This window comes from Paenibacillus lutrae, assembly GCF_009757775.1.
In the GTDB taxonomy this organism is placed as follows: Bacteria; Bacillota; Bacilli; order Paenibacillales; family NBRC-103111; genus Paenibacillus_F; species Paenibacillus_F lutrae.
Genome location: NZ_RHLK01000002.1, coordinates 1 through 461,373 on the forward strand (window position 1 = coordinate 1; position 461,373 = coordinate 461,373).

Consider the following 461,373-nt stretch of genomic DNA (forward strand, 5'->3'; position numbering starts at 1 on the left):
ATTTATTTTTACAACGAAGACCGGGCACAACGTAAACTAAACAAGCTGACTCCGGTTGAGTACCGAAGCCAGCTTGTTGCCTGAGGCTTTTTCTGATGTCCACTAAAAGGGGTCTTGACCAATAGGAAGGAGGCGGGTTCTTCTATAAGTCCGGTTAGCCGCGCATGTATACGGGCGTCTCATAAATGGCTTCTTTCTCAAATACAAGCTCAAACGATTGTTCATTACCGTCTACAGACGGGCCAATGGAATACACGTGGCCGCCTTGTTTCGGCTGGGCCAAGATTTTGCCTGCAGATTTGGCGGAACGCCGGCGTTTGAGGCCGCTGTTCATTCTGTTTCTGACCGGTTTCATCTTATTCCCCTCCCAGCAGATCATTAATCGAACTAATCAGTTGTCCGTTCACTTCGGTCATGTCATTCAACTGGGCTGCGCTTAACGTAGCCTGACCGATCATATGCACCGTCAGCGCATACTTTCTAGCTACAGGATAACATACCAGATATTCATTTTCAATGGAGGAGGAGTGCAAATGCATGGTGACCCGGTTGTTCAGATGGGCATCCACGACAAGAATTCGTTTGTCCCCGGGCTGAAGATGATCATTCGCTTGGAGCGGATAGGTACGGTTCTTCATACCTATGCCCGAGGTGCCGGCCACTTGTGTAATCGTCGTCTCTCCTGCAAGGTGGACCGTTACGCCCTTCACGGTAAACTGTGCAGGGCATGTATACGATAGCCGGATGCCCTCGCTTAACGTCTGCAGGCTGGCATCATCAGGCTCAAAAGGCACGCCCTTCAATAGAGTACGGAACAGGCGGAGAATTCGTGCGAGCTGCGGGACTGTTGTGCCGTTATGCAGACAGCCGAGTTCCCGCATCTTGCGCTTGATGGAACTGCATGCCGCCGCCGTTGCGGGAACCCACTGCTCATCCGAGCGGCGGATTTCGTAGGTCAGTGCGTTCATACCGAACAAGTCGGAAGGAGTACGCAGCCCTTCGACATCCGCATCATGGACATTCTCGGGCACGTGGTCCGGCAGAAGGAAAAAAACACGCTCCCTGCCAAGCTGGCTCATGAACAGGCCCATTTCAAAAATCGTGTTGTCCCGGGCTGCTGCATACTGTTTCCCGCGGATCTGAACCACATCATCCGTAGCCAGAATAAAAAGTGCGAAGTCGCTGCTTTTGACCTGCTTATCCAAATCTTCCATGGTGTACCGGCCGGGATTGAAGGTGCCTGCGAACCACGGGTTCACCTGGGCAACCGGGGCCAAATTCTCGAGCACGCCTTCTGCAATCGGAATTGCTTCTCTGGAAGAGCCTATAAAGACCTTGGGTTTCAACTGCGGATCCATTAGGTCCCCCCTTTACCGAAAGTTACCTTCCCCTTTTAAAAATAGCGCAACGCAGAAGTTTTGTCCACGCCGGCAATGCGCGATAACAAGAAGACTCTGGCAGCATTCCCGTCAGGTTACCGGCCTGGTACAGGCACTGCGCAAGGAGCTGTCTCAAGAGGAAGAGCGTGAAAGGCTCAAGGAATGGAGGGGGGCGTCTCTTCCAGCGGTCCAGCGATTATAGGATGCATAAACGGCAAGCCGATGACGATGGCTTGTATTAATCTGATCCTAAGGAATCGGTCTTGTTTTTTAAAAGGTAGAAGGATATGGGGTAGAGTTAAAGGAAAATATTCAGGGATACCTGCGGCTAACGGTTAGAATCTTGCAAAGAGCGGATACCTTCGTTAAGGCGTCCGCTCTTTGCATAGGGGCTTGCAGTGTTTCTCGGCTATCCGGCAGCATGAATGAAGGTCTTACTCGCCGCCCCATGCAGCTGCACCCTGCTTGAGCACCTCGGTAACGACCTGTTCGCAAATGCGGTGTGTTTCCAGAGAGTCTTGCGCAGATGGAGAAGGTTGGTGATTCTCACGGATGGATGCCAGGAAATGGTCGATAATCTGGTGGAAGCCTCTCCGGTACAACACGGGGTCCCAGTCGTTGAATTTCAGGAAACTTTCTTCTTTACCTGCGAGAATGGTGGTATTGTTCAAATCTCGGACAATCCATTTTTTTCCCGGGCTCATCAATTCTACTGTTTCTTCACTGCTCCCGCTGTCCCGGTTCATGATGCCGACGGCTGTAAAACCTTCTCCACCGAGTTGAAGCATAACATGATGAAGGCGTCCGTTCTCCTGATGGGAGGTGACGCGGATGTCCTTTATTTCACCCGGAGCCAAGAAGCGCAGCGTATCCACGACATGAATGAAGTCATCGTATACAAAAGGTCTCGCATAGCCCGGTGAAGGGGGTCTGTTCTTCTGCATCAGGATCATACGCGGGTTTTCTTTTTCTTTGAGCGAAGCGTACATAGGCGCAAAACGGCGGTTAAATCCGACCATTAAGGTGCGGCCGGTTGTTTCTGCAAGCTCCACCAGCTCGCGTGATTCCTCGTATGTATAAGACAACGGCTTATCCACATACACATGAACACCGCTGCGGAGGAGCTTGCTGACAAGGGCGGGATGCGATTCCGTAGCCGAGTGGACGAATGCGGCCTGGATCCCGCCGGCGATTAAGTCGTCCACATCCGTAACATGCTCCGCAACGCGGTAGGTGGCGGCCAAGTCTTGCAGGGTGGCGTTATTGCGGGTACAGAAGATCAGTTCGATATCTTGTCTCGCCGTGATCACCGGCAGATAGGCCTTCTGGGCGATGTCGCCAAGCCCGATAATTCCGATTCTCATCGAATTCCTCCTCTATGTGTCTGATTACATTATACAAGAACACAGGTGACAGATTCTATTCCGGTCCGTTGACAGCATTATACGGTACAGTTGCTGCATAAACAAACCGGAATTCATACCAAAAACCTCCCTGTCCATGAGCAAGGACGGGGAGGTTCAGGTAACGCCGGTTTAGCCGGCCGCAGCAATCCGATTTAAGCCTTGGAAATTGCCAGTGGCGGACTTAACCGGACCGTAAACTGTGCTTAGCGGGCGGTAAGCACAAGCTCTTCGCATTCATCCGAGCAGCAGCTGCTGTGAACTTCTTCGCATTCTTCACAGCAGATGTGCTGAAGGTGACAGAAATCATTCGCGCAGTTGATGAAAGTATCGGCAGGCTTGCCGCAATGGTGGCACTTGCCTACGACGATATCCTCGTCTGTGCGGTTAATCGGCACGGAAATCCGCTCATCGAATACGTAGCATTTGCCGTCAAATAATCTTCCTTTGACTTCAGGATCCTGGCCGTATGTGACAATGCCGCCCTCCAGCTGGGCTACGTCCTGGAAGCCTTCCTTGATAAGAAAGCCAGTCAGCTTCTCACAGCGGATGCCTCCGGTGCAATAGGTGAGAATCGGCTTGTCCTTAAGCTCGGCCATGTTCTCCCGGATCCAATCCGGAAATTCCCGGAAAGATTCAATGTCGGGACGGATGGCATTGCGAAAATGGCCCAGATCGTACTCATAGTTGCTGCGGCCGTCGAGGACGATAACGTCTTCTTGCTGGAGCTGCTCGTGAAACTCCGCAGGCGACAGTCTTTTCCCTCCGATGACATTAGGATCAAGCTCCTCTTCGTAACGGAAGGTAACGAGCTCCTTCTTGTGACGGACGAACATTTTCTTGAAAGCATGCTCGTCAGCTTCATCTACTTTGAATACCATGTCGGCAAAAAGAGGGTTCGCGTGCATATCGGCCATATATTGATTCGTCTGCTCGACCGTACCGGATACAGTACCGTTGATGCCTTCGGCTGCAATAAGAATGCGGCCTTTGAGACCGAGGTCTTTGCAGTATTGGCGGTGCTGGGCTGCAAATTGCTCCGGCTCGGGAATAGGGACGAATTTATAGTAAAGGAGGATTCGGAAATCTTTAGCGCTGTTGTTCATTTGAGTACCACCTGTTCTAATGAAAATAAATTAAAAGCACCTTGAAAATAACAGAAACTAGCCGATTAATCAACAACGGTAGAAAAGGGCGATCCCTTTTCTACCGCTATCGAGGAGTATCATGAGGATACCCTAATAAGTATAAAAGATTACAAGTACATAGTAAATACAAACGGCTCATAAATCGTTCGCCGATCCCATGCCGCTCCGCTTCCGGCAACCAGTCTGTGAGCAGAACCGGCGTGCGGATTCTGCTCAAGATGGGTACTGGTTCTACTAATTAATAACCGTCCGTTTGGTGGCCGGACTTCTCGGCGATTTCCGCGCCTTCCTGCGCAGGTACAGTTCCGATATGTTTGGACTCCGCATCGGCTTTTTTGAGTCCCTCCGCCACACGGCGGCCGTAATCCGCATCCGCTTGAGTGAGATTATGAATCATTTTATCCCGGACGACCGGGCTGCTAACGAGGAGGGCGCCGACCAAGTTGGCGATGAGCTCATCTTTCTCCCAGTCTTCGAATTTGCGGTAAGTGTCACCCGCCTGGCCAAAATCATTAGGGCGGCTGATCTTTTGCCGGACCAGTTTGTCGCTGTAGGAAGGCTCATGATCAGCGCCCTGCGGAACTGCTTCCTGGAGGCCTCCGAGTGAGGAAGGCTCGTAGTTCACATGCGGATTCTGACCCGGCGCACGGTCTACGAAATAAGTCATCTGGCCGTCCCGCTGATTCGTGGCTGCGTGTTTCTTGGGTGCATTGACGGGAAGCTGCAGGTAGTTCGTGCCGACCCGGTGACGCTGCGTATCCGAGTAAGAGAAGGTGCGGCCCTGCAGAAGTTTGTCGTCCGAGAAATCCAGACCGTCCACTAGCACCCCGGTACCGAATGCGGCCTGCTCGACTTCCGCAAAATAATCTTCGGGGTTCTTGTTCAGCACCATCTTCCCGACCGGCAGAAACGGGAATTGTTCATGATCCCATAATTTTGTCGGATCGAGCGGATCGAAATCAAGCTCGGGATGTTCATCGTCGCTTAGAATTTGAACGCTGAGTTCCCACTCCGGATGGTCACCGCGTTCAATCGCTTCGTACAAATCCTGGGTAGCGTGGCTGTAATTCTTCGCCTGAATCTCTTCCGCTTCTTTCTGGGTCAGGTTACGGATTTTGTTGTTGATCGGCTCCCAGTGGTACTTGATGAGCACCCCTGTGCCTTCTTGATTAACCCACTTGTAGGTGTTAACCCCTGAGCCCTGCATTTCTCTATAGCTGGCCGGTATTCCCCAAGGCGAGAACAGGAAGGTGGCCATATGGGTGGATTCCGGTGAGTTGCTCAAGAAATCAAACATCCGCTCGATATTTTGAATGTGAGTGACGGGGTCTGGTCTAAAGGCATGCACCATATCCGGGAATTTCAGGGGATCACGGATGAAAAATATTTTCAGATTATTGCCGACCAGATCCCAATTGCCTTCTTCTGTGTAAAACTTCACAGCGAAACCACGCGGATCGCGAAGGGTTTCCGGTGAATGTCCGCCGTGTACGACCGTGGAGAACCGCACGAAGACGGGCGTACGCTTGCCTGCCTCCTGGAAAAGCTTGGCGCGCGTGTATTTGGCGACCGGCTCATTGCCGACTTTGCCGTAGGCTTCAAAATAACCATGAGCTCCTGCACCACGCGCATGTACAACGCGCTCAGGAATTTTCTCCCGGTCGAAGTGCGATATTTTCTCTAGAAAATGGTAATTCTCCAGTGTGGAAGGACCGCGGTCACCGACTGTGCGGATGTTCTGATTATCCGTAATAGGATGGCCTTGACGGTCCGTTAAGGTCATGGACTGTTCACCCGGGGCGAGGCGCTCGTCCGATGGACCGCCTACGCCAGTTACCGCCGTACCATTGCGAACTTCTTCTTTCATAAGGTGTTTCCTCCTGTCTGAAATGAACTGATTCAGTTACCATTATTTTCGAAAAGGAACCATTCTATGCATGTTTTTAAAAGGTCCGGAAATGGGGCTAAAGTAGGAGCTGTGAACGTGGCTGTTTCCAATTAATTCATGATAATTTCCAGAATTGATGGCTAACCTGAACGATTTGATAAGGCGATATTTGCGGCTTTTCGTACTATCCGGAACATGGGAGGCCTGTTTCACGCAAAGAGATACCGACATAAAAAGCATGATCTGTGATGGGAGCTGAAAAGCCGCAGACCCGGAGAAATTGCAGCACCTATTCATAGCTGCCCGGGGGAAGACGGAAGGGCCCGGCGATTCGGTTGACGATATGGAATGACTTCGGGGATGCTTGTCCGGGAAGCTTTGTATTCGTAACCGGAATACGCTCCCAAAGGCACATAATAGATGCTCTGAGTACGAAACGAGGTTAATTTTACGGAGAAATCTATGGCAGCCGAACCTTATTATCAGTCTTCGGAAGATTCGGAATAATCCTTCATCCTGTAGTCTGATCCCATGGACTTTCTTTTGTGCACATCGCAGATAATCCAGGGACTAAAACGTATATATTTAAGACTTTCTTGATTTTGTTGTCGAATGTTTTGTGGTATTATGTACCAAATGGAAAGTGGATTTTTGTTAAACCTATTTGTTAACTTTCTGGCAAAAATGTTCTCTTCTCAGATAAATAAAAAACCGAGACTTTTGGACTATTTTTATGATAAACAAAAGAGGGGAAAACGGACTTGGCGTCGAATAAGGAATTATTAGCATGATAATAAGGACAAAATTAAATGGATAAAGGCAAACTATGTGAAAGCATAGGACGCAAAGCCACGGGTCTTAAGCAGCAGCAAGACAGCCGGGTTACCGAATTTTGGGCGAGTAGAAGTAAAGGCTGCGGTGTTTTTTGTGCGGTCTTTTATTTTTGCCGTTAATCCGGGACGATTCCGGGCGTAGAGAGAACGGAGCGAATCGATTTTCGTACAATTTTCGGCAGAAATGGGGGGCATCCGTGAAACAATTTGCATGGCTGGCAACAAAACAAGCTCGAATGGCGCTTATCTACCTGCTTTGTATCGCACTTGCTTTACTTTTTGAGTATGGCAAGCTGCACCTTATTTATGGAATTACCTTTTCATTTTCAAGTATTTTTCTGTTAGTCGCCGTTTGCCTGTTCGGTGTTCGCTGGGGTCTTATCGCGAGTGTTTTAGTCCAGGTCTGCTCGATCTTTGTTTTTCATAATCCGATGTTCGGCTGGATTTACTGTCTGGAGATTCTTCTAATCGGGCTCGTAAACCGGAGGAAGCCCGGCCAAATGCTCATGTGGGATGCGATCTACTGGTTTGCGCTAGGTTTACCGGTGATGTACGGCATTTATTCGGGGTATTTTAGTTCCGTCTCACATGAACTGATCCTTATGCTGGTCTTGGCACTGTGCAACGGATTGTTCAATGCGCTGATGGCGGAAATCGCACTGAATTATATTCCGTTCAGCCAATGGATAGACCCTTCCCGCAAGAAAGACAGGACGTATTCCTATAGTAAGGTTCTTTTCCACTTGTCTATTGTGGCGGTAGCGGTGCCGTCTCTGATGTACATCGTCATGAACAGCCGTTACTCGGATCGTGTGGCTACGGAAAACTCGTATCAGTTCGCGGTCAATGCAGCGAGCAGAATTCAGCAGGAGCTCAGCGTCTGGGGGAAGGAAGACGTCCTCGGGATTAAACTCAGAAGTAAATTACAAATTGGCTATTTGCAGCAAATTGTACAGAAATATACTTCGGAGACTCTTACCAATATTGTCATTACCGATAATGAGGGCAGAGTGCTCGCTTCCAATGGCAAAGAAACCATACTCAGCGGTAAGTATGACTGGCGAAGCGGCAAAAATGTCCTGGCTTTGCAAAAAGATTTCTACCAGGCACTTCCGAGCAGCAATCATCTCGTATTGCCGGCCCAGCAGTGGAAAGAAGGCAGCTATATCTATAATAGCAGCCTGCCGGGGCTTCCCCTGAAGCTCTATATTGAAATAGAGGTTCGTCATCATCAAGCCAACGTATTTGCTCAGTTTATGAATCAATTGTGGTACTTGCTGCTGTTTGCCGCAGCCGCAGCCGCAGTCGCGCATTTTCTCAGCCGGATGCTCGTGCAGGGGATATCGAAGCTGGCTTCTTCCACCACCGATCTGCCTCAGAAGCTCAAAGAAATGAAAGCGATTGAATGGCCGAGCAGCCGGGTGTTAGAAATCACTTCTTTATCTTATAATTTCCGGCAGATGTCGCTCAATTTAATGCAGATGTTCCATGAATGGAAAACCATGAACGAACAATTGGAGGAGCAGACTTATAAGCTTAGGAAATCGGAGGAAAAGCTTCACCAGCTTGCGTTTTACGATATTTTATCGGGTCTTCCCAACCGGGTGTATTTTACAACGCATTTGCAAGAGCTCATTATGGATTCTACGGTATCCAACCGCTCCATTGCCGTGATGTTCGCCGATTTAAACCGTTTCAAGCAGATCAATGATACGCTTGGGCACGATGTAGGAGACTTGCTCCTCAAAGAAATCAGTGAGCGCTTTGCTTCCAGCCTGACAGAGGGCTGCAAATTGTTCCGTATTGGCGGTGACGAATTCGTCATTCTCATGGAGGATGCGGATGAAGTCCGTGCTTGCGAAGTCATTGAGCGGATTTTCGCTTCGCTGGTGGAGCCTATCCGGCTGCTCAATTCGTCCCTGTACAGCTCCGTCAGTATTGGCATCAGCATGTTCCCCAGAGACGGAGACAGCATGGATGTGATCGTCAAAAATGCGGATATCGCCATGTATTTTGCCAAAGCGCGGGGTGGAAACAGTTTTCACTTCTACGAAAAGAAATTGAATGACATGTTTGAAGAAGAAATGCTTTTGGACCACGGTCTAAGGGAAGCGCTGCTGAAAGATCAGCTCGTTCTTCACTACCAGCCTAAAGTGAATACGTTTACAGGAGCGATTTGCGGAGTCGAGGCTCTGGTCCGGTGGGAGCATCCTGAACTTGGCCGTATTCCTCCTGATAAATTCATTCCGCTTGCCGAAAGTTCCGGCCTGATTCTTAAAATCGATGAGTGGGTGCTGCTGGAAGCATGCAGACAGAACAAAGCCTGGCAGGATGCCGGACTTCCAAAGATTCCGATTGCGGTCAACTTATCCGGCCTGCATTTTTCGCAGACTCATCTCGTGGAGCTGATCCAGCAGGTGCTGGAACAATCGGGATTGGATGAAAAGTATTTGAACCTGGAAATAACCGAAGGCGTCTTTATCAAAAATGTAGATCCGGTCATCGATACCATCACCCGGATCAGAGATATGGGCATACAGCTCTCCATTGATGATTTCGGTACGGGCTATTCTTCCCTCAGTCAATTGCAGCGGCTTCCCATTTCGAATGTAAAGCTGGACCGCTCTTTTATTCATGACATCGCCGATGAACCCAAGAAGGCTGCCGTCGTGAAGGCCATTATTGATCTGGCCCACAGCATGAGGATGACCGTAGTCGCCGAGGGAGTCGAAACCAAGAATGAAATGAACTATCTGAAACAATGCAAATGTGATGAACTGCAAGGCTATTATTTCAGCAGACCACTGCCGGCTGATGAATTCTCAGCTCTGCTTGATTCAGAAGACGACTGGAAGAAGCCTGCAGCTAGAACAGTTTAATGAGGAATAGAAGGAGGGATAAGAATGACCACGAAGCTGACAAGGCTTGCTATTATTTTACTGTTATGTATCGTGACAGCTGCGGGTTGTGCGCCTTTTGCCAAACAAACCGCAATCCAAGAAGGACAGGAGGTTAATTACAATACAAACGCTCCCACAGAGAAACCGGCAGAGAATATCGAACTCACGCTCTGGTCGCATTATAACGGATTTGAAGCGGCAATCGCCAAGTTTCAGGCACTAAATCCGAATGTGAAAATCAACACCAAATTGTTTACTTATGCCGAATATGTATCCGCTTATTTGCAGGCCATCGCGGATGGAACGCCGCCTGATATCATGATGGTTGACAGCGGGGATTTCGGACATTTTACGGCAATCGAAGGTTTGGAGAATTTGCTTGACGCTCCTTATCAAGCTGGTAAATATGCCAAAGAATTTAGCCCTGCACTATGGGACAGCGCGATGGGGGCGGACGGAAAGAGCCTGATTTCGTTCCCGCTTGCGACAGGCCCGACCGTTACTTATTACCGGGCAGATATCTTAGAAAAGCATGGTTTTCCTTCCGAGCCTGAAGAACTGGCCGTATATATGGAGGACCCGGCAAACTGGCTGAATATGGCCAGGAAATTAAGGGGTTCGGGTATTTATATCACCCAATGGGATAACGAGACGCTCCTTTTATTTGAGAAGACTATGGGAACGTTCGACCGCAAACTGAATTTTATCCGCAGCAACCAGATCTTCTACAAAGCGGTGAGTATTGCCAAAACGGTTAATGATGACGGACTCGAGGCTCATCTGGACATTTGGACCGATGCAGGGGTGAAGGCGATCCGGGATGGAAATCTTGCGATGATGTATTTGGGGACCTGGGGCGCGGACCAAATAAAAAGCTGGGCTCCCGAGACAGAAGGGAAGTGGAGAGAAACGCGTCTGCCGTTCGGTTTATACGGCTGGCAGAACAGCTCCAATTTTGTTCTTCCTTCGGCTGGCAAGAACAAAGAGATGGCTTGGAAATTTATTGAGTTTGCCGTAACCGAGCAAAGCAAGGAAGGGTTATTCGGCGCGGTGCCCGCCTATTTGCCGGCTCGAGGCAATGCCAAGGAACTTGCGGTCACCAATCCGTTTCTCGGAGGACAAAAAGCTTATGCGCTCCATGAAAAAATGATGGCCAAAGTACAGGAATTTCCGATTACTCCGCTTGACTACAAAGCACAGGAGGTATGGCAGAGGGGAATCATCGAAGGAATTGAACGCAAAAAAGATACTCAAAAAATTGTGGAAGACGCCCGGGCAGAGGTTGAGAAAGCCGTGCAAAGAGATAAAGAAATTCTTCTGGGTAATTTCAAGAATTAATGACAGACACCGGCCATACCTGACAAAAGCCCCCGCAAATTAATGCGGGGGCTTTGTGGTCATTGTTCATGGAAGCAAAGCAGTCTATTTCAGGATCCAGAGAGCCGGAACATTGGCAGGTTCCCAGCCGGATAACGAAGTATGCGGCTGGCGGCAAAGATAGCTCTTGCCGTTATAAGTCACTTCGTCATTGACTTTATAGCTCACGCCCGCCGCCCATGGTGCCGCTCCGCCCGCTTGCGCATCCGTTGTTGCCTGCACGGTCGTGCCTGCGGATACATTGCCGGCAGCATCTTTGGCTTTCACGGTAAACGTATAAGCCGTAGACGGAGTTAATCCCGTGATGACTGCGGTTGTGCCGGATGCATTCACGCTGTTTGAACCGTATGAAACGGTGTAGCCGGTAACGCCTACGTTATCCGCCGAAGCGGTCCAGCTTAGGCTTACAGTATTGGAGGACTTGGCCGTCACCTGCACATTGCCGGGTGCAGAAGGAGCGGTTGTGTCCGTGCCGCCGCCGCTGCCGGCTGTTGTAACGGATAAAGCAGTCCCTGCCGCAGAGACATTGCCTGCCGCATCTCTGGCTTTGACCGTGAACGAATAGGCTGTATTAGCCGTCAGTCCCGTCACGGTATGACTGGTTCCGGTGACGGTTGCGATCTTGGTATTTCCTTGATAGACCTCATATCCTGTTACACCTACATTATCTGAAGAAGCGTTCCAATCGAGTTTAACCCCGCTCGATGTCACATTAGAGGAGCGTAAGGAAGCCGGTACGCTAGGCGCCTGCGTATCGGGTGTTCCGCTTCCGAAGGAGTCCAGATAGGTGCGGTGGTTATTGGAAAACTCGAAATTGTTGAACTGGTCCCAGTTAATCGACCACGTCATCAAGCCGCGGAGTCCCGGCTGAGGCGTACTGCGCATGGTATACTGGCCGCCGAAGGAAGTTCCCTTCATTAAGTAGTTCAGCGCTTTCTGAACTTCAGCAACCGTCGTGAAGCCGCCGCCCGCATTAGCGTTGGCCGGAAGTCCCATCACGACCTGATCCGGACGAAGAGCCGGGAAGACATTGTTGACGTTCTTTCCTACCGGAAAGCCGGTCAGCAGCATGTCGATCATAGCGACGTGGAAATCAGCGGCGCCCATGGTATAGTACTTGTCGTCCAGTGCCGTGATCGGGCCGGAATTATACTGCTGCACCTGGAGCCAGTCCAGAATATCGCGCAGGCCGTGGATAACCGGCAGATAAGCTCCGGCACGGGTGTCGCAGCTGAGGCAGGTGCCGCCGTAGAACGAATAGCCGAGCTGCACGAAGAAAGTCTCCGGTGCCATGGTCAGCATGAAGGAATCTCCGAAGCTGTTATGCAGTTCCCGTACCGCGGAGATCAGATTTGTAATAACGGGCGTCGTCGGATTACGGAAATCGGAATCTCCTGAATTCAAATAGAGGGAGTGGCCTTCGAAGTCGATATCGAGACCGTCAAATCCGTAGGTGGAGATAATATTTTTCATGGAATTGACAAAGTTAGTGCGGGCTTGGGCAGACACAAGCTGAACCTGTCCGTTCGCTCCGCCGATGGAAATGATGACTTTCTTGCCCTGGCTTTGCAGATAAGCCACATCGGCTTTGAAATCGGCTTCCGTATACTTATACGGCGTAAAGCCGATCGTACCTCCGGTCACTCCGGCAGAAGGTTCGGCGAAGGACACATTGATGACATCAAATTTCGGCGAGACGTCCCGTAGCTTGATGAAGCCGGAACCGTTGTCGAAATTGTGCCAGTAACCGACGATTACTTTTTTATTTACAGGCAGAGAAGCCGCGGAAGCCCGGTTGGAGTTCAAACCTAAAGCCGGGAGAATCAGCGACAGCAGAATGGAAACGATCAAAAGCACACGAAGAACGATCTTCACCCGCGTTTTGGACGGTGAGGCTGGTCTCGTTTTGGAAATCATTACATCATTACCTCCTCAATAATAGTAAAATGATAGCGCTTCCAATAATGGTGATTTAAAGCATTCCCAAGTACAAGAGTCTCTTCTTTGTCTGCCCGGCTTCGCCTGGACATACAAGAGCTGCTCTTGCTCTTGCGGGTATTCACCCCCTTTTTGAGGAAGAAGTCCTGCCTAAGAAGAAAAACCTTAATGGATTGTCATCGCAAGGCTAGTTCTCCGTACCATGGAGTTCCTTCCATTTAATTGTAAAAGGTATTCACTCTAAGTATCCGGTAAATAGAGCGCTAACAAAAGGGATAAGATCAGACGATGAGGGAGAAGTTTCTCTTGAAAAAAACTGCGGAGTCAGCATGCCGGGCTTCTGACTCCGCAGTTGCATTCGATTCTGCCCGGGTGAAGTTTAAGAGGCTTCCCGAATCTTGAATTTGCTGATTTCAGCGAAGAGCTGGGCAGCCAGCTCATGGATATTGTCAGCCTGGGCGGAGAGACTCCGTATGGACGAATCGTTCTCTTCGGAGGCTGTCGTCACTTCTTGGACGCCGGCTGATGTCTGCTCGGCGATCCCCGCTACGTGCCGGATATGCCGGGCGAGTCCGGCACTATTGCTGAGAGATTGCCCGATGCGCCCGTTGACGAAGTGAATCTGCTTCGCCACAACGGCCATCGACTCTTCGATGGCCGTGAAAGAGCCGAGCGTACCGCCCATGACAAGCTCCTGCCCGCCGGCGAGATGCCCTGCCTCCGTCACGGCCGCCTGCAGCTCACTCATGCGCTTCTCTACCGATGCGATGGTGCCGGCGGCCCGGCGGGCCTCGTCACTGGACTGCTGCGCGAGCAGACGCACTTCCGAGGCGATGACCGCGAAGCCGCGGCCGTGCACGCCTGCGGTTGCGGCCTCGATGGCGGCATTCAGCGCCAGCAGGTGGGTCTGGGACGCGATCTCGGTGATCGCGCCGAGGATCGCGCTCGTCTGCCGGGAGTCGGCGGCAAGCGTGGACATCGCGGCATGCACCTGATCCAGGACACGCCTGGATTCTTCGCTTGCCCGCTGAAGCGAGGCAAGGGACTCTGCGCCGCGTACCGTGGCCTCGGCCGCCTCCCGGCTTGCCTGGTGCATGAGAGCCGCATATTCGGCGATCTCCCGCGTCTCCCCTTCGAGCAGGGAGACGGCCCCCGAGGCATGCTCGGATTCCGCAGCCTGCTCGGCAGCGCCCTGCGCGATCACGGACATCGCTTGAACGATGTCCCGGTTAGCCGCGGCCGTGTCCGTCGATACGCGGCGGAAGATCTCGGATTGTCCATTCAGAGTGGAGGCAATGCGGCGCGTCTTCTCCAGCATGCCGCGCACCTCCTCGGTCATCCGGTCGAAGCTGCGGCTGAGCTGTCCCAGCTCATCGGGCGCGAGGCTTCCGATGGCATGCCGCAGGTCGCCCGCGGCGATCCGCTCGACAGCCTCCTGCAGCTTGCGGATAGGAAGCAGATAAGAGCGGATGATGAGCAGGGCGATAGCGGAAGCGATCAGCAGTGCCGCAAAGGCAGCTGCGGCTGTAATCCCTGTCGTCTGGCGGATGACAGCGGCAGATTCATCTACGGCAGCCTGTGCTTCTTGGGAATAAGCACTGTAGAACTGGTCCACATGCGAGAAGATGGTCTGCCTGAGCTTCTGCCCCTCTCCATAGAAGTGAATCATACTAAGCTCCAGTTCCCTGGGGCTTACGGTTTTCTCCTGAACGAGTTTAGCAGCCGAATCAAAATTTGTAAGATAGTCGGATGAAGCAACGATAAGCTCGCTGCGCCACCCTATCTGTTCTTCCCGGTCTGCGGTAGCCGCAACCTGCTCCAGCAGACGGTTATAGGCGGCCCGTGTCTCTTGATACCGCTGTATATAAGCAGGATCCTTGGAGAGCTGGAGCCCGGAAGCGATTATACTCAATTCCTGAACGGTCTCTTTGAGTTCCAGGGCTGCCGTTTTCTTGGAGATCCGGTCATTCTGCAAAGAAATTTTAGCCTGAATCTCGCGGATTTGATGCACTTGAAAGGCTGCAAGGATAACAAACAGCAGGATCAGCACAGTGAAGGCCGCAATTAATTTGTGCTTCATGGTTTTTAAATAGAAGTATTTCCGCATGTTCATCCTCCGATAGTCAATTGATGAGAGATCCAATATCCATATATAGGTACTTGGTCCCTTACAATATATGACTTTCGTATTAGGGAAGATGATGAATTATGTAAATGGAGGGTAAAATAGCAGGGTCACGTGTATGTTTCGGCAATCCGCGAAAGTTTTACATGAATTTAACGTAGAGCGGAATCGGAGTTTACATTCGCTTGTTACGATGGTTCAGGAAACACAAACAAAGAAAGATCACGTAAAGGAGGACATGTATAACATGTTCAAGTTCATGCCGAAAAAAGGTTTATCACTCGCACTCGTTGCCATGCTTAGCTTAGGGGTTCTTGCAGGCTGCGGTAAAACAGACGGAGAAACGAATAACCAGGCCAGCGGCGGCAAGAGCGGCGGCGAAACAACTGAAATATCGGGTACGGTAACGGCTTCCGGCTCCAGCGCTATGCTTCCTCTCGTGAAAGAAGCAGCCAAAATGTTCATGGATAAACACGCTAAAGTCACCATTAACCCGACCGCAGGCGGTTCAGGTAAAGGGTTGAAAGACGTAGCCGACGGCATTTCGAATATCGGTAACTCGGATGTGGCTGCAGGCGACGAATACAAAGACAAGAACCTGAAAGAGCACGTCGTAGCGATAGCTCCTTTTGCACTGATTACAAATCCTGACGTAGGCATTGAGAACCTGACGAAGCAGCAAGCTGCCGACATTTTTACGGGTAAAGTTACGAACTGGAAAGAAGTTGGCGGCAAAGATGCTAAAATCGTCGTGATCCATCGTCCTGACAGCTCCGGTTCACGCAAGTTAGTGAAAGAAATCGTTCTCGATAACACGGAGTTCACTAAAGAAGGCGTTGTTCAAGAAAGTACAGGCGCGGTTAAGACGGCTGTCGGCACCCAATCGGGTTCGATCGGTTACATCGACACCCCTTATCTGGACGATACCGTCAAAGCGGTGAAGTTCGACAATGTCGCTTTCTCCAAAGAAACGATCAAGAACGGTACTTATAAGCTGTTCGGTACGGAGCGTATGTATACCAAAGGCGAGCCTACGGGTGCGACCAAAGCCTTTATCGATTATGTAATGAGCCCGGAATTCCAGGATAAGAAAGTGGAAGAGCTGAAATTCCTTCCCGCTGATCTTCTGAAAAAATAATGATTCCGCCCTTCCCGGATGTCCTGAAGCTTAGTAAACTTCGGGGCATCTTTTTTTGTGCGGAAGTTTTACATTGCCTTTACAAAAGCTTAATGCCGTATTTACAAATGAAGCCTATCATAAAAGAGAACGTGCTAGTACTTTGTACTCACCCGCCAGAATACGCAAATGATTGAAGGGGGCTTCCCGCTTGGATACTTACCCGCAGCAAACAGCGGCTACACAGGAGCAGAAGCACAGCGGCTCAGGACCGCCAAAGCCATCGCGCTGGATGAAGCTGCAAAAACGCCAGGATGGCTTGATGAGATTTCTATTCATTGGCAGCGCCGTGCTCGTTTCGATTGTCATATTTTCGATCATCATGTTCGTCGGTATTCAGGGACTTCGTACTTTTAGCGGCGTAAGTCCTATGGAATTCTTCTTTTCTACCGACTGGACACCCAGTGAGGACAAATTCGGAGCGTTTCCGTTTCTGTTCAGCACACTTCTGCTGACACTGCTGGCCATTGTGCTTTCCGTGCCGCTCGCAGTGGCCGGAGCCGTCTTTATGGCCAAAATCGCGCCGAAATGGATGCGCGAGATCATGCGTCCCGCAACGGACCTGTTCGTGGGCATCCCTTCCGTCGTATACGGCCTTATCGGCCTTACGGTCATTGTTCCGTTTATCGGCAAGGTGGTCGGCGGAACCGGCTATGGAATTCTGCCGGCCGGTATCATCCTGGCGATCATGATTCTGCCGACCATTCTCTCTATCTCGGAGGATGCTATCCGCGCCCTGCCGCCAAGGCTGGAGGAAGCATCGCTGGCTCTGGGGGCAACACGCTGGCAGACGATCTGGCGTGTGCTGCTTCCGGCCGCAAGACCCGGCATTCTTACCGGGGTCGTGCTTGGAATCGGCCGGGCCATCGGAGAAACCATGGCCGTCTTTATGGTCATCGGCAACTCGCCGCAAATGCCCAAGTCCCTGATAGATTCTACAACCGTACTGACGACTGCCATTGTCAAAGATATGGGCAATACAAGCTATGGAACCACGTGGAACAATGCGCTTTATATGATGGCCTTTGTCCTGCTTATCATTTCGATGCTCTTGATTGTCATTATCCGTGTCGTGTCCAGAAGGAGTGAAGTGAAATGAACAGTAAAACGACCGACCGCCTGGCGACGCTTTTTTTCTGGATCACAGGGATCTTCATTCTGCTCATCTTGGCATGGTTTCTGATCCGGATTCTGGGAGCCGGGCTGCCGCATCTCAGCTGGGATTTCATAACCGGAGATCCCGAAGATATTGTGGCCGGAGGCGGGGTTGGCCCGCAGCTCTTCAATTCCTTCTATATTTTATTCCTGTCGCTATTATTCTCACTTCCAATCGGTCTGGGAGCCGGTATTTATCTGGCTGTTTACGCCAAGAAATCGCGCTTTACAGAATTGGTCCGGATGTCGGTAGAAACGTTATCTTCCGTTCCGTCGATCGTGTTCGGTTTGTTCGGCTTCCTGTTGTTTGTTGATTTGATGAATTTTAAAATTTCCATTCTGAGCGGTTCCCTTGCCCTGGCGCTTCTGAATTTGCCTGTTCTGGTCCGCGTGACGGAAGAATCGATCCGTACGGTGCCGGAATCATACTGGGAAGCGAGTCTGGCACTGGGCTCTACCAAATGGCAGGCGATCCGTAAAATCTTGATCCCGTCTGCACTTCCGTCTCTCATAACCGGTATTACACTCGTCGCCGGCCGCGCGCTCGGCGAGTCCGCTATTCTGATCTACACATCGGGCTTGTCCGTATCGAGACATACGCCTGACTTTAACCCGATGGCGATGGGGGAGACGCTCTCCACTCACTTGTGGTACATCCAGGCCGAAGCGATCGTACCGGATGCGAAGCAGATCGCAGAGGGAAGCGCCGCGCTGCTGCTTATCGTTGTCTTGATCTTTAATCTGCTTATCGGCATACCGAGCCGTATTATCCAAAAAAGACTTACGGGGGGAAAATAAACGATGGCTGCTCCTGCGATGAATATTCAGACCGACACGAAAATACAAGTAGAAGGACTGGACTTGTTTTATGGAGAAAACCAGGCCCTGCACAGCATAGATCTAAACATCGCGCCTAATTCCGTGACGGCACTGATCGGACCCTCAGGCTGCGGCAAATCCACCTTCCTGCGCACGCTTAATCGGATGAACGATCTGATCGACAGTGTGCGCATTAACGGAAGCATCCTGGTGGACGGGATCAACATCTATTCGCCCGACAGCGACATTGTATCCTTGCGTAAACGAGTCGGCATGGTGTTCCAGCGTCCGAATCCGTTCCCGATGAGCATTTATGATAATATCGCCTATGGCCCCCGTATTCACGGGCAGAAGAACCGGGCTGTACTGGATGAGATCGTCGAGCGCAGTCTTCGGCAGGCAGCCCTGTGGGATGAGGTCAAAGACCGCCTGAAGAAATCGGCGCTCGGCTTGTCGGGAGGCCAGCAGCAGCGGCTTTGCATTGCGAGGCTGCTTGCTGTCGAACCGGAGGTACTGCTGATGGATGAGCCTACCTCTGCGCTTGACCCGATCTCTACTTTGAAAGTCGAAGAACTGACGCAGACGCTCAAAGAGAAATACACCATCATTATCGTGACGCACAATATGCAGCAGGCGGCGCGTATATCGGACCGCACTTCTTTCTTCCTGAACGGAATACTCGTAGAGACCGATCAAACCGACAAAATTTTCACAAACCCGAACGATCAGCGCACCGAAGATTACATTACAGGCCGATTCGGATAACACAAGGGGGCCCTTAACCGGATGAATAATCGTACGAACTTTCAGCAATCTATTGATGACCTGCAGAATGAACTGCTTGATCTGGGCTCGATGGTCGAGAATTCCATCCATCAGGCGGTCGACGCGCTTAAGCGTATTGATACCGATCTGGCCCGCCGGACAGTGGAAGATGACGATGCGATTGACGAGCTGACCTTGCGTATAGAAGAAATGTGCCTGCGTCTTATCGCCTTGCAGCAGCCGATGGCCGGAGATTTGCGCATCATCGGGACGGCGCTCAGTATTGCGACGGACTTGGAGCGGATTGCGGACCATGCGGTAGACATTGCGAAGATTACAATCCGATTGTCCGGCGAAACGCTCGTTAAAGAATTGATCGACATTCCGAAGATGGCGGAGATCTCCAAAGAAATGCTGCGTGAGAGCCTGGTGGCGTACACCAACCGGAATGTGCATATGGCCACTTCTTTAGCCGAAAGAGACGATGAGGTGGACAAAATTTTTAGCCGGATTATGCAGGATGTGATCGGGATGATGAATGCAGACTTCACCCGCAACCGGCAGCTTACCCATCTGATCATGGTAGCCCATTATCTGGAGCGGGTTGCAGACCATGTGACCAACATCGGGGAAAGTGTCATTTATATGGTGACCGGCATAAGAAAAGATTTGAACATCTAGCAGTGTTATAGGAAGAGAAGCGGTTTGCCGGAATGTGCGGTGAACCGCTTTTTATTGTTGTCAGTTCTTCAAGGGGAAGGGAGGATACACGGCGGGCAGGACGTTGAAGGGACCTTTTACAGGGTCCTTTATTTAATGGAGTGAAAAAACCGCCCTCGGGGGCGGCGGGCTACAAAACATGAACCAGCTGTTTGACAGATCGGATGATAACGACCTTCTGGCGGCCGATCCGGCGCTGTGACAGCTTCTTCAGATGGGGAGGATAAATCCAGACGGCATCCAGGCCGCAGCGTGTCGAGCCGATGATGTCGTTCTTCCAGGAGTTGCCTACCATAACGCCTTGACTCGGATTAATGCCGGTTTCCTTAAGTGCCATGCGGTATAAGCCGGGATGAGGTTTGCGCGGCCCATTCTGGACCGAGCTAAAGCGGCGGTTTTCGGGGAAAAATGAGGATAGCCGAAGACGGGTAAGATCCCGTTCCAGTCTCTTGCGGCTGCCGTTGCTGATTATCGCAAGCTGATATCTCTCGCCCAAAGCTGTTAGCGTCTCTTCAACACCCGGGAACAAGCGGACATAGCTGCCTTCTGTTTCCTCTACCTGTTCAAAGAAGATCCGGGCAAAGGTCTCATTGACAGGAAGGGGGTACGTTGCCAGCGCTTTCTCCAGGCAGGCCGTGCGCATTTCTTCACTGGGCCGCTGATTGCGGGGTCTGAGTTTGCGCAGCTTCTGCCATTCCTGCTTGTAGATCTGCAAAGCATCATCCGTGGTCAAGAGGCCGGCGTCCTGCTCCCACCTTCCCGTGTATTCCCCAAGCACTTCTGTGAATGCGGAATCAAAACATTGCCTGCGGTCCACTAGTGTATTATTCATATCGAAGAAAATGATTTTCTTGGGAGCCGGGAAAAAAAAGGGACTCATTTGCAGTCCTCCTTTCCTGCTGAGCCGGAACTTGAAGCGGCCAAAAAAGACGAATTGCCGGCTTTATAACGTATTAACAGTCTATGTGCCTGAATCAGAGAACATCACCCCGGACAGAGCGCCATCGGCGCAAAAATTACCGGGTTGAAACTTTTTCATATTCGTCCTGGCTGTGCTATCATGAACGTATATGTCCAAAATCGGGGTGTAAGTGTGGAAAAAGAAAAATTGATTCTTATAGATGGAAATAGTATCGCCAGCAGGGCTTTCTACGCTCTTCCGCTGCTAAGCAATGCGGCCGGTCTGCATACCAATGCCGTTTACGGATTTACAACGATGCTGCTCAGACTCATAGAAGAGGAGAAGCCGACGCATTTTCTTGTTGCATTTGATGCGGGGAAGGTTACCTTCCGACATAAGGATTATTCCGAATACAAGGGAGGCCGTTCCAAAACGCCTCCTGAACTTTCCGAGCAGTTCCCTTTGCTGAAGGAGCTTCTTCCGGCTTTTGGTATCCGGCAGTTTGAGCTGGAAGGCTATGAGGCCGACGATATTATCGGCACACTGACCCGCACGGCGCAGGAGGAAGGCAAAGAGGTGCTTGTAGTCAGCGGCGATAAAGACATGCTGCAGCTGGTATCGGATAAGGTGACCGTGGCGCTCACCCGCAAAGGAATCAGCGAGGTGGACCGGTACGATCCCGCAGAGATTCAGGAGAAATACGGGCTCACGCCTGCCCAAATTATCGACCTCAAAGGGCTGATGGGGGATTCCTCGGATAATATTCCGGGTATCCCGGGCGTCGGGGAGAAAACGGCTCTTAAGCTGCTGCATGAGTACGGTTCCGTAGAATCCGTACTGGAGCATGCGGACGATATGAAGGGCAAGATGAAGGAGAAGATCCGCGATCATGCGGATTCAGCGCGCATGAGCAAAGAGATCGCGACGATTTTCCGCGAGGTGCCGATGGACACCGAGTGGAACGCGCTCGCCTATTCGGGCGTGCAAGGGCCTGAGCTGGCGGCAATGTTCCGCAAGCTCGAATTCAAATCGCTGCTGGAGAAAATGGATTTCTCCGGCGCGGACTCCGGCGATGCGGCAGAGGATGCCGATGCTCCGCAGGCAGAGCCGCTGGTTGTCCGCCTCATTTCGGAGGACAACATCGGCGATCTCTTGCCCGCACTTCCGGATGTGCGGTCCATCCATGTCGAAGCCGCCGGGGACAATGCCCACACGGCTGTGATCATCGGAGCGGCTCTTCGCACGGGGGATGCGGGGTACTATGTCCCCGCATCCGTTCTCACCGCTCCGAAGGCGCAGCCGCTGCGCGACTGGCTGGCGGACGGCAGCGCGGAGAAAAGCACATGGGACCGCCACCGTGCGGAGCTGGCTCTCGCCTGGAGCGGGATTACGCTGTCCGGCGTGACGTTCGATGTGATGCTTGCCGCGTATCTGCTCGATCCGACAGAGACATCGCTCACGCTCAGCGGCATGGCGGATAAGTACGGCGTGCCTTCTGTAGCGCCGGACGAAGCGGTCTTCGGCAAAGGCGCCAAGTTCAGGCTGCCCGAGACCGAAGTGCTTGCTGCGCACGTCTGCCGCAAGGCGGACCGCATCGAGCGGCTTCATGCGGAACTTCACGAGCGGCTGCAGGAGGTTGAAATGCTCCAGCTGTATTACGAGCTGGAGTTGCCGCTCTCGGGTGTGCTTGCCGACATGGAGCTTCGCGGCATCAAAGTGGACAAGGCTGCTTTGAAGCAGCTTGGAGACGAGCTGGCCGTTCAGATTGACCGGACCATGAGTGAAATTTACCGGCATGCCGGTTTTGAATTCAATATTAATTCACCCAAGCAGCTTGGCGAGGTGCTGTTCGAGAAGCTGCAGCTGCCTGTGCAGAAGAAAACGAAAACCGGTTATTCCACGGATGCGGAAGTGCTGGAGAAGCTGGCGCCTTATCATGATATTGTGAAAGGCATACTTCACTACCGCCAACTTGCTAAGCTTCAGTCCACTTATGTGGAAGGATTGCTGAAGGAAGTGCGTCCGGAGACGGGCAAGGTTCATACCTACTACAGACAGACCATTGCGGCTACGGGAAGACTCAGCAGCCAATATCCGAACCTGCAGAATATTCCGATCCGTCTGGAGGAGGGCCGCAAAATCCGCAAGGTATTCGTTCCCTCGGAGCCGGGCTGGTCGATTCTGGCGGCGGATTACTCACAGATTGAACTGCGCGTTCTTGCCCATATATCCGGAGATGCCAACCTCAAAGAAGCTTTTACGAATAATATGGACATTCACACCAAAACCGCCATGGACGTCTTCGGGGTAGCCGAATCCGAGGTGGATTCCAACATGCGGCGCTCGGCCAAAGCCGTTAACTTCGGGATCGTATACGGAATTAGTGACTACGGCTTGTCGCAGAATCTGTCTATTACCCGCAAAGAAGCGTCGCAGTTTATCGAGCAGTATTTTGCCGTCTTCCAGGGCGTCAGACAATATATGGACGATATCGTGACAGAGGCGCGGGAGAAGGGCTATGTGACCACCTTGCTGAACCGGCGCAGATATTTGCCTGAAATTACGGCATCGAATTTCAATCTGCGTTCGTTTGCCGAAAGAACGGCCATGAATACACCTATTCAGGGAACCGCCGCGGATATCATCAAACTTGCAATGGTTCAGATGGATGAAAGACTGAAGCGTGAGGGCCTTAAGAGCCGCATGCTGCTGCAAGTACACGATGAACTGATTTTTGAGGTTCCGCCTGATGAGCTTGAGGTTATGCGCCGTCTGGTTCCTGAAGTGATGGAAGGGGCACTGAAGCTCGATGTCCCGCTGCTTGCAGAAGTTAACGATGGCTTTAACTGGTACGAAACCAAATAAATTGCTTAACAGCAGCAGAAGAGGTGAACAGCATGCCGGAACTGCCGGAGGTTGAAACGGTCAAACGGACATTGGGGCGTCTGGTTGCCGGTAAGACCATTGAAGAAGTGGAAGTCCGTCTGAGGCGGATCATCCAAAAGCCGCAGGAGCCGGAGCAGTTCGCCGAGCTGCTGCGGGGACAAACGATAATCGGGGTGGAGCGCAGGGGGAAGTTCCTCCGTTTCATCTTATCGGACGGCGTGCTGGTATCCCATCTCAGGATGGAAGGCCGGTACGGACTCTATAAAGCGGGCGACCCGGAAGATACTCATACGCACGTCGTGTTCCATTTTACGGACGGAACGGAGCTGAGGTACCGGGACGTACGCCAGTTCGGCACGATGCATTTATTCGCCAGCGGTGAAGATCTGGTTTCACCCCCGCTTCAGAAGCTGGGGATCGAGCCGCTGGACGAGTCCTTTACCCTCGAAGCTTTCCGCACTGCGGTAGGCAAGCGCAAAGTGAAGATCAAACCGCTGCTGCTGAACCAGGCATACATCGTCGGGATAGGGAATATTTATGTAGACGAGGCCTTGTTCCTGGCAGGCATTCATCCTGAAAGGGAATCATCGAAGCTGACCCGGCCGGAGCTGGAGAGGCTGCATGATGCCATTATCGTGACACTCCGCAATTCCGTAGAAGCCGGGGGTTCTTCGGTTAAGTCGTATGTGAACGGGCAGGGAGAGAGCGGAAGCTTTCAGCATCAGCTCAGAATATACGGCCGTAGTGGAATGCCTTGTGTAAATTGCGGTACATTAATTGACAAGACGGTCGTGGGCGGCAGAGGTACCCATTACTGCTGGAAATGCCAGCCGCTTAAGCGCACCCGGCCTTCGTCCTCTAAGCAAAACTAGGCACATCTCCTCCTGCCCTTCCATATGATGGGGAGTAGAGCATGAAGGCAGGAGGGGATCCGTGTGCTTACCGTTTTTTCTCTGTTAATCTTGGCTCTGGCCGTCAGTTTGGACGGCTTTGGAGTCGGGATGATGTATGGATTGCGTAGAATCCGCATTCCTCTGTTATCCATCGCAATCATATCGCTGTGCTCGGGTATTATCATTTATTTATCCATGAACGCCGGCGTGTGGCTGTCTGTTTATTTGTCGCCAGATTACGCCCGCATCGTTGGGGCCCTGATCCTGGTCGGAATAGGTATCTGGGCGCTCTATCAGTTTCTCACCCAGAAGCAAGGCCAGGAAGACGCCGGGGAAGGCGTGGCTGTGCTGTCCGCCCATGCCGTTCATGCACCATCGGGAATACAGCCTCAGCAGGCCGGAATGTCTCATGAACATCCGGGCGGACCGGCTACGGAGAACACTACTGCTCCCGTATATTCTCCTGCCCACAAGATGCTCTCGATCGAGATCAAACGTCTGGGTCTGGTTATTCAGATACTACGCACACCTTCGGCGGCGGATGTGGACCGTTCGGGCAACATCTCTTCCTATGAAGCTACCCTGCTGGGTGTTGCCCTGTCGCTGGATGCGTTTGGCGCAGGCATAGGTGCCGCCCTAATCGGCTATAAGCCCTTATTGACTTCAGCCGTTATTGCGCTGGCAAGCGGGATCTTTATTGCTTTTGGACTTAGCATCGGTTTCCGTTATTCGGGTAAAAGCTGGGTGCGCTCTGTTTCGGTTCTGCCGGGATGCGTTCTGATCCTGATGGGGATCTTGAAGCTTTGGTCTTAGAGACCCGTTTAAATCAGGTTAAGTAGTCGATCTAATCCTTGAACATAAGCCTTCCGTCGTACGGAAGGCCGTTATATTCCATGTAGGAGTCGAGTGAAATGAATATAGGACTAACGGGAGGGATCGCCTGCGGCAAAAGCACGGTTTCGGCCATGCTTGTCCGCCGCGGCGCGGTTCTGATTGACGCGGATCAAATTGCGCGTGAAGTAGTGGAGCCCGGCAGCCCTGTATTGGCGGAAGTGGCTGCTCATTTCGGACAAGATATCCTGCTTCCGGACGGCTCGCTTCACCGCAAGAAACTGGGGGAATATGTTTTCCGCAGTGAAGAAGCACGAAAGAAACTGGAAAGTTTCCTGCATCCCTCCATCCGGAGGTTAATGAAAGAAAGGATGGAAGCTTCCGAACGTGACTTTCCGGACAAGCTGGTTGTCGTCGACGTTCCTCTTCTTTATGAGTCCGGGCTGGAAGGCATGTTCTCGCATGTCATGGTCGTATACGTACCCAGAGAGGTTCAGCTGAAGCGCCTTATGGTCAGGGACACATTGACGGAAGAGCAGGCGGAGGCCCGGCTTGAGGCGCAATGGCCCATTGAGCGTAAGAAGGAACTTGCAGACATACTCATCGATAATTCGGGAGCATTTGAAGAGACGGAAAAGCAGGTTGAACTTTATATGCTGAATAGGGGCCTGCTATGAGGTTGTTTCGCAAAAAACGGGTGTTTGCTCTGCTGCTGCTCGTTTTCGTGCTTTTTCTGTTCAGTAACGGCACTTATATCGGACAAAAAATATACCCTATCCATTATAGGGAGGAAATCCAGCAGAATGCTGCGGAGTTTAAAGTCGATCCTTTTCTTATTGCCGCTATTATTAAGGTGGAATCCAACTTCAAGCCGGACCGGGAATCCAAGAAAGGCGCCTTTGGAGTTATGCAGCTCATGCCCGACACTGCCGAATGGATTCGCGAGACTTCGGATTCCGGGCAAGCGGACTTCCGGGATCCCGCCCGTAACATCCAGTTCGGTTCCTGGTATCTGGCTTGGCTGAACAAGCAGTACAAAGGCAATTGGCTATACTCCATTGCGGCCTACAATGCCGGGCAGGGAAACGTGAACAAGTGGAAGAACAATGGAGTCTGGGATGGAACTGAGGGTACCATCGAGAATATTCCATTCGGGGAAACCCGTCATTATGTGCAGCGCGTGCTGTTCTATCAGCAGAAATTTACTGAGCTTTATGACGATGAATATAACAAAGGCACCTTTGTACAATAAGAAAAGCACCGGACAAGCCGCGGTGTTAGCCGCCGCCTGAACCGGTACTCCTGTGGTTGACTAGCATTACCCGCAATGAAAATTAACGGGATTGGCCGGATTGGCCTGCCAGTTGTTGCTCAGCGATTTGCACAAGGCGGCGAGTAATGTGTCCTCCGATCGCACCTGTGTCACGAGTAGCCATATTACCGTAGTAACCGTCTTGTGGGATGGCGATCCCAAGCTCTTGTGCTACTTCATATTTCAGTTGATCCAAAGCTTGATTAGCTTGGGGAACCACCAAAACGTTGCTGCCGCGAGATTGTCCTGCACCCATGTCTGTTCACCTCCTTGTCGTTTGTAAATGTATTATGTGCGTTTTCCGGCGCTTGATAACAAGCAACTTATGGGAATGAAAAAGGCAAAGACCTTGAATAGGAAGGAGAGTGAAGAGAGATGAAATGTCCGTTCTGCGAACATAACGGAACCAAGGTACTGGATTCACGTTCAGCTAACGATAATAAATCCATCCGCCGCCGGCGGGAATGTGAGAAATGCCAGCGGCGGTTCACCACCTTCGAAATGGTGGAGGAAACCCCTCTTATTGTGATCAAAAAAGATGGAAGCCGTGAGGAGTTCAGCCGTGATAAGATTCTGCGGGGATTAATCAGAGCTTGTGAGAAAAGACCGGTGTCCGTCGACCGGCTGGAACAAATCGTATCAGTAGTCGAGATGAACGTAAGGAATATGGCCCATGCGGAAGTGGACAGTATGCGGATCGGTGAACTGGTCATGGAACAGCTGTATCCGGTTGATGAGGTAGCGTATATCCGGTTTGCGTCTGTGTACCGGCAGTTTAAAGATATTAATATGTTCCTCAAGGAACTGGAACAGATCTTAGGGAAAACGAATTTGAATAACGGGTTAAATTCAGACACTTAACCGCCAAGAGAACCGGCTGCACCCGTGCAGCCGGTTCTCTTCGGATTTGCAATCGGACAAGTGTTCTTATGTTGACAGTCTTAATTAATCCCGCTTCGCATAGGATGGAGTTGTGAGAACAAAATGGGGGGTGTCAGATTGGCTTATCGGGGTCACACGGGGCAGTATGAGACTGCAGGCTGGGGTGCGGGACCATCCGCCTATCCCTATCAGGATTCAGCCCAGCCGGGGCATTTGCTGCAAGGATATGAGCAGTTGCAGAATCACCGGATCAGAGGCCCTCAGGGAAATCCGTCCTTTCCTGCCGGTCTGCAAACGGGTTCTCCATGGCCCGGAGGCTTTCCGCAGGACGGTGATCTTCTGAATCCCGGGACGCAGCCGGGTGCTCAAGGCCAGCCCATTTCGGGCGGAATCGCGGAGGGGGGTTCTTATCCGCCAAGCACAGGGAATGCCGGAATCCCGGGTGGAGACTTGGCCGGCCTGCCCAATGCCGGAGGAGCTCCGGTTATCCCGCAGCCGGTCTTTAGTATTGATCCTTATGTGTATGCCGCCCTTCAGACGCTGATTGGCACAAGGATCGTGGTGGAAACCGTAAGAGGCAATAACCGGGGGAAACTCGCGCAAGTTAAGCCCGATCATATCGTCGTGCAGGAAGACGGCAAACAGTTCTTTATTCGTACGGCGCAGATCGTCTGGGTAATGCCTGAATAACCTCTTTCCCCTGGAATGATTACATTCCGCATGCCTTGTCTAATCTAGCCTTTGCCGATCAACAGCGACAGCAGGCCTGCCGCGATAAGAGGACCGACCGGAACCCCGCGGAACAAGGCGACTCCCAGCACCGTCCCGATGAGCAGTCCGGCAACTACGTTGGGCTGATGAGTCATGAGGGTTGCTCCGCGGCCGCCCAGATAGGCTACGGCCATGCCGACCCCAACGGCGAGCACGGTTTTCCAGTGAAGAAAGGACTGCATGATCATCGGTACCGACAGTTTGCCGCTTGCGATCGGAGTCATCACCCCGATCGTCAGGATGATGACTCCGACGGTCAGTCCGTATTTTTCGAGAAACGGAAAAGCTTGATGCACATTCATGACCCGCAGCAGCAGCAGAACCAGCATGGCGATCGTAACCGTGGCATTGCTGCTGAGCAGCCCGAGCAGCGCCAAACCGAGCAAGAGAAGAGAAGTCGTATCCACTTGAGTCATTACCATCTGCTCCTTTGATAGAGAGTTATATGTATACCGTGTAATCTCTACACTCCTATATGTCCCGACATGGACCGGAATAAACAAAAAGACCTTAACCCAAATGTTGGATTAAGGTCTTTCGGCATGAATGCGGATGCGGTCGAGAGGACTCGAACCTCCACGGCTGTTACACCACTAGAACCTGAATCTAGCGCGTCTGCCAATTCCGCCACGACCGCACGGTAACTGCTATACTTGACATGATCCGAAGATCAGAATGTATAAAAGCAGTAAGATTATGGTGGAGCCAAGGGGGATCGAACCCCTGACCTCATCGCTGCCAGCGATGCGCTCTCCCAGCTGAGCTATGGCCCCTCAAAAGTCCCGTGATTTGTATTATACATAGATCGTAAAAAGAACGCAAGTCCAAATTTTTTTAAGCTGTTTGGTTGAAAAAAAGTACGATTTTTGCCGCAAACAAGCGCCCTGCGTTTCTTGTATCAGGGCCGCTTTTCATGCTAACCTTATAGACAACATGCGTTCCCGACGGGGAATAGGAAATGGGCAGGAGTGGATACATTTTGTCGAGCAATGCTCTGTATTGGCTGTTTACGCTTCTTGCATTCGGAATTACGCTCCTTATGGGCTTTGTACTGATGCGGCGTACCAAAAAATTGTGGTTATCCTTCGGAATCTCCACCTTATTCAATACTCTGATGACGGTTGTCGTATGTGTATGGTGGGCGAAGGTTACCGATGATTCTTACAAAGTGCTTTTCTACAATATGTTCTATTTACTCGGGTATGTGAATGTGATTATTATTGACTTTTTTGCGCTGCTCAGCATGCGGAAGAAGTCGGAGGGCCCGGTCAAAGCCAGAAAGAAGACCTATGAGGAAGAATATGGCGATTCCTGAATGTGTCTGAAAGAATAGGACCAGGGAAGGAGATTCTGAAATTACATGATGGCGGGAAAAACAAGATCTCGTGCTTACTGGTGGTGGTTTGCCGCCGCTATTGGCTGGATGATCGTTATTTTTGTAAAATCAGCCGAGTCCTACCAGGATCAGGATATGCGCCCTTTTTTTCGCGACTTGATCCCGGAAGAGGTTATCGTGAAATGGGTACCGCAGGTGGAATTCACTTATGACGGCGGGCTGGTTACATGGCGTGAGCCTTATGACTTTGTTGAATTTTTCATCCGTAAAGGTGCCCATATGGCTGAGTTCGGTATTCTTGTGTTTTTGTTTATCCGCATGTTTCTTGCCCGCAGGCTCCCTTATCTGAGAACGGTGCTGCTTGCAAGCGCCTTATCTGTTCTCTACGCGGCTTCGGATGAGTGGCATCAGTCCTTCGTGCCTAACCGCACAGGACATGCTATAGACGTTGCCGTGGATACGCTCGGCATCTTGCTGGTCGTGACCGTGTACAGCGCGGTGAGGTTCCTCCGCAGGCGCGGAAGAACTGGAACCTGACTGGTTTGCAGTCAGGCTCTGCAGACAGTTCTAACAGTGACCCGGGGACTTTGCCGTTATTAAATAGATCCCGGCGCTCGGCGCGGATCACGCCGCAATAATAGCTCTCCAATCGGGCATACTACAGGCAGTGATGTTAACGATTGGGAGGCAGCTATGAACAAAATCAGACATGCTAAGGTACTCAAAGTGACAAAGGATGCCGGAATAAAGGTTGCGGATGTCGAATTCGCCCTGGAGGGCTTTCAGCAGCCTCTTATGGCCCGGCTTAAGCAGTCTTCCTCATCCTTACAAGCAGCCGCCGCTGCCGGGCGGGGTGAGGAAGACTTGGTCATCGGCGATATTTACCGCAGCGAAGGGGATCATTCCTTTGACTGGTATAATAATAACGAGCCGAGTGCTTACAAGGAAATTTCGGCCGAGCTGTTCGCGGCTGCAGGAACAGGGACTGAGGATCAGAGAGAACAGCTCAAGCGGCAATTGCTGGAGTATGGAGACGTCAAGCATGAGCTGCAGTCGGGTTTTGAAGGGGCTCCTTCAGATGTTGCCGGCGAATCCGGCGATTCCTCACTGCTTATATAGTAGAAGAAGAAATGGAACCACCGAACGCAAAAAAGATCGCTGCTTCGTCTTCGACGATAGAAGCGATCTTTTTTGGTATGCCCGGATGTATACCAGACAAGCTGATTAACGAGAGGGCTTGGTTTCAAAAGCGGTAGGAAGTCCGAATCCCGGTGCCGCTTCCAGATACTTTTTGTCTTTGGACTGGAATTGAAACATCCCGATAAAAAAGCCGACAAATCCAAATACGATAATCCGGATCGGCAGCCAGATCGGAATAAGCTCACCGTTTCCTAAAAATTCTACAAGCGTAACCAAGGCGGTTAGAATAAAACTGGCGGGTAAGGCGTAATGCAAAGCGACAAACCGGCCGGGGCCTTTCCTTCTGGTATGGCTCCACTTACGTGCTTGCTCTTCGTTCATGACTGGCAGCAGCCCTTTCCAACTTGGTACGTACAGTTTGTAACTACTGAATCTCATTATACTAAATACAGCGGGAAAACTCACTTCCGCCTCTAGAAAAAAACGGAACCAACCGCTTAATGTCACAAGGCTGTCACAACGGGGACCGTGCCTCAAAAGCTCAGTGAGATTCACGGCAAATTATGGTACCATAGGATGCGTAAGGTCATGTTGGAAGGAGAGATTTCTTTGTTGGGTAAAGTGTTCTTGTTTTCTTTTCTATTATACATCACAAGAAGCCCTATACTGGCACTGCTGATTCTGCTCGTCATTCTATATGTTATTGACCGCCGCTTTATCGGTTTGTCACCCAGTCTGATTCGCCCTATAAAGCGTATGAGGCGTATTTCGCGTCTAAAACAAGAGTTGCGTGCAAATCCTCATCACGCTTCTTCCAAATTGGATCTCGCCAGATCCTTAATGGAATCCGGTAAGTATCGGGATGCGCTCAGCTATCTGCGCGAGGTGGAGCCGGTTATGGAAGAATCCGCCGACGTAGCCTATGAAATCGGGCTTTGTCTGCTGAAACTCGGTGAGTTGGATGAGGGCAAATTATATATGGACAAAGCACTTCAGTTAAATCCCCGGGTCCGATTCGGAGATCCGTATCTCCAGTTGGGCGAGGCGTTTACCCACAAAGACCCGCACAAGGCGGTGGAATGGCTGGAGCGTTTCCGTCAAGAACAATCTTCATCCGTTGAGGCTTATTATAGACTCGGCTTATTATATAAGAAGCTGAACAGAGAGCCGGAAGCGAAAGTGGCTTTTCGTGAATCGCTGGAAGTATACCGCTCCCTTCCAAAGTACAGCAGACGCAAACAGCGGCGATGGGCGATTCTGGCCCGTTTCAAATAAGTAAGAACTCTCCACACGATTACCCATGAAGACAAGGGAAGGAAGACTCCTCTACTTGACGGAGTGGGAGCCTGGGACTACACTTAAACGTAGCTAAGAAGCGGCATTCAGCCGAGAAGAAAGGTCTTGAATAAACGGATGAACCTTATGTATATTGCAGCAGCCGCAGACGGTGCGGAAGAGAAGAAACTGAGCATGGAATATTTAATGCAAAGCGTCCTTCTCGTCGGCATTGTCGTTCTTATGTTTGTCGGCATGCTCATCTGGACGAAATGGAGTAAGAAAAGGAGGCGCAAATAGCCGCCATGTATTATGTGAATGTAGAACAAATTAACCGGAGATTAGCCTTTATTCCCCAGCTTATTCAGGCTTGTGAAGATTTGGATAGTGAATTTGAGAAGGGCAATACTAAAATCGTCACTTATTTTGCCCAGGAAAGAGTGCTTCATCTTGCAATCGAGACCGTTACGGATGTAGGAAGTTTGCTGATTGACGGTTTTATGATGAGGGATGCCAGCAGTTATGAGGACATTGTCGAAATTCTGGGAGGCGAGCGTGTATTCTCGGATGAGATCATGACAACCCTTCTTGAATTGGTAAAATTACGCAAGCCGCTGGTTCAGGAATACGATTCATACACAAGGGAAGGCAAGCATCCGCTGCTTAGCGAACTGCCTCGTATTTTGCCGGTTTTTAAAGAGTCTGTGGACGTCTTTATCCGTAAAGAACTAATCTGATCCGGCTCTCCGGAGACTTACTAAGTTTTCTAAACATGAATGTATCATAATTTACTTATGAGAGATGTTACGATACAATGAGAATATCCAGGCATCAGGCAGGTGATTCTCATGAACCGCGACACAGAGCCGTCCACCCGTAAAGTTGTTATGTCCCTGCTCCGGACTAAAGGTCCGCTTAGCGTTGGCGATTTGGCCAAGGAGCTTGGCATTACGGAGATGGCGGTACGACGTCATTTAAATACGCTTGATCGAGACGGATTGATTCAATCCGAATTGGTCCGGCAGGCAATGGGCCGGCCTTTGCATATGTATTCACTGTCCAAACAGGCGGATGATTTATTTCCCAAGAAATATCATACGCTCACGCTAGATATATTGGAAGAATTGGTTGCAGAAGAAGGCGAAGAGAAGCTGAACAGGCTTTTTGAACGCCGGGAAGACAAACTGGCAGACCGGTATGGCCCTCGTATGGAGGGCAAGTCACTCCCTGAGAAAGTGGAGGAACTGGCCCAGATCCAGAACGAGAACGGGTATATGGTCAGTCTGGAACAGGCAGAGAACGGCGAAATGATTCTCAATGAGCATAACTGCCCTATTTCGCAGGTTGCGGACCAATACTCGACGGCTTGCCGTTGTGAGCTGAATTTGTTCCGTAAGCTGCTTGGCGTTCCGGTTGAAAGGACCGAGTGTCTGGCCAAAGGAGGAACCAAGTGCGTTTACCGGATCCATTCCGGTGGCTGACTTTATACGACATCTTCTGCTGCGTAATGACAACAGGTTGAGCTTCAAGAGGTTGCAGGCCAATCCCGTCCCTCCGGACGATGGATTGGCTTTTTTATGTGGCGGCGTTGTGGGATTCTCAAGCCCGGCTTCGCTTCTTTATAAAGCGGCAAGCACCCGGAGGCCATGGGGATCGTGGGTGGCTCCCGGGTGCTTTTTCAGGAAAAGAAATGGCTTGTGCCCCGACCCGACCTGTCGTCCGGCTTGGTTTCTTAATTATCCAGCATTACCTTCATACCCTGCTGGGCAAACCGGCAGCCTTCCGGCAGCCCATAATCATGGAGGAGATCAATGCCGTGAGACAGGTGAGTGAAAAGAGTCCGGCCCGGCTTGGTTTCCCGGATGAGTTCGAGAGCCTCTGTTACGTCATAGACCGAACGTCCGGCGCCCTCTTCCTTATAGAAGCTTGTACCGAGCGCAAGCAGTTGAACACCGTACATAGGTGCTTTCTCCTGAGGGCTCAGATCAATGGAATCGGGACAATAAACGAAGCTATACTTGCCGCAGCCAGCCCTTTCACTCCGGTCAAAACGCAGCGCAAATGAAGTGCCGTTGGCTCCGTGGGTGACTTTCCACAACCGGATGTTCCAGTTGCCAAACGCAAAGCCGTCATCGACTGCTTCATAGTTGACGTTGCGTTCGATCCACGGGAAAATAGCCCTCAGCCGCTCGATCACTTCCGCAGCGGCGTAGATGGTGCCGCGGATCTTCAGCCAGCGGCAGAGGTCCGCATATTCGGGCAGCCCGCCGATATGGTCGTAGTGGGCATGGGTGATCAGCACATGCCGCAGATCGCGAAGACCCAGCTGCTCCATCTGCGTGCCCCAGGAAGGCCCGCAGTCGATCAGCAGCCGCTCGCCGCTTGTGTGCAGCAGCACCGAGGAACGCAGCCGGCGGTTCACGCCGGTGCCGCGTGCTTCGGTGCATACGGCGCAGTCGCAGTAAACGCGCGGAACACCCAGGGAGTCGCCGGTGCCGAGGAAAGTCAGCGAGTCCATGCTGCTTCTCTCCAGTTCGTAACGGCGGAAGTGAATGCCCGTGCGTTCTCGGTGATGAGGTCATACCGTCCGGCTTCGATATCGCCCAGCTTGCAGATGGAGCTGCCGATCCCGACGGCGCAGCACCCGGCCCCGAGGAAGTCCGCGACGTTGCGGGCCGTTACTCCGCCCACGGCGACCATCGGTACGGCATTCAGCGGTCCCATTAACTCGCGTATGTAAGGGAGGCCCAGGCCCGTGCTCGGGAAAATTTTAACCGCATGGGCACCGGCCTTCCACGCTTTCACAATTTCCGTCGGTGTCATCGCGCCGGGGAATACCGGTATGTTTTGCTGCACGGCGAAGCGGATGACCTCTTCGTCCGTATTCGGGGTGACGAGGAAGGCAGCCCCTGCATCCAGTGCATCATGTGCATCCTGGAGATCAAGTACGGTACCGGCGCCGATATACATGCGGCTTCCGACGGTCTGCTGAAGTTCGCGGATCATATCGAGTGCACCCGCTGAATTCAGCGTTACTTCCATGACCGTAACGCCGCCTGCGAGGAGCGCCTGCGCTGTCCGTGTAATGGCTTCCGGTTTGACGCCCCGGAGAATGGCAATTATTCGGGTGCGCTCCAATTCCTGGAGTCCTTGCTCGCGATTCATTGAGCTCACTTCACTTTCCAAGGTTCATTTAAGCCTGCGGACAGGCGGGATTCTACAGCTATGTTATCACAACTGGCAGGGCGGAGTCATGAGAACAAAGGCTTTTGGAGGACAGCAAAGCTATTTTAAGAATTTGCCCTCATCGGTTACAATAGAGAGAGTCAGCAAAAAACTATGCGAGAAAAAGGTGAAACCCGTGAAAGAAACAGAACGGATTAAATTAACTTCGCTTTCGAGCAAAGGGGGCTGCGGCTGTAAAATCGGTCCGGCCGATTTGAGCCAGGTGCTGCGCAGTATTCCGGCATCGGTCCCTAACCCGAATTTGCTTGTCGGACTGGATACCAGTGACGATGCGGGTGTATATAAACTGAATGATGAGCTGGCGCTGGTCCAGACCGTCGATTTTTTTACTCCGATTGTGGATGACCCGTATTCCTTCGGGCAAGTCGCTGCCGCGAATGCGATCAGTGATATTTATGCGATGGGCGGCAAACCTCTGACGGTCCTGAATATTGTGGCTTTTCCGATCAAAACCTTGGACAAACAAGTGCTCGCCGATATTCTGCGCGGCGCAGCCGACAAAGTACAGGAAGCCGGAGCCACGCTTGTCGGCGGACATTCCATCGACGACAATGAGCCGAAGTTCGGCCTGGCTGTGACGGGTCTGATCCACCCCGACCGTGTCCGCACGAACGCCGGCTCGAAGCCCGGGGATAAGCTGATCCTGACGAAACCGATCGGAGTCGGCATCTTGACGACGTCGATTAAGAAGGATCAGCTTAGCGAGGAGGAAGTGAACCGCGTCACGACGGTCATGTCTACGCTGAACAAAACAGCAGCCGAAGTGATGGACGGCTTTGAGGTTCACGCCTGTACCGACGTGACCGGCTTCGGCTTGCTCGGACACGCTTCCGAAGTTGCCAAAGGAAGCGGTGTAGGGGTCCGTATTGGTGCCGAGCAGGTTCCTTTCCTGCCGCGTGTCCGCGAATTAGCCGAAGCCGGATTCGTACCGGGCGGCACCAAGAACAACTTCGCGCATCTCGAAGGAAGCGTTACATTCGATGCATCGGTCGACCAGATCGGACAGTGGATGCTGTGTGACGCGGTGACCTCCGGCGGGCTGCTCATCTCGGCAGCGGCTGAAGATGCGGACAAGCTTCTGTCGAAGCTTATCGAAGCGGGCGTTGAAGCGGCTATGATCGGCGAGACGACCGACGAGCACCCCGGACACATCGTGGTGGAGCAGAGCATCCGCTAGAACAGGTTTGGCCCGTTGTTCACCTGCGCGGCCGTGCTTGTGCTTGCCGGCCATCGTCTTTTTGTTACAGAAGGAGTGTAAGACATATGTTTCGAGACATAACCGTAGAACAGCTGCTAGAGCTTCAGGAGCAGCGGGGTATTCAGCTCATCGACGTTCGCTCGGAAGGGGAATTCGAAGAATTCACGGTCCCGGGCAGCATGAATATACCGGTTTTTAACAATGAAGAGCGTAAGGAAGTCGGGACGATTTACAAGCAGATCAGCGTCCAGGCCGCCAAAGAGAGAGGGCTGGAGATATTTTCCGCCAAGCTGCCCGCATTCATGAAGCAGTTCGAGGCAATTCCGGGCCAGAAAGCCGTGTTCTGCTGGAGAGGCGGCATGCGGAGCAAGACGGCGGCTACGGTAACCTCCTTGATGGGAATGCAGGTGTACCGGCTTCAGGGCGGAATCCGTTCTTACCGCAAATGGACGGTGGAGCAGCTGGGCCATTTTGATTTCAAACCAGTCTGTGTAGTCATCGGAGGTCCGACCGGCACCGGCAAAACGCACTTGCTCCAAAGGCTGGATGAAGCAGGTTATCCTGTTATAGATTTGGAGAAAATGGCGCAGCACCGGGGATCGATCTTCGGGCAGATCGGGCTGAAGCCGAACAATCAGAAAGCATTCGAGTCTCATCTGATTCATAAGCTTCAGGAAGTGAATGCGCAGCCGTTTGTTCTTATCGAGGCGGAGAGTAAGCGGGTCGGCAAAGCCGTTATGCCCGACTTTCTCTATCAAGCGAAGGAGCAGGGAATACCGCTCTTTATCGATGTTCCGATAGCGGAAAGAGTCCGTCACATTGTAGAAGATTACGAGCCGGAGCTTCACAAAGAGGAATGCGTCGATGCATTCGGTCTTATTGAGAAACGCATTCATTCCCCGATTGCGGCCGATATCAGCCGTTATCTGGCAGCGGATGAATTCGGCAAAGCAGTCGAGTTGATGCTTGAGAATTATTATGATTCCAGATACGAGCATGCCGCGCAAAGTTATACACAGGAAACGGTTACGCTCAAAGCGGAGAATGAGGAGCAGGCTTTCCGGCTTATTGTAGAGGAGCTGCAGAAGCGCTTTCCTGAATACCGCCCTGAACCTAAAGCCGCTTTATCTGGAGCAGAATAAGTGTCCCCCTGCAGCACCCGTACCACCGCTTTTAAGCGGCGGGCGGGTGTTTTTGCATTAGAGGAAGTCCTTTTTACAGGAATCTGTGTCAAAAATGGGCGCTCCTGCTTATACTGTATTATTCCCTGGGCATTCGTCTAACCGGGGCGCTAGACCGCTGCTGATCCCATGCTCCAAGAACACGACATTCGGAGGTGTCCGCTTATGACCTGGATCGAAATGTCCGCAGCAGGCGCGGTCATCGCTTTCTCGCTGCTGGTCTGGCAGACGATTGTTACGCTTCAGGCCTTCCGCCAATCGCTGGAACGGATTGAATCCGCCGTGCTGCAGACCCGGCTCCAGCTGGAGGAAACAGCAGAGCACGCGGCAGAACTGCTCGCCTCGGCGCGCGAGTTGACCGAAGCTGCTGCGGACCGGGTGAGGACGGTTCAGGAAGCGTTCTCCGCCGTGGATAAGGTCAGCCGCACGCTTGACGAGGGAGCGGATGCCATCGGCAAGGCCTCCGCGCTCCTGGTCGATTCGGTTCTGCAGGTGCAGCAAGCCGTACATACTCGGCAGAACCGGATTGCAGATGCTGCGGAGTGGGGAGCGGCCGGTATCGGGCTCTGGAAACGCTGGCAAAGCAGCCGGTCCAAAGAGGATGTGGCCGGGAGTGAGGCCGAGTAGACCGGGCGCAGAAGAACCCGGACTATGGGGAAGAAGCCGGACACCGGCAGGGGACGCGAATAATGGAGAATGATCCTAACGAAGGAGCGATGCAGGATGGCTAGAACGACAAGAGGGAAAGACTTGATTTACGGAGCGGTATTCGGTAGTGTAGCGGGCGCAGTCACGGCGTTGTTATTGGCACCCAAATCAGGCAAAGAGCTCAGAGCGGACATTGCGCAGCAGGCAGCTCAAGTATCGGAGAAGACGCAGGAAATTGCCCGTACGGTAGGGGAGAAAACGTCGGACTTGGTTGATAAGGCAAAGGAAGCGACGGCGAGTGTCACGGCTGAAGTCCGCTCCTGGAGAGACCGCGGCTGTGCGGATGCAGGCAAACGGATCGACGAGGAAATTGCCGCCTCGGAAGCGGCCCAGGATCTTGTCATTATAGGAAAGTGATAACTTTATACGTCCTGTTCCTTAAAAAAACCTTCAATGCCACTTTCCGAGTGGTTTTGAAGGTTTTTAACATCTGAATCTTCAGGAAGTCAGGAAATAAGCATGGCCTTCAAAAAGAATGAAGGAAGGCTGGCCTGCTTCCCGCCAAAGTCATTGGGATGACGGGACGGCAGCAGCGTGCTGCTTACGGAACCTATTGGGGGATACGCCCTCAAGCTTCTTAAAAGCACGGCTGAAATACTTCTCATCCTGATAGCCCACAGCTTCTGCTATCGAGGTGATTTTAAGTTCGGGATCGGCGAGCAGCAGCTTCGCTTTGTTGATCCGCAGACGGGTCATGTAGTCGGTGAGGGTTTCACCGAATTCTGTTTTGAACGAGCGCGAAATATGGCTTGGACTCAGGTGGAAGGTTTCGGACAGCTTCTCCAGAGAAATCTGCTCCCGGTAGTGCAGCCGGACATATTTCTCGATGCTGCGCATGACAGGATTCCGGTCCCCGCGAATGAGGAATCCGGCTATTTCCGTCAGAATCCGCTCCATCCGTTTCGTCCAGATGCTCAGATCCGGCTGACCCTGCTCATTGAGCGGTAGCCTGAAGGACAAGTCATCCGCTTCGCTCAGCAGTTCTTCGCCCTCGTCGTCCACTTCGTTCTCCAGCAGCAGCCGGCTGTGCATGAGGGTGAATTCCTGCCACCACATCTCCAGTTGGCGGATGTGGAGGCAAGGATGCTTACTGGCCTGGCTTTCCCAATCCTTCAGACTGCGTCCGATCTGCATAAGGTCGTTCATTCGAACCGCTAAGACAAGCTGGTCCTCATAGGCCGCAAGCGGAGCCTGCAGCATGTGAGCGGTCTGCTTACGCAGTTCGTAAGGGTGGAGATGGACGGACTGATCCCGCATGTTGCGCAGCTGAAGAGCTGTCTCGGCCTCATGGAAGGTGCGCTGGATGCCGGAAGGGAAAGGCTGGACCGTGCCGTAGCCGATATGAAACTGGCCGCGCAGAGCGGCGTACAGCCCCTCGTTGATCCGCTCCAGCATGGCGCCCGCCATCTCGAACCGGTCGAAGAATAAGAGAACCGCTTCATGACGGTGCCAGTGGCGGAAAGCCAGACCGAGACTTTCCTTGCTCATAAATTCGCTGCATATGTTCGTTACGGCAAAGAGCAGCAGATCCATCGCGCTGGCGAATTTGGCCTGTAATCGCGTATCCAGCGACTGCAGAGAGACGACGGCTGCAAGGACCTGCTTCTGATCGCAGCCGATGCCGAATTCTCTCTGCAGGGTAGCGGCGTGCATCGGGTATTGATCCGGGTCCAGCAGAAGCTGGACGAAGCTTTTGTCGGCGAGCATAGGCCGGTACAGATTGGCCTTGGTCTCGGACTGGAGCCGCTCCGAGCGTTCGTTCTCTTCATCCAGCCAGGCTGCCACGGCTTTACGCACGGCTTCCTCCAGTTCTTCCTCGTCAATGGGTTTGAGCAGGTAGTCAAAGCTGCCGAATTGCAGAGCGCTGCGCACATAGGTGAAATCGTCATAACCGCTAATGACTATCGCTTTACTGCGGATGCCGCTCTCCGCAATCCGGCTGAGCACATCCAGTCCGCTCATGCCGGGCATCATGATGTCTGTGAAGACCAGGCCGGGCTTCTCCTGCTGGAGAAGCGCAATGCCTTCCTCGCCTGAGGCGGCCTCATAAACCTCGGTAATGCCGAACCGGTCCCAGTCTACGAGCAGCCGGATGGTTTCTCGGACATGAGCTTCGTCATCAATAATGAGTGCCTTCATAACGCATCCTCCACCTCCTCCTGCATAATCGGGATCGTTATTCGCACGTGGAAGCCGCCTGATTCACTGCGCTGCACTTCCATCCGGGACTGTTCCCGGTAATAAAGCTTAAGGCGAGACAGGACGTTCACCAGACCGATGTGACTGCCCGGAGAACTCATCTCAGCCACGCTGTTCACAAGACTTGCCTGGAGCTCGTTAAGCTCCGTCTCCCCGATGCCGAAGCCGTTATCCGTTACATCAATATGCAGGACATCCCGGCCGGGAGAAGCGAAGCACTGGACCAGCACCTCATTGTCGCTGCGGGAACCGTCGAAGCCATGCTTGAAATAATTTTCGACCAATGGCTGTATGATCATTTTAGGAATGAGAATGCCTTCCAGTCCCGGCTCCAGCTGCATGTCGCACTCGAATTGATCACGGAAGCGCTGCTTCTGGAGCTTGATGTACGAGCGGGCATAATCCCATTCGCTTTTAAGCGGCACAATCGTTTCCTCGGTTTTCATACTGTAGCGCATCATTTTGCCCAGCGAGGAGATGAGGGAATACACTTCACGGTCCCCTTTCTGAAGAGAACGGGCAGCGATCGACTGAAGGGCGTTATTAATGAAGTGAGGATTGATCTGCGCTTGCAACGCCTTGAGCTCATTTGTTTTATTCGCGACCTCCAGCTTGTATTCCCTTAAAATCAATTCGTTGATCGTATGCATCATGGAGCGGAACCGGCGCGCAAGAATACCGAGCTCATCGTCGGCCTTGACACGGATATCCACATTCATATTGCCGGATTCGATTTTGTTCATATAGCCGATCAGAGCAGAGATTGGAGCCGTCAGGCGGAACGAGAAGAAAACCGTCACCAGCGCAGCCAAACCCAGGAAGATGATGCCGACCAGCGTATTGATACCGGTTAGTTCGCGCTGGCTCTCATACAGGACCGAGTCCGGTATCCCTTTGACGAGCAGCCAGGGTCCACCCGGGGCATCTATCGTTTCATAGATGTGAATCCCGTTAAATGTGCTGTCCTTGGAGCGGAAATAACCGCGCTGGGAATCCGCAGCAGCGGTTCTCAGTTCACTGAGCCAAGGTGCGCGCGCTTTTTGGCCGTCTATGGGATCCGGGTGGGCTTGGAACATAATCTCCCCGTCGGTTCCGACGATAAAGAGCTCCTCGCTTCCCTGCGAGTAGAGCTCGCTGCTGATATTGGCGATGGTATCGGGAGAAAAATCGATTGACATCGACCCGAGTGGAATGTTGTCCACTACATTATATAGCGCAGCCTGGTAAGTAAAAACGTTTGCTGTCGCATAGTTGAAAAAGTATTTTCCATATGTAGAAGGAATATGGGGCGGAAAAATCTTGCTTTCTCCGGGTTGGAGATCCGGCTTAAACGGCCCTATTCCCTGGTCTGTCCGGACAAGCCGGTTATCCGAGAGCAGATAAGATTTCTGAACCTGCTCCACATACAGATACACTTGCCGCACATCCGGTGAAGCATAGATAATGGTCTGCATCGAACGGAGAATCTCCTGCTCTGTCAGGAATAAGCGAGGCTCGGAGAAGTTTTGTTCCACACGATTTTCGAGTATCTCCATTAATTTAGCATTGTGATACAGAAGTTTCAGGTTCTGCTCCATGCTTTTCAAATAAGTCTCCAGATTGAGTTTTCCTTGGTGGATCAAATTGAGATTGTCTCGGATCGCCTTCTCTTCCAGGTTGGTCTTCGTATAGAGGTGAGAGACGAGAATGGAAGTCGCAATCGGCAGAATGGTCGCCGCTAAGATGAATGCGATTAGTTTATTCCGCAGCCTGGAACGCACCGCAACTCCTCCTTTAATGAGCATAAATAGAGAGTAACACGGGAGCGGTCAAAATGTACACGCAGGTTACTCTTTGTCGCCGGGTGCGCAAAATAGTCCACCAAGGGAGCAATTGAAGAAGTGTTTTCGCAATTCCGTCTGGATTACAATAGCCATATAACGAAAAAACCCTCATATGAAAGCGATTGCAAGTTAGAAAGGGGAGGGAATTCATGTCGGCACGCTCCAAGAAACAGGATTGGCTTCAACAATGGGTGTTTGTAGGGCCCGCAGTATTGTTTTTTACGCTGATTGTTGCGGTTCCCTTCATTATGAGTCTGTACTACTCGTTAACCGAGTGGAATGGAGTCAGTAACGGGGTCAAATTCATAGGACTGGATAATTTTAAACGAATTCTTTTCGATGATGCGGATTTCCGCAATGCTTTCTGGTTTACGATCCGTTTCTCGGTCGCTATGATTATTCTAACAAACGCGGTCGGGTTTATACTGGCTCTGCTGCTTACGCAAGCTTTTAAAACAAGAAATATTCTTCGGACTGTGTTCTTCATGCCGAACGTGATCGGCGGACTGCTGCTCGGTTTTATCTGGCAGTTTATCTTCGTCAAAGGCTTCGCGTCGATCGGCGAGATGACCGGCTGGTCCTTCTTCAATCTTCCCTGGCTGGGGGACGCGCCTACTGCTTTCTGGGGGATCGTTATCGTCTCGGTATGGCAGGGAGCGGGTTACTTGATGGTCATTTACATTGCCGCGCTTGCTAACGTACCGCGTGATTTGTTTGAAGCCGCCAGAATCGACGGCGCCGGCAAATGGCAGCTGCTCCGCAGTGTCACGATCCCGCTCATTATGCCCGCATTTACCGTCTGTCTGTTCTTGTCGATCTCATGGGCTTTCAAAATGTTCGATCTGAACTTGTCCCTGACCAAAGGCGGACCGTTCAATTCAACCGAATCGGTCGCCCTGAATATTTACCAGGAGGCATTCCGAAACAACCGGTTAGGTCTGGGTACAGCTAAAGCGCTGGTGTTCTTCTTCGTAGTCGCCTTGATTTCCCTCATCCAGGTCAGCATCACCAAGAAGAAGGAGGTGGAGTCATGAGCGGGAGCAAATACAGAACCGGCACCTTTATACTAGAAGTTTTGACGATAATTCTGGGTATTTTATTCCTGGTACCCTTCTACTTTGTTGTGGTAAATTCATTCAAACCGTTTGGCGAGCTTCTGCAAAATACGGCTTCACTGCCCAAAATGTTTAGTCTGGACAATTACTCGCGGGTCATCGATATTATTAATTTTCCGCGAGTCATGGGTAACTCTCTCATTATTACGGTTCTCTCGAACATCGGATTGGTCCTGTTCTCTTCCATGGCCGCCTATCGGTTCGTACGCAAGCCGTCGAAATTGAACAATCTGCTGTTTCTCATATTCGTAGCGGCCATGGTAATTCCGTTCCAGTCCATTATGATCCCGCTTGTGAAGGTGGCCAATGAATTCGGGTTGATGGACAGCAGACTGGGGCTTGTGATCTGCTACTTCGGATTTGGCGTTTCCCTTAACGTCTTCCTGTTTCATGGTTTTATCAAAAGTATTCCGAAAGAAATCGAAGAATCCGCTACGGTGGATGGCTGCAGCTGGTTCAGCATCTTCTGGAGAATCGTTTTCCCGCTGCTTAAACCGATTGCAGTTACGGTGATTCTTCTGAACAGCTTGTGGATCTGGAACGATTATCTGCTTCCATCGCTCATTCTGAACGACATGAAACTCCAGACTATCCCGCTTGCCACTTACGCGTTCTTCGGCCAGTATACGAAACAGTGGGATCTGGCCATGGCGGCCCTGACACTCGGTGTCCTGCCGATTATCGTATTCTTCCTTATTCTTCAGAAGCACATTATTGAAGGCATCACGGCGGGCTCGGTCAAAGGCTGAGCATAAAGCTGAGAACAAGTGGCGGTTCCCCCGGTTATCCGGGGTTTACGCATAAAGCATTCTTAAAGAACAGATCCGTTTTGCACAAGAAAAGGGAGGTTATTCGAAATGACCCGAAATAGAAAATGGCTTGCACTTGGATTAACGACAGCACTTGTTGGGGGACTTCTTGCAGGTTGCGGTGATAAAGATGCGGGGACTACCCCTGGTTCAACGGCAGACGGCGGAGATAAGAAGACCGTCAAGCTGAAAATGTTCCAGTTTAAAGTAGAGATTGCCGAAGCACTTACGAAATTGATTGCGGAATATGAGAAAGAAACAGGCGTTAAAATCGAAGTTCAGACGGTAGGCGGCGGTGCGGATTACGGCGCTGCGCTGAAAGCCAAGTTCAACTCCGACGATAAACCGGATATTTTCAACAACGGCGGTAACGCGGACATGGAAGTATGGCAGGAGCACCTCGAAGACTTGTCCGACCAGCCTTGGGTGAAGGATCTGGCACAGGGTGCCGGCGATCCGATGACTAAAGACGGTAAAATCTACGGCATGCCGATCGGTTTGGAAGGCTACGGTTACATTTACAATAAAGATCTGTTCCAGCAGGCCGGTATTACAGAATTACCCAAAACAATCACGCAGCTGGAAGAAGCGGCCCAGAAGCTTCAAGCCAAGAACATCACTCCATTCGTAAACGGCTACGGCGAGTGGTGGGTGCTCGGCAACCACTTCGTCAACGTACCGTTTGCTAACCAGGCAGACCCGGACAAATTTATTAAAGATCTCAATGCGGGCACGGCCAAAATTCCCGGCAACGCGGCATTCGACAACTGGGTGAAGCTGTTCGACCTGACGCTGAAATACGGCAACAAAAATCCGCTGCAAACCGACTACAACACACAGGTTACGGAGTTTGCGACCGGCAAAGCGGCTATGACGCAGCAGGGGAACTGGACACAAGTTCAAATTTCCAAAACCAACCCGAACATCAACATCGGTTTCCTGCCAATGCCGATCTCTGACGATGCGGCCGCTTCCGATAAACTGCTTGTAGGCGTACCGAACAACTGGGTTGTGAACAAGAATTCCGCCAACAAAGAAGAAGCGAAGAAGTTCCTGAACTGGCTCGTGACTTCCGATATGGGCAAGAAATACATCACCAACGAATTCAAATTCATTCCGGCAGTCAAAACCATTCCGGTTGACGAGAAAGTAGTAGGACCGCTGGCAGCTGACATTATGAAATATGTGAAAGAAGACAAGATCCTTTCCTGGAACTGGTTTAAATTCCCTAGCGGTGAAGCGACTTCCAAGAAGTTCGGTGACGTTATGCAAGGTTATGTAGGCAAACAGATCAACAAAGACCAGATGCTTACCGAATTCCAGAAGACCTGGGACAGCCTGAAGAAATAACGGAACCGGGTCAACATCAAATTATTAACAGCAACACCACCTGCAGAAGGATTGGATCAACCACTGGTGATCCGCATGCCTTCCGGGTGGTGTTTTTTTTGTCGGAATTAGTCTTGAATCTGCTTTAATTTTGTAAGATAATTATGCTAGTTCTAACAGAAATTACAACTCGTACGGGTTGAGGCTGCATGGGCTGGCTACCGGATGCCTGACTGGCACTTGTACATGGGTGAGCTGCCGCTCTGATGAGAGCGGAGTCACTAGTGCGGCCGCGGCATATAACCCTGCTTGACGTGCCCTCGATTTGCGTGCGGCAGCCGGTAGAGGTTGGCGGGCAGCCAGAGAAGATGCGATGCTAACCGTTCCAGAATTCTTCCGGGGGGTTTCATAAATCTTCTCTTGTAAGCGCCTACAGGAGGCGGGCCTTCCCTACGCAAGCGAGATAACCGGCTGAGCTCGATCCGGAGGAAGAGCCGTTCCGACGGGAAGCGGCCGCAGGACAGGATGAGGGGGGAATTAATCAGGATGAGGCGTTCTCCCTTGCAGGAAGTGCAGGGGAAGAACAGGCAGCAGTTCGAATGCTTACCGTGGACTTCCGGCAATTCTTTTGATTATAATGATACAAGTTCATGTTTGATCCCGAGAGAGGAGCAATATTCCATTGAAATCGAACTCATTTATCAAAAATAACGCCCTCCATATGGCTTGGGCGGTCTCCCTGGTTGCTACCATCGGCAGCCTGTATTTCTCCGAAATTCTGCAGTATGCGCCTTGCAAGCTCTGCTGGTATCAGCGCATACTGATGTACCCGCTGGTTCTGATTCTCGGAATCGCCGCCGCACGCAAGGACAATAAGCAGGTCCTCTATGCGCTGCCATTTTCCGTATGGGGAATGGGGATTTCCCTGTACCACTATCTGATGCAGAAAACACCGCTGTTTAAAGAAGGAGCGGCCAAGTGCGGCATGGTTCCCTGTGACCAGGATTACATAAACTGGTTAGGGTTTATCACGATCCCGCTGCTGGCTTTCACCGCATTTACCCTGATTACGATCCTATTGGGTCTATTGTGGGCGCAAATGCGCAAGGAAAGATAAGTTTATCGGCGGCTGACCAAAGCGCCCTGAATTCGTAAAGAATTCCAGGGCGCTTTTTTGTAGGTTCAGAGCAATCGTGCGTGTCAATCCGATTCAATTGCAGCTTTTCTGTAGAGAGCTAATGTGAGAGAAATAGCCCGGGGGTGGATTTTATTTTCATGTTTTGTCATAAATAAACAAGGATTTCCCAGTAACGTGTCGAAATATGGAAACAGCTCACATATTACAGGGAAACTAGGGTGATTTCATGAAGAAGACCGCTTCCGCATCGGCAGTTCTCCTGCTTGCGGTTTCTATTGCCGCCGGCTGTTCCGACACTACTCCAGGTACGAATTCAGCGAATACCGCCGTCCAATCAACGTCTCCTAGCCCGTCTGCGGCAGGGACGACAGCACCTGAGCCAACGTCAACGGCACAGCCAAGCACGGAGCCCTCTGTGAAACCGGCTCCTGCCAGCACCCCTGCGCCATCCTTATCGCCGTCGCCATCCGCCAAGCCGTCCTTAGCTCCTTCGGCAAAGCCTACAACGAAACCAACCGCTTCTCCTGACGGGAAAGCACCGGATAAATCACCTTCAAACCAGACCAAGGGAGACCGTAAGGCGCTTTCGTGGTATTACATGAAGAAAGCGACCGGCCAGGTGCCGGGTTTTCCGGGTGAAACCAAATCGTTTACGGATAAGCAGAAAGCCGTCTGGGTCGGTCAAGGCAAGAAAGTGTATCTGACGATTGATAACGGCGGGGATATGGGAGATACCGCGAAGCTTCTGAAGACTTTGAAAGATAATCAGGTCAAAGCGAGCTTTTTCATTCTGGGAAGCAACGTCAAGAAATACCCGGATTTTATTCGTCAATTACTGGCTGACGGGCATCTTGTCGCCAATCATACGATGACCCACCGGGATATGAATACATTGACGGATGAACAGGTGCGCAAAGAAATAACGGATTTCGAGAACTTGTACAAAAAGGTGACCGGGCGGGAAGTGACGAACTACTTCCGTTTTCCTTACGGCAAATACAGCCCGCATCTGTTGAATCTGGTGTCGGATATGGGTTACACGTCCGTGTTCTGGTCGACAGCCATGAGGGATTGGGAGCCTCGCAAGAATGGGGCGGAAGATCCGTATAATGACATAATGGGCAACCTGCATCCGGGCAATGTCATTCTCATGCACCAAGGCTCCAAAGAGAATATAGAGGCGCTCGACAGAATTCTGAAAGATATCAAGAAAGCGGGTTACAGCTTCGGCCTGGTTAATGAAATCAAGCCGTAAGCCGCCCTTTTTTCACGATCGGCCTGCCGGATATATGTCCTGCTATGCGCCTCTTTGCCGCGCCATTCCTAGGATTCAGCTGCGGGGAGCATCTTCCGCTGAAGCTGCTTTCGTTGGCACCAGGCTTGAAATTTGGTATGATACCTAGGTACATTCCGGCATGGGAGATCATATTCTATCCATGTATTTAGGAGTGTATGTAAGAGTAACCAATTCACTGGCAAAGGAAGCGTGTATGTGTGCAGCAAGCGATAGCCATCCTAGACTCCGGCGTTGGAGGTTTAACCGTTGTAAAAGAAGTAATGCGACAGCTTCCACAGGAGAAAATCATTTATTTCGGCGATACGGCGCGGACTCCATACGGTCCCCGGGACGCTGAAGAAGTTAAGTTGTTTACAAACCAGATCGTGGATTATCTGATACAATTTCAACCTAAAATGATCGTGATTGCATGTAATACCGCGACGGCAGTGGCACTGGACGATATCCGCAATCGGCTGGATATACCGGTACTCGGCGTTATTTCACCGGGGGCAAGGGCTGCGATCAAATCGACTCGCAGCGGCATCGTCGGAGTCATCGGCACCGACGGCACTATCCGCAGCAATGCGTACGAACAGGCGCTCAAAACGATTTCGCCTACCATTCAAGTGCATTCCCTGGCTTGTCCGCAGCTTGTACCGCTGGTGGAACAAGGAATCTATAACTCTACCGAAGCGCTGGAAACTGTCCGGGAGTCTCTCAGTCCTCTGCTTAACAAGCCGATAGATTGCTTGATTCTGGGTTGTACCCACTATCCATTCCTGACCCAGGCGATTAAAGAGGTCGTCAGCCCGGATGTTACCCTGCTGTCCTCTGCCGATGAAACAGCGCGGGAAGTCAGTACGATTCTATATCACCAGGGGATGCTGGCTTCAGCAGACGAAGTTCCGGTACATCAATTTTTCTGCAGCGGAGATGCTGAAATTTTTCATAAAATAACCGAATCATGGCTTCATGAACAGCTTTCCGGGATGCTGGTTGTCTGGCAGGTTCCGACTTTTATATAAGCTGTGCTCATCATGTGCCCATAAGCTCAAGAACAGGACCGGGCTTCCCGTCTGAGAATCAAGCGATTCTCAGCGGGAAGCGCCGGTCCTTCTGTTTGGGCAGGGACATGAAGCGCCGCCGCGCCGCATAGACTTATACTCACAACTTGATGCAGGGGAGCGGCAGGACCAGGCTCAAGTCCGCTTATTCCCCCCGCAGCTTGAGGAGGTGCTTGCTTATGTCATTCCGGCATGTTGTCCAGGAAGGGGAGACTCTGCAGCGTATTGCAAGATTCTATGCGGTCAGTCTGCTCTCTCTAAACGCGGTCAATCCCCAGCTGTCCCCGGATGAATACGTTATTCCCGGCCAGGTTATCCTCATTCCTCCCCGGCTGGATCATCAATATATGACGCAATCCGGCGATACTTGGGAAAAGGTGTCTCAGCGGTTTGGCATGACTGTCCAGGAGCTTCGGGATGCAAACTCATGGCTGGACTCCGCACCGCTTAGAACAGGCGTTACGATCGATTTGCCGCCCGCAGGAAGCCGGGCGCTAGTCCGCACGGATCAGGAGTACGGGTATTCAGAATTGCTGACAGACTTGGATAAGCTGAAGGAGCGGTATCCTTTTCTGAAGGAAGTCTGCATAGGTACCAGCGTCTTAGGCCGCAAAATCCCCGCAGTGCGCATCGGCAGCGGCCCGAGGGAAATACACGTCAATGCTTCCTTTCATGCCAACGAGTGGATGACTTCCCTGCTGGCAATGAAATTTCTGGAGGAGTATGCCGGCGCCGTTGACGGGGATGGGACCCTGTGGGGGGTTAATGCCCGGAAGCTGCTGAGCGAGACGAGCTTATGGGTGGTGCCGATGGTCAATCCGGACGGGGTGGAGCTCGTGCTGGGAGGTATTTACCCCGCTCATCCCAGGTGCGACCGGCTCTACGAATGGAACGGAGGCTCCTTTGATTTCCGCCGGTGGAAGGCTAACGTGAACGGCGTCGACTTGAACGACCAATTCCCGGCACATTGGGAGGATGAACGGGAGCGCCGCGCAGTGGCAGGGCCGGGGCCGCGCGATTATACCGGCGAGGGCCCTTTGACTGAACCGGAAGCGCAGGCCATTGCCTCCTTCACGCGCAGCCGTAATTTTGCATGTGTTGTGGCTCTTCATACCCAGGGCCGCGAGATTTACTGGAATTACCGGGATTACGAGCCGGAGGATGCCGAAATGATCGCCCTTCAGCTGTCGCACGCAAGCGGCTATAAGAGCGTGAAGCTGAAAGGAAGCGATGCGGGATATAAGGACTGGTTTATCCAGGAGTTCAGGCGGCCGGGGTTTACCATTGAATCAGGTATGGGATTGAATCCGCTCCCTCTCAGTCAGTTTCCTTATATGTATGAAGAAACAGCCCGGCTGCTGGTGAAGGCGCTGACCTTGCCTTTGTAACGGACCCGGCCGGTTCATGGGCGGATACCTCGTGACAAACGTCCAATCTGAGGCGGGCCCTTCCCCATATACTAAATCAGTTGATGGGGGGAGGGATTCGTTATGGCGGGCAAGGGCGGCAAACCAGCCAAGAAGAAAAAGGATTTACCATCAGGCAGAGAGCAGTACACGATGAGAATCGTGGAATCATCTACCTGTGCGGTATGCAAACAACAGTGTCTCAGGGGAATCCGGTATATGGAACGTATGTCCCAGCCCGGCTCTACGGGCACAGGGGTGCCGTGTATTCTGACTCGGAGAAAAGTAACGTAGATTCTTTCTCGACGGTTGTTCCTGCCAGTTTGTACGAATAAGCCCGGACTCTCTGAGTCCTGGCTTTTTGCTGTCTTAAATAGAAATTTAACATTTAAATGTAATTATAAAGAGAAGGACCTCCTGAAATTAAGAAAGTGTTACGAAACAATAAGTATAAGCTGTAAAAAACGAAGAATATAACCGACAAGATCAAGCAAAACTAAGAATAATATTTATTTTTTTTAAAAGAGTTCAGAATTTGCAGTTTTAAGGAAGGGTGAAGAGAGGGAGTCAATGAGGAGATCCAGTCAGGACGTGACCTTACATTTATAGACAAATTATAGACTGGCAAAAAGGAAGAAATTACAACTGACATTTATCTGTATGAAATTGCATTTTAATGGTAAAATAGAATGTATACCGACATACATATAACATTTTGAAGTTTATTAAGATTTGTTTTATGATTAGAGTAGAAAAGAAACTCACTAGGAGGAATAATATGTCCGGAATTTTGCCACTCGACCAGTTCAAAGAGCTAGAACGCGAAGAACAAGTACGTTTGATTAATCAATGGAAAGAAGACTACTCTGTAGGTGAAATTACTGCAGCGTGGAAACTTAACAATGCGGCAACCTATTATACGATTCTGAAGAAGCTCAATATTTATAATGATACAGTCAGAACTTCGAACAAGTTTATGGGTTTTACGAATTATCGTCCGCAGGGCCGCCCTATGGAGCGTCAGATAGAATCTATGGATATGCGCCGGATGCCGGATCCTATGCAAGAGGGCAACCGTCCGTCCGTATCTGTCCCTTCTATACCCGTATCGGATACGTTCCGCTACAACGTCAATGGAACTTATCCTGCGGAGGAGGTCGCCCAGATTCTGGAGAGACTTAGCCTTTTCTTAAAAGTCCGTAATGTGCCGGCTAATATTGATCTGACTCTCCGCTTTGGCGAATCGGATACTAACACGTACAACGGAGAATAGGAACGGGGAGAGTAACTCTCTGAAGAATCAAGCAGAAATACCCGACTGTCCCAATCAACTTAGACTTTTTTCTGCGCAGCAGTTGATCGTCTACAAATGATTACCGGAGCACCCGCATGCGGGTGCTTTGTTTTTTACAGCCGTATTCGGGTAAAGATACAAGAGGCCGCCATGTTTATCCTCAGCGCGGAAGTTAGATTTATTTCGGATGAAACGGAGCCGGGTTTATTACGTATGAAGTAGCGGCAGGAACGGATGCGGGAAAGGGTAAGTTAAAGCTGGATCCGTTTCGAGCCCAAAGAAATCAGATCGTATATCCGTCCCGAAGGAGGGATTACCTTGAAGAAACTGTTGTCCCTACGGCACTGGAGTCATTTATTTAAACGGGCGGGCAGATTGCTTATGTCGCCTGGAGTTCCGCTTACGAGCAAGCTGCTGTATTTGGTGCCGGTGCTGCTTTATTGGGTTCTGCCGGACGTCCTGCCGTTTATGCCCATTGATGATATAGCCGTTACCATGTTCCTTACCAATGCCTTTACCAAATGGATGGAGAATAAATATCCGCAAGCCTAAGGATATGGGGTTTTGTTAGCCGGGCCTCGAATTTATCAAAGTCAAAGATAGCCGCATCAGAGTCTGGATGAATCCGTCCGTCTTGATCGCGCGCCTCTTAAATGAATCCCAAACGCCTGACCCTCGGCACAGCCGGGAGTCAGGCGTTTGTTTTGCTATTCCGTGTTTAGCATGGCAGAAGCGGAAGACTACCGATAATTCAGGAATTCTTATGGAGGTAAAAGATCAATGTTGACCGTTATGAATAGAACATTTGTTTTCAATAAACGATATCTGATTTTCGATCCGGTTTACTTTTTCCTTGTCCTCCAGAGAGTCGGACGCCGTACTTATTCTCAGATCCTGTAGTTCTTCCTTGAGCTGATGCAAATCCAAGCCTGCGTTGGCGCAGTCATAACTGCTTTCCAGGTTTTCAATCATTCCCAAACAACCTCCCAGCAAAGTGGTATGGAGCGTACAAATGCCTATCATTTCCCTTTGCCGCTGCTGTTTTTACGGTCAGAGGTGCGGGTGGTTGTATTCTGACGGCCGTGACCCTGCTGTTTGTGAGACATGTGAGTTCACCCCCCTCGTCATCCGGATAGATTGTTCATTACGTTCCTTAGTATGGTGTCGGCGCTGGTTTCTATTCAGAACAGCCGTGGACGGGAAGTACGGTCTCACACCGCTTGGCTGTGCCTGCTGGCCATCTCCTCCCTCTAGAGTCGGAGCATGCAAAAAAGACCTTGAAGAGGGGGTTAGGCCCTTTTCAAGGTCTTGCTTATGGATCAAGTGCGGTTTATGAGAAGCGGGTTAATAAACGATCTTCGAGGCTCTTCTTCACCTTTTTGACCGCTTCTGTCTCTACTTGATGATTGGAATGGAATTTCTCGCCGGAAAGCGCCATCGCTTCTTTCACAGTCATTTCAATGAGGATGGTTTCCTCGCCTTGCGGTATTTGAAGATTGGAATTCATGTTCTTCACTCCTCTTATTAGGTAAGGTAGGGGTGCGACTATCGGTATGTCGGAAGCTATGAATTCTTGCAGGGTATTCACGTGAAATCCTTATTCCATCGCCCTTTTAATATAACATATCATGTAAGGTCGTACAATAGGTTGTGACCGTTTTGTGAATAAAAAGAAGAGCCGTGCAGATATGATCTGAGGCTCCGTTTCTTGTGTATAGGTTATGAGGGCGTTCAGTTGATTTTAATTCCCAGCACATGGTCAAGCGGCACAGGACCGATATCGCGGCTGTCCTTGGAATTGTTCCGGTTGTCTCCCATGACAAAAACGTGTCCGCCCGGAACGGTGACGGTTTCTGAAGACTGATAGCTCATAACTCCGTTCACATAAGGTTCTTCCAGCGGCTCGCCGTTGCGGTACACCTTGTTATTCTTGAATTCCAGTGTGTCGCCTGCTTTGCCGATGACTCTTTTCACATACAAATTATCGTCGATTTCTCCGCTGAGCATTGTGAAGAACGGGTGCTCCAGAATGTCGTCTTTGAGCGTACGCTCCCGCTGTACACGGCTATCGATAATCACGATGTCCCCGTAATCCGGCTCGCGCCCCAGCGTATGAGATAGCTTGGACACATAAATGCGCTGATTATCGGCTAGTGTCGGGTCCATGGAATGTCCAAGCACCTTGGTGGGCTGAATTCCGAAAATGCCGATCAATAGCGCAATAGCAAAGGCCATTCCAAGTGACAATGCCCAGCCACCGATTTCTTTTGCGACTTTGTTCATATTGGTCCATGCCTCCCATTTTTAACAATGACTCTCACTTTTGTATTATATCACGTCCCATACAGCCTGCACAAAAAAAGGCCAGCTCCGGATATCGGACTGGCCTGAGTGAGGAAGAGGCCCTGCCGGCCTCTTGCTTGTACTAGTATTCGTTCTCAGGTGAGCGGATCCATTTACGCAAATATCCTTGATCGTAGAGAGCTTTGATCAGAATGATCAGGATAGGGGAAAGGATGACACCGGCTACACCGAATAGGGATAAGGATATAATCATGAAGGATAGCATCGTAAATGCGGAGACGCCAAGTGATTCCCCGGTAATTTTGGGCTCCAGTATTTGCCTCACAAGCACGGTGACGCCTAGAATAACCGTAAGCCAGATCGCTGTTACCGTACTTCCGGCAATAAAATGATAAGCTATCCATGGCACGAAAAGCGCGGATACGCCAAGCAGCGGCAGCACATCGAAGAAAGCGGCCAGCAGCGCGATCGTGAATGCGTTATTCACGCCGAGAATCATAAGCGAAACCAGAATCATCACGAAAGTAATGGAAATTAGAATGGCTTGAGATTTTAAATAAGATACAATTCCTTTAATTACGTTCACTCTTAAGAAATCATAGGCTTTAACGAATGTCTTAGGCGTTTTTTCCCTTGCAGTCCGTTTCCACCAGTTAATTTCGAGACTCAGGAAGAACGCCAGAATGATGCCGGCTACGAAATTGATCATCATGCTGGAGAACGAAGACACCAGACCTGTAATCCCCGTGGTCAAGAAGTGGAGCAGCGTCTGCAGGAAATTAGTAGCAAAGTTAGTCGCCTTGGCTGCCATCTGATTGGCAATTTCCCTTGTTTTATCGATTACATCGGGAGGTAATGCCGCAATACTGTTCTGAAGATCAGCGGTCCGTTTTGTAATTTGTTCTTGCAGCAGCTGGGTGTATTTAGGCAGAACGCTCAGTAAATTATCCAGCTGGGTCGTGAACAGATAACCGGCCCCTGTAAATACGGCAAGGACAATTAAAATGAAAAGCAGGGTAGATATCGTTGTCGCCAGCATTTTTTTGAGGCCTTTCCGGTTCAGGAAGCGGGCCAGCGGTTCGATCATCATGAAGATGGCGAACGCCCAGAAGATGGGCGTCGCTATACGGTACATGAAACTGAACAGTTTCATAAACAGAAAGACCGTCAGCACAATGAGTGCGATGTCTAAGATGGTCTTGTAGTACCGCTTGTAGAACGAGATCATAGCATTCCTCCGTATCCGATTTGAACGCTGCTTATTGGGCTGTCAGAATCAGCGGCCCTTCACTTGTAATCGCAAGCGTATGCTCATACTGAGCGGATAAGCTGCCGTCCACCGTGCGCGCTGTCCATCCATCGAGATCCACGGTGGCAAAATACATGCCCGTGTTCAGCATCGGCTCGATCGTCAGCACCATGCCTTCTTTGAGCCGTGTACCGCGGCCCGCGGGCCCGTAGTGAGGCACCTGAGGCTCCTCATGCATCTTCTGTCCAATTCCGTGACCGGTGAAATCACGGACCACAGAGTAGCCCTTGGCTTCGGCAAAGGCTTGAATAGCATGGGCAATGTCGCCGATCCGGTTGCCGACGACTGCCTGCTCGATCCCTTTGTAGAGCGACTCCTTGGTATCTTTGAGCAGATTGCCGGCTTCCTCCGTAACCGTGCCTACGGCATAGGACCAGGCCGAATCGGCCAGCCAGCCGTCCAGATTGACGACCATGTCGATGGTTACGATATCCCCGTTGTTAAGTGGTTCTTTCTTAGGGAAACCATGGCATATGACGTCATTGACGGAGGCGCAGGTGGCATACGGATAGCCGTTGTAGCCTTTTTGTTCAGGCGTTGCACCGTTCTTAAGCATAAACTCCTCGGCGAACTGGTCAATTTCCCATGTGGTAATGCCAGGTCGGATCATAGTAGCGATTTCCCGGTGGCATGCGGCCAGCAGCTTGCCCGCGGCGTGCATTTTGTTGATTTCGTCTTTCGTTTTGATGGTTACCATACTCATCACATCTCCTCTGCCGATTTGAATGTCTATTTAAACCCTATGACTTTTCGGCAGCTTCTAGTTTCTTTTCTGTTCAAAAGTGTGCTGTTCCGAAGACATAATCTGTTACCTGTCAAATAAAGTCTACCACTAATAGTATAAAATAATGAGACAAATTTCAAATCGGGCGGCGGTTTCTTTTTGGTGAAATTGCCGGTTCCCAATCCTTATCATCAGGCTCTTGCTGCTCTCCGTGGAGTGTTAATGTTGATTTCAGGCGGCGGTTTCTTTACAATATAGATTAAAAGAATTTATACTTTTCAGGAGATGTGACTATGAACGTCAAAATTACTCGCAACGCAGCAAAAGTTTTGAAAATGGAACTGGAGAAAGAAGAGAATGCAGGCCTTCTTGTCCGGGTTCAAATCAGCCATAATCATGGAGATCATGCTCACTACGCGTTAGGACTTGATACACAGACGGACAGCGACGTTGTCGTCAAGACCGATAAAGAAATCGATGTACTGCTGGATAAGAATGAGCCTCTGCTCGACGGAATCCGTATTGATTATTTCTATATGCCTCAAGAAGGATTCATGATTACGAATCCGAGCAAAGGTAACCACGGAGACCATTAATGGCTAACGATATCCGTATTTGTGAGAAATGCAGGCATATGCAAGTGAAGTCCGCGGTTTCCAAACTTAAGAAACTGGTTTCCTCGGAAGAGGAAATTAAGGTCGGCTGCAAGTCTTATTGCGGGCCCTGCAAGCGTTACGCTTTTGTATTCGTCAACGGGCGGTACATAAAGGCTCCTTCAGAAGACGAAGCTATCGAATTAGCCAAGAAGCATCTTAAATAAGGAAAAGTGGGCCCGGACGGTTGTCCGGGCCACTTTTTTATTTTATGGAGGAGATGGGGGATGGCCGTTGCGGCCGGGCTTGCCTGCCAAGTCCAGGAGAGCTTCTTCCAGTACGGGATAGGCGAATTGGAATTCATGTTCCAGCATCTTGCGGGGAAGAACCCGCTGCCCTTCCAGAAGCAGGACAGACAGTTCCCCGAACAATCCTTTCATGACCCAGGAAGGAATGCGGAAGAGGTTCGGACGGTGCAGAACACCGGCAAGCACCTCTCCAAATTCGCGGTTGCGCACAGGATTCGGGGCCGTTGCATTAACGGGCCCTTCGATTTCATCGTTGCGGACACATGTATCGATTAACCGGACCATGTCGTCAATGTGAATCCAAGACATCCACTGATTACCGCTTCCGATCGGGCCGCCTACCCCCAGCTTATAGGGCAAGGCCATTTTAGGGAAGGCGCCTCCATCCGTCCCGAGCACGATGCCAACGCGGACTTTAACGACTCGTGCCGCTGCGATGCGATCAGCCGCTTCCTCCCACTGCTCAACGACTTCAGCCAGAAAATCAGTCAGCCGCGGCGGGCTGAATTCATCATATGTATCGGTTTCCGAGGTGCCGTAAATAGACATCCCGGATGCGTTAATAACGACCGGAGGCTTGTTGTGCAGCGCACTGACAGCGTTAGCCACGGCCGCAGTCGTTTTCATCCGTGATGCGAGAATTTGCCGTTTGGCGGTTTCGCTCCACCGCTGATTAATTGAAGCACCGGCCAGATTAATCCAGGCGTCCAAACCTTCGAGGTTATGCGGGTCCTGTTCGATTTCGGACCAGGTAATTGTGCGGACGCCGGGGAGCGACTTGCCCGGATCAGACCGGGATATGAGAATGAGCTCGTCTTGTCTTTGTGTAAAATACGAGATAAGATGTCCACCGATAAAGCCGGTTCCTCCGCTGATCGCAATTCTCATGAGTCGTCCCACCTTCCATACCTGTATATATCTATTATATGCGTAACCGTTTTTTTCCACAAACTCTACCCGTTTTTTACTCTCAAAGGTGCACCTTGACGTCCCTATATGGGTTTCAGATGGATTCGGCAATATGCTACAATACAAGGAAAAACAAGGTTGGAGAGCGGGGGATCAGACGGTGCTTGTGTTAAAAAGGTTACGTGACTGCTCGGTCCATCAGGCTGTGGAAGTGTGGAATGAAGGATTCGGCGATTATTATATCCCGATGAAGTTAAGTCCGGATGCGTACTTAAGCCGCTTCGTGAACGAGGGGCTTTCTGCCGATCACTCCCTGATCGCTTATGAGGGGGATGAACCGATCGGATTTCTTCTCAACGGGATTCGCAAGGCCGGGGATCAACTTGTTTCGTGGAACGGAGGTACGGCTGTGATTCCTGCTTATCGTGGTCAGGGGGTCGGCCGCCAGTTGTTGGAAGCCTCCCTGGATATATACAGGCAGGAGAATGTCTCCGTTTCAACGATCGAAGCTTTCGGGGTGAATACAGGCGCGATCCGGTTGTATGAATCGCTGGGTTATCGTACGCAGGAAGTTCTGCTTCAGATGAAATCCGGTGACAATACATGTGTACCGGAAGTATGGACTTCGGCGGGGACTGCTCCTTGTGGCACATCCGGCGATCAGGCCGGGGAAGAACAAGGACATCCGCCTGCAGGATCGTTAGAACGGAGCGGCCGAGTCTACACACTTCGGCGGGGTACCGCCCGCGATGCTGCCAAACTGCCTTTTTATCCAAAGATAGAGGCGTGGCAGGGCAGTTGGGCGAGTCTGACCGCAGGAGAGTCGGTGGTGGTGCTCTTGGACGGATATCCGGCAGGTTATGCCCTCTACAAGCACACATTTAACGCAGATGGCCGCCAGACAGGCATCGTATTGTACCAGTGTGAAGCTTCGCCTTCCGCTGAGGATGAAGAAAGCATCCTGACTCTGCTTCTGCAGGCTGTATATGCCAATCCCGCGGGTCTGGATCTGGCCAGGAATGTATCTCACCTTCGGTCCAGCGGAGAGCATCTGGTTCGTTTGCTGAAGGGGGCTGGGTTTGTGACGACCCACGAACTGGTATGGATGACGCAGTCTCTGTAAGAGGAGTTCCGGGCTGGAGGAAGACGAGAGAAAGAAATTACCAAATCCACACAAGATGTTGTGTGGATTTTTTTGTAGGTGCCGAATGGAATTTCGTGTATAATGACTCCAATAAACTTTTATTGACCGAAGGTAAGGGAATTGAACCTGCCGGTTGGATGCTGACAGAAAGGAGAACCACTACACTTGAACCGGATTCGGCATTTTCTATCTTCGTATCATCCGATTGTGCATACCTTGCTGTTTGGTACCGTGATGGCGCGGGCCGCATCTTCGATGAGCATGCCTTTTCTTGCCTTGTATCTGGTTGATACAACGTCCATGAGCAAGGGAATGATCGGGCTTGTTATCGGAGCCAGCTCACTGGCTGGAACTATCGGGGGGTTTATCGGCGGAACCCTGTCCGACCGCATTGGGCGCAAAGCGGTGATGCAGGGAGCGCTGCTTACCTGGGGGGCGGTGTTTATCGGATTTTCACTCGTTTCGCATCCGCTCTTGTTCCTATTGCTGAATCTTATCAGCGGGTTATGCCGTTCTTTCTATGAGCCCGTTTCGCAGGCCCTTATGGCGGATCTGACGGAGAAAGACAAACGGCTGCGCGTATACTCGCTCCGTTACCTGGCCATCAACATAGGAGTAGCGGTCGGGCCGCTGATGGGCGCGTATTTTGGAATGATCAAAGGGTCCCTCCCGTTCCTCATTACCGGATTTGTTTACCTGGCCTATGCGGTATTCCTCTGGGCGATGATGAACAAATTCAGAATCAAGCACGTCGCAGCAGAGGCAAAAGAGCGGATCACATTCTCAGCCGCCTGGCATGTCGTGCGCAAAGATATGACGCTTCGCTACCAGCTGCTTGGCGGCATGATCGGAGCGATCGGTTACTCCCAAATGGCGATTACCTTATCGCAGTACATTAACGAAAGCTTCGCGGACGGGGTGAAGCTCTTTGCCGCTATGATGAGCGTCAACGCTCTAACCGTGATCGTGCTCCAGCTGCCGCTCGCCAGATTAACAGAGAACAGATCCCCTCTGCTCTCTATCGTACTCGGCAACGTTCTTTTTGCACTCGGGGATGTAGGGTTTGCTTTATCGGATCACTGGATACTGATCCTGGTCTCTATGGTTGTGTTCACTGTCGGCGAAACCTTGAACTTCCCGGCCGCTACGATGCTAATGGACCGGATCGCTCCCGAGCATATGAGGGGCACGTATTTCGGAGCTCAGACGCTTACCAGCCTCGGCCACTTCATAGGGCCTTGGGTCGGCGGCATTCTGCTCGCTTCAATGGGTGGTTCCATGTTCCTGGTTATGGCCGTTATTACGATGTCCAGCTCTTTGCTCTATTGGAGAGGGAGCCTGCTGCTTGCAAGAAGGACAGAATCAGATCCAGGCCGGAATCAAGCTCTTTGATAACCGTGACCTCTGATAACGGTGACTCTCTATAAGTCATGTCTACAAATGAGCAAGCAAGATTCTCAAGTTTCGGTACAAGCTCAAAAAACAAAAAACATCCCATTCCGCTTCTTCAAGTGGTTTGGGATGTTGTTATTTCTTCTCTATAAACAGAACATCGGCCTGTAACCCGGCGGGATAAGAGACGAAAAGACTTGCTGCTGCTTGATCTACCGGGCAAATGCGAGCTGTCTACTTGGCGCGGTCCGAATTGAAAGGAGCGCTTGTAATGGAGCTTCTATCTGCATTGGTATGCAGACCGGCATCGGATTTAGGACTAACGGTAATGGCTGTGACAAAAGCGAGCACGGAAAGGAGCGCTGCGGATTTACGCACCAGCGGACGCTGAAGGAACGGAACCTTGGATGGATTGTTGTTGGAATAGACGAAGACGGCGAACATAAGAATGGAAACGGTGAATGAGAAGAGTGCCAGAAACCCTTGCATAATGGTTCCCCCTAGTTAATAGTATGGGTAGTATTTCCTATGTAAATAGTACCATACCCAACTGAAAATGGGAAGATTTTATCAAAAATTTATCAAATTGCAGTTGGAAATGTCTGTTTAGGACCCCTTTATCTAAAAAATCCCCCTAAAACTAGGTCCACTGTATAGGACCTGTTAAGGGGGCTGCTCCGCTGAGAGTACTGCAGGCTACTGGTCAGAAGGTTCTTTATTCACGTTTCTTGGCGGCAGAGGGCCGAAATATTGATACAGCTGACATTCGATCCGTCCGTTAAACAGCTTGCGGCGCTTGTCCGCGGAACGGTTGAAATTATGCTCCAGCTGCTTGCTCGGGCTCAGTACGAATGTGCTCCAGGTCGGGATGGAAGCAGAGAGGTTGCCGAGCTGCCGCAGGGCGCGCTCCACTTCCTTCTGATCCCCCAGACGCTCGCCATAGGGCGGATTCGTAATCAGACAGCCGTAATCGCCGCGCGGGCGGGCTTTGACTACCGGTTCTACATAGAATTTCAGCTCGTTAGCCAGTCCGGCCGCTTTAGCTGCCGCCTGGGCGACTTCGATCGCCTTCGGATCAATATCGGACCCGGCGATCTCAAGGGGCTTGTCATCCTGCAAGGAATCATAAGCTTCCTCGCGTGCCTGTTCCCAGCGGTCTTCGCCGATGGCATCCCAAGCTTCGGAAGGGAAGGAGCGCCGCAGACCGGGAGCAATGTTCCAACCGATCATAGCCGCTTCGATCAGGATCGTACCGGAACCGCAGAACGGATCGTAGAGAGGCCTTTCCGGGCGCCATCGGCTGAGATTGATCATGGCAGCCGCCATCGTTTCTTTGAGCGGCGCCTCCGTCACCAGCTTGCGGTAGCCTCTTTTATGAAGACTAGGGCCGGTTGTATCGAGAGTAAGGGTGGCTATATCGTTAAGCAGAGATACCTCGATGACGTAGAGCGGGCCATCTTCATGAAACCAATCTGTATGATAACGTTCCTTCATTTTCTCAACGATAGCTTTCTTCACAATCCCCTGGCAGGCAGGTACGCTCGACAGCTGGGATTTGTGGGACCGTCCTTCTACAGGGAATTCCCCGTCTCCCGGAATCCAGTCGGGCCAGTCCAGCGCCTTGGTGCCTTCAAAAAGTTCATCGAATGTGAAGGCCTCAAATTGTCCCATTTTGATCAGGATACGGTCGGCTGTACGGAGCCATAAATTGGCCCGGCATACCGCCAGCTCGTCTCCTGTGAATGTAACCCGGCCATTCTCTACGGTGACGTCCTCGTATCCGAGCTCACGTATTTCTCTTGCGACGATCGCTTCAAGTCCCATTGGACATGTGGCAATCAGATCCAGTTTAGCCATGCTTTCAGTTCCTTTCCGGTGGTGTCCGTGTAATTTCTAAGTATAGGGGAAAGAGAGGCAAGTGACAAATCGGACTTGCTGTGAATGAAGATCCCGGTTTGCATCGGTTGAACGGAAGCGTTTTTTGGTTTACAATGACGTCACTGATTCAGGCGGGACCGTTTATATGTACGAATTCGATAGAACCGATTATAAAAGAGTCAGGGATAAAAAGGAATCCCCGCCGGTGTTAGTGCGGGGCAATCGCCAGAAAAGAGGACACCTGCATGACCAACAAACATCAATCAACGACTCCCGCAGAAGCAGCGGGCTCTAGAGTGGAAGATTCTTTGCCGGCCCAAGGCCCGGCTGCAGCTGATGATCTTAATGCAGAGACCTATTTAGAACGCTTATACCCCGATGATGAAGCGCTGGAGCTGGTCAACGCGTCCATCCGCGCGAACAATATGCCGGAGATTTCCGTTGCTCCCGGATATGGCCGGCTGCTGACGATGCTGGTGCGGATGATCGGAGCGAGCAGGGTGCTGGAAATCGGCGCATTGGGGGGCTACAGTGCGATCTGCCTGGCCAGAGGGCTGAGTGAGGGAGGACAAGTCCTGTCGCTTGAAATCAACGAGGCCTTCGCTGAGACGGCCCGGCTTAACGTGCAGGAAGCCGGATTCGGTTCCTTCATCGGCTACCGGATCGGGAATGCTGCCGAGAGTCTGGAGGCGCTGTGCTCGGAGGGTGCCAAGTTTGACTTGTTCTTCATTGATGCGGACAAAGTCAATTACCCGAATTATCTGGAGTATGCGATCCGGCTGGCTAACCCGGGCGCGCTGATTGTCGGCGATAATATTCTGATGAGAGGCCGTACCGTCGATCCGGCTGTGAAGAAGAAATCAGTTGAAGCTATGCGTCAGTTCAACCGGCAGTTTGCATCGGACCCCCGGCTTGAGAGCACGATGCTGCCTGCATATGACGGACTTGCGATTGCCAGGGTGCGCTGATCCGAACAAGCGAAGCGGCTGTAAATACCAAGAGGCGATTATTTCCCACCGTGCTTGACCGGGAAATAATCGCCTCTTTGATTCGGAGTGTCCAGTTGTTATCTCCGCCGCTATTTTCAGTTCCTCATTCGCCGGGTTTGATGGACGGATTCGCGGGTGCTTTCATCAGAGTGCGGTAGGACCACACCGCATTGACCGCCAGCATGAAAGCGGCGAACAGGAAGAGCTGGCGGATGTTAAGGATTCCCGACAGCATACCGCCGGTAACAGGCCCGAGCATGTTGCCCAGGGACAGGGCGCTCGTGTTGAAACTGTATGAGCGGCTCTCCATGCCAACAGGCGTATAGGTCCGGATCAGGGAATTGACGGTCGGCAGCAGACCTCCGATAAAGATTCCGAGACAGAAGCGCGCAGCCATAAGCTGCCAGACATTCTGTACGAATGCCTGCGGGATGAAGAAGATTGCCGCTCCGGCCAGCGAGAAGATCAGAATACGCTGAGGGCCGATTCGGTCGGATAACTTACCGAGCAGCGGAGCCGCGGCCATGTTGGAGAACCCGGTGATGGAACCTACCAGACCCGCGTAGAAAGCCAGGAGCTCCCCCGTTCCATGCAGTTCTTCTACGAATAGAGCCATCAGCGGCATGGAGGATTGGATCGAGAATTGAATCACGAATGTAATCGAGTAGAGGGCAATGAGCTGGCGGATGGGCCGCAGATCCCGATACCCCTGCATGACAGACACTTTGGGCTGCTTCTTCGCTTCCTCGACATTGAATTTTTCTTTAACCAGCAGCATCGTTACGACGGTGGCGATAAAAAGCATAGCTCCGGTCACATAAAAAATATAACGGAACCCGATAAGCTCAGCTAAAAGGCCGCCGATAAGCGGTCCCAAAATGGTACCGGCTACGGCGCCTGACTGAAGAGTGCCCATAGCGAATCCGATTCTATCGCGAGGCGTGTTCGTGGACATGAGCGCTACGGCAGCGGGTGCATAACCCGAGATCGTTCCGTTGACGAGCCTGAGCACCAGGAGAACCCATGGGGCATGTGCGAAGCCCATCGTCGTCATCACAATGGCCATCCCGAACCCCGAACGGAGGAGCATGACTTTACGGCCATAGCGGTCCGCCATACCTCCCCAGAACGGCTGAAAAAGAAAGGAGGTCACAAAGTTGCCTGCAAAAATGATGCCGGTCCACGTTGCGATTTCCTGCGCATCCTGAAGACCCAGTTCCTTCAAATATAAAGGAAGAAAGGGCATGATCATGGTCATGCCGGCCATTACAAAAAACTGTCCGATCCAGAGGACAGCCAGATTAACTTTCCAATTGATCATGCTATCCCTCATTCCTGCTGCGTATAATTTCTGTCCATAAAAAACCCGTCCGTGGAATTCATCCCTTTTATTATATCACAAAAAAAGAAAATTTCTCCTTGGTCAATTAGCTAGGCTTGCTGCCCGTATATTTTTACAAGTTAAAGGGGAGCGGGTTGAAGCTCATCCGATTATGCATAAAATTCCATTTGGGAGGGAAATATAAGTGCATAAGGTCATGTGAAGGAGCTGATCTCCATGCCGTTTGGAGCCCATGAAACTGTCGAAGTACACGAGATACTAACTGAAAAAATGAACATGATCCAGCATTTTTCGCTTTATGCCGGGATGTCCAGCCACCCGCAGGTGGGCGCTCTCGTTCAGCAGCATCTCTACTCCGCTATCCAGCATTATAACGAGCTGGTAGCCTATACGCATGATTACAGTGCTGCCGGTCAGCCGCACGCCTATGGGCAGCCGCCGGCGGTGCCTGTCCAGGATATCGTCTACGGGCTCCGCCATCCGGCTCAGCAGTCGCCGCGTACCGACGGTACGCTGGGGGATGAACAGATCTTGACGGCCGTGCTTTGCTGCCATAAAAACAGTTCCCGCAACCAGATGACTGCCGCTCTGGAATGCGCCGATCCGAACGTCCGCCGGATGCTGCTGACTTTTTCCGTGGCAGCGGCCGATCATGCCTATGAGGTATTCCTGCTCCTGAATGCTCAGGGACAGTACCAGGTACCGACTATGCATGATCATACCGCGAAGACGTACCTGCACACATTTCAAGCCGTGAATGAGCAGCCGGGGAATACTTATGCACCTGCAGGTTCTGATTCTCACTATGCAGCGGGTACCGGATTTGCAGCCTCTTCCGGCAGTGGATACGGAAGTCAGGGACAGTCTTATCGTCCGAATAGTGCTGGTTTGTCTTCCGCGCATCAGACGGGGCCGGCTTATGACAATGGCGGACACACACATTCCTACGCGAACTCCGGCCCGTACACGCAGACGCCCGCCTACCGGGTTCCAGAGCAGCCTGCGCCATCTTCTCCTTATAACGCCTCACATAGAGACGGGGGACATAACCAGGAAGATAGCTTACGCAATGGCACTTCGCCCTACCCGCAATCTGACTACAGAGGATCGTATTCTTCACCGACCGGCAGTGTGAGTAACCACGAACAAGAGAACCGGGGCAACACACACCGGGCTTTCCCGGACTCTAACGCTCACCTGTATGCTTCCGACTCCTATGGCCCAAGGGGGCAGATGAACGCAGAGAGGGTCAGAAACACGGAAGAGCACGGAAAGCCGGAAGAGCACGGAAACACGGACGTATATAAATCACACTGATTTCTTACTATGCTTATAAGAGCAGCGGGTGATGTACTTCCTTGTTAAAAATATTCAAATGAACCCAAATGCCTTGAGGCCCTGCTGCGGAACGTTTATAATCGCAGAAGGGCCTTTTTTCCATTCATGCCCTAATCGGATTTAGGAGTGGATTAACCGATGACAGCCAATACCCGTAACATCTACTGCGTAGGACGCAATTACAAACTGCATGCCGCCGAGCTCGGAAATGCCGTACCGGAAGAGCCGATGATCTTTACTAAACCGACTCATGCACTTGCGCTCATGAACGAAGATAGGCTCGCGCTTCCGCAGGGCCGCGGTGAAATTCATTACGAAGGTGAGCTTGTCCTGCACCTTGCCAAGGACTATAAACCCGGCTTGACCGTGGATGAGCTTGTGGACAGCTTCGGGCTTGGCCTGGATTTTACTCTGCGTGATGTACAGAGCGAATTGAAAAAGAAAGGCCATCCTTGGCTGGCTGCCAAAGGATTCCGCAACTCGGCGGCTCTGACGGAGCTGCGCGCTTTTCCGGGCGCGAAATTACTGGAATCAACTGATTTCCATACCGTACGCAATGGAGAAACCGTTCAGACCGGCAACATCCGCGACATGATTTTCTCTCTACAGACGATTATCGACTATATCGGTTCCAACTATGGTCTGGGAGCGGGAGATCTGATCTATACAGGCACCCCGGCCGGAGTGGGCGCTTGCGCGGACGGCGATGTGTTTGAACTGGCATGGGGCCAGGAAGTATTCGGCCGCTGCACGGTTCAGATATAGGTGGACCTGCAGATGATACGTCAAGCTGTTAGACCCGGAGCCGGCTTATGAAGAAGCGCGAAGTCCGAATTCTGCTGCTTTCTATAATCTCTGCGGTTCTTCTGATGACAGGACTTTATTATGCAAAAGATAGAATCTTCCCGTCATTATCAGCCGAAGGGGTAGAAACCGCCGCTCCGTCACCGTCCGTCAGCCCTGAAGATCCGGTATCTGCTTCCGCGGAACCACGGCCGACGGCATCTCCAGTACCGGCAGCATCTCCTTCCGGCCCAGGATCGGAGTCTGCACCGGACAAGAAGGTGCCCCAGACTTCAGCTCCAGCTGCAAGTACACCCAAGCCGAAATCTACCTCTAAACCGGAGACCGCCGCACCCAAACAGATCGCGCCCCATGAACCGATCGATCTGATTTTTGCAGGCGATGCCCTGATGGACTGGTCGGTCAAAGAAACGATCAAGAAGAAGGGGCCGGATTATCCCTTCCAGTATGTGAAGCAGGAAGTATCCAAGGCTGATTATGCGTTCGTTAACCTGGAGACTTCCGTAACGAATGCGTCTGAGAAAGACACGAATCAGCTTTATAACTTCAAGTCGGATCCCGTTTCGCTTAGAGGTCTCAAGAACGCAGGCTTCGACCTGGTTTCGATTGCTAACAATCATGTGCTGGATTTTGGGCGTCAGGGATTCCTGGATACGCTCGACAATTTGAAACAGGCCGGACTGCCCTATGTAGGCGGGGGACGTAACTCCGAAGAAGCTTATAAAGCCAAGACAGTCAAAATTAACGGGGCTACGGTTAAATATCTCGCTTTTTCCAGATTCATCCCGACTCCTGACTGGTTTGCGGGCCCGGATAAACCCGGCATTGCCCAAGCCTATGACAAATCGGCTGTTCTACCCGTGATCAAACGGGAACAGAAGGATTGCGATTATTTGTTTGTCTATATGCACTGGGGGGTCGAGAAGAACCATAAACCGGAAGAGTGGCAGCGGACTTTTGCCAAAGAAATGATCGATGCGGGTGCGGACGGCATCATAGGCAGTCATGTGCACGTGCTTCAAGGCTTCGAGTATTACAAAGGCAAGTTGATTGCGTATTCGATCGGAAATTTCCTTTTCCCCGATTATGTCAAAGATGCCAAAGCGGATACAGGTCTGCTTAAACTCAAGCTGAAGAATGGCCTCATTACAGCAGATTTTAATCCTTATTACATCCAGAAGGACCAGATTATCAAGCGGGATGCCGCTTATGATCAGAAGCAGTTGAGCTTCCTCCAGTCGATCTCCTACGGTGTCCGGCTGCGCGGAACAGCTATTGAACCGGCGAAATAAGCGGCTGCCTATCTCAGCAGATAAGCATGGCCTGGAACCTGACTTTCGCTTGTAACAGATGTTCTAAAAGAAAATTAGAAAACACACCTCCTAAGGGGGTGTGTTTGGCTTTATACAGTTAGTTCCCAGTCCGAACAGGGTTAGCGACGGGCCTTGCGCTCTGCATCTTCTTCCTGCTCTTGCTGGATCGGATCGGGCAGAAGTCCTTCCTCGGTCAAATCCTCATTGGTCTTCATGGCTTCCATGTCTTTGCCGAGCTGCTTGATTTCAGCCATATCGCCCGCCATGGACCCATTCATGACTTCATTGATATCGCGTTTGGCAGAGTCCTGCCGGGCATCATGCTTTTCGTGCTCCCGCACCGTTTCTAAATCTTCGTTCTCATATTGTTTAGGTATGTTGTTCTTTTGATTGGTAATCGGGTTGTGCGTATTTTCTTCCGTAACCGGATTTGTCTCGTTGCTATTATTAGCCGGGTTGTTATGGTTGGTATCCATTTTAAAAATCTCCCCTCGAGTCACGTTTATTTCTGTCAGCCTTACATGTATCATTACCCTCAGCGTCGAAAACGAAACTATACCGGTTCTGTGCTATCATTAGAAAAAGAAAAAAGAGGAGGGAGGAAGACGGATGGATATTTGGATCGGCTTATTGGGAAGCGTCTTGATAGCGGGTGCCGCTTACGACAAGAAATCATTAACGGCTTCGGGTGCCGCAGCTGCCATTGTGGTAGGAACCGTTCTGTATTCACTGGGAACAGCCGCCTGGTTCGGTACACTGATTGCGTTCTTCTTATCCTCTTCGATGCTGTCGAAATACAAACAAAAGCGCAAAGCCGCCATAGAATCGGGCTATGCCAAAAGCGGGAACCGTGATGCCGGTCAAGTACTTGCCAACGGCGGGCTCGGCATGCTGCTGTGCATCGGGGGAGCGCTCTTCCCTCATCCTGTATGGTGGGCCGCCTTTGTCGGGGTAATGGCCGCTGTAACGGCTGACACCTGGGCCACCGAAATCGGCGGGCTGAGCCGGACTGCGCCGCGGTCGATCCTGACCGGCCGCAAGGTGGCCGCAGGGACTTCCGGCGGCGTCACGGCTCTTGGCCTGCTGGCGACAAGCGCAGGCGGACTCTTCATCGGCGGAGCCGCCTGGGTGTTTGGGCGGCTCGGCAGCGGCGCCGGACTTGCGGCGGCGGGACCGCACCCGCTGGAGATGCTGCTGCCGCTGATCGCGGCAGGGCTCGCAGGCGGGATCGCCGGTTCACTGGCCGATTCCGTAATCGGCGCGAAGTGGCAGGCGATGTACCGCTGCCGCGTCTGCGGCCGCGAGATTGAGCGCCGCACGCATTGCGGCGCAGAGGCTGAGCCGCTGCGGGGCTGGGGCTGGATGACGAACGATGCCGTGAACGTCATCGGTTCGCTCATCGGCGGAGCAGCTGCAGCCGGCGCAGCCTATTTGGCGGGCTGGCTGTAAGGCAAGCCGCTGTCACAGACCAAAAAACCGAACCTGGTAACCGGGTTCGGTTTTTTGGTCTGTGGCTTTTCTGGGAATGGTGGGTGCCGATTGTCTTGGCTCTGCTCGCTCATGTAGAAATATTGTACAGGCTAGAAATACTGTCAATTTACTTTTTGCTCAAAAAAAGCCTCATTTGGTCAAATCATGGCATAAATCTGAGAAATACGGTCAAAATAAGTACGTTTTTATGAATTTCTCGTTCTCACGTTTGGAATGCTTGGTAATCTATGTTAGGGTTTAATAAGGGCGGTCTCAAATTAAAGATGAGGAGGAATTGACGTTGTATGGATCACATGATATTTGAAGTAGGAACGGCGCTGTTGTTAGTCGCCATTGCTTCTGTTCTTGCCAGTAAACTGAAATTTTCAATCATTCCCTTTCTGATCATACTGGGGATGCTTGTTGGCCCCCATGCGCCGACACTCGGAATAATTGATTTGAAATTTATAGAAAGTCAAGATATGATTGATTTTCTGGGACGCATAGGGGTCTTGTTTCTCCTTTTCTATCTGGGGTTAGAATTCTCCGTTCCCAAATTAATTAAATCGGGCCGCAATATTGTGGTCGGCGGAAGCGTGTATGTTCTGCTAAACTTCTCCATTGGACTCGCTTATGGCTTTCTAATCGGCTTTCCTTTGTACGAAACGTTAATTACAGCGGGGATGCTGGCCGTGTCTTCCAGTGCAATTGTAGCGAAGGTGCTGGTTGACCTAAGACGTACAGGAAACAATGAAACCGAACTCATCTTAGGAATGATCTTGTTCGATGACATTTTCCTGGCTGTATTCTTATCCATTATGTCGGGGTTGCTGCTTGGCGGGGCTACATCTGTGGGAGGGACGGTCCTCTCGGTCGGTATCTCCATCGGCTATATGATTTTGTTTTTTATCATCGCCCGAAAAGGCACGAAGATTTTGAACAAGCTGTTAAATATCAAATCCAATGAAATCTTTATCATCGTGGTATTTGCTTCTTTATTCTTTATCGCGGGTTTCTCCGAGACCTTGCATGTGGCTGAAGCCATTGGCGCCCTGCTGTTTGGTCTTGCCTTATCCGAAACCGTACATAGCAAAAGGATTGAACATCTGGTTGTCCCGTTTCGAGATTTCTTCGGTGCCGTTTTCTTCTTCAGTTTCGGTTTGAGTATTGATCCGCTGACACTGGGGAATGCAGCCTGGCTCGCTATAGGCGCAGCAGTGCTGACGATCATCGCGAACATTGTATCGGGGATGATTGCAGGCCGCAGTGCCGGACTATCTCATAAGGCCTCTACGAACATCGGTCTCACGATCATGGCCAGAGGAGAATTTACAATTATTGTAGCGAATCTGGGAATATCAGCCGGATTACTTCCAATTTTAAAGCCGTTCTCAGCGCTTTATGTACTGATCTTAGCGATTGTCGGGCCTTTACTGACGAAAGAGTCGAAACACATATATAACGTCATGAACAAAATGTTTAAATGGAGCAAGCCGCAAGAAAAAGTGAAAATGAACGGAAAATGAGGGGGAGGTTCTCACTATGAGTATTATAAAAGAATCGGATCTGCCGGGTATCGGGAAGAAATATCAGGTGATCACGAGCTCCGGAGACAAAATGGTTATTGTCGTTCATAATGACGGCAGAAGAGAAGTGTATCATTTTGAAGATGATAATCCGGACGAAAGTATTTCAATGGTGACCATGGAAGATGAGGAAGCGCGTCAGGTCGCTGCAATTATCGGAGGAATGACGTACAAACCGACGGCACTGGAAACGATTGAGGTATCCCTGGAAAATCTGATTATCGAATGGAGCAGGATCGAACCCCACTTTATAAGTGTCGGGAAATCCATTGCGGAGCTTCAGGTCCGGGAGAGAACAGGGGCAACCATCCTGGCACTCGTGGAGAAGAAAAACCAGAAAATCACACCGGGCCCGGATGATATCATCTCGGCGGACATGACGGTCGTAATGGCCGGCGAAAGAAAGCAGATTAAACTGCTTAAAGAGCTGCTGCTGCACGGCTGAACAGGCAAGCGTAGTGGTTTCAGCCGTGCCGCATGTCATGGTGCAGCATTCTTTAACGCGGATCCGTGTTATATCCGCATCCATGCAGAATGAACAGCAAAAAGCCGATCCCGGCTGCGGGATCGGCTTTTTGCCGCACGGTTATGGCTGTTCTAGACGTCACCGTCTCCCGAGTCTCTGCGGCTGCCGAACCGTTTGCTCGGCGGATTGTCATTCATAGGAGTCGGCTGATTATCACGATCTAGAGAAGTTGAAGATAACGGCGAGGACGAGGACTCCAAAGTTGCATTTGTGTCCGTGGATGACGGAGAGGTTCCGAGCCTTTTTCTTAATTCACGAATCTCTTTGCTCATCTGCACTTGGCGCAGAATTCCGAATAAACCTACAATAAGTCCGCCTAATACAGTGGAAATGACGATAACGAGAATGAGAGGAGCATTGGTCTCGACGAATAGAAAGTTGACGCGGACACGGTCCATATTAACCACGGCGAATACAGTGGTCAGCAGGGCGAATAGCAAGGCCCCGATGGACAGCCATTGAACACGGCCTGATTTCATGGGCAAATCACTCCTTCCCCTTAAGTCAAGAAAGGGCCGTGACATGTCACCGGCCCTTTCTGATGAAGGTTAACCCCGTGCAGATTACTTTGTCAGCTCTTCCATCTGATCCAGCAGTGAGGAGAATACGCTCATAGCCTGCTTAATCGGTTCGGGAGAGGACATATCCACACCGGCTTTTTTCAGAATGTTAATGGAATAATCGCTTCCGCCGCTCTTCAAGAAGCCCAGGTAGCGTTCGACCGCAGGCTGGCCTTCGTCCAGGATCTGCTTGGAGAAGCTCGTAGCGGCTGAGAAGCCGGTCGCATATTTATAGACATAGAAGCTGTTATAGAAGTGGGGGATGCGCGCCCATTCCATTTCGATGTCTTGATCCACTACCATCTCTTTACCATGATAGAGAGTGTTTAAATCATAATAAATTTTGCTGAATTCCTGAGCGGTCAACGATTCGCCCTGTTCCGTTTTCTCATGGGTGATTTTCTCGAATTCAGCGAACATGGTCTGACGGAACACCGTCGTACGGAACTGATCTGCGTAATAAGTCAGGAGGTAAAGCTTCTTTTTAGGATCATCCGTGTTTTTGAGCAGGTGATCCATCAAGAGAGCCTCATTCAACGTCGAAGCCACTTCAGCCAGGAAAATGGTGTACTGGGCATCGCGGTAAGGCTGGTTCTCATCAGAGAGGTAAGAGTGAATGGCATGACCCATCTCGTGGGCTAAGGTAAACATGCTGTTCAGGTTGTCTTTATGATTCAGCAGCACATAAGGATGCGTGCCGTATGCTCCCCAACTGTAGGCTCCGCTGCGCTTGTTCTGGTTCTCATAAATGTCGATCCAGCCGTTCTTGTAGCCGTCTTCCAGAATGTTCACATAAGTCTGGCCCAGCGGCGCAAGGCTTTCCTTGATGGTTTCTTTCGCTTCATCATACGTAATCTTCATTTGAAGATCGTCGACAAGCGGGACGAACAGGTCATACATGTGGAGTTCGTCTAATTTGAGCAATTTCTTACGCAGCTTCATGTAACGCTGCAGCAGCGGAAGAGACTCATGAATCGTATCAATCAGATTCGTATAGACTTCCGGCTTAATATTGTCTCCGAACAAGGACATTTCCAGCACGGACGGATATTTGCGCGCCTGCGAATAGAACAGGTTCTTGTTGATGTTCGAAGAAAGAGTAGCCGCGATGGTATTCTTCTGTTTCGAATAGGTCTCATAGACCGCTTTAAAAGCCTGCTCGCGCACCTTACGGTCCCGGCTTTCGAGGAACTGGATGTAGCTTCCGTGGGTCAGCTCTGTCTCTTCGCCGTTCTCATTCTTGACTTTGGGGAACTTCATGTCGGCATTGTTAATCATTCCGAAAATGTTGCTCGGAGCCCCGGACATATTGCCGGCCATCGCAAGAAGCGCTTCCTCGTCCTTGGATAGAACGTGCGGTTTCTGCCGGATCATTTCTTCCAGCGTAGATTTATACGGCTTCAGTTCCGGACTGCTTACAAGGGATTTCAACTGATCGTCGGAGAGGCTCAGGATCTCAGGAGAGATGAAGGACAACGCTTGGCTGACTTCCACACTGAGCTTCTGCGCCTTATCTGACAAAGCCTGGTACACCGGATCCGTCATGTCTTCATGGTGCTTCATATTTGAATACACATAAAGTCTTTCGGTATGTAAAGAAATGTCGTCTTCAAGCTGGAAGCATTGTTTTACCGTTGCAGCGTCGCTCAGTTTACCCGCATACTGCTTAATTTTACCGAGTGATTCTTTCGTTTCGTTGTATTCTTTATTCCAAGCCTCTTGACTCGCAAAAAGATCTTGCAGATTCCAGCGGTGTTCAGCCGGTACGTCTTTACGAACGGGAATTCGGTTCATCGGAACCCTCCTGACAGATGATTTCGGATTGGGGGCCGAATGTGCGCCGCTGCCGGGAACCAGCGTAGACGCAAGCAGTCCGGCTAAAGCAAGGATCGGTATGAAACGCATAGAGATCACGCTCCCGGACGGATTTTCCCCGGAGGGAATCTCATCCTAGTATGGCCGATCAGCAAGCTAATTATCATTATAGGGGAATGTGTTTGTGAAGTAAATTCGGCCTATTGTCCCGTACTTCCAAGCTTGAACAAGGAGATGACGACAAGAGAGAACGAACATAGCACCATGATCAGCGCAAAAATAGCCATCGGCCTTTTCATATGATCGGGCAGCCGGCTGCGGGAGAGAAGCACGATACAGGCCAGTGCGAAGCCTGCAATCACAAACAGAAGCACATCATTAAAAAAACTCATACCCGTTATCACCTCCTGTTTAATCGTTTATTTCGCAAAGATCTGCTGGTATGTATTCGGTTTTGAAACGGTGATTTCCTGTCTAAGGGCGGAACCTAACAAGAAAACCCGCCTCCTTTCCGCGAAAGGGGCGGGTTCGGTGATACTAAGTTGTTAGGGAAGAATAAGATCAGCCTGCAGTCTTTGTCGGATCGCTGCCGACTTTGACCAGGACAAGACGGCCATTCGAATCGGCTTGAACCTTGAAGCTGTCTTCAGGAGCGATATTGGCCTCGTGACCCAGTTGTTTGGGCAGGGTAAGCTGGCCGCGGTCGTTAATCTTGACCGAATAGCCCGACAGCTTAACGACGTAGCCCGTTACCAGGACGCCCACCACAATGACGGCGACGAAGAGCCATTTAACGATCGGATTAGCGACGAAATAGTCGTGCATGATAAACTTCTCTTCGGTAAGCATTTTGGCTGCTGTGAAGGCCAGTACACCGGAACCGATGTACATCACGATCGGGAAGCGGTCCACCACTTTAATGAATAGTGTGCTTCCCCATACGATAATCGGCACCGAGATGAGAAGTCCGATGATCACCAGGCCGATATGCCCGTGAGCCGCACCGGCAATTGCGATTACGTTATCGATTCCCATTGCTGCGTCAGCCACAATAATCGTTGTAATCGCAGCACCGACTGTATTCTTTGCCTGGACATTCGTATGGTCGTTCTTATCTGTCAGCAATTTGACAGCAATCCAGATGAGCATCAAGCCCCCGATGAAGAGAAGGCCAGGAACCTTGAGCAGATACACGACGAGCACCGTGGCTACGACACGAATCCCTACCGCACCCGCGGTACCCCATAGAATAACCCGCTTTTGCAGGTTCTTGGGTACGTTCTTGGCTGCCATACCGATGACGATGGCATTATCACCCGCTAGGACCAAGTCAATTACGATGATGTTGAGCAAGGTGATTAATGTTGCTGCTGATAACCAGTCCATGATAGTAGATTCACTCCTTCAACTTATAAGTATGTTTTGCAGGACAGGGACTTCTAATTCGGTCAGAAACTAAAAAATGCCCTACCGAATTTCGGTAAAGGCATTTTCTCAATGGAAAAAACCTTCACCAGTCATGCTGGCAAAGGTCTTGCTAACAACGTTACGTTGCCAATAAAGCCGGGGCTATTAACCCGAACTGACGACTTTACTGTGGCAGCTACTCCCCTTTGAGCGTCCCGAACATTCAGTTTTCTGTGTGATCAGTATAACGCGCATTTTGTCATGACGTCAAGTCCTTGACTAGCCTGATTTTTAAACGCTGCGGAAAGCTTCCATCATGGTGTTATATTCTTCTTCCGTACCTTCGTACTTGTCCTTGGGGAAACGGTCATTGGCCCATTTCATCAAAGCGGGCCGGCTCATAAAGGTGTGTGTGTCCTCGCCCCATTGATCTGATATTTCACGAAGGATCAGGCGGGAGCCGTTTACTTCAACCGTAATCATGTTCCATTTGTCTTTTTTGAAGATAACATGCTTTTTTATCGCGTGTGACATGAGAAATTCTCCTTTAGCTATTAAAGATGAAGGGACGAATGTAAAGGTAAGAATGCCCCAACTGTTCCGATCTTACTTTAGCATAAGGCCAGTAAAATTTCACTAGCCATCCGGGCGATAAGGTGGTAGAATCCTTTCAATATCCTTTATTGGAAAAGTGTGGATATTAAAAAGACCGATTCATGTGGAGTACATGGGTGGTCGGGACAAAGCTGAGAAAAGTTGAGCTGAGATGAGGAGAGTTTGCTATGCAAAACAAAGTAAGATTTTATGAACAAACCGGGGTGGCGATGACTTGCCGTAATTTCAGCGAGTACCTGCATATGTTTGACTTGCAGGAAGAACATCTGCTGGGACGGAAGATTCTCGACACCGGAGCGGGCGCTTCTTCTTTTACCGCGGAAGCTGTCCGAAGAGGCATTGACGCTTATGCCGCCGATCCTTTATACAGCGAGGATGCCGCAGGGCTGGAAGAACGGGGCCGGAATGAAATCGGCAAGTTCGTTGCGAAGCTCACGGAACGGCAGCATCTGTTTAACTGGGATCTGTACGGAGGACCGGAGCAGCTGCGGGCAATTCGTGAACAATCGTTCGAAGCATTTTTGACTCATTACAAAGCCGATAGCCGCTTGAATAGATATACAGCCGCCTCTCTGCCGGCACTGCCCTATGAGAAGGAATCCTTTGATTTAATTCTGTGCAGCCACTTCCTGTTTTTGTATGCAGAGCAGTTTGATCAGGAGTTTCATAGGCAGGCCTTGGAAGAGCTTTTGCGCATATGCCGGCCCGGGGGAGAGGTAAGAATTTATCCGCTGCTGGCTTTTGACGGCAGCCGTTATGAACATCTGCCAGCCCTGATCAAGCAGCTTGGAACCAAGGAGATTTCAGTTGAATTCCGCCCGACAAAATTGGCATTTATCCCCGGTTCATATGACTATTTGACCCTCCGTAAACTTGCTGCGAAAGGGGTTTCAAGTAGTTGAACTGGCAGACAAAGGATGATATAATATCCATATTCGCCAAAGATGGCGATACATTTAGGAGGTTGTTCACTTGAAAGGTACAGTTAAATGGTTTAACGCAGAGAAGGGCTATGGCTTCATCTCAGTAGAAGGCGGCGAAGACGTATTTGTACATTTTTCCGCTATTCAAGGCGATGGATTCAAAACTCTTGACGAAGGCCAAGAAGTAGAATTCGAGATCACGGATGGTAACCGCGGTCCTCAAGCAGCTAACGTCACCAAGTTATAAGATCCAGGGATAACCACCTTCTTATAAATAGTGTCATAGCAAACCGAGACAGCTCCCGATCGCAAGATTGGGAACTGTCTTTTTTGCGTGGATTCGTGTAAACTTAAGAGTACATTCTTAATCGTTAGGAGCGTTACTATTATGAAGTTTAAGCTTTTCAAAGACCGCAAAGGAAAAGCGGATCAGCAGAAAAACAACCAGTTCGTTAAACTGGGCCGGGAGATTTTCGTGGCAGCCAGACAGGGCGGTCCGAACCCGGACGCTAACTTCGCCCTCAAGACGGCAATCGCCAATGCGCGGCAGGTTCAAATGCCTAACGACAATATCGAACGCGCCATTAAGAAGGCGGTAGGCGAACAGGACGGCGATGATTTTGAACAGATCATCTATGAAGGGTACGGTCCCGGCGGCGTAGCGATTATGGTTAAATCCTTGACGGATAACCGCAACCGGACTGCGGCGGATGTTCGTTCTATTTTTAACAAACGCGGTGGGAATATGGGTGAATCCGGCTGTGTATCCTATATGTTCGATGAGAAGGGCGTACTCACGATTGAGCGCGGCGAAGATCCGATTGATGAGGACGAGCTGATGATGCAGGCTGTTGAAGCGGGTGCGGAAGACTTTGTCGCCTATGAGGATCACGTGGAGATTCTGACTCATCCGCATGAGCTTGAGCAGGTAAAGAATGCGCTTGAGGACCAGGGAATCGAGTTCACGGCAGCATCCGTATCGTGGCTTCCGCAGAACACCATCGCAGTTGAGGGTGAGAATGCCCAGAAGCTGATGAAAATGATGGAGTCCTTCCAGGACAACGATGATGTCCAAGATGTATATGCGAACTTTGAGATCAGTGATGAAGAGGTGGAGAAGATCGGGTAAGATTTCTTCGTCTATCCATAATAGAGAGCAAGCCGGAGAGTGCCGGCTTGCTCTTTTTTAATAAGCTACAGGGCTGCCAGGTATCCGTTCACACAGGGGGTTCCTGCTCCAGATCGACAAATTCGCCGGGGTTAAGGCGGATATAGCGCTCAACCTGATCGACCGCCGCCGAGATTCTGTCACGATACCGGGCATGAACAGGTGTCACGGAAGCGAGCAGATCGGGATGGCGGTCGAGATGATCTTTGGCCAGGCTGAACATCTCCAGGCTTACAGGATGAGCCGTTTCAATGAGAAGATTCTCCATCTCCAGAAGAACGGAGTGCAGCACGTCCTCGCCGAAAAACCTCAAACTCCACTTGATTCCCTGCCATTCGGTCCCTTTTGCATAAAAATAAGCGGACCACCAATAAAAATCGGACAACGATTTAGCGGCATGATTCGTATGAACGTAAAACATGAATAAGGCCTGCTGCCCCTTGGACAGCTTGGCGTACGTTCCGGTAAAATCTTGTCCGGCCGCGCGCTCCTTCTTATACGTCTCAATCAGCGGTTTAAAGCAGGCTTGACTGAGCTCACCGGCGTGTAAAGAATGAAATATAGAAGATTTCATTTGAACCAGCAGTATAATCACTCCTTCACGGAATAGTATACTGCATATGAGTTCGTGAAGTAATTATTTCCTAATTATGGGAAGCTGTTGTTCCGATTCCGTTCCACAGCATGTCGATGATTTTAACGGCCGCTTGAGTTTTGTCGGGGTAGGTGAAAGAGCCGTCAGGCTGCTTACTGTGGCCGACCATCAGCAGAGCCATATAGGAACGTGCGGCCAGCCATGAATCTGTGCAGCAGATTTCTCCTTGACGGGCGGCCTCCTCGAATGCGTCGGCCAGTGCTTCCAGCAGGCGATGTTCGGCTTTACGCATCTCTTCGTTCTGCTCGGGTGTTAATACCGCCTCAATTTTATTCATAAAGCCTTCGAATTCAAAGCTTGTCGTTGCCTTGAGATGATTGACGGTTACTTCAGTCAGCCGCTGGCGGAGCGGAAGAGGCTTCTGAAGGATGTTCAGGGTGGCTGTGCGTACGACATTCATAAGGCGGATCGTGGACTGTGTCAGCAGCACGGCTTTGGACGGATAATAGTAATAGATGGACGCTTTGGTCACGCCGCAAGCTTTGGCAATATCGTCCATCGACACGGCATCATAACCATGACGAATAAATTCATGCATGGCGACATAAAGGATACGGTCGGAGACAGGAGCTCCCTGCTCATTAGAACGCGGTCTTCCAGGTGGTCTGCGGGAGTTTGGATCCATTTGCATTGCTTCCTTTCACACAGGTAATCTGATCCTCATTATAAAATAGTATAGCATAGGCGAACAATGGATCTGAAAAGATGCTCGCAATTTTGCCCGGCAAAACTGAGGGAGGCGATAGACAGAGCCGCCAGTATTGCTTGTTGAAACGGTGTAAACGAACCTGGAGATCAACAAGAAAAGGCGGAATTAAAGCATAAAGAAATTTAGGGTTGATTAATTAACTAACCAGTATATATAATTATAGCAAAAGCCAGATAAGATGTCGTGATCAGATATCAGCCGGGCTTATACATTGAAGATTAAAGGAGCGCGTGTCGTATGAAAAGTCCATCCTTTGTAGAAGGAATTGCATCCCGTGTCGCAGGGCCCAGAAGCAAGTGGGTCACGGTTGCGGCATGGATTCTTGTGACCGTCCTGCTCACGCTGGTGTTTCCCGGAGTAAACAGCCAGGAGAACAATGCGGCAGACCAGCTGCCGCCCGATTCATTATCTGTAAAGGCAGCCCAGCTTCAAAAGGAACAGTTCCCGGGCAGCGGAGGTAATCCTGCGCTTGTTGTATTCTACCGGCAGGCGGGTCTAACCGATAGCGATTTGTCTGCTCTGCAGAAAATCGCCGGTCAGTTGACAGATCAGCCGCTGCCGGAGCAAACGGCAGTGCCTCCCTATCACAAAATGCCTCCGCAAGCTTTGAAGCAGTCGGTCAGCGAAGACGGGACTTCTATCGTTCTTCCCATTACATTCGATGCTGGAGCAGACTCCGATAAGCTGAAGGAAAGTACGCAGAAGCTGAGCGAACTATCCGCATCTGTGATCGGCAGCGATCCCTTTGCGGTTAAGGAACTGAATTCGGATGGGCTGATAGCCCGCGTAACCGGACCGGTCGGTATAGGCATTGATGCCAGCGGCCTGTTCAAAGGCGCCGACTTCTCGCTGCTTATGGCGACGGTTGTACTGGTCCTGGTGCTGCTGATTCTACTGTATCGTTCCCCGGTTATGGCTATCGTACCGCTTATCGGTGTCGGATTCGCTTACGGAGTTATTTCTCCGATACTTGGCAAAATGGCCGAGCTCGGCTGGATTGTGGTGGATGCCCAGACGATCTCGATTATGACAGTGCTGCTATTCGGCGCCGGTACGGACTATTGTTTATTCTTTGCGGCACGCTACCGCACCGCCCTGCTTGAACAAAAAAGTAAGCATCAGGCGGTTAAAGAGGCGCTGCTGGGTTCAGGCGGAGCGATCGGAATGAGCGGACTGACGGTCATTGTATCCATGCTGGCGCTGATATTTGCCCGGTACGGTTCCAATCACCGCTTTGCGATCCCGTTCAGCCTGGCGATTTTTATTATGGTACTGGCCAGCATAACACTTGTTCCTGCCATTCTGGGTATTCTTGGGCGCAAATCTTTCTATCCGTTCGCCCCCCTGACCCCTGAAATGAGAGTGGAGAAGGAAGCCAAACGAGGTAAACCGGTTAAAGAACAGCATGCTGTAGGACGTATGAGCGAGCTGCTGGGCCGGCTGGTCATAACCAAGCCCAAAACGATTCTGGCAGCAAGCCTGATTCTGCTAATCGTGCTGGCTGGTTTCTCTACCCAGATCAAATACACGTACAACCTGCTTGCTTCTTTCCCGGAAACGATGCCTTCGCGTGAAGGGTTTAAACTGCTTTCGGATCATTATTCTCCCGGCTCGCTTGCACCTGTGAAAGTGATGGTGGATACGGAAGGCAAAGCCGTCGATGCCGCAGCTGCGCTTAAGCGGCTACCGTATGTAGAGTCGGTCTCGGACCCCGTGAAAGGAAAGACTTCACCGGATATCGTAGCTTATGAAGTGCTGCTGAAAGAAGATCCGTTCTCGAACGAATCCATTGGACATATCCCGGACATGTATACGGCTTCCGAAGCTGTTCTTAAAGAGGCGGGAGTTGCAGATCCGGGGTCACGTGTGTGGATTTCGGGACAAACCGCTGAACAGTACGATACGGAGCAGATAACGGGGCGGGACACGAAGGTCGTTATTCCGATCGTGATCAGCATTATCGCTCTGCTGCTGCTGGTTTATCTTCGCTCCATTGTAGCTACGATCTATTTGATGGCCACCGTTCTGTTGTCTTACTTCTCGGCACTCGGTGCAGGCTGGCTGATCTTGAATCTGTTCTTCGGGACGGATGCTATCCAAGGCTTGATTCCGCTGTATGCGTTCGTCTTCCTGGTGGCACTCGGAGAAGATTATAATATTTTCATGGTTTCGGGCATCTGGAAGGCAAGCAAGAAGCATCCGCTTAAAGAAGCCATTCGGATCGGCGTTAGTACGACGAGCAGTGTCATTACTTCCGCCGGACTTATTCTGGCAGGAACGTTCGCTGTGTTATCTGTACTGCCGATCCAAGTACTCGTACAATTCGGTGTTATTTGCGCAGTCGGAGTTCTGCTCGACACCTTTATCGTGCGGCCTTTCCTCGTGCCGACGATCACGCTCTTGCTGGGTAAAGCGGCCTTTTGGCCTGCGAAGCCCGAAGGGCCTGCCGCTGCTGCGGAAAAGGGACGCTGACGACAAGAGCAATAGGGAAGGCAGCGGCATCGGCCGCTGGTAGTATCCCCTCACGGTAGGCAGTGAACAAAGACGCCATGTTTTCATGGGGTTTAAGGACATTGTCAGCCGGGAGGGGATTTTTTTTGCTCCCAAAAAAAGCTCGGAAGTTTACGAATTATGAGGCAGAGGCGAAAAGAGAGGCTGTGTGCTTTGGGGATTATCGGGACGGTGGACAATAAAGCGTTTCGGAAGGGATAGGGTAGGAGAAGAGAACAGATATTTGAAAGCGCGGGCTGATATCCAAAGAAGCTGCGCTGAGTCTGTTCAGTTCCTGCAACACAGAACGTTTCAGAAAAAAACCGGAGACCTGTCCCCGGAAGAGCATAGGGATAGGTTGCCGGTTACAAGCAGGAACTCTTCATACTATCTACTTGACGGGGGTATGACTACATCTGCCTTCCTTTTTTGTCCGAGCGGGTGAGGCTACCGCAAGCCGCTACCACGTGCCGCTACCGTGAGGAGCTACCGCGAGCCGCTAGCTGGCCCCAGGTGGCGCGCGTGTATGCGAGCCGCATACCCAGGCGCTCCATGTTGTTCTGGCTCGCCGAGCCGAAGTCCGCTTGAGCGGCCACGATACGGCACCCGGCTTTAGCCGCTTCATGCATCCGCGTCTGAAGCATGGCCGTCTGCAGGCCGCGGCCTCTGAATTCCGGCAGAGTAGCCGCGAGCGTACAAGAAGCGACTTCACCGTCGATATGCATGACACCTACACCTGCCGGCTGACCGTCGATGTAGCCCAGGAAGAAGCGCCAGCCGGGGCGATCAAAGAGCACGATATTGTTGTCGATAAAGTGCTGCGTGCCGCCCGGGTCCATCCCTGTGCCTGCGCAGTGAAGAGCGCCGTAGAGCTCAAACTGCCCTCTCCCGGTAACGGGTTCAATACGAAGGTAGGGCGGGAGTACAGGTGCTGTAGGTTCTGGAAGACCATACAAGCACGAGTGGAACCCTTCCTGGAAGTATCCTCTCTCAGCCAGAGCGCGGGTTACCGCAGCATTCGTTTTCCCGGGAATTAGTTCGAAGGTGCAGATACGTCCGCGTTCCTTATAGAAAGCTAAAAGCGGGTCCAGCTCGTCCAGATCATCCGGTCCCAGCCCCTTTACTGTATTAAAAAGCGGCCAAGGCATCTGCCGGACATAGTAGGCCGTAGCTCCGCCGAATCGGGCGATCTCCGCTCCCATGGGGTTGCCTGCGCGTTCACGGATTCCTTGAATTCTGGAGGTGACAAAGCGGATTTCTGCCAGTTCCAGGCGCTCCGCTAAGGAGTGGGTGACTAACGGGAATTTCATCTCGCATCCTCATTTCTTCTGCCTGCTGATGGATTGATTTCTTGTTCCAAAATAAAGCCTCCCGGTTTCCGCGTTGGAATAGGGGAGGCAGCTATGGATTGAATTTGGCTATACGATATCCAATATTTCATCGATTTCTTTACGGGATAATTTGCCGGGACGTTCCTTAGGATGCCCCAGGGCAATCACCATGTTGATTTGCGCCTCGTCCGGAATCGGCAAAAGCTCACGGAGGCGATGCTGGGCAAGCAGAACGGGCCCTGTCATGGGACAAGTCGCAAGGCCGCGCGCATGAGCGGCAAGCATCAGGTTCTGGGAAGCGAGGCAGGAGCTTTTGATCCCTTCTTCCGCCCAGACAGCCTCCTCCACAAACCCGATCGGATCGAATATCCGTTCACGGAACTTGGATTCATACGGCGTGGCTAAGCAAACGATGACAACTGGAGCGTCGGAGAAGGCGGTGGCGTAAGGACCGAAGGACTTGACGAGGAGCTTGCCTTCACGTGCGAGTCCGCGCTCTTCGGCGGCCGCAGCACGTTTATGGAGCTCGTCCCATGTGGCCTCTTCAATAGCTTTAATGGTATCCCGGTTCATAACAGCGATAAATTTCCAGGTCTGTGAATTCGTATCGCTTGGAGCAAAGCGTGCACAGTCGATTAATTCTCTGACATCCTCTACGGAAACCTCTTCGTCTGTAAACTTGCGTATACTGCGTCTTCCAAGCATAACGGTTTTAAAATCCTCATAATTCATCGGGTTCAGTCCCTACTTTCCACTTGAATGAGTCCGGTTTGTAAGAATTAAGACTAGGTGCTAGTATCTTCTCACAATTATAGATGAATTCAGGCGGTTTGCAAAGAGACAGATCTGTTTGTGCAGAATACATTAATCCGATTTAGCCTATTGGAGTACCACGGTATCTCCTTCGTTCAGTCCGCTTAATATTTCTGTTTTCTCGGCCGTTTCCATTCCGATCGTGATATCTCTGCGTTCTACTCCGCTGCCCGTATCGAGCATGACGAAATGCTTTTCTTTATCCCGCTGTACGGCGATGGTCGGAACCACGAGCGCTTGTGCTTTACGGGAAGTCTCAATGGTTCCGGTCAGGCTGAGACCTGCGATCAGTTTTTCATTCGCTTCAAGAGACACGACGACTTCAAACTGTGCGGACGAGACCGGGTTGGCATCGCTGCTTGTTTTGGCGAATTTGGATACTTGCTTGACGGTGCCTTTAAGAGTTACTCCAGGCAGGGCATCTATTTTGACGGTGACCGGCATTCCGGCTTTAATTTGAAAAACATCAAATTCTCCGACGTAGCAGAGAAGCTCAAGCTTGGACAAATCAACAATTTTACCGATCCGGTCATTTGCCTGCAGAGCTTGCGGGACTTTGGATGAATCTTCGAACAGGAAAATTCCAGCTTCGGGAGCACGGAAGTTCGCTTTTGCCAGCATTTTCTGCTTTTCGTTTAATTGATTCTGAGCGGTTTCACGGTTCATTGTGTTCAATTGAGCCTGAATTTTGGCGCTTTCCGCATCCGCAAAGCGTTTCTTGGCTTCATACTCGGTCATCCCGGCCGGATCTGAGCCTGCAGGAGCTGATCCCGCATTTTCCTGGAATTTGGCAAGCTGGGCCTCCAGATCTTGTTTCTTGAGATTGGCCTGCATTTGGGCGATTTCATTGTCAATCGAAGAGCTGTCCAGGACGAATAAAGAATCGCCTTTTTTAACTTGGGTGCCCTCGCTGACATTCCATTTGACGATATCCCCACTGAAAGGGGCATGCACCCACGTTTCTTTCTCATAAGAGGATTTCCCTTTCACTTCGATGGATCCGATCAATTCTTCACTCACTGCCTTGAAAGAAAGATTTCCCATGTCTCCGGCTACATCTCCAGGTGAAGGTCCTGTTTTGGGGTTGCTCTGTATGTAGAGGAATACGCTAATCCCGATTACGACGACAGCCGCAACCAGAGCCCATATTTTTTTCTTCATCGTGACGATTTTCACTCCTATTCGCGTTTGATTGCGGTTAGCGCGTCCGTGCGGGACGCCTTAACTGCGGGATATATTCCGGACAAGACCCCTGTCATAATGGCAAAGAACATGCCGGTCGGAAGAATCCAGGAAGAGATGAATAAGATTTGGTTGTTCTCTCCGGGCTGGATCTCTCCTGTCATAAACAGGATGGCGTTAATTCCCCAGACCACCCAATAGGACAACAGGATTCCGAGCAATCCGCCAAGCAGTCCCAGCAGAGCGGATTCGACGATGAACATGTTGCGAATCTGCGCAAGATTTGCACCGAGTACTTTCATAATCCCGATCTGCCGCCGGCGCTGGTAGGTTGACATGGTCATCGCTACGACAATGGAAATGGAGGCAATAAAGAGAATAAAAAGTCCGATCCCAAGGAATACGATCCGCATAATGACGAACTGGCCTTCCATACGTTCTTCTTGATGGAGATTGTTTTGTGTGTTCAGCCTGAGTTTCTGGATCTGCTTCTCGACAGCCTCCAAATTGGATGTCTGATCCACTTTCACAAGTACTTCTGAATAAGATTCCTGCATAGAAACAGGGTTGCCGTCAGGAGCTTGTCCCGAGGCTTGGGAAGCTTCCCGGATTTTTTTGGCCAGTGCATGAGAAACATAGGCCTGTTTGTAATACATCACCGTATCACTGGACATTCCGTCCGGTTTCTTAAGGACACCGGTTACGCGAACGGGTATTTGTGTCTGCTGTTTTGCTGTATTAGCGGGGTGTTCTTGCATGACACTGATTTGTTTCTGATAAAGAGGAGTCGGGATTTTCTCCAATTCCCGCATGGCTTTCCACATTTCCTGATCATTCGGATTCTGCTGCATTTGCTTGCGCCGGTTTTTCTCGCCCTGTTCATCGAAAAGCCCCATGGCAGCCCCGGGAGAAATGATGATGGTATTCTCAACGTCCGAAGATCCGCCCTGCTGGAATTCATTTCCGAATTTAACGAGTGTATCGAGATCCGTGGCAATGAGCTCGAAATTACCGATTTTACCGTCATCCAAGGCAAAAAAATAATGTCCCATCCGCTGGAAGCTGGCGACGGCTTTTACATGAGGCAGTCCCCGGATAAGGTCCAGCTTCTGATTGGTAATCGCGTTCGGGGAAGCAGCTGTGGCAGACGCACCGGCAGAACCTTGAGAATCGCCCTCTGGTGCCTGGCCCTGATTATTTTCTTCGTTGCGGATTGTAATCTCATCGGTTTTGAGAAAAGATTTCATTTCTTTGTCTGTGTAATAGGCGGCCGATTCCCCAACGGCCAGAGCGACTATAATGGCTGCCGAACCGATTGATATGCCGAGGGCGCACAAAGCCGTTACCACTTTGCGCCGGTTGAGCTGATCCCAGCTGAGGCGCATGTAATCACGCAGTTTCACCGGGCATCACCTCCAGCTTGGACATTTACGTAAGAAGCGGGTTCAGCCGCAGCAGCGCTCTCATCAGCGTACGAGACGCTTTCCTCGTCGCCATCCTCGTTCTCTTCCACAAGCTTACCGTCCCGCAGCTGGATGACGCGCTGCGTCCGGCCCGCCACTTCGCGCTCATGTGTCACAATGATGAAGGTGATGTCGAGCGTGCGGTTCAAATTCAGCAGTAGATCGATAATTTCCGATTCAGTCTTGGTGTCCAGGTTGCCTGTCGGCTCGTCAGCGAATACGATGGCGGGACGGGTTATCAGCGAGCGGGCTATACTGACCCGCTGCTGCTGCCCTCCGGAGAGCTGGGAGGGGAACAATTCCGTCTTCTCCGCAAGGCCCACCTGGGCCAGCAGAGCTTTGGCGCGGTCCTTCCGTTCGCTTGGCTTGATGCCTTGGAACACGAGCGGAAGCTCTACATTTTCCCGGACTGTCAGGTGGGAGATCAATTCGTAGGACTGAAAAATAAATCCGATATGGTGGCGCCTGAACTCAGCGAGCTTATTCTCGCTCATGCGCTCAATCGGCTGTCCGGCAATCAGAATACTGCCTGTTGTCGGCTTCATGAGACCGGCCATCAGGTTCAGCAGGGTTGATTTACCGGAGCCGGAACTTCCGAGCAGGGCAACGATCTCTCCTTTGTTAACGGTAAAGTTAATGTCTACTAAGACGTGAGACTGTTCCGTACCGCTTTGAAAGGTATGCGAAAGCCCGCTTACCTCAAGCATGCGAATCCTCCTTTGAATTTGGAATGGCAGTTAATTTGGCTTCTAGGGCATTGAGCCGGGCGTGGAACACAAGAAATCCTGCCGCAGCCGTTATGGCGAGCGCCGATCCGATCAAGTACAGCGTTTTGCTGCCGTAATCTGCAAATAGGTATCCTCCGAATCTGCCGCTGATGATTCCTGCGATGCTGGACCAGGTAATGGCGAAAATCGCTTGTCCCGAAGCCCGGTATTGGTCTGGTATTACCCGCGTCAGGTAGCGCAGCGCAGTGACGAGGAACACGCCGAATGTGACGCTGTGCATCATTTGGGCCACCATGACCCAGGCGGTCTGATCGGAGAGGCTGACAATCAGGAACCGGATTGCATACATCAACCCGGCTACAGCCAGAAGCGGCAGTTCTTTGTACTTGTGCCCGTGCTTCCCGAGGAAGAACAGCACCGGAATTTCACTAAGTGCCGAGACCATCATGGCGACGCCGACCGTCATGTCGGATGCGCCCATTTCACGCATATGCAGGGCAAGGAATCCGTCGTTGAAACGGTGGGAGATCGACATAATCAGGATGAGCAGCAGAAAGATGAGCAGACGCGGAGCGGCCAGCACCTTTCCTATCCCTTTGATGTCGATTTTGCTCTGCGCTCCTCTTGTGTCCACAATCCCGAGAGAGAATAGTAACCCGGTCATAATAACCGCTATAGTAATAGACGAAAGCAGACTGATATTAGTTTCTTTGAAAAGCATTCCGAAAAATAAAGCGGAGAAAGCAAACCCGATGGAACCGAAAATCCGGAAGGAGGCGTAGCTTTTGCCCGTATGCCTGGAATACAGGAGAAGCTGGCTGTCATTGAGAGATTGCCCGGGCTGCTGGAAGAAATAAAAGCCGGCCATCAGAATATAAAGCATCGTAAAAGAGTCGGTACGGAACATCGACATTGCAAATACAAGTTGTCCGATATACAAGGTAATGAGGATCGGTTTGATTTTCTGCAGTTTATCGCTGGCAAAACCCCAGATCAGATTCGCAAAAATACTAATCATCGGTCCAATCGAGTACAGCAGACCGATCTGTTCCTTGGTATAACCGCGTGAGTCGAAGTAGAGCGGGAAGAACGAAGCGATCAGAGCCATCATCATATAATAGGAAAAGGTAAATCCGCGCAGGACGAAATCTTGCTGTGTTTTCAACTATATCCACCCATTCTGCCTTCATATAAAAGCGTTCAAAAAGAAAAGACGCCGCTTAAGGGGCGTCCTTCTGCTAGTGCTAGTATAATGAAGGGTTAAGATACGTGCAATTAAGCATACGGGTGTATGAGGCAGATGGAAGGAGTCTATTTCTCTTTTTCCTTTCATTTCCCAATTATATGGACGAATCCGGGTATAAGACCATGATATCTTTCCTAGCCAGCCTGCCGGGATTGAAGTAGGATAGATGTAACGGTCAACTCCAAAGATTACCGACAACTTGTAGTGGAAACGTGACGGCTGCTCATGATAAATTAGAGGGAAGGTTACGTGGTGTGGTATCCAGAAATGCTGGAAGGGGTGTTCTTGTGACCTGCCGTTTTGTGCATGATAAGCGACTGGGGATCCCTTTGCCCGAATTTGATCAAGAGTGGGAAGACTTCTCAGTGGAAGAGAGAGGGGCTATCCTTCTGAAGTGGGAGACCATACGCGGGACAATTCCCGAACGGATCAAACAGTTGGAAGGATTCATCATCGCCAAACAAAATAAATTGAACGTTGAGGACGACTTCCCGACTTCTTGCGCCCTTAACTATGAAATCGCCGATTTGGCGAGTACGATTAATGATCTGCACTTATGGTTTCGTACCCATCAGAATGTGGAGAGCAAACGCCACGGATGACAGCGGACCGCAGGCGGCCTTCCACCTGCAGGCAGGATCAGGCTGTGAGGCTGATGTCCTTGCAACCGCAAGGTGTAAAACCATTGTAATTCTGGTAAGATAGAAAGAAAAAAGAGATTTGATCTGAAGCGCCAGGTCAGAGCCGCAGGAAGGAGTGCTTGAGGTGCCACCAGAAGAAGAGAAACCATCATGGATCAGGCTGATCGCCAAACCTCTGCTCGAAAGACGGCCGTCGCTCTATCCCATAGAGGAATGGGATTCGCTCATTGATGTCCGTATCGGCAAACTCCAGGTTTCCGCATTAAGCGGAAATGATCAAGATAAGGAACCCTACGCACTGGCACTTAAGGCCGGACTGTATCTGCTGAATGAAAGCCTGGACAACAGTCATGAGATTTCTCAGGACATTACAAACGACACGGGCAGTTACTGGCACGGTCTAATGCACCGGATGGAGGGAGATTACAGCAACGCCAAGCACTGGCTGCAAGATGTAGGCAATCATCCCATACATACGGTACTGATGACAGAAGTGCGTGCTTATCTTGAAAAGCAGCCTACCCTGAATGACTTGGATCATGAAGCGATGAAGGCCAAACTGGATGTCCTCCTGACCTCGCCGGAATGGAATTCCTCTGTGTTTACGGATGTGATCGAACTGCAAGTTACACTGCTGCAGAATCCGGAGATCGATACTTGGCTGACCCATATTCAATACCTTGAAATAAAACTGCTGCTCGCATACTGCTATCGTCAATGCTACGGAGGAGAATTGCTTGAACTCGCTGAACCTGCCAATTAACCTTTCCTTGGATGTGCCACGGGGCCCGCTTAGCTTAATGTACTGCATATATAAGTATGTGCTTCCAGGTGTAAGGCAAGAGTTGGAAGGTTGGCGGCGTAAAGCCCGGCAAATTCCCGATGAAGAATTGAGAATGCAGGCGACAGCAAGCCTAACAAACAAACAATTTCACTGTCAGGGCGGCGCAGTTTATGCTGTGGCCAATTTGCCGATGCGGCGTGTATTGATTTCGCTTATTGTTTCCTTTCAGACCATCAGCGATTATTTGGATAATCTATGCGACCGGAGCACATCGCAGGACCCGGAAGATTTCCGGAGTCTCCACCAGGCGATGCTTGATGCCGTTGACCCTGAAGCTCCACTGCATAACTATTACGCCTATCGCAGCCAGCGGGAAGATAATCAATATCTGGCGGATCTTGTGAAGAACTGCCAGGCATGTATCGCCGATCTGCCGTCTTTCGCGATGGTAGAGGCGGATATCCGCTCGCTCGTTTCACTTTACTGCGACCTTCAGGTACATAAACATATTCACCCGGAGTTAAGGGAACAGGCTTTGCTCCAGTGGTGGGAAGAACACAGCGCGGGGTATCCCGAGCTGAGCTGGAACGAGTTCGCAGCAGCAACCGGCTCTACACTCGGTATGTTTATGTTGTTCGTTGCTGCATCAGACTCTTCTCTTACAGAAGAACGTGTAAGGGGAATCCGATCAGCTTATTTTCCTTATGTTTGCGGTCTTCATATTCTGCTTGATTATTTAATTGATCAGGAAGAGGACCGGATCGGCGGGGATTTGAACTTTTGCAGTTATTACCCCGACATGGACCGGACCGTCCAGCGTATCGCCTTCGCTGCTGAGCAGGCGAGGGAAAGGACTTCCCGTCTGGAGGACGCTTCTTTTCACCGGATGATTATCGAGGGTCTGCTCGCACTGTACCTATCTGATCCCAAAGTAAAGAATCAGAAGCAGGTGCGGCAAATTTCCCGCCAGCTAATGAAAGACAGTACAATCAGCAGATTGTTCTTCTGGGTCAACAGCTTATGGATCCGCAGAACCTCTTGATTCCAATAAAGTTTAATTCATGCTTTTACTATTGCTCACAGGCAAGCAAGGAGGAAGTTACATGACAGTTAAATCAATTGCAGTATTAACAAGCGGTGGCGATTCCCAAGGAATGAACGCGGCCGTCCGCGCCGTTGTGCGCAGCGCGCTTTATCATGGTGTTAGAGTGTATGGGGTTCAACGCGGCTACCAGGGACTGATTAATAATGATATTAACGAAATGGATCTCAGAAGCGTCGGAGATATTATCCAGCGTGGGGGAACTATTCTGCAGACAGCCCGTTCCAAGGAGTTCATGACACCCGAAGGGCAGCAGCAAGGAGCAGATAATTTGCGTGCCCATGGGATCGACGGCTTGGTCGTGATCGGAGGGGACGGTTCTTATCAAGGCGCCAACAAGCTCAACAAGCTCGGTATTAAGACGATGTGTCTGCCGGGAACGATTGATAACGACATTCCGTTCACCGATTTCACCATCGGCTTCGACACGGCAGTGTCTATCGTGGTAGATGCAATTAACAAGCTCCGGGATACGATGACTTCGCACGAGCGTTCGTCCGTGGTTGAAGTGATGGGCCGCCACTGCGGCGAAATCGCTCTTTACTCGGGCCTTGCCAGTGGAGCCGAAACGATTCTCGTACCGGAAGTTACGTATGATGTGAACGAAATCGCTACCCGCATGAGTGACAATTTTGCACACGGCAAGCGCCACAGTATTATTCTGGTTGCAGAAGGCGCCGGCAAAGGGGATGACATTGCCCGCCAGATCATGGAACACAACGGAATTGATGCGCGTGTAACGGTACTCGGACATATTCAGCGCGGAGGCACACCGACTCATTCCGACCGTATTCTAGCAAGCCGTCTCGGCGATTTTGCTGTGCGTAAGCTGATTGAAGGCGACTCGGGCAAATCGGTGGGTGTGGTCAAAGGTGAACTTGTTGCCACCGACATTGATCTTGTCGTAAACACGAAGCGTCCTTTTAACATGGAGCTTTACAATCTTGCACTCCGGTTGTCACAATAATCGGTAAGTTCGTCACTCCAATACAATTAGCTGATAAAAGTCTGCTGCATATAAAAAGCCTTCTTTCCCAATCTGTCCCGGACAGCTAAGGAAAAGAAGGCTTTTCATATTCGGAGAGTCTTGGACGAAAGCAAGCGCCCTAGTAGCCCAGCCGCAGGTCAACCAGATTGAGCAGCGGTTCATTGGCCAGGAACCGGAACAAGTTCGGATATACAATCTCTGCGGAGCGCTCGACATATTGAGGAGTATCTCCGGATATATGAGGCGTTATCGTAACCTGCTCCATTTCCCAGAGTAGAGAGGCAGCAGGCAGAGGCTCCTGCTCAAATACATCCAGTGCGGCACCCGCGATGGTCCCGTTTTGGAGAGCTTGAATCAGATCAGCTTCATCAACGACGCTTCCCCGGGCCATATTGATGAGATAAGCGGATTGCTTCATCATAGCGAACTGCCTGGCACTCAACAAGCGGACCGTCTCCTTCGTGCCGGGTACGAGAAGAAGTACAAAATCAGATTCGCGGAGAAGAGATTCGAGCCCGGAGTCACCGGTTCGGATTTCGTCAAAATTCGGCTTGAGACTGCCGGAACGGCTGTAGCCTAAGACGCGCATATCGAAGGCTTTCGCCTTGCGGGCTACTTCCGTCCCAATGCTGCCCGTACCGATGATTCCCAAAGTCTGGCCGTGGAGCTCGCCTGTAATCAGCTTGTGGTTCCAGACCTTATCTCGTTGACTGTCGTTAAAGGCTTTCGTATGCCTTACCCAACCCAGCATAACAGAGAGCGCATATTCGCTCATTTGGATGGCATGTACGCCGCTCATGTTGGTTACGGTTACTTGGCGCTCACCCAATTCCTGCAAAGGCAGCTTGTCCACACCCGCAGACAACGACTGCACCCAGCGGAGCTTGGGGAGCAGGGGGAGCCAAGCCTCGTCAAATTTTCCCGTCGTAATCAATACTTCGGTGTTCTCTAGAGCAGGGCCCGCTTCTTCAGCCGTCTGGAAGGTCTGGAGGTTTACTCGGCCAGCCAAATCGGAAGGAAGGTTCTCCGTTAGATAAGATACGTCCATTTTCGTTAAAGCCGTAACATTCAGCATCACAGTCAGCCTCCTTTTCTTCATTGTAAAGGAATGTGCTGGAGAAAGAAAACGTCAGCGAAGTTAGCGCCTAACTAGGCAAACACCCCACATTTTGGTAACATAAAAGGAATCTTGTAAAAAGAACCGTCAAGAAAGCGGATTGGGGAGGAAATCACATGTTTTTATATAAAATAGAAATGGAATTACAAGAAGGTTTAAGCTATTTGATCGTAGCTGCCGACTCGGATGAGAAAGCATTTGAAGCTGTGGAAGGTCATTTAATCCGGCACTTTACCGTGGCTCCGGAAGTAAAAGAAGCGGCAATCGTGGAGAAGAAACGCCTGAATAGCGGAGCCGGTTACGTGATCGAGACTAGCGTATCCGGCTAAGATATCCGAAAGCGCCTTAAGTATACATATAGGATAATTGCTGGATCGACTTGTTAACTGAATCTAGGATTCTTAAACAGCTGGATTCAAGGGAGGGGGCGATCCGGATGAAACAGAGGATACTCGGATCAACAGGAATGAAAGTCAGTATACTCGGCTTCGGCGGAGCCGAAATCGGCCAGGAACAGGTAGAGCAGCGAACAGTCGATGCTCTGCTGAACGGAGCGCTCGATGCGGGCCTGAATGTCATTGATACCGGAGAATGCTATCAGTATTCCGAAGAACGAATCGGGAAGGCGGTTTCGCACCGCAGGAATGATTTTTATTTGTTCACCAAGATTGGCCATAACCAGGGTTTTGAAGAAGACAACTGGGACCTTGGCATGATGGAGCGCAGTCTTGAACGGAGCTTGAAGCGGCTGAACACAGACTATGTCGATTTGCTGCAGCTCCACAATTGTCCGGAGGAACTGCTGAGAAGCGGCGAAGTAATTTCCCTGCTGCAGAAATTCAAAGAGCAGGGCAAAGCCCGGTTTATCGGCTGCAGTGCCGATGGAGCGGCTGCGCAATACGCCGTGCAGACCGGCTTGTTCGATACGCTTCAGACGTCGCTTAACATTGCCGATCAGGAGGCGATTGAACGGACGATCCCGGAAGCGGCCCGGCGCGGTATGGGCGTCATTGCAAAGCGCCCGATCGCCAATGCCGCTTGGCGTACGGGGGCCAGGCCCGAAGCGGCCTACCACCAGGAATACTGGGAGCGGCTGCGGCGGCTCCGGTATCATTTCCTGAATGCGCCGCTTCCGGAATCTGTCGGGACAGCGCTGCGCTTCACGCTGTCGGTACCGGGGGTGCAGACGGCGATTGTCGGCACGGCCCGTCCCGGCCGCTGGGAAGAGAACGCCGAGCTGATCTCCCAAGGCGCGCTGCCGATGGAGGCCATCGCAGAGATCCGCGGCCGCTGGCAGGAAGCATCGGCAGGGCAGTGGCCCGGGCAGGTATAGCTCGGTCGATCCTGACGCCCTGCTGCCGAAGCGCGGGGTCCGATCGGACCGAGACGGACCCGTGCTCCGGCAGCGGGAATGAGACACCGATAGAAGTTCATTCTTTCTATCTGGTGTATTGATCATCTGATAACATACCAAATCAGTACGCATAGAAGAGCCAGGCTAAGAGGTATGCCCTCTGCCTGGCTCTTCCTGTTGTATGTATATTCTTGCTGCCTTACTTGTAATCAACACCTCTGGTGTAGTTGTTCGCTGCATTCCACAGCAGAAATTCTTCGGTTCCATTTTCTTTCAGCGCCCGGTATTGATCCTGCATTTGTTTGGCTCCGTATCGGATGTGCCCCTGTACCCATGAGGCGGTAAAATCTTGAATCCAGGGACGGACCACAGGGGCTGTCTTCTGCTCTATAAGCGGCAGAAGTTTCTTGTTCGTATCTTTCATGGCTCCGCTGATCGTTGCATAGGGATTGGCATCCGGAACAGCGACACCGTACCAGCCATTTGTATAATGGCTCGGATAGATCATGGGGCTGATCACATCGACGTTCTGCGAGATCGCCTGGAAATCTTGTCCGATTCCTTCTGCTGCGGGTACAGAAACGGCATATCCGAATATATCGACCGAGATACGGACACCCAGCGGCGTAAGCTGTTCATGTGCGTATTGGACAAATTCAGAAACGGCCTGAATGCGGGTCCGGTCGTCTTTGTCATACTTGAGCGTATCGGCGCGCTTCTCGAATCCTTCCGGGAAGCGGACGTAATCGAATTGAATCTCTTTGAAGCCTGCCTTTGCCGCTTCTTTGGCAACGGCAATGTTGTAGTCCCACACTTCTTTTTTATAAGGATTCACGAAACTCTCCGGTGTTTTTTTGCCGTTGGTCCACACGGTTCCGTTGGGATTCAGGAAGGATAATTCCGGCTTGTTGTTGGCAAGCATCGTATCTTTGAAGACGACGATCCGTGCGATAGGATACACATCATGCTGCTTTAGCTTCTCCATCAGAGCGGGCATGTCGCGGATCAGTTTTTTGGTTGTGCCTTTGGCCGCAAGTTCAGCGTTGCCGGTATCGTAGGTGACTTGGCCCCAGTCATCCTTCACATCAATCACCATGGAATTCAGTTCTGTTTCGTCCAGCAGTTGAAGAAGCGAATCAAGCTTGCTTCCGCCTGCGCTGTGTGCGGTCAGATAAATTCCTTTGACCTTAGGTGCATCGGGCTGCGGATCCTTCTTGTTGACAGGGGCGAGACCTCCATCAGGTTTGTCAGTGCCTGAAGTTGCGGCCGTGCTCTTGGTGTTCGTAACGACGGCTTTGGCAAGTGATTCTAAAGCAGGATCCGGACCAGTCCCGGACAAGCTTCCCCACAGCAGCATCATAGCTGCCAAAATTACGTTCATGCTGCTCTCTCCCTTTGCAAAATTTAGTCATGTTGCCATAAATGTAAAATTACCCTCATCGAGTAGGGGTGAAGCAGAATTTCTCAATCTTACCGGAATAAAAAAAAGACCCGGTTCCGGCGGAACCAAGTCTTTGTGTATAAAGTTATTTCCGTGTTTCTTCTTCAACGGAAGAATTGATTTCTTTGCGCGGCGCTGCAGGCTGACTTGAATCATCGGAAGCAAGACCATTCGTAGCGTCCTTGAATTCTCTGAACATCCGGCCGAAGCCGCGTCCGAGTTCGGGCAATTTGCTTGGTCCGAAGAGCAGTAGAGCCACAACGGCAATCAGCAAGATATGCCATGGAGAGAAAACACCCACTAACGTACACCTCCAATTCAATACAGGCGTGTCTACCCGGTTATTTATCGTGGTCCTATCATAACATGGAATTAAGAGGCAATCTAGTTTATTTGCTACTTTTTTGTGAACATAGCGTGTGTATGGATTTAGGAACCAGGGATGCAACAAAAAACGCTTTCCTCCTAGTGGAGGAAAGCGTTGCGGCGGTTTTCTTTTATGCTGTACTGTACAATTTCGATAACATCCTCTTGGTCAAGTGAATCGATGCCATTCACGAGGACGATTTCGGAATTGAGTTCGGTTCGCGTCAAAAAGGTATAAAGTTCAGGCGTATAAGTCTTTACGATATCGGACAGTTTAACGGTTTCCATTTCCATCATCCTTCCTGTCTGGATCTGATGAAGAAACTAGCGGAAATTATACGCAAACCATGCAAATGAGACGACTCTCTAGAAGTATATCATAAAGTTCGCAGCCGCGCATTGGCACTTCGTGGAGGAAACTTCTGTATAACACTAATGTTTCGGACCGGCCCTACAGGCGCCGGAATTCACCGAGCACACCTACCGTCTCCACAATGTTGACGAATGCTTTCGGATCCGCTTCTTTGATCATTTTCTTAAGTTCGACCAATTCATAGCGTGTTGTAACGGTCATTAGAAGATCCTGCTCCTGGCTTGTATAGGCCCCTTCGGTACGGATGACCGTAACGCCCCGGGGGACTGTAAGCAGTTTCTTAAGCATGGCTTCCTTCTGCTTGGTGACGATAAAAGCGGTCACTTTAATATGTCGGATGTGAATCGTATCAATCATTTTACCCGCAATGTAAATGGACAGCATCGAGAACAGAGCAAGGTCCCAGTTATTTTTAAAATAACCGAGAATAAAGATCACGCCGCCGTTCAGGATAAACAAGATTTGTCCCAGCGGAAAATCGCGTTTGCGGGTCAGGATGGAGCCGACAATATCAAAACCGCCTGTGGAGCCTCCGGTGCGCATGGTGATTCCTGCTCCGACACCGACCAGGACACCGCCGAAAACCGCTCCTAGAATAGGCTCCTGGACTAGCTCCCGCACGGGGATGATCTGCATGAACCAAGTTGTCGCAATGACAGAACCGACACTGATAATAATGAAGCGCCGGCCGATTATGACAAGTCCCCATATGATCAAGGGGAGATTCAGGACAAAGTAGAGAATGGAGATGTTCAGGCTGCTCAGATAGCCGATTAGCATAGCAATCCCGGAGACTCCCCCGCTTAGCAGTTCGTGGGGAATAAGAAACATATTAAAGCCGAATGCGATTAATGCCGCGCCTGCTATCACGACGGCAGATGAGATCGCTTTTTTGTCCACAAGATCACCTCAGGAAGTAGTATGCAGATTAAAAGTACCACTCATCCTGCATAAACATCAAGAGAAATTGACCATTGGATAATAAAAAGATCGGACGAAGACTCGGTTGGAATTCAATATTGATTCCATTGCTTCGTCCGATTGCTCGCAAGAGACTATTTAAGAGTAATTGTGGGATTCTTGAACGGTTCCGTCCTTGCGGTGGATAACAGCACTTGTATTACGGTCGGAAGCGAGCTGATTAGCTTTATCGACAGCTTCCGCCTTCGTGTCTGCTTCAAAGCGGGGTTTGTTTTCCCCTTCTGCTTTAACGGCCCAGCCGTCACCGTCCGGAACGACATGCACGGGGGATGATTTCTTGGCGGATGCCCGGCTCGAAGATGAGTTATCTTTGGATGTTTGCTCGGAGTGTTCGTGATCCGGGTGATTCTCAGCCCATTCTTCCGCTTTCGCGGTTGCAATTGCAATGGCGCGGCCTTCTTCATGCCCGTCGTCCAAAAGAGCGTTGGCGATTTCAATAGCTTTATCGCGCACGCGGGAGGGCAGGTTTTTCATGGAAGGCGGGTAATCTCCCTTTCTCCAAGGCATGATAAATTCCTCCTCTCGGTTTTTACCAGTTATATTGCGTGCCGGTATCTCCTTACCCTTTATCTAAATCCGTTAAGCAGTAGCGCACTGTTATGTCGCAATGCTATGTATGGGAGCTACAACGGGTACGGCCCCCTAGCGGGCTCCGTTCTTCCGGTGCCGGTCCTGAGCCGGACAAAAAGTATTTTACCTATCCTTGATGCTACGATTACAATAATGGATATAACTTCTGTAAGGCTTCAGACGGGAGAGAGTATCCATCATTTACTGGATTATTTGTCTCATTGCCTTCGTTTTTCAAATTATGCTGAATATGACCCGGCCCATTCTTGCGCTGTATGCGGTGGACCTGGGCGCGGATGCCTTCCGGATCGGTACGCTTACGGCGGCTTATGCTTTTCTTCCTCTGCTATTTGCCATTCATGCTGGGAAAATCGCTGACCGCATCGGAGATAAGATACCCGTGATGGCGGGAATAACCGGGACAATGGCAGGGCTGCTGCTTCCTTTTCTTTTTCCGGCTATCCCCGTATTGTATGTGTCCCAATTACTGGTGGGAGTTTCTCATATCTTTATTAACATCTCTTTACAAAATGTTCTGGGAAATTCGGCAAGCAAAGAAAATCGTGACCGCTACTTCAGCAGGTTCAGTATGGCTGTCGCTGCCGGAGGCTTTATCGGGCCCCTCGCAGGAGGTTATCTCGCCGAGCATATTTCTTATACCGCGGTGTTCTTGACAGCCGCGACAGCCGGAATAATCCCGGCGGTGCTATCGGGCTTTATTCCAGTCATCATCCGAAGTCTTAAGCCGGGGGGAGAGAAGCGGGCAGAGCCTTTCGCAGCGTTTAAGCTGCTGAGGCAGCCCCTGCTGCGTAAAGCTCTCGCTTCGAGCGCTTTGGTGCTCTATTCCCGTGACGTTTTCGTCGCTTACTTTCCTCTGCTGGCTGTCGGGGCAGGACTCAAAGAGTCCGAAATCGGCTGGGTCATCGCCGTTCAGGGACTTGCCATGGTGGCGGTACGCTTCTTTCTGGTAAAGCTGACTGCTTTAGCAGGAAGGGAGACGGTACTGTTCGGATCGGTCATGACCGCAGGTGCCTCCTTCCTGCTGCTGCCTTTTGCTGATCATTTGGCGGTCTTCATGTTGCTAAGTGCTTGTATGGGCTTTGGGCTCGGCTGCGGTCAGCCTTTGTCCATGACTACGATCTACAACGCATCTCCTAAGAACAGAACAGGAGAAGTCTTAGGAATGCGTATAGCCTCTAACCGGCTCTCTCAGCTTGTAGCTCCGCTGCTGTTCGGGACGGTGGGAGCTGCATCCGGTCTCTTGTCTATTTTTCTGTTAAGCGGATTATTCTTGATCGGAGGGGCTGTGGTGACGCGAGTTCCTCCCGGACAGGGGGACCCATAAGATTCCGAAAGGCAGGACCAAGGAGATTGAATTCAGAGGCTAAGCCGCTTCCGGAACACAGGGAAGTGACATCATCCTCCGGATCGTACTAAAGAAGCGCCCGCAGCAGTTAGCCGCGGGCGCTTCTTTAGTACGATCGGGGAACACATGAAATCAAGCAGCTACCGGCGTCTTCTAAAGGAACCTGAGCGGCCGCTTGTCCCGGGCTTTTTGCCGGTACCGGGTCTCATACGAGTCGACCCGTCGTAACGCCGGTTGCTGGAATCGCTGCCCCGGTTAATTCCACCGGTGTTGCCGGAGGAACTGCCGGGGCTGCGGAAGGAACCCTCGCGCTCTGAGGTAACGGGCGGCTTGGTTTTGCCTGCCCCGGTATTGGTCCCGGGAGATCTCTGATATTGGGGAGTAGACCGGTAGCCCCGGTAATCATCCGCTCTCCGCTGATTGATCCAGCCTCCGCCGAATACCGACTGAAGCATGGCAACGGTCAGGAAGGTCTGCAGAAAAGACGGACTGTAATGCTCGCGGGCATAACCAATGGAATCAATCTGAATTAATGTGTTGGCGCTGTTCTTCTCATCGCGCTGCAGGTTTACCACCCGGTCCCCGTAGATCAGAAACATCTGATCTTCCGAGGGCTGGCTCATTTCCTTCGGGGTCTCCTGCGCCGCTAATTCCTGCGCGGCATCCTGTACGCTGGTGTTCTCAGCCAGATAGACCTTCGATAAATTGCTGCCGCTGCCTTCGGCGCTGATAAGCGGATACGGCTGCTGTACTTGATCCGATCTAGGGTTAACACAGCCTGCAAGCAGAGCGATTACGAGGAGGCAGGCTATCCGGGATGTCCATCTGTTCAATGCGGCGGCACCTCCTGAAACGGTAGGGACTTACGAACTACGGTTCAGGCCTACGTTTGTCCGGAGAGATCTGCGGCTGCAGGAGGGAGCCCGCCGCTGCTGCGGCAGGTTACAGACTTCCCTTCATGAACTTGACCTGGGAAGCCGGTGTGCGGCTGCCTTGCATGGCGACAAACTTGCCATCCTGCCATTGCAGGAAGAAATAGCGGTCATCGGGACCGAAATACCGCCAGATCATGATGTCGTCCCCGCTGCGGAAATCCGTATTTCCTTCAGCGCGGCTGACATCGCTCCGGTAATTCTCCAGTTCAAACGTGGCTTCGCCGTCTAATTCAAGACGGGAGGGGACATCGTTAGGGTCATCCAGCGCCCCCTCCATAAATTCACATAAAAAGCACTCATAGGTACGTCCCTTCTCAACGAGCAGGCAGCGGATTTCTTTGCCGCTTTGAAGGTAGTAAGCATAGCGGTGAGGTGCAAATCCGCGGTCGAAATAAATGACTTTACCCGAAACGACATATTCTTCTAAATCCACGTTGACAATATCGCCTACACGCGACTCCTCCAGGGGATTCGCCTGTTTGACGGGCTCGACGGTTTTGTTGCTTCGCATGATGTTGCCGACACGTTTAAATATAGACATGAATGGATGCTCCCTTACGTTTAATCTGAGGTTCTTATGTCCATTATATACGATGGAAACTGTTGATGGTTTCGAGGGCCTTCGAACTTGAGTTTTGCTTCATGAGTAAATAGTCACTGGAAAACGTTACGCGAAGTATGTTATACTATTCAAGATATTCTTAAGGGCGGCTCTATGAATCAGAAAACAAGTAATTTCGGATTAGGGTTTCCGCACGGTGAACGGGTGTCAGTTAAGAAAAGTCGTGCTTAAGGGTATAAGAAAAGAAGAGCGATCTTCATCGGATAAAAGGAGAATGAACGGATTGAAAAATTTTTCAGAATTTGATTTAGATGCAAAAGTAATCAAAGCGATCACAGAGATGGGCTTTGAAGAATCGACTCCCATTCAGGAGAAGACGATTCCACTTGCGATGGAAGGACACGATCTGATCGGCCAAGCACAGACCGGTACGGGTAAAACCGCCGCTTTCGGTATTCCACTCGTGAGCAAGATCGAGCCAAGCGAAGATAAGATCGTAGCACTTATTATGTGCCCGACTCGTGAGCTGGCCATTCAGGTAGCGGAAGAAGTAGCCAAACTGGGCCGCTTTAAAGGCATTCGCTCCCTGCCGATCTACGGCGGACAAGATATCGGCAAGCAAATTCGCTCCCTTAAGAAGAAGCCGCAGATTATTATCGGTACGCCGGGCCGTCTTCTTGACCACATCAACCGCAAGACCATTAAGCTTGAAGCCGTTCAAACCGTAGTTCTGGACGAAGCGGATGAAATGCTTGATATGGGCTTCATGGATGATATCCAATCCATCCTCAGCCTGGTCCCTGCTGAGCGTCACACGATGCTTTTCTCAGCTACAATGCCTCCGAACATCCAGAAGCTGGCACAACAGTTCCTGACGAACCCGCAGCATGTTTCCGTAATCCCTAAGCACGTAAGCGCGCCGCTGATTGACCAGGCCTATGTTGAAGTACATGAGAAGCAGAAATTCGAAGCTCTCAGCCGTCTGATCGATATGGAAGCACCGGAGCTTGCTATCGTATTCGGACGTACGAAGCGCCGGGTCGATGAGCTTGCAGAAGCTCTCCAGAAGCGCGGTTATGCAGCTGAAGGCCTTCACGGCGACCTGTCCCAGAATCAGCGCGACAACGTTATGCGCAAGTTCCGCGACGGCAGCATTGACGTACTCGTAGCTACAGACGTAGCGGCTCGTGGTCTCGACGTATCGGGTGTTACCCACGTAGTGAACTTTGACCTTCCGCAGGATCCAGAGAGCTACGTTCACCGTATCGGCCGTACCGGCCGTGCTGGTAAAGAAGGTACAGCATGGACGTTCGTTACTCCTCGTGAGATTGACCACCTGCATTTTATCGAGAAAGTAACCCGCCACAAAATTCCTAAGAAGCCAATGCCAAGTCCGGCAGAAGCTATGGAAGGCAAGCAAAAAGTAACGGCAGAGCGCTTGATCAACCTGCTTCAAGAAGAGAAGCACCTTGAATTCAAGGGCGTAGCCATCCAATTGCTCGAAGAGTATGACTCCGTTAACCTTCTGTCCGCAGCCCTTCAGCTTCTGACTGGCGGCGAGAAGAAAGAAGTTAACGTTGAGCTGACTCCGGAAGATCCTATCCGTGCTAAGAAGCGCCGTGTTGACGTACGCAGCTCTGGACGCAAGTTCAGCTATGGCAGCGACCGCAGAAGCGACGGACGCTCTGGCGGCGGCTATAACCGTTCTGGCGGTTCCAGCGGCGGCGGATCCCGCTACGGAAGTTCGTCTTCCTCTTCCCGCGGAAGAGACGGCGGACGCGACTATCGTGACCGTGACGGCGGCAGCCGTTATGGCGGCGGATCCGGCGGATCCCGCAGCACGGGTTCCGACTATAATAAAGACCGTTCCAGCAGCAGCAGCAGCCGTCGCAACGACGACAGCAACGCATAAGGAACATGATCAAAGACGATCCCTATAGGGATCGTCTTTTTTTGTGGGAGATTCGATTTTAATTGGACGATCTAAGATCTGATGGTCTAACGGCATATAAAAGGCTGGCGGATTAGTACAGGAACGATCGTGTGATGATAACCAGCAGGATGAACAGTACCAGAATGGCCCCAGTGGAAGTCCAAACACCCGGAACTTGTGACATGAACAATCGCCTCCTTCAGATGAACGGGAATCCTTCTTGCCTTATTAAGATATGACGATGGTAACGAAACGAAAGGGCGGCTACCTATGGCTATAAAAATAGGCTATAATAGAGATTAACACCACCAGAGGGGGACAAGAGTTTGGAATATCGAGGTTTAATGGGCGGTTTTTACAGAATTTCTGAATGGGTAATGAGGCTGTCCGCCATCAATGTGCTGTGGATAATATGCAGCATTCCATTTTTCTTCTTTGCATTAACGGGGCTGATGTCAGGTGACGTGAATATGCTGATACAGTCTATTTTTCCTATGGCGGCAGTGGCACCGTTTACACTATTCCCAGCTACGGCTGCTATGTATACGGTGGCCCGCAAATGGGTGACCGGCGATGAAGATGTGCCGCTTTTCAAAACCTTTTTTAAAGGTTACAAAGAGAACTTTGTTCAGAGTCTTGTCGGAGGAATTCTATTCGTACTGATTGGAATTCTGCTGTTCGTAAGTTACCGGTTTTATTCAAACTTAGACAACATGCTTGTCCTCTTGTCCTATATGTTTATTGCAATGGGCATTGTGATGGCGGGGGCGTTATTTAACTTTTTCTGCATTATGACCCATCTTCATATGAAGACGTTCCAGGTGGTTAAGAATTCGTTCCTGCTTACAATCGGCAATCCCGTTAGAAGCGTATCGACAATCGTCGGGAATTTGGCGATTCTTATAGTGAGCTATAATTTTTCTTTTCTGCTTGTTTTCTTCGCAGGCAGCATCGGCGCCGCTTTTACTTTCTGGCAGTTCAACCGCAGCTTTGATAAAATAAAGCAGAAGCAGGAAGCGATGGAGGAAGCGGAGAGGGAAAAGGCGGAAGAAGAAGCATCCGAGAACGAAACTTTGGAGCTTGATGGAGATACGAATACGTCGAAAAATGGCGATAAAAGCAACTAGATCTAACAGTATCTGGGTATTGAAATATCTTCTGCTGAGCAGTTAGACCTAATTACACGATAGGCAGTCGATTCCAGTTGAAACGGGACGCGGATTGTCTTATAATAAGAAAAACAGAGAACATCCTGCGATGTGCGTTGCGGTTTTTATTGTTTTAAACCAATGACGGTTTCTAGGGAGATCAACATCGAAGCACGGCTGACATGCCCCCGAAAAGGGACTTCAAATGTGTTTTTGCGGTCACCCACCTGCTAGTGCAGGTTTGAAACTTAAAACTGTACGGCATACGCGGGGGTTCTTTTTTATGTTTAGAAAGCAGCAGCTTGCACAGTAGTGCACAGCTGTTTTTTTGTGTTGTCGAGCCGATGCCGGAGCCGTATCGAACGTAATGAAACTGCGGATGCTTTTGTAATCGTTTTGGGATTGTGATATGTTAAAAAAGTGAAAGCCCGATCTACATAAAAAGAAAATAAAAAAATGATGCCGAAAGTGGTGGAGTGTGTATGAAACTGTTTCTTGATACAGCCAATGTAAACGAGATTAAGGAAGCGCACGAGCTGGGAGTTATTTCGGGAATTACGACGAATCCTTCTCTGATTGCAAAAGAGGGCCGTGACTTTTTTGACACGCTGAAGGAAATTGTGGATATTGTAGGCGATATGCCCATCTCCGCTGAAGTGGTGGCTTCGGATGTGGAAGGAATGGTCAAGCAGGGAGAGAAGCTGGCCAAGATCGGCAGTGGCATTGTCATTAAAGTGCCGATGACTGCGGACGGACTCAAGGCAACCAAGCGTTTCAGCAGCCAAGGGATCAAAACCAACGTGACCCTGGTATTCAGCTCGACACAGGCTCTTCTGGCCGCGCGTGCAGGCGCTACTTATGTATCGCCCTTTATCGGCCGCTTAGACGACATCAATCAGGTCGGCATGAATCTTATTGAAGAGGTCAGTCAGATCATCTCCATTCACGAGCTGCCTACCGAAATTATCGCGGCAAGTGTAAGACATTCGACGCACGTGATTGAGGCGGCTTTGCTCGGATCCCATATCGCTACGGTTCCGTTTAAAGTGATCGAATCCATGATGAAGCACCCTCTCACGGATGCGGGCGTGGAGCGCTTTATGAAGGACTGGGAGAGTGCTAACCAGCAAATCTTCTGATGAGATCTTCTAACGGTGTTCCAGCGCGTTAGGATTAGGTGTATAGAACGATACCGGCCTCTCTGTTGAGAGGCTTTTTTTCTATCGCCGAAGGTCTAATGAGTTTTAATTGCATGCATGAGTTTACTGAACTCTATTGCGCTTCCATATAGATCCGGTGGTAAGAGGACTGAAATTGGGGAAATATCCCCGTTTTTCGGGTTCTCCTCTTTTGCTTCCTGATAAAGAATGGTAAGATTGTTTTTAGTGTGGTTTGGCAAGCATGCATTCAGGATATGCTTCATGAAGGGGGAAAGACTTTGAAACGAACGTTGATCGGTTTGCTTCGCAGTTTTGAGACGACCGGTGAGAAAGCCAAAGATCCGGAACTTAAGACCCGTTACTACAAAATTTCCAAGAATGAAATGTGGGAAGAAACCGTCGGGATGATCAAGAAAACACCTGGCTACAAACTTCTGCACGAAGTTAAAAATGTAGGTGAAATTGTAGTGGAAAAGCGTACTGCACTTGGTCGTACGCAGGATATTACGATTACTTTGTTCGAGGTTAATCCGACAACAAGCGCTGTGGATATCTATTCCGCTTCTCGGGGGAATTTGGGGGACCTGGGTTCTAACTACCGGACCATTCTCGATATTTATAAACAATTGGACAAGAAACTCGCGGCCTACAAACTAAGCCGTTAGGCTGTCAGTAGTCTGCACCAATAAAAAACAGCAGAGGAATCTGATTCCTCTGCTGTTTCCTTATCATACAAGAATCTTCAGTCTAATGATTAAACGAGTTTGTGAACAGCATCCAAAGCTGCTTCGTAATTCGGATGATTCGTCATTTCCTGAAGATATTCCACGTACTGGATTTTGTCGTTAGCATCGATTACGAAAATAGAGCGCATGTCCAGCTGAAGTTCTTTGATTTGTACGCCATATGCCTGGCCGAATGAATTCGATTTGTAATCCGAAAGCAGAACGACTTTATCGATGCCGGCAGCTCCACACCAGCGGCTTTGTGCAAAAGGCAAGTCCGCGCTGATCGTCAGAACGACAACATTATCCCCGAGCTTCGCTGCTTCTTCGTTAAAGCGGCGGGTCTGCGCATCACATACACCTGTGTCGATCGAAGGCACGACGCTAATAAGTTTTACTTTTCCGGCATAATCCGAAAGAGAAGCTTCCGTCATAAGGTCTTTGTTCAATTTGAAATCAGGTGCCGTGTCCCCGACTTTAAGTTCCGGACCGACGAGCGTAATGGGATTCCCCTTAAGTGTGGCAATACCCGTGCGTTCTTGTGACATATGTACTCCTCCTTATCGATTCAACCTAATTTGGTTGGCAATTTCCAACAATCTTTATTATAACGCGCTGTTCCCGGGATTGTCCAATGGTTGTACGAAGGAGCTCGGCAGCAATGAAATACGGTTCTGCGCCATGAGAAAGGATTCTATAATAGATGGTAGCAGGATGACGATGGAACGGAGGAAGACGTGGAGCTAAGACAACTGCAGTATTTCGTAAAAGTGGCCAGAAAGCAACATATGACTCAAGCGGCCGAAGAGCTTCATGTAGCTCAATCTGCCGTCAGCAGGCAGATCCGTCAGCTTGAAGAAGAGCTTGGCGTCCAGCTTTTTGTCCAGAAGGGTCGTAATTTGCAGTTGACCTCAGCCGGACGGCTTTTTTTGAGCCGGGCAGAGGATATTTTGAACGATCTGGACCGGGCCGTCATCGAAATTCAGGAATTTCTGGACCCGGAGGCGGGGGAAATCCGTGTAGGCTTCCCGCATAGCGTCTCGATGTCCATTCTTCCTTCCTTTATTTCATGTTTCAGGCAGGACCATCCGAACGTTAAGTTCCGGTTGAGACAGGGGACCTATACCAGCCTGATCCGGGATGTGATGGACGGAGTCATTGACCTCGCCATTGTTTCACCTTGCCCGGAATCACATGAGCATGTGAAGGGAGAGGTGATGCTGACGGAAGAGTTATTTGCTGTTCTGCCGCCGAGTCACCCCCTGGCCGAATCCGTGAGTATCCGGCTGGAACAGCTCAGGGAGGAGCCGTTCGTCCTATTCGGAGAGCAGTATTCCTTGCGGCCGATTGTGATGAACGCTTGCCAGCAAGCGGGATTCGTGCCCAAGATTGAATTCGAGGGCGACGAAACGGATACGATTCGCGGACTTGTGGCCGCCGGTATGGGGGTTAGTCTTCTTCCGGAGCTTGCGCTCCGGTATAGTACGTTAATCGAGCCTGCTGTCGTGAAAATTATGGACCCTAAAGTAACTAGAACGGTAGGGGTTATAAGGCGAAAAGGCGAGAAACTGCCCCTGGTGACCGATATCTTTAGACAATTTCTGCTCGAATTCAAACCAAGTCGGGCGGATTAGATGGAGATTGGATATGAAAAAAGCTTTCGTGCCAAAGGGCGCGAAAGCTTTTTTCAATAAATCCGGCGGAACATTCCCGAATATATTAGTCGTCGGAACGTCCGGTGAAAATCATAATGTACTTGATAAGTTCCAGCAAGGAAATCAATGCGGCTGCTACATAAGTAAGTGCGGCTGCATTAAGAACTTTGGCAACTCCTGTTTCTTCTTCATTCGTAATGAAACCGCCGGCAATCATCAATTCTCTAGCGCGGTTGCTGGCATTGAATTCCACTGGCAGAGTAACCAGCTGGAACAGTACGGCGGCCGAGAAGAAGACGATACCCAACAGCAGCAAGGAAGGAATCTGTTGGAAGATGAAGCCTGCGATCAGGAGAAGAGGCGCAATACCCGAGGCGATGTTCACGACAGGGAACATCTTGTGACGGGCCACCAGCATCGGATAGGATACTTTATGCTGAATTGCGTGCCCTACTTCGTGACAAGCAACCGAAACGGCAGAGATGGTGCTTTCGTAATAGACGGGTTCTGACAATCTGACTGTTTTGGAAATCGGATCGTAGTGATCTGTCAGAGTGCCTGGAGTCGGTTCGACGGGAATATCATATAAACCTTCGGCATCCAGCATGCGTCTAGCAGCCTCGTATCCTGTCATGCCCGACATAACGGGTACGGCGGACCATTTGTTGAAAGTGCCCCGGACCCGGAAGGATGCCCACATCGATAAGCCGAAGGCAATAATAATTAAAAAGTCCATAGGATGAAAAAACATAGATAGCTGACCTCCAATATTAACGTGTTAATCTAACTAGTTACGTGAACGGACCTTTGCCCAGCAGGTACAGCAGCGCTTCGGCACAAGCTGCTGTCGGCTGCGTGATCAAATTGTAAATTTTCTTAAGCTGATTCGGCTTAAGCTGCTGAATCATAGGATCCAGTTCCTTGATTTCACGCTGCAGTTGTCCGAGCAGTACCTGATAATTCGTCAGTTTATCCGTGACCTGATCATTATGAACAGCTTTATCCAGCGTAAGCATCGTGGTACGGATTTCTTCTAACGTATACTTCTCTTTTTTCATATCTTCAATACGTTTAAGTCGAAGCAAGGTTTCATCGGAATAAAAGCGATAATTATTGTCCGATCGTTTCTCTGGATGCAGGAGACCTAACTTCGTATAGTAATCAATTGTTCGCGGGCTTACGCCGGCAATCCGGGACAATTCACCGATTTTATAAAGCTTCATATCCCCATCGGTTCTCTCTCCTTTACTATAATGTACGCTCATTGGTGCCTTTAGCCTAATGATACCCGATCCTAAACCATACAGTCAAACGTGATGCTTTTGCCTGAATCAGGATAAAAAAGAGAGGCGGAAAAGCGTCAAGTGAGCCATCAGGCCTTGATTTTCAAGAAAGAAGGGCGGCAGTTGCAATATTTGATGTTAGGTTTTATTACATAGTTTACAAAAAAATGAACATTACCTATTGTCATACCCTGAATTGTTCGCGTATAATGACAATAACAAACGAATATGTTAGAAAACCTAACATAAAAGGAGAGGATAACCATGATTAAAAAAACAATGATCGGATTGGGACTATTCGCGATCCTGTTCCCGGCGCTTGCGTTTGCTGAGCCTGCAACGAATGAACAATTACAAGCGGCTATCAATTCAGTATGGGTACTGATTGCCGCGATGCTGGTTATCTTCATGCAAGCCGGCTTCGCTCTGCTTGAGGCGGGTTCAACGCGAATGAAGAATGCAGGCCATGTAGCAGGTAAAACGATTTTGACCTTCGGTATTTGTGCCTTAGCTTTTTGGGCTTTTGGTTTCGGCCTCGCTTTTGGGGATGGTTCTGGTCTCTTCCGCAACAATTTGTTTGGTTTAACCGGATTTTTTATGGACGGTGTCCATGCTGAAGCGTTCACGTCTTTGAGCGCATCTGATGTACCAATCGCGATAAAATTCTTGTTCCAGCTTTCATTTGTAGGGGTTTCCCTTGCGATCGCTTGGGGCGGTTTTGCAGAACGTGCTAAGCTGCCGGTTTATTTCATCTTCGGTGTGTTGTTCACGATCGTAATTTATCCGATTGTTGCGCACTGGGTGTGGGGCGGCGGCTGGTTATCCAAAATCGGTATGCAGGATTTTGCCGGCTCCACAGTCGTACATCTTCAGGGGGCGACTGCCGCTCTGGTAGCTACGATTTTATTGAAGCCGCGCATCGGTAAATACAATAAGGACGGTTCACCTAATAAAATTCCGGGTCATAACCAAGTCTATTCCGTACTGGGTGTTATCATTATCTGGATCGGCTGGTTCGGCTTCAACCCGGGCAGCACGCTAAGCGCAATGGGGGACGGATTCTTCGGATTCATCGCACTTAATACAAATTTGGCAGCCGCTGCGGGTGCAGTGGCAGCAATGATCATCTCCTGGATTTACTTCGGCAAGTCCGACATTCCAAGTATGCTAAACGGTGTTCTGGCGGCTTTTGTGGCGATAACCGCTTCCTGCGCATTCGTAACGCCGCTCGGTGCGATCGCAATCGGCGCTATTGCCGGAATCATTACGTTCTTTACGGCAATCTGGTTTGAGAAACGCGGCATCGATGATCCCGTTTACGCTTTTTCCGTACATGGTGTTGCAGGGATTTGGGGCACGCTGGCTACCGGATTCTTTGCCACTCCGGAACTGGCCAAGACGGTTGGTGTAGGCGGAGCGGGCCTGTTCTATGGAGGCGGACTCCACCAGCTGTGGGTCCAATTTATCGGAGTCGCCGGTGCATTGATCTTTGTCCTCATTCTCTCCTATATTGTTCTTACCCTTATTAATAAAACAGTAGGTCTTCGTGTTACGGAAGAAGAAGAGATTATGGGTCTGGATCTGTCCGAACATGGTACGTACGGATACCCGGAGCAAATGAAGCACAGTACAGAAGAAACGTCAGATGCCGGCCAGGCGGCAGGCAAACCGGATAACCGTTCTGTACCGGCCTCTTCATAACCTGAAATGAAGGAACTCTTGAGTAAGGAGATGCTGCCATGGGAGCGGTAACAAGCTCCGGCTGGGAAAAGCTGCGGCTAGAGATTGCATGCGCAGCAGCTTCAGATGATCTTAGAGCGCTTCGTGAGAAGATGCAGGAGCTTTTCAGCGCGGAGCAGTCAAGCAAACCGACTGCAGAGTTGTATCACAATTTGAATCGTGTTCACGATACGCTGATCAGCCGCACAGTGAAGATGGCGGAGCGCAGGCTGGTCGCGGAGGGGGACGGGGAGCCTCCGCTGCCATATGCCTTCATCCTGGTAGGCAGTGCCGGCAGGAGTGAACAGACACCGTGGAGCGATCAGGATAACGGGCTTGTGTACGCCGATCCGGCCCCGGGTATGGAGGATTCGGCTGCGCTGTACTTCAGCAAGCTGGCCTCCTTAATCCGGCAGGGCTTGGAATCAGCCGGATATCCGCCCTGCAGGGGCAAGGTGCTCGCCGATCAAGCCCTGTGGAGGCATAGTCTAACCGGCTGGAAAAGACTGCTGGACGGGTGGTTTGCCGAGCCGGTATGGGAGAATGTACGCTACCTGCTTATCGCCTCCGACATGCGGGCGGTTAGCGGCAATCCGCAGCTGGCCGATGACATTAAACTTCATTTCAGCAACAGAATTCAGCGTAACCCGGAACTGCTGCTTCCGCTTATGGCTAATACGCTGCATCACAAGGTTCCGCTGGGCCTGCTCGGGAGAATCGTTACGGAGAGATACGGTGAAGATGCCGGAGGGGTCGATATAAAATACGGGCTCTATATCCCGCTTGTTAATGCGATCCGCCTGCTTGCGCTGGAAAGCGGCATTGCAGAGAGTGCAACGCTTATGCGAATAGAGGAACTTGTGAAGAAAAAAGTACTGCCGGATGCGTTCGGGAATGCTTGCCGGGATGTTTTTGAGAAAGCGATGGAATTAAGATTAGCTACGCCTTTCTCCCATAAGAATGGGCATTTCAATGCCAGCGGCGTACTGCCGGCTGAGAAATTAACCAAGGCCTGCAGACTGGAGCTTAGGCGTGACTTTCGTTTTGCCCGGCAGCTTCAGAAGAAGGTTGTCCAGCGGGTCCGCATATCCGTCAAACAACCTTGAATCAGCCGGCTTCCAGTTATCATGAAAAAGCCGGACATTAACGGACTGCGGAAGGAGTAGAGCGATGAAGGAGATGCGTCCGGACGTAGGCATGTGGCGGTTGTATAAGATGGGCGGCATCACTCCGGCGGTTACCTCCATGTTCAATCCGCGGAACGCGCAGCAGATGGCTTTTATCCGGCAGCTGCTCAAAGACCAGCGCAAGCACTCGCTTCTGGATACGTCTGTGCATAATCTGCCGCTCGTTGTATTTGACCTCGAAACGACAGGCTTCACTTCATCAGGCGGGGATGAGATTTTATCGTTCGGTGCTGTGTCGATGACCGGTGCGGAGATAGAGGGGAAAAGTTATTACAGCCTGGTAAACCCGAACCGGGGGATACCCGAACATATCGAGAAGCTGACCGGCATCACCGCAGCAGAGGCGGATCAGGCCCCCGATTTGATCGTAGTTCTTAGAGAATTCTTCGAATTTGTAGGTACGCGCGTTTTGCTGGCGCACGGATCTGCGCATGATAAGGCTTTCCTTAACGCAGCTTTGTGGAAAACATCCAAGACGAGTCTGACGCACCGTGTTATTGATTCAATGATGGTGGCTAAGTGGCTGATACCCGGAAACCGGGAATATTCACTGGATGCTTTACTGAAGAAGTACGATATTCCCGTACTGCGCAGGCATCATGCTTTGGATGATGCGAAGATGACAGCGGTTCTCTGGCAGAAGCTGCTCGGAGAAATCAGAGAGATGGACGTAGATACGCTAGGCGATTTGTACAATTTATTGAGCAAAACCTAGTCACGCGAATGCAGCACTGGGGCCCATTTCCGTATAAAAAAACAGGTTGCGACGGACAGATGCCGTCAGTAACCTGTTTTTTTGTCATGCTGCTGTGGCTCGGATAGAACTTCATACCTCCTATGCATCGAAAGACAAGGGGATCGTGCCGAATGGTTCTCCCGTCAAAACACTTGTGAGGAGGGTAGAGACGGCATAGACAGCTATATCCGGTTCTATGCCGGCAGTACAGGAAACAATCCAATACGTCGGAAGCTGCGGCCATAACCGGATTCCATCCAAGTCTTCTGTGGATGGGACAGGAGGGCCGGGATGGGAGTGAAACATGCCGATGATGAAAGCTTTATTGGGATTCCTGGAAATGGACGCACCAGATTCTGGTGCAGAATCTTCCAGCAAACGCATAATGTCCGCAGGACCCATCTGAAAAGAATGCTCCGGATTGTCTGCGACATTGGGCACCCAGACGAAAGAAGAGACAATTGCCTCCCCTTCGTCCCAATAGCCATATATAAATCCGCATGCCTCCTCCGGCAGGTAATTCTTGAAATGATTTATCCATGTCTTATAAATGGCTCTGTTCACTCGAATCATCATGCGCCCAGTATACCGGAACCGGGATACCGGCTCAACTGATTTCGCCTTTGGGTTTAACCAGGAAGAAGACAAGAGCCAAAGTAATCCCGGCGAGTGAAGCGACTGTAATGAAGATCATCCGGTCCGAAATATCCATCAGCCATCCGAAAATAGGAGGACCGAATGCTACACCGATAAACCGTAGACTGTTATAGATGGAGGTAATCATCCCGCGTTCACTTTTTTCGACAGATCCCGTAATCATCGTATTCAAGCATGGAAGGAGCAACCCGGTTCCGATAGCGCTCAGTGTCAGCAGTCCGATGAACAGATACAATTTATCGAAGGCAAATATAGTGGAAGCAAGAGAAAGCGTCATGATCAAGAGGCCTATGTTGATCAGCCACCGCATGAGTGTACCGTTCTTTTTGATAAGCGCACCGGTCGTATAGGAAGTGACAACCATTCCAAGCAGCGGAATCGCGAGTACAAAACCTTTTCTCACCCCATCAATGTTGTACGGGGCTTCTTCCAGAATGTTGGACAAATAGAAAAGCACGCCAAACAAAATAAAGAGTGCCAGCGAACCAGCGAAGAATGAAGTGATCAGCCAGCGTCCTTTTTCTTTTAGAATCGAGCCGATCTTATGCAGGTATTCCTTAAGCTTGGGCGGCTTTTTCTTGGCCTCCGGTTCTTTGATCAGGAACATCATAGCAAGAAGGGAGAGAAGGCAGAAGACAGGCAGCGCGAAGAAAGGAGCATACCAGACCAAGAGGGCCAGTAAGGCGCCGAAAATCGGACTGACGACTTTGCCGAATCCGTTGGAAGCCTCCGTCAAGCCAAGCGCTTTGCTTTCGGTAGCTCCTTTAAACATATCTCCGACTAAAGCCATTGCAATAGGCGCCGTACCCGCAGCCCCGATTCCTTGAATGCCCCGGGCGATGATCAGAATCGTGTAGGATTTCCACACCGCTCCGAATCCGGCCAGAATTCCGGCTGCCCCGTATATGATTAAGGAAGGAATGATGATGCTTTTGCGGGTAAAACGGTCAGACAAATAACCCGAAATCGGGATTACGAGACCGGCTGTGATGGAAAACAGTGTAATAACCAGACTGCTCTGGAATTTGGTGATGCCCAGCTGCTTCTCCAGGTCCGGAAGAATCGGGACCAGCATCGAATTCCCCAGTACCAGAACCAGGGGGACTGTGGCAATGGCAATAAACTCCCACAAATGTCCTTTGGATTTGTCTTTTTTGGAGCCGGCATCCGATTTGTGACCGGTCTGTTCCGTCTCCTCCGCTTCAATTTCACTTTCAAAAACTATATTCAGCCTGCGGGCTTTTGTTTTCTCCATGAGGACGACCTCTCTTCTGCTTGGTAAGAGTAGGTTTACCCGGTTGTTGAAGTTCATACGGCTGCAGGAGGTACATAATGTTGGAATCCGGTAAATTTGGCGATACTAATGGCATCTGAATTTATTGGGGCTCCTGTGATAAAATAATTAGGAACTAGAAGAAAAGAGGGCTGGAAGTGAAGCGTAACGCAGTTATTGTGGCGATTGTTGTTTTGCTGGCTGTCGCTGCCTTCGTGCAGAATGGAAAATCGGATAATAAGGAGACATCGGCTCCTGCCAAGGTGGGTCCACGGCCCGGGATGATATCCCCGTCTTTTACACTGCCGGATCTCGAAGGCAAACCCTATCAATTCGGAGGAGAACGGAGCAAGCCGGTTATTTTGAATTTCTGGGCATCCTGGTGCGGCCCGTGTAAAGCCGAAGTTCCGGATCTGATCGAACTTTACGGGAAATACGGAGACAAAGTCGACTTGGTGGCGATTAACATTACAAGCCAGGATAGTGAAAAAAGCGCAAGGGCTTTTGCAAAGGAATATGGAATTAATTTTCCCGTTCTGCTTGATGTGCCGGGGGATGTGACCGCCTCCTATAAATTCATGGTCGTTCCGACGAGTTTCCTGGTGGGTAAGGACGGAGTGGTCCGGGAGATGGTGAACGTGCTGCCTAAAGAAGAATGGGAAAAGAAAATCAAGGATTTGATCCGCGACAAGTGAGTGAAACCACATATTAAAAAAAGCCGCACGTCCTTCAGTAAGTCAAACGAACTGAGGCGTGCGGCTTTTTATGGTTTTCGCTTTGTAAGGGGGGTGCCGGTTAGTGATTAATCAATCCGACTGGGCGCGTATCGGAAGTCGTATTCTCCAGAGAAGACTTGCCGATCAAAGCATAGCGGAAGCTGTCGACAAGTGCGAACCAGCTGGCTTCGATGATGTTCGAAGAAACGCCGACCGTATTCCATTCCGACTCGAAATTACGCGATTCGATAAGAACGCGGACTTTGGAAGCCGTGGCCCCTTTGTCGTCCAGAACCCGGACTTTGTAATCCGACAAATGCATAGCAAGCAGATCCGGGTAGAAAGGAATGAGCGCTTTACGAAGCGCATTATCCAGTGCGTTAACCGGGCCGTCGCCTTCCGCGGCCGTGTACATCGTCTGGCCTTTTACGTTGACTTTGACGAAGGCTTCCGAGCTCACCGGTCGGTCAGCGGATTTCTCCACGAAGATCTTAAAGGATTCGAGGACAAAAGGTTCGTTGCTGTCCCCGGCCGCTTCACGCATAAGTAGCTCCAGGGATGCGTCCGCACCTTCAAACTGATATCCTTCATGCTCCAGATTCTTGATCCGAGAAATAATTTCACGTGATCTGCCGTCCTGCTGGTCAAAATTCAGACCAAGCTCTGCAGCTTTGGAGACAAGGTTGCTCTGTCCGGCAAGTTCGGATACCAGAACACGCTGCTTGTTCCCGACTTTCTCCGGAATAATATGCTCGTAAGTGCTGGCGTGCTTGAGAATGGCAGAGACATGAATGCCTCCTTTATGAGCAAAAGCGGCGCTTCCCACATAAGGCTGGTTCATCGGCATAGAGATGTTAGCGATCTCACCGACATAGCGTGCGACTGAAGATAACGATTCCAGCTGCGCTTCGGACACGCAGGAGTAATTCAGCTTCAATTGCAGGTTGGGAATGACCGAACACAAGTTGACGTTGCCGCAGCGCTCGCCATAACCGTTAATGGTGCCTTGAACTTGGCGGGCTCCCGCACGGACTGCTGCCAGGGAGTTAGCAACGGCAAGTTCACAGTCGTTATGGGCGTGAATGCCCAGCGGTACGGAAATATGCTTCTTCACTTCACTTACTATAGAAGTAACCTCTTCGGGCATGGACCCGCCGTTCGTGTCACAGAGCACGATCCAATCGGCACCTGCAGCTTCGGCTTTGCGGATAGTCTGCAGGGCGTATTCTGCATTGTTCTTGTAACCGTCAAAAAAATGTTCGCCGTCATAAATGACTTCCAGTCCTTTGTTTTTGAGAAACCGGACAGAGTCGAAAATCATCTCCAGGTTTTCCTCGAGGGTAGTCTGGATAGCTTCGTGAACATGAAAATCCCACGACTTGCCGAAAATAGTCGCAACTTTGACGCCCGATTCAACAAGCGTGTTCAGGTTCACGTCATCTTCTGCACGCGTGTTCTTGCGTCGTGTGCTGCCGAAAGCGGTTACTTTGGCATGCTTCAGATTTAATTCCTGGACACGATTAAAAAATTCAATGTCTTTGCCATTGCTGCCCGGCCAGCCGCCTTCAATATAATGAACACCCAGCTCGTCAAGTTTCTGGGCAATTTTGAGCTTATCTTCAACGGACAAACTAATCCCTTCACCCTGGGTGCCGTCACGAAGCGTGGTGTCGAAGATTTTGATTGAATCGGACATTTCGGTGATCCCCCTCTAAACATGTGGCTATTGTCTGTTCATTTATGCGAATGTATGATTCACGATTATACCATAATATTACGGGTGTAGAAGGAGTTTTCGCAAATTTAAACGTCATGCCGCGTCTTGATTCCTCCTCGTCCGGCAGATAGACTGAATGTAGGGCGTACAGCCGAGTAATAGGCGCCAAGCGGACGCTATACTTGCGGGAGGAGGGAAAGACGTGAATGTACAGGAGAGTTATCCTAAAAAAGGCCGCGTTATTCTTCATATCGATATGAATGCCTTCTATTGCTCGGTACACGAAGTCGCGGAGCCGGAGCTGTATCGCGGCAAGGCGATAGCGGTCTCCGGGAGTGTCGAGCAGCGTAAAGGCATTATCGTCACCTCCTCTTATCCTGCCAGAGCCCGCGGCGTCCGTACCGGCATGCTTGTACGAGAAGCGGTAAAGCTGTGTCCGGAGCTGATCCTGATCAAACCTGATTTTGATATGTACCGGCAATATTCACGCGGATTCCGCCGGATCGTTTATGATTATTCTCCGATGGTTGAAACCATGTCAATAGATGAATGTTTTGTAGATATTACAGGTTCCAAACAGTTCGGAACCCCCCTTGAAATTGCTTCTGAAATCCAGATGCGCATCAGAGAAGAGCTGGGTCTTCCTTGTTCGGTAGGCGTTGCGCCTAACAAGCTGCTTGCCAAAATGGCTTCGGACATGAAGAAACCTAACGGGTTGTTCGTTCTCAGACTCCGGGATGTCCCTTCGGTGCTATGGGACAGACCATGCGGGGAGCTGTACGGAATTGGCAAGAAAACGGCCGATAAGCTCCTTAAGCTGCAAATTCGTACGATTGGCCAGCTTGCGGGTGCAGATCACGACCTGCTGCAGAAAACTTTCGGCATCAGCGGACCTGCGATGAAGCAGGCGGCCAATGGCATTAGTCACTCGGAGGTGAATCCCGAGCGGGAACCGAACAAATCTGTCGGTCATACGACGACGCTGCCCTATAATTATACAGAGCGCCGGGAAATAGCCCGGGTGTTCCTGAATTTATCGGACCAGGTAGGACGGCGCCTGAGGCATCAGAAGCTGGTGGCTTCTACGGTGCAGATTACGATCCGCGATCCGGATATGAAGACCATTACGCGCAGCATCACCCTGCCTGTACCGACTGACCAGCACGATGACATCCACCGCGCCTCCTGCGAACTCTTCGACCGTCACTGGACCCCTGGCAAGCCGATCCGTCTGCTTGGCGTGACCGCCCAGAATCTTGAGCCCAAGGAAGAAGCCGCTATCCAGCTGGATTTGTTCAGCTACGAAGCACAGCCGAAGAAGAACAGACTAAGCGAGATTATGGATACACTACGGGATAAGTTCGGCGAAGATGCGGTTGTAACGGCAGGTATGATCGGTGATGATCCTTCTGCTCTGCTGCGGAATCGCAAAAGAAGGGGAACTTCTCTGGAGAGAGATCCGGATGGCGAAAGCTTCCGTAATGAATCGGATAATCAAAAACAATGAAAACCCGGGGAATTACTCGGAATAATTCGTCCGGACGCCGGAAACACGGGCTGTGCCTGGTTTTTAACCTCTGTGACGCGTTGATGTTTAACCGGCGTTATATTATAGTGGACAATGGAGGATATAATGAGGAGGAATCACGATGGCTAAGTATACATGGGTGGAGAAAGACACTTGCATTGCGTGCGGTGCTTGTGGCGCAACTGCACCTGATATTTATGACTATGACGATGACGGGATTGCGGAAGTTATCTATGAAGGCGACGGCAATCACGGAGTAACGGTAATCCCGGATGAGCTCTATGACGATTTGCAGGATGCTCAGGATGGCTGCCCGACGGATTCAATTAAAGTGGCAGATACTCCTTTTAATATGGAAGGGTAATTAGCCGGCATGCCGGCAGTTATCGAGTAAGACCTTAGAAGCCTTGTTTCCATTAGGAGACAAGGCTTTTTTGCTGTATAGAAGGCGCCTGAGTCTCCATTGGAAGAGAAAGAAAGGGGCGCGGAAACCGTTTGAATCCAGAACATCCAGGTCCTATTAAACGAACAAGTTCATTCTGCCGATAAATAGGGAAAGAAAGCGGAAACCCGAAAGGGGTGAGGGCATGAAGGGAAAACCGGATGAAAAGCTGGCGGAGTTCCTCCGTCATAATCCGATTGACGACCGCTCCTATTTGAAAGATTATATTCGCGAGCATCGAGACCAGCGGATGGCCTGGTATTTGCTTGGAAGAGAATATACATCCCGCGGGGAGCACGGGAAGGCGGCGTACTGTTTCGGACAGTCGGGAGAAATTTTCGAAGCGTTCGAGAAAAAGAAAATCGCCGTCGACTGGTCAGCGCTGGATCCGGCGGCATCGTGGCCGCCGCAGCTGATTGCGGCCGCCAGGCGCCGGCGCCGCCAGAGAATGGCCCGTACGGGGCTGATTCTGCTGCTCCTGGCGCTGTGGCCGACCATCGCCGGCCTGGATCCGGACCGGCGCGCAGCAGTCCGACTCCCGGCCGGGGCTGCATTAGCGGCGGTGGAGCCGGCCGCAGGCGAGAGCACGCTGCGGGCCTACTTGACGGCCGCAGGCGAGGGCAATCCCGTCCAGAGCGCAGGAGCGCTGGAGCGGATGCTGCTGCGCGACAGGAAAGGCGGCGGGGAAGCCGCCCTCTTGTCGGCGAAGAGCCTGGAAGGGCCCGGCGGCAGGTGGCTCGCCTGGCACCGTCCGCTGCAGCCGCTCCTCTCCGTGAGGAGCGGCGAGCCGGGACAGCCGGCAGGCATCTCCTACTATGATGCTGCCGCCTGCGCCTGCCGGCCGGACGATCCGGCCCGGCTGGCGGGCCCGGTCGAAGCTTGGCGGCAGAAGCAGGAGCAACTCCTCGTGCTGCGCTCTGCGATGGAGGCTTACCGCGAAACCCGCGGCAAGGTCCCGCAGAGCCCGGAGGAGCTGCTTGCGCCCTACCCGGACAATGTGCTGCCCGGGATGACGCCGTATATGCGGGAGATGTTCCCGCATGTACGGAAGCAGGCTGAAGCGCCGGGCGGTCTGCGGGGCGCCGCTGGCAGCAGCGCGCCCGGAGATGCGCCCGCAGGCGGCTCGGGGGCGGCGGCCGCTTCCCCGGACCCTGCTCTGCAGGAGCCGATGCGGATCATTATCGACAAGAGCACGCACCGGATGGCGCTTGTAAGCGGAGGGACGATTGTCCGCAGCTACAAGGTCGGGCTGGGCGGGGTTCGGACGCCGGAGGGAGAGTTCGCTATATCGGAGAAGGTGCGCGATCCCAAAGGCAAGTCCCAGGGAGAGTTCGGAACCCGGGGCATGGTGCTCTCGGGAACGAATTATGCGATCCACGGAACCGGCCGTCTTGCTTCCATCGGCAAAGACCAGTCTCTGGGGTGTGTCAGAATGGGGCAGGCGGAGGTTGAGGAACTATTTGATATGGTGCCTCTAGGGACGAAAGTAACTATCGGGAGCGGACTGCTTCCCAAAGGGCTTACGGACGGATCCGGCTCATCGGGCACGGGGAATAATTCTGCCGGAGGATCGATCCCGCGCCAAGCGCCTTTTAAGCTTCCTGCTGAAGTTCAAGAGAAGAACCCCGGCCAAATATACCGCTGGTTGAATTAACGGTTCGGTCTTCCGACCGGACCTGGAGATAACGGTAACAGGTTTGACGGCCTCCCGGCTTTATGCCGGGTGGTCTTTTTGACGGCTGTGAATAGAGGGGTTCAACAAAGATCGGGCCCTCTCCTTCACTTTCCCTAGTCCTAATAGAGGAAACTGCAGAATGTGCTTGCGGAAGCCGCCGAAGGCTGTTTGGTCCAGTTAGATCTGTTCGGTACTAGTCTGCTTTTGGTGGGTACCGGAAAGTTATGACTTTGTCTTTTTGTCCGGCAGATCCATTCCGTAACCACAGGATATCTGTTCAATCATTCAGTGGTCGCGGACCCGTACTATCTCCCCGATTGCTTATGCAGCACCGTTTTCAAACCGTAAGGCCAGAAGAAAAATGTCCAGGTGCGTGATAAAACAAGTTGCACAGGGGGATACGATTTCATACGATTGTAATCGTATTCACTCCAAAATATTTTGCAATATAACGGGGAACAGGATAAACTGACAAATGAGAGTTAAGAGGAACGGAGTGTCGACTGCATGGTATATAAATCGATTGCCAAGCCGGTCTTGTTTCGCATGGATCCGGAAAAGGCGCATCACCTGACTGTCCACGGTCTTGAATTCGCTTCAAAGGTCCCCGGACTCCCCTCCTGCATTCAGGCAGTTTGGGGCTTGCGCAAGGCGGCGGAACTGCAGATGAATTTGTGGAATCTGACCTTCCGGAGCCCGGTAGGTCTTGCTGCGGGACTGGACAAGAATGGAGTTGCCGTTGCCGGATTTTCGCAGATGGGCTTCGGTTTCATGGAAGTGGGTACGGTTACGCCCAAAGCCCAGTCCGGTAATGATAAACCGAGGCTTTTCCGCCTGCCTGAGGACGATGCTCTGATCAACCGTATGGGGTTCAACAACCTGGGAGCGCAAGCAATGGCGGACAGTCTTGCCAAACTGAAGGGAACACCGATCCCTGTAGCCGTCAATATCGGCAAGAATAAAGTGACTCCCAATGAGCATGCAGAAGATGATTACCGCTCGTGTATCCGCACGCTGTATAGCCATGGCGATTTTTTTGTCGTCAATATCAGCTCACCGAATACACCGGATCTGCGTAATTTGCAGCATGGCAATGATTTGCAGCGGCTGCTTGACGCTGTCGTGGGCGAGATGAACGCCCAGCACCAGGTGCATGGAGGAGCTTCGAAGCCTGTTCTTGTTAAGATTGCGCCGGATCTTACGGATATCGAGCTTCAAAGTACGATATCCGTAATCGAGGCCAGCGGCGTATCGGGTATTATTATTTCGAATACCACGCTTAGCCGGGATGGGCTTAGCCATCCGAACCGTGATCAAGCCGGGGGGCTTAGCGGTCGTCCGCTTACAGCCCTTTCTACAGAGCTGATTTCGCGTGTATACGCGATGACCGGAGGGAAGCTGCCGATCATTGGCTCGGGCGGAATTTTCACGGCACAGGACGCTTATGACAAAATTAAAGCGGGAGCCAGTCTCGTTGAAATCTATACGGCACTCATTTATGAAGGGCCGGGGATTTTGAAAAAGCTGAATGAAGGTCTGTTAGCTTTGCTTAAAAAGGATGGCTATACCCATATTTCCCAGGCAATCGGAGCAGATCATCGACCTTGACTGGAAGTGGAGGCAGTTGGAATGGATGGAAGAGATTGGAAAAAGTTTTTGTTTCCTTATGAACAAACCGCAGAAGAACTCAAAATCAAATTCAAAACGTTACGGGCAGAACTGAAAAACAGGGAAGAATATTCCCCTATTGAGTTCGTTACCGGACGCGTTAAGAAAATTTCCAGCATCCTCGAAAAAGCCAAAAAATTAAATGTGTCTATGGACGATTTGGAGACCGGTATCGAAGATATCGCGGGAATCCGCATCATGTGCCAGTTCGTGGAGGATATTGAAACACTCCGTGAGCTGATACACCAGCGTAAAGACATGACCGTCTTATATGAGAAAGATTATGTCGCCAATAAGAAGGAAAGCGGCTACCGAAGTTTCCACATCATTATTGAGTATCCGGTACAAACTTCTCTTGGCATGAAAAAGGTGTTAGCCGAGATTCAGCTGCGGACACTCGCGATGAATTTCTGGGCAACGATCGAGCATTCCTTAAATTATAAATACAAGGAAAGTATGCTGCCTGATGAAGTCCGGATCCGGCTCAGCAGAGCGGCGGAAGCTGCCTACGTACTCGACCAGGAGATGTCGAACATCCGCGGTGAAATCGTAGAAGCACAGAAGCTGTTTGAAGATCACTCCAGCCTGGTAACCGTTGTGCTGAACTGTATTCAAATGCTGTACTTTTACCACCGGGTCCGTGAAGCTGTGCAATTTCAAATGCGGTTTAATGAGATATGGGAAAAAGAGGACACAAGAGCGCTCAGAGCCCTTAAGGAAGAAATCGAGGAAGCGATTGCCCGTGCCAAGAAAGGCGGACGCTAGGGCGGATATCCTATACTTCGTGACAGAGGTATCCTCAGGTATGACAATGACCCGCAACCGGCCTTGCCGCCGACTTGCAAGGGGGAGTTAGCGATGCATGTTTATGATCCTCTATATACAGCTTTTTTGTACGAATTTAATGTCAGCCGGGACTATTATGAATGCCACGAAGTACTGGAGAAGCTCTGGCTGGAGGAAGGCCGTAATCCCTATTATCAGGGGCTGCTGCAAATCGCAGTTGCTCTGTACCACCACGGCAACGGGAATGTAAGGGGAGCGGTTAAACTGCTGGAAGCGGGAATCAATAAGCTGGAACCTTACAAAGAGCAGATTCTGGGCATAGAACTCGGTATTCTATTGGCAGACGCGCGTCTATATCTGCGGAGGCTCCGCAACACCGGGACACAGCCGTTTGAGCCTTATCCCCTTGACATCCATTATACAGACAGGCAGCTTGAAAGGATCATCCGGGAACGGCACAACTCAGAAGGTTAGGTTACCTATGACTAACGCGATCGGGAGTGTGGAACTATGATTATTGGTCTTCATCATGCACAAATTACAATTCCTCCGGATCAGGAAGAGCGAGCGAAGCAGTTTTACTGCGGGGTTCTGGGGCTGGAAGAGATCGCGAAACCGGCGGCTTTGGCCGGACGGGGCGGTTTCTGGGTCATGGCAGGTGACCGGCAGATTCATATCGGCACGGAGAACGGTGTGGACCGTATGCGGACTAAGGCGCATCTTGCCTATCAGGTGGAAGATATTACGGATGCAGGGCGCAAGCTTGCCGAAGCCGGTATCGAGGTACTGGATGCCGTGCCGATTCCCGGCTATGAACGGTTTGAATTCCGGGATCCATTCGGCAACAGAGTGGAACTGATTCAAAAGGCGGATTGAACAATAGAAACGGAGCGGCGGACCATGTGTGGTTTGCCGCTCTTGATTTATGGGGCAGAGGTGTGAATGAGAACGTCTCTTGAGAGGCGGTCTTTTTGTACACAGAAGGAGAGAAAGAGTAGAGTGGGCTGAGCATAAAAAAGGACAGAGACTCAGACGCCATGCTGAATCTCTATCCCGCTCTTTACTATCCGGCTTAGCTTACTTGGTCTTATACTTATTGAAGAACTCCTTGAATTTCTCAGGAGTGTTACCTTCCGTAGCCCCGTTCTCGGGTACGCCGCCTACCATTTTGTCAACCTGGACGCCGTCTTTGTAATACACGAGCGTAGGTGTATACTCGATGTTATACTTCTGCCAGCCTTCTTTGAATTCGAGAAGGTTGAACTGCTTCACATCAACACCCAGTTCCTTCTGTAAAGGAACCAGTACCGGTGTGGTTACTTTACAGTGCGGACAATCCGCGCCGTAGAAATACAGGAAGAAGCTCTCTTTGTCCGCAATACGTTTGTCTAATTCCGCCGGTTTGATCAGATTCTGATAATTAGGATCTTCAAGTATGTCGCGGGTAGCGGGTTGAAGTTTGGAAGCCGGTACGCCGTAAAGTTTGTTCGCGGCTTCGTCGTTGCCTTTATTGGATTGCTTGGTTAACACGAAAATCCCGGCAAAGAGGATAATGATAATCCCCAGGTAAATGCCTAACTTTTTCATAATACACCCCTCTTGAAATGATCAGAATTACTTTATTTACTTCTGGGTTCAGTTGTCAGAATCCTGCTTGTTGTGGCAGAAAAAGTGAGCATTTCGTGAAAAAGTGAAAAAGTTGACGAAAGCTGCGTGTGCAAGAATCGGAGGAATGTACTATAATACGGGTAATTGAGTCGTGCGAATAGGTTGTCCCGACACCTGCCCTATCCCTGATTGCCTGGGGAAAGAGGGCTTTTATTATGGAGAGAATAAGAAATCAAGGAGGTGGAAGAAGGATTGAAACGCACAACGATACGGCTCGACAAATTATTGTCTCATATGGGATGCGGAACCCGCTCCGAGCTCAAGAAGCTTGTGAAGCAGGGGGCTATTGAAGTCAATGGAACCCGCGTGAAGGACAGCGGATTACAGGTTGATCCCGGAGCAGACCGCATCACCGTTAACGGAGATGAGGTACGGTACAGGGAATTTGTTTATCTGCTGCTTAACAAGCCGCAAGGTGTCGTATCGGCAACGGAGGATAACCGGGACCGGACTGTGATCGATTTGCTCGGCGAGGAATACGCGCCTTTCGAGATTTTTCCGGTAGGGCGGCTGGACAAAGATACGGAAGGGCTTCTTCTCTTGACCAACGACGGTAAGCTGGCCCATAATCTGCTCTCCCCGCGCAAACATGTTCCCAAGACCTATTTTGCCCATGTCGAAGGAATGGTTGGAGAAAGTGACCGGCAGGCATTCGCGGCGGGTGTAGAGTTTGACGACGGCTATACCACTCTACCGGCTGAACTGCGTATCCTATCCGCCGGGACGGCCGGGGAAACGCCGATGTCGCATATTGAATTAACGATTCACGAAGGAAAGTTCCATCAAGTGAAACGGATGTTTCAGGCAGTCGGTAAACGAGTCGTTTATCTGAAGCGGATTGCGATGGGCCCCCTGGTACTCGATCCCCGGCTTGGGCTTGGAGAATACCGGGAATTATCGGAGGCCGAGCTGTCTTTGCTCAAAAACTACGGAACGGGCAGTAAGTAAGATAGGAAGCTAGCCTGCTGTATCTGTACGTGTAATGTGCCTGTGGAAGAGGAATCTTACAGGGACAGGCAGTCTACCACCTATAAACGAATGAAGAAGGGAGCCGGCAGCATGGCTTATCAATTAATCGCTCTCGACGTCGACGGCACCCTGCTAAGCGACGATTATGTATTAACGGAACGTACCCGCAATGCGGTAAGGGCTGTACATGAGCAAGGAGGCCGGATCGTCCTATGCACGGGAAGAGGACCGGCAAGCGCCATTCCGGTGCTGGACGAGCTCGGATTGGAAGGAATCGTTATTACTCATAACGGCGGAGCGACGGTTCGAACTCCAGGGCTGGAGCTTCTGCACCAATATGCTTTCCCGGTTGCGCAGATCGCGGAAATGATTGATTACTGCCGCAAGCATAGCGTGCATTTTGATGTGTGTGCGCCGTTTGATATGTATGTGGAGAGCTGGTCCGAGGTAGAGCAGGCGATGTATAAGAAGTTCTTTGTGACCCCGCATCTTGTGGAGGATGTGACGGCTCTTGAAGTATCGCTTGTCAAATTTACTTTGTACAGCGCAGATCCTGCCGTGATGGATGCGGTTGAAAAGGATTGGAGCCTTACAGGATTGTACGGTGAACTGAGGATGATCCGCAGCGGGGAACATTTTATCGATGTCATGCATGAGCAAGCTACCAAAGGTAATGCGCTGCGCCGGTTGTGCGCTCAGCTGCAGGTCCATCCGGAACACGTTCTGGCCATCGGCAATTATTACAATGATTTAGAAATGCTTTCTTTTGCGGGTCTTGGGATTGCCATGGCCAATTCGCCTGCCGGAGTACTCGAACAAGCGGATGACAGTACGGCATCCAATAACGAAGACGGCGTAGCTGAGGCATTGGAGAAACACATTTTAAACGGCTGAGAGAGAAATCACAATTAGAGTCTAATTAAGAAAGGCGGTGCTGCCAATGGTTCAGTCTGGTGACACCCATAAAACCAAAGTTCTGCTTGCCATTATGGTCGTGACATTCTTGTCCTCCATAGAAGGCACAATCGTGTCCACGGCGATCCCTCGTATTGTCGGTGATCTGGGCGGGATGGATCTTATGAGCTGGGTCGTTTCAATTTATCTGCTTACCACTGCCGTAACCACGCCGATTTTCGGCAAATTGTCCGACTTATACGGGCGTAAGAAAATTTTCGTTATCGGGACCGGGCTTTTCCTTATCGGTTCCATGCTGTGCGGTATTGCGCAGACGATGGAGCAGATGATCGTGTACCGTGCCCTGCAAGGCATCGGGGCCGGGGCCATTCTGCCGGTTACCATGATTATTGTCGGAGATATTTATTCATTCGAGGAGCGTGCCAAAATTCAAGGCTGGATCAGCGGAATCTGGGGATTGTCCGGAATTCTGGGTCCTCTGGCAGGCGGTCTGATGGTGGATTACGTTTCCTGGCGCTGGATTTTTTATTTTAATATTCCTTTCGGAATTGTCTCGATTGTGCTGATTACCGCTTATCTGCATGAGAGCAAGGTACGAACGAAACGTCCGATTGATTATCCGGGTATTCTCAGTTTCACGGTCTTTACGACCGCACTCATTTATGCTTTGCTCAGCGGCGGCAGCCAGTATGCCTGGAATTCGCCGGTGATTGTAGGTCTGTTCGTTATTTCGGCTGTTTTTCTCGTGATCTTTATTGCGGTTGAGAAAAAATCCCCCGAGCCTATGCTGCCGCTTGACTTGTTTAAGGACAAGCTGCTGACGCTGATTAACTCGGCAGGCTTCCTGCTGAGCGGGCTGCTGGTTGCCGTCACGATCTACTTGCCCCTGTGGGTACAAAGCGTAAACGGGGAGGGAGCGACAGGCTCCGGACTCGCCCTGGTCCCGCTTTCCCTGTGCTGGACAGCCGGCGCGGCTTACGCGGGCCGGAAGTTCGTGAAACTGGGCGTCCGCACCACTGTTCTAATCGGTGTGGCGGCAATTTCACTGGGCTCTGTCGCACTTGCATTCATGACGCCCGCTACACCGTCCTGGATGCTGATCTTCTACACCGCGCTGTTCGGAATCGGTTTCGGGCTATGCTTCACAGCCTATACCATTACGATGCAGTCGGCCGTCGGCTGGCGCATGCGCGGGGTCGCGATGTCTTCGCATACGTTCATCCGTACGCTGGGTCAGACGCTCGGTATTGCCGTATTCGGGATGCTGTATAACAATGCCCTGCACAAATATCAGGCGGCTCATCCGGATACGGTAGGCGGTCTTGATCTCAACAAGGTGATAGGAGCGGAAGGCCGCGCGACTATCCCTCCCGAGGCCGCAGAAGGCGTCACAGAGCTGTTTGCGTTCGGATTGGAGCGGATTTTCATGTCACTGCTCATCATTGCAGCGGCAAGTGTTCTGCTCAGTTTGTTTCTGCCGCAGCGGTTTCATGTTGTTGAAGAAGAAGAAACTCCGGCTTCCGGCTAAGATTGTACGACCAAGGCTTCTCCATGTTTTCATGGAGGAGCTTTTTTAATTGAAGCCAAGATGTCCCTGCATTTGCTTGCGGTCTAAAAGGATTGGAAGTCATCACATATATTCCCGGTGAACGGGATATTCTATTTACTGACAATGAACCGGGAAAAGCCGGGCACGTTGGCTTTCATCGTCCGGGAATACCGATAAGGGAGGCAGAGCGAATGGCCCATATTGTACTAAGACCCGACTTGAAAACGGCGGGCGGAGAAGTTACGGAAATATTGGTTGACGGCCGTTTTGCCGGAATTATCAGTTTGGTTTACCGTGAAGGAGAGCGGATGGCCGGGGGTATTCAGCTTGAAGATGTGGAGCTAACGAATGAGGATAAGCACGAAGTGGATATTTTTATGCGTGATTATATCCAGTGGCAGGTAGATGCCCTCAATATCCGCGAATGTGATGTTGTGCTGACTTATAGCAGTTACGACTTGATTATCGGTACACCAGGGGATGAATCGGATACGGAAGCCGGTTATGCGGACGATGAAACAGAACTCGAATGGACCCGGGATGAGTTAGAATATGAAGATTATGAACAAGATGAGCTGGAAGACCTGAGTATGGCCGGCGAAGACAATACAGTTGCCTATGATGCCGAGCCGGATTATGAACTGGTTCTTGTGGAAGAAAACCGGGGCAGAGTCCGATATCAGTTGTTTGATCCGGGTTCGCGCCTTGTGGCGGAGGCCTCTTGCCGGATTTACGGTACAGAAGCCGTATGTATGCTGGATTGGGTCTTTGATCCTCTGGAAGAGGAGATGGAGCTGGCCTCCAATCTGATCGTAGCCGATTTCCAGGAGGAGGAGACGGAGAATTTCCTGTTCCACAGCCGGTTTGACGGCGAGATTGTAGACACGCTCGAAATTTCGCTGGAAGAATTCGATGCGGATGAGCTGGATACGGAAGGGGATGAGTTCTCTGTCATCTTATCTCGTGATGATGGGGATACACTAACCTATGAAATATATGATCAGGAGTATGGCGGACTTCCGGTGGGAATCGCCACGATTGATGTCAGCGAAGCCGATTGTACAGGATTTATCGACTTTAGTCAGACCGATAATTCACGGGAGCGTCAAGTGATTGCCGGGCTGCTGATGGAGGAACTGGACAAAGAACAGGACTATGACTCCCTGCATATTTCGATGCTGTACCGGAATAAGCTGATTGATGAAATTATGTTCGAGAATATCCCGGTTCACCATTAGCAGCAATCCAAAGAAGCAAGGGTCCTGAAGAGACCCTTGCTTCTTTTGAATGGTGCATTCAATCCTTAATGTATGGATTGGTTTATTTATGCTCATCAACGAGCGCTTTGAGTGTCTGCATAGATTGTACACCCACAAACGATTTCACTTCCGTACCGTTCTTAAACAGTTTCAAGGTAGGGATGCTCATAACTCCGAATTTAGACGGCGTTTCCGGGTTGTCGTCCACGTTCATTTTAGCGATGGTGACAACTTCTCCGGCTTCGGCATTCAATTCATCCAGAATAGGGCTCTGCATTTTGCAAGGACCGCACCAAGGTGCCCAGAAGTCGACGAGTACGAGGTCGTTGCCGGCGAGTGTTTCCTGGAAATTCTGATCGTTAATTGTAATCAAAGACATAGGTATCCCTCCGTTTATCTATACTATTTATCTAAAAAGCTCCCCAGCCCAAGTGGCGCATAGTTCCCTAGGGACGCTAACCGGAGTTAACGGGGAGGCGTTTTACAAAAAGATAACTGTAACTATTTAAGTTACTATTGTATCTATCATTTTAAATATTACAGTTTAAAATGTCAAGACCAACTTTCCACATTCGACATTTTCAGTCATAATCGAAGTGGAAGGAAGTGGAACGTATATGAGTGTCCTGCAAAATGAATTGACACATCTTATCTTCCTCGCGGAGGTAGTTCTTACCGCACGTAAGAAAGATTTGATGGAAGAGACGCTGCAGTGTCTGCTGTATGTGATCAAATCGCTGCCTGAGGTAGAAGTTCCGGATTCTGTAGGGGACCAAATCGCACAGCTGACACAGAGGATAGAAGATCGTCTGCGTCAGGAGAACGAACGGATTCAAGAAATCCACGCCAACATTGCACTTACAAACAGGCCAGCCCCTTCCAGATAGAAGGGGCCTTTTTTTATTCCTATAATCAGACAATCCCTCTGTATGCGGATGTGTTAATCCGCCCAGAGGGATTGTTCATGTTAAGCAGCCATGTAAAATTATTGCCAGAGGTCTAAGAACCGGATTCGGAATCGGATGGTCTGTTACGTTCTTTCCAGAACAAGGCGCTGAGCATACGTTCAATCCATTCCTTATCCGTATCGGTCAGTTGGATCCCGTCAAATATAAGATCATTGTCGTGCAGAAATCTCCTCAGATTAACGGGCGTCTTGGGTAAGAGCGTCTGCGCATCCGAAGATTCCAGGTAACCTGCGATTTTCATTAGATCCGCGTAAGGAATATTAAGGCCTTCGGACAGTTTCATTAACACTTCGGGAGAGGGTACATTACGGTTTCCGTTCTCGAGTTGCGAAATATAACCGGCTGAAACGCCCGAGCGGTCCGCCAGTTCACGAATCGTGTACCCTTTAAGTTTGCGGAGATCTCTGAGTTTATCATAGAAAAACATAGGAAGCACCTGCGATCTGGTAAACATTAGTTAACATTTTTATCATAGCAGGGAAAATAAGGTTTTTCAATTGGCAAAGGGATGGACCAGGACCGGGATGAAGATTTCAAAAGTGAATATAATTGTTTCCAATAGTGAAATAAAATGATAAAATAGGAATTATAGAGTAAGCGAAAGAGACCGGGCTTAGCCACTCGATAGAGAAAGCGATGGATCGGCCCGTACTGGCGATAGTCGAATAACCCTGGCGATACTTGGCATCCTGGCGCCGTTATCGGTACACCCTCAACATAAACAAGCCGCACCCTTTGACAGATAGAAAGGGGCTTTTTGTGCTTGTAATTAGACAATCCCTCTGGATTTGGATACGTCGATCCGTTGCAGAGGGATTGTTCATGTTAAGCAGCTATGCAGGATTGCTTGAGCTCTAAGAGTCCGATTCGGAATCGGACGGTCTGTTCCGTTGTTTCCAGAACAAGGCACTGAGCATACGCTCCATCCATTCTTTATCCACATCGGTCAGCTGGATACCATCAAAAACAAGATCGTTGTCGTGCAGAAATCTCCGCAGATTAACAGGCGCCTTCGGTAAGTTCTCCTGAGCCTCCGGAGCTTCGAGATAGCCGGCAATCTTCATTAAATCCGCATAAGGAATATTAAGTCCTTCAGACAGTTTCATTAATACGTCCGGGGAAGGTGCATTGCGGTTCCCGTTCTCAAGTTGTGAAATGTAGCCGGCGGATACGCCTGAGCGGTCAGCCAGTTCACGGATTGTGTAGCCTTTAAGCTTGCGGAGATCTCTGAGTTTATCATAAAAAAACATAAGAAAACACCTTCGATCTGGTAAACATTAGTAAACAATTTTATCATAGCAGGGAAAATAAGGTTTTTCAATTGTAAACGGCGGGAAGCATGACAAGACAAATGATTACAATAGTAAATTTATTTGTTTGCAATAGTAAAATAAAATGATAGAATGGGATTTATTAGGAAATGGAAAAGAGGGGACGCTGTGCGAATTACCGCCAAATCGGAGGAACTTATTCGTAGAAGAATGCTGCTGGGCTTGACTCAAAGAGAATTAGCCAGACTAACGGGGCTTAGCCATGCCTATATCTCGCTGGTTGAGAGATCGATGAAATCAATCGGACCAGGCGCTGCCAAGCGCCTCAGCAGTGTTCTCGGTAAACCGGTGGAAGAGCTGTTTACTATTCAATAACGATAAAAAGCGATGCGGGCTGGGGCAGCCTGCATCGCTTTTCTTAAGCAGAGATTCTTTTTTAGAGCGATTGCCTATTGCTCTTCTATGTACGCTGCTAATCAGGCTCCGAAACGGACGACCTTGTTCTTACCGGTTTTTTTGGCTTTGTACATGGCCTCATCTGCCTGTTTAACGAGCTGCTGCGCAGTATTGCCTTTCTTGAAGCTGCTGTATCCCATGCTGACGGTCACAATGGTCTCTTCCTCAATGCGTCTGCGTATATTCTCGGCCAGTTTAGCCGGTGAAGTATCGGGATCTGTAATAAGCACGACAAGCTCTTCTCCGCCATAGCGTCCCACAATTCCGCTGTCCTCCGCTTCCTGCTGCATGATGAGCGCGACCTGCTTGAGCATTTCATCCCCCATGTGATGTCCTTTGGTATCGTTAAGTTTCTTGAAATTGTCGATGTCGCTGAACAGAACGGCCACTTTCTTGTTGAGCCGGATATATTGAGCAACCCGCTTGTCAAAATATTTGCGGGTGTATACTTTGGTTAGTCCGTCCGTAATGGAGGATTGGTAGATCGCCTGCATAAGCTCAACAATCCGGTCAAACAAAAGAAGAAAGAGAATGCATATGTATCCGATAGGGAGAAACCATTCCGCAAGCGTCAGCCACTTATGTTCCCCTGCGAACATGTAGGTGTTAATGGTATGAGCCGTTTGTTTGGCGAAGAAAAGGGTCATGATCGTTTGAAACTTGCCCTGCTGCCCGACCATCGGTGTGATCATATAAGCGCACACAAAGATTAAGACGAACATGTAGAGGTTGATAGGCAGATCGGCAAGTAAGGCCGCCTGCTGCGCATTGCCGCTCGTCGTGGGATAGAAATGAAAGACAGACACGCCCAGCGCAAGAACAATGAGTCCGCAGAAATAAATATACTGGCGTCTTTTAGTCGGATTATAGAGCTGATAAATGCCCAGGTTAACCAAGACGAAAGATACCGCCTGCAGAAGGTCATCGAAGAATCCCGTCAGATCGTTCAATCCACCGGTTGCTTGCCAGTAAAGCCGCAGCATATTATGGATCAGCATGAGGATGATGGAGAGTGTCATAGAAAAGTAGGCTTTTTTACGACGGGTGTAATAGAGCCTTCCAGAAATAAACAGCATAAGAGCCAGAATTACAAGGATCATGGAGGTGGCGGTATCGGGCCCCCATGCTTCAATCGGCGCATTCCACAAGATCAACATTCCTCCGATTTGGTCCGTTCCAGATAACGGAAACAGTCAAATGTACGTTCGTATTTGCAGTTTTTTTCATTATAGCAAAAACCCAATTGCAGCAAAATAGGCTTCTTTCCAAAATGTTACATTTCGTTGATTTGTCTATACGCTGAGGAGGTGGTGTTCCCTTTTCTATTGATCCTGCAGCAGGTACAATAAGAAGAGGTCCAGCGTATCATGATAGAAGCTACAGCTGCACAGAAAAGGCCGCAATAGGAGCAGGAGTGTGCATCAATGAATATTTTGCAAGCGTTATTTTTTCCTCCGGATCAGCCGGGCGGAGTTTCTTCCATGGTTCCTTATACGACGGAAAAATTCAATAAAAGAGGCTGGGAGATGGAATTATTCTCGCTCCCTAAACGGTTGAGAGGCAAAGGGACAGAGCCGGTGGGCTTTACGACTTTCGACTTGTCCCGTTACGGAGAAAATCCAATTATCGATAAATACGTACAAACTTATAAAGACTACATCTGGTGGACAAAGCTCCGCATCCGCAAAAAATATGATCTTATTCATGCCCATCATCCGATTGCCGCATTAGCTATGAAGGAAGTTTTTCCGGATACGCCGGTAATTGTGACCATTCACTCCAGTTATGAGCGCGAGCTTCTCCTCAACGGAAAAATCGCAGATGGAGGACCGGAACAGCTCTTCTTGACCTCGATCTACGGGGAACTGGAATCCAAGCTGGATCAAATTCTGACTGTCTCGAATTCGTTTAAGCAGTACATAAGTGAGTTCATTCAAGATCCCGAACGGGTAGGCGTGATTCCGAACGGTTATGACGAGAAGCGTTTTCGTCCTATTTCTCATGAGAACGAGGTCGCGCAGCTCATTACGGTCTGCCGTCTCGTACCGGCCAAAGGACTGGAGACCCTTCTGGAGGCATGCGCCAAATTGAAGGAACGCGGTCATCCGTTCGTTCTGCATATTATCGGGGACGGCCCTTCGCGTACGGAGCTGGAGGAGCTGGCAAGGGAATTGAATCTGTATGAGGAGATCATTTTCTACGGTTATATGCTGCATCCGGAGGAATTCATGCCTTTCTTTGACATCTTCGTACTTCCTTCAAAAGCGGAAGCGTTCGGCTCCGTATTCGCTGAAGCGGCTCTGTGCCTGCTTGCGCTCGTCGGGACCAATGTAGGCGGGATTGCCGAGCAGATCGAGAACGGGCGCAACGGGCTGTTAGTGGAGCCGGGGGATGCGGCCGGACTCAGCGTTGCCCTGGAGAAGGTGGTGGTCGATCCCTCCTACCGGTACCAGCTGGCAAGAGCTGCATCCGATAAGGCGCGCAAATCGTATTCACTCAACCGCGTGATGCGTCAGCTGCGCAGTGTATACGAGAGGTACGAACAATGAGAATGCCGTCATCGTCTATTCCTCGGATAGGGGAGGAAAAGGAATGAAACCGCTGAAATTTATGCATGCCGCCGACCTTCATTTGGACAGTGCATTCAAAGGCATGCATACCGTTCCAGGTCCGATTCGTGAAGTGATTCGTGAATCGACTTTTACTGCGCTTGGCAGGCTGGTACGTCTGGCAATTCGGGAGAACGTCGATTTTGTAGTCTTTAGCGGCGATATCTACGACACCGCGGACCGTTCATTGCGTGCCCAGCTGCGTTTTCGCAGCGCATTGGCGGAGCTGGACAAGGCGGGAATCCCGTCCTTTGTTATCCACGGGAATCATGATCCGGCAGATGGACGGGCAGCCCGGCTTGATTGGCCTCCATCGGTCCATGTGTATGCGGCCGGCGGAACTGTAGAGACGGTGCCGGTATTCAAAGAAGATCGCGGCACGATTGCTCACGTACATGGCATCTCTTATCCCACAGCAGCTGTCCTGGACAACTATGCGCTGAGATTTAACGGCAAGGATGCTTCGGTATACCAGATTGCTTTACTTCATACGAATGTAGACGGGAACCCGGGCTTTGATAATTATGCACCCTGCAGCAGGCAGGATCTTATCGGCAGAGGAATCGATTATTGGGCCCTGGGGCATATCCATACAAGAGAAGTGCTGAATGAGTCGCCTCTGGCTGTATATCCCGGTAACATTCAAGGTCGCAGTATACGGGAATGCGGGGAAAGGGGCTGTTATATCGTTCATGTCGATGAACACGGCTGCGCCCAACTGGCCTTTCACACGCTCGATGCTGTCCGGTGGGAACAGGCTGATTTGTCCATTGAGGGGATAACTACCGAACAGGAGCTCCATGAGGGTCTTGATGGCCTGCTGGACGAGCTTAGGGCCGGGGCCGGAGGCAGGCCTGTAATTGTGAGGCTTGCTTTGACCGGACGAGGTCCGCTGCATTTGCGGCTTCAGAGTGGAAGTACGCTCACGGATTTGGTGCGTGAGCTGAGGGACAGTGAAGCGGCTAAATTCGGGGCGGGCTCTCTCAGCACGGGTTCGGACCGTGAACAGGAGCAGTCCGGCTATTCGGAGGATAAATACCGGGAGGGGTATGGGTCCGGCGAGACATTCTCTGTGCACAGAGGGAACAGGCAGGAGAGTCACCCGCCCTTTGTCTGGGTGGAGTCCATAGAGTCCCATACGGGACAAGATCTGGATCTGGACCAGCTTCTGACAGAAGAAAGCTTCATGGGTGATCTTCTCCGGCTGGCCGAAGAATTGGCGGCGGATGAGAAGAAGCTGGAAGCCTTCGCGGCGGAAGCACTTCACCCGCTCATGTCACAGCCGGGTGCGGCGAAGCTCTTCGGCGGCAGAGCGGCAGAGGATGAACTTCAAGAATGGCTGCGTGCTGCGCGGGAGCTGGCTCTCGATCTGCTGGTGGCTGGCGGGGGGCGGGAGCGATGATCATCACAGAGATTCGGATCCGAGGCTTCGGCGCGCTGCATGAGCGGGCTTATCGTTTGCATCCGCAGCTGAATGTGCTGTACGGGCCCAATGAAGCGGGGAAAAGTACGCTGCTCGGTTTTATCCGGGCCGTCTTGTTCGGTTTCCCTACGAGAGCTCAGTCAGCCGAGAGGTATGAGCCTGAGGCAGGGGGCCCTCATGGCGGATCTTTAATGCTCGAAGATGAGCTGGGTCGGAGCATTCTGGTGGAAAGGTACGCCGAATCCGGCGGTCCGGGGCGTTCTCCCGCTGCCGGGAGCGTGAAAGTTACGCTATTCGACGGGACCACTGGCGGGGAAGAACTGCTTCGCGACCTGCTTGGAGGCTTGTCCGCCGAGCTGTTTCGCAGCCTGTTTGCTTTCGGTCTGGGAGAGCTTCAGGAGCTCAGGACGCTGCAGAGTGATGAAATCGGAGGCTACCTGTATGGAGCAGGCTTCGGAGTCAGCGGAAGCACGGTTGTGGAAGGGGAGCGTAAGCTCTCGGCCCGTGCAGATACGGTCTATAAGCCAAGGGGACGCAACCAGGAACTCAACCGGAGCATACGCGCTTACGAAGAGCTTCGTGCCGGCAGACTCCGCACCCGGGATGAAATCGCCCGGTACGAAGAGGCGCTCGAAGAAATGCGCGGGCTGGAGCACCGGCTGGAGAGTACAGAGCGGGAGCGCAGGGAGGTCATGGTTCAACTGGATTGGGTGAGCCGCTGTGTGAATGCCTATGAACCGTGGCTGAAATTGCGCCAAACAGCCGAAGAATTGGACAGATTGCCGGAGATTCCGGACTTTCCCGTCCAGGCAGTAGAGCGCTATGAAACGCTTCGGCAGGAACTGGACGCGCTGGAAGACGTGCAGCGAACCGAGCGGGAGAGAATCCGGGAATTCAGCCGGCGTATGCAGAACTTGCAGGCTGATCCGGACCTGCTGGAAGGGGCGACCGAGCTCAGTTCCCTGCAGGAAGGAGCCGCCGAGTACCGTACAGGGCTGCGCGCGGTGATTGAGCTGGAGACGGAGCGGAATCACCACAGCAGCGAGCTGGAGGCGCTGTTGCGGGAACTGGATGAAGACTGGACAGAGGCCGACTTGAAGAACTTTCCGGTATCCGTCGGAATGAAGGAAGAGATCCGTGCGTCCAAAGAAGCTTTTGGGAAGTGGGACGGGGAGCGCCGACTTCTTGACGCGGAACGAAGCCGTTTGTTTAACAGACGGGAAGATCTGGGCCGCGAGCTGGCGGACAAGCAGCTTGAATGGAGTGAGTGGCTGAGGCTTTCAGGTCTGCGCGAAGAGAATCCGGGAGCAAGAACCGCGGAAGAAGCGGCTCTTCTCCGCAGACTGGCGGCAGATTATGCGCAGTGGAAGCTGCTCCAGGGGGAAGCGGAGCAAAGGTTCCGGATGCGCGAGGAAGAGAAGCGGCGGGAGGACGAGCTCCGGAGACTCTCCGAGGAGCGCAGCAGCGAATCGGCCGCCTTGTATCGCCGCATCGCTTCGGCAGCCGCAGCGATGACCGTACTTCTGCCGGCTGCGATGGTGCTGCTGGGCCAATATGCCGCAGCCGCAGTGATCTTTGCTCTGCTCGCAGCTACTACGATCTGGCTGCTGCGGGGCCCGAAGAAACCGAAAGGGCGGGGGGCTGAACGCTCGGAGGGGACTGCCGAGGACGCTCATGCGTCCCGGCGGACCCGAAGCGGAGCGAACAAGCTCCACTCTGATGCAGAGGTTTCCCGCTTAAGCCGTTCAACCCGTTACATGGATGAGGCTGCGTCTGGTGAGGCTGCGGAGATTCATACTGCCGCTCTGCAGACCCGGCTTCAGGAAGCGCTCGGCCTCCTGCTTGGCTCCCGGACCAGGGGCTCGGCGGCCGGGGAGGAGGCGGCAGCGGGGTATTCCCGGATGGGAGCGAGCATGTCGGCTGATGAACATAATCGGCAGGGCTCTGCTGCAGCTACGGCAGCTTCAGGAGCGCGGGAAGCCGCCCTTCCTTCCTGGCCCGATACGCGCCACTGGCTCCAGACAGAGCTGGAGAGCTGGCAGACGGGCACAGATTTATGGGCCCAGCACCGGGCCGAAATGGAGCGCCGCCGCGCCAGGCTCGAAGATCTCAAGCAGGAGCTGCAGGCAGCTCAGCGGCAAGAGACTCTGCTGGAGGAGCGCAGCCGGGAGCTGGAGGAGCACGCTTCAGGCGATCAGGAGCGGTGGAGCCGCTGGCTGCTTGAGCGGAAGCTGAGGCCGCATCTGTCCCCGGAAGCGGCGCTCGACTCGCTGCAGCTGATCAGCCGAGGTCACGCCCTGCAGCAGCGGATGACCGCCCATTCCGCCAAGCTGGCAGCGCTGAAGCAGTCGGCGGAGGCTTTCGAAGAGCGGGCAAGACGGCTCCTCGGCGAAGCCGGGGCTGCCGATCCGCTGCTCGGCCTCAAGCGCCGTGCCGAGCAGATGGCGGAGCAGCGGGAGCTGCTCGCAGAGCGTGAGCGCCTGGCCGCTCAGGCGGCGGAGGCAGCGCGGCTCGAGACGGCTGCGGGCGAGCAGGCGCAGCGGGTCCGCGGACGCCTGCAGTCGCTGCTGCGCGAGGCACATGCGGACGGCGAAGAAGCGCTTCGCCGGGAAGCAGTGCGCCAGGCGCGCCGGGCGGAGCTGTCCGCAGAGGCTAAGCTGCTCGCCGGTGCGGTGGATGCGCATGCCAAGGCGGCAAGCCGGGCGCAGCTAAGCGAAGCGCTGTCCGCCGCCGATAGGGACAAACTGACGGCAAGCGAGGCGGAGCTGTCCGCACGGGCGGCTGCGCTGGAGGCGGAAAGCAATGCCCTGCGGGACCGCCGCGGACGGCTTGCTGGCGAGCTGGAGAAGCTGGAAGACGGCGGAGAGCAGGCCGCCCATCTTCAGCGCTGTGAGGAACAGCTCGCGGAAGTCCGTGAGCTTGGCGGCAGGTACGCCGTGCTGGCTCTGGCTTCGCTGCTTGTGAAGCGGACACGCGAACGCTGTGAGAGCGAGCGCCAGCCGGGCGTGCTGCAGCGCGCGTCCGCGAGCTTCGCCGAGATGACCGGCGGCCGCTTCATCCGTGTGACGGCCCCGCTGGGCCAGCAGAAGCTGTATGCGGTGCGGGCGGACGGGCGGCAGGTGGACACGGGCAAGCTGAGCCGCGGAACGGCGGAGCAGCTATACTTGGCTATGCGCTTTGCGCTGGTCGGGGAATTTGCGGGCAAAGTGGTTTTGCCGCTTGTGTTTGATGATATTTTCGTTAATTTTGACCGTCAGCGTATGGAGGGAGCCCTTCGTTTGTTGGAAGGGATGAGCGCGGGCCGCCAAATTCTTCTGTTTACCTGTCATGAGCATGTTAGCGAAGCTGCTGTAAGCACATCTCCGGCTGCACATCTAATCAAACTATAAACGTTTCATACAAGCCGGAAAAAGACCTCCGGAGATCACCCGCAGGTGGTCCCGGAGGTCTTTTTCGTCTGGTCTTAACCTTGAACAGGACCAGGACTAAGCTTGCTGTACATGAGAACCGTGTGTGCTAATCCCTTTTTCCGGCGGGTGACAGAATATCCAATTTAACTTCCAAGGAGACATCCAGCTTTTTTATTTTTTCTTCCCAGTCGCTTGTGTCCCATCCTCTACTCTGGAATTTTTCTCCCAGCCCAAGAATGTCGAGCCCTTTGGCCTTGGTTCTGTTTATGATGCGGGTTAATTCCTTCTCCCAATAGCGGTTCGCTTTCTCTTCCAGCGCTAGAATATTGGAGTATGGGCTCTTTTCTTTGCTTTCCAATATTTCGCATTGAATGCGGTAAACGAGATGGACCCTCTCGGGGGTTAGGCTGATTTTACGGCGGACTGAACCGATCTGGACAGAGGTTTGGTGTTCGGGGTCCAAATAAAGGATAACCTGCTGGGAGTCTTTTCCGTACAAAATATTAAATAGCCTAGACTCAATTCCATCCAGCTGCGTAACTAGCTTATCTTTCAACAGGAAGCTTTCTCCTTCAAAGTTCAGCTCTCCCTCGATCATTTTGAACCGGTTCAAGTGGATGCTTTTAAATGAACTCGTAGCGTATTTATTTACCTGCCAGAGGCGGGTCGGAATATAAGCGGGCACGAATGCATGGCCTTTGGAAGCAAACCGGTTCAGACTTCCCTGATCCTTCCTGAGAAGTTCCTTCGGATCTGGAGTGATGAGCACATGCACCGTCTGATCAATGTAAGGGGAGCGGACAAGGAAATCCAGGTAAGGCGAAATGCCGCTGCGGGCGAGTTTTTCACCAAAAACAACAAACGTCACCTTATCCAGCGAAAGCTGTTTTTGAAGCCGCATTCTGATCTTACGCAGGCATTCCGGGATGTCTGCTCCTCTTGCTGTACGGATCAGGAACTTCTGCTCTTGGGTTTTGGAGGAGTCTTCCGAGCCCCCACCACTTCCGGACATATCGATTTCCATGAGATTAATCTCCAGCTCGCCTGTATCTGTCCGATCCAGCCCGAAGCCGACGATAAAAGCCTGTTCCCGGATTTCCGTAATATCCATACAGCTTGTAAGGCCAAGGGACAGGAGCAGAGCGGTCAGAACCCGCAGGAGGCGCTTCATGCCGGGTTCTCCTTTTTAAATAAGCTGACCATCCACATATAATTCGGGACCAGAAAGAACAGGATGCCGAACACAATGGCTGTTGACAGGACGAGAAAATCTACATCATGAACGGATAAGGATTGGAGCAAGGTCAGCCCCATCATAATCGTAATCAGAGTCGATACGGTCTTCTCGCGAAGGCGGGGGAACAGGGAACAGATCGCCTGTGTGCAGCAAGATATCGATACGATCAGAATCATAATGGTTACGAGTACGAAAAACAGCGGGGCGATGAAGCTTAATTTTTCAAAAGGAAGAAGATAGAACGGAACGGTTTCCATCGATTCCTGATAAGGAAAAGTGAACGTCTTGGCGGTTTTGGCTCCGAAAACGGTGAGAGGCAGCAGAAAAGCAAAGAGGAGCTCCATGCCCGCCACACCGGTTGCCAGAGCCGATAAACCAAACAGCCTCTTCTCCGTTTTCAGATAAGGATACAGGAAATAAAGAACAGCGAACCCTTTGAACAGGTAAAAGATCGTCAGCGCGTTCATGCCCGCCATTTTGTCGATTCCGAAATTACCCAGAGGAAGCAGATTCGAGAAGTCCGAGTTGACCAGCTGCGGCAGGTTGATGACGATGAGCCAGATGACCAGCACATAACCGAGCAGAAGAAACAGGCGGGCCCAGGCTTCGAGTCCCTGCAGCAGCATATACAGCACGACGGGAAGCATGAGCAGGACAATCAGATAGACAGGTGTTTCCTTCAAGGTGGAGTAAGAAGTCAACAGCCAGTGTTCGGCGAAGGTCAGCATCCCCCAGACAAAAAAGTAAATGGCGATGCACAGCGTGTAGACTGCCGCCAGCGGTTTGCCGAGATAGTGGCGGGACCACTCTGTAATGCTTTCTCCGCTGTGCTTTCTGGATAACGCCACCGCAATGTACGTGTTCCAGAGGGAGATGGACAGTGCGGCCAGCAGCAGAACCCATCCGTGCTGGTCCATCTGCTTGGCCAGGTAGGCCGGAAAACGGATCGGACCCATCGCAATGGAGGAGACCGTTAGAATGACGAACCACTCCGTGGCGGATATTCGAGGGTAGCTCATGAATTCGGATCTCCCTTCTGACGGGTTTTATTACCGGGTTTGAAGGTCTCTTCACGAAGAATGACTTTTCTCAGATCGGGTGGAAAGAAAGTTCCCCGGATATCGCGGAAGACAAGCGGGCTCAGCGGTTTCATATAAGGGACACCGAGTGACTTGCGTCCGGCCAGGTGTCCGAGCAGCAGTACCGAAACTACGGTAATCCCATAGAATCCGAAGAAACCGGCGGCCAGAATTAAAGGATATTTCCACAGGCGCGCAGCGTAGGAAATCTGGTAAGAAGCGATATAGGCGCCGACAGCGGAGATCGAGGCAATAATAATCATGAATTTGCTCGTTAATCCGGCCTGGGCTGCCGCCTGTCCAATAATGAGGGAGCCCACCACGTTCAGGGCCGATCCGACATTCCCCGGTACATAAGTCATGCCTTCATTCAATAAATCCATGACCAGCATCATCATAAGCGTCTCGAACAGGCTTAAATAGGGGATTCCCCGCTGATCCTGCGCGATGGATATCGCAAAAGCAGTGGGCAGCACGGAAGAATCGACGGTTACGAGAGCCAAGTATACCGCTGGTGCGTAGAGAGCGATGATAAAAGCGATGATCCGGATGATCCGCACGAATAAAGGGATGATCGTCCCGTGAATGACTGCTTCCCCGCCAATAAAACTGGTCAGCAGGTTGGTTGGCAGGAAGGCCATAAAGGGGGTGCCGTCAATCATAATGCCGATTCTCCCTTTCTGGAGATAGAGCGCACTGCGTGAGGGCAGCTCGCTTTTCTCGTACATAGGGAAGGGGGTCAGGTTTCTTCCGTTTATAAATTCCATCAGATCCTTAAGAATCAGGATGGAATCGATATCAATTTGGGCTATTTTATTTTGAATTTCCTGTACCCATTCCTCACGGGCAATGTCGTTGATATAAACAAGACAGGTTGCCGTCTTAGTGCGCTGACCGATTTCGTAATAGCGGACGACCATATTCGGATCCCGCAGGCGTTTTCTCAGCAAACCCAAATTTACGCGCAGATCTTCCACATAAGCTTCCTGTGGACCGAGGATAACACGTTCGACCTTGGGCGGTTCAATCGCACGGCCCTTCTGGAATGGAACGGGTACTGCTATCGCACTGCCTCCGAGTGCTTCATGGAGAAGAATGACATCACCGTGCAGCAAGCGTTGGAGCATATCCGAAACTTTACTTACGGCGCTTCCGCTGGGGAATAATTTCTCCCACTCGTTCGAATGGTGTTCCCATCTGCCCAGACGAGGGACAATATCCTGCTGAAAGGCTTGATCATCTATAAAAGTATCCATATACATGCAGCCGGAAATTCCGTCTTCTTCTATGGCCCATTGGAGTTCATCCGTTTGGAGGAGTTCTTGAATTTGCTGGATTTGCTGCTGAATATCGGAAGAAAGGGGGATGTTATAGTGATCCGTATTGACCGTAGGAGCCGAAGCTTCGCTTTGTTTAAATCGTTCATTCTGTTTGTGCGTTTGTCTGTTCATCCTCAAACAACCTCCGTTTCTTATGACTGACAAGATGTACGGGTAGGATACCCTGAAGTCCAAAAGTTTACCAAATTGTTTTCACAAATCAGATAAATTCTTGAGTGATGCTTTCATAAGAGATCCGTTCCTGTATTTCTCTGAACGCAAAAAAACCTTCTCTTCACCGCATGCGCGGGGAGTGAAGGTTTTTGGGCTGTTTCTTCTATGTGATATGTGGATCGAATTCTATATTCTATGGTTCCGAATAATAGGATCTAATAGTCGGTGACCCGGATTTCGCGGTGCAGCCGCTCGACCTCTTCCATCGTCACAACGCCTGCCTGGGCGTGCAAGGCGTTGGCGCTTCCGCATGCGGCACCGAAGCGGACCATATCGGCATCGCTGAATCCTCTGCGGATCGCGGTAATCATGCCCGCGACCATGGCATCCCCGCTGCCGACAGGATTAACGGCGGCGACTGGCGGCAGCTGCACACGCCGCAGACGGCCGCCGCTGCCCGCCAGCGCCCCCCGGCCGCCGAGCGAGACGATGACATGGCGGATCCCGCGGCCCATAAGTTCGCGGATGCAGCCGGCCAAGTCCTCGTCGGAGGAGGCGGCCCTGCCGAGCAGCCGCTCGATTTCGTGCTCGTTCGGCTTGATGAGCAGGGGCCTTGCCTCCAGGCCGGCCGCCAGCGCATCTCCGCTCGCATCGAGCACGGCTTCGGCGCCTGCAAGCCGCGTCAGCCGGATGAGCTCTGCGTACAAGTCCGCAGGGCATCCTGCGGGCAGGCTGCCGGAAAAGCATACGTGCGTAGAAGCGGCCGCCAGTGAAGCGATCCTGGATTTCAGCTCCTCCAGACTAGGGGGCGGAATCCGGGGGCCGGGCTCCAGCAGTTCCGTCTGCGTGCCGTTCTGGGTATCGAGCACGGTCAGGCACAGTCTGGATTCACCCGGAACTTCGATGAAATCATGCCCGATGCCTTCCTCATCCAGACTCTGGCGGATGAATTGCCCGTTAAATCCGGCGGCAAAGCCCGCTGCGGTTACCGGCTCACCCAGAGTGTGAACCACCCGGGCGACATTCACCCCTTTGCCGCCGGCTACGGCAATCATTTCACCGATTCGTAAGACGCGGTTCATCTCGAAAGAGGATACCGTGTAAGTTTTATCGATGGCGGCGTTGAGCGTTACGGTCGTTATCATGACAACAGCATCTCCTGTCTTGGCGGCTAGCGGAAATCTTTGGCGCGGCCAACGCAGCCTGTCAGATGCATTTTGGCCTGCGCCAGTTCTTTTACTGCTGCTTTGGCCGGAACCATGTATTTGCGCGGATCATTTTCTTCCGGATTTGCATCGAATATAGTCTTAATGGCATTTGAGAACGCAATGCGAAGTTCGGTAGCGACGTTCATTTTGGCCATCCCGAGTGCGACACAGCGCTTGACCTGATCGGCAGGAATGCCGGAACCGCCATGAAGGACGAGCGGGAGATCCACTTTGGCGAAAATTTGTTCCAGCTTGCCGAAAGCAATGTTCGGCTCCCCTTTGTAAATGCCGTGAGCGGTACCGATTGCCGGCGCTAGAGTAGGGACGCCGGTGAGCTCTGCGAACTTCACGCATTCGTCCGGGTCGGCAAGCAGCGCGTCTTCGTCGGCGACTACGATATCGTCCTCGACGCCGCCTACTTTGCCCAGCTCCGCTTCTACGTTAACGCCGGCTGCGGCAGCTACTTTAACGACTTCCTGCGTACGGCGGACATTTTCTTCGAAAGGGTGCATGGATGCATCAATCATAACGGAAGTATAACCTTCACGGATACATTGGATAAGCAGATTATAATCGGTACAGTGATCCAAATGAAGCGCGATGGGAACCGTAGAACGTTTGGCTGCTGTAGCGGCGGCGGCAACGATATAGTCGGGTCCGAGATGTTTTACGGTACCAACCGTGGTTTGCAGAATGAGCGGGGCCTGCAGTTCCTCGGCAGCATCGACGACGGCTTGCAGCATTTCAAGGGTATGTACATTAAAAGCCGTAATACCGTATCCGTTCTTGCGGGCAGTTTGAAGCATAGCGGTAGATGAAATCAAATGAGGCATTTTGAAGACCTCCTCCTACAAAATGATTGAAACGATCAAAAAAATGATTTATAATTTCATTATGTTGATTATAAGGGAGGAAAATAGAAGATGTCAAACGAGAATGTTCCAATCACTTATAAAGAAATCAGCGCTCAAGCGGAGGCTATAAAGGCCGCCTGGGAGCAGCTTCAGAAGCAATCAGACTGGGTGAACCGTTATATTGGTAACGAGAAATACGATGAGGTTGTATTTATCGGATCGGGTTCTTCCTACTATCAATCGATCACCATGGCGGCGACCTTCCGCAAATGGACAGGACGCAGCGCATCCGCCCAGCCGTCTTCCGATATCTTTCTTATCCGGGATGCCACTCTTGCCAGAGACAAGCGGATCCTGATTGTCGGCGTATCCCGTTCCGGAGAGTCCCATGAAGTTATTCTTGCTCTGGAATCTGTAAAAGGTTTACCTCATATAGATACATGCGGAATAACTACACATGAAACGAGTACAATGTTCGGCATGACGGAATGCCTGTTGTCGCCGCTCGGCAAGGAAAAGAGCACGGTGATGAGCAAATCGCTCAGCTCGATGACGTTCATGATGCAGGCCGCAATCGCGATGGCATCCGGTCAGGACGCATACTTACAAGAGCTTCAAACTGTGTTAGAATTAGACGAAGAACTGGTCAAAGCCTCGGATACCATCATCAAAGAATGGGTAGCGGCACATGATTGTAACAAGACGGTCTATCTCGGCCTGGGCGCACTCGGCGGTCTTGCTCTTGAAGCTTGTCTCAAGCTGAAGGAAATGACCTACACATGGACAGAAGCGTACGGTACCCTGGAATTCCGTCACGGTCCCAAGTCGATCGTCGATTCCGGTACGCTTGTCTGCCTGCTGCTTTCCGAATCCACACGTGAATACGAGCTGCAAGTAGCCCGTGAGATGAAAGATTACGGGGCACAGGTTCTGCTTATCACCGCGAAGCGCGGAGATGATACGGATTTTGCGGATCTGGTTATTGAAGTCGGCGGCGCAAAAGTCAGCGATGAAGCCCGCAGTGTGCTTTATTTGCCGGCCGTTCAATACAACGGGTATTACAGCGCCATGAAACTGGGCCTTAACCCGGATGATCCGCGCAACCTGACCCAGTTCGTCCAAATTTAACTTGTGTGACGGAGTGACAGCAGAATGAATGAAGCAACTTCTTCCAAGGGAGATCTCAGGCGCCAGCAGATTATGCAGCTGCTTAAGCAGCAGGGACGGATCACGATTCAGGAGATCATCGAGCAATTTCAGTGCTCGGAAGCGACTGCAAGACGTGATTTGGACCTGCTGGAGAAGAAAGGCGATATCGTCCGTACCATTGGCGGTGCCCTCTTTGAAGGGTTATCCGCGGTACGGGAGACTTCATTCGCCGAGAAGAAGCAGCAGCTGTGGCTGGAGAAGGAAGCGATTGCACGGCGGGCAGCCGGTTTAATCGAGGAAGGGGACAGCGTCTGTCTGACCGGCGGAACGACCACCTTCCTGATTGCCCGCGAATTGAAGTGGCGGCAGGGGATTACGGTCGTCACGAACGCCGTGAATATCGCCATGGAGCTGTCCGACAGCGAGGGCCTTCAGGTCGTCGTCGTAGGCGGCGTCATGCGCAGTAAAACCTTTGAGCTGAGCGGCCCGCTGGCTGAGAAGACAATCGAGCATCTCAATATTGAGAAGCTGTTTCTCGGAGTAGACGGGGTGTCGGCGGACAAGGGGATTACGACCTTCTCCGAGCTGGAAGCACAGACAGCCCGCCTGTTAATGAGCCGCGCCCAGCATACGATTGCAGTGTTTGACCATACCAAGGTTGGCAAAACCTCCTTGTTTTCCATTGCCCCGATAGCGGATGTGCATGTTTGTATCACAGATGCCCCGCTGGGGACTGACATGGAGAAGGTTCTGAAGCAGCACGGCATTACCACTTTGTATGCGGATGCATAAGGGAAAGGACGGACGGGTATGAGCTTTTTCGTCGGTGTAGATCTTGGAGGAACGAATATAGTATGCGGGCTGCTGGACCAGGAATTTAATTTACTTGCCAAGAGTAAGCAGCCGACAGAGGCAGCTAACGGCAGCGATTTTGTCCTGGAGAGAATCGCGGTTATGATTGAAGATCTTCTGCGTGAACAGAATATCGACCGGAGTCAGCTTGGCGCAGTCGGTCTGGGCACGCCTGGTTTTATTGACCCGGTGCGGGGAGTATGCACCTTTGCAAGCAATTTGCGCTGGAACAATGTGCCGGTTTCCGACATCCTCGGAGCCAGACTCGGCGTTCCGGTATTTATTGATAATGATGTCCGTATGTACATATTCGGCGAAGCCATGAAGGGGCCTGGACAAGGCTATGCGAACGTACTCGGCATTACGCTGGGTACGGGAATGGCGGCTGCCCTGGTTAATGAGGGGCAGCTCTACTACGGCGGCGGTTTTATGGCCGGCGAGATCGGGCACATCATTGTCGGCGACGGGGAGAGCACACCATGCGGCTGCGGACTGGTCGGCTGCCTGGAGACGGTTGCCTCGGCAACCGGCCTCGCCCGGCAGGCGAGGGAGGCACTTGCCGCCGGACGCGAGAGCGTGCTTGGCGAGTGGTTCCCGGGAGCGGAAGCCGCGAATGTTACAGCGGCTGATGTCTCACGGGCCTATGACGAGGGTGACGCCCTCGCCATCGAGATCATGAACCATACGGGCAAGCTGCTCGGCAGAGGCCTGTCCTATGCCGTCACATTGTACAGCCCGGATGCGCTTATCATCGGCGGCGGTGCTTCGCTCGCTGGCGAGCGGCTGCTGGGGCCGATGCGTGATGAACTCCGGAAGTCCGTCTACCACGGCTACTGGGACCGCCTCACGATTCACCCCGGCGCATTGATCGATGACGGCGGTGTAATCGGCAGTGCGGCATTCGCAGCAAGCCGCGCAGCTCTGCAGCAGGTTGAGAGCGTCCGTTCCGAAGAAGCGTAAACAGACGATTGCTATTCTTTATACAGGAGTATTCCCTGTTTAGAACTTTATGAAAAGGAAAGGCCTTTCCGTCCAGCGAAAGCTACGGAAAGGTCTTTTTATGATGAAAAAAGCAGATATTTGTATTCGGACAGAAACTTCTCCTGGTAAGAAGTCGTCTTATATAGAAGATGGACTCAGGAATTTTTTTCAAATACAGATTGCATTGAAGCCGGGGAGTCGACTAGTATTAATACAGTCACTGCTTGTTTAAACAGAACGATTCTTCCACATCATCATACCGAGCCAGACCGAGCATACCACGCCGAACAGCGGGTAGAGGAAAGTCAGAAGTGATTTGAAGCCGATGAGGCTGACAACGTAACTTAAACCGAGCAGGGCCGGCAGGACAATTCGGATGCTAAGTCCCGTTCGCTGCTGCACCTGCAGAGTAAGGCCATATATATTGCCCAAATAAGTCGTGAAGATTTCACCATATATAACGAGCAGATAGATGAAGGGAATCAGTGTCCCGAGCCCGGTCATGATGCTGGCCATCGGTATGTCGAACTGCCCGATTCCGGGCATCTGCGCACTGAGTGCATAATGGGCCGCCAGCAGGAGCAGCCCGATCACGAGGCCGCCTATAATACCGCCCCGGACGAGTACTTTACGGTCCCGGATTTGGGAGCCGAGCGGTACCAGTACGGCCTGTGCGGTTGCCAGGTTGAATCCCGTATACAAGAGGGGCGCCATCCAGACGCGGATCGGGGAAGAGTCGGTCTCGATCGCGAGCCAGGCCCCGGCTGTAGGAAGCGTGGACGTATACTTAACGAGAATCAGACTGAAAAGGATCATGATCGGCACCACAATCGTATTGACCGTCATTATGGCGCCGATGCCCCGTGAGATCACGATGTAAGACAAGCATAAGGTCACAAGCAGACCGCTTTGGAATGACATCGACAAATGCTCGGAGAATACGGATCCGCCGCCGGCCAGCATGACGGAAGAAATCCCGAATAGAATGATCATAGTAAACATAGAGATCCATTTGCCGGCTTTTGGTCCGAATAGAACTTTGTTTAAATCTTCGTAGGATTCGGCCTGAACATCGTTTGCCATCAGCATCAGTTTGATCCCGAGCCAGACGAACAACAGACTTGCCAGCGCGATAGTGAGGGCGGCTGTCGTACCGTAGCGGGTAAAAAACTGAAGGATTTCCTGGCCGGAGGCAAAGCCGGCACCCACAATTGTTCCCACATAAGTAAATGCCACCTGTGCGGTTTGCGCCCATGGTTTCAAAGCCATGAATCCCCCCTTTGTATCTTTATAGTACAAGGTATGTTCGGGAAGGGACGGGCATGACAGCAATTTGAATCGTACGGGTGTTATCCCGTTAGGAGTGTTATGGAGTGAAAGAAACGGTTTTCGAGCTGATATCTGCTTATGGATATCCGGCTCTTTATGCACTGCTTGCAGCCGGCATTATCGGACTGCCGGTTCCGGATGAGACGTTGATGACATTTATCGGATCCCTCACCCTGGAGAATGGTCCCTTATCTTTTACATACTCCTGGATCGTTTCTTATATGGGGACGATGACGGGGATGATGATCTCCTATACGGTGGGCAAACGTCTCGGCAAACCTTTCCTATATAAAGTGAGCCGCTGGATACGTTTAAAGCCGGAGAAGCTGGAACGAGCCGAAAAGTGGTTTCACAAGCATGGCATGTGGGCGATTTTCTTCGGTTATTTCGTTCCGGGATTACGGCATCTTACTTGCTATTATGCGGGCGTTAGCGGAATTCCGCTCTTGCGCTATGTTCTATTCGCAGGATCGGGAGCGCTGGTGTGGTGTACGGTTTTTCTTTCGCTGGGCCATTTTATCGGGGAGAATTTCGAAATCGTGCTGCAGGCACTTCACAAGTATCTGGGCATCACCATTACGGTGCTCGTTATCGTGGGTGCATTGTGCTTTCTGATTTACTATATCCTGCGCAAGAAAGCGAATAAAACGGAATAAGCGAGATTGGATATAGACAGACATAGAAAAACCGTGCTGGCTGCAGCACGGTTTTCTGTATGCGGGTTAACTGGCCGGAAACAGTTTGATCGATTTGATCGTTCCGCTTCCAGGATCTACATCCAGTTTGAGAATCGTATTCAGCGCTTTGTACGCCAGGACGTAATCGGTCCGGTTATCCGGTTTCCCGAGTACGTTCAAAGCCTCCCCGATCGAATCGCCAAGGTGAAGTCCGCTCAGGCCTGGATCAATATCAGGAGAGAGGACCTGAATGAATTCGAGCCGGTCGAATACGTTAAATCCGATGGAGAAATCCGGGTACTCGTAGACGGTTACTGCCTGCGGATCCTCATCCATAATGAATGTATTCCGGGCTTTCCCGAATAGATTCAACACTTCTTCTTTGGGAGTACCCAGTGTGGCCCCCATTAAAGTAGGTTTTGAAACACGGTAAGCCTTGTCCGGGGATACTTGCGGTTTCTCCTTGACCATATCCGAAGGTTCTTCCCCGTTAGAGGAGACAGCTGCCGAACGATCCGGATCCGGAGTGGACGGCGCAGGTTTATTCGTATTCGAAGTTACTGCCGGAGTAGCAGCAGCGCCGGATTGGTCATTGCTTTGCAGGTTATGTACAGTCTCACAGCCTGTCGCAGCGGGCAGGATGGCGATCGCAAAGCCGATCAGCACGATTCTGTGGAGTTGTTTCTTCATTGCAATCGTTCCTTTCTTACTGTCGCCAACAAATACGTAAAAAGCGACAATCCTTATCATAAGCTTTATGGTCTATGGAGACAACATCAATTTACGTTCAGAATAGAAGGTAATATCTATTTAGGACACGTCTCTATGAACCTGAAACGGACTAAATTAGGATCTTACTATATAAGACTGGTATAGAGGTCAAAAAGTTTCCGCTTACGTGCAGGAATGCTGCAAAATGGGACTTGAAACCTATGTTTGGCTTGTGGTACGTTTACACATATTCAAAGGTGGAGGAGAAGCAATGGAACTGTTGAAAGAGCGTATTATAGAAGCAGGAAGTGTCGTTTCCGACCAAGTCGTTAAATTGGACGCCATCTTGAATCATCAAGTTGACCCGGCATTAATCGTAGAAATGGGCAAGGAATTCGCCCGCCGTTTTATTGAGAGTGCCCCGACTAAAATTTTGACCATAGAGTCTTCAGGAATCCCGCTTGCTTTTGCTGTAGCTAACGAACTCGGTGTTCCATTTGTATTTGCCAGACGCAAAAAATCAGTGACCATGGATGAGAATACGTATTGTGAAAGAGTCCCGTCATTTACGAAAGGGATCGTGACCGACATTATGGTGTCTTCTCAATATATAACCCCGAGTGATCGTGTCCTAATCATTGACGATATTATCGCCAATGGCGATGCAGCCCGCGGTTTGATCCGGATTGTAGAGCGTTCGGGTGCGGTATTGACCGGCGTAGGCATTGCAGTTGAGAAAGCATTTCAGGCAGGCGGACGTTCTATCCGGGAGCAGGGTATCCGCACCGAGTCTCTGGTTACGATCACGTCCCTGGAGAACGGAAAGATTCACTTTGCCGACTGCTAAGAAAATGTCGGGCAATTTATGAAAACATTTTCATTCTGCGTCAATGCTTTCCTGTAGCGGGTATATTCGATATAATAGAGTTACGTAACTGGAGAGGAGGGATCGCTATGGAAAACGGGCCAATTCCGGCTGAGTACTTGCTGGAGAAGCTTTCCGAAGCGAAGAACCATTTCGAACGCGCCCTGGACTGCAAACATACCGAATTTGATGATTTGTACCCGTATATGATTGAGCATCCGCAATTTTTCTGGTATAAACGTTATGTCGCATGGTCTGAACTCCTCACTGTCGTCAAGTTCTCAATGGAACTGTCGGTTGAATGGGAATCTCAGTTTACTGTGCAGCAGGTGGAATATATCAAGAAGCGTGTGATGTCAAGCAAAGTGCTCGACGACTGGTTTGAAAACACCGATTCAAAAGAACACGTTAGTTAGCAGGAATGAACTTGAATAAGACCTGTGGGGACAATATCCCTCAGGTCTTTTGTTTGTTAAGCCATATTATTTAAAGATAATAAAAAAACGACCGCTCAGGCGGCCGTTTCGTCATTGAAGCACATTCATTTTCTGAATATGCTGGCGTGTCTCTTCCGTTCCAAGATTGTACAAGGTCTGGTAAATTTCTTTCAGCTCGTAATCGTACTCATCGTTCTCTTTATCTTTGTGATATTCCTTAAAAGGCAGCAGAGCCCGGAAATGTGTTTTATTGTCGGACTCTTCCAGCACCTCGAATAGTTCTGCAAGCTTGTCGATTTCTTCACTCGTTGCACGGATTTCAAAATCAAAGTTGATTTCACCGGGTTCATCCACGATTTGTCCGGCACTTACGCTCACGAAAAACGTTTTTTTATTATCCACATCCATTATGCCTCGCTCCCTTCTTATGTATGAGATTTCATTTCAGTTTTCTTCGGTTTGTTTCATTTATCAGGATTGCCCAAGTATTTTCGATCTAAAACAGGGGCAAGCCGCATTTTTCATTACCCTATGCCAGGATATGGTGAATCAGCGTAAGACAGATCCCAAGCAGAGAACTTGGCGCAGCGGGCAGTTTTAGGTATGCTAGTAGAGAAGCTTGGCGGGACAGCCGCTATAATGCAGATCGACTAAGGAGGCAGCCTGTTTATGATTAGTGACGAGCAGTTGGATCAATACCGGGTAGAAGGCACCTTGCTTAGAATTGTCAGGGATGCCGACCCCCGTAATGATATACGCGGCTACATAGTAGCCTGGAGCGAGAAGAAGGTAATTGTGCGCAAGAGAACGCGTAAAGTAGTCGAACTGGACCGCGGCTATGTGTATCAGCCGTATATTGAAGCGCGGCCGCCGGAGTTCACACTGCCCAAGGAAGAGGACGGGGAGGGCTAAAGAATTGGCGATCGATAAGCAAGATTCGGCAGAGGTATTCCGTTATGTCTCCGAGCCTGCGGCTGCACTTACAGAGACGCTCCGAAACGGGCAGGGAGACCGGTATTTACTTCTTGAATCGGAGCAGCCTCTGAGAACGCTGAACTCTGCCCCGTGGGGCGGGGGCTTCGGATTTCACAGCAGGCTGATAAACCGTCAAGTGGATAAATCCTACATGTGTGAGGATCCGCTGACCGAAATGGATGATTTTCTGAACCGCTCCGAAATAGAGGCGGCCACAGCAGCCTGCCTGCTGACATCGGTGCATATGAGCGGCGTAGGACGCTGTCATATGCGATGGAGAGAGACAGGTCCCGCCCGATCAGAGGGGTCTTATGAGGCGGGCCCAAGCGGAGACATCGCCGTCAGCGTCTGGGTGACGGTCGGCTACAGCAACAAAGCACGCGCCGGACGCGTACTGGCTCCGGCGGCATTATTTCCCGGTACGATCAACGTAATCGTGGTGATCGAGGGTAAACTTACGGATGCCGCCATGGTCAATGCGGTGATCACCGCGACGGAAGCCAAGGCAGCGGCGCTCCAGGATCTTGGCGTGGCGATGGAGGATGGATCGGCCGCGACCGGCACGACGACCGATGCGGTGCTGATCGCCGCCACGCAGAGCGGCCGTGCCCATCTCTACGCGGGCACGGCGACACTGCTCGGCCATATGATCGGCCGTGCGGTATACGAAGCGGCGATGGAATCCGGCCGCATCTACGCCCAAGTGCTCGCGGGCCCCGGATCAGGCGGGGCCTGATGCGCCTGAAGCGGCGAATGACCTGCCGCTACAGACTATCTCCTGCTTCTATTTTTGCTTACGGCAGCTGTCCCCTGTGGGCAGCTGCTTTTCATATGGAAGCTTTCGTGGATGAAACCGGAACAAGTATCTGCCCGTATAGGTAGCTTAGAAGATGAAGGGAGGGATCGCGGAGATGGACTGGAGCCTGGATATACCTATGCTGATAGTAGCGCTTGGTTTCACTTGCTGGTGGCTGAGTGAGTGGTTCTATACAGCTCCGCCCATGTCTGCATACGGCGTGACTCCGCTGATCCAGACTTCCTATTCGAGCATTCCGGCCGTGCTGCGTACAGTCGGCAGCCGGTTTAGCCGTATACGAAGGAAGATCCCTTCCAGGCAAAGCGATGAAAATGATGATGAAACAGATTCCTCCCATGTTGACGGATATCGTGCTCCACGCCATTCCATCACATATTCCGGGAGGAACTCGTATGACATTCTTACAACCGGTCGTCTCTATTCTGGACGGCGTAATGAAGACTTTATATTCATTCACCCATGATTGGGGACTCAGCATTGTCGTGCTGACACTCCTTATTCGCAGCTTGTTATTCAAGCTGAATCTCAGCAGCGCAAGGCAGCAGGTCAGAAGCTTCAGCGTGCAGCCGATCCTGAGCGATCTTCGCACCCGTTACGCATCCGATCCGGCCAAACTGATCCAGAAAATGACGGAGCTTAATACCCGGTATGGTATCAAGCCCTTCATGCCCTTTGGAGCCGCTTTGATCCAAATGCCTATCTTTATGAGCCTGTACCCGTATTTCACGATGCATGGAGCCGGGATGACAAGCCTGATCGTTCCTTGGATGCAGTCTCTGGGTATCTCGGATCCATCTCATCTGCTGCCTTATCTATACGGTCTGTTAAGCTGGATCGGACTAAGTATTCCTCTCCTGCCGGAACAGGCGGCTTCACAACCGTTTCTTCTGAGAATGGGATTGCCTCTTCTTGTTGTCGCTATCTCGACGGCAGTTATGTGGCGCTCACCGGCAGCACTCGTTTTATACTGGAGTGTGAATGGTGCAGTGACCCTCGCGGAGCGGATCTGGTACAGAACTCCTGCCGGACGTAAGCTTTTGTATCGTGGAGTGACGGTTGAACATCCTGACTCGGGTAATTAATGAGAAGGCCGGATTATACTAAGAACAATTGGAAGGGAATGATTGGCAGTGAATTAAGCCGGGGTGAGGCCAAAAGAGAACGATCGGCTGATCCTGGTTAGCGATCCAACAAGCCGAATCCCGGGGGCCGGTCCCTGTTTAGGCAGGTAAACTGTGCGGGCCTCGGCCCCGGGATTTCTTATTCATAACAGTCATGGTCTCTTGATGAGAAGGAAGTTCTATTTATATTGACAAAGATAGGGCTGCGTGATATATTTAATCTCGTTCTCAACATTCATGCGGACGTGGCGGAATTGGCAGACGCGCTAGATTCAGGTTCTAGTGGGGTAACAGCCGTGGAGGTTCGAGTCCTCTCGTCCGCATCATGCATGACGAAACCACTGCTACCGGACTGCCGGAGCGGTGGTTTTTTTGTATAAAAGAATTTAACTGAATTTTGAAACGGATGCATGTCAGATATCGTATTAACGTTTATAATATAGAAGGATTTTGAATTCTGATGTTATCTAAAGAGGAGTGTGTGTACACTTGGAAAGAACATTAACGTATTCACATCATGGATCACTATCGCACATACTACGGATGTTCGCGCTGTCATTGATGGTTTCATTCGTAGGTATGCTGGTTGGTATGGTTATTGTACCGCCATCTCTGGTTCCATTGTTCATAGTAGTTGAACTGGTTATGCTTGTTGCCGCTATCGTAATACGGATTAAAGGCAAGAACATCGGATACGGTTTCTTGTTCACCTTTACGGCTATTTCGGGCGTAACTCTGTACCCGGTAATTATGGGTTACGGCTCCGCTATCGGTGCGAATCTGGTGTCGGGTTCTTTCTTGGCTACGGCAGCGATCTTCGGAGGACTTTCTCTGTATGCGGCCCGTTCCAAACGTGATTTCAGCTTCCTAGGCGGGTTCCTGCTCGCATCGACAATCGGATTGATTGTTGTCGGACTGATCTCGATGTTCGTCAGCTTCGGTTCAGTAACTAATCTGGTCATTGCTTCCGCAGGTATCCTGATATTCAGCGGATGGGTACTCTATGATGTAGCCCAGTACCGTGACGGAGTGGAGCCTCAGGAAGTTCCGCTGGCCGCTCTGAACTTGTATTTGAACTTTATTAACTTGTTCTTGTACATCCTGCGTTTCGTCGCTTCAATTGTCGGCATCAGCCGTGACTAGTGTGCGATAAGCAGCACCCGAAGACCTCTAAGATTGGGAAGTCAGTCGCTTCAGGCGGCTGGCTTTTTTGTGTTCAGATCATGGACCGTTATATTTGGTTGTGATGAGCGGCGATCCGCTTCCGCGCTTCCGACCCGCCCTGCTCCGTAAGAGTGGTTAACTTATTCCGATAGGGGAAAGAATAGGAGTAGGCAATAGGAAGGTTTAACAAGCAGGCGCGGTAAAGGAGAGGTGCTCGTGGCTAAAGGAAACGATCTTGTAAAGTACATTACGCAGCAAGTCGTCCAATATATCGATACACCAAAGCAGCAAAGGCAAGAAGCGAAGGTCCGGCATAAAGAAAGCCGGGCAAGCTGGACTGTGCGCTGGTTCGGTATGATTCCGATGTCAATAGCGATGTGGATCGGTAAAGTTCGCCGAAGCCGAAAAGCGAAATAGGGTTATAAAAAAGAAGCTTCCATTTCCTGCAATCCGTTACCGGATCGCAGGTATGGAAGCTTTTCTATGGGAAAGAGGAGGAGATACCGAAGGTTAGTGGAAAAATCGGCCCAGTGAGAGGGTATCCTCAAATGCAAGATACCGGGTGCCCTCTTGACCTAAAGCGACATAAGCGGTGCCGCCTGTCCAAATTGCCGTGCCCCTAACCGGAAGCGGGACTGTAAGCCGTCCACCGAAGCTTTCCGACACGAAAGTAACAGGTTCCGCATTCAGGAACAACTGCAAATCGCGGATGCTCCTAACAGGAAGGGAGTCATTCTGAAGCCAGTTCAGACTGCTATAGGGATCAAAAGCCGGGAGCATTGAGACGGATTCGGGCACTGATGATAAAGCGGCTCCACTTAGCTTGTGGTTAACAGCGGGAGTATACTCGTTAAATGTCCGGATTTCTCCGGTTACGGCATCGATGAGGATGGGGAGGCCTGCGGGCGGGTTATCTATCTCCCAAACCGCATGAAGCCCATCCGTATAAAGCCTTGTCAGATCATGAGCGGCTAAGCTTAGCCAAGTATGATAAGTCATAGAGGTATCAATAAGTTCATGCTGCACCAGGGAGCGGTACAGCGTTCCTGTACTGAACAGGGGATGATCTCCGGTTCCATATTCGGCGAGCTGGTAAGAACCGTCCTGAGCCGCCTGAATAATCATATAACCGACTTCGCTGCCTCCAGCGGTCAGGATCACGACCCAGCCATGTGTGCCAGGACCCAGCGGGGCGGAAGTCCATTGTGCACGGCTCCAGGCTTCGAACCCTTTCTGTGAGGAAAGAGCTTCTTTCCAGCGCTGGATGTGCGTATGGAGTACTGAATTTGATTCGGGCACTGAGGTTTGAATGGATGGTGCGGCTGCGGACTTGAGCGGCACTTCATGTTGGGTATTTTGGGAAAATAAGCTGATGTCCGATTGTACATGAACCGGTTCAGCCTCAGCTAAAGCGGACTGCTGTCCACCTTGCGAGAATGAAAGCGGACCGGCTGTAAACCAGACGGCGCCTGCCAGGAGTAAGGCCGCCCCTATTGCTGCTTGCTTCATCCCATCACCTGCCTGGCAATCATTCTTAAATATATTGTAAGGGACAAGCTTTGAAAAGTTTGTTAGAACGTGTAGCGGAGTGCATAGGAAGTTTTAGCGACTTTCGTCGCATCCTCACCTTCCGTCCGCTTTCAGATGGAATAATCCGCAGTTGATGACGGAAATGAGAATGCGGGGCCGATACTGCCAGTCCACTTCCGCTTGACGCGCTGAATACCGCGTCTCTATTTCTTCACGGGCTTCCGGCTCTGCGGCCGCAAGCATCCCTTCATAATAAAGGCGGACAAGCTGATGTTCCTGCGTCAGTATGTCATTAGCCCGGTCTGCCCAGCTGTGATCTGTACGCCTGATCTTCTGTTCCAGGTAGCTCTCCAGGGCAGAAGCGGCGCGGGAGAGAGTTAAATTATCGCCAAGCAGATGAATATTTGCGGGAAGCTTGGGAGCGAGCTGTTTGGTGAGCATAAGGGGATGAAATTCCTCACAGATGTCCCCGGTTGTCATATTAATAGCGAGAGAATGAATCTCACTTCTTTTCATATCACACGCAAATTCAACTTTGAAGTTCACATTCATCCACGTGCAATAGGTTAACGGAATAGCCCTGCTGTGGAGTTGACCGCTATTATCGGCTGTGACTTCGAAAAGCCGGGTAAACCTGCCGCTGCCGAGGGCAGTCTGGAAAAGCTGCTGCAGTCTGCGGCTGCCGTACGTAACTTCGTCGCGGGGGACCCGGCCAATCGGTGGAGCAGGGGCGGTGCCGAAGTAACGGCCGAGTATACTGTCGGCCGAACGCACGGTGTCCTGCGCCAATCCCGCAGCTGCAGGGCCGGAAGCGCCCCCGGGCGCCGGTGAGCCGGCGGCATAGCCGGGCTGGCCCGCAGCCGCAGGGCCGGAAGCGCCCCCCGGCACCGGTGCGCTGGCGGCGTAGCCGGGCTGGCCCGCAGCCGCAGGGCCGGGAGCGCCCCCGGGCGCTGGTGAGCCGGCGGCGTAGCCGGATTGGCCCGCAGCCGCAGGACCGGGAGCGCCCCCGGGCGCCGGTGCGCCGGCGGCGTAGCCGGGCTGGCCCGCAGCCACAGGGCCGGGAGCGCCCCCGGGCACCGGTGAGCCGGCGGCGTAGCCGGGCTGTCCCGCAGCTGCGGGGCCGCCCGGTGTTGGCCGAGCGGCTGCTGCGGCGGCGGCATCGCCCTCGGGGTCGAACACGAAACGGTAGGTCATCGTTTCGGGTTCGACCCCTGTGCGTTCCACGAAGCTCCAATAGTAGGAGCGGCCGGTCAGCTCTTTGTCTGCCTCAGGTGATAAATTCACCGTAACGGCATGCTGGGTTTTTTCAATGATGCGGCAGTTGTAAGCCTCTAAAAAGCGCATTACAAATCGCTCAATTTGGCCGGTATTCATGAGTCACCTCTACGTTCTGCCCGATTGCGCTTAAGATAGAGCCGATTTTGGCTTTGCGCTCGTTATCCGGTTCGAGATCCTGCTGGATCGTCTGCAAAGAGTCCCCGAGATGATCGATCTGGCGGCGCATGTCGTCATGTGAACGGGATTCCATCATCATCTTGAACAGGGAAGATTCTAACGAAGTCGATTTCTTCTCCAACCGTTCCAGAATAGAGTCCAGCTCGCCAATGACCAGCTCGAACATGTTGATTTTCTCATGGAGCAGACTCAGGATATGTTCTTCAATCGTATTGCGGGTGGAAAGGTTATAGATCCGGACATCATCGGTCTGCCCCAGACGGTGCACCCGGCCGATTCGCTGCTCTACTCTCATCGGATTCCACGGCAGATCAAAATTGATCATATGATGGCAGAATTGAAGGTTAATTCCCTCGCCGCCCGCCTCTGTGGCCACGAGAACTTGAGCACGGGTGCGGAAAAGATCCATCATCCAGTCTTTTTTGCCCCGGTTCATCCCGCCGCGATAAGGTACCGCGCTGATTTTGTGCTCTTTCAAGTAATTCAGAAGATATTCCTGGGAGGCGCGGTACTCGGTGAAAATAATGACCTTGTCATTGATTTCGCGAATGAGCTTCATGGCCGTTTCCGCTTTCGTATTGGCGGTGATACTGCGGATCAGCTCAACCAGACTCCATATTTTCTCCCTCATGGGGGAGTTCTCGTCTGTTTTTTTAAACATATTCACGAGGGTAATAAAAACCGCATCACGGGAACTGCAAACTTCACGCTGAAGGGTAACGAGCGACAGCATCGAATTCGCTTCCCCGCGGGATTCTTCGTACCGCTTACGAATAAAGTCGGTTACTCCGTCGTAGAGTGCCTGTTCTTCGGGTGAGAGCGTAAGCAGAATGTTCTTGACGATTCTTTTCTTAAACTCGACATTGCCGTCTCCTCGTCTGTTGCGGATCATGATTTTGGAGAGCTCCTGTTGAAGAACACCTTCGTTTTTGGGCATTCTTTTGCCCATGACAAAATTGGACTTGAAATTCGTCTGACCGCCCAGCTGCCCCGGCTTGAGCAGGTTAATGAGATTATAAAGTTCCTTGAGATCGTTCTGAACCGGGGTAGCCGTGAGGAGCAGACAATATTTTTTGCGGAGCTGGCCTACGAACTGATAATTGGTTGTCTTCTTGTTCTTGAGTTTGTGGGCTTCGTCAACGATCAGCATGTCATACTCCAGATTAAGTACGATTTCCCGGTGCGGATCCCGCTTGGCTGTATCCATGGAAGCGACTATGACGTCGCATGTCTGCCACATGTAAGATTTTTTCTGGGCGGCGGCATTAATGCCGAATTTCTGGTTAAGCTCCCGGACCCACTGGAGAACCAGGGAAGCGGGAACAAGGATAAGTGCTCTGCGGACAAGGCCCCGGATCATATATTCTTTGAGAATAAGTCCGGCTTCGATGGTTTTCCCCAAGCCCACTTCATCCGCCAGAATAGCACGGCCGCGCATATCGTAGAGCACTTTCTTGGCCGTTTCGATCTGGTGGGTCATCGGCTCAATCTGATTGACATGTTTGAGACAGAGAAGTTCATCGAATTTGTGAATGAGATTGGATTGTTCCGCTTCATAGGCTAGCTGGTACAGAGTCCAGTTATCCCAGGGGCCGTTGCGAAGAACACGCGACTCCCACTCCATAAACCATTCCCGATCCGTGTGCATGTTCAGCCCCTCATGAATCGGGCGGATGTGCTCCGTTTTCTCTTTATTCATCAGGCCTAGCCTCCTTCTCGAAAATGCGGGACGAGGGTATTTCCGCGAATGTGTTTCAATAAGTGACTATTTTAAGTTTAAAACGGGGAGAATGGATCTTTTTTTCTAGTATGAACCAAAGAAGCCGGATTCATAATCAATCCTTGATTAAGCTGTCTGGGGGAAGTATTGTGCTGCGCTTAAGAATGACCGTTCTCAAACGGATATGGTATGATTGAAGAAGATTTGAAGAAGAACGGAAGCTGCCACGCAGGTTTTACACGCAGATTGCACAAGCAGGGACAGAAAGGAAGAAGAACATGACAGCATGGCGATATATACATACAGGAAGCTTGAGCGGTCCTGAGAACATGGCGATAGATGAAGCGATCCTTACCGCGCATAGTGAAGGCAAAGTGCCTCCTACGGTCCGTTTTTACGGCTGGGAGCCTGCAGCGCTTTCGATCGGTTATTTTCAAAAAGCACAGAAAGAAATTGATCTGGCCCGGGTTGCCGAGAAGGGCTTCGGTTTTGTACGCAGGCCTACCGGGGGAAGAGCCGTGCTGCACGATGAAGAGCTGACTTACAGCATCATTGTTGCCGAGAATTACCCGGGAATCCCGACAAGTGTGACAGAAGCGTACCGGGTGTTAAGCGAAGGACTTCTTCGCGGTTTCCGCAAACTGGGGCTTGCCGCCGAAATGGTTAATTTGGCTACGGAGGAAGAAAAGAAGAAGTATGAGTCAATGGGCTCTGCCGCGTGTTTTGACTCTCCTTCTTGGTATGAGCTGGTCGTTGAAGGCCGTAAGGTGGCGGGAAGCGCTCAGGTCAGGCAGAAGAATGTAGTGCTGCAGCACGGCTCTATTCTGCTCGAATTGGACCCGGATCAACTGTTCGATCTTCTGATTTTCTCTAACGAGCGGATTGCCGAGAGGATGAAAAACAGTTTTATCCAGAAAGCGGTTGCGATTAATGATCTGTGCAGAAGAGCGGGTCTGGAGCCGGTTCTGTTGAGTGATGTGGTCCAAGCTTTCCGGGCGGGGATAGCCGAAGGAATGGGTGTAGAGCTGCTCGAAGGTGAGCTGACTCCTTATGAGCGGGAGCTTGCGGAAGTCTTGGCGCGGGATAAATATGCTTCGGATGAGTGGAACCTGAAGCGTTAAGAGGCTAGGCTGTGCCTTGTGAGAAGCGGTGCAGAAAGCGGATAAGAGCGCAGAAAAGCGCAGAAAAGATAATAAGCATTAGAAGATTAACAGATCTGAAAGTAACAGCGGGGTGAAAAAAATGACTATATCAGAACTTATAGCCCGTACAGGGGACCGTCCATTGACGCAGCGGGTAATTGCCGGGGAGCTTAGGATGCTTGGCGTGCAGGAAGGCATGACTTTGTTGGTTCATTCTTCGCTCAGCTCTCTGGGCTGGGTAAACGGGGGCACGCAGGCGGTTATCGCTGCCCTGCAGCAAGTCCTGGGTCCTACCGGCACGCTGATGATGCCTACTCATACCGGTGATTTATCCGATCCGGCCAACTGGTGCAATCCTCCGGTTCCCGAGGAGTGGTGGGATACGATCCGGGAGACCATGCCGGCATATGACCCGGCTGCCACCCGTACGTTCGGGATGGGCGCGCTGCCCGAGGCATTCCGTGCTTATCCCGGCGTGCACAGGAGCGCCCATCCCCAGTTCTCGTTTGCAGCTTACGGGCCGGAGGCGGAGCGATTGACCGCAGGCCATGAACTTCCTTACGGGCTGGGGGAACAATCCCCGCTTGCCCGTTTGTACGAGCTTGGGGGTTATGTGCTGCTAATAGGAGTGGGTCATGACTCCAATACCTCCCTGCATTTAGCTGAATATCGCGGAGAATATTCAGGGAAGCGTACAGCCTCATCGGGCGCGCCCGTAATTAACCGCGAAGGGAAGCGGGAGTGGGCGGTATTCGATGATGTAGCGATGGATTCGGACGATTTCGTGCGGATCGGAGCGGAATTTGAAGCTGCCTGCCCAGATTTGGTGCAGCGCGGACAGATCGGATTGGCGTCATCCCTGCTAACGCCGCAGCGTCCGTTGGTGGACTATGCGGCGGAGTGGATGAAGCTTCACCGTCAGGAGACACCGACAAAGCGGTACTAGGATACTAGGTTCGGCGGAGTGTCGCTGCCAGACGAAGATTAGAAAACCAGCCCCTGCTGCCGATGGGAGAGCAGGGGCTGGTTTTTGTTTGTTCTGCTCCGGCATGCTGTAGATACGACAGATTGGCGCATCTGCATTGGTGGCGCGAGCGGAAATAACGGCAATACTTTTTAGTGAACCAGATAGAACGGTTGCCTGGAATGCGGCTGGATGCAATACATGTATACAGTTCAGACAGAAAGATCTTTAATCAAATAGTATTGCGAGAAGAGCTGCCCGGGAGCCTTGCCACATAGGCTTGCTGCAGCCTGCGGATGATGGGGCCGGGAACACCGGCTCCGACAGGCTGGCCGTCCAGCTTCACGACTGGCGTAAGCTCTGCGCCGGTGCTTGTGAGGAAGATCTCATCGGCAGCCCGCAGATCATCGACCGTATAGAACTGCTCCTTGACCGGGATCTGGAGCTGGCCGGCAAGCTTGAGCGTCACGGCCCGTGTAATGCCGTGCAGGATATGATTGTCGGCGGGGTGCGTCCACAGGACACCGTCCTTGACCATCATGACATTGGAAGAAGACGATTCCGTCACGGTGTCTCCGCGATGAAAGATCGCATCATTAGCCCCGCGATCCATTGCCTCCTGCTTGAGCAGAACGTTAGGCAGCAGGTTCAATGTTTTGATATCGCAGCGGTGCCAGCGGATATCTTCCAGCAGCACGGCTGTGATGCCGTTCTCAAGCTGATCCAGCGGACGTTGGTACTCCGTGCACCAGCCGGTGACGACCGCTTCGGCGTTAAGCGGGAACGGATGGGAACGCGGAGCGGCGCAGCGGGTGATCTGGACATATACGAGTCCGGTGTCCATTCCATTCGCTGCTATGAGCTCTCCAAGCAGCTCCTCCAGGCGCTCAGTCGGGTAGGGAAGGGCTATTCTCACTTCTGAAGCACTTCTCAGGAGACGCTGGAAATGGGCCTCTTTCTCAAATAGAGCCCCGTCATAAATACAGAAAACCTCGTAGATGCCGTCGCCAAAATAGTAACCGCGGTCCAAAGGTGAAATATGTACTTCTTCATCGGGAATAATACGATTGCCGGATAGCATCATGACCTATTGCTCCTTTAACCATCTGATTCAAAACGGCGAACATCCGTTTCTTTTTTTAACAAAGCTGATTCTATTATATAGATGAAATAGAGCTTGCACAAATGGCAGAATGAGCGGCAGAGGTTTGTTCAATAAATCGTTTCAGCTTCCCAGATTTAGGCCCTTTTATTTTGGGAAGGGAGCGTTATAATGAAAGTCTGGCCTTTACCAGAGGTTGATAGAATTTGTTGTAAAATGTCGAATATCATTAAGAATACCCGAATGAAATAGCGAGTAAGTTGAAGAAAAAGTGAGAAAACCGCTCCTAGTATTTTGTTAGAGAGCTGAATTCATAGGCGGTTTATTCGTAACACTAGATGTAGTGCTGTATAATGAATTTTGTATACTAGATGTTGTGCTTATTTACATACCGAGAATGGCGCAGTGGTGCGGGTTCCCGGGTGAAGGATCAATGATTGGGAGGGTGTTGCAGTTTTGAAAACGATGCAGCGGAAAAGTTTGGAAGGTTTAAGCGAGAAAATCTTTTTGGACCGTTATGCTCTGAAAGATGCGGATACGAATAACACTAAAGTGGGTGACGTAGCGCTTGTACTGACGAAGGATGACCCGAAATTCCCTGCCAAAGAAGTGGGGGAAATTATTGCGCGTGACGGACGTAATGTAACCGTGAAGCTGCGCAGTGGTGAAACCATCGAGTCCAACATCGACAGACTGACCCTTAATATAGAGAAGACACCGGATGAGCTCTGGGAGCGTCTTGCCAAAGCAATGGCATCCGTAGAAGCGACACCGGAGAAACAGCAGGAATGGACGGAGAAATTCCGTTATGTGCTGGAAGACTGGAAACTCGTACCGGGCGGACGGATCGCGGCCGGGGCGGATGCAAGCGATGAACTGACTTTGTTCAACTGCTACGTCATTCCATCCCCGCACGACAGCCGCGGCGGAATCATGGAGACCTTGTCGGAGATGACCGAAATTATGTCCCGCGGCGGCGGCGTCGGAATCAATCTGTCCTCGCTTCGTCCGCGCCGTGCCATTGTAAAAGGCGTAAACGGATCTTCGAGCGGCTCGGTATCCTGGGGCGGATTGTTCAGCTACACGACCGGGCTGATTGAGCAAGGCGGAAGCCGCAGGGGCGCGCTCATGCTTATGATGAATGACTGGCACCCGGATGTAATGGACTTCATTACCGTCAAATCGACGATGGGTCAAATTACGAATGCGAACCTGTCTGTTTGCGTAAGCAACGATTTTATGAAAGCCGTCAAAGAAGATCTGGATTGGGATCTTGTGTTCCCGGATACGAAGGATCCTGAGTATGACGAGCTCTGGAACGGTGACCTCGGCGAGTGGAAGAAACTCGGCAAAGAGGTTAAAGTATACCGCACCGTAAAAGCGCGTGAAATCTGGCATACCATCATTGAATCGGCATGGCGTTCCGCGGAGCCGGGCGTTGTATTCATGGAGTATTACAATCAGATGTCGAACAGCTGGTACTTTAACCCGATCATTTGCACGAATCCGTGCGGGGAACAAGGTCTGCCGGCTTGGGGCGTATGCAACCTGTCCGCAGTGAATCTGTCCAAGTTCTATGATGAAGAGAACGATGATGTGGCTTGGGACGAGCTTGGCAAAACCGTCCGTTACTCTACCCGTTTTCTGGACAACGTCATTGATAAGACACCTTATCACTTCGAGGAAAACCGTGAGAATCAGCAGGGTGAACGCCGCGTAGGTTTGGGTACGATGGGCCTTGCTGAACTGATGATCAAACTGCGCATCCGCTACGGCAGTCCGGAATCTCTTGTGTTCCTGGACAAGATTTACGGTTTTATGGCTCGTGAGGCTTATTTGGCTTCCGCTGATATTGCCGCCGAGAAGGGTTCCTTCAAGCACTTCGATGCGGAGAAATTCCTCCAGAGCGGTTTTATGAAAAACATGGAAGAAGTTTACCCGGAAGTTAACGATTCGATCCGTAAAAATGGCATGCGCAACGTGACCGTCATTACTCAGGCGCCTACGGGCAGCACGGGAACTATGGTCGGAACGTCGACAGGGATTGAGCCTTATTTCGCATTCGAATATTTCCGCCAAAGCCGTCTCGGCTATGACAAGCAGTATGTTCCGATTGCGCAGGAATGGAAAGATGCGAATCCGGAGCAGGATCTGCCGGACTACTTCGTCACTTCGATGAGCCTGTCCGCGGAAGATCACATCCGGGTGCAAGCTGCGATTCAGCGCTGGGTAGACAGCTCCATCTCCAAAACGGCGAACTGCCCGGCAGACTTCACCGTCGAGGAGACGGAAAGACTGTATGAGCTGGCGTTCGATCTGGGCTGTAAAGGCGTCACGATTTACCGTGACGGCAGCCGCGATGTGCAGGTTCTGAGCACAGGCGCGGAGAAGAAGGCAGAGGCAGCAGAGGCGGCAGAGGCGGCAGCTCCGGCTAAGCAGGAGAGCGCGGCGGTATCGGCGGAAGCCAAGGCTCCTGTTGATACGCAAGCCCTGACTGCTCAGGATAATAGCGGATCTGTGACGGAGCAGGTCTTCGATAAAGAATACAAGCGCCGTCCGCAGATTCTGCGTGGTGCTACTTATAAAATCAATACGCCTTTCGGCATGGCGTACATTACGATCAACGACATGAACGGCTCGCCGAGCGAGATCTTCCTGAATGTGGGCAAAGCCGGCTCCGACGTCTTCGCGATGGCGGAAGCACTCGGCCGCGTATGCTCCTTGTTCCTGCGCTATGGCGATCACGGGAACAAAGTGAATCTGCTCATCAAGCATCTCAAAGGAATCGGCGGCTCCGGCGCGATCGGATTCGGCGCTAATCGTGTCGAATCCATCGCCGACGCAGTCGCGAAAGCGCTAGAGATGCATGAAGAGGCGATGGCGGGCGAGACCGGCGCGGAAGCTTACGTGACGGCGACGAGGGAAGTCATCGAGGCGCCAGTCAGCTTCAGCACAGATCCGCAGCCTGCGGCTATGCCGGTTGAGCTGACTTCGCTGGACCTGTGTCCGTCCTGCGGCTCCGCTTCGCTCGTGAACAGCGAAGGCTGCAAGAACTGCACGAATTGCGGGTACAGCCGCTGCTCGTAAGAGAGAGATGTCCGTACTTTCTTTATTTTTTCTCAAACTCAACGACTATGTGAAGTAAAAAGTAAAAACCTTCATTTCCACATCAGGTGGAGATGAAGGTTTTTACTTTTATTCCTTCAGTATGGATACGACTCTTCATGCATCGGAATTTGACCGAATAAATCATACATGAGTTGGAAAAAAATATAGGGCACTTGAGGACTTAATGAGAGGAAGTATTTTTTATGTATGAATTTTGGGAGGAACTTTGGAAATCACTTGTTTTAATCCTATTTGGAATGCTTATCCTCCGTATATCGGGGCGGAAATCCATATCTCAGATGACGATCCCTACCACGATAACCATGATTTCAATAGGGACCATTATTGTTCAACCAATCGCTAATGAAAATATATTTCTTACGATTATAGCAGCAATTGTGTTTATTCTTGTGTTGATAGTAGTCGAAACCTTACAGATTCGTTGGAATTGGTTTGAAAAGTGGATTAAGGGACCTGCGGTTATTGTTATTGAGGGCGGTCAACTAAACCTGCATAGTATGAAGAAATTGAGATTATCTGTGGATGCGCTTGAAATGAAATTACGGCAGCAAGGAATATCTAAGTTAAGTGATGTGAAGACGGCTACTATTGAACCAAACGGTCAACTTGGGTACGAACTGAATGATTCTGCAAAACCGTTGACCGTTTCACAAATGGAAAATCTTTTATCAAAATATTTCGCCAATATGGAGAGCGGATGTGTCAATTCAAACCCTAACTCTGAAATCCAAGAGATAAATTTATTTAGCGAGATAAAAATAGGAGATAAACATGTAACGAGCAAACGGCTTCAGTAATTCAAACATCTGCTTCATATGATTAGGAATGTTGATTCAAGGCTTCAAATCGTTAAATCTTTCTTGTTAAAAACAAGGATTCCTAAGACGTACAACACAGTAGCGAGTCCAGCGAAAATACCCATTCCTACATAAGCAAAGCTGTCACCGGCGAATAATCGTTCCGGGTCGAATAAGGCAAACAAGGACAAATTCCCTATCCAGTTTAACTTATCACCGGAGTCACCAAGCATTTGCAACAATACAAACGCTACAGGGAGACCTGCTCCGAGTCCCAGACTAAATTTACTTTCATTGGCCAGGCAAGAAGCGAAGAAACAAATGCCATTAACGGTGTAATACATCAAGAGCGCGTATAGATTCAATAGAATAAACTGCTTGGTATCCATTAATCCGGGAAACATGGCTGCCGAGATGATGAGTGTCAATATCGTAATCCAGCAGAAGATCACCGTTATTGAAATCAAACTAAATACGGCTTGAGTCACTGCAACTCGAAATCTTGAGTTGGAAGTTGACAGCAAGTAGGACATGCTTCCTCTATCCACATGAACGGCGATAAGCCGGTGGTTGATGATAATTGAAACAATCATAGGGAACAGATACAGAAGGAGACTGTAAAGGGTTCCTGAGAGAAAGGTAAGCAAAGTGGACCCGAAATTCATTCCCATTGCGTTTACAAGTTCAGGCGGAAGCATACTCAACATTTCCTGTAATGCATCGCCGCTTTCTGGATTGAACATACTTACCAGGATAATGGAATAAAAAGAGTATACCGATACAATAAGAAGCCAAATGAAACGATTGACTCGTATATTTGCTTTGAATAAGGCCCAAGACATATTCATTCGTGCTCCTTTCCATAGAAACCCATGAAAATTTGTTCAAGCGTTTGGGGTGATGATACCATATGAACGACCTTACATTGAGAAAGTGTGCGGAGCATAGGGTCATAATCTTCTTTAATCATGATCTCAACTACTAGGGGGTCCCGTTGAGTGTAATGTAGACCGCTATTCCGAAGGATCTTCATGTCCTCCCCATCCGCCAGTGTGACTATAAAGCTTTGCGGGAGTGCTCCTTTTAGCGTGCGGATATTCTCAACGGTGACGATTTCCCCTTCGCGTATGATACCTGCCCGCTCACAGGTGTGATCGATTTCATTAAATAGATGGGAAGACATCAGAATCGTTTTTCCCCGGTTTCGTTCGTCGATAATTAGCTCTACAAATCGCTTCTGCATGAGGGGATCTAGCCCGCTAGTCGGCTCATCCAGAATAAGGACGGCAGGATCATGCATAAAGGCTGCAATGAGTCCTACTTTTTGCTTCATGCCCTTAGACATTTTGCGGATTTTTCGGTCAGACTCCAGCTCGAATCTGGCCATTAATTGATCGCGGCGTAAATGATCCTTACGGCCTCTTAATTCATCAATAAACGTTAGAAACTGAATTCCTGTCATGTTATCGTAAAAAGCGATTTCTCCAGGCAAATACCCTAAATTCTTTTGGATCTGTGCTGCGTTTCTCCTGCAGTCTAGGCCATGAATACTGGCCTTACCGCTCGAGGGGTTCACAAAACCCATCAAATGGCGAAGAGTTGTTGTTTTTCCGGCTCCATTAGGCCCAAGAAATCCGAAAACCTCCCCTTCTTTTACATCAAAGCTCACATTCCGTATTCCTTTGCCATTCGAATAGACCTTTGTTAACGATTGGACCTTAATCAATGATCTCAGCCTCCCACGTAAAGATATGTAACAAAGTTGATTTTAGTTACATAATATTACTGTGTTGATCTAAAGTCAATAACAATATAACATATGGGTATATTGTTACATAAATATCGGGGTTAGGCAGGGATTCTACATGAATGGTTTTGAAAAACGCAGGCAGCAGAAGAAAAAACAAATCTTGCATTCGCTGACCGATATGATTATGACGCGCAACTTTAAAGAGATCGGTGTGCGAGAGATTGCACAGCATGCGGGTGTATCGCCCGCATCCATATATAATTTTTTTGGAAATAAAGAAGTATTGGCCAAGGAAGTGTTTTATTATCAGATGGATGAGGCAGGGAAGGATTTCATTAACATGATGAACTCGGATCTCCCTTTTGAAGATAAGATGAATAAGATGTATGAGGTATCCGTTCATAATCAAGAATCATTAAACAGCGAAGGTATGAAGAACTTTATGTTCGAGGATCCGGCGTTTAAGGAGCATATCCAGCAGTACGCTCATACAGTTATCATTCCGGAAGTTATGAAGTTAATCGAACAAGGGAAGGCAGAGGGGAAAGTAACCGGAGGCGTATCTGCTGAAGCCATCATGATTTTTATGAACGGAATTATAGCAATGATGGGCAATCCGTCCATTTCAGAGAAGCTAACGGTTGATTTGCGAAAAGAACTAGGGAATCTTTTCCTGTACGGCATCCTGGGGAAGAAAGAGTAACAACGAAGGATTGTAATATGATCTGAAACTCGAACGGGCAAAAAGGACCTTATCCTCCACGTTATGGTGGAATTTGAGGTCCTCTCGCGTATTTATTGGGGTGTTTCCCTATCCTGCGAACGCTTGTTGGGACAGCCCCGCTTGGTTTATCCGATCAGAATATGATCTTCCGGATAACCGATTTTAGATGAACGCTTTTTCTGAGCCAGGGCAAAAGCCAGCGTTAGCGGACCCAGTCGTCCGGCAAACATTGTAATAATCACAATGACTTTTCCTGGGGCTGACAGTTCACTTGTCAGTCCCATCGACAGCCCGGTTGTACTGAAAGCGGATGTGGCTTCGAACAGTACCTCCAAAAAATGATCCTCCAGCATTCCTTCCGTGATGGTAAGCAGCAGCGAGACACACAGCACAACAACCAGGGAACTCATGACAACGGCCAGTGCACGCATAACGGTTTCTTCGACTATTTTTCGTTTGAAGGCATGAATCTGCCCGCCGCCGCGAAATGTTTGGATCGTTGCCAGAATGAGCACCACGAGTGTGTTGATCTTGATTCCGCCTCCTGTACCCCCTGAGGCAGCTCCGATAAACATCAAAATAATCAGGAGGAATTGAGATGCAGCTAACATACTGCTGATGTCAATTGTGTTGAATCCAGAACTTCGGGGTGTCGTACCTTGGAAGAAAGCGGCCAACACACGCTCGCTTCCGTTCAACTGACCAAGGGTGGATGGATTCCAACTTTCCAACAATAGAATAGCCAGAAAACCGGTTGCTGAAAGGATAACAGTGCCTAAAAGAACGATCTTAGAGTGGATAGACAGTTTCTTCCAGGAACGTTTGCGGAATAGCTCCACAACCACAATATAGCCGAGTCCGCCGATGATGAAAAGCGCAACAATGGTAATATTAACGATCGGATCCCCGACAAAAGGCGAAAGACTGTCTGACCACAGAGAAAATCCAGCATTATTGAAGGCGGAAACGGAATGAAAGAGTGCGTAGTAAGCTGCCTGTCCCCAGCCCCATTCGTAATGCCAACGAATCGTAAGGATAGCTGTAGCCAACGCCTCAAATGCGAATGCGATAAGCACCATATAGAGCGACAGCCTGACTAAACCTTCGGCTGATGTCGAATGGGTCGCTTGTTGAATAACAAGGCGTTGCTTGAGCCCTATTCTTTTTCCTAGTACAATGGCTACCATAACGCCGAAGGTCATAAAGCCGAGTCCGCCAATTTGGATTAAGATCATGATGATGACTTGTCCAAAGGTCGAATAAACACTCCCGGTATCTACAACTACAAGGCCATTCACACATATAGCCGAGGTAGCCGTAAACAATGCATTCAAGAAACCTACTGATTTTCCGCTTGTAGAGGATTGAGGGAGTGCCAGCAATAAGGCGCCTATCCAGATCAGTACAAAAAACACAATCATAATGAGTTGGGGGGGCTCATTTTATTTTTCAGCATTTTTACGGTGGAATCGATTCTGTGAAGAGCGGAGCGTCGTTGGGGATGATTATCGTTTGCTATCATAGTCATTCTCTGTTGCACGGATAAAGTCTAATACGTTTCCTTGGCTGACCTTCAAATATTTGAAGTCATTATTTGTTTTTATCTTCAGTAAACCTGTATCGAAGTCGGTATTAAGCTCTTTGAAAAACAGCCCCTCTGCTACTACAGCTTCCCCTTCAGGCTCTCCGTTGCTGATCCAATAATCATGCCCATCTGTGATAACGGTGACTTGTCTACCTCGTTCGTGGGTTTCGGTGACGTGATGAGCCATTCTTTGGACCGCCACAATATGAAGATCTGTTTCATGTATACGATTCAGAAGTTCATTGACAAAAGAACCTTGAGTAATTTCCTGCCATCGGGTTTGACCCGATTGTCCAATGATTAATTGCGTAATATGATGACTCATAGCAGTCTCTGCTATAATATCAGAGTTCTTACGATCTTCGTTCGTTTTGGCAATGAACATGGCATCATATTCTTCGCATATCGTTTGCCATGCAGCCATAAATTTTTCTTGCTCCTGGTCTAGTTCATTATCTTTAACGGGAATGACGCTTAATACATAAAGCGGACATTTCAGAAGCTTAGCTAGCTCGCCGCCTCGACGAATCAAACGTTCTCCATGGGGGCCATAATAAACGCAAACCATAATTTTTTCTTTATTCATGCAGACTCATTCCTTTCCTGTATTCTTAGGTTGGTCATGAAAAAGCCCGGGAGCAGAGTAACTGCTTCCAGGCTTTGGACAGTGACAAGTCAAAGTGGCAAGAGTATTCCTCTCATGGACGCTGACGAGGTTAGCTGTCGGATTCGGGTCTGAGAGTACCCGTCCTTTCTGAGAAGAAAGAATTCACCCCTGAAGCCACAAGACGGCTTCGATGGTTCCCCCGCTCCCCAAAGAAGGGGATTAAGCGATAGAAATATGTATTTGTCGTACTACATAATAGGCTAGTTCGGTCTAAAAGTAAACTAACGTGCACAAGGAAGTTGTTAGGAACTATTTAACGCACTACTGATTTTCCTGTAATGATTTGCTGAGCCCCAGTTTCTTAACCAATGGTTTGATCGTAAGCCCCTGTACGAGAAGAGAAAAGAGAACGACACTGAAAGTAAGCACGAGGATATTATCTCGACCTTCAAAAGTTGTCGGCAAGCTTAGGGCAAGCGCAATCGACAAGCTCCCCTTCAAACCTCCCCAGTTCAAAATCGCTTTCCAGGAACCAGGGAAGGATGTGAGAAATTTCATGCTGACATAAACAGCTACTGTTCTTCCGATCAGAACAATAAGGATTGCAGCGCAAATAAGTAACCATTTGTCCGCGAAGTCGATATGTTTGATTTCTAGACCGATCATCAGAAAGATCAATGAGTTAGCCACTAAGGTGATGACGTCCCAGAATGAATTAATGTTCATCCTCGTCGTTTCCGACATACCGATACGGCCCCCGTAGCTGCCGAAGATCAAGCCACCCACGACTACAGCAATAACACCGGATACGTGGAAATGCTCAGCGATAAAATAACTTCCGAAAAACAGCAGCATCGAGAATGCAATTTCGAGCGGGTAGTCATCATAAAAACGGATAAGCTGTGAGAAAAGGAATCCTAACACAGCCCCAATGGCAATCCCTCCCAAGCTAAACTTCAGAAAGAGCAATACACCGCTGCCGATTCCCGCCCATCCCATTTCCATATAAGTCAGTAAATATAAAGAAGAAATCTGGAATAACACAACGGCAATGCCGTCATTAAAAAGAGATTCGCCTTCGATAATCGTCACCATTTTTTTGGGAACACCAAGGGATTTAAAGATGGAAATAACACTGATCGGATCCGTGGCGCTCATAAGGGCAGCAAAGGTGAAAGAGACAACCAACGGTAAACCCAACAATCCATACATCGCCAAAGCGATGATCAGGAAGGACAGCATCGTACCCCCGACCGCCAAAGCAATCACTGGCTTGCTCTGCTCACGAAGATGTGAGAATGGAAGCTTTAAGGTCGCATCGCCTAATAAAATAGGGAGAAACAATGAGATTATGATTGCCTGAAAGACATTCGACTGTGTAATGAAAGCTTCAGCTTCTTCTAATACAGGCACATGAATGAGTCCGAGCAGCAAACCAACCATAACGAGGGCAATGGAGTAAGGCTGGTTTATTTTTTTGGCTACTGCGATGACCCCCATCGATAAAGCCAGCAAGATCAGCAGTTGAACGAAAACCTCATTAAAATGATGCATACGGCCTCCTTAGTGGATAAATACTCCAATTATTGTACCCGAAAGTACGTTCAACGCCAAATCGATTGACATTCAAGCGTAAAAGCTGTATTTTTGTGAATATAAAATGGTTTTATTCACACATTCATTATTGATTAGGAGATGGATTTCCTTGCCAAAGAAATTTACCGATCAGGAGCGAGAATGGATTGGTCAAAAGCTTTTAAAAGAGGCTCGCCACAGCTTTGAAACGATGGGACTCAAGAAAACGAGTATTGAAGAGTTAACAAGGGCAGTAGGGATTGCGCAAGGATCCTTCTACATGTTCTATGGTTCGAAAGAAGAGCTTTATTATGAATTAATTCAGGAAGAAGAGAAAAGAATTCGTAACACCCTCCTGGAACTGTTCCCGCCTGGTACAAATGTCAATAAAGAAGGTATAAAACAGTTTCTCAGGCATTCATTTCGGATGATGGATGAAAGTCCGCTGCTGCGCCAAGTGATGAGTCGGGGTGAAATGGAGCAGCTATTCAGGAAATTGCCGCCGCACCTGTTGGAGAACAATTTTTCCCAGGATCAGGATGCACTTCAGCCTGTCATTACCGCCTGGCAGAAGGAGGGTATTTTAGCCGAGGTGGCGCCCGAAATGATTGTCAGCATGATCCGTTCTCTGATGCTGCTGACGCTCCACAAGAATGAGATCGGAGAGGAGCATTTCTCAGCCACGATTGAACTGCTTGTTGAAGTAATGGCTGCAGGCATGCTGTGTATGTCGAAGCAGGCAGGAGAGGGGAACAAACCATGATTCATGTACAAGGGCTTCAATTCACGTACCCCGGGCAAAAAGAGAGAACACTTCACGGGCTTAGCTTTGACATACCACGCGGAGAAATTTTCGGCTTCCTCGGCCCATCGGGTGCAGGCAAGAGTACAACTCAAAAGCTACTGATCGGAGTGCTTAAGGGGTACCAGGGAAGTATGAAAGTAATGGGTAAGGAGATCAGGGAAACGGGTTCAGACTATTATGAACATATTGGGGTAGCTTTCGAGTTTCCTAACTTTTATAACAAGTTTACCGTGTTGGAGAATATGAAGTTGTTTCGTTCTCTTTATAGGGGAAATACAGAGGAGCCCATGCGGCTGCTAGAGCAAGTTGATCTAACAAATGCAGCCGATATGAAGGTTTCGCAGTTATCCAAGGGGATGAAAATGAGATTGAATTTTTGCCGGGTGCTGATGCATGATCCGGATATTCTGTTTCTGGACGAACCCACCTCCGGATTAGACCCAGTGAATGCAAAAATAATGAAGGAAATGATTCTGGCAAAAAAGGCTGCAGGTAAGACGATACTTTTGACGACGCATAATATGCAAGCTGCAGAAGAACTATGCGATCGGGTTGCGTTTATCTTGGACGGCGAGATCAAACTGATTGATTCACCCAGGGAGCTGAAACTCCGTAAAGGGAGGAGAACGATTCGTATTGAATACCGGAGAGACGGCGAATTGCAGGAAGGCATATTTCCTCTTGAAGGTATCGGAGAGAATGATCAATTTCTAACGTTCATTCGGAAATATCCCCCTGAAACCATTCATTCGCAAGAAGCCACATTGGAGCAAATATTCATTGAGGTGACCGGGAGGCAGCTGACATGAAAGGCCTCGCTTTATTTGCTTTCGATATCCGTTTCCAATGGCGGCACGGATTCTATTTCGTTTACCTATTGGTTTGCGCCGTCTATTGGGTACTGTTCTGGTTTGTACCTGAGCCTTATCGGGATGAAACGGCGATTGTTTTAGCTTTTAGCGATCCGTGCGCCCTGGGTCTCATCATGGCAGGCGGGATCGTACTGCTGGAAAGAGATCAAGGGGTTCATGATCCGCTATTCGTCTGCCCGATTGATTTGCGGTCCTATCTACTCGCGAAGGCAGGCTCACTATCGTTGTTATCCCTGATCGCTGGTTGGATTATTCATATGACCTCAGGCAGCATACCGGGTTCACCTTTGACTTTCTCTGCGGGCATCTTGCTTACCTCATCATTGATGACCTTGCTGTCGATCGGCGTGGCGGTACGCTACCGCAGCATCAACAGCTTTATTCTGATGATTCAGGTCTATGCTTTGCCATTCGTCCTTCCACTGCTTGGTTTCTTTGATTTGTGGGATACCGATCTGTTTCTTTTATTGCCGACAGAGGGGACGCTGCGACTGCTCGAATCACTTTCCGGAGGCGTGAATCTATTGGAAGTACTGTATTCTATATTCATCCTATTGATCTGGAATTACGGGGCTTACTTATGGGCGTACCGCTCTTACACACGGTATGTACGGATGAATGTTGGTGAGGAGAGAGGAACGAATGACAAAATATAGGGCGCTGCTCGCGAATGATATCCGGTACGCTTGGCGGGATCCGGTTTTGATGGCAGCCTTGTTCGGCCCCCTACTATTACTTCTATTATCCCGGTATGGGTTTCCCGTTGCTTCCTATTGGCTTGGTTCTTCCTATTCGTTTAATTTGGATGAATACCGCGGATTTGCCGCCTCATTGTTGATGATGATTATTCCATTGCTTATAGGAATGCTTGTAGGTTTGTTAATGCTTGACGAACGCGATGAGAATGTCATTGTCTATTATTCGGTGACACCGTTCATGGGTCGAGGTTATCTGGTTTATAGGTTAACTCTTCCTACGCTGCTATGTATCGTTCTATCTATGTTATTTTTAGTTTTTTCAGGATTCATGCTTTTTCGATTGGGGTATCTTCTAGTTTTGATATTACTTGCTATGGAAGCTCCCTTGTTTGCCTTGTTTCTGGCCGCATTTGCAGCAAATAAGGTTGAAGGGCTAGTGTTATCGAAAATCGGAGGCTTATTTATCATAGGTCCGGCGGTTGCTTACTTCATACCGAATACATGGCAGTTCCTCGGAGCTTGGGTTCCTACCTATTGGCCGGCGAAGGTGCTCCATCTGTTCATGCAGAACGAAATACTTTTAGCCGCTATTTTCTTCTTGATCGGACTACTTATTCATGCGATCTGTTTACTTTTTATGATTTCGATTTTTCACAAAAAACATATATAAGAAGAATAATATTTGAGGACAATCAAGGGAGTCTGCAGCACATCTCGTACCTTATAAATAACCCGGCCGGGATTCGGCCGGGATTAATATGTTTTTTCTAAAATGGATTTAATTAACCTTCGGCAGACATGGCAATTGCTTTGGTTTCATGTACAGTACCATATGGATGTTCAGGCGGCGCATAGATAACGTAAATTTTAAGAGGGGAATTTCCTGTATTGGTTATATTATGCCATTTACCGGCAGGTATCATAATGGCGTAGTCATCGAAAGCCATCGCTTGAAAATCTAAACTGTCTTTTCGATCCCCCATTTGAACAAGTCCCTGACCTTCTTCAATACGTATGAATTGATCCGTTGTCGGATGGACTTCTAGGCCGATATCCTCACCAACATGAATACTCATCAAAGTCACTTGAAAATGTTTTCCTGTCCATAAAGCGGTACGGTAAGTTTTATTTTGTTTTGCTGCCTGGTCAATATTCACTACATAGGGAAGTTGTCCGTAATCTCTTAGTATTATGTCTCCAAATGTCATACAATCGTTATTATACGAATGGGAATAATAAGGGTTAGCTCCTCGATAGTTGTTATTCCAGTTGTTATACATGGGATGAAACCAATGATGGTAATGGCATGGCTTAATGAACATATTCATTCTCCTCATATGATTCAGTGTTTGCTTTTATCCTATGCAGCTGCCTATATAAAGGAGAGCAAAACCTGCATTAATGGGCAAGAGCCTGAACGAAAATTGGTCCTTTTTCTCATTGAAAATGAAATGAATTATCCTGAACTGCAAAGTGATCATGTAAATTCTCAAGAAGTTGTGAAACAAGTTTGGTGGAATCTCTAAGTTCTTGATTAATCTTTTCTCATTTATAATCCGTAAATTCAGTGGGGGGAATCATTTTGAAGCAAATCAGGCTTGTTACTTACTCGTTGATTATGTTAATAGTAACTCAGCTATATGTTCCGTTAATCGCTGGGGCTCAAATGCCCGAAGTACATATTGAGGATCAGGCACTTGAAAAGGTCATCAGGCAGCAACTTCATAAACAGGACGGGCCGATCACGGCCGGGGACATGGAAAGTCTGACAACATTAGGACCTGCCCAATGGCATGGAATTAAAACATTGAATGGTCTGGAGTACGCCAAAAATTTGGTTGAACTAAAGCTCGAACAGAATGAAATTTCAGATATTCGGGCTTTAAGTAATCTCCATTCTTTAGTTAAACTTAATTTTACGGACAATCGTATTACCGATGTAAGTCCTCTCAAAAATCTTAGCAATTTAGAAGTGCTTAACCTGTCAGAAAATCAAATTCAGGACATCGGGCCACTTGAAAAGCTTACTAAATTAAGCACATTCAATGCTTATGACAATCAAATTCAGGATATATCTCCCATGCGTAATTTCCGAAGTTTACGTTTTACTAACTTGCAAGAAAATCAGATTTGGGATGTTGAGCCCTTAAGCAAACTTCCTAATCTTGATTTCATCGGTCTTAAAAACAATTGGGTGGAAGACATCAGCTCGTTAAAAGGCCTCTCCAATTTGACTGGGATCGAGTTGTCGGCGAACCCCATTCAAGATTTAAGTGTGATTAAGAATTTCTCTAAGCTCAATCATCTTAGTATTGGTTCGCTTCACCTTACGGATATAAGCTTTCTTGAGGATCACCTGGACATGAGGTGGCTGCAGCTTGAGAACAATTATATTACAGATATAAGCAGTCTTCGGAAGCTTGCTGATCTGCAGGATCTCAACCTTTCGAATAATCAAATTTCAGACGTCTCCGCATTATCTCACATGACTGAACTAGAGACGTTAAGGTTGGATCAGAATCAGATTTCAGACAGTAAAGCGATTCGTACATTACCGAATTTATGGCTGCTCTCCCTTAGTGGTAATTCGATTTCAGATCCGGGGTCCTTGGGAAGCCTGCCTCAATTACGTTCACTTTTCTTAGGCTCAAACGGGATCACATCTCTACAGTTTCTGAAGAGTCTGCCTCCGCTTGGATTACTTTCTTTAAATGACAATTTGATCACCGATCTAAATGGAATAGAAGTTCAGAATGGTATATCTCAGCTCGATTTAAGCAACAACGCTATCACTGATTTAGAACCCATTAAAGCTTTATCCAAATTAAATGTTGTATATCTGGATGGGAATGATCTTTCGGATATAACAGCGTTATCTCTACTAAATCCGAGAAAGATATCATTGGCCAATAATCAAATCCGTGATAGCAGCTCATTGGATCGTCTAACGAATCTTTGGGAAATTTATTTGGCCAATAATCCTTTAAACGATGAATCTATTCGCAAACTCAAAGACAGGGCGTTAAACGGAGTCGTTGTATCTTACGGCGAGCAAATTTTTGTAAGGATAAATGAAGAAGTACTAGACTACTCCGAAGACGAATCTCCTCGGAATATAGCGGGTTCCGTATATGTTCCTATGAGAACAATTTTTGAAGCGTTGGGCGCTGCAGTAACCTGGGACAGTCATACTCAGACGGTGATAGCCCGCAAATTAAATAGCTCGTTAACCTTGCAAATAGGATCAAGCAAAGCCATCGTAAACGGGAAAGAAATACAGTTGGCTTCCGCTGTCCAAATGATTAATGGATTCACTTTTGTGCCTGTAAGAGTGGCAGGTGAGACATTTGGAGCGGAAGTGGAATGGAACTCAGATACAAAGACAGTTGAGATTAGACGATGATGTACTAGCGGACTGCAGATGAAGCTGGGCTGACAAAATATTTGATAACTATCAGGCAGATGATCTTATATCGTCTGCCTGTTTGCGTGTTCCTTGATTTGCGATGTGAGTAAGTTGTAAGAGGATAAGCGGGCTCCGGGGGATCGTGCGATTCAACCAAGTGGTGCAAGGACTAGGAAGTGAATTTCAGATAAGCGGCAACTTCACCGTATATCCGGTATTTCTTTTTATGAGCGATAACGACCATGCTTTTGCTTTTAAAATTCAGGGTTTGAGCATGAATGATTGTATGGCCTTTCCACTTTTTTGTTTTAGCGGCAACCAGCCAGGCAGGCGCATGAAACACAACGATAAAGGGAGTAGGGCGATCTGCGGAAAGAAGGTCGTCGGCTTGCTTAAATACGGGTTCTGCATAGTCCAAAAATAAAATTCTTATATTATCCTGCGCCGAGGACATTTGTTTGATTTGATTAACGACGGTATTCATTTGGTTATTATCTTCTCTTCTTAGAATAAACAGTACGATCAGACAAGCCGTAAACCAAATTAAATTACAGAGGAACAGCAGGCTGTTCATGGTTACTCCTCCTGTTCCTTCGCTTCCATAAGGATTGGATTATTTCGATTGAAAATGAGAAAGCCGTTACAAAAATGATTGAATTGAGGATCATATACGGATCACGGGCTTCCGACTGCAGCAATAGATTCAGTACCAGCAAACCGATGAGAATCAGATTCCGTAAAACCGGAAATCGGTTAAGAAAGGAGATGTCTCCGTAGCAAGCGCACCCGTCTATACCGGTCATCTTTGTTTTCCTCCAGGAGAAGAGGGCGAATACCGCAAGCAGTGAAGCGGCGGCAAGCTCTTTCCAGCCATCAAGCAGACCTGTGGCAAATAGTACGAAAAGAATAAATTCGACTGTGATCACGACAACCGCAGCTAACGTGAGGAGGGAACGGGGCAGGACGCCGTAGGAAAACATTTCAATCCGGAAACTTGGGAAACGGAACAATTTTATATAAAACGGTATAAAAAATAAAATCGACATCAATAAATCCAAGACGTAGGCTAACCAATGGGTCACGGAACATCACTCTTTCTTTGTAACGGTAACTTCGGATATTAGTACGTCAGGAAACCTGACTTTCTTGTAAGCGGATTGTCAATGGATACCAAGTGGCTGTCTCCCCATTCACCATACATTGAATGTATAGAATACCCGGTTCGGTTATTACGAGGGTAAGAGTTAAATCTTGATCGACCCCAGGGATCTGATCCTCTGCTCTGTAATTGCGCAGCACGCTTGTCGGGGTTTTTCCGATGATTTCACCATTTGAATGTGTGATGGTTAAAACGGTATCGATCGATTCTTCACGGGGCAAATCGAACAGTTTGACTAGAACATGCAGTTCTATAACAAAGGGCAGAACGGGAATCGTCAGATGATTTAATATCGTTCCCAGTGAATGGCCCTTCAATTGCTCATTATTGGAAATCCGATCACAAATAATCAATTGTGCGTTCAAAGATTCTCACTCCCTCATAATGGAATAAAAGAGAAGGGTGGTCCCCTTCTCTTTTATTTACTTACTTAGTTACAACAACCGGCTTTGATTTGACAGACTTCAACGCTGCCGTCCAGGCAACCGACTGTTTTGGTAATAGACATGATTTTCGGATAACTTACTCCGCCATAAGTACAATAAGCTGTAAGACAGACCAATGGAGATTGATCCAGAACAACACCATCCGGGCATCTAGTGCAAGCCATAATATTCCCTTCTTTCTCGTCAATTTTTTGATTTAGGTGTATGGACTCGTAGAGAGCGTCTTGCTTAGTTACAACAACCGGCTTTGATTTGACAGACTTCAACGCTGCCGTCCAGGCAACCGACTGTTTTGGTAATAGACATGATTTTCGGATAACTTACTCCGCCATAAGTACAATAAGCTGTAAGGCAGACCAATGGAGATTGATCCAGAACAACACCATCCGGGCATCTAGTGCAAGCCATAATATTCCCTTCTTTCTCGTCAATTTTTTAATTTAGGTGTATGGACTCGTAGAGAGCGTTGCTTAGTTACAACAACCGGCTTTGATTTGACAGACTTCAACGCTGCCGTCCAGGCAACCGACTGTTTTGGTAATAGACATGATTTTCGGGTAACTTACTCCGCCATAAGTGCAATAAGCTGTAAGGCAGACCAATGGAGATTGATCCAGTACAACGCCATCCGGGCATCTAGTGCAAGCCATAGTATTCACCTCCTTTCATTGTGTATGCCTGCTCATGAGGTGCTTCCGCCTGTTAACAGATTAAGCAGGATATAAAGTTCTGCAGCTTTTCATGATTTGATCAAAGTCATCCGCATTGTAAATGACGCCTTTGGCCGCTACAGTTCCCGTCTGATCTACCAGAATCATAAAAGGCAGAAAAGTGACTTCAAAATAGGCATTCATATCACTTTGATCCATGGAATAAATAGGGAAGTCCCACCCGAAATAATCAGACATGCTTTGGTGATCCCCCTCATCCCCCGTAGAGAAAAGCTGAATGGAGAAGGAAGGATAATTCTCCGCTATCTTATTAAGATGGGGAAGCAGATCAATACAATGAACGCAGTGCACCGATGTATAGAGCAGGAGATGGATTGTATCAGGCTGGATATAGGTATACCCCGCGCCTGCTTGAATGTGCTCCGGCAGTGCAGGAACAGCTGCGCCTAAAGGTAAACCGCTATCTGAAGAGCGGGCGGGTTTGGCAGTTGAAGTCATGTTTTCTCCTCCTTATTCTTTCTTCTATCAGTCATACCATTGTTTCTGCTGGTTCCACATCTCGGAGTAGAGACCTTGGCGTGCAAGCAGCTCCTCATGGGTACCTGTTTCGGCGATTCGTCCACGCTCCATGACAATAATCCGATCGGCATTTCTTGCAACTCCGACACGATGAGAGATGAGCAGGACAGTTTTGCCCTTAAAGTGACCGAGAATGTCATTCATCAGCCGGACTTCACTGAGCGGATCAAGCGCAGCGGTCGGTTCGTCGAAGACGACCAGTTCATCCTCATCGCGAACGAATACACGGGACAACGCGAGTCTTTGCCATTGACCTCCTGAAAGATTCACCGCATCATCTTCAAGAAAACCGAGACGGTTATCCAAACCGTGTTTAAACGTGTCCGACAGTCCCACTCTGGCCAACATACGATTCAGCTTCTCCGAATTGTCAATATCGTCTATATGTCCGGCAGCTATGTTATCCCTTACTTGAGTCATATATCTTATGAAATCTTGAAAAATTGCACTGCTTTTATTCCACATCTGGAATCGGTCGATGTGCTTCAGACTGACCCCATCATACAAAATGGAATCATCATGGGTTCGATACAGTCCCAAAAGCAGTTTAATTAGGGTTGATTTTCCAGACCCGTTCTCGCCCAAGATAGCGACGACTTCTCCCTTTTTGATCTGGGCGTTAATCCCGGCAATTGCCGGTTTATCTTGGTTGGGATAGCGGAAGGTAAGCTCACGGATTTGAATATCATGCTCAAAAATAAACGGTTCAGCTTGTGTTTGTTTCTCTGCGCTTACCGCCACTTGGGTGCTGCCTTCAATAAGTTTCAGCTTCTCAATATGCGTACAAAATTCTTTCAGGCGTGAGAATGAGGAGAACATAGAACTAATATTATTCTCTGTCATACTGAGAGCCATTGTGATCGCGACATAGTCCCCGATGCTGAGGCTTCCTTTATAAATCAGATAGGCGGTTATTACAGAAACCAATCCGGTGTTTACGATCGATAGAAGTTCACCCCGGAAGATCCTCTGATGGTTAATTTTATCGAGCTTGATTTGAAGCTTGGCCCACTCCGTTTTTTTGTCCATCCATCGTTTCCTAAAGTGAGGATATAACTGAAAAAGCATCATTTCTTTCTGGGTTTCTGAAGTTGTCAGGAGGTCATAGTAATAGTGATGACTTCGGGTAATTCTTATCAACTGCTCGTCAATTTCCACCCGCTGCCGTACGGCCCGCAGGTCGTAAATGCCTCTCAATGTTCCGACCAACAGGGCGAGCAGGGCAGTAACCCAATAGGAATGGAGCAGATAGAACAGGCTTAAGGCAGCAAGAACGATCTGTTTCACGAGGCTGATTGCTATTGAATATGTATCATAGTATTTGCTGTTGCTGTAGGACCAGTAGGAGAAATCTCCTTTAAAACGCGGATGTTCCTTCTCGATTAAGTCCGTATCCGCTACGAGGTCAATCAGTTGGTTTTCACATTGTATGGAGAACTCCAGACTCATCTTTCTGCTTTTCAACTGAGCGTACGAGTCTAATCCTACACGGAGCAGTTGAAAGAGAATGAGGAGTGCGATTCCTCCCATAAGCAAATTTAAATTTTGTAGTGTTAGTTGATCGACGATAAATTTGCTGGCATACACGCTGAGATTCGATTGCAGAGCCGATACGATATAGGCAAGGAGTGAAAGAATGACGACGGTTTTGTTGAATCTGTACACCCTGGAAGTGGCGTCATATGTCGTCTTGACGGTTTGGAGAAACGATTTCATGTTCGAATTTTAATAGGTTCATAGACTCGGATCAGAGGGGAGGCCACCCGTTCCAATCTAGCCAGATTATCAAAAATATCCGCTCCAACGGCCTGTCCGATTTTATTAAGTACGATAACATAGGGAACGACATTTACTTTAAGTTGAGCATGCAATTTAACGGTGTCACATGGATAAATCGGAACATTGGAGTCAAGCTCTTTACGATGGTCCTCCAAAGATTGGAGACTTCCTTCGAAAAGAATGCAATAATCAAAGTGCGGGTACTTGTTCATAAATGAAATCACCGGTTCCGTATTGCAGGCTGAACATGTTCCACTCAGTATAAAAACGAGGGTTCCACGCTCTGTATGTCTCAACCAATCGAAGGAAACAGGGTCTGTTTTTGCGAGTAAAATCAGCTTTTCTGGAAAATAAGAGCCTAATTTATAATTCTCAATAGTTTGTTTAAGAAATCTTCTATGATCTTTTTCTTCATGCAAAGATTGCACTTTCTTCCCTCCCGGAATAATCTATTCTAATTATAAGGACTTAAACGTTTCCAAATGATTCCTTTTCTTGAATATATAATAACTTTAAACCAAAAATGTTTCAAGTAGTATTTTATGTCTTATTCTGGAAAATATATAATATTGGCTTTGGAATGTATATAAAACATGATAAAAAAATTTTGCGTGATGGATATGTGATGGATAAAAGAAGGGCATTTTATTAGCGTTTGAAGTCAGAGATCGTGGGTGGTCGCTATAGGATCAAGGGGGATGTGAAGGAAGGCAATCCCTTGTGCAGGATAGAATTACCGAAAATGAATGAAGAAAATCAAGGAATTTATCTCCAAAATGCATGAAAAGGAAGTTGGGGTTTGGAGGAACTGAGAGAGGAGCAAGGAGAGGTACAAGGAGCAGGAAATGAGAGCGATCGCTCTACATTATCATGGAAAATCCAGGGGTTTATCCCGAAGGTAGATAACGAGAAAAAAACGGAGCGCTGCCGGATGGCATGCTCCGTTTTTGTTCTGGGGATTCATGAATTACAAGATATTAGCCGTTTGTTACTGTGTCAATACTGCTGATATACTGCTGAAACTCCTCAACCAGCTGCTTCTCGAATTCTGCCGCTTCCGCGATTTTCTCGCTTATTCGGATCAGGGCCGAGCTTCTCCCGGTAAACATGAATTTGGTAAGCAGTTGTTGAATAACTCCCCATCTATAACCGGCTTCTCGCACGCCATTGGAGAAATAGAGCAGTTGATCATTGTTATACAGATCGGCTAATAAAGCGACAAGCTCGGAATACTTGTATCTTCCTTTTGAGATTTCGGAGAATCTTCTAACGATTAATGGAACTAATCCGTCATTGCCTCTCTCTAATTCATAATCAAATTTATCGAGAATATCTTCGGATAGGCGTTTCATGGCACGGAAAACATCGATGTTCTCTGCGGGGTTGTTAAGGATCAGCAAGGAATTGCTTATGTTACGAACCCAGTCCTTATGCCAAGCAGGCTTTATTCCCGTTTGTACGGTGAAGATAAGATAACCATGAATTCCTTTCATCATAAAGTCGTACGACAATTTCTCCACTTCTTTTGAGAACATAGGATCCATGCAAAGGAAATGTCCATCCGCCTCATCAACACCGACTATGATAAGAAAGTGATCGTCATGCTGTTTTTGAAAAGAGGGAATCCAGGGACACCAATAGGAATCCGTTAAGACTGCTAAAGGTTTGCTGCTGTCTAATTCTTGCCGAACGGATGTTAACATCTGTTCCATTGTAAGAAAAATCTCATAATCAATTTGTAAACCATGGTGAATCTTCATGTAATCGACACACTGAATATATTTTTCATCACCGAGCGTACTGTGTGAAATTCGATCGCCTAATTTAATTTTCTCCGGTCCTGTGGGGGCATTGAAGTGAAAACCCCAGCTATCTATAAACAGCATTTGGTAATCGACTTGGAGCCAGCTGCAGACCGAAGCGATCATACCTTCTTCACAGGTTAACTTTGCATCATAATTAGGTGTTAAATGGAGTGTCTGCACCACTTTAATTCACCTGGCTTCTTTCAATGAGTGCAACGATTTCATCAATGGTAGACAGTTTATCTAAGGCCAGGAACTCATCTGGAATTTCGATGTCAAATTCGTTTTCGATGGAGATTAACAAATGGACGAATTTAAGGGAATCTAGTCCATTGTAGACTAAATCATTATTTAATACGTTATCCGGAGCAGCCTCCAGCAGATCATTTAACAGGCGTTCGACTTTTTGCTTAATAGGATTCATCACTCGGCTCCAATCAGTATAGGGTTTGCTTAGGTGGTTGGTATATGTTTTTCCATTCAAGAGGTGTAATAATATGTTAAGTGAAGCGTGTTTATCGACAAGCATAGTACTTTTTTTACAATTATTTCAACTGAGATATGTAGTCAAACTGACGACGGATGTGAGATATTACTTATGCAAGGAAAGAGATAGAGTGCATAACTAAGCGTTTCGAAGGAATTAATTACTTTAATTCCCTAAATCATATACAGCTATTATCAATTTAAATGGATTTATTTAAAAATACAATATCTAATGTGAAAAATGATCGTATGTTGAAAAAAAATATCGCATTGGTATAATTAGGTAGTGTAATCTTGATAATGGGAATACAAAATTCGAGCAAGTTCTTGATCATACTTGCTGAGGGGTGAGGATTGTGCCTAGTACCCAAACTCGGACGGTTCATGAAATGTTCGAGAAACAAGTGGAACAAACACCAGATAAAGTAGCGGTCGTATATCAGCAAGAATCTCTAACCTATACCGAGTTGAATAGAAGATCTAACCGTCTGGCCCATGAGCTTCGCCATGCAGGTGTCAAGCCTAACGATATTGTAGCGCTTGTGATGAAACGCTCGGTTGATATCATGGTAGGGATGATGGCTATCCTCAAAGCCGGGGGTTGTTATTTACCCATTGATCCCTCATTCCCGCACGATCGAATTCGTTACATGCTCGAGAATAGCCAAGCATCCGTGATGGTTACCCAAACCGAACTTAAATCTTTCCTGGACTTCCGTGGCCAGTTATTTTGTGTGGAGGACTTAGCAGATTCTCATTCTGATCTGAGTCAGAATCCTGAACCGGTTAACGCTCCAAGCGATCTGATTTACGTGCTGTACACCTCCGGATCTACAGGTAAGCCCAAAGGTGTGATGGTGGAGCACAGGGCCGTGCAAAATTTCATCGAAGGCGTAACCGGGCTGATTGATTTTTCGGAACAGAAAACGATTGTCAGTTTAACTACGATTTCCTTCGATATTTTTGTCCTTGAGACGCTTCTTCCATTTTGCAAAGGAAATCGCGTAGTTCTAGCCGATCCGATGTATATGAGGAGGGATATTGGCCAGCATCGCATTGATATGATCCAAACGACGCCCTCAACGATGCAAATGCTGCTAAATGATCAGGCCAATAAGGACGTTATCGAGAGAATGAGCGATATTATGCTGGGAGGCGAGAGCTTTCCAAAGAGTTTGCTGCATAAACTGCGAGCGCTTACACGAGCGAATATTTACAATATGTACGGCCCGACTGAAACAACGGTATGGTCAGCCATTAACAACTTAACACTTGCTCAAACGATTACGATCGGACATCCGATTGCCAATACAGAATTATATATTGTGGATGAACAGATGCAGGCGGCGGCGGAGGGTGAAGTTGGAGAGTTGTGCATTAGCGGTCTTGGGGTTGCCAGGGGCTATCTCCATAACCAGGAGTTAACTGACCAGAAGTTTATCCGCAGTTCCTTATGCCCGGGTCAAATGATGTATAGAACGGGTGACATGGCCAGGCGGTTGGCAAATGGAGAAGTAGAGTTCCTGGGGAGAGTAGACAATCAGATCAAGGTACGGGGATTCCGTATCGAGATGGGGGAAATTGAGGAATGTCTTTCTCAGCATGCTCTTCTACAAGAGTGTGTAGTGGCGGCGAAGACCAATGAATGGGATGAGAAATACCTGGTTGTGTATTATGTGTGCGATCACGAGGTGCCGGTCGCAGAGATTATCGCTTTTCTGGCAAATCAGCTGCCCGAATATATGATCCCCGGATTTTATGTAAGAGTCCCGCAAATACCGCTGACGCCTAACGGCAAAATCGATCGAAATGCCTTGCCCGAGCCTGATCAGAAACGTCCAGTTCTTTCTACGGATTTCGTTCTTCCCAAGACTGAGCTCGAAAGCAGGATAACCGAACTCTGGAGGCAGGTTCTGCATCGTGAGGTAGGAATTCAGGATAATTTCTTTGAACTTGGGGGGAATTCTGTACTGCTATCGATGTTAGCAGTGAGAATGAATGATAATTTTCCGGATCAGATTGGCATCACGGATATTTTTTCGAATCCGACCGTTGAGAAGTTAACACAGCTTTTGCAGAAGAGAATGGGCAATCAGGATGAATGGAAAGGACTGGTCTTCCCCTCCGACTATTACCTTCCCGAAGCCAGCGAAGCCAGCGAGATGACTCTGGAGGTTTCCGTGGATTCAGGAGCCAAGAGCCGTTTGCAAGAAATGGCGAGGAGCAATCAGACGGAACTGCCTGCGCTTCTGCTTACGGTGTATGCCCACCTGCTCTCTGAAATTTCAAATGAGGAGAGAATAGAAATCGCGGCATTAGCCGGCACGCCGTCAAGACGTATACGCGTGGAGATCGATTTCAAAGCGACTCCGGAATTCACCGACATTTTAAAACAGGTGGAAATGCAAATCAATCAAGCGTCCGGGTTAGTGGATCCGGTGCCGGCTAAGGAAGTAGGCAGGTTTGTGGTTCCTTCGTTTTTGTTCACATACCCAGGCGCCAAAGCAGGAGCTATAAACAGCCGTCTCAAACTACAAATCGCGGAAAATCAAGAAGGGCTGACGTGTCAACTACATTTTCGTCCTAGAGATTTCGCCGTCACTAAAATGCGGGAGTTCTTAAATTACTATTCGCAATTGGTTACAGCTGTAGCGCAGTCGGTATAAATAAAGGTTTCTGGACGCGCCGCATTATATTTCCTTATACAAATCTGATGATAAACGCCCGCAAGACTGCTTAGAATTACGGAGGTTTCCTAATGGAGGGGAAGTATGTCACTTAACATAAAAGCTTTGACCAAGCTCATCGTGAGCCAGGAACCTAAAGAAGAATCCAAAGAGGAACTCAGGTTCAGCAGGGATATCGCGATCATCGGGGTTTCATGCAGATTTGCCGACGCAGCGAATAAAGAAGAATATTGGCAATCGCTTGTCCAGGGAAAGGACCACATCCGGCCGTTTCCCGAAGACAGGGAACGGCTCAATCAGCCCTACTTGGCAGCGAAGAAAGCTGTGAGACAAAACGATCCTTATTACGAAGCGGGTTTTCTGGAGCAGGTTGATCGGTTTGACTATGATTTTTTTTCGCTTTCTCCTAAAGAAGCGAGTCTGATGAGTCCCAGTCAGCGGCTTTTTCTGGAATCTGCTTGGGAAGCTATCGAGGATGCGGGGTACGGCGGAGGTCTTCTTCAGAACAGCCTTACGGGAATTTTTTTAGGACATAGTACAGATTTTGGCGTGAGTTACAAAGAATTTATTGAATCGAGTAGCCCGGATGATATGAGTGTCTCGATCTCCGGTAATATCAACTCGATCATAGCCAGCCGCATTTCCTATTTGCTTAACCTGCAAGGCCCGAGCCTGGTTGTGGATACGGCTTGTTCATCTTCTCTAGTCGCGGTTCATCAAGCCTGCCGTTCCATTCGCAGCGGAGATTGCGATCTGGCCCTGGCCGGTTCGGTCAAGGTCGATTTGCTGCCGTTAACGAGTATCAAAGCAAAAGAAGATGAGATTGGCATCACTTCTTCCGACAGCCGGGCAAGAACGTTCGATGACAGTTCTGAGGGCACAGGTCTTGGAGAAGGTGTTGCCGCGATTCTGTTAAAACCATTGTCTCAAGCATTAGCCGACGGGGATCACATATACGCGCTGATCAAAGGAAGTGCAATTAATCAGGATGGTACGTCTGCGGGCTTAACCGCTCCTAATCCTTCCGCTCAATCGGATGTGATCGAAAGAGCCTGGAAAGATGCCGGGATTGATCCGGAAACGATCGGTTATTTTGAGGCTCACGGGACAGGGACGAACCTGGGTGATCCGATTGAAATTAGCGGGATTGAAGAAGCGATGAGCAGGTATACCGACAAAAAACAGTTCTGTGCCATCGGTTCCGTCAAAACGAATCTTGGACATCTCGATCATGCTGCCGGAATTGCCGGAATGGTTAAAGCGATTCTTGCTCTCAAGAAGAGAATGCTTCCTGCGTCGCTTCATTTTCAAAAACCGAACAAGCGAATTAACTTTGAAACATCGCCTGTCTATGTGAATGATCAATTAAGACCCTGGATTGCGGGGGAAAGCCCGAGAAGATGCGGCATCAGTTCATTCGGTCTGAGCGGAACGAACTGTCACGTCATTCTGGAAGAAGCGGCCGCTGAACCGGCAGATGTGCCGGGGCAAATCCATAGCCCGGTGAGAAACCAGGGTCAGAACCTCTTAACGTTATCGGCCAAAGGAAAAGAAGGGCTGCTGGATCTTGTACGGGAATACCAATTGCGTCTCTATACTCATGGCGCTATGGATTTACGCGATATGTGCTACACAGCCAACACAGGAAGAGGCCACTATTCCCACCGGCTGGCTGTTTTGTTCGACAACCAGGCTGACCTTCAGCTTCAATTAGACCGGTTATCCGGCCTTGATGTTAACAAGTGGCAGGATTCCGTTGTGCTTTACGGGGAACACCGGATCGTTTCAGAGAATCAGACGCTTCGGAAGAAAGGCGAGCTGACAAGAACGGAGAAACTGAAGCTGACCCAAACGGGTAAAGAAATGGCTGGCGGCGCTTCTTTATCTATCAAGGAACTGGTTCAAATTTATCTCTCTGGCGGCGATATTAATTGGCAGGTTCTTTATGAAGGAGAGGATCGCAAACGGCTGAGTCTTCCGACGTATCCTTTTGCCAGAACTTCCTGCTGGGTAAAGGCAAGCGAGGAAGCATCGAAGGGAAGAGAAGGGTCGCCTTATATTCTCAAGGATTCGCACCCTCTGTTTGATGCCTGCTTGTCGGAGTCATACGATCGTGTGACTTATCTCAGTGTATTCTCCGCCCAGGACCACTGGGTTCTAAGCGAGCATCTTGTTGCGGGCAGTTGTGTGGCTCCAGGCACGATATATTTGGAAATGGCCCTCGAGCTTGCCAGAAGATATTTTCCGAACCGTACCATTCAGTTGTCGGACGTGCTCTTCCTGACCCCCTTTTCTGTTCAACCGGGAGAGAGGAAAGAGCTTCAAACTATTCTTACAAAAGAAAAGGACCGTTTCCATTTTGCAGTCATGAGCCGTTTCAAGCAGCAATGGACCAAGCATGCAGAGGGAACCATAGTCCCGTCGGCCTTGCAGCAAGGGAAGGCTTTCGAGATCACGACGCTCAAGAAGCAATGCTCAGGCGGCGATATGCCGTATTATCCGTACGAAACCGCCAATCGTATTGAGACCGGACCTCACTGGAACTGTATCAGAGAAGTGAAACAGGGCTCGCGGAGCTTGATCGCCGATCTATCCCTCGAAGAAGCTTACACCACTGAGGCGTTGGAATACAACCTGCATCCTGCTTTGATGGATGAGGCCGTTAATGTCGCCTTGCGCAGCCTTGGAGAAGAGTTGTATCTGCCTTTCTCTTACAAACGTTTAACGATGTACAGAAGCCTGCCCTCCGATATTTATAGCTACATTAAGAAGAAAAGTGCAGACGTGGACAGTCCCGAAATCGCGACGTTTGATGTTCATTTACTGGATAAGTCCGGTAATGAACTCGTATTTATTGAAGATTACTCCATTAAGAAAGTGTCAGGCAGCCTAGTTTATGATCAGCCCCGGGATCACAAGAATACCTATAACCTAAATTGGAAAAAGTCGGAGACTCCACTTCATCAGCAGCAAACAGCATCGTTATCCACGCTTATTATTGAGCAGGGTGATTCGCGCAGTAATCGTATAACGGTGCAGATTCAAAGCATCCGTAAGGACGTTATTGTCGCAGGTGAGAGCTATAGGGATGATTACGACAGCTTGGCGAACCTCTGTAAAGAACGTAAGGTAGAGCAGATTATTCACTTATCAGCGTTTGCAGCACCTAAGGAAGCGGAAACCCTGGATGATTATCAAGTACAGGAAAGCAGGGGAATATACAGCCTCTATCACCTTACGAAGGCGTTGGTCAAGGCGGGTCTGGAGAAGGCCGTCGAGATTGTGCTGGTCGCACCTTCCGTCAGGGAGAATCCTCATCATGCTTCCATGTTTGGCCTTGGTAGAGTAATCGGGCAGGAATATTCCAAGCTTAACTGCCGCTGTATAGAGGTATGCGATTTAACGGATGAGGAAACGATTGTTTCCGAGATTAATAGCATCAGCCGGGATTACTGGACTTTGTATGAAGGCGGAGAGCGGTTCATACAAGAATTGTCTTCTACCGACCTGCAGGAGATCCCGGATCAGCCTGTTGCTATTCAAGACGATGGCGTGTACATCATTACCGGCGGAGCGGGCGGGCTAGGGCTCGAAATCGCCAAGGATCTGGCTTCACGCAATCGAGTCCGTCTTGTTTGTATTAACCGGTCTGCCTTTCCAGCTGAAGAGGATTGGGAGCAGTTATGTAACACGTCCACGGACCAAAAACTTATCTACAAAATTCGCAGAGCCCAAGAGATAAGGGCGAGTGGTTCAACTATCGGATTCTTCCGTGCCGATGTTTCTTCAAGGAGTCAAATGGAAGCGGTGCTTGATACAATCCGGAGCCAATATGGAGCCATCCGTGGAATTATTCATGCCGCAGGCGTTGCCGGAGACGGTTTTATTATCCGCAGAGAACAAGAAATTTTCGATTCCGTGCTCGCTCCCAAAACGAGAGGAACCTGGATTTTAGATACGCTTACGGTAAAGGATAATCTGGATTTTCTGATCCTTTTTTCATCCATTACGTCCTTTTTGGCCGGACAAGGCCAAGGAGATTACTGCGCAGCCAACTCCTACCTCGATGCTTATACCCTATACCGCAATCATCAAGGCAGGCGTACATTGACAATTAATTGGGCTGCATGGGAGGAAGTGGGGATGGCTCATGACTATGGCGTGAGCAGAGATTCCGATATGTTCCTGCCTATTGAGATTAAAGGTGCTCTGGAAGCCTTTCATACGGTATTAACCAAACAGGTACAGAGGGTTATTATTGGCGAACTGAACAGTCATCATCCGTCTTTATTCGACGATTCACTTGGTTTTAAGATAGATCCCTCCATTATGACTTCACATGGCGAGGATAATTTCGGATTCCAGGTAGAAGAAGCGGGCGATGACATGAAAGAAGAATCGTTCCGTATAACATTGACGGGGCGTTCTGTCGATGATCCCTACACGGATTGGGAGCTAAGGATAGCTCAAGTGCTGGGTCATGCTCTCGGACAGAAGGAAATTAATATTTACGATACATTTTATGAGATAGGCGGCAATTCGATCCTGGCGGTTAAAGTGGAGACGCTAATGGAGAAAGCGGATATACCGATTGGCATATTCGAATTATTTGAAAAACAGACCGTAAAGGCGCTCGCAGAGCATGTCTTTGGTCCTAATGATCGAACTCCTGATTCGGAAGAGCCGGCATCCCCAGACGTTAATCTTGCCGACCGGCAGCGGGTAGAGGGGATTGAAGATTCCGGCGTTATCCTGGACAATATAGAGCCTTTTAATGACTTGTTTTATAAAGATTGTTTTCATAACTCTCTGTTCCCAGTGCTTTCATTCTTTGAGAAGAAATTCGATATCTTTTCGGCTAACGATCTATTCTGGTATCAGCAAGACGGGATGACGAATCATTTCGAGAAAACTATTGCTGCTTTGCTGGCGGAGCTGGGAATCGGAGTGAGTACTGCAACGCACTATACCTCTAAACAAAATGAGGAAGTGATAACGGAACAGGACAAAAGATTGCTCGAGGATTTTTCCGGAAACATTGGGATGGAAGCGACTAGGCCTGCTGAAGATATTGAGCAGCTGATCCCTCGTATTAAGAACGCTGTATTACAGGGGAATCCGGTAATTGTGTGGGTGGATTGTTATTATGAGCCCATTCGTCAAGATACCTTTCATCAGGATCATTGGATGCACAGTTTACTTGTTTATGGGTTTGATGATGACAAGAAAATCTTCAACATTATCGAACACAGCTTCCGTGGCAATTTAACTTATAGACCGCAAACGATCGGTTACGAGGATTTACAGCGATCTTATGAAGGCTTTCTTGCGAATTACCTGCCGTACACCAACATGCCGTCCTACTATGAATTTCTGAACAATACGGATAAATCGGGCCAGGAAGAGCGGGATTACCGGGAAGTTTTTAAACGCAATCGGAGGAATCATCAAGATCAGCTAGCCGAGAGTCTGAAGCAGCTTAAAGCAATCACGGACAAGTTCCATCTCGCGGTTTCCGATGAGGAACATTTAAAAGAAGAAGCGGATGGATGTATGGAGATCTTGAACTCGGTCATAGCTTGCAAACAAATCGAGGTGTTTAATATCCGAAAGTTGTTCGGTGATGATGAGCCGTTAACGCAAGAGCTGGAGACTATTCTGAATCATTGGAATTACGTAAGACACCTGATAGTGAGATATACATTTACATCTGACTACAAATTGAAGGATATTACGGAGCGTTTGAATTCCATTTATCCGGCAGAAATAAAGTATTCCGAGCAATTGTCAGCTAAAATGCAGCCCGCCTCTAACATTTAACATCCATCATGGCTAGAAGAGGGGACATATATGCGAAAATGGTATGCGATTTTTGTTCAAGGCGCTAAGGAAGAGGATGTCATGAGACGGATTTTGGAAAGATTCGATCGTTCCTCTGTATATTGTTGTGTACCAAAGCGGAAAGTACCCGAAAAAAAAGACGGGGTTGTAAATGCCGTAATTAAACCGATGTTCCCGGGGTATGTGTTTTTGCAGATTCATATGGATTTTAAAACCTACTATGAAATCCAAGCCATTCCTGAGGTTATCAAAGTATTAAACTATGAGAATAAAAAGGACAAGCAAGTTTCGCAGGGACAGGGTTACGAAGAGATGTACTTTAAATCTATTCCCGATGAAGAGATGGAGCACCTTATCAAGCTTATGGATGACAAGGCTATTGTCGATTATTCTACTGTTCTGATGAACAATAATGTGATAACGATCGTCTCAGGTCCGTTAAAGGGAATGGAAGGAAGCATCAAAAAGATCGACAAACATAAAAAACGTGCCAAGCTGCTGCTGAATTTCCTGGGTTGTGAGAAATTAATTGATCTGGGTATCGAATTATTAGCTCCAACGCCGACCAGTCCTATACGTTAGAAACGAACTGAATTCCGGATAAACGGCCTTTTCGCACGCGGAGAAGGTTAAGAATAATACCACAAAAGTAAAAATTTATGGTATTATTTTAATATGATACATCCATGGTTATTTATTTAAAGAAGGTAAATAACGACTAATATTAAGAATGCCGTTTGAATTGTATTAATATTCGTTGATTATTGCATAACATAATGATTCTTGAAAAAGTTAATCGATGTTCCGGCACGTTAATATTTTTCAAGCGGACATAGCTGTTACGAAGGTAAGTGCTTTCCACTTGTCATGGCGAAGCACTGCCTTTTTTCTGTGCAGATTTTGGAGGGGGTACCCTGCTGCAAGAAGGTACATCATTTTCGTAAGGAGAAGATTGTTATTCGTTCTCTTCATCAGAAAGTCTATTTGGCTGCGCTAAGTATATGGACAGCCCTGTGGTTCTTTTATCCAATCATGGACCGGGTATCCGGTGAAGGCAGCCCCTATCAATCAGGCCAGACCTTTGAATCCGGACAGATTGATTCCTTTGATTCCTTTATCCAAAAGAAAATGGAAGACGGCAAGATTCCGGGACTATCCGTGACCATTGTCGATAAGAAGCAGATTCTCTACCAGAAGGGTTTTGGAATCGCGGATCAGACGAAAGCTCCGGTTACGCCGGAGACCCTGTTCGAGATTGGTTCGACAAGCAAGGCGTTCACCGGGCTGGGGATTCTTCTGCTGCAAGAAAAAGGCAGGCTGCAAATGACAGATGAGATTACCCGGTATCTTCCGTCATTCGCTGCAACCTTCCAAGGAACCAGGCCTAAGCTGACCTTAGAAAATTTCATGTATCAAACCAGCGGAATCCCCTTTCGTACGATTGGGGATATTCCCGTTGCTTCAGGCGAAGATGCCTTGGAACAAACGGTAAAAGTACTGGATAACATTGAACTTGACTTCTTGCCTGGCACCAAATTTTCTTATGCAACGCTCAACTATGATGTACTTGGTTTGGTGATCGAGAAAGTAACGGGGCAGCGTTTTGATGATTTCATTCGAAGCGAGCTGCTTACTCCGCTTGAGATGAACCAGACGTTTACACGGCGGGCAGATGTGGATCAGCAGAAGCTTGCAGCCGGTTATAAACTGCTGTTCGGACAGCCGCAGCCGTATCAGGCACCCGAATATCGTGGCAATACACCCGCCGGGTATTTTATTATAAGCGGGTATGACCTGGCCAAATGGCTGCAAATTCAGCTTGGAGAATCAACGCCGGTCTGGGTACGGACTCTTGTCCATGCTTCGCAGAATCCGAACACGCAAGTCCAGCGGGATTATGACGGATCGCTATATGCCTCCGGCTGGTTCGCTTATCTAAAAGAGAGTACGGAGCTGTCACATGGAGGCGGTAATCCCAACTACTCCTCCTATTTTGTGTTGAATCCGGACAAGGGGCTTGGCGTAGGCATTCTGGCGAATATGAATTCTTCGTATACGCAAGAGATAGGCCAAGGAATCATGGATATGTTGATGGGCCGGGCCGTACAACCGGGTACTTCTGACCAGTTCCTGCAGGTGGACCGGATAGCCGGTATCGTAACTGTAATCACCGGAATCAGCACCCTCGTCCTGTTAATCCTTCTCGCGAAAGGCATCCTACAGATCCGGACCGGAACTAGGAGGTATGCGGGTTTACATGGTCGTTTGATAATGCGTATGCTCGTCATGGCGGTACTGTTGCCGGCTCTCGCGTATTTGCTTTACCGAATAAATGATATCGTCTTTGACGGTTTGAATTGGAGCTTCGTCCAGGTGTGGGCTCCAGCCAGCTTATTCTATGCTTTGTATGGAATATGGGGATGTGCCTTGCTTTTTTGTCTGTATGATCTATTTGCCCGATCTTGCCCGGCAGCTAACAGCCCGAAGCTGACTTTCTAGCTTCGGGTATCTTTGCATCCAAGCAGGACGGATTGGCACGCGATATTAATTTGGAGGAAACAGGCCGATGGAACGAATCAAGTTATTTTGTTTACCCTATGCAGGCGGTTCTGCAATGATGTACAAGCGTTGGAGTAAATTAATGGACAGTGCCATTGAGCTGGCTCCCATTGAACTTGCCAACCGGGGAACACGCTCCAAACATCCCCACTACGATAATCTGAATCAGGCAGTCGACGATTTGTATAAATGGATTCTGCCTTATCTGGACGGAAGTCCGTTTGCTTTTTTTGGACATAGTATGGGTAGTCTTCTTTCATATGAGTTAATTCATAGAATTAAAGAATCCACGGGACAAGAGCCGATTCATGCTTTTTTCTCAGGAAGAAATCCTCCCCATATCCTAAAAGAAGAGAGCGTCTCTTTTGATTCCGGCAAGGAAGAGTTTCTGGAAGATTTGAGGCAGCTTGGCGGAATGCCGGTTGAAATCTTGGAGAGTGAAGCCCTGCTTGATTATGTGCTGCCTATTATTCGCGGGGATTTTAAAATGATGAGCACGTATTCCTATGTTCCCCGTTCAGCGAAATTTGAATTCAATATATCGGCCCTTGGAGGAAAAGAGGACAAGGAAGTACCGGTAGAGGACCTGAGGGAGTGGGCACAATTCACGAATCGTGAATGCAGTACGGTTCTTTTTGAAGGCGGGCATTTCTTTATCAATGAGCTGCCGCAGGAGATTGTGTCATTCATCAACCGGACATTGGTGACAGCTTTGCTGACGGGAAGCGGAAGAGGCGGTTCACTGCATGCTTAATGTGGGTTCCGAAAAGCTGAACAAGCAGGATATCGAAGATATTGTATCCTTGACCTCTATGCAAGAAGGAATACTATTTCATCATCTGAGCGAAACCGGGTCGGATACGTATATCGAGCAGTTTCATTTTAGAATCACGGGTGCGGTTCATTCGCATCATTTTATCGCGGCCTGGAATAGTGTAGCACGAAGCAATGAAATGCTAAGGGCTGTATATCGCTGGAGCGGGCTGGAGAAGCCGGTTCAAATTATTCGCCGTCAGGCAGAATTGCCCATTCGGATTGCCCGATCCGCAGAAGCGGGAGTTAACCGCGAGAATCTGGCACTAGAAGCCCGGAGGCTTGTGCAGCTTACGACCCATCCGTTTCGGATTGATTTGGTGATACTCTCGGAGTCGGAATCGGAGATGATCGTGACGTTTCACCATATTCTGTTCGATGGATGGAGCAGTCATTTATTGCTGCAGGAATTTATTGCGGCTTATACGATTTTGACCGAAGGAATTCAGGCGCACGAATCGGGTAGGAAGACACCTTTTAAACAGTTTGTTCTGTGGAAAAAGAAAAAAGAAACGCCTACGCAGCTTGAATTCTGGAAAAGTTATTTGAAAGGGCACACAGCGCAAACGGAAATTCCCTATGTGGATAAGAATTATAAAGGAAGTCAGGCTCAAAAGGGCCATTCCTATAGGCTTTCAATCCCGGAAGCTGTGACGAGTAAAGTTCATGCTTCGGCCAGTATGAATGAAGCCACTGTTTCGGCACTGTTGTACATGGCATGGGGGATCACGCTGCAGAAGTATAACAGCAATCAGGACGTAATGTTCGGCATTACCCTCTCGGGGCGTCCTCCCGAAATAAGCGGAATAGACCAGATGGCAGGTCTGTTCATCAACACCGTGCCGCTTCGCTTTAATGTGGAGTGCGATCAGAGCGTGTCTTCTATTCTGAAACAGACTCACCGTATGCTGCTGGAGATGAGAGAATTCGAACATACTCCGCTGGCGCGTATCAATACCTGTCTTGACTTTGACCGTCAGCAGAATACGTTCAGTTCCATCGTGGTCGTTGAGAACTATCCGGCTGATGAGCGGATGCCGGCGAACCCGCCCATCCGGATAGATTTAATGAGCAAGAGGGAAACGACTAACTATGACCTCGTTCTGGAGTTTGCGATTAAAGATACCATACAAGTAACCATGCATTACGATGCCGTGCGTATAGCGGAAGAGGATGTAGCCAGAATGGCGGGGCATCTTTATCAAGCGATCGAACAGATTGTAGATGCGCCTTCGATCCACTCATCCGATATCCGGCTGCTATCGGATCAGGAAATTCATGAAATGGATATCTTTAATGAGACAGATCAGCCATTTTCGTTACAAACTACTATCGTTCAACGGTTTGAGGATGCGGCTGCCAAATATCCGGATCATACGGCGGTCGTCTACCGGGATAAGCGGATGACCTATAGAGAGCTCCAGCAGAAATCTGCGGAGCTGGCAGCGCACCTTGCCCATAGAGGCGTCCAGTCTGGCAGTGTTGTCGGACTTATGGTGGAGCAGGATATGCGGCTTGTTGTCGGTATGCTGGGAATCCTCCGGGCAGGGGCGGCTTTTGTACCTGTGGACCCGCACTACCCGGTCGACCGAATTCACTACATGATTAAGGACAGCGGGGCGGATATCATGGTTTCCCATCATCCGTTCATGCATGTACTTCCTGAAATGAATTGTTTGGATATGGATAGCTGTACGGCTGAAGAAAGGCCTGCTTCGCCGACGATTATGCCTGCAGATCTGGCATACGTAATCTATACCTCCGGCACGACGGGGAAACCTAAAGGGGTAATGATCGAGCACATATCTCTGGTAAATCTATGCTGCTGGATGGTCGATTATTTGGAGATCAGGGAGACGGACCGAGCCTCACAGTATGCATCCATGTCGTTCGATGCAGCCGTGATCGAAATCTTCCCTTACCTGATCAGCGGTGCATCCGTTCATATGCTGGAGAAATCGCACCGGCTGGATATTGGCCGGATGAATGCTTATTTTGAAAGCAACAAGATTACGGCGGCATTTCTGCCGCCCCAGGTTTGCGAGCAATTTATGGAGCACCCCAACCATTCCCTGCGATTTCTGCTAACGGGGGGCGATGTACTCCGGATAAGCCGGGAGACGAACTACCGGCTTATTAATTTATACGGCCCGACAGAGAATACGGTTGTTACAACCTATTATCCGGTAGATAAGCCCGCCGGGCCGAATATTCCCATAGGCAGGCCGATTGCCAATGGGCAGGTTTATATTCTTGATCCTCATGGAAACAGGCAGCCTGTGGGTGTTCCGGGTGAACTGCATATTGCCGGCGCGGGATTATCCCGGGGCTATCTCCATCATCCTGAATTAACGTCAAAAGCGTTCGTGAATGCGAGATGGGGGCAGCAGACACGCTTATATCGGAGCGGAGATTTAGCCAAATGGAATAAGAGCGGAAATGTTGAATTTCTGGGCCGCATTGATAATCAAGTCAAAGTTAGAGGCTACCGGATAGAGCTTGGAGAAATCGAAAAGCATCTGCTAGACACCGGGGATATTAAAGAGGCCGTGGTGTTGTCAGCAGGCATGCAGGGTGAAAACTACTTATGCGCATTTTATGTGCCCCGGCACAGTGAAGTAGCAGTCGATACGATCAAAGGATCGCTTGCCGGTGTACTTCCCGCTTATATGATTCCAAAGCAGTTTGTGCAGGTTGAACAATTACCTTTAACGCCGAATGGCAAAATCGACAAACGCCGTCTGCTTGATCAAGCCGGAGAACTGAGCAATGATGAGCCGCAGCGGTATAGTCCCGCCAGTCCCTTAGAGCGTCAGATTTATGAAATCTGGTCTTCTCTGCTTGATAAGAACCAGTTCAGCACAGAGGATAATTTCTTTGAAATTGGCGGGGATTCGATCCTATTGATGCGAATGCACGCTAAAATCGATAAATTGTTTCCGGGGAAAATAACGGTACAACACATTTTTGCCTACCCCACCATTGCTAAGCTGGCTGCATTTATTAGGGGGGACGGGAACCTGAAGATTGGTGCAAGCAAGCTTCCGCAGCTTCTATTGCCGGCTGATTTTTTTGGTTCGCGTGCTTCGAATGAAGGGGACACGACTTTCAAAATAAAGATGGACCCTGCCGTATTGCTTTCCCTTAAAGAGATTATGAGAAAACATACTTTCACCGAAATTGATGTGCTGCTTGCAGCCTATGTGTTTACTATGGCGCAATGGATTAAGCAGCCCGTCGTCGGCTTCCATTTCATTGCTCTTCAAGACAAGCTTTTCTACCCGATTGACTGCGACTTGGGCAAGAAGGAAGAGTTTATTGAGATAATGAACGACATTTCCCGAAGCACAAGCGACAAAGAGTCGGCTGCGCCCCTCCGGCTGCTGCAGAGATCTAATTCCGAGGAGTCACCGGCTTATACGATACATTGCAGTTTTGCCGACTGCAGAGGCGGGATTTATGCAGATATCCCGTCTGTTTATGATCTATCTGTAGGCGTAACGGATGAGGAAGGGCAGACCGGCCTGATATGCCACTACAATTCGACTCTGCTTTTGAAAAGTAAAGTCCGTACGTTCATGAATATGTATGTGGCTGTTCTGAACCAAATATCCCAAAAAATGAAATGATGGAGATGAGATTAGGATGAACAAATTAGCATTTATTTTTCCTGGACAAGGCTCGCAATATGTGGGAATGGGCAAAGATCTGGTTCATAACTATCCCATAGCCAGGGAAGTGTTTGAGGAAGCAAGCGAAGCGCTCGGGTTTAGTCTTGAAAAGTACTGTTTTGACGGCACGATGGAAGAACTGTCTCAAACTGAAATCACACAGCCTGCTATCCTTACGGTGAGCGTAGCGGCTTTCAAAGTTATAACGAATGAAACCGACCTGGTTCCTTCCCTTGTTGCCGGTCACAGTCTGGGTGAGTATTCGGCGCTTGTGAGTGCGGGGGTTATCAGCCTTGCGGATGCTGTCCGTCTGGTGCATAAACGGGGGAGATTCATGCAGGAGGCTGTCGAGCAGAATGTCGGCGCTATGGCTGCCGTGTATGGAATGGATAAGGAAATTGTGAGAGAAGTTTGTCTGTCCGCAAGCAAGGACGGGCATGAGGTCGTCATTTCAAGCTACAACTCGCCGGAGCAAGTAGTGATTTCCGGACATCGTTTAGCAGTGGAGCAAGCCGGCGCAAGTTTGACGGGAATGGGGGCTAAGGTGATCCCTCTTCGAGTCAGCGCACCTTTCCATTGTGCTCTAATGGCGTCTGCGGGAGAACGGATGCGCAAGGAGCTGGAAGGACAGGTGTTCGGCAGCTTCACGTATCCGGTTATCTCCAACGTTACGGGGCGTCCGTATGACCGCAGCGACGAAATCGTTCAGAATCTGACGGATCAGATTACGCTTCCAGTCCTTTGGAGCGAATCCATGAAATATGCGGTAGAGCACGGGATCAGCTCGGTAATCGAATTAGGACCGCAAACCGTTTTGAGGAACTTAATGAAGCAGAATGCGCCCGATATTCATGCTTGTTCTTTTGGCGAAAGCAAGGATCTTAAGGCTGTGCAGGAAGTGATCGCTAAGCAGCAGACCGCTGAACCCGACAAGCTATTGTTTATTATTCGCTGCCTCGCGATTGCGGTTTGTACGAGAAATACGAATTGGGACAATGAGGCGTATACCAAAGGTGTCATCGAGCCGTACAGAAAGGTTCAGCATATGCTGGAAGAGCTGGAAAGCAGCGGCGGGCAGCCGACAATGGAGCAGATGCGCGAAGCTTTGACCATGCTTCAATCCGTGTTTACTACAAAGGGTACGGAGAAGGAAGAGCAGCAGGAAAGATTTGAGCAGATCCAGCGGGAAACACGTACGTGGGAGCTTTTTCCCCAACTGGCTGAAGGGATTTTGGAAGCGGAGCCGGTCGTATTGTAGCCCATCCGGGTTTGATGCAGGAGGCAGGAAGAGATCGTTTAGTGACAGGGGGGCGCTCGGATGAAGTTGGCTGATATTCTGATAGAAGATGTGATGGACGGAGAAAGTATGGAAGAGATTCAAGATAAGGATATCGCCGTAATCGGGATAGCCCTGCAATTTCCGGATGCAGCATCTCCTGCTGAGTTCTGGAATAACCTGATGAACGGTGTCGACAGTATTAAACCCATCCCGCAGCGCAGGAAGAAAGATGTGGATCATCTAAGAAATACGATTAAAAAGGATTTGAAAGGTGAATACCAGGAGGCCGGTTATCTGGAGGAGATCGATGCGTTCGACTATTCGTTCTTTAATATCTCCCCGAAAGAAGCCAGTTTAATGGACCCTGTCCATCGTAAATTTCTGGAGATTGTATGGAGTGCAGTTGAGGATGCCGGTTACAGTACCCGCTGCTTAGCGGGAAAAAATGTGGGAATGTACGTGGGAGTTAGTCCGGACGCGGATTACAAATCCGTGATTGCGCAGCTTGAGCCGGATCATTTATTTATGTCATTGCCGGGCAATTTGCGGCCCATGGTAGGAAGCAGACCTTCGCATATGCTGGATTGGCGGGGTCCCAATATGGTAATCGACACCACCTGTTCTTCTTCGTTAGTGGCTGTACATACCGCATGTCAAGCGATTCGCAGTGGGGAATGCGAGATGGCTGTCGCGGGAGGTGCCCAAGTCCACCTGTTTCCTGTAAGGGATTTCAATGTCGGTATTGAATCTTCCAATAACCGTACTCGGGCATTCGACGATGGTTCCGACGGGACCGGAACAGGGGAAGGAGTGGCGGCGGTACTGTTGAAATCACTCGGACAAGCCCGCAAGGCCGGGGATCACATTTATGCCGTCATTAAAGGAAGCGCCGTCAATCATGACGGGGCTTCGATCGGTATCACGGCACCGAATCCCGTTGCTCAAGAGGCAGTCCTGGTGCAGGCATGGAAAAATGCCAATATTACGCCCGAAACGTTGTCGTATATTGAAGTGCACGGAACCGGAACCAAACTCGGCGACCCCGTGGAGATTGACGGAATTAACAGGGCATTCTCCCGGTATACGAGCAAGAAGCAGTTTTGTGCCATCGGAACCGTCAAAAGCAACATTGGACATTTGGATCAAGCAGCGGGCATTGCCGGTTTTATAAAAGCCGTGCTTGCTCTGCACCATAAGAAACTTCCGCCGTCCCTGCATTTTGTCCGGCCTAACCGCAAAATTAATTTTGAGGATACGGCTATTTATATCAATGACCAACCGGTGAACTGGACCGGCGCTCAGGCTCTTGGCAGATGCGGGGTCAGTTCATTTGGTATAACCGGCACCAACTGTCATATCGTGCTGGAAGAAGCCGCCTTACCTGATGAAATGCAGGCGTATCGCTTTTCAACGAGTGAAGAGGTGCACGCCTTTACAATTTCGGCCAAATCGGCCGATTCCCTGAAACGGCTCGTTGAGCGATATAAGCTTGCGCTTACAGAACACGAATATGATCTTAAAGATCTTTGCTACACGTTAAATACCGGCCGGGACCATCATGACTATCGTTTTGGTGTGGTGCTGACAGGCGAGCAAATGAATAAGCAGGCACTCATAACGTTATTGAACCAAGTATTGTCCACGGAATCCGAAGATCTAGGTACGCAGGACCGTTTTTTTTATGGTGTGAGGGAGAGAGGGCCCGGTAAAGACGAGAGCTTTGCAAAAAATACCGATCGGCTTACAGAGCAATTTATCGCCGGAAATTATCGGGAAGAGTCCGTGTTATCACAGCTGCTGCATTTATACACACAAGGAGCTGAGCTTAACTGGCCATTAATCTACGGGGGGCGTCGCTACTATAAGGTTCCGTTGCCCACCTATCCCTTTACACCAAGCAGGTGCTGGATTTCTGAACCTTCTGACAGTACCGGACATGAGGAGCGGGTTGATTCGGCTTTCTATCGCAAAAAATGGAAGCGGCAGCCGCTAACAGGGCCCGCAGAAGCGCGCAGGGGGCCTGTCCTGTTAATCGACAATGGCACAGCTAAGGGCGGGGAGATCGCCCGGGCCTATAAAGAAGAAGGAACAGTTGTTGTGGAAGTCCGCATCGAGGAACTGGATGATGACAGCTTGGAGAGGATTCTAACAGCGAACCGTATTGGGCAAATCGTGTATGTGCAGCATAACGGGATAAATCGGGTTATGGACAGTGTGCAGGAGCTAGACCGGAATTTGACGGACGGGATTTACCGCTTGTTCGGGATCATGAAGGGAATAAGCCGCTTGGACAAAACCGGAATAGACCTGTTCCTGGTTACGGATTGTGCTCATAAGGTAACGGATGAGGACTCGCTCGTCATCCCGGAGAACGCCATGGCAGTAGGACTCGGGCTAACCTATGCCTTAGAGCACAGAGCTTCGGCCTGCCGCATGATTGACATCGATGAACTAACCGATGCCCGTGTTCTTGTCAAGGAGCTGCTCTCCAGTTCTCAGGACAAGATTGCAGCTTTCCGGAACAATGCCAGATATACAGAGGTCCTGGCTCCCGTCATGGAAACAAATCAATCAGATGACCAGTATCCGATCCGTGATAACGGCGTGTATGTCCTTACAGGCGGGCTCGGCGTTATAGGCCTGCAGATTGCCAGATCATTGGCAGCGCACCATAAAGTGAATCTCGTTCTGCTTGGCCGAACGGAACTGCCGGGGCAGCCTGAATGGGAGGCTATCGTTCAAGGTGTGCAGGAACATCCTGGTTACCGTCAAATCCATGACCTGCTAGAGCTTGAAAAAATGGGCGCCACTGTCTTCTACTACAGTGTGGATGTGACCGATGAACCGCAAATGATGCATACGATGAACGCCGTAAGACAGCGCTTTGGCCGGATTCACGGGGTCGTTCACAGCGCGGGTGTCGGCAGCCGGATGAAGGGGGCTTTTATCCGGGATGAAGATCTTAGCGTTGCCCAGCAAGTGCTGTCTCCTAAGGTCAAGGGGACGTGGATTCTCGACCGCGCTACCCGGCAGGACGCCCTGGATTTCTTCGTGCTGTGCTCTTCGGCAATCACACTGATAGGCGGAGCGGGAAGCGGACACTATACGGCCGCCAATTGCTTCCTTAACGCGTATGCTTCCAAGCGCCGTTTGGAGGGGGCGAACATGACCTCGATAAACTGGTCTGCGTGGCAGGCAGGGATTAGCGAACGTGAGCAAACCGGAATGAGAAGCAGCCAATTATTCGAACTGCTGGGTTCTGATGAAGCGACGCAAGCTTTCTATCACACGCTGAATCTGCCCTACGCTCAAGTGATCGTCGGCAGGATCCATACTGAATCTGCTGTATGGGGCATGGAGGAGTGGCTTCCTTTCGGCTTGTCGGATGAAATTAAGGATGCTCTTGCGGAGCGCTCTTCGGAAGAAAAGCTCAACGAATGGCCCGAATCAGCTCTTGCCTCCCCGGGGAACCGGATCGCAAGCTACGACGAGATTTCCAGATATATAGCATCCGCCTGGAAAGACGTCTTGGGTTATGAGCAGATAAAGGAAACGGACAATTTCTTCGAAATTGGCGGCGACTCGATCATGATCACCAGCATTCAGCGGAAGCTGGAGCAGCTTTTTCCAGGTGTTGTAACGCTTGGGGATCTTTTTTCATTTCCTTCGATTGCATCCCTGGCGGAACATATATTTGGTCAGATTCACCCTTCCAAGCCGAATGATTCAACCATGGAGCGCGATTATGAACCACCCGCTTCCGGTATGCAGATTACGGAGATGTTGAAGCAATTAAAAGAAGGAAAGCTGTCTGTCGATCATGCCATGAAGAATTATAGATCGCTGGGGGACCTTAAATGAATGAGAGATTGACCAAACTTATCTTCGAGAATTGTGCAGCCGGCAGAATCGATGAGGCAGCGGGTGCGGAATTATTATCGGTGTTGATGGAAGAACCCCGAGACCGGGAACATGAGGGCTACGCGATTATTGGAATGTCAGCCCGTCTCGCCTCATTTAATGATATTGGCGAGTATTGGCAGGGGATTGCGGCGGGCAAAGATTCTGTACGGAATTTTCCGGAAAACAGGAAAACGGATAGTCTCGGGTTCATCTCCCACTATACTTCGTTGAATGCGAATGAGGCCCGATACTCGGACGGGGGGTACTTGAACGACATCGATCAATTCGATGCCGCTTTCTTCCGCCTCTCGCAGAGCGAAGCCAGACTTATGGACCCTAGCCAGAGGTTGTTCCTGCAGACTGCCTGGGAAACGATCGAGGATGCAGGCTATGCGAACGGACAATTAAAGAACAGCCGAACGGGCGTATATCTCGGATACGGTAATTGGCCCGCTTATGGGCAATATATCATGAAGCATGCGCCGGAGCTCTCAACCATTGCGATACCGGGCAATCTTGCTTCCATAATAGCAGGGAGAATATCCTATCTTCTTGATTTGAAAGGTCCGAGTTTACTAGTGGATACGGCCTGTTCCTCCTCTCTTGCGGCCGTCCAGCTAGCCTGTCAGTCTCTGAGGAGCGGTGAATGTGACCTCGCAATCGCCGGCGGGGTGAAGATATCGCTGTTTCCGGTCGAGGGCGGAATGCAGGCAGGAATAGAATCGTCTGATTATAAGACAAGAACATTCGACGACAGTGCGCAGGGTACGGTTTGGGGAGAAGGAAGTGCAGCGATCCTCATCAAACCGCTTCGGAAGGCGATCGAAGACGGCGATCGGATCCATGCGATCATTAAAGGGGGGGCCATGAATCAAGACGGCACATCCGTCGGTTTGACAGCCCCCAATATGCATGCACAGGAAGATGTCATCGTATCCGCCTGGAAGGATGCGAACGTTGCGCCCGAATCTATCACCTATATGGAGGCGCATGGCACAGCTACCAAGCTTGGCGATCCGATTGAGATCGAAGCGATAGACCGGGCATTCCGTCGCTACACGGACAAGAAGCAGTTCTGCGCAATCGGTTCGGTCAAGACAAATATCGGACATCTGGATTTTGCTTCAGGGATTGCCGGCTTAATCAAGGTTGTGTTGGCACTCAAGCATAAGAAGCTTCCTCCAGCCCTGCATTTTCAAAGTCCGAATAAAAAAATTAACTTTGCCGATTCACCTGTTTATATAAGCGATACACTGACAGATTGGGAGGCCCAGGCAGGCCCGAGACGATGCGGAGTAAGTTCATTTGGTTTTAGCGGCACGAACTGCCACCTGGTTCTAGAAGAGGCGCCGCCCCATCATGTTCCCAAGAAGGCAGCAGAACGGGCTCAGCATATTTTTGTGCTGTCGGCTAAAAGCGAACGCTCGTTAAAGCAATTATTGCAGAAGTATGCGGGGGTTCTGGATGAACCCGGCGATCTTAAACTCGGCGATGTTTGTTATACGGCATCCGTCCGGAGAGAGCATTTTGATTGCAGACTTGCCTTGATTGTATCTACCCTTCCGGAACTCCGTGAGCATATCCTTACGCTCGCTTCTTCCCTTGATAATTACAAAGAGTCGGAACATGTGTATTACCGGGCTCGGGGAAGTGATTCCGCCTTAAATAAAGATATCCGCAATGAGGCTCCCGCTTATAAGAGTCTTCAGGAAACAGCGGCAAACTATGTCAGCGGCTCCAGGGTTGACTGGGGGAAAATTTATTCCGGCAAAGAGTGGCAAATAGCGGATCTGCCTACCTATGCATTCGATCAGACCCGTATGTGGCTGGAATGGGATGCCGCTTTAACGCAGGCGCAAGATGCTGTGACCGCGTATTCCGTCAGCAGCCGCAGCCCTAAGCCATTTTCCTTAAAAGGCCGGGAGTCAGGCGCATACTCCAAATTCGAACGAATGGCGGCAGCGGCGTGGTCAGAATCTTTTGGAGTCGAAGAACTCGATATCCGTGATAATTTCTTCGAATTAGGCGGAGATTCATTAATGGCTATCCACCTGCTGTCCCGCTTCAATCAAACAAATGGTTATAAGATCGATATTTCTACGGTTTATAATTATCCGGTTTTGGAAGATTTCTCTTCCTATATTGAATCTTGCGACCCTGTACAGATAACCGGCAGTTTCGCTGCGGCAGGTACCCCAGCTTCGGCACAACCTGGCAAGGCTTATGATCCGTTTCCTTTAACAGAGGTACAAATGGCTTATTTAAGAGGACGGAGCGATCATTTTGAACTCGGTGGCGTTTCTACGCATACGTATTTGGAGATCGAGACCCGCCTGGATTTGGCCAGGTTAAACCGCAGCCTTCAGAAGGTCATAGACCGCCATCCGATGCTGCGCACCGTCATTCTGGAGTCGGGAGAACAGCAGGTATGCCGGGACACGGCGCCGTATTCCATTTTCGTGGAAGATATCAGCCGCTTAACGCCTCAAGAGCAGCAAATGCGCATAGAAGATGAGAGAACCATACGATCACACCGGATGTTCCCGATCGGCCAGTGGCCTATGTTTGATTTTGCGGCGCTGAGACTAACGGGCGATACGCATTACTTATTCGTCAGCCTGGATGCCTTAATCATTGATGGAGCAAGCACACAGACCATCTGTAAAGAGCTCATTCATTATTACCAAAATCCCCATATGGAGCTGCCGGCACTGGATTTTACTTTCCGTGATTATATGATGGCGCTCCAAGAGGTTAGAGACAGTCACAAGTATATCGAAGACAAAGCTTATTGGAGCGGGAAAATAAAAGAGTTTCCGATGGCTCCGCAGCTGGGATTGATCCAATCACCCGAGCATATAAAAAAACCTCAGTTTCAGCGCTTGAAAGCCGTATTTCACCAGGAAGACTGGAGCAAAGTTAAGGATTTTGCAAGAAAAAATCAGGTGACGCCATCCGTGCTCCTCTGTACTTTATATGCAGAGGTTTTAGCTTATTGGAGCAATCAGCCCAGATTTGCCATGAATTTGACGATGTTCAACCGGAATCCTTATCATCCGGACGTGTACCGGATCGTGGGTGATTTTACTTCGGTGATACTTCTCGATATAGATATGAGCGCAGAGAATACGTTCCGCAGCCGGGCACAGCGCATCCAGAATGTGCTGGCTGAAGCTTTGGAACATAGAGCTTACGAAGGTATTGAAGTCATAAGAGACTTTGTCAGGCATAATCACCTGCCGGTGGGGAAAGCCGCGATGCCTATCGTTTTTACAAGCATGCTGTTTAATCAGGATCAAGATCAGGAGTATTTAAAGCAGATTGGCCAAGTGAAAATGGGGATTACCCAAACGCCTCAGGTTTATTTGGATAATCAGGTTATGGAACTGGACGGTCAGCTCTCCGTTACATGGGACTATGTGGATCAGCTGTTCGATCCTGTTGTCATCGAAGCCATGTTTAAGCACTATATGCAGCTTGTCGAGGGAATCGTTCAGAACGGCCAGCCGGCTGCGCTTGACATCAGCCCTGAGGATAAGGGCTTTATTCAGGCGTTCAATCTTTCGGATGAGGAGATCGCCCCGGCGTCTTTGAACCGGATGTTCTGTGAACAAGCCCGGATGACTCCCGACTCAGCAGCTGTTATTGAAGGCGACAAGCAGATTACCTATCGCGAGCTGGACGAATGGTCCAACCGGTATGCGAATGCTCTTATCCGGCAAGGCATCGGACAAGGGGACTTTGTCGGCGTACTCGCCTCCAGGCGCAGCGAAACGATCGCTCAACTGCTGGGAGTTATGAAATTGGGGGCCGCTTACATTCCGATTGATCCCGATCATCCGGAGGAACGCAGAAACCACATCGTCTCCGAAAGTGGTTGTAAACTGCTTCTGGATCAGGACTGGAATGCCGATTCCTATTCTTCTACGTTCCCGGGTAAAGGAGCGGACTTCTCGGATGAGGTTGCTTATGTGCTCTATACTTCCGGGAGTACAGGGATGCCGAAAGGGGTCGTTATTACACACAAGGCGGTCAGTAATACGATTCAGGACATGAACCGCAGATTCGCGGTTTCACAGGAAGACCGCATTCTAGCCGTTTCATCCTTATGCTTTGACTTGTCTGTCTATGATGTTTTTGGTGCTCTGAGCAGCGGGGCTGCGGTTGTGCTGGTTGCAGATCAGCGTGATCCCGGTCTGTTGGTTGAGAACCTGATCCGTCATAAGATTACGATCTGGAACTCGGTTCCGGCACTTTTGGAAATGGTATTGGAGTATGGACAAAGCCCGAGTCTGAATGACCTGCGGCTCGTTTTATTAAGCGGCGACTGGATTCCGGTCACACTTCCGGAACGAATTAACAGATTCTGCCCCAAAGCGGAGCTGATAAGTCTCGGCGGTGCTACGGAAGTATCCATCTGGTCCATCTATTATCCGGTTCGGCATGTTTCACCGGACTGGACCAGCATTCCTTACGGTTACCCGCTGGCAAATCAAACCTGGTTCGTACTGAATTATCAGTTGCAGATATGTCCAGTGAACGTTGCAGGGGAACTTTATATCGGCGGAGTCGGCATTGCTGAGAAGTACTGGAATGATCCGGTCAAATCGGCACAAGCTTTTATCGACCATCCAGAGCTCGGCCGTTTATACCGTACGGGCGATTACGGGGTATTGCGCAAGGAAGGTTATATTGAATTTCAAGGAAGAAAAGATACTCAGATCAAAATCCGGGGACACCGGATTGAATTAGGCGAGATCGAACATGCCGTTGCGGGCAGCGGAGGAATTAAGCGTGCTGTCGCTATTGTCAAAGAAAGCCCGGACGGGAAAAAGTATCTGGTTCTGTTCTACTCGGCGGATAAGGCATGGGACAGTGAAGATCTAAGAGAAGTCCTTACCCGCAAGCTGCCGGAGTATATGGTGCCTCGGGTCTTTATACATTTGCAAGATCTTCCTCTAAGCGCTAATGGCAAAATCGATCAGAAAGCGCTGATGAGTATTCCGGTGGAGGCTGTTAATGAGAGTGTGGCTCCGAGGAGCGCAGCTGAACGGCGATTAGCCGAGATTTGGAGGGAAGTTTTATCGGTCGATCATATCGGCGTCACGGACAATTTCTTCGATCTCGGCGGAGATTCGCTTATTATTCAAAGGTTGAAGAACCGGATTGAGAAAGAGTTCGAAACGGAAGTTTCTGTGCGGCAGCTTTTTGAGGAACCGACGATTGAACGTCTTGCCGTAGTTATCACAGGCGAACAGGTGCTGAAGACGGGCAGCTCCGGCGAGTTACAAGGCAGTTCTCTTCCCCATACGATCGGAACCGAAGAAGTGTATTATTGGTCTCCCGTTGTTCATTGGACAAGACAAGACGGGATGATTACCGCCGGTGATTACGCAAACGGTGACCCTCAAATTTGTGCGCTTTTCCCTGATTTATATTTTCATGCACAAAAGGGGGCATCGCTTCAAGAACTTAGCGGGCTTCTGGCCGCTGCAGGTACCGAAGCAGCCAACCGGGTCATTCAAGATTTGATCGACAGCCGTGTGCTGGTTCATTCGATCTTGCCTCCTGCGGAACTATTTTCGGCTCAGGAGAAGCTGTTCCGGCACGAGTACGGAGACGACCTCCTGTACAAAGAAGATGCGCTTCAAGCTTACAAAGAGAAGCAGCTTAACCGCACTCAGCAGCAAGAAGGCGCGTACAGCATCAAACTGGGACAAAGTCAGGATCTGCCCGCTTATGTTCATGATCGAAGAACGTACAGGCAGTTTGATCATGAGCAGGCGATCAGCGGACAATCTTTCGCCGGCTTGTTATCCATTCTCAAGCAGATACGCGAAGACGGAAAGACACGGTACTATTACCCGAGCGCAGGGGGCCTTTATCCGATTGATGTCTATATCAATATCAAAAAGGACCGGGTTGAGAATATTACCGGAGGCCTGTATCTGTACAATCCAGTTTCTCATACGTTAATTAACGTGAAGGATACTGAAATTCCGATGGAGAAAGCGCATCTGCATACGAATATGAAGGCTGGCGAAACCTCGGCCTTTACTATATTCCTGATGTATAATCCGGATGCGAACATGCCTCGTTACGGCTACAGAGGCTACTATTATGCACTGCTCGAAGCAGGCGTCTTAATCGCTATGCTGACTCAAGCAGCGGGATTAAACGGAATCGGTGTATGCTCCGTAGGGGAAATCAAGTATACCGAAATTGAACCTTATTTTGCATTAAAGCATAATCAGCTTCTTCTTCATACGATAGAGGGCGGTTCGATTCCATTGTCAACCCGGCGGGATGCGGCAATTACTGAGCATACACCCCGGATAAAAGCACCGCATAAGTTGATTTCGGAATCCGCGGGCCTGGAACAGGAGTATTATCCGCTGTCCTCTGCACAGAAGCGGGTGTACATTTTACAGCACTTCGAGGGCGGCAGTGAAAGCTACAATACGCCGGCTGCGCTGCTCCTGGAAGGGCGGTTAGACCGGGACCTCTTGCAGCGTGCTTTCCAAGGCATTGTAGAGCGGCATGAAAGCTTAAGAACTTCCTTTCACATGAAGGATGGAGCAATCGTCCAGAAAATACAGAAGGAAGTTCATTTTGGAATGGAATTTGTGCAAGTCGAAGAGAACCGGCTGCCGGAAACGATTACCCGGTTTATTCGGCCGTTTGATTTAGAGCGGGCTCCATTACTGCGTGCACAGCTGGTTCAAACCGGGGAAGACAGGCACATCCTTCTATTCGATCTTCATCATATTGTGACGGATTGGTCTTCGACCGGAATCCTTGTAGGCGAACTGGCGGCTTTATATAATGGATTCCATTTGAAGCCGCTGCCGATTCAGTACAAAGAGTTTGTGGTCTGGCAGGAGGAATTGCTGCGCAGTCCCAAGCTTAAGGAGCAGGAGGACTACTGGATTTCCGAGCTCACGGATCCGCCTGTGCTGCAGCTGCCAATAGATTACCGCCGGCCGCGGGTTCAGAGTTTTGAAGGGGATCGTATCGAGATCAATCTGGACGGCTTTCATAAAAACAAGCTGAAGCAGCTCGCTCAAAAGACCGGGACGACGTTATATATGGTTCTGCTCGCTGCTTTTAATGTATTAATGTCCAAATATACCGGGCAGGAAGACATTATTGTCGGATCTCCAGTTGCAGGCAGAGAGCAGGCGGACTTGGAGAAAGTCGTCGGGATGTTCTTGAATACGCTGGCGCTGCGAAATCAGCCTCGCCGGGATTTAAGTTTCCATGAATTTCTGCAAGCTGTGAGAGAAAATATGATTAAAGCTCTTGATCATCAGGATTTGCCGTTCGAAGAATTGGTGAACCGGCTGGATCTTCCTAGAGAGACGGGAAGAAATCCTTTATTTGACGTTATGTTTGTTTTGCAGGAGAACTGGAACAAGAATATGTCTCTTGACGGGCTGAGCATATCCTCTTACCCGATGGAGTTCAATCAATCCCGGCTGGATCTTACGCTGACAGCTTTTGAAGAAGAAAACGTTCTGAGATTGGAACTGGAATACGGCACCAAACTATTCCGTAAGGACACGATTCAGAGAATGGCGCTGCATCTCTCACAGCTTTTACAGCAAATCGCGCATGATCCCGATCTGTCGCTGGCTGAGCTTGAAATAATGCCGCCGGATGAGAAGAATCGTGTGTTGTATGAATTTAACCGGACGGCGATAGATTTTCCCGCACACTTGTCACTAGCGCATATGTTTGCCCGGCAAGTGAGCCGGACGCCTCTGAGTACGGCCCTCGTCTATAAGGAGAAGCGTTTCACTTATGCGGACCTGGATCGCAGATCGGACTGGTTAGGGCGCCGGCTTCGGGAAGCGGGGGTTAAGGCTAATTCCAAGGTCGGGCTAGTCGCAGACCGCTCGGACAATATGGTGGTGGGAATTTTAGCGATTTTGAAAGCGGGCGGGGCTTTCGTGCCTATCGATCCGAATTTCCCGCAGGAAAGAATCGCATTTATAGTAAAAGACGCTGCTGTGCAGGTTATTTTGGCAGAGAGCTCTTTTACATTCGATTTTACGTTTGACGGGCGAATCGTTGGATGGGAAGCGCAGGAGCAAGAAGAAGTAGAGGTGTCGACTCCGCTTGAATTAGTGAGCACGCCGGATGATCTTGCCTATGTCATGTACACGTCTGGTTCGACAGGGGTTCCGAAAGGAGTCCTTATTGAGCAGAGGAGTGTGGTAAATCTGGTGTGCTGGTTTGCCAGAAACTATGACCTTCGTGAGAACCGCAATGTTCTGCAAATGACGAACTTGACATTTGACGTTGCCGTCGAGGAAATTATGGGCGCTCTGCTAAGCGGCGCCACACTCGTAGTCCCGCATAGGGAAGTTATTTATGATAAGAATGCATTCGCTGCTTTTATTGGGAACAACCATATTCATCTGGCCCAGTTCGTACCGGCAACGCTGAAGGAATACTTGTTCGGGTATGGATACAAGCTCCAAAGCCTGGATGTCGTCATCAGCGGAGGGGAAAAACTCGACGACACGCTAAAGGATGAGCTGCTTGAGATGGGTTACTCCTTGTATGATCATTACGGTCCTACGGAAGCAACGGTCGATGCAATCGTCACCCAATGTCAGAAGGGCAAGCAAGGAATCGGAAGACCCATTGACAATGTGAACGCATACATCATTAGTGAAGACGGACGTCCTCAACCGATCGGTATTATCGGGGAGTTGTGCTTATCGGGAAGCGGCATAGCGAGCGGGTATTTGAATCGGGACGAGTTGACCCGCCAAAAATTCGTCGAGAATCCTTTTGTACCTGCAGGCTCTAAGCGGCGCCATATGTACAAAACAGGCGATCTGGCCCGCTGGAATCCTGACGGTACGATCGAATTGCTGGGGCGTATCGACGATCAGGTTAAGATCCGGGGAATCCGGATCGAGCTTGGCGAGATCGAGGAGCAGATCCGCAGGACCGGGGCCGTCAAAGACGTTGTCGTGATCGGGCTGGAGGATGCAAGGAAGGACAAGTATCTCTGCGCCTATGTCGTATCGGAGGAAGAGCCGGAATACAACGTTTGGCGAAACCGGTTGAATTCAGCATTGCCGGATTCACTGATTCCGTCGGTTTTTTGCAGGCTGGATTCACTGCCCCTTAATGCCAACGGCAAAGTGGATCGCTCTAAACTGCCGGCTCCGGCTGTAATGGCGAAGGCCGAGACTAGAGTGGAGCCCACCAATCATTGGGAGCGTACGCTGCTGGATATTTGGAAAACAGTCTTGAGTGTTCAGGAAATCGGCATTGATGATCAGTTTTTTGATAGGGGAGGCAACTCACTGAAAGTGATCGAGATGTATTCTCTCATCCAGCAAAAGTATCCTGATCAGCTGCAGATTACGGATATTTTTGCGTTTCCGACGGTCCGTAAGCTTGCCAGTATGCTGGAGGAGCACGGCAAAGAGTCCGCTTCGCTGCAAGCGCTCTCGTTTCCGCAATCCTTTTTACTGGACCCTGGCGGCCGGAGGCAGGATAAATTATTACGGATCGGACTGGAGCGCGATCAGCTGATCAAGCTGCAAGGCGGAGCTGACGGGCTGGGGATTGAACTGAAGGACATGCTGCTCGGCGCTTACCTGATCCTGCTGTCGGAAGTTCTCGATGTTCAGGAACTGGGGCTGCAGATGTGTATCGGGAACAGAATCATACCGATTACGATAAATCTGACATCGCCGGATACGCTTGCAGATCTGTTCAGGGAATTGGCGCAGTTGACGAGGGATGCAGCGGACAACAAAGAGGGGCTGCTCTTGGAGAACTTGGGGGCGCATGCCGCCGCGGGGAATGACTTGTACGCGCTCTTTTATTATTCCAGAGCTTCATCGGATTCTTTCAGTCGTTATTTTGATTTGACGCTGCGGTTTCAGGAGGAGCCGGATAAACTTACCGTCCTCTGGGGCTACAATGCCGGCAAGCTGGCGAAGCATAGAATGGAAGAGTGTATCCGAGCCTTTATACGAATTCTAGACCTTGTAATCGAGACCATATCCGAAGAGCAGGAATTAACCGGAAACAGGTGATAATACGTGATCAAGAAATTACTTGAGCTGGATAAAAACGTCATCTTCGCTCCGGATCCGCATGAATTTAAGATTGAAGACGTGGCAACGAATGATTTTGCTGTCATCGGAATGTCGGGAACCGTAGGTAAGATGAACAATCTGGACGAATTCTGGGAATCTCTCATAAACGGCGTGGATAGCATAGATGAGCTGCCGGCAGCGAGAAAAAGGGATTTTAACGATGTATTGTCTGCGGTCGGTTTAGAGGATACGGGCGTGATGGAGGTAGAGGGTGCTTATTTATCCGCTATCGACAAATTCGATCATCAATTTTTTAATATTTCGGCCGCAGAAGCCCGTTATCTGGACCCGCAGCAAAGGCTCTTCCTGGAAACGGTCTGGCACGCTTTAGAAGATGCCGGCTACAGCGGCAATCGTGCAGTCGGCAGCAGAACCGGCATCTATGTAGGCTACAGCGAATCCAGGCCTTCCTACGAGAATCTGATATGGAATGCGGAATCCATGATGAATGCGGCTGCCAAAGCAGGCAACATCAGTTCCATTATCGCGAGCAGAATGGCTTATTTAATGAATTTTAAAGGGCCGTGTTTATTGGTAGATACGGCCTGTTCCTCATCACTCACTGCCATTCACCTGGCTTGTCAGGCACTGAGAGCAGGCGAGGTAGAGATGGCGATCGCAGGCGGAGTGAAGGTGGTCTTGCTGCCTGCCAAGGTAAACGCCAACGAAGAGGTCGGTATTGCATCAACGGATGGCAGAGCGAGAACATTCGATTATTATTCGGATGGAACGGGATCAGGTGAAGGAGTCGCGGCCGTGCTTCTGAAGCCTTTGCACAAGGCGGTAGAGGACAACGACCATATCTATGCGGTCATTAAAGGAAGCATGATCAATAACGATGGAAGTTCGATCGGCATTACCGCTCCCAATGTACTTGCGCAGGAAGATGTTCTTCTGAGAGCTTGGGAAGATGCCGGAATTCATCCGGAGACGATCTCGTATATCGAAGCCCACGGAACGGGGACGAAGCTTGGAGACCCGATAGAAATCGACGGGATTAGGCGGGCTTTCAAAAAATATACCGATAAAAAACAATTCTGCGCCATTGGTTCGGTGAAAACCAATGTCGGCCATTTAGACAGTGCCGCGGGCATTATCAGCTTTATTAAAGCGGTACTAGCTCTTCATCACAAGCAAATTCCGCCGAGCATACATTTCCAGAGACCTAATCCCAAAATCAATCTGGAGGATTCCCCAGTCTATGTCCAAGACAAGATGACAAGCTGGGAACCACAATCTACACCTCGTCGCTGCGGCGTCAGTTCGTTCGGTTTAAGCGGCACGAATTGTCACATCGTACTGGAAGAAGCGCCGGAGAAGAACGCCGTCTTATCGGATAGCACCAGCTTATTTGTTATATCCGGAGCTACAAAAGCTTCTCTGGATGAGCTGATCCAAACGTATATACAGTACTTTGAAGTCCATACAGAACTATCCCTTAAGGATGTCTGTTATACAGCGGGGATCGGAAGAAAACATTTGAACCACCGCTTGGCTATCGTGGCGAGCAGTGTAAGCGAGCTTAGAGACCAGCTTCGGCAATTTGCAGCTTCCGGTGTATCTGAAGGCAATAGAGTGTGGTTCAAACGGCACCAGCTGATCGACGTGAATAAGACGATTAAAGCGGATGGCGAACTTTGGCTGGAGGATAAACAGCAGTTAACGGCCCAGGCGCAATCGGTAACCGATTCCTGCCGGATAAGCGGCTGCGATCAAGCCGAGGTGCTTGTACAATTGGCGCTGCTCTACGTGGAGGGAGCTGATCTCCAGTGGGCGTCTCTCTTCGAGCAGGGTACCGCAAACTCGGTACCGCTGCCGGGCTACGCATTCGACAAGAAGCGAAGCTGGGTCCAAAACAGGCCGGATATGGCCCGGCCTCCAGGTCTTGAAGCGGAATCAGCACAGGGTATTCGGGCGGGCTCCGCTGGCCCTGTTCCTATTCGGACGAAGATCGGTGATCTGTACCTGAGAGCGTTCAGCGAGAAGGATTGGATCATCCGGGATCATCAAATCAACGGGACCGGTCTTCTTGTAGGGACCGCTTATCTTGACATGGCCGTGTCAGCGGCATTACACACAAACCCTGACCGGAGCATAAAGCTGCTAAACGTTACGCTGCTGTCCCCTTTTCTTATTCCAACGGGACAAAGTAAAGAATTACAGACCTTGGTTCAGCGTCAAAAGGACCACAGAATGACATTCTCCATGGCGAGCAGGGAAGACGGGTCGCCACCCGGATGGACGGATCACGCGGTGGGGGAGATGGAAAGCGTGTCTCCGGAAGATGCGCTTGTCCCATCGTACTCCCTGGAACAAATAAAGAATCGGTGTTCTAAGCAGCTGCCAGGGAATATCCGGCAGCCGGAGAGAAGGAGCAGCCTTCAGCTCGGAGAACGCTGGTTCAGCCTGGAGCAAGTGTACGCCGGCGACAATGAACTGCTCGGATATTTCGTGCTTCCGCAGCGATATCAATCGGAAGTTGCGGGGCACATGGCATATCCGCCTCTGCTGGATGCAGCACTTAATATACCGGATCCGGCAGTGAACGAGAAGGATACATTCATCCCTTTTCAGTTCAAAGAGGTTATCTTTCACTCTCCGCTGAAGGCTGTCTTCTACAGCTATCTCAGGAAAGTGGAGGAAACAGAAGGCTCCATTACCTATGACGCATCCATCATGGACGAGCAAGGCAAACTGCTTATCGAGGTCCGCGGTTATGTCTTGAGAAAAGCTGCCCTGTTACCGGAAACGGAAGTTCCATCCGCGTATTATGAATTTGAGTGGCAGCCGATAAAAATCGGAGACAGCCGGAAGGAATGGAAGCCGGGAAGCATCCTGGTATTCAATACCGCGCAGGGGCAAGGAATAGCAAAGCAGTTAAGAGCACTAGGCAGCTCATCCGTGCTGGAGGCTGTCATCGGAGATAGCTATGAACGCCTGGACGAGACAACCTTCAGGATCCGCCCGGACCAGCGGGACATTACACGATTATTGGCAGAGGTACAGGATCAGAAGATCACCCGTTTTGTTCATGCCTGGTCGGCGGCTGACCTTGATTTTGGTGGATTAGCTGTATCGGGAGATCGGCTGGAATTGCGTCTGGCCCGAGGAATTTATTCTTTGTTCCATCTGACAAGGGCGCTGCAGCGTGCATATGCAGGCAAGCCCGTCTTGTTGGATGTCCTCACTCTATGCGGGAACAAGGTTACGGGCAGGGAAGAAAAGCTGATTCCGGAGCACGCGGCAATTCATGCTCTTCTGAACGTGATGAGGCAGGAGATGCCGGACTGGCATGTGCGGTATATGGATATGGATGAAAGCCCCGAATCTCTTGAGACAGCGGCAGCTTGCATGCTGTCTGATTCGGCTGCAGAGGTTTCATTCCGCAGTGGGCTGGCGTATGGCAAGCTGATGAAGGAAGCGGCTCCGGGCAGACATTCGGATATTAGCATCCACTCCGAAGGTGTATACATCATTACAGGGGGAACTGGAGGCGCCGGCCTTCAAATGGCTGCCTACCTTGCTTCGAAGAACCGTGTACAGCTCGCTTTAATAAACCGGAGCCGTTTTCCAAAGCGGGAAATCTGGGAGTCCTTGCTTCAGGAAAGTTCAGATGAAGAACTGATCGGAAAAATCAAGATGATCCGGCAATTGGAAGCTCTGGGAAGCGCGGTATCGGTCTATTCGGCAGATGTATCGGACCACGCGCAGATGACGGAGGTTTTTCATGAATTAAAACGGGAATTCGGGAAAATTAACGGAATCATTCATACAGCCGGGCTTCCTCCAAGCGGATTATTACCTCTGATTCGGGAAGACGATTTTCAAGCGGTACTGAAGCCGAAAGTACAGGGGACACGGGTGCTGGATGAGCTAACGGCATCCGAAGAAATGGATTTTGTCATCTATTTCTCGTCCATAACTACTTTCCTCGGAGGAGTAGGCCAGGGTGATTATGCAGCTGCAAACGCTTACCAGGAGGCTTACTCGGAATTCCGCAATCAGCAGGGAAAACGTACAATAGCGATTGTATGGCCGGCTTGGATCGAGACAGGAATGGCAGCGCGTCATGGTGTCAATCTAAGGGATGTTTTCCGTCCGGTCACGAACGAACAAGCATGGGAAGCGATGGATCGTATACTGACAAGCGGGTCCGGCAGGGTTATAGTCGGCCCGATCCAATATTCGGAAATTGCCGGAATGGATGATCTTCCGTTCATGCTGCATACCGACATACAGCTGCGGCTGGACCGGGAAAAGCAAGTTTCAGCGGTCTCTGCCGCAGAATCGAATTCCGGTGTGCCCGTTACGATTACGGGAAGAACAGACAACCGGTATTCCGAATTGGAGCGGGAAATGGCGAAAGTATGGGCTGAAGCGCTGGGGACCGATGTTATTGACATCTATGATAATTTCTTCAACCTGGGCGGAGATTCGATCTTCGCAATGAAGATCGTCAATGCTTTCGGAAGAAAAGCCGAGCACCAGCTTCAAATAACAGATGTGCTGACTCACCAGAGCATCTATGCGCTAACCGCTTATTTGGAGCAGAGCGCCGGCCTGATCGGGGAGAGCCCGGATATAGGCAGCGAAACTATTGTGCCTTCTGAATCCCGAGTATATTATCCGGTTACGCCGAGCCAGAAACGCATCTTTTTTGTACAGCAAATGGAAGGGGCCGGAACTGCCTATAACATCCCGGAACTGCTTCAGATTGAAGGGGAGCTGGATCTTCAGCGGGTACAGAAGGCTGTCGCCCGGGTCATCGAGCGGCATTCGATCCTACGGACATCCTTTGAATGGGCGGAGGGCGAAATCGTCCAGAAAATTAATCCGGCCCATGAAATAGAACTGCGGCAGTACGAAGCGGCGGATCATGAAGTTCCGGGGATTATCCAGTCGTTTATCAGGCCGTTCGATTTGAGCAAAGCGCCGCTGCTGCGATGTGCCGTTATCAAGCTGGCCTCCGACAGGCATATCTTGTTGTTTGACTTTCATCATATCGTGACCGATTGGACGTCGTATAACGTGTTTGTCCAGGATTTCGGCGCCTTTTACGAAGGGATCGAGCCGGACCCGGCGGTGCTGCAGTATGCGGATTATGCTGTCTGGCTTAAAAAGCACTTGTCTGATTCACGCATGAATGCGCAAGAAAAGTATTGGCTGTCCGTTTTTAACGGGAATCTGCCGGTTCTGAATCTGCCTACGGATTTTCCGAGGCCACAGGTACGCAGTTTTGAAGGAGACCGTCTGGCCTTTGAAATGGATAAAGAACTCAGCGGAAAGTTAAGCCTAATGGCCAAAAAGTCAGGCGCTACCTTATTTATGCTGCTGCTGGCCCTTTATTCTATCCTCTTGTCCAAATACAGCGGCCAGGATGATATAGTGATCGGTTCTGCGATCTCCGGCAGAAGAAACAAGGGAATCGAGCATATAATCGGTATGTTTGTGAATATGCTGGCAATCCGCAATCGGCCTCAGCAAGAGTTGACATTCGAGCAGTATTTAACAGAGGTCAGAGCGCAGGTGCTGGGAGCTTACGAGAGCCAAGATTACCCGGTCGAAGAATTAATCCGCAAATTGCCAATACCGAGAGACACCGGCAGAAATCCGTTGTTTGATACGGTATTCATCTTCGAGAACATTGAAGTGCGGCAAATGCAGCTCCGGGATATGTCTATTTCCGCAGTGGACTACGATTTCCCGATTTCCAAATTTGATTTGTCTCTCTATGCCTTGGAGAAAGAAACGCTGCATTTCAGCTTCGAATTTTCCACCAAATTGTTTAAAAAAGAGACGATTGAACGAATGTCGGCTCATTTTATTCATTTGGCGCAGCAAGTGTCCGACCATCCCGATATCCGAATTGCAGATGTGGAGTTAATGACTCAGCAGGAAAAGCAGCGGATTTTGAGCGGGCTTCAAGTGCGGCACAGCGACAGCGGCAATAACAGCCGTAACGAGCCTGGGGCAGAGATGCTGAAATTAGAGCTGGATGCCGATTTTAATTTCTAGCTAGCCAAAGGAGAAGTTTCCTCATGTCACGTTTGGATTTAAATGTACTGTTAAGTGATCGGAAATATACGGAACAAGAAAAGTTCTGGCTGGATAATTTGGCAGGCGTCTCTTCGGACCATATCGAACTAACGGATATGGCCCGGTTGTCTGATGAGGGAAGAAGGTACTCGGAGAAGTTTCTGGATGCTGCGGCGCAAGAGAGACTCCTTGAGCTATGCAATCACTCTGATATGTCGCTGTACATCGCGTTTACCGCAATGGTTCACATTGTGCTGTACAGGTGTCACGGTGTATCGGAGTGCGTGATAGGGATGCCGGTGCTCAAACTGACGCGTACGGAAGAAACACTGAATGAAACGGTTCTTCTCCGCAGCCATAGCCAAGGTAACATGACGTTCAAAGAACTTCTCATCCAAACGAAGAGAGCGGTTTTGGAAGCCTACCGACATCAGGATTATCCCCTGCCGGTTATTCTGGAAAAGCTGACGGAACGTTCTAATGAATCGCTGCCTGTCATTCCATTGATGTCGTATGCCTGCATGTATGACGGGCTGCATGAACATGCTTTTCGCAAAGAAGCCCAGGTTGAAGTTGTTTTTGGCCTGGAACGGACGGCTGAAGGACTTAAGCTGGTGCTGGACTGCGATTCGGAGCTTTATTCGGAGGAACAAGCGGCCTTATTGCAGACCAGCTTCCATCATGTTCTGGAGCACGTTTCGGCCAATATTCAGACGTCTATCGGGGATGTTCCTATACTCTCGGAAGAAGAGAAGAACCGGATCGTGGTCGGATTTAATGAGAGCGGGGTTCTTACCCCTAAGATGACGACCATCGACCGCTTGTTCGAGGAACAGGTGAACAACAACCCCGGCAGAACCGCCCTTATAGTGGGGGAAAAGTCTTATACCTACGGGGAGCTCAATCAGAAGGCGGATGCGCTGGCAGCCCGGGTGATTGCGGCCGGAGGTAAACCGGATCAAATTATTGCTCTGCTCGCAGACCGGTCATTCGATATGCTTGTCGGTATAATGGGCATTCTCAAATCGGGCTGCGCTTTTTTGCCGGTCGATCCGAATTATCCGGCAAGCCGGATTCAGCATTACATGTCTGACAGTCAAGCCGAAATTATAGTGACAGCAACAGCCAAAACGGATATTGACGGCTTTAAAGGAACGCGAATAGATCTGAAGGATTTACAGCATGTTCAAGGCAGTATCACCGCTGCGGCATCGCACCAATCGTCTAATCTGGCCTATGTGATTTATACGTCCGGGTCAACGGGGAAGCCGAAGGGTGTCATGATCGAGCACCGGTCTGTCATCCACTTTATTGAAGCGATGTGCGACCGGATCGCTTTCGGCGAGGAAGAGACGCTGTTGTCTGTGACAACGTACAGCTTCGATATTTTTTATTTGGAGACGCTGCTTCCGCTTCTGCGGGGGATGACTGTTGTCTTGGCGGATGAAGCCTCGCAGATCGATCCGGGGCAGTTGGCTGCGGTGATCGGGAAGCATCAGCCCGATTATATCCAGACGACACCCTCCCGGTTAAAGCTTATGCTCGAGAATGAGCGCTGTGCAGAGCTGATGGGGAACTTCAAAGCCATCCTGGTAGGCGGGGAAGCGTTCCCTTCTTATTTACTGGAGCAGCTTAAGCCTTATACCGCAGTGAAAATCTACAACATGTATGGGCCAACGGAGACGACCATCTGGTCGGCAATGACAGAACTGAAGCAGGACGCTCCGCTTACGATCGGTTCACCGATTGCTAACACCCAGATTTATATTCTGGACGATAACCGGAATCCAGTTCCTGTATCTGCAATGGGTGAGCTTCATATTAGCGGAGCCGGACTTGCAAGGGGTTATTGGAATCAGCCGGATCTGACGCGGGAGAAATTCGTGGACAATCCGTTTCTTACCGGTTCCAAAATGTATAAAACAGGGGATTATGCCAGATGGCTTCCTAATGGCACAATCGAGTATATCGGCAGAACCGATCAATTGGTCAAGCTGCGCGGTTACCGCATTGAATTAGGAGAAATTGAGCAAGCTCTCAACGAGCTTGAGGGGATTACCGGGGCCGTCGTGCTGGCCAAGCGTGCAGATGACGGAAGCCTGTTCTTATGCGGATATATCGTGACTGCGATACCCCTGCCGACTGCAACGATTAAAGCCTTGTTGAAAGAAAAGCTGCCGGAATATATGATTCCGGCATTTCTTGTTCCCGTCGAAACCATTCCGCTCACCCCTAACGGAAAAGTGGACAGGGAGTCGTTAAGGAAACGATCCCATGAGGCCGTGCTGCCTTCAGATAACGAACTGCCTATGAACGATCTGGAGCAAACGCTGGCAGAAATATGGTCGGAGGTCTTGCAAATGTCCGCCGATCAAATCGGTACCGAGAGCAGTTTCTTTGACGTCGGCGGTGATTCGATTTCCATGGTTCAGATGGTCGCTTTGATCGACAAGCAGTTCCCCGGAAAGGTAACTCTTACAGACCTGTTCGTTCATAAGAATATAAAAATGCTGGCACAGCTGATTCTTAAGGATGAAGAAGCTCCGGAAATTACGCTGCATGACTTAGCGGTTTTTGCGCTCCCGGAGCGATATTTTGCCGGCAATGAAAGTACGTCATCCGAATCGTCGTACCGAATTGCAGCCAGTGCTGAAATGTCAGAACGTATTCAGGAAACGGCTCTGCAGGCAGGCATAACCAAAATGGATGTGCTGCTGGCCGCTTGTTTCTACCTGATGTCAGATATCACGGGCAGTGAGGAATTGCTTATGTATACCGCCCTGGACCGGACGGATGAGGTGACCCCCTTGCACGTAAATCTTTCCGGGATCGAGGATATTTCGGATCTGTTCGGGAATGTCCGTGAAGCCCGGGAAGCTGCGGTGAACGGTTCCGTCCGAATCGGGCATATCCGGGCTATAGAGGAGAGAGGGGATCATTCGGTCGCTGCGCTTATCTATGACAAATCCAAAGTTACAGCGGGTTACGCGCTTTCGGGTTTATTTGATCTTGTGCTGGAACTGGATCCGGATGATGTGAATATTTCGCTTGAGTTCGATAACCGCAGACTGGATGGGGCAAGAATGATCGAGCTCTTAAAAAAATATATGACTTTGCTCCGTATGATGGTTCAGAAGCGGGAGCAAGCTGAGTTGCGATGAATAAGGGAGTGGAGTGCAGATGAGCGGAACAACGATTGGCGTCATCGGGGCGGGAGTAATGGGAATCGGAATAGCCGAGTGCTTCGCCAAAGCAGGCTATAAGATTATATTAATCGATCTGTCGGATGCGATTCTGAAGGAAGCCCGCAAACGTTTGGAAATGAGTATCGGATTCAGCCGGTTATTCCAGAAAAAAGAAGAACCCGCCCCTGACCTTAAAGAGATCATGGAGAAGATTACTTTCTCGACAGATTATGATGACGTTCGAAGCGCTGATTTTCTAATAGAAAACGTAACGGAAAAGTGGGAAATCAAAGAGGAAGTACACCGGAAGCTGGAGCAAATTCTTCAGCCCGGCTGTAAGGTAGCGGCTAACACTTCGGCCATCTCCATTACCCGGATCGGCTCTATCTATTCCGACCCATCCCGCGTGCTGGGGATGCATTTTATGAATCCGGTTCCAATGAAGCCTGCTGTAGAAGTAATTAAGGGTTACCATACGTCGGAGGAAACCATTGCAGAGGCCAATGCCCTCCTGAACGGGGCAGGCAAAGAAGGCATTATCGTCAATGACGTGCCGGGTTTTGTCTCCAACCGGGTGTTGATGCTGACTATCAACGAAGCTATTTTTGAAGTGCAGGATGGAGTAGCCAGCGTAGAAGATATTGACCGGATTTTCAAGCTCTGTTTCGGACATAAGATGGGACCGCTGGAAACTTGCGATTTAATCGGACTGGATACAATCTTGTATTCTCTCGAAGTACTCTTCGACAGTTATAAAGATACTAAATTCAGACCGTGCCCCCTCCTTCAGAAAATGGTGGATGCGGGGCTTCATGGCAGGAAGAGCGGAAAAGGGTTTTACTCGTATGAATAATATCTTTTAGTGGGGGTTCATAGATGGAACAATCAAAAGCAAAGATCAAAATGTTTCTGTCTCGTTTCTTTAAAAGCCGGGAGCTGCAGGATGAGGATGATATTTTTGCGCTGGGGTTCGTGAATTCTTTATTTGCCATGCAGCTGGTCATGTTTCTGGAAAAAGAATTTAACATTGTCATGGAGCCGGGCGATCTGGATATCGATCACTTCCGGACCATTAAGGCCATAGTGAATTTTGTGGACAGTAAAGCGGATGTCAATGTCTCTTAATTATCAATGAAGGAGTTATCTGCATGAATTTCGACTTGACCGCCGAACAGCTGGAAGCTAAAGAAAATTTCGAGTCTTTCGCCAAAACCTGCATTGAACCCTATGCCCGTCAGATGGATAGCAGGCAGGAGACCCCGGATGAAGTTCTCTCCAGTCTTAAGCAAGGAGGGTATTTGGGAGCTAATATTTCTGAGCAATATGGCGGAAAAGGCTGGGATTCGATGATTCTCAGCTTTCTTCATGAAGAGATCGGTAAAAGCTGTTCTTCCATCCGGAGTCTGCTGACGGTTCACGGGATGGTTGCGTATGCGATACAAAAATGGGGATCGCCTGAGCAAAAGAAGCGATGGCTTCCCGATTTGGCGAGCGGAGTAAAGACGGGTGCTTTTGCCCTTACGGAAAAAGACGCAGGCAGCGATGCCAGTGCACTCCGGACAGAAGCCGCCCAGGATGAGCTTGGATATATCATCAATGGAGCAAAGAAATGGACAACCTACGGGCAAACGGCAGACCTGCTGCTCGTCTTTGCGCGCTTGGAAGGTGAAATAACGGCGTTTATAGTGGAGGGTTCCGCCTCTGGCATTACCCGAACAGCCGTAACGGGACTGCTCGGGTTAAGGGGTTCGATGACGGCAGACCTTACGTTTGAGAATTGCCGTATTCCCAAAGAAAATTTACTTGGGCGAAAAGGAGCCGGCTTATCTCATGTCGTGCAATTTTGTCTGGACTATGGCAGATTCTCCATCGCATGCGGCTGCGTGGGCATTGCGCAAGCGAGCCTGGAAGCTTCTCTGCGATACAGCGGGGAACGCAAACAATTTGAACGCACATTAATCGAGCATCAGCTGATCCAGAAGATGATTACAGAGATGGAGGTTCACACTTCCGCCGCCAGGCTTCTTTGCCGCCAAGCGGCTTATTCGCGTGATACCCTGCATCCCGACTGTGTACTGCAGACGTGGAAAGCCAAATATTTTGCTTCGATTACCGCGAGCCAAGCAGCCAAAGACGCCGTCCAGATCCATGGCGCCAACGGATGCAGCTCTCTTTACCCGGTGGAACGATATATGAGGGATGCCAAAATTATGGAGATTATCGAGGGAACCAATCAAATTCATGAATTAATGATTTCTTCCTATACCTTCGGACAATTTAAATAATCGGAAGAAAGGAGGCAGCTATGGACGCCGAAGAAAAAAGAATCAAATGCCTGGTATGGGACCTGGATTTGACTTTGTGGGACGGCATTCTACTGGAGGACGGAGAAGTCCGGCTCCGCGAAGGTGTGCTGGATATCATCCGGACGCTGGATGAACGCGGAATTCTGCAGTCGATTGCCAGCCGTAATGAGTACGCCCATGCAATGGACAAGCTGGAGCAGCTTGGAGTGGCGGAATATTTTATATATCCGCAAATTTCCTGGAACTCCAAGTCTCAGTCAATCCGGGAGATTACGGAACAGATCAACATCGGATTGGATGCGGTCGCGTTTATAGATGATCAGCAGTTCGAGCGGGAAGAGGTAAACTTTCATTTGCCCGAGGTATGGTGTCTGGATGCGGCGGAATTGGAATCGCTTACTGATAAAACAGAGATGATCCCGCGTATTATCTCTCCGGATGCAAGACAGCGGAGGGGATTATACAAGAGTGAGATCGAAAGAAAAAAAGCGGAGGAACACTTCACAGGAGATCAGAATGAGTTTTTGTCCACGCTGGATATGGTCATGCAGATCCATCCTGTAACGGTGGGTGATCTTGAGCGGGCCGAAGAGTTGACCGTCAGAACCCACCAGCTGAATGCGACTGGCTACACCTATTCTTATGAGGAGCTGCTGCATTTCAGCCGCTCGGAATCTCATCTTCTTCTCATCTGCGAGCTGGATGACCGGTTCGGCAGATATGGTAAGATCGGTCTTGCCCTGATTGAATGCATAGAGAAAACATGGGTCCTCAAGCTGATGCTCACTTCCTGCCGGGTCATGTCTCGCGGGGTCGGAACCGTGCTTTTGAATCATATTATCCGCAAATCTATAGAGGCCGATTGCCGGTTGCTGGCCGAATATTTACCGAATGACCGGAACCGTATGATGCACATAACCTATAAATTTGCCGGCTTTAAAGAGATTGGACAAGAAGGAAATACGATAATTTTTGAACATGATGGACGCACGGTTCAACCTGCTGCCGAATATGTCAAGCTGATCGCCACAGGGTAACTACAGAGAAGTGGGGAGGAAACCATTTTGGAGAAAGCCGCCTTTTTATTTCCCGGACAAGGATCCCAGTATATCGGAATGGGCAGCAGCTTATATAAGGAACATGCCGCAGCGAGGCTGGTATTTGAAGAAGCGAGTGATCTTCTTGGCAAAGATTTCGCTCACATTTGTTTTAGCGGAAGTACAGTGAATTTAAATAAAACTGAGCATATGCTGCTTGCAATTTTTCTGGTCAGTGTTGCAACTTTCCGTGCATATATGGAAGAAGTGGGGCAAGAGCCCTCTTACTGCGCAGGACACAGCTTAGGGGAAATTTCTGCGCTCACTTGCTCGGGAGCGATACAATTCGCGGATGCGGTCCATATCGTGCATCAGAGAAGTTTGCTCGCGGAGAGAGTCGCCGATCACGGAGAAGGCGCTATGACCGTTGTAAACGGTATTCAGGAAAATCAAATCCGGAATATATGCGAAATGAGCTCGCGTGTGGGCGAGCCAGTATCGCTGGCTTGTATAAATTCCGATGTCCAGTTTGTGATTGCCGGACATTATTCGGCAGTAGGCAGGGCAGAGGATCAAATCGCTTCAATCGGCGGGCAGATTACTCCCTTGCTAATGAGTCCGCCTTTTCACAGCGCATTAATGGAAGAGGCAGCGGTTGAGCTGGAAACCGTTCTGAAATCTTACACGTTTGAGAAGCCGAGGTGGCCGGTCATAGCCAACGCTACGGTCTCCGTCTATAACGAACCGGACGATATTTACCGCTATCTGAGAATGCAGCTGACACAGCCGGTACGGTGGAAGGAAACGATGGATTTCCTGAAACAGCGGCAAATTACAAAAACCATTGAAATGGGACCCCAGTCGGTTCTTACAAATCTGGTGGCAGCAAATTATCCGGGCGTACAATCGTATTCTTACGGGCAAGCAGACGACCGTCTCCACTTATTGAAGAAAATCGGCAGCGGGCAAGGTGAAATACAAGGGAAAAGCTCCGTTTACAGCAAAGAATCTTTGGTAAAGAGATGTTTGACCGCCGCAGTCTGTACGAGAAACCGGAACATGAATGAGGAAGAATTTTTGGCAGGGGTAATTGGCCCCTATGAGCAGTTAGAAGAAATTGAACGGAAATTGGAACAAGATCACAGCAGCGTCTCACAAGGGGATTTCTTGCAGGTCCTGCAGCTTTTAAATACGATTTTTCATACCAAAAAGGTGCCCGCAGCTATCCAAACGATGCGTTTTGGGCAAATTCTCGAGGAGACGGGAAATCAGGAATTGGCGGATCACCTGCCCTTTTTGCAAATGCGGAAATAAGATGCCGACTTAGGAGGCGAACCATGAAGAGCAAGCTTTTTGACATGGATGCGGAGTCATGGGATGCGGAGGAACAACACTTTCAAATCCAAGAAATATCGAAGCGGGATGTGGCTATTGTCGGCATGTCGTCGAATATTGCCCACGCTCAAAATATACAGCAGTTTTGGGATATTCTGCGAACCGGGCAAGACTGTATAGCTCCGCTGCCCCAGGGGCGGAAACAAGATGTGGATCACTATTTTTCATATATGAATCACATCAATGGCAGGGAAGGCCGCCCGGAATATTCGGAGTTTGCTTATTTAAACGAGATTGACCAGTTCGACTATTCATTCTTCGGTCTTTCGCCCAAAGAAGCCCAGCTGATGGATCCGAATCAACGATTGTTCTTACAGCTTGCCTGGGAGGCAATAGAGGATGCCGGTTACAGCGGCGGCAAGATACGTGGAAGTAAAACGGGCGTATTCGTCGGATTCGGGGGCGATATTCTCTACAAGCAGCTTATTGCCAATGTCGAGCCGGATTCCGCCGCTTTCTCGCTGGCGGGTAATCTCGATGCGATTATTGCAAGCCGCATTTCGTATTTGCTGGACCTGAAGGGTCCGAGCATGTTAATCAACACGGCCTGCTCATCGGCCCTTGTCGCGATCTATATGGCCTGCCAGGAAATCAGAAGCGGCAATTGCGATCTTTTCCTTGTAGGAAGCATTAACATTAACATGCTACCGGTCGAGGGTGAAATCAAGCTCGGACTGGAGTCCTCCAGTAACCGGAGCCGGGCATTCGACGATGGAGCGGACGGCACAGGCGGCGGCGAGGGAGGGGGCGTGCTGGTCTTAAAGCCGCTTCAGAGCGCCCTGCGGGACGGTGACCATATTTATGGCGTGATCAAAGGATGCGCCATTAATCAAGACGGCAGCTCCAACGGAATCACTGCTCCTAATCCGGCTGCGCAGGAAGAGGTTATTGTGCGTGCCTGGGAGGATGCCAGGATTGACCCTCAAACCATCACCTACATGGAGACGCACGGCACGGGAACAAAGCTGGGAGATCCGATCGAGATTGAAGGTCTGCAAAAGGCTTTTCGGAGAACGACGAGCAAGAAGCACTTCTGTGCGATCGGTTCCGTTAAATCCAATGTCGGGCACTTGAATCACGCAGCGGGAATAGCGGGCATTATAAAAGCGGTATTGTCGCTGCATCACAAACAGCTGCCGCCATCTTTGCATATCTTTCGTCCGAATAAAGAAATCGACTTTAAACGGTCTCCTTTATACATCAATGACACCTTGTCCGATTGGGATACGGAAGGGATTCCGCGCCGCTGCGGCGTCAGCTCATTCGGTCTGAGCGGCACCAACTGTCACATTGTGCTGGAAGAAGCGCCCGAGGTTAAGAAGCCGCTCCAGCCTGCCGGCAATGGCCCTTATCTACTGTCCCTCTCGGCCAAAAGCGAAGAGGCGCTTGCGGAGCTGGTCCGCAAATATTCGCTCCAGATCCCTGCTTGGGGTGAAGAACAGCTGGGCGATATTTGCTACACCGCCAATGTAGGCAGGGAGCAGTTTGCATACCGGGCAGCTTTCTGCATCCGTAACCTGGAGGAACTGGCATCGCAGCTAGAGAGTTACCTCGAAGGGTCTTTCCGGTTCTCACCGGACAGCCCGCCCAAGCTAACGGTCCAAGAAAAGCAGGCATTGAGTGCTGAAGCCGTTCTTCTCGTCCGTTCTCATGCGGAGAAGGACACAGCTAGCGATACCGTTCTAAGCCGGTTATGCCAGCTGTACATGAACGGGGCTGATGTTCCTTTTCATGAATTATATGCCAATAAGAAGCATCGTCTGGTAAGCCTGCCTACCTATCCGTTTCAGAAAAAACGCTGCTGGATTGATATTCCGGTCATCGAAACCGGTGAAGAGGCTATGTACCACGGGGTACGGTGGGAGCCTTCCCCGCAAACTTCGGCGAGAGCCGGAGAAGGGGACAACGTTCTAATCATAGGAAGCAGTCCTGCGAATGTCGGTTCACTTGCCGCTTGTTTTGAATCGAACGGTAGTCATGCTGTTCAAGTGTTTCCCGGAGCGGATGGGTTCAGAGCGGTCAGTGAGAATTTGTATACGCTTTCATTTAACGAAGATGATTACAGGGAATTGGCAGATTTTATCGTGAATCGTCACATTACCCGAATTATTCATTTTTATGAAACGGAGGAGATTTCGACGAAAGAGCAGCTGGAGGAAAGCCAGCGGACCGGAGTCTCCCATTTGTTCCAGTTATCCAAGACGCTGATGAACCGGGACCTTGAGAATGATCTGGAAGTCATTCTGATTACTCCTAACGTTAATCCGGTGGACGGTTCCGAGTCACAACTCTATACGCAGTATGCACCCATGCTCGGGTTAGGTAAGGTCGTCAGTCTGGAAAGCTTCCGGATCCGCTGCAGATATATCGATGTCGATCCGGTTACTACCCTCGATGAAATCTATTCGGAAATATGCAGCGAGTTTAGCCAATACGGGACTGCCTACCGCAAGGGGATCCGATATGCGGAAATCTTGGACCGGTTGTCTATAACCGGCAATCAGGACGATGCCGGCATGAAGCTGAAGGAAAATGGCGTGTATGTGATTACAGGCGGCCTGGGCGGTATCGGGCTGGAGATCGCCCAAGATTTCGCCAGCCGCGCTAAAGTGAATCTATGCCTGATCAGCCGCAGTTCCTTGCCTCCAAGGGAGGAATGGGACGCGGTTCTGGCAGGCAGTGATAACCCGAAACTGCTTCGAAGCTTACGCATTATACGGGACATCGAACAATCGGGAAGCGAGGTTCACTGCTACGCAGCCGATATTGCGGAAGAGGGACAAGTCGCCCCGATATTGGATGAGCTCCGGTCCCGGTACGGCGCCATAGACGGAGTTATCCATGGAGCGGGAATTATCGGCGAAGGGTTAATCGTAGGGAAAGGGGACGAGCTGTTTAACCGTGCCCTTTCCCCTAAACTATACGGTACCTGGCTGCTTGACAGGCTGACCCGGTCGGATGATTTAGATTTCTTTGTTCTTTTCTCGTCCGTTACTTCCCTGACGGGAGCGCCCGGTCACGGAGCTTATACCGCAGGGAACAGCTACCTGGACATTTTCGCTGCGAATCGTAGTCTGGAGGGCAAGAAAACAGTTACGGTAAACTGGGCCACCTGGCTGGAAGTCGGGGTTGCTGTAGATTACGGCGTCAATGTGGACGGTTTGTTCAAAGTGCTGACCACTAAAGATGCCATTGGGGCATTTCATCAGTTAATGGAATCGGGAATGTCCAGAGTGATCGTCGGCAAAATCAACTACGAGGACGAAGTCGTCCAATTGAACGACGATTCGCAAATCAGACTATCCGCCGATATTGTACGGACGATCCGGCATAAGAGCAAGGAACTAGAGTCTGCTTCCACATCTCCGGCTCAGTCGATCGCTCCTGTAGAACTGCAGGGCAGAGATGGAGATTCCTATACCGATACGGAGCTTCAAGTCGCATCGATCTTCGGCTTCGTACTGGGATATGAATCTCTGAATATCGACGACAATTTCTATGAACTGGGCGGCGACTCCATTCTCGCCATTAAGATTGTGAATGGCATTCAGCAATGTTTCGATATGAAAGTGGAAATTTCTCAGATCCTGAAAAATCACCCTACCGTATCCGGGCTTGCCGCCTACTTGGATCGGCTTCGCTTGGCGGAAGGAGAGCAGGGCCGCACAGATTCAGCCATGGCCATACAGCCGGCAGACAAAGCCAGTCATTATCCCGTATCCGCTTCTCAGAAAAGATTGTTCACTCTGAATCAGTTCGAGCCGGATAATGTGAGTTATAACATGCCGCTGGTTATGCGGATCGACGGTTCATTGAATTCGGACCGCATTCATCATGCGGTCCATGAGCTGGTCGCGCGTCATGAATCCTTCAGGACTTCATTTACACTGGTAGACGGTGAACCTGTGCAGATTATTCATGAAGAAGCGGGCTTCGGAATAGAGAGTTACCAGTGCCAAGAGCATGAAGTGGATGAAGTGATCCGCAGCTTTGTGCGGCCTTTCGATTTAGAGACGGCCCCGTTATTCCGGGCCGCTCTGATCACTGTATCGGATACGCTGCATCTGCTGCTGATTGACATGCACCATATCATTTCGGACGGCACCTCGATCAGCATCCTTATTCAAGAATTCGCTGATTCTTATCAGGGAAAAGACCTTCCCCCTGTCGGGATTCAGTATAAAGACTACGCGGTGTGGCAGAACGATTTACTGGGGACGCCTTACATCGCAAAGCAGGAGAAATACTGGCTGGACAGCTATTCCGGAGAACTGCCGGATGTTCAGCTTCCTTCGGATTATCCGCGCCCGTCGTCCTTTAATTATGAGGGAGACGTCTATGAATTCGGCATTGATCCCAAGGCGACTCACGAAATGAGAGTGTTTTGCCAAAAAAACGGCACTACCATTTTTCACTTTCTCCTATCCGCCTACTACGTTCTTTTGTCCCGTCTGGCAAAAAGCGAAGATATTGTAGTCGGTGTGCCGGTCATCGGCAGAAGCCAGGAAGAAGTGCAATCCACCATTGGGATGTTCATTAATACAATTGCACTTAGGCAGCACCCGGCGCAGGGCAAAAAATTTACAGATCTCTTGAATGAGGTCAAAGAGAATCTGCTGACTGCTTATGAAAATCAAGATTTTCAATTTGAGATGCTGCTTGAGAAAATTAAAGCAAAGCGGGAAGTTAACCGGACCCCTTTGTTCGACACCGTATTTAATCTGCAGAATACAAGCTTTGATCATGGGGTTGCTGTCGGGGATCTCGTATTTACTCCGCAGCCTTTCGGCGATAACTCGACCAAGTTTGATATGACGATCCATTTGGACGAGTTGGCGGACCGGATTGAGATGAACTGCAACTACCGGACGAGCTTGTACAAGCATGAAAGTATAAAGTACCTGATGGGCGAATACGTGGAGCTGGTACGCCAGCTGTGCGCAGATCCGGGCAAAGTCATTGCCGAATATGACTTGCTGAATTCCACATCACTGAGCAAGTATTGTTCAGCAAAGGTTGTTGAACGCGCAGCGGCAGATACCCTTGTAAAGAGGTTCGAAGACATCGCGGAGCGCTATGAGAATCGGGACGCGGTGATTTCGAATGCCGGATCTTACAGCTATGGGGCGTTAAACCGGCAGGCGAATCAGATCGCACACGCTATACTGGCTGCCCCTATGCATCCGGAGAATGAGGAGGCGGGCAGAAGAGTCGCTCTATTATTCGAGCATGGCGAAGAAATGATTGCAGCTATGCTCGGCACGCTGAAGTCGGGCGCGGCTTATATCCCGCTTGATCCAGGATTCCCGGCAGAGCGGCTGCAGGAGATCCTGGAATCTTGCTCCATCGGAATGATGGTTACCAATGATAAGAACGAAGACTTATCCCGCCAAATTACGGGACAGCGGATCCCGATCCTGAATACGAATGCGATGGAGGAATCCGCGGATCGATCTAACCCGAATGTGTCTATTGACTCTGCACAGACGGCGTACATCATGTACACTTCGGGCTCTACCGGCAAACCGAAAGGTGTCGTTCATACCCATTCCAGTGTGCTGGCGTTCATTGACCGGTTTACGGCGGAGCTGATGATCCGCCCGGAAGACCGGATTTCGCTGTTTACGTCCTACACCCATGCCGTCGGAGTTATCGATATTCTCGGTGCGCTGTTAAGCGGAGCGGCCGTACTTCCTTATGATCTTAAATCGGAGGGCGGTATCGATAAACTACCGGCTTGGCTGAGCTGGCGGCAGATTACGATCTACCATTCGATTCCGTCGATCTTCCGCTATTGTTTCGAGGAGGCTGCAAATACCAGCTCTCTTGAACACATCCGGTTAATTATTCTCGGAGGGGAAGCGGTATACAGCCGCGACGTCGAACTGTTTAATGCCGCATTCTCGCCATCGAGCCAGTTTGTTAATTTGTTCGGTTCTTCCGAGGTGCTGATCGCTACGATAAACATCATCGAATGGGGACAACCGATCAATGGCAAACTCATCCCTGCGGGGCTTCCCGTTCCGGAAATTGAGCTTCGCATCGAGGCCGATAACGGTGAGGAAGCCGGTATTTTTGGAAAAGGCGAAATGGTGTACCGCAGCAGGTATTTAGCGCGTGGATATTGGGACAGCGATGAGAGTACCCGAGCAGCGTTCGGGAGCAGTCTAACGGATGGTGAGTCAGCTGTGTTCCGCAGCGGAGATTTGGCACGAAGACTGCCCGACGGCACGATTGAGTTCCTGGGCCGGAAGGACTTCCAGGTCAAGTTGAGAGGGTATCGTATCGAGCTGAATGAAATTGAGATCCATTTGAATCATATGAACGAAATCGAGAAATGCGTGGTCGGGGTAGCTGAAGGAGAGGAAGACGAGCCGCAGCTTGTGGTCTGCTATGAAACCAAGAACAAGCTGCCTTTGGATAAAGCGGACATTCAGCAGCTGCTGAAGAGCAAACTGCCGATTTATATGGTCCCGTCGCACTATATTCATTATGAAAGCATCCCGCTTACAGCTAATTACAAGATCGACCGGAAAGAATTGCAGAAGAATATTTCTGCCGCAGCGGTGCCGATGGACGGCGGTACCGACCCGGATATCGAAATGAGGCTGATCGAATGCTGGACAGAGCTGCTGAAAGCGGATGAGATCGGTCCACATGCCAACTTTTTTGAACTGGGCGGTCATTCCTTGAAAGCGACAGCGCTGATTTCCAAAATTCACCGGACCTTTGACGTGCATATTTCGATCACGGATATTTTCCAGTACCAGACAGTCAGAGAAATGGCAAAGTTGATTGCGCAAGCCAATATCGAGCGCTACGCAGAAATCGGGAGGGCGGCGCAGGCTCCTTATTACCCGGTTTCTTCTTCGCAGAAGAGAATGTATCTAGTCTGTCAGAATGATCAGGTCGGCACCGGATATAACGTATCCGGAGCTGTCGAGCTGCGCGGTGAACTGGATACGGGCCGCTTTATCGGCGTATTTGAAGAACTGATCCAGCGGCATGAGTCGCTGAGGACTTCTTTTGAAATGGCGGATGGCGATGTCCGGCAGTGGATTCTCGGCCATGTTGACTTTACTGTGGAACAAATGGAATGCGAAGACGATGAAGAGTCGATCCGGCAAAGAGTATCCGGATTTATCCGTCCTTTCAATCTCGGTCAGGCTCCTCTCTTCAGAGCGGCACTTATCCGCATTCATTCCGGCAAGCATCTGTTCATGTACGACATGCACCATATTATTGTGGACGGTACTTCTGTAGGGTTGTTGATCCAGGATGCGATGGATTTGTATGAAGGCCATCGTTTGAATGAACTGAGCATCCAGTACAAGGATTATGCCGTCTGGCAGAATCAAATGTTAAGGAGTGACGCGGCTGGCAGGCAGCGGGAATACTGGTCAGGCGTCTTCTCGGGTGAAATTCCGATCCTTCAGCTCCCCTTGGATTATAACCGTCCGGCGGTAAAAAGCTTTGAAGGATCTGTCTTTACTTTTGAAATCGGCCAAGAGTTATTGAACGGACTCAAACAGCTTGCCCAGCGTGAAAAAGCAACACTTAACATCATCTTGTTAGCGGCATTCCAAATCGTGATGGCGAAATATTCGGGGCAGCAGGACATTGTGGTAGGAACGCTTGTATCCGGAAGAACCCATGTGAATGTCGAACAGGTGATGGGGATGTTCGTGAATACGCTGGCACTGAGGGGGCAACCCGAAGCTGGCAAGCCAGTGGCGGATTTTATTGCTGAGACCAAAGAACGTTTACTGAAAGCGCTGGATCATCAAAACTATCCGTTCGACCATTTGCTGCAGGATCTGAAAGTAAAGACGGATGTAAGCCGGAACCCGTTGTTTGACGTGGCTTTTGTTCTCCAAAACATGGAGAGGCCGGAGCTGCAGCTGCAGGGCCTCACGGCTAGTCCTTATCCGATTCATTCGGTTACGTCTCAGTTTGACTTGAAATTTGAAGCCAACGAGGCGGAAGAAGGCATTTTCGTTAACGTAGAATATGGCACTCTTCTTTTTAAAGAAGAAACGATCCGAAGAATGTCTGCTCACTATACGAATGTATTGGAGTCGATTTGCCGGGATACCGAGCAGAAAATTTCGGAGATTACTCTGTTGACGCAGGAAGAGCAGGAACGGATCCGGGTACTGAACGATACATCGGCCGAGCTTTACGGCGGGGTGGATGTAGTGGATGACTTTGAGAGCAGTGTCCAACGTAATCCGGGTAAAGCCGCCCTGCTCTGCAAGGACCGGAAGGTGACCTATGCGGAGCTGAATGAGCGGGCTAACCGGCTGGCGTGGGTACTGACGGACAAAGGGGTGGGCAAGGACACGATTGTCGGAGTCCTGGCCGAACGGTCCGTCGAAATGGTTGTAGCGATCCTGGCGATCCTGAAATCGGGCGGCGCTTATTTGCCGATCGATCCGCAATTTCCGGATGAGCGCGTAGCTTATATGCTCCGTGACAGCGGAGCGCGGATTATTTTGACTGTAGAGGCGTTGCTCCCCCGGATTGAATATGATGTTGACACTATACTGCTGGACCAAGCACATCCGGGTATAGCGGATAACCTCATAGGATGCCGCCGCCCCGATTCTCTTGCTTATGTCATTTATACGTCAGGTTCTACAGGACAGCCCAAAGGTGTCATGATCGAACACGGATCCTTAAAGAACCGCCTGCACTGGATGCAGCAGAACTATCCCATCGGAGAGAAGGATGTAATCCTGCAAAAAACGAACTATACGTTCGATGTTTCCGTATGGGAGTTCCTCTGGTCCCTGTCAGAGGGAGCGGCTCTCAGCCTGCTGGAGGCGGGCGGCGAGAAGGATCCGGTAACGATTGCAGAGACCGTGGCAGCCCATCAAGTCACGGTTCTTCACTTCGTCCCTTCGATGCTGAGCGTGTTCCTGGCCAGTATAGCTTCGGGCCATTTGTCCTACGGGCAGCTTTCTAGCCTGAAGTACGTTTTTGCCAGCGGAGAAGCTTTACAGAAGAAGACCGTGACCGTGTTTAACGAGAGTATCGGTACCTATGGGGCGTGCAAGCTTATTAACTTATACGGACCGACGGAAGCGACTATCGATGTCACTTATTATAACTGTCCGGCGGATTCACTTCCGGATTCGATTCCTATCGGGAAACCGATCAGTAACACGCAGGTCTATGTGGTTCACGAAGATATGCAGATGCAGCCTATCGGCGTAATCGGCGAGCTATGCATCGGAGGAGCCGGTGTGGCGCGCGGGTATATCAATAAACCGGAGCTGACTCGCGAGAAATTTGTGGACAACCCGTTTGTACCTGGACAAAGGATGTACAGAACAGGCGACCTGGCGAGATGGACAAGCGCCGGAGAGATTGAATATCTGGGCAGAATGGATCATCAATGTAAAGTGCGCGGGTACCGGATCGAGCTCGGCGAAATTGAAAAAACGCTTCTGCTGCATGAATCCGTTACGGATGCTATCGTGCTGGCGAGAGAAGATGCAGACGGTTCCAAGCAGCTATGCGCATACGTTATCGCCGCTCAGACGGAGCTGCTGCCGGGCGATCTGCGGATCTTCTTAGCGGCTAAATTGCCTGAGTACATGATTCCTTCCCATCTGATCATCATGGACAGCTTTCCGCTGACGGCCAATCAGAAGGTAGACCGCAAGAAGCTGCCTGAGCCGCAGGAGTCGGTAACCGGAAGTGCCGAGTACGCGGCACCGGCCGACCACTTGGAAGCTCTGTGCGTCCAAATCCTCATGGATGTTCTGGAAGCTCGCCAGGTCGGGATGAACGATAATTATTTCGAACTGGGCGGTAATTCCATCCATGCGATTCAAATCTCTGCTGCCATGTATCAACAGAATTATAAATTAACGGTCCGTGATATTTTGCGGTCTCCCGATATACGCGGAATAGCCCGGCAGATCACTCCGCTAGAGAAGAAAGCGAATCAAGGTTATGTATCCGGTGAAGTCGTTCTTACTCCGATCCAGAAATGGTTCTTCGGGCAAGAATTTGCAGAGAGTCATTACTGGAATCAAGCTGTGATGCTGCAATTCAACGAGCGAGTAGACCCGGACAAGCTGATTCAGTCCTTTGCCAGCTTAATCGCGCATCATGATGCGCTGAGAATGACGTATAGGCAGGAGGGTGAAGCCATCGCCCAGTTCAACCGCGGCCCGGAAGGTGAGTTTTTCACTTTTGAAAAATTTGATTTCCGCGAAGTATCGGATTTCACGAGCCGGATTACGGAAGAATCGGAGCGTATACAAGGCAGCATCCATCTCGACGGAGGGCAGCTCGTTAAGCTCGGCTTGTTCCAGACCCCGCGGCAGGATCATCTGCTGATTGCCATTCATCATCTGGTTATAGACGCTGTATCGTGGAGGATTCTGCTGGAAGATTTGTATGCGTCCTACTCGCAAGCAAGCGGACAACCGAATATTGGAATGAAAAGCAAAACGCATTCGTTCATGGAATGGGCGAATTGTCTCAATCAATATGCCAATAGCGGTGAGCTGCTGAAGGAAGCGGCTTATTGGCGTGAGCTTGCGGATAAGCCTTGCATGCCTCTTCCGAAGGATTTTCCTGACGAAGTAAATCCGGAGACGGGATCAAACGCGCTCGTTTCAATTGAATTAAACGAGGAAGAAACGAGCCGCTTGCTGCATGGGGTTCATCAAGCCTATAACACGGATATGAACGATATTTTGTTGACGGCTTTAGGACTCGCTCTTAAGGACTGGACGGAGCACACGGCGTTTACCGTTTATTTGGAAGGACACGGCCGGGAGGAGCTTTTTGAAGGCATCTCCGTATCCCGTACGGTGGGATGGTTTACTTCTTTGTATCCGGTTCATCTCGACATGGAGTATGAAGATCTGTCCTACCAGATTAAAACCGTGAAGGAATCGCTCCGGCAAATTCCAGCCAAAGGAATCGGCTTCGGAATTCTGGCTTACATGACGGACCTGACCAGTCAGGATTTAGCGCTTAAAGTGCCTAAGCCGGACATCTGCTTCAATTATTTGGGGGAATTCGGCAAGGAAACCGCTAATGACGTGTTCCAGCTGTCCGCCATTTCTGCAGGAGCAACGCGCAGTCCGCATGCAAAATCGCCTTATTCACTGGATATCAACGGCGTTGTAGCGGAAGGACGCTTATCGATCTCCTTTACTTTCGCGCAGAAGGAATATAAAAGAGGGTCCATCACGAAGCTGTCCGGCATATTCAAAGATCATTTGCATGCCCTTATTGAGCACTGCTCAGCTTCTGACGCACCGCAGAATACACCGTCGGATTATGGGACCAAGGATTTGTCCATTGAAGAAGTGGAGGATATTCTCGAAATCTTCAAAACAATTCAGGAGTGAGGATGGAATGGAGAGGGCAGCTAATGCGAGAAACGCTTGAGGTTCAAAAAATTTACCGGCTTACTCCGATGCAGGAAGGGATTCTGTACCACTCGCTGGTAGCTCCGCAAAGTGATGCATATTTTGAGCTGACCACTTTGAAAATTGAAGGTCCTCTGGATGTCGGATTGTTCCAGGAGAGTTTTAACCAGCTGATTCAGCGTCATGATGTGCTGCGTACGAATTTCGTCTACAGCAAGCTTAAGAAACCCCATCAGGTTATCTGTAAGAAGAGAAGGACAACGGTCAGTTACGAGGATTTGAGCTCCCTTCCGGAAGAGGAACGTTTGGAGAGGCTGGATGCTTTTAAAGCACAGGATAAAGCCAAGGGATTCGATCTGCTAAAAGACATTTTAATGAGGATTTGCATTTTCAAGCTGGGACCTGCGCAGTACACTCTGATAAGAAGTCATCATCATATCATTCTCGACGGCTGGAGCTTAGCCCAGCTTACACGGGAGCATTTTGAAATATACAATTCCCTTTGCACGTCCACAGAGAGCGATTATCCGGCTCCGCGTCCTTTTCAAGAATATGTGGACCGGCTTCAAAAGCAGTCCCCGGAGGATTATCGCAGCTACTGGTCGGACGTGTTACAGGATTATGAGACTTCCGCTTCTGTGCCCAAATATAAAAGCAGCAAATCCGGGACCGACGATCCGTATGCCAGGGCGGAGCTTACCTTTACGTTCGATGCGGAGTCTACTCAGCAATTGAACCGGTTGTCACAGCGGTTTAAATGTACGGTAAGCAATGTGTTTTATACCATTTGGGGCATTCTGCTGCAAAAATATAACCGTTCCGACGATGTTGTATTCGGCTCTGTCGTTTCGGGAAGACCGGCAGACATGCAGGGTATCGACCGGATGGTCGGCTTGTTCGTCAATACGATACCGGTTCGGATACGCTGCGAATCCCGGATGGCTTTCGCTGAGCTTCTGCATAAAGTGCAGGAGGAATCGATAGCCTCCCAGAAATATGATTACGGTTCCCTGGCGGAAATATACAACTTGTCGGTGATGAAGCAGAATCTCTTCAATCACCTCATCGTCTTTGAGAACTTCCCTGTCGGAAAAGATCTCGTCGTATCGGGGGATGCCGATTTTAGAGTTACGGAGTATCACATTGAAGAACAAACGAATTATGAAATGAATATTATGGTTTGTCCTTCGCCGGATTTCACATGGACCTTCGTATATGACGAGCGTCAATACGAGCGGAGCCAGCTGGAAGAGACTGTGGGGCACTTCCAAAAAATACTGGAGCAGGTATCGCTTCATCCGGACACACCGGTTGCGGAAATCGAACTGCTTCGTCCGGAGGAGAAATTGCGGCTGACGGAATGGCCGCAAACGGCTTCTGACGGGCAGGACGAAGCTCTGACCCTATGCCGCCTGATTGAAGAACAAAGTGAGCAGAACCCTTCTCAGCCGGCTGTTGTGTTTGACAACCGGACGATCACTTACGGCGAATTCATGAAGGAGGCAGGCCGCCTGGCTTCGGTACTCAGAAGCAGGGGGATCGGTCCGGGTGATGTCGTCGGACTGCTGGCTGCAAGATCGCCGGATCTGCTGATCAGTTTCATGGCGATCTGGATGACCGGCGCTGCTTTTCTGCCGCTTGATGCGGAGCTGCCGCCCGATAGAATCGGGTATATGCTTACCGATGGCGGAGCCAAGCTGCTTGTAACCGATCTTGACCGGATCGGGGAACGCTGCTCCTGGAAAGGGGCAACTTTGTATCTCAAAGATGCCGATCCGGGTGCAGAAGAGCAAACACGGGCTAGCATCACGGCGCATCCCGAACAGCTTGCTTATATATTGTATACGTCGGGTTCTACCGGTGAACCGAAGGGTGTCCAAATCCGGCATCATTCACTGGTGCATATGTTAAACGGGCTATCCGAAGCCGTCCCGTTCCGTCAAGGCAAGACGATTTTAAGTGTCTCCAGCATCTGCTTCGATGTCTTTCTTGTGGAGACCTTGCTTGCTTTAGCTAACGGTCTGCGGATCGTGATGTCCAGCGAGCGGCAGCAGAAGGACCCGAAACAGCTCAGCAAACTGATTCAGGAACACAGCGTCGAGATTGTCCAGGCAACACCGTCCCGCTTGAAGCTGCTGTTGAATGAAGCTTCTTTTGCTTCCTCTTGCGGGCATTTGGAGTATATCCTGGTTGCCGGGGAACAATTCCCCCCATCCCTGCTGCGCAGGGCGACGGAAATCATTCCCCGGACCGCCGTATACAATGTATACGGGCCTACGGAAGCGACTATATATACGACAATTAAACGGCTGACGGCGGATAAGCCTATTACGATAGGGCAACCTCTTGTCAATTACGGGGTCTATATTGTAGACCGTGCCGACAAGTTGCTTCCTGCCGGTGCGATCGGGGAATTGTGTATTGCAGGCAACGGGCTGGCTCAAGGGTACGTAAACAAAGAAACGCTGACTAACGAGAAATTCGGACTCTTGCGGATTGACAGTGGAAGCGGTTTATTGAAGGAAGAGCGGATTTACCGGACCGGCGATCTTGCCAGACGCCTGCCGGATGGCGATATTGATTTTCTCGGAAGATTGGATCATCAGGAGAAAATACGCGGGTTCCGGATTGAACTGGATGAGGTCAGCAGCCGCTTGCAGTCTTACCCGGGGGTCCGTGATTGTCTCGTTACCGTGAACAATGACGACACAGGGGACAAATTCCTGACGGCTTATTATTTGGCGGAGCGCGAGATGACGGTAGATGATTTAACATCCCATTTATCAAAGTTCCTGCCTTACTATATGATTCCGTCGCATTTCATCTGGCTGGAACAATTCCCGATGACCGCAAGCGGTAAAATAAGCTTGCGTGATCTGCCGCAGCCCGGCGGCCACCGCCCGCATCTGGGTGTCGCTTATATGAAGCCGAGTACCGAAATCGAAACAACCATAGCTGGGTGCTGGTCCGCTGTTCTGAAAATAGACAACATCGGAGCGGGGGACAATTTCTTTGATCTGGGCGGCAATTCGATCAAATTGATTGAACTGCTGTCCCAGATGGATTTGCATTTTCCCGGTGCCGTGCAAATTACCGACTTCTTTGTTCATCCGACAATTGCCAAGCTGGCTAAGCATATTGAGGCAGGCCGGAGGGAGATTACAACCATAGAGCCTATGCAGCTCCCCGGAGAATATTTGAAACAGGCGGACCGGGAACGCGGACAAGAGAACGTTGTGCTGCGCTATAAACTGGGCCCGGCACTAAGCGGCATTCTAAACGAGCAGGCCGATAAAGACGGAGTCGGAACAGACGATGTCCTGATCGGTTTATTTGCGTTTCTGCTGGCTGAAATCACCGGGTCCAAGGCATTTCACATAACGGTTTACCTGAAAGAAAGATTAGGATCCCTGCCTGTTGATTTAGCGGATCTGACGGATTTCACGAGCCTGTACAAGAAGATCAATAATCAACTGCTCGAGGCAGAGGCTTTGAACGATCCGGTAAGCCGGCAAAACAATTCCGGACGGGATCAGGTATATATCGGTTTTTCGAGTTCCACGCGGATGCCGGAATCTCTACGGGCATTGTTTGATCTTGTTTTGGTAGTATCGGGGCAGAACGGCGATCTGTCGCTCTTGCTGGAATATAACAGCCGTATGATGCAGGAAGACAAAATGAACGAAATTTTAGCGGGGATCGGACAGTTAATAGAAGTGGTTCATTCGCCATTGGCCAATCGACCGTAACTTACACCAGTCAGGAAGTGAAGGAACTTGATAAATCAGTTTGAGCATATTCGGCGGTTGACGCAGAGCGGCTCTTTGGGGAAGGATTTCTCGCCCCCCGCAATCGATAAACTCGACAAGAGAGAGATCGCGATTATCGGAATATCAGCCCGGATGGCCGCATGTAATCACGTAGATCAGTTCTGGGAACAGTTGCAAGCCGGGAAGGATTTCATCCGGACGATACCTTCGAACAGGAGGGCAGATCAAGAGAGTTTATTTCGATCCCAAGGAATCCAGGCCGATGCCATTGAATATGCTCAAATTGGTTATTTAGATCAGGTGGATCGTTTTGATCCGCATTTTTTCTCGCTGTCTCCCAAAGAAGCGAGCTTTATTGACCCCAGTCAAAGACTGCTGCTCACAGAAATATGGAAGGCAATCGAAGATGCGGGATATGGAAGAGGCCAACTTGCCGGGTCAAAGACAGGCGTATACGTCGGCTATTCCAATGATCCGCTGAGTGATTATAAAACGCTGATTTTTAATGTTTGCCCGGAACAGGTGAACCAATCCGTTACGGGAAATTTAAAATCGGTCCTTGCAAGCCGGATCTCTTATCTGCTTGATTTGAAGGGACCGGCGATGGTTGTGGATACTTCCTGTTCTTCTTCCCTGGTCGCCGTTCATTTGGCCTGTCAGGCTTTGCGTGTTGGAGAATGCCGGACGGCGATTGCCGGGGGGGTAAACATCCGTCTGCTCAATATAGAGGGCGAGGAACACAACAAGGTCGGAATCGAATCCTCGGACGGAAGAACCCGGACGTTCGACGCCAGTTCTGACGGTACCGGAGCGGGTGAAGGCGTAGCAGCTATAGTCCTGAAACCGCTCAATCAAGCTGTGCTGGACGGGGACCATATCTATGCGGTTATTAAAAGCAGCGCAGTTAATCAAGACGGAAATTCTATCGGTCTAACAGCGCCTAATTCACGCGCTCAGTCGGAGGTTATCGTAACGGCCTGGCAAGAAGCCGGTATTGACCCCGAGACGATTTCATATATCGAAGCTCACGGAACAGCGACGCATTTGGGCGATCCTGTAGAGATTGACGGCTTAAGGCAGGCCTTTGAACAGCACACAGCCAAGCGTCAGTTCTGTGCCATAGGCTCTGTCAAAACCAATATAGGTCATCTGGACAGCTGTGCAGGAATGGCCGGCTTGGTCAAAATGACCCTTGCTTTATACCATAAGCAGATTCCTCCGCACCTTCATTTTAAGCGGCCTAACCGGAGAATTCAGTTCGAAGGTTCACCTTTGTATGTGAACGATAGACTGATTCCGTTCCCTGCATCGGGACACCCCCGCCGGGGAGGTGTAAGTTCCTTCGGTTTAAGCGGAACGAACTGCCACCTGGTACTGGAGGAGGCTCCTCTTGAGGAGCTTTCCGCAGAGCAGCCTTCTACAGAAATCCTGACACTTAGTGCGGATGACGAGGCGATGCTGAAGGTTGTTGCGAGGAGCTATCTGGACATCTTGGATACAGTCGAAGCGGAATGCCGTTTGCGGGATTTCTGCTACAGCGTGAATACAGGCAAGAAGCATCGAAAACACCGGGCCGCCTTGCTTGTTAACAGTATCGGAGCTGCCCGGCAGAAGCTTCAGGCGCTGCTGCTCCCAGAGGGGGCAGGGGCCCCAGAAGCACCAGAAGCACCAGAAGTACCAGAGACAGCCCCGCTTACATACAGGGGCAGCTATGAGATTATTCCGGAAACGGTGACGGACAAAGGTCCTAACCAGCTTTCCGTGCAGGATAAAAAAAGGCTGGACGCGGAGGCGGAGAAGCAAGCCGGACAATATGCACGTTCAGGAGGGAACGGTTCTGAGGCGGAGTTAGCCGAAATCGGCAGATTATATGTCCAAGGAGCAGATATTCCCTGGGAACGTGTCTATGCAGGCGGAAGCAGGCGCCGGATGAGGCTGCCTGTGTATCCGCTCCGGCAGGAGCGGTGCTGGCTGCCCCTGTCCGGTGCCGAAGAGGATCGTGAATCTTCCGGCAGCGGCTATTATACGGTGTCTTGGACACCTGCCGTATCTGACGTATCGGAACACACGAGTGCCCGGCAGGATGCACCGAGTCCCGTCCTGCTCATTACAGGCGAGGGCAGGCTTGGGACTGATCTTGCGGATTTACTCAGAAGTGAAGGCCGGACTGTCCTGACAGCCCGCTTGGGAACGAGTTTCGTCCGGGTAGATGACCACAGCTATCAAATCACAAGCAGCGCAGAAGATTACGGGCGGGTGCTTGAAGATGCTGCGGAGCGGGGGATCGGACAAATCCTGTACATGCCGATGGCATCGCCGCAAGACGAGATCAAGCAGGTCAGCCAGCTTCGGGACAAACTCCGCAGCGGATTTCTGGGCTTGTTCAACCTTAACAAAGCATTGAATGGGACCGCGCTTTCTCATAAAGCGGAACTAGTCGTCATTTCCTTAAGAGCCTCTGTAGTCACCGGCGAAGAGACAAGCGTATTTCCCGAGAATTATATGCTCTATGTGCTCGGCAAATCTATCCGGCTGGAGGGAAGTGCCGCGAAAGTCCGCTGTATCGATATGGATGGAAACGAAGACGCGAAACACATTCAAAGCGAGCTGTACACACCCGGTAGTCACGAGGTGGTGGCGTACCGGGACGGGATCCGGTTCGTTGAGGAGCTTGATTTGTTAACGCACGTACAGCGCAAGGTTCCTGCCGTCTCCCTCAAAGAAGGCGGTGTGTACTTGATAACGGGCGGCTCCGGGGAACTGGGAACGCTTGTTGCCCGCAGCCTTGCATCTGCCTGCAAAGTAAAGCTTGCGCTTCTTCAGCGGTCCGCTTCTCTGGATGAGGATCTTGTACAAGCCGTCAGGGAATCCGGCTCGGAGGTGCATGGCTTCCGCGCGGATATCAGCGATGAGGTGCAAGTCCGGCAGGCCTTAACCGGCATAAAGGAAACATTAGGAGCCATCGATGGTGTTATCCACTGCGCCGGGGCCGGAGTAGGCGAACGTGCGGGCAGCCTTCATGAGCAGAAGGAAGAAGAAGTGATGAAACTGCTTGCCCCGAAGGTGATGGGGACTTGGCTTCTGCATGAAGAGACTAAGCGCGAGCAGCTCGATTTCTTTATCATGTTCTCCTCGATATCCTCGATATCAGGGGGCATCCATGATGGCGGTTACAGTGCGGCCAACGGCTATCTGGATTCTTTTGCGGGTTTCCGTCAGCTGGATGGCAGTCATGGAACAGCCATTCAATGGCCGATGTGGCAGGTCACCGCGGGCAAATACGGAATCAGCGATAACACGCACATGTGCAAGACAATTCCTGACGCGAAGGCATTGTCTGTCTTTCATGATTTGATCAGCGCTTCAGAGAATAGGGTGGTGGCAGGTGAACCCCATCCGGCCGTCATCGACGCTCTCAGCACAGTCAGCATCCGAATGTCGGAGCGCCTGGCTGCTGAAGTCGGCAGACTGATTCCTGACCGGCCCGCCTTCTCTCCTAAAGAGGAGGAGGTCGTCCTCAAGGAAACGCAGCTTTCGTCCATCCAGCCCGTCCATCATAAAATCGCACAAATGTGGGCGAATGTGCTTGGGGTGAAAGCTGTCGGGGTGTATGAAAGTTTTTATGAGCTTGGCGGAGATTCGATCTTAGCGACCCGGTTATTCCGGCTGCTTGAGCAAGAATATCCCGGACTGCTCCATGTTTCAGATATTTTCTCCTATCCGACTATTCACGAAATGGCGGTATACATTGAAAAACTGTCTAAGCATATGTCGCAGCCGGAGGACGATGATGAGCTCGACTCGATATTGAATCGTTTGGCGGAAGGGCAATTGACTTCAGCAGAAGCGTCTAAACTTTTGAAAACGGTGAGTGATAACGAGTGGAAACCATAAAAAATTATATCTTGGAGCAGGTCGCTTCCAGGCAGTTATCGAAAGATGAAGCGAAAAAGCTGCTGAAAGACCTTCATTCGGATACGCCTGAAGTGCAGGCAGAAGATGTCGCAATTATCGGAATCTCCTGCCGTCTGCCGGGCGCCCGTAATAAAGAAGAGTTCTGGAGTATATTGGATAAGGGCGCATCCAGCATAGGGCCATTTCCCACTGGACGCAGAAAAGATGTCGATCATCTATTCGCCGTCACGGACGAAGATCCGTATAAGATCGGCGGCTACTTGGAGGAACTGGATACATTTGATCACACGCATTTCCGAATCTCGCCCCGGGAAGCGGAATTAATGGACCCGGCACAGCGTTTGTTTCTGCAAACAGCATGGGAAGCGCTTGAGGATGCCGGTATCGCAGGCACCCAAACCATGCATACGCTTACGGGTATCTATGTGGGGATCGACACGACCGGCGGCTCCAGTTATGCCAGATTGACGGAAGAGATTGACGATCCGTTAATGCTTGCCGGAGCCAGTACAAGTATAGTCGCGAGCCGGTTGAGTTACATTCTGGATTTGAAAGGTCCGGCACTTGTTGTCGACACGGCCTGCTCGTCCAGCCTTGTTGCCCTGCATATGGCATCCAAAGCCGTAGCATCCGGAGAAGTCGGCATGGCTATCGTCGGAGGTGCTGCACTCTCGTATACACCGCTCGGGACACATATGCTGGATTCGACCGACAGCCGGATCCGCACCTTTGATAAAGAAGCGAGCGGAACTGTCTGGGGTGAAGGTATCAACGCGATCGTCTTAAAGCCGATTAGCGCGGCACTTCGCGACAAGAATAGCATCTATGCTGTCATAAAAGGCAGTGCGGTCAACAATGACGGCGCATCCAACGGGATTACGGCGCCGAATGCGAGATCGCAGGAGGAAGTCATAACGAGGGCCTGGAAGGATGCGGGGATCCAGCCCGATACCATCGATTATGTCGAAGCGCACGGGACCGGTACGAAGCTGGGTGATCCCATCGAAATTAAGGGTCTGACCGATGCCTTCCGGAAGTTCACGGACAGAAGACAGTTTTGCGGCATTGGTTCGGTAAAAACCAATATCGGTCATACCGTCGGCGCTTCCGGTCTTGCCTCCGTAATCAAGATGGCGCTCTCGTTGAAGAAAAAAGCGATTCCTCCGACTTTGAATGTCAGTCAGCCGAACCCGTTCATTCCATTCGATGACTCCCCGCTGTACATCCATGATAAACGCACCGATTGGATAAGAGGAAGTCATGCTAGAAGATGCGGGGTGAGTTCCTTCGGGTTCAGCGGTACGAACTGCCATCTTATTATGGAAGAAGCGCCTTGGTCCGAGAATACGGCTGTACAAGCATCTGAGCCACAAAGCCACCTATTCACTTTATCCGCTAAAAGCCAAGAGGTGCTCAGCGATCTTGTAAGGCTATACTGCGGCTGGCTTGCCGCTCATCCGGCTTCAACTATCGGAGATATATGCAAGACCGTTAATTTAGGACGAACGCACCATCATTACCGTTTGGCCGTCACAGCAAGAAGCACAGCGGATCTGCTTAAGAAGCTGGAAGAACTGCCGAGCATCGGGTCTCTCACGCTTCCCTATCTAGGTCCTGATGTATACTGCGGTGTCCACAGCGTAGTGACTATGAAGACGGAGCATAACCGTGATAGAGTCTTGCTCGAGTCGGAAAAGAACGAGCTGACCCGCAAGGCAAACGAAAGCATCCGTTTAATGGAGTCAACGGGTTCGCTGGAACCATTGATCAGTCAGATTAGCCGGTGGTATATCGAGGGGGCTGATATTCACTGGGGGTCCCTATACAAGAAGCACGATTACCGCACTTTACATCTTCCAACCTACCCCTTTGAGAAGCACAGACATTGGATTGAGCGGAAGACGGCGGACCAGGGAAGCGTATACAAGGGGCAGCTCCCGTCACTGCTGAACCGCCGGGCAGCCGCTTCTTACAAGCAATGTATCTATGAGGCGGCGCTAAGCCCGCTAGAGCATTGGTTTGTCTATGAACACCGGGTATTAGGTCAGTATATTCTTCCCGGCACCGTTTATCTGGAGCTCGCGCTCCAGGCAGCCGGTGATTATTTGGGCACCGGCTGCCTGGTCATAGAGAACTTTCAGATCCTGAGTCCGCTGATCTTCGCGGAAGAGGAGGGGAAGGTAATCCAGACCGTGCTGCAGGAGCAGGGGGATTCCTGTTCTTTTCGTATGGTCAGTTTGGAGAGTCAAGGCGCGAATGCGGCAGCCAGTGAGTGGACGGTTCACGCTTCGGGTGAGATCCGTTTATCGCAACTAGAGCAGTCCGGCCGGAACCATCTGCCAGATCTGCAAGATCTGATGCGCCGGCATGAGGAAGAAGCCGTGCTGCTTCCTGAGCGTAAGGATGACGGACTGGCACTGGGACTCAGGTGGCAGGGATCCGTACGGATAAAGGAACACCAGGGAGCGATTATCGCTAAATTGAGTCTTCCCGGCCAAGTTGCAGCGGAAACCAGCCAGTTTACCCTGCATCCCGCGCTGCTCGATATGGCCACGTCGATCGGAGCGATTAAGGACACGTCCAGCGGATTGTTTCTTCCGGTCTCGTACAGACAGCTTATTGTCCGCCGGGCTCTTCCGGCTGCATGCTACAGCTTAGCCGAGCCGCATGCTTCGAATGATCCGGATAAGGATGTTCTGAAATACAACATCACAATATGGGATGAATCAGGACAAGTCGCTGCTGAAATCCTGGATTATACTCTGATTCGGAAGAAAATCCTTCAGGGGCGTTTAAGCCCGCTAGGCCGCAGAGCCTGGCTGCCGGAGCCTTTAACAGCCGAGATGGGCGGGACTTTGCGGCCAGGCGGCACGGTTGTCATTTTTGCAGATGGACAAGGATGGTCCAACCGTATAGCGGCCTGTCTGGAGGAGCTGGGCGCGAATTGTGTATTCGTATACAGCGGCAGTGAGTATCGGTATGAAGAAGGGAATTATTTTGTAGGCAGTGATGAGCAGGATTATGTCCGGTTATTCGCTGATTTGAAACCTTTACCGGTCACACATATTGTATATATTCATCCGGGAGAAGCTCCTGCTTTTGCAGATATAGATACGGTAGAACGATTTGAGGCAAATCAGAAGGCAGGAGCGGACAGTCTGATTTTTACGACTAAAGCGCTGCTGCATCATCAATATACCCGGCAGATTCAGCTGGTGCTTTTGACCGGAACCGTTCATCCTGTCGATGGTCTTGAACAGACGCTGAACCCGGAAAGTGCTGCTCTGATAGGGCTGGCCAAAGTTATCGGGCAGGAATATGATCACCTTCCAAGCCGCTGCATTGATTTTGATGAAACGACTTCCGCTGAAACGATCCTACGCGAAATGGCAGCGTCCGATCATACTTTTGTGACAGCTTTCCGCAGAGGAGTCCGTTATCTGGAATACTTCGAAGAAGTGGAGGAGACGGAGGAAGCGGAGTCCAAGTTCGCCGAGCTTAAAACCGAGGGTGTGTACGTTGTAACCGGAGGGTTAGGCGGAATCGGTTATGAGACAAGTAAGGATTTCTTCGGGCAGAGCGGAGCGAATGTTGCTTTTGTTCATCGCACCCCGCTTCCAGGTTATCTGGATCTACTGAAGGGTACGGTGGAAGACAAACAGCTGCAGCGGCTGGCAAGACTCGAAGAGCTTAACGGACTTGGCATGCAAGCCGAATATCACGCCGCAGATATCGCCAGCTGGGATGATATGGATCTTTTGTTTTCAGAACTCAGAAGACAGTATGGCAGGATAAACGGCATTATTCATTGTGCGGGCATAGCAGGCAGCGGGTTGATGCTCCGCAAGGATATCCAGTCGTTTTATAAGGTTATGGAGCCCAAAATAAAAGGAACATGGGTCTTGGACCGGTTAACTTTACAGGATGAGCTTGATTTCCTGATTACTTTCTCCTCCGTCGCCTCCCTGATCGGGGGAATCGGACAGAGTGATTATACGGCGGCCAATTACTTCCTGGACCGTTATGCGGATTACCGCACAAAGCAGGGAAGAAGAACGTTGAACCTTAACTGGGCTGCGTGGGGCGAAACGGGAATGGCGGCTGATCACGGCGTCAATAAGGACACCATCTTCAAAACACTCCGTACGGATCAGGCGCTTGAACTCTGGGGGCGCGTCCTGCAAAGCGACTTGTCCCAGGCAGTTGTCGGCGAACTGAATCTTGAAGATACGGGGCTGCTTGGACAGCACAAGCTGATGCGTCTGTCACCGAATGTGAGAGCCGCATTGGAAGCGCAGCGGCACGCAGGGGCTAGCGGGAAGAAGGTTGCGGTGAATAAACAGGCCGCACCTCGCGTCGAGCTAACGGGTAAAGCGGACCATGTTTACAGCGAAACAGAACTTCGTATCGGGCAAATATGGGGCCAGGTCCTGGGTTTAACCCGCATTGATATATACAGCGATATTTACAGCTTGGGGGGTGACTCCATCCTTGCTATCCATATCTGCAATCAGATTTCGGAACAGTTTGATGAGAAGGTGGTAATCAGTCATCTCTTTGAGCACCCTACCATTCACCAGCTGTCCGTATATATGGAAAGTCTGAAACATCCGGACGGGCATGCAGCCGGGGCAGCGACTGCGGAAACGACCGCGGAAACGAAGGGTCCTAGCCAGTTGGAACAACGAACGGAGCCGCTAACAGAGCCGCCAAAAGAACAGGTAAAGGAGCAGCAAGTGTTTCAAGCGGAGCTGAAATCCGAAGAGTATTCCGAGCATGAGCTTACAAGCTCGCAGAAGCGCATCTGGTTCCTGCAGCAATATGACCCTCAGCTTGTTACTTACAATCTTGTGTCCAGCCTTCATCTCTATCATGAGCTTGATCTGGAGAAGCTGGAAGCGGCTATGAACAGTCTCATCATGCGGCACGATATGCTGAGGGCGGTGTTCTCGGATAAAGACGGACAGCCGCAGCAGAAGGTGCTTCCGGACTATTCGATGAAGCTAGAGTATATGGAGCTGACCGGAGAAGCTGCGGAGGAGCGCTTGGAAATGCTGCTTATCGAGGAGCAGCATACCGTATTTGACCTGTCCAAGCCGCTGCTGCGCGGGAAGCTGTTTAAGCTTGGAAGCGAGCACTACTGCTTGTCCGTAAGCTTCCACCATCTCATTATGGATGGCTGGAGCACCCGCATCTTTTTTGAAGAATTAAGAGAATTGTATGTGCAGAATCAGAGTGGTGAAGCGCTCTCGCTGAAGCCGCTTGCCAGACAATATACAGACTACGCGGATGAGCAGAAGAACTGGATCGCCAGTAAGGAAGCGGATCAGATGGAACATTACTGGCTGGAAGAATTGGCTAAACCTCTTCCGGTTCTTAGCATGCCTCTGGACTATAACAGACCGCACATGCAGACATTCGAGGGGAGTCATGTGTCCAAACGAATGGATGCGAACACCTTCATCCGTCTCAAAGAAGTAACGAAGCGTCAAGGCGTTACCATGAACATGATCCTGCTGTCCGCGTATGCTTTCCTGCTGCACAAAGTCAGCGGAGACAAAGATATTATAATCGGTTATCCGGTTGCGGGGAGAGATCGTCATGAGTATGAAAGGGTGCTCGGCCTGTTCATGAACATGACCTGCATCAGATTCAAGATGGGCGAGATGCAGACGCTGGAAGAACTGATCCAGTATACCAAGGCCAAATGTCTGGATGCCTACCGCAACGGTTCTTATCCGTTTGAAAATATTGTCGCGAAGCTCAATCCGGATCGCGATCTCAGCAGAAGTCCGATTTTCTCCACGATGTTCCAGTATTTTGAATACGCGCAGGAGAACCGCGGTTTAAGCCAATTCGACCTGTCCTTGATTTGTAAGGAAGAGAGCGATGAGATAAGCATCCGCTTAGAATACAACATTGCGCTGTTTGAACGGCAATCGGTGGAGCGCTTTCTGGACTATTACCTCAATGTGATCGGGGCCATACTGGAGCGGTCACAAGTCCATTTGGCGCAGGTCAGTTTGTTGTCGGACCGCGAGCTGCTCATGCTGAAATCGTTTAATGAGACGGAGATGACAATTCCGGGAGAAACGGCTCTGGGCATGTTTGAAAGGCAGAGCGTCGTAAATCCCGGGTTGAACGCACTGCGGTTCGGAGAGCATACGCTGACGTACGCGCAATTGAATGCCCAAGCGGAACTGCTTGCTGCGGCGCTGCGCAAGAGGGGCGTCCGGAAAGGCTCCGTTGTCGGGCTGCTTGTGGGCAGGTCGCCGGAACTGCTGGTCAGTATTCTGGCCATCTGGAAAGCGGGGGGAGCTTATTTGCCGCTCGATCCCGCTTATCCTAAGGAGAGACTGCTGTTCATGCTGGAAGACAGCGGGGCCTCGATTCTTGTAACGGATAGTCAAAGGAAAAGCCTGCTCGATTTCACAGGAGAAATCGTTCTGGCGGATATGCCTCATGAGCCGGAGTCTGATTGGACTGGCATTTCGTTATCCTTGCAAGACTTGGCTTATGTCATCTATACATCAGGATCGACCGGCAGGCCGAAGGGTGTTTTACTAGGACATCATTCTCTTTCGAATTTTGTCGCCGGAGTACGGTCTAAGATAGAGTTCGGAGCGGACAAGCCTGTTCTCTGCGTGACGACAAGCTCTTTTGATATCTTCATCCTGGAAGCGATTGTGCCGCTCACCGCAGGGGCTGAGGTCGTTCTTGCAGGCGATGCCGAGCAGCTTGACATGCAGCGGCTTGCCGGGCTTATCGTGAAAGAACAAGTCAGGATGGTTCAGATGACGCCTTCCCGGCTGCAGCTGCTGCTCCAGCATGGAAGCAGAGACTGGCTGCCGGGTGTGACTGAAATTATGGTTGGAGGGGAAGAGTTTCCGCCGAAATTGTTAAGTCTTCTCCAGGATCAGACGACTTCTAAGATTTATAATATGTACGGTCCGACCGAGACGACGATCTGGTCCGGTGTCAAAGAATTAACGGCGGCACGCGTTACGATTGGCGGGCCGATCGCGAATACGGGTTTTTACGTGCTGGATGAGCATCTTCAGCCGTTACCTGTCGGGATAATCGGTGAACTGGGTATTGCCGGTTACGGACTGGCCCAGGGCTACATGAACCTACCGGACATCACGGAGCAAAAGTTCGTGGACGCCCCTTTCCAGGATGGGTCCCGAATGTACTTGACCGGTGATCTGGTGAAACAGCTTCCTGACGGTGATCTGATCTATTTGGGGCGCAAAGATAATCAAGTCAAGCTTAGAGGGCACCGGATCGAATTGAGTGAAATTGAGCAGGTCCTTACGGATTTTACGGGAATATCCGAGGCGGCTGCTGTCATAAGAGAAGAAGCATCGGGTCGAACCATGATATGTGCCTACTATATAGGGGAAGGCGAGTTTAGCGGCTCCAAGCTGCGTGCCTACATAGAAACGAAAGTGCCGGATTACATGATCCCTTCTTTCTTTATCAAGCTGGATGAATTCCCGCTGACCCCTAATCAGAAGATTGATAAAAAGGCGCTGCCAGCTCCACTTCTTCACGCATCTTTGGACGATGAGCGCTATGAAGCTCCGGCAAATTCTATAGAAGAAACTCTGGTCCGGTTATGGCAGGAAGTGCTGGAAGTTCCTAAAGTCGGCATTCATGATAACTTTTTTGATTTAGGGGGCGACTCCCTTATGTCCGTTATGCTCATCGCCAAGATTAAAGACTATTATCCGGAAGTAGAGCTGCAGGACATGTTCAAATATACGAGTATCTCCAAAATGGCCAAGTATTTGGATAAGAGGACTGAGGCGGAAGCATCTGCAGGGCAGGAAACGTTAAATCCGGCTCCTAATGATGATCTCGATAAAATTCTCAGCTTGTTCGACAGTGTAAAAAAAGGAGACGTCAGTATGGACACCGCTCTTAAGAACGTGGAAGACTGGAGAGAATAGCAGATGAACCGAGTCTATCAGTTCGTTTTCGAGAATGTGTTAGCAGAGAAACTGGACCGGAATCTCGGAGCGCAAATCATTTCCCTGCTGAATCAGGAAAGCCGTAAGGAGAAGGACGACATCGCGATTATCGGGATGTCTGTCCGTATGCCGGCTGCCCGGAATGTCGGGCAATTCTGGGAGAACCTGAAATCGGGCAAGGATTGTGTCGGAGAATTTCCGGTTAGCCGGAAAGAAGAGCTGGAGGCCGTCTTGCCGTGGATGCAGGATGACTCCGGCTCTGTTTCTTTCAAAAAAGGGTCGTATCTGGATAAAATTGCAGAGTTCGATGCTGCTTTTTTCCGGATTCCCCCGGCAGAAGCGGCTTTAATGGATCCGAACCAGCGCGAATTTCTGCAGGCAGCCTGGCATGCTTTAGAAGATGCGGGCTATATCGAGAACAGTGTTGGCGGCAAAAATATCGGCATTTATTTGGGTTATAGCTCCGATTTCGGATTGGAGTATAAAAGTATTATCCGTCAGGCACAACCTTCGGCTGTCGGAGTTTCCGTGCCGGGCAACCTGAAGTCCATAATTGCGAGCCGGCTGGCCTACATACTGGATCTGAAAGGACCAAGTATGCTGATAGATACGGCATGTTCATCTTCGCTCGTAGCGTTCCACACCGCTTGTCAGGCGCTGCGGGAAAATCAGTGCGAGATGGCTCTTGCGGGCGGAGTCAAAATTAATTTTTTACCGTTGGATGATACGGGCGGGATCGGGATCGAGTCAACCGACGGCAAAGCGAAATCATTCGATGACAGCTCCAAGGGGACCATTTTCGGAGAAGGTGTGGCGGCTCTCGTCTTAAAGCCTTTGTCGGCGGCTCAGAGAGACGGTGACCAGATTCTTGCCGTGGTTAAAGGCTCCGCGATTAATCAGGATGGGGCCTCGATCGGAATTACGGCGCCTAACGCGGCTGCGCAACAAGAGGTGATGATGAAGGCTTGGAAGCAGGCGGAGATAGATCCGGAGTCGATTTCCTATATAGAAGCGCATGGAACCGGGACGGTATTGGGAGATTCCTTGGAATTGTCGGGAATCGAGAACGCGTTCCGATCCAGTACGAATAAGAAACAATTCTGTGCGATCGGATCCGTGAAATCGAATATCGGTCATCTCGATCATGTGGCCGGATTAGCCGGCATTGTGAAGGCTGTGCTGGCACTACAGCACAGGTATATCCCGCCAACCCTGCATATCCGGCAGCCTAACCGGAAATTTCGATTTGAGCAATCTGCCGTTTATGTGAATGACAAGCTGCTCCCATGGGATTCCCAGGGTGCTCCAAGACGCTGCGGCATCAGTTCCTTCGGATTGAGCGGAACGAATTGCCACGTAGTTCTGGAGGAAGCGCCCCCGGCTAAGGAGGATGCGGCAGTCTCCTCGCCCGAATTCTCCGGTATTTTTACGGTCACGGCAAAAAACGAGAAAGCTCTGCTAACCTTGCTGGCAGAATATGATCAGGTTCTGAGCTTAAGCGGCGGCGTTTCGCTGGAGAACATTTGTTATATGTCCAATATCGGCAGAGGTCATTACAAATACAGGGCTGCGATGCTGGCGGATACGGTGGGAACGCTCCAAGAAAAGGTAGTTAATCTGTTGCATCGCGGTTTGCGCAGTGAGCCGGAAGAGGGGATCTATTACGGAATTGTCCAATCGGATTGGCCTAGGCCCCCTCTTCTGCCTGAGAAGCTGACGCTTGAAGAAATGTGCGCTCAGTACATTGCAGGAGCGGATGTGTTATGGGAGCGGATGCATTCCGGACTGAAGCAGAAGGTGCGTCTGCCGCTGTATCCTTTTGCGGCCACCAGATATTGGGTTGAAATGGACAAGGGGATGAGCAGGAGCCCCGGCAGGGAAAGCGGGCCAAGTCTTCTTCAGTCCGCAGCCGAACCAGCAAGCGTCTATCATCGCATGGTTTGGGAAGCCAGCCCGGAAGAATTACAGGCAGCGCAGCCGGTTGAGGGCTGCACGATTGTGCTGCATGACGGAAATGAGCTTGCGGAAGCCTTCTTGCAGGAGCTGCCGACCTCAGGTGACGTGGTGGAGGTCCGCTGGGGTGAAGGTTATGAAGCCGCAGGTGGCTCCACGTATACGGTCAGCGGCTCCGAGGCTGATTACGTATCGCTGTTTGAAACGCTGCGTGACCGTCGGATCGGCCGCATTGTCCATCTGCTCACGCTTGGAGAGAGCGGCATGGAAAGTTCGGCGGATCTGAGGCTGAATCAGGCCAAGGGAACAAGCAGCCTGTTTCACCTGGTGCGGGCGATGTCCCGTGCATCGGTGCGCGATCCGCTGGAATGTGTCATCGTCACCTTGTGCGCTTACGAGATGACCGGGGAGGAGCAGGTGCTCAGCCCGGGCAGCGCCTCTCTGATCGCCCTGGCTAAAGTCGTGGAGCAAGAAGCGTCGAACGTCAGCTGCCGCTGCATCGATATGGATGAGCGGACACCGCTGTCCGCTTTGCTGAATGAGCTGGCGGCCGCGGCAGACTATCCGGTTGTCGGGTACCGGGACGGCGTCCGTTACCGCCAGCAGTTCCGTGAACTGGATCTGGGGGCGGCCGCGCAAGAACCTATGCCGATCCGCAGTAGCGGCATCTACGTTATTACGGGCGGAACAGGCGGGATCGGGCTGGAAATTGCCCGCTACCTGGCACAGCAGAATAGGGTGCAGCTGTGCCTGATCCACCGGAGCGAGATGCCGGACAAGCCGCTGTGGGACGAGTGGGTAAGCGGCCATGCGGACACACAGACGGCTGCGCGGATACGGTCGATACGCGAGATCGAAGCCGCAGGCAGCGGTGTGACCTGCTACCGGGCGGATGTAGCGGATGAAGAAGCGCTGGCACGCGTACTGGATCAGATCCGGAGCGAGCACGGCGCCATTCACGGTATCGTGCACAGCGCGGGTACGGCGGGAGACGGCATGATGGTGCTGAAGAAGCCGGCCGCCTTCAGCGGGGTAATCGGGCCGAAGATCTACGGGACGTGGCATCTGGACCATCTGACCAGAGGGGATCATCTTGATTTCTTCGTCATGTTCTCCTCCGTAACCGCGTTAACGGGGGGATTGGGCCAAGGAGACTATACCGCAGCCAACGCTTATTTAGATGCTTATGCATCTTACCGGGCGCAAAGGGCGGGCAAAACGGTGACGATCAGCTGGCCGGCCTGGAAAGAAACCGGAATGGCCGTCCGCTATGGCGTACACAATCAGCGAAGCATCTTACAGCCTGTCGCAACGGCGGAAGCGATGGGGATGTTCGCTGAAATTATGAACAGGAACGTCCGTCACGTGATTGCAGGCAAGCTTGATCATGCCGAGGAGCAGAAAGCGGAGCCCGGCATCCGTACCAAACGTCTGGATTTCAAAGGGAAATCAGATGGCAGCTATACGGAAACGGAGCTTTTGGTAGGGCAAATCTGGGGGGAAGTCGCCGGGTTTGACGAGATTCATATCGGAGAAACGCTGTACGAACAGGGAATCGATTCCATTCTAGCGATCCGAATTGCCAATCGGCTGCAGGATGAATGGAATATTCCCGTTACGATCGGCGATTTGTTTGAACACTTGTCCGTATCCGGCTTGTCTGGTTTTATTGATCAAACCTTCACGAACCCGAAGGGAGCCTGCACGGCTGTGCCGCATGAGGACAACCAGGTAAGCAGGGAGCCGGAAGCGGCCGGTTCGTATCCTTTATCTAGTGCACAACGCAGGATCTGGTTCCTGCAAAAAATGAATCCGCAGATGACGGCTTATAATCTGCCTTCCCAAATCTTTATTAACCGGCCGATTCAGCGTGAGGGTTTAAATAAAGCTTTGAGCATCCTGATTCAAAAGCATGAGGCTTTGAGAACCGTTTTCACCGAAGAAAACGGCGAGCCGCGTCAAATCATCCTGCCGCATCTGAACTATGAAGCCGAATTTCATGATTTGACGAATGAGGCTGCGGATCCGGACGAACAACTGCAGTCATGGATAGCGGCCTTGAAGAAGCATCCCTTTGATCTTTCGCAGCGTCTGTTGAACGTGGTTCTATTCAAGCTGGCCGATGAGGAATATTGTCTGTTCCTGAACATTCATCACGTTATTACGGATGGATGGAGCATGGATCTTTTCTTCAAACAGCTTCTTGAAGTCTATGACGGTCACCTGAGCGGACAACCGGTCAGCATTGCCTGGCCGGAGGCCAGATATGTCGATTGTGTACAGCGGGAGCAGGAATGGCTCGATGGGCACGAGTGCCGGATGATGAGCGAGTATTGGCGGCAAGAATTAGCGGGTCCGCTGCCGGTTCTGGAACTTCCTGCCGACTTCTCCAGACCTGCTGTTCAGACTTTTAACGGAAATTATATCAAGTTCAGAATCGATGCCGCTATTGCTGCGGCGCTCAAAGAACGCTCCCGTTCTCTGCAGGCTACCATGCATATGACGCTGTTGTCCGCTTATTTCCTGCTGCTTCATAAATTAACTTCTCAAGATCAGATCATCGTAGGGATACCTATGACAGGACGCGAGAATAAGCTGCAAGAAAACATCTTCGGTTTATTTATTAATACGCTGTGTGTCCGGATTGATTTTGAGCGCCTTTCGACATTCGATGATCTTGTGGCAGAGGTCCGGGATAAGAGTTTGCTCGCTTACAGAAATGGGAAGTTTCCTTTCGAAGCCCTGGTTTCGGAGCTCAATCCGGCCCGTGATTTAAGCCGCAATCCCATTTTTAACACCATGTATCAGTACTACGATGTTGCTTTTCCGGATAACGATGGTTCGAGCCAGTACGATTTAAGTTTTCTGGCTATCCATGTCGGCGATGAAATTGAAGTGAAGCTGGAATATAACAGCGACCTGTTCAAGGAAGAAACGATCCGACGTATATCTCAGCGGTTCTTATGGATGCTGGAACAAGCAGCCGGACAAGGGACTCAAGAGATTCAGGAGATAAGACTGCTAACCTCCCTGCAGGAGGATAAGCTGCTGGAGCAGTTCTCGGCGGAGGATCCTGATTGTGTCAGCCATTTGCCCATTCATACCCGATTTGAAATGCAGGTCGGCCGCACACCTGATGCGATTGCCATCCGAAGCGGGGATTTGGAGCTCACTTATCAACAACTCAACATGAAGTCTAATCGGCTGGCTGAGCGGCTTCGGGAAGAAGGGGTGGAGTGGGGGGATCCGGTTGGCGTTCTGCTTGATCGTGGAGCCCACGCGATCATTGCCATAATAGGTATTCTCAAAGCGGGGGGAGCGTATGTGCCCCTTGATCCGAATTATCCGGCGGAACGGGTCCTGTATGTGATTTCCCATTGCGGGGCCCGGGTTCTGATCACGGAAGAGGGGTTAGCCGAAACTTTTGCAGCTCCTGGCGAGCCGCATTCCAGCCTTCAGAGGATCCTGCTGATGAACGAAAGCAGTGATCCGCACAAGAACTCGCGCTATCGTTACTTGAATCCGGATGAAACCGGGCAAGCGGTACAAGAGGAAGGCGCCCAAATTTCTCCGGATCAGTTGATGTACATTATGTATACCTCAGGTTCGACAGGACAGCCCAAAGGCGTTATGGTCACCCATCGTAACGCGGCTAATTATTTACTATGGAGCATAAAAGAACTTGAAATAAAGTCTCAGGACCGGATGCTGCTGGTCAGCTCCATAAGTTTCGATATCTCCGTCTTTGAAATCTTCGGCGCCTTGCTGAGCGGTGCAAGCTTGCATCTTGCAACCAATGAGATGCTGCTGGATGTACACCAGCTGTATCCGTTTCTGGAGCGCCATAACATTACGATTTGGCACTCTGTACCTGCTCTGATGTCTCAGCTGCTGCTTAACCGGGCACAAAGCCAACATGATCTTTCGGGATTTTTCAAGGGGACCCGAGTGGTTATGCTGGGCGGGGAAGCCTGGAGCACGAAGCTGTATCACGAAGTTCGAGATGCTTTTGGGAAAGCCAGAATCATGAATATGTACGGACCGACGGAGGCGACCATCTGGGTAACAAGCTATACGGTTGAGGAGGAACATGCCCTATCGGAAGGGATCCCGATTGGACGGCCGGTCGCGAATAACCGTATGCTGATTCTGGATCGTTACGGCCGTTTATGCGATATCGGTATCGAGGGAGATTTGTATGTATCCGGCATGAGTGTAACGAAGGGTTACATGAAGGATGAAGAACGGACTCGTCAAGCGTTTATTGCCAGCGCCGGAAAAGACACGATGTACCGAACGGGAGACAGGGCCAAATATTCAGCCGACGGCTTTATTCAATATATGGGCCGTGCAGACAATATGCTCAAAGTCCGGGGATATAGAATTGAGCCGGGCGAGATCGAGAACCTGCTCCTGTCTTTGGACGAAATTCAGGAAGCGGCAGCCGTTGTGCAGACTTGGAACGAAACGCAGCGGTTAGTCTGTTACTATGTTTCTCCGCAGGAAATCAGGCACGAAGAGCTGAGGGCGCGGCTGAGAAGTAAACTGCCAGATTATATGATTCCCGCGTTGTTTATCGGCATGAATCAGCTTCCACTTACGGCTAACGGCAAGGTGGACCGGAAAACATTGTCAAGCTTGGACATTACGGATCGTCTCGCCCTCGAAACCCCTTATGTGGAGCCGGCTACAACGGCCGAACAATTTTTGGCGCAAGCCTGGACCCAGGTGCTGGGTATCGAAGAGATAGGAATCAATGACAGTTTCTTTGAACTGGGCGGCAGCTCTTTGCTGGTCAACCAGCTTCATTCGTTAATTGAGAACCGTTATCCGGGCAAAGTCACCATTATCGATCTTTTCAAAAATCATACGATAGCCGCCATGGCAGCTTATTTGGATGCCTCAGGGAATCCGCCTCCGAAATCCGAATCCGCCGCGGCAAATAATGAAGCGGACACGGCTATAGCCGGCCTTATAGAAGGCATGGAGAGAGGCAGCCTGAATCTGCAGGATATTCTCGACAGCTTAGATGAAATGGAGGTTGAAGATGAATAAGGTCTATGAGTATGTAATTGAGAATGCGGCGTCGGGCTTAATCGAGAAAAACGCGGCTGTACAGATCGTTAAGATGCTCAAGCAACGGGAAAATAAGCAGATCGGAGAAATTGCGATCATCGGCATGTCCGTAAAGTTCCCTAAGGCAGACGGAGTAGAGGAATTCTGGCACAACCTCCGCGAAGGAATCGATTGTGTAAGCGATTACCCGAACGGGAGAAGAGAGAGCATTGAAACGCTGTTGGGTACGAATGCGAAGCAACAACCGATTCAATATTCGTCCGGAAGCTACCTCGATGAAATCGACAACTTCGACTACTCTTTTTTCGGTATGTCACCGAATGAAGCGAGGTTAATGGACCCGAATCAGAGGCTGTTCCTGCAGACGGCCTGGCAAGCGATCGAAGACAGCGGATATTCCATCCCCCTGATGAAAGGCACCCGTACCGGGGTGTATGTCGGGCATAGCTCGGATTTCGGAGAAAGCTACAAGAAATTCGTACAGGAGATCGAGCCGTCCATGCTTGGCGCCTCTCTTACCGGCAACATCAAGTCGGTTATTGCAGGCCGTGTCTCTTACCTGTTGGATCTGAAAGGCCCGAGCATGATGATCGATACCGCCTGCTCTTCGTCTTTGGTTGCTGTGCATACCGCCTGCCAAGGTATTAAAAACGGAGAATGCGAGATGGCTCTTGCCGGAGGCATCAAAATTAACCTGCTTCCTGTTCGGTATGAGGATGAAGTAGAAGTCGGGATTCAATCTTCTGATGGCAAGGCGAGGTCGTTCGATGACAGTTCAAGCGGTACGGGGATGGGAGAAGGAGTTGCGGTCATCCTGCTGAAGCCTCTGAAGAAGGCATTAAGCGACGGAGACTGTATTCATGCCGTCATTAAAGGAAGTGCGATCAACCAAGACGGCGCTTCCATCGGTATGACGGCGCCTAATGTCGAGTCACAGGCCGATGTGATCCGGCGTTCATGGGCTGCGGCCAAAATCGAGCCGGATACCGTCAGTTATATCGAGGCTCACGGTACAGGTACGAAATTAGGAGATCCGATTGAAATAGAAGGCATCGAGATGGCTTTTAAAACCTATTCCGAGCGGAAACAATTCTGCGCTGTCGGATCGATTAAGACGAATCTGGGCCACCTGGATCATGCGGCCGGTATTGCCGGGCTGATCAAGTGTGTGCTGGCGCTTAAGCATAGAGAGCTGCCGCCCAGTCTTCACTTTAGAAGACCGAATCGAAGAATCTCTTTCGACCGGTCGCCGGTTTATGTTCAGGACCGTTTAAGCGGCTGGAGATCGGAGGCGTCCCCGCTCAGATGCGGAGTAAGCTCCTTCGGATTAAGCGGGACGAATTGCCACATCGTGCTGGAGGAAAGTCCGGAACGCTCCATATCCGCTGAGACTTTTGCCGGGGTACCGGCAATATTCACCGTATCGGCTAAAAGTATAAGCGCTTTAAACGCACTGCTGGAAGATTATACGGAATACCTGGAAAAAGCGGGGAGCGCTTCTTTGGTTGAGATATGCGCGACAGCCGCGGCTGGTAGGGACCATTACGGCATCCGGCTGGCTATTGTCGCAGACAGCAAGGAAGCGCTGCTGGATAAACTCAGAAGTTTGCATGGGATTGTAGACGAGCCGCTTGCCGGAGATGACGTGTACTTCGGCCGGCATCAAGTTGTCGTCAACCAGAAGAAGAAAGCTTCGCCCGGTACGATTACGGAAGAGACCAGGAAGCAGCGGAGCCGGGAAGCCGATTCCTTCGTAAGCCAGGTTGGCGAGCAGGACCAGCCCAGCCGGGAACTGCTCAGGAGGATCTGTGATCTGTATGTGGCCGGCGCAGATGTAGACTGGAGCCGCCTGTTTAGCCGTCCGCGCACTCGTAAAGTGAATCTGCCGACGTATCCTTTTGACAAAAGCAGGTGCTGGCTTGCGCCTTCTCCGGTACAGGATTACCAGAAAAAGCTGGATCATCCTTTGCTTGATTACGCCATAGACATGTTCGACCGGACGGTTTATGTAACGCATTTCTCAGCGGACCGCCACTGGGAAATCGGAGAGCACGTTGTCGGCTCATTGTATGTGCTTCCGGGAACGGCATATTTGGAAATGGTCCGGGCCGCCAGTTCACTTATCAGAGAAGAGGCTCCCATCCGTATGGAAGACGTCATGTTCCTCGCGCCCCTTGCGGTAGGAGCCGGCGAAAGCAGGGAAGCCCAGCTTCATCTGATCCGGCAGGACAGCGGTGTCTATGAATTCGTAGTTGTCAGCAAGGAGGAAAGCGGCGCGTGGACCAAACATGCCGAGGGCAAGTTTACATGGGAGGTTCCCGCCTATTCCACAAAGGCCGGCTATGGGCATCTGATCGGACATTATCCGCTTATCTCCATCGATGATTCGTCTCCTAACAAGAACCACTTTATTCAGACAGGGGGTCATTGGAGGACGCTGCGTGAGCTCTACAGCGGTTCTGAGGAGCTGTTCGCATTCTTTCAACTGCCGAAGGATTATGAGGATGAAAGATATTGCTACGGGCTGCATCCGTCGCTGATGGATTGTGCGGTTAACATTGCGATCGACCGTTTATCTTCAGGCGGGTACCTGCCGTTTTACTATAAGCGGATGGATATCTACGAATGCCCGGCCGGCGAAGTTTACAGTTATATAACCAGGATTGCGGGCTCAGGCCATTCGGAAACAGAGACGTATTCGATTGTTCTTATGAACGGTGAAGGGAAATTGCTGGTGCATATCGAGGGCTACACGGTAAAAAAAGTGCCCGACTATGCAGAGTTCGGCACGGCCCCTCCGGTTCAGCCCTACAACGAAGTCATATGGGAAGCAAGCTATGATGAAGCGCAGCCAGCCGAGCCCATTGCAGGCTGCACCCTCGTCCTGCATGACGGCAATGACCGGGCAGAAGCCTTGTGCAGAGAACTGCAGGCGGGCTCAGCCGATGTGGTCGAAGCCCGGTGGAGTGAAGGTTTTGAAGCAAGCGGAGATTCGAAGTATCTCATCAGCGGCTCCGAAGCCGATTACATTGCGTTATTTCGCGCGCTGAAGGGCAGGCGTATCGGCCGCATCGTGCATCTGCTTACGATGGGAGACAGCGGCGCCGAAACGGCAGCGGATCTGAGGCTGAATCAGGCCAAAGGAACAAGCAGCCTGTTCTACCTGGTACGGGCGATGCACCGCGCATCCATGCGCGAACCGCTGGAATGCGTTGTTGTTACTTCGTGCGCATACGAGATAAGCGGAGCCGAACAGGCGCTTAACCCGGGCAGCGCGTCACTGATCGGGCTAGCCAAAGTCGTGGAGCAGGAAACGGGCAGCGTCAGCTGCCGCTGCATTGATCTGGATGAGCAGACCCCGGTGTCAGCTCTTCTGAAAGAACTGTCTGCCGCCGCCACTGAACCGGTTGTCGGATACCGCGGCGGCATCCGCTACCGCCAGCAGTTCCAGGCGCTGGATCTGGGCGCGGCTGAGGAAGATCCTATTCCAATACGAGCCGGTGGTGTCTATATCATTACGGGCGGAACAGGCGGAATCGGCTTGGAAATCGGCCGTTACCTGGCAGCGCAGACTCAGGTGCAGCTATGCCTGATCAACCGGAGCGAGATACCGGACAGGCAGGAGTGGAACGAGTGGCTGGGCAGCCGGGGCGACACGAAGACGGCTGCCCGGATACGGTCGATCATGGAGATTGAAGCGGCAGGCAGCAGGGTGTCCTGCTACCGGGCAGATGTGGCGGATGAAGAGGCGCTGGCCGGGGTCCTGGATGTCATCCGCGAGCAGCATGGAGCCATCCATGGCATTGTACACAGCGCCGGGGTAGCGGGAGACGGCATGATGGTGCTCAGGAAACCTGAAGCGTTCGGGCAGGTTATCGGGCCGAAGATCTACGGAACGTGGAACCTGGATCATCTGACAAGAGGCGATCGTCCCGATTTCTTCATCATGTTCTCTTCGGTCACAGCATTAACCGGAGGGCTGGGCCAGGGCGACTATACGGCAGCCAACACGTATCTGGACGCTTACGCGGCCTACCGCGCGCGTGCAGCGGGTAGAACCGTTACGATCAATTGGCCTGCCTGGAAAGAAACGGGAATGGCTGTCGAGTACGGTGTGCACAATCAGCGGAACATCTTATTTCCGGTAACAACCGCGGAGGCGATTGAGATGTTCGCGGCAATTACCGCCAAGAACGTCCGGCATGTCATTGCGGGGCGAATCGATAATGATTTCCTCCGTCAAACGGAGCCGTTGCCGGAGAGTAACAATAGTCAGCCGTCCGGGGCTGTTTCAACAGATACAGCGGCAAGAAGCTCGATTGAGGCGAAGGTCAGCGGGGCGTGGAGCAGAACGCTGGGCATACCCGATATTGACCTGCACGATCAGTTTAGCGATATCGGGGGAGACTCGATCATGGCTTCTTTGCTGTTGAAGGAAATAGATAAAGAATTCCCGGGTCTTATGGATATTACCGATATATTCGGCTACCCGACCATAGAGCAGATGTCCGCTGTTCTCGAAGAGAGAATGGATCGTTCTGCTGACGCTGCGGTTAATCAGAAGCAAGTTGAGCCCGAGGAACCTGCAGCGCAAGCCGAGCCGGGCGTGGAGCAAATTATGGAGAGGTTGGCGTCCGGGGAAATTTCCATGAATGAAGCGGAATATTTGCTGAGCGTGCTTTCGAAAGGATAGGGTGATGGAGTTGCAGACACAGAAACAGCAAATCGTCCTCAAACTGGTTGCTGATAAAAAAATAACGCCGCAGGAAGCCGCAGTCTTATTAGCAGGGCAGGGTACAGCCGCCAAAGAAGCACCGGACCATCAAATAGCGATCATCGGCATGTCCGGGAAATTTCCCGGTGCCGGTAATCTGGAACAATTCTGGAATAACCTGCACGATGGAGTGAAATCCATCGGTCCTTTTCCGTCTGGACGCCGCAAAGATACCGATCCCTACATCACCAGGATGGGTGAGCCTGACAACGTGTACGGATTGGGCGGCTTTCTGGAAGAAGTCGATAAGTTTGACGCCTCATTCTTCCGGATTTCTCCCAGCGAAGCGAAAGCGATGGACCCGCTCCAGCGGCTTTATCTGGAGACCGCCTGGGAATGCATCGAGGAAGCCGGTTATAGCGCGCACAACATTCACGGGTCCGCAACCGGCGTGTTCGTCGGCAATGATCATGCATTCGGGCAGACCTATAAACAAATGTTGCCGGAAGAAGCTCCCTTTGCTCTTACCGGTTCTTATACGTCGATCCTGGCCAGCAGAATTTCATACGCGCTCAATTTGCGCGGGCCTGCACTTGTCGTGGATACCGCATGTTCCTCAGGGTTATCCGCCGTTCATTTGGCGTGTCAATCGCTGATCGGCAAGGAATGCCAGATGGCGATAGCGGGCGGAGTATATTTGCGATTGCTGCCGCTCCAAATGAGCTCTATGCAGACGGTGGAAACCGAAAGCGCGGATGTACGCGCCTTCGACCGCTATGCGGACGGCACCGTCTGGGGCGAAGGAATGGGAGCGGTGCTGCTTAAGCCGCTGAAACAGGCTCTTCTGGACGGTGACCATATTCATGCGGTCATTAAAGGCAGCTCTATGAACAATGACGGCCAAACCAACGGCATTACCGCGCCGAGCCCTGACGCGCAGCATGACGTACTGCTGGCGGCATGGAACCAGGCGGGTATTTCGCCGGATACACTCGGATACATTGAGGCTCACGGCACAGGCACCGTGCTGGGTGATCCTCTGGAGATCAAAGCCATCTCGCGGGCGATGAGCAAATTCACGAATCGCAAACAATTTTGCGGAATCGGATCTCTAAAACCCAATATCGGACACCTGGTATCCGCTTCGGGGATTGCCTCTCTGCTCAAGGTGGTGCTCGCGCTCAAGCATAAACAAATCCCGGCTAGTCTCAACTTCCGGGAACCGAATCCGTATATTCCGTTTGCGGATACCCCGGTGTATATCAATGACAAGCTGACACCCTGGCCAAAGCAGGAGAACCCCCGGAGGGCGGGAATCTCCTGCTTTGGTTTTAGCGGGACGAATTCTCACATGGTTCTGGAAGAAGCGCCACCCGCTGCGCTGAGTGACAGCACCGGTGTTCGCGCGACGCGGCACCTGTTTACTTTATCCGCCAAAAGCATGACCAGTCTTCAAGCATCCCTTCGCAATTATTCGCGATTCCTACGGGAGAAGGAGCTGCACGTGAGCGATATCTGCTATACCCTGGCGGTCTGCAAAGACCACCATCCTTACCGGATTGCGCTGGTTGTCCGGGATAATGATGAGCTTATCGATTTACTTGCCGAGTATGACACAAACATAGAAAGCCGTCTGGAAAAGCCCGGTCAATCCAGGCTGTTCTTCGGCTACCATAAGCTTGTAACCGAAAACCGCACCTTGAAGGAAACAGGAGATTTGAATAAAGCAGAGAAAGATCGGCTGAGCAGAAGAGCCAATGAGTTAGTCCGCCGGCTCCAAGATGAAGACAAATCGGCTGAGAGCGGAATACTGGATGAAATAGCCCGTCATTATGTAAGCGGAGCGGATGTGGATTGGAATTTTGTGTATGGCGGTTTGTACCGTAAAGGAAGAAAGGTTAGTGTACCTGTTTATCCTCTTGAGCGGCACCGGTTCTGGGTACAGGGAAGCGAATCTCCGCCCGCTGCCTATGAATCACCGCTTGCCGATCATCCGGTTCAGCCTCAACATCTCAAAGCCGTTGCGCTTACCGGTAAATTACAGGGAGAAGCATACACGGAAACCGAGAAAACGATTGCGGGGGTATGGGGCCGGCTTCTTGAACTGGATACGATCCACATAGAAGATAATTTTTTTGAATTGGGAGGAAACTCAATCCTTTCGCTAGAATTAGAGGTAGAATTAGATAAATGTGGAATAAACTTGGATTTTGAAAGTGTAAACCGGTATCCGACCATCAAGGAACTTGCCCTTTATACGGATAGTCTGAAAATAGATGCCGTGTAAAAATGATGTTATTTGATGAATGGTGTGAAGACACAGGCCAGGGGGCTCAACTATGAATGGTAAAGATATCAGACTGTCCAGGATTTTTCATCCTGAAACCAAGCGGGCTTGCCTTGTCCCATTAGATCACGGGGTTACCATGGGGCCTATAGAAGGAATACGGAATATCTGGCCCCTCATTGAACAAGTGGTGGCTGGGGGCGCGGACGGGATCGTTCTGCATAAGGGATATCTGAATAAAGTGAAGTCTCAAATTCCCGGAACCAGGAGCAGCGGATATATTCTTCATTTATCGGCCTCAACCCTGCTTAGTAAGGACTCTTCTCACAAAGTTATGGTCGGCTCTGTAGAAGAAGCGATCAAGATGGGGGCCGACGCTGTATCCATTCATGTGAATCTGGGAACGGAGCATGAAGCGGATATGATTCAACAGTTTGGAGCCGTCTCCAAGGCGTGCCTGGAGTGGGGAATGCCGCTGCTTGCGATGATGTATTCCAAGAAAGAACCTGTCAGCGGTGCCGACCTCGCCCATGCCGTCAGGTTAGCGGAAGAGTTAGGTGCAGACATCGTAAAAGTGGAATATCCGGGCAGCGAGGAACAAATGGAAAACTTGATGGGCGGGGTTGATATTCCGGTTGTTGTCGCGGGAGGAAGTCTTACAGGAACAAAAGACGTGCTGTCCATGATTAACGAAAGCTTGCTTGCCGGGGCTTCCGGAGTCGCAATCGGGCGTAATGTTTTTCAGAGCGGTAATCCGGAGATGACGATGAGGATCATAAGCAGTCTGGTTCACGGAACCTTAACCTATCAGGAATGTTTATTCGAGTTCAGAAAAATGGAAGATCGAGGATATGTTACGCGGTAAAAATAATGGATAGCGGGTGAACCTATTGAATAAGGGCCACAATGTGGACTTCAGTCTGTTTTTTTTCTCAAGCAGTGACGATCAGAGCAACACGGATAAATATAAATTGGTTTTAGAAGGGGCCAAGTTTGCCGATCAGAACAAGTTTAAGGCCGTCTGGACTCCGGAGAGGCACTTTCACCCGTTCGGGGGGATTTTCCCGAATTCTTCCGTACTGTCGGCGGCACTGGCCATGATCACCCAAGAGGTACAGATCCGGGCCGGGAGCGTCGTGTCTCCGCTTCATCACACGGCCCGGATTGTTGAGGATTGGTCTTTAGTGGACAACTTATCAGGCGGGCGGGTAGGCGTTTCTTTCGCAACGGGTTGGCATGCCGATGATTTTCTGATCAAGCCGGATCATTTTGAGGATAAATCCAGCCATATGCTGGAACAAATTAAACAAGCGAGAGAGTTATGGAGCGGTAAAAGTCTGTCATTCCCTAATGGCGAGAATAAACAGGCCGAAGTCAAAACCTATCCGCGGCCTATTCAGGGGACCCTCCCGGTTTGGATTACAACCTCGGGGCGGGAAGAATCGTTTGTTAACGCAGGCAGACTCGGAACTCATGTCTTGACCCATTTGCTTTATCAGGATGTTGATATGCTGGAACGACACATCAAGGCTTACAGGAAATCGCTCCAAGAGAACGGGTTCGACGCCGATGCGGGATGTGTGACTGTAATGGTGCATACGTTTGTCGGGAAGAACCTCGAGGAGGTAAAGCAGACGGTAAAAGAACCGTTCCTGAATTATTTGACCACCAGCATAGACCTGATGCAGGCACTTAATATGAACGGAAAGAAAAGTAACGACCCCAAAATGATGGAGACTATGCTCAATCTCATATTCGAGAGATATTGGAGCTCGGCTGCCTTATTCGGGACCCCGGAGAGCTGCTCGAAATTTGCGGAGAAATTAGTAGCTATCGGAGTCAATGAAATCGCATGTCTGATCGACTTTGGTGTGGAAACGAACGCGGTTCTGGATAGTTTGAATGAACTTGTCATTCTGAAAGAAAAAGTCAATCATCATTTTACTGCGATGTCTTAACGTCTGGAATGGGGGAGAACGAATGAATATCGAAGAGAAACTTCTGGCGATTGTCCAGGACATGATGCTCTCCAAGGGGCCGGACCCTCAGTTAACGATCAGCCGGACAACTTCGTTCAGGGATGAACTAGGTTTTGATTCGTTTGATTTAGCGGAATTAACCGTGCGGATCGAAGATCTCTATCAGGTTGATATTTTCGAACAGGACAACCGGGTGGACACGGTGGATCAGGTGATAGAGAGGATTCAAGTACATGGCAGCGTGGGATGAACAACACCTGTTTTACTTGGATCACCGCAATCGGCAAGAGATTACCTATTGTGATTTTGTCAAATGCCTGAATGAAATGAGCGAATACCGGACAACGATCTATGTGGATCGAACCAATCCCTATCTTTTCTTCTGTGAACTGATGATCGCTCTTCTAAATGGCAGTGATGTGCAGATTATGGATGCGGAGCAGCGCGAAGCGGCTGCAGAAGGGCCTTTATTCCAGTCAAGAGTACAGCTGCATGAACCTCAGGATATCGTGCTTCTGCTCCGCCAACACGCAAATGCGTCCGTACATATGTTTACATCCGGAACTTCGGGGCAGCCCAAACGAATAACCCATACGATCCGTACGTTACTGCCGCTTAGAAGCAAAAAGAAGCGGGATGTCTGGGCGTTCGCTTACCATCCGTCTCATTTTGCGGGCATTCAAGTCTTCTTCGAAATCGTGTCTAATTTGGATACGCTTATTTACTTCTTTGACTACAGGGCACTTCCGCTGGACGAATTGTTAACCGGCAGGGAGATTACCATAATCTCGGCGACTCCAACCTTCTACAGGTCGCTCCTTCCTTATCTGCACGCGACTTACGGCCAAGTAAGAAGAATCATTTTTGGCGGAGAGAAGTACGAGGAGAGCTTGGCGGATAAACTGAAGATTTTGTTTCCGGCCGCCTTACTCAAAAATATTTATGCGACCACGGAAACGGGGAAACTGCTGGAGTCCCAAACGGATCTATTCACCATCCCGCCTCAGATGCAGGGCTTACTAAAAATCGAGAACGATGAACTGCTGATTCATGAAAGCTTATTAAGAGAAGGCCCTGACTCCAGACTAATTAGACAAGGGTGGTACTATTCCGGAGACTTGATCCAATTTGAGACAGAGGATCAGTTTAAATTTGTCTCCAGAAAAGGGGACGTTGTTAAGGTCGGCGGATATAAAATAAATCTGCAAATAATAGAAGAGAAAATGAAAACGCTGAACGGTATTGATCATATAAGGATCTACTGCAGACCGAATTCAGTCGTAGGTAATATGCTTACAGCCGAAATTGTGACGGATAAATACAGTGAAGTGCAGATTAAACAGCTGTGCCGCAGCGAATTAGGACTTGAACCGTGGGAAATACCGCGGGTTATTTATTTGGTTAACGATATAGCCCAAACCATCACTGGAAAGAAGTTGAGGAATTGAGAACATGTGTATTGGTTACTGGAGATTCCGGGGATCTGGGGCAATCGATATCGGAATGCCTGCTGGAGAGCGGCTATTCCGTAGTAGGGTTGAGCCGGACCGAGAATAACCATATAGCCTCGCTCAGAGATGCATATCCCGATCGCTACGAGCATCAATTTGCGGATTTATCGGACCCGGAAAGCATCGCTTCGCTTTTTCATAATCGGAGCTATAAAGTTACAGGTTTAATTAACAATGCTGCGCTCGCTTATGACGATTTGGTCACCAACGCGAGATTGGATGAACTGGATACGATGTTTAAGGTGAATATAATCTCTCCTATTCTCTTAACGAAGTATTCCATACGGAATATGATCCTTCATAAGACAGCGGGATCGATCGTGAATATTTCATCCATCAGCACGCAAGAAGGCTACAAAGGGTTAAGTATGTACGCCGCCTCCAAAGGGGCGCTGGAGTCTTTCACCAAAGGAGTCGCCAGAGAATGGGGGAGATACGGGATACGCTGCAATTGCGTAAGACCCGGATTTATGGAAACTTCTATGAATAAGAACCTCCCGGAAGCGGATAAGCAGAAAATTTATCGCAGGAACTCTCTTCAAGGCCCTGTTGAAGTAGGAAGCGTAGCCGAAACCACCTTGTTTTTGCTGTCAGAGAAGTCAAGCTCCATTACGGGAGCCATCATTGATGTTCATGCAGGAGCGTAAATGAATCCACAATCGGAAACTGTGCACGATGAGACGGAATATGGGGATTATGATTGCGAAATCAATGCCCTTATTTATTGGCTGCGGCATGACGGTATCGAATACGACTCCCTGCTGCGGAATAACTGGGATTTCAGATTCGACTCTTTGAATGACACGTTCAAGGGAACCATCCCGTTAGAGGATCAGCTGAAGCATCTGGAACTTAATAATCAAATGAACTACAGCCTTATTCGACAACCTGGTGAGCTTGCGGATGAAAGCCGTCTTATTGTAGCTCTCGATGCATTTTCTCTCCCCTATGCCCAGGAACATTTCAGGATACGAAACCAGATCCATTATACGCCGGTGCATTATATAAACCGTGAGCGGATTGAAATAATCGACCCGATTTTCAAAAAAAGGCTGTTCATTAACGGGGATGAGTTAACCGGGTATTGGGAGCATTTCAGCGAGCCTATTATCGAAATTCATGGCATAGGCGCTTCCCGGTTGGAGAAACCGGCCGAAGTATACATTCTTCAACAAGACCTCGATAACTATTATCTGGTTACTGTGGATCAGCTTCAAAAAAGAATAACCTCTTTTCTGTCAACGAATGAATCGCTTAGAAGTCTCCATGAATTCAAGCGTTATTACTCTTTATTCAATGGAATGCTGGTAGCGAGGGAAGTGTTTCTCCGGAAGTGGGGACTCATGGATGCTCACGAGGAAGTCGTTCATAAGTGGAAGAAGTTAATGAAAACCTGGATGGGGATTTGTGTGAATCCGGAGCGGAATACGCCGGTGTTTCAGCGGAATTTAGTTGAACTTGCAGACTATGAAGTTGAATTTTTGAGAAAACTCAGACTCTGACTCTTATATAAAAAGGTGTGTTCCCATTGTTTGACGTTCCGTACGGGGTGTTTGAATGTTTTACAAACGCTACTACCGCTATTTTAAAAAACAGCAAGATCAATCCGGTCGAGCTTTATAAATTCAACTGGGATTTCTTCTACAACAGCCAGTATGACTTTATAAGCGGGAATGTGGATAATTTGGTTTTACTCCAATTTGCCCGCAACCATTACGGGATGGAATTTCAGGAACTGGAGTTTGGCGATATTCCGGACCATGAGTATACCATTGTGGCTCTGAACTCGTTCTATGTCCCTTATATGACGGATCTCTACCAAATTGCCGACCAATTGCATTATGTAATCGCCAGGAAGCAGAAAGATGAGTTTGAAATTATAGATCCCTTCTATAAGATCCAAGAGAAATTTTCTGGCAAAGATGTACATGAACTATGGTCGTTTTATTCAAAGCCAGTCATCCAAATCGATGTGTCTTCAGCCGGAAAACCATCATCTGCAACCGCCGAAGTGGTTCCCTATATCTTAACCTTGGATTATCCCCATCAATATGAATCGGTGTTTCAGTTGCTTAGCAGCAGCTTAGGCGGCATTGATTTCGGAGCTTCGAAGAACTTCTTGGAGAGCCCGCTGTTCAAAAGATATTTTTCCAGTATAAGAACCGTTCTGAAAAATCGGGAAACTTTTTTTGAAGTCGAGAAAATAAACAAGGCCAGTATTACCAATGTGCTGACGGGCTGGCAAGCTGTCCTTAAGGAACTCATTAAACTCTCTTCGACACGCAGAACAAGCGGGTTAGTGGATTCCTTTGAAAGAGCCATACATCATGAGGTTCATTTCCTGAACAGCTTCAAAGCTATTCATATGTAAAGCAAAGGGAGGGGAAACCGCTATGGATGAATCCGCAGTGAAAGAAACAGTAATCAGGTCTTTAGAAGACGTTCTGGAGAAAAAAATCCCTTCCATAGAAGAATGCAACCTGATTAACGAGGGACTGGATTCTTTCAAGCTTTTGAATCTTCTTGTCCTGCTGGAAGAAGAATTGAATTTTGAGTTCGAGGACCATGATTTGGCTCCGGAAAATTTTACGACCCTAGCGGCATTTATGAATATGTTATCCAAATACAACGTGGATACCAGTTGAAATGAAATTTAGGAGGAAATAACCGTGTCTAAAGTCGTCTTCTTTATGCTTACTTTGATTTTGCTTACAAGCTGTGCATCCACGGGGGTAGAAGAGTTTAAATTAAGTAATGTGGCCCCTCAAAATGTAATGGCTATTAACAGTGACTCCTCTGCCGGGCAATCCACAGATCAACAGGATGCAGCCAAAGCTGCAGAGAACTTAGGAGGGAAAGATTTGGAGAAGAGTATCTTGACTATGGAAATGAAGATGTGGGATGCATTTGCTGACGGAAATGCGGAAAAGTTCCTGGAAGTCGTTGCAAATGATGCGGTGATGGTTGTCGGCGGGATTACGGAAACGGGAGCGGACTACGCGAAATTCATTCCTGAAATCGATGTGACGAGTTACAAGATAGAGAAGTTCTCAACGAAAGTCATTCACCCTAACGTTGTTTTAACGAATTACTTTGTTAAAATAGAAGCGCCGAATACGGATGCGGCGGGAACGTTCAATGTGTCGTCATTATGGAAAAAAACAGGCATTCACTGGAAGCTGGTTTTTAATCAAGATGCCCGTATTTATGGAGAGATTCCCCAGTAAACCTGCCGATATGGACAAGAAAGGTCAGCCCGAATAGGGCTGACCTTTTTTTTGTCAGGATAGCATTGCAGCCGAACCTTCTGGAGAAGTATTTGGCTGGGAAGCAGCAATGCCGTAAACATCAACGCCCCACAATGAATAAGTCCAAGGCGATCCTCTTTTAATTCCTAAGACTCTTACGTATCTCCCGCTTTGATGGACGGATTGAATGTCCTCTACCCCGCTTTTGCCACTTGTAGTCGAGTAAACGGACTTCCAATGTTGTCCGTCAGCAGATAAATCAACCTGATATTGCTCGGCGTAAGAATACTCCCAATCCAGAATAATGCGATCAATTGCGTAATGATCCAGTAGATCAATGATGACCCACTCCGTATCACTCCCGGCCTGGCTGCTCCATCTTGTTTTGGAATTGCCGTCCGTGATGTTCTCTTTGACATAAACCGAGTTTTCTTCCGAGGAAGCGGTTACGGGTTTACCGAATGCAACATTACCTTGCAAGGCTTCATATCGGATGGAAATCCGGTCGTTAATCGTAGGGATATAACGGGAAGAGGTTTTTACCTTAATATGGATGTGATAATCTGAACCGGGTATGAGATCTGTTAATTCAAAATAATTAAACAATGTGATTCCGATAAGCTTGTCATTCGAATAAATTTCATACTTTTCAAGATAAAATCCTTCACCGGGTTCTTGCCATCTTAAATGAATTTTATCCGAACCGATTTTCTCATAGTGAAGGCCCATATCAAGCTCCTCAAGGGCGTTTGTCGATGTGAAGTAATGTTCTTGATTATTGGTTGTTTTCGAAAGAATGGCGCTTTGTATATCTTGAATCACTTTAACCTCTAATGTATGTAGTGTGGTTACATAATTTAAAATGTTCAGGCTGCGATTGCCTGTCAATCTGGCCTTAACCACTGTATTTTTTAATTGTTCCGCCAAAGTGACAATAGCCAGCAGCTGGTCTATGACTTTGCTCGGGAAATGGATCCGGGTTAAGAATAGAGACAGATAGTAACGGGAGCCTGCAAGAATAGCGAATATGTTCTCCAGTGTGTCATACGGGACGGGATAATCAGCTTCAGCATGAATCTGCGCAATCATGGCAGGGATTTGTTCATAGAGCAGGAAGTTATCCTCGAAGGCGATAAAGCTCTGCTCGAATTTCTTAATGGCCGCCAGTACGGACGCATCATTAAATGCATAGGTATCATACGACAGATCGACTATGAATCTGAAAGGTTCTTGCAAATGATTGTATGCAGCAGCTATGTCAGATTCAAGGTATTCAACGGCTTCCAGGACGGGGATATCCGAGATGATAAAGGAGTTCTTATCCTGATGGTAGGAATTAAGGATTAAGGCGTGTATACCGGGAAGATGTCTGAGGTGGGGGATGTACTTTTGATAGACATGCATGAATAAGCAGGTGCCTGTCTGTAGCCGCTCTTCTATATAACCCAGGGCGCTCTGAAAGTCCGGGAACATCTTTTTGTCCAGGGTGATGTTCATGATACTTAAATCATCCAGGCTGTTCGTATCCATGTTCCATCTGTTGAATTGCTGCGTAACAATCTGATCCTTGATTTCTTCCGTAGTTACATAAGCGTTGTAGAATAAATAATCGACCGGTACTCCTTTTTGTAATAAATCGTATAGAAACTGGACTTTCAGGCAGTTGATATGCCGGTGCTTGAAGTAGGACAAGATATTTTTGTTTAAAATAACGATCACCTCATCAAATTTTATCCTTACAAAAAAAGTTATACCATCATTATAATAAAGGAGTAAAATATAGTAAATTATTTAGGGCTAAAAAGAAATTTGCGGCTTTATGCAGGAAAGACCGAATAAAGAGAGTGGGACGGATTCCAACAAATGGATTGACAGCTTTGGATAAATACAGGTAATATACAAGTATAAAAATTATGTTCATCGTTTATTGAAACCGTATCCAGCGCAACGTCCCCTTTAAAAACGATCGTTTTACTGGATGTCATGAAAGTCCAGGCAAGGGATTTTATTGTTGACACTCTAATATATATACAGGTAAGTTACAAGTGTGTTTGCCAGAGGAGGATTTATCAATCATGAGGCACATCCAGATATCCAGGCCAACATTGCTAGAGGTCGGAGAATCCAGTCGATTGGCCTTACGGGTAGTGGGTGAGGAAGGTAAGAGCCGGGGGCAGCCGAAAGTACGGCCGCAAGTCCAGTTGTTCAGGGGGAGGCATCTGTACAAGAAGCTGAATGGTTTGCGCAAGGTGAAAGCGCTTCCTTGCACATCTCCCCCTCCGACGCATCTTTGCATGGTTCATACACAATAACAAGGAAGTTCCTGACGTTTTCTGCATCAAAGCGCCGGGTAGCAAGAAGAAAAAATGGGAGTTGTCTCCGGGGTGTACCGTCTGGTGCAGCCTGCAGGGACAAATGAGGGGTGAGCTTTTGAACACGGTAGTGAACAAAATGGGGACCGGCGTGAAGCCGGGAAAATGGAAGCGAATTCAGAACAGACTTTGGAAAGACCGCTATATCTATTTGCTTCTTGCGCCAGGTCTTCTGTATTTTCTCGTATACCGCTATATTCCGATGTTGGGTATTGCCATCGCCTTCAAGGAGTATAGTCCGTTTCTCGGCTTTGCCGACAGTCCATGGGTAGGATTCGATAATTTCGCCCGGATCTTCGAAAGTTCCGAGGTGATCCGCGTACTTGGGAATACACTCATTATTTCCCTTCTGCAGATTATCTTTGCCTTTCCGGCGCCGATTCTGCTGGCCATTATGCTTAATGAAGTCTCGCGGTCGGCAACGAAGCGCATCATTCAATCTGTCGTTTATTTGCCCCACTTCTTATCCTGGGTAGTGGTGGTGGGGATCGTGACGATTTTTTTTCGGAACGATGGTCTGGTCAATGATTTTCTTGTTCTGATCATGGGTATGGAGCAGGGCGTCCCTTTCCTGACGAATCCGGATTTTTTCCGCATCTTCCTGGTTCTTGAAGTGATCTGGAAGGAAGCCGGATGGGGAACGATTATATTCCTGGCCGCTTTGGCCGGTGTGAGTCCTTCGTTGTACGAAGCGGCGGTTATGGACGGCGCCAGCAGACTGCGCCAAATTTGGCACATTACGCTGCCGGCTATCCGCAGCACGATTATCATTCTGCTGATTATCCGTTTGGGCGATGTTCTAGAGGTCGGATTTGAGCAGGTTTTCTTGCAGCTTAATGCGTTTAACATGGAAATCGGCAATACGCTCGATACCTTCGTGTACTACAAGGGGATCCAACAGTCCGATTACAGTTTGTCAACGGCAGTCGGTGTCTTTAAAGGAATCGTCGGGCTGGTGCTCGTTATTACAGCCAATAAGCTGGCCAAACGGTTTGGGGAACAAGGGGTTTATTGAGTGAAGAAAGCTTTCCCGACGGGAAAGCTGTGAGGAGTGAAAACGGAATGAATGCGCTAAAGCATAAATCAATGTTCGACCGGCTGTTTGATACCGTCAATCTGACGATTCTTGTTCTGATTTCCTGCGTGATGATCTTTCCTTTCGTCTATCTGTTCTCTGTATCGTTCTCCTCCTATGAGGATTTTCTGGGCAGCAAGCTGCTCTTATGGCCATCGAACTGGACGACGGATGCTTACGAATATATTCTCCAGTCCAAGGCATTCCGCCAGTCGCTGCTTAATACGGTCTTCGTTACGATAGTCGGAACGGTGGTCAACCTTTTCTTCACGGCGACGATGGCCTACGCGTTATCAAGACCGATCATCGGGCAGCGGGGATTGATGATGATGGTCGTGTTCACGCTGCTGTTCTCAGCAGGCATGATCCCTACCTATCTGGTTGTAAAAGCAACCGGACTGCTCGATTCCATGTGGTCGCTGATTCTGCCTGTGGCGATTACGCCATTTAATCTCATTGTAATGAGACAGTTTTTCTTAGGGATTCCGGATGATTTGAAAGAAGCCGGCGTTATTGACGGGGCGAATGACCTTCAAGTATTCTCGCGGATTATTCTTCCGCTGTCCAAGCCTTCGCTGGCTGCATTCAGTCTGTTCTATGCCGTCACACACTGGAACAATTATTTTGCTCCTATCCTGTATATTAACAATTCGGACAAATGGACGATCCAGGTCATCCTGCGTCAAATCGTTGTAATGGGGGAGACCACGGCGACACTGGCAGATTCTTTCGTGGAAAATCCGCCTCCGCCGGAAACCATCCAGATGGCGGCCATTCTGCTGGCAACCCTGCCTATCCTTGTCGTGTATCCGTTCCTGCAAAAGCACTTCGCTAAAGGCGTTATGCTCGGGGCGGTTAAAGGCTGATTGTGATTCTCAGCAGCGGAGGACGAATCCGCTCTAATGCAAGCTTTGCTGTAACTGACGGTATCAAGGATTCATCCTATACATGAATGAACAATTGGGGGGTAACAGAATGAAAGGAAAACGTCTCACATTAACTGCAGTCGCCGCCGCACTTGCGGTAAGCACAGCTGCCTGTACCAAGGATCCGGCTCCAGCCGCTACCGGTGATCCCAAAGCAAGCGGATCAAACACGAAATACACCATCTCAGCGCTGGATTTCCGGTATGGCGATCCGCCTCCGAACAGCTCTCCCGGACTTAATATGATCAATGAGCGCTTCAACATTGATTACAAAATTACGTATGTTCCGAATACGGCTTACGATGAGAAAATCAATGCCACCTTCGCTTCCGGTGAAATTCCGGATATGGTCGGTTTTATGTCCACAGACTTGAAAAACCGGTATGCCAAATTCGCCAAGCAGGGTGCTTTCCTTCCCCTCGACGATTACATCAAAGACCAGCCGACGCTGAAACTGGTGCCGGATTTCGTCTGGGACTCCATGCGGGTTAACGGCAAAATTTATGCGATTCCGCAGTATTCTCCGAAGTATCAGACGGTGACTGTTATCCGTAAAGACTGGCTTGATGCGGTGGGGATGAAGGTTCCTACCAATTATGAGGAGCTTAAGCAGGTAGCCATTGCCTTTACGAAGAAGGACCCCGATAAGAACGGCAAAGCCGATACGTATGGAGTCGCCATGGGGCTTGATATCAACCCTAACTTCAACCAGGGCCCGTACTGGGACCCCGATGCCTGGTACCACAAGAACGCTTCCGGTGAATTTATTCCGGGTATAATCGGTCCGGGACGCAAGGAAACCGTTCAAATGATGGCGGATTTATATAAAGAAGGGGCCATTACGAAGGATTACGCGATTCTGAACTGGGCCGATACGAATAAGGAATTTTACTCGGGCAAAGCCGGTATCTTCATCGGTACTCCGCGCGGGATGTCTCAAGCTTATATGGACGGTTTGCTCAAAATCCAGCCTAACGCGCAGTTCGTTCATCTGGAGCCGTTCAAAGACGCTTATGGTAATGAAGGTTTGCAGGCGGGAGCGGGCTACAATGGCATGGTCGTTCTGAACGCCAAACTGGCCAAAGAGCCGGATAAGCTGAAGAAAGTGCTGGAACTGCACGAATTCGGGCGTAAGTTCTACGCGGATGCGGACAAGAACGAGAAGAATGCGGATTTTGACTGGTGGTCCGGTAAAGCAGGCACAGGCTATAACATGGAGAACGGCGTAGCTGTGAATACCAAAAACTTCGCCTCAGACGGTCTGGCTCCATCGACTTATTTTGTAGACAATACGGGCTGGGCGCCTAAAGATACGGATGTGAACTATTCCCTCACGTATCAGACGAAGCCGCTGGTGGATCTCGTAAAAGGTATCGAAGATATGTATAAAAAGACGAAGCTCTATGCGAACCCGATCAACGGCCTGGAATCTGCAGCAGATGTATCCAAAGGCCCTGAGCTCAAAAAATACGTCATGAATGAACAAGTGAAAATGATTGCCGGTAATCGCCCGGTATCCGATTGGGATAAGCTTGTACAGGAATATATGGATCGTGGCGGCAAAGAGATTGTGAAAGAATACAACGCGAATATCAAAGTGAAAGATCCGAAAGAATTGTTCAAGTAAATCTGGTCGAAGGGGGGCAGCACCTTGCCCCTTTTCTTTTTTAGAAGGAGGAGTGAATGATGGGACGTTTGGCGAAAATAGGGGTCTGGTTCCAGGAAGACTCCGCTATGAAAAGATGGCAGGTTGGTCAAAATGTTTTTGAGCGGTATCTGGAAGAAATTCTCGCCCATGCTGGAATTCCCTTTGAATTACTTGGGAATTGGGAAGCGCTGGAGGCTTATGCTCCTGATGTGCTGCTGGTTGCTCACAGCGATGAACACGATAGAACACTGGCGAAGCTGAGAGGATTTGTAGAGCAGGGAGGTACACTGATTTCCTATGCGGGTTTGAACCGGCTGGCTGGCTCCCTGGGATGCAAAGAATCCGCATGGAGAGAGGCGGTCTATGCGGATATCCCGGATACAGGGACATCCGCGGACGGAATCCGGCTTCGTGCATTGGGCGCGAAGCCTTGGCAGCCCATAGATTCGAAGGAGAGTGAGCCGAAGCATCAGAGCCGGGGCCTCCTTCACAAGGAACATAAGGACGGTGAAGAGGCCGGGCCTGCTTACATCGAGTTCGCCATTGGAAGCGGCAGACTGATTCGCTGGAATGTCAATATCCCCGAAACGGTCGTCATGCTCCAGCAGGGGAGTACGCCTGTTACCAGCGATGGTCTGCCGGCCCCCGACGGTACAGGGAACCTGGACGAGGGCATTCTGAAGGCGGACGACCGCTGCGAGCTGGATTGGGTGCTGGACCGCTGTGCGACCGAAACAGGAGCCGCGTATTACGGGGTTCCTTACGCGGATTTGTGGCGCGAAGTTCTGCTTGCGCAGCTGATCCGCGAGGCTGCTGCGCTGGGCTTTCCTGCCGCCATCCTTGATTATTGGCCGGAGGGTATCCGTCAGGTTGCTATGATCTCGCATGACAGCGATCTCAATATCGATGAGTCTGCGATGATTACGATGGATGTATTGAAAGAGTTCGGCGTTAAATCGACCTGGTGCATGATCGAGCCCGGTTATTCCAAGGAAGTGTACGACCGGATTCATGCAGAGGGACATGAACTGGCCTTCCACTTCAACGCGCTGGAGAAAGAAAAGGGTGTCTGGAGTGCAGAAGAATTCGAGCGGCAGCTGGCTTTTATCCGTTCCAGTACACAAGCTCCGGTTGTATCGAATAAGAACCATTATACCCGTTATGAAGGATGGGGCGATCTATACCGCTGGTGTGAAGCAGGGGGAATCGAGAGCGACCAGACAAGGGGACCGAGCAAAAAAGGCAACATCGGATTTCCGTTCGGTACGTGTCACCCTTATTATCCCGTCGCATGGGCGGACGAGCGCAACAGAATGTACAACGTGCTGGAAATCGGTTTCCTGACGCAGGACCTGGATCACGCTACCCTGGCCGATCATTCCGTGATCCATCCTTTCCTGGAGCAGGTTAGCCGTGTGAGGGGCGTAGCGCATTTCCTGTTCCATCAGGTGCATATTCTGCAGCAGCCGAAGGTGCGTGAAGCGCTGCGACAAGTAATCAACGAGGCGCAGAAGCGGGAGTTCCGGTTCTGGACAGGCGAGCAGATCACCCGATGGGAACAGTCGCGCCGTGAAGCACGCATGCGTGTAGATGCTGAAGGGAATCTTTCACTGGAGAGTCTCCCGCCGGGAGCGGTCATCCGGGTTTCATTGCTTGAATCCGGAAGCGCAGGCGGAGCGGGAGTTGAAAGACGCTTTGGGTATGATTTCCGGCTCCACACGGTACAGGGCAGTCTGCATGCGGAAACACAATCCTAACGATGGGGTGACAACATGGAAGCATTAGCGGTAAACGGAGGCACGCCGGTCAAAACGACTCCTTTCGGAACCGGGAAAAGATTTGGCCTGGAAGAGGCAAGGCAGCTGCTGGAAGCGCTGGAGCAGAACACCTTGTTTTACCATTTCGGGACGAAGGTGAAGCGGTTTTTAAGTGATTTTAATGAGATCTACGGAATCAAATACAGCGTTGCAGCGTCATCCGGTACGGCGGCTCTGCATGTGGCGATGGGAGCTGCCGGGGTTACGGTCGGGGACGAAGTCATTACGAGTCCGATTACGGATCAGGGGACTTTGATCGGAATCTTGTACCAGAATGCGATTCCGGTCTTTGCCGATCTGGAGCCTCATACGTATAACATGGATCCCCGGTCTATTGAAGCGAGAATCACACCGAAGACCAAAGCGATCGTTGTCGTCCATCTGGCAGGCAATCCTTGTGACATGGACCCGATCATGAATATCGCCCGCAAGCATAACCTGAAGGTGATTGAGGATTGCGCGCAAGCTTATTTAACCCGTTATAAAGGGAAGCTTGTAGGAACGATCGGGGATTACGGCTGCTTCAGCACGAATGATTTCAAGCATATTTCGACGGGTGACGGGGGAATCGTAACGGTTAATTCCGGCGAAGAGTCGGATTATGAGACGACTCATGCTTTTGCCGACAAAAATTACCGCCGGTTCGGTACGACCTTGCAGCGGGACCTGCACGTAGTAGCGCCGAATTACCGGATGACGGAGCTCCAGGGTGCTGTCGGAATCGCTCAGCTGAAGAAGCTGGAGTGGATCTGCTCGCAGCGCCGGAGCTACGGGGACCGCATCAGCGAAGGATTAACCGGTTTGCCTGGTGTCATTCCACCAATCGTAGAGCCTGATAACGAATGCACCTACTGGTTCTACATGTTCCGGCTCGATGAGGATCTTCTGACTTGCAGCCGGGATGCTTTCTGTGAAGCACTGACAGCGGAGGGAATACCGAATCGGGCCGGGTATATTCCGGATGTGTGCTACATGCAGCCGCTTTTTCAGAACAAGCAGGCCTACCACGGAAGTCACTTTCCGTTCGAGTTGAGCGAAGCGACATATGAGCGCGGTCTATGTCCGAATGCGGAGCAGATTCTGGAGACGGCCGTTCAAATTCCTCTCAATGAGTTTTATTCAGATGGCGATGTCGAGGACATTATCCGGGCAGTCCGCAAAGTTGCCGGTTTCTACCTCAAAGGATGAGACACAGTGAACGCTTCGTTTGCCTGGGTTCACCGGTACATGCAGACGAGACCCGGTCCGCAGCCGTATGCAGAGCGCCCTCCGGTGAGGAGCGCCTGGTCATTACGGCGAGGGGCTATGTGCTTATTGTGGATGCCGGAAGCGGACGTTGTACACAGCTTGCCTTTCCGGATGGGCATCTGGATTACCCGTTTGCTTGCATGAGCAGTGAATCCGGACTGCTGTATACGGGCGCCGGTAAAAAAATCATGGTACTCGATCCGTTCCGGGAACGGTTCATTTACTGGGCGGAGCCTGCCCCGGATGAGGAAATTGCCGGCTTTGCCTTTGCCGAAGACGCCGGTGGACATGTTTACTTCACGACTTACCCGGGCTGCGAGTTGTTCCGTATGGATCCGGTATCCATGGAATGCTCAAGGCTTACACGACTCCATACCCGGCAAAAATATGCCATGTCACTTGCCGCAGGCAAAGACGGCTGGGTGTATGCGGGTATCGGTACTGCGGAAGCGGGAGTTGCCGCTTACTGCCTCGCCGACGGCACGCTGCTCCACTGGCAGGGAGAGGGTCTCACGGAGACGGTACGTGGAAGCGGGCAGGTCCGGACCGGCTCTGACGGGCACGTGTATGCGAGCCTGCCGGCCCTTGGCGAAAGCGGGCCTGAGGACCCCTGTTCCGCCGATTGGTTCCGCCTGCAGGACGGTAGAGCCGCAGAGCCAGCAGCCGAGAGTACGACGCATGTTTCTTCGGCTTACAAGGGGACGGGCTATCACAAGCTGCATCGCGATCTGTCCGGCGGAAGAAGCATTACCGGCTACCAGCTCTCAGACGGAGAGCTGGTCATCCGGGAGCCGGATGGCAGCCAGACTGTTGTGCCGCTGGCTTATCAAGGCAATGGGGCTGCACTTTCCCCGATGACCGGGGGACCTGACGGAATGCTGTACGGGACCTCCAATCATCCGCTGCACTTATACCGGTATGACCCACAGCAGCGGAAGCTTGTCAATCTCGGCGGGAAGCTTGTGGAGAACGGCGGCGGCGGCAATATTTGCGCGTATGCCGTGCAGGGCCCGTATCTCATCGGGGCGGCCTATGCCGGAGGATTCGTGCACAGGCTGGACACCCGGCTGCCGCTTGAATCCGGCAGCAGTCCCGGGCGTAACCCGGTGCTGCTGCTCGCCGATGAGCGGATTCACCGGCCTCGCTGCGCTGTAGCGCATCCGGGAGGTGAACACGTACTGATTGGCGGCTTCCCGGGCTATGGAGCAGTAGGAGGCGGACTCGTGGAGCTGAATGTTCATCAAGAGACGTGGACCGTCTATGAGGATCATGAGATCGTCCCCAGTCAGAGTACCTTATGTCTCGGGACGCTAAGCTCCGGTGATGTGATAGGCGGCAGCAGTATTGAAACGCCTGGCGGAGCGGACCCTGCAGCTAAGGAAGCGGCTTTATACCGGCTCGACTGGCGGCAGCGCAGGGTGAGTGAGAGGTGGACTCCTGTGCCGGGGGCGAGGGAAATTTCTCTGCTGCTCGTGGATGCGTCCGACCGGGTCCATGCGCTTACGTCGGATTCGGTCTACTTCGTCTTCGATCCTTCCCGTGGACTTGTATTGCACAGGCAGGATTTATCGGAATGGGGCGGCATAGTGAGGCAGGGGCTCATTCTGATCCGGGATGGGCACGGGCAGGAGCAGATCATCGGGCTTCTCAGCAGAGGGATATTTAAGGTGCAGACGGATTCGATGAAGCCGCAGCTGGTCTCTCTGCTGCCGGATGAAGCAACCAGCGGATTAGCTTTCATGGAGGGCCGGTTGTATTTTGGCTGCGGAAGCCAGTTGTGGAGTTATTTCATGGAGGAAGGAGACAGCAGGGATGAGCTATAAACTTTCTGAGAGAACGCTGGACACACTGCCGAGGCTTCTTGAAGGTATTGCAACAACCCGGCAATGGCAAGCCAAGCGCTCACGGATCGAGGCGCAGTGGCTGCAGCTGCTCGGGAAGGCCCCGGCAGCCGAGGAGTGCCCGCGGGATTACGATATTGTGATGGAGGAGGCGGAAGGCGGCTGCCTCAGACGTGATATCCGCTATCAGACAGCGGATGGGGATCACGTAACCGCAACCCTGCTGCTGCCGGATTCATGCCTCACGGGGAAGAAGCGGCATCCCGCCGTGCTCGCCCTCCATCCGACGGCTGAGGAAGGACGGCTGGATACCGCTTCGCCGTCTGGACGCGAGAACCGGAGGTACGGACTTGAGCTTGCAGCTCGGGGGTACGTGGTGCTGGCACCGGATTCTATCACGTGCGGCAGCCGCATATATCCGGGCTCGGAGGCGTTCCAGACCGCTCCATTCTACGAAGAGCACCCGGAATGGACCGCTGTAGGCAAAATGCTCCTGGATCACATGCGCGCCGTAGATCTGCTCAGCTCTCTGCCGGAGGTGGACGGGGGCCGGATTGGAGCCATCGGACATTCTCTGGGAGGCTACAACGGCTGGTTTCTCGCCGGATTGGACCGGCGGATAAAGGCGGTTGCTTCCAGCTGCGGTTTCTCCATGTTTACGGAGGACCCCGATCCGAACCGGTGGGGGCAGCGGGACTGGTTTTCTCATCTGCCTGCACTGACGGAGAGCATCCGGGAAGACCGGATTCCATTCGAATGGCATGAAATCGCGGCTCTTGCGGCACCGACTCCGCTCTGGATGTGGAGCGGGATGGGGGACACTATTTTTCCGAACTGGCCGGCGATTGGTGCTGGAATGAATGATCTGGCAACTGTGTACGGATTGCTGGGACAAGTTGACGCGTATGAATTCTGGATGGGCCATGGGGGCCATGACTTTCCGGACAAGGCCAGGTCGCTCGCTTATGATTTTCTGGATGCACATTTGAAACAAGGGATGTCAGATTGATGAGACCTGTTTAATGTTGGTAACCTTAGGTCTCACATGGTATACTGTTGCTTAATCACTTGTATAGGAGCGGTATACATTGTTGCGGAGAAGAAATAATTTTCAGGAAAGATATGACCATTTTCTCCAGGAATTACGGGATGAAATTGTCAGCGGAGCGCTTCAGCCGGGTGAGTATATCTTACCGGAGAATACGCTCAGCGCGAACTATCAAATAAGCCGTGTCTCGATTCGGAAGGCTCTGACGGAGCTTGTAGAAGAAGGATTAATTGAGAAAATTGCGGGCAAAGGGAACCGGGTGAAGCCGCCGGGACCGGAACAGACACCTGTCACCTTGCGGCTGGCCTGGTTTTCCAGCTCTTATGAACTAGATATTGTACGCCGGATGATTCATAATTTTGAACGGCAGAATCCTTTTATCAAAGTGGAGCTTACGCTGCTTCCCGTGGACGGCTATACGGATACCTTGACCCGCATGATGGATCAGAAACAGGGGCCGGATGTATTCATGATGTCGGACCACCATTTCCGGGAATGGATTGAAACGGATCGGACCGGCGAGCTCGCCGGCTACGTGCCCTCTCATTTGAACCCGGAGGAAACGAGTTACCCGCAGGTTTTTGATTTGTTTGCCAATGACGGCAGGATGCTTGCCGCGCCTTTTATTTTTTCACCTGTCGTAATTTGTTTCAATCGTTCCATCTTCAGGGAAAACGGGCTGTCGGAACAAACCCCGCTCAAAGATTGGGATGATCTGCTGCGTGTAGCCAAGGTGTGTACGCGGGATGCGAACGAGGATGGATTTACCGAGCATTACGGTTTTTGCTTCTCTTCGTCATCTAACCGCTGGCCCGTGTTTCTGCTGCAGAATGAAGGAGAGATTATGTCCTCCGATCACACCCGGTCTACCATGGCTAAAGAAGAAACGATTCAGGCGCTGGAGTTCTGTACATCCCTGATGTATAAGCACCACGTATCGCCGATATACTCGCACGGGAGCAGTCATCTGGCGGAGCGGTTGTTCATGAAGGAGCGGGTAGCCATGATTATGACCACCTATTACTTCATGAATGAGTTCCGGGACCACTCCATCGAGTGGGATGTGCTCCCCGTTCCGAAGCAGCGCAAACAAGCCACGCTTCTGCTTGGCGGCGGACTTGCCGTGAATGCGGGCAGTCTGCATATCCGCTCAGCTCAGCGTCTCGTTGACTATATGACGGGCACGGAGGCGCAGAACCTGCTCAAAACTTACGGCTGCACGATTCCGGCGCTCAAATCGGCAGCGGAGAACGATCAGCTGCTTAGCCCCGACATTCACCCGCAGCATTACAACCGGTTCCTGGATGTGCTGCCTTACGCGGTGCCGCTTCGCAGCCTTCATCTCAAGCAGCGCGAAATTTCGATGCTGTTTGACGAGCTGAGCTTGCTCTGGGCTTGTATGGAAAGTCCGGAAGAGACTTGCCGCAGAATTGAAGATAAATTTAATGAGAGTTTGATCGGACTGCCGCTTTCCTAATGGAAAAGCGGTTTTTTTATTTGAATGCCGATCAAGGTCGGGTCCATTAAAGACAGATTATACACAATAAATACCTGTATACATCCTGTATTTATTTAATTTTTTGTGCTATAGTGTTTCTACTTAATGAAAGTGCTTTCATTTGTGTTATGAAGCCGATTCCAGGTACGAAACCGGTAAGGACACAGGCTGTTAGAAGGCGGGGTAATCAGCGGAAAGATTTTAAGTCCATCACAGAGGAGGCTTTATCTTGAGTCAGAAAGTTGTTCGTCAGGCAGGTTTACTGCTATTGAGTTTTTGTTTGTTCTTGTCCGGCTGGGGAATGTCCACTCCGGCGCGTGCAGCTGCAGATGTGCTTGTGCCCGTGTCGGCACTTGAGAATGCGGGCTTTGAAATGCCGGTCTCGGCAAATGCGATTCCTGGCTGGACTCAGAATCTTGGGGCCGGGAAAACCGGTACGGTTGGGATTAGTGACAGTATCAAACATAGCGGTGCGGGCAGCCTGAAAGTTACAGACGGGGACAACACCGCTAGCTTCGGTCTGGAAAGCGGCAAAATAAAAGTGCTCCCCGGGGAAACTTACCGGGCCGCCGTTAAAGGATACATAGAAGGCGGAGCGGTGAATATTCAGCTGCGTTTTTATGACAGCGCGGATAAATTGCTGGCCGTCGGCGGGATCGTGGAGGCAGGAGGTTCTGTCTATAAGGAGGGGCCGCTGAATGAATGGCAGACTCTATCCGTTCAGGCGCCAGCGCCGGCTGGAGCAGCCAAAGCTTCGGTCGTTCTCGTAACGGGCAAAACCAAGAAGGGGACTGTGTACTGGGACGATGCCGCATTCACCCGGGTTATGTCCCTTGTGAACAACGGTTTCGAAGAGCCGGCTGCGGGTGCTGCGGTGCCAGGCTGGACACAGAATCTGGGCAGTGGCAGAAGCGGCGGACTGTCCGTATCCGGGGAGAAGTTTGCAGCGGGCAGCTCCAGTCTGCGGATTACGGATCACGATACCGTTAATTTCGGGGCGGAGAGCAGCAGAAGCAGTGTGACGCCGCTGGCTTCGTATACCGTCACGTCGGATGTCTATGTGGAGAGCGGGTCTATTCAGCTCCAGCTGCGGTTCTATAGGGCAGACGGGACGCTAGTCGCATCAAAGGATGGCGGCATCGCCGTCCATGATCCGAATTTTACGAGTGCACCTGCTGGCCAGTGGCAGCGCCTTTCTTTGAAGGCAGCGGCTCCGGCTCAAGCCGCATCGGCGGCGGTTGCTCTTGTCTCCGGCAAGGATTCGCCCGGAACAAGTTACTGGGATGAGGTTTCCCTCGAGGAGGAGGCGTTCGTCATGGCTCCCAAACAGGATCAGGGCGGTCTGCCGGGCCCGGTCCGGTCTCTTTTTCTGGCTAATGGCGGATTTGAACAACCGGCCTCCGGCTCTTCTATACCCGGATGGACCGTGAAATCAGGGAATGTCAGCCTGAGTCAGACGAATACTTTTGAGGGCAAGAACAGTCTCTTTATACAAAATGAGGCGAATACGGGTCCTGCCGTAAATGTAGAGAGTGATCTCATCGATGTAGAAGAAGGCGCAAGCTACTCTCTTACTTCGAGTGTATTCCTGCAAGCGGGCAATCTGGAAGGCTTGTACGTCTATGTCTATGATGCGGGAGGTACTCTTATCCCGGGTCCGACGGGCTCTAGTTTTCATGCCTATGTGAACCTGCTCTCCGCAGCGGCAGACGGCAAATGGGGGTTGGCTGAGGGAACTTTTAAGGTGCAGCCGGGAGGCAAGAAAGCGAAAGTGTCTCTCATAACCGGTACCAAGAAAAGTTTCCAGGTGTATCTCGACGATATCAGTCTGCTGAAAGCTGTTGTGAATGGAGGGTTTGAGCAGGAAGTGACCGGCGGCATCATACCCGGCTGGAGCAAAGTTAACGCAGCAGCCGACGCAGGCTCTTTCGGAGTTACCGGCGAGAAATTCGCGGCGGGAGCCCAGAGCTTGAAGATCCAGAATACACCGGATCAATTTCTTAACGTAATTTCGGAGCTCATTCCGGTTGAAGCGGGCACTACCTATACGGCTAAGGCGCAAACATTCATTGACTACGGAACTGCCGATATGTATGTCCGTTATTTTGATGCGAGCGGGAAATACTTAAACAAACAAAATTACAGCATCAAATCGGAGCCGGCTTCCACCTGGTTTACGATTAACGTCGAAGCGGCAGTTCCGGCAGAGGCAAGTTATGCGGCTGTCATGTTTGCGGGCAGCTCCAAGAAAACCTATTCCTACTATGTGGATGACGTGAAATTGATTAAAGGAAACCACGTCGTACATGAAGTTCCCGTTCCGGATAACGCCCTCTCCAAAGTGGCGCAAGATCTGGGCGTTCAAGTTCGCAAAGCGAATATCATGAGGGGGGATATCGGCAAGTACGGTGACGGACGCGATGTGGTTTACACGGTTGTCCAGGGATCGCCATCCGTATTTACCGTTATCGACATTCAGACAGAGAAAGTGATAACAAGCAAGCCGCTTCCAGATACAGAAGGAGCCTGGTCGGTCAAAGTTTCGAGTGACGGCACTGTCTATCTTGGGGCTTATAACAAAGGCCTGCTGTACCGCTATGATCCTGTATCAGAGAAGCTGAGCAACCTGGGTCATCCGCTGGCTTCCAAAGATGCGGTCCTCTATCCGATGGACAGCGGGCCGGACGGCAAAATGTACGGGGGCACTTACCCTACAGGAAGTGTCTATCAATATGATCCTGTAACGGGGATATTCACGGATTACGGCACGATGGCATCCAAGACGGATGGAGAACGCTGGACACGTGTAACCGTCTATGACGCGGATACGGATAAGATCTATGCAGGCGTCGGCAACCAGGCGCGACTGGTAGAGTATGACATCAAGTCCGGGACCAAACGGGACCTGCTTCCAGAGAAGTACAGAAATATTATTTCGGTCTATGATCTTAATCTCGTAGACGGAAAGCTGTTTGCCCGCAAAGAGGCGAACAACAGTTTCGAAACGTTCGTCCTCGACGCCAAAACAGGCCAGGAGATTTTAATCACGGATGGGGACACGGGAACCCAAAGTTATGAACTAATTAATTACTCGCGCGGCGTTTCTCCTAAATCGCCGATTGCGAACAAGATGTACTATGCCGGGTTGAACGGAATCTTGTTCGAGTATGATCTGAGTACGAATACCTATCGTTCTCTGGGAGTCAGCATCGGGGGAGCGGCGATCGGCTATACCTTCGTACAGCTGAAGGAAGAGGGCTTCCCGGGCTACAGTCTGGTTGGGCTCTCCGGCAACGGCGGCAAGATGTATAAATACAATCTGGAAACCGGTAAAGTCCAGTTGACAGATCTTATGCTGCCTGCTGAAGCCGTAAAGATTCATGATATCGAGAAAGGACCGGACGGCAAAATTTACACGACAGGCTATCTGGCCGGTAATGTGGGCGTGCATACGCCAACGACAGGCAGCAGCATGTATCTGAACGGAATGGGCCAAAGCGAGAGTGTAACGGTCATTGGCGACAGCATGTATTTCGGATTATATCCGGATGCGAAGATCTATGAATATAATCTGAAAAAGCCATGGAACCGCGATGAAACGGATAAGCTGAATCCGAATCTTCTCTTCAGCCTCTCCAAGAATACGCAGATTCCGGGCTATACGCTTCAAGACCGGCCGTTTGGTATAGCCGGTGCCGAGGATCTGAACAAATTGTTCGTCGGAACCGTACCGAAGAACGGACTTTTGGGCGGCGCCTTAGCGGTATACGACCTTAATAAGCGCACAGAGCCGGAAGTCTACTGGAATCTGGTTCCGGACCAGAGCCTGATCACACTTGCCTATAAAGACGGGATCGTATATGGAGGGACCTCTATTCACGGAGGGCAGGGCGGGGCGCCTAAAGCTGCCGAGGCCGTGTTGTTCGGCTGGGATGTGGAAAAGAAGCAGAAGGTATTCGAAGTTGTTCCCGTCGCCGGGAAACAAGCGATTACCGCTCTTCATATAGGACCGGACGGAAACATATGGGGACTTGCAAACGGAGCTTTGTTCATCTTTGATCCGGGGCAGCAAAAAGTCACTTACAGCAAGAACGAGTTCCCGGGTGCGGTCGGCCGATGGATTGACGGATCGATGGTTACCGGTACAGATGGTCATGTTTATGCAACTGTGGGCGGTAATTTCTTTAAAGTAGACGCAGGGACGAAGAAGGTAACGGTACTGGCTTCGCAGGCACAGAAGGTTGCTCAGGATGACTTCGGACATTTTTATTTATATTCCGCAGATGGGATCAATCTATATAAATACACGATACCAGAGCTTATTCTGAAGCTGACGGGGGCAGAGCTGTCCCTGCCGAAGACGACGCTTCGAACCGGTGAACAGCAGCCCATTACGGTGAAGGGTCTCTTGGAAAAGAACCGGAGCACAGAAGAAATGGCGGGGGCTTCCGTCTCTTATACAGTGAGCGACACGGACCTGGCCGTAATTGATCAGGGTGTAATCAAGGCTAAGAAGCCGGGGCGTGTGGATATCCGGGCAGCTGTCGCTCTAGGTGGAAACACAGTACAATCGAATGTTATCCAACTGGTGATTGAAGGGCCGGGATCTGGTACGGGGACTTCTGAACCCGATCACCCGGGCGATACGGATTCGCCGGGAAGCCCCGGTTCACCCGGTGATCCGGTGAACCCTGGCGGACCCGGCTCACCAGGCAGCGGAGGGAGCCCAGGGTCACCCGGTGAAGAGCAGCCGGAAGCCGGAGTGATAGCGGTGGCTCCCGTAAAATCACAGGGAGGTACATGGGAGTATGAGGTGAAGGAAGAATCTTATTCGAAAGCGGCAGCGGAAGCAGCGGCTTCGAAAACGGATAAGCTTCTCATACGGCTGAAGGATGCCGCAGAGGAGGGAAAGATTACTCTTCAGCTTCCATCTTCCACTGTGGATGTCGCTGTGAAGCAAGGTATCTCCAAACTTACAATCGGCACCGGCTTCGCCGATGTGACTCTGCGAGTCGATGCGCTCCAGGAGTATAAGGGAGCTGCTCTTGGACTTGAGTTCGTCAAGACAGATGCAGGCAGCCTGGACCCGGCCATTGCCGGGCAGGCGGGAGGCCGCTCCGTCTATCATTTCAAGCTTTATGCAGATGGCAGCATCATCACGAGTCTCAAAGACCGCAAAGCCGTGGAGATTTCTATGAATTATCGCCTGAATGAATCCGAAGACCCTTCGAAGCTCGCCGCTTATCTGTTGGATGAGGATGGCCGGCTGCGGGTAGTCAAACATTTCAGGTACGACGCAGAGAAGAAACGAGTGACTTTGGTTACCGGTGAATTTAGTCCCTATCTAATTAAACAAGCGGAAGTAAACTTCACGGATGTAAATGAAGAACGGTGGTCCCGTTCTTATATCAATCTGCTTGCTGTCCGTGGAATTATTACAGGCAGAACCGATACTCTCTTTTCTCCGGAAGAGAATGTGACACGGGCTGAGTTTCTGAAGCTGATGATGGAAGCTTTGGATTTAATCGATGAGCATAGTAATGCCGATTTCACTGATGTACACGAAAAAGACTGGTACTACCCGGCAGTCGCGTCTGCTAAGAAGCACGGCATCGTGTCTGGTATAAGCGATACGGAATTCGGACCCGGTCAGAGAATCACAAGAGAGGATATGGCCGTTATTGCCCACCGGGCTTTGCAGGCAGCGGGAATTGAGCTTCCTGAGAAGAATGGCAGCGGTCCATTGGAAGATCAGGACGCAACAAGCGGCTATGCACGCGAGGCTGTGGATGACCTCTATCATGCAGGGGTAATCAGCGGGATGGAGAATCGTCGTTTTGCTCCACAGGAAACAGCCACACGGGAGCAAGCCGCAAAAATTACATGGCTGCTTTTCGAGCTACAATAGCAGCAGGATAATCAGAAGAAGGCAGAGCCTACTCAGCTCTGCCTTTTTTGTGTTTATATCTGGTTAGCGAACGAAATTTTTGTTTGAGATTCGACTTTGCTGACAGCACTGCTTTTGACGACTATTTGCCACAAGGAGAAACCGTATTCCGTAGCCCTTTCCAGACAATTGACTTTCAGAAATCTTCCTCTTCCAGCCGCTTCAATCGTTTCTGTTCCTCCTGAGCCTGTTCTATTCTCGTAAATGTCGGACCAGGTGTGTCCATCGGTGGATACCTGCAGCTGGTAGGCTTTGGCGTAGGCTCCTTCCCATCTTAGCGTTACGGATTCGATATCCGTTATAGTCCCCATATCGACCGATATCCATTGGGGCTCCGAATAGAGACTGCTCCATCTGGTATTAGCATTACCATCTACGGCGTTAGAGGGCTGGTAATTTTGATCCAGGTTATCTTCTTCATAGGAAGAGGCGGTTGTAGGCCTATAGAGAGCTTTATCCAAGTCATTGCCGTAAGTTGCAGTAGTAATCATGATATCCGTGCCAGGAATAGAAATCTCTCCGTAAGCGTTTATGGCTTTTATGTTTACCTCGTAGGTTGTTCCGGGTTCCAGATCTCTTAAGGTGAAAGAAGGAATTTTGGTCGTGTATACCTGGTTATTCACAGATAGTTCGTAGGCAATCACAAATTCTTCTTTGGGTAAGTCGTTCCACTTTATAGTCGCACTGTTTGGTTTGTTGTCCACTAACGTGACTTTGGCTGGATTGGAAAGTTTTGTATGAAGTGCCGGGAAGTCTTCTGATTGATCGTTTGGAGCGAAAAAATGTTTTATTTTTTGTAACGTTAACATTTCAAAGTCTTTTAAAATCAGGGATCTTTCGGCAATGTCATCAAAAAGAACTTTTTCGGGATACATTTTGAGAAGCATTTCTTGTTTTAGTAAAGAATTTTTAATGCTCTCGGCTAAATCAGAGCAATGCAAAATCAGATCGCTTAAATGTAAGCGAGAAGAGGTGGTACTGGCAAAGTTAAGGTGCCGGACATAGCAGCTGAAGTTATATCTGGACCCGGCAATAATTTGAAAAGCTTGTCTCCATGCGCTTAGGGAGTCTTGCATTTCGGTGATCGATGTATTCTTGAAATCCGCTAGAGAATCTACGAAAGATTGGTAAAAAGAAAAGTCGTCCGTATGACGTTTAATCAGTTCTTTAGCACGTTCCAGGTGCGTTTTCCTTACATCTTCTGAAACATGGAATTTTTTGAAATCTACAGCAAATAGCGGCGAGTTAAGTTCTTCCATAATATCAAGTATTCTTCCCCGATCGATCCACTTACCAACGAATTTACTGGCATCATTCAGTTTGTATGTATCCTCTGACTCATTCCATTCTTCAATCATGACAGAGTGCTTGGAATCTGGTGCGAGCAGGTCAAATCCAGGTAAACAACGGGGTTCAATCCCGAAAAACAGAATGTTCCCTTGTTGTAAATTAGAATGTATAAATGCCTCCGTCTGAGAACGGTCTTGTACTTCACATGGAATGGCTAAAATTCCTGTTTCAAACAAATCTTCGTTATTCAAACTCTCTGAAGGATAATTCCAAAACCCTTTGTTTTGAACAATGATATTTTCATAAATCTTATTCGTATTCTCATAACTGTTATAGAACAATTGATAAAAAGCTTCTCCATGATGAATTAAATGTTCGACGAGTTCGATTTTTACGCAGTTCAAATAGTTCTTTCTTAAAAATAAAGCGTCCAAAATAAAACCCCTTTCATGATAAGCAGCACTAGTCTTATTTTCTGGAAAAATCTTTAGTCATTAGTAAAAAGTCGTATTTATGATATCCATAATTTTATAAAAGAATATAAAAATTAAACAGAAAGAAATTATTTACATATTTAATTGATCTGTATATTATAGGATTATAAGTGCTGCCCAAAATATTTTGTATTATAGGTCTTGAAGCATATTAATACAGTCTTCTCACGAATTAGATAGATATATTATATCAGTAAAAAAAATAAATTAAAGTAAAATTATGTACGTCTGAATAAAATTTTAGAGGATTACATGGTTCGAGTATTCAGGCAAATATATTTGATTAGGTAAATAATTGAGGGGTGAATTACTTGATACGCTCTAAACTTGTCAGCATCATTATTCCAACCTACAACAGGGAAAACTTGCTGCACCGCCCCATTGAATCTGTACTCAACCAGACATACTCTAACTGGGAGCTGCTCATTGTAGATGACGGCAGTCAGGATAATACCAGACAATTAATTGAAAGCTACTCACAAAAGGACAGCCGAATTAAGTACATTGCGAATGATCGCTCGAAAGGTCCCTCAGGCGCGAGAAATAGCGGCATCATTCAGTCGGAAGGCGAATACATTGCTTTTCTGGATTCGGATGATGAGTGGCTGGAGCATCATTTACTGGATAGCATAGAGATTTTGGAGAAAAAGAATGTTGAGGTTTGTTTCTCTTTGTGGATTGAAAAACACGCTGAAAAAGAGATCCGGGTATTTGATCCTTTACACACGCAAAATAATTTAAAACAAAAAGCAAGCCTTTTTGAAACTTACAAAAATGCCATTATATTTGATGATCGTTTTTTTGAGCATTATGCTACGGATGACGGCTGGTTCTATCACATTAATACGATGGTGATCCAGAGACAAGTTCTGAATAGAGTCGGGTTGTTGAATGAGAAGTATTTTACGGGAGAAGATACAGAATTTTTTATCCGATTTTTTGCGGAAAGTAAAATCGCGCTCATCAACAATTATCATTTCCTGTATCACCAAACACCGGACAGCCTGTATAATTTTTTCGACCGAAGCCAAGTTGATATCGAGAGCCTCTGCAAAGATAAAGCCTTGTGCGATAAAATCACCAATTCCGGCATTAACTCCAATGAAATTCGTTTGATGATCAGGAAGCGCGTGCAGCAGAGTAAGAGGATCAAGGACAAGAAAAAGTGCTTCAGAACAATCGATGGAGCCATTGCCAGGAAATATTTGACTTTGAGTTATATTAATAGGGATGATTTTCGAAAATCCGTTTACTTTTGCTTATTATCGCTAAGATATAGATTTAACAAGAATAAAATCTTGTACCTGTTTAATTTGCTTCCATTTAGGAAAACCCGTGCGATCAACCAAATGGAGCTTGATTTTTACTAGAGCAGCAGATGGCCCGGCACTTACTCCTTACACCCATAGAACCAAGGAGAAGATTTTATGATTACTAAGAATAAGCGTGTTGAAGGAGTCGTTTTTGACTTCCGCAGCCTTGATCTTGTCGAGCCGTATGCTTGCTTAACCTTGGATGATGGTCCAGATTCACGGCACACCCTGACCATTCTTGAATTGTTAAGGCAAAATAACTCGAAAGCAACCTTTTTTGTGGTAGGGGAGTTCGTAATAAAGCATCCGGAGATCATAAAACAAATGGCAGAGGAAGGCCATGAAATCGGGAATCACACCTTCGCTCACCCGGATTTAAGATATCTCACTCCAGAGCAAATTAAATATGAAGTCGAGAAAACAGAACATCATATTTTTGAAATTACAGGCAAGAAAACGGTTCTCTTTCGTCCGCCATACGGGAAATATACGCTAGAAACTGTAGATATTATTAAGAAATTGGGTTATGAATTTGTCGTGTGGAGTCACAACCTTTATGTTAGAGATTGGGAACTTCCCGGCGTCGATATTCTCGTCCAGCGGATCATGAATAATACCGTGAAGGGGTCGGTTATCCTTCTGCATGATGGAGGCGGTCACCGGAATGAGACAATCGAAACAATCCGGATAGCGGTTCCGCAGTTAATAGAACAAGGACTCCGCTTCGTCACAGTCAGTGAAATGCTTAACAAGCGAAATACTAGATAGAACAACAAAGCTCGCGAGTTGCCCGTAATGGGCAGCTTGCGAGCTTTGTTGCATACGGATTATTTTAATTTAAACCACACAGGAGTTATAGAGTGAATTGTTCCGGAATGCTTGAATTGGAAACCTTCCATAGTATAATTTCCTTTAGGCTGCTGAGGAAGTTTAATCACGAGAAAACTCTCTCCGTTTAGCGTAATGATATGATTTTGGATGTTACTTGGTTCATAAAGCTTTGTTACGAGTACATTCGAATAATCAAGAGTGCTGCCAGCCGGTACTACACTAGATGGCTTATTCTTCAACTTGATCAGGATAGAATCTGAAGTTGCAGGGGCTGAATCCAGCAAGTAGCCAACAGGAAATTCGTAATCTGTCGCAAGCTGGCCATAGACTTCCCCGGTTACGGAATTGTAGGGACGCAGACTCTCGATATCAAGCGAATAAGGCGCCGTGAAGGAAGTTTGTGCGCGTTCGGGATTACAGCCGATATCATTGCAGGCTTCCACTTCGAACGTGTAGGATTCACCGGGCTTTACCGGAATCTCCAATAAGTTCTGCAGGCCTACGGTTGAATACATAATTTGGTTAACATAAACATTATTGGTCATAGAGTCTGGGTTACCGGACGAATAATCGGATACCCATGCAAGTCTGTAAGTTCCTGTCTCCGAATTGTAAAAGAGGGGATCATGGAACTTTACTTTTCCCGGGACTGTATAGATCGATAGGAACACGGTGTTATAAGTTTGACCAGGTGCTATCTTAAATTCCGGGCTTACTGAAGTTGAATAATTCTGTTTAGTTGCAGTTACCGTGTAGGTGATGCCTGGTTTAACATCTTTAAAACGATAGAAACCATTCTGATTCGTAACGGTTGTCTGATTGGTTCCATTAAGTGTGACGAGTGCACCGCTTACTTTGGAAGGTATAGCCCCGTAGACGTAACCTTCAATAATTCCTGTGACGTTGGACTCGTACTGTTTTACCGTAACCTTGATCTCTTTTGTAGCAGAGTGTACACCATTAAAAACTTTAGCGGTTAACTTTACTTCGGAATCACCTGATCCGGCAGCTGGTCTCTCTAAAGGTCCCCCAGGCGATAGAAACTGGCTGTTGCTTGACCACGTGATCATAAAAGAGCCGTCCCCGGAGGCTTTCGGAAATTCAGGTGTTTGTGTGATAGACTCCGCAGAGTCACCAGGCGCATAAATAAGGTCCACCGTAGGCAGGAAGTCTCTCATTTCGTAGACTTTCTTTTTAAGAGTCGTCTGGAACGTATTTGCATTTCTGATTTCATGCTCTACAGCTCCATGGTAAAGAGCAATGTTATAGAGTCTTTCGGCTTCCTGCACTTTGGCCAAAATATTTTCGAAATCGCCATGCTCATCAAAGGCCGCATACATAGCTAGTTCGGCGTTTGCGATTGCCTGTATTTTAACTGCCGATTGCAGAGAAGGCTCAAGTATCATAGAACCGCTGCCGCTCAATAGTGTCATTGCAATGGCATCAGAAGATCCTTTTAACGCAACTTCATAATCCGTTTGAAGCAGTCCTATTCCTTGCGTAGTACCGGCAAAGTTAATGAGGGTTCCTTGTGCTGCAACTTGCATTTGTTTTATGAAAGTAGGCAATTTATTCCCATTGGAGGGAGGGGACAACTCTATTGATGCATTTGGAGCTTCGATCGTAACTTCACCTGATATTGTCCCTCTAAACGTAATCAGTTTTCCTTCAACTGAAGGAGTAAGTGTAATTTTACCCAGCGTACTTTGCAGGGAAGCTACTTCAAGGATTGCTTTAGAAGAGACTTCAGTTTCGTTTACTGTTGTTCCTTCCAAGGCAACAATTCGCACCGTCTGATCATCACCTGAGTTGGCATTCACTTTTAACTTGTTCACGTTTGTGTTCAATAGCTTGATTGAATTAGAGCTTCCTGAACGAACTTCAAGCAGGGCCGGTTGAATATTCTGAAGCGTTACTTCACCGGCAGGACCCGGGTTCACTATCAAATGTTCCACGGTTGTAACGGGTCCGCTTGAAGGGCCGTACGTTCCGGATACATCGATTGTAAGCGTTGTTTGAGGGGTCCGGCTTGCGAGCTTCTGCGCTACAGTTTGTACAGACCCGCCACCGCCTCCTCCGCCACCGGCAAAACCGCCATCGCCACCGCCAGCAGGTGCAGATCCGGTTACAGTTTTGCCGCTTGCGATACCTTTATAGCTCAGCGCATAAATAGTACCAGAGTTCTGGGAAGTGGTCGTGAGTTCCACAATTCTTTTGCTGCCTGTTTTAAAAGCCGCAGCTGTCACGACTAAATTGTTATCGAACTTGAAATCATCTTTGCTGATCTCTGCCAAATCTGCCGAGAACGTCACTTCAAGCGCAGTAGTGCTCTTAGAGAGAAGAGACTCTATAGCCGGTGCCGCCGCCGGCGGTTCTTGAGAGGTCAGTTCTTTGGCTTTTGCCGTGTATACGGAATGATTCGTTTTAAATTCATAAGCCAGTCTTGCAAGCGCTTGGCGCTCCGAGTTTGTTTTGGGACTAAACCGTATAGTTCCATCCGCATTTTCCATTCCATTGACAAATCCGATTTCATAAGCAAGAGACACATGCGCTTTTGCCCAATCGGCTACAAGTTTCATATCGCTTAACTTAGTGGTTACAGGGTATTTCTTTGCCGTTTGCTCCAGTCCCATAGCCCGAATGAAGAAGACCACCAGTTCTTCGCGGGACACTTTTGCATCCGGTGAGAAAGTACTTGCGGTTGTTCCCTCAGTAATTCCGGAAGCAACAAGTGCTCCGACATAACCGCGGTACCAACTGTCTGGGGCCACATCGTTAAATGCTTCTGCCTGTGCCCTATTTTCTTCCAACCCCATGGCAAGAGCCATAATTTTGGCCAATTCCGCTCTTGTCATTTCATGGGCGGGTTTGAAGGAGCCGTCCGCATACCCTGCAAGTATGCCCTCTTCCGCTAATGCTGCAATTTCTTGCTTGGCATAGGAACCGGCAGTGTCTGTGAACACTACGGGTTGTGCACCCAGTGCCAAACTCGGCAATAAGCTTAGCAAGAGTGCCATAACTAAAGCCAAGCTGATCATACGACGTGCTGATAAATCTTTCATACATAACCTCCATATAGATTAATAAAGCAACGTTTGTCCTGCATGATAGTAGATAAATAGATCTTAAGCACTAACAAACAGCTGCAATAAGTATTATACAAGCTGTTAATGGTAATAAATACATGTATTTTTAAATATACAAAGTTTTTATTATAACGGAATAGAATTTGTTCCCATAATTATATATATGGGAATTATTTCCGACCTGTTGGCCGGGAGATCATTGGATATCGTTAACGTTAAGTGTTTTAGCGTATGGTCAATATTCTGGGGGCTGGGATACAAGTCACCAAGCAGCTCGCTGGTACCATGGTCAGGAAAACAAAGGAATTGACTCGAATGAACATGAACGTCATGGACCGTGAAAGAGTGACCATAAGCTCCAGCGCCCCGAAGCGGGTGGGGACTCTGTATGGAAGGGCGATTGAAGTTGTCCGAACGGGGAACGGAAGGCATCATAGAAACCATAACGGAGCGGCTACAAGCAGACGTACGCGTAGCAATCGGAAAAGATCGCCAGAATATGCAAGAGCTCGGACAGTCTTTCCGCGAGATCCACCCTTCAGTCCTTTTATATACGTGAAAAGAATTTCAGTATGACGGCCCGCCAATGGTTGGGGATGCCCCGCAATACACTCATGTATCGGATGGAACGAATTGAAAATCTGGTAAAAAAGGAATCCAAGGCATAACGATTCTGTTGTATAAATTACACGTTGAGCGGTGCCGGGAATTGTCGGTATAATCGCTATAGATTAAATCAAACGCCGCCAATTGCCGCGCAATAAGCGGAAGCATCTGCCGGCTAAACCGGCTTCAGCTGTTTGATTTCAATAAAACAAGAGGGGTGTTCGCCTGCGGCGAGGGATGCGGCATGACTACAATAGCGCGGTAGAAGGGGAGGAACCAGCATGAAAATCGTAATTGCCCCGGATTCTTATAAGGGAAGCCTTTCAGCGAAGGAAGCCGGTCTGGCTATCGAGAGAGGCATCAATAAAACCGGTTTTGAGAACGTTACCACAATTGTTCCCATGGCCGACGGCGGTGAAGGAACAATGGAATGTCTGATTGATGCCACCGGTGGAAGATTTATTGAAGCTACTGTGAAAAATCCGCTTGGACGTGAAATTAGCTCCGGTTTCGGAATACTTGGAGATGGGAAGACCTGTGTAATTGAGATGGCGATGTCATCCGGTTTATATCTGATCGGAGAAGGCGAGAGGAACCCGCTGGTCACAACTACCTACGGTTTTGGACAGCTAGTCCAAGCGGGTCTTGACCAAGGCTGCAGAACCTTTCTTGTAGGAATCGGCGGGAGCGCTACCAATGATGGCGGCGCAGGTATGCTTCAGGCGCTGGGGGCCAAGCTGCTGGATACGGACGGCCATCCGGTCGGTTTTGGCGGCGGGGAGCTTGCGCGTATCGCAGCAATACATTTGGATGAATTCGACACAAGAATAGCCGAAAGCCAGTTCGTGGTGGCATGTGATGTGGACAATCCTTTCGTGGGTCCGAGGGGCGCTTCGGCTGTATTCGGTCCACAAAAAGGTGCTACACCTGAAGTGGTTAAGCTTCTTGACAGTAATTTGCTTCATTTTGCAAATCTTATTCAAGAGACCACCGGAGTCGCTGTGCAGCAGGTGCCGGGTACCGGTGCAGCGGGAGGTCTTGCCGGCGCTTTGCTGGCTTTTATGAAAGGGCGGCTTGAATCCGGTGTTTCCATAGTAACGAGAGTAACAGGCTTGGAAGAAGAAATTCAGAATGCGGATTTGGTCATTACAGGAGAAGGTCAAGTCGACTTCCAGACCGCAAGCGGCAAAACGCCTGCTGGCGTTGCTCAGGTGGCCCGGATATACGGAGTCCCGGTTATCATTCTTGCGGGCTCGATCGGCACGGAATAGAAAGTCTTTATGAGCATGGCGTCACAGCGGTGGTTAGTATTTTGAATCGGCCCATGCCGCTTGAAGAAGCGATGAGTCAGACAGGTTTACTGCTGGAACAAGCCGCAGAGCAGGTCATACGCATTTATACCAGAGGGGGATTGCTATGAACCAGGTAGCAGGTTAGCGCCTCTACTTATATTCTTGCTCTGGAGACGAATCTGATTGGTCTTATCCGAGGTGTCCAGGGTCCTATCATTAAAGATATCGTTCAACGATCAGTTCAAGGTTCGGCGACATTATGACGAGCATCTGCTTAGTTATTATTTTCGGTCCCATTATCGGTAAAATTTTAGAAAAAACAGAAGCTTTCGTGAAAAGGGCGGAGGTTGTCCTTAAGCTTCTGGGCGACCGTCATCCTGCAATAGCCATGACGATTATGGGCTGGATTGTTTCTATACCCGTCTTCTGCGATTCCGGTTGCGTCATTCTCTCTTCTCTTAAAAAAATCATTGGCCAAAAAGACCGGTGTGAACGTCGCCACATTGTCCTTAGCACCATCTACAGGATTGTACGCAACCATACTCGTTCCCACGACACCGTGTCTCATCGCTGCTACGATTAACCTCCCTCTTAAGAAGAAAAAATAGTTATGTGAAGGGAATGGTACTCAGCCGTTTTTGGAACCAGGAAAGACGGCAACTGCAAACGGGGTAGAATATAGTAAAGCTTGCTTTAAGATTCTTAGCGTTAAGTACCCTGGAGGAAGAGCGTATGAATGATGTTATAAGCGGCCTTCCTTCTAAGTGCACGGGACAACATACAGATATCTTCAAACTTTTTGGGTTGTAAAAAAATACCTGCCTACAAAAGCTTGCTAATCCATGCTTCCGCATGTTAAGTTATTACTCCCGGTGCTGAACAACACAGGGAAGCAAATAAACAATGAATAACAAAAAATGATTTGGAAGATTTTGAGGGTTGCAAGGCTAACGAGAATTATGTTATTATGTAATTCCGGCCGTGAGAGCAGCCGATACAAACGAGTAACACGGAAGAGATTGTCCTTTGAAAACTGAACAACGAGTGATTGAAACGTCTTGAGCAATCAGGACGCTAAACAGAGAAGAAATTCTCGTCAGCATTGAATTTTTGAGCTATTCAGCTTGAGATAAACGTCGGCTTCGGCCGGCACCCTTATCGGAGAGTTTGATCCTGGCTCAGGACGAACGCTGGCGGCGTGCCTAATACATGCAAGTCGAGCGGAATCGATGAAGTGCTTGCACTTCTGAGATTTAGCGGCGGACGGGTGAGTAACACGTAGGTAACCTGCCTGTAAGATCGGGATAACTACCGGAAACGGTAGCTAAGACCGGATAAGTGACCTTCTCGCATGGNCATTGAATTTTTGAGCTATTCAGCTTGAGATAAACGTCGGCTTCGGCCGGCACCCTTATCGGAGAGTTTGATCCTGGCTCAGGACGAACGCTGGCGGCGTGCCTAATACATGCAAGTCGAGCGGAATTGATGAAGTGCTTGCACTTCTGAGATTTAGCGGCGGACGGGTGAGTAACACGTAGGTAACCTGCCTGTAAGATCGGGATAACTACCGGAAACGGTAGCTAAGACCGGATAAGTGACCTTCTCGCATGGGGAGGTCAAGAAAAAGGGTTTACGCTCTTGCTTACAGATGGACCTGCGGCGCATTAGCTAGTTGGTGAGGTAACGGCTCACCAAGGCGACGATGCGTAGCCGACCTGAGAGGGTGAACGGCCACACTGGGACTGAGACACGGCCCAGACTCCTACGGGAGGCAGCAGTAGGGAATCTTCCGCAATGGACGCAAGTCTGACGGAGCAACGCCGCGTGAGTGATGAAGGTTCTCGGATCGTAAAGCTCTGTTGCCAGGGAAGAACGCCAAGGAGAGTAACTGCTCTTTGGGTGACGGTACCTGAGAAGAAAGCCCCGGCTAACTACGTGCCAGCAGCCGCGGTAATACGTAGGGGGCAAGCGTTGTCCGGAATTATTGGGCGTAAAGCGCGCGCAGGCGGTTTTTTAAGTCTGGTGTTTAATCCCGAGGCTCAACCTCGGTTCGCACCGGAAACTGGAAGACTGGAGTGTAGGAGAGGAAAGTGGAATTCCACGTGTAGCGGTGAAATGCGTAGAGATGTGGAGGAACACCAGTGGCGAAGGCGACTTTCTGGCCTATAACTGACGCTGAGGCGCGAAAGCGTGGGGAGCAAACAGGATTAGATACCCTGGTAGTCCACGCCGTAAACGATGCATGCTAGGTGTTAGGGGTTTCGATACCCTTGGTGCCGAAGTTAACACAGTAAGCATGCCGCCTGGGGAGTACGCTCGCAAGAGTGAAACTCAAAGGAATTGACGGGGACCCGCACAAGCAGTGGAGTATGTGGTTTAATTCGAAGCAACGCGAAGAACCTTACCAGGTCTTGACATCCCGGTGTAACACCTAGAGATAGGTGCCCTCTTCGGAGCATCGGAGACAGGTGGTGCATGGTTGTCGTCAGCTCGTGTCGTGAGATGTTGGGTTAAGTCCCGCAACGAGCGCAACCCTTGAACTTAGTTGCCAGCAGGTTGAGCTGGGCACTCTAAGTTGACTGCCGGTGACAAACCGGAGGAAGGCGGGGATGACGTCAAATCATCATGCCCCTTATGACCTGGGCTACACACGTACTACAATGGCCGGTACAACGGGAAGCGAAGGAGCGATCCGGAGCCAATCCTATCAAAGCCGGTCTCAGTTCGGATTGCAGGCTGCAACTCGCCTGCATGAAGTCGGAATTGCTAGTAATCGCGGATCAGCATGCCGCGGTGAATACGTTCCCGGGTCTTGTACACACCGCCCGTCACACCACGAGAGTTTACAACACCCGAAGTCGGTGAGGTAACCGCAAGGAGCCAGCCGCCGAAGGTGGGGTAGATGATTGGGGTGAAGTCGTAACAAGGTAGCCGTATCGGAAGGTGCGGCTGGATCACCTCCTTTCTATGGANACTCGGGTGCCGAAGCGCACCCAGTCAAGAAGGCTTCGGCCTTCACAACTTCAATCACTCGTTGTCAGTTTTGAAAGGAGAATTTCCTCTCTTTTCAAACTTTTTGCTGCCCTGATCTTCTTCGGATTGTCAGTGGCGCGAATCCGTTGTTCCTTGAAAACTAGATAGCGAAATATGTAACTAGAATCATCCAAAAACCTTGATGGTTTGATGAAGCGAAGTTGTATGGCGCATGAGCGATTTGGCAAGCTTGCTTNACAACACCCGAAGTCGGTGAGGTAACCGCAAGGAGCCAGCCGCCGAAGGTGGGGTAGATGATTGGGGTGAAGTCGTAACAAGGTAGCCGTATCGGAAGGTGCGGCTGGATCACCTCCTTTCTATGGAGACTCGGGTGCCGAAGCGCACCCAGTCAAGAAGGCTTCGGCCTTCACAACTTCAATCACTCGTTGTCAGTTTTGAAAGGAGAATTTCCTCTCTTTTCAAACTTTTTGCTGCCCTGATCTTCTTCGGATGTTCAGTGGCGCGAATCCGTTGTTCCTTGAAAACTAGATAGCGAAATATGTAACTAGAATCATCCAAAAACCTTGATGGTTTGATGAAGCGAAGTTGTATGGCGCATGAGCGATTTGGCAAGCTTGCTTGCTAGCGCGAATCGGCATAAAGCGGAGCCTGGTCAAGCTAATAAGGGCACACGGAGGATGCCTAGGCGCTAGGAGCCGAAGAAGGACGTGGCGAACGACGAAATGCCTCGGGGAGCCGTAAGCAGGCTTTGATCCGGGGATGTCCGAANAACTTCAATCACTCGTTGTCAGTTTTGAAAGGAGAATTTCCTCTCTTTTCAAACTTTTTGCTGCCCTGATCTTCTTCGGATGTTCAGTGGCGCGAATCCGTTGTTCCTTGAAAACTAGATAGCGAAAGTTGTAACTAGAATCATCCAAAAACCTTGATGGTTTGATGAAGCGAAGTTGTATGGCGCATGAGCGATTTGGCAAGCTTGCTTGCTAGCGCGAATCGGCATAAAGCGGAGCCTGGTCAAGCTAATAAGGGCACACGGAGGATGCCTAGGCGCTAGGAGCCGAAGAAGGACGTGGCGAACGACGAAATGCCTCGGGGAGCCGTAAGCAGGCTTTGATCCGGGGATGTCCGAATGGGGGAACCCAGCTGTGGTAATGCGCAGTTACCATGCAGTGAATACATAGCTGCATTGGAGGCACACCCAGGGAACTGAAACATCTAAGTACCTGGAGGAAAAGAAAACAATAGTGATTCCGTCAGTAGCGGCGAGCGAACGCGGATTAGCCCAAACCAGAGGGCTTGCTCTCTGGGGTTGTGGGGCGTCGATATGGCAAAAGTTCATTAGGTGAAGTGATCTGGAAAGGTCCGCTGGAAGAGGTAACAGCCCTGTAGCCGAAAGTGAACGTATGCCTAGACCCACCCCGAGTACGGCGGGACACGTGAAACCCCGTCGGAATCCGGCAGGACCATCTGCCAAGGCTAAATACTCCCTAGCGACCGATAGTGAAGCAGTACCGTGAGGGAAAGGTGAAAAGCACCCCGGGAGGGGAGTGAAATAGAACCTGAAACCGTGTGCCTACAAGAAGTCAGAGCCCGTTAATGGGTGATGGCGTGCCTTTTGTAGAATGAACCGGCGAGTTACGTTCACGTGCGAGGTTAAGTTGAAAAGACGGAGCCGCAGCGAAAGCGAGTCTGAATAGGGCGACTATAGTACGTGGGCGTAGACCCGAAACCGTGTGATCTACCCCTGTCCAGGGTGAAGGTGCGGTAACACGCACTGGAGGCCCGAACCCACGCATGTTGAAAAATGCGGGGATGAGGTGGGGGTAGCGGAGAAATTCCAATCGAACTCGGAGATAGCTGGTTCTCCCCGAAATAGCTTTAGGGCTAGCCTCGGGGGATGTGTCGTGGAGGTAAAGCACTGATTGGGTGCGGGGCCCGCCAAGGGTTACCAAGTCCAGTCAAACTCTGAATGCCACAGACATTACCCCGGGAGTCAGACAGTGAGTGCTAAGATCCATTGTCAAGAGGGAAACAGCCCAGATCATCAGCTAAGGTCCCCAAGTGTGTGTTAAGTGGGAAAGGATGTGGAGTTGCACAGACAACCAGGATGTTGGCTTAGAAGCAGCCACCATTTAAAGAGTGCGTAATAGCTCACTGGTCGAGTGACTCTGCGCCGAAAATGTAACGGGGCTAAACACACCACCGAAGCTATGACTTGCATCTATGATGCATGGGTAGGGGAGCGTTCTGTACGGATTGAAGGTAGATCGTGAGGACTGCTGGACTGTACAGAAGTGAGAATGCCGGTATGAGTAACGAAAAGATCAGTGAGAATCTGATCCGCCGAAAGCCTAAGGGTTCCTGAGGAAGGTTCGTCCGCTCAGGGTAAGTCGGGACCTAAGGCGAGGCCGAAAGGCGTAGTCGAAGGACAACAGGTTGAAATTCCTGTACCACCGTAAGCCGTTATGAGCAATGGAGTGACGCAGCAGGGTAGGGACGCGGACTGATGGATGTCCGTCCAAGCAGTGAGGCTGATGTGTAGGCAAATCCGCACATCNTCCGCCGAAAGCCTAAGGGTTCCTGAGGAAGGTTCGTCCGCTCAGGGTAAGTCGGGACCTAAGGCGAGGCCGAAAGGCGTAGTCGAAGGACAACAGGTTGAAATTCCTGTACCACCGTAAGCCGTTACGAGCAATGGAGTGACGCAGCAGGGTAGGGACGCGGACTGATGGATGTCCGTCCAAGCAGTGAGGCTGATGTGTAGGCAAATCCGCACATCGTAAGGCTGGGCTGTGATGGGGAGCGAAAATTACAGTAGCGAAGGTCTTGATCTCACACTGCCAAGAAAAGCTTCTAGCCAGGCGAAGGTGCCCGTACCGCAAACCGACACAGGTGGGCGAGAAGAGANATGGAGTGACGCAGCAGGGTAGGGACGCGGACTGATGGATGTCCGTCCAAGCAGTGAGGCTGATGTGTAGGCAAATCCGCACATCATAAGGCTGGGCTGTGATGGGGAGCGAAAATTACAGTAGCGAAGGTCTTGATCTCACACTGCCAAGAAAAGCTTCTAGCCAGGCGAAGGTGCCCGTACCGCAAACCGACACAGGTGGGCGAGAAGAGAATTCTAAGGCGCGCGGAAGAACTCTCGTTAAGGAACTCGGCAAAATGACCCCGTAACTTCGGGAGAAGGGGTGCCCCGGTAGTGTGAATAGCACGAGGGGGCCGCAGTGAAAAGGCCCAAGCGACTGTTTAGCAAAAACACAGGTCTATGCGAAGCCGTAAGGCGAAGTATATGGGCTGACGCCTGCCCGGTGCTGGAAGGTTAAGGGGAGCGGTTAGGAGCAATCCGAAGCTGTGAACCGAAGCCCCAGTAAACGGCGGCCGTAACTATAACGGTCCTAAGGTAGCGAAATTCCTTGTCAGGTAAATTCTGACCCGCACGAATGGCGTAACGACTTGGGCGCTGTCTCAACNACGAGGGGGCCGCAGTGAAAAGGCCCAAGCGACTGTTTAGCAAAAACACAGGTCTATGCGAAGCCGTAAGGCGAAGTATATGGGCTGACGCCTGCCCGGTGCTGGAAGGTTAAGGGGAGCGGTTAGGGGTAACCCGAAGCTGTGAACCGAAGCCCCAGTAAACGGCGGCCGTAACTATAACGGTCCTAAGGTAGCGAAATTCCTTGTCAGGTAAATTCTGACCCGCACGAATGGCGTAACGACTTGGGCGCTGTCTCAACGAGAGATCCGGTGAAATTTTAATACCTGTGAAGATGCAGGTTACCCGCGACAAGACGGAAAGACCCCATGGAGCTTTACTGCAGCTTGATATTGGACTTTGGTACGATCTGTACAGGATAGGTGGGAGCCTTTGAAGCCTGAGCGCCAGCTTGGGTGGAGGTGCCGTTGGGATACCACCCTGATCGTATCGGAGTTCTAACCTGCTACCGTCTAACCGGTAGAGGGACCGTGTCAGGTGGGCAGTTTGACTGGGGCGGTCGCCTCCTAAAGAGTAACGGAGGCGCCCAAAGGTTCCCTCAGAATGGTTGGAAATCATTCGAAGAGTGCAAAGGCATAAGGGAGCTTGACTGCGAGACATACAGGTCGAGCAGGGACGAAAGTCGGGCTTAGTGATCCGGTGGTACCGCATGGAAGGGCCATCGCTCAACGGATAAAAGCTACCCTGGGGATAACAGGCTTATCTCCCCCAAGAGTCCACATCGACGGGGAGGTTTGGCACCTCGATGTCGGCTCATCGCATCCTGGGGCTGAAGTAGGTCCCAAGGGTTGGGCTGTTCGCCCATTAAAGCGGTACGCGAGCTGGGTTCAGAACGTCGTGAGACAGTTCGGTCCCTATCTGTCGCGGGCGCAGGAAATTTGAGAGGAGCTGTCCTTAGTACGAGAGGACCGGGATGGACGTACCGCTGGTGTACCAGTTGTCTCGCCAGAGGCATAGCTGGGTAGCTATGTACGGAAGGGATAAGCGCTGAAAGCATCTAAGCGTGAAGCCCCCCTCAAGATGAGATTTCCCAGTATGTAAGACCCCTTGAAGACGACGAGGTAGATAGGTTGGAGGTGGAAGCACAGCAATGTGTGGAGCTGACCAATACTAATCGGTCGAGGGCTTGACCTANGACCGGGATGGACGTACCGCTGGTGTACCAGTTGTCTCGCCAGAGGCATAGCTGGGTAGCTATGTACGGAAGGGATAAGCGCTGAAAGCATCTAAGCGTGAAGCCCCCCTCAAGATGAGATTTCCCAATTAGTAAGACCCCTTGAAGACGACGAGGTAGATAGGTTGGAGGTGGAAGCACAGCAATGTGTGGAGCTGACCAATACTAATCGGTCGAGGGCTTGACCTATAGGTCTTTACGAGAGTAGAGGCCGTCATCGGAAGCATCGCTTAGGCGGTGCACCACAAGATCTTTGGATGGATCTTTTACATCTTTCGCTGCTAGTTTTCAGGGTACAACCCTGAAATGAGTGGTATGTCCGCAAGGAGATGCTGCGATTTTCGAAGTCGCTAACACTTCGGAACATCCTGTTTGGTGACGATGGCGGAAGGGAACCACGCGTACCCATCCCGAACACGACCGTTAAGCCTTCCAGCGCCGATGGTACTTGGACCGCAGGGTCCTGGGAGAGTAGGACGTTGCCAAGCAAAGTAAGCCCACTAATGAGTGGGCTTTTTTGTTTGTAATACTTTATGATTTCACCTAAATCATGAGATATTATTAAAGTCCTCTCGGGAATCGGTATGATTGGAAATAAAGATGAGGTCAGGAGGATGAATCCTGACTACGGCCGGGGAAACAGTAACTTTGAATCCTTATGTGTGGGCATATATAGCAATCTAAAGCTACCTGTACTATGACAGGTAGCCTTTTTTATAACATACATACACCAAAATTTCTGACTATATTTCAGTATACTCGATTAGGGTAACTTAATTCTTAAACGAAAGGCTATTGAAGAAATTCGCATGTGACAAAAGGGAACATATGGGATGCTGGTTTGTCTAATAGGATGGAGGTGAGAGAGATGGAAACAGAATATTTAAAAGATATCGATGATGTGGATAGTACGGAGCTGTATAATCTGATGAATCAATACGGGGACGATGTTTGGAGATACGCTTATGCGATAACCAAAAATAAGGAGCAATCGAAGGATATTGCACAGGAGGTCTTTATAAAAGTTCATTCTCATCTGCATACTTACCGGGGTCAATCATCCTTCAAGACATGGCTCTTTGCCATTACAAGGAATATAGCGATTAACGAGATGAGGTCCGGTTATTTTCGCAAGGTTTTACTTTTCGGGAACGTGAGGAATACACGAACTGAGCAGTCTGCCGAGGGGACATATATCGGGATTCAAGGGGCTGCGGTTATTCGCAGTATTATTATGGGCTTGTCCAGAAAGTTACGGGAAGTGCTCATCCTGGATTTGGACCATGAACTAACCATTCAAGAAATGGCGGATGTACTCGGCATACCGCAAGGAACAGTGAAGTCCAGACTCAATAGGGCACGCAAAAAGGTCGAGAAGATATGGAGGGAAATGGAGAATGAGTAACCGGAAACCGAGTTGGTACGGGATAGTCAAAGAAAATGACGCTGATAAGGGAATGTTTACTGAAAAGATGAAGCAAATCGTAATCGAGCGGGTTGAACATAACCGTTACAAGAAAATGAATCATGCCTTTATTAAAGTTTTATTTCCGGTAGCCGCGGCCGGACTCATGCTCAGTATACTGATAGTCCCTCTCACTAATAGCTGGCCCGCTATTTTTCCATTAAAACAAGGGGGAGATTCAAATGGATCAATGAGTCCGCCGGGAGCTTCCGGGAACGATGTAACACTGAATTATGAACCTGCGGCAGATGTGAAAATAATTCCCGAGACAGATAAAGCAATCAGAAGAGACCGATTGGAGCGAATACCGCTATCATCTGTAACGATTAAAGAAGTGGTCGCGAGCGAAGGGATGGGGAAGTACGGGAAGTATGTGGAATATAGGAAAGAAGGAGATCCGAATCCTTTTTTCGGTTACGATTCTACGAACTTTTTAAGCTCCGTAATTGAAGGGGTCTATGAGATCGGATATGGGGCATTGAGCGACGTGAAGTTCAGGAAAAGTGATGCTTTCGGTTTCTCTAATGTCCGGTTAGACGGTAAATGCGGGCCTGAGCGCCGATGTACCTATTGGATTTCTCAAGAGAATAATAATATTATCGCCAACTACCAAATGGATGCAGCAACCATTTATGAGGAGGATCTGGATGGTGATGGAGTGACTGAGGCCGTCGTTCTTACCCATGATCAGGATGTGTATATTTACAAAAATATAGCCGGCGTGATTAAGTCGATTGATGTGCAGGCTGCCCTGCAAGCTACATTTAGAGATACGGTAACGTACGACCCTGTTCAGCGGACTTTTCAGATCAGCAGTACTTTAGAGTCCAGGAAGTATCGATATGCTGCCGGTATGGACAAACTCGAGCTGTTGGAACGAAGGGAATTAACCTATAAAGGCACAATGTGAAAATTTTAACATGACAAAAGTAGATATATTGGTTATGATGACTAAGAAAATCGAATATGTGAACAGGTGCCAATTATGTATGCCAACTACGGAATCATGAATTGGTTAAAAGGGAAGCGGGTGAAAATCCCGCGCGGTCCCGCCGCTGTATAAGAAGAGTCCTTGCAAAATGCCACTGGGAAACTGGGAAGGCTGTAAGGGTGTTGAAGCTTGAGCCAGAAGACCTGCCTGTTTCGTCGTCACACCATAACTCTACGATGGATAGGAAGGTGTTTTAGTGCATGCTTTATTTAGCTATGTATTCTATTAAACCTCTTAACATTTTATGTTAAGGGGTTTTTGCTGCTTAGCGCATTTATTCTTGGAGACTAGATCAGAATGCTGTGAAAGGAAGGAAGACTAAGAATGATGAGAAACAGATTTATAGCTTGGACGCTCGTTTTGTGTATGTTCTTGTCCTTATTCTCAGCAGGGCTTACAGTAACCAGCGCCAATGGGGCGAATCTTGCAACGGCAGGGCTGAAGGACTCGGCAAGCGTTACGACGGATGTGTATCCGGCTTCTTCGGATTCCTCAAAAACTTTTATCCATGCAGACACACAAAAACCGAGTATTACCGTAGAAGGGTTAACGGATAAACAGATCCTATCCACCAAAGAAATCAGTTTTAAAGTCACTGTAACAGACAATGTGTATACAGACATTGTTCCGGAAGTAAAGGTGAACGGCACCACCATTCTGCCAACCCATGCACAGTACCAGGCTTCTCTGGCACCGAGCCGTAATACCGTTACAATCGCAGCGGCAGATGGAGCAGGCAATAGAACAGATGAATCCTATGAGATTAGCTACAAAGCTCTTCCCGCTAACTCCCCGAAAGCACAACTGGATAAGAATCTGGCTTATCTCGTCGGATCGGTAACAGACCCGAGCTTCGGCACAGGTGGAGGAGAATGGTCGATCCTTTCCCTGGCCAGAGCCGATTACCCGGTACCGGCGGGTTATTATGATATTTACTACAAGAATGCGGCTCAAAAAGTTGCAGGGTTGATGCCTAAGTACGGCGATAAACTCGACAAGAATAAAGGTACGGAACATTCCAGATTAATCCTGGGGCTTACTTCTATCGGCAGAGAAATTACGGAAGTCGCTAATTACGATATAAGGAAAGCTCTTGCAGATTATAATTATGTGATCAAGCAAGGGATTAATGGTCCTATCTTTGCCCTGATCGCATTTGACAGCAAGCCTTACGATATTCCTCAAGTATCAGGGACAGCCGTACAGACAACCAAAGAAAAGCTGATCCGCTACATTCTGGACCGGGAGATCAAGAAGGGGACCAGCGAAGCCGGCGGCTGGGCGCTGAGCGGAAGCAATCCCGATCCGGATATTACCGGCATGGCGATTCAGAGCCTTACGCCTTACTACAATCAGCAGGCGGACGTAAGAGAGGCCGTTGACCGCGCTGTTATCTGGCTGGCCAAATCTCAGAAGGATGAAGGCGGCTTTGCTAGCTGGGATACAGTAAACAGTGAAAGTATCGCGCAGGTTATTGTAGCTTTAACCGGGTTAGGAATCGATCCGCACACGGACCCAAGGTTTATTAAGAACGGACAATCCGCTGTCGATGCCCTGATGAGCTTTGCAGTCCCTGAAGGCGGCTTTATGCACATTCTTCCGGGAACTGCCGCTAACGGCGGCGCAGGAGCCGGTGTGGTCGACGGGATGGCTACCGATCAGGGGACTTACGCGCTGGTAGCCTATGACAGGTTCATAAAGGGCAAAACCCGTCTCTATGACATGACGGACGTTAAGGAAGATACGACGAAGGATAAGGTGCTGCCGCTGCCATCGGGCGATCAGCCTCATCTTGCTATACCGCAAGATGAACGGAACTATCTGGTTCCGGTAACAGCCGGTGATAAGCATAAGGAAATACGAGTTGAGATCCCGGGCGATAAACAATCGAAGGTTATCGTTAAGCTTCCTGCCGCACAGGCTTTGCCTCAGTTAGAAGCGGTTAAGGGCAGTGCGTCCGTCCTGCTTCCGAAGGGGGCACAAGTGACGAGCGGAGACGCGTCTGCAATTGAGATGCTCTCGCCTGTCCTTTTCTCAGATGCGGTACTAAGGGATAAGATTAACGAGATTCTTCCCAAGAACAAGAAGCTGGATGCTATTACCCAAGCTTTCTCCGTGGGCGGGCAGGCTAGAGTTGAATTCAGCGAGTATGTCACGCTAACTTTCAAGGGTATGAGCGGCAAAGAGGCCGCTTATATAGAAGGCGGGACTCCGCACGCCATTCACAAGTATGCCAGCGGCAGCGAAGGGGAACTTAGCGGACTCCAGGAGTACGCATACGACAGCGGCAATGATCTGATCGTCAAAACGAAGCATTTTACCGATTATGCGGCTTATGCGGTCAGCACCATTCAAGCGCCTGGCGGCGGGGGAGGCGGAATCACGCCTCAGCCTAAACCTTACGCGACAATCTCTGTCGATAAGGAAACGATTAGTAAAGGCTTTGTGGTTGCCGCTACGGATGTAGAGCTGCAATCCGGCGATACGGCATGGACTTTATTAAAGAGAGTGCTGGATAACAACGGGATACCGTATGAATATGAGTGGACCGAGAAATACGGAAGTGTCTATGTGCAATCGATCGCTGGAGATGGTGAATTCGACCATGGCACCGGCAGCGGCTGGATGTACAGTGTCAACGGGTCCTATCCCAATTATGGAGCCAGCAGCTATGTCCTGCAGAACGGCGATCGCCTGCAGTGGCGCTATACAACAAATCTGGGTGCAGATTTAGGGCAAGATCTCAGTCAGTGGGAGACTGTTAAACCACCGGCTCTTATTAATCCAGATGACCGCACACCTGTAGTAAACGTGCCTAAGGATACTGTAGCGGATTATGTTCTGGATATTACGAAGGAACTTGTAAATACAGACAAGATAACCGTTAATCTGCCGGAATTGACATCGAAATTCATACTTAATTTAAAAGACGTTAAAGATGATATTCCTGGGCTTACCGTTACCAAAGGTAATATTCAAGCGGTCATTGACAAGGGCACCAGGCTTACGGCAGGGGATGATCGATTCGAGCTCCTCACAACAATAGACACGAATAACAGCAGCATTCAAGCGCTTGTTAAAGGCATTCTGAAAGACAACGAGAAGCTGGATATAATCAACCATGCTTTCGTATCAGGCAATCCGGCGAATCCGGCTGTGTTTGATAAACCGATTTCTTATCGATTCAAAGACAGTCAAAAGCAGCACCCCGGGTATTTAACCGACAAAGAGTTCACACCGATTGTCATTTATGAGACAGAGGAAGCGGGCATTCAGGCGAGCAAAGGCTCCGGCAAGACAGCCTATGCTTATAGGAAAGACAACGATCTTGTGGTCAAAATTAACTTTGCGGCGACTCTTATCACGTATACGACCAGCACAACCGCACCGGTTTTGAAGCCGGAGCCGCAACCGGATCCGAAGCCGGGCAAAGTGGATCTTAAAAAGCTGTACAAGGATGCAGGTACAATTTCATCCTGGGCTTATCAAGCGATCGAAGAAGCGACGGCAAATAACATCATTGACGGAAGCGGCGGCAAATTCAATCCGCAGGCCGATGTTACAAGAGCAGAATTCACTAAAATTGTGGCAGCTATGCTGGGACTTGATTTTACAGCGGACAAGGTCATCAGCTTCAAGGATGTTAGTCAGGACGACTGGTTCTATCCAGCAGTCAACGCTGCCTTTAAAGCGGGGATAGTCGGCGGCTTCGGTGAAGAATTCAAGCCTGACGATAAGATTACCCGTGAGCAGATGGCCGTCATAATTATCAGGGCATTGGGAGCTGGCCCGCTGAGAACGGACGCCGGACTTACCGATCTGGATACGGTCTCTTCCTGGGCCCGAACCGATGTGGAAACGATCATCGCCCTGAATTTGATGCAAGGGTATGACAATCAGTTCAAGCCGCAAGATTATGCCACGAGAGAAATGGCAGCGGTGGTTGCGGTAAGAGCTTATACCTACTCGAAGGACTCTAAACCGGGCGGGGGAAAACCGGAGCCTGGGAAGCCGGAACCGGGGAAACCATCTCAAGGCAAGCATGAGGAAGTAGCCGACCAGATCCGGAATACCGCAGCTTTTCTGCAAAAATCAGTGGATGATCCTGTTATAGGCACGGTTGGAGGAGAATGGACGGTCCTTGGACTGGCCCGTTCGGGTGTAGAAGTGCCGGAGGCTTATTATGCTAAATACTATGCCAATGTGGAGAAAACCCTTAAAGAAAAGTCGGGCAAACTACATCACGTCAAATATACGGAATATGATCGGGTCATTCTGGCTCTAACCTCAATAGGCAAAGACATTAAGAATGTAGCCGGATATGACTTAAGAGAACCACTTGCTGATTTTGAGACACTGATCAAACAAGGGATTAATGGTCCTGTCTTTGCTCTTATTGCTCTCGACAGCAATCAGTATGAGATCCCCGTCGTTGGGGGGGTAAAGACGCAGACAACCAGAGAAATGCTGATCCAGTTCATTCTGGGCCGGGAGATTAAAGGCGGAGGATGGGCATTAGGGGCGAATGCCGCTGAATCCGATCCGGATGTTACGTCTATGGTGATTCAAGGACTCACTCCTTACTATAAAACGAATGCCGATGTAAAAGCCGCGGTTGACCGGGGGATCGCGTGGCTGTCCGCCGCTCAGACAGCGGATGGCGGTTACACTAGCTGGGGTTCCGTTAATTCGGAAAGCATAGCCCAGGTCATCGTTGCCTTAAGCGGACTCGGGATAGACCCGCATCAGGACTCCAGGTTTGTCAAAAACGGTCGTTCACCCGTTGATGCTTTACTTAGCTTTGCCGCCAAAGAGGGCGGATTCTATCATATAAAATCCGGAGATAAAAGCAATGGCGGCGCTAATCCCGGAGAGGTAGACCTTATGGCTACCGATCAGGCGATGTACGCTCTAATCGCTTATGACCGATTTGTTCAAGGTCAATCGGGCCTTTATGACATGACAGATATCAACTAGCATTGTGACTTGGAGAGCTAAGCAAGGGTGAATTTCAGTGCCCTTGTTTAGTTATTTAAGGGGGGAAATACCAGTGAAAAATAAGAAATCATGGATAGCCGCACTATTGATCATGAGCGTGCTCGCGATCGCGTTTTTCTGGGGAGGGAATACTCCGAAGGGTCCGGGAGGCCAAGGGGAGTCTGGTGAGGCGCAGTCTGTACATGAAAGCAGCCCTTCTCCGGCTGCCGTGAAGCCAAGTGGTCAAGAGAACGGCGGACAAGCAGATGATGCAGGCCCAATCGGCGATAAGGCAGCTGGGACTGACAATAAAGAAGCAAGTGCAGCCCAGGAGACTAAAGCAGCAGGCGAGGCACAGTCAGAGAAACCGGCAGATAAAGAAAAGTCAGCAGATTCTGAGCAAAAAAAGCCGGAAGAGCCCGTGGCTAAAGAGGGCGATAAAGATTCCGCTGCAAAAGAGCAGGACAAGAAAACCAAGCCCGCTCCAACAATTAAGACAGAACCCAAACCGGCGGTTACGGCAGAACCTAAGAAAGATAAGTATATGACCGATCCTGTACCGGAAGGTAAACCCAAACCCGTGGAATGGCAGGATACAAAGGTCAATAAGAATAAGAGTTTGACTGTCACTCTATCTGTATCCGCCAAGACTATCCTGAACAATATGGATCTATTTAATAAGGATAAGCTTGAAGTGCTGCCCAAAGACGGTGTGATTTATAAAACAAAGAAGGTTACCTTCTATGAGGGAGAATCCGTGTTTGATGTCCTGCTTAGAGAAATGAAAGCGAGTAAGATTCATATGGAATTCGAGATGACACCCATCTATAACAGCAATTATATCGAAGGCATTCACAATTTGTATGAATTCGATTGCGGGGAGCTCAGCGGATGGATGTATAAGGTGAACGGATGGTTTCCTAACTACGGGAGCAGCCGTTATATGCTGAAAGACGGTGATGTCGTAGAGTGGCTGTATACGTGTGATCTAGGCCGGGACATCGGCGGAGGTATGGCTGCAACCGGGGAGAAGAAGTGATGCCGGATCATTTTTCTTCCTACCATCCCTTTGTCAATTTGGTTTATTTTACGGGAATACTGCTGTGCAGTATGTTCTTTATGCACCCTGTGTTTCAAGTTATCGCCCTTATCAGTGCCTTTGTTTACTCCATTATGTTACAGGGCATGAGAGCCCTGCGGTTTAATTTGCTTTACATGATTCCTCTGCTGCTGATCGTAGCGTTGATGAATCCTGTTTTTAACCATGCGGGAGTTACGATTCTATTTTATTTGAAGAACGGCAATCCCATTACGCTCGAATCCATTCTCTTTGGCGCGGCGGCAGCCTGTATGTTTGTGACCGTCATCATGTGGTTCTCCTGCTACAACGCCGTAATGACTTCGGATAAATTTATTTATCTATTCGGTAAAATAATGCCCTCGTTATCTTTGATTTTCTCGATGGTGCTCCGTTTTGTACCCAGATATATCGCGCAAATCAAAGTGATTTCGAATGCCCAGAAATGTATAGGCAGAGATGTCACTCAAGGCAATATCCTGAGAAGGGCCCGGAACGGAATGACGATTCTCTCGATTATGACCACATGGGCGCTTGAGAATGCGATTGAAACTGCAGACTCCATGAAGTCCAGGGGGTATGGACTGCCCAATCGCACAAGCTTCTCCATCTTTCGTTTTGACAACCGGGATAAAACGGTGTTCACCATTATGATGGTGCTGCTTGCCGTCCTTCTCCTGGGAGCCATACAGGGGGAGAACACAATCCGGTTCTTCCCCTCTATTAAAGCCGCGAGTATTACACCGTTGAGTATACTGGTCTATACCGCCTACATGCTTCTCTGCATGATGCCCGTAATCATTAACCTGATGGAGGCAGTGAAATGGAAATCTATCAAATCAAAGATCTAGTCTTTACTTTTCCGCAGCAAGATAGAGAGGTGCTGTCTCATCTAAATCTCTCGATTCAGAGCGGAGAGTTTATCACCATTTGCGGCAAATCGGGCTGTGGCAAGAGCACTTTGCTCAGACAGCTCAAAACCGTTCTTACTCCACACGGGAAAAAGAGCGGGGAGATCTATTACAATGGCCAGCCTATTGAAGAGCTGGATCAGCGCACGCAGGCATCTGAAATCGGGTTCGTGCTTCAGAACCCGGACAATCAGATTGTGACCGACAAGGTCTGGCATGAGCTGGCATTCGGACTTGAGAGTCTGGGATTTGATCCCGGTACGATACGTCTGCGCGTAGCCGAAATGGCCAGCTTTTTTGGAATCCAAACCTGGTTTCACAAAAATGTAACCGAGTTGTCCGGAGGGCAGAAGCAGCTTCTGAATCTGGCCTCCATTATGGCCATGCATCCTTCGGTGTTAATTCTGGATGAGCCGACTTCTCAGCTGGATCCGATTGCGGCCGGGGATTTTCTGGAAACCGTGAAGAAAATCAATCAAGAGCTGGGGACGACGATTATTATGACGGAGCACCGTCTGGAAGAGGTACTTCCTGTTTCAGACCGTCTGGTTGTGATGGATGAAGGAAAGATTATAGCGGATGACGTTCCTTACAAGGTTGGTGAACAACTGTACAGGCTGAACCATCCGATGTTTCGCTCCATGCCCTCACCGATGCAGATTTATGCAGGGGTGGGCAGCGAACTGCGCTATCCGGTTACGGTCAAGGAAGGACGCCAGTGGCTGAATGCTTTCCTGAGTGATAGGACGGCAGCGGCAATAGAGGATACGAAGGAAACACCGGACGGGGCGGCCCGTACTGTCGTTAAGTTTAAAGATGTCTGGTTTAAATACGAGAAGAACGGCACGGATATTATCAAAGATCTTTCTTTTGAAGTGAAGAAGGGGCAGTTTTACTGCATAGTCGGCGGCAATGGAACCGGTAAAACATCGACGTTATCTCTGATCAGCGGTATCCTCCAGCCATACCGGGGCAAGGTTCAAGTGAATGGGCAGAATCCTGCCCGGATGAAACCCAAGGAACTCTTCACTCACAATTTGGGGATCCTTCCGCAGAATCCGCAAACGCTGTTCGTAAAAAAAACGGTCAGGCAGGATTTAGCTGAAATGCTGACCGGCACCGATCTGACTCCTCAAGAACAAGCAGGCAAGATTGAGGCGGCGGTAGCTTTTGCGGAGCTCGAAAATTTGCTTGCTATGCACCCTTATGATTTAAGCGGGGGAGAGCAGCAGCGGGCAGCCCTTGCTAAGGTACTCCTGCTGGAGCCGCAAATCTTACTGTTGGATGAGCCGACCAAAGGTCTGGATGGATTTTTCAAAGAGAAACTCGCCGTATTTCTACACAAGCTGAATGCTTCCGGGGTTACCATTATCATGGTCTCGCACGACATCGAGTTTTGCGCCAAGTATGCAGAGGTGTGCGCCATGTTTTTTGATGGACGGATCATCACGACGAACAGGGCGAAGCCGTTTTTCGCGGGCAACAGCTTTTATACGACTGCAGCCAATCGGATGGCACGCCATATATGGCGTGAAGGAGTAACAGTAGAGGATGTGATTGAACGATGCCAGAAAAGCGGCAGGAAAACCGCCGGCTCAGCCGCCGTACTGTATTAGCCGCTCTGCTGATCCTTATTCTTATTCCGGCTACGATCCTGCTGGGCGTATTTGTCTTAAACGACCGGAAATATTATTTCATCAGCTTATTGATTGTCCTCTATACGATGATTCCATTTGCTATGGTGTTTGAGAACCGCAAGCCGCAGGCACGGGAGTTAATCGTGATCGCTGTACTGGCGGCGATTGCAGTCGCCGGACGCGCAGCCTTTTTCATGCTGCCCCAGTTCAAGCCGGTAGTCGCTATCGTTATTATCGCAGGGGTAAGCTTTGGAGCGGAGGCTGGTTTTCTTGTAGGAGCTATTGCCGGCTTTGTATCTAATTTCTACTTTGGACAGGGACCGTGGACCCCATGGCAGATGTTCTGCTTTGGAATCATTGGATTTCTGGCCGGTGTTTTATTTAAAAAAGGGCTTCTTCAAAAATCAAAACTATCGCTATGTATTTTTGGAGGGTTGTCGACGTTTGTGATTTATGGAGGCATTATTAATCTCGGCTCTCTGCTGATGTTCACTCCCCAGTTCTCCTGGCCCGCACTGCTGGCCACCTATGCATCCGGTTTTTGGTTTGATTTGGTGCATGCCATAGCGACGGTATTCTTCCTGTTCGTTCTTTCCCGGCCCATGTTTGATAAGCTGGATCGCATCAAGATCAAGTACGGACTTATCGAACCTTAGATGCTGTTTTAAAAAAATCACCTGCTCTAGAGGTCAACCTGTGCGTTATCGGGGTTGGCCTTTTTTTTGATGGTTATGGGAGCGGCAAAACAGCTGTTTTCCGGGTAATAACGCAGAATTCAAACATAATCAGATTTAGTTTGCGGATCAGCAATCAGACTAAATAAATGTGTGTTTATTTATCATAAAGTTATTAAATTTTAATAAACAATAACATATAATATCTAGTTAATGATAGATGTATGAATGAATTGTTTGGACATATCGTTTTAAAGAAAGGAGGAGAAACCAAGTGCTAAGCAATCGCTATGTGCGGACGATTATCCTTTCACGTGTGCTTCTGCAAATGGGGATATGGATAAGGAACTTTGCTGTGCTTTTATATGTAACGGATTTAACGGATAATGATCCGCTGTATGTCTCGTTGATTTCCGTTGCAGAATTTGCGCCCATTTTTATTTTTGCCATCATTGGAGGAACGATCGCCGACCGCTGGCGCCCGAAGAGAACGATGTTAGGGAGCGATCTGCTCTCTGCGCTCTCTGTCGTGTTTGTTTTGGCGGCAATGCTGAATGGAGCCTGGTATGCGCTCCTGTTAGGAACGTTTGTATCGGCCAGCCTGTCTCAATTCTCGCAGCCATCGGCGATGAAACTCTATAAGAATCATGTGCCGGCTGAGCACCTGCAGGGTGTGATGGCATTGTCTCAATCGCTGGCAGCTGTTTTTATGGTCCTGGGACCGATCATCGGCACCTTTGTCTTTCTTCAGTATGGCATAGAGATTTCTCTCGTTGTGACGACCCTCATGTTCTTAGGCTCAGCCGTTATTCTGTCTCAGCTCCCCCGTGATACGAAGGAAACGTCCATGACGGCAAGGGCCGGATTTATGAAGGAAATGCTGGCCGGTTTCCGGTATGTAAGAGCTAATCGCGCGCTGAGAACGCTGAGCGCTGCATTCGCAGCTTCCGGGTTGGCAGCAGGCTTGGTCCAGCCGTTACTGCTTTTTATTACGATCGAGAAATTAGTACAGGACAAACAATTTCTGCAATGGCTGCTGACGGCTAATGGTACTGCTATGCTGCTGGGCGGAATTATAATTATGGGAGCAGCCAAGAAGGTGCAGCCTCAGGTTATGCTTGCTACCGGCTTAGTAGTGAGTGCCTTCTGCACAATCGGAGCCGGTGCATCTACAGTGACCCTGCTGACTATGATGATCCAAGTCATTAGCGGTTTCTTTTATCCTTGTATCCAAGTCGGTATCCAGACTCTTATTATCAGAAATACGGAAAGCGCGTATATGGGCCGGGTCGGGGGAGCGATCACTCCTATTTTTATGGGAATGATGGTAATAGGCATGTCGGCCGCCGGTTATTTAAAAGCTGTGTTTTCCCTGTTCACGGTCTATGCCGCAAGTGCTGCGCTGCTTCTGCTTGGCGCCCTTCTATTAGCTCCCCTCCTACAGAAGAAGGTCAAACCTGGGGATATGGCCCGGCAGCATTAGGGAAGATATACAAAGGAATTCCTACAGGAGAGAGGTCCGGTTTTCCACATCCAGACTACTCGCGGTAACGAAGCGCAGCCATCTTGGCTGCGTTTTTTTATCCGGTAAGCCGAACATACAGCCGTCCATTTGGTAAACCCGCCGCTTTCTTTGACAGTTACCGGGATTTCGTATTAACTAGAAGTAATAGGCGAGCGGAACAGCTTGCGGTTACAGGTTAGAGAAACAAGATAGAAGGCTCCCGTCAGGAGAAGCCTCTCCCCATTAAACTTCTACAGATTGGAGCGCGGAGCATGTATCGCAGTTTAGAAGAGTGCGTCATCGATTTGGAGAAAAACGGTCATTTGGTTCGTATTCATGAAGAAGTGGATCCCTATCTGGAAATGGCTGCTATTCATATGAGAGTTCACGAAGCAGGGGGGCCTGCTTTATTGTTTGAGAGGGTCAAAGGATCGAAGTTTAGGGCGGTATCCAATCTGTTCGGTACGGTAGAGCGCAGCAAGTTTATTTTCCGGCATACCTGGGAAGCCGTTCAGAACGTAATGGCAGTGCGCAACGACCCGATGCAGGCCTTGAAGCACCCTCTGAAAAATGTCGGAGCGGGGCTGGCGGCGGTAAAGGCTCTGCCGCTTAAGAATAACGGCGGTCAGCCGGTTGCCGCGCAGGAGATTAAGATATCGGATCTTCCCCTGATTCAGCACTGGCCGGACGACGGGGGGGCATTCGTCACTCTGCCTCAAGTATACTCGGAGAATCCGGAGAAGGCCGGAATTATGAATTCCAATCTGGGGATGTACCGTATTCAGCTCAGCGGCAACGAATACGAGATGGACAAAGAGATCGGGCTGCATTATCAGATCCACCGGGGGATCGGAATTCATCAAGAGAAGGCCAACAGACGAGGCCAGTCGCTGAAGGTCAGCTGCTTCATAGGCGGCCCTCCGGCCCACACGCTGTCGGCGGTTATGCCCCTTCCGGAGGGCCTCAGCGAGATGACCTTTGCGGGTCTGCTATCGGGCCGCCGTTTTCGCTACAGCTATATCGATGGCTTCTGCATTAGTAACGAAGCGGATTTCGTTATAACCGGAGAAATTCATCCTGGAGAGACCAAGCCGGAGGGGCCCTTTGGCGACCACCTGGGTTACTACAGCCTGATTCATCCTTTCCCCGTCATGAAAGTACACAAAGTGTATGCCAAACCTAATGCCATATGGCCGTTTACGGTAGTCGGCCGGCCGCCGCAGGAAGATACGGCATTCGGTGAACTCATTCATGAATTAACAGGAGATGCGATCAAGCAGGAAATTCCGGGTGTAAAAGAGGTCCATGCCGTTGATGCCGCGGGTGTACACCCGCTGCTGTTTGCGATCGGCAGTGAGCGCTACACGCCTTATCAGCAGGTTAAGCAGCCCACCGAAATGCTCACGATCGCTAACCGGATCTTAGGGACCGGGCAGCTGAGCCTGGCGAAGTATTTGTTCATCACCGCCGAAGAGAATCAACCGCTCGATACTCACCGGGAAGCGGATTTCTTAACCTACATGATGGAGCGGATTGACCTGCGGCGTGATATTCATTTCTACACCAATACCACCATTGATACATTGGATTATTCGGGTACCGGACTCAACACCGGGAGCAAGGTTGTGTTTGCGGCTTATGGAGATAAACGGAGGGAACTGTGTCTGGAGGTCCCTGAAGCCTTGAAAGAGCTGCGGGTCTTTGAACAGCCACGTTTGATCATGCCGGGCATCGTGGCACTGCAAGGGCCGGCATTTACGACTTATCCGGATGCCGCCAGGGAGATTCAGGAATGGAGTGATGCAATTCAGTCCAGAGGTCAAGTGGCGTCTTGTCCCATGATCATCCTTAGTGATGACAGCAGCTTTATGAGTGAGACCATTTCTAACTTCCTGTGGGCAACCTTTACGCGCAGCAATCCTTCTCACGACATCCATGGCGTGAACGGCTCCTATGAGCATAAGCACTGGGGCTGCGATCAAGTCATCATTGACGCCCGTATTAAGCCTCATCATGCACCCCCATTAATTTCCGATCCGATCGTTGAGAAGAACATCGGACGGTTGTTCGTCCAAGGCGCAAGCCTGGGCGGGATTAAGCTTTAGCTTAAGCTTTATCGTGAATAGCTAGAAGAGACTCCGCAAGTTCCAAACGGGCATAAAGGCGGCAGCAATGCCGTTTTTGTGCTTTAATTGAGGTTAGATGCTGTCAGGTGCAGTATCTGTCTTTTAAATAATGAACCGATCAAAAGTTGTTGTAATTTTACTCAACATTGACTATTTATTTTTATATTAAAACTAGCCTGTCAAATATTCAAAGTTGGATATACAACAGGCAGCAGTAAAAGGTATTCCTAGATTTGTGAAGGAAGTGGCGAAATGACACGGTTAATGGTATTAGGTTTACTAAAGAAACAGCCCATGTCCGGTTATGAGATCCAACGATTTCTGCAGCTGGATCATGTGAATCAATGGGCAGAGATATTACCAGGTTCTATCTACCATGCTCTCAAAAAGCTGGAGAGCGAGAGTTATATTGAAATAGATACTATCGAGCATACAGGTAACCGGGCCAAAGCAACCTACATCATTACAGATCAGGGAGAGCAGGAGTATGCACGTCTTATTGAAGAGTCTTTATCGAGACCTTCACTTGTGTTCCCTACGGATATTTATACGGCGCTTCTTTTTCATGGGGATCTGGCCAGAGAACAGGTGCTTATCGCCGTGGAGAGTCAGATCGACCTCATTCGCAAGAAATACGATGAAACCCGGACTGCTCAAGCGGAACAAAATGACCTGTCTGATGAGGAGGTCCTCATTTTTGATCACATGTATAGTTTATTTAAGGCTCATTTGAAATTATTGAATGGAATCAGGCTGTATATTCAAAGGAACAAAAAGTAGAGGCAGGAGACACCTATTTTTAATATGTAGAGACTCCGTGATGTGGAAGAGCTGTATACAGATAAAAGGAGGGATAAAAGAGCCGGAAATATACAGATAATAACAGTCAAAATTGGTGAAAATAAAAAAGCTTGTATTCTTCTGAATTTCTGTTACAATAATCTTTGTCGCCAAAAACGACAGTCCAAATAAGGCCCGTTGGTCAAGGGGTTAAGACACCTCCCTTTCACGGAGGTAACAGGGGTTCGAATCCCCTACGGGTCATTAAGTAACTTTTATGGAGGCTTAGCTCAGCTGGGAGAGCATCTGCCTTACAAGCAGAGGGTCGGCGGTTCGATCCCGTCAGCCTCCACCATAATTAGTTTACTGACGCGGGGTGGAGCAGCCCGGTAGCTCGTCGGGCTCATAACCCGAAGGCCGCAGGTTCAAATCCTGCCCCCGCAATTAATTACCTGGAGCTGTGGTGTAGAGGCCTAACATGCCTGCCTGTCACGCAGGAGACCGCGGGTTCGAATCCCGTCAGCTCCGCCATTTTTCTTCATTAGATGGATAAGAATGGCCGGAAGTGACCATAATAAGGCTCGGTAGCTCAGTCGGTAGAGCAGAGGACTGAAAATCCTCGTGTCGGCGGTTCGATTCCGTCCCGAGCCACCATTATCATCCACACAACTTCATATGCCGTTGTAGCTCAACTGGTAGAGCAACTGACTTGTAATCAGTAGGTTGGGGGTTCAAGTCCTCTCGACGGCACCATTTTCATGGAGGCTTAGCGAAGTGGCCAAACGCAGCAGACTGTAAATCTGTTCTCTGACGAGTTCGGTGGTTCGAATCCATCAGCCTCCACCAGTTTTTCCAAGAGCCATTAGCTCAGTTGGTAGAGCACCTGACTTTTAATCAGGGTGTCGAAGGTTCGAGTCCTTCATGGCTCACTTTTATAGTGTCATACGCGGTCGTGGTGGAACGGCAGACACGCTATCTTGAGGGGGTAGTGCCCAATGGGCGTGAGGGTTCAAATCCCTCCGACCGCACCATACCTCATGCGGACATGGCGGAATTGGCAGACGCGCTAGATTCAGGTTCTAGTGGTGTAACAGCCGTGGAGGTTCGAGTCCTCTTGTCCGCATCGCAGTTGGAATTAAGGAAAGACCCGGTCAGCATTTGCTGACCGGGTCTTTCCTTTTTTTTGTAATTCATGTATTGGCGCCGACCTCCAACAATGTTATAATGAGCCTCAGAGTTGAGTTTATTTTAGATTAGCTGAGACGAGACAGGTTGAGAAGAGCCGGAGCCGAGATGAGATGTTTATTTGTGTTTCCCTCCTCTATTTACCCCTGTTCTCCTCTGTAGACAAACGGAGGTTAGAAGATGAACAGTATTTTATCCCACCTGACTTACAATCCCGAACAAGAGATTTACATGACACAAGGGCAAGTGAAAGTTCTCCGTACTGTTGAAACATTGGATTACGCACACGCAGTAGACGGAATTCTGGAGCAAATTGATCATACCAAGGGAGCTCTGTATTCCAGTTCTTACGAATATCCGGGCAGATACTCCCGCTGGGATATCGGATTCGTGAATCCGCCTGTACAGCTGCGTTCTTCCGGTAATCGGTTTTCTATGGAGGCGCTTGATCAACGCGGTGAAGTATTAATTCCATTGATGCTCAATGCGCTGTTACATGTGGATTCTATAGATGTGGAGCTGATTTCGGGCCGCATCGAAGGTGTTATTCTGCGTACCGATAAAGTGTTTACGGAAGAGGAGAGGACGTCACAGCCTTCTATTTTTCAAGTGCTGCGGGAACTCAAAAATTTCTTCTATTCGGATGAAGATTCTTTCCTCGGGCTATATGGCGCTTTCGGGTATGACCTGGTGTTCCAGATAGACCCGATCGAATATAAACAGGAGCGCAAGGCGGACACGTCGGAGCTTATCTTGTTTATTCCCGATGAACTGATCGTCGTCGACCACCAGATGTCCTGCGCCTATAAAATGTCCTATGATTTTGAAATGAACGGGAAGACTACGGTCAATATTCCCCGGTCTAAGACAGTGATCCGGGAAGCCGCTGCCGACAAGGCGGTTCTGGACTATGAGTACATTCCGGGGGATTATGCCGGACTGGTCCGCAAAGCCATCGAACAGTTTAGAGCAGGCAATATGTTCGAAGTGGTGCCTTCCCAGTCTTTATATGAGGTATGCCATGATGCCGCTTCCCGGATCTTCCAGCGGCTGAAGAAGCTGAATCCGAGTCCGTATGGATTTATCGTTAATCTGGGGGAGGAGATTCTCGTCGGTTCTTCACCGGAGATGTATGTCCGGGTCGAGGATGGCCGTTTGGAGACGTGCCCGATCTCAGGTACGATCCAACGGGGCAAGAATGCTATTGAAGATGCGGAGAACATCCGCACGCTGCTTAATTCGTCCAAGGATGAAGCGGAACTGACGATGTGTACGGATGTTGACCGTAATGATAAGTCCCGTATTTGCCGCCCGGGCTCTGTCAAGGTGATCGGCAGAAGACAGCTGGAGATGTATTCTCATCTCATCCACACCGTCGATCATGTAGAAGGCTATCTGGAGCCGCAGTTCGATGCGCTGGACGGATTTATGACGCATATGTGGGCGGTAACGGTTACCGGAGCTCCCAAACGCGCTGCGATTCAATGGATCGAGAATAACGAGAAGTCTGCACGCGGCTGGTATGGCGGAGCCGTAGGCATGTACGGTTTCAACGGAAACGTGAATACGGGACTTACTCTGCGGACGATCTCCATCAAGAACGGGATCGCCGAGATCAGAGCGGGCGCGACTCTTCATGTGGATTCCGATCCTGATCTGGAAGAGAAAGAGACGCTGACGAAGGCGGCTGCTCTGCTCAAGGCGATCCGCGGCTGGAATGAGCAGACGGATGCGGTTGAGGAGGTGCCGCTTGCCGGTAAGGGCAAGCGTGTCCTGTTCGTCGATCACGAGGATTCGTTCGTGCATACGCTGGGCAATTATTTCAAGCAGACAGGCGCGGAGATCGTGACCTACCGCTCTTCTGCCGCGAGAGAGCAGCTCCGCAGCGGGCAATACGATCTGGTTGTGCTGTCTCCGGGGCCTGGCCGGCCTGAGGAGTTTCAGCTCAACGAAACGATTGACTTGTGCGTACAGCGACAGATTCCGATCTTCGGTGTCTGTCTGGGGCTTCAAGGAATCGTGGAATATTTCGGAGGGGCCTTGAGCACGTTGTCCTACCCTATGCATGGCAAAAGCTCCAAGATCCGGCTCGTAGAGGAGTGCCAGCTATGGAAGGGACTGCCGGATGAAGTGACGGTCAGCCGGTATCATTCCCTCTACGCGAGTGAAGTGCCGGATGGCCTGAAGGTTACAGCCTTATCCGAGGATGATGTCGTGATGGCTGTGCGTCACGAATCTCTGCCTATTACGGCGGTGCAATTCCACCCGGAATCCATTCTCTCCGCGAGTCAGGATGTGGGAATATCGATCATCCGGAACGTTGTCGCTTCACTATAAAGCTTAACTCATCCCGGAGATGAGTGAGTGAATCAACAGGCAGGCTGCCCTACTGGGAAAGATCTGAGGAACTTACCAGTGGGGCGGCTTTTTTTGTATGGAGAAAAAGAGATCTGGCTGGCGCGCCATTGAGTGTCTTCTATTGTAACGAATGCCGTAACCTATTATGCTAAGAATAGTCTTGGGCGGCATGCCCGGCATGTGCGGTGTGAACAGGAGCGGTGAAGAACCGCGAGTGCAATTTGGAAAAAAAGAAATGGGTATGTCTGCGAACATAAAGACAGGAGTGTTACGTTTGAGAAATGCGCCATCCATCATCATGGATTTCAACCACGAGAGGCTGATATTTGAAAGTCCGCTCCAGGTATGGCAAACCTGCAAGATAGAAGAAGTCAGGGGAATATTCGAAGATGTGCAGGCGGCTATCGACCGGCAGCTCTATATAGTAGGCTACGTCGCCTATGAGTGTGCCCCTGCTTTTCAGGAGCATCAATCCGTCTGTGAACCGGATGCTGACTTTCCGCTGGTATGGTTCGCCAGCTATTCGAAGCCGGTGGAGCAGGCAATTCTTGGAGAAGCTGAGGCTGATCAGAAGAATGCCCGGATGGCTGCTGACTACTGCATATCGGACTGGCAGGCTGATAAAGATCAGGAGAATTATGAGCAGGATATCCGGACGATCCATGAGGCTATCGCTTGGGGAAAGACGTATCAGGTCAACTATACGACTCGTCTGAGAGCCGGATTCACAGGAGATGATCTTGCTTATTACGAGCAGTTAAGAGAAGCTCAGCATGGCGCTTATTCAGCTTATTTGAATCTGGGGTGTTACCGGATCTTATCTGTGTCGCCCGAGCTGTTCTTTCAATGGGACGGGGACGCGATCCGTACAAAGCCGATGAAGGGAACCGCCTCCAAGACGGAGAGCAGGGAGGCTTTGCGTCAATCGCTTAAGAATCGTGCTGAGAACTTAATGATCGTGGATTTGCTGCGTAACGATATGAGCCGGATCGCCCGGAAGGGAACTGTCCGGGTTCCGAAGCTGTTCGAAATCGAGGAATACCCTACCCTGTATCAGATGACTTCTACGGTAGAGGCTAAGACAAAACCGGGCACAACTTTGTTCGATGTGTTCCAAGCGATGTTCCCATGCGGGTCTATTACAGGTGCTCCTAAAATATCGACGATGAATATAATCCGGTCTCTGGAGCGGGAACCGCGGCATATCTATTGCGGGACAATAGGGCTTATCCAGCCTGGCAAAGGCATGACCTTTAATGTCGCCATCCGAACGGTACTGGTTGATTCGGACAAAGAGCAGGCCGTATACGGCGCAGGGGGCGGCATTACCTGGGACTCTAATGCGGGAGACGAGTATGAGGAGCTGCTGACCAAATCCAAAATACTTACGTATCGTGAGCAAACGAACAGGCGGCAGCATTCCTCATCTGCAAATAAATAACGCCTATGTTCCTGCAAAAATACAAGCTGAAATTTGTTGCAATCGAATTTGTTGCCTTGTAGATAACGCTTGTATTATGAAGCCGGAATAATCTGCAAAACCTAGAAGGAAGCGATGTAGAGGTGCATAATGACTAAAATGGACAAGCGGCAGTGCGATGTCAGTCCGGGTACCGGTCCGGATATCGTTACATTCGGTGAATCAATGGCGCTTCTTATGCCTGAGACCGGTAAAGGAATCGAATATTCACCGCAATTGAACACGACCTTTGGCGGAGCGGAGAGTAATGTCGCTATTGGTCTGGCAAGGCTGGGACATCATGCAGGGTGGTTCGGCCAGCTCGGCCATGATCCCTTCGGCAGAATGGTACTCAAGAAAATTAGAGGCGAAGGCGTCGATGTCTCCCGGGCTAAGCTATTGGAGTCTGCGCCGACTGGGCTGATGCTCCGGGAAGCTGTTGCGGGCAAAACGTCCGTATACTATTACCGGCGCTTTTCCGCTATGAGTAAGATGCGTCCGGAAGATCTGGATGAGGCTTACATAGCGCAGGCGCAGATCCTGCATATTACAGGTATAACGCCTGCCCTGAGCGAATCTTGTCTGGCCACGGTAAAAGCAGCGGTGCGCATTGCGAAGCGGCATGGGGTGAAAGTCTGTTTTGACCCCAATCTGAGGTTGAAGCTCTGGGGAATCGAAAGAGCCCGCGAGGCACTCTTGTCGCTTGCCGGAGACGCTGACTACTTCCTGCCGGGTCTGGATGAGTTGAAGCTGCTCTATCAGACCGAAGATTTCGATGAGATTATAAGCAAGCTGGGCCGGCTCTCTGCGGTTTCGGTCGTTAAAGGCGGAGACGAAGAAAGTTATCTTGTCGAGAAAGGACGCGTGACAGCGGTCCCTTTCGTCAAAGCGGAACGTGTCGTCGACACGGTTGGTGCGGGAGACGGTTTCTGCGCGGGTTTCCTCTCGGCAATCGTGCAGGGCTCCGGCCATTTGGAAGCGGTGAAGCTCGGGAGTCTGCTCGGTTCTCTCGTTGTTCAGGCTCCGGGCGACTGGGAAGGGCTTCCGACACGGGAGGAAATAGATGCGGTGCTTCAGGGGAGCGGGCATATTGAGCGCTGAACGCTGAACGGTGAAAGCCGACGGCGGCGAGAAGTCCGGCAGCGGCTGCGCCCGCGGAGTTGACGAATCATGCATAGGGTCATGCACCAGAAGAATAACCGGCCGCCGGTTCGAGCAACTGTCAGCGATTTCTATATAATCAGCCGAGCCCATACTACTACCAGCCGAAAGGATGGAAAGACACAAGCGGGAGCTGCGGCAGTGGGGATCGGCTCCGATCTGACGAACCAGGGCCGCCAAGGCGGGCGACTCTAGTCTGATTGCGAAGAAAGCGGCGCAATTCATGCAGGTTTTCAAGGAGGCTCAAGCAGTCCTGGTATGGTAATGCAAGCGATAATGCCAGCGGGAATACCAGCTGCGATGTTGTGAATTAGTTTCCCCTGATCTTCTTTGCGGATCTCCGGAGGCCTCCCGTTGTAACTGAAATGGCGGCTTCCAGATCACGGGGAGAAATGCTAAAGTGATTCAATTTTCGTGTAAATAATTGGATAGCGATTAATTGCAAAAAAAGTTTGAATTCCGTCTGGATATCTGTTATGATATTCCTTGTCGACTTCGGGAAACATTGCTTTTTACAAAGAAATGCGGAAGTGGCTCAGCGGTAGAGCATCGCCTTGCCAAGGCGAGGGTCGCGGGTTCGATTCCCGTCTTCCGCTCCAATGCGGGTGTAGTTCAATGGTAGAACTTCAGCCTTCCAAGCTGATAGCGTGGGTTCGATTCCCATCACCCGCTTCATGATTGCAGAATAAAAGCCAAGCCTCTTGTAACCAAGGGCTTGGCTTTTTTCTGTTGCTTTGAATGATACAGGGTCAGGGAAGAGATCCCAGCCAAGGGATGCCGGCGGGAGAAAAGCCGAAGCTGCACGAAGCATCACAGAAGCGGGATGCGGGAGGAACGGAGCTGTGATACGATAGGAGCATTGAATCCTGCTTGAGAAGAGGTACACGATGATGACACTAACCAGCAAGAAACCAAGGCGTAAAATTTGGCTCTTTGTGATTCTGGCCGTCCTTCTGGCGGCTTGTATTGAGGCTGTGCTTTATCTGCGTCCTTATGAACCGGACGAACGGGCCGCCCAAGCTATGCAAAGCGGTGGTGGAGTAACTGTCACAGACGCGGAGAAGTGGATGGTTTTTGAAAAGTCAGCGGGTGCGGATCAGTCCGGACCAGGGATCGTTTTCTATCCGGGCGGCTTGGTCAAGCCTGAAAGCTATGCACCCTTGGCGCGAGAGCTTGCCCTGCGCGGCTATCGTACCGTGATTGTGAGAATGCCGCTGAATCTGGCTGTTCTGGGTGGAAACCGGGCCGAGGAGGCACTGGCTGCGGATTCTGGCAGAAGCTACGTGATTGGCGGTCACTCGCTCGGAGGGGTGATGGCAGCCCGCTATGCGGCAGCTCATCCTCAGCAGCTCCAAGGGGTATTTATGCTCGCGGCGTACGCAGATTCTAAAGGCAGCCTGAAGGATAAAGGATTGCCGGTCCTTTCTTTGACAGGTACGGAAGACGGCGTATTGAATAGGGAGAGCTGGGAAGCGGGCAGAAGCAATCTGCCGGCAGATGCCGTAATCGAGATGATTCCCGGAGGCAACCATGCTCAGTTCGGCAGCTATGGCCTTCAGAAAGGGGATCATCCCGCTGCAATCAGCGTACAGGAGCAGACGGCGAAGACTGCTGACGCTATCGCGAACTGGCTGGCTAAGACAGCGGAGTGAGCACGTTAATTATGCGGGGTGGGGTTCTGCTGACAGCAGAGCTCCTCTTGCATATAAAAAACTTGAATGTGATATGAGATAGGAAGAGAAGGGATAATCCAAATGGACAGACGGAAGAAAATCAGCCCGGAGCTTATACGTCTTATTCGGTTCGGGATCGTGGGCGTCAGCAATACACTGGTGGACTGGGCCGTATTCTGGCTGCTGCTGTCCGGATTGGAGATGCACTATGTCGCTGCTCAGACATTTGCCTATTTATGCGGCACGCTGAACAGTTTTTTGTGGAACCGCAGATGGACGTTTGCCAGCAAAGGACCTTTTAAAACGGCGGAGGCAGTCAAATTTTTTCTAGTTAACGGAATATGTCTGGCGTCATCCTATGCCCTGCTATTCGTGTGCATGGATGTGTTCGACTGGAATACGCTGTTCAGCAAACTGGTCGTTACGATCCTGCTGCTGATGGTGAATTATGCGGCAAGCCGGCTGTGGGTGTTCAAGTCCCCGGATTCAGCGAACAAGGCGAGCTCGGAGGGCTGACATCGCGCGAATAAATCAGAGTAAACAAGAGTAAACGAGAGTAAATATGAGGCGTGTTTTCGGAAAAAGGGGACGTTGAAAAATATAAAAATTTCCTTCCGAATTTAACAGACGGGTGGAAATTTTTGCAGTATAATGAACGTATTATTGGATCGAATACGGTAAAATTCATTTACTACTATGTGAGGAAGCCGGAAGACAGCCCCGGCTCAAAGGAGAACAAATGAACGTGCATCTCAAGACACGCTCCTGGCACCGCTTTACCCCGACCCGAAAACATCTGTGGTTCGCAACGCTGGAGGGAGCACCGGCAACGGTCATAACAACGCTCCTGAATGGCCCGTTCTTGACGGGCTATTTGTTGTATCTGGGTGCGACTTCCTCTGAAGTCGGTCTCGTACTCGCCATGACGACAATAGTCAACGTTGGGCAAATTTTAATGGCTTACCTGATGCAAAAATGGAGCAACCGGAAGCTGCTCATTCTGATTTTCGGAAGTATGCACCGAATCTTATGGGCGTGTACGGGTTTGATTCCCTTTGTACTGGAGCGGGATTTATGGATTCCGGCCTATGTGGTCTTATACACACTGGCGTTTTTGTCCAACTCTTTTGCAGGAGTGGTCTGGTCCACCTTGATGGCGGATATGGTTCCCGCATCCGTCAGAGCCCGGCATTTCGGAATAAGAAATATGCTGCTGAATGCTCTTGGCAGCTTGGGGTTGTTCATAGGCGGACAAATTCTGGATCATTACGGAAATGAAACAGGATTCCCGATTCTCTATAGTATCGTCGGTGTTGCGGTCGTATGCAATGTGCTCGGGTATACCTTGTATCCGAATCCGCCTTTTCAGCAGTCCGAGAATACGAAGCTGATGCCGATGCTGACACGCCCTTTTAAGGACCGGACCTATATCCGGGCGACTGCATTCCTTGCTCTCTGGCTGTTTATGCAGGGAATCTCGGTTCCTCTGTTCTCTTATGTGATGCTCAAACCACTGCAGGTCAGCTATCAGACCATCTCGATCCTGACGGTGCTGCAGACGGCTGTTATGATGATGAGCTTCTATGTATGGGGGAACCTGAATGCGCGCTGGAGCAATCGGCAGCTGCTGTTCTGGACGCTGCCTCTTCTTTCTTTGTCCTGCATGCTCTGGGGACTGCTGGCTTGGCTGCCCGTACTGCCGGTGCTAATCATGGTGCATATGTGTCTTGGAGCCGGGACGGGCGGATTTAATCAGCTGGCGTTTAATTTTATTATCGGGGACACGCCAAGGGGAGAACGTCCGATGTTCATTGCGATGTATTCGACTCTAACCGGTTTTGCGGCATTCCTGGGGCCGCTTCTCGGAGGCCGGATGTACGGGTGGGCGGAACGTATGCCGCTCTGGGTTCAGCAGTACGGAATATCATCGGGGATGGGATTCATTATGCTGCTGCTCGCAGTATCTCTGGGGCGCAAGGTCCTGCTGGACAAGGCTCCGAAGTCGCCGCCCGGGCCGGGAATAGAGACATCCGTTTCCTGAGGAATGCACCGAAGGAATGCACCGATGCGGCAAGCTGGTTTTGAAATGGCTGAACGGCGCAGAGGCAGATGGCCGTGGCGATGCCGATGACGGTGAGGATTCAAGCCCATTCTGCTATTTTTAAAGTTTATGGGCCAGAGTATTCCTATTGATTCCTCCCTATTAATTCATTACATATGCAATCATCCATTGTAAGCGGCGGCAGAAATCTCTACAATAAGAGAATGATAACCAAAGGGAGATTTGAATGGATGCTTGGATAGAAAGAGTGGAACGGGAGCTGCTGCCCGGTATCGACTTCGTAAGCGAGGATCCGCATGAACCGGTGGTGGTGCGGCGGCTGCCGGGCGAGTGGAAATTGGTGGGGACGGGCAATTATGCGGCTGTGACGGCTCATCCGGATTTGCCGGACCTGGTTGTAAAGGTGTACGCACCCGGCAGGGCAGGCTGGAAGCAGGAAGTGGAGGTTTACCGGAGGTTAGGTGAACACCCGGCATACTCCCGCTGTTACTACGCGAGCGAGCCTTATCTGATTCTCAAACGATTGAATGGCGTCACCTTGTATGAATGTTTCCGTAAAGGAGTACGCATCCCGCAGCAGGTGATTCATGACATTGAGGATGCACGTGATTATGCGCGCAGACTGGGCCTGAAGCCGCAGGATCTGCACGGGAAGAATGTAATGCTTGAGAGCGGGCGCGGCAAAATCGTGGATGTATCGGATTTTCTGGATGAGAACCCCGACCAGATGTGGGAGGATATGAAGAAGGCCTATTACAAGCTGTATTTGCCTTTTATTTACCGCAATCCGTTTCCTCTGCCTAATTCTATCTTAAACGGAATCCGCAAAAGCTACCGCTGGCTCCGCCGCCGGCCTTCTTAACGTGAGCAGGGAGAGGCGGTTGTCGGATTATCCTAAAAAAAGAACCGCCCCTATCGGATAAGGGCGGTTCTTTCGTTCGCCGGTTCGGCGTGTACCAGGAACTACATAACATCTCTGCGCCGGAAGACGGTCCAGGTAAGCAGGTTGAAGACCAGGAAGTATGCCGCAAGCACCATAATGGAGAAGGTCAGAGTCATGCCTTCAACCAAAGGCTGATTGTGGATGTAGCGGGTTAAATCCATGTTCGAGAAGAGCAGGTACTTGCTCCACTCGTACCGGCTCATCAACATGCTGATCGTATTGCCGAGGAACATGATGCACAGTGAAATTCCGATAGCCAGTGAGTTGCTGCGGAAAAGGGTCGAGATCATAAAAGCCAGGGTCACAATCATGATCAGTTCTACGCATTTATAGCCATAGGAAGTGAGCATTTCAATAATTATATTCTTCTCGACGATGGCTCCCGCATGATTCAGATCCAGAAGTGTAGGGCTCATACCCCCAGTGCCGTATAATGCGAAGTTAATGGCCAGAGCGGATGCGAATAGAATCAACAGCATGACAATCGTAAATTGGAAAGCGGCGATATACTTCGAAAGAACGATTTTGGAGCGGGATACGGGACGGATCAGCAGCAGTTTGATCGTGCCGCTGGAAAACTCCCCCGACATTGCATCCGCTGCTACAACAACCGTAAAGACGGTGATAACCGCGACCAGGGACGACATGAAGGAAACGGACTCCCATACAGCCGAACGTTCCGGTGAAATATCTTTTGCCAAATATTCTTTAGCTAACTGGATTTGGGAATCAAAGCGGGCAGCTTCCTCCGGCATGTGCGTCTTGCTTTCCTCCAGCATTTGAATGCGTTCTGTCTGGGATTGGCGCCAGTCAACCTTATTCGCCTGAGGGGAGTCATGATACATCAGATAAGAAGCTGCGCCGACGAGGCTGACCAGCAGGGCAATCATAACCCAAGTCGTGAGCCGCCGGTAAATTTTCATATTTTCATTACGGATAAGATTAAGCAATTTGATCACTTCCTGTTATCTTCAAGAATTTGTCTTCCAGGGATTGGGTCAGCGGCTTCATCGTATACAGACGAAGCCCCGCTTGCACCAGCAGCGTACCGATATCCGCTGCACGCTCCCGCCCGGCGCTGATTTCAATCCCGTCCGGACGCAGGACTACCGGCAGAGCCGGATCTACTTCCTGCACAATCGCCTGGGCAACCGCGGGATCGTTCACTTCGAAGAAGTAGGAGGTCTGGGCCTCTGCGGCGCCTTCTCCGCGAAGATTCTGGATGTCGATCAGCTTGCCCTGCTGGATGATGGCGACCCGGTCGCACATCAGTTCCATCTCGGACAGCAGATGGCTGGAGACGACGATGGCGATCCCTTCTTCGCGGGCCAGACGGCGCAAGTAATCGCGCAGCTCGCGGATACCCGCCGGGTCGAGGCCGTTCGTCGGCTCATCCAGGATGAGCAGAGAAGGGCGGTGCAGCAGCGCCTGCGCGACTCCAAGGCGTTGGCGCATACCGAGCGAGTAAGTCTTCACCTTCTCGTTGATGCGGTTCTTAAGACCGACCAGCTCTACAACCTCGGAGATCCGGGCCTGCGGGATGCCGCCGGGGAACATGCGGGCGTAGTGGAGCAGGTTTCTTTTGCCGGACAGAAATTTATACATTTCGGGATTTTCTACAATGGCTCCCACATGCCGGATTGCTTCTTCGAAACGGCCCTTGATCGTCTGGCCGTGGATCAGGATGTCGCCTTTGTTCATCTTCATCAGGCCGACAATCATACGGATTAGCGTCGTTTTACCCGCACCGTTGGGGCCGAGGAATCCGAATACTTCTCCCGGGTATACCTCGAAGGACAAATCCTGGATAATTTTTTTGCTGCCGATCGTTTTGCTGACGTGGCGTATTTCAAGTACAGCTTGTTCTTCCATCATTCTTTTCCAACCTCCATAATTCCAAGTCTGACTCTCTGGTTCAGTGCTCTCGGCTTCTCATTATATAGACTTGAACCGGAATGTCACACCGACCGAGGTCTAGGTTTCATACCCGACCTTGGTAGACATGGACCGGACTGGGGCCGGTATTTGCATGCTGGGGGTTGGATTGGACGAAAGTCCGTACCTGTGTAAAAATGAAGAGAGATTCGAAAGGGGGGGACACAGATGATCATCTATGAGAATGGCGCGGTCACCGTGTTTCAGAGCTCGCTGTATCAGACAACCTCAACCGTTATCGTGACGGATGATCTGGTGCTGCTGGCCGATCCCTGCCTGCTTCCGGGGGAAGTTGAGGAGATCCGGCGCTGCATAAATGCCGTGCGCGGGAAAAAGCCGCTCTATCTGCTCTTTACTCATGGAGATTATGATCATATTATCGGATGGGGAGCCTTCCCTGACAGTCTGACAATCGGCAGCCGGGACTTGGTAAGGCGGAAGGACCGGCATGAGCAGGTGAAGCAGGCGCGGGAATTCGACCGCATGTATTATATAGAGAGAGATTACCCGGTGGAGTATCCTGTTATTAACATGCCTGTGGAAAAGGACGGGCAGGCGCTTCGTGTCGGTGATACGACGGTGACCTTCTATTTGGCCCGGGGCCATACGCCGGACGGGGTTTTCGCGGTGGTGGAGGAAGAAGGCGTATTAATCGCAGGCGACTATTTATCCGGGTTCGAGCTCCCTTTTATAGAAGATAGTTACGGGGCATACAGAAACACAATCCGGCTGGCGCAGCGGCTCGCTGATTCGGGAAGAATCCGGCTGCTTATACCCGGTCACGGGACACCTGCCGGGAATCCGGCCGAAATCAACCGCAGGATACAAATGGCGGATACGTATTTAAACGAGCTTGAGGCTGCCGTACGGGCCGGCGATCAGCAGATGCTGCAGGAGCTGGAAGGTCGATTCGCGTTCGCGTCGGATTTTACCGCCGATTGCCATGCAAGCAACATTGATAGGGTAAGAGAAGAATTAGCGGCCGCCGGAATGGATGGCAGAAAAGAGTCTGGGCCGGGGACCGAATAGAAAAGGAAGAGATGAACATGTATTCTTATGAGAACCGGGAGTATATCGATACGGATTTCAGCCCCTCTGATTTAAGCGGAGGGGAGCTTCGCGGCTGCACGTTTGAACGGTGCCGGTTTGTCGGCGCCAGGCTGGAAGAAATATGGACGGAGGGCTGCCGGTTTACCGATTGCGATTTCACGGGAAGCCAGTTGAATGCGTCCCTGCACATCCGATCTGCTTTTACGAACTGCACGTTCAGGGGGGCGAGTCTGTTCGTAGCTAAGTTCGAGTCTTGTAAAATGACCGGCTCCGATTTCAATGAAGCGAATCTGGACGGCATAACAATCTTGGGCGGGGACTGGTCGTACACCAATCTTCGTTTTGCCAATCTGGCTAAGCAGTCTCTGCGGGGAATCCGGTTGAGTGAAGCGGACCTCTATTCTTGTAATCTGGAGAAGGCGGATCTTCGCGATGCGGATCTGACCCGGGCCCAGCTTGGCAAAGTTCGTCTTCAGGGGACGGATTTACGCGGAGCGGTGATGGACGGAGTGGATTTTACCTCGATGGATGTAAAGGGAGCCAAGATGGATTCGCTGCAGGCGGTTGCGTTCCTAAGGGCTTACGGCGCTAAGGTGGAAAACTGAGCAGGGGAAGCGGCGGTTGGAACCAAGCTAAGCAGATCAATAGAAATCCATTAAAGACAAAAGCGGCTATTCTTTTCGGGATAGCCGCTTTTTTGCGTGTGTACCCGAAAACCGTCAAGGTTGTTCCTGCTTCCTGGTTTCTGGTTCTCTATAAAGCAATGCCTCCCCGAACGGCCTAGGACGAGATAGATGTTAGTGGAGAGAAGTTAGCAGCAGACATAAATGACTTTTGGCATATTCGACGATACAGAAGAGACAAGTGATGAATTGCGTAGACATCCGACTATAGAACTATATAGATAAAACGGCGCAGGAGAAAAAAAGGAAAAAAACGACAGGAGAAGCAGTTGTAATCCATTTCGTTTGATGATACAATTTGTATCGAATGACGGAAGCGAGGAGGACCTGTTCTTGAAGATGAAAAAGTGGAAAGCGGCCGCGCTGGGAGTGATTATCGTTGGGGGAGTGGCCGGCGGGTGGGCCTATTGGAGCCTGGATCCGGCCAGACATTTCGAGAATAAAGAATTGCCGGTCCTGGCCCAGCCCGATCCGAATACGGTCTCAACGCCGGAACCTGCGCAAACTGCCAAACCGGATATGAAATCATTCAACATTCTAATTCTTGGCGTAGATTCACTTGGGACTGAGCCTTCCCGTTCCGATGTTATGATGGCCGTGCATGTGATCCCTTCCGAGCGCAAGGTGAACATCGTATCGCTGCCGCGAGATACCCGGGTTTCTATTAAGGGGGTGGGGTATACGAAAATCAATCACGCCCATATTCTGGGGGAATCGAAAGGAGGCAATAAAGAAGGGACCCTTATGGCGACTCAGACGGTAAGCGACTTTTTGGGCGTGCCCATAAATTACTACGCGAAGACGAATTTTGAAGGGTTCAAGCGGATTGTCGACAAAGTAGGCGGGGTGGAACTGAAGCTCGACAAAGACCTGTATCTGAAGTGGCAGAACGCGACGATCCCCAAAGGCACCCGGATTTTTGACGGAGATATGGCGCTGAAAGTGGTTCGCGAGCGTTATGGCGCTGAGGGTGGAGATTTTGCCCGCCAGGAAGAGCAGTCCAAAGTGCTTCGTTCTATCGCAATCGGACTGCTGCAACCGCAGAAAGTGCCTCAGTTAGCGACACTTTTGCCATCTCTCAGACAGGATATTCTGGATACGAATTTCACAGATGCGGATCTGATCAGTCTGGCGTGGTTGTTTAACGGTATTGGAGATGACAATTTCCGCTATGCTCAGCTGCCAGGCCGGAGTGGAAGAGAAATCGATTCCCTTGTGGGTTCCAATCTCTCTTTCTGGATTCCAGATGCGGAAGGGGTCAAAAAAATAAAAGAAGATTATTTCTGATTACTATGATACAATTCGTACCATAAAACAGGCTGATTGAACTAGTTCCCCAGGCATGAAAATAAAGTTTATCTGAGAATAAAGTTGCAGAAAGATACAAAATGGGGCTAGCCGCCCCGCAAAATGATGTGCTATAATTTTTTTGATACAAAATGTATCATAACAGAGAAAATAAAAGAAATATGGAGGGATATTTTACATGCAAGTGGCCCAACCAATTCGTGACCCTGAGAAAATCACCGCTCTTCAGGAAGTGCTGAAGAACCATTCCATGCGGGACTGGCTGCTTTTTACAATCGGAATTAATTCGGGTCTGCACCTCAACGATATCCTGCGGCTTCGCGTGAAGGATCTTAAAGACAAGAATCTCATTCACATTACGGAGGAAAAGACCGGTAAAAGCAAGTCCTTCCAGATCGACGACGATTTAAAGGCGGAAATCAGCGAATATACCCAGTATATGGACGAGGACGACTATATGTTTCCTTCTCAGAAAACAGGCAAACCGATTAAACGTATTCGTGTTTACCGTATTCTGAATGAAGCGGCCAAACATGTAGGACTGAGCGATATAGGGACCCATACTCTTCGTAAAACATTCGGTTACCATTACTACCAGCGGACCAAGAATATATCCGTACTTCGTGATTTATTCAATCATTCGGCTCCTTCTGTTACGTTTAAGTACATAGGAATCGAAAGCAGGAACAGCGGATAGGTCAGAGACGTTCAAAGGAGCCGAAGATCCGGGTATCCGGTTAAGAATATCGTGTATGCGGTTCCATTATAGACCCGAATAGAAAGGCGATTCCGTAAATAACGCCTCAAATCACGGGAACAAAAGATGGGTACAAATTGTACTTGACATGGATACAAGATGTATCATAAATTAAATCCATGAAGACGATTGTATTTTATTACCACTACTACCAGATGGTGAGGGTCCTATGGCCAAAAATGAAAAAATCGAAATCGACATTAAAAAAATTATCGAGCAGTTAGGGTTGAAGCGGAGTACATAGCCGGGATACCGCTGCGGTTTATCCAGCAGATCTTATTCGGACATCGAGCGATCTGCCCTCACAAAAGCGATGAAACGTTTAGCTTCCTCCGCCGTAAGTTTACGCCCGTCTATCGTTAGAGCAAACTTGTCGAGAATTTTGTCATCGGATAAGTCCAAGCTATTCACAAATTCACTTACATCATCGTCAAGTACAGCCTGCGGGTTGTTCGTTCTTCCGAGTAAATAATCCGCAGAAACCTTAAAGAAAGTAGCAATTTTGTTCATTGTTTCGTAATCGGGTTCCCGCCGACTCGTCTCGTAATGTGACAAGGCAGCTCTAGAGATTCCAAGCTTGCCTGCGAGCTCTTCTTGAGTCAAAGCGTGCTTTTCCCGGAGCCCGGCAATACGATCCCCATGTTTGTTCATTGTAGTATTCCTCTCATTTCACTGGAAAGTAGTAACAGTATAACCATGTCGGCTGCTCGTCTAAACCGGAACCACCTCTTCCGGCATGGAAGAAAAAGGGTGGACTCACTGCTTGACTGGAGTAAGAAGGCGAAAGATCGATATATTGAAATTATAATTTTTTTGATACAAAATGCAACTATTTGTCGATAAAATGTTTCTTCATGAACGGACAAAACTCCTTTAAAAAGAAATATTAACCTCTTTCTGGCAAGTTATTCATGTATATTCGCTACTTCAGAACTTATGAAATGTTTGGGATTGTATCATAAAATCTGTCGTTAGGCATACGCTTAACTAGGGTGCCGCCGCTCTCAAACTTGTTTTTTGTCTGTCCATTATTGAAAATAACCGGGCGGCTTTCAAGAAAGACCGCAAACGTGTCCGGTACGGATGCGTGCCGGGCAGCTGAGGAGGGAAGGATTATGGACATTGACCTTCATTGTCACATCCTTCCGGGATTAGACGACGGTGCCCCGGATCTGGCGGCCTCGGTAGCAATGGCGCAGCAGGCAGTCGGAGCCGGCATCTCCCGGGTCGTGGCAACGCCGCATCATGGCGGCGCCTATAACAACGAGGCGCCAGCGGTGATCGGCGCCGTGCAGTGCCTGCAGCATGAGCTGGACAGCCGGGGCATCCCGCTTGCCGTGCTCCCCGGTCACGAGGTCCGAATCTCCGATTCGCTCCTGGGCGACCTAGAGGCCGGCAAGCTCTGCACCCTCGGCGGCTCGCGCTATCTGCTGCTGGAACTGCCGTCCGGCCGGGTGCCGGCCGGATTCGGCGAGCTGCTCCACGAGCTCGGGGTGTGCGGAATCGTCCCGATTCTCGCACACCCCGAGCGGAGCAGCGAAATCCAGCGCGAGCCGGAGCGGCTGCGCGAATGGATCGCAGGCGGCCTGCTGCTGCAGGTGACGGCAGGAGCCGTCACGGGCGCATTCGGCCGCCGTATGCAGGCGTTCGCTCTGCGGCTGTGCCGCACGAACGCGGCACACTTCCTCGCCTCCGACGCGCATGACGTGTCGGCGAGGAAGTGGCAGCTGGCGGAGGCGTACGCCAGCATCGCCCGGAAGCTGAGTCCCGATCTGGTCGGGACGTTCCGGGCGAACGCGGAATATGTCGCCATGAACGAGGCGATTATTCCGGAGGCGGTAGCGCGAGGATTGTCGATTCCGCGGGTGCTGGATGCCTGGCCTTTCAATATTCGAGTAAAAGGGTAGGGATAGGACATTTTGCGCTTGACAAGATACGAATCGTATCATAGAGTTAGAGTTGTTAGATACGAATTGTATCAAATGAGTTATGTGAAATGTATGAATAGAACATTCGCTGCAGCAATATAGCGAAGGCTCTTTCATAAATATGATCCGCAAGGAGTGAAGCGAGTGAAGAAGACGTATACCGCACCGACTGTTCTGAAGCATCAGCAGATCGTGTTCGAGACCCGGCCATCGAAGCCTCATCCGTGTGATAACGGCGGGCACGTCGGCAGTCCAGGATGCGGCAGATGATACCGCCTCTCGTTCGTTTTCTGAACGACCTGTATGTGGATGGCGGTGCATTCTCCTTCACTGAAGAGGAATACACGCTGGTAGCCGCGGACTCCGACTTGTTCTCCATCACGGCCCAGGTGTTCCACATGCTGAAAGAGAAAGGGAGACTTCATGAGCTCCCGCTCTTTCTTCAGGAACATCTGGCCCGTAAGTCGGAAGCGACGCTGTATCAGAACTTGCTCCTGAAGTCCGAGACAGATCGGTTACTCCGCTTGCTGGATGATGAAGAATTGGAAGTCCTGCTTATGAAGGGCGTTCACTTTAGTGAACAATTTTTCGGCGGGACGGGCGCCAGGGGGACGACTGATATCGATATACTGGTTCGTCCGGACGACTTGCTTGCCGTAGTGAAACTGGTCCAGCAGGCAGGGTATTGTGTCTTTGACGGATCGGATGCTTCCCATCATGTTGTCTGTACCAAGGAAGGGGCAGGTCTGCTGCCGATTACGGTGGAGATTCATTGGGGTCTTGTTGAACATCATACGGCCAGAATCGACTATGAGCAGCTCTGGTTGAATTCTCACCTTTTAGAACCTTACCGCTACGCCAGAAGAATGAATGCGGAAGACACTTTGTATTGTATTTGTTTACACGGTTCTCAACACCGGATGAATTCCATACGTTATTTTCTAGATATCGTTCAGATGATGTTGAAGTTAGGGGATGAACTTCAGCTCCAAGAGATTGTTTCGAGGGCCAGGAGAGAGCATACCTATAAGCGGCTGCAGACAGCCCTATCTGCCGTCCGGTTCCTGTTCCCTGGACTCCGGATGCTGGCAGCAGAGAAACCGAAAGTTCCGCTGCTCTGGTCTTACAGGCTGATGCGGACAGTTCAGATGGATTTAAAAGGACCCGGCCAGATGCTGTACAGCATCTTGTATCATCTGATAAAGGTGTATGACCGGCCGGTCTATGTCTGGACCTGGCTCGGTTATTACTTTGTTCCTTATGTCCACCCGGCCCTGCTTGCTCTGAATGAAGAGAAGGAGACCTCGCGCTGGAGGCATATGAAAACAGTCTATACCGAAAGGTGGAAACGCCTGTCTCGTTTCGTCAAATTGAAAAAATATGTTTAGGAGATCGCTGCATGAACACTAAATTTAGGCGTCATCAAGATACCGAAGTCATGCTGCTTGACGGGGAATACGTGATCATGCACATGAACCGGCAGAGCATAACGAAAGTAAATGAAATAGGCGGCATCATATGGTCCCTGCTAACCGAAGCTAAAACAGTGCATGAGCTTGTACTTTGTATGCAGGAACAATACGAGACCACTTACGAGACGGCTGAACATGACATTCGCTTGTTTCTGCAGCAGCTTGGCGAATATGAGCTGGTAGAGGTTACAGAAGCGGTGGAACAAGAGCCGACAGGTCTTCCGTACCGTACTGCATACTCTTGAGCTTGTAAGAACGTATTCTTCGTCGTGAACGAGGAGGAACCTACCTGCGTCTTTTATGATACGAAACGTAACATAGTATCGTCTGTGTGATACGAAACGTTATAAAAAGAAACCCATTCTATCTACACCGGAGGTCAAGTGTTAATGGAACTTGATTTGAAAGAGTACTTCCACATTGTGCGTAAACGAATCTGGCTGATTGCGACCCTTGTTGTTCTTACTTGTCTGGTTACGGGTCTGGTCAGCTATTACTTCATAAAGCCGCAGTATTCAGCGAGTACGAAGCTCGTAGTCAATTCATCCTATCAGGCGGGCGGTATCGCCAGGATCGATTATGGCGAAGTCAGCGCGAGTATTATGCTGGTCAACACGTACAAGGAAATCATCCGGACTCCGGCCATTATGGACAAAGTTGCGGCTGAGCTGCCGGAGCTTGACCTGACGGCAGATCAGATCATATCGATGGTCAAAGTCAGCACGGTTAACGAGACACAGGTGCTCACGATTACAGTGACTGATTACAACCATGAGACGGCGGTAAAACTGGTGAATGCCATTTCGAATGTGTTCAAAACCGACATTCCAAAAATTATGCAGGTGGATAACGTGACCCTTCTCAACCAGGCTAAACAAGAGGAAGTACCGTTTCCGGTATCGCCAAATGCAAAGATGAACATCATTCTTGCTTTGATTTTATCACTTATCGCCGGTATTGGTCTGGCATTCTTAATGGAATATCTGGACGATACGATCAAGTCCGAAAAGGAAATCGAGCAGTATCTGGGGCTCCCTATCTTGTCGGTCATTACACGGATCAAGTCTAACGATTTGAAGCACGATGCTCCCCCATCCAAACCGGAACAGAAAGTTGCAGGTGATTCGGTCTATGCCGGCGTTAACAACTAACCAACGGTTAATTACGCATTCTAATCCTAAATCGCACATTGCAGAGGCTTATCGCACCCTCAGGACTAACATCCAGTTCTCTTCTGTAGATCATGAAATCAAGTGTATCCTGATAACCTCTGCTCAACCGGAGGAAGGCAAGTCTACGACCGCAGCAAACCTTGCTATCGCGTATGCACAGGAGAATAAGAAAGTCCTTCTGATTGATGCGGATCTTAGAAAACCGACCCTTCATAAAACCTTCAATGTATCCAATCGTACCGGACTTACCCATATTCTGGTCAGCCGCCAGGAAGGCGATCAGGCACTGATCGAAACGGAGATTCCTAATCTGACCTTGCTGACTTCGGGCCCGATTCCGCCTAATCCGGCGGAGCTGCTGGGATCTAACCGAATGGAGACTTTCCTGGAAGAAGTCCGCAGTTGGTATGACATTGTCATTGTCGACTCCCCTCCTTTACTTGCCGTAACGGACTCTCAGATTATTGCAGCCAAAACCGACGGTGTCGTTCTTGTCATCAATCACGGCAAAGTAAAACGAGACCGTGCCCAGAAGGCACTTAGTCAGCTCAATTACGTTAATGCGCGTGTTCTCGGGGTGGTTCTAAACAATAAAGCGATCTCCAAGAAAGAATCATCTTATTACTATTATTACGGTGAGAAAGCGTAAGGCTTAACCCTCCGTTTTATTTGAACAAGGTCATGCCTACTGCACCTTTATCACGTGTAGGCACTCGGTCATGCTGTGGGCGCTGCAAGCGCCTTAGACGTTAATCGTCGAGGGTATGATGTGAGGGGGGGTTGAATGCCCCTGATCCTATTTTTATAGAAAGGTGAGTTATGTTGTTTTGCCCTGTAAAACGACATAACTCGCTTTTTTAGTAGATAAACCAGTAATGGAGGAAAGCAAATGAAGAACGCAGGTTGTGTTCCTAATAGTTTGCTGGAGAAAGTGGAGGGAGCCCATGATTTTTAGAAGACGTAAATTGACACTGGTAGCAGTAGACATGTTGATTGTTGCTTTGAGTATTATCGGTTCCTATTTCATACGTTTTGAAGGTGATGTACCGGAAGTTTACAGAACCCAGGCAGGAATCTACATAATAACCGCTTTGCTGATTACGGCGGGAAGCTTTCACTTTTTTAAGTTGTATAGCCGTATTTGGCAGTATGCAAGCGTAGGTGAGTTATATTCTCTCATTAGAGCTTCTCTGGTAGGGGGAACCGTTACTTACATGGTTGTTTATATGGTATCCGGCCTGGCGATCCCTTTATCCGTCTTTGTAGGAGCTGTGCAATCCAGCTTGTTCTTAACGGGAGGAGTGAGATTTGCCTGGCGTATTTTTACGGATTCCTATCAGAGGAAAAAAAATCATCAACATAAGGCGTTAATCATTGGAGCCGGGGATTGTGGAAGTATTATTGCCAAAGAGTTAATTCAGAACCAGGCGGCAATCATAACTCCTGTTGCATTCATTGATGATGATCCAAGAAAACAGACGTTTCAGATTTATGGAATTCCTGTGCTGGGTGACCGGAATTCCATTGCTCAGGTTGTGGAAAAGCATGAAATCAACGACATTATCATTGCAATTCCATCCGCTTCAAAGAGAGAATTATCTGAAATTATCGAGATTTGTAAAGCGACCAAAGCCAAACTGAAAATAATCCCCATTCTGAACGACCTCATTAGCGGTAAGGTGAGTATCAAAGAAATTAGGGATGTTGAAGTGGAGGATTTACTTGGCAGAGAGCCTGTTAAAACAGATTTGCAGGGGATAGCGAATTATGTCGAGAACAAAACGGTGCTGGTTACTGGCGCAGGTGGTTCAATCGGTTCGGAACTCTGCCGCCAGATTGCGCCCTTCCACCCGAATAAGCTGCTGCTGTTGGGTCATGGAGAGAACAGTATTTATAACATTGAAATGGAACTAAGATCGAAGTTTCCCGAGCTGCAGCTGGAGACTCTAATAGCGGATGTCCAAGATCGTGAGCGTATTGATCATATTTTTCAGCGGTACCAGCCACAAGTTATTTTTCATGCAGCAGCTCATAAACATGTCCCATTAATGGAAAGGAATCCGTCGGAGGCTATCAAGAATAATGTTTTTGGGACGAAGAATGTAGCTGAATGCGCCGACCGGTATTCCGCTGAACGTTTTGTTCTTATTTCTACGGATAAAGCGGTGAATCCCACGAGTGTAATGGGAACGACCAAACGGATCGCCGAAATGCTGGTCCAGAGTTTAAATGCCACCAGCACTACCGTATTTGCGGCTGTTCGTTTTGGAAACGTGCTGGGAAGCAGAGGAAGTGTCATACCCAGATTCAAGCAGCAGATTCGAAGCGGGGGGCCTGTTACCGTTACGCATCCGGATATGATCCGTTATTTCATGACGATTCCAGAAGCTGTACAGTTAGTGATTCAGGCCGGTGCGATCGCCAAGGGCGGAGAGGTCTTTATTCTGGATATGGGTGCCCCTGTGAAGATCAGTGATCTGGCTAGGGACTTGATCCGCTTGTCGGGATTTGAGCCCGGAGTGGATATACAGATAGAATACTCAGGGGTAAGGCCGGGAGAGAAGTTGTTCGAGGAGCTGCTTACCAGCGAAGAAGGCATCAGCTCCACCAAACACAATCGGATTTTTATCGGGAAGCCGACAAGTCTTCAAAGAAGTTACTTGGAATTTGAAATCAAAAAGTTGGATAAGGTTATGAAAGAGGAACCGCGAGTAATATGCGAAGTACTCCAGAATATCGTACCTACCTTCAATAGTGAGCAGTTTAAAATAACGGAGACTGAAGAAAAAGAGTTGTCGTTAGTTTAAGGAGAAAAATTTTATGTCAAGCACAGTAGAGAACAATGTTTCTAAAAGGAGTTTATCTTTAAGTAAGAATTTCTCATGGACCTTACTGGGGAATATTATTTATGCACTTTGTCAGTGGGGAATCTTGATGGCCTTGGCAAAATTAGGGGATGCGAGGATGGTAGGGCAGTTTGCTCTGGCACTCGCCATCACTGCTCCAGTATTTATGTTTTTGAATCTTCAGCTAAGAGCCGTATTAGCGACAGATGCGAATAAAAATATGCCTTTTAGTCATTATATAGGACTGCGAATATGTACTACACTTCTTGCCCTGACTGTATTAGGAGGATTTATAATAATCAGCGGTTATGATACGCAGACCCAAATTATTATTCTTCTGATAGCTTTTTCAAAAGCTGCTGAATCAATGAGCGATATCATCTACGGTTTATTACAAAATAACGAGAAAATGGACTTTATATCTATATCCTTAATTGTAAGAGGCATAGCATCTTTATTGGTTACGAGCGGTATGTTGTATGTTACAGGGGATTTAACGATTAGTTTATTGACTTACATGGGATCGTGGCTGTTGATATTAATTGTTTACGATATCCCGAAGAGCAGAATTTTTTCCGTTTTAACACCAACACTTTCTTTAAAATCACTGCTGCCACTTTTACGTATAAGTTTGCCGATGGGATTTGTAATGTTATTAATATCGTTAAATACCAACATCCCCAGATATTTCATTTCCGGTTACGAGGGAACGGAACAACTCGGATACTTTTCTGCATTAGCATACGTGATGGTTGCAGGTACAACTGTTATATCGGCACTCGGGCAAAGTGCTAGTCCCCGATTAGCTAAGTATTATTCCAGTGGTAAGTTGAACAGTTTTTACACGTTATTAATGAAAATAGGTATGCTTTTTATTATTTTGGCTTTAAGTGCAATAAGTATTGTAATGTTCCTAGGTCAACCGATTCTTTCAATTCTATATGGTCCTTCCTATAGCGATTACTCTTACATTTTTACTTTAATCACTATAGGTGCTGGTATCGGATATCTCGGATCTCTTGTCGGATATGGACTTACTTCCGCTAGAATATTTGGGACACAAGTATATTTATTTATATTTATTAATATATCTCTGTTACTCGCGTGTTATCTCCTGATTCCAAGTCTTGGTTTAGAAGGAGCTGCCTATTCGCTGATCGTTGGTAATATAGCTCAGTTAATAGGGAGTTTGTTTATATTCTATTTCCATTTCTACAAAGCTGGAAGTTCAAAAGTTGCAGGGGTAGCAGCTAGTAAAGATTAATTATGGAGGAATTAAGCTGTGCGTATCTTAAAAAATGTAATCTTATTCTCTTTTGTGCTGCTTATACTCCAAATTGTTACATGGAAAGTATCTGAGTATGTGTTAACCATAGGTTTTATGTGTGTCATCTTTTTGGCTATAAATTCAATTTTTTTAATAATCTATATGACTAAGAGAAAACCCGTCTCCATATATAGTGACCTGGTTGTTCTTTTTATGATTTTCTTTACGTTATATGGTGTGGCCTATCCACTAGATTATACGTTGGGATTGCTGAATGATTATTCCTACGAGCAGGTCTATAAATCAATGGTAGTTTATGTTCTGGCAAGTATTTCTCTAATTATCGGTATAAGTTTGAGTCAGGCCTTTTTAAAGAATAGCGTTCCAAAAAATAAACGTGTAGTTAAAAGTTTACCTTACAACAGTTTGAGTTTTGCGGGTATTACAATACTTTCCTTAGGGCTTGTAGCGATGCTGTATGATCTGTACCGATTAGGCGGATTCAATGTATTAGGTGTTGCCAACAGGATGGATTATTTTTATGCTCAGCGTAATCTTGGAGGTTCAACTCTTCCTTTTAAAGAACTCATTGGCGCTGGATTTTTAACACTTGCCGTATCTGTAAATAATGTAAAGCAGGTTAGGTATTTACTGATCGGTTTGATGCTTGTATGTTCCTTTTTATTTTTCGGTATGGGAAGTCGGGCATACATAATAATTGTAGCTCTTCCGGTATTATCAATCTTAATCCATAGGAAACTTATTACAATCAATGCGAAGAAAAGTATCCTGATCATGTTGTTGTATTTAATTATGTTATCTCCAATATTTACAAATGTAAGGGATAGTATCATTACTCAATCGGACTTATTCAATTTGCCGAAAGAAGACTGGGCATTCTCATCAGGAGAAACTGGAGCGTCCTTTCAGATTTCAACTAAAATCATTTCCAATGATAGCTGGAATGGTGCCGACGCTTCATATATTACGGCTATGATGTATATGTTACCGTCCAATATGTATATGGCGATTACTGGACATAGTAAACCGATGAACTTGTCGGAATGGTATGTTTCACAGTATCTTCCCTATACCTATAAAAGCGGCGGGGGAGTAGGTTTTTCTCCCATAGCACAAGCATGGATGAATGGAAAATATGCGGGTATCATCTTGGTGTACATGTTGATTGGCTACTTAATCAGTAGATTTAACAATAAAGGTCTATTGAAGTATATTCTGATCGGGCTTGTGCTCTCATTCCAAAGAAGTTCGTTTCAATCTTTTTTTAGCAGCTTCTTGATAATGTCTCTCACCTTGGGAGGTATCATTGTCATTTCAGTCATCCTGTCTAAAAGGAAAGCTTCCTATCCATACGAAGTTAATCTTATAAAATAAAGAACCAAAGGCGTGATTTCGTTGAACGAAAAGAGCAGCAACCCTAAAAAAATTAGGGTTCTTTTTTTTATCACTTCATTAGCCGGAGGAGGGGCAGAAAAAGTCGTTTCCTTGTTACTTTCTGCTCTGAATCCAAAAGTTTATGATTTACATCTGCTAGTTAATCGGTATGAAGGGCCGTATGTCGATCTTATTCCTTCGCATGTAACAATCACCGAATTGAAATCCGAGCGATTACGAAGTTCATTGAAGCATATAGTAAAGGAATTAAAAGAGATCCAACCGGACGTAGTAATCTCACATTTGTGGGAAATAAACGTGCTTACGATACTGGCAAAAAAAATAGGTAAATTGAAATTTAAAACGATTCTATGTGAACACAGTACGATTAATCGTAAAAGATTTTTTGGGGCAAATACGATTAGGAAGTGGGCATACAGCAAAAGTAATATAATCGTGGGCGTATCAGAAGGTTTGGGGATAGAAATCGAACAAATTCTAAAGGTGGCTAAGAAAAAAATCAGAGTTATTTATAATCCCGTCATCGGAAATGATTTTGCAGCACGGGTAAAGGCCCCATGTACTCATCCCTGGTTTCAGGAAGAAATTCCGGTACTTATTGGTTTAGGGCGGCTTGTACCGGAAAAAAGATTTGATTTATTTGTAGAAGCTATAAAAGAATTGAATAATTCGATGATTCCTGTAAGGGGGATTATTTTAGGAGAAGGTCCACTAAGGAAAGAACTCGAGAATCAAAGAGATTTGTTGAATCTAAATGGAACTATTGATCTCCTGGGATTTGTAGAAAACCCGCTCCCATACTTGAACTTAGGGTCTGTATTTATTCAAACTTCAGATTATGAAGGGTTACCCACCGCGTTGATTGAAGCGGTCGCCTGTGGCATAAAAATTGTAGCCACGAATACTCATACCGGGACGGAAGAAGTGTTGGGAAATGGTCTGTATGGGCGGATCGTAAGCAGAGGCGATTTAAGGGGAATCGTAGAACAAACAAAAGAAATACTTCTAGAGAATGAGTGGAAAAAAAACAAGTGTCTACTTATAGAAAACAGCCCCTTCTCTTTAATTAAAGCAACCAACCAATATTCTCAGCTTATTGCAGAAGTAATGAAGGCGGATAGTGCTTAATTCATGCTTATAAAAACAGTTGAAGGTAGTGGACCATTTGATAGACATTAGCATTATTATGAGTGTGTATAATGATGAGAATTATTTAGAAGAGAGTATAAATTCTATATTGAATCAGACCTTCACTAATTGGGAATGCATCATTATTAATGATGCTTCTAAAGACAGGTCTAGTGAAATAATCGAACATTATAGTGCCATAGAACCGCGTATAAAAGTAATCAACCTCCCAGTGAATCAAGGGTTAGCTAACGCTTTGAATATGGGCATAAAAAATGCTAACGGGACTTATATTGCTAGACACGATAGTGACGACATTATGCTGCCGGATCGATTATCTAAACAATTTGACTTTATGGAGACTCATAAAGAGATTGGCGTTCTAGGCTCATTTGCGAAGATAATTGATGAAGACGGGGTATTGAAGGGGAGCATTATTACTCCACGTATACCAAACTCAAATAATATTTGTAAAGGCAATCCTGTTATCCATCCTTCTGTTTTTATTAGAAAAGAATTATTTAATCAGATCGGAAGCTATGATTCATCTTTGAGAAGATGTCAGGATTATGCGTTATGGTTCCATTTTATTTCGCGCGGTGTTAATTTTTATAATCTGGAGGAAGAATTATTACTATATAGGATTACAAGAAGTTCCTATTCTAAAAAAAAGTTCAGGTACCGTTGGTCTGAAGCTCAAATTATTTGGAAGGGATGTCGGAAATTAAATAAGAAATTTACAGGTTTAGTATACGCGATTAAACCTATTTTAGTTGGGGTGTTGCCAAAAGATATTTACCGCCATATACAATTTAAAAAATCTTTTAGTAAAAGCCATTCGTAACAGGAGGTTAACATGATTCTAATAACAGGGGCAGCGGGCTTTATTGGAGCGCACCTTTCCAGACGCCTTACGCAGGACGGATATGACGTAATAGGCGTGGATAATTTAAACGAATATTATGACGTTCAGTTAAAAAGGGATCGGCTGAAATGGCTGCAAAGTGAAAATTTTAAATTCCATGAACTTGGTCTTGAGAATGGGGCAGAATTAAACGCTGTCTTCGAACGATATAATCCCAGAATCGTGATTAACCTGGCTGCACAAGCGGGGGTAAGATACAGTCTGGAAAATCCCTCGGCCTATATCTCCTCCAATATTACCGGCTTCACAAATATTCTCGAAGCTTGCCGGCACTATAAAGTAGATCATCTGATCTATGCGTCCTCAAGCTCTGTATACGGGGCCAACAAGAAGATTCCTTTCGCCGTCACGGACAGTGTGGATCATCCTGTAAGCTTGTATGCCGCAACCAAGAAATCCAACGAGCTTATGGCACATACATACAGCCATCTGTTCGGGCTTCCGACTACAGGCCTCCGGTTTTTTACGGTTTATGGTCCTTGGGGACGTCCGGACATGGCTTATTTTTCTTTTACGGGAAAAATTCTTGCAGGAAAGCCTATTCAGATCTTCAATCACGGTGAAATGCGGCGCGATTTTACTTATATCGACGATATCGTCGAAGGCATAGTCAGACTGATTGACTGCCCGCCTGCCAATAGACCGGAAAGTGAGCTGAGCAGTTCAACAGCTCCTTATAAAATCTATAATATCGGCAACAATCAACCTGTTGAATTAATGAAGTTTGTCCGCATTCTAGAACAGCACCTGGATAGAAAAGCGGTTATGGAGCTGCTCCCGATGCAGCCGGGCGACGTTAAAGAAACGTTTGCAGACATTGAGGAATTAAAGAAGGATACCGGCTTCTCGCCATCGACGTCCCTGGAGCAGGGCCTCCGGAATTTCGTGAGCTGGTATTTGGATTACTACCAAATAAACGAATCTGCAGTTTCCACCAAAACTAATGATGGTCGGTGAAGCATGAGAACCGTATTATTCGTTACGACTGTTGATACAACTGTGCGGGCCTTCCTCCTGCCGCATATCCGGTATTTTCTGGAGAGGGGCTATCATGTGGAGATCGCGACGGGTGTGCTGGACAGGAATTGGCTTGAGCGGCAGCTTCCTGATGTTCCGTTACACGCTATTTCTTTTCATAGAAGCATTAAGAGCCCCGATAACTTAAAAGCATTCCTGGCGATCAGGAAGCTGCTGCTTACGAATAAATATGATCTTATTCATGTGCACACGCCTATAGCTTCTTTTGTCACAAGGCTGGCGAGCATTTTCACAAGATCTCAAGTGCTGTATACGGCTCATGGATTTCACTTTAACGAGAATGGAAGTTTCCTTGGAAACTTCCTTTTTAAATGGGCGGAGAAACTAGCCGGGTACCGAACGGATAAGCTGATTGTTATTAATACGGACGATAAGAATGCGGCTTCGCAAATTGTCCCTGCCCACAAAATTTCTTATATTAAGGGTGTCGGTATTGACACGGAGCTGTATAAACCGGCAGTGGATGAAGGATCTAGAGCCGCGTTTAAGCATGAACTGGGTATAGCCCCTCGAACCAAGGTCGTCACCCATATTGCTGAATTTAACGGCAACAAGAGGCAGATTGATGTCGTAGAGGCTGTCGATTGTTTGAAGAAGAGCGGTGTAGAAGACTTTATCGTGCTTCTCGTGGGGAACGGAAGCAGTTTGGAAGAAATTCAAGAGATCATCAGATCCAAAAATTTAGAAGACCGAATCCAGTGTTTAGGATACCGAAGCGATATAGCAGAGGTACTGAGCATCTCGGATATCGGTCTTTTGGTTTCTTTAAGGGAAGGTTTGCCCCGATCCATCATGGAGATGATGGCGATGGAGATTCCTGTCATTGCCACCGAGATCCGGGGAAACCGGGATCTTATCCGCGATGGAGAAACGGGGTATTTGGTGCCTGTCAAAAGTCCGGAACTGTTGGCTCAAAAAATGAAGGAGCTCTTGGTGAACGAGGAACGCAGACGATTGTTCGGCCAAAATGCGCGCGAGCGTGTTCTAACAGAGTTCGCACTTCCAAGAATCATTACAAATATGGAACTGGTATATAAGGAGTTGGGGATATGAAGGTATTGGTTACGGGCGGAGCAGGTTTTATCGGTTCTCATGTGGTGGATCAACTGATTCAAGAAAACCATCAGGTTGTTATAACGGATAACCTGAGCACAGGTAATGAAGCATATTTAAACCCCGAAGCGAAGTTCTATCACGTATCCATTGAATCCGATGATATGGGGGCGATATTCGCATCGGAGTCTCCTGAGGTCGTCATTCATCTTGCCGCTCAGATTGATGTTCAGAAATCGCTGCATGATCCCCAGTATGATGCGGCGATTAACATTCTAGGTACAATCCATCTATTGGAACTTTGCAAAACTCATCAAACCCGCAAGTTTATATACTCTTCTTCTGCTGCTGTGTATGGCAATCCGAACTACTTGGCGATTGACGAACAGCATCCCATCCAGCCTTTGTCCTCCTACGGCATTTCCAAATATACGCCTGAGAAATATATCCGCATGTATGCGGATTTAACGGGCCTCGATTACACTATTCTGCGCTACGCGAATGTATACGGGGCGAGGCAGATCCCTAAGGGTGAGGGCGGTGTAGTCTCCATATTCGTAGACAAACTTCTTGCCGGAGAGAGCCCGATCATTTTTGGGGACGGCCTGCAGACCCGGGATTTTATTTATGTAGGAGACGTTGCAAGAGCCAATATAGCAGCCATGTATGAGGGAAGTCGCGAAGTTGTTAATATCAGCACGAATTCACCCACCTCTGTTTCTGATTTGTACAGCATAATCGCAGATATCTATAAGACGGATTTGCGTCCTCAGCTTGCACAAGCGAGAGACGGCGATATTCTGCACAGTTATCTGGATAATGCCAAAGCTGCGCGGGTTCTGGGATGGAAACCGCAGATTAGTCTTCTTGAGGGTCTTAACAAGACAGTCGAGTATTACCAATCCATTCACAAGACGAAGGTACTGCTGTAATCAGTTAGAGATAGGAATTGGAGGGACCGGTATGAAGGTGAAAAAAGCGATAATTCCCGCAGCTGGCTTAGGGACCCGATTTCTCCCGGCAACGAAGGCACAGCCCAAAGAAATGCTGCCCATTGTAGATAAGCCGACGATTCAATATATTGTGGAAGAAGCAATTGAATCCGGAATTGAAGATATTCTAATCATCAGCGGACGCGGGAAAAGAGCGATAGAGGACCATTTCGATAAGTCTTTCGAGCTCGAAGAAACTTTGGAGAACAAAGGGAAATTCGAAGAGCTGGAACGAATCAGGGAAATATCCAATTTGGCTAATATTCATTATATCCGACAAAAAGAGCCTAAGGGATTAGGTCATGCTATATACTGCGCCAAGACATTTATCGGCAATGAACCCTTTGCCGTTCTTCTGGGGGATGATATCGTTCAATCCGCTAAACCATGCACCCGGCAATTGATGGAAGTCTATGAGGAACACCAGTCCACTGTTGTCGGAGTCCAGTGGGTGCCTGACCAGGATGTTCACAAATACGGAATCGTGGATGCGGGAGGGCAGGCGGTACATTCCAATATCATTACCATACGTTCCCTGGTGGAGAAACCTGCCGTAGGAAGCGCGCCATCCAATTATGCGATCATGGGGCGGTACATCTTATGCCCTGAGATTTTTGATATTCTCGAGACCCAAGAGGAAGGTGCAGGGGGAGAAATTCAATTGACGGATGCCATTCGCAAACTGAACGATATTCATCCGGTGCTCGCTTATCAGTTCGATGGAGTCCGTTACGATGTCGGTGATAAATTCGGTTTTATTAAAGCAACGATAGATTTCGCACTTCAGAGAGAAGATCTCAGACAGGAAGTCCGCAGTTATCTTCACCGGATTTTTGAGAAAGAGCTTATGGTTCAGGGAGGAATATTATGAACAGGATCGGTGTGATCGGGACTGGATATGTCGGTTTAGTATCGGGAACATGTTTTGCGGAAGTAGGGCATAAGGTTGTCTGCTGCGACATTGATGAGTCCAAAATAACCCGCTTGAAGCAATTCAATATCCCAATCTTTGAGCCCGGATTAGAGGAACTGGTGAAGAAGAATGCCGCAGAGGGCAGACTTTCCTTCTCTTCTGATATTGCCGGCGTCATTAAGGACTCGGCTGTTATCTTTATTGCAGTCGGCACCCCGATGTCAGCCAGCGGCGAGGCGGATCTTAGTTATGTTAAAGAAGCGGCAAGAATGATAGGCCGCAATATGAATACACATAAGATCATCGTGACCAAAAGTACCGTCCCGGTCGGAACCGGCCGTCTTCTGGAATCCTTAATCCGTGACAATCTCCCGGACTCCTCGCAGACTTTCGACGTTGTCTCGAATCCCGAATTTCTAAGAGAAGGCTCCGCTATCCATGATTGCATGAATATGGAGAGAGCTGTAATAGGAGCCGGCAATGCTCAAGCGGCAGAGGCAATTGCGGAGCTGCATGCCCCCTTTGAAACCACTATTTTCAAGACCAGCCTTGAGAGTGCAGAGATGATTAAATACGCAGCGAATACTTTTCTGGCTACGAAAATTTCCTTCATCAATGCGATCGCCAATATTTGCGGCAAAGTGGGGGCGGATGTAACAGAAGTAGCCGCCGGAATGGGCCTGGACAGCCGGATCGGCAATAAGTTTCTGCAGGCTGGCATCGGGTATGGCGGCTCTTGTTTTCCCAAAGACACGTATGCTCTTAAACATATTGCGGAGGAAGCCGGCTACTCCTTCAAATTACTCGAAGCTGTCATTGAGACGAATGAAAATCAGCGCCTCTTAATTATGGATGGACTGGTTCAGTCACTAGGCAGCTTGCGGGGGAAGAAAATAGCTGTGTTAGGACTCTCATTCAAGCCGAATACCGATGATGTGCGCGAAGCCCCCTCTCTCAGCCTGATTCCAAGAATGCTGGAGATGGGCGCAGACGTGTGCGCTTATGATCCGATTGCGATTAGGGAAGCGGGCCAATATCTGCCTGATGAAGTGGACTATGCCCATGAACTTTACGAATGCGTCACGGATTGTGACGCCTGCGTTATTCTAACGGAATGGAGTGAGATAGTGAATATGGATCTGGAGCGTGTACATCGCCTTCTCCGAAGCCCGGTCATGATCGATGGCCGCAATTGCTTCGAGCTGGATGTCATGCGGGCGCATCAATTTGAGTATCACTCGGTTGGACGGCAGGTGATCCGGACGGCGGTGCCTGCGGCTGTTACTGTATAAAATCCCTGTTTCTATATCGGAAGGGAAATCCAATAACAATAAGTGGTGAAACCATGGTGAAAAGAAGTTTTGATTTGATCGTATCCATAACAGGGCTTCTTCTGCTTCTCCCCTTTATTCTTCTTTTGGCATTACTGATCCGTTCGAAGCTGGGGAGTCCGGTCCTTTTTAAGCAGCAGCGGCCCGGACTGCACGGAGAACCTTTTTATGTATACAAATTTAGGACTATGAATAATGAGAAAGATGAGAACGGTGTTCTGCTGCCGGATCATATCAGGCTCACTGCATTTGGCAAGGTGCTTAGAAAATTAAGTTTGGATGAACTACCCCAGTTGGCGAATGTTCTAAAAGGAGATCTGAGTCTGGTGGGTCCCCGTCCGCTTCTGATGGATTATTTAAATCGCTATACACCTGAGCAAGCGAGAAGACACAGTGTCAAACCAGGGATTACCGGCTGGGCTCAAGTGAATGGAAGAAACGCGATCACCTGGGAGCAGAAGTTTGAACTTGACGTATGGTATGTGGATCATCAATCGTTCTGGCTGGATATGAGAATTTTGCTGCTCACGTTCAAGAAAGTATTCAAGTCGGAAGGAATAAGCCAAGCGGGTCATGTAACGATGCCTGCATTTATGGGGATGGATGATAAAGGGAGTAACGCTCCGTTATGAAGGATCTTATTATCGTTGGTGCGGGAGGACAGGGGCGGGAAACCGTCCAGCTGGTCCGCGACATCAACCGAAATACTAGCGAGTGGAACCTGCTCGGATTTTTGGATGATCGTGAGGAACTTCTGGATAAGCAGGTGATGGGATTCCCTGTCTTAGGAGATTTGAATAAGCTGGCCGATTCGCCTTACAATCAAGCTTATTTCATATGTGCAGTAGGGGACTCCCTGGTAAGACTGGAAATAGTCGGAAGGATGAAAGAAATTCAACCGGCTTGCGCTTTTGCAACATTAATCCATCCTACGGCGGTGATCGGGGATCGAATACATATTGGTGAAGGAACTGTAATCTGTGCTCAATGTGTAGTGACTACGAATATCCGCATCGGGGACCATGTGCTTGTTAATTATTGCTCCAGTATAGGCCATGATTCCGCTTTGGAGGAAGGGGTCACCCTGCTTCCCGGATCCAGAATATCTGGCGGCGCTATACTTGGACAATCTTGCAGTATTGGCTCAGGTGCTGTTGTTCTGCCCGGTATTGATATTGGGCATGGCGCGATTATTGGTGCAGGTGCTGTTGTCAATAGATCGATTCCTTCGTGGAGTACAGCAGTGGGTGTCCCGGCAAAAGTTATCAAATCCCATAATAAGAACTGGCAGGTGCTGTGAAAATGAGTCGTGTTTATTTATCGCCTCCGCATATCGGAGAAAAGGAACAAGAATACGTACGTGAAGCCTTTTCTTCGAACTGGATTGCTCCTCTTGGTCCACACGTGGATGCCTTCGAGCAAGAGATCGCCGCTTATGTTGGAACAGCCGGAGCTGCCGCTTTGAGTTCAGGGACAGCGGCTTTGCATCTTGCTCTCAAATTAGTCGGCGTTAGTCGTGGTGATAGCGTCTTTTGTTCGTCCCTTACTTTTGTAGCAAGTGCCAATCCTATCCTCTATGAGGGCGCCGCTCCCGTATTTATCGATTCCGAGCCGGATAGCTGGAATATGTCCCCTCTGGCATTGGAACGTGCATTCTTACAGGCGGAGAAGAACGGGAAATTGCCTAAAGCCGTTGTCGTTGTAAATTTGTATGGACAGAGTGCGGATTATGACGCAATTCTCGCACTTTGCGACAGCTATCAGGTACCGGTTATTGAAGATGCGGCGGAATCGCTAGGAGCTACATACCAAGGTAAAGCAAGCGGAACGCTCGGTAAGTTCGGCATTTTCTCTTTTAACGGAAACAAAATCATTACCACCTCCGGCGGAGGCATGCTCGTATCCGATGACACGGAAGCTCTGGAGAAGGCGCGCTTTTGGGCGACCCAGGCCAGGGATCAGGCTCCGCATTACCAGCATAGTGAAACAGGGTATAACTATAGACTTAGTAATATACTGGCCGGTGTGGGACGTGGACAGCTGCAGGTTTTGGAGGATAGGGTGAATGCCCGCAGACAAGTTTTTGAGAGATATAACAAAGCGCTGGGTGAAATCGAAGGAATCCGTTTTATGCCGGAGGCTGAGTACGGAAGATCGACCCGCTGGCTGACCACTCTGACAATCGATCCGGACATAACGGGGGTGAGCGCTTCCGAGATCTTGAACAAACTTACCTCTGACAGCATTGAAGCAAGGCCGGTTTGGAAACCGCTGCACCTGCAACCTCTCTTTAAAGAGAGCAGTTACTACTCGCACCTTGAGGAAAATAGTGTGTCCGAACGCTTATTCCAAACGGGAATCTGTATTCCTTCCGGTTCCAGCCTATCTGAGTCGGATCAGAATCGCGTCATTGATCACATATTATCGGTTGTAAAATATGCCGTTCGTTAATTGGCTGGTATGGATGGTATACCCGGGGTGGATGAACGTATGACTTCAGAAAATGAAAGAATGTACCTCATTTGGGAACTGGAACAATTTATCCAAAAGGTAGAGGAGACGAATGAACCTGCAGAGACTCTTCAGCCGTTCATGGATGATATTAGAAGTATTATGATTAAACATGTAAAAGTAGCCGGCAGCATCAATTTGTACCCTGTCGACAGATAGCGATGGTTGGATCAATCCCCTAAGGACTTCATTGTTCTTAGGGGATTTTTTTGTTTGGGCGAAGTGAAGTGGGGATTGGGATGGGAATCATTTATAAAAAACTCTTAAAATGCAAAAAAACATAGATTTTCCTCTTGATTTGTTACATATTGTATCTTATAATAATTTACAATACAGAATGTAACAAGTTGCGACAATAAGCATCAAATGAAGAGGGTGTAGAACGCGCATGAAATCTTTGGATCTGGTCTATTGCATTCACTGTGGATCAATCGTTTCGCGGACGCAGGCAGATAAGATTTTCAAAACCGGTTTTTACCGGGTGTCCATTCCGCTCGCCAGCTGCAAAAGCTGTGTGACTCCAAGCTCGAATTCGCATGCCAGCGGTACTTCACAGCCTAATGGCCGTGCGGAGGATTATGTGGCGCCGCTTCCGTTAATGGCCTGAGCAGCAGCCGTGTAACGAGTGCCGCGTTGGTTAAACAAGAGGAGAGATGGCATACCGCTAGACGGCATCCAAGCCGGAACCGTGGCCGTTGTATGCCTGCTTTATTTGATGCTGAGTATTACCTTGTTATCGGCAGGATTATGATCGCTGTAATAGAATTGAGTGCTCCTGGTCGTTCTTCTTAGCACAAAAACCGCTTCAGCCCCGAATAGGGCTGAGCGGTTTTTTATTGCGGGAAGAAGTAGGGCTATTCTTAGCGAGATATTCCACATGGGATTGATTAGCTCAGCTTGTAAGGGCTCCCCTATTATATAGAAGAAATAAGTCTGCGCATCAGGTGTTAAAGAGGTGTTTGTAGGGCGCATAATCAATCTTTTCTTTCTCCAGAAAAACCATCAGGCTGCGGTAATCCCTCTTCGGGGTCGCAATGATGTAGCCTTTGATGCAGTGATCTCGGGTAACCTCGGATGCCTTCTCCTCAAGCGCCACCTCAGCGATCTTGGCTGCGATCGAATGTTTGGCAATATCACGGAAGGGTCCGGGTACGGGAGAAACTAATTTGTTGAGAAAAGCCTTGGATTCATCCGTCCACATGTGACGGGACTTCTCGACATAATAATTCTGCCAGTCGAGCTTCGATTTTCCATCTGCTTTGGGAAGAACTTTGAGGAACTTACGGAACATAAAAAATCCGCCGATCGCCATCATACCGAGCAGCACGAAGGGCCATATGCTAATAAACCACATAAACAAAGAATTGTTGTTCATGGAAAAAGTTCACCTCTACACGATTATATCCGCGGGCAGCGAGTTTATACTTGTGTGAGCCGCTCAACAGATACTTGAAATTATACCTTATTTCTGGCTTTCTTGCGATATTGCCTGTAAAATAGGGTGAAAAGAATTTACAAAGCAAGGAGCCTTATTATGATAAAAATCGGTTCACACGTTTCGTTTTCCGACAAAGGACTACTAAACGCGGCCCAGGAAGCCGTATCTTACGGCTCCGGCACGTTTATGATTTATACAGGAGCACCTCAGAATACACGACGGAAGCCTATCGAGACTCAGTTTGTCGAAGAGGGACAAGCCCTGATGCAGGAGCATGGAATCGGCGAGATCGTCGTGCATGCCCCTTATATTATTAATCTGGGTTCCTACAAAGACAACACGTACGAGCTCGCCGTTCAATTTCTACAGGACGAAATCCGCCGCACCGACTATCTGGGCGTCAACAATATCGTCCTGCACCCGGGCGCATTTACGGATAAAGATGCCGAATACGGACTTGCCCGCATTTCAGAGGGACTGAATGAAGTGCTTGAAGGGATCAAGGACACGAAGGTTCATATTGCGCTTGAGACGATGGCTGGCAAAGGCACCGAGATGGGCCGCAGCTTCGAGGAAATCGCGCAGATCATCGACAAGGTCGATAATAACGGCCGCCTGACCGTTTGTCTCGATACCTGCCACATTCATGACGCAGGCTATGACATCGTCAATGACCTGGACGGCGTGCTGGATCAATTCGACCGTACCGTAGGACTTGAGCGCATCGGCGTCGTTCACCTGAACGACAGCAAGAACCGCCGCGGCGCTTCCAAAGACCGGCATGCTCCGGTAGGAGCGGGCTGGATTGGTTTTGAAGCGATGAACCGCGTGGTCCATCACGAGAAGCTGCGTCACCTGCCGCTGATTCTCGAGACGCCTTGGATCGGTAAAGACGCCAAGACACAGCGTCCGATGTACGAGATCGAGATCGCGATGCTGAGCGGGACCGTGCTGAGCCGTTTCGGCGAATCGTTCGGTGAGGACCTGGAGCGTCTGACTTTCTTTTTCGACAAGAAAGAAGTGGACCCGCGTGAGTTTGTCCTGTCTACATGGGCTTTGCTCAAAGACGATGCCAAGGCCAAAAAAGCGGACGGCCGCGAGCCGATGGAACGCCTCTACGATATGATCGCAGAAGAGCGTCTCTTCCCGGAATTGACCGAAGAGCAGATCAATCACCGCCTGACCGCGTGGCTTGCCGGTAAAGAATTGCTTAAATCTTTGTAAGTCCAGATTCAGGCCCCGCGCCTGATGAACAATTAAGCATAGGAATAAAGGAGCTTGCGTAATTATGGTTGATATAAAAGCATCCGGCGCGTCCGGTAATCATAACCGAGGCAGAATGCTGATTTCCTGCCCGGACCGGCCGGGAATTGTCGCGGCGGTATCCAAATTTCTGTCCGGGTATGGCGCTAATATCGTGCAATCGGACCAGTACACAATGGACCCGGAAGGCGGGATGTTTTTTATCCGCATCGCGTTCGACTTAACGGACCTGGAGAATCGCCAGGAGAAGCTGAAGCAGGATTTTGCAGAGGTAGCGGCTGAATTCTCCATGGAATGGAGCCTGTCGCTGGCCAGCCGCAGAAAACGCCTTGCCATCTTCGTATCCAAGGAAGATCACTGCCTTCTGGAGCTGCTCTGGCACTGGCGCGCCGGCGACCTGGATGCGGACATTGCCATGGTCATCAGCAATCATCCGGATATGGAGTCGCTCGTAGAATCCTTCGGCATTCCGTATTATCACATACCGGTAACGGCGGACACCAAGGCGGAAGTGGAGAAGCGCCACCTGGAGCTGATGAAGGATCAGGTGGACCTGGTTATTCTGGCGAGATACATGCAGATCATACCCCCGTCCTTTATTGAGCGGTATCATAACCGGATTATTAATATCCATCATTCTTTCTTGCCAGCTTTCGTGGGCGCCAAGCCTTATGCCCAAGCGCAAAACCGCGGCGTGAAGCTCATTGGAGCGACGGCTCATTACGTAACGGAAGAGCTGGATGGCGGCCCTATTATCGAGCAGGACGTTCAGCGTGTGAGTCACCGCGATAATGTCGATGATCTGAAGCGCATTGGCCGTCATATTGAGCGTACGGTGCTGGCGCGTGCAGTTTCCCTGCATACAGAAGACCGTATTCTCGTTCATCAGAACAAGACCGTCGTTTTCAGCAAATAACTTATATGTCGGCTCAAGCAAGCACGCCCTTATCGGAAGACGGGGCGTGCTTGTCTTTTAGGAACCGGTTTGACTTGTTGGCCGTAAAATTTAAAAGCACACAGACACCAAAGACCCCGCTAAGTTTATACCTTACCGGGGTCTTTTGGCGCTTAAATCCGTGGCCAGTCCCTGCTCGTTGAAGCTCAATCAGCCTCCGCGATCATCCCAGGGATCATTTGCGCGGTCCGCTCATGATGCGTCCAAGCAAGCCCAGCAGCAGGCCATAGATGAGATGGCCGGCAACCCACCAGACGAGCGCAGCTCCGTCACTCAGCTCGGGTGTCCGGGCTGACAGCAGCGTCAGCGGGACGAATAGCGGGACAGGGACAAGGCCGAGCAGAAGCCCCGGCAGCCAGGGCCGGGAGTATCTTCTGAGCAGCACGGCGAAGGCCGCACCCAGACCGAGAGAGACGGCAAGATGCAGGGAGAATTCGAACCATTCCGGCAGGTCCTTTTGGAAGCCCGGAATAAAGTCGACATTGAGCAGGAGTGTGTACACACGGGTAAATTGGTAGAACTCGACCGTTTTGAACATGAGGCCGAGAATAATTCCGGGAACCAGACCGTAAATAAGTATTTGGCTCCAAAGAGCCGGTTGTAAATGGGCCGGGACCTTTTTCATTGAAAAACCGCTCCTTCTGCTGGTGGGTTTCTTAGAGAGTATCCGTTGAAGAGGATTACGCAATTTGTTTGCGGTTTCGAATTTTATCTTTATAATGGAGAGAATAGCAATAGTATACCACGAGACTTTTAATAGGAGGATTTACACATGCCTGCAAGCAATACGACTATTCAGCAACTTGCTGTACACACGATCCGTACGCTCGGTATCGATGCGATTGAGAAAGCTAATTCCGGTCATCCCGGTATCGTTATGGGAGCCGCTCCAATGGCTTATACTTTGTTCGCGCACCAGATGAAACATAACCCGCAGAACCCGTCATGGATCAATCGTGACCGTTTTGTTTTGTCCGCAGGACACGGTTCTATGCTGCTCTACGCTATTCTGCATCTGACCGGATATGATCTTCCGATGGAAGAGATCAAGAACTTCCGCCAATGGGGAAGTCTGACTCCAGGACACCCGGAATTCGGCCACACGGCAGGTGTTGACGCAACGACCGGACCGCTCGGACAAGGGATCGGGATGGCAGTCGGTATGGCGATGGCTGAAGCGCACCTGGGCGGTCTCTATAACCGTGATAACTTCCCGGTTATTGATCACTATACCTATGCAATCTGCGGTGACGGCGACATGATGGAAGGCGTGGCTTCCGAGGCGGTCTCTCTAGCGGCTACACTGAAGCTGGGCAAGCTTATCGTGATGTACGATTCCAACGATATTTCACTCGATGGCGATCTGCATGTATCTTTCACAGAGAACGTACATAAGCGCTTTGAAGCCTACGGCTGGCAGGTTATCCGCGTAGAGGAGCAGAACGATCTCGATGCTCTGAACCGTGCGGTTGAAGAAGCCAAAGCGGATACGACCCGCCCGACTCTGATCGAAGTGAAAACGACGATCGGTTATGGCAGCCCGAACAAAGGCGGCATCGGCGGTCATGGAGGCACACACGGTTCACCGCTTGGACTGGATGAAGTGAAACTGACCAAAGAATTCTACGGCTGGTCATTCGAAGAAGATTTCCACGTGCCTGCCGAAGTTCGTGAGCATTATGCAGCTGTGAAGGAAAGAGGCGTTCAAGCCGAGCAAGAATGGACGAGCCTCTTCGAAGACTACCGCAAAGCCTACCCTGAACTTGCCGAGCAGTTTGAACTGGGCCAAAGCGGCAAGCTGCCGGAAGGCTGGGATAAAGACCTGCCGGTGTATACGCCGCAAGACAAGGCGATTGCAACCCGCGCAGCGTCCGGTAATGCACTGAACGCAATCGCCAAGAATATTCCTTACTTCTTCGGCGGATCGGCCGACCTTGCAAGTTCCAACAATACCGAAATCAAAGGCGCAGCGATTTTCAATGCCGAGAACTATGCCGGCCGCAACATCTGGTTCGGCGTGCGTGAGTTCGGCATGGGAACCGCTCTGAACGGCATCAGTCTGCACGGCGGTCTTCGTGTATATGGAGCTACGTTCTTCGTATTCTCGGATTACCTGCGTCCAGCGATCCGTCTGGCTGCCCTGATGAAGCAGCCGGTCGTTTATGTCTTCACGCATGACAGCATCGGCGTCGGCGAAGACGGACCGACCCATGAGCCGGTCGAACAACTGGCGGCGCTTCGCGTGATCCCGGGCATGACTGTTCTCCGTCCGGCGGACGGCAACGAGACATCCGAAGCATGGCGCTATGCGGTTGAGAACCAGGAAGGCCCGGTAGCTCTAATCCTGACCCGTCAGAACTTGCCGCAGCTTGAAGGTACAGCCCAATACGCACGTGAGCAGTTCACTAAAGGCGCGTATGTGGTATCGGATGCACCGAATGGTCAGCCGGATGCCCTGATTCTCGCAACCGGTTCTGAGGTTCAGCACGGTGTAGCGGCTCAGAAATTGCTGGCTGAAGAAGGCATCCACGTTCGTGTAGTCAGCATGCCTAGCTGGGAGCTTTTCGAGAAGCAGTCACAGGAATACAAAGATTCCGTCCTGCTTCCGAATGTCAAGAAGCGTCTTGGCGTAGAAATGGCTTACCCGCTTGGATGGGAACGCTATGTGGGAGACGAAGGTTCCATCCTTGCCATCTCCACATTCGGTGCTTCCGCGCCTGGCGACCTGCTTATCAAGGAATTCGGATTTACAGCAGAGAACGTCGCTTCCCGCGTCAAAGACCTGCTTAAATAAATAGGGTAATGCACCGGGGGCGGTCCTGTCATAGGCCGTCCTTCCGTGCATCCGCTCATCATGAGGAGGAGAAAGTATGTCTAAGTTTGAAAATGTAACGGTAATCAAGCAAGCGAATGTATACTTTGATGGAAAAGTGACGAGCCGTGCGGTTATTTTCGGGGACGGCACTAAAAAAACACTCGGAATTATGCTGCCGGGTGAGTATGAATTCGGTACGGATGCCAAAGAAATTATGGAGATTCTAGCCGGAGATCTGCGCGTTCTTCTGCCGGGCAGTTCGGAATGGATCGAAATACAGGGCCAAGGCGAGTTTACAGTGCCGGCCAACGCCAAATTTAAGCTGGAAATCCGTACGGTGACGGACTATTGCTGCTCCTACATTGCGGAGTAACAACAACTGTTAACACGGTATTGGCCGAGATTGATCCCATACAAATTGCTAGGTCTACACCGGCGCAGTTGCACAAACAACTTGATATTCTTGGCATTCTCCCGATTTCCGTGAATACATAATTCGTGAACACACAATTTCCGTGCATACAAAGAGCCCTCTCAGACTTATGGTCAAGCCCCAATATTGTAGACAATGAAAAAAGCCCTATGAACTGAACTGTTTAATGACAAAGCGGCAGACCATATTCTGGTCCGCCGCTTCAATGATTGAACTATCGTTCCCAGTTAGTTGAAGGTACATGGATCTGTATTTTATGAATTGAATACTTCTCTATTTGCTTTAACAACATCATTAATGGAAAATGTACCACCTGAAGCTACCAGCTTTTCCATCACCTTATCGCGCAGAAATGGTGCTTTTTCTTTATTCGCTTTAGTTAAGGCTATGGTTAGTTGCTCTTTTGTAAGTTCGGTGCAGTACGCAGGGGTTCCTGGCTGTTGTCTCCACGAATCGCTTAAAGAACCACTATCTACAGAGTCGAAGCCTAGATCGTTTGCGATACCCATAATTATTTGTTTATGGGATAGGTCATCACCAGCAATCGCTATGGCAATGCGTCCATGAGTCCCTTCGGGAGTTCCATGATGTTCTAACGTATAGGCTAAGAAATTGTTGAAAGCTTTAATGATAGGTCTACCTAAATGTTTGGATACCCAAACACTTTCAACCATCCCGTTCTCAATTTCTTCGATTTTACCGCTCATTTGAGGATAATAATTTGAAGTGTCTACAACGACTACTTCCTCCCCAACTTTATCTATAATGTTGCGAATGCTTGGTAACGCGTGGAAAGGGATCGATGTTATAAGAACATCAATATTTTTAATCACATCTTCTACAATCACAGGTGTTCCTGTAAGATTTTTCCCTTCCAAGCGTTCAATCCCACGAGCATCTGCAATCTTGACATCATGTCTATTATCAACCAATTTTTTCGCAATATTAGATCCAATTGGTCCTGCACCTATAATTCCAAATCTCATTTCCTTTCCTCCAATATCCTATTTTAGGGTCCCCTGATTGAGTAATCTGTGTACATGTACTAATATATATACGTTGCTCGGAAATTTGAAGAAGGCAATTAAAATTGACATAGTACACTTTTTCGTACCTAACAGCAGAAATGAGTTGACTAAGGTGTCTAGAATAAATGAAGATGGATTTAGTGAAGAATGTAAGAACGATCATAGAGAGGTATATGGCATCGCCTACACTCAAAACATACTTTCGGGACGTTGGAAGTATCTAATACTTTGGTTTTTAAAGTTTAACCCGCATCGATATAATGAAATTAAGACACGTTTATGGGGACTTTCACAAGGATCCCTAACAAAACAACTTCGAGAACTAGAAGCGGATGGCTTAATTAATCGCAAAATTTATCCAGAGGTTCCTCCGCGTGTTGAATATTCATTAACATTAAAAGGAGAGGAATTAATTCCTATTATTGATTTAATGGAAGAATTCGGGAAGAAGTTTGGGGATAAAATAGATTAACCGAAATTGGACATCTTAAATTAATCTGCCCGTTAGCTTAGTGAAGTCCAGTCTAACATTTGATTTATGTCTAATACTCATGCTGTAAATTGTAGTCGATACTCAATTGGCGTCTGTTGTTTTAATTTGTATTCGTTCATTATTGTAAAATCGAATGAGCTCCTCAATTCGTTGTTGAGCCTCGCTAATTGAACTAATATCATAGGGGTAGAGTGCTTCCGTTTTCAGATGCGAGAAAAAACTCTCCATTGCGGCGTTGTCTATACAATTGCCCCGACGTGACATGCTGATTTGAGCGCCGACCTTAGGTAGTAGATCGTGGTATTCGTGGGACGTATATTGGGAACCCTGGTCGCTATGAACGATTAGATCAGCTATCTTACCAGAAGCATCCTTGTGTTGTTTAAAAGCTTTTGCAAAGGTGTTCAGCACCAACTCATTGTCATTTCTAGTGCTTATATGAAACGCTACAATATCATTCCCACACAAATCTTTTATGGCAGACAGATAGAGACGCTGCTCCCCAACGCGGTATTGTGTGATATCTGTAACCCATTTAAGGTTTGGTTTTGTAGCAGTGAATTCTCGATCCAAGAGGTTTGGAGATACTCTGCCATCTGATTGCGCGGTTTGATAATTATTAAAATAGGGACGTTTAACACGAATGATAGATCTAATACCCATTTCTTGCATCAGACGTAATACTTTCTTATGATTCACCTTTTCATTGTACTGACGTTCTAACTCACCTTGGATTCTCCTATAGCCGTACGTTCGCTCACGCTGTAGATAAATCGCCTTTATCCGCTGCTTGATTACGCCATCAGGGTCTGCTTGCTTACGCTTAAGATATCGATAGTATGCGCTCCTCCATACATCAAGTAATTCACATAGCAGAGTCACTGGGTAAAAATCAGATAACTCCTCGATAATTGCATACTTGCCTTTCACACCTCCCGTTTCCAGATTTCTAAGCACTTTTTAGTACCTTATTCTCCCGTTGAAGTTGTTGGTTGTAACGATCCTTATTTATATACTCTTCTCGGCGGCCTCTGTTATCCAATAATCCGTATTCGCCTTGTTTCCTGAATTTATACCCCCATTTACGAACTCTATCTTTATCTTGTATTCCATACTTTTCTGTAATCTGCTTGTACGTCCATTTATCCTCCTCGTGTAAACGAACGGCTTCTTTCCTAACTTCATTTGAATACAATTTATTCGTTTGCTCTCTTTTCCTCATAAAAATACACCCCTAAAGTATCATCGGTTTCCCATATGGGTTTTTCCAATGTCTACTATAAGGGGTGCACTTCATTACGATGAGAGGGCTTTTTGTCGGTCGCAGATATTCTTGTTCATGCAGAAACGATGAAACATTGGAGCGCATATACGCCGGCAAGACCGTTACATTTGGCGGACTTCGCCGCAGCCCCAGGGCGCTCCGGGTTCATCAGCCCTATATGCTGCCTGGCTTACTAAGCTACTTGTCTTTCTTCTCGACGCGTTCGTGCATCCACTCTTCATAGCACTGAATAGCGGCGGCGAGGTCTTCTTCGCCGAGGCCTTTGCTCAGTCCCATCTGGAAGACGGTCGTTGCGGCATGAAGAGCAGGGGCCGGAAGCTGAAACTTTCCGGTCAGTTCCGAAGCGAGCAGCAGGTCTTTCAGCATCAATTTCAGCGAGAACTGGTTGCTGAAATCGCGTTCGATGATCTTAGGTCCTTTGAGCTCAGCCTGCTTGCTGCCGGCAGAGCCGGCTTGTACGATCTGAAGGAACTGCTCAGGCGCGAGCCCGGCTTTGGTCGCGATGGACAAGCCCTCCATCAGTCCGATGGCATTGATGCCGACGATGGTGTTGTGGGCAAGCTTGGCATACGACCCGGAGCCGGAGGGCCCCATGTACAGCACCTTGCTGCCCAGTTCACTCAGCAGCGCATGCTGGCCCTCGAACACATCGCGGTCGCCGCCGACCATGAACACGAGCGTAGCGGCTTCGGCGGCTGGCTTGCTGCCGGTCACTGGCGCGTCGAGGAAGCTTGCATTCCTCGCGCCCAGGTCCGCATGAAGCCGCTGGCTAAGTGAAGGCGAGATTGTGCTGCTGTCGATGACGGTCACTCCGTCTTTGACAGATCGCAGCACACCGTTCTCGCCATAGAACGCGTCTTCTACCACGGAGTCGTTGCTCAGCATGGTGAAGACCACGTCGGCCTGCGCAGCGGCCTCGGCCGGGGTAGCCGCAACCGATGCTCCTGCCCGGGCAAGCTCATCTGTCTTATCCGTGCTGCGGTTATAGACCGTGACGGGATACCCTTTGCGGACCAGATTAAGCGCCATCGGCTTGCCCATGGTTCCCATTCCAATAAATCCGATACGTTTCATGTGTAATCACCTCTTCAAGAGTTGGACGGACATCAACATTTCACTTGCAACTTATCCGGAAAGCTTTTATAGTAAGAAATCAATGCGGGCATGAAGCAGAAGGCGCGGCTGCCGTGAGACAAATACGGCCAATCTGGTCATACTAGCGGAAGTAAGAAGCGCCGGCAGTAGAGAGAACTTTCCCGCGGGTAACCGTTTCCTTCACGACGTTGTAATTTGTACATAGCCAAGAAGAGGAACCGTTTCTTAAGCTCCTTGTGTACAATTACGTGTATGGCTCTAATTGTAGCATGTTTACATGCGGGCGGCACGCGAAAAGCGCCTGTGAGGGGAAGACTTGCAGACAGCGGAGAAGAAAAGTATGCTAGTATAAAAAGTTCAACCGAGGAGGAGAGCAAGTTGACCCAAAAGCTTCAATTTGATTACAGCAAAGCGCTGGGCTTCGTTAACCAGCATGAGATTGATTACTTGGCCGAACCGATTCGTACCGCGCATGACCAGCTTCATAACGGAACCGGTGCCGGCAGTGATTACCTGGGTTGGATCGATTTGCCCGTTAATTATGATCAAGAGGAATTCGCCCGCATCCAGAAAGCGGCTAAGCAAATTCAATCCGATTCCGAAGCTCTGATCGTGATCGGTATCGGCGGCTCCTACCTGGGTGCGCGCGCAGCTATCGAGATGCTGTCCCATTCTTTTTATAACCTGCTTGATAAAGATAAGCGCAAAACGCCGGCTGTTTATTTTGTAGGTCAAAATATCAGTTCTACATATGTCACGCACCTTCTGGAACTTCTGGAAGGCAAAGATTTCTCCGTTAACGTTATTTCCAAATCCGGTACGACAACCGAACCGGCTATCGCCTTCCGTATTTTCCGCGAACTGCTGGAGAAGAAATACGGCAAAGAAGCGGCACGCAAGCGTATTTATGCAACGACTGACCGTGAAAAAGGCGCTTTGAAGCAGCTTGCAAACGGAGAAGGCTACGAATCTTTCGTCATTCCCGATGATGTAGGCGGCCGGTATTCCGTATTGACAGCAGTAGGGCTCCTGCCGATTGCTGTTGCGGGCATCGATATTGATTCCATGATGCAGGGCGCGGCTGAGGCGCGGGAAGCTTTCTCGAATCCGGACCTGAGCGAGAACCTGAGCTATCAATATGCAGCCGTGCGCAACGCCTTGTACCGCAAAGGCAAGACGACCGAAATCCTCGTCAACTATGAGCCGTCCCTGCACTACGTATCGGAGTGGTGGAAGCAGCTGTATGGCGAGAGCGAAGGCAAAGACGGCAAGGGGATTTTCCCGGCGGCTGTCGACTTCACAACAGATCTGCATTCCATGGGCCAGTTCATCCAGGAAGGCAACCGTAATCTGTTCGAGACACTCCTTCTGGTTAACCAGTCCGCAGAAGAGATTGTGATCGGAACCGACGCCGACAATCTGGACGGACTTAATTTCCTGAGCGGCCAGACCATGGATTTCGTGAACAAGAAAGCATTCCAGGGCACCATGCTGGCCCATACCGATGGAGGCGTGCCGAACCTCATCGTGACTCTGCCGGATACATCTGCCCATACTTTCGGCTACATGGTGTATTTCTTTGAGAAAGCTTGCGGCATCAGCGGCTACCTGCTGGGCGTGAATCCATTCGACCAGCCGGGAGTAGAGGCTTACAAGAAGAATATGTTCGCCTTGCTCGGCAAACCGGGTTATGAAGAGGACAAAGCAAGACTGGAAGCCCGTTTGCAAGATTAGGAAGAACTTACAATTATTTTTGTGAAAAACTTCAATAATAACCGGGAATAATCCCCGGTTTAAGCGCCAGCAGGCCTTTTCCCCAGCGGAAAGGCCTGTTTTTTATTGGGAAAAATTTTATAACTAAATTAGCTATTGTACTAATATTCTGATTTGTGTAAAATGTAATGAAACAGAATTGAACATGCTAAGAAATGGAATGAAGAACGATTATGATTGAATCTTACAGAACCGTACAGAAGCTCGCATCGGCTGAAATTACGATCAGGCGTTCTCGTTTTATCGGTCAAGCAATTCCTGTCGCAACCGAGCAGGAAGCGGTTGATTTTATTACAAGCGTTAAGAAACAGCACTCGATGGCGACACACAATTGTTCTGCTTACATGATCGGCGAGCGCTGCGAGATCCAGAAACAATCCGATGACGGAGAGCCGAGCGGAACGGCGGGTAAGCCGATTCTTGAAGTCATCAGAAATATGAATCTAACGAATGTTGCGGTCGTCGTGACTCGTTATTTCGGCGGAATTATGCTGGGAGCGGGAGGACTTATCCGTGCTTACACAGATGGAGCTGTAGCAGGTATTGCGGCGGCTGGGCCCGTCTACAAAGTGAGCCATCAGGAAGTGATGGCCGAGATTGATTATACGTGGTTGGGTAAGCTGGAAAATGAACTGCATAACCGTAACACGCTGATGGGTGATACTGAGTTTACCGATAAGGTGCTGCTTCGCTGTTTCCCGGTTTCTTCGGAATCAGAGGCTTTTGCAGAATGGCTTACCGATCTGACTCAGGGCCAGGGCGTCATTATTCGCGGCGAACATACATATATCGAACATAAAGAACTGCCGTAGACAATTTCATATACCACCGAAGCGGAGGGATTCTTATGGCGAGGAAAGCAGTCGCTCAGGAACTTAGCAGAGAGCGGATTCTTTTGGAGGCCAGAGAGTTATTCGTAACTTGCGGCTATCGCGCTTTAACGATGCGAAGCATCGCTAAAGCAATGGGGTACAGCCATGGCGCATTATACTATCATTTTAAAGAAAAGGCGGAGCTGTTTAACGCACTGATTATGCAGGATTTCAGCGATCTCCTGCAGCGCCAGCGGCAGACTATCGTCGAATCTGCTGTTCTTGGTGTTCCGCTTCTGCAGAAGCTGATGTTGGAGTTCATCCAGTTCGGTCTGGATAACCCGCATCATTACGAAATCATGTTTATGATCCGCGATGAAGAACTACGCCAGTATTCCCGCTCTGAGCAGGCCAAGTGCTTCGACCTGTTCTCGACCGTAGTTCGGCAGATCTTGGCGGGCCAGCCGGACTCGGCGGAGCAGGCTTACCGGATTCCTTGGAATCTCTTTATGTCCATGCACGGCTTTATTTCTTATTCGATTCATTACGGACAGACATTCGAAGAGATGGAGAGAATGGCTGAAGAACATGTTGAGATGCTGTGCACCAACCTGCTCTCCAGCAACTTCTCCGAGCTGCCTGCCGTGAGCAGGCTCAGTCACGAAACAGCTTGACGGTATAAGTGCGGTCGCGCGGTCCGTCGAATTCGCAGAAGTAAATTCCTTGCCATTGTCCCAGATGAAGCTTCCCGTCCGATATAAGAACGGTCTGGGAAGTGCCGACCAGCATAGCCTTCAGATGGGCGGCGGTATTACCTTCGGCATGGCGGTCGCCGGGCTGTTTCCAGGGAAAGACATCGCTCAGACGCATAAGCACATCATGTCTTACATCGGGATCGGCATTTTCATTAATGGCGATACCGGCCGTGGTATGAGGGCAATAGATCACGGCCATCCCGTCTTCCACTGCATACTGTTTGATCAGATCGGCAATGATTGAAGTGATCTCTACCATTTCGTCCTTTTCATGAGTCCGCAGATTAAATGTATACAGGTTCATGGTATTTCCTCCTCTTGGGCGATTCGGCTCCTAAAACATGTTACAATGGAAGCATAACCGGATAATGAGAGGATGAAACGTATGGATTTGGCGGTATGGTCGGAACAGAACGTTGAATACATGTTTGATGAAATCAAAAAAAAGCTCAGGATGGCAACGGGAGGCTCTATCAAAGCCTCGAATGTCACCCATGAACAATATGAAGACCTGAAAGACCTGTACGACCTTGTCATGAGCAAGCCGAATTTCAGCATCAGTGAAATTGATGCGATTACAGTGGAAATCGGTAAGCTGCGCAAGGGGTAGCCCGGGATCGGACCGGAATCTGAGGATTCGCGTCCACGAGTCTGTTTGCTGAAGAGACGTTCTCTTTCTGCGGACAGGCTTTTTTTGCGTGCGGAGAACTGAGGCTGTCTGAACGGGCTGTTTGTTGACTCCTATTTTTTCTTCTACAGGGGACAGCCATCCAATCGCAGAAACCTTGTGAAGCGTATCCTGTTAATGCAGTGGCATTCGTATTCGCTGTAATAGGGAGGTGGACGGCATGAAATCAACACTTCGTAATGATGCGGAAAAACTCGTCGGCCAGAATATTGTGGCAGTCCGCAAAGACGGTTCGATGGTTAGAGGAAAACTGGAGCGTATTAAAGGCAATGAACTGATTCTTACACCGGAAGAAGGCACCGCGCAGACTCGTGCGATCATTCCTCTGGTTCTGTTTGATCTGCTCGCTATAGGAACTTATGGCGGTTATGGCGGCTATGGGGGCTATGGTCCATATGGCGGCGGCTATGGATACGGTCCTTACGGTGGCGGATTTGGAGGCCCGGGTTTCTTCTGGTAATACCGATTTGGATTGGAAAAGGTGTTTGGGCTGCATGTTCCGCAAGGGGCCTGCAGCTTTTTTTTATGCGCGTGCATTTAAGCAGGCAGGGATCCAAGGAAGAGGCGGCTATTGCAGGAGTAGCACCCCCGGCGGATAATCATACACTGAATAAAGCCCAGAGAACTCAGGAAGGGAAGCGAAGCAGCATGGGAGACAGCGGAGATCGGACCCGGCGGGAGTGGGAACGTAAATACGGCTATAGCGAGGGAGGGATGCCTTCCTTTGAATTGATCTTTGGAGGCAGAGACAGTTTATTCGCAGACATGTCCGAGCGTATCCGGCAAGATCCGGTCAATACCGGCTGGCTCGATGAATGGCTGGAACAAATACTCCGGCGGGCCATACCGGACTTCCGTATGCCGGATTGGATGATGACGGATGAAGAAAGGCCTGAAGTTCCGCGGCGGTCTCCTTCGGACGAAATGAAGAAAGATGCGAGCCGGGTAAAGGATCAAGAAAAGCCGCAGGCCGGAAGAACTAGCAGAACGCAGCCACATAAGGTGGAAGGCCTTCTTGCCAATACCCGGACCCTTCCTCCTTTATCCAACAGTACAATTGCGCCTCTGGCTTATGACATAAGTGAAGGAGAAGGCGAACTGATCCTGAAGGTGCATTTGCCCGCTGGAGTTGAAACGGATAAGATTCGTCTGCTGCCGCATCGTACCAGCATGACACTCTCCGGAGGCGACCTCAAAGGTACCCGGAAAATCCGGCTGTTTCGTACGATTCTGCCGGAGCAATGCCGGGTCAGCAGAACTTCGTCGTGTCTGGTAATCCGGGCGCCGTTAGCCGGAAGATGATCCCATTTTGTGGTTAGGGCCGATCATGGTTCGGTATGGTTGTATGGTCCGTTAGCAGTCCGGCACTAGGCGCGATTGGGAGGATCCCAGAGCAAAAAGCCGCAGTCGGTTGAAGGCAAACGACCCGCTACTGCTGATGGGGAGGCTTCTTCAACGAGCTGCGGCTCTGCCTGGTCTCAGGCCTGAGATTCATGCCGCTGGGCGGGCTATGTGCCGGCAAAATGGAATCCAGCGCCAGCTGCAGGGCAACTACTGATGACGGATTGCGGGAATCAGCGTGGTTCTCGGCTTTGGAGCTGCTGCTGTGCCATCCGGACCAGTTCCCGGACCATCCGTCCGCCGATCTGTCCGCCAATCCGGCCGGCATCCTCGGTGCGGAGTTGTCCGTTGCTGCCGGGGACAAGCGGGATACCGAGCGACTGCGCCACTTCATATTTCACCTGATTAGGCTGCTCAGGCGATACCTTGTAGCCGGCCTCACGCATAACTTCCGCCTTGAATCTGTCCAGACTCCGCTCACTTCCGGGAAAGGCAGCTCTGCGGCTGCGTCTTCTAGCCATACTGTCACCTCCTGTGGTTAGTTAGGATACCCAGGAGCTGCAGCGGTATGAGCAGGAGAGGAGGCGGATCGAATTAATTGTAGATCGGTTCTCCTTGGGCGCGAGTCGCATCTGTTTCTTTTACATAAGAACGGGAAGACAAGGTTTTCTCAATTAAGTAGAGCGGGCGGTGTTTGACCTCGCGGTAAATTTTGCCGATATATTCGCCTATCAGTCCCAGGGCAAGCAGCTGTACTCCGCCGATGAACCAGACGGACAGAATAAGCGATGTCCAACCGGACACTGCTGTACCCATTAACTTGGAGATGATGGCATACACGCCTGCGAACACACTGAAGATGGAGAAGAGAAAACCAGTCAGTGTCACAAGCCGGATCGGTTTAACGCTAAAGGAAGTGATGCCGTCCAGTGCAAACGAAACCATTTTGCGAAGCGGGTATTTGGATTCTCCGGCGAAGCGTTCCTTCCGTTCATACATGACTTCAGCCGTACGCAGTCCGAGCAGGGGCACGATGCCGCGCAGGAAGACATTCACTTCTTTGTATTCGGCCAGGTAATCGAGAGCGCGGCGGCTCAGCAGGCGGTAATCGGCATGATTGTATTTAATTTGAACGCCGAGCCGGTGCATGAGTTTGTAGAAAGATTCTGCCGTTGTTTTTTTGAACCAGGTGTCGGTTACACGGGCGCTTCGGATTCCATATACCACTTCGGCTCCCTCATGGTATTTCACCACGAACTCCCGGATCGCATCGGTATCGTCCTGCAGGTCCGCATCAATCGAAATGGTGATATCCGAAGTTTGCCGGGCCGTCATAAGACCGGCCAGCAGAGCGTTCTGGTGTCCTGCATTGCGGGCAAGCTTCACACCCGTTACAAAATCGTGAGAACGGCTGTACTGCTCAATGAGCGCCCAAGTGCGGTCTCTGCTGCCGTCATCCACGAAAAGTACAGTGCTATGGGCGCTGACGAGCTTGTCGTCGATAAGGTCGTGTAGAACCTTGTCGAGCCGGCCCACGGTTTCATGAAGCACTTCCTCCTCGTTATAGCAGGGTACCACTATGATCAGAACGGGAGTAGACATCCACTTTCGTCTCCTTTCTTTGCTGAGAGCTTATTTCTTTTATATTCCGTTCAAGTCACATTTAGTTTTTACAGCTTTCCTTATTGTAAACAAGTCCTTCTTTCTAAACAAGATAAATGATGGGAGAGATTGTCAACCGCTACTGGCGAGTAAAGAGCTGTGGAAAGAGGGCAGATCTTATCGTTGGAGGCGCAGTCCAAATAAACATGCCAAGCGGGATATACAGGAGAAATAATGAAGCGAATCCGCTAATAAACTATCTAGGAGAGACATGAAAAGCTTTGGATCAGCATACAGATTATAATAATTACAAAGTTATAATGATTCTATTGACGAACGCTTTTTCTCGATGATATACTATCTTACATGATATTGATAATCATTTTCAAATAATAATAATGATAAAGAGGTGCTTGAATGAATCCACATCGTCCGAACCTGACCACCAATCAAGGCGCACCTGTAGCCGATAACCAGAACTCAAGAACAGCCGGTACTAACGGCCCTACCTTGCTGGAAGATTATCATTTGCTGGAGAAATTAGCTCACTTTGACCGTGAACGTATTCCGGAGCGTGTCGTTCATGCCAGGGGAGCAGGCGCGTTCGGCGTATTCCGCCCTTATGCAAGCATGAGTGCGTACACGAAGGCTGCATTCCTGCAGGATGCTTCGGTTGAAACCCGGGTACTGGTCCGCTTCTCCACGGTGATTCATCCGAGCGGTTCTCCGGAGACACTTCGCGATCCTCGCGGATTCGCTGTTAAATTCTACACTTCGGAAGGGAATTATGATCTCGTAGGAAACAACCTGCCTGTATTCTTCATTAGAGATGCGATGAAATTCCCGGATATGGTTCATTCTCTGAAGCCGGCTGCGCATACGAATGTACAAACGCCTAATCATTTGTGGGACTTCATGTCGCTCTCGCCGGAATCCACTCATATGCTGACCTGGGTCTTCTCAGACCGCGGGACCCCTGCCAATTATCGTGAAATGGACGGATTCGGGGTTCATGCTTTTAAATGGATCAACGCTGAAGGCAAGGTTGTTTATGTCAAATACACATGGAAGTCTCTCCAAGGCGTCCGCTCGCTAACGCGTAAAGAAGCCGAAGTACAGGGGGGAGAAGACCACAACCACGCCACGCGTGATTTGTACGATTCCATTGAAGCGGGTAACTATCCGGAGTGGGAGCTGCACGTGCAAATGATTGAACCGGAAAGCCTGGATGATTTCAGCTTCAATCCGCTCGATCCGACTAAAGACTGGCCGGAAGATGTGGCTCCGCTTATGAAGGTAGGACGGATGACACTCAATGAGAACCCGAAGAATTATTTCGCTGAGGTGGAGCAGGCTGCTTTTGCCCCCAGCGTACTCGTTCCGGGAATCGAACCTTCCGAAGATAAGCTGCTGCAAGGCCGACTGTTCTCGTACCCGGATACGCAGCGTCATCGTCTGGGAGCGAATTATTTGCAAATTCCGGTAAATTGTCCGTATGCGCCAGTCCGGAATTACCAGCGGGACGGCCAGATGGCCGTTCGCCAGAACACGTCGCCTATCAATTTCGAGCCGAACAGCTACGAGCATGCACCCAAAGAAACAGGCAGTGTCCACGCAGAGAGTGAAACTCCGCTCCATGGGGCTGCAGCACGCCGGAAGATCGAGAAGACGGATGATTTCACGCAGGCGGGCGACCGTTATCGCGGCTTGTCTGAGCAAGAGCAAGCCAATCTGGTTGACAATATCTTGAATGATTTGAAACAAACGGATACCCAAATTCAGCTTCGTGCCGTCTGCAATTTTTTCCGTGCAGATGTTGAATTCGGTACCCGTCTTGCCGGCGGGCTGGGGATCGACCTCAGCGGATTTATACCGCAGGCGCCTGTAGAAGCCAAATAAAGCTGACTATTTGGATTGAGAGAAATATTCTTTTGACAAGTTGCGGTAAAAAGCAACTTTGAAAAGAAGCAGCCATGAAATGTACATCAAAAAAAGCCTGCGATCCGCTTTTTGGGCGGATTCAGGCTTTTTGACGTCAATAGAGAGTTCCTTATAAACAGTTAATCGGTCAGCGGAGAATTGCCGGAACTTATGTCCGTTCGTGTGTCCAATCCCTCAACATTTGGATCAGAGCATCCGAATCTATAGGTTTGGACATGTAGTCCGAAGCGCCGGCCCGGAGACATTCCTGGCGTTCAGTCGCCTGCGCTTTGGCTGTCAGTGCTATAATCGGCAGCGTCTTAAAGGCATCCATACGGCGTATTTGGCGGATGGCGCTCTTGCCGTTCATTTCGGGCATCATAATATCCATCAGGATGATGTCGATATCAGACCGCTGCCCGAGCAGCTTCAGGCATTCCCGCCCGCTGTAAGCTTGGATGATTAAAGCGCCGCGGGATTCGAGTACGGCGGACAAGCTGCGGACGTTATTCGGGTCATCGTCGACTACGAGCACCGTCACACCCTGCAGCAGATCTCGTGTAACCGGCTGCGGAGCTGCTGCGTCCGTCTCTTCGGCATCGGTGTGCGCTGCGGTACCGGGCGAAGGAAGCGGCTTTGGATCTGCCCCCGCCGCTCCAGGGTCTGCTCCAGCCGGATTCGCTGATGTATCCAGCTCTTCGTGCTGAACAGGCGAGAAGGTCATCGGCCGCGGTACTTTCGCTTCTTCGGCAAGGAGCCTCAGCTCTTGATCGCCGCCGCTCAGGGAACTCGAAGGAAGGAGCAGCGTAAACGTGCTGCCGGTTCCTTCTTGGCTGGCCAGGCGGATGTCGCCGCCGAGCAGGATGGCGAATTCGCGGCTGATGGACAGGCCAAGACCCGTACCGCCGAATTTGCGGCTGGTCGTGCCGTCTGCCTGATAGAAGGCCTCAAAGATTTGCTCCAGCTTATCCGGACGGATGCCGATGCCGGTGTCCCGAACACGGACAACGGGATGCTGCTGTCCATTGTCATCCGTTTCAACCAGGAACTCCAGCGTAACACCGCCCCGGACGGTGAATTTAAATGCATTTGAAAGTAAATTTTTCAGAATCTGCTGAAGACGCTGCTCGTCCGTATGGATAATGTCCGGGAATCCGCTGCTGTCAATAGTGAAGGAGAGATTCTTCTGGACGGCAACGGCCTCAAACATCCGGTTCATGGACTCGCTCACTTCACGGACACTCACTTCACCGAGCGAAATGCTCATGCGTCCGGCCTCTATTTTGGACAAATCCAGAATGTCATTAATTAGATTCAACAGATCCTGCCCCGAGGTATGAATGATTCCCGCAAACTCTATTTCTTCCTCCGAAAGAGTGTCATTCGGGTTCTCTGCCAGAAATTGCGATAGAATAAGCATGCTGTTAAGCGGTGTACGAAGCTCATGAGACATATTGGCAAGGAATTCGGATTTGTAACGGGAGGCGAGTATGAGCTCGTGATTTTTCTCCTCCAGCTGCAGGCGGATCCGCTGAAGTTCTTCCGCTTTTTCTTGCGATACACGGAACTGTTCGGCGAGCTTCTGGTTGGTCGAATTGAGCTCCTGGCGCCTCAGGAAGTCGGTTTTGAAATCATGCAGAATAAAGGCAAAGAAGAAGCTGAACAAGAGGCTGGCCGGTGCAGAGAAGGGAGCCATTTCAACGAGATACTTAACGGCGGGATAGACGCCTAGAAAAGCAATATCCACTACATTGACTACATTGACGATCAGAATAATAATGCCGAAATAAACGAGCGGATGCAGCCTGTACCGGGCGAGCACACGGGCGCATAGAGCTGTAACGAATCCGAGTATCAGTGCATTCGCAAAACCCGCCCAGGCTGCATGATTAAGACCGAAGGTAAGACGGACGATGCCGATTCCGGCTCCGATGGTAATAATGTGCGAAGCGCGGGTCAGGAATAAGGGGGCCACAATGATCGGTACAAAACGCAAATCGAAAATCACAGATTGGGAATATTGGGTTCCGTACATCATGGACAGCCAGCCGGCTGCAATGGATAGCACAATATAGAGCCGCCGCATCCAGACGACGGGAAGTTTGTACAAGATAAATTTGTAGGCAAGGCTGGCAATGTAAGTGAAAGCGAGAATGGTGCTGATATTGGCAAAAAAAGATAAGAAATAGCTGGAAAAGTATTCCATTTACATTCCTTTCTAGGTCGGGTGACCGGGGGAAGAGGCCGCTTCGTATTCATAGCGGCATTTATTAGTAGTATAACAAACTATTCACATTATAACGAAAAAAAGGTCCCATTCGGGACCGGATTAAGATGGGATTAGCGGTTGTCTATTTTTTCGGGATAGAGATCATGATTCATGAGACGGTGTTCGGCCATTTGCTCATATTTGGTGCCAGGGCGTCCATAGTTGCAGTAAGGATCGATCGAAATACCTCCGCGAGGGGTGAACTTGCCCCAGACTTCGATATACTTCGGCTCCATCAGCTTGATGAGGTCGTTCATAATGATGTTCATGCAGTCTTCGTGAAAATCGCCATGATTGCGGAAACTGAACAGATAAAGTTTAAGTGACTTGCTTTCCACCATCTTGGCATCTGGAATATAGCTGATATAAATCGTGGCAAAATCGGGCTGGCCTGTGATCGGGCATAGGCTTGTAAATTCCGGGCAGTTAAATTTCACGAAATAATCCCGGTAAGGATGTTTGTTGTCAAAAGACTCGAGCACCTGCGGCGCATAGTCGAACGGGTATTTGTTCTGCTGATTGCCCAGCAGCGTCAAATCGAGTTCGTCCTGATTTCTTCCGGCCATTATGGCACCTCCGGTTGGGTTATAGGTTACGGTATGAGATATAAGAATTGGGACACGGGAACAATAGTTTCTCTTAGGAAAAAGTTAAAGACGGGCACAAGTGTACCGGCTTGCGGTGAGCCCGTCTCTGAGAGCAAGCGGCACCTTGCTTGCCTGCAGGTTGCTGCAAGTACACGCGTTGCCGGCTTGATCCATCCGGCACCGGCCCCGGCAGCGGACAGCGGGCATTCACCCGGCGCTGATTGCAAGCCGGGCCGTGAAAGCCCGGCCCTGGAAGCCGGCCCCGGCAGCCGCGCTGGGCTACACGCCCCGCTTGTTGCCCCACAACAGTGCGTGCAGCTGCGGAAGCACACGCACATCGTTCAGCTCATCGGTGGCCATCGTCAAGTCGACGAGCCACTCGTACTTGCGCAGCAGCTGCTGCCGGAGCAGGTCGTCGTCCGCCGTCCGGACGTCGTCATTGCCGGCCTGCAGATAGAACGGGACGGCGGGATAGCGGCGGTGGATGCCTGTTGCGAACGCGAAATCGCGTTCATCGAATACGACCACCTTAAGGCTGACGCCGCCTTGGCCCAGCTGCCCCAGCAGGAAGTCGAGCTTGGCGAAGTCGGTCTCCATGCCGGAGCTGGGCGGCTTGGGAGAGACGGTGACCTCGTCGATCTCCCGCAGCCAGTCCTGCCAGCGGGAGCCCTGCGTCTCGACGGCGGTGCGGATCCCCTTCTCCCGCAGCAGCCGGACGAGCGGGCCTAACCCGCGCAGCAGCGCCGGATTGCCGCCGGACAGCGTGACGTGGGAGAAGCGGCTGCCGCCGGTGCGGACAAGCTCCTCCCAGACAGCGTCCGCCGACAGCTGACGAATCTCGCCTGCGCCCGATCCGTCCCACGTGAAGGCGGAGTCGCACCAGGAGCAGCGGTAATCACAGCCGGCGGTGCGCACGAACATCGTTTTGCGCCCGATGACCATGCCCTCGCCCTGGACTGTCGGGCCGAAGATTTCGAGCACGGGAATGGCCGGTTCAGCCGTATCCGCCGCAGGGCCCTGGCTGCTGATGTGCATATCTATGTTGGTGCCGGGGGTTGTCGTCTGTGCACCTGCATGCAGGCTGACGCTGTTCATTCGACCATCCACTCCCGTCTGACCTCTGCGAAGCTGGTTGGGGTCTCGTACAAGCGGACGAATTCAACGCGTCCCCCGAGTACTTGATCCGCATATGCTTCCGAAGTTAGTGCGGTCTCCATTTGCTCGAACAGCCATACGACCATGTTTTCCGCCGTTGTGTTCATGGGAGGAAGGGTCTCGTTGAGATAGCGGTGATCCAGATGAGGCTCAATTAGCCGCTTCCAAATTTCTTTGATATCTCCAAAATCGAGCGTCAGCCCGACTTCATTCACATAGCCGCTGATTCCATAGACAGCTTTGTACGTATGACCGTGCAGGTTCTTGCATTTTCCTTCATAAGCATGAAGGTGATGCGCGGCGTCGAAAGTGAATTCTTTGGACACCAGGACGCGTTTATTGTGGTAACGAAGCTGTTCTTTATGAATGTCCTGCCCGTACTGCTGCAGGTTCTCTACGATGCGGAACATACCGGGGGTCTTCACTTGGCGTCAGCTCCTTCGCGTTCACCCAGGTAGGTGTGAAGACCGTGTGAGCGGAGCCGGCAGGCCGGGCATTCCCCGCAGCCGTCCCCGATGACACCGTTGTAGCAGGTGAGGGTCTTCGTGCGTACATAATCAAAAGCTCCGAGTTCGTCGGCAAGCTTCCACGTCTGGGCTTTGCTCAGCCACATGAGCGGCGTATGAATGACGAATGGATAGTCCATCGACAGATTCAGCGTAACGTTCATCGATTTCACAAAAGCATCTCGGCAATCGGGGTAGCCGCTGAAATCCGTCTCGCAGACGCCGGTAACCAGGTGCCTGGCGCCTGCCTGTTTGGCGTACACGCCGGCAAACGACAGGAACAGCAGGTTCCGTCCGTCCACGAACGTAGAGGGAAGCTCTCCCGCCTTCTGTTCAATCTCTATATCTGTGCGCGTCAGAGCGTTGGGCGCCAGCTGGTTGAGCAGGCTCATGTCGAGAACGGTGTTCTTGACACCCAGCTCGCGGGCGATGCTCTGCGCACATTCAATTTCCAGTTTGTGACGCTGGCCGTAATCGAAGGTAAGGGTTTCAACCTCACCGAACTGTTTCTTAGCCCAGAACAGGCACGTCGTGCTGTCTTGGCCGCCGCTGAACACGACAACCGCTTTTTGTTGTTTCATGGCTCTTCCGTCTCCTTTTTAAATGAAAAATAGGTGATGGAGAGAGTTCTTGATCCGTCATTTTAAACAAAACAAAAACAATGCCTCAAGGAAGGGCAATAGACGTGATCCATCCAGCCGTTGTCACCGCGCATACTTGTAGAAAGCACGCCGGCAGAAACGATTGCAGATACGCTGCCCGAATATCCAGGGATATTGTTTTTCCTTAGTTTTTTATAGAGGGAGTTCGCGAACCTCTCCCATACGCGGGCGTATGGAATTGCTATTGAGTTTGGGGAATGGAACCGTAACAGTATATCGTATAACGGCTGACTATGTAAGTAGATAACGGAAATTTCCTGTGAAATCAGATACAGTGAAATTCACTTTCTCCGGGAGCCATTGAGTTTATAGAGGCTTTGGCTCCTGGAATTCAGCAGTAACTCGGGCAGTTTAGCTCATTTGGAAAAGATACAATAGGGAGACATACAAAGAGTCCTGTAAACAGCTTCAGGACTCTTTGGTATGCTTCCTATTGTTCTATTTCTCCTTGTCCGTGGGATTCAATAATTTGTCGTGAATCTTATCCCGGTACTGAGCCAGTGCAGGCGAGAGGTTCATACTGCGCTCTTCCATCAGCATATTGAAGCGGAGCGTTTTTTCATTCAGCCGGCTCCGCAGCTGACCGCGCTCGGTATCATCCTGGCAGCAGCGGATCAGGTCTTCGAGCGTCAGCATATCTTTGCGCAGCTGCATTTCTTCCGGCAAGTAACCTGAATTTTTCATAATTTTATAGGAAAGGCGCAGATCCTCCGGGACGGACGACCAATCTTCCAGGACAAGCGGCTTTCCTTTACCGGTCAGGTTATCGAAGTCTCCATTCTTAATGGCTTCCTGAATGCGCTGTTCAACTAGATCGTGTAAGAAATCCATCGTTATCCTCCCCTGTCAGTAAAATATTGGAATGGTTTAAGGCCGGGGAGCCCATAGAATGATGGATACCCCGGCGAGACATACGGCTGCACCGACCCAGTCATAGAGGTCGGGTGTTTTTTTATCCACAAGCCAGCCCCACAATACAGCGAGTACGACAAAAACTCCGCCGTAAGCGGCATAAACCCGCCCGAAGGAAGGAAACGACTGCAGGGTGGGAAGGATGCCGTATAGGACGAGAATCAGGCTGCCGATTACCCCGTACCAGACGGACTTCGCTTCACGAAGCCAGAGCCAGACGAGATAGCCGCCGCCGATTTCGGCCAGTCCGGCCAGCAGGAATAATAGTATCGACATAACATAGCTCCTTTTGATGAAACTTTAACAGACAATTCTCGTCTAATCTATCCAAATAGGAAAGGAGAGAATCTGCAATGACCAACTTTAAACCATTACTTGCTCTCGTTTTATTCATGTCACTATTATCCGGCTGCAATAAGGAGGCAAATGACAATAAACCATCAGCAAGCCCACAAGAATTACAAACTGACCCCGGAAAGAGACCCATTGAATTCGATAGGATCGCAAGTGACAAGATTTTGCCTGCGAATTTTCATGAAATAGCGTTCGAGAGAACAACCACTCCTTTATTTCAGTATGTAGTAAGAAAAGCCGTTAACCAAACCCAATTAGAAGCAGCCTGGAATTTATATGGATTTAAAAATAAACTGCCGAACATAGACCTGAACAAGAAAAATGTTGTGTTCATTGGACTTCACGAGTCTGGAAGTTGTCCCTACACGTTAAAAAATATTGAGCGAAGCCCGGACGACAAAACCATTACAGTGCCTTTTACAGTGTCCGTATCCGGAACGGATCATACCTGCACTTCTGATGCAACACCGCGAACATTTGTAATCGGGCTCGATAAAGAAATATCCAACGTCCTGGAGAGTGTTGTAATTGTTCAAAGCGAAGTAGAAACAAGCGTACCGTTAGAGAACTAACTGTTGTATAAATGACATTTTACCGGCTCTATAAAATAAAGACATGAAGCAGGAACCTCATGTCTTTTCGTGTGAAACGTATGAACAATCGAAAAGCGTAAGATTAGACACCCATGCGTCTTCTCTGATTGTTTGATTTTTTGGTCTGCTGGCTCTTCATCATCTGGGTTCCGGTAGACTGGTGCTTCTGCTGGCTGTTAGCCTGGGCTTGAGCGGCTTTCTTCTGGGCCATTTTCTGCTTCATAGCTTCTGCAAGGGATACTTTGCGTGGTTCAGCGGCTTCTGTTTCCTCAGCTGTTACTTCAGCAGATTGCGGTGTTTGTTGGTTCTCTGTCATTTTATCACCTCATTTGGTTCATTGCTTCTAGTTTATTGGTTTTGCAGGTGCTTGACAATAGGGGATCACGACTCTTGGACAATTTCCTGTACTCTGCCAACTTGTCCGTCCGTCAGTCTTACTTTAATCCCGTGGGGATGATTAGGGGAGTTGGTTAGAATATCTTTCACAATGCCCCTTGTTCTTTTGCCGGTACGCTGATCCTGTTTGAGAACAATGTCAACCGTCAGGCCCGCGTGGATGTTTTTTCTAGTCTGGCCATTCATGATGGATGTTCCTCCTTCTCCGTTTGCGAGGTTTCAACACGCTGCTTACCGTGATCGGTTACGGCCGATTTGCGGGTCATTTTCTTGATTGAACCTGCCTGCTTGTACCGCAGCGCGGACCAATCGTCGTCCAGAGCGATCTGGCGGACAGGCTCGTAGCCTTCCGCAGCCAGAAGAGCGGCGACGCTTTCGCGGCTGCAATCGGAGCCTTTATATATTCGGGATGTTTTCTTCGGGTAACACAGCCACAGCAGTCCATCCGTGTCGAGAGCGGCTGCGCCCCGGACAGCCCCTTCTCTGATTTCTCCGTTGCTTGTGCCGAATACCTGAACGAATGAATAAGATTCGCTTATAATCTGCGTGTGAATCTCGGCATCGAAAGCGGATAAGATTTCTTTATATTCCGGAGGGGCATTCAAGATCAGGATGGGCCGGCTTTGATCTTTGATCTGCAGTTTGCGTATGACGGACTGCTGTTCACCGGGCATAATGAATATCCTTTCTGCACAAGACCCGCTTATTCTGAGCGGCTGTGAATGGAGAGTTAATTACTCGGACTCAGCTGCTTATTGATCTAATCTGTGCCAGCGTGCTGTATGGACTCAGAGACTTGAGCGCCTCTTAAGCCTTGGGAGCGAATACGCGGAGAAACTTGCCGGGTATGGCCGTCTCAAAGCGCATCAGCTTCCCCGTGGTCGGATGCTCGAATGAAATAACGCGGGCGTGGAGCCCGAGCCGCCCGATTGTATTCCGGGTGGAGCCGTACTTTTTGTCGCCGACAACCGGATGCCCCAAATCCTGCATGTGCACCCGAATCTGGTTTTTGCGTCCGGTCTCAAGCTGCACTTCCAGCAAAGAGTAGTCGGATGAGTTCTGAAGCACCTTGTAGTGGGTAACGGCTTTCAGTCCTCCGTTGTTCACCGGGCTGGAGTACATCAGCAGTGTCTTGCTTTCTTTGAGCCAGGAGGTAATCGTGCCTTCCGGCTGCTTCACTTTTCTTTCGACTAAAGCGACATAGGAACGTTCGTGTACCGCTTCCTGCCACGCATTCTGCAGAGTCTGCTGGGCCTTCTCTGTTTTGGCGAAAAGCATAACGCCGGAAGTGTCGCGGTCAAGCCGGTGAACGACGAAAATCCGGTTCTTCGGATCGGACCGGCGTACATGTTCGGTCAGCTGCCAATAGGCGGTCAGCTCTTTTTCTTCGCCTCCGGCAATAGAAAGCATTCCGGCTTCCTTGTTGATGACGATCATATCTTCATCTTCGTGCAGAATATGGAGCCCGAGCGGTTTATCTTCCTCGGCCGTAATGTTCCACTGGATCGTCAGAACATCCCCGGCGGCAAGTGCGTGGTCATGACGGGTCGTCTTCTTGCCGTTGACGGAAACCTGCCCTCTCGACAGAATTCCTTTAACCGTATTTCTGCCTTTATGAGCCAGCTTCTCCAACAGGAATTTCATCAGCTCATCCGGCTGTTCGATCGTATAGCGCGTGGCTTTATCCGGTTTTGGAGCCGGTGTTTTTGTTTTGGGTGTAAAAGGGGGTCGCTGTTTTCGCATAATACGCTCCTTAGGTTCTACTATCCACTAACTATAGCGTATAACCGGTGGAATTTCATCTCACGGCTTTCGTGATTCGTCCCTCTGCTAGTGATATAATGGTGAAAAGATAAACCTTTATCTATTTTCTGCCAAATGATCCGCTAATCATACTTCACTCGATGAAACATAACAAGCGCGATTCAGATGAGAAGACGTCGTTTTATTCGTAACCGGTTATAGATGTGCATGAAAATCAATTCCAGCTGCTGTCCTTTTCGACGATTACACGGACCTTGCTGCGGAATTTTTTTTATCGCTTTTCCTCAGAACCGTTGAACAAATCCGAGCAAAGAAGGAGAGAGTTATGCCGCAGACGGAAGAGTTTTTAATTGATGTAGACGGTTTGATCAAAAAATACGGCAGCTTTACAGCGGTAAACGGTGTATCGTTCCAGGTCCGTAAAGGTGAAGTGTTCGGTTTACTCGGCCCTAACGGAGCCGGTAAAACGACGACGATAGAAATGATGGAAGGGCTTCGAAAGCCCGACGGAGGAGCGGCGCGGATTGCGGGATACGATACGATGCGCGAGCTGCGGCGGGTGAAGGAAGTGATCGGCGTTCAGCTGCAATCGACTTCTTTGTTCGATCTTCTGAAGGTTAGGGAGATCGTGGAAATGTACGCCAGCTTCTATCCGAAGTCAGTCCCCGTGGATCCGCTGCTGGCGGATATGACGCTCCAGGAGAAGGCCGGGGACCGCGTGAAGAACTTGTCGGGAGGCCAGAAACAGCGTCTTGCGATAGCCATTGCGCTGGTCAACGATCCGCAGGTGCTGTTTCTGGACGAGCCTACCACGGGTCTGGATCCGCAGGCCCGGCGTACGCTGTGGGACATTATTCTGCGGCTGAAGGAGAGAGGCAAGACCATTGTCCTGTCGACTCATTACATGGATGAAGCGCACGTCCTGTGCGACCGGATTTGTCTGATCGACAAAGGCCGGGTCGTGGCGCTCGACACCCCGGCGAATCTGGTGCGCAGTCTGCAGTCCGAGAACGCGATTGAATTCCGGTTGCCGCATATCGAAGCCGCTTCTCAGCAAGTAAAGGCACAGCTGAAGCAGACATTAGGGCAGCTTGAGGGCGTCAAGCAGGTGGATCTGACCCGGGATACCTTGGTACTGTACACGGACCATCTCCAGCTGTCGCTTACGGGCTTGATCCGTGAAGCGGAGAAGCACGGCTGGAAGCTGTCGGATCTGCTGACACGGACGGCGACGCTGGAGGATGTGTTTATTCACATGACGGGAAGGAGCCTGAGAGAAGGATGAAAGCCTATACCCAATTGACACTGGCTCAGCTGAGGATTTTTATCCGCAACCGTCAGGTGCTGCTCTGGACGTTCCTGTTTCCCGTTTTCTTCATGGTGATGTTCGGCACGTTCTTCGGAGGCGGCGGTTCCGTCTCGCTGAGCGGTGTGGTCATTGACCAGGACAGCTCCCGGCAATCGGCCGCGCTCGTTCAGGCGCTGATGAAGACACCGGCCATGAAGCTGGTGCAAGAAGAGCATGCCGCTCCGGGCATGGAGCGGCTCAAAGAAGGCGACCTGCAGATGGTCGTGATTATCCCGCCGGGATATGGCACGAAGCTGCAGGCAGCGGCCCGAGGCGGCGAGGCAGCCGCCCTGAACGTGTACTATGATCAGACGAATGTGATGACGTCTGAACTGGGTACAACCGTCGTTACACAGGTAGCCGACGGTATCTCCAAAGAGATGACCGGGTATCAGCCGGTCATTGCAGTCAAAGCGGAGGGCGTCCAGGCCCTGAAGCTCTCCTACATGGATTTCCTGGTGCCCGGTATCGTGTCGATGATGATTATGTCCAACAACCTGAACGGGGTGGCGGGACAGATCGCTTCCTGGCGGGAGAGAGGGATTCTGCGCCGGATGCAGAGTACGACGTTAACTTCGTCTACTTTTATTGCGTCGCAGATCACAGCGCGCCTGCTGCTTAACGGGATGCAGGCGGTTATCGTCCTGCTGATCGCTTCGCTCATTTTCGGCACCCATGTGAACGGTTCCTGGCTGCTTCTGCTATTATTCGTCATCTTGGGCACACTTGCTTTTATGTCCATCGGGTTCATTGTCGCTTCTTTAGCCAAGACACCGGAGAGCGCCGGACCTATCGCAGGATTTATTTCATTCCCGATGCTGTTCCTCGGCGGTGTATTCTTCTCTGCCGATAACATCCCGTCTTTCCTGCAGCCGATCGTTAACGCGATCCCCATCACGCATTTGTCGACGGCCATGAGACAGGTGATGAATGTGGGAGCCGATTTAACCGTATTATGGCCGCAGGCTCTTATTCTGGGAGGCTGGATGATTGTCGCGTTCGCTATCGCGAGCTTCACTTTCAAATGGGAATAGAGAGCCGGCCCGGATTTTCTGGTAAAGAATCGGAGTAACTTACGGCTCTTCCGGAGGCTAGAGACGCTTTTACTATACAGCTTGCAGACCCATCCTTTAATAAGGGATGGCTCTGTAAGCTTTTTTTGGTAACTTATTTTTGTAAGTGATTATTAAGGGGATATACATTTCGCCGCATTAGACTCTATGAGAGCAAATCGAACAGCAACAGCGGCGAAGCCGGACTGCTGTGGCGGTTTCGGGTTCTTTTCGTGTCCTGCTCTGTTTCCGGGCAGGTGTGTTCATGTCCGCCGCGGGAATTTTTTGCAAGGAACAAAACCGGCCGGCCATCCTCTTGTGTCTATGTGGGATATGATATTTCAGGTATACGTTACACGGAAGGGGGAATGCTGATAAGGAAATAATGAGAGCGCTTTTAAGGAGGATGGGCGATGATTTTATATCAATTGACTCAATGGATGCAGGAGCGTAGTCATATTCGTCAGGCGCTGCTCCAGGGATCCGGTGATGCCCATGAACTGCTTCTTCGTAAAAAGCAGCTGGAGAGGCAGCTTATGGAGCAGGCGGCGCGGTGGAGACACAGGTATCCGGAGGTTACGGCATTGCCGGCGGCTTCCCAGTATACTTCTTGGGCGGATGAACTGAATACCCGGTGGTAAGACAGTGATATTGAATTTGAGCCGATGAAGTAACGGATAGAGCGGAGCGCCTTTGTCAAGACTCCAGGGTTCGTGTAGAATAAGAACGATCCTTGATTTTATTGATAAAAGAGGTTATTCCTAACATGAACATCGTTCTAGCCACGTTGAACGCCAAATATATTCACACCTCGCTTGCGCTGAGGTACTTGAAAGCTTTTAGTGAACCGGAATTCCCGGTTGATATAGCGGAATATACGATTAAAGATCCTGCTATGAATATCGTATCGGATCTGTACGGACGGAATCCCGATGTACTGGGATTCTCCTGCTACATCTGGAACATTGAAGAGACGCTTCGCGTAATCCGGATGATCAAGAAGATCCGTCCGGAGCTGACCATCGTGCTCGGGGGGCCGGAAGTGTCCTACGATACGGAAGAGTGGATGAAAACCGTTCCGGAAGTGGATTTTATCGTGATGGGCGAAGGCGAGGAGACATTCAAGCATTTTCTGCAGGAACTGTCTACAACGAAGAAGTTTCATTTTGTCTACGGCATTGCTTACCGCAAGGGTGAAGAAATCATTCTGACTCCCGGCCGTCCCAAATTGGATCTGAGCAGCATCCCGTCTCCTCATTATTTTGAAGAGGATTTGAAAGACCTGGGGAACCGGGTCGTTTATTTTGAGACAAGCCGCGGCTGTCCTTTTTCCTGCCAATTCTGCCTGTCTTCGATCGAGGTCGGCGTCCGGTACTTTGATATGGAACGAACCAAAGCGGACATTCAGCATCTTATACGAAGCGGAGCCAAGCTGATTAAATTTGTAGACCGGACTTTTAACATTAAGCGTGATTATGCGCTGGAAATTTTCCAGTTCCTCATTGAGAATCACGAGGGCTGCGTCTTCCAGTTTGAAATTACCGCTGACATTATGCGTCCGGAAGTACTGGACTACTTGGCGGAGAATGCCCCCCCGGGTATCTTCCGTTTTGAAATCGGCGTACAGTCTACCAATGACGAGACGAACAACCTGGTCAAACGCCGGCAGAATTTCGCCAAGCTGACCCGTACCGTGACCAAAGTGCGCGAAAGCGGCAAAATCGACCAGCATCTCGATCTCATTGCGGGCTTGCCCGAGGAAGATTATAACTCGTTCCGGAAAACGTTCAACGATGTGTTTGCGCTCGGACCCGAAGAGCTTCAGCTCGGTTTTCTCAAAATGCTGAGGGGTACAGGGCTTCGCCTGGATGCGGAGAAATACGGGTATGTCTTTATGGATCAAGCGCCCTATGAAATTCTCGGCAATGACATTCTGCCTTTCACGGATCTGGTCAGAATTAAACGTGTTGAGGACGTACTGGAGAAGTATTGGAATGCTCACCGCAGCGACCATACCGTCAAATATTTGATCGGTCAGGAGTTCGAATCCGCCTTCGATTTCTTCCAGGAGTTCGGTGACTACTGGGAGGGGAGAGGCTGGCAGAAAATCGGACACCAGCTGGAAGATTTATTTACCCGTCTGCATGCTTTCCTCACCGATCGTTCCACCGCCAATATGGAGGTGATCGAGGGGCTGATGAAGCTGGATTATTTCCTTAATCACAAATACAAACCACGCAAAATCTGGTGGGAATTTAAGCTGGATAAAACCGGACAGGCAGAATTTATGCGCAGAGCCGCCGAGCATCCGGAAGCGTTCTCCGGCAACTTCCGCGCTCTGGGCATGGGAGAGAAGGAACTGCACAAGCATGCGGTTGTCGAAGTGCTGCCATTTGATCTGGAAGCCTATCTCCGGGACGGCAGCCTGGGCCTCGACAAGAGGGAAGAATCACTTCTGCTGGCCGTGTTCCAGCCCGAAGCGGGCGGACGCCCATCGGTATACTCGATGCCGCTGGCATCGGCACCGCAGGCGTAGTCGCGCTAACGTGTTAACATGTATGAGCGGACGGGTCTAAGACATAGAGCGGCAACGAGGGACCGAGTATTCAGTGTCTCCCGCTGCCGCCTTGTATAGCGCCAGTCCTTGGCGACGAGTCACACAAGGCGGATCACTAGAGGCTCCGGCACCCTTATGTTTAGGGCGGCCGGAGCCTGATTGTTTCACGGGGAACGCTGCGTTTGCTTCCGCCCATGGGCTTGCGCGCGAGTGCAGCAGCGACGGTTCCCGCGGCTGCACGGCTTCTTCGCGGGCTGTGTACGCTCAGCGTAACAAAGCCTCCGCGCCGGATGGGCGATTCGCCCAGACAGCAGCCGTGGACACTTGCTCTTGCTGGGGCTTCTCGCGCTGGGCTGCTCGTGGCAGCCGCCGCATGTCTACACTCGCTCTGTACGGAGTCTTGCCGACATGTACCGGTACATGTCGGCAAGCCCCGGCGTTGCTGTAGTTTTAACTTCGCATGTTCTCACAATGATCTTAGTTAAAACACACACAGTCTCTATTGCCAGCTGCCGCGCTGGCTTTCGTAGAGGCCGGCGCAGCAGCTCTTAGGCCGCGTCTCGCGTCAGACTGTCGCCCGCTCGATCAGGCGGAACGGCAGTTCGATGTGACGGACGGGTTCCTCTTGGTTCTGCAGCCGTTCAAGCAGCAGAGAGAAGGCGGTGCGTCCGATCTCGGTGAGCCGGTTATCAATCGTCGTGATATCGAAGAGCCGTGAGATGGGGTGGTTGTCGAACGAGATGACCGCCAGGTCTTCCGGCACCCGGAGGCCGCACTTAATGGCCTCGCCGATCAGTCCCGCTGCGACCTGATCTCCCGCTACGAGAAGAGCCGTCGGCCGCAGCGGCATATCCATGAGCTGCCGCACTACCGCAGCGCCATCTTCGATGGAGTAGCACTGATAGAACATGCAGTCCTCGCGGATGGGCAGATTCATTGAGGCAAGCGCATCCTCATAGGCGCGCCTGCGGTTGGTGCTGTTATAGCTGTGCCCCCGGCCGAGGCAATACCCGATACTGCGGTGGCCTTTGTCCAGCAGCAGCTGCATGGCTTGGCGGAAGCCCGCGTAATGGTCGATGTAAACGGAGGATATTTTATCGTTCTTGGCGTCTTCACAGGCAATAATGGGCCCGTACTGCGCATAAGCTTCGATACTTTTCCAGTCCAGGGAACGGGAACAGATGAGAAGTCCGTCGATCTGTTTGGTTTTCAGCATATTCAGAAGCTCGTTCTCTTTATTAACGGCATAGTTTGTCTGGGAGACAAGCAGGTGTACATTTGCCTTAAGTGCTTCTTCGGCGATTCCTTCCATAATACTGTTAAAATAGGGCAGATTGATGTAAGGTATAATAACGCCAATCATGTTCGTCTTGCCTTTTATGAGGTGAACCGCATTTATATTCGGAGAATAGTTGAGGCTTCGTACCACTTCAAGTACGGCTGCCCGCTTCTCCTCACTGACATAGGGGTGCTCATTCAATACACGGGATACGGTCGCAACGGAGACGCCGGCCATTCTGGCGATATCTTTAATGTTGGCCACAGCTGACGGCCTCCTTTCTGCCTTAAGTGTAAGGGGAATGGGAACTCCGCGTCAAAAAGTTTGCGAGAGAAAGCTTGACGTGAAAAGCATTTCATACTTTAAGCTTATATCGCAAGCCTCGAAGGGGACAGCCGGCGTAACCCGGCGGGGCGTTACGGCTGCCGCCGCGGGGCTTCACTGTAAGATCAGACAGAAAATGACGGGACCTGAAAGGGGTAGAAGAGATGGAGAGAAGCATTGTATTTTTTGATATTGACGGCACTTTACTGGATGAGGACAAGCAGATCCCCGATTCTACGAGGAAAGCTGTCCGCATGCTGCAGGAAAGAGGCGTGTTTACTGCAATTGCTACAGGCCGCAATCCGGTCATGTTTGAGAATATCCTTGAAGAACTCAATATAGACTCCTTTGTCTCCATAAACGGGCAGTACGTCGTGTTTGAAGGACGTGAACTTTACACGCACCCCATGGACACGGATAAGCTGGCAGCGCTTGTCCAGAGGGCTGACGAGCAGGGGCATTCGCTGGCCTACTGCGGGCACCCCGATATCCGGGTGAGCAGCTTGAACCCGCACGTGATGGAGAGCTACGAAGGGCTTAAACTTCCTTGTCCGGACGCTGAACCGGATTTCTATAAACATTCTCCGGTATTTCAGGGACATTTATTCTGCGATGCCGAATCCGAGAAGGAATATGCCAGGCTCTTCCCGCATTACCGGTTCGTCCGCTGGCATGAGCATGCGGTGGATGTGCTGCCTGAAGGAAGCTCCAAGGCAATCGGCATTCTCGAAATGCTTAAGGCAGTCGGCATCCCTAATGAGAATTGCTATGCTTTTGGCGATGGTCTCAATGATATCGAGATGCTGGCCTCTGTCGGAACCGGTATCGCGATGGGGAACGCCGTACCTGAAACGAAGGCGGCTGCAGATTATGTCACCTCTTCTTGTTCGGAAGACGGAATTCTTCGCGGTCTTATCGCCGTAGGACTTCTTCCCCAAGAAGCGCTGGTCTAATAACCCGGGAGGGGCGGATCTGATCTGTCTGCAACCGCAGTAGATACCAGCTATAAAGCCGATTCCTATAAAAAACACCTTTTCCATCAGAAGCGCCTGGTTCACGGGCGCAAAATGAAAAAGGTGTTTTTTGGTATGAGGCGAGAAAACCCAGCCGAAGCGTGGTTTTTAACCTGCTAAGCAAGAGGCATCATTTGCTGGTCCTGGCCGTTATTCCTCTTTTCCTCAGTTGCCTATAAGAGGCGCCATAAATACATGTGTGCTTGCAGGTTAACCCAAGCTACGGCAGGAAGACGCGAAGCAAGGTCATGCTGCCATGCAGGCAGTAGTTTCCCAGCGGAGCGGGCAACAGGTAGCAGTCCGCAGGCTTCACGGGGAGTGTGCCTTCTGTCCACTCCAGCGTTCCGCTGCCTTCGCATCCGATGAGTATAGTAAAGCTGTCGGGATTGGTGCAATTATCCCAAGCGCCGGAAGAAATCCCCTTTTCGACTACGAAATAAGGGGAGTAGGCCAGCGTGAACCATTGATTCGGTGAGGTTTCGGAGGCCGGCAGATAAACGGCGCCACATTCCCCGAAAGAGATGACCTTCAAAGAATCCTCAAGATGCAGCTCACGGGGATTCCCGTCCAGACCGGGGCGATTGTAGTCAAACAGGCGATACGTTGTATCCGAATTCTGCTGAATTTCGAGTACAAGTACGCCTGAACCTAACGCATGAACCGTACCTGCCGGAATATAGAAGCTGTCGCCGGCTTTGGCATCCACTGATTTGGTGATCCCCAGAATACGGTCTTCCGCCACAGCGGCGGTGAATGACTCTCGCGTGATGCCGTCTTGAAGTCCGTAGATAATTCTGGAACCGGGTTTGGCACTCAGAACATACCACATTTCCGTCTTCCCGAGCTCTCCCTCGGCTAACCCTTCGTAATCGTCGCCAGGGTGAACCTGGACGGATAGATTGTCGCTGCAATCTAGAAGCTTGACGAGCAGAGGAAACCTTCCGTTCGGTGATGCAGCTCCTTTGGCACCCAGCCATTTTTTTCCGAATCTCTCACGTATATCTCCGAGCCCGCGGCCTTTAAGTTTACCGTTGGCGGCTGTAGATGTTCCGTTCGTGTGGTCGGCGATCATCCATCCCTCGCCGATGCGGCCGTGCGGAAGCTGATATCTGTACTGCTCTAGGGCGCGGCCTCCCCATACACGATGTTTAAAGTGAGGTTGAAAGCGAACAGGATATGGCCTCATGGTGTACCCCTCTCGACTTTTTCTTCTCGATACCGAGTAAAAAAGGCGAATGAGCGGCATGGTTTAGAAAGCGATAAGAGAGAACCCGGTATCGTTCCTGCGGAAGTGAAGCGGCCCAGGCTTCTACGGCTGAGGCTTCTGTACTCCCCCCTTCATGACCGGGATAGAGGGCGATGGTGACAATACCGTTGTCCCTCAGCAATTGGAGCGCGGCCTCCAGAGCCGGTAAAGTTGATTCCGGTACCGTAATCACTTTGGGATCGGCCCCTGGCAGGTAGCCGAGATTGAACATGACAGCCGCCGTATTTCCGCGGCAGGAGTCCGGGACCGCTGCAGCCATACCCGCATGACTTTGCAGCAGCAGCTTCACGGCTTCTGATTGAGGCAGCTCACGCCCCAGCCGCAGCTGCGCCGCTTCCAGGGCCTGGGGCTGGATATCGAAGCCGTATACCGTTCCGTTTGGGCCGACCAGCCTGGCAAGGAACAGAGTGTCGACACCATTGCCGACAGTCGCGTCGATGACCGTGTCACCCGGACGGACACGCTCTTCCACCCATTTGTGGGCACAGCTCAGAATTGAAAGAAATCCCATAATGCCTCCGTAACAAACCAAGATGATGGTACCCGTTGTTTAACATGTTTCATAGCGGCACGTGTTCGGGTAGCCGGCTGTAGCGCCGCAGCGCTCCCTCCGGATTCTAACCCGCCGGCCTCATGGAAGAGACCCGGCTGCTCTAAGAGCCCGCTGTAAGGATCCTGCCGGGATTTCCGGCCCACAGCTTGCCCTGCCAAGTGCCTCTGCGTTTTAATTCGTCGTCGATGGCATTCAGCACTTCCCACTTCTTCAAACTCCACATCGGCCCGATCAGGAGGTCCCGCGGAGCATCCCCGGTCAGGCGGTGGATGATCATTTCAGGCGGCAGCAGCTCAAGCGTGTCTACAATGAGCTTGATATATTCGTCCTGCTCCAGGAAACGCAGCAGACCGGCTTCGTACTGCTTTACCATCGGCGTCTTGCGCATGAGATGCAGCAGGTGAATCTTGATGCCCTGCACATCCATGGCCGCTACGGCCTTGCCGGTCTCGATCATCATCTCGTGAGACTCCTGCGGAAGTCCGTAGATGATATGGGCGCATGTGCGGATATTGTGCTTGCGCAGCTTCTCGACGGCCTCTAGGTAGCACTCCGTATCGTGGGCGCGGTTAATCAAGGTAGATGTGCTGTCATGGATGGTCTGCAGGCCCATTTCAACCCACAGATAGGTGCGCTCGTTAAGCTCTGCCAGGTACTCGATCACATCATCCGGCAGACAGTCCGGCCGTGTGGCTATGGATAGCCCGACGACACCCGGCTGCTCCAGAATCACTTCATAGTATTCACGAAGCTCCTCAACGGGAGCATAAGTATTGGTATAAGCTTGAAAATAACCGATATATTTGGCTTCCGGCCATTTCTGATGCTGACGGTCCCGGATCGTATTGAACTGTGTAACCAGGTCGTCGCGGCGTCTTCCGGCGAAGTCACCTGAGCCGCGCGCGCTGCAGAATGTACATCCCCCTATGGCGATGGTGCCGTCTCTATTGGGGCAGGTGAAGCCCGCATCGAGCATGACTTTAAAAACCTTCTCCCCGAACTGGTGTCTCATTTCGTGATTCCATGTATGAAACCGTTTATCCCCCCATAGAAGGGGCTCGGTTGTATATGCATTCATTCGTTTACATAAACTCCTTTATTTCAAAGTTAACTTTCCTATTGTAGCCCAAATTAGGGGCGAAAGCGACCTTTTCCCGTTGCCAGTAAACGAAGCAGTTGCCAGTAAGTCCCCCGTTTAAAGGCGGCTGTACCGGACATTATAAGGGGGCACTAACACACCGCTTGAAAGGGGACTGTACATGAAAAAGCTACGCTACGCTACGCTTACCGTTGCTCTGACGTCCATGCTTGCGATCGGGGCTGCATCAACAACCCAGGCTGCCACAACAGGCACGGGGTCCACAATGGAGACGACGAACACCGCAACTACAGGCACAACGACTCCAGGTACGACCCTGAATGGGCCCAATACTAACGGTACAGCGGCAGAGCAAATCCAACGCATGTACAACACCGGCCGTAATGCCTTGACCGGTACGAATCCGGCTACGTACGGGAACGGAACTTACGGAACAGGAACAGGAACAGGAACAGGAACAGGAACAGGAACAGGCACAACTGGAACTGGAACTGGAACTGGAGCAGGAATGAACGCTGTCACAGGAACGAACAACCGCGGAACTGTAGGTACTTACGGGACTACGGGAACGACAGGAACCAACGGCAATCGTATGATGGACCGCATGAGCACCACAGGTACAGGTAACCGCGGAGCCTATGACACATCCACTTATCGTACTTACGGCGCCGACCGTAATGATATTGACTGGGGATGGCTTGGCCTGCTGGGTCTTGTAGGTCTGGCTGGTCTGGGCGGACGCAACAAGAGAGAGAATGGCATCGATAACCGCTAATTTATGTGTTTGAACGAAATGGGGGCATCTCTTCGGGGATGTCCTTTCCACCTTTTCAATTATTCCCCTCATAAAAGGAGGCCGTAAGTTGTGACCACTTACTTTGAATCCCATGCAAATACCGGTGGGGAAGCCGAATTTCTGATAAAGCTTACGTTAAAAGATGCTATGGTTCTATCAGGGGCCCGTTTTCCCTTCGATCCCGCAGCGGCACCGGAAGCAAGAACGAAAATACGGCGTCAACTGGAAGCTGTTCTTTTCAACTGAGTATTCTGCGCTTATCTCTACAGGCACCCGTGGCGTCAGACGGATTTATTGTCGTCAGAATCCTGAATTGTAGAGGAATTCAACCTCTTTCTTTGCGTTTTTTCTTTTGCTTTTTCCCAGGGAATCGTCTATTATTTGAAGCATGTTTCCGACATGAAATGCGGTTTTTTGCCGTTTTTTCAATGATGGACGGACAAGGTATCAGGGGAGGTAACACAAGAAGATGCGTTTAAGAGGAAGAAAAGGAATCCGGGAAGCAATTGAGCGGCAGCGCGATCTGATCGTTCTGGAGCCGGCTATATATAAAGGGAAATGGGCCGAAGTCTTCGGCAACGACAATCCTATTCATGTGGAGCTTGGTATGGGCAAAGGCCGTTTTATTAGTGAAATGAGCAAGCTGAATCCGCATATCAACTTCATTGGTGTCGATATGTACGATGAACTTATCCGGCGTGCCAGTGAAAAGGTCCGTATCGCTCACGGGATAGAAGAGTCTGAAACGGATGTTTCTTTAGAGAATATACGTCTAGCCCTGTTCAACATTGAACGGATTGAAGAGGTGTTTGACGCTAATGAACTGCAGCGCATTTATTTGAACTTTAGCGATCCTTGGCCTAAGAAGAAGCATGCCAGACGCCGTCTGACTCATGCGGGATTCGTGAATAAGTACAAAGAAGTGCTGAACGGCAAAGGCCAGATTCATTTCAAAACCGATTCCCGTTCCCTTTTCGAATTTTCTTTGAATTCGTTCTCCGATCTCGGGCTTCGAATGAGAAACATTTCGCTTGATCTGCACGGAGGTTTTGAAGAAGGATTCAATCCGGATCACGTCATGACCGAATACGAAACGAAATTTGCCGGCAGGGGAATGAATATTTTCCGGTGCGAGGTTGTTATAGGCGAAGAAGCTCTTGCAGAGCATCTGGATTCCCTTCAAGGAGAACAGCAGTCCTAAACGGATTGCTGTTCTTCTTTTTGAAGAAGACTCCAAATGATAGCGGAATAATCGCTTTCCCATCCGGTTTGTGCGTTCCGCCTTTTCATCTCCCTTTGCTCCTGCAGCTCTGCTCCATACTCCGTTAATTCCTTGAAGCGGCGGTGAATCGTCTCTTCGCGCTTAATTAATTCTGCGCACCCGCTTTCAATGAAAAACTGCATGTTCTTCTCTTCCTGCCCCGGTATCGGCTCATAGAACAGCATAGGGATGCCTTTGGCTAGGCCTTCCGAGCAAGTCATGCCGCCGGGTTTCGTGACCAGCAGGTCGGAGACTTCCATCAGCTTATCGATTTCATTGGTATAACCGATCAGTTTAATATTCGGATGTTGAAACCGGCTGTCCTGCATGCATCTTTCCAGTGCTTTGCCGTTATTCCCGAAACAGAAAATAAATTGTAACTCTTCCTTCCACTGGGTCATGCTTGTAAGCAGAGTATCACTGCCGATCAGACCCCAGCCGCCCCCCATGACCATAACAGTAGGGAGTGGATTTAGACCAAGTCTAAGGCGCAGGTCTTCTTTGTCCGGTGATTGGCGAAAGCTGGGATGCACGGGGATGCCGGTAATATCAATCCTTCGCTGATCAACGCCTCGTTTCATCAGCTTTATTTTGACTTGCTGCGAGGAGACGAGATATTTATTCACTTCGGGACTGATCCAAGTCCCATGCACATCATAGTCCGTAATGACCGTGCATAACGGTACATTCAAGCCTGCACGCTTAAGTCTGGAGACAACGATGCTCGGGAATGGATGGGTACACACGATAGTATCGGGCTGGAGCCTGCTGATCAATTGAGAGGTCTGAGCATAGAAAATACGATGAAGGGCCAGCTGCGTTAATGGATTAAGAGGTTTTTTGTATTGAAAACGATACAGTTTCCCATACAACTTAGGCTGTGAACTTACGGTTTTGCGATAAGCGGAAAATACCCACCTGGCTAATGTGGGGTGAAGGAAACTCCCAAGTTCCATCACGCGGGTCTGGATGCCCGGATGAAGCTGCCGCAAATTCTCCGATAAGGCATAGGCAGCCCGAGTGTGCCCGGAGCCGAATCCTTCCGAGAGCAGGAGAACTCTTTTTCTTCGCAAGGGCTTTACACCGTCCTTCCTTTTATAGTGGTGAAGTCAGGGCCATACCGAAACGGATGCTATCGCCGATCCTGTTCCGAGCAGGGCTCCTGCAAGGCAGTCGCTCGGGTAATGGAGTCCCAGATACATGCGAGATAGAGCTACTGCAAGGGCGAGCGGGATCAGGACGAATCCGAGTGGGGGGAAAGCCGCGACAAAGGGGACCGTAACGGCGAAGATCGCGGTAGAATGTCCGGAAGGAAAGCTGTGATCTTCCAGTGGATTCATGGATATTCTGGTATTCGGGATGACAAGATAAGGACGACGACGCGGATAGAATCGTTTGACTAGAGCTACGGGGATGTGACTGACAGCGAGAGCTGCGAGAGCTTGAATCCCGGTTGTTTGCCAGGCTCCGTTGCCGAATAGCGCAAGCAAAAGGGTCACTGTAATGGTGGCAGTCGCTCCCCCGAGATGGGTGAGGGTGCCGACAATGGCGTCCAGTACTTTGCCGCGGAAGCGCTGATTGACGTAAAGGAACATGCGGATCTCGTGTCGGTGCATCCAGTGGATGACTTTCAAGATGAATTCCTCCCTTGTCTTTTTTGACCGCTATTGCTGCAGATTACTTAATTGTAAACTCTTAAGACCGGATTAAAACGGCTGCTGCCTTGACTTACCATTCCTTTTTGAGCTCCTTTTCAGTATAGTGGATATTTGTTAGCGGAGTATCAAGCGCTTTGCTTTTGAATTCTTTGTCCAGCATTTAGTTTAGACGGGATATACCGGCGCGATACATGCGAAACCCGTTTAAACTATAGCGGATTAAAAATTCGGAGTTTTATTGGAAAAAACTGCTTTGGTTTTACCGAATGAGTTTAAGATAGTATGGGCCCGTCTACGCCGATCTGAAGGACAAACAATGCAGGGACTGTGATTTTTACTTTGCCGGGGAAATAACCCACTTCCATAAGGAATAGACTCGGTCTCTCGAAGAACAAAAAAGAAATGTCTGCAAAACGGAACCTTTTGTACTAGAGAATCGTTCTACATGTAGGACGAATAAGCATGCAAAATTCCTTTCGAGGATAGAAACTCTGCAGAAACCGTCGAAAATATGCGGCGGACTTTAACGGATCCGGTACGTAACCAGGTAAGAGGACTCAATTTTAGCTCTGGCTTACGAATGTTATAGGTGCTGACACAGAGCCTGTAACGAGTTGTTTTCCCACTCCGGCCTTAGGGGTTCAGGCGTCCAGCAACGTTTAGATAAAGTTGTTTTTGGCCTTCCGGGTCGATTATAATAGAACGGATGAGTGAGGCAACTAGGGTCATTACCCAAAATATAAAGGCCTTAACCGATTCAATATAGAGGCCAAAGTCACAAAAAGCCAGAAAACCGGGGGAAGAAGCCGTAATCGTGAACCAGAACGAGTGATGTCAAACTTAAAGGGCTCTTTTAACGGTAAAATGGTGGATCTGCCGGAATCACCCCTTTATACGGTTTTGACAAAAGCTTGCAAACCCGTCACAATCAAGAACGATTACATTGGCTTCAATTGGAACAGAATGGGTTACATACAAAGCGATATAGATATAAACAGACTTTGTTGTGAACATTAAAAAGGGGGTTTTACGATGCTGGATACAATTTTGCTGGTCTTGCAAATTGTATTAGTGTTATTCGGTGCGTACCAGTTATTTCTTACGTTCTTTGGCTGGAAGCTTCCGAAAAAGAAAACGCAGCATCCGCCGCAGAAGTCATTTGCAGTACTGGTAGCGGCGCATAATGAAGAAGAAGTTATCGGAGCTTTACTTGAAAATCTCAAGCAACTCGATTATCCGAAAGAAATGTACGATGTATTTGTTATTTGCGACAACTGTACAGACAGCACGGCCGATATTGTACGCAGCCATGGATTAATCGCGTGCGAACGCAATAACCCTAATCTGCGTGGTAAAGGATATGCCATTGAGTGGATGCTCAAAGAGCTTTGGAAGCGTCCGCGTTCTTATGATGCAGTCGTCATGTTTGATGCGGACAACTTAGTCGGCAATGATTATCTCCGCCACATGAATGACGATCTGTGCAGCGGTTCCAGAGTGATCCAGGCATACCTGGATACCAAGAATCCTAACGATTCATGGGTAACAGCTTCGTACGCGATTTCGTACTACTTTGCTAACCGTTTCTGGCAGGTACCGCGTACGAATCTCGGACTGGCCAACTATCTCGGCGGCACGGGTATGTGTTTTGAAGCGAAGCTACTCAAGCAGATCGGCTGGGGAGCGACCAGCCTGGTAGAGGACTTGGAGTTCTCTATGCGCTGCGTTAAACTCGGCATCAAGCCGACCATGAACTATTACGCGAAAGTATACGACGAGAAGCCATTGTCCTTCCGCGCTTCCGCCAAACAGCGTCTACGCTGGATGCAGGGTCACTTCGATGTCTGCCGCCGCTATCTGTTCCCGCTGCTCTGGCAGGGAATCAAGGAGCGCAGCTGGACGAAGATTGACGCCGCGTTTTATTCGGCCAACGTATACAACTACTTCTTCGGTTCGCTTTTGAGCGTGGCTCTCTGGGTTAAGGCTGTCGTACCGGGCGGAGTCGATCTGAACCTGTACGAGTTGGCACCGGTTATCAACGTGGTGGCGATTTCCATCTACATCATGCTGCCTCTTTCTTTGTTTATCGAGAAGGCGTCCATCAAAACTTACAAGTATTTGATTCTTTACCCGATCTTTATGCTCTCTTGGTGGCCGATCACCCTCTATGCTTTCTTCACACAGAACAACAAGCAGTGGAGCCACACGAAACATACACGTGTTATCCGCCTTGAGGATGTACAGAGTAAGCAGGTCAGCTAGATATTAGTTGACATGACACTGTGAAGGTGATAGACTAGTACGAGTGATTGCACAATCGCATAGATCATAAAGAAGAGGCAGCCCGCTTCTCACCTGACCGATTATGTCGGCTGGTTATACGATTCAAACCAATACGTTCTGTTTTTAACACATAAAACGAACCGTGGGGATGTGGGCTGATGAGCCTGCATCCTCTTTTTATGTCCACGCATAAAAGCGTTGGAAACAATGGTTGGAGGTGGAGAATATTAGTAAAGATCACATGGTTAACGATGAGATTCGCGCGAAGGAAGTCCGCCTGATTGGACCTGAAAGCGAACAACTCGGCATCAAACCGATTCGCGAAGCACTCCAAATGGCTATCGACGCCAATTTGGATCTGGTGAACGTAGCGCCTACGGCCAAGCCGCCGGTATGCCGCATCATGGACTATGGGAAATACCGTTACGAAATGCAAAAGAAAGACAAAGAAGCCCGCAAGAACCAGAAAATTGTGGACATCAAAGAGATTCGCTTGAGCGCTACGATCGACGAGCACGATTTCCAGACGAAGCTGCGCAATGCGGTTAAATTTTTGAGTGACGGTGATAAAGTGAAGGCGTCTGTCCGTTTCCGCGGCCGTGAGATCGCTCACGCTGAGAACGGCAGAAGAGTGCTTGAACGTCTTGCGACTGAGACGGCGGAAATCTCCAGCATGGAGCGTGCTCCAAAGCTTGAAGGCCGTAGCATGATCATGATCTTAACACCCAAAGTAACTGTGTAAAATTACTGGGCGCGTATTTACGCGCCCTGCCCTATGAATTTTATTGAGGAGGAACTTCTAGATGCCTAAGATGAAAACCCACAGCAGCTTGAAAGGCCGTTTTAAAATTACTGGTACTGGTAAAGTGAAAAGATACAAAGCTTACAGAAACCACCTGCTCAGCGGCAAATCCGGCCGTCAAAAGCGCGTTCTTGGTACAAACCCGGTTATGGCTCCTGGCGACGTAAAGCGCCTGAAGCAAGGTCTTGCACAAATTAAGTAATTTCATTGCACCCTTACCCAAAATTGTTTAGGAGGTCTTCATTATGGCAAGAGTCAAGGGCGGCTTTACATCCCGTCGTCGTCATAAAAAAGTATTAAAATTAGCAAAAGGTTATTTCGGTTCCAAACACCGTCTGTTTAAAACGGCTAACGAGCAGGTTATGAAATCCCTGCTGTATGCATACCGTGACCGTCGTACAAAGAAACGTGATTTCCGCAGACTGTGGATCGTTCGTATCAACGCAGCAGCACGCGTTAACGGGCTTTCCTACAGCAAACTGATGCACGGCCTTAAGCTGGCTGGTATCGAAGTAAACCGTAAAATCCTGGCTGAGCTGGCTGTCCACGATGCAAAAGCATTCGCTGATCTGGCTACTGCTGCCAAACAAAAAGTTAACGCCTAACAGGTGTTTTTCCGAATCGCCATGCGCATAATAGCGTATGGCGATTTCTTGTATCTGGAGGGTTAAAGGAAAAGGATTCTAAATATTTATCCGAAAGTTGTTGACTATAGTCAGCGGCATGCATATAATTATCTCTAAATCAATATTCTAAATTGTAAGACTCATCAGAAATCGGCTGTGAAGAGGACGAAGTTATAAGGGCCCTTATGCTCAGAGAGCGATAGGAAACGCTGAAACCATCGCCATAATCCCTTTGTACGAGCTCACCTCGGAGCTGTTCTCCTGAAAAGCAAGCGGACGTTGAAGTAAGAACCGCTTGGTGAATAGGGAGAATCGGAGTGGCACACGTTACCGTGCCGAGTGTGCATTATGCTTCGTCATGATGTAACCTGTAAAGGTCGTGTGCTGTGAGGCATGTGACAAACTAGGGTGGTACCACGGAAGAATTCAGACCCCTTTCGTCCCGTAAGACGCCGGATTTCCGGCGCGGGGAGGACTGGGGTTTTTTGCATGTTAACATGACTGGATCAGAATAAGCGAAACGAACGGGAGGAGGATTCTCATGAATGTGGGGACAGCCAAAAGATCAAAGGAAGAATTGATGGAAGCTATGCGGAAGCCGGATCTGATTAACGGATCGGAAATCTTGCTGCGCAGCTTGGTGTTGGAGGGCGTGGAATGCGTCTTCGGTTATCCGGGCGGTTCCGTATTGTATATCTATGACGCCATGCACGGATTTTCCGATTTCAAGCATCTGCTTACGCGTCATGAGCAAGGTGCGATTCATGCGGCAGACGGTTATGCGAGGTCAACCGGCAATGTGGGTGTCTGTATTGCGACATCGGGTCCGGGAGCGACTAACCTGGTTACAGGGATCGCCACGGCATACATGGATTCCGTTCCATTAGTTGTCATTACAGGTAATGTGGCAACGACGGCTATTGGTACTGATGCTTTCCAGGAAGCGGACATTACGGGTATTACAATGCCGATTACGAAGCACAGCTACCTGGTGCGCGATGTTAACGATCTTCCCCGGGTAATCCATGAGGCATTCTATATCGCGAACACAGGCCGCAAAGGACCGGTTCTGATTGATATCCCCAAAGACGTTTCCGCACAAACAGCTGTGTACCAGGCGGTGAGTGAAGTCAATATCCGCGGGTACAACCCGACGGTTCAGCCGAATAAATTGCAGGTAGAGAAATTGATCAAGGCAATCGACGAGGCGGAGCGGCCGATCGTGATCGCCGGCGGAGGCGTTGTGTACTCGAACGCTTCCGAGCAGTTGATCGAATTCATCAACAAAACGAGAATTCCGGTTACGACGACGCTTCTGGGTCTTGGCGGATTTCCGAGCGCACACGAGCTGTGGGTAGGAATGCCCGGCATGCACGGAACCTATACGGCTAACCAAGCGATCCAGAACGCGGATCTCGTAATCTCGATCGGTTCCCGGTTTGATGACCGGGTTACGATGAAACTGGACGGCTTCGCCCCGCAAGCGAAGAAGATTGCGCACATCGATATCGATCCCGCGGAGATCGGCAAGAACGTGAAGACGGACATCCCGGTTGTCGGTGATATCCGCTCCGTACTGGAGTATGCGAATACCAAAGCGAAACCGGCGCATGCGGAAGACTGGATTGTCAGACTTCAAGAGAGCAAGAAGAACTTCCCGCTGCGTTATAAGGATTCGGACACGGTATTGAAACCGCAGTACGTTATTGAGATGATCAACGAGTCGACGCAGGGCGAAGCGATTGTTACAACCGACGTAGGCCAGCACCAGATGTGGGCCGCCCAGTACTATCGCTTCAAGAACCCGCGGTCCTGGGTATCTTCCGGCGGTCTGGGTACGATGGGCTTCGGATTCCCCTCGGCCATCGGAGCGCAAATGGGCAACCCCGATAAGCTGGTTGTCTCGATCAACGGCGACGGCGGTATGCAGATGTGTTCGCAGGAACTTGCCATCTGCGCAATTAATAACATCCCGGTCAAAATCGTAGTCATCAATAACCAGGTGCTCGGCATGGTCCGCCAATGGCAGGAGATCATCTATGACAACCGGTACAGTCATATTGATCTTGCAGGCAGCCCGGACTTCGTGAAACTGGCCGAAGCATACGGCGTCAAAGGCCTTCGCGCTACGAACAAGGAAGAAGCGCAGCGCGCATGGAAAGAAGCGCTCGACACGCCGGGACCGGTTCTGATCGATTTCGTTGTCGCCAAGCATGAGAATGTATTCCCGATGGTTACGCAGGGCAGCACGATCAGCGAAATGCTGATGGGGGAGGACGATTAAGATGATCACCAAGCATACCATTTCCATTCTAGTTAACAATCAGCCAGGCGTCCTCCAGCGTGTATCCGGTTTATTCGGCCGCAGAGGATATAACATTGAAAGCATCACCGTCGGGGAGTCCGAAGAAATCGGACTTTCCCGGATGGTTATCGTAACCAACGGGGACGACAATACGTTGGAACAAATCTCCAAGCAGCTGTACAAACTAGTCGATGTCATCAAAGTCATTGATCTGAGCAAGAACCCGATGGTTGCCCGCGAACTGGCACTCATCAAAGTAAACGCAGAGCCGTCTCAGCGTCCCGAAATTCTGGGAATTGTCGATACGTTCCGCGCAGCAGTCGTTGACATCGGTCCGAGTTCCCTGATTGTTCAGACAATCGGAGACTCGGATAAGATTGACGCTATGATCGAACTGCTCCGTTCCTACGGGATTCGGGAGCTCACAAGAACAGGCGCTACTGCGATGATTCGCGGCGCGATCAAGTAAACGCTCTTTTACAATCCTGATTATTCCAGGCAAGTGCAAGCAAGTCCCCTTGAGTGGGACTTTCAGCTCTCAATTCTTTGCCGCTGCAATCCAGTGATGGCTGAAAGGCCCATTCAATGGGAATTCATACTCGGTTCATTTATTTTAAGGAGGAATTATCCAATGGCAGCAACTATGTATTATGAAAAAGACGCAGATTTCGCATCCCTTCAAGGCAAAACAATCGCAATTATCGGCTACGGTTCCCAAGGGCACGCGCAAGCACAAAACCTTCGTGACAGTGGTCTCAATGTAATTATCGGTCTTCGCCAAGGGAAGTCTTTCCAAACGGCACAAAATGACGGTTTTGAAGTTGTATCCGTTGATGAAGCAGCTTCCCGTGCAGATGTTATCCAAATCCTTATGCCGGACGAAACTCAAGCACGTGTTTACAAAGAATCAATCGAGCCTAACATGAAAAAAGGCGTGGCCCTGATGTTCTCCCACGGCTTTAACATTCATTTCGGACAAATTCAGCCTCCTGCAGATGCAGACGTATTCCTCGTGGCTCCTAAGTCCCCTGGACACATGGTTCGCCGCACGTACGTAGAAGGTTTCGGTGTTCCCGGCCTGATCGCGATTGAGCAGGATGCAACTGGCAACGCGAAGCAAATCGGACTTGCTTATGCAAAAGGTATCGGCTGTACCCGTGCGGGAGTTATCGAAACTTCGTTCAAAGAAGAAACCGAAACAGACCTGTTCGGTGAGCAAGCTGTTCTTTGCGGTGGCGCCAGCGCACTCGTTAAAGCAGGCTTTGAAACACTGGTTGAAGCAGGATATGCGCCTGAAATGGCTTACTTCGAGTGTCTGCATGAACTGAAGCTGATCGTTGACATGATGTATGAAGGCGGCCTGGCTTCGATGCGCAGCTCGATCTCCAACACAGCTGAGTACGGCGACTATGTAACAGGACCTCGCATCATCACCGAAGAAACCAAGAAGGCGATGAAAGACGTTCTGACGGATATCCAACAAGGTAAATTCGCTCGCGACTTCATCCTTGAGAACCAGTCCAACAACGCGTTCATGAACGCTACCCGTAAGAACGAAGCTGAGCATGAACTTGAGAAAGTCGGTTCCCAGCTTCGTGAACTGATGCACTGGATCAAGAATTAATACAAGCTTGATCTAATAAGCAGCACCTCACTATGCCCGATGCGGAAGTGAGGTGTTTTCTTAACACGAAAGGAGCTACATCATGAATTATCGGTTCTCTAAAACTTTGGAGGCATTCTCCTCCTCCGCGGTACGTGAAATCCTCAAGCTCACACAAGGCAGTTCCATCATTTCCTTCGCGGGCGGACTTCCGGCGGAAGAATTCTTCCCGATAGATGCGGTCAAAGAAGCATTGGCCCGTGTTATGGAGGGAGGCACGTCTGCCATGCAGTACGGGCTGACGGAAGGATACGTCCCGCTGCGCCAGAGCATCTGCAAACGGATGGCGGCCAAGGGCATGAACGTAACGCCAGACGATATGATGCTGACGACAGGCTCCCAGCAGACCATTGATCTGCTGACCCGCATTTATGTGGATGAGGGCGATGTCATTCTTGTGGAGCGTCCTACTTATCTGGCTGCCATCCAGGTATTCCAGGCGCGCGGCGCACGAATCGTTTCGGTCCAAAGTGACCGTCACGGTATGGACCTGGACGACCTGGCTGCACAAATCAGAGAGCATAAGCCAAAAATGGTCTATGTAAATCCAAACTTCTCCAACCCGGCAGGACGCGTATGGAGCCTGGAGCGCCGCCAGGGGCTTCTGGAAGCATGCCGCAGCAACGATGTGCTCATCTTGGAAGATGATCCCTACGGTGAGCTCAGATTCGGTACAACCGAAGTGCTGCCGTCTATCTTCTCCCTGGATCAGCACCCGGAAGGAAGCTGCGTGGTCTACACGAGCACTTTCTCCAAAATCGTAGCCCCTGCGCTGCGTACAGGATGGGTTATGGGCGATCGTTCCGTCATCCGTGCAATCGCCCAGGCCAAGCAGGCAGCGGATCTCCAGTCGAGTACACTCGACCAGCAGACGCTTTACCAGCTCATGGAGCACTTTGATATGGATGCGCATATCGAATTGATTTCCACGGAGTACGAGAAGCGGATGCAGTACATGGTGCAGCTGCTCCGTGAGAAGAACTGGCCCGGCGTCGTCTGGAACGATCCGCAGGGCGGCATGTTCATCTGGCTGGAACTCCCGCCGCACATCGATACGCAGGCGCTTCTGCCGACCGCTGTGCAGCACGGGGTCGCTTATGTCCCGGGTGTATCGTTCTATGCGGATCAGCCGCTGCGCAATACGATGCGCCTGAACTTCACATACTCCAGTCCGGAAGTTCTGAAGCTCGGTATGGAGCGTCTGGATGCCGTTCTGAAGCCGGTGCTTGCCGGAACGTCAAGTCTTTAATCCTCCCGTCTTCAGCGTTACTTGGTGCTGACACAAAGCCGCAACGAACCGGCCTGAATCCGCTCTTGATACGAGAGAGCGGGTTCGGGCTTTTTTTATTAACCAAGGAAAAGGCAGGGGCTTGAAGATGTCAGGCAAGATGACAAGAGGACAAGATGACAAGATGGCAGTAGGGGAATAACGGAAGAATATGCAATTCAGGCATGTTATAGGATAAACCTATGAAACTGATAGCTTTTATATCTTAGCCAGGGTTGCCCAGATATGGTACAACAGAAGGTAGAGTAGGGACCCGGTAAGTAAAGGTCCTGTCAGTTACGGACAATCCAAAGGAGTGAACGAACATGTCAGACGTAAAAAAAATCGCCGTTATCGCCGGTGACGGTATCGGACCGGAAGTAGTTGCGGAAGCGGAGAAAGTTCTTAAAAAGACCGAGGAGCTTTTCGGCCACCGTTTTGAAACGGAGCACGGGCTGTTTGGCGGTATCGCGATCGATGAGAAAGGCACGCCGCTGCCGCAGGAAACGCTGGAAATGTGTCAGCGCGCGGATGCCGTGCTGCTCGGAGCGGTGGGCGGTCCCAAGTGGGACAATAACTCGAAGGAGCTTCGCCCGGAAACCGGCCTTCTCGGAATCCGCAAAGCCCTCGGCTTGTTCTCGAATATTCGTCCGGCTGTCGTGTTCGACTGCCTGAAGGATGCATCTACGCTCAAGCCGGAAGTGCTTGACGGAACGGACTTGATCGTGGTCCGTGAGCTGACAGGCGGTATTTATTTCGGCGAGAAATTCCGCCGCGAGACGGAGAACGGCCAGGAAGCGGTAGATACTTGCGCTTACAACGTAAGCGAAATAGAGCGCATTGCCCGCCAAGCGTTCGAAATCGCACGTACGCGCAGCAAGAAGCTGGCGTCGGTAGACAAAGCCAACGTGCTGGAAACTTCCCGTCTGTGGAGAGAAACAGTGATCCGCATCTCGGCGGATTACCCGGATGTTGAGCTGGAGCACGTGCTCGTCGACAACTGCGCGATGCAGCTTCTGCGCCGTCCATCGAGCTTCGATGTCATCGTTACCGAGAACATGTTCGGCGATATTCTGAGTGACGAAGCAGCGATGCTGACCGGCTCGATCGGGATGCTGTCCTCCGCATCCCTGGGCGAAGGAAGCTTCGGTTTGTACGAGCCGGTACACGGCTCTGCGCCGGATATCGCGGGTCAAGGCATCTCGAACCCGATTGCCACGATTCTATCCGTCGCGCTGATGTTCCGTCTGACATTCGGCTATCACGAAGCGGCCGATGCGATCGAACGTGCCGTGAAGGAAGTGTTGGATGCGGGACACCGCACAGGCGACATCGCAGTCGACAAGTCCAAAGCGATCGGCACGACGGCTATGGGCGACCTGATCGTTGCGGCTATCCGTAAGTAAATTCTATCAACAGGCGTGCAGAGAGAGAATTTTGCTTTCTGTACGCCTTCTTATTTATAGAAGAAGCTGTTCGGCGGGGTAGATGCTGGGGCTGAGTATCAGGATGAAATCCCCCTTAATAACTTTACATTTAATGGGAAGTATTCATGGTAATTATCATCTAGTATAGCTTATAATATTGACTTTCATATAGGCGGATGATACCATCTTCTCGACTGGGAAACATTTGAAGGAGGAATTATTGCATATGGCAGAACGTTTGGTAGGCAAACCGGCCCCTGATTTTACTATGGAAACAGCATACGGCGACGGAACGGAATTCGGTACAGCATCCCTTTCCGATTACAAGGGAAAATGGCTCGTTCTTTTCTTCTATCCGCTTGATTTTACATTTGTATGCCCGACAGAAATTACTGCCCTGAGCGAAGCTTCTTCCGTTTTCAAAGATTTGAAAACAGAAATCCTCGGTGTATCCGTAGACAGCAAACATTCTCACCGTGCATGGATCAATACTCCACGTAACGATAACGGTCTCGGCCAACTCAATTTCCCTCTCGCAGCTGACCTGACTAAATCCGTGTCCCGCGACTATGGTGTTCTGATCGAAGAAGAAGGCGTAGCACTTCGCGGCCTCTTCATTATTGATCCAGAAGGCGAACTGAAGTATCAGGTTGTCAATCACAACGATGTAGGCCGCAGCGTGGATGAGACTCTTCGCGTCCTGCAAGCACTTCAATCCGGTGGTCTGTGCCCCATGAACTGGAAACCAGGCGACAAGAATCTGACTGTGTAATTATCCCGGTTAATTTTAACCGGATTTGTACAAGCTCCTCATGTTCCGCTTTCGGGCGGAAGCGGGGAGCTTTTATTTACTCTCCACAGCATACGAGCGGCCGGTAGTCCGAGAACTGCGTGAATTCCAGGAGACTGCCGAATCGGCTGTGCCGCAGGCGATGCAGGTCCAAACCGGTGCCGGAGCTGAGGAGGAACATCTAGGATCAAAAGGAGGCGAATGGAGTGGAGGTCCCCAAAGAACTGCTCTATACCCCGAAGCATATGTGGGTAAGGATTGAAGCGGAACGGGCCGTAATCGGGCTGACGGATTATGCCCAGCTTGAGATGGGAATGGTTGTATTTGCAGATTTGCCTCAGGAAGGCGATGAGGTCACAGCGGGTGATTATCTAGGCAGTATGGAGACGGTGACGGATGAGTCGGAACTGTTTGCTCCTATATCCGGCAAAGTGGTATCGGCGAACTGGCTCCTGAGGAAGGAGCCTCATTTTATAAACCGGTTCCCCTATGGTTCCGGCTGGCTGTTTGTGATGGAGTACAATAATCCGCAAGAGCTTGAGCTGCTGTGGACGGCGGAACGCTATGCAGAAATCTATCACGCGCAGGAGTAACAACGGGAAATAACGGAAACGCCCCGAAATGGGCAGGAGAAGCGGGAAGGGACCCTGGAGCGGGTCTGCTCCCGTTTATTTTCGTGCAGCGTTAGGAAGGGGCTTTTCCAGTGCATACAAATCCTCTTCCAGCGAAGCCATCCGTTCCATCATAGTGGCTCGCGCGTCCTTAATGCCCTCATTGTAGAAATGTGGAGAAAGCTTGGATATAACAAATTCAAGAACCCCGTCAGCTGCCAAATCCCCGATCGTTTCACCCCGCTCTTTTTCGAAAAAAAATTGAATATCGTTCCTCATCTGCTGCTTGATTTCCGTGGGAAGCGCGGATGCCCGGAATGTACGCATAACCGATTCCTCCTCTATTCCTATAATCAAATTCGTATAGCCTTCATTATTCCACAACCTTTATTCGAGGTGCAAAAAGTAAATCGTAGAATCGAACATGACAAAAGAAAAAACGTCCGCTATCTACGCGGGAATGCGCAGAATGGGGGACGTTGTACAGAAGAAGAGTGCATCTTGCGTGTTCTATCTGTATGCTGGGTTAACTGTTCGTTTAAGAGGAGGATTTCTCCAGCAGTTCTTCATACTTGTTGAGATACTTCACCACGGATAGAACGAAGGTTGCATGAGACCAGGTGAGAGGAGCTACGGATACAGGCCCGCCGTTGTGAGGGTCAAGCTGCTCCGGCAGGATGCCGCTCTCCATTTGGTGACGGACCACCCACTCCAGGGTTTGTCTCGGTGATTCGAGATCCGCAATGGTCTTGGCACATTCGATTTCCCACTCGGCTATCCAGAGTGTGCAGATAATCCACGGATTACCCGGGATCTGGTTCAGGTCGTGAGAACGCTGGAAGTAATAATCATTATAATAACGGGCTACGCCTCCTGTAGGCGTCTTGATAGAGAGTCCATTCTTGTTGGCAAGCATGGTGCGGACAACCCGGTCATCATCAGCAGGCAGGACGCCGAACTCAAAGATCCCGTAGACGGAACTCTCCAGTGTCATGTCCTTGACCCATACGCCGTCCTTCTGATACAGACCGCGGGCAAAACGCCCTTCCTGCTCATCCCACAGATGATTCAGAATGCCGTTCTTGATCTTCTCTGCCGTATGGCGGTAACGGTTGCTGCGCTCTTCGTCCCCGAACAGATTGCAGAAGTTGGAGGCGGCGATCAATCCGCCGTACACGGCCGAAGCTGTGAACGTGTAGATGCCGTACCGCTCCTCCCACAAGTCGTAGCTTGGCTTGGGCAAGCTCAGCTCCTGATCTATATAAGTGGCCATGAAACGGGCCGCTCTGCGGATCAGATCGCGGTACAGCGATTGGACCAGCTCCAGGTTGCCGTGCTGCTTGTAATCCTCCCACAGGGCAAAAAGGACAAGGGCCGTCTCATCCTCCTGAATAGGTAGCTGTTCCCCGCCGTTGTGAACATACGGATGCCAGCTGGAACCTACGGTACCATCGGGGTTGTATTTGTGATGCAGGTAGCCTTCGGGTGACATGACCCGGGCACAGAAGCGGTAGAAAGGCTCCATCATCCCCTGATGCCCCGCCTTGGACATGGAATAAGCAACGAGGGCGCCGTCACGGGGCCACATGTAGCTGTAATGGTCCCGGTTGCTATGCATGATGTCGGAATCGTTGGCGGCCACGATGGCCCCGTTGACATCCGTCTGCGTCCGCACGATCAGCATGCTGTGTTTGAACAGGCGGATCACGCCTTCATTGAGATCGGCATAAGACCGCTGGGTCTTGTTCACCCAGCGCTGCCAGTAAATCTGGACGCGGTCGAGCAGCTTGCCCGGATGGTTTTCGCGAACATATTGGTCGGAGCTCTTCACTTCCTCAAGCGAATGTCCGGCGCTCATCCAATAGTACATGGTGTGCTCGCCTTCCGGCGGTACGTGCATCCGGAACGAAATTGTGCTGTCGACTGAGCCCTGGGAGATCGGATTGCCCATCAAATGGCCGTCCTCGGCGTCCCGCCACGTTCCTTCGGCATTGTAGAACCGTTTGACCCCTGTCGTGTACTGGTAAATCCCTTCGGTTCCGGTGCTGCCGTTGAACATGAAGTATTTGTCTTTTTTATAATGGAAGACAGTGTGATTGGCCGGGTAATAGGCGGCAGTATCGCCGACTTCTGTCTCGTTAATGACGAGATCCTGATTGAAGAATATCCGGACTTCTCTAACTGTCGAGTAAGGATTGGCTACACTGATTTTCTTCAGAAAAATATCTTCCCGCTGATGCACGCCGTCTTGAATACGCAGCGAAATTCCTAGACCCGGATGAGTGGCTCTGACGTCAGTGACGAGAGAATCCTCGACATAAGCATGCTGAAACTGCCATTCGGGAGCGTCGAGCCATGCAAAAGCGCCGTCCACCCAAATGCCTACCCGGCAATGATACCCGCCGATATGATTGAGCTGCCCTACATAGGGATAGTAGAGATCCCGCATGAAGGAGTGTTCATCAAGGTTGATTAGAAATTTCCCGTTACCGACAACGAAATGTCTGGGCAAAAAATCACTTCCTTACCTGGTTACTGGTAAATCTTATTTTATTCGCCATTAGGTTACCGTTTTAGAGGCGTCAGGTCAATGTTTTTTTGTCGATTCGTGCCAATTTATGGCGTCTTGATAAATTTGCACCGTATCTTCAGCGATTTTGCCCATGAAAAAGCGTGTATGGAGCTTCCGGGAAGCTTTCTTTATGAAGCTTGCAGCAAGCTTTGCGTCTTCAAGAAGACGGCAAATCCGCTCGGACCATGCCTCTGGATGATCCGGAGGCAGTTTGAAGCCGTCTTTGCCGTCTTCGATGAGATCGGCAAGCCCGCCGGTATCGGATGCGACGATCGGTATGCCTGCCTGCATCGCTTCAAGCGCAACGATACCGAACGGCTCGTAGAGGCTCGGGATCACGCAGACACGCGTGCCTGCGAACAGGCGGGCTTTGGCGCCTTCATCGGCGAATCCGGTGAAGAGGACACGATCGCCGTAGGGCAGGGCAAGCCGGCGCAGCTCCTGGAGCATTGGGCCGGTACCGGCGATAACGAGCCGGGCTTCCGGGACGCGCTGCAAGACCCAAGGAAGCGCTCTGATCAGAAGCTGTACATTCTTCTCAGGTACGAGCCGGCCGATAAAGAGAATCTGATTGGAACCGGATACAGATTCCGGAAGGGGAAGCTCCTGGATCTCCCGCTGGCGGGAGTTCTCCTGCGGAAGGCCGTTCGGAATAACCGACAACCTGGCAGGGTCCGGTCCGAATAAAGAGCCCACTTCGCTGCGCATAGCTTCGCTGCACACGAGGATACGGTCGGAGAGGCGGGCAAGCTTACGCTCCGCGGCGTCGATACGCCGGGAGACTTCCTCGTCCAGCTTGCCGAGCTTGCGTCCGTACTCGGTTGCATGCAGCGTGGTAACAAGCGGCAGATCAAACGTCTGCCTGCAGTCCGCAGCAGCGTAATAGACCAGCCAGTCGTGGGCATGCATCAGGTCAAACTGCTGTCCTTGTTCACACAGCTGCTGAAACCGCATAATCATCGCCGTATTCATCGCAAGCACCCAGTCGAGGAAGAATGGGGGCTCGGGGCTTCCCGGTATCTGGACACGGTGGACGTGCACTCCGTTAACGGAAGCGCAGGCCGTTCCGCGGCCGCGGCTGCATGTGACGACATGAACGTCATGACCCTCTTTGGCCAGCTGGGCAGTTAAATCACCGACAGCTTTTCCCAGTCCGCCGATAATGTCAGGGGGATACTCCCAGGCAAGCACAAGGATACTCAGGGATCCCGGGCTTGCGGTAAAAGCTGCAGGGGTCATCTTCTCGGATGATCCGCTGGCGGTTAAAAAATATGGCAGGCGCGGATTCGGATGCGCAGCCCCATATAATTTCCAGTCTATATCTGGAAATAACGGGCTTTCTTTTTCCAGTCTGTCCAAATGCAGCTGATTAGCCGGCGAATCTTCATTTCTATTATCTATCATAGCCAGCAATTGATAGAAGTTATTCAAGTGGGTACGGAAACGTCTTGCCGCGTAGCCGGACATCTCGCCGGAATCTATCATAAAAGCCCAATCGCTGCTCTGCGCAAGCATAAATTCTCGGCTTGCCTGCCTCAGCACTCTTGCGGGAGAGGAATCGGGCGCACTGGTTGGCCGGGCATTTACTCGGGCCGCGGCATGGATCATCTTATCCTCCGCGGCGTGCAGCAGCGGATACATCCAGGCCGTCGCCGGGTTGAGCCATACCTGCGCGCCGCCGCCGCGTCCCCAGCTGGTTAAGGCTGGCGCGCGGCCTGCTGCAAAACGATGGCGCTGTTCATATTCGGACAGCGTTATAAAGAGCACAGGGAAAGACGGCGGGCGGACTGCGGTGTCCGGTTCGACAGGTTCCCGCCAGTTAGCTGACGGATTACGGGGAAATACCGGAAGCGGCTGCCCCATGGCTGATTGCGGCTCCTGCTCCCGGGCCGCTTCACGGAGCAGAGTCTCCAGCCATAATGGACCTTCATGCCACCAATGGCCGAATAATTCGAGATCGAATGCGCAGACGGAAACAGGCCGTGGCGGAGTGATCCGACCAGCAGGAGCGGCAGCCCCGACTGAACGGAATGCCGCAGAGTGCCCGGCGTCCCCCGGGGAACCCTCTGACGGGCGGGAGGACTCCACCGGGCGGGACCGGAGGGCAACTGCCGATTGCAGACCGGGTGCCTCCGTTGTGTGCGGAGCGGATGCGTCCGCCGCGTGCCATTCGGATATATCCGCCGAGCGCGGGCACGGGGAGAGCGCATCCGAGAGGCCCGGGCCGGACGCATCAGCGGAGCGCGAGCCGTGCACACCGGCCGGATGCGCCCGCCGCTGCGCTGCGCGCCTGCGGGATGCGAGGAACTCTCTCGCATGCTGCGCAGCCCGCTCAGCGGCGCGGGCGGGCTCGTACGGGGCCTTCTCCCCGGCCCCGTCAAGCTTCTCTCCGCGCTGTGCAGCGGAGAAAGTGATGCGACAGTACTTGTAGCCTGTCGCAATTCTCGTGCCATCCGGCAGCAGATAGGGCCGGATGTACGCTGCCTCGGCCGGATCGTCCCGGCCGAGTTCATACCCGATATCGCGGTAATATTCGCGATAATCGGGGTGGCCCGGGTAGCCGGATTCCCGGCTCCATACTTGAGCGGAAGCGGCTGCGTCCCGGGTGAAGACCCGGAGACCTCCCGGACTGATGTACGGGACGGCAGGACCGGGCGATTCGCTGCCGGAAGGCTGGCCGCCGCCGGGCTGCCGGGCATCCAGTACTGTGAAGCGCAGGCCAAGCTCGTGCAGCAGAGGCTCCAGCCCGGGGGAATACCCGCATTCGGGCAGCCAGATCCCCGCCGGAGCAAACCCGAAATGCCGCCGGAACTCCGCAGCGGCGGTGTGGAGCTGAACACGGGCAGCTTCCGGGTTTCTGATCAGCGGCAGGAAGCAGTGCGTTGCGGCGCTTGGAATCAGCTCAATCAAGCCTTTTGAGGCGAAATATTTAAGTCTGGCGATTACGCTGCCTTTGATGCGCTTAAAGACACCCAGCATACGCTCATACTGTGCTGCATATCCGCCCGCCGCTTCCGCAAGAACATGATCGTCAGCCAGGCGACGGACTTCCTGTCGTCCCAGCTCGATTTTTTTAACCAATTGCTCTCGGGTCCGTCTCTGCATCCGGGGGTTCTCCCACATGGCAAGCAGGGTAGGACTCACAGAGAGGGTGAGCGGCGTGCGAATGTGCTCTTTATCCAACCGCTCCATAAGATCCAAGAATGGCAGATAGACATCGGCCATAGCTTCATAGAACCAATTCTCTTCCAGCGTCAAAGCTTCTTCGGGATTATACACGAACGGAAGATGAGCGTGCAGGACAAGAGCGGTATAGACGGGTTGTATATGGGGGCTCAAGGAAGTTCTCCCTCCTGTTTGGGCTGCGGATAGATCGTGTAAGTAGAGTACAGGTGGTAATTGGCAGGCAGGAGGGGTTCCTTAACTACATCCGCCTCTGCACTTACTCGGATTGCCGCGGCTCCACCCGTTACATATCCCGTACGGACACTTGCGGAGTGGAGCAGAGGAACGAATCGCTGTTCATTTCCGTTAAAACCAAGCTCAGCCGTCCATAAAGCGTTACAGCTGCAGACTTCAATGAAAGTGGAGTGTTGAGAACGATCGGCCGGTATTTGAGCGTGCCACACGTACTGCACATCGCGGTTCTCAGCTCCGGCAATCGTCCCGTTATCCGGCTCCATCCTTAAACGGATCGCCAGATGGGATACCGCCTTGCCGTCTCCGTAGTTATTAAGCATAGCAAGGAATCTGTCCGACACCATCCAGTATAAAAAAAGCACCGTCGGCTGCTGCACCATCACATGTACATCTCCAAACGGTTCAGGCATAAACGGGCGGGGATACATGTAATTCCGCAGGACGCCTAACCTCTCTTCCGCTGTCCGGCTGCTGCCGATCCTCATAATGATGCATCCATTGTAGCACAGCGTGCAGCAGGACTCTAACAATCGTCCGCGTTCAGGCGGGCATCTGGGATGAGAGGCCTCAATTGGCGGAATAAACAGAATACATGTATACGGGCGCAAGCCGTACCTTAAGTAGTCGTAGAGGGCTGCGGTATCCGCTTGGGATCCGTTAGATGAATCAGCATGTCGTAGCGGTTGGAAGCATCCACAATGGCTTGAAGATCATCCAGATCGAAACCCGAATAGCATTCCACTTTCCCCGTATGATAGTAGACGGATATTTCCCCGGTCTGTCCGTCATACTTCGCGAAGGCAATTTGGCGGGAAATAATAGGGATGATGATCATCGTATGTCCCTCCGATCTATGGTTTGGCGGAGGACTTCAGACGGCGCAAGCGCGCTATGCCGAAGTTCCGTTCCTTCTATATTTATGTGTGCGAAGGGATCGTTAGAAGGCGGCCGGGCAAACCTCAGCCACGGGGAAAATCGGTTTAATTAGCCCGGCTAAACAGGCCTATATTGCTAAAGGTAGTGGAATTTTCCTTTGTGTCAGGGAATAGGTATGTTGTAAAATAAAGCATCACAAGCAACACGCATGTAAACTGTTTCCGGAAGACTTTAAGTCCAGTGGAAGTTCCTTAGGAGGGATTACGATGAGTTTTTGCTGCGGTGCAAGTATGATAGGGTCTAAAGGGACTCTTAAACATATAAGAACAAGTATTCATAATGTGCCTATTCTGTTCTGTCCGGTGTGTCACCGGATCGAGGTTCATCATACGATTGAGAATGAATATGATCTGCTGGCAGAGTACGCGCACGGGGACGGCGCAACCGAGGTCGACTTTATCGATTATGTGGAAGCCAAACAGGGGCCGACTATTTATGAGAATTGTGTCAATCATGAAGACGAAGAGCCTCTGGATGTGGTCAAAAGCCAGATTGATATGGGACTGGATCTGCTGTCGGTTGCCAAAAGCCTCAATGACACAGAATGGGAAGAACAGCTGAAGAAGCGTCTTCAAGTGCTTAGCAAGCGTAAAAGCAAGCTGGCCAAAGGCCGTACCGCTCAGAGCTGATTTTTTTCATTCCAGGGTCCGGGTTAATCGCAATGTGAGGGAATCCTACTTGGCAGGATGTGGGTGCAGATTCGCATAATGCCTAAAGAAGTGTTTTAATAGAAATCCGAGAGACCTGCGGGCCTCCCGGATTTTTGTTTTTTTAGTATGCCGATGTCTATTCTGAGAAAATAGTGTGAAATTGCTTAACTTTTTCGCCGATATTATACCGTGTGCTATAATAGCTAAGATTGACCCCCATAAGAAATAGATGGAAATCGAATTGTTTAAGTGAGGTGGAACAGTGATTCTGGTACTGTTTAAGAAGTTTTTTGGCAGCAAGCGTCAGACCAGCCATCCTCAACAGAATACGCCGCAGCCCGAAGAGGTTGTGAGACAAATTCAAGAAGGTGACCTGCGCCTTCGCAATCAATTTATTTCGGATTATCAGCCGTTTGTCATCAAGGTGGCAAGCCGCTTTTGTAAGAGATATATAGATCCTGCCAGAGATGATGAATTCAGTATAGCTTTAGCTGCATTCAATGAAGCTATTAATCAGTTTTCCCATGATATGGGACGTTCTTTCCTTGGTTTCTCCGAAACGGTCATGCGCCGCCGGCTCATTGACTATCTCCGGAAAGAACAGCGCTTCAAGGGCCAAATCCCTTATAGCGCTTTTGATCAGGAAGACGATGAAGACCATTATGTGAACCCGATTGAAATTCACCAAGCCCTGGAGCAGTATGAGAAACAAAAAGGCGTGGAAGAACGCCGCAGTGAAATTGCGGAATTCAACCGAAAGCTTTCCCACTTTTCGATCCAGTTCACCGATTTGGTGGATGCCTCCCCCAAGCACGAGGATTCCCGCATGATGCTGTTTGGGATCGGCCAGCTTCTCTCCGAAGATTCTGAACTGATGCAGCTGTTATTAAGCAAAAAGCAGCTTCCGATCAAGGAACTTCTAGGCAAGGTTAGCGTATCCCGCAAAACGCTGGAACGGAACCGAAAGTATTTGATTGCTATAGCGCTCATACAAACCGGCTCTTATCCGTATCTCAAAGAATACCTACATATCAAAGAGCAATCAAAGCAAACTTTCCAGGAAAGAAGAGAAGCATATGAGTAAAGGCATCGTCATGGAGCTGAAGGGCAGCAGCATAATTGTCATGACGCAGGAAGGGCGCTTTGAGCGCATTCCTAGAAAGGGACGAACATGCTCTGTTGGGGAAGAGATCACGTATACGAGGAAAGCCATGAGGCGCTCTCGTATCTATGCGGCAGCGTCAGGGCTGGCTGTTGCAGGGATTATTTTCTTTGTTATGATCGGTGGGTTACTAAATACCGGCAGTAACATTCAAGTAGCCGCTTATGTGACCATGGATATCAATCCGAGTGTCGAGCTGGCTCTGGATGACGCCGAAATTGTAAGGGAAGTCCGTGGACTTAATGCAGACGGCAGCAGGATGGCGGAAGCCGTCCGGGTAGAGGGCAAGCCGCTCCCGCAGGCCACATCGGTCATTATGGGCTGGCTCGAACAATCTCATTTGTCTAAAGGTGAAGGGGATATTATTATTTCCAGCACGGTTGTCGGTGATTCACGTAAAGTGAGTGATGTTCTTCTTGCCGACAAGATGGAGAAGCAAGTCATGGAGTATCTTCGCAGTAATCATTCTTCTGAACTGGAGAAATACGTAGTGGCGGCATTTGCCGCTCCTGCCGATGTCCGCAGTGAAGCGAGAACACACCAACTTTCCACAGGTAAATATGCCATTTATTTGAACGCCAAGAGTATGGGAACCCATATAGATCTGGAAGAATTCCGTAACAAATCGCTCTACGTAATTGGTCAACAGACGGGCGGCATTAACAAATTGATCGACCGCAGCAATCCGATTAAGAAGAGCAGCTTGAATGATTGGCTGGCTATGGAGAAGAAAGGGTCATGGAATCAGGATAATACTGCCATGCCTAAAGAATCCGAGGCTGATCCCCAAGCGGAGACTGCGCCTACACCAACACCAACACCGGTGCAGACACCTGTGTCAACGCCTCCTAGTACCGTGAAACCGGAGGAGACTCATAAGCCTGTTTCGTCTGCCAAACCGGCATCTACGCCAACCCCGTCTGACTCCAAATGGGTCAACCCGTATAAGAGCAGCGGGAACGCCGAAATAATGAGAGAACAATGGCTGAAACAACAGGAAGAAAGAAAACAGGAAGCGATTAGAAAACAAAAAGATAAAGAAGAAAAAGAAAAGAAGGAAAAGAAAGAAAGAGAAGAGAAGAAAAAGAAAGAAAAAGAAGAGCGCGACAAAAAGAAACACCAGGATGACGATGATGACCGGGACGACGATGATGACAATGACAAACGGGGCAGATATGATTCTTCTGTTGACTTCCATTCTAAGATAGCCGTCCATAAGCAGCCGGATTCAAAGTCTGTTCAATATGAAATTCGAGCTGCTGTCAAAACCGCAGGGACTTTAACGGGTTCTAAGGGCAATTTTGCAGCTGCTGCGCGGCCATACTTCACCGTTTCCGTATCCTGGGCACCGGATCACAGGAAGGAAAGTAAAACAGCCGCCGGAAGCAGCAATAAATGGCGATAACGTAAACAACATGACCACAATTAAGTGAACCCTGTCATTGACAGGGTTTTTGCATACGGATCAGCAGCTGCCGGAAGTAAACTTGTGGCCAATAAAGGAGCAGAAAACCCCTATGGATCCGGTAAAATCTGCTCCAATTTGTATCGTATTTTAAAGCATTATATGTTACACTATTAATTATTCCGATATTTAACAAATGATTTATAATATGTAAAAAGATGACTGAATGAGAGAGATTTTGACGAACCATGTCGTTTGCGTCGGGTACATAACCTTACGCTATTCTAGGAGGAGTCACATGCCGGATATACAATCGAGCTATCTTCAAGTTTTGCGAGATTTTGTGCGGAGCGGATCCGAGGATTGCCGCCCTTATATGGATGGTCTGAAGCCCGAGCTTCATTCCCTGCTGCCGGAAGATGTGATTACTCTACATGAAAAGTGCATGCTGCGTCTGCTTGAAGATGTAAATTCCACAGATGCGGATCTGTATTACAAGCGGTCTTTTCTATTTTTGACTGAAATGGTTCTGTTATCCCGTGAACGTGAGAATGTAGACCGAAGGGACATCCTAATCGCGCATCTGAAGGACAAGATTTTGAGTAATTCGAATTCATTCCGTACGATGAGCAGCAAATATGAGAATGTTCTTCAACATATGGATAGCGGAATTGCGCTCTTTGATCCAGAGGGTTTTCTTTCGTTTGCAAACGTTAAGCTGGGCCAGTTTCTTGGTCTTCCGCGCAAAAGCATGATCGGCAAAACCTTATATGAGCTGATCCGGATGCGTAAAATTTCTAAAGGGATGCGCAGGCTGCTGATTAAGCTGCACCGCGAGATGTTTCTTTACCGGCTTCCCTTTCAGGAGGTTATTGATGAGAAAGGGCAGCATTTTCTCGTTACGGCCAAATATGATGAAGAGCTGGATGGAGACATTCTGATCAGTGTGAAAGACGTGACGGATTTCAAGCGAATTGAGCAGTCGGCTTATTATAACGATAAACTGGCAATGCTGGGCAAAATAGCGGCATCGATCGCTCATGAGATCCGCAATCCGCTCACCTCGATCCGGGGCTTTATTCAACTGCTGCAGCCCGAGCTGCATAAACTGGGCAAACAGGATTACGCGGAAATTATTTTGAGTGAGATTGACCGGGCTAACGATATTATTTTTGAATTTCTGAACTCCTCTAAACCGACTGCCCCGGTCAAAGAAAAGATCCAGATCTCTTCGCTTATTAAGGAAATCGTCCTTCTTTTCCAAAGCGAAGCCTTGCTGAAAGGCTGTGACATCCAGCTCGGAGATTCGGATCCTAATTTGTATGTCTGGGTGGACGTTAAACAAATCAAACAAGTGCTGCTCAATATTGTAAAGAATGCGATCGAGGTTATTTCCGGGGTACCCGGAAGCTATGGACTTATCCGGATCCGCACGATGCAGGTAGAGAACCAAGTATGGATTTATGTCGAAGACAACGGAGCAGGGATGGATCAGAAAACGCTTTCAAAGTTGTTCGATCCTTTCTTTACCACGAAGCAGGACGGGACGGGGCTTGGATTGTCCGTCTGTTACCGGATCATTAAAAACCACGGGGGGGTTATTCATGTGGAAAGCGAAGTTGGGGAAGGGACTTCATTCCGGATTCAGCTTCCTTTGAACTGACGGGTATCTGTATTCCCGAATCAAAGAATGATACAATAGTAGAGAGAAGTATCCGGGCGTTGTTCCGGCTTGGAACTCCCTGTTCTGCGGTGGTATGAAACTTCCGCGTGATCACGGGAGTTTTTGCTTATGTGACTGGGGAATAATGAGAAGGTACAGAGGGGTTACCGGTCTGCATCGGCGTTATGGTCTGAGTCTTAATGGTAGAAGCTTAAGGGCATTACTTGAGAGGAGCTAGAGGAATAATGACAGATTCCCATTCAACTACATATTCATTTGCTAAGGTGACAGGCTGGCTGGCGGCCGAAGCGGATGTACTGCTGTATTTCGTAACCGGCACGGAAGAGACGCTGTCCGATCTTCCGCCTGATCTCGTGGGCGAGATCACGAGACGCAGGCAGGCCGGACATTTCACCTGCGCAGCCGGTGAAGTAACGGCGCTTCCTACATACGGGCTGCTGCCGGCGCCGTATGTGATCGCTGCCGGGCTCGGCCCGGCTCCGGCTGGGCGCGACGCCTTGCGAGCCGCGGCAGTTCATGCCGCGCGCGAAGCTCAGCGGCTGGGACTGAGCCGCCTGGCTGTGCGCCTGCCGGGGGGCGATTACGCCGCAGCGCCTGTACAGGGCGGCGGCATGTTCACTGCGTCTGTTTGTGGGGCCCCGGCCCCCGCGTCACAAACAGGCACCGGCAGCGCCGCGGGTGCGCTGCCGCAAGACACGGCCGCGCCGGACGCGGCCGGTCTCGCAGCCACCGTGTTCACGGTGACTGAAGGGCTGCTGCTTGGCGCGTACCGCATGGCGACGTACGCGCGCGGCGCGAAGCCGCGGCCCCAGCTGGCCGCGGTGCAGTATTTCGTTCAGCCGGATGGGCTGAACGGGGAAGTGCTGCAGGCGGCGGTGAGCGCCGCCGAAGCGTATGCGGCCGCGACGAACTATGCGCGCGACCTGACGAACATGCCCGGCAACCTGCTGACGCCCTCCGCGCTTGCGGAGGAAGCGGAGCGGCTGGCCGGGCAGTATGGCTTCGCCTGCGAGGTGCTCGGCGAAGAGGAGATCGTGACCCGCGGCATGGGAGCACTCGCTGCCGTAGGTCTGGGCAGCGCGAATCCGCCGCGGATGATCACCCTCCGTTATGACGGCGATCCGTCTTCACAGGAGGTTCTCGGCCTCGTCGGCAAAGGAGTCACCTTCGATACCGGCGGGATTTCCATCAAGCCGGCGGGCGGCATGGAGGAAATGATCAGCGACATGGGCGGTGCGGCTGTGCTGCTCGGAGTCTTGATGGCGGCGGGCCGCTTGAAACCGAAGGTGAATCTGCTTGTCGTCATTCCGGCCGCGGAGAATATGCCTTCCGGCAGCGCTATGCGTCCCGGAGATGTCGTCACCACGCTGAGTGGACGCACCATCGAGGTGTTGAATACCGATGCCGAGGGCCGCATGATACTTGCCGATGGCGTCACCTACGCCCGGCAGCTGGGAGCTACGCGGCTCATTGATGTCGCTACGCTGACAGGGGCCGTGCTGGTTTCCTTTGCAGACCTGGCAACGGGTGCTCTGACGAACGACGATGCGTTCTACGGGGAATTCCTGCAGGCCTCCGTCCGCGCAGGCGAACGAGTATGGCAGCTTCCGAATTACCCGGAATACCGGGAGATGCTGCGCAGTGATGTTGCGGACATCAAGAATGCGGCCGCCCACAAGTTTGCAGGTGCGATTATGGGCGGGTGCTTCGTGGAAGCTTTCGTCGAAGGTTTGCCATGGATTCATCTGGATACAGGCGGTACTGCCTGGCTATGGGGTGAACGAGGCATCGAGCCCAAGGGCGGAACCGGAGCGATGGTGCGTACGATAATTGATTATGTTTGCAGCACTTTGCCGGACAGGTGAATGAATCTCTTAGTTAAGAGATAAGACATGTCGGGTCTTTATAACGAAATTAAACAGCGCGTGTGGATAGAAAATCCAACACGCGTTGTTTGCAGTTTATCGAGATTAGCCGCAGCGGGAGCTGGCTGGAACAGATTCGTTACCGCTATGATTCCTTCTGGGCTAACCGTCTGGAGTCGATCATGATTATACCGATGAATATATTCTTGTTTCTGACCGGGGTCCGGCTGATTCGCTCCGGAGCGTTGGCACCTGATGAGAAGGGCAAGGCGATACGCGGCACCATGCTGCGCTGGGGATTGGGTCTGGGACTGCCGCTAAATCTGCTTATCTTCGTCCCGGGCAGTTTGTTCGCGATTCCGGTACGTTATGTGTTTGCTCCGGTGTTATCGCTGGGGTACATGCTCTTATAGCTAAAATCATGGAGAAAGATAAGGCCGACTGGCTATGGAGGCGTTTTGAGGAGATCGGGAAGACGGCATTGAGCTGCTATGTGCTTCAAAATATTATAGCTTCTTTCATCTTTTATGGGTGGGGGCTCGGTTTGGGAGGCACCTATGGGGCATTTTTTACGCTTCTTATCTGGATTCTCATATCCGGCTTGCTTATGGTTGCTGCCCGCTTGTGGCTGCGCAGGTTTGCCTCTGGACCGGTGGAAAGGCTGTGGAGGCGGTTGTCGGATCTGCCTGTAAGGAAAACTTAACTTTATGCGGCGCAAAGAAACTCCCGGATTCCATGAACTACAGGAACCCGGGAGTTTCTTATGAACCGGACAAGTTTCCGGCTAAAGCCGGCCCCGTCACTTAAGAAGAGGGCGGCAGTTTAGCTGAAAATTGTCCGGTACCGTCTTTATGCAAAGGATGTTTACAGACGGCGGTCATCCAGACGTCCGTCACGGTTTAAGTCAGTTCCATCCAAGGGTGCGGAGGTGTCGGAGTCGCGGAATACACGATCGTCGTAAGAAGAAGCGTTCAGCGAACGATTCGTACGGAACGTATCATACACGTGTTCATCACGGTCAGAATGAGAGTCTACCAATACGAGAATTTTACCCTCGTTAACATAGGAATCATACTGCTGGGCTTCGTCCTCCGGAATTCCCATTCCTACGAGGCCGCCAACCAGACCGCCTGCTCCGGCTCCAACTGCTGCGCCTGTCAGGGTTGCTGCAATCGGTCCCGCTGCCAGGAATGGTCCTACTCCGGGAATCGCGAGAGCTCCGAGGCCTGCCAAGAGGCCAGTTACACCGCCGACTACACCGCCGGTCGCTGCGCCGGTTGCCGCACCTTCCGGTGCTTTCGTACCCGTTCTATCGCCGATTTCGGCAGCTTCATGTTTATCTTTAGTGATAATGGAGATATCATCGGAACTGAATCCTTGCTGTTTTAGACCTTCGATCGATTGAATGGCTTCTCTTTCCGAATCAAAAACACCAACTATTTTCTTTTCCATTTGAATTACCTCCTCAGTATATGTGGTTCTTCCACTTGCTAATGTTGTTCTGTCTCGGTCACAGCATATTCTTACCCCTCATTTCCGCATGTAAACCACTCTTGTAAAGTTTGCTAGAAAAAAGAGCTGCGGGAGGAAGCCGGAGCCCGTTACGTTTGCAGTGCTTTTGTATGTAAGACATCAGTAGCTAGGAAGAGTCAGCTCCATTCAGATCATACTGAATTCAGAGTACTGGCAACGGGCGTTAATCAGAGGCATGACAGTTAAGACCGGTTGAATATCTTTTATATGGCGCAAAAAAATAGCGCAAAAAAAGCAGCCTCGGGGAATAGTTCCCGGGACTGCTTGATTTTGTAGGGACAGTTTGTTTTCACTAAATAAGTTATTTCGGCTGCTGAATCTGAATCCATACATCTCCTAACCAGGTATGAATATGGTACCAGTTGCCGAGCTGTTCGAAAGCCGTTACCGACTGAGGGGACAGCTCCGCCACAATTGCGGAGCCTTCGCGCGGTTCGCGGTGCATGGCTGTTTTCCCGGTCAAAGTCAGCTTCGTTTCCTTTTCTTCGATCTTTCCTGTAATAGGATGCTTCACATGCACCCATGATTTGCCGACCCATGTCTCGACACGGAACCAGTTGCCGATTCTCGCATCGGACTTGAGGGGCTGGGCGGTCAGGGAAGCATTCAGGGGGTACCTGCTATCGGGCTTCGTGTAGACTGCGACAGGCGCCATCAAGATGAGATCCGTATTCTTGGTTTCGACGGGAACCCGCTTCTGCCACAGTTCGAATCCTTTCTCCGCCGCAACAATGCCGACTGCGCGATTCTCTTTCCATATGGATGGAAATTCTGAAAGAGGCAGAGAGTTCTCACCGCCGTAACGTCCAATCTCCGGCGTCAATCCCGGGCGGCCCAGCGCCTGGATGAACCAGTCCGTGTACCCGCCCCCTGATGGATTCGCTGTTGGCTTCACAGGGGTGTAGCCTGTCAGGTTTTCGATTTGTGACATAATGCTGCGGTCTCTCTCCAGATTCTCCTCTAATGTATGGAAGTGCCAGTACAGGATTCTGCCGGATGAGTGGTAAGCGATGCCGATCTCCGGATCGATCTCTTCGGTGAATTTCACCAGTGCTTTGGTTTCGTTGGTCTGCAGGGGTTCAGTTCCTTTATAGTTCTTATAGCCGGGATAGCCGGAATTATAAAGAATGCTGTCCCATTCCGCCGGGTACTGCCTGTTAAGGTCAATGCCCTGCGCATTCGCTTTCCAGCGCGAGAAATCCGTGCTCTTCCCATTCATCGCGATCAGGCTTGAACGTACTTCGGCAGGAAAGGCAGAGGCTCCTTTCTGCTGCAAAGTAACTCCGTCGGGATTCACCATCGGAACGAACCAGATTGAGCTGTTCTTCAGCAGAGTCTGGAGATTACGACCGTTCAGCGAATCGTCATTTGCATACAACTGGGCATAATCGTCGATCATATTCATAACGAGGCTGGTTGTCAGCCACTCTCTGGCATGATGAGAGGCGTTAATGAGCACATTCGCATCGCCGGTGCCGAGCCTTACAGCCCATATGTCGCGTCCGTAAAGCGTTGTGCCTATGGATTTATATTCAATAAGTTCAGGATAAGCTTGGGCAAGCTGCCGGATGTTATCGGTCATCAATTCGTAAGTGTACGTTTGATTCGGATTAACAATATCCGCTGCAGCTGCAGCTTGATTGGGAGATCCGAAAAGGTAAGGAATGAGGACAACGATGAGCAGCAGCGTCCTCCATAATTTTGTTGTCATAGCTGTGCAGTTTCCTTTCAATATAGGGGTGCAAAGATGAATTCATGGTATCAAAACGAAGGTTACAGCAGGGTTACGAAAAATCGGTATAATTCGACATATAAAGGAATATTTTGTTGACCGCCTTCATCTGGCACCTTACACTTATAGGAAAAGAGAACTACCGGACGTTTCTGGAGGAAAAGGATGCTTCTGCAGCTTGAAGACGCTATAACCATACATTACAAAGAAGATTCCGCGGCTGACCAAGCCCTGGAGGTACTTGTTTTCATCCATGATCTGGGTCTGGATCTTACGGTCTGGGATGAAATCATCGGCTTCTTTAAAGGGCATTACCGGATTGTGCTTTACGATTTAAGAGGGCATGGCCGCAGTACGGGAGAGGACAGCGAAGCGGGGTGGAGCGTCTTTGTGGATGATCTTCACCTCCTTATGGAGCGGCTCGGAATCAGGAGGGCTCATATCGCGGGACATGGCGGGGGAGCTGTAATAGCTGTGCAGTTCTGCTCTTCTTATCCGGGAATGGTAGAGAAGCTGATTCTGATTTCGATTCCTGTAAAATTCCCTGCTGCACTCATGCGCGCAAAGATCGCAGAACGTAAAAAACTGGCCGGGGAAGGGCGGCTCTCTCTTGCTGAGGAGCTCGCTGCATTCACGACCGCACTTCCCGATAGTGCTTCTGCATTCCGTATTGTCAGAGACCTGTATAGCAATATGAATACGGATTTATATTTCCGGGCGATGGACATGCTGCTCAGAGAGGACGGCTGGAAAGAACTGAAGCGTATTTCTCACCGGACGCTGGTTCTGGCGGGAGAATACGATCCTCTGTACGTGACGTCGGCTTCGCTCGCCGCATCACGCCTGCCGGATGCTTCCTTCCTGATCGTGCCGGATTCGGCCTATCTGCCTTTTCTTGAGCAGCCGGGGACGACCGCCTCATGGATCAGACGGTTTCTGCAAACGAAACAGACGCGTGCAGTCTCCGATTCTTTACTCGTCCGGGACGTGCGCGGAACGCTGCAGCTCTTCCTGGATGAAGGGGAGAAGAAGGTTGAGCTTGCTCAGATGCTGAAGGTCAATCTGCTCGGCTCTTTCCAAGTGATCCTGAACGGGCAGGAGAAGCCGGACGGCTGGAATCAGCGCTATGCCAAGAGCCTGCTGCTGTATATGATCTTCCATCCGACAGCTTCCCGCGAGGAATTGTGTGATGCGCTATTTCCCCAGGTTCCCAGTAAGACAGCGATGCGGAATATAAAAGTCTACCTGCACTATTTCAAGCGAATGATGCAGGCACAAGAGGGAGGGGCCCCGATCCTCTCGGTTGACCGCGAGCATGTGATGCTAAGATGTGTCATCCGCTGTGATTTGCTTGACTTTTTGGCGGAGATCAAAGATTTGCACCATGCGGACGCTGCCCGCAAATACGAAAGTGCCGGCCGCTTATTAGGGAATCTGCCCGATCCTTTACTGCCAGGCATTTATGATGAATGGTTCATGGACAGGAAAAGCCGTCTGGAGATGGAAGTTGCCGAATTGGCGGTCTGGATGGAGGATCAGGAGAAGCGGCGGGGCAGACACCAGCGTGCCGAAGGGTACCGGCGTATAGCGAGGCGTTTTCTGCATGAAGAAGAGAAGGAGCCCGGCACATTCATTCAGATCTTATAATGGAAGACCCGGTAAGAATCGTCCTTCTTCTGAGAAGAACACAATCTTGTATACAGGGTAGAAGAGATAGAACGGTTTGTATAACCGGTGTGCCTTAGCCATTTATGGTTGCGGGTGCTCCGGTTTTTTTGGCGCCAGTAGGGGAGGGGAAGGGCTATCCGATTCTATGGATGCTGTATACAGGAGATAGGATAATCTTGATGCGGTTTCATCGAATACCACTCGCTGGTTGGAGTCTCTCACCGGCTTAGTCTTGGATGTCTAAGCATGGACATGATGCGTATTCTGTTGACAAAAGGAGTAACCGGGTCTAAAATAATACCCATAGGGGTATATGTATTATCAGTGGAAAAGGAGGGGCTTTAGAAAACGTACTGCGCAGGGCGATGCCTTGTTTTAATCAAATAGTTTTTTTCATGTATGTAACTCTCTTGATGAATTGCATACTAGCAGGGAAAGGAGTGGGAGTATGGACTTGGACTTTGCATGGATTCTTACTTTATTCGCGATTGGTTTTGTCGGTTCTTTCATATCCGGGATGGTTGGAATCGGAGGATCGATCATTAAATATCCGATGCTGCTGTATATACCGCCTGCATTCGGTTTCATCGCTTTTACAGCACAGGAGGTTTCCGCCATTAGTGCGGTGCAGGTTTTCTTCGCTACATTGGCTGGTATTTTCGCTTATCGCAAGGGCAATATGATTAACAAAAAGCTCGTTATCGCGATGGGGATTCCGATTGTTATAGGGAGCTTCGCGGGCGGATACGGCTCGAAATTTCTTCCTGACTCGGCGATCAATCTGACTTATGCCGTTCTGGCGCTTGTCGCGGCGATTATGATGTTTTTGCCTAAAAAGGGGGAAGAGGACGGTGACTTCTCTAACCTGAGTTTCCATGTGCCGGTTGCCGCTATCTCTGCTACCCTGGTTGGTATTCTATCGGGGATCGTCGGGGCTGCGGGTGCTTTTATTACGGTACCGATTATGCTGGTCATTCTCAAAATTCCGACTCGTGTGGCTATCGCTTCTTCGCTGGCAATCACCTTCATCTCCTCCATCGGCTCCAGCGTCGGTAAAGTCATGGGCGGCCATATGCTGCTTATCCCTTCGATTGTTATGGTCGTCGCCAGTATTATTGCATCTCCTCTGGGAGCCAAAGCGGGGCAGAAGATGAATATTAAAGTGCTTCAGTGGATTCTGGCGGGCTTGATTAGCGCGACTGTTCTTAAGATTTGGATCGATATTTTATTCGGGTAATGAAACATTGAAGCGGAAAGCCATGGGAAGTATAATACCTGTAGGGGTATTAGTATGAATTTTGCTTGTGTACGATATTTAGCTATCTTCATATTTGCTGCTATACAAATTTAGGGAGGTTAGAAAGGATGCCAGTTGTCCTATGGGGATTCATACTGACGCTTGCAGCCGCTGCCGTCTGGCTGATAAGAAGTTTCTGGCCGCTTAGCGGGCTGAATATCGTCCGTTCTGCTGCATCAGGAACTCATGCCGCGCAGGAGATTCCTTCAGACCCAAGCCTGAAAATTCTCGATGTCCGCGATTCGCTTGATTATGACCAGTGCCACCTGCCGGGCTCGATTAACATCTCCATCGGCCGTCTGCCGTTCGTCTGGGACAAGGAGTTGTCGCCAGAGGAGCCTGTTCTGATCTTGGCCGACAGCAGACGCAAAATCTTAAAAGCTGCGCGTGTGCTCAAGAATAGAGGCTTTGCCGAAGTATACGCCCTGCGCGGCAACGATCATCCCCGGCACTCCGATATCGGCGGGATTTCGTTATGAACAGGACGTGCCGGCTTGTTTTATCCTAAATGTGAACAAATAAATGTGAACAAACTTGTAAGAGTGTCTGCGGGCACGGAAGGAGACCGAACCAATGGACATGACTCTGATCATTAACATTCTGATCGTTCTGCTAGTTGCGTACTTTGTGTATACGCGTGTCGGGCCTGTCAAAGGACTGAATAATCTGGGTGAGCGGGAGTTCCGTGAAGCGATGCAGCAGAGTAAGAACAAGATACTGATTGATGTGCGGGAGCCTTATGAATTCAAAGACGGATCGATTCCCGGCGCCGCCAACATTCCTTTGTCCCAGCTGCCGCAGAGATTGGCGGAAGTTTCCAAGGACAAAGATGTTTTTCTCTACTGCCGGAGCGGAATGAGGAGCAAGAACGCGGCGAAGATGCTCAAACGCAGCGGGATTAGCAAGGTAAACCATCTTCGTGGCGGTATCGGAGCCTGGAGCGGCAAATTATCCAAATCCAGATAAGCCGATTGTCTGCCGCAGCGCAGGGTCCCTTTCGTTTACTGGCAAGGTATTCGGGTAAACATAGAAGAATGTGATCATACCGGGATTCGTATCTGATGCCGGGTGAATTCAGGAAGCCTAATCAGGTGTAAACGAGGAGCTGAGCATATGAGTGAGCGGAGATTTAATCCGGAGCACTTGCACAAACTGGACAACCCGGAGCGGCGTGCTGCGCTGCCCCCGGAGAAGCTGCTGGCGATGCTTCATATAGAACAGGCCAAGACTGTTCTTGACATAGGCGCGGGCGGCGGATACTTCACCATACCGGCAGCCCGGATGACGTCCGGCACCGTCTACGCGCTCGACGTAGAACCGAAAATGCTCGATGTGATCCGGCATAAGGCAAAGACAGAATCGGGTGCCGAATTAGAGGGAGGCACGATTAACAATCTCTCCTATCTCGAAGGCCAGGTAGAGAAGATTCCGATGGATAACGCAAGCGTGGAGCGGGTTATCGCTTCCATGGTACTGCATGAAGCGGCCACGCTGGACCAAGGCTTATCGGAGGTTGCGAGGGTTATGACTCCGGGTGCGAGCTGCTTCATTCTTGAATGGGAGAAGAAGGAATCCCCGCAGGGACCGCCTCTTGCCCACCGGATTTCTTCCAGCGAGATGAAACAGGCGGCAGAGAAGCACGGTCTTCGTGTACGGGATCTTTCTTTTCCGACGGACGCCCATTACATTATGATCTGTGAGAAATAAATACGTAGCGAAAGCAATGGGAGGATGGTTTACATGTTTCATTACACCGTCAGCACAACCAAAAACCTGGAACAGGCGATAGCCGATTTGCAAGAGAATTTGAAAGAGGAGAAATTCGGTGTTCTCTGGCAGCTGGACATGAAAGAGAAGCTAAGCGAGAAAGGCGTCGATTTCGATCAGCCGTACCATATTCTTGAGGTGTGCAACCCGGTCGAAGCCAAGCGTGTTCTTTCACAGAATTCACTGGTCGGGTATTTCTTGCCCTGTAAAATAGCCGTGTACGAAGAAGAAGGGACGACCCGCATCGGAATGCCGCGTCCTACAGCACTTATCGGACTGATAGAGAACGAAGAAATGCTCGGAGTTGCCAAAGATATCGAGAACCGGCTGATTGCCGTGATCGATAAAAGCCTTTGACCTTGAACTTCAGGACAGCGGGACCCTGTCAGGGAGCCTTTGTTCCACACGCAGGGTCGTATTCGTTCACTTATATCGTTAAAAGGGGCGGCATTCTTGCCGCCTCTTTGTTGTACGTGTCAATATTTTAGACGCTAATTGTCAGCGGAGTTAAAGCTCAAATTTAAGCTTGGTAATAAACCGGGTTGCAATATGGGAAGAGTGCTTCCCTTTAGGGAGAACCCAGCCATAATAGATCGGTTCCCGGGAGGACAACTCAAGCGGGATAATTACGAGACCTTCATTGCCGAAAGAAGGATTGTTCTTGAAAGAATAATCGAGTCCGATGGTCAGGGCAAGCCCTTCATTAACTGCGTTATGGATCGCCTGCGTGTTGTTGGAAATAAACAAAATATCGATGCCGCCATAAACGGCGATGAAATCCGTCACGAATTCACGTATTTGATCATCGTCATACAGCACGAAAGTCTGATGAACCAATTTCTCAGGTGTGATGGATTTTTCACGGGAAAGTGGAGAATTTCTATGAACCCCCGCCACCATTCTCCCCTCCAGCAGACGTTCGAAGGCCAGATCACGGCGTTTCTCCATCACGCTTTCCGTAAGAACAATCAAACCGATATCGATTTTACTGTGCTCGATATCCTTTAAGATTTCCTGAGGCCCTTTCTCGAAAATTTCAATTTTGACCTGCGGATATTCTTTCTTGAACCGTGCCACCACGTCCACGAGCAAATGCATGGGACCGGGAATTGTAGCGATGGTTAACGTGCCGCTTAGCGTGTTGCTGAACGACTCAGCTTCTTCCCGCAGCTCGTTTACTTTGGCGAGGACCTCATGTGCTCTATTGATGATGGCCTGTCCTTCAGCTGTCGGTACCGCCCCCGAGCCCCTTGAGCGTGTGAATAACCTGACACCGAGCTCCGTTTCAAGTGCGGAAATCGACTGGCTGATGGCAGACAGAGTGACGTGAGCATGTTTGGCCGCACTGGTCAGGGAACCGGTTTTGGCTACTTGGATAATGTATTCCATTTGTTCCAGATTCACTGGAGTCACCTCTTTATATTAAGTATAACTTAACTATTTTTAATTAGTTATAAATTTTATTTAATTTAGTGTACGGGTACAATGGGAACTATAGAAGTCAAAGCAGTTCCAAAGCGGAACTTCTTACAAAAGTCTCTTTTTACAAAAGAAATTTTAGGAGGAATCTTAAATGGCTAATAAAAGAGTGGCAGTCATTACAGGTGGAGCTAGCGGAATCGGTAAACAAACGTGTCTGAAATTTGCCCGCAAAGGCGATCAGGTCGTGGTAGCTGATTTTAATGAACAGGCGGGAAATGAAGTTGTGGAAGCGATCAAAGCGGAAGGCGGAGAAGCGATCTTCGTCCAAACAGACGTGACTAAATTCGAAGACGTAGAGGCGCTCGTACAAAAAGCGGTCGATACTTTCGGGAGAATTGACGTGATGTTCAACAATGCGGGAATCGGACGCCTTACACCGGTCTTGGATCAGAAGATGGAAGACTACCACGCGGTTATCAATGTGAATCTGCATGGGGTTACGCACGGAATTGTGGCGGCCGGCAGAAAAATGCGTGAGCTGGGCATCAAAGGCGTGATCATTAATACGACTTCTGTCTTTGGAATCTTGGCATCGCCTGGAACTTATGCTTATCATGCAACCAAAGGTGCGGTTAACATGATGACCAAGTCGGCGGCACTTGATCTGGCCGAATATGGCATTCGTGTCGTGGGCGTGGCTCCCGGAGCAGTAGATACACCGATTATTCAGGGTTATAAGGACAGCGGTCTGATCGATTCCATGAAAGCCAAAGTCATCGGCAACAAATTAACGCAGCCTGAGCAGGTAGCGGATACGGTTTACCTTGTTTCCCTGGATGAAGCCAGCGCGATTAACGGCAGCGTAGTGATGGCGGATGAGGGCTTTGCTTCCTTTAAATAAGGTTCCGCGGCGTGGAAATTCCAATCCCATTATCGTGTAAAAAGTTAGGCTAGAAATAAATCAGCCTGCAAACAAAGCTCCCGGGGAGCAGAGTTTGCAGGCTTTTTGTGTGGAATCGGCGGTGCAGAAAATCAGACAAGCTATGCGCCGGCAAGGAACGGCCGCATCAGGGGGCTCTGCGGCGCTTGAAGCTTCGTGTGCGTGCTGCGGGTCTGGCGCCAGATGGACGAAGGATGGATGGACCGGAATTGAGCGCGGCCTCATCCGGAGAGATTACAGCGGCCCGAGTCGTGGTTATCCGGGCTGGGATCGCCCCCTGGAGCAGTCACCGAGCAGAGCCCCTGAGCAGAGCCCCTGAGCAGAACTCTCGATCAGAGTCCGCTCTCCCAACACTGTGCTCTGCCAGAGGCGCTCTATGAGCCTGCCGGCCTGTAACCGGCAATCTCATACGATCTGTAGCCGCCTGTCAGATTCAGCACAGAGAAGCCGTTCTGAATGAGAATGCGGGACGCCGTATAACCCCGCAGGCCCACCTGGCAGTACACGACGATCTCTCTGGAACGGTCCAGTTCGTCAAGCCGGCCGCGCAGATCATCCACCGGGATGTTGACTGCACCCGGTATGCAGCCTTTGGCGAATTCGCCGGGCGTACGCACGTCGATGAGCAGCGCCTCTTCGGGTAATCCTTCGCCGGCAAGCTGGGCCGCCGTGATGACCGGCGACAGGCCCTGCAGCGCATTCACCGCGACGAAGCCGGCCATATTCACCGGGTCCTTAGCCGATGAATAAGGTGGCGCATAGGCGAGCTCAAGCTCGGCGAGATCGTACACGGTGCCTTTGAGGCGCATGACGGCCGCGATCACGTCGATGCGCTTGTCGGTGCCGCCGCGTCCGAAAGCCTGCGCTCCCAAGATGGCCCCTTCCCGGTCAAAGATCAGCTTGAGCGTGATGGGGGAAGCGCCGGGATAGTAGCCGGCGTGGGAGCCGGGATGCACCGTGACCGTATGATACGGTGTGCCTGCCTTGGCCAGCGCGCGTTCATTCATACCGGTGGAAGCCCCGGTCAGACCGAACACTTTGAGGATGCTCGTCCCTTGCGAGCCCCTGTAGTGTGAATTCATACCGCAGAGATGGTCCGCGGCAATCCGCCCCTGCTTGTTGGCCGGACCCGCAAGCGGGATGGCCACCGGGCTGCCGCTGACGAAGTCAGCGACCTCGACGGCATCGCCGACAGCGTAGATGCCGTCAGCGGTGGTCCGCATGTGCGCGTCGACCCGGATATGACCGCGCGGCCCAAGCTCGATCCCGGTGTCCTTCAGGAAGGCGGTCTCCGGTACGACGCCGATCGACAGGATCACCAGATCCGCGGGTATGGCTTCCCGGCCGGATAGTTCCACGTGGAGTCCGCCGTCTTCCGCCGCGCGGAAAGCTTCCACGGAGGTGCCGAGGATGAGGCGGACGCCGTGGTCCTCCAGCTCCTTCTCCGCCAGGGTCACCATGTCGGCGTCGAAAGGAGCCAGGAGGTGGGGCGCCGCCTCAACCAGGGTTACGTCTAGCCCCCTCTCCCGCAGCACCTCGGTCATCTCGACGCCGATAAATCCGCCACCGATGACGGTGACCCGGCGGACCTGCTCTTCATCGACGAGAGCCTTGATCCGGTCGGTGTCGGGTATGCTGCGAAGTGTAGTGATCCGGGGATGCCCGATCCCTGGAATCTTAGGGCGGATAGGCTTCGCTCCCGGCGAGAGGATCAGCTGATCGAAAGTCTCTTCATAGGTGCCCTGCTCCGCACTGTGCACCGTGACGGTCCGGGCCGCGGTGTTGACGGAAACCGCCTCGCTGCGGGTCCGTACATCGATATTGAACCGTTTCTTCATCATTTCCGGCGTCTGTACAAGCAGCTTGGACCGTTCTTTAATGGTTCCGCCGATATAGTAAGGCAGGCCGCAGTTGGCAAAAGAAATGTGCTCGCCGCGCTCCAGCATAATAATTTCTGCCGTCTCGTCCAGTCGGCGCAGGCGCGCAGCTGCAGATGCTCCCCCCGCAACGCCTCCGATAATAATTACTTTTTTGCTCATAAAGAACCCCTCCGTTGTCCGGTTAAGACCGTTATAATTAGAATAAAATGTCCAGCAGTTCTTTCACTTTCTCCTGCTTCAGCCGGTAGAAGACTTCGAGGCCCCTGCGCGAGCCCTCTATAATTCCGGCGGCCCGAAGTTTCTGCAGATGCATTGATAGCGTGGACTGCTGCAGCTTCAGACATTGCTGCATATCGCTGACCTTGCAGTCTCCTTTGTCCGCAAGACCTTTCACGATGCATAGGCGGACTGGATGGCTTAGAGCTTTGAGCAGTTCCGCATTCGTCTGATATTGCTCCATATAAATTCACCTTTTCCGGTTGTCATTTGATAGGGTAATGACTCTGTATCATAATATCATGATATATTGATACAGACTGTGATTATTCTTACAACAGATTGTGCAAACTTGACCGGGTTTGAATACTCCTACAATCCGTCTACCAAGGGATTCATGGTTTCTATTCGTAAATCTCCGCCCGGAATCGGCATCTGGAAAGGAAGATCGTCCTTTGAAACCTATAGGTAAATCTGTCTTAATCGTGGAAGATGACCGTCAAATCAGACATCTTGTTAAGCTTTATCTGGAAAAAGCGGGTTACGACGTGCAGGAAGCGGCCGACGAGGAAGAAGGTCTGCAGCTGTTCGAGAGCCATGACCCCTGCTTCGTCATTCTGGATCTGATGCTGCCGGGGCTCTCTGGAGAGGAGCTGTGCCGCACGATCAGATCGGACTGCCGCAGCGACATTCCGATCCTGATCCTGACGGGTAAAGCGGAAGAGAAGGACCGGATCAGAGGGCTGCAGATGGGCGCGGATGACTACGTCACCAAGCCTTTTAGCCCGGCTGAACTGGTTGCCAGAGTCGGGACCGTGCTTCGGCGGACTTCGGAGAGGTGCGGGAAAATCAGCTTCCGGGGCCTGACGGCCAAGCTGCACCGCAGGGAAGCCAAATACAAAGGAAAGCTGCTTCCGCTGACGCTGCATGAATTTCATCTGCTCTATTATTTCATGAAGCATCCGAATCAGATCGTGACCCGAGAGCAAATACTGAGCGAGCTTTATCCGAATCATACAAAGCTGGTTATAGAGCGGACAGTCGACGTCCATGTAAGTAAACTGAGGGAGAAACTTGTAGACGCAGCCCCAAACGCAGAGACAGCGGATTTTATTGAGACGATCCGCGGAATGGGGTATCGTTTTGTTTCTTATTAAACAGGCCGGCTATTTATGGATCTGCCGTCTTGCGCCAGAGGTTCTTCATTCAGATGCCTCCCTATAGAGCAAGCGAGATTTGCCTTCTATATTGAATACGAAGAAACTCCGGTAACTTTAATTCAGGTAACTTTATAGAAACTTAACAATCCCCGGCTATACTGATCTCCAGTGGGACGCCCTTGATCAGGCGGGTATACCCGTATTCGCCTCAAGGATATGAAAGGAGGAGAGGCAGCTTGCAAACGATGAAAATAGGTCCTTTTCTCTTGAATATGCAAATCGTGCTATATTTGCTGTTCGGGATTGCGGCCCTGCTGGCCGTGCGGCTTTATTTGAAGAAAGATCCGGACAGGGGAGCTGTCTTCTCATCACTTGAAAATGCATTTCTTATCTGGATTCTCGTCTGGAAAGGAAGCGTACTCGTATTCGATCCTCTCAGCGTGATCCGTTATCCGATGTCCCTTCTTTATTTTACAGCGGGTGAAAAAGGCATCTGGCTGGCATGGGCGGCTGCAGGGGGCTATATGTGGGCCCGGATTGCCAGACGGAAGCACAGCTTCCAGGCTGCCGCTCCCGCTATGGCCGCAGGTCTGCTGGCAGGCTGGACGGTGTACTCCGTTCTGCAGGCTTGGCTGCAGCCGGAGCAGCTGCTCCCTTATGTGCTCCAGGCGGCACTAGCCGGTGCGCTGCTCCTATCACTGGTGGGAGGCAGACTGTCGCCGGTGAATAAGAGTCTTCTAAGCCGGGGCCTGTGGCTTAGTCTCGGGCAGACGGCCATTCTGTTCACGGTAACAGTCCGTGAACCGGTACTGCTCTCATTCAGCAAGGAACAGCTGCTGCTTCTGCTTGCGGCAGCCGGCATCCTGATCATGATGAGAAAACCGGATGAAGATCGTTAGGAGGATGGAATGGATAACATAACTTTATGGGTCGCATTCGCAGCGGGAGTGCTTTCCTTTATGTCGCCGTGTGTGTTTCCGCTCGTACCTGCGTATGTCTCCCATTTGACGGGAGCGAGCGTCGAGGGAGGCCGGATTGATGTTAATAAAAAACTGCTGCTGATCCGTTCCCTGTTTTTCATTGCCGGATTCAGCGCTGTGTTTATTGCAATGGGGACTTCCGCTTCGCTGCTAGGGCGATTTTTTGCCGAATATCGCGAGCTGATCAGTAAACTGAGCGGGCTGCTTATCGTCGTCTTCGGCTTGCAGATGGCAGGTCTTCTTAATTTCCGGATTCTTATGGGCCAGAAGAACTGGGAAGGCAAGCGGCAGGGAGGAGGCGGTAATTTCGTTTCTTTCATGGTCGGACTTGCTTTCGGTACGGGCTGGACGCCCTGCGTCGGTCTCGCTCTCTCCGGCATTCTGCTGCTGGCCGGATCATCGGATACGATGTGGAGCGGGGCGCTCATGCTGCTGATTTATTCAATCGGAATGGGAATTCCCTTCCTGATTATTTCTTTAATGATTACCTGGTCCGTTAAGTTTCTGAAGAAGATCAACCGCTGGCTGCCGCTTCTGACAATTATCAACGGATGGATTTTCATCGTTATGGGGGCGCTGCTTTTTACCGGTCAGCTGCAGAGAATAAGCGCCTATCTGGCCCGTTTCACCTTTTTTGGCGTAACCTTGTAAGCGAAAGGAGAGAGAGGGATGAAGAAAAGCATACTCGGAATGTTGATCCTTGCCGGCCTGATCGCATATGGTTTCTACGACTACTACAATTCTAAGAATGAAGAGCTTTCCCCGGGAGCCCGGGTCGATGTGTCCAATAGGAAGGAAGGAATCCAGAAAGGCCAGATTGCTCCTGACTTCGCCTTGACAGACCTGGCCGGTAATCCCGTTAAACTGTCCGAATACCGCGGCAAAACGGTGTTTGTGAACTTCTGGGCGACATGGTGCCCGCCGTGCCGGGCAGAAATGCCTCATATGCAGAAAGTTCATGACAAGTACAACGATAAGAATGTCGTATTCCTGGCGGTGAACCTGACCCACACCGAAGAAAAACCTGCGGCAGTCCATGAGTTTGCAGACAATTACGGGCTGACTTTTCCTATCGTGCTGGATGAAGAAGGCGCAGTCTCGAAGAAGTATCAGATCGTTGCCTATCCGACCACCTATATTGTGGACAAGCAAGGCGTGATCCGGGAAAAGTACCAGGGCGCCATCAACGACGAAATCATGGAAGATGCCATCAAACGGTTTAAATAAACGGCAAATCCCCCGGGCAGCTCTTCTCCTGTTGAGCTGCCCGGGGGATTTGTACATGATGCAGGGTTTATAGATTGTTCTTGTACAGACGCTTGGCTTTGTACATTTCAGAGTCTGCTGCGTGGATGATATCGTCCACCGTCACTTCCATGCTGGATTGAAATAAGAACAAGCCATGGCTTAGAGATAAGGTGAACGGCTGCCTGTGAAACTGATTCAGCTTTCTGATCTCACCGCGGATCCGGCGCCATATTAGACGGACATCAGCCAGGCTTCTATGGAAAACGATTACAAACTCATCGCCGCCATAGCGGAATAGGTAATCTTGGGGGTCAATGCCGCTTTGCATCACCCGGCAAGCCGCGTGAATCAGCTGATCCCCTTCGGCATGCCCGTATCGGTCGTTGACCTCCTTAAGGTTGTTGATATCGACGAAGCAGACGACGAATTCGGATCCCAGTTCCTTGGCCTGCAGCAGTTCTTCTTGAAGAAGGGCAAGACCGTGTCTTCTGTTCAGAACCCCGGTCATCGCATCGGTTGAGGCATGTTTAGTGAGCTCGATTTCGACCTTTTTCAGCTCCGTAATATCGGTAATTCCCGCGAGTATACAGCTTTCATTCTCAAACTCGATCTGCTCATAGTTTATCATGGCCCATTTGGTAGTCTGCTGAGGCAGAGTAAGCTGGCAAATATGATTCTGGATGCTGCCCGTGCGCGACAGCTCTTCCATAATAGCCTGTTGATCGGCCCGGCTGCGATAAGTAATTCCGGCGTCGATTGTAGATACATTGTCGGAATGAATGTGATAATACTCGGCTGCTTTGGCGTTGAGCAGCAGGATTTTGTCATCGCGGATTCTGGATAGAACAAGCGGATACGGATTTACGGCAAACAGCTTCCGCAGACTTTCCTCCTGCTTATGGAGCATCTCGGTATGGGTGAAATCTTTTTGCCGGAAATGATAGAAGGTACAGACGATAAAGAAAGCGATGACCGCCGTTGCCGTCGTGTTGGTCTGTTTGCTTAACAACGTATACTTATCGTCACTGGTCAGGAAAAGGACAATCAGGAACAAAGGATGAACAGAGAGCAGGAGGAACAGAAAATTCCTGGGCTTGAGAGGAAGGATTATAGCTGTGCTGAGCAAAATGATAATATACGCATCCACGTTTCCTGTCAGACTCTGGCTGTTAATCGAAGAGACTGCACCGATCCCTATATAATAGCCGGCATACAAATGGGTGATAAGAACAGGTCCGATCATTTTTTTAAAAGAAGGCTTCCTGCTGTAGAACCGATATAAACCGAGAAAGAGTACGGACACGGGAAGGCTGGCGCTATGAATCAGGATAGATCCGAGACGGTAACCGGAGAAAGGAAAATCTCTCAGCTGGACAAAGTCGATATAAAAATAGTAGGGATAAGTCAAAATGAGCAGAATCGAAATGAAGCGGATCCGCAGCAGGAGATGGCGTATATGGGATTCGTCAAAAACCGCGCGGGCAACGGACGGTTGCAAGTAAGAAGTCATGGGAGACAAGAGAGATTCATCCTTTATGGAGATACGTTTTATGACTATTCTAACGCACCGGAAAGTTATCCTTCAATATAACATGACGAATAAAGGTTATAGAAAAGGACTGTTTTTGCCTCTTTGTCACAGAAAATTCCATTAGTAAACAGCATTTATCCATATAGGCCGAAACCTTAGGCTGGACAGGAACGTTAAAATGAAATAGGCAGCGAGAAGAATAGGGAAGAAGGGGAAAAGGGAGGAATTCAAAGGAAATACAATCTTTGCTATTTTGACGGATAGGTGGTAGAATTAACGGTTCGTATAAAAATAAGACCCTCTCGCGAATTAACGCAAAAGGGTCTTGAAAAAAAACAGTTTTTATGTTAAAATTACATGTGCTCAATTTTGTATAGGTATTTTAAATATATCATAATTTTACACTAGCGTCAATACTTATACTTTGTAAGGTATTATGAGGGATGGAAGCATCACCTGCGGGCTTATCAACACAGGTTAGCGTATAGAATAGCTTGCTGGAAGCAGGCTGGGCCCGATTTCAGGAAGCAGGGAGCTGAACGAATGGCGAAGGATCAAGCGACGGGAATAGAGATCGAAGCTGTGCTGGGATCGGTGAACAAGGCGTTCACCGGGCAAAGCAGAGGGGGCGCAGCGGGCGAATCTCGGGAGCAGGATGAAGTAGTGGATGATCTCTCTCTGCCTGCAGGCATCAAGATTGATGACCCTGTACGCATGTATTTAAAGGAAATCGGACGTGTCGGACTTCTCACCGCCGAGGAAGAAGTGGATACGGCAAAGAGGATTGAACAAGGGGACGAACAAGCCAAGCAGAGACTGGCAGAGGCCAATCTCAGGCTTGTTGTGAGTATTGCCAGGCGCTACGTTGGGCGCGGCATGCTTTTCCTGGATCTGATCCAGGAAGGCAATATGGGGCTGATGAAAGCCGTAGAGAAGTTCGATCATACGAAAGGCTTCAAATTCAGCACCTATGCGACATGGTGGATCCGCCAGGCAATCACCCGCTCTATTGCGGATCAGGCCCGGACGATTCGTATTCCCGTACATATGGTTGAGACGATCAACAAACTGAACCGCGTTTCCAGAGAACTCCTCCAGGAACTCGGACGGGAGCCCGCGCCTGAAGAGATTGCCGCTTTGATGGAGCTCAGTCCGGAGAAGGTTCGCGAGATTATGAAGATCGCTCAAGAACCGGTGTCGCTCGAAACGCCCGTCGGCGAAGAAAGCGACACGAATCTGGGCGACTTCATTGAGGATCAGGACGCGCTGGCACCGGCGGACGCGGCAGCATTCGAGCTGCTCAAGACGCAGCTGGAGGACGTGCTCGATACGCTCACTGAGCGGGAAGAGAACGTGCTGCGTCTGCGTTTCGGGCTTGACGACGGGCGTACCCGTACGCTGGAGGAAGTCGGTCAAGTCTTCGGCGTGACCCGCGAACGGATTCGCCAGATCGAAGCGAAGGCGCTCCGTAAGCTGAGACATCCGAGCCGCAGCAAGCGACTCAAGGACTTTCTCGAATAATCCGGCAGCTTCCGGACGAGAGAGTGAACCCGGTTGCAGGCGGTTTGTTCGTGCCGCAGCAAGCTTGTTTTTGACTGTCTAAAGTAAAAGGCGTACTCTTGTAGTACGTCTTTTTTTGCGTAAAAGATGGAAATTCAGCTCCCGTTTTGTCAACAATAAAGATGTAATCGTTTTATTAAAAACCGGTTATAAACGTATACAGCTCTAAAATTTAAAAAAGGGTGTGAGCCTATGGCTGTTCAGAAGGAACCGGACTACGCCATTGACTATGGAGATCGGGCTGCTTCCGCGGGGATTTCAGTGTTTTCAGAGCAGTTTGACGATGCTTTTTATTACGACGGGGATGACCTGGGTGCGCGGTATGCACCGGATCGGACCGGCTTCCGGCTATGGGCGCCGACGGCATTCGAGGCCTTCCTGGTGCTCTATGAGAGCTGGCAGGGGGAACCGCAGCAGATTGTGGCTATGGAACGGTCTGTAAAAGGAACTTGGGCAGTGACTGTCCCCGGGGACCTCGAAGGCCTTTATTATACGTACCGGGTCCGGATCGGCGAACAATGGAATGAAGCGGTGGATCCTTATGCGAGAGCGGTCGGCGTCAACGGAGACCGGGGATACTTGATTGACCTGTCCCGGACGAACCCTTCTGATTGGCTAAAGACAGACGGAGGGCTGCGGGGCGCAGGACCGGAACCGGCATCTGCCGTCGATGCCGTTATATACGAAGTGAATATTCGTGACTTTACGGTTCATCCGGCAAGTGGTGCCGCCCATAAAGGGAAATTTCTCGGTTTAAGTGAACCGGGTACACGTGGACCCGGAGGGATTAAGACGGGTCTTGATTATCTGGCGGATCTTGGCGTTACGCATGTGCAGCTTATGCCGGTATACGATTTCAGCACGGAAAGCGTAGATGAGACCCGCCTGGAGAACGGCCAGTATAACTGGGGATACGATCCCAAGAATTACAATGTGCCGGAAGGCTCCTACGCGACGGACCCCTATGATCCGGCCGCCCGTATCCGGGAATTGAAAGAGCTCATCGCTGCGCTCCACAGCCGGGGACTGCGGGTGATTATGGATGTGGTTTATAACCATATGTATGACGCTTACCGCGCTAATTTGACGAAGCTTGTCCCAGGCTACTATTTCCGCTATAAAAGTGACGGCACCCTCTCCGACGGGTCTTTCTGCGGCAACGAAATGGCCTCGGAAAGACGAATGGTGCGGAAATTCATTCTCGATTCCGTACTCTACTGGGCGAAGGAATACCGGATGGACGGTTTCCGCTTCGATCTGATGGGACTTCTCGATGTCGGCACGATGACGGAAATCCGCATGAAGCTGGATGAGATAGACCCTTCTATGATTCTGATAGGGGAAGGCTGGATCATGGAGACCGAGCTTCCTTGGCCGGATAGAGCCAATCAGCAGCAGTCGGCCCGGCTGCCCCGGATCGGCCAATTTAATGATGTGCTCAGAGACGCGGTCAAAGGGAATATTTTTGACGCGCAGTGGAGCCGGGGGTTTATCGGCGGCGATACGCATGCCGCGTTCGGGGTAAAACTGGGTATTGTGGGAGGCATTCCTTATCACGAAGGCATGAAGCTCTTTGCCCAGGAGCCGGGGCAATGTGTGAATTTTGCGGAGTGTCATGACAACCGGACACTGTGGGATGGAATTAGCCTATCGGCCGGAGAACGGCCGGATGAGGTGCGCAGGCAGATGCACCGGCTTGCGTCCGCGATCGTACTGACGAGCCAGGGAATTCCGTTCCTACATGCCGGGCAGGAGTTCATGCGGACCAAGAACGGAGTCGAGAACAGCTACAATTCGCCGGATGAGATTAACCGGATCGACTGGGAGCGGTGCTTCGAGCGGCAGGATGATGTGGCCTATCTGAAAGCGCTGATTGCGCTGCGGGCCGGGCATCCTGCTTTCCGGATGAGAAGCGCGGAGGAGATTCGCAGCAGGCTGTACTTTGAGCATGCAGCCGGGCACTGCATTGCCTACACCCTGCGGGATCATGCGGGTGGCGATGCGGCAGCGCATCTGTACGTGCTGTATCACGCGGGAGAGGGAGATACCACTCTCTACCTGCCGGAGCTTGGCGAATGGAAGATTCTATTCGGCGTGGAGCACGTCAGAAGGCTGGAAGCAGGCGTTCTGGAGGCAGGCGGAATCGGAATGATTGTATTAGCTGTCAGCTGAATAATCGCTATAAGTGAACCCGGTGCCGGAGGCAGCCGGGTTTTTCTATGCCGACAGACAGAGCGGTTCGGGTAACCCCGCCTGTACTTACCAAACTGTACAAAAAGAAAGAATAAGAGATTACAGATTTAACTGGAAGGGTAAATTTATACAGATGGATCTGGAAATCGTCGGTTATTACAGCTTCTTGTCAGGAGATGAGAGTCTATATATTGGGGATAGAGGAGAGATTACTGTGAAGCGGAAAATTCTGATAACCGGTGCTTCCGGCATTATCGGGCAGGCCATTATGGACGGACTGCGCGGAATAAGGAAGTACGAAGTGTTGGGAGCGGATATTGAGGCGGATGAGAAGAAGGGGATTGTTCCACTGGATATCAACGACCCTGTCAGGCTGGAGGAATTGACCAAAGGCGTGCATACGCTGCTGCACATTGCATGGGCCGAGGACGATGAGGATTTTCTGGGCAAAGTACTGCCCGTCAATGTAGCGGGCGCTTATCACGTATACGAGGCTGCGCGTAAGAATGGCGTCAAACGGGTTATTTTCGCCAGCTCCAATCATGCGACAGGCTATTACAAGGTTGGTGAGGATGTGGAGGTAACCGATCCCTACCGGCCTGACAGTTTCTACGGCTTGAGCAAATGTTACATTGAACTGCTTGGCAGGCTTTATGCCGATAAGCATAATATTTCGTCCATTAATATGAGGATCGGGAATTTCCCGGGAGACGACCGGCCTCATTCCGAGCGGTCCGCTCATATTTGGATTTCCTCCCGGGATATGGTGCAGTTGGCCGTACGCTGTATCGAGGCGGATTCTTCGATCAAATTTTTGTGTTTGTACGGCACGTCTAACAACTCGGGGAATTATTACGATATCGGCTATTTGAAGCAGATGATCGGTTATGAACCCCAGGATGACGCTTCCGAGCTTCTGGAAGACGCCCGGCGGCGCAAGAAGAAGATCAAGCAAGACGAGACCTCTTATCAAGGGGGAGGCTATGTGGATAAGCGGCCTTCTTGAGTGCCATTTCCCTGTCAAAAAAGCCCGGAAGAGAACACTTCGCTGAGTGTTCTCTTCCGGGCTTTTCATAGCTGCTAGAAGCCGTCTTTAATCTGCCGGGCTGTTAAGTCGTAGTCCCATCTCGTATAACGGCTTAATTTCTCAATGGTCTGGGTCGCACCGCTGTTTTTAGCTTGCAGGCTTGGGGATGCGAAAACAATCGTGCAGGCGGAAATACCGATTCCGGCAATCATGCCGGATACAAACTTTTTCAATGGAATCACTCCCAGAAGAGGATTAGGGAAGGGAAACTAAAGATGAAGACGTATCAATTCAGGAAATGTTTCCAAATGATAGATCCCGGATTTCCTTTTAAACGTAAACCGGCTTCCTGGTTCCGTCCCCGTTCAGAACGGCTGCCGCATGGACCATGGGAGTCCTTTATTGAGGTTGAAAAAGGGGCTCATTCCGTACCTTGTAAAGTTTTCCATATTATGCTACCATAGCTTTACATGGTACCTTGCAATAATTAGTACCAAGCAAAGTGATGGTGAATAACCATGAATGTACAATTCAAGAAAGGCGTCCTGGAGCTGTGTGTACTCGTATTGACGGCACGGCAGGACCGTTATGGATATGAACTGGTGGAGCACATCTCCCGCAGGTTCGAAATTGCGGAAGGGACCATCTATCCGCTATTGCGCAGATTGACGCTTGACGGTTTGTTCTCTTCTTATCTCAAAGAATCCACGGAAGGGCCGCCTCGCAAATATTACAAGCTCACAGAGCAAGGACACGTAGTCATGAGCGAGCAGATTGCGGAGTGGCGGCTATTTGCCAAAGGCGTGGAGGAAATGATTGAGGAGGGACAATCCGGTGAATAAAGAAACCTACTTGCGCGAATTGGCCCGTTACCTGAAGTCTCTGCCTCAACTCGAACAAGATGAAATTTTGGGCGATTATGAAGCCCATTTCGAACATGCCGCTTACCGGGGCCGCTCGGAGGAAGAAACGGCTCATGGTCTCGGCCAGCCGAAACTAATCGCCAGAGAAGTGCTGGCCCAGCTGCAGGTCCGCAAGGCGGGACTATCGCCAACGCTCGCCACGGTCACCAAAGCGGCGCTTGCTACGGCAGCTCTGGGCACCTTCAATCTGGTGCTGGTGCTGGTGCCGTTCCTCGGGAGCCTCTTCCTGCTCGGCTGCTGCTATCTGCTGGCACTGGCATTGCTCGGATCGCCGGTCATTATGCTTATCCAGCACGGATTTGCGGTATCCCTGCTCAGTGATTTATTCCTGATGCTGGGCTACATCGGGCTCGGAATCATCCTGATTCTGGGTCTGTTCCAACTTACGAAATGGTACTTCAGACAAACGGTACGCTATTTGAACTACAATCTTCAAATGGTGGAAAGGAGATACAAGAATGTCGGTTAGAAAGCTATTCATTCTCGCGGGGTCGTTGATCGGTATTGCCATAATCGGTAACGTCATTCTGTTCTCTATGGGCCAGTCCCCTTTTAATCTCGTTGAATTGAATCAGAAGCAGAGCGTAAGCACCGATGGATTACGGGAAGTGAAGGTCGAGTCCCATATCGGGGAGATCGAGGTTATACCTGCAGACGGGAATGAAATCCAGGTTCAGATGAACGGCAAGGCTACACGCAAATGGGAAAAGGATTATGAGCTGACGGCCGTCAAGAATAACGGTGTGCTGACAGTCGAATTCAAAGAAAAGGGCGGACTGAGAGTGTTCGACTTGTACAGTAAAATCAAGCTTTCGGTAGCGATCCCGGCAAATACGGGAGTAGAGCTGCTGGAAGTCAAAACCGATA

General features: G+C 50.2%; 381 protein-coding genes, 15 tRNA genes, 3 rRNA genes, 1 other RNA gene, 2 pseudogenes and 4 riboswitches (1 of these 406 only partly in view). Of the genes and pseudogenes, 270 read left to right on the forward strand and 132 right to left on the reverse strand.

Going from position 1 to position 461,373, the window contains the following annotated elements:
- The gene (locus EDM21_RS25440; protein WP_338043979.1) at positions 1–84 is read left to right on the forward strand and encodes an IS3 family transposase; all 84 of its coding nucleotides are present in this window, start codon (positions 1–3) and stop codon (positions 82–84) included.
- Between the two features lie 70 nt (positions 85–154).
- Here EDM21_RS25440 and EDM21_RS02525 read toward each other — a convergent pair whose 3' ends face one another.
- The 5 genes from EDM21_RS02525 to EDM21_RS02545 form a co-directional block, all read right to left on the reverse strand.
- Entirely contained in the window at positions 155–355 is a 201-nt protein-coding gene (locus EDM21_RS02525; protein ID WP_068773613.1) for a hypothetical protein, read from the reverse strand.
- 1 nt (position 356) lies between these two features.
- Positions 357–1,358, reverse strand: a complete 1,002-nt coding sequence (locus EDM21_RS02530) for a TIR domain-containing protein (protein WP_157332670.1) — start codon at positions 1,356–1,358, stop codon at positions 357–359.
- Between the two features lie 455 nt (positions 1,359–1,813).
- Positions 1,814–2,743, reverse strand: a complete 930-nt coding sequence (locus EDM21_RS02535; RefSeq protein WP_157332672.1) for a Gfo/Idh/MocA family protein — start codon at positions 2,741–2,743, stop codon at positions 1,814–1,816.
- A gap of 245 nt (positions 2,744–2,988) precedes the next feature.
- On the reverse strand, positions 2,989–3,888 hold the full coding sequence (trhO, locus tag EDM21_RS02540; protein WP_157332674.1) for an oxygen-dependent tRNA uridine(34) hydroxylase TrhO: 900 nt from the start codon (positions 3,886–3,888) through the stop codon (positions 2,989–2,991).
- A gap of 280 nt (positions 3,889–4,168) precedes the next feature.
- Positions 4,169–5,713: a catalase gene (locus tag EDM21_RS02545; RefSeq protein WP_235918043.1), complete on the reverse strand. Its 1,545-nt coding sequence runs from the start codon at positions 5,711–5,713 to the stop codon at positions 4,169–4,171.
- Positions 5,714–6,626: 913 nt separating this feature from the next.
- A riboswitch (cyclic di-GMP riboswitch) is annotated at positions 6,627–6,708 on the forward strand.
- 140 nt (positions 6,709–6,848) lie between these two features.
- Here EDM21_RS02545 and EDM21_RS02550 point away from each other — a divergent pair.
- Both EDM21_RS02550 and EDM21_RS02555 read left to right on the forward strand, forming a co-directional pair.
- Positions 6,849–9,530, forward strand: a complete 2,682-nt coding sequence (locus EDM21_RS02550; RefSeq protein ID WP_338043914.1) for an EAL domain-containing protein — start codon at positions 6,849–6,851, stop codon at positions 9,528–9,530.
- A 24-nt stretch (positions 9,531–9,554) separates the two neighbouring features.
- Positions 9,555–10,889 carry an ABC transporter substrate-binding protein gene (locus EDM21_RS02555; protein ID WP_157332678.1) on the forward strand — a complete coding sequence of 445 codons (1,335 nt, stop codon included), beginning with the start codon at positions 9,555–9,557 and terminating at the stop codon, positions 10,887–10,889.
- 84 nt (positions 10,890–10,973) lie between these two features.
- On the opposite strand, the gene EDM21_RS02560 is transcribed toward EDM21_RS02555, so the two are convergent.
- Complete coding sequence (locus EDM21_RS02560; RefSeq protein WP_157332680.1) at positions 10,974–12,845, reverse strand: fibronectin type III domain-containing protein; 1,872 nt, start codon at positions 12,843–12,845, stop codon at positions 10,974–10,976.
- 400 nt (positions 12,846–13,245) lie between these two features.
- The gene (locus EDM21_RS02565) at positions 13,246–14,973 is read right to left on the reverse strand and encodes a methyl-accepting chemotaxis protein (protein ID WP_157332682.1); all 1,728 of its coding nucleotides are present in this window, start codon (positions 14,971–14,973) and stop codon (positions 13,246–13,248) included.
- A gap of 265 nt (positions 14,974–15,238) precedes the next feature.
- On the opposite strand from EDM21_RS02565, the gene EDM21_RS02570 reads away from it, so the two are divergent.
- From EDM21_RS02570 to phoU, 5 genes are all read left to right on the forward strand, one after another.
- Entirely contained in the window at positions 15,239–16,129 is an 891-nt protein-coding gene (locus EDM21_RS02570; protein ID WP_157332684.1) for a phosphate ABC transporter substrate-binding protein, read from the forward strand.
- A 190-nt stretch (positions 16,130–16,319) separates the two neighbouring features.
- Complete coding sequence (gene pstC / locus EDM21_RS02575; protein ID WP_201280748.1) at positions 16,320–17,267, forward strand: phosphate ABC transporter permease subunit PstC; 948 nt, start codon at positions 16,320–16,322, stop codon at positions 17,265–17,267.
- A complete protein-coding gene (pstA, locus tag EDM21_RS02580; protein ID WP_157332686.1) occupies positions 17,264–18,121 on the forward strand; it encodes a phosphate ABC transporter permease PstA in 858 nt (285 codons plus the stop codon). Before pstC ends, pstA begins: the two co-directional genes overlap by 4 nt.
- 3 nt (positions 18,122–18,124) lie before the next feature.
- Complete coding sequence (pstB, locus tag EDM21_RS02585) at positions 18,125–18,907, forward strand: phosphate ABC transporter ATP-binding protein PstB (protein ID WP_068773624.1); 783 nt, start codon at positions 18,125–18,127, stop codon at positions 18,905–18,907.
- A 21-nt stretch (positions 18,908–18,928) separates the two neighbouring features.
- The gene (phoU, locus tag EDM21_RS02590; RefSeq protein ID WP_157332688.1) at positions 18,929–19,588 is read left to right on the forward strand and encodes a phosphate signaling complex protein PhoU; all 660 of its coding nucleotides are present in this window, start codon (positions 18,929–18,931) and stop codon (positions 19,586–19,588) included.
- Positions 19,589–19,757: 169 nt separating this feature from the next.
- Here phoU and EDM21_RS02595 read toward each other — a convergent pair whose 3' ends face one another.
- Positions 19,758–20,507 (reverse strand): HAD family hydrolase, encoded by a 750-nt coding sequence (locus EDM21_RS02595; RefSeq protein WP_157332690.1) that lies wholly within the window; start codon positions 20,505–20,507, stop codon positions 19,758–19,760.
- Positions 20,508–20,720: 213 nt separating this feature from the next.
- Here EDM21_RS02595 and polA point away from each other — a divergent pair, with 213 nt between their 5' ends.
- From polA to EDM21_RS02620, 5 genes are all read left to right on the forward strand, one after another.
- Entirely contained in the window at positions 20,721–23,393 is a 2,673-nt protein-coding gene (gene polA / locus EDM21_RS02600; protein ID WP_420850636.1) for a DNA polymerase I, read from the forward strand.
- A 32-nt stretch (positions 23,394–23,425) separates the two neighbouring features.
- Entirely contained in the window at positions 23,426–24,286 is an 861-nt protein-coding gene (gene mutM, locus EDM21_RS02605) for a DNA-formamidopyrimidine glycosylase (protein ID WP_157332694.1), read from the forward strand.
- A 63-nt stretch (positions 24,287–24,349) separates the two neighbouring features.
- Positions 24,350–25,120: a manganese efflux pump gene (locus EDM21_RS02610; protein WP_166541793.1), complete on the forward strand. Its 771-nt coding sequence runs from the start codon at positions 24,350–24,352 to the stop codon at positions 25,118–25,120.
- Positions 25,121–25,218: 98 nt separating this feature from the next.
- A complete protein-coding gene (coaE, locus tag EDM21_RS02615) occupies positions 25,219–25,815 on the forward strand; it encodes a dephospho-CoA kinase (protein WP_157332696.1) in 597 nt (198 codons plus the stop codon).
- Positions 25,812–26,390 carry a lytic transglycosylase domain-containing protein gene (locus EDM21_RS02620; RefSeq protein ID WP_157332699.1) on the forward strand — a complete coding sequence of 193 codons (579 nt, stop codon included), beginning with the start codon at positions 25,812–25,814 and terminating at the stop codon, positions 26,388–26,390. The genes coaE and EDM21_RS02620 overlap by 4 nt, the downstream gene beginning before the upstream one ends.
- An 82-nt stretch (positions 26,391–26,472) precedes the next feature.
- Here EDM21_RS02620 and EDM21_RS02625 read toward each other — a convergent pair whose 3' ends face one another.
- Positions 26,473–26,706 carry an alpha/beta-type small acid-soluble spore protein gene (locus EDM21_RS02625; RefSeq protein WP_068773632.1) on the reverse strand — a complete coding sequence of 78 codons (234 nt, stop codon included), beginning with the start codon at positions 26,704–26,706 and terminating at the stop codon, positions 26,473–26,475.
- A 119-nt stretch (positions 26,707–26,825) separates the two neighbouring features.
- Between EDM21_RS02625 and nrdR the strand changes: the two genes are divergently transcribed.
- The gene (gene nrdR, locus EDM21_RS02630) at positions 26,826–27,311 is read left to right on the forward strand and encodes a transcriptional regulator NrdR (RefSeq protein WP_157332701.1); all 486 of its coding nucleotides are present in this window, start codon (positions 26,826–26,828) and stop codon (positions 27,309–27,311) included.
- 138 nt (positions 27,312–27,449) lie between these two features.
- Entirely contained in the window at positions 27,450–28,022 is a 573-nt protein-coding gene (locus EDM21_RS25445; RefSeq protein ID WP_420850637.1) for a YuzF family protein, read from the forward strand.
- A gap of 44 nt (positions 28,023–28,066) precedes the next feature.
- Here EDM21_RS25445 and EDM21_RS02640 read toward each other — a convergent pair whose 3' ends face one another.
- The 3 genes from EDM21_RS02640 to EDM21_RS02650 all read right to left on the reverse strand — a co-directional run bounded on the left by EDM21_RS02640 (position 28,067) and on the right by EDM21_RS02650 (position 28,876).
- On the reverse strand, positions 28,067–28,519 hold the full coding sequence (locus EDM21_RS02640; RefSeq protein ID WP_157332703.1) for a DUF441 domain-containing protein: 453 nt from the start codon (positions 28,517–28,519) through the stop codon (positions 28,067–28,069).
- Positions 28,520–28,656: 137 nt separating this feature from the next.
- Positions 28,657–28,740 (reverse strand) — tRNA-Leu (locus tag EDM21_RS02645).
- A gap of 60 nt (positions 28,741–28,800) precedes the next feature.
- Positions 28,801–28,876 (reverse strand) — tRNA-Ala (locus tag EDM21_RS02650).
- Between the two features lie 206 nt (positions 28,877–29,082).
- Here EDM21_RS02650 and EDM21_RS02655 point away from each other — a divergent pair.
- From EDM21_RS02655 to EDM21_RS02665, 3 genes are all read left to right on the forward strand, one after another.
- The gene (locus EDM21_RS02655; RefSeq protein WP_157332704.1) at positions 29,083–29,418 is read left to right on the forward strand and encodes a hypothetical protein; all 336 of its coding nucleotides are present in this window, start codon (positions 29,083–29,085) and stop codon (positions 29,416–29,418) included.
- Between the two features lie 45 nt (positions 29,419–29,463).
- The gene (locus EDM21_RS02660; protein ID WP_338043915.1) at positions 29,464–29,976 is read left to right on the forward strand and encodes a VanZ family protein; all 513 of its coding nucleotides are present in this window, start codon (positions 29,464–29,466) and stop codon (positions 29,974–29,976) included.
- 156 nt (positions 29,977–30,132) lie between these two features.
- Complete coding sequence (locus EDM21_RS02665; protein ID WP_157332705.1) at positions 30,133–30,558, forward strand: hypothetical protein; 426 nt, start codon at positions 30,133–30,135, stop codon at positions 30,556–30,558.
- A 105-nt stretch (positions 30,559–30,663) separates the two neighbouring features.
- Here EDM21_RS02665 and EDM21_RS02670 read toward each other — a convergent pair whose 3' ends face one another.
- Positions 30,664–30,960: a hypothetical protein gene (locus EDM21_RS02670; RefSeq protein WP_157332706.1), complete on the reverse strand. Its 297-nt coding sequence runs from the start codon at positions 30,958–30,960 to the stop codon at positions 30,664–30,666.
- Between the two features lie 228 nt (positions 30,961–31,188).
- Here EDM21_RS02670 and EDM21_RS02675 point away from each other — a divergent pair, with 228 nt between their 5' ends.
- The 4 genes from EDM21_RS02675 to EDM21_RS02690 all read left to right on the forward strand — a co-directional run bounded on the left by EDM21_RS02675 (position 31,189) and on the right by EDM21_RS02690 (position 33,335).
- Positions 31,189–31,854, forward strand: a complete 666-nt coding sequence (locus tag EDM21_RS02675; protein ID WP_157332707.1) for a tetratricopeptide repeat protein — start codon at positions 31,189–31,191, stop codon at positions 31,852–31,854.
- Between the two features lie 126 nt (positions 31,855–31,980).
- Positions 31,981–32,154, forward strand: a complete 174-nt coding sequence (locus EDM21_RS02680; RefSeq protein WP_157332709.1) for a hypothetical protein — start codon at positions 31,981–31,983, stop codon at positions 32,152–32,154.
- Between the two features lie 5 nt (positions 32,155–32,159).
- Positions 32,160–32,591, forward strand: coding sequence for a DUF86 domain-containing protein (locus tag EDM21_RS02685; RefSeq protein ID WP_157332711.1), 432 nt, complete (start codon positions 32,160–32,162; stop codon positions 32,589–32,591).
- A gap of 111 nt (positions 32,592–32,702) precedes the next feature.
- Positions 32,703–33,335, forward strand: a complete 633-nt coding sequence (locus EDM21_RS02690) for a helix-turn-helix transcriptional regulator (RefSeq protein WP_157332713.1) — start codon at positions 32,703–32,705, stop codon at positions 33,333–33,335.
- Between the two features lie 251 nt (positions 33,336–33,586).
- Here the strand turns inward: EDM21_RS02690 and EDM21_RS02695 are convergent, their stop codons facing one another.
- The gene (locus tag EDM21_RS02695) at positions 33,587–34,372 is read right to left on the reverse strand and encodes an MBL fold metallo-hydrolase (protein WP_157332716.1); all 786 of its coding nucleotides are present in this window, start codon (positions 34,370–34,372) and stop codon (positions 33,587–33,589) included.
- On the reverse strand, positions 34,360–35,019 hold the full coding sequence (locus EDM21_RS02700; protein WP_157332718.1) for a bifunctional 4-hydroxy-2-oxoglutarate aldolase/2-dehydro-3-deoxy-phosphogluconate aldolase: 660 nt from the start codon (positions 35,017–35,019) through the stop codon (positions 34,360–34,362). The genes EDM21_RS02695 and EDM21_RS02700 overlap by 13 nt, the downstream gene beginning before the upstream one ends.
- A gap of 196 nt (positions 35,020–35,215) precedes the next feature.
- Here EDM21_RS02700 and selD point away from each other — a divergent pair, with 196 nt between their 5' ends.
- The 4 genes from selD to EDM21_RS02720 all read left to right on the forward strand — a co-directional run bounded on the left by selD (position 35,216) and on the right by EDM21_RS02720 (position 38,544).
- The gene (selD, locus tag EDM21_RS02705; protein ID WP_338043916.1) at positions 35,216–36,277 is read left to right on the forward strand and encodes a selenide, water dikinase SelD; all 1,062 of its coding nucleotides are present in this window, start codon (positions 35,216–35,218) and stop codon (positions 36,275–36,277) included.
- Positions 36,278–36,363: 86 nt separating this feature from the next.
- A complete protein-coding gene (gene mnmH, locus EDM21_RS02710; protein ID WP_157332722.1) occupies positions 36,364–37,440 on the forward strand; it encodes a tRNA 2-selenouridine(34) synthase MnmH in 1,077 nt (358 codons plus the stop codon).
- Positions 37,441–37,644: 204 nt separating this feature from the next.
- The gene (locus EDM21_RS02715; protein ID WP_157332724.1) at positions 37,645–38,106 is read left to right on the forward strand and encodes a DUF948 domain-containing protein; all 462 of its coding nucleotides are present in this window, start codon (positions 37,645–37,647) and stop codon (positions 38,104–38,106) included.
- A gap of 96 nt (positions 38,107–38,202) precedes the next feature.
- Positions 38,203–38,544, forward strand: coding sequence for a YtxH domain-containing protein (locus tag EDM21_RS02720; protein ID WP_157332726.1), 342 nt, complete (start codon positions 38,203–38,205; stop codon positions 38,542–38,544).
- A gap of 150 nt (positions 38,545–38,694) precedes the next feature.
- Here the strand turns inward: EDM21_RS02720 and EDM21_RS02725 are convergent, their stop codons facing one another.
- Together EDM21_RS02725 and EDM21_RS02730 are read right to left on the reverse strand one after the other, a co-directional pair.
- Complete coding sequence (locus EDM21_RS02725) at positions 38,695–40,326, reverse strand: response regulator (protein ID WP_157332728.1); 1,632 nt, start codon at positions 40,324–40,326, stop codon at positions 38,695–38,697.
- Positions 40,323–42,146, reverse strand: a complete 1,824-nt coding sequence (locus EDM21_RS02730) for a histidine kinase (RefSeq protein WP_166541794.1) — start codon at positions 42,144–42,146, stop codon at positions 40,323–40,325. The genes EDM21_RS02725 and EDM21_RS02730 overlap by 4 nt, the downstream gene beginning before the upstream one ends.
- Before the next feature lie 212 nt (positions 42,147–42,358).
- On the opposite strand from EDM21_RS02730, the gene EDM21_RS02735 reads away from it, so the two are divergent.
- The 4 genes from EDM21_RS02735 (at position 42,359) to EDM21_RS02750 (ending at position 46,579) form a co-directional block, all read left to right on the forward strand.
- Positions 42,359–43,243 carry a carbohydrate ABC transporter permease gene (locus EDM21_RS02735; protein WP_157332732.1) on the forward strand — a complete coding sequence of 295 codons (885 nt, stop codon included), beginning with the start codon at positions 42,359–42,361 and terminating at the stop codon, positions 43,241–43,243.
- Positions 43,240–44,073, forward strand: coding sequence for a carbohydrate ABC transporter permease (locus EDM21_RS02740; RefSeq protein WP_157332734.1), 834 nt, complete (start codon positions 43,240–43,242; stop codon positions 44,071–44,073). The genes EDM21_RS02735 and EDM21_RS02740 overlap by 4 nt, the downstream gene beginning before the upstream one ends.
- A 108-nt stretch (positions 44,074–44,181) precedes the next feature.
- Complete coding sequence (locus EDM21_RS02745) at positions 44,182–45,483, forward strand: ABC transporter substrate-binding protein (RefSeq protein ID WP_157332736.1); 1,302 nt, start codon at positions 44,182–44,184, stop codon at positions 45,481–45,483.
- A gap of 661 nt (positions 45,484–46,144) precedes the next feature.
- Entirely contained in the window at positions 46,145–46,579 is a 435-nt protein-coding gene (locus EDM21_RS02750; RefSeq protein ID WP_157332738.1) for a disulfide oxidoreductase, read from the forward strand.
- A gap of 234 nt (positions 46,580–46,813) precedes the next feature.
- Here EDM21_RS02750 and EDM21_RS24840 read toward each other — a convergent pair whose 3' ends face one another.
- On the reverse strand, positions 46,814–47,167 hold the full coding sequence (locus EDM21_RS24840; protein ID WP_235918011.1) for a hypothetical protein: 354 nt from the start codon (positions 47,165–47,167) through the stop codon (positions 46,814–46,816).
- A 31-nt stretch (positions 47,168–47,198) separates the two neighbouring features.
- Here EDM21_RS24840 and EDM21_RS24845 point away from each other — a divergent pair, with 31 nt between their 5' ends.
- The 6 genes from EDM21_RS24845 to EDM21_RS02780 all read left to right on the forward strand — a co-directional run bounded on the left by EDM21_RS24845 (position 47,199) and on the right by EDM21_RS02780 (position 52,195).
- Positions 47,199–47,855 carry a polysaccharide deacetylase family protein gene (locus tag EDM21_RS24845; protein ID WP_235918012.1) on the forward strand — a complete coding sequence of 219 codons (657 nt, stop codon included), beginning with the start codon at positions 47,199–47,201 and terminating at the stop codon, positions 47,853–47,855.
- Between the two features lie 239 nt (positions 47,856–48,094).
- The gene (gene racE / locus EDM21_RS02760; protein WP_166541795.1) at positions 48,095–48,904 is read left to right on the forward strand and encodes a glutamate racemase; all 810 of its coding nucleotides are present in this window, start codon (positions 48,095–48,097) and stop codon (positions 48,902–48,904) included.
- 218 nt (positions 48,905–49,122) lie between these two features.
- Positions 49,123–50,331 (forward strand): M14 family metallopeptidase, encoded by a 1,209-nt coding sequence (locus EDM21_RS02765; RefSeq protein ID WP_157332742.1) that lies wholly within the window; start codon positions 49,123–49,125, stop codon positions 50,329–50,331.
- Between the two features lie 102 nt (positions 50,332–50,433).
- On the forward strand, positions 50,434–50,643 hold the full coding sequence (locus EDM21_RS02770) for a hypothetical protein (protein ID WP_157332745.1): 210 nt from the start codon (positions 50,434–50,436) through the stop codon (positions 50,641–50,643).
- 484 nt (positions 50,644–51,127) lie between these two features.
- Positions 51,128–51,622: a hypothetical protein gene (locus EDM21_RS02775; protein WP_157332746.1), complete on the forward strand. Its 495-nt coding sequence runs from the start codon at positions 51,128–51,130 to the stop codon at positions 51,620–51,622.
- A gap of 333 nt (positions 51,623–51,955) precedes the next feature.
- Entirely contained in the window at positions 51,956–52,195 is a 240-nt protein-coding gene (locus EDM21_RS02780; protein ID WP_338043937.1) for a hypothetical protein, read from the forward strand.
- A gap of 225 nt (positions 52,196–52,420) precedes the next feature.
- Here the strand turns inward: EDM21_RS02780 and EDM21_RS02785 are convergent, their stop codons facing one another.
- The 5 genes from EDM21_RS02785 to map all read right to left on the reverse strand — a co-directional run bounded on the left by EDM21_RS02785 (position 52,421) and on the right by map (position 55,953).
- Entirely contained in the window at positions 52,421–52,615 is a 195-nt protein-coding gene (locus tag EDM21_RS02785) for a DUF2524 domain-containing protein (RefSeq protein ID WP_157332748.1), read from the reverse strand.
- A gap of 358 nt (positions 52,616–52,973) precedes the next feature.
- Complete coding sequence (locus EDM21_RS24520) at positions 52,974–53,150, reverse strand: hypothetical protein (protein WP_166541796.1); 177 nt, start codon at positions 53,148–53,150, stop codon at positions 52,974–52,976.
- A gap of 224 nt (positions 53,151–53,374) precedes the next feature.
- Positions 53,375–53,926: a signal peptidase I gene (gene lepB, locus EDM21_RS02790; RefSeq protein ID WP_157332750.1), complete on the reverse strand. Its 552-nt coding sequence runs from the start codon at positions 53,924–53,926 to the stop codon at positions 53,375–53,377.
- A gap of 142 nt (positions 53,927–54,068) precedes the next feature.
- Positions 54,069–55,175 (reverse strand): sporulation integral membrane protein YtvI, encoded by a 1,107-nt coding sequence (ytvI, locus tag EDM21_RS02795; RefSeq protein WP_157332752.1) that lies wholly within the window; start codon positions 55,173–55,175, stop codon positions 54,069–54,071.
- 31 nt (positions 55,176–55,206) lie between these two features.
- A complete protein-coding gene (gene map / locus EDM21_RS02800) occupies positions 55,207–55,953 on the reverse strand; it encodes a type I methionyl aminopeptidase (protein ID WP_157332754.1) in 747 nt (248 codons plus the stop codon).
- Between the two features lie 320 nt (positions 55,954–56,273).
- Between map and EDM21_RS02805 the strand changes: the two genes are divergently transcribed.
- Together EDM21_RS02805 and EDM21_RS02810 are read left to right on the forward strand one after the other, a co-directional pair.
- A complete protein-coding gene (locus EDM21_RS02805) occupies positions 56,274–56,576 on the forward strand; it encodes an iron-sulfur cluster assembly accessory protein (RefSeq protein ID WP_157332756.1) in 303 nt (100 codons plus the stop codon).
- Positions 56,576–56,800, forward strand: a complete 225-nt coding sequence (locus EDM21_RS02810) for a DUF1450 domain-containing protein (protein ID WP_157332758.1) — start codon at positions 56,576–56,578, stop codon at positions 56,798–56,800. The genes EDM21_RS02805 and EDM21_RS02810 overlap by 1 nt, the downstream gene beginning before the upstream one ends.
- A gap of 42 nt (positions 56,801–56,842) precedes the next feature.
- On the opposite strand, the gene EDM21_RS02815 is transcribed toward EDM21_RS02810, so the two are convergent.
- The gene (locus tag EDM21_RS02815; RefSeq protein ID WP_157332760.1) at positions 56,843–57,769 is read right to left on the reverse strand and encodes a TIGR01777 family oxidoreductase; all 927 of its coding nucleotides are present in this window, start codon (positions 57,767–57,769) and stop codon (positions 56,843–56,845) included.
- A gap of 181 nt (positions 57,770–57,950) precedes the next feature.
- Between EDM21_RS02815 and EDM21_RS02820 the strand changes: the two genes are divergently transcribed.
- Together EDM21_RS02820 and EDM21_RS02825 are read left to right on the forward strand one after the other, a co-directional pair.
- Positions 57,951–58,913, forward strand: a complete 963-nt coding sequence (locus tag EDM21_RS02820) for a GNAT family N-acetyltransferase (RefSeq protein WP_166541797.1) — start codon at positions 57,951–57,953, stop codon at positions 58,911–58,913.
- 186 nt (positions 58,914–59,099) lie between these two features.
- Positions 59,100–60,326, forward strand: a complete 1,227-nt coding sequence (locus EDM21_RS02825; protein WP_157332764.1) for an MDR family MFS transporter — start codon at positions 59,100–59,102, stop codon at positions 60,324–60,326.
- Between the two features lie 234 nt (positions 60,327–60,560).
- Here the strand turns inward: EDM21_RS02825 and EDM21_RS02830 are convergent, their stop codons facing one another.
- Together EDM21_RS02830 and EDM21_RS02835 are read right to left on the reverse strand one after the other, a co-directional pair.
- Positions 60,561–60,815: a hypothetical protein gene (locus EDM21_RS02830; protein WP_157332766.1), complete on the reverse strand. Its 255-nt coding sequence runs from the start codon at positions 60,813–60,815 to the stop codon at positions 60,561–60,563.
- Positions 60,816–61,022: 207 nt separating this feature from the next.
- Complete coding sequence (locus EDM21_RS02835) at positions 61,023–62,183, reverse strand: THUMP domain-containing class I SAM-dependent RNA methyltransferase (RefSeq protein ID WP_157332768.1); 1,161 nt, start codon at positions 62,181–62,183, stop codon at positions 61,023–61,025.
- A 266-nt stretch (positions 62,184–62,449) separates the two neighbouring features.
- Here EDM21_RS02835 and EDM21_RS02840 point away from each other — a divergent pair, with 266 nt between their 5' ends.
- A complete protein-coding gene (locus tag EDM21_RS02840; RefSeq protein ID WP_157332770.1) occupies positions 62,450–63,172 on the forward strand; it encodes an O-methyltransferase in 723 nt (240 codons plus the stop codon).
- 124 nt (positions 63,173–63,296) lie between these two features.
- Here EDM21_RS02840 and EDM21_RS02845 read toward each other — a convergent pair whose 3' ends face one another.
- Positions 63,297–64,514 carry an MFS transporter gene (locus EDM21_RS02845; protein WP_157332772.1) on the reverse strand — a complete coding sequence of 406 codons (1,218 nt, stop codon included), beginning with the start codon at positions 64,512–64,514 and terminating at the stop codon, positions 63,297–63,299.
- 237 nt (positions 64,515–64,751) lie between these two features.
- Between EDM21_RS02845 and EDM21_RS02850 the strand changes: the two genes are divergently transcribed.
- The 3 genes from EDM21_RS02850 to EDM21_RS02860 all read left to right on the forward strand — a co-directional run bounded on the left by EDM21_RS02850 (position 64,752) and on the right by EDM21_RS02860 (position 67,969).
- Complete coding sequence (locus EDM21_RS02850; protein WP_157332774.1) at positions 64,752–65,852, forward strand: spore coat protein; 1,101 nt, start codon at positions 64,752–64,754, stop codon at positions 65,850–65,852.
- Between the two features lie 159 nt (positions 65,853–66,011).
- Positions 66,012–66,638: a fumarylacetoacetate hydrolase family protein gene (locus EDM21_RS02855; protein ID WP_157332776.1), complete on the forward strand. Its 627-nt coding sequence runs from the start codon at positions 66,012–66,014 to the stop codon at positions 66,636–66,638.
- Between the two features lie 47 nt (positions 66,639–66,685).
- Positions 66,686–67,969 carry a CapA family protein gene (locus tag EDM21_RS02860; protein WP_157332778.1) on the forward strand — a complete coding sequence of 428 codons (1,284 nt, stop codon included), beginning with the start codon at positions 66,686–66,688 and terminating at the stop codon, positions 67,967–67,969.
- Positions 67,970–68,109: 140 nt separating this feature from the next.
- Here the strand turns inward: EDM21_RS02860 and EDM21_RS02865 are convergent, their stop codons facing one another.
- Positions 68,110–68,466: a hypothetical protein gene (locus tag EDM21_RS02865; protein WP_068773674.1), complete on the reverse strand. Its 357-nt coding sequence runs from the start codon at positions 68,464–68,466 to the stop codon at positions 68,110–68,112.
- 133 nt (positions 68,467–68,599) lie between these two features.
- Here EDM21_RS02865 and EDM21_RS02870 point away from each other — a divergent pair, with 133 nt between their 5' ends.
- The 3 genes from EDM21_RS02870 (at position 68,600) to EDM21_RS02880 (ending at position 71,491) form a co-directional block, all read left to right on the forward strand.
- Entirely contained in the window at positions 68,600–69,439 is an 840-nt protein-coding gene (locus EDM21_RS02870) for a DUF92 domain-containing protein (protein WP_157332780.1), read from the forward strand.
- A 326-nt stretch (positions 69,440–69,765) separates the two neighbouring features.
- Positions 69,766–70,986, forward strand: coding sequence for a cation:proton antiporter (locus tag EDM21_RS02875; RefSeq protein WP_157332782.1), 1,221 nt, complete (start codon positions 69,766–69,768; stop codon positions 70,984–70,986).
- Positions 70,987–71,002: 16 nt separating this feature from the next.
- Complete coding sequence (locus tag EDM21_RS02880; RefSeq protein WP_068773677.1) at positions 71,003–71,491, forward strand: cation:proton antiporter regulatory subunit; 489 nt, start codon at positions 71,003–71,005, stop codon at positions 71,489–71,491.
- Between the two features lie 152 nt (positions 71,492–71,643).
- On the opposite strand, the gene EDM21_RS02885 is transcribed toward EDM21_RS02880, so the two are convergent.
- From EDM21_RS02885 to EDM21_RS02905, 5 genes are all read right to left on the reverse strand, one after another.
- A complete protein-coding gene (locus EDM21_RS02885) occupies positions 71,644–72,051 on the reverse strand; it encodes a LapA family protein (protein WP_157332785.1) in 408 nt (135 codons plus the stop codon).
- Positions 72,052–72,135: 84 nt separating this feature from the next.
- A complete protein-coding gene (gene pepF / locus EDM21_RS02890; protein WP_201280753.1) occupies positions 72,136–73,926 on the reverse strand; it encodes an oligoendopeptidase F in 1,791 nt (596 codons plus the stop codon).
- 221 nt (positions 73,927–74,147) lie between these two features.
- Positions 74,148–74,339, reverse strand: a complete 192-nt coding sequence (locus tag EDM21_RS02895) for a hypothetical protein (protein WP_068773680.1) — start codon at positions 74,337–74,339, stop codon at positions 74,148–74,150.
- Positions 74,340–74,508: 169 nt separating this feature from the next.
- The gene (locus EDM21_RS02900; protein ID WP_157332789.1) at positions 74,509–75,333 is read right to left on the reverse strand and encodes a TerC family protein; all 825 of its coding nucleotides are present in this window, start codon (positions 75,331–75,333) and stop codon (positions 74,509–74,511) included.
- Positions 75,334–75,645: 312 nt separating this feature from the next.
- Positions 75,646–75,888 carry a hypothetical protein gene (locus tag EDM21_RS02905; protein WP_157332790.1) on the reverse strand — a complete coding sequence of 81 codons (243 nt, stop codon included), beginning with the start codon at positions 75,886–75,888 and terminating at the stop codon, positions 75,646–75,648.
- A 248-nt stretch (positions 75,889–76,136) separates the two neighbouring features.
- Here EDM21_RS02905 and EDM21_RS02910 point away from each other — a divergent pair, with 248 nt between their 5' ends.
- The 3 genes from EDM21_RS02910 to EDM21_RS02920 all read left to right on the forward strand — a co-directional run bounded on the left by EDM21_RS02910 (position 76,137) and on the right by EDM21_RS02920 (position 78,021).
- A complete protein-coding gene (locus tag EDM21_RS02910) occupies positions 76,137–76,871 on the forward strand; it encodes a class I SAM-dependent methyltransferase (RefSeq protein ID WP_157332792.1) in 735 nt (244 codons plus the stop codon).
- Between the two features lie 70 nt (positions 76,872–76,941).
- Positions 76,942–77,139 (forward strand): cold shock domain-containing protein, encoded by a 198-nt coding sequence (locus tag EDM21_RS02915; protein WP_068609986.1) that lies wholly within the window; start codon positions 76,942–76,944, stop codon positions 77,137–77,139.
- Between the two features lie 138 nt (positions 77,140–77,277).
- On the forward strand, positions 77,278–78,021 hold the full coding sequence (locus EDM21_RS02920) for a YebC/PmpR family DNA-binding transcriptional regulator (protein WP_338043938.1): 744 nt from the start codon (positions 77,278–77,280) through the stop codon (positions 78,019–78,021).
- 88 nt (positions 78,022–78,109) lie between these two features.
- On the opposite strand, the gene EDM21_RS02925 is transcribed toward EDM21_RS02920, so the two are convergent.
- A complete protein-coding gene (locus EDM21_RS02925) occupies positions 78,110–78,634 on the reverse strand; it encodes a hypothetical protein (protein WP_157332796.1) in 525 nt (174 codons plus the stop codon).
- A gap of 70 nt (positions 78,635–78,704) precedes the next feature.
- Complete coding sequence (locus EDM21_RS02930) at positions 78,705–79,340, reverse strand: TetR/AcrR family transcriptional regulator (protein WP_157332798.1); 636 nt, start codon at positions 79,338–79,340, stop codon at positions 78,705–78,707.
- 321 nt (positions 79,341–79,661) lie between these two features.
- On the opposite strand from EDM21_RS02930, the gene EDM21_RS02935 reads away from it, so the two are divergent.
- The gene (locus EDM21_RS02935; RefSeq protein WP_157332800.1) at positions 79,662–81,896 is read left to right on the forward strand and encodes an MMPL family transporter; all 2,235 of its coding nucleotides are present in this window, start codon (positions 79,662–79,664) and stop codon (positions 81,894–81,896) included.
- Positions 81,897–82,387: 491 nt separating this feature from the next.
- Here EDM21_RS02935 and EDM21_RS02940 read toward each other — a convergent pair whose 3' ends face one another.
- From EDM21_RS02940 to EDM21_RS02965, 6 genes are all read right to left on the reverse strand, one after another.
- On the reverse strand, positions 82,388–83,224 hold the full coding sequence (locus EDM21_RS02940; protein ID WP_157332802.1) for a GNAT family N-acetyltransferase: 837 nt from the start codon (positions 83,222–83,224) through the stop codon (positions 82,388–82,390).
- Positions 83,225–83,332: 108 nt separating this feature from the next.
- Positions 83,333–83,977 (reverse strand): nitroreductase family protein, encoded by a 645-nt coding sequence (locus EDM21_RS02945; RefSeq protein ID WP_157332803.1) that lies wholly within the window; start codon positions 83,975–83,977, stop codon positions 83,333–83,335.
- A 147-nt stretch (positions 83,978–84,124) separates the two neighbouring features.
- On the reverse strand, positions 84,125–85,219 hold the full coding sequence (locus EDM21_RS02950; protein ID WP_157332805.1) for an efflux RND transporter periplasmic adaptor subunit: 1,095 nt from the start codon (positions 85,217–85,219) through the stop codon (positions 84,125–84,127).
- 17 nt (positions 85,220–85,236) lie between these two features.
- The gene (locus EDM21_RS02955; protein ID WP_166541798.1) at positions 85,237–86,643 is read right to left on the reverse strand and encodes an FtsX-like permease family protein; all 1,407 of its coding nucleotides are present in this window, start codon (positions 86,641–86,643) and stop codon (positions 85,237–85,239) included.
- Positions 86,640–87,410 (reverse strand): ABC transporter ATP-binding protein, encoded by a 771-nt coding sequence (locus tag EDM21_RS02960; RefSeq protein WP_157332807.1) that lies wholly within the window; start codon positions 87,408–87,410, stop codon positions 86,640–86,642. The genes EDM21_RS02955 and EDM21_RS02960 overlap by 4 nt, the downstream gene beginning before the upstream one ends.
- Complete coding sequence (locus tag EDM21_RS02965; RefSeq protein ID WP_157332808.1) at positions 87,403–88,596, reverse strand: MFS transporter; 1,194 nt, start codon at positions 88,594–88,596, stop codon at positions 87,403–87,405. Before EDM21_RS02965 ends, EDM21_RS02960 begins: the two co-directional genes overlap by 8 nt.
- Positions 88,597–88,964: 368 nt before the next feature.
- On the opposite strand from EDM21_RS02965, the gene EDM21_RS02970 reads away from it, so the two are divergent.
- From EDM21_RS02970 to pfkA, 4 genes are all read left to right on the forward strand, one after another.
- Positions 88,965–89,279, forward strand: coding sequence for a hypothetical protein (locus tag EDM21_RS02970; protein ID WP_166541799.1), 315 nt, complete (start codon positions 88,965–88,967; stop codon positions 89,277–89,279).
- A gap of 163 nt (positions 89,280–89,442) precedes the next feature.
- Positions 89,443–90,081 (forward strand): hypothetical protein, encoded by a 639-nt coding sequence (locus EDM21_RS02975; RefSeq protein WP_166541800.1) that lies wholly within the window; start codon positions 89,443–89,445, stop codon positions 90,079–90,081.
- Positions 90,082–90,118: 37 nt separating this feature from the next.
- Complete coding sequence (locus EDM21_RS02980) at positions 90,119–91,144, forward strand: tetraprenyl-beta-curcumene synthase family protein (protein ID WP_157333751.1); 1,026 nt, start codon at positions 90,119–90,121, stop codon at positions 91,142–91,144.
- A gap of 61 nt (positions 91,145–91,205) precedes the next feature.
- Entirely contained in the window at positions 91,206–92,171 is a 966-nt protein-coding gene (gene pfkA / locus EDM21_RS02985) for a 6-phosphofructokinase (RefSeq protein WP_157332811.1), read from the forward strand.
- Positions 92,172–92,310: 139 nt separating this feature from the next.
- On the opposite strand, the gene EDM21_RS02990 is transcribed toward pfkA, so the two are convergent.
- Positions 92,311–93,267, reverse strand: a complete 957-nt coding sequence (locus EDM21_RS02990) for a D-2-hydroxyacid dehydrogenase (RefSeq protein WP_157332813.1) — start codon at positions 93,265–93,267, stop codon at positions 92,311–92,313.
- A 158-nt stretch (positions 93,268–93,425) separates the two neighbouring features.
- Between EDM21_RS02990 and EDM21_RS02995 the strand changes: the two genes are divergently transcribed.
- Together EDM21_RS02995 and EDM21_RS03000 are read left to right on the forward strand one after the other, a co-directional pair.
- Entirely contained in the window at positions 93,426–93,638 is a 213-nt protein-coding gene (locus EDM21_RS02995) for a DUF3906 family protein (protein ID WP_157332814.1), read from the forward strand.
- 107 nt (positions 93,639–93,745) lie between these two features.
- Positions 93,746–94,642 (forward strand): aldo/keto reductase, encoded by an 897-nt coding sequence (locus EDM21_RS03000; protein WP_157332816.1) that lies wholly within the window; start codon positions 93,746–93,748, stop codon positions 94,640–94,642.
- Between the two features lie 220 nt (positions 94,643–94,862).
- Here EDM21_RS03000 and EDM21_RS03005 read toward each other — a convergent pair whose 3' ends face one another.
- The 5 genes from EDM21_RS03005 to EDM21_RS03025 all read right to left on the reverse strand — a co-directional run bounded on the left by EDM21_RS03005 (position 94,863) and on the right by EDM21_RS03025 (position 98,331).
- Positions 94,863–96,044 (reverse strand): putative glycoside hydrolase, encoded by a 1,182-nt coding sequence (locus EDM21_RS03005; RefSeq protein ID WP_157332818.1) that lies wholly within the window; start codon positions 96,042–96,044, stop codon positions 94,863–94,865.
- A gap of 145 nt (positions 96,045–96,189) precedes the next feature.
- A complete protein-coding gene (gene tatA, locus EDM21_RS03010; protein WP_166541801.1) occupies positions 96,190–96,405 on the reverse strand; it encodes a twin-arginine translocase TatA/TatE family subunit in 216 nt (71 codons plus the stop codon).
- A gap of 164 nt (positions 96,406–96,569) precedes the next feature.
- Complete coding sequence (locus EDM21_RS03015; protein WP_157333755.1) at positions 96,570–96,764, reverse strand: hypothetical protein; 195 nt, start codon at positions 96,762–96,764, stop codon at positions 96,570–96,572.
- Positions 96,765–96,921: 157 nt separating this feature from the next.
- Positions 96,922–97,743, reverse strand: coding sequence for a YitT family protein (locus EDM21_RS03020; protein ID WP_166541802.1), 822 nt, complete (start codon positions 97,741–97,743; stop codon positions 96,922–96,924).
- 159 nt (positions 97,744–97,902) lie between these two features.
- Positions 97,903–98,331: a DUF2188 domain-containing protein gene (locus tag EDM21_RS03025; protein ID WP_157332822.1), complete on the reverse strand. Its 429-nt coding sequence runs from the start codon at positions 98,329–98,331 to the stop codon at positions 97,903–97,905.
- A 274-nt stretch (positions 98,332–98,605) separates the two neighbouring features.
- Between EDM21_RS03025 and EDM21_RS03030 the strand changes: the two genes are divergently transcribed.
- Positions 98,606–99,739 (forward strand): MFS transporter, encoded by a 1,134-nt coding sequence (locus EDM21_RS03030; RefSeq protein ID WP_338043939.1) that lies wholly within the window; start codon positions 98,606–98,608, stop codon positions 99,737–99,739.
- 161 nt (positions 99,740–99,900) lie between these two features.
- Here EDM21_RS03030 and EDM21_RS03035 read toward each other — a convergent pair whose 3' ends face one another.
- Together EDM21_RS03035 and EDM21_RS03040 are read right to left on the reverse strand one after the other, a co-directional pair.
- The gene (locus EDM21_RS03035) at positions 99,901–100,593 is read right to left on the reverse strand and encodes a DUF4247 domain-containing protein (protein WP_157332826.1); all 693 of its coding nucleotides are present in this window, start codon (positions 100,591–100,593) and stop codon (positions 99,901–99,903) included.
- Between the two features lie 109 nt (positions 100,594–100,702).
- Positions 100,703–101,236, reverse strand: coding sequence for a DUF4178 domain-containing protein (locus tag EDM21_RS03040; RefSeq protein ID WP_157332827.1), 534 nt, complete (start codon positions 101,234–101,236; stop codon positions 100,703–100,705).
- Positions 101,237–101,540: 304 nt separating this feature from the next.
- Between EDM21_RS03040 and EDM21_RS03045 the strand changes: the two genes are divergently transcribed.
- Complete coding sequence (locus tag EDM21_RS03045) at positions 101,541–103,169, forward strand: DEAD/DEAH box helicase (RefSeq protein ID WP_157332829.1); 1,629 nt, start codon at positions 101,541–101,543, stop codon at positions 103,167–103,169.
- A gap of 112 nt (positions 103,170–103,281) precedes the next feature.
- Here the strand turns inward: EDM21_RS03045 and EDM21_RS03050 are convergent, their stop codons facing one another.
- Positions 103,282–103,374: a sporulation protein YjcZ gene (locus EDM21_RS03050; RefSeq protein ID WP_084783462.1), complete on the reverse strand. Its 93-nt coding sequence runs from the start codon at positions 103,372–103,374 to the stop codon at positions 103,282–103,284.
- Between the two features lie 142 nt (positions 103,375–103,516).
- Between EDM21_RS03050 and EDM21_RS03055 the strand changes: the two genes are divergently transcribed.
- The 4 genes from EDM21_RS03055 (at position 103,517) to EDM21_RS03070 (ending at position 106,163) form a co-directional block, all read left to right on the forward strand.
- Positions 103,517–104,317: a YesL family protein gene (locus tag EDM21_RS03055; RefSeq protein ID WP_157332831.1), complete on the forward strand. Its 801-nt coding sequence runs from the start codon at positions 103,517–103,519 to the stop codon at positions 104,315–104,317.
- A gap of 119 nt (positions 104,318–104,436) precedes the next feature.
- Positions 104,437–104,616, forward strand: a non-coding RNA gene (gene ssrS, locus EDM21_RS03060) — 6S RNA.
- 204 nt (positions 104,617–104,820) lie between these two features.
- Positions 104,821–105,477, forward strand: a complete 657-nt coding sequence (fsa, locus tag EDM21_RS03065; protein WP_068773709.1) for a fructose-6-phosphate aldolase — start codon at positions 104,821–104,823, stop codon at positions 105,475–105,477.
- Positions 105,478–105,752: 275 nt separating this feature from the next.
- Positions 105,753–106,163 carry a DUF1499 domain-containing protein gene (locus EDM21_RS03070; protein WP_068775092.1) on the forward strand — a complete coding sequence of 137 codons (411 nt, stop codon included), beginning with the start codon at positions 105,753–105,755 and terminating at the stop codon, positions 106,161–106,163.
- Between the two features lie 89 nt (positions 106,164–106,252).
- Here the strand turns inward: EDM21_RS03070 and tpx are convergent, their stop codons facing one another.
- A complete protein-coding gene (tpx, locus tag EDM21_RS03075) occupies positions 106,253–106,771 on the reverse strand; it encodes a thiol peroxidase (RefSeq protein ID WP_068773710.1) in 519 nt (172 codons plus the stop codon).
- A 189-nt stretch (positions 106,772–106,960) separates the two neighbouring features.
- Here tpx and EDM21_RS03080 point away from each other — a divergent pair, with 189 nt between their 5' ends.
- Complete coding sequence (locus tag EDM21_RS03080) at positions 106,961–107,857, forward strand: LysR substrate-binding domain-containing protein (RefSeq protein WP_166541803.1); 897 nt, start codon at positions 106,961–106,963, stop codon at positions 107,855–107,857.
- Between the two features lie 85 nt (positions 107,858–107,942).
- Here EDM21_RS03080 and EDM21_RS03085 read toward each other — a convergent pair whose 3' ends face one another.
- Entirely contained in the window at positions 107,943–108,629 is a 687-nt protein-coding gene (locus tag EDM21_RS03085) for a zinc metallopeptidase (protein WP_157332833.1), read from the reverse strand.
- Between the two features lie 40 nt (positions 108,630–108,669).
- Complete coding sequence (locus tag EDM21_RS03090) at positions 108,670–109,101, reverse strand: helix-turn-helix domain-containing protein (protein WP_157332835.1); 432 nt, start codon at positions 109,099–109,101, stop codon at positions 108,670–108,672.
- A gap of 324 nt (positions 109,102–109,425) precedes the next feature.
- Here EDM21_RS03090 and EDM21_RS03095 point away from each other — a divergent pair, with 324 nt between their 5' ends.
- From EDM21_RS03095 to EDM21_RS03105, 3 genes are all read left to right on the forward strand, one after another.
- Positions 109,426–110,862 carry an ammonium transporter gene (locus EDM21_RS03095; protein ID WP_157332837.1) on the forward strand — a complete coding sequence of 479 codons (1,437 nt, stop codon included), beginning with the start codon at positions 109,426–109,428 and terminating at the stop codon, positions 110,860–110,862.
- A 38-nt stretch (positions 110,863–110,900) separates the two neighbouring features.
- Positions 110,901–111,986: a DUF294 nucleotidyltransferase-like domain-containing protein gene (locus EDM21_RS03100; protein ID WP_157332839.1), complete on the forward strand. Its 1,086-nt coding sequence runs from the start codon at positions 110,901–110,903 to the stop codon at positions 111,984–111,986.
- Positions 111,987–112,050: 64 nt separating this feature from the next.
- Positions 112,051–112,782 (forward strand): exonuclease domain-containing protein, encoded by a 732-nt coding sequence (locus EDM21_RS03105; RefSeq protein WP_157332841.1) that lies wholly within the window; start codon positions 112,051–112,053, stop codon positions 112,780–112,782.
- 120 nt (positions 112,783–112,902) lie between these two features.
- Here the strand turns inward: EDM21_RS03105 and EDM21_RS03110 are convergent, their stop codons facing one another.
- Entirely contained in the window at positions 112,903–113,367 is a 465-nt protein-coding gene (locus EDM21_RS03110) for a Mov34/MPN/PAD-1 family protein (protein ID WP_157332843.1), read from the reverse strand.
- Between the two features lie 43 nt (positions 113,368–113,410).
- The gene (locus EDM21_RS03115) at positions 113,411–114,715 is read right to left on the reverse strand and encodes an MFS transporter (RefSeq protein WP_157332845.1); all 1,305 of its coding nucleotides are present in this window, start codon (positions 114,713–114,715) and stop codon (positions 113,411–113,413) included.
- Positions 114,716–114,891: 176 nt separating this feature from the next.
- Here EDM21_RS03115 and EDM21_RS03120 point away from each other — a divergent pair, with 176 nt between their 5' ends.
- A complete protein-coding gene (locus EDM21_RS03120) occupies positions 114,892–115,428 on the forward strand; it encodes a redoxin domain-containing protein (RefSeq protein ID WP_166541804.1) in 537 nt (178 codons plus the stop codon).
- 100 nt (positions 115,429–115,528) lie between these two features.
- Here the strand turns inward: EDM21_RS03120 and cimA are convergent, their stop codons facing one another.
- Positions 115,529–117,145, reverse strand: coding sequence for a citramalate synthase (gene cimA, locus EDM21_RS03125; protein ID WP_157332847.1), 1,617 nt, complete (start codon positions 117,143–117,145; stop codon positions 115,529–115,531).
- A gap of 223 nt (positions 117,146–117,368) precedes the next feature.
- On the opposite strand from cimA, the gene EDM21_RS03130 reads away from it, so the two are divergent.
- The 7 genes from EDM21_RS03130 (at position 117,369) to EDM21_RS03160 (ending at position 124,141) form a co-directional block, all read left to right on the forward strand.
- The gene (locus tag EDM21_RS03130) at positions 117,369–118,673 is read left to right on the forward strand and encodes a DNA polymerase IV (protein ID WP_338043917.1); all 1,305 of its coding nucleotides are present in this window, start codon (positions 117,369–117,371) and stop codon (positions 118,671–118,673) included.
- Positions 118,674–118,815: 142 nt separating this feature from the next.
- On the forward strand, positions 118,816–119,058 hold the full coding sequence (locus tag EDM21_RS03135) for a ferredoxin (protein ID WP_157332850.1): 243 nt from the start codon (positions 118,816–118,818) through the stop codon (positions 119,056–119,058).
- A 223-nt stretch (positions 119,059–119,281) separates the two neighbouring features.
- A complete protein-coding gene (locus EDM21_RS03140; protein WP_157332851.1) occupies positions 119,282–120,790 on the forward strand; it encodes a L,D-transpeptidase in 1,509 nt (502 codons plus the stop codon).
- 528 nt (positions 120,791–121,318) lie between these two features.
- Positions 121,319–122,419: a quinone-dependent dihydroorotate dehydrogenase gene (locus EDM21_RS03145; protein ID WP_157332854.1), complete on the forward strand. Its 1,101-nt coding sequence runs from the start codon at positions 121,319–121,321 to the stop codon at positions 122,417–122,419.
- Positions 122,420–122,440: 21 nt separating this feature from the next.
- Positions 122,441–123,244, forward strand: coding sequence for a GTP pyrophosphokinase (locus EDM21_RS03150; protein WP_068773725.1), 804 nt, complete (start codon positions 122,441–122,443; stop codon positions 123,242–123,244).
- A 93-nt stretch (positions 123,245–123,337) separates the two neighbouring features.
- Positions 123,338–123,739 (forward strand): DUF309 domain-containing protein, encoded by a 402-nt coding sequence (locus EDM21_RS03155; protein WP_157332856.1) that lies wholly within the window; start codon positions 123,338–123,340, stop codon positions 123,737–123,739.
- A 36-nt stretch (positions 123,740–123,775) separates the two neighbouring features.
- On the forward strand, positions 123,776–124,141 hold the full coding sequence (locus EDM21_RS03160; RefSeq protein ID WP_157332858.1) for a VOC family protein: 366 nt from the start codon (positions 123,776–123,778) through the stop codon (positions 124,139–124,141).
- A 201-nt stretch (positions 124,142–124,342) separates the two neighbouring features.
- On the opposite strand, the gene EDM21_RS03165 is transcribed toward EDM21_RS03160, so the two are convergent.
- Positions 124,343–124,852, reverse strand: a complete 510-nt coding sequence (locus EDM21_RS03165; protein WP_157332860.1) for a thioredoxin family protein — start codon at positions 124,850–124,852, stop codon at positions 124,343–124,345.
- Positions 124,853–125,125: 273 nt separating this feature from the next.
- Here EDM21_RS03165 and EDM21_RS03170 point away from each other — a divergent pair, with 273 nt between their 5' ends.
- The 4 genes from EDM21_RS03170 (at position 125,126) to EDM21_RS03185 (ending at position 129,604) form a co-directional block, all read left to right on the forward strand.
- Positions 125,126–125,881: a pseudouridine synthase gene (locus EDM21_RS03170; RefSeq protein ID WP_268893045.1), complete on the forward strand. Its 756-nt coding sequence runs from the start codon at positions 125,126–125,128 to the stop codon at positions 125,879–125,881.
- A gap of 111 nt (positions 125,882–125,992) precedes the next feature.
- Positions 125,993–126,796 (forward strand): Cof-type HAD-IIB family hydrolase, encoded by an 804-nt coding sequence (locus EDM21_RS03175; RefSeq protein WP_157332861.1) that lies wholly within the window; start codon positions 125,993–125,995, stop codon positions 126,794–126,796.
- A 46-nt stretch (positions 126,797–126,842) separates the two neighbouring features.
- Entirely contained in the window at positions 126,843–128,345 is a 1,503-nt protein-coding gene (locus EDM21_RS03180) for an MDR family MFS transporter (protein WP_157332863.1), read from the forward strand.
- A gap of 212 nt (positions 128,346–128,557) precedes the next feature.
- Entirely contained in the window at positions 128,558–129,604 is a 1,047-nt protein-coding gene (locus tag EDM21_RS03185; protein ID WP_157332864.1) for a hypothetical protein, read from the forward strand.
- A gap of 82 nt (positions 129,605–129,686) precedes the next feature.
- Here EDM21_RS03185 and trxA read toward each other — a convergent pair whose 3' ends face one another.
- Positions 129,687–130,004, reverse strand: a complete 318-nt coding sequence (trxA, locus tag EDM21_RS03190) for a thioredoxin (RefSeq protein ID WP_157332866.1) — start codon at positions 130,002–130,004, stop codon at positions 129,687–129,689.
- Between the two features lie 238 nt (positions 130,005–130,242).
- Here trxA and EDM21_RS03195 point away from each other — a divergent pair, with 238 nt between their 5' ends.
- Positions 130,243–130,512: a hypothetical protein gene (locus tag EDM21_RS03195; protein WP_157332868.1), complete on the forward strand. Its 270-nt coding sequence runs from the start codon at positions 130,243–130,245 to the stop codon at positions 130,510–130,512.
- Between the two features lie 112 nt (positions 130,513–130,624).
- Here EDM21_RS03195 and EDM21_RS03200 read toward each other — a convergent pair whose 3' ends face one another.
- Both EDM21_RS03200 and EDM21_RS03205 read right to left on the reverse strand, forming a co-directional pair.
- Positions 130,625–131,020 carry a helix-turn-helix domain-containing protein gene (locus EDM21_RS03200; protein ID WP_157332869.1) on the reverse strand — a complete coding sequence of 132 codons (396 nt, stop codon included), beginning with the start codon at positions 131,018–131,020 and terminating at the stop codon, positions 130,625–130,627.
- A gap of 427 nt (positions 131,021–131,447) precedes the next feature.
- Positions 131,448–131,843 carry a helix-turn-helix domain-containing protein gene (locus EDM21_RS03205; protein ID WP_157332870.1) on the reverse strand — a complete coding sequence of 132 codons (396 nt, stop codon included), beginning with the start codon at positions 131,841–131,843 and terminating at the stop codon, positions 131,448–131,450.
- Positions 131,844–132,032: 189 nt separating this feature from the next.
- Between EDM21_RS03205 and EDM21_RS03210 the strand changes: the two genes are divergently transcribed.
- Entirely contained in the window at positions 132,033–132,239 is a 207-nt protein-coding gene (locus EDM21_RS03210; RefSeq protein WP_166541805.1) for a helix-turn-helix domain-containing protein, read from the forward strand.
- Positions 132,240–132,340: 101 nt separating this feature from the next.
- Here EDM21_RS03210 and EDM21_RS03215 read toward each other — a convergent pair whose 3' ends face one another.
- Positions 132,341–133,468, reverse strand: a complete 1,128-nt coding sequence (locus EDM21_RS03215) for a GGDEF domain-containing protein (RefSeq protein ID WP_157333765.1) — start codon at positions 133,466–133,468, stop codon at positions 132,341–132,343.
- Between the two features lie 276 nt (positions 133,469–133,744).
- On the opposite strand from EDM21_RS03215, the gene EDM21_RS03220 reads away from it, so the two are divergent.
- From EDM21_RS03220 to EDM21_RS03230, 3 genes are read left to right on the forward strand one after another with little or no spacing between them, the layout of a single operon-like run.
- Complete coding sequence (locus EDM21_RS03220) at positions 133,745–134,869, forward strand: glycosyltransferase family 4 protein (RefSeq protein ID WP_157332873.1); 1,125 nt, start codon at positions 133,745–133,747, stop codon at positions 134,867–134,869.
- Positions 134,870–134,912: 43 nt separating this feature from the next.
- Entirely contained in the window at positions 134,913–136,331 is a 1,419-nt protein-coding gene (locus EDM21_RS03225; protein WP_157332875.1) for a metallophosphoesterase family protein, read from the forward strand.
- Positions 136,328–139,741 (forward strand): AAA family ATPase, encoded by a 3,414-nt coding sequence (locus EDM21_RS03230; protein ID WP_157332877.1) that lies wholly within the window; start codon positions 136,328–136,330, stop codon positions 139,739–139,741. Before EDM21_RS03225 ends, EDM21_RS03230 begins: the two co-directional genes overlap by 4 nt.
- Positions 139,742–139,868: 127 nt before the next feature.
- On the opposite strand, the gene EDM21_RS03235 is transcribed toward EDM21_RS03230, so the two are convergent.
- The 5 genes from EDM21_RS03235 to EDM21_RS03255 form a co-directional block, all read right to left on the reverse strand.
- Positions 139,869–140,933 (reverse strand): Ger(x)C family spore germination protein, encoded by a 1,065-nt coding sequence (locus EDM21_RS03235; RefSeq protein ID WP_157332879.1) that lies wholly within the window; start codon positions 140,931–140,933, stop codon positions 139,869–139,871.
- Complete coding sequence (locus EDM21_RS03240; protein WP_157332881.1) at positions 140,930–142,018, reverse strand: GerAB/ArcD/ProY family transporter; 1,089 nt, start codon at positions 142,016–142,018, stop codon at positions 140,930–140,932. The genes EDM21_RS03235 and EDM21_RS03240 overlap by 4 nt, the downstream gene beginning before the upstream one ends.
- Positions 142,015–143,529 carry a spore germination protein gene (locus EDM21_RS03245; protein WP_157332883.1) on the reverse strand — a complete coding sequence of 505 codons (1,515 nt, stop codon included), beginning with the start codon at positions 143,527–143,529 and terminating at the stop codon, positions 142,015–142,017. Before EDM21_RS03245 ends, EDM21_RS03240 begins: the two co-directional genes overlap by 4 nt.
- A 257-nt stretch (positions 143,530–143,786) precedes the next feature.
- Positions 143,787–144,716: a 1-phosphofructokinase gene (gene pfkB / locus EDM21_RS03250; protein WP_157332885.1), complete on the reverse strand. Its 930-nt coding sequence runs from the start codon at positions 144,714–144,716 to the stop codon at positions 143,787–143,789.
- A gap of 26 nt (positions 144,717–144,742) precedes the next feature.
- Entirely contained in the window at positions 144,743–145,612 is an 870-nt protein-coding gene (locus EDM21_RS03255) for a class II fructose-bisphosphate aldolase (protein ID WP_157332887.1), read from the reverse strand.
- A gap of 90 nt (positions 145,613–145,702) precedes the next feature.
- Between EDM21_RS03255 and EDM21_RS03260 the strand changes: the two genes are divergently transcribed.
- From EDM21_RS03260 to EDM21_RS03270, 3 genes are read left to right on the forward strand one after another with little or no spacing between them, the layout of a single operon-like run.
- Positions 145,703–146,761: an SIS domain-containing protein gene (locus EDM21_RS03260; protein ID WP_157332889.1), complete on the forward strand. Its 1,059-nt coding sequence runs from the start codon at positions 145,703–145,705 to the stop codon at positions 146,759–146,761.
- A gap of 24 nt (positions 146,762–146,785) precedes the next feature.
- On the forward strand, positions 146,786–147,574 hold the full coding sequence (locus tag EDM21_RS03265; RefSeq protein WP_157332891.1) for a DeoR/GlpR family DNA-binding transcription regulator: 789 nt from the start codon (positions 146,786–146,788) through the stop codon (positions 147,572–147,574).
- A gap of 18 nt (positions 147,575–147,592) precedes the next feature.
- Entirely contained in the window at positions 147,593–148,594 is a 1,002-nt protein-coding gene (locus EDM21_RS03270; RefSeq protein WP_157332893.1) for an ROK family protein, read from the forward strand.
- Between the two features lie 249 nt (positions 148,595–148,843).
- On the opposite strand, the gene EDM21_RS03275 is transcribed toward EDM21_RS03270, so the two are convergent.
- Positions 148,844–149,884: a YkvI family membrane protein gene (locus EDM21_RS03275; RefSeq protein ID WP_157332895.1), complete on the reverse strand. Its 1,041-nt coding sequence runs from the start codon at positions 149,882–149,884 to the stop codon at positions 148,844–148,846.
- A 104-nt stretch (positions 149,885–149,988) separates the two neighbouring features.
- Between EDM21_RS03275 and EDM21_RS03280 the strand changes: the two genes are divergently transcribed.
- Complete coding sequence (locus tag EDM21_RS03280; RefSeq protein ID WP_166541806.1) at positions 149,989–150,600, forward strand: VTT domain-containing protein; 612 nt, start codon at positions 149,989–149,991, stop codon at positions 150,598–150,600.
- 66 nt (positions 150,601–150,666) lie between these two features.
- Here EDM21_RS03280 and EDM21_RS03285 read toward each other — a convergent pair whose 3' ends face one another.
- Positions 150,667–151,311, reverse strand: coding sequence for a hypothetical protein (locus EDM21_RS03285; protein ID WP_157332896.1), 645 nt, complete (start codon positions 151,309–151,311; stop codon positions 150,667–150,669).
- A 292-nt stretch (positions 151,312–151,603) separates the two neighbouring features.
- Between EDM21_RS03285 and EDM21_RS03290 the strand changes: the two genes are divergently transcribed.
- Positions 151,604–152,179, forward strand: coding sequence for a xanthine phosphoribosyltransferase (locus EDM21_RS03290; RefSeq protein ID WP_157332898.1), 576 nt, complete (start codon positions 151,604–151,606; stop codon positions 152,177–152,179).
- Between the two features lie 107 nt (positions 152,180–152,286).
- Positions 152,287–152,613, forward strand: a complete 327-nt coding sequence (locus tag EDM21_RS03295) for a hypothetical protein (protein WP_068773750.1) — start codon at positions 152,287–152,289, stop codon at positions 152,611–152,613.
- A 111-nt stretch (positions 152,614–152,724) separates the two neighbouring features.
- On the opposite strand, the gene EDM21_RS03300 is transcribed toward EDM21_RS03295, so the two are convergent.
- Entirely contained in the window at positions 152,725–153,042 is a 318-nt protein-coding gene (locus EDM21_RS03300) for a hypothetical protein (protein WP_157332900.1), read from the reverse strand.
- A 261-nt stretch (positions 153,043–153,303) separates the two neighbouring features.
- Here EDM21_RS03300 and EDM21_RS03305 point away from each other — a divergent pair, with 261 nt between their 5' ends.
- The 7 genes from EDM21_RS03305 to EDM21_RS03335 all read left to right on the forward strand — a co-directional run bounded on the left by EDM21_RS03305 (position 153,304) and on the right by EDM21_RS03335 (position 157,128).
- A complete protein-coding gene (locus EDM21_RS03305) occupies positions 153,304–153,546 on the forward strand; it encodes a hypothetical protein (RefSeq protein WP_157332902.1) in 243 nt (80 codons plus the stop codon).
- A gap of 4 nt (positions 153,547–153,550) precedes the next feature.
- Positions 153,551–154,345, forward strand: coding sequence for an adenosylcobinamide amidohydrolase (locus tag EDM21_RS03310; RefSeq protein ID WP_235918014.1), 795 nt, complete (start codon positions 153,551–153,553; stop codon positions 154,343–154,345).
- Between the two features lie 154 nt (positions 154,346–154,499).
- Complete coding sequence (locus EDM21_RS03315) at positions 154,500–154,889, forward strand: hypothetical protein (RefSeq protein ID WP_157332906.1); 390 nt, start codon at positions 154,500–154,502, stop codon at positions 154,887–154,889.
- Positions 154,819–155,508, forward strand: coding sequence for a YidC/Oxa1 family membrane protein insertase (locus EDM21_RS03320; protein ID WP_157332907.1), 690 nt, complete (start codon positions 154,819–154,821; stop codon positions 155,506–155,508). Before EDM21_RS03315 ends, EDM21_RS03320 begins: the two co-directional genes overlap by 71 nt.
- A 278-nt stretch (positions 155,509–155,786) precedes the next feature.
- Positions 155,787–155,870, forward strand: a tRNA-Leu gene (locus tag EDM21_RS03325).
- Positions 155,871–156,036: 166 nt separating this feature from the next.
- Positions 156,037–156,690, forward strand: coding sequence for a Bax inhibitor-1/YccA family protein (locus EDM21_RS03330; protein WP_157332909.1), 654 nt, complete (start codon positions 156,037–156,039; stop codon positions 156,688–156,690).
- Positions 156,691–156,927: 237 nt separating this feature from the next.
- Positions 156,928–157,128 carry a YqzE family protein gene (locus EDM21_RS03335; RefSeq protein WP_166541807.1) on the forward strand — a complete coding sequence of 67 codons (201 nt, stop codon included), beginning with the start codon at positions 156,928–156,930 and terminating at the stop codon, positions 157,126–157,128.
- 93 nt (positions 157,129–157,221) lie between these two features.
- On the opposite strand, the gene EDM21_RS03340 is transcribed toward EDM21_RS03335, so the two are convergent.
- The 3 genes from EDM21_RS03340 to EDM21_RS03350 form a co-directional block, all read right to left on the reverse strand.
- Positions 157,222–158,220, reverse strand: coding sequence for a hypothetical protein (locus tag EDM21_RS03340; protein WP_157332911.1), 999 nt, complete (start codon positions 158,218–158,220; stop codon positions 157,222–157,224).
- Positions 158,221–158,334: 114 nt separating this feature from the next.
- Positions 158,335–159,615, reverse strand: coding sequence for a YqhG family protein (locus tag EDM21_RS03345; RefSeq protein ID WP_157332913.1), 1,281 nt, complete (start codon positions 159,613–159,615; stop codon positions 158,335–158,337).
- Positions 159,596–161,395 carry a DEAD/DEAH box helicase gene (locus tag EDM21_RS03350; protein WP_157332915.1) on the reverse strand — a complete coding sequence of 600 codons (1,800 nt, stop codon included), beginning with the start codon at positions 161,393–161,395 and terminating at the stop codon, positions 159,596–159,598. The genes EDM21_RS03345 and EDM21_RS03350 overlap by 20 nt, the downstream gene beginning before the upstream one ends.
- A gap of 299 nt (positions 161,396–161,694) precedes the next feature.
- Here EDM21_RS03350 and EDM21_RS03355 point away from each other — a divergent pair, with 299 nt between their 5' ends.
- On the forward strand, positions 161,695–162,537 hold the full coding sequence (locus EDM21_RS03355; protein ID WP_157332917.1) for a lipoate--protein ligase family protein: 843 nt from the start codon (positions 161,695–161,697) through the stop codon (positions 162,535–162,537).
- Between the two features lie 121 nt (positions 162,538–162,658).
- Complete coding sequence (locus tag EDM21_RS03360; RefSeq protein ID WP_157332919.1) at positions 162,659–163,504, forward strand: AAC(3) family N-acetyltransferase; 846 nt, start codon at positions 162,659–162,661, stop codon at positions 163,502–163,504.
- Positions 163,505–163,754: 250 nt separating this feature from the next.
- On the opposite strand, the gene dat is transcribed toward EDM21_RS03360, so the two are convergent.
- Positions 163,755–164,606 carry a D-amino-acid transaminase gene (gene dat / locus EDM21_RS03365; RefSeq protein ID WP_157332921.1) on the reverse strand — a complete coding sequence of 284 codons (852 nt, stop codon included), beginning with the start codon at positions 164,604–164,606 and terminating at the stop codon, positions 163,755–163,757.
- A gap of 474 nt (positions 164,607–165,080) precedes the next feature.
- Between dat and EDM21_RS03370 the strand changes: the two genes are divergently transcribed.
- The gene (locus EDM21_RS03370; protein WP_157332923.1) at positions 165,081–167,711 is read left to right on the forward strand and encodes an adenosylcobalamin-dependent ribonucleoside-diphosphate reductase; all 2,631 of its coding nucleotides are present in this window, start codon (positions 165,081–165,083) and stop codon (positions 167,709–167,711) included.
- Positions 167,712–167,935: 224 nt separating this feature from the next.
- Positions 167,936–168,550, forward strand: coding sequence for a DUF421 domain-containing protein (locus EDM21_RS03375; RefSeq protein ID WP_157332926.1), 615 nt, complete (start codon positions 167,936–167,938; stop codon positions 168,548–168,550).
- Between the two features lie 44 nt (positions 168,551–168,594).
- Here EDM21_RS03375 and EDM21_RS03380 read toward each other — a convergent pair whose 3' ends face one another.
- Both EDM21_RS03380 and EDM21_RS03385 read right to left on the reverse strand, forming a co-directional pair.
- A complete protein-coding gene (locus EDM21_RS03380) occupies positions 168,595–169,398 on the reverse strand; it encodes an ABC transporter permease subunit (RefSeq protein ID WP_157332928.1) in 804 nt (267 codons plus the stop codon).
- On the reverse strand, positions 169,395–170,276 hold the full coding sequence (locus EDM21_RS03385) for an ABC transporter ATP-binding protein (protein WP_201280749.1): 882 nt from the start codon (positions 170,274–170,276) through the stop codon (positions 169,395–169,397). Before EDM21_RS03385 ends, EDM21_RS03380 begins: the two co-directional genes overlap by 4 nt.
- A gap of 139 nt (positions 170,277–170,415) precedes the next feature.
- Between EDM21_RS03385 and EDM21_RS03390 the strand changes: the two genes are divergently transcribed.
- Complete coding sequence (locus EDM21_RS03390; protein WP_157332929.1) at positions 170,416–171,003, forward strand: TetR/AcrR family transcriptional regulator; 588 nt, start codon at positions 170,416–170,418, stop codon at positions 171,001–171,003.
- Positions 171,004–171,149: 146 nt separating this feature from the next.
- Here EDM21_RS03390 and EDM21_RS03395 read toward each other — a convergent pair whose 3' ends face one another.
- The 3 genes from EDM21_RS03395 to EDM21_RS03405 form a co-directional block, all read right to left on the reverse strand.
- Complete coding sequence (locus EDM21_RS03395) at positions 171,150–172,445, reverse strand: TrkH family potassium uptake protein (protein ID WP_157332931.1); 1,296 nt, start codon at positions 172,443–172,445, stop codon at positions 171,150–171,152.
- Between the two features lie 84 nt (positions 172,446–172,529).
- On the reverse strand, positions 172,530–173,195 hold the full coding sequence (locus EDM21_RS03400; RefSeq protein ID WP_157332933.1) for an adenine nucleotide alpha hydrolase family protein: 666 nt from the start codon (positions 173,193–173,195) through the stop codon (positions 172,530–172,532).
- A gap of 104 nt (positions 173,196–173,299) precedes the next feature.
- A riboswitch (cyclic di-AMP (ydaO/yuaA leader) is annotated at positions 173,300–173,452 on the reverse strand.
- Positions 173,453–173,537: 85 nt separating this feature from the next.
- Positions 173,538–174,770, reverse strand: coding sequence for a cation:proton antiporter (locus EDM21_RS03405; protein WP_157332935.1), 1,233 nt, complete (start codon positions 174,768–174,770; stop codon positions 173,538–173,540).
- A gap of 151 nt (positions 174,771–174,921) precedes the next feature.
- Here EDM21_RS03405 and EDM21_RS03410 point away from each other — a divergent pair, with 151 nt between their 5' ends.
- From EDM21_RS03410 to EDM21_RS03425, 4 genes are read left to right on the forward strand one after another with little or no spacing between them, the layout of a single operon-like run.
- Positions 174,922–175,554 carry a TetR/AcrR family transcriptional regulator gene (locus EDM21_RS03410; protein WP_157332937.1) on the forward strand — a complete coding sequence of 211 codons (633 nt, stop codon included), beginning with the start codon at positions 174,922–174,924 and terminating at the stop codon, positions 175,552–175,554.
- A complete protein-coding gene (locus EDM21_RS03415; RefSeq protein WP_157332939.1) occupies positions 175,551–176,405 on the forward strand; it encodes an ABC transporter ATP-binding protein in 855 nt (284 codons plus the stop codon). Before EDM21_RS03410 ends, EDM21_RS03415 begins: the two co-directional genes overlap by 4 nt.
- Positions 176,402–177,124 carry a fluoroquinolone export ABC transporter permease subunit gene (locus EDM21_RS03420; protein ID WP_157332941.1) on the forward strand — a complete coding sequence of 241 codons (723 nt, stop codon included), beginning with the start codon at positions 176,402–176,404 and terminating at the stop codon, positions 177,122–177,124. The genes EDM21_RS03415 and EDM21_RS03420 overlap by 4 nt, the downstream gene beginning before the upstream one ends.
- On the forward strand, positions 177,111–177,836 hold the full coding sequence (locus tag EDM21_RS03425; RefSeq protein ID WP_157332942.1) for a hypothetical protein: 726 nt from the start codon (positions 177,111–177,113) through the stop codon (positions 177,834–177,836). The genes EDM21_RS03420 and EDM21_RS03425 overlap by 14 nt, the downstream gene beginning before the upstream one ends.
- 112 nt (positions 177,837–177,948) lie before the next feature.
- On the opposite strand, the gene EDM21_RS03430 is transcribed toward EDM21_RS03425, so the two are convergent.
- Positions 177,949–178,488, reverse strand: a complete 540-nt coding sequence (locus EDM21_RS03430) for a cupin domain-containing protein (RefSeq protein ID WP_157332944.1) — start codon at positions 178,486–178,488, stop codon at positions 177,949–177,951.
- Here EDM21_RS03430 and EDM21_RS24525 point away from each other — a divergent pair.
- Together EDM21_RS24525 and EDM21_RS03435 are read left to right on the forward strand one after the other, a co-directional pair.
- Entirely contained in the window at positions 178,459–178,692 is a 234-nt protein-coding gene (locus EDM21_RS24525) for a hypothetical protein (protein WP_166541792.1), read from the forward strand. The genes EDM21_RS03430 and EDM21_RS24525 overlap by 30 nt on opposite strands.
- 56 nt (positions 178,693–178,748) lie before the next feature.
- Positions 178,749–180,569: a leucine-rich repeat domain-containing protein gene (locus tag EDM21_RS03435; protein ID WP_157332946.1), complete on the forward strand. Its 1,821-nt coding sequence runs from the start codon at positions 178,749–178,751 to the stop codon at positions 180,567–180,569.
- A gap of 172 nt (positions 180,570–180,741) precedes the next feature.
- Here EDM21_RS03435 and EDM21_RS03440 read toward each other — a convergent pair whose 3' ends face one another.
- The 9 genes from EDM21_RS03440 to EDM21_RS03480 all read right to left on the reverse strand — a co-directional run bounded on the left by EDM21_RS03440 (position 180,742) and on the right by EDM21_RS03480 (position 187,435).
- Positions 180,742–181,146: a hypothetical protein gene (locus EDM21_RS03440; RefSeq protein ID WP_157332948.1), complete on the reverse strand. Its 405-nt coding sequence runs from the start codon at positions 181,144–181,146 to the stop codon at positions 180,742–180,744.
- Entirely contained in the window at positions 181,121–181,654 is a 534-nt protein-coding gene (locus tag EDM21_RS03445; protein ID WP_338043919.1) for a MauE/DoxX family redox-associated membrane protein, read from the reverse strand. Before EDM21_RS03445 ends, EDM21_RS03440 begins: the two co-directional genes overlap by 26 nt.
- A gap of 46 nt (positions 181,655–181,700) precedes the next feature.
- The gene (locus EDM21_RS03450) at positions 181,701–182,096 is read right to left on the reverse strand and encodes a hypothetical protein (RefSeq protein ID WP_235918015.1); all 396 of its coding nucleotides are present in this window, start codon (positions 182,094–182,096) and stop codon (positions 181,701–181,703) included.
- Between the two features lie 551 nt (positions 182,097–182,647).
- Positions 182,648–182,827: a hypothetical protein gene (locus EDM21_RS03455; RefSeq protein ID WP_157332950.1), complete on the reverse strand. Its 180-nt coding sequence runs from the start codon at positions 182,825–182,827 to the stop codon at positions 182,648–182,650.
- 60 nt (positions 182,828–182,887) lie between these two features.
- Positions 182,888–183,346: a TlpA family protein disulfide reductase gene (locus EDM21_RS03460; RefSeq protein WP_157332952.1), complete on the reverse strand. Its 459-nt coding sequence runs from the start codon at positions 183,344–183,346 to the stop codon at positions 182,888–182,890.
- Positions 183,347–183,373: 27 nt separating this feature from the next.
- Complete coding sequence (locus EDM21_RS03465; protein ID WP_157332954.1) at positions 183,374–185,143, reverse strand: ATP-binding cassette domain-containing protein; 1,770 nt, start codon at positions 185,141–185,143, stop codon at positions 183,374–183,376.
- Positions 185,140–185,634, reverse strand: a complete 495-nt coding sequence (locus EDM21_RS03470) for a hypothetical protein (RefSeq protein ID WP_157332956.1) — start codon at positions 185,632–185,634, stop codon at positions 185,140–185,142. Before EDM21_RS03470 ends, EDM21_RS03465 begins: the two co-directional genes overlap by 4 nt.
- 549 nt (positions 185,635–186,183) lie before the next feature.
- Positions 186,184–187,191, reverse strand: a complete 1,008-nt coding sequence (locus EDM21_RS03475; RefSeq protein ID WP_157332958.1) for a BtrH N-terminal domain-containing protein — start codon at positions 187,189–187,191, stop codon at positions 186,184–186,186.
- Between the two features lie 4 nt (positions 187,192–187,195).
- Entirely contained in the window at positions 187,196–187,435 is a 240-nt protein-coding gene (locus EDM21_RS03480; protein WP_157332961.1) for a phosphopantetheine-binding protein, read from the reverse strand.
- A gap of 418 nt (positions 187,436–187,853) precedes the next feature.
- On the opposite strand from EDM21_RS03480, the gene EDM21_RS03485 reads away from it, so the two are divergent.
- The 32 genes from EDM21_RS03485 (at position 187,854) to EDM21_RS25340 (ending at position 280,143) form a co-directional block, all read left to right on the forward strand.
- Positions 187,854–190,163: an amino acid adenylation domain-containing protein gene (locus EDM21_RS03485; RefSeq protein WP_157332962.1), complete on the forward strand. Its 2,310-nt coding sequence runs from the start codon at positions 187,854–187,856 to the stop codon at positions 190,161–190,163.
- A 105-nt stretch (positions 190,164–190,268) separates the two neighbouring features.
- Entirely contained in the window at positions 190,269–196,004 is a 5,736-nt protein-coding gene (locus tag EDM21_RS03490; protein ID WP_157332964.1) for an SDR family NAD(P)-dependent oxidoreductase, read from the forward strand.
- A 30-nt stretch (positions 196,005–196,034) separates the two neighbouring features.
- Positions 196,035–196,607: an antiterminator LoaP gene (gene loaP, locus EDM21_RS03495; RefSeq protein ID WP_157332966.1), complete on the forward strand. Its 573-nt coding sequence runs from the start codon at positions 196,035–196,037 to the stop codon at positions 196,605–196,607.
- A 402-nt stretch (positions 196,608–197,009) separates the two neighbouring features.
- Positions 197,010–198,524 carry a serine hydrolase domain-containing protein gene (locus EDM21_RS03500; RefSeq protein WP_157332968.1) on the forward strand — a complete coding sequence of 505 codons (1,515 nt, stop codon included), beginning with the start codon at positions 197,010–197,012 and terminating at the stop codon, positions 198,522–198,524.
- 67 nt (positions 198,525–198,591) lie between these two features.
- Positions 198,592–199,338: a thioesterase II family protein gene (locus EDM21_RS03505; protein ID WP_157332970.1), complete on the forward strand. Its 747-nt coding sequence runs from the start codon at positions 198,592–198,594 to the stop codon at positions 199,336–199,338.
- Positions 199,331–203,026: a non-ribosomal peptide synthetase gene (locus tag EDM21_RS03510; RefSeq protein ID WP_157332972.1), complete on the forward strand. Its 3,696-nt coding sequence runs from the start codon at positions 199,331–199,333 to the stop codon at positions 203,024–203,026. Before EDM21_RS03505 ends, EDM21_RS03510 begins: the two co-directional genes overlap by 8 nt.
- 16 nt (positions 203,027–203,042) lie before the next feature.
- Complete coding sequence (fabD, locus tag EDM21_RS03515; protein WP_157332974.1) at positions 203,043–204,326, forward strand: ACP S-malonyltransferase; 1,284 nt, start codon at positions 203,043–203,045, stop codon at positions 204,324–204,326.
- 60 nt (positions 204,327–204,386) lie between these two features.
- Positions 204,387–208,208 (forward strand): type I polyketide synthase, encoded by a 3,822-nt coding sequence (locus EDM21_RS03520; protein WP_157332976.1) that lies wholly within the window; start codon positions 204,387–204,389, stop codon positions 208,206–208,208.
- The gene (locus tag EDM21_RS03525; protein WP_157332978.1) at positions 208,205–218,317 is read left to right on the forward strand and encodes a non-ribosomal peptide synthetase; all 10,113 of its coding nucleotides are present in this window, start codon (positions 208,205–208,207) and stop codon (positions 218,315–218,317) included. The genes EDM21_RS03520 and EDM21_RS03525 overlap by 4 nt, the downstream gene beginning before the upstream one ends.
- Positions 218,318–218,323: 6 nt before the next feature.
- The gene (locus EDM21_RS03530; RefSeq protein WP_157332980.1) at positions 218,324–224,395 is read left to right on the forward strand and encodes an SDR family NAD(P)-dependent oxidoreductase; all 6,072 of its coding nucleotides are present in this window, start codon (positions 218,324–218,326) and stop codon (positions 224,393–224,395) included.
- Positions 224,396–224,418: 23 nt separating this feature from the next.
- Positions 224,419–227,577 (forward strand): non-ribosomal peptide synthetase, encoded by a 3,159-nt coding sequence (locus EDM21_RS03535; RefSeq protein ID WP_157332982.1) that lies wholly within the window; start codon positions 224,419–224,421, stop codon positions 227,575–227,577.
- 19 nt (positions 227,578–227,596) lie between these two features.
- Positions 227,597–228,454: a 3-hydroxyacyl-CoA dehydrogenase family protein gene (locus EDM21_RS03540; protein ID WP_157332984.1), complete on the forward strand. Its 858-nt coding sequence runs from the start codon at positions 227,597–227,599 to the stop codon at positions 228,452–228,454.
- A gap of 23 nt (positions 228,455–228,477) precedes the next feature.
- Positions 228,478–228,726: an acyl carrier protein gene (locus EDM21_RS03545; RefSeq protein WP_157332986.1), complete on the forward strand. Its 249-nt coding sequence runs from the start codon at positions 228,478–228,480 to the stop codon at positions 228,724–228,726.
- Positions 228,727–228,749: 23 nt separating this feature from the next.
- Positions 228,750–229,886: an acyl-CoA dehydrogenase family protein gene (locus EDM21_RS03550; RefSeq protein WP_157332988.1), complete on the forward strand. Its 1,137-nt coding sequence runs from the start codon at positions 228,750–228,752 to the stop codon at positions 229,884–229,886.
- 20 nt (positions 229,887–229,906) lie between these two features.
- On the forward strand, positions 229,907–230,944 hold the full coding sequence (locus tag EDM21_RS03555) for an HAD-IIIC family phosphatase (RefSeq protein WP_157332989.1): 1,038 nt from the start codon (positions 229,907–229,909) through the stop codon (positions 230,942–230,944).
- Positions 230,945–230,971: 27 nt separating this feature from the next.
- Positions 230,972–232,258 carry an ACP S-malonyltransferase gene (gene fabD, locus EDM21_RS03560; protein WP_157332992.1) on the forward strand — a complete coding sequence of 429 codons (1,287 nt, stop codon included), beginning with the start codon at positions 230,972–230,974 and terminating at the stop codon, positions 232,256–232,258.
- A 23-nt stretch (positions 232,259–232,281) separates the two neighbouring features.
- Positions 232,282–243,717 (forward strand): non-ribosomal peptide synthetase, encoded by an 11,436-nt coding sequence (locus EDM21_RS03565; RefSeq protein WP_157332994.1) that lies wholly within the window; start codon positions 232,282–232,284, stop codon positions 243,715–243,717.
- Positions 243,718–243,740: 23 nt separating this feature from the next.
- The gene (locus tag EDM21_RS03570; RefSeq protein ID WP_166541809.1) at positions 243,741–247,487 is read left to right on the forward strand and encodes a non-ribosomal peptide synthetase; all 3,747 of its coding nucleotides are present in this window, start codon (positions 243,741–243,743) and stop codon (positions 247,485–247,487) included.
- A gap of 27 nt (positions 247,488–247,514) precedes the next feature.
- On the forward strand, positions 247,515–251,402 hold the full coding sequence (locus EDM21_RS03575) for an SDR family NAD(P)-dependent oxidoreductase (RefSeq protein WP_157332997.1): 3,888 nt from the start codon (positions 247,515–247,517) through the stop codon (positions 251,400–251,402).
- Entirely contained in the window at positions 251,390–259,375 is a 7,986-nt protein-coding gene (locus EDM21_RS03580) for a non-ribosomal peptide synthetase (protein WP_157332999.1), read from the forward strand. The genes EDM21_RS03575 and EDM21_RS03580 overlap by 13 nt, the downstream gene beginning before the upstream one ends.
- A gap of 3 nt (positions 259,376–259,378) precedes the next feature.
- Positions 259,379–266,404, forward strand: coding sequence for a non-ribosomal peptide synthetase (locus tag EDM21_RS03585; protein ID WP_157333001.1), 7,026 nt, complete (start codon positions 259,379–259,381; stop codon positions 266,402–266,404).
- The gene (locus tag EDM21_RS03590) at positions 266,397–271,118 is read left to right on the forward strand and encodes a type I polyketide synthase (protein WP_166541810.1); all 4,722 of its coding nucleotides are present in this window, start codon (positions 266,397–266,399) and stop codon (positions 271,116–271,118) included. Before EDM21_RS03585 ends, EDM21_RS03590 begins: the two co-directional genes overlap by 8 nt.
- 10 nt (positions 271,119–271,128) lie before the next feature.
- Positions 271,129–273,426 (forward strand): type I polyketide synthase, encoded by a 2,298-nt coding sequence (locus EDM21_RS03595; protein ID WP_166541811.1) that lies wholly within the window; start codon positions 271,129–271,131, stop codon positions 273,424–273,426.
- Between the two features lie 52 nt (positions 273,427–273,478).
- Positions 273,479–274,291 carry a 2-amino-3,7-dideoxy-D-threo-hept-6-ulosonate synthase gene (locus EDM21_RS03600; RefSeq protein WP_157333007.1) on the forward strand — a complete coding sequence of 271 codons (813 nt, stop codon included), beginning with the start codon at positions 273,479–273,481 and terminating at the stop codon, positions 274,289–274,291.
- Between the two features lie 25 nt (positions 274,292–274,316).
- Positions 274,317–275,384, forward strand: a complete 1,068-nt coding sequence (locus EDM21_RS03605; protein WP_157333009.1) for a MupA/Atu3671 family FMN-dependent luciferase-like monooxygenase — start codon at positions 274,317–274,319, stop codon at positions 275,382–275,384.
- 22 nt (positions 275,385–275,406) lie between these two features.
- Positions 275,407–275,655: an acyl carrier protein gene (locus EDM21_RS03610; RefSeq protein ID WP_157333011.1), complete on the forward strand. Its 249-nt coding sequence runs from the start codon at positions 275,407–275,409 to the stop codon at positions 275,653–275,655.
- Positions 275,639–276,853 (forward strand): AMP-binding protein, encoded by a 1,215-nt coding sequence (locus tag EDM21_RS03615; protein ID WP_157333013.1) that lies wholly within the window; start codon positions 275,639–275,641, stop codon positions 276,851–276,853. Before EDM21_RS03610 ends, EDM21_RS03615 begins: the two co-directional genes overlap by 17 nt.
- Positions 276,850–277,563, forward strand: a complete 714-nt coding sequence (locus tag EDM21_RS03620) for an SDR family oxidoreductase (RefSeq protein WP_157333015.1) — start codon at positions 276,850–276,852, stop codon at positions 277,561–277,563. The genes EDM21_RS03615 and EDM21_RS03620 overlap by 4 nt, the downstream gene beginning before the upstream one ends.
- Positions 277,564–278,418: a hypothetical protein gene (locus tag EDM21_RS03625; protein WP_157333017.1), complete on the forward strand. Its 855-nt coding sequence runs from the start codon at positions 277,564–277,566 to the stop codon at positions 278,416–278,418.
- A gap of 26 nt (positions 278,419–278,444) precedes the next feature.
- Entirely contained in the window at positions 278,445–279,287 is an 843-nt protein-coding gene (locus EDM21_RS03630) for a hypothetical protein (RefSeq protein WP_157333019.1), read from the forward strand.
- A 22-nt stretch (positions 279,288–279,309) separates the two neighbouring features.
- Positions 279,310–279,561 carry a phosphopantetheine-binding protein gene (locus tag EDM21_RS03635; RefSeq protein ID WP_157333021.1) on the forward strand — a complete coding sequence of 84 codons (252 nt, stop codon included), beginning with the start codon at positions 279,310–279,312 and terminating at the stop codon, positions 279,559–279,561.
- Positions 279,562–279,585: 24 nt separating this feature from the next.
- Positions 279,586–280,143, forward strand: a complete 558-nt coding sequence (locus EDM21_RS25340; RefSeq protein WP_157333022.1) for a DUF4440 domain-containing protein — start codon at positions 279,586–279,588, stop codon at positions 280,141–280,143.
- Between the two features lie 54 nt (positions 280,144–280,197).
- On the opposite strand, the gene EDM21_RS25345 is transcribed toward EDM21_RS25340, so the two are convergent.
- Positions 280,198–281,883, reverse strand: coding sequence for a discoidin domain-containing protein (locus EDM21_RS25345; protein ID WP_157333024.1), 1,686 nt, complete (start codon positions 281,881–281,883; stop codon positions 280,198–280,200).
- A gap of 732 nt (positions 281,884–282,615) precedes the next feature.
- Here EDM21_RS25345 and EDM21_RS03650 point away from each other — a divergent pair.
- The 9 genes from EDM21_RS03650 (at position 282,616) to EDM21_RS03690 (ending at position 299,545) form a co-directional block, all read left to right on the forward strand.
- Positions 282,616–283,551 carry an ABC transporter permease gene (locus EDM21_RS03650; RefSeq protein WP_235918059.1) on the forward strand — a complete coding sequence of 312 codons (936 nt, stop codon included), beginning with the start codon at positions 282,616–282,618 and terminating at the stop codon, positions 283,549–283,551.
- A gap of 47 nt (positions 283,552–283,598) precedes the next feature.
- On the forward strand, positions 283,599–284,477 hold the full coding sequence (locus EDM21_RS03655) for a carbohydrate ABC transporter permease (RefSeq protein WP_157333026.1): 879 nt from the start codon (positions 283,599–283,601) through the stop codon (positions 284,475–284,477).
- A 109-nt stretch (positions 284,478–284,586) separates the two neighbouring features.
- Positions 284,587–286,164: an extracellular solute-binding protein gene (locus tag EDM21_RS03660; protein ID WP_157333028.1), complete on the forward strand. Its 1,578-nt coding sequence runs from the start codon at positions 284,587–284,589 to the stop codon at positions 286,162–286,164.
- A gap of 59 nt (positions 286,165–286,223) precedes the next feature.
- Positions 286,224–287,942 (forward strand): polysaccharide deacetylase family protein, encoded by a 1,719-nt coding sequence (locus tag EDM21_RS03665; RefSeq protein ID WP_235918017.1) that lies wholly within the window; start codon positions 286,224–286,226, stop codon positions 287,940–287,942.
- 15 nt (positions 287,943–287,957) lie between these two features.
- Positions 287,958–289,190 carry a DegT/DnrJ/EryC1/StrS family aminotransferase gene (locus EDM21_RS03670; protein WP_157333032.1) on the forward strand — a complete coding sequence of 411 codons (1,233 nt, stop codon included), beginning with the start codon at positions 287,958–287,960 and terminating at the stop codon, positions 289,188–289,190.
- Positions 289,187–291,073, forward strand: coding sequence for a hypothetical protein (locus tag EDM21_RS03675; RefSeq protein WP_157333034.1), 1,887 nt, complete (start codon positions 289,187–289,189; stop codon positions 291,071–291,073). The genes EDM21_RS03670 and EDM21_RS03675 overlap by 4 nt, the downstream gene beginning before the upstream one ends.
- The gene (locus tag EDM21_RS03680) at positions 291,063–292,100 is read left to right on the forward strand and encodes a dienelactone hydrolase family protein (RefSeq protein WP_157333036.1); all 1,038 of its coding nucleotides are present in this window, start codon (positions 291,063–291,065) and stop codon (positions 292,098–292,100) included. Before EDM21_RS03675 ends, EDM21_RS03680 begins: the two co-directional genes overlap by 11 nt.
- A 79-nt stretch (positions 292,101–292,179) precedes the next feature.
- Entirely contained in the window at positions 292,180–293,616 is a 1,437-nt protein-coding gene (locus tag EDM21_RS03685; protein ID WP_157333038.1) for an extracellular solute-binding protein, read from the forward strand.
- A gap of 250 nt (positions 293,617–293,866) precedes the next feature.
- Positions 293,867–299,545: an S-layer homology domain-containing protein gene (locus EDM21_RS03690; protein WP_157333040.1), complete on the forward strand. Its 5,679-nt coding sequence runs from the start codon at positions 293,867–293,869 to the stop codon at positions 299,543–299,545.
- A gap of 53 nt (positions 299,546–299,598) precedes the next feature.
- On the opposite strand, the gene EDM21_RS03695 is transcribed toward EDM21_RS03690, so the two are convergent.
- A complete protein-coding gene (locus EDM21_RS03695) occupies positions 299,599–301,308 on the reverse strand; it encodes a discoidin domain-containing protein (RefSeq protein ID WP_157333042.1) in 1,710 nt (569 codons plus the stop codon).
- Between the two features lie 362 nt (positions 301,309–301,670).
- Here EDM21_RS03695 and EDM21_RS03700 point away from each other — a divergent pair, with 362 nt between their 5' ends.
- The gene (locus EDM21_RS03700) at positions 301,671–302,738 is read left to right on the forward strand and encodes a glycosyltransferase (RefSeq protein WP_157333044.1); all 1,068 of its coding nucleotides are present in this window, start codon (positions 301,671–301,673) and stop codon (positions 302,736–302,738) included.
- A 57-nt stretch (positions 302,739–302,795) separates the two neighbouring features.
- On the forward strand, positions 302,796–303,449 hold the full coding sequence (locus EDM21_RS03705) for a polysaccharide deacetylase family protein (protein WP_157333046.1): 654 nt from the start codon (positions 302,796–302,798) through the stop codon (positions 303,447–303,449).
- Between the two features lie 59 nt (positions 303,450–303,508).
- Here the strand turns inward: EDM21_RS03705 and EDM21_RS03710 are convergent, their stop codons facing one another.
- Complete coding sequence (locus tag EDM21_RS03710; RefSeq protein ID WP_157333047.1) at positions 303,509–306,574, reverse strand: S-layer homology domain-containing protein; 3,066 nt, start codon at positions 306,572–306,574, stop codon at positions 303,509–303,511.
- A 345-nt stretch (positions 306,575–306,919) separates the two neighbouring features.
- Here EDM21_RS03710 and EDM21_RS25450 point away from each other — a divergent pair.
- From EDM21_RS25450 to EDM21_RS03885, 37 genes and pseudogenes are all read left to right on the forward strand, one after another.
- Positions 306,920–306,985 (forward strand): annotated as a pseudogene (locus EDM21_RS25450) (hypothetical protein); the annotation flags it as partial.
- A 1-nt stretch (position 306,986) separates the two neighbouring features.
- Positions 306,987–307,157: a hypothetical protein gene (locus tag EDM21_RS24860; RefSeq protein ID WP_235918018.1), complete on the forward strand. Its 171-nt coding sequence runs from the start codon at positions 306,987–306,989 to the stop codon at positions 307,155–307,157.
- Between the two features lie 328 nt (positions 307,158–307,485).
- Positions 307,486–308,624, forward strand: a pseudogene (locus EDM21_RS03720) (glycerate kinase).
- Positions 308,625–308,755: 131 nt separating this feature from the next.
- A complete protein-coding gene (locus EDM21_RS25455; RefSeq protein ID WP_201280750.1) occupies positions 308,756–309,079 on the forward strand; it encodes a GntT/GntP/DsdX family permease in 324 nt (107 codons plus the stop codon).
- Positions 309,080–309,907: 828 nt separating this feature from the next.
- Positions 309,908–311,461 (forward strand): 16S ribosomal RNA (locus EDM21_RS03730).
- Between the two features lie 1,038 nt (positions 311,462–312,499).
- A 23S ribosomal RNA gene (locus tag EDM21_RS03735) occupies positions 312,500–316,111 on the forward strand.
- Between the two features lie 411 nt (positions 316,112–316,522).
- A 5S ribosomal RNA gene (gene rrf, locus EDM21_RS03740) occupies positions 316,523–316,639 on the forward strand.
- Together the 16S, 23S and 5S rRNA genes form the textbook arrangement of a ribosomal RNA operon.
- A 380-nt stretch (positions 316,640–317,019) precedes the next feature.
- Complete coding sequence (locus EDM21_RS03745) at positions 317,020–317,556, forward strand: RNA polymerase sigma factor (protein WP_157333052.1); 537 nt, start codon at positions 317,020–317,022, stop codon at positions 317,554–317,556.
- Complete coding sequence (locus EDM21_RS03750) at positions 317,549–318,526, forward strand: hypothetical protein (RefSeq protein WP_157333054.1); 978 nt, start codon at positions 317,549–317,551, stop codon at positions 318,524–318,526. Before EDM21_RS03745 ends, EDM21_RS03750 begins: the two co-directional genes overlap by 8 nt.
- 47 nt (positions 318,527–318,573) lie before the next feature.
- A riboswitch (cobalamin riboswitch) is annotated at positions 318,574–318,772 on the forward strand.
- A gap of 159 nt (positions 318,773–318,931) precedes the next feature.
- On the forward strand, positions 318,932–323,584 hold the full coding sequence (locus EDM21_RS03755) for an S-layer homology domain-containing protein (protein ID WP_157333056.1): 4,653 nt from the start codon (positions 318,932–318,934) through the stop codon (positions 323,582–323,584).
- A gap of 73 nt (positions 323,585–323,657) precedes the next feature.
- A complete protein-coding gene (locus tag EDM21_RS03760; RefSeq protein WP_338043920.1) occupies positions 323,658–324,623 on the forward strand; it encodes a DUF4430 domain-containing protein in 966 nt (321 codons plus the stop codon).
- Positions 324,623–325,513, forward strand: a complete 891-nt coding sequence (locus EDM21_RS03765) for an energy-coupling factor transporter transmembrane component T (protein ID WP_157333064.1) — start codon at positions 324,623–324,625, stop codon at positions 325,511–325,513. The genes EDM21_RS03760 and EDM21_RS03765 overlap by 1 nt, the downstream gene beginning before the upstream one ends.
- Positions 325,486–327,189 (forward strand): ABC transporter ATP-binding protein, encoded by a 1,704-nt coding sequence (locus EDM21_RS03770; RefSeq protein WP_166541813.1) that lies wholly within the window; start codon positions 325,486–325,488, stop codon positions 327,187–327,189. The genes EDM21_RS03765 and EDM21_RS03770 overlap by 28 nt, the downstream gene beginning before the upstream one ends.
- Positions 327,138–327,866 (forward strand): ECF transporter S component, encoded by a 729-nt coding sequence (locus EDM21_RS24530; RefSeq protein ID WP_166541814.1) that lies wholly within the window; start codon positions 327,138–327,140, stop codon positions 327,864–327,866. The genes EDM21_RS03770 and EDM21_RS24530 overlap by 52 nt, the downstream gene beginning before the upstream one ends.
- 292 nt (positions 327,867–328,158) lie before the next feature.
- Positions 328,159–329,367, forward strand: coding sequence for an MFS transporter (locus EDM21_RS03775; RefSeq protein ID WP_166541815.1), 1,209 nt, complete (start codon positions 328,159–328,161; stop codon positions 329,365–329,367).
- 293 nt (positions 329,368–329,660) lie between these two features.
- Positions 329,661–331,493 carry a UbiD family decarboxylase gene (locus tag EDM21_RS03780; RefSeq protein ID WP_157333065.1) on the forward strand — a complete coding sequence of 611 codons (1,833 nt, stop codon included), beginning with the start codon at positions 329,661–329,663 and terminating at the stop codon, positions 331,491–331,493.
- A 273-nt stretch (positions 331,494–331,766) separates the two neighbouring features.
- The gene (locus EDM21_RS03785; RefSeq protein WP_157333067.1) at positions 331,767–332,294 is read left to right on the forward strand and encodes a PadR family transcriptional regulator; all 528 of its coding nucleotides are present in this window, start codon (positions 331,767–331,769) and stop codon (positions 332,292–332,294) included.
- 192 nt (positions 332,295–332,486) lie between these two features.
- Positions 332,487–332,558: transfer RNA gene (locus EDM21_RS03790), tRNA-Glu, on the forward strand.
- A 15-nt stretch (positions 332,559–332,573) separates the two neighbouring features.
- Positions 332,574–332,649 (forward strand) — tRNA-Val (locus EDM21_RS03795).
- A gap of 15 nt (positions 332,650–332,664) precedes the next feature.
- A tRNA-Met gene (locus EDM21_RS03800) sits at positions 332,665–332,738 on the forward strand.
- A gap of 10 nt (positions 332,739–332,748) precedes the next feature.
- Positions 332,749–332,825 (forward strand) — tRNA-Asp (locus tag EDM21_RS03805).
- Between the two features lie 47 nt (positions 332,826–332,872).
- Positions 332,873–332,948 (forward strand) — tRNA-Phe (locus EDM21_RS03810).
- A 23-nt stretch (positions 332,949–332,971) separates the two neighbouring features.
- A tRNA-Thr gene (locus EDM21_RS03815) sits at positions 332,972–333,047 on the forward strand.
- A 7-nt stretch (positions 333,048–333,054) separates the two neighbouring features.
- Positions 333,055–333,140: transfer RNA gene (locus tag EDM21_RS03820), tRNA-Tyr, on the forward strand.
- A 10-nt stretch (positions 333,141–333,150) separates the two neighbouring features.
- Positions 333,151–333,223, forward strand: a tRNA-Lys gene (locus tag EDM21_RS03825).
- 17 nt (positions 333,224–333,240) lie between these two features.
- Positions 333,241–333,325 (forward strand) — tRNA-Leu (locus tag EDM21_RS03830).
- A gap of 8 nt (positions 333,326–333,333) precedes the next feature.
- A tRNA-Leu gene (locus EDM21_RS03835) sits at positions 333,334–333,417 on the forward strand.
- Between the two features lie 242 nt (positions 333,418–333,659).
- A complete protein-coding gene (locus tag EDM21_RS03840; RefSeq protein ID WP_157333069.1) occupies positions 333,660–335,816 on the forward strand; it encodes an anthranilate synthase component I in 2,157 nt (718 codons plus the stop codon).
- 295 nt (positions 335,817–336,111) lie between these two features.
- On the forward strand, positions 336,112–337,278 hold the full coding sequence (pabB, locus tag EDM21_RS03845; protein WP_157333071.1) for an aminodeoxychorismate synthase component I: 1,167 nt from the start codon (positions 336,112–336,114) through the stop codon (positions 337,276–337,278).
- 138 nt (positions 337,279–337,416) lie between these two features.
- On the forward strand, positions 337,417–338,397 hold the full coding sequence (locus EDM21_RS03850) for a sugar kinase (RefSeq protein ID WP_157333780.1): 981 nt from the start codon (positions 337,417–337,419) through the stop codon (positions 338,395–338,397).
- A 69-nt stretch (positions 338,398–338,466) separates the two neighbouring features.
- On the forward strand, positions 338,467–338,652 hold the full coding sequence (locus EDM21_RS24870) for a hypothetical protein (RefSeq protein WP_235918020.1): 186 nt from the start codon (positions 338,467–338,469) through the stop codon (positions 338,650–338,652).
- A 329-nt stretch (positions 338,653–338,981) separates the two neighbouring features.
- A tRNA-Gly gene (locus EDM21_RS03860) sits at positions 338,982–339,056 on the forward strand.
- A 2-nt stretch (positions 339,057–339,058) separates the two neighbouring features.
- A tRNA-Gly gene (locus EDM21_RS03865) sits at positions 339,059–339,129 on the forward strand.
- Between the two features lie 215 nt (positions 339,130–339,344).
- Positions 339,345–340,109: an alpha/beta hydrolase gene (locus EDM21_RS03870; protein ID WP_201280751.1), complete on the forward strand. Its 765-nt coding sequence runs from the start codon at positions 339,345–339,347 to the stop codon at positions 340,107–340,109.
- Between the two features lie 102 nt (positions 340,110–340,211).
- Positions 340,212–340,646 (forward strand): GtrA family protein, encoded by a 435-nt coding sequence (locus EDM21_RS03875; protein ID WP_157333073.1) that lies wholly within the window; start codon positions 340,212–340,214, stop codon positions 340,644–340,646.
- Between the two features lie 223 nt (positions 340,647–340,869).
- Positions 340,870–342,171: an MFS transporter gene (locus tag EDM21_RS03880; RefSeq protein WP_157333075.1), complete on the forward strand. Its 1,302-nt coding sequence runs from the start codon at positions 340,870–340,872 to the stop codon at positions 342,169–342,171.
- A gap of 247 nt (positions 342,172–342,418) precedes the next feature.
- Positions 342,419–343,054, forward strand: a complete 636-nt coding sequence (locus EDM21_RS03885) for a serine/threonine-protein kinase (protein WP_157333077.1) — start codon at positions 342,419–342,421, stop codon at positions 343,052–343,054.
- Between the two features lie 101 nt (positions 343,055–343,155).
- On the opposite strand, the gene EDM21_RS03890 is transcribed toward EDM21_RS03885, so the two are convergent.
- The gene (locus tag EDM21_RS03890; RefSeq protein WP_157333079.1) at positions 343,156–344,085 is read right to left on the reverse strand and encodes an ABC transporter permease; all 930 of its coding nucleotides are present in this window, start codon (positions 344,083–344,085) and stop codon (positions 343,156–343,158) included.
- The gene (locus EDM21_RS03895; RefSeq protein WP_157333784.1) at positions 344,078–345,007 is read right to left on the reverse strand and encodes an ABC transporter ATP-binding protein; all 930 of its coding nucleotides are present in this window, start codon (positions 345,005–345,007) and stop codon (positions 344,078–344,080) included. The genes EDM21_RS03890 and EDM21_RS03895 overlap by 8 nt, the downstream gene beginning before the upstream one ends.
- Before the next feature lie 231 nt (positions 345,008–345,238).
- On the opposite strand from EDM21_RS03895, the gene EDM21_RS03900 reads away from it, so the two are divergent.
- The 4 genes from EDM21_RS03900 to EDM21_RS03915 all read left to right on the forward strand — a co-directional run bounded on the left by EDM21_RS03900 (position 345,239) and on the right by EDM21_RS03915 (position 348,808).
- A complete protein-coding gene (locus EDM21_RS03900) occupies positions 345,239–346,099 on the forward strand; it encodes an MBL fold metallo-hydrolase (protein WP_157333081.1) in 861 nt (286 codons plus the stop codon).
- Between the two features lie 17 nt (positions 346,100–346,116).
- Positions 346,117–346,725 (forward strand): pentapeptide repeat-containing protein, encoded by a 609-nt coding sequence (locus tag EDM21_RS03905; protein ID WP_157333083.1) that lies wholly within the window; start codon positions 346,117–346,119, stop codon positions 346,723–346,725.
- 417 nt (positions 346,726–347,142) lie between these two features.
- Positions 347,143–348,090, forward strand: coding sequence for an LCP family protein (locus EDM21_RS03910; protein ID WP_157333786.1), 948 nt, complete (start codon positions 347,143–347,145; stop codon positions 348,088–348,090).
- 199 nt (positions 348,091–348,289) lie between these two features.
- Complete coding sequence (locus tag EDM21_RS03915; RefSeq protein ID WP_157333085.1) at positions 348,290–348,808, forward strand: tyrosine-type recombinase/integrase; 519 nt, start codon at positions 348,290–348,292, stop codon at positions 348,806–348,808.
- 336 nt (positions 348,809–349,144) lie between these two features.
- Here the strand turns inward: EDM21_RS03915 and EDM21_RS03920 are convergent, their stop codons facing one another.
- Positions 349,145–349,519: a helix-turn-helix domain-containing protein gene (locus EDM21_RS03920; RefSeq protein ID WP_068776159.1), complete on the reverse strand. Its 375-nt coding sequence runs from the start codon at positions 349,517–349,519 to the stop codon at positions 349,145–349,147.
- Positions 349,520–349,983: 464 nt separating this feature from the next.
- Here EDM21_RS03920 and EDM21_RS03925 point away from each other — a divergent pair, with 464 nt between their 5' ends.
- The 21 genes from EDM21_RS03925 to EDM21_RS04020 all read left to right on the forward strand — a co-directional run bounded on the left by EDM21_RS03925 (position 349,984) and on the right by EDM21_RS04020 (position 369,467).
- Positions 349,984–350,775 carry a tyrosine-protein phosphatase gene (locus EDM21_RS03925; RefSeq protein ID WP_157333087.1) on the forward strand — a complete coding sequence of 264 codons (792 nt, stop codon included), beginning with the start codon at positions 349,984–349,986 and terminating at the stop codon, positions 350,773–350,775.
- Positions 350,776–350,940: 165 nt separating this feature from the next.
- Positions 350,941–351,066 carry a hypothetical protein gene (locus EDM21_RS25190; RefSeq protein WP_268893049.1) on the forward strand — a complete coding sequence of 42 codons (126 nt, stop codon included), beginning with the start codon at positions 350,941–350,943 and terminating at the stop codon, positions 351,064–351,066.
- Positions 351,063–352,184: a nucleotidyltransferase family protein gene (locus EDM21_RS03930; RefSeq protein ID WP_157333089.1), complete on the forward strand. Its 1,122-nt coding sequence runs from the start codon at positions 351,063–351,065 to the stop codon at positions 352,182–352,184. Before EDM21_RS25190 ends, EDM21_RS03930 begins: the two co-directional genes overlap by 4 nt.
- Positions 352,185–352,195: 11 nt before the next feature.
- Entirely contained in the window at positions 352,196–352,513 is a 318-nt protein-coding gene (locus EDM21_RS03935) for a PqqD family protein (RefSeq protein WP_157333091.1), read from the forward strand.
- 144 nt (positions 352,514–352,657) lie between these two features.
- Positions 352,658–353,419: a YveK family protein gene (locus EDM21_RS03940; RefSeq protein ID WP_157333093.1), complete on the forward strand. Its 762-nt coding sequence runs from the start codon at positions 352,658–352,660 to the stop codon at positions 353,417–353,419.
- The gene (locus EDM21_RS03945) at positions 353,400–354,089 is read left to right on the forward strand and encodes a CpsD/CapB family tyrosine-protein kinase (protein WP_157333095.1); all 690 of its coding nucleotides are present in this window, start codon (positions 353,400–353,402) and stop codon (positions 354,087–354,089) included. Before EDM21_RS03940 ends, EDM21_RS03945 begins: the two co-directional genes overlap by 20 nt.
- 295 nt (positions 354,090–354,384) lie before the next feature.
- Positions 354,385–356,247, forward strand: a complete 1,863-nt coding sequence (locus EDM21_RS03950; RefSeq protein WP_157333097.1) for a polysaccharide biosynthesis protein — start codon at positions 354,385–354,387, stop codon at positions 356,245–356,247.
- 13 nt (positions 356,248–356,260) lie between these two features.
- A complete protein-coding gene (locus EDM21_RS03955; protein ID WP_157333099.1) occupies positions 356,261–357,550 on the forward strand; it encodes a lipopolysaccharide biosynthesis protein in 1,290 nt (429 codons plus the stop codon).
- 18 nt (positions 357,551–357,568) lie between these two features.
- Positions 357,569–358,948 carry an O-antigen polysaccharide polymerase Wzy gene (gene wzy, locus EDM21_RS03960; RefSeq protein WP_157333101.1) on the forward strand — a complete coding sequence of 460 codons (1,380 nt, stop codon included), beginning with the start codon at positions 357,569–357,571 and terminating at the stop codon, positions 358,946–358,948.
- A gap of 21 nt (positions 358,949–358,969) precedes the next feature.
- Positions 358,970–360,097: a glycosyltransferase gene (locus EDM21_RS03965; RefSeq protein ID WP_157333103.1), complete on the forward strand. Its 1,128-nt coding sequence runs from the start codon at positions 358,970–358,972 to the stop codon at positions 360,095–360,097.
- Positions 360,098–360,134: 37 nt separating this feature from the next.
- The gene (locus EDM21_RS03970; protein ID WP_157333105.1) at positions 360,135–360,941 is read left to right on the forward strand and encodes a glycosyltransferase family 2 protein; all 807 of its coding nucleotides are present in this window, start codon (positions 360,135–360,137) and stop codon (positions 360,939–360,941) included.
- Between the two features lie 12 nt (positions 360,942–360,953).
- Complete coding sequence (locus EDM21_RS03975) at positions 360,954–361,979, forward strand: NAD-dependent epimerase (protein WP_157333106.1); 1,026 nt, start codon at positions 360,954–360,956, stop codon at positions 361,977–361,979.
- A 3-nt stretch (positions 361,980–361,982) separates the two neighbouring features.
- Positions 361,983–363,113 (forward strand): glycosyltransferase family 4 protein, encoded by a 1,131-nt coding sequence (locus tag EDM21_RS03980; protein WP_157333108.1) that lies wholly within the window; start codon positions 361,983–361,985, stop codon positions 363,111–363,113.
- Positions 363,110–364,045, forward strand: coding sequence for an NAD-dependent epimerase/dehydratase family protein (locus EDM21_RS03985; RefSeq protein WP_157333110.1), 936 nt, complete (start codon positions 363,110–363,112; stop codon positions 364,043–364,045). Before EDM21_RS03980 ends, EDM21_RS03985 begins: the two co-directional genes overlap by 4 nt.
- Positions 364,046–364,076: 31 nt before the next feature.
- Complete coding sequence (gene galU / locus EDM21_RS03990; RefSeq protein WP_157333112.1) at positions 364,077–364,976, forward strand: UTP--glucose-1-phosphate uridylyltransferase GalU; 900 nt, start codon at positions 364,077–364,079, stop codon at positions 364,974–364,976.
- Complete coding sequence (tuaD, locus tag EDM21_RS03995) at positions 364,973–366,310, forward strand: UDP-glucose 6-dehydrogenase TuaD (protein WP_157333114.1); 1,338 nt, start codon at positions 364,973–364,975, stop codon at positions 366,308–366,310. Before galU ends, tuaD begins: the two co-directional genes overlap by 4 nt.
- A 56-nt stretch (positions 366,311–366,366) precedes the next feature.
- Positions 366,367–366,981, forward strand: coding sequence for a sugar transferase (locus EDM21_RS04000; RefSeq protein WP_338043940.1), 615 nt, complete (start codon positions 366,367–366,369; stop codon positions 366,979–366,981).
- Positions 366,978–367,649: an acetyltransferase gene (locus EDM21_RS04005; RefSeq protein WP_157333118.1), complete on the forward strand. Its 672-nt coding sequence runs from the start codon at positions 366,978–366,980 to the stop codon at positions 367,647–367,649. Before EDM21_RS04000 ends, EDM21_RS04005 begins: the two co-directional genes overlap by 4 nt.
- A gap of 2 nt (positions 367,650–367,651) precedes the next feature.
- The gene (locus tag EDM21_RS04010; protein WP_157333120.1) at positions 367,652–368,800 is read left to right on the forward strand and encodes a DegT/DnrJ/EryC1/StrS family aminotransferase; all 1,149 of its coding nucleotides are present in this window, start codon (positions 367,652–367,654) and stop codon (positions 368,798–368,800) included.
- 39 nt (positions 368,801–368,839) lie between these two features.
- Entirely contained in the window at positions 368,840–369,019 is a 180-nt protein-coding gene (locus EDM21_RS04015; protein ID WP_157333122.1) for a hypothetical protein, read from the forward strand.
- A gap of 229 nt (positions 369,020–369,248) precedes the next feature.
- The gene (locus EDM21_RS04020) at positions 369,249–369,467 is read left to right on the forward strand and encodes a hypothetical protein (RefSeq protein WP_157333124.1); all 219 of its coding nucleotides are present in this window, start codon (positions 369,249–369,251) and stop codon (positions 369,465–369,467) included.
- A 333-nt stretch (positions 369,468–369,800) separates the two neighbouring features.
- On the opposite strand, the gene EDM21_RS04025 is transcribed toward EDM21_RS04020, so the two are convergent.
- Positions 369,801–370,235 carry a DUF2621 domain-containing protein gene (locus tag EDM21_RS04025; RefSeq protein ID WP_157333126.1) on the reverse strand — a complete coding sequence of 145 codons (435 nt, stop codon included), beginning with the start codon at positions 370,233–370,235 and terminating at the stop codon, positions 369,801–369,803.
- 159 nt (positions 370,236–370,394) lie between these two features.
- Between EDM21_RS04025 and EDM21_RS04030 the strand changes: the two genes are divergently transcribed.
- Both EDM21_RS04030 and purU read left to right on the forward strand, forming a co-directional pair.
- Positions 370,395–371,522: a deoxyribonuclease IV gene (locus tag EDM21_RS04030; protein WP_157333127.1), complete on the forward strand. Its 1,128-nt coding sequence runs from the start codon at positions 370,395–370,397 to the stop codon at positions 371,520–371,522.
- 64 nt (positions 371,523–371,586) lie between these two features.
- Positions 371,587–372,477: a formyltetrahydrofolate deformylase gene (gene purU, locus EDM21_RS04035; RefSeq protein WP_157333129.1), complete on the forward strand. Its 891-nt coding sequence runs from the start codon at positions 371,587–371,589 to the stop codon at positions 372,475–372,477.
- A 214-nt stretch (positions 372,478–372,691) separates the two neighbouring features.
- On the opposite strand, the gene EDM21_RS04040 is transcribed toward purU, so the two are convergent.
- Complete coding sequence (locus EDM21_RS04040) at positions 372,692–373,141, reverse strand: hypothetical protein (protein ID WP_157333131.1); 450 nt, start codon at positions 373,139–373,141, stop codon at positions 372,692–372,694.
- Between the two features lie 147 nt (positions 373,142–373,288).
- On the opposite strand from EDM21_RS04040, the gene tkt reads away from it, so the two are divergent.
- Both tkt and ppnP read left to right on the forward strand, forming a co-directional pair.
- Positions 373,289–375,310, forward strand: coding sequence for a transketolase (tkt, locus tag EDM21_RS04045; RefSeq protein ID WP_157333133.1), 2,022 nt, complete (start codon positions 373,289–373,291; stop codon positions 375,308–375,310).
- 76 nt (positions 375,311–375,386) lie between these two features.
- Positions 375,387–375,704 carry a pyrimidine/purine nucleoside phosphorylase gene (gene ppnP, locus EDM21_RS04050; protein WP_157333135.1) on the forward strand — a complete coding sequence of 106 codons (318 nt, stop codon included), beginning with the start codon at positions 375,387–375,389 and terminating at the stop codon, positions 375,702–375,704.
- Positions 375,705–376,018: 314 nt separating this feature from the next.
- Here the strand turns inward: ppnP and EDM21_RS04055 are convergent, their stop codons facing one another.
- Positions 376,019–376,750 (reverse strand): NADPH-dependent F420 reductase, encoded by a 732-nt coding sequence (locus tag EDM21_RS04055; protein WP_157333137.1) that lies wholly within the window; start codon positions 376,748–376,750, stop codon positions 376,019–376,021.
- Positions 376,751–376,904: 154 nt separating this feature from the next.
- Here EDM21_RS04055 and EDM21_RS04060 point away from each other — a divergent pair, with 154 nt between their 5' ends.
- Positions 376,905–377,264 (forward strand): winged helix-turn-helix transcriptional regulator, encoded by a 360-nt coding sequence (locus EDM21_RS04060; RefSeq protein WP_338043922.1) that lies wholly within the window; start codon positions 376,905–376,907, stop codon positions 377,262–377,264.
- A gap of 102 nt (positions 377,265–377,366) precedes the next feature.
- On the opposite strand, the gene EDM21_RS04065 is transcribed toward EDM21_RS04060, so the two are convergent.
- The 3 genes from EDM21_RS04065 to EDM21_RS04075 form a co-directional block, all read right to left on the reverse strand.
- Entirely contained in the window at positions 377,367–378,215 is an 849-nt protein-coding gene (locus EDM21_RS04065; protein WP_157333140.1) for an IS3 family transposase, read from the reverse strand.
- 19 nt (positions 378,216–378,234) lie between these two features.
- Positions 378,235–378,507 (reverse strand): helix-turn-helix domain-containing protein, encoded by a 273-nt coding sequence (locus EDM21_RS04070; protein ID WP_157333142.1) that lies wholly within the window; start codon positions 378,505–378,507, stop codon positions 378,235–378,237.
- Between the two features lie 240 nt (positions 378,508–378,747).
- Positions 378,748–379,644 (reverse strand): NAD(P)-dependent oxidoreductase, encoded by an 897-nt coding sequence (locus EDM21_RS04075; RefSeq protein WP_157333144.1) that lies wholly within the window; start codon positions 379,642–379,644, stop codon positions 378,748–378,750.
- Between the two features lie 399 nt (positions 379,645–380,043).
- On the opposite strand from EDM21_RS04075, the gene EDM21_RS04080 reads away from it, so the two are divergent.
- From EDM21_RS04080 to EDM21_RS04090, 3 genes are all read left to right on the forward strand, one after another.
- A complete protein-coding gene (locus EDM21_RS04080) occupies positions 380,044–381,399 on the forward strand; it encodes a glucose-6-phosphate isomerase (RefSeq protein WP_157333146.1) in 1,356 nt (451 codons plus the stop codon).
- A 212-nt stretch (positions 381,400–381,611) separates the two neighbouring features.
- Positions 381,612–382,250, forward strand: a complete 639-nt coding sequence (locus EDM21_RS04085; RefSeq protein ID WP_157333148.1) for a YigZ family protein — start codon at positions 381,612–381,614, stop codon at positions 382,248–382,250.
- Positions 382,251–382,285: 35 nt separating this feature from the next.
- The gene (locus tag EDM21_RS04090) at positions 382,286–382,924 is read left to right on the forward strand and encodes a TetR/AcrR family transcriptional regulator (RefSeq protein WP_157333150.1); all 639 of its coding nucleotides are present in this window, start codon (positions 382,286–382,288) and stop codon (positions 382,922–382,924) included.
- Here the strand turns inward: EDM21_RS04090 and EDM21_RS04095 are convergent.
- Positions 382,905–383,309: a secondary thiamine-phosphate synthase enzyme YjbQ gene (locus EDM21_RS04095; RefSeq protein WP_157333152.1), complete on the reverse strand. Its 405-nt coding sequence runs from the start codon at positions 383,307–383,309 to the stop codon at positions 382,905–382,907. The two genes, EDM21_RS04090 and EDM21_RS04095, sit on opposite strands and share 20 nt — an antisense overlap.
- Before the next feature lie 81 nt (positions 383,310–383,390).
- Between EDM21_RS04095 and EDM21_RS04100 the strand changes: the two genes are divergently transcribed.
- The 3 genes from EDM21_RS04100 (at position 383,391) to EDM21_RS04110 (ending at position 384,995) form a co-directional block, all read left to right on the forward strand.
- Positions 383,391–383,615 (forward strand): DUF1128 domain-containing protein, encoded by a 225-nt coding sequence (locus tag EDM21_RS04100; protein ID WP_068776190.1) that lies wholly within the window; start codon positions 383,391–383,393, stop codon positions 383,613–383,615.
- A 238-nt stretch (positions 383,616–383,853) separates the two neighbouring features.
- Positions 383,854–384,153, forward strand: a complete 300-nt coding sequence (locus tag EDM21_RS04105; RefSeq protein ID WP_068776191.1) for a hypothetical protein — start codon at positions 383,854–383,856, stop codon at positions 384,151–384,153.
- A gap of 65 nt (positions 384,154–384,218) precedes the next feature.
- Positions 384,219–384,995, forward strand: coding sequence for a hypothetical protein (locus EDM21_RS04110; RefSeq protein ID WP_157333154.1), 777 nt, complete (start codon positions 384,219–384,221; stop codon positions 384,993–384,995).
- A 272-nt stretch (positions 384,996–385,267) separates the two neighbouring features.
- Here EDM21_RS04110 and EDM21_RS04115 read toward each other — a convergent pair whose 3' ends face one another.
- Positions 385,268–385,555 (reverse strand): small, acid-soluble spore protein, alpha/beta type, encoded by a 288-nt coding sequence (locus tag EDM21_RS04115; protein WP_157333156.1) that lies wholly within the window; start codon positions 385,553–385,555, stop codon positions 385,268–385,270.
- Between the two features lie 73 nt (positions 385,556–385,628).
- Entirely contained in the window at positions 385,629–386,636 is a 1,008-nt protein-coding gene (locus EDM21_RS04120) for a glycosyltransferase family 2 protein (protein WP_157333158.1), read from the reverse strand.
- A 417-nt stretch (positions 386,637–387,053) separates the two neighbouring features.
- On the opposite strand from EDM21_RS04120, the gene EDM21_RS04125 reads away from it, so the two are divergent.
- The gene (locus EDM21_RS04125; RefSeq protein ID WP_157333160.1) at positions 387,054–388,535 is read left to right on the forward strand and encodes a catalase; all 1,482 of its coding nucleotides are present in this window, start codon (positions 387,054–387,056) and stop codon (positions 388,533–388,535) included.
- A 190-nt stretch (positions 388,536–388,725) separates the two neighbouring features.
- On the opposite strand, the gene EDM21_RS04130 is transcribed toward EDM21_RS04125, so the two are convergent.
- The 7 genes from EDM21_RS04130 to EDM21_RS04160 all read right to left on the reverse strand — a co-directional run bounded on the left by EDM21_RS04130 (position 388,726) and on the right by EDM21_RS04160 (position 394,923).
- The gene (locus tag EDM21_RS04130; protein WP_157333161.1) at positions 388,726–390,762 is read right to left on the reverse strand and encodes an ATP-binding protein; all 2,037 of its coding nucleotides are present in this window, start codon (positions 390,760–390,762) and stop codon (positions 388,726–388,728) included.
- 134 nt (positions 390,763–390,896) lie between these two features.
- On the reverse strand, positions 390,897–391,391 hold the full coding sequence (gene queF, locus EDM21_RS04135) for a preQ(1) synthase (protein WP_157333163.1): 495 nt from the start codon (positions 391,389–391,391) through the stop codon (positions 390,897–390,899).
- A gap of 300 nt (positions 391,392–391,691) precedes the next feature.
- The gene (queE, locus tag EDM21_RS04140) at positions 391,692–392,447 is read right to left on the reverse strand and encodes a 7-carboxy-7-deazaguanine synthase QueE (protein ID WP_235918063.1); all 756 of its coding nucleotides are present in this window, start codon (positions 392,445–392,447) and stop codon (positions 391,692–391,694) included.
- A 56-nt stretch (positions 392,448–392,503) separates the two neighbouring features.
- Entirely contained in the window at positions 392,504–392,992 is a 489-nt protein-coding gene (queD, locus tag EDM21_RS04145; protein WP_166541816.1) for a 6-carboxytetrahydropterin synthase QueD, read from the reverse strand.
- Complete coding sequence (gene queC, locus EDM21_RS04150) at positions 392,989–393,654, reverse strand: 7-cyano-7-deazaguanine synthase QueC (protein ID WP_157333167.1); 666 nt, start codon at positions 393,652–393,654, stop codon at positions 392,989–392,991. Before queC ends, queD begins: the two co-directional genes overlap by 4 nt.
- Before the next feature lie 199 nt (positions 393,655–393,853).
- A riboswitch (PreQ1 riboswitch) is annotated at positions 393,854–393,897 on the reverse strand.
- Between the two features lie 276 nt (positions 393,898–394,173).
- Complete coding sequence (locus EDM21_RS04155) at positions 394,174–394,566, reverse strand: DnaJ family domain-containing protein (protein WP_157333169.1); 393 nt, start codon at positions 394,564–394,566, stop codon at positions 394,174–394,176.
- A gap of 36 nt (positions 394,567–394,602) precedes the next feature.
- Positions 394,603–394,923, reverse strand: coding sequence for a YnfA family protein (locus EDM21_RS04160; protein WP_157333171.1), 321 nt, complete (start codon positions 394,921–394,923; stop codon positions 394,603–394,605).
- Positions 394,924–395,000: 77 nt separating this feature from the next.
- Between EDM21_RS04160 and EDM21_RS04165 the strand changes: the two genes are divergently transcribed.
- Complete coding sequence (locus tag EDM21_RS04165) at positions 395,001–395,573, forward strand: hypothetical protein (RefSeq protein ID WP_157333173.1); 573 nt, start codon at positions 395,001–395,003, stop codon at positions 395,571–395,573.
- A gap of 103 nt (positions 395,574–395,676) precedes the next feature.
- Here the strand turns inward: EDM21_RS04165 and EDM21_RS04170 are convergent, their stop codons facing one another.
- From EDM21_RS04170 to EDM21_RS04185, 4 genes are all read right to left on the reverse strand, one after another.
- Positions 395,677–395,910, reverse strand: a complete 234-nt coding sequence (locus EDM21_RS04170) for a hypothetical protein (protein WP_157333175.1) — start codon at positions 395,908–395,910, stop codon at positions 395,677–395,679.
- A gap of 65 nt (positions 395,911–395,975) precedes the next feature.
- Positions 395,976–396,176 carry a YwbE family protein gene (locus EDM21_RS04175; protein WP_068776203.1) on the reverse strand — a complete coding sequence of 67 codons (201 nt, stop codon included), beginning with the start codon at positions 396,174–396,176 and terminating at the stop codon, positions 395,976–395,978.
- Positions 396,173–396,664 carry a DUF3052 domain-containing protein gene (locus tag EDM21_RS04180; protein WP_157333177.1) on the reverse strand — a complete coding sequence of 164 codons (492 nt, stop codon included), beginning with the start codon at positions 396,662–396,664 and terminating at the stop codon, positions 396,173–396,175. The genes EDM21_RS04175 and EDM21_RS04180 overlap by 4 nt, the downstream gene beginning before the upstream one ends.
- A gap of 133 nt (positions 396,665–396,797) precedes the next feature.
- Positions 396,798–397,733, reverse strand: coding sequence for an RluA family pseudouridine synthase (locus tag EDM21_RS04185; RefSeq protein WP_157333179.1), 936 nt, complete (start codon positions 397,731–397,733; stop codon positions 396,798–396,800).
- Positions 397,734–398,079: 346 nt separating this feature from the next.
- Between EDM21_RS04185 and EDM21_RS04190 the strand changes: the two genes are divergently transcribed.
- From EDM21_RS04190 to EDM21_RS04205, 4 genes are all read left to right on the forward strand, one after another.
- Entirely contained in the window at positions 398,080–399,039 is a 960-nt protein-coding gene (locus EDM21_RS04190; protein WP_157333181.1) for an ABC transporter ATP-binding protein, read from the forward strand.
- Positions 399,036–400,136, forward strand: coding sequence for an ABC transporter permease (locus EDM21_RS04195; RefSeq protein WP_157333183.1), 1,101 nt, complete (start codon positions 399,036–399,038; stop codon positions 400,134–400,136). Before EDM21_RS04190 ends, EDM21_RS04195 begins: the two co-directional genes overlap by 4 nt.
- 431 nt (positions 400,137–400,567) lie before the next feature.
- On the forward strand, positions 400,568–400,795 hold the full coding sequence (locus EDM21_RS04200; RefSeq protein WP_157333185.1) for a hypothetical protein: 228 nt from the start codon (positions 400,568–400,570) through the stop codon (positions 400,793–400,795).
- 125 nt (positions 400,796–400,920) lie between these two features.
- Positions 400,921–402,690 carry a B12-binding domain-containing radical SAM protein gene (locus tag EDM21_RS04205; RefSeq protein ID WP_157333187.1) on the forward strand — a complete coding sequence of 590 codons (1,770 nt, stop codon included), beginning with the start codon at positions 400,921–400,923 and terminating at the stop codon, positions 402,688–402,690.
- 586 nt (positions 402,691–403,276) lie between these two features.
- Here EDM21_RS04205 and EDM21_RS04210 read toward each other — a convergent pair.
- Positions 403,277–404,254, reverse strand: a complete 978-nt coding sequence (locus tag EDM21_RS04210) for a substrate-binding domain-containing protein (RefSeq protein ID WP_166541817.1) — start codon at positions 404,252–404,254, stop codon at positions 403,277–403,279.
- Positions 404,255–404,478: 224 nt separating this feature from the next.
- On the opposite strand from EDM21_RS04210, the gene EDM21_RS04215 reads away from it, so the two are divergent.
- Positions 404,479–405,267 (forward strand): Cof-type HAD-IIB family hydrolase, encoded by a 789-nt coding sequence (locus EDM21_RS04215; protein ID WP_157333190.1) that lies wholly within the window; start codon positions 404,479–404,481, stop codon positions 405,265–405,267.
- A 280-nt stretch (positions 405,268–405,547) separates the two neighbouring features.
- Here the strand turns inward: EDM21_RS04215 and EDM21_RS04220 are convergent, their stop codons facing one another.
- From EDM21_RS04220 to mnmL, 3 genes are all read right to left on the reverse strand, one after another.
- On the reverse strand, positions 405,548–406,513 hold the full coding sequence (locus tag EDM21_RS04220) for a type I phosphomannose isomerase catalytic subunit (RefSeq protein WP_157333192.1): 966 nt from the start codon (positions 406,511–406,513) through the stop codon (positions 405,548–405,550).
- A complete protein-coding gene (gene mnmM, locus EDM21_RS04225; protein ID WP_157333194.1) occupies positions 406,476–407,105 on the reverse strand; it encodes a tRNA 5-(aminomethyl)-2-thiouridylate-methyltransferase MnmM in 630 nt (209 codons plus the stop codon). Before mnmM ends, EDM21_RS04220 begins: the two co-directional genes overlap by 38 nt.
- A 142-nt stretch (positions 407,106–407,247) precedes the next feature.
- On the reverse strand, positions 407,248–408,225 hold the full coding sequence (mnmL, locus tag EDM21_RS04230) for a tRNA modification radical SAM protein MnmL/YtqA (RefSeq protein WP_157333196.1): 978 nt from the start codon (positions 408,223–408,225) through the stop codon (positions 407,248–407,250).
- Positions 408,226–408,406: 181 nt separating this feature from the next.
- Between mnmL and EDM21_RS04235 the strand changes: the two genes are divergently transcribed.
- The 3 genes from EDM21_RS04235 to trmB all read left to right on the forward strand — a co-directional run bounded on the left by EDM21_RS04235 (position 408,407) and on the right by trmB (position 410,243).
- Positions 408,407–409,021: a WGxxGxxG-CTERM domain-containing protein gene (locus EDM21_RS04235; protein WP_157333198.1), complete on the forward strand. Its 615-nt coding sequence runs from the start codon at positions 408,407–408,409 to the stop codon at positions 409,019–409,021.
- Positions 409,022–409,111: 90 nt separating this feature from the next.
- Positions 409,112–409,288, forward strand: coding sequence for a hypothetical protein (locus EDM21_RS04240; RefSeq protein ID WP_157333200.1), 177 nt, complete (start codon positions 409,112–409,114; stop codon positions 409,286–409,288).
- A gap of 223 nt (positions 409,289–409,511) precedes the next feature.
- The gene (trmB, locus tag EDM21_RS04245; protein ID WP_157333201.1) at positions 409,512–410,243 is read left to right on the forward strand and encodes a tRNA (guanosine(46)-N7)-methyltransferase TrmB; all 732 of its coding nucleotides are present in this window, start codon (positions 409,512–409,514) and stop codon (positions 410,241–410,243) included.
- Here trmB and EDM21_RS04250 read toward each other — a convergent pair.
- Complete coding sequence (locus tag EDM21_RS04250) at positions 410,240–411,376, reverse strand: MGDG synthase family glycosyltransferase (RefSeq protein ID WP_157333203.1); 1,137 nt, start codon at positions 411,374–411,376, stop codon at positions 410,240–410,242. The genes trmB and EDM21_RS04250 overlap by 4 nt on opposite strands.
- A 36-nt stretch (positions 411,377–411,412) precedes the next feature.
- Entirely contained in the window at positions 411,413–411,940 is a 528-nt protein-coding gene (locus tag EDM21_RS04255) for a phosphatase PAP2 family protein (protein ID WP_166541848.1), read from the reverse strand.
- Positions 411,941–412,993: 1,053 nt separating this feature from the next.
- Here EDM21_RS04255 and EDM21_RS04260 point away from each other — a divergent pair.
- The 11 genes from EDM21_RS04260 (at position 412,994) to gcvH (ending at position 423,717) form a co-directional block, all read left to right on the forward strand.
- The gene (locus tag EDM21_RS04260) at positions 412,994–414,223 is read left to right on the forward strand and encodes a glycosyltransferase family 2 protein (RefSeq protein ID WP_157333205.1); all 1,230 of its coding nucleotides are present in this window, start codon (positions 412,994–412,996) and stop codon (positions 414,221–414,223) included.
- Between the two features lie 262 nt (positions 414,224–414,485).
- Entirely contained in the window at positions 414,486–414,986 is a 501-nt protein-coding gene (gene infC, locus EDM21_RS04265; protein WP_157333794.1) for a translation initiation factor IF-3, read from the forward strand.
- 61 nt (positions 414,987–415,047) lie between these two features.
- Positions 415,048–415,248 carry a 50S ribosomal protein L35 gene (gene rpmI, locus EDM21_RS04270; protein ID WP_157333208.1) on the forward strand — a complete coding sequence of 67 codons (201 nt, stop codon included), beginning with the start codon at positions 415,048–415,050 and terminating at the stop codon, positions 415,246–415,248.
- 43 nt (positions 415,249–415,291) lie between these two features.
- On the forward strand, positions 415,292–415,651 hold the full coding sequence (gene rplT / locus EDM21_RS04275; RefSeq protein ID WP_157333210.1) for a 50S ribosomal protein L20: 360 nt from the start codon (positions 415,292–415,294) through the stop codon (positions 415,649–415,651).
- Between the two features lie 562 nt (positions 415,652–416,213).
- On the forward strand, positions 416,214–417,956 hold the full coding sequence (ilvB, locus tag EDM21_RS04280) for a biosynthetic-type acetolactate synthase large subunit (RefSeq protein ID WP_157333212.1): 1,743 nt from the start codon (positions 416,214–416,216) through the stop codon (positions 417,954–417,956).
- 1 nt (position 417,957) lies between these two features.
- Positions 417,958–418,446, forward strand: a complete 489-nt coding sequence (gene ilvN / locus EDM21_RS04285) for an acetolactate synthase small subunit (RefSeq protein ID WP_068776225.1) — start codon at positions 417,958–417,960, stop codon at positions 418,444–418,446.
- A 162-nt stretch (positions 418,447–418,608) separates the two neighbouring features.
- A complete protein-coding gene (ilvC, locus tag EDM21_RS04290; RefSeq protein ID WP_157333214.1) occupies positions 418,609–419,601 on the forward strand; it encodes a ketol-acid reductoisomerase in 993 nt (330 codons plus the stop codon).
- Between the two features lie 82 nt (positions 419,602–419,683).
- Complete coding sequence (locus tag EDM21_RS04295) at positions 419,684–420,889, forward strand: aminotransferase-like domain-containing protein (protein WP_157333216.1); 1,206 nt, start codon at positions 419,684–419,686, stop codon at positions 420,887–420,889.
- Between the two features lie 344 nt (positions 420,890–421,233).
- On the forward strand, positions 421,234–422,313 hold the full coding sequence (leuB, locus tag EDM21_RS04300) for a 3-isopropylmalate dehydrogenase (protein ID WP_068776228.1): 1,080 nt from the start codon (positions 421,234–421,236) through the stop codon (positions 422,311–422,313).
- 247 nt (positions 422,314–422,560) lie between these two features.
- Positions 422,561–423,106 (forward strand): peroxiredoxin, encoded by a 546-nt coding sequence (locus EDM21_RS04305; RefSeq protein WP_068776229.1) that lies wholly within the window; start codon positions 422,561–422,563, stop codon positions 423,104–423,106.
- Positions 423,107–423,330: 224 nt separating this feature from the next.
- Complete coding sequence (gcvH, locus tag EDM21_RS04310; RefSeq protein WP_166541818.1) at positions 423,331–423,717, forward strand: glycine cleavage system protein GcvH; 387 nt, start codon at positions 423,331–423,333, stop codon at positions 423,715–423,717.
- A 75-nt stretch (positions 423,718–423,792) separates the two neighbouring features.
- Here the strand turns inward: gcvH and EDM21_RS04315 are convergent, their stop codons facing one another.
- From EDM21_RS04315 to EDM21_RS04335, 5 genes are all read right to left on the reverse strand, one after another.
- Entirely contained in the window at positions 423,793–424,062 is a 270-nt protein-coding gene (locus EDM21_RS04315; protein WP_157333218.1) for a DUF2164 domain-containing protein, read from the reverse strand.
- 211 nt (positions 424,063–424,273) lie between these two features.
- Complete coding sequence (locus tag EDM21_RS04320; protein WP_157333220.1) at positions 424,274–426,247, reverse strand: glycoside hydrolase family 15 protein; 1,974 nt, start codon at positions 426,245–426,247, stop codon at positions 424,274–424,276.
- A gap of 75 nt (positions 426,248–426,322) precedes the next feature.
- Positions 426,323–429,646, reverse strand: a complete 3,324-nt coding sequence (locus EDM21_RS04325) for a 1,4-alpha-glucan branching protein domain-containing protein (protein ID WP_157333222.1) — start codon at positions 429,644–429,646, stop codon at positions 426,323–426,325.
- Positions 429,643–430,212 carry a DUF4912 domain-containing protein gene (locus tag EDM21_RS04330; RefSeq protein ID WP_157333224.1) on the reverse strand — a complete coding sequence of 190 codons (570 nt, stop codon included), beginning with the start codon at positions 430,210–430,212 and terminating at the stop codon, positions 429,643–429,645. Before EDM21_RS04330 ends, EDM21_RS04325 begins: the two co-directional genes overlap by 4 nt.
- A gap of 131 nt (positions 430,213–430,343) precedes the next feature.
- A complete protein-coding gene (locus tag EDM21_RS04335) occupies positions 430,344–430,562 on the reverse strand; it encodes a hypothetical protein (protein WP_157333226.1) in 219 nt (72 codons plus the stop codon).
- 307 nt (positions 430,563–430,869) lie between these two features.
- Here EDM21_RS04335 and EDM21_RS04340 point away from each other — a divergent pair, with 307 nt between their 5' ends.
- The 7 genes from EDM21_RS04340 to EDM21_RS24880 all read left to right on the forward strand — a co-directional run bounded on the left by EDM21_RS04340 (position 430,870) and on the right by EDM21_RS24880 (position 438,132).
- The gene (locus tag EDM21_RS04340; RefSeq protein WP_157333228.1) at positions 430,870–431,292 is read left to right on the forward strand and encodes a hypothetical protein; all 423 of its coding nucleotides are present in this window, start codon (positions 430,870–430,872) and stop codon (positions 431,290–431,292) included.
- A gap of 283 nt (positions 431,293–431,575) precedes the next feature.
- Positions 431,576–432,397, forward strand: a complete 822-nt coding sequence (gene sigI / locus EDM21_RS04345; RefSeq protein ID WP_068776240.1) for an RNA polymerase sigma factor SigI — start codon at positions 431,576–431,578, stop codon at positions 432,395–432,397.
- Positions 432,390–433,880 (forward strand): anti-sigma factor domain-containing protein, encoded by a 1,491-nt coding sequence (locus EDM21_RS04350; protein WP_157333230.1) that lies wholly within the window; start codon positions 432,390–432,392, stop codon positions 433,878–433,880. Before sigI ends, EDM21_RS04350 begins: the two co-directional genes overlap by 8 nt.
- A 298-nt stretch (positions 433,881–434,178) precedes the next feature.
- A complete protein-coding gene (locus EDM21_RS04355; RefSeq protein ID WP_157333232.1) occupies positions 434,179–435,543 on the forward strand; it encodes a two-component system sensor histidine kinase NtrB in 1,365 nt (454 codons plus the stop codon).
- Positions 435,544–435,767: 224 nt separating this feature from the next.
- Positions 435,768–437,429 (forward strand): leucyl aminopeptidase, encoded by a 1,662-nt coding sequence (locus EDM21_RS04360; protein ID WP_235918021.1) that lies wholly within the window; start codon positions 435,768–435,770, stop codon positions 437,427–437,429.
- A gap of 62 nt (positions 437,430–437,491) precedes the next feature.
- Positions 437,492–437,842 (forward strand): DUF418 domain-containing protein, encoded by a 351-nt coding sequence (locus EDM21_RS24875; RefSeq protein ID WP_235918022.1) that lies wholly within the window; start codon positions 437,492–437,494, stop codon positions 437,840–437,842.
- An 8-nt stretch (positions 437,843–437,850) separates the two neighbouring features.
- Entirely contained in the window at positions 437,851–438,132 is a 282-nt protein-coding gene (locus EDM21_RS24880; RefSeq protein ID WP_235918023.1) for a DUF418 domain-containing protein, read from the forward strand.
- 161 nt (positions 438,133–438,293) lie between these two features.
- Here EDM21_RS24880 and EDM21_RS04370 read toward each other — a convergent pair whose 3' ends face one another.
- Positions 438,294–438,881 (reverse strand): general stress protein, encoded by a 588-nt coding sequence (locus EDM21_RS04370; protein ID WP_157333234.1) that lies wholly within the window; start codon positions 438,879–438,881, stop codon positions 438,294–438,296.
- A gap of 382 nt (positions 438,882–439,263) precedes the next feature.
- Positions 439,264–440,673 carry a M14 family metallopeptidase gene (locus EDM21_RS04375; protein ID WP_157333236.1) on the reverse strand — a complete coding sequence of 470 codons (1,410 nt, stop codon included), beginning with the start codon at positions 440,671–440,673 and terminating at the stop codon, positions 439,264–439,266.
- A 186-nt stretch (positions 440,674–440,859) separates the two neighbouring features.
- Between EDM21_RS04375 and EDM21_RS04380 the strand changes: the two genes are divergently transcribed.
- The 6 genes from EDM21_RS04380 (at position 440,860) to EDM21_RS04405 (ending at position 445,783) form a co-directional block, all read left to right on the forward strand.
- Entirely contained in the window at positions 440,860–442,341 is a 1,482-nt protein-coding gene (locus tag EDM21_RS04380) for an alpha/beta hydrolase (protein ID WP_157333238.1), read from the forward strand.
- Positions 442,342–442,810: 469 nt separating this feature from the next.
- The gene (locus EDM21_RS04385) at positions 442,811–443,599 is read left to right on the forward strand and encodes a sulfite exporter TauE/SafE family protein (protein WP_157333240.1); all 789 of its coding nucleotides are present in this window, start codon (positions 442,811–442,813) and stop codon (positions 443,597–443,599) included.
- A 128-nt stretch (positions 443,600–443,727) separates the two neighbouring features.
- Entirely contained in the window at positions 443,728–444,138 is a 411-nt protein-coding gene (locus EDM21_RS04390) for a rhodanese-like domain-containing protein (protein ID WP_157333242.1), read from the forward strand.
- A gap of 94 nt (positions 444,139–444,232) precedes the next feature.
- Positions 444,233–444,625 (forward strand): rhodanese-like domain-containing protein, encoded by a 393-nt coding sequence (locus EDM21_RS04395; RefSeq protein WP_157333244.1) that lies wholly within the window; start codon positions 444,233–444,235, stop codon positions 444,623–444,625.
- A 147-nt stretch (positions 444,626–444,772) separates the two neighbouring features.
- Entirely contained in the window at positions 444,773–445,366 is a 594-nt protein-coding gene (locus EDM21_RS04400; RefSeq protein WP_157333246.1) for a class I SAM-dependent methyltransferase, read from the forward strand.
- 33 nt (positions 445,367–445,399) lie between these two features.
- Positions 445,400–445,783, forward strand: coding sequence for a DUF302 domain-containing protein (locus EDM21_RS04405; protein ID WP_157333247.1), 384 nt, complete (start codon positions 445,400–445,402; stop codon positions 445,781–445,783).
- 150 nt (positions 445,784–445,933) lie between these two features.
- Here EDM21_RS04405 and EDM21_RS04410 read toward each other — a convergent pair whose 3' ends face one another.
- The gene (locus EDM21_RS04410) at positions 445,934–446,830 is read right to left on the reverse strand and encodes a LysR substrate-binding domain-containing protein (protein WP_166541819.1); all 897 of its coding nucleotides are present in this window, start codon (positions 446,828–446,830) and stop codon (positions 445,934–445,936) included.
- Between the two features lie 169 nt (positions 446,831–446,999).
- Here EDM21_RS04410 and EDM21_RS04415 point away from each other — a divergent pair, with 169 nt between their 5' ends.
- Both EDM21_RS04415 and EDM21_RS04420 read left to right on the forward strand, forming a co-directional pair.
- Positions 447,000–447,749 carry an SDR family NAD(P)-dependent oxidoreductase gene (locus EDM21_RS04415; RefSeq protein WP_068776255.1) on the forward strand — a complete coding sequence of 250 codons (750 nt, stop codon included), beginning with the start codon at positions 447,000–447,002 and terminating at the stop codon, positions 447,747–447,749.
- A 109-nt stretch (positions 447,750–447,858) separates the two neighbouring features.
- Complete coding sequence (locus tag EDM21_RS04420) at positions 447,859–448,107, forward strand: hypothetical protein (RefSeq protein WP_157333249.1); 249 nt, start codon at positions 447,859–447,861, stop codon at positions 448,105–448,107.
- Positions 448,108–448,162: 55 nt separating this feature from the next.
- Here the strand turns inward: EDM21_RS04420 and EDM21_RS04425 are convergent, their stop codons facing one another.
- Both EDM21_RS04425 and EDM21_RS04430 read right to left on the reverse strand, forming a co-directional pair.
- Complete coding sequence (locus tag EDM21_RS04425) at positions 448,163–449,827, reverse strand: FAD-dependent oxidoreductase (protein WP_157333251.1); 1,665 nt, start codon at positions 449,825–449,827, stop codon at positions 448,163–448,165.
- 37 nt (positions 449,828–449,864) lie between these two features.
- The gene (locus EDM21_RS04430) at positions 449,865–450,128 is read right to left on the reverse strand and encodes an ArsR/SmtB family transcription factor (protein ID WP_157333253.1); all 264 of its coding nucleotides are present in this window, start codon (positions 450,126–450,128) and stop codon (positions 449,865–449,867) included.
- A gap of 211 nt (positions 450,129–450,339) precedes the next feature.
- Between EDM21_RS04430 and EDM21_RS04435 the strand changes: the two genes are divergently transcribed.
- From EDM21_RS04435 to EDM21_RS04450, 4 genes are all read left to right on the forward strand, one after another.
- The gene (locus EDM21_RS04435; RefSeq protein WP_157333254.1) at positions 450,340–451,041 is read left to right on the forward strand and encodes a response regulator transcription factor; all 702 of its coding nucleotides are present in this window, start codon (positions 450,340–450,342) and stop codon (positions 451,039–451,041) included.
- A 239-nt stretch (positions 451,042–451,280) separates the two neighbouring features.
- Positions 451,281–451,943, forward strand: a complete 663-nt coding sequence (locus EDM21_RS04440) for a hypothetical protein (RefSeq protein WP_157333255.1) — start codon at positions 451,281–451,283, stop codon at positions 451,941–451,943.
- A gap of 9 nt (positions 451,944–451,952) precedes the next feature.
- A complete protein-coding gene (locus EDM21_RS04445; RefSeq protein ID WP_157333256.1) occupies positions 451,953–452,675 on the forward strand; it encodes a cytochrome c biogenesis CcdA family protein in 723 nt (240 codons plus the stop codon).
- Positions 452,676–452,693: 18 nt separating this feature from the next.
- On the forward strand, positions 452,694–453,251 hold the full coding sequence (locus EDM21_RS04450) for a TlpA family protein disulfide reductase (RefSeq protein ID WP_157333257.1): 558 nt from the start codon (positions 452,694–452,696) through the stop codon (positions 453,249–453,251).
- 67 nt (positions 453,252–453,318) lie between these two features.
- Here the strand turns inward: EDM21_RS04450 and EDM21_RS04455 are convergent, their stop codons facing one another.
- On the reverse strand, positions 453,319–454,782 hold the full coding sequence (locus EDM21_RS04455; RefSeq protein WP_157333804.1) for a sensor domain-containing diguanylate cyclase: 1,464 nt from the start codon (positions 454,780–454,782) through the stop codon (positions 453,319–453,321).
- 564 nt (positions 454,783–455,346) lie between these two features.
- On the opposite strand from EDM21_RS04455, the gene rpoD reads away from it, so the two are divergent.
- From rpoD to EDM21_RS04470, 3 genes are all read left to right on the forward strand, one after another.
- Complete coding sequence (gene rpoD / locus EDM21_RS04460; protein ID WP_235918024.1) at positions 455,347–456,324, forward strand: RNA polymerase sigma factor RpoD; 978 nt, start codon at positions 455,347–455,349, stop codon at positions 456,322–456,324.
- Between the two features lie 231 nt (positions 456,325–456,555).
- A complete protein-coding gene (gene pulA, locus EDM21_RS04465) occupies positions 456,556–458,535 on the forward strand; it encodes a type I pullulanase (RefSeq protein WP_157333258.1) in 1,980 nt (659 codons plus the stop codon).
- 235 nt (positions 458,536–458,770) lie between these two features.
- Positions 458,771–459,562, forward strand: a complete 792-nt coding sequence (locus EDM21_RS04470) for an NAD-dependent epimerase/dehydratase family protein (RefSeq protein WP_166541820.1) — start codon at positions 458,771–458,773, stop codon at positions 459,560–459,562.
- 74 nt (positions 459,563–459,636) lie between these two features.
- On the opposite strand, the gene EDM21_RS04475 is transcribed toward EDM21_RS04470, so the two are convergent.
- A complete protein-coding gene (locus EDM21_RS04475) occupies positions 459,637–459,816 on the reverse strand; it encodes a hypothetical protein (RefSeq protein WP_157333260.1) in 180 nt (59 codons plus the stop codon).
- Positions 459,817–460,101: 285 nt separating this feature from the next.
- Here EDM21_RS04475 and EDM21_RS04480 point away from each other — a divergent pair, with 285 nt between their 5' ends.
- The 3 genes in view from EDM21_RS04480 to EDM21_RS04490 are tightly spaced (each overlapping or abutting the next) and all read left to right on the forward strand, a layout consistent with a single transcriptional unit that may run on beyond the window.
- Positions 460,102–460,425: a PadR family transcriptional regulator gene (locus tag EDM21_RS04480; RefSeq protein ID WP_157333261.1), complete on the forward strand. Its 324-nt coding sequence runs from the start codon at positions 460,102–460,104 to the stop codon at positions 460,423–460,425.
- The gene (locus EDM21_RS04485) at positions 460,418–460,975 is read left to right on the forward strand and encodes an HAAS signaling domain-containing protein (protein ID WP_157333262.1); all 558 of its coding nucleotides are present in this window, start codon (positions 460,418–460,420) and stop codon (positions 460,973–460,975) included. Before EDM21_RS04480 ends, EDM21_RS04485 begins: the two co-directional genes overlap by 8 nt.
- On the forward strand, positions 460,965–461,373 hold the 5' portion of the coding sequence (locus tag EDM21_RS04490; protein ID WP_157333264.1) for a DUF4097 family beta strand repeat-containing protein. It continues 338 nt past the right edge of the window; the window shows 409 of its 747 coding nt (coding positions 1–409); its start codon is at positions 460,965–460,967; its stop codon lies off the right edge, out of view. Before EDM21_RS04485 ends, EDM21_RS04490 begins: the two co-directional genes overlap by 11 nt.

Excerpts from the sequence above, each read along its gene's own strand:
- EDM21_RS02525 (WP_068773613.1), bottom strand. The coding sequence starts at position 355 with ATGAAACCGGTCAGAAACAGAATGAACAGCGGCCTCAAACGCCGGCGT.
- EDM21_RS02530 (WP_157332670.1), bottom strand. The coding sequence starts at position 1,358 with ATGGATCCGCAGTTGAAACCCAAGGTCTTTATAGGCTCTTCCAGAGAA.
- EDM21_RS02535 (WP_157332672.1), bottom strand. The coding sequence starts at position 2,743 with ATGAGAATCGGAATTATCGGGCTTGGCGACATCGCCCAGAAGGCCTAT.
- trhO (WP_157332674.1), bottom strand. The coding sequence starts at position 3,888 with ATGAACAACAGCGCTAAAGATTTCCGAATCCTCCTTTACTATAAATTC.
- EDM21_RS02545 (WP_235918043.1), bottom strand. The coding sequence starts at position 5,713 with ATGACCTTAACGGACCGTCAAGGCCATCCTATTACGGATAATCAGAAC.
- EDM21_RS02555 (WP_157332678.1), top strand. The coding sequence starts at position 9,555 with ATGACCACGAAGCTGACAAGGCTTGCTATTATTTTACTGTTATGTATC.
- EDM21_RS02560 (WP_157332680.1), bottom strand. The coding sequence starts at position 12,845 with ATGATTTCCAAAACGAGACCAGCCTCACCGTCCAAAACGCGGGTGAAG.
- EDM21_RS02565 (WP_157332682.1), bottom strand. The coding sequence starts at position 14,973 with ATGCGGAAATACTTCTATTTAAAAACCATGAAGCACAAATTAATTGCG.
- EDM21_RS02570 (WP_157332684.1), top strand. The coding sequence starts at position 15,239 with ATGTTCAAGTTCATGCCGAAAAAAGGTTTATCACTCGCACTCGTTGCC.
- pstA (WP_157332686.1), top strand. The coding sequence starts at position 17,264 with ATGAACAGTAAAACGACCGACCGCCTGGCGACGCTTTTTTTCTGGATC.
- pstB (WP_068773624.1), top strand. The coding sequence starts at position 18,125 with ATGGCTGCTCCTGCGATGAATATTCAGACCGACACGAAAATACAAGTA.
- phoU (WP_157332688.1), top strand. The coding sequence starts at position 18,929 with ATGAATAATCGTACGAACTTTCAGCAATCTATTGATGACCTGCAGAAT.
- EDM21_RS02595 (WP_157332690.1), bottom strand. The coding sequence starts at position 20,507 with ATGAGTCCCTTTTTTTTCCCGGCTCCCAAGAAAATCATTTTCTTCGAT.
- mutM (WP_157332694.1), top strand. The coding sequence starts at position 23,426 with ATGCCGGAACTGCCGGAGGTTGAAACGGTCAAACGGACATTGGGGCGT.
- coaE (WP_157332696.1), top strand. The coding sequence starts at position 25,219 with ATGAATATAGGACTAACGGGAGGGATCGCCTGCGGCAAAAGCACGGTT.
- EDM21_RS02620 (WP_157332699.1), top strand. The coding sequence starts at position 25,812 with ATGAGGTTGTTTCGCAAAAAACGGGTGTTTGCTCTGCTGCTGCTCGTT.
- EDM21_RS02625 (WP_068773632.1), bottom strand. The coding sequence starts at position 26,706 with ATGGGTGCAGGACAATCTCGCGGCAGCAACGTTTTGGTGGTTCCCCAA.
- nrdR (WP_157332701.1), top strand. The coding sequence starts at position 26,826 with ATGAAATGTCCGTTCTGCGAACATAACGGAACCAAGGTACTGGATTCA.
- EDM21_RS02640 (WP_157332703.1), bottom strand. The coding sequence starts at position 28,519 with ATGACTCAAGTGGATACGACTTCTCTTCTCTTGCTCGGTTTGGCGCTG.
- EDM21_RS02660 (WP_338043915.1), top strand. The coding sequence starts at position 29,464 with ATGATGGCGGGAAAAACAAGATCTCGTGCTTACTGGTGGTGGTTTGCC.
- EDM21_RS02665 (WP_157332705.1), top strand. The coding sequence starts at position 30,133 with ATGAACAAAATCAGACATGCTAAGGTACTCAAAGTGACAAAGGATGCC.
- EDM21_RS02670 (WP_157332706.1), bottom strand. The coding sequence starts at position 30,960 with ATGAACGAAGAGCAAGCACGTAAGTGGAGCCATACCAGAAGGAAAGGC.
- EDM21_RS02685 (WP_157332711.1), top strand. The coding sequence starts at position 32,160 with ATGTATTATGTGAATGTAGAACAAATTAACCGGAGATTAGCCTTTATT.
- EDM21_RS02690 (WP_157332713.1), top strand. The coding sequence starts at position 32,703 with ATGAACCGCGACACAGAGCCGTCCACCCGTAAAGTTGTTATGTCCCTG.
- EDM21_RS02695 (WP_157332716.1), bottom strand. The coding sequence starts at position 34,372 with ATGGACTCGCTGACTTTCCTCGGCACCGGCGACTCCCTGGGTGTTCCG.
- EDM21_RS02700 (WP_157332718.1), bottom strand. The coding sequence starts at position 35,019 with ATGAATCGCGAGCAAGGACTCCAGGAATTGGAGCGCACCCGAATAATT.
- mnmH (WP_157332722.1), top strand. The coding sequence starts at position 36,364 with ATGTTTCGAGACATAACCGTAGAACAGCTGCTAGAGCTTCAGGAGCAG.
- EDM21_RS02715 (WP_157332724.1), top strand. The coding sequence starts at position 37,645 with ATGACCTGGATCGAAATGTCCGCAGCAGGCGCGGTCATCGCTTTCTCG.
- EDM21_RS02720 (WP_157332726.1), top strand. The coding sequence starts at position 38,203 with ATGGCTAGAACGACAAGAGGGAAAGACTTGATTTACGGAGCGGTATTC.
- EDM21_RS02725 (WP_157332728.1), bottom strand. The coding sequence starts at position 40,326 with ATGAAGGCACTCATTATTGATGACGAAGCTCATGTCCGAGAAACCATC.
- EDM21_RS02735 (WP_157332732.1), top strand. The coding sequence starts at position 42,359 with ATGTCGGCACGCTCCAAGAAACAGGATTGGCTTCAACAATGGGTGTTT.
- EDM21_RS02740 (WP_157332734.1), top strand. The coding sequence starts at position 43,240 with ATGAGCGGGAGCAAATACAGAACCGGCACCTTTATACTAGAAGTTTTG.
- EDM21_RS02745 (WP_157332736.1), top strand. The coding sequence starts at position 44,182 with ATGACCCGAAATAGAAAATGGCTTGCACTTGGATTAACGACAGCACTT.
- EDM21_RS24845 (WP_235918012.1), top strand. The coding sequence starts at position 47,199 with ATGAAGAAAGCGACCGGCCAGGTGCCGGGTTTTCCGGGTGAAACCAAA.
- EDM21_RS02765 (WP_157332742.1), top strand. The coding sequence starts at position 49,123 with ATGTCATTCCGGCATGTTGTCCAGGAAGGGGAGACTCTGCAGCGTATT.
- EDM21_RS02770 (WP_157332745.1), top strand. The coding sequence starts at position 50,434 with ATGGCGGGCAAGGGCGGCAAACCAGCCAAGAAGAAAAAGGATTTACCA.
- EDM21_RS02775 (WP_157332746.1), top strand. The coding sequence starts at position 51,128 with ATGTCCGGAATTTTGCCACTCGACCAGTTCAAAGAGCTAGAACGCGAA.
- EDM21_RS02785 (WP_157332748.1), bottom strand. The coding sequence starts at position 52,615 with ATGATTGAAAACCTGGAAAGCAGTTATGACTGCGCCAACGCAGGCTTG.
- EDM21_RS24520 (WP_166541796.1), bottom strand. The coding sequence starts at position 53,150 with ATGAATTCCAATCTTCAAATACCGCAAGGCGAGGAAACCATCCTCATT.
- lepB (WP_157332750.1), bottom strand. The coding sequence starts at position 53,926 with ATGAACAAAGTCGCAAAAGAAATCGGTGGCTGGGCATTGTCACTTGGA.
- ytvI (WP_157332752.1), bottom strand. The coding sequence starts at position 55,175 with ATGATCTCGTTCTACAAGCGGTACTACAAGACCATCTTAGACATCGCA.
- map (WP_157332754.1), bottom strand. The coding sequence starts at position 55,953 with ATGGTAACCATCAAAACGAAAGACGAAATCAACAAAATGCACGCCGCG.
- EDM21_RS02805 (WP_157332756.1), top strand. The coding sequence starts at position 56,274 with ATGAACGTCAAAATTACTCGCAACGCAGCAAAAGTTTTGAAAATGGAA.
- EDM21_RS02810 (WP_157332758.1), top strand. The coding sequence starts at position 56,576 with ATGGCTAACGATATCCGTATTTGTGAGAAATGCAGGCATATGCAAGTG.
- EDM21_RS02815 (WP_157332760.1), bottom strand. The coding sequence starts at position 57,769 with ATGAGAATTGCGATCAGCGGAGGAACCGGCTTTATCGGTGGACATCTT.
- EDM21_RS02830 (WP_157332766.1), bottom strand. The coding sequence starts at position 60,815 with ATGCAAGGGTTTCTGGCACTCTTCTCATTCACCGTTTCCATTCTTATG.
- EDM21_RS02835 (WP_157332768.1), bottom strand. The coding sequence starts at position 62,183 with ATGGCTAAACTGGATCTGATTGCCACATGTCCAATGGGACTTGAAGCG.
- EDM21_RS02840 (WP_157332770.1), top strand. The coding sequence starts at position 62,450 with ATGACCAACAAACATCAATCAACGACTCCCGCAGAAGCAGCGGGCTCT.
- EDM21_RS02845 (WP_157332772.1), bottom strand. The coding sequence starts at position 64,514 with ATGATCAATTGGAAAGTTAATCTGGCTGTCCTCTGGATCGGACAGTTT.
- EDM21_RS02850 (WP_157332774.1), top strand. The coding sequence starts at position 64,752 with ATGCCGTTTGGAGCCCATGAAACTGTCGAAGTACACGAGATACTAACT.
- EDM21_RS02855 (WP_157332776.1), top strand. The coding sequence starts at position 66,012 with ATGACAGCCAATACCCGTAACATCTACTGCGTAGGACGCAATTACAAA.
- EDM21_RS02860 (WP_157332778.1), top strand. The coding sequence starts at position 66,686 with ATGAAGAAGCGCGAAGTCCGAATTCTGCTGCTTTCTATAATCTCTGCG.
- EDM21_RS02865 (WP_068773674.1), bottom strand. The coding sequence starts at position 68,466 with ATGGATACCAACCATAACAACCCGGCTAATAATAGCAACGAGACAAAT.
- EDM21_RS02870 (WP_157332780.1), top strand. The coding sequence starts at position 68,600 with ATGGATATTTGGATCGGCTTATTGGGAAGCGTCTTGATAGCGGGTGCC.
- EDM21_RS02875 (WP_157332782.1), top strand. The coding sequence starts at position 69,766 with ATGGATCACATGATATTTGAAGTAGGAACGGCGCTGTTGTTAGTCGCC.
- EDM21_RS02880 (WP_068773677.1), top strand. The coding sequence starts at position 71,003 with ATGAGTATTATAAAAGAATCGGATCTGCCGGGTATCGGGAAGAAATAT.
- EDM21_RS02885 (WP_157332785.1), bottom strand. The coding sequence starts at position 72,051 with ATGAAATCAGGCCGTGTTCAATGGCTGTCCATCGGGGCCTTGCTATTC.
- pepF (WP_201280753.1), bottom strand. The coding sequence starts at position 73,926 with ATGAACCGAATTCCCGTTCGTAAAGACGTACCGGCTGAACACCGCTGG.
- EDM21_RS02895 (WP_068773680.1), bottom strand. The coding sequence starts at position 74,339 with ATGAGTTTTTTTAATGATGTGCTTCTGTTTGTGATTGCAGGCTTCGCA.
- EDM21_RS02900 (WP_157332789.1), bottom strand. The coding sequence starts at position 75,333 with ATGGACTGGTTATCAGCAGCAACATTAATCACCTTGCTCAACATCATC.
- EDM21_RS02905 (WP_157332790.1), bottom strand. The coding sequence starts at position 75,888 with ATGTCACACGCGATAAAAAAGCATGTTATCTTCAAAAAAGACAAATGG.
- EDM21_RS02910 (WP_157332792.1), top strand. The coding sequence starts at position 76,137 with ATGCAAAACAAAGTAAGATTTTATGAACAAACCGGGGTGGCGATGACT.
- EDM21_RS02925 (WP_157332796.1), bottom strand. The coding sequence starts at position 78,634 with ATGAAATCTTCTATATTTCATTCTTTACACGCCGGTGAGCTCAGTCAA.
- EDM21_RS02930 (WP_157332798.1), bottom strand. The coding sequence starts at position 79,340 with ATGGATCCAAACTCCCGCAGACCACCTGGAAGACCGCGTTCTAATGAG.
- EDM21_RS02935 (WP_157332800.1), top strand. The coding sequence starts at position 79,662 with ATGAAAAGTCCATCCTTTGTAGAAGGAATTGCATCCCGTGTCGCAGGG.
- EDM21_RS02940 (WP_157332802.1), bottom strand. The coding sequence starts at position 83,224 with ATGAAATTCCCGTTAGTCACCCACTCCTTAGCGGAGCGCCTGGAACTG.
- EDM21_RS02945 (WP_157332803.1), bottom strand. The coding sequence starts at position 83,977 with ATGAATTATGAGGATTTTAAAACCGTTATGCTTGGAAGACGCAGTATA.
- EDM21_RS02950 (WP_157332805.1), bottom strand. The coding sequence starts at position 85,219 with ATGAAGAAAAAAATATGGGCTCTGGTTGCGGCTGTCGTCGTAATCGGG.
- EDM21_RS02960 (WP_157332807.1), bottom strand. The coding sequence starts at position 87,410 with ATGCTTGAGGTAAGCGGGCTTTCGCATACCTTTCAAAGCGGTACGGAA.
- EDM21_RS02980 (WP_157333751.1), top strand. The coding sequence starts at position 90,119 with ATGTACTGCATATATAAGTATGTGCTTCCAGGTGTAAGGCAAGAGTTG.
- pfkA (WP_157332811.1), top strand. The coding sequence starts at position 91,206 with ATGACAGTTAAATCAATTGCAGTATTAACAAGCGGTGGCGATTCCCAA.
- EDM21_RS02990 (WP_157332813.1), bottom strand. The coding sequence starts at position 93,267 with ATGCTGAATGTTACGGCTTTAACGAAAATGGACGTATCTTATCTAACG.
- EDM21_RS02995 (WP_157332814.1), top strand. The coding sequence starts at position 93,426 with ATGTTTTTATATAAAATAGAAATGGAATTACAAGAAGGTTTAAGCTAT.
- EDM21_RS03000 (WP_157332816.1), top strand. The coding sequence starts at position 93,746 with ATGAAACAGAGGATACTCGGATCAACAGGAATGAAAGTCAGTATACTC.
- EDM21_RS03005 (WP_157332818.1), bottom strand. The coding sequence starts at position 96,044 with ATGAACGTAATTTTGGCAGCTATGATGCTGCTGTGGGGAAGCTTGTCC.
- EDM21_RS03015 (WP_157333755.1), bottom strand. The coding sequence starts at position 96,764 with ATGGAAATGGAAACCGTTAAACTGTCCGATATCGTAAAGACTTATACG.
- EDM21_RS03025 (WP_157332822.1), bottom strand. The coding sequence starts at position 98,331 with ATGCCTTGGAGAAAGGGAGATTACCCGCCTTCCATGAAAAACCTGCCC.
- EDM21_RS03040 (WP_157332827.1), bottom strand. The coding sequence starts at position 101,236 with ATGTCTATATTTAAACGTGTCGGCAACATCATGCGAAGCAACAAAACC.
- EDM21_RS03050 (WP_084783462.1), bottom strand. The coding sequence starts at position 103,374 with ATGTCACAAGTTCCGGGTGTTTGGACTTCCACTGGGGCCATTCTGGTA.
- fsa (WP_068773709.1), top strand. The coding sequence starts at position 104,821 with ATGAAACTGTTTCTTGATACAGCCAATGTAAACGAGATTAAGGAAGCG.
- EDM21_RS03070 (WP_068775092.1), top strand. The coding sequence starts at position 105,753 with ATGCTTCATGAAGGGGGAAAGACTTTGAAACGAACGTTGATCGGTTTG.
- tpx (WP_068773710.1), bottom strand. The coding sequence starts at position 106,771 with ATGTCACAAGAACGCACGGGTATTGCCACACTTAAGGGGAATCCCATT.
- EDM21_RS03085 (WP_157332833.1), bottom strand. The coding sequence starts at position 108,629 with ATGTTTTTTCATCCTATGGACTTTTTAATTATTATTGCCTTCGGCTTA.
- EDM21_RS03090 (WP_157332835.1), bottom strand. The coding sequence starts at position 109,101 with ATGAAGCTTTATAAAATCGGTGAATTGTCCCGGATTGCCGGCGTAAGC.
- EDM21_RS03095 (WP_157332837.1), top strand. The coding sequence starts at position 109,426 with ATGATTAAAAAAACAATGATCGGATTGGGACTATTCGCGATCCTGTTC.
- EDM21_RS03100 (WP_157332839.1), top strand. The coding sequence starts at position 110,901 with ATGGGAGCGGTAACAAGCTCCGGCTGGGAAAAGCTGCGGCTAGAGATT.
- EDM21_RS03105 (WP_157332841.1), top strand. The coding sequence starts at position 112,051 with ATGAAGGAGATGCGTCCGGACGTAGGCATGTGGCGGTTGTATAAGATG.
- EDM21_RS03115 (WP_157332845.1), bottom strand. The coding sequence starts at position 114,715 with ATGGAGAAAACAAAAGCCCGCAGGCTGAATATAGTTTTTGAAAGTGAA.
- cimA (WP_157332847.1), bottom strand. The coding sequence starts at position 117,145 with ATGTCCGATTCAATCAAAATCTTCGACACCACGCTTCGTGACGGCACC.
- EDM21_RS03135 (WP_157332850.1), top strand. The coding sequence starts at position 118,816 with ATGGCTAAGTATACATGGGTGGAGAAAGACACTTGCATTGCGTGCGGT.
- EDM21_RS03140 (WP_157332851.1), top strand. The coding sequence starts at position 119,282 with ATGAAGGGAAAACCGGATGAAAAGCTGGCGGAGTTCCTCCGTCATAAT.
- EDM21_RS03145 (WP_157332854.1), top strand. The coding sequence starts at position 121,319 with ATGGTATATAAATCGATTGCCAAGCCGGTCTTGTTTCGCATGGATCCG.
- EDM21_RS03150 (WP_068773725.1), top strand. The coding sequence starts at position 122,441 with ATGGATGGAAGAGATTGGAAAAAGTTTTTGTTTCCTTATGAACAAACC.
- EDM21_RS03155 (WP_157332856.1), top strand. The coding sequence starts at position 123,338 with ATGCATGTTTATGATCCTCTATATACAGCTTTTTTGTACGAATTTAAT.
- EDM21_RS03160 (WP_157332858.1), top strand. The coding sequence starts at position 123,776 with ATGATTATTGGTCTTCATCATGCACAAATTACAATTCCTCCGGATCAG.
- EDM21_RS03165 (WP_157332860.1), bottom strand. The coding sequence starts at position 124,852 with ATGAAAAAGTTAGGCATTTACCTGGGGATTATCATTATCCTCTTTGCC.
- EDM21_RS03175 (WP_157332861.1), top strand. The coding sequence starts at position 125,993 with ATGGCTTATCAATTAATCGCTCTCGACGTCGACGGCACCCTGCTAAGC.
- EDM21_RS03180 (WP_157332863.1), top strand. The coding sequence starts at position 126,843 with ATGGTTCAGTCTGGTGACACCCATAAAACCAAAGTTCTGCTTGCCATT.
- EDM21_RS03185 (WP_157332864.1), top strand. The coding sequence starts at position 128,558 with ATGGCCCATATTGTACTAAGACCCGACTTGAAAACGGCGGGCGGAGAA.
- trxA (WP_157332866.1), bottom strand. The coding sequence starts at position 130,004 with ATGTCTTTGATTACAATTAACGATCAGAATTTCCAGGAAACACTCGCC.
- EDM21_RS03195 (WP_157332868.1), top strand. The coding sequence starts at position 130,243 with ATGAGTGTCCTGCAAAATGAATTGACACATCTTATCTTCCTCGCGGAG.
- EDM21_RS03200 (WP_157332869.1), bottom strand. The coding sequence starts at position 131,020 with ATGTTTTTCTATGATAAACTCAGAGATCTCCGCAAACTTAAAGGGTAC.
- EDM21_RS03205 (WP_157332870.1), bottom strand. The coding sequence starts at position 131,843 with ATGTTTTTTTATGATAAACTCAGAGATCTCCGCAAGCTTAAAGGCTAC.
- EDM21_RS03220 (WP_157332873.1), top strand. The coding sequence starts at position 133,745 with ATGAATATTTTGCAAGCGTTATTTTTTCCTCCGGATCAGCCGGGCGGA.
- EDM21_RS03225 (WP_157332875.1), top strand. The coding sequence starts at position 134,913 with ATGAAACCGCTGAAATTTATGCATGCCGCCGACCTTCATTTGGACAGT.
- EDM21_RS03230 (WP_157332877.1), top strand. The coding sequence starts at position 136,328 with ATGATCATCACAGAGATTCGGATCCGAGGCTTCGGCGCGCTGCATGAG.
- EDM21_RS03235 (WP_157332879.1), bottom strand. The coding sequence starts at position 140,933 with ATGAAGCGCCTCCTGCGGGTTCTGACCGCTCTGCTCCTGTCCCTTGGC.
- EDM21_RS03240 (WP_157332881.1), bottom strand. The coding sequence starts at position 142,018 with ATGAGCTACCCTCGAATATCCGCCACGGAGTGGTTCGTCATTCTAACG.
- EDM21_RS03245 (WP_157332883.1), bottom strand. The coding sequence starts at position 143,529 with ATGAACAGACAAACGCACAAACAGAATGAACGATTTAAACAAAGCGAA.
- pfkB (WP_157332885.1), bottom strand. The coding sequence starts at position 144,716 with ATGATAACGACCGTAACGCTCAACGCCGCCATCGATAAAACTTACACG.
- EDM21_RS03255 (WP_157332887.1), bottom strand. The coding sequence starts at position 145,612 with ATGCCTCATTTGATTTCATCTACCGCTATGCTTCAAACTGCCCGCAAG.
- EDM21_RS03260 (WP_157332889.1), top strand. The coding sequence starts at position 145,703 with ATGTCAAACGAGAATGTTCCAATCACTTATAAAGAAATCAGCGCTCAA.
- EDM21_RS03265 (WP_157332891.1), top strand. The coding sequence starts at position 146,786 with ATGAATGAAGCAACTTCTTCCAAGGGAGATCTCAGGCGCCAGCAGATT.
- EDM21_RS03270 (WP_157332893.1), top strand. The coding sequence starts at position 147,593 with ATGAGCTTTTTCGTCGGTGTAGATCTTGGAGGAACGAATATAGTATGC.
- EDM21_RS03275 (WP_157332895.1), bottom strand. The coding sequence starts at position 149,884 with ATGGCTTTGAAACCATGGGCGCAAACCGCACAGGTGGCATTTACTTAT.
- EDM21_RS03285 (WP_157332896.1), bottom strand. The coding sequence starts at position 151,311 with ATGAAGAAACAACTCCACAGAATCGTGCTGATCGGCTTTGCGATCGCC.
- EDM21_RS03290 (WP_157332898.1), top strand. The coding sequence starts at position 151,604 with ATGGAACTGTTGAAAGAGCGTATTATAGAAGCAGGAAGTGTCGTTTCC.
- EDM21_RS03295 (WP_068773750.1), top strand. The coding sequence starts at position 152,287 with ATGGAAAACGGGCCAATTCCGGCTGAGTACTTGCTGGAGAAGCTTTCC.
- EDM21_RS03300 (WP_157332900.1), bottom strand. The coding sequence starts at position 153,042 with ATGGATGTGGATAATAAAAAAACGTTTTTCGTGAGCGTAAGTGCCGGA.
- EDM21_RS03305 (WP_157332902.1), top strand. The coding sequence starts at position 153,304 with ATGATTAGTGACGAGCAGTTGGATCAATACCGGGTAGAAGGCACCTTG.
- EDM21_RS03315 (WP_157332906.1), top strand. The coding sequence starts at position 154,500 with ATGAAGGGAGGGATCGCGGAGATGGACTGGAGCCTGGATATACCTATG.
- EDM21_RS03320 (WP_157332907.1), top strand. The coding sequence starts at position 154,819 with ATGACATTCTTACAACCGGTCGTCTCTATTCTGGACGGCGTAATGAAG.
- EDM21_RS03340 (WP_157332911.1), bottom strand. The coding sequence starts at position 158,220 with ATGAAGCAAGCAGCAATAGGGGCGGCCTTACTCCTGGCAGGCGCCGTC.
- EDM21_RS03345 (WP_157332913.1), bottom strand. The coding sequence starts at position 159,615 with ATGAATACCGGCCAAATTGAGCGATTTGTAATGCGCTTTTTAGAGGCT.
- EDM21_RS03350 (WP_157332915.1), bottom strand. The coding sequence starts at position 161,395 with ATGAATAAAGAGAAAACGGAGCACATCCGCCCGATTCATGAGGGGCTG.
- EDM21_RS03355 (WP_157332917.1), top strand. The coding sequence starts at position 161,695 with ATGACAGCATGGCGATATATACATACAGGAAGCTTGAGCGGTCCTGAG.
- EDM21_RS03360 (WP_157332919.1), top strand. The coding sequence starts at position 162,659 with ATGACTATATCAGAACTTATAGCCCGTACAGGGGACCGTCCATTGACG.
- dat (WP_157332921.1), bottom strand. The coding sequence starts at position 164,606 with ATGATGCTATCCGGCAATCGTATTATTCCCGATGAAGAAGTACATATT.
- EDM21_RS03375 (WP_157332926.1), top strand. The coding sequence starts at position 167,936 with ATGTATGAATTTTGGGAGGAACTTTGGAAATCACTTGTTTTAATCCTA.
- EDM21_RS03380 (WP_157332928.1), bottom strand. The coding sequence starts at position 169,398 with ATGAATATGTCTTGGGCCTTATTCAAAGCAAATATACGAGTCAATCGT.
- EDM21_RS03390 (WP_157332929.1), top strand. The coding sequence starts at position 170,416 with ATGAATGGTTTTGAAAAACGCAGGCAGCAGAAGAAAAAACAAATCTTG.
- EDM21_RS03395 (WP_157332931.1), bottom strand. The coding sequence starts at position 172,445 with ATGATTGTGTTTTTTGTACTGATCTGGATAGGCGCCTTATTGCTGGCA.
- EDM21_RS03400 (WP_157332933.1), bottom strand. The coding sequence starts at position 173,195 with ATGAATAAAGAAAAAATTATGGTTTGCGTTTATTATGGCCCCCATGGA.
- EDM21_RS03405 (WP_157332935.1), bottom strand. The coding sequence starts at position 174,770 with ATGCATCATTTTAATGAGGTTTTCGTTCAACTGCTGATCTTGCTGGCT.
- EDM21_RS03415 (WP_157332939.1), top strand. The coding sequence starts at position 175,551 with ATGATTCATGTACAAGGGCTTCAATTCACGTACCCCGGGCAAAAAGAG.
- EDM21_RS03420 (WP_157332941.1), top strand. The coding sequence starts at position 176,402 with ATGAAAGGCCTCGCTTTATTTGCTTTCGATATCCGTTTCCAATGGCGG.
- EDM21_RS03425 (WP_157332942.1), top strand. The coding sequence starts at position 177,111 with ATGACAAAATATAGGGCGCTGCTCGCGAATGATATCCGGTACGCTTGG.
- EDM21_RS24525 (WP_166541792.1), top strand. The coding sequence starts at position 178,459 with ATGATGGTAATGGCATGGCTTAATGAACATATTCATTCTCCTCATATG.
- EDM21_RS03430 (WP_157332944.1), bottom strand. The coding sequence starts at position 178,488 with ATGTTCATTAAGCCATGCCATTACCATCATTGGTTTCATCCCATGTAT.
- EDM21_RS03440 (WP_157332948.1), bottom strand. The coding sequence starts at position 181,146 with ATGAACAGCCTGCTGTTCCTCTGTAATTTAATTTGGTTTACGGCTTGT.
- EDM21_RS03455 (WP_157332950.1), bottom strand. The coding sequence starts at position 182,827 with ATGGCTTGCACTAGATGCCCGGATGGCGTTGTACTGGATCAATCTCCA.
- EDM21_RS03460 (WP_157332952.1), bottom strand. The coding sequence starts at position 183,346 with ATGACTTCAACTGCCAAACCCGCCCGCTCTTCAGATAGCGGTTTACCT.
- EDM21_RS03465 (WP_157332954.1), bottom strand. The coding sequence starts at position 185,143 with ATGAAATCGTTTCTCCAAACCGTCAAGACGACATATGACGCCACTTCC.
- EDM21_RS03480 (WP_157332961.1), bottom strand. The coding sequence starts at position 187,435 with ATGAATCCTATTAAGCAAAAAGTCGAACGCCTGTTAAATGATCTGCTG.
- EDM21_RS03490 (WP_157332964.1), top strand. The coding sequence starts at position 190,269 with ATGTCACTTAACATAAAAGCTTTGACCAAGCTCATCGTGAGCCAGGAA.
- loaP (WP_157332966.1), top strand. The coding sequence starts at position 196,035 with ATGCGAAAATGGTATGCGATTTTTGTTCAAGGCGCTAAGGAAGAGGAT.
- EDM21_RS03505 (WP_157332970.1), top strand. The coding sequence starts at position 198,592 with ATGGAACGAATCAAGTTATTTTGTTTACCCTATGCAGGCGGTTCTGCA.
- EDM21_RS03510 (WP_157332972.1), top strand. The coding sequence starts at position 199,331 with ATGCTTAATGTGGGTTCCGAAAAGCTGAACAAGCAGGATATCGAAGAT.
- fabD (WP_157332974.1), top strand. The coding sequence starts at position 203,043 with ATGAACAAATTAGCATTTATTTTTCCTGGACAAGGCTCGCAATATGTG.
- EDM21_RS03520 (WP_157332976.1), top strand. The coding sequence starts at position 204,387 with ATGAAGTTGGCTGATATTCTGATAGAAGATGTGATGGACGGAGAAAGT.
- EDM21_RS03525 (WP_157332978.1), top strand. The coding sequence starts at position 208,205 with ATGAATGAGAGATTGACCAAACTTATCTTCGAGAATTGTGCAGCCGGC.
- EDM21_RS03535 (WP_157332982.1), top strand. The coding sequence starts at position 224,419 with ATGTCACGTTTGGATTTAAATGTACTGTTAAGTGATCGGAAATATACG.
- EDM21_RS03540 (WP_157332984.1), top strand. The coding sequence starts at position 227,597 with ATGAGCGGAACAACGATTGGCGTCATCGGGGCGGGAGTAATGGGAATC.
- EDM21_RS03545 (WP_157332986.1), top strand. The coding sequence starts at position 228,478 with ATGGAACAATCAAAAGCAAAGATCAAAATGTTTCTGTCTCGTTTCTTT.
- EDM21_RS03550 (WP_157332988.1), top strand. The coding sequence starts at position 228,750 with ATGAATTTCGACTTGACCGCCGAACAGCTGGAAGCTAAAGAAAATTTC.
- EDM21_RS03555 (WP_157332989.1), top strand. The coding sequence starts at position 229,907 with ATGGACGCCGAAGAAAAAAGAATCAAATGCCTGGTATGGGACCTGGAT.
- EDM21_RS03565 (WP_157332994.1), top strand. The coding sequence starts at position 232,282 with ATGAAGAGCAAGCTTTTTGACATGGATGCGGAGTCATGGGATGCGGAG.
- EDM21_RS03570 (WP_166541809.1), top strand. The coding sequence starts at position 243,741 with ATGCGAGAAACGCTTGAGGTTCAAAAAATTTACCGGCTTACTCCGATG.
- EDM21_RS03585 (WP_157333001.1), top strand. The coding sequence starts at position 259,379 with ATGAACCGAGTCTATCAGTTCGTTTTCGAGAATGTGTTAGCAGAGAAA.
- EDM21_RS03590 (WP_166541810.1), top strand. The coding sequence starts at position 266,397 with ATGAATAAGGTCTATGAGTATGTAATTGAGAATGCGGCGTCGGGCTTA.
- EDM21_RS03600 (WP_157333007.1), top strand. The coding sequence starts at position 273,479 with ATGAATGGTAAAGATATCAGACTGTCCAGGATTTTTCATCCTGAAACC.
- EDM21_RS03610 (WP_157333011.1), top strand. The coding sequence starts at position 275,407 with ATGAATATCGAAGAGAAACTTCTGGCGATTGTCCAGGACATGATGCTC.
- EDM21_RS03615 (WP_157333013.1), top strand. The coding sequence starts at position 275,639 with ATGGCAGCGTGGGATGAACAACACCTGTTTTACTTGGATCACCGCAAT.
- EDM21_RS03625 (WP_157333017.1), top strand. The coding sequence starts at position 277,564 with ATGAATCCACAATCGGAAACTGTGCACGATGAGACGGAATATGGGGAT.
- EDM21_RS03635 (WP_157333021.1), top strand. The coding sequence starts at position 279,310 with ATGGATGAATCCGCAGTGAAAGAAACAGTAATCAGGTCTTTAGAAGAC.
- EDM21_RS03650 (WP_235918059.1), top strand. The coding sequence starts at position 282,616 with ATGGGGACCGGCGTGAAGCCGGGAAAATGGAAGCGAATTCAGAACAGA.
- EDM21_RS03655 (WP_157333026.1), top strand. The coding sequence starts at position 283,599 with ATGAATGCGCTAAAGCATAAATCAATGTTCGACCGGCTGTTTGATACC.
- EDM21_RS03660 (WP_157333028.1), top strand. The coding sequence starts at position 284,587 with ATGAAAGGAAAACGTCTCACATTAACTGCAGTCGCCGCCGCACTTGCG.
- EDM21_RS03665 (WP_235918017.1), top strand. The coding sequence starts at position 286,224 with ATGGGACGTTTGGCGAAAATAGGGGTCTGGTTCCAGGAAGACTCCGCT.
- EDM21_RS03670 (WP_157333032.1), top strand. The coding sequence starts at position 287,958 with ATGGAAGCATTAGCGGTAAACGGAGGCACGCCGGTCAAAACGACTCCT.
- EDM21_RS03675 (WP_157333034.1), top strand. The coding sequence starts at position 289,187 with ATGAGACACAGTGAACGCTTCGTTTGCCTGGGTTCACCGGTACATGCA.
- EDM21_RS03680 (WP_157333036.1), top strand. The coding sequence starts at position 291,063 with ATGAGCTATAAACTTTCTGAGAGAACGCTGGACACACTGCCGAGGCTT.
- EDM21_RS03705 (WP_157333046.1), top strand. The coding sequence starts at position 302,796 with ATGATTACTAAGAATAAGCGTGTTGAAGGAGTCGTTTTTGACTTCCGC.
- EDM21_RS03710 (WP_157333047.1), bottom strand. The coding sequence starts at position 306,574 with ATGAAAGATTTATCAGCACGTCGTATGATCAGCTTGGCTTTAGTTATG.
- EDM21_RS24860 (WP_235918018.1), top strand. The coding sequence starts at position 306,987 with ATGGAAGGGCGATTGAAGTTGTCCGAACGGGGAACGGAAGGCATCATA.
- EDM21_RS25455 (WP_201280750.1), top strand. The coding sequence starts at position 308,756 with ATGACGAGCATCTGCTTAGTTATTATTTTCGGTCCCATTATCGGTAAA.
- EDM21_RS03745 (WP_157333052.1), top strand. The coding sequence starts at position 317,020 with ATGGAAACAGAATATTTAAAAGATATCGATGATGTGGATAGTACGGAG.
- EDM21_RS03750 (WP_157333054.1), top strand. The coding sequence starts at position 317,549 with ATGAGTAACCGGAAACCGAGTTGGTACGGGATAGTCAAAGAAAATGAC.
- EDM21_RS03755 (WP_157333056.1), top strand. The coding sequence starts at position 318,932 with ATGATGAGAAACAGATTTATAGCTTGGACGCTCGTTTTGTGTATGTTC.
- EDM21_RS03765 (WP_157333064.1), top strand. The coding sequence starts at position 324,623 with ATGCCGGATCATTTTTCTTCCTACCATCCCTTTGTCAATTTGGTTTAT.
- EDM21_RS03770 (WP_166541813.1), top strand. The coding sequence starts at position 325,486 with ATGGAAATCTATCAAATCAAAGATCTAGTCTTTACTTTTCCGCAGCAA.
- EDM21_RS24530 (WP_166541814.1), top strand. The coding sequence starts at position 327,138 with ATGCCAGAAAAGCGGCAGGAAAACCGCCGGCTCAGCCGCCGTACTGTA.
- EDM21_RS03780 (WP_157333065.1), top strand. The coding sequence starts at position 329,661 with ATGTATCGCAGTTTAGAAGAGTGCGTCATCGATTTGGAGAAAAACGGT.
- EDM21_RS03785 (WP_157333067.1), top strand. The coding sequence starts at position 331,767 with ATGACACGGTTAATGGTATTAGGTTTACTAAAGAAACAGCCCATGTCC.
- EDM21_RS03840 (WP_157333069.1), top strand. The coding sequence starts at position 333,660 with ATGAACAGTATTTTATCCCACCTGACTTACAATCCCGAACAAGAGATT.
- EDM21_RS03850 (WP_157333780.1), top strand. The coding sequence starts at position 337,417 with ATGGACAAGCGGCAGTGCGATGTCAGTCCGGGTACCGGTCCGGATATC.
- EDM21_RS24870 (WP_235918020.1), top strand. The coding sequence starts at position 338,467 with ATGCATAGGGTCATGCACCAGAAGAATAACCGGCCGCCGGTTCGAGCA.
- EDM21_RS03870 (WP_201280751.1), top strand. The coding sequence starts at position 339,345 with ATGATGACACTAACCAGCAAGAAACCAAGGCGTAAAATTTGGCTCTTT.
- EDM21_RS03875 (WP_157333073.1), top strand. The coding sequence starts at position 340,212 with ATGGACAGACGGAAGAAAATCAGCCCGGAGCTTATACGTCTTATTCGG.
- EDM21_RS03880 (WP_157333075.1), top strand. The coding sequence starts at position 340,870 with ATGAACGTGCATCTCAAGACACGCTCCTGGCACCGCTTTACCCCGACC.
- EDM21_RS03885 (WP_157333077.1), top strand. The coding sequence starts at position 342,419 with ATGGATGCTTGGATAGAAAGAGTGGAACGGGAGCTGCTGCCCGGTATC.
- EDM21_RS03895 (WP_157333784.1), bottom strand. The coding sequence starts at position 345,007 with ATGGAAGAACAAGCTGTACTTGAAATACGCCACGTCAGCAAAACGATC.
- EDM21_RS03900 (WP_157333081.1), top strand. The coding sequence starts at position 345,239 with ATGATCATCTATGAGAATGGCGCGGTCACCGTGTTTCAGAGCTCGCTG.
- EDM21_RS03905 (WP_157333083.1), top strand. The coding sequence starts at position 346,117 with ATGTATTCTTATGAGAACCGGGAGTATATCGATACGGATTTCAGCCCC.
- EDM21_RS03910 (WP_157333786.1), top strand. The coding sequence starts at position 347,143 with ATGAAAAAGTGGAAAGCGGCCGCGCTGGGAGTGATTATCGTTGGGGGA.
- EDM21_RS03915 (WP_157333085.1), top strand. The coding sequence starts at position 348,290 with ATGCAAGTGGCCCAACCAATTCGTGACCCTGAGAAAATCACCGCTCTT.
- EDM21_RS03920 (WP_068776159.1), bottom strand. The coding sequence starts at position 349,519 with ATGAACAAACATGGGGATCGTATTGCCGGGCTCCGGGAAAAGCACGCT.
- EDM21_RS03925 (WP_157333087.1), top strand. The coding sequence starts at position 349,984 with ATGGACATTGACCTTCATTGTCACATCCTTCCGGGATTAGACGACGGT.
- EDM21_RS03930 (WP_157333089.1), top strand. The coding sequence starts at position 351,063 with ATGATACCGCCTCTCGTTCGTTTTCTGAACGACCTGTATGTGGATGGC.
- EDM21_RS03935 (WP_157333091.1), top strand. The coding sequence starts at position 352,196 with ATGAACACTAAATTTAGGCGTCATCAAGATACCGAAGTCATGCTGCTT.
- EDM21_RS03940 (WP_157333093.1), top strand. The coding sequence starts at position 352,658 with ATGGAACTTGATTTGAAAGAGTACTTCCACATTGTGCGTAAACGAATC.
- EDM21_RS03945 (WP_157333095.1), top strand. The coding sequence starts at position 353,400 with ATGCCGGCGTTAACAACTAACCAACGGTTAATTACGCATTCTAATCCT.
- EDM21_RS03950 (WP_157333097.1), top strand. The coding sequence starts at position 354,385 with ATGATTTTTAGAAGACGTAAATTGACACTGGTAGCAGTAGACATGTTG.
- EDM21_RS03955 (WP_157333099.1), top strand. The coding sequence starts at position 356,261 with ATGTCAAGCACAGTAGAGAACAATGTTTCTAAAAGGAGTTTATCTTTA.
- EDM21_RS03975 (WP_157333106.1), top strand. The coding sequence starts at position 360,954 with ATGATTCTAATAACAGGGGCAGCGGGCTTTATTGGAGCGCACCTTTCC.
- EDM21_RS03980 (WP_157333108.1), top strand. The coding sequence starts at position 361,983 with ATGAGAACCGTATTATTCGTTACGACTGTTGATACAACTGTGCGGGCC.
- EDM21_RS03985 (WP_157333110.1), top strand. The coding sequence starts at position 363,110 with ATGAAGGTATTGGTTACGGGCGGAGCAGGTTTTATCGGTTCTCATGTG.
- galU (WP_157333112.1), top strand. The coding sequence starts at position 364,077 with ATGAAGGTGAAAAAAGCGATAATTCCCGCAGCTGGCTTAGGGACCCGA.
- tuaD (WP_157333114.1), top strand. The coding sequence starts at position 364,973 with ATGAACAGGATCGGTGTGATCGGGACTGGATATGTCGGTTTAGTATCG.
- EDM21_RS04005 (WP_157333118.1), top strand. The coding sequence starts at position 366,978 with ATGAAGGATCTTATTATCGTTGGTGCGGGAGGACAGGGGCGGGAAACC.
- EDM21_RS04010 (WP_157333120.1), top strand. The coding sequence starts at position 367,652 with ATGAGTCGTGTTTATTTATCGCCTCCGCATATCGGAGAAAAGGAACAA.
- EDM21_RS04015 (WP_157333122.1), top strand. The coding sequence starts at position 368,840 with ATGACTTCAGAAAATGAAAGAATGTACCTCATTTGGGAACTGGAACAA.
- EDM21_RS04020 (WP_157333124.1), top strand. The coding sequence starts at position 369,249 with ATGAAATCTTTGGATCTGGTCTATTGCATTCACTGTGGATCAATCGTT.
- EDM21_RS04025 (WP_157333126.1), bottom strand. The coding sequence starts at position 370,235 with ATGAACAACAATTCTTTGTTTATGTGGTTTATTAGCATATGGCCCTTC.
- EDM21_RS04030 (WP_157333127.1), top strand. The coding sequence starts at position 370,395 with ATGATAAAAATCGGTTCACACGTTTCGTTTTCCGACAAAGGACTACTA.
- purU (WP_157333129.1), top strand. The coding sequence starts at position 371,587 with ATGGTTGATATAAAAGCATCCGGCGCGTCCGGTAATCATAACCGAGGC.
- EDM21_RS04040 (WP_157333131.1), bottom strand. The coding sequence starts at position 373,141 with ATGAAAAAGGTCCCGGCCCATTTACAACCGGCTCTTTGGAGCCAAATA.
- tkt (WP_157333133.1), top strand. The coding sequence starts at position 373,289 with ATGCCTGCAAGCAATACGACTATTCAGCAACTTGCTGTACACACGATC.
- ppnP (WP_157333135.1), top strand. The coding sequence starts at position 375,387 with ATGTCTAAGTTTGAAAATGTAACGGTAATCAAGCAAGCGAATGTATAC.
- EDM21_RS04055 (WP_157333137.1), bottom strand. The coding sequence starts at position 376,750 with ATGAGATTTGGAATTATAGGTGCAGGACCAATTGGATCTAATATTGCG.
- EDM21_RS04070 (WP_157333142.1), bottom strand. The coding sequence starts at position 378,507 with ATGAGGAAAAGAGAGCAAACGAATAAATTGTATTCAAATGAAGTTAGG.
- EDM21_RS04075 (WP_157333144.1), bottom strand. The coding sequence starts at position 379,644 with ATGAAACGTATCGGATTTATTGGAATGGGAACCATGGGCAAGCCGATG.
- EDM21_RS04085 (WP_157333148.1), top strand. The coding sequence starts at position 381,612 with ATGATTGAATCTTACAGAACCGTACAGAAGCTCGCATCGGCTGAAATT.
- EDM21_RS04090 (WP_157333150.1), top strand. The coding sequence starts at position 382,286 with ATGGCGAGGAAAGCAGTCGCTCAGGAACTTAGCAGAGAGCGGATTCTT.
- EDM21_RS04095 (WP_157333152.1), bottom strand. The coding sequence starts at position 383,309 with ATGAACCTGTATACATTTAATCTGCGGACTCATGAAAAGGACGAAATG.
- EDM21_RS04100 (WP_068776190.1), top strand. The coding sequence starts at position 383,391 with ATGGATTTGGCGGTATGGTCGGAACAGAACGTTGAATACATGTTTGAT.
- EDM21_RS04105 (WP_068776191.1), top strand. The coding sequence starts at position 383,854 with ATGAAATCAACACTTCGTAATGATGCGGAAAAACTCGTCGGCCAGAAT.
- EDM21_RS04110 (WP_157333154.1), top strand. The coding sequence starts at position 384,219 with ATGCGCGTGCATTTAAGCAGGCAGGGATCCAAGGAAGAGGCGGCTATT.
- EDM21_RS04115 (WP_157333156.1), bottom strand. The coding sequence starts at position 385,555 with ATGGCTAGAAGACGCAGCCGCAGAGCTGCCTTTCCCGGAAGTGAGCGG.
- EDM21_RS04120 (WP_157333158.1), bottom strand. The coding sequence starts at position 386,636 with ATGTCTACTCCCGTTCTGATCATAGTGGTACCCTGCTATAACGAGGAG.
- EDM21_RS04125 (WP_157333160.1), top strand. The coding sequence starts at position 387,054 with ATGAATCCACATCGTCCGAACCTGACCACCAATCAAGGCGCACCTGTA.
- EDM21_RS04130 (WP_157333161.1), bottom strand. The coding sequence starts at position 390,762 with ATGGAATACTTTTCCAGCTATTTCTTATCTTTTTTTGCCAATATCAGC.
- queF (WP_157333163.1), bottom strand. The coding sequence starts at position 391,391 with ATGGCCGGAAGAAATCAGGACGAACTCGATTTGACGCTGCTGGGCAAT.
- queE (WP_235918063.1), bottom strand. The coding sequence starts at position 392,447 with ATGCACATCAGCAGCCAGGGCCCTGCGGCGGATACGGCTGAACCGGCC.
- queC (WP_157333167.1), bottom strand. The coding sequence starts at position 393,654 with ATGAAACAACAAAAAGCGGTTGTCGTGTTCAGCGGCGGCCAAGACAGC.
- EDM21_RS04155 (WP_157333169.1), bottom strand. The coding sequence starts at position 394,566 with ATGGATTTCTTACACGATCTAGTTGAACAGCGCATTCAGGAAGCCATT.
- EDM21_RS04160 (WP_157333171.1), bottom strand. The coding sequence starts at position 394,923 with ATGTCGATACTATTATTCCTGCTGGCCGGACTGGCCGAAATCGGCGGC.
- EDM21_RS04165 (WP_157333173.1), top strand. The coding sequence starts at position 395,001 with ATGACCAACTTTAAACCATTACTTGCTCTCGTTTTATTCATGTCACTA.
- EDM21_RS04170 (WP_157333175.1), bottom strand. The coding sequence starts at position 395,910 with ATGACAGAGAACCAACAAACACCGCAATCTGCTGAAGTAACAGCTGAG.
- EDM21_RS04175 (WP_068776203.1), bottom strand. The coding sequence starts at position 396,176 with ATGAATGGCCAGACTAGAAAAAACATCCACGCGGGCCTGACGGTTGAC.
- EDM21_RS04180 (WP_157333177.1), bottom strand. The coding sequence starts at position 396,664 with ATGCCCGGTGAACAGCAGTCCGTCATACGCAAACTGCAGATCAAAGAT.
- EDM21_RS04185 (WP_157333179.1), bottom strand. The coding sequence starts at position 397,733 with ATGCGAAAACAGCGACCCCCTTTTACACCCAAAACAAAAACACCGGCT.
- EDM21_RS04190 (WP_157333181.1), top strand. The coding sequence starts at position 398,080 with ATGCCGCAGACGGAAGAGTTTTTAATTGATGTAGACGGTTTGATCAAA.
- EDM21_RS04195 (WP_157333183.1), top strand. The coding sequence starts at position 399,036 with ATGAAAGCCTATACCCAATTGACACTGGCTCAGCTGAGGATTTTTATC.
- EDM21_RS04200 (WP_157333185.1), top strand. The coding sequence starts at position 400,568 with ATGATTTTATATCAATTGACTCAATGGATGCAGGAGCGTAGTCATATT.
- EDM21_RS04205 (WP_157333187.1), top strand. The coding sequence starts at position 400,921 with ATGAACATCGTTCTAGCCACGTTGAACGCCAAATATATTCACACCTCG.
- EDM21_RS04215 (WP_157333190.1), top strand. The coding sequence starts at position 404,479 with ATGGAGAGAAGCATTGTATTTTTTGATATTGACGGCACTTTACTGGAT.
- EDM21_RS04220 (WP_157333192.1), bottom strand. The coding sequence starts at position 406,513 with ATGAGGCCATATCCTGTTCGCTTTCAACCTCACTTTAAACATCGTGTA.
- mnmM (WP_157333194.1), bottom strand. The coding sequence starts at position 407,105 with ATGGGATTTCTTTCAATTCTGAGCTGTGCCCACAAATGGGTGGAAGAG.
- mnmL (WP_157333196.1), bottom strand. The coding sequence starts at position 408,225 with ATGAATGCATATACAACCGAGCCCCTTCTATGGGGGGATAAACGGTTT.
- EDM21_RS04235 (WP_157333198.1), top strand. The coding sequence starts at position 408,407 with ATGAAAAAGCTACGCTACGCTACGCTTACCGTTGCTCTGACGTCCATG.
- trmB (WP_157333201.1), top strand. The coding sequence starts at position 409,512 with ATGCGTTTAAGAGGAAGAAAAGGAATCCGGGAAGCAATTGAGCGGCAG.
- EDM21_RS04260 (WP_157333205.1), top strand. The coding sequence starts at position 412,994 with ATGCTGGATACAATTTTGCTGGTCTTGCAAATTGTATTAGTGTTATTC.
- infC (WP_157333794.1), top strand. The coding sequence starts at position 414,486 with ATGGTTAACGATGAGATTCGCGCGAAGGAAGTCCGCCTGATTGGACCT.
- rpmI (WP_157333208.1), top strand. The coding sequence starts at position 415,048 with ATGCCTAAGATGAAAACCCACAGCAGCTTGAAAGGCCGTTTTAAAATT.
- rplT (WP_157333210.1), top strand. The coding sequence starts at position 415,292 with ATGGCAAGAGTCAAGGGCGGCTTTACATCCCGTCGTCGTCATAAAAAA.
- ilvB (WP_157333212.1), top strand. The coding sequence starts at position 416,214 with ATGAATGTGGGGACAGCCAAAAGATCAAAGGAAGAATTGATGGAAGCT.
- ilvN (WP_068776225.1), top strand. The coding sequence starts at position 417,958 with ATGATCACCAAGCATACCATTTCCATTCTAGTTAACAATCAGCCAGGC.
- ilvC (WP_157333214.1), top strand. The coding sequence starts at position 418,609 with ATGGCAGCAACTATGTATTATGAAAAAGACGCAGATTTCGCATCCCTT.
- EDM21_RS04295 (WP_157333216.1), top strand. The coding sequence starts at position 419,684 with ATGAATTATCGGTTCTCTAAAACTTTGGAGGCATTCTCCTCCTCCGCG.
- leuB (WP_068776228.1), top strand. The coding sequence starts at position 421,234 with ATGTCAGACGTAAAAAAAATCGCCGTTATCGCCGGTGACGGTATCGGA.
- EDM21_RS04305 (WP_068776229.1), top strand. The coding sequence starts at position 422,561 with ATGGCAGAACGTTTGGTAGGCAAACCGGCCCCTGATTTTACTATGGAA.
- EDM21_RS04315 (WP_157333218.1), bottom strand. The coding sequence starts at position 424,062 with ATGCGTACATTCCGGGCATCCGCGCTTCCCACGGAAATCAAGCAGCAG.
- EDM21_RS04330 (WP_157333224.1), bottom strand. The coding sequence starts at position 430,212 with ATGAGGATCGGCAGCAGCCGGACAGCGGAAGAGAGGTTAGGCGTCCTG.
- EDM21_RS04335 (WP_157333226.1), bottom strand. The coding sequence starts at position 430,562 with ATGATCATCATCCCTATTATTTCCCGCCAAATTGCCTTCGCGAAGTAT.
- EDM21_RS04340 (WP_157333228.1), top strand. The coding sequence starts at position 430,870 with ATGAGTTTTTGCTGCGGTGCAAGTATGATAGGGTCTAAAGGGACTCTT.
- EDM21_RS04350 (WP_157333230.1), top strand. The coding sequence starts at position 432,390 with ATGAGTAAAGGCATCGTCATGGAGCTGAAGGGCAGCAGCATAATTGTC.
- EDM21_RS04355 (WP_157333232.1), top strand. The coding sequence starts at position 434,179 with ATGCCGGATATACAATCGAGCTATCTTCAAGTTTTGCGAGATTTTGTG.
- EDM21_RS24880 (WP_235918023.1), top strand. The coding sequence starts at position 437,851 with ATGGAGAAAGATAAGGCCGACTGGCTATGGAGGCGTTTTGAGGAGATC.
- EDM21_RS04370 (WP_157333234.1), bottom strand. The coding sequence starts at position 438,881 with ATGGAAAAGAAAATAGTTGGTGTTTTTGATTCGGAAAGAGAAGCCATT.
- EDM21_RS04375 (WP_157333236.1), bottom strand. The coding sequence starts at position 440,673 with ATGACAACAAAATTATGGAGGACGCTGCTGCTCATCGTTGTCCTCATT.
- EDM21_RS04380 (WP_157333238.1), top strand. The coding sequence starts at position 440,860 with ATGCTTCTGCAGCTTGAAGACGCTATAACCATACATTACAAAGAAGAT.
- EDM21_RS04385 (WP_157333240.1), top strand. The coding sequence starts at position 442,811 with ATGGACTTGGACTTTGCATGGATTCTTACTTTATTCGCGATTGGTTTT.
- EDM21_RS04390 (WP_157333242.1), top strand. The coding sequence starts at position 443,728 with ATGCCAGTTGTCCTATGGGGATTCATACTGACGCTTGCAGCCGCTGCC.
- EDM21_RS04395 (WP_157333244.1), top strand. The coding sequence starts at position 444,233 with ATGGACATGACTCTGATCATTAACATTCTGATCGTTCTGCTAGTTGCG.
- EDM21_RS04400 (WP_157333246.1), top strand. The coding sequence starts at position 444,773 with ATGAGTGAGCGGAGATTTAATCCGGAGCACTTGCACAAACTGGACAAC.
- EDM21_RS04405 (WP_157333247.1), top strand. The coding sequence starts at position 445,400 with ATGTTTCATTACACCGTCAGCACAACCAAAAACCTGGAACAGGCGATA.
- EDM21_RS04415 (WP_068776255.1), top strand. The coding sequence starts at position 447,000 with ATGGCTAATAAAAGAGTGGCAGTCATTACAGGTGGAGCTAGCGGAATC.
- EDM21_RS04425 (WP_157333251.1), bottom strand. The coding sequence starts at position 449,827 with ATGAGCAAAAAAGTAATTATTATCGGAGGCGTTGCGGGGGGAGCATCT.
- EDM21_RS04430 (WP_157333253.1), bottom strand. The coding sequence starts at position 450,128 with ATGGAGCAATATCAGACGAATGCGGAACTGCTCAAAGCTCTAAGCCAT.
- EDM21_RS04445 (WP_157333256.1), top strand. The coding sequence starts at position 451,953 with ATGGATAACATAACTTTATGGGTCGCATTCGCAGCGGGAGTGCTTTCC.
- EDM21_RS04450 (WP_157333257.1), top strand. The coding sequence starts at position 452,694 with ATGAAGAAAAGCATACTCGGAATGTTGATCCTTGCCGGCCTGATCGCA.
- EDM21_RS04455 (WP_157333804.1), bottom strand. The coding sequence starts at position 454,782 with ATGACTTCTTACTTGCAACCGTCCGTTGCCCGCGCGGTTTTTGACGAA.
- rpoD (WP_235918024.1), top strand. The coding sequence starts at position 455,347 with ATGGCGAAGGATCAAGCGACGGGAATAGAGATCGAAGCTGTGCTGGGA.
- pulA (WP_157333258.1), top strand. The coding sequence starts at position 456,556 with ATGGCTGTTCAGAAGGAACCGGACTACGCCATTGACTATGGAGATCGG.
- EDM21_RS04480 (WP_157333261.1), top strand. The coding sequence starts at position 460,102 with ATGAATGTACAATTCAAGAAAGGCGTCCTGGAGCTGTGTGTACTCGTA.